We start from the raw sequence: 461,373 nt of genomic DNA, 5'->3' as shown, positions 1-461,373 counted from the left end.
TCGTTACGGCTGGTTGGATTGGCGGGAAGCGAATTGATCCGTGCCGGTGAACGCGCAGGTTTGGTGACCCGACAAGAGGTATTCGCTGATCGTCGCTATCAGCCTGATGGCACTCTAGTGCCGCGCAGCCAGCCAGATGCCTTAATTGAAAGTGACGAGTTGGCGTTGTCACAAACGTTGGCAATGGTGCAGCGTCAGCAGGTTCAGGCTCGTGATAGCAGTTGGGTAGCGGTACAGGCGGATACAGTATGCGTCCACGGTGATGGAGCCCATGCCTTGGATTTTGCCCGCCGTTTACGCCACAGTTTTCAGCAGCAAAATATCACGGTAACCGCGCAGTAAGATGGACGTTGGGCAGTAAAAATTATAACCGCCTGGCCCGGGTGGAATGGCTTCATCAATTAGCTACATATCACACTTTATAACAACACTTTAGGACAGGAGAGTCACCTTGGAACAAACGGTAAACCTTTGGCCGCTAATTGGTATTGCGGCGATCGTAATCGGATTTTTACTGCGTATCAACGCAGTACTGGTGGTGATTACCGCCGGTATCATCACTGGTCTGGCGGCGCTAATGCCAATGGCCACTATTTTGGAAAAACTGGGTGAAGGTTTTCTCAATACCCGCAACCTGCCTCTGATTCTGTTACTGCCACTGGCTGTTATCGGCTTGCTGGAGCGCCACGGCTTGAAAGAGCGAGCGCAGGCGTGGATTTCACAAATTAAAAGTGCCACCTCTGGCCGTTTATTGATTGTGTATCTGTTTGTGCGTGAAGCGACAGCCGCGCTGGGTTTAACCAGTCTGGGTGGTCATCCGCAAATGGTACGGCCATTACTGGCACCGATGGCAGAAGGGGCGGCTGAAACCCGTTATGGTGAGTTACCGGAGAAAGTGCGTTATCGCCTGCGTGCAATGTCTGCCGCGACCGATAACGTTGGGTTGTTCTTCGGTGAAGATATTTTTGTCGCTTTCGGTGCGATTATTTTTATGCACAACTTTATGCTGGAATCCGGTGGCATTCAGACCGAGCCGTTACACATTGCGTTGTGGGGTATCCCGACGGCGATTTGTGCTTTCCTGATCCACGCCTACCGTTTGCAACGTTTGGATAAACACCTCGCCGCTGAGTTAACCGCGCTGAGTCAGTCTGCTTTGGCTACCAAGGGAGACGCAAAATGATTTTCCAACAACAATATCTTTATTGGCTGGCTGGCGTAGTGCTGTTGATTGTCGCGTTAATGTCATTTCGTGATAAGGCCAACCCGCGCCGTATCACCACCGGTTTATTTTGGGGATTATACGGGCTGATTTTCCTGGTGGGTGATTGGACCTATCGTCTGGCCAATACTTTGGCGGGCGAGGGACCGGATGAGAAGCGCATTCTGAATATTACTGTCGGTGTGGTGGTGGTGATTATGGCGCTGATTGCCGGTTTTGGTGGGGTAAAACTGGGTAGCTATCATCAACGCACTCCAGAACAGCGCGAAGTGAGTGCCAAGCGTTTGGGGAACCGGCTGTTCATCCCGGCATTGGCTATCCCAGTGGTGACGGTTATTGGCGTGCTGCTGTTTAACAATATCCCCGCGCTGGATCAATGGCTGTTTGGCACCGGCAACCACGCCACCTTAGTCACCTTATTCTCGATGACTGTTGGTTGTGTTCTCGGTTTGATTATTGCGGTCGTCATGACCCACGAAACCGCGGCACAACCGGTGCAGGAAGCTCGGCGTTTGCTCGATTCCATCGGCTGGGCATTTATCTTGCCACAGATATTGGCCACCCTTGGCCTGCTGTTTACCACCGCCGGGGTCGGAACTGCTATTGCCCATCTGACACAGGAATATCTGGCAGTCGATCATCGCTTTGTCGCCGTGGCGGTCTATGCTATTGGCATGGCACTGTTAACCATGATCATGGGTAATGCCTTTGCTGCTTTCCCCATCGTCACTGCCGGTATCGGTATTCCAATTTTAGTATTGCAACACGGCGGTAATCCCGCAGTGATGGCAGCTATTGGTATGTTCTCAGGGTACTGCGGTACCTTAATGACGCCGATGGCAGCCAACTTTAATATCGTTCCTGCTGCGTTACTGGAGTTGCCGGATAAGAATGCGGTGATTAAAGCCCAGATTCCAACCGGGGTGACTCTATTGATTGTTAACGTATTCTTGCTGTATTTCCTGATGTTCCTCTAGGAGTGGTGATGAGAAGTGTATTAATTACCGGGTTTGAGCCATTTGGTGGGGAGCGAGTAAATCCTTCTTGGGAAGTGGTCAAACAATTGAATGATTTAATGCTGGGTGGGGTCAGAGTGGTGGCTCGCCAGTTGCCTTGCGCCTTTGGTGAAGCATTAATTGCGTTGAATGCCGCGATAGATGAAATTCAGCCAGTATTGGTGTTGGCTGTCGGTCAGGCCGGGGGACGCGCCGATATTACTATCGAACGGGTAGCTATTAACGTTGATGATGCCCGTATTCCTGACAATTTGGGGAATCAACCGGTAGATCAGCCGATAGTTGAGGATGGCCCGGCGGCGTACTTTACCCGTTTGCCCATCAAGGCGATGGTGCAGGGTATCCGTGAGGCGGGCATTCCGGCCTCGGTCTCCCAGACGGCCGGAACCTATGTCTGTAACCATGTGATGTACGGGTTATTGCATCGGTTAAATCAGCTCAATAGTGAGGTGAAGGGTGGTTTCATTCATATCCCTTATCTGCCGGAACAGGCGGTAGCTCACCCCGGATCACCCAGTATGTCAACACATTCAGTGCTGGTAGCCTTAGAACTGGCTATCTCTATTGCCATGCAAATTGAACACGATCTGCATATATCAGGCGGCGCGATCCACTGATTTCTCTATAAAAAAACGCCACCTTCACCGGTGGCGCTCTCATCATAAACAGTCTAATTACTCTGCTTATTTCTTCAGTTGACTATTGAAGTCACGTTCGGCATAACCGGTATAAAGCTGACGCGGACGGGCAATTTTAAGGCCCTCATCGTGCATTTCATTCCAGTGAGCAATCCAGCCAATGGTACGGGCAATCGCGAACATCACGGTAAACATTGAAGACGGGATCCCCATGGCTTTCAGGATGATACCTGAATAGAAGTCCACGTTTGGATATAGCTTTTTCTCAACGAAGTAGGGGTCTTCCAGTGCGATACGTTCCAGCTCTTTCGCGACAGCAAATAGGCTGTCATTTTCCAGTTTGAGTTCTTTCAATACCTCATCACAGGTTTCTTTCATCACCGTAGCGCGCGGATCGTAATTCTTATACACGCGGTGACCGAAGCCCATCAGGCGGAATGAGTCGTTTTTATCCTTCGCGCGTTTGATAAATTCTGGAATATGCTCGACAGATTTAATCTCTTCCAGCATTTTCAGGCAGGCTTCGTTCGCGCCGCCGTGAGCTGGCCCCCACAGGGATGCTATCCCCGCGGCGATACAGGCAAACGGGTTAGCGCCCGAAGAACCTGCGGTGCGCACAGTAGAGGTAGAGGCGTTCTGTTCGTGGTCGGCATGTAGGATAAAAATACGATCCATCGCGCGTTCCAGCACCGGGTTGACTTCATACTCTTCGCACGGTGTGGAGAACATCATACGCAGGAAGTTACCTGCATAGGACAGGTCGTTACGTGGATAAACAAACGGCTGGCCGATGGAATATTTATAACACATGGCAGCCACTGTTGGCATTTTAGACAGCAGACGGAAGGCGGTAATTTCACGATGGCGCTCGTTGTTTACATCCAGTGCGTCATGGTAGAACGCGGCCAGTGCACCAGTCACTCCGCATAATACAGCCATCGGATGTGAGTCGCGACGGAACCCACGGAACAAGCTGGTGATTTGCTCGTGGATCATGGTGTGGCGGGTTACTGTCGCTTTGAAGGTTTCATACTCTTCTGCTGTGGGGGTTTCGCCGTACAGCAAAATGTAGCAAACTTCCAGATAAGTAGAGTTTTTTGCCAATTGATCAATAGGGTATCCACGATGCAGTAGGATCCCTTTATCACCATCGATAAACGTGATTTTTGATTCGCAGGACGCGGTAGAGGTAAACCCAGGGTCATAGGTAAAATACCCTTTAGAACCTAAAGTGCTGACGTCGATCACGTCAGTGCCGAGGGTTGGGGATAGAACCTTCAGTTCAATCGCAGCTTCGCCTGCCAGATTCAGCGTCGCTTTTTTATCAGCCATTTACAGTCTCCTTCGCGCTTATTTTAAAAACCGCTAACAACTGGAATGTCTTAGATGCCTGTAGGGCATTATCTTATCGGCACTGCTCTGTTTGATTCACGATTAAACGTTTTATTCACGATTAAAACATGATTTAGGGTACAGAGTGTCTTACCAATGCGGCCAGCGATCCGAGAGGCTGGATCGATAGCGACGTTACAAAGTTGTTAACGATTTGTCGGATGCTTATCGTTTATAGTTCATTGCCTACGATATCTATGGGGATATTCACTTAATACACTGTTGCATAACTTAGGCTTATGGGGAAGTGTATCCGCAGACCTTTAGTGCATCATAGGGCTTATTTCTACCCTAGTTGTAATGGAAATGTTTATTCTTTGTCAAATCAGATAATTAATTTTATATAAATTGTGTAAATCGTGATCCTAATCACTGTTCAGGGGAAATGTTACCAATCGGTTTGTGTGGGAATTGTAATAAGAATGTGAACCCCCTATACTGCCGCCAGGTCTCCGGATTACCCTGAAGTAGGAGCACCCAGCGTTATATAGAACACGTCATTTAGGCATGCAGGATGTTATGTTTAAATGTGCGATGTGAAGGGTTTCGGCTCTTAACGCTGTCTGATCCCAACAAGGCCCGGAGGAAGGAAAATAATAAGAGCTGTGTGGGCAAAACCGTGAAAAAACAAAGACCTGTCAACTTGGATCTGCAAACGATTCGATTTCCCGTTACTGCGATAGCGTCCATTTTACACCGAGTCTCTGGCGTAATTACTTTCGTTGCCGTTGGTATCCTCCTTTGGCTGTTAGGTTTGTCTGTTTCCTCGCAAGAGGGATTCATGCAAGCAGCGGCTGTCATGAATAGTTTTATTGTTAAATTCATCTTCTGGGGAATACTTACTGCGCTGGCCTATCACGTTTGCGGTGGCATCCGTCACTTGCTTATGGATTTTGGCTACATCGAAGAGAGCTTGGCTGCGGGGACCCGCTCCGCACAAGTAACAATGGTGTTAACCTTGGTGCTGTCAGTTTTAGCTGGAGTCCTCGTATGGTAAGCAATGCTTCTGCGTTAGGGCGTAATGGAGTACACGACTGGCTGTTACTGCGTGCTTCTGCAATCGTCATCACTCTTTATATTCTTTATATCCTGGGCTTCGTCGTTATTGTCCCGGACATCACCTATGAAATCTGGCGCGGCTTTTTTGCCTCGCACATCACAAAAGTATTTACCCTGCTGACCTTGCTGTCGATTCTGGCTCACGCTTGGATTGGTCTGTGGCAGGTATTAACGGACTATATAAAGCCGCTAGCGGTACGACTGGTGTTACAACTGGCCGTTGTGGTTACGCTGCTGGTCTATCTATTGTATGGAACAATTGTGGTGTGGGGTGCTTAAATGAAACTGCCGGTCAGAGAGTTTGACGCTGTCGTCGTCGGTGCAGGTGGTGCAGGTATGCGCGCCGCACTGCAAATTTCACAAATGGGGCTGTCTTGTGCCCTGATATCTAAAGTTTTCCCTACCCGTTCCCATACGGTATCTGCGCAGGGCGGTATTACCGTGGCGCTGGGTAATACCCATGAAGATAACTGGGAATGGCATATGTATGACACGGTAAAAGGTTCCGATTATATCGGTGACCAGGATGCCATTGAATATATGTGTAAAACCGGTCCAGAAGCGGTACTCGAACTGGAACATATGGGGTTACCTTTCTCCCGTTTAGAAGATGGCAGCATTTATCAGCGGCCATTTGGTGGGCAATCGCGCAACTTTGGTGGTGAGCAGGCGGCGCGAACTGCGGCAGCCGCAGACCGTACCGGCCATGCGCTATTACACACCCTTTATCAGCAAAACCTGAAAAACCACACCACTATCTTCTCTGAGTGGTATGCACTGGATCTGGTGAAAAATCAGGATGGCGCCTTCGTTGGCTGTACTGCTATCTGTATTGAAACCGGTGAAGTGGTCTATTTCAAAGCGCGGGCCACGGTGCTGGCCACCGGTGGTGCGGGTCGTATCTATCAATCAACCACCAATGCGCACATTAATACCGGTGACGGCGTGGGGATGGCACTGCGTGCCGGTGTACCGGTGCAGGATATGGAAATGTGGCAGTTCCACCCGACGGGTATCGCTGGGGCGGGGGTGCTGGTTACCGAGGGTTGCCGTGGTGAAGGTGGCTATCTGCTGAATAAGCACGGTGAACGCTTTATGGAACGTTATGCCCCGAACGCCAAAGATTTGGCGGGTCGTGACGTGGTTGCACGTTCCATTATGATTGAAATCCGTGAAGGTCGTGGCTGTGATGGTCCTTGGGGCCCACATGCCAAACTGAAATTAGATCACTTGGGTAAAGATGTGCTGGAATCCCGCCTGCCGGGCATCCTTGAGTTATCTCGCACCTTTGCTCATGTTGACCCAATCAAAGAGCCTATTCCGGTTATTCCAACCTGTCATTACATGATGGGCGGTATTCCGACCAAAGTGACCGGCCAGGCAATTACAGTAAATGAAAAGGGTGAAGATGTTGTCATCCCTGGTTTGTTTGCGGTCGGTGAAATCGCCTGTGTTTCCGTCCACGGTGCCAACCGCCTGGGGGGCAACTCATTGCTGGACCTGGTGGTGTTTGGTCGTGCTGCCGGTATGCATCTGCAAGAGTCATTACTGGAGCAGGGTGCTAGCCGCGATGCCAGCGAATCAGATATTGAAGCCTCACTGGAACGAATGAACCGTTGGAACAACACCCGTTCAGGTGAAGATCCCGTTGAGATCCGCAAAGCACTGCAATCTTGCATGCAGCATAACTTCTCGGTATTCCGCGAAGGTGATGCGATGGCGAAAGGATTGGAAGAGTTAAGAACTATCCGCGAACGTCTGCAAAATGCCCGTCTGGATGACACTTCCAGCGAGTTCAATACCCAGCGTATTGAATGTCTGGAATTGGATAACCTGATGGAAACTGCGTTTTCCACCGCCGTATCAGCAAACTTCCGTACCGAAAGTCGTGGTGCTCATAGCCGCTTCGACTTCCCGGACCGTGATGATGCTAACTGGCTGTGCCATTCGCTCTATTTGCCAGACACTGAGAGCATGACCCGCCGTGAGGTAAACATGCAGCCTAAGCTACGCGCGGCATTCCCGCCGAAAGTGCGTTCTTATTAATGCATGTGTTGTGTTGATAGGGTTAAACCTAACCCGTTGCGGAGGAAAAGGTCATGAAACTTGAGTTCTCAATTTATCGTTATAACCCGGACATCGATAACGCGCCGCACATGCAGGATTATGAGCTGGAAGCGGAAGAAGGCCGGGATATGATGTTGCTGGATGCGCTCATCCAGTTGAAAGAAAAAGATCCTACCCTGTCGTTTCGCCGTTCATGCCGTGAAGGTGTGTGTGGTTCAGACGGTTTGAATATGAATGGCAAAAACGGTCTGGCTTGTATTACGCCAGTCTCGGTATTGCAAAAGGGTAATAAAAAGATTGTGATTCGCCCATTGCCGGGGTTACCGGTGGTGCGGGATTTAGTGGTCGATATGGGGCAGTTTTATACTCAGTACGAGAAAATTAAACCTTACCTGTTGAATGATGGCAAAAATCCGCCGGCACGTGAGCATTTGCAATCCCCGGAACAGCGCGAAAAACTGGATGGTTTGTATGAATGCATCCTGTGCGCCTGTTGCTCGACATCTTGTCCGTCATTCTGGTGGAATCCAGATAAGTTTGTCGGCCCGGCAGGGTTACTGGCTGCTTATCGCTTCCTGATTGACAGCCGTGATACCGAAACAGCAGCACGGTTGGATGACCTGGACGACGCTTTTAGTGTTTTCCGCTGCCATAGCATCATGAATTGTGTCAGTGTTTGTCCTAAAGGCCTTAACCCGACCAAAGCAATTGGTCACATTAAGTCTATGTTGTTACAGCGTAGCGCATGATAGTTACAGCGTAGCGCATGTATAGCTACAGGGTAGCGAATGATAGTTGCAACGTAGTGCATGATGTGAGTTTATTAACCCGGGGAATGTATTTCCCGGGTTGCTTCAAGGTAGGGAATCTCTAAAAGCCGGCATGCAGTCAGTTTTTAGAGGTTCCTTGAACGGGACCGTTAAGGTCCATAACAGAACGTGCATTGAGCACGTCGAGTGAACCGTTTTTACGGCAAACCGTTGATACTACGGTGTATATGTTAACCACGGCGAAAACTGAAGCTTCAAAGCTTAAGGGATCATGATGCAGAACGGCGCAATGAAGGCCTGGCTGGATTCCTCCTATCTGGCGGGCGCGAACCAGTCCTACATAGAGCAGCTCTATGAAGACTTTTTAACCGATCCTGGTTCCGTTGATGATAGTTGGCGTTCAATTTTTCAACAGCTACCAACAACGGGTGTAAAACCTGATCAGTTCCACTCTCAAACACGTGAGTATTTCCGTCGCTTGGCGAAGGATTCCTCTCGTTATAACTCATCCATCAGCGATCCTGAAAATGATGCCAAGCAAGTTAAGGTGTTGCAGTTAATCAACGCCTTCCGCTTCCGTGGTCATCAACATGCCAACCTTGATCCACTCGGTTTGTGGAAGCAGGAGTCTGTTCCAGACCTTGAACCTTCCTACCACCACCTGACCGAAGCCGATTTCCAAAACACCTTCAATGTGGGTTCTTTTGCTATTGGCAAAGAAACCATGAAGTTGTCTGACCTGTATGCAGCACTGAAACAGACCTATTGCGGCTCTATCGGCGCTGAATACATGCACATTACCAACACCGAAGAAAAACGCTGGCTTCAGCAGCGTATTGAGTCGGTGGTTGGGAAACCGACATTCAGTGATGAAGAAAAACGTCGCTTCCTGAGCGAATTGACTGCCGCTGAAGGTCTGGAACGTTATTTAGGGGCTAAATTCCCGGGCGCGAAGCGTTTCTCGCTGGAGGGCGGCGATTCGCTGGTCACCATGCTGAAAGAGATGATTCGCCATGCGGGGAAAAATGGTACCCGTGAAGTGGTTCTGGGGATGGCTCACCGTGGCCGCCTCAACGTATTGATCAACGTTTTGGGTAAGAAGCCGGAAGATTTGTTTGACGAATTTGCCGGTAAGCATAAAGAGCATCTGGGGACCGGTGACGTTAAATATCACCAAGGCTTCTCATCCGATGTGGAAACTGAAGGTGGCCTGGTTCACCTGGCACTGGCCTTTAACCCATCCCATCTGGAAATTGTCAGCCCGGTGGTTATCGGTTCGGTACGTGCACGCCGTGATCGTCTGGATGAAGCACGCAGCAATATGGTTCTGCCAATCACTATTCATGGTGATGCGGCGATTACTGGCCAGGGCGTGGTGCAAGAAACACTGAATATGTCACAGGCACGTGGCTATGAAGTGGGCGGGACGGTGCGCATTGTTATCAACAACCAGATTGGTTTCACTACCTCGAACCCACTGGATGCGCGTTCTACCCAGTACTGTACCGATATCGCCAAAATGGTACAGGCTCCGATTTTCCACGTGAATGCTGATGATCCTGAAGCTGTGGCGTTTGTTACCCGTCTGGCGTTGGATTTCCGTAACACCTTTAAACGTGACGTGATGATCGATCTGGTTTGCTATCGCCGCCATGGGCATAACGAAGCCGATGAGCCAAGTGCAACGCAGCCCGTGATGTATCAGAAGATCAAAAAACACCCGACGCCGCGCAAGATTTATGCTGACAAGCTGACCGAGCAAAATATCGCCAGCCTGGAAGATGCCACGGAAATGGTCAACCTGTATCGTGATGCGTTGGATGGTGGTGACTGTGTGGTGGAAGAGTGGCGTCCGATGAATCTGCAATCCTTCACCTGGTCGCCGTATCTGAACCATGAGTGGGACGAAGAATATCCAAGCAAAGTTGAGATGAAACGCCTGCAAGATCTGGCGCGTCGCATCAGCCATGCGCCGGAAGCCATTGAAATGCAATCCCGTGTTGCCAAGATTTATGGCGATCGTGCTTTGATGGCAAGTGGTGAGAAGCCGTTTGACTGGGGTGGGGCTGAAACACTGGCTTACGCAACGCTGGTAGATGAAGGGATTCCGATTCGTTTGTCCGGTGAAGACGCGGGTCGCGGTACCTTCTTCCATCGTCATGCGGTGATCCATAACCAGAAAAATGGCTCGGTTTATGTGCCGCTGGCGAACGTACACAGTGGGCAGGGTGACTTCCAGGTTTGGGACTCCGTGCTGTCAGAAGAAGCGGTGTTAGCATTTGAATATGGCTATGCCACCGCAGAACCACGCACCCTGACTATCTGGGAAGCGCAGTTTGGTGACTTTGCCAACGGTGCGCAAGTGGTTATCGACCAGTTCATCAGCTCCGGTGAGCAGAAATGGGGCCGGATGTGTGGCCTGGTGATGTTGCTGCCACATGGTTATGAAGGGCAGGGTCCAGAGCACTCCTCCGCACGACTGGAGCGTTATCTGCAACTTTGTGCCGAACAAAATATGCAGGTGTGTATCCCCTCTACGCCGGCGCAGGTTTACCACATGATCCGTCGTCAGGCATTACGTGGTATGCGTCGCCCGCTGGTGGTAATGTCACCTAAGTCATTGTTGCGTCATCCGTTGGCCATATCATCGCTTGATGAATTGGCAAATGGCAGCTTCTTACCAGCGATTGGTGAAGTTGACGAGCTGGATGCGAAAGGCGTCAAACGTGTCGTTATGTGTTCAGGCAAAGTGTATTACGACCTGCTGGAACAACGCCGTAAGAATGGGCAAACCGATGTTGCTATCGTGCGCATTGAGCAGCTTTATCCGTTCCCGCATCATGCTGTACAAGCGGTGTTGGAACAGTTCGCTCATGTGCATGATTTCGTCTGGTGCCAGGAAGAGCCGCTGAACCAGGGTGCCTGGTATTGTAGCCAGCACAACTTCCGCGAAGTGATTCCATTTGGTGCTTCCTTGCGTTATGCCGGTCGCCCTGCATCAGCTTCACCGGCAGTTGGATACATTTCCGTACACCAGAAACAACAACAAGCTCTGGTTAATGACGCGCTTACCGTCGAGTAGCGAGCCGGTTAACATATAAAGGATAGAGAATGAGTAGCGTAGATATTAATGTTCCTGACCTCCCTGAGTCTGTCGCTGATGGCTCTGTAGCAACTTGGCACAAGAAACCGGGCGACAGCGTTAAACGCGATGAAGTGCTGGTTGAGATTGAAACGGACAAAGTGATTCTGGAAGTTCCGGCCAGTCAGGACGGTATTTTAGACGCCATTTTGGAAGACGAAGGCGCGACTGTGACCTCACGTCAGGTACTGGGCCGTATTCGTCCAAGTGACAGTTCAGGTAAGCCGACGGAAGAAAAAAGTCAAAGCACTGAGTCCACTCCGGCGCAGCGCCAGACCGCTAGCCTGGAAGAAGAGAGTAACGATACTCTCAGCCCGGCAATTCGCCGTCTGATTGCAGAACATGACCTTGATGCTACTGCCATTAAAGGCAGCGGCGTGGGTGGCCGTATTACCCGTGAAGATGTCGATAGTCATTTGGCAAACCGTAAAACGGCACCGGCAGTGGCTGAGACCAAAGTAGCCGCCGCCGCACCTGCGGCACTGGCTAGCCGTAGCGAAAAACGCGTACCTATGACCCGCTTGCGTAAACGTGTTGCTGAGCGTTTGTTGGAAGCGAAAAACAGTACAGCAATGCTGACCACGTTTAACGAAATCAATATGAAGCCGATCATGGACCTGCGTAAGCAGTACGGTGAAGCTTTCGAGAAGCGCCACGGTGTTCGTCTTGGCTTTATGTCCTTCTATATCAAAGCGGTAGTTGAAGCTTTGAAACGTTATCCTGAAGTGAATGCTTCTATTGATGGCGAAGATGTGGTCTATCACAACTACTTTGATGTCAGTATTGCGGTTTCTACCCCGCGCGGTCTGGTGACGCCAGTGTTGCGTGATGTAGATACACTGGGTATGGCTGATATCGAGAAGAAAATCAAAGAACTGGCTGTAAAAGGCCGTGACGGCAAACTGAAAGTAGAAGAGCTGACTGGCGGTAATTTCACTATTACCAATGGCGGCGTATTCGGCTCCCTGATGTCGACTCCGATCATTAACCCACCACAAAGCGCGATCCTTGGTATGCATGCTATCAAAGACCGGCCAATGGCGGTAAATGGTCAGGTAGTGATTCTGCCAATGATGTATTTGGCACTGTCCTACGATCACCGTTTGATTGATGGCCGCGAGTCCGTGGGTTATCTGGTGACGGTGAAAGAGATGCTGGAAGATCCAGCTCGCTTACTGCTCGACGTATAAAAAAGATAAATGACAAGGTCAGTCTGATTGCAAGGTGTTGATTAACCTGCCTCCGTGCAATCAGGCTACCTAGTAGGCTTCGGCCCATCTCAGACCTTATATGGATAGAACATCATGAATTTACACGAATATCAGGCAAAACAACTGTTTGCTCGGTATGGCATGCCAGCGCCAACTGGCTACGCTTGTACTACACCGCGTGAAGCAGAAGAAGCCGCATCTAAAATCGGTGCTGGCCCGTGGGTGGTTAAATGTCAGGTGCATGCGGGTGGTCGCGGTAAAGCGGGCGGCGTGAAACTGGTTAACAGCAAAGAAGATATTCGTGCTTTCGCTGAACAGTGGTTGGGTAAAAACTTGGTGACCTACCAGACAGATGCCCACGGTCAGCCGGTTCACCAAATTCTGGTTGAAGCTGCGACTGATATCGATAAAGAGCTGTATCTGGGCGCGGTTATTGACCGTAGCTCCCGTCGCGTGGTGTTTATGGCATCCACTGAAGGCGGTGTTGAAATTGAGAAAGTTGCCGAAGAAACGCCTGAACTGATCCACAAAATCGCATTGGATCCGTTGACGGGGCCGCAGCCTTATCAGGGCCGCGAGTTAGCCTTTAAACTGGGCCTGACCGGTAAGCAAGTCACTCAGTTCACCAAGATCTTTATGGGCCTGGCAACATTGTTCTTGGAACGTGACTTGGCGATGGTTGAGATCAACCCGCTGGTGATTACCAAACAGGGCGATCTGATCTGTCTGGATGGCAAGCTGGGTGCTGATGGTAACGCCTTGTTCCGTCAACCAGAACTGCGTGAAATGCGTGATAAGTCGCAGGAAGATAAACGTGAAGCTGATGCGGCGCAGTGGGAACTGAACTACGTGGCGTTGGATGGCAACATTGGTTGCATGGTTAACGGTGCCGGTTTGGCAATGGGAACCATGGACATCGTGAAACTTCACGGTGGTGAACCGGCTAACTTCCTCGATGTTGGCGGTGGTGCAACCAAAGAGCGTGTGACTGAAGCATTCAAAATCATTCTGTCTGATGACAAAGTGAAAGCGGTTCTGGTTAACATTTTCGGCGGCATTGTGCGCTGTGACCTGATCGCTGACGGCATCATTGGTGCGGTTGAAGAAGTGGGCGTAAACGTGCCAGTGGTGGTTCGTCTGGAAGGAAATAACGCTGAACTGGGTGCCAAAAAATTGGCAGACAGCGGTTTGAATATCATTGCTGCGACCAGCCTGACAGATGCGGCTCAGCAAGTTGTAGCGGCAGTGGGGGCTAAATAATGTCTATTTTAATTGATAAAAACACCAAAGTTATTTGCCAGGGTTTTACCGGTAGCCAAGGGACTTTCCACTCCGAACAAGCTATTGCCTATGGTACAAAAATGGTTGGCGGCGTAACGCCAGGTAAAGGCGGCACCCAGCATCTGGGCCTGCCAGTATTCAATACCGTACGTGAAGCAGTAGAAACTACCGGTGCTACGGCATCTGTTATCTACGTGCCAGCGCCGTTCTGTAAAGACTCCATTCTGGAAGCTATTGATGCCGGTATCAAACTGATCATCTGTATTACTGAAGGCATCCCAACACTGGATATGCTGGTAGTAAAAGTCAGATTAGAACAGTCTGATGCACGGATGATCGGTCCGAACTGCCCAGGTGTTATCACCCCAGGTGAATGTAAGATTGGCATCATGCCGGGCCACATTCATTTACCGGGCAAAGTGGGTATTGTTTCTCGTTCCGGTACTTTGACCTATGAAGCGGTAAAACAAACCACGGATATCGGTTTCGGTCAGTCCACTTGTGTTGGCATCGGTGGCGACCCGATCCCAGGTTCTAACTTCATTGATATTCTGAAGTTGTTCCAGGAAGACCCGCAGACTGAAGTTATTGTGATGATCGGTGAAATTGGTGGTAACGCTGAAGAAGAAGCCGCTGCTTATATTAAAGATCACGTGACCAAACCTGTTGTGGGTTACATCGCCGGTGTAACTGCACCAAAAGGTAAGCGTATGGGCCACGCAGGCGCCATCATTGCGGGTGGTAAAGGAACTGCGGATGATAAGTTCGCGGCGCTGGAAGCTGCCGGTGTGAAAACAGTCCGTAGCCTGGCTGAAATCGGCAATGCCGTTAAAGCCGTGTTACCGCAGTAAGCCATTAGATACGATGTTAGTTTGATAACTAACTCAAGATAGAGGCCACCTTGCGGTGGCCTTTTTTGTGGCTAATCAGAACGTATTCAGGGCGGTGATTAAGATAATATCTGTTTGCGCTTGTTGCTTAGCCTGCTCAGTGCTGGCACTGGTAGTTTGTTGCTGCAACGTAGCCAATGCAGCATCATAACTGGCTCTATCCTTAAACAACTTATCTTTGACGTTAATTGACGCAATATTGGTGTAGCGACCATCTGCTGTTGCTGGTACTGCAATTTTGCCACTATTAATCAACTGTTTGACAATCTTCTGCTGTTTGTCAAAACCTTCCAACCCGATTAAATGCCAGCGCTGCTGAACTTTACCCTCATACTTCCCGGCCTTAATATCAGTCAAATAGCGAATGGTCAGATTACGTATTGTGCCGTCTTCCTCACCGTATTGTGCTTTACTGTCTGATAACACTTGGAATTTCTGTCCTTCCAATGCGCCACCTTTTTGCGTCAAATGCCCCATCCGGTAACTGTTCATTCCCAGATGAATAGGAGTGCTATCGGTAACAGGTGTGCCGTCATTGAGGCGTAGGTCGGTGATGCGCGAACCTGCTGGTTTACGCAAATCGATGGTGTAGGTCACACCATCGAAGAAGTCATTGGTCGAATATTTTGAAGCGCGACGTTGTGGATTAAAACTGTAGGTGACATCACCCGCTTTAACCTGATTAAAGTAATCAGCCGACCACTCCATGTACTGTTTTAACGCTTTACCGGTCAGAGCATAAACGGTGATTTCACCGCCGGCATATTGATAGTTAAATGCAATGTCTTTAGCGGTGATATCACCGACATCCAGTTTAGGATGGTCGTTATCAATCTGTAAGGCAATAACCTGCGCCTGAGGAGCATAATAATGTGCCGCCTCCTGATACAACGCGCTGATACCGGTATCCTGAATATGAACCTGAGGAATACCTTTAATCTCATCGGCCGGTACCAGATTACTGCCGCTCAAGGTTGCAATCACCCGATTAGCATTGGCGCGCAAAATATCATGATAAGGCTGGTAAATCGCTTCCAGCTTTTTATCAGACTCGATTCCCTTGATCGGGTAGGTATAGCTGTCTTTATCCACCAGATGATATTTACCCTCACGCTGCTCAAATTTCAGATCAATGCGGGAGAGCGCGCGGCCATACTTATCTGGTTCAGTTATAATGACACCGTTAACCACTGCTTTATCAATCTTCACATGCATATGACCTGCGACAATGGCTGCCAGCTCTGGATTGGCCTTGGCGATATCGCCAACCCCGGTGCCAGGGCGCTGATTCTCATTATCGACTCCCATATGGGCAACCAGCACGATGGCATCTACTTGTGGCTGGATTTGCTGAATAACCTTTTTCACTTCTTGTACTGGATCGGTGAAATGAATGCCATTGATACGGTCGGTGCCTTGTGCAAACTCCGCAGTCATTGGGGTATCCATGCCAATAATGCCGATTTTCACCCCCTGACGTTCGATGATTTTATAAGAGGGGAGGTAAGGTTTACCTGAATCCCAGAAGATATTCCCCGCCAGTGCCGTGCCATCAAATTGTTTTAGTGAAGTGGAAAGGGCTTTCAGGCCAAAATCAAATTCGTGGTTGCCCATCACCCAGGCATCATATTTTAAGGCATTGAAGCCGAGAATCATCGGGCTGATCGGCTCATTTTTAAAGGTTTCAACAAAGTTGCCCTGAAGGGTATCACCGGCATCGACCAGAATCACATTCGGCTGTTCAGCCCGTATTTTTTGCACTTTCGTGGCTATCTGGCTCAGGCTACCGGCTAAGTTTTCACTGTCACTGGCATAGTCCCACGGCACAAAAGTACCATGTAAATCAGAGGTGCCTAAAATAGTGATATCAACTTGTTGCGCGGCGATGGAAGTGGTACTGACACAGAGTAATGTGGTGAGCGCTATTTTTTTCATTGTAGAGGATTCAATATTTTATCAAGAAATAGCATTTCATCATGCAACAAAATGGCAACACTTGCGAACGCTTCCCTCAAGTTAGACTAATATATTTATATAAAACTCGGAATTGTGATTTAACTCTCTCTGAGTGTAATAAATTTAAACGTTAATCTGGATCGCATAATAACGCAGTAATAAAGCATTAGAGAAACCATAAAATTACATTTCATTAACAGATTGGGGTTATATAAAAACAATCAAACTTTTAATTAACATGAAAAAGAATTAATTGTTCTAAATCAAGTTTTGAATATAGCAATAATGTTCATATGAGCTTAAATTGTTCTAGATCAAACTACGGCGGGATGGGCAAATGGCCTGTTTGTTGACCTGTATCCAGAACTCAACGCTGGGTCACGTAAAATCCTATTTATTGTGTGGGATTAGAAGCGTACTATTACCGCGGTGTAATACTGGGTAGTTGATATTGTTATTTTTGTTGTGTTTTTTTGGGCATTCACTGCGGGGTAATTTCAGGGCTTCCAATTTAGTTAGCGGAGGCTCGGTTGCCGCAAGTCGGAGTCTTCCTGCGAGGAGCAAGGAGTCAAGATGTTTGATATTGTCGAACTGTCACGGTTACAGTTTGCCTTAACGGCAATGTACCATTTCTTATTTGTCCCACTAACGCTGGGTATGGCGTTTATGTTGGCAATTATGGAATCGGTTTATGTGCTGTCTGGTAAACAAATCTATAAAGATATGACCAAATTCTGGGGCAAGTTATTTGCTATTAACTTTGCTCTGGGGGTTGCTACTGGTTTGACTATGGAGTTCCAGTTCGGGACTAACTGGTCATATTTCTCACATTACGTCGGTGATATCTTCGGTGCCCCTCTGGCAATTGAAGGTTTGATGGCGTTCTTCCTGGAGTCTACTTTCGTCGGTCTGTTCTTCTTCGGATGGGATCGCCTGAGTAAACATCAGCATTTGGCTGTAACCTGGCTGGTTGCATTAGGCTCTAACTTCTCTGCGTTGTGGATCTTGGTTGCCAACGGTTGGATGCAAAACCCGATTGCATCTGATTTCAACTTTGAAACTATGCGTATGGAAATGCTGAGCTTCTCTGAACTGGTTCTCAACCCGGTTGCACAGGTGAAATTCGTTCACACTGTAGCGGCAGGGTATGTGACTGGCGCGATGTTTGTGCTGGGTATCAGTTCTTACTATCTGTTGAAAGGCCGTGATATTCCGTTTGCCAAGCGTTCCTTTGCCATTGCGGCGAGCTTTGGCTTGGCTGCCGTATTGTCGGTTATCGTGCTGGGTGATGAATCTGGTTACGAAATGGGCGATGTGCAGAAAACCAAATTGGCTGCAATTGAAGCTGAATGGGAAACCCAACCGCCTCCGGCAGCCTTTACGCTGTTTGCTATCCCGAATCAAGAAACCATGGAGAACCGATTTGCGGTTCAGATTCCATTTGCCTTGGGGATAATAGCGACCCGTTCATTGGATACACCGGTTATCGGCTTGCGTGATTTGATGTCTCAGCATGAAGTCCGTATCCGTAATGGTATTCATGCTTACAGTCTGCTAGAAAAATTACGTTCGGGTAACACTGACCCTGAGGTGCGTGAAGCCTTTAGTAAGGCGAAACAAGATCTGGGCTACGGTCTGTTACTGAAGCGTTATACCCAAAACGTTACCGATGCGACTGAAGAACAAATTCAGTTGGCGGCTAAAGACTCAATCCCACGTGTTCTGCCACTGTATTTCGCTTTCCGCATCATGGTTGCCTGTGGCTTCCTGATGTTGCTGATTATCGGTCTGTCCTTCTATAACGTAGTTCGTGGCCGGATTGGTGAGAAAAAATGGTTACTGCGCGCAGCATTGTTTGGTATTCCGTTGCCGTGGATTGCAGTAGAAGCAGGTTGGTTTGTGGCGGAATATGGTCGTCAGCCATGGGCTATCGGTGAAGTGCTGCCGACAGCAATTGCAAACTCGTCAGTCACCGCTGGGGATATTCTATTCTCCATGGGGTTGATCTGTGGTCTGTACACGCTGTTCCTGGTGGCAGAAATGTACCTGATGTTCAAATTCGCGCGCCTTGGGCCAAGTAGCCTGAAAACGGGCCGCTATCATTTTGAACAGCCGACTGCCCCAGTGCAGGAAGCACGGTAAACAGGAGTCCACTTATGTTTGATTATGAAGTATTACGATTTATCTGGTGGCTGCTGATCGGTGTGCTGCTGATTGGGTTCGCAGTAACCGATGGTTTCGATATGGGTGTCGGTATCCTGCTGCGTATCATCGGTAAGAATGATACAGAACGTCGTATTATGATTAACTCGATTGCCCCTCACTGGGATGGTAATCAGGTTTGGTTGATCACTGCGGGTGGGGCGCTGTTTGCTGCCTGGCCAATGGTGTATGCAGCCGCATTCTCCGGCTTCTATATTGCGATGATTCTGGTATTGGCTGCGTTATTCTTCCGTCCGGTCGGTTTTGATTACCGTTCTAAGGTGGAAGATAACCGTTGGCGCAATATGTGGGACTGGGGCATTTTTGCTGGTAGCTTCGTGCCAGCGGTAGTCTTCGGTGTGGCATTCGGTAACTTGCTGCAAGGGGTACCGTTCCACATGGATAGCTACATGCGCCTGTTCTACACCGGTAACTTCTTCCAGTTGCTGAATCCGTTTGGGTTACTGGCGGGTGTTGTCAGCTTGACCATGCTGGTAACGCAAGGTGCTACTTACCTGCAAATGCGTACCCGTGGTGAGTTGCATCTGCGCTCCCGTACTGCGGCTCAGATCTCTGCGTTGGTGATGAGTGTGGCCTTCCTGTTGGCCGGTATCTGGTTAGTTAAAGGTATTGATGGCTTCGTTATAACCTCAGCTTTGGATACGGCGGCTGAATCTAACCCGATGCGCAAAGAAGTTGCACATCAGGCGGGTGCATGGTTGATTAACTTCAATAAGTACCCAAGCCTGTGGGCGCTGCCTGCTCTTGGGGTTATTCTGCCACTGTTCACCATTTTGCTGTCGCGCTTTGAAAAAGGGGCTTGGGCCTTCCTGTTCTCATCACTGACTATTGCCTGTGTGATTCTGACTGCAGGGGTAACTATGTTCCCGTTCGTTATGCCATCAAGCACGGTACCAAATGTCAGTCTGACAATGTGGGATGCCACCTCTAGCCTGTTGACGCTGAAAGTGATGACCGTTGTTGCGATAATCTTTGTTCCTATCATCCTGCTGTACACCAGTTGGTGTTACTACAAGATGTTCGGGCGCATTGATAAAGACTTTATCGAAAACAATAAGCACTCACTGTACTAAGGAGCATAAAGCATGTGGTATTTTGCCTGGATTCTAGGGACACTTCTGGCCTGCTCCTTTGGTATCATTACTGCTCTGGCGCTGGAGCAGAGTGAAGCCAATGCAGCAGCGAAAGCCGCTAATAATGGCAATGATGATGTTGTCTGATAAGTTATACGATTTACTGGATAAGGGCCCGTTCAGGGCCCTTTCACTGGTGCTCGCGTTTGCTGTGGCATTCTGTGTGTTTTGGGACCCTTCGCGTTTTGCGGCGGCAACCAGTTCACTTGAGGTCTGGCAAGAGGTGTTTATCGTGTGGGCGGTTTGTACCGGTGTGATTCATGGGGTAGGTTTTCGCCCTAAGCGGATATGGTTGCGTGCTTTTTTCTCACCACTTCCCGCAATTGTGATCTTGTGCGCGGGATTATTCTACTTTTTTGTCTAATCTGTACACGTTTCGTCTAATCTGAACACAATCTATCCTTATGGGCCATTCGGCCCATAATTATTTTCGTTCTATTCCCTCAAGTGATTCCAAAGCTTAGCGCTCTTCAGTATAGTGTGTCCGTTAACTGCATTACTGGGAAGTAGAGTGAGTAATACGTTGTTTCGATGGCCGGTACGTGTCTATTTTGAAGACACCGATGCTGGCGGCGTGGTATACCACGCACGCTACGTTGCCTTTTATGAAAGGGCGCGCACTGAAATGTTGCGCCAACGCAATTTTCACCAGCAGCAATTGCTCAGTGAGCATGTCGCTTTCGCTGTCCGCCGCATGACGGTAGAATACCTGGCACCGGCACGTCTTGATGATATGCTGGAAGTACAGAGTGAAATTACCGCAATGCGTGGGGCTTCTCTCACGTTTGCTCAACGAATTCTCGACACACATGGCAATCTTCTGAGTAGTGCAGAAGTATTGATCGCATGTATCGATCCACACCAAATGAAGCCAAGAGCGCTTCCTAAGTCTATTGTCGCGGAGTTTAAGTAGTGGCTGACATGAACATTCTGGATTTATTCCTGCAGGCAAGCCTATTCGTTAAGCTTATCATGCTGGTATTAATGGGCTTTTCTATTGCTTCATGGGCGATCATCATTCAACGAACGCGTATTCTGAATGCTGCCACCCGCGATGCAGAAGCCTTTGAAGATAAGTTTTGGTCCGGTATTGAGCTGTCTCGCTTGTATCAGGAAAGCCAGGCTCGTCGCGAGACTCTCGGGGGCTCCGAGCAGATCTTCCATTCTGGATTTAAAGAGTTTGCCCGTTTACATCGCGCAAACAGCCATGCACCAGAGGCGGTGATTGACGGTGCCTCCCGTGCGATGCGCATCTCAATGAACCGTGAATTAGAAGCTCTGGAAACTCATATTCCATTCCTCGGTACTGTTGGTTCCATCAGCCCGTATATTGGCCTGTTTGGTACAGTATGGGGGATTATGCATGCCTTTATTTCTCTGGGTGCAGTAAAGCAGGCGACGTTACAAATGGTCGCACCAGGTATTGCCGAAGCACTGATTGCTACCGCGATCGGTCTGTTCGCTGCGATCCCTGCTGTTATGGCCTATAACCGCCTGAACCAGCGCGTGAATAAACTTGAACAAAACTATGACAACTTCATGGAAGAGTTCATTGCTATTCTGCATCGTCAGGCTTTTGCCAGCGCCGAGAGCAAATAAGTAGGGGGTTGTATGGCGCGAGTACGTGGTCGTAAACGTCGCGAGCTTAAGTCTGAAATTAACATTGTTCCCTTACTGGACGTGTTGCTGGTGCTATTGCTGATCTTTATGGCGACCGCGCCGATCATTACGCAAAGCGTTGAGGTGGACTTGCCCGACGCGACGGACTCAAAAACCGTCTCAAGTGATGATAATCCACCAGTGATTGTGGAAGTGTCAGGGGTGGGGCAATACTCGTTGGTGGTAGATCACCAGCGGATGGAGCAACTGCCTTCAGAACAAGTTGTGGCAGAGGCTCAGGCCAGATTGAAATCGAATCCGAAAACTGTGTTCCTGATAGGTGGTGCTAAAGAGGTGCCTTATGATGAAATTATCAAGGCTCTGAATATGCTGCATCAGGCGGGTGTGACGTCGGTGGGCTTAATGACTCAACCGATATAAATTTGCGTTGATATTGGTTGGATTGAGAGTCACTCCAGCCAGTAGATACCTTGTTTTTAGCAGTTCCGTTTTTTAGCAATAGATGCGGACATCGAGTGTGGAAATCGAGCGTGGGTAAGGCAACCGAGCAAAATGATAAGCTGAATCGCGCCGTTATCGTGTCGGTGGTTCTGCACATCATATTGATTGCCCTGTTGATTTGGGGCTCTCTGACGCAGAAGACTGAAATGGGCGGCGGCGGTGCTGGCGGCGAAGTTATTGACGCCGTCATGGTCGATCCGGGCGCAGTAACAGAACAGTATAACCGTCAGCAGCAACAGCAGACTGACGCTAAACGCGCAGAACAACAGCGCCAGAAAAAAGCCGATCAGCAAGCAGAAGAATTGCAGCAAAAGCAGGCTGCTGAGCAACAACGGCTGAAAGAATTGGAAAAAGAGCGTCTGCAAGCGCAAGAAGATGCCAAGCAGGCGGCTGAAGAACAGAAAAAACAAGCCGCTGAGCAGCAAAAAGAGGCCGCTGAGCAACAGAAAGTTGCTGCTGCCGCTGCTGCAAAAGCGAAAGAAGAGCAGAAACAGGCAGAGGCCGCAGCCGCACAAGCAAAAGCAGAAGCTGATAAAATCGTGAAAGCACAAGCTGACGCGCAGAAAAAAGCAGAAGCCGAAGCCAAAAAAGAGGCGGCTGTAGCAGCAGCAGCGAAGAAACAAGCTGATGCTGAGGCGAAGAAAGCGGCTGATGCTGCCGAGAAAGCAGCAACTGCCGCCGCTGAGAAGAAAGCTGCGGCTGATGCTGAGAAAAAAGCGGCCGCAGAGGCTAAAAAAACCGCTGCTGCTGATGCCAAGAAAAAAGCGGCTGCAGAAGCGGCGGCAACAACCGATGTTGATGATTTATTTGGTGGTTTAGCTAACTCCAAAAATGCACCGAAAAGTGGGGCCGGCGCGGGCGCTGCTGCTGCGGGTAAAGGTGGTGGCAAGAAGAGCGGGGCATCAGCGGGTGATGTTAGTGGCTATTTGGGCCAGATAACCGCCGCGATCCAGAGTAAATTTTATGATGCAGATCTTTACAAAGGCCGTACCTGTGATCTGCGAATTAAATTAGCACCAGATGGTCTATTAATTGATGTTAAAGCAGAAGGGGGTGACCCGGCACTGTGCCAGGCTGCTATCGCTGCTGCAAAACAAGCGAAGATTCCTAAGCCTCCAAGCTCGGACGTTTATGAAGTGTTTAAGAATGCTCCGCTTGTATTTAAACCTCAATAAAGGTTGATTAACAGGGGTATAACTTTGTTGATCAACCGTGGATTATGTAGTTTTGTTTGCGTTGGTTTGTTAAAATTCTGCTAATTATCGCGGGCATCCCGCTCGGATAAGGGAGATAAGATGAAGCAGGCATTTCGAGTTGCGCTAGGCTTTTTAGTTTTGTGGGCTTCTGTGTTACATGCAGAAGTTCGAATTGAGATTACCCAAGGGGTAGACTCTGCTCGTCCAATTGGTGTTGTTCCGTTTAAATGGATGGGGCCGGGTACACCACCTGAAGAGATCGGTGCTATTGTTGGCGCAGATTTACGTAACAGCGGCAAATTTAACCCAATTGATGCGGCTCGCATGCCACAACAGCCTTCAACTGCGGCAGAAGTAACGCCAGCAGCCTGGACTGCGTTGGGTATTGATGCTGTTGTTGTTGGTCAGGTTCAACCGAGTGCTGATGGTAGCTATGTGGTTTCTTACCAGTTAGTCGATACTTCTGGTGCAGCCGGTAGCGTTTTAGCGCAAAATCAGTATAAAGTAACTAAACAATGGTTACGTTATTCAGCGCATACTGCCAGTGATGAAGTATTTGAGAAGCTGACTGGGATTAAAGGTGCTTTCCGTACCCGTATTGCTTATGTTGTGCAAACCAACGGCGGCAAATTCCCACACGAATTGCGGGTTTCTGATTACGACGGCTACAACCAGTTTGTCGTTCACCGTTCGCCAGAACCTTTGATGTCACCAGCCTGGTCTTCAGATGGTAGCAAAATTGCTTATGTCACTTTCGAGAGTGGTAAGTCAGCACTGGTTATTCAGACGCTGGCTAATGGTGCAATCAGACAAGTGGCTTCATTCCCTCGTCATAACGGTGCGCCTTCTTTCTCACCGGACGGGACTAAACTGGCTTTCGCGTTATCTAAAAGCGGTAGTTTGAACTTGTATGTTATGGACTTAGGGTCTGGTCAAATCAGCCAGGTTACTGATGGTCGTAGCAATAACACTGAACCAAGCTGGTTCCCGGATAGCCAGAATCTGGCCTATACCTCGGATCAGGGCGGTCGTCCACAAGTGTATAAAGTGAATATTAATGGTGGTGCACCACAGCGAATCACGTGGGAAGGTTCTCAGAACCAGAACGCAGATGTGAGTCCTGATGGTAAGTTCCTGGCATTGGTTAGTTCTAATGGTGGGGCACAACACATCGCCAAACAGGATCTAGAAACGGGAGCCGTTCAAGTATTAACGGACACGTTCCTGGATGAAACGCCTAGTATCGCGCCTAACGGCACCATGGTTATCTATAGCTCGACACAAGGGCTGGGAGCTGTGTTACAGCTGGTCTCGACTGATGGGCGTTTCAAAGCGCGTCTTCCGGCAACTGATGGACAGGTCAAATTTCCTGCCTGGTCGCCGTATCTGTGATGCATGTGTAAATACGTATGTATGGCAAACTATAAAAGGATCAAAGAGATGCAACTGAACAAAGTGCTAAAAGGGCTAATGTTGGCTTTGCCAGTTCTGGCAATCGCTGCGTGTAGTTCTAACAAAAGCGCAAATAATGACCAATCTGGCATGGGCGCTGGCACTGGTACAGAAAATGGCAGCAACTTGTCTTCAGAAGAGCAAGCTCGTCTTCAGATGCAAGAACTGCAAAAGAACAATATCGTTTACTTCGGTTTCGATAAATACGATATCGGTTCTGACTTCGCTCAAATGCTGGATGCACATGCTGCATTCCTGCGTAGCAACCCATCTTACAAAGTTGTTGTTGAAGGCCACGCGGATGAACGCGGTACGCCAGAATACAACATCGCGTTGGGCGAGCGTCGTGCAAATGCTGTGAAAATGTATCTGCAAGGTAAAGGCGTTTCGGCTGACCAGATCTCTATCGTTTCTTACGGTAAAGAGAAACCAGCAGTACTGGGCCATGACGAAGCAGCGTTCGCTAAAAACCGTCGTGCAGTTCTGGTTTACTAAGAGAATCGCATGAACAGTAACTTCAGACGTCACTTAGTGGGTCTGTCGTTACTGGTTGGCGTAGCGGTCCCATGGGCCGCTACTGCCCAAGCGCCAATCAGTAATGTCGGCTCCGGCTCGGTAGAAGATCGGGTCACTCAACTTGAGCGTATTTCCAACGCTCACAGCCAACTATTAACTCAACTTCAGCAACAGCTATCCGATTCGCAACGCGATGTAGATAGTTTACGCGGTCAGATCCAAGAAAATCAGTACCAGCTCAATCAAATTGTTGAGCGGCAAAAACAGATCTACCAGCAGATGGAGAGTCTGAGCGGTGGTCAGGGGGCGCAGGGTTCAGCTTCTGCGGCTACTGGTGCTGCGACAGATAATTCTGCGGCTGGAAGTTCCGCTACTGCTGCCGCAGGCGCAGCGGCTGCTACAGCGGCACCTGCAGCAAGTACTGGTGATGAAAACAGCGATTATAATGCAGCCGTTTCTCTGGCTCTTGAGAAAAAGCAATTCGATCAAGCGATCACTGCTTTCCAAGGTTTTGTGAAACAGTATCCAAAGTCGACTTACCAGCCTAATGCCAACTATTGGTTAGGGCAGTTGTATTACAACAAAGGTAAGAAAGACGATGCTGCATATTATTATGCTGTTGTAGTAAAAAATTATCCAAAGTCTCCAAAAAGTTCAGAAGCGATGTTTAAAGTTGGGGTGATCATGCAGGATAAAGGCCAAAGCGATAAAGCGAAGGCGGTTTATCAACAAGTGATCAAGCAATATCCTAATACTGATGCTGCTAAACAGGCACAGAAACGTTTATCTGCTCTTTAGCCATTTTCGAGTCCAGGAATTGGTCATATTGACTAATTTCTGGACTTTGGCGAGCGAAGAACAAGCAGTTAAACGCTTCAACAGAAATTTAAGTTGCACTGTGAAGAGAAATTAGTAATATATGCCGCCGTTGCCAAGACAACTTGTAAAACGTTAAAGCAGCAGGAAATTATAGTAAGCAATGCACATAATGGGTCGTTAGCTCAGTTGGTAGAGCAGTTGACTTTTAATCAATTGGTCGCAGGTTCGAATCCCGCACGACCCACCATTATGCAGAGTTGTTAGGGTATCAAATCGTAGGGATGAGAGCCGTAAAGGTTCGAGCCGAGCGAAGCGAGACAGCAACGCGTAGCGTTGACCCGAAGGGCGAGTCCGCAGGACGAGTAATCCCGCACGACCACCACTATGTTAAGCAGTACCGCATTACAGCGGGTCGTTAGCTCAGTTGGTAGAGCAGTTGACTTTTAATCAATTGGTCGCAGGTTCGAATCCCGCACGACCCACCATTCTCCCCGCACGCCGGTTTGAATGTAAGAAGTTGAAATCAGCGCAAAGATTTTTCTTCCTGTTTTGTACTAAAAAGTACCCGAAGTGCGAGTAATCCCGCACGACAGGCACTAAATTGTCATTAGTAGCATACATAATGGGTCGTTAGCTCAGTTGGTAGAGCAGTTGACTTTTAATCAATTGGTTAAAGGTTCGAGCGAAGCGAGACAGCAACGCTTTAGCGTTGACCCGAAGGGCGAGTCCGCAGGACGAGTAATCCCGCACGACAGGCACTGAATTGTCATTAGTAGTACACATAATGGGTCGTTAGCTCAGTTGGTAGAGCAGTTGACTTTTAATCAATTGGTCGCAGGTTCGAATCCCGCACGACCCACCATTATGTCAAGTAATCCCGCACGACAGGCACTGAATTGTCATTAGTAGTACACATAATGGGTCGTTAGCTCAGTTGGTAGAGCAGTTGACTTTTAATCAATTGGTCGCAGGTTCGAATCCCGCACGACCCACCATTATGCAGAGTTATTAGGGTATCAAATCGTAGGGATGAGAGCCGTAAAGGTTCGAGCCGAGCGAAGCGAGACAGCAACGCGTAGCGTTGACCCGAAGGGCGAGTCCGCAGGACGAGTAATCCCGCACGACCCACCATTATGTCAAGTAATCCCGCACAACCTACCATTATACCCCCCAGTGATACCTTTTCCCTGCAATGTTACATATACTGCTAATCTCAGTGTCCCAAAGTTCCCCCTATAATTCTCTGACATTCCATCTGTATCTCACTTTTCCATCTCATTTTTAACTCCATTAAACATTTTCACCATTATCAGACAATTTTGGGCGACTTTTAGCTGGATATTGGGTATTTTGTTTAGGATAAAAAACAAATGAAGTCTTACTGGCAGCCAGCAACGTTTGCTGACTCTGGAATAACTGGCAACAGAGATGTGAGCGATGAGTGAAACTTTTGATGTAAATGCGGCTATTTATCCATTTCCTCCACGGCCTGTCCTTTTGGATGAAGAGGAAAAAGCCTTTTACCGTGAGAAGATCAAAACACTGCTGAAGCAGCGCGATGCAGTGTTAGTCGCTCACTATTATACTGATCCCGAAATCCAAGCTTTAGCCGAAGAAACCGGCGGTTGCGTCGCCGATTCCCTTGAAATGGCACGATTTGGTAATAACCATCCGGCATCGACATTACTGGTCGCCGGCGTGCGTTTCATGGGAGAGACGGCCAAAATCTTGAACCCTGAGAAGCAAGTGTTGATGCCAACCCTAAATGCAGAGTGTTCACTGGATTTAGGCTGCCCGGCGGATGAATTTGCCGCATTTTGTGATAGTCATCCAGACCGCACCGTAGTGGTGTATGCCAATACCTCTGCGGCGGTTAAGGCCCGAGCTGATTGGGTAGTGACCTCCAGTATTGCGGTTGAGCTTATTGAGCATCTCGATAGCTTGGGTGAGAAAATTATCTGGGCGCCGGATCGCCACTTGGGCAATTATGTGCAGAAGAAGAGTGGGGCCGATGTATTGTGCTGGCAGGGGGCCTGTATCGTCCATGACGAGTTTAAAACCCAGGCACTGGCTCGCATGAAAGTACTGCATCCTGATGCTGCGGTGTTAGTTCACCCGGAATCACCCCAGGCCGTGGTTGATATGGCTGATGCTGTCGGCTCGACTAGCCAACTGATTCAGGCTGCAAAAACGTTGCCACAGCAAAAACTTATTGTGGCGACTGACCGTGGCATTTTTTACAAAATGCAGCAGGCGTGCCCAGATAAAGAATTATTCGAAGCCCCGACGGCGGGTGAAGGTGCGACGTGCAGAACATGCGCTCACTGTCCGTGGATGGCAATGAATGGTCTCAGAGCGATTGCTGAGGGGCTGGAGCAGGGAGGTGTAATGCATGAGATACATGTCGATGAAGAATTGCGTCAGCAGGCGCTGATACCGCTGAATCGGATGTTGGATTTTGCCAACCAGTTGAAGTTACAGGTCAAAGGCAATGCCTAAGTCGTAAATGACACCGATTGACCTCAATACTTATTATTTCTCCCCAATAAAAGGATTGCCAGATGGATTTCCTCAGTACAAGCAATATATTGGTGCATATTCCGCTGGGTGCGGGGGGGTATGACCTTTCATGGATAGAGGCGATTGGTACCCTGTTTGGATTACTCTGTATTTGGTTTGCCAGCAAAGAGAAGATAATTAACTATTTGTTTGGCCTGATTAACGTGACGTTATTTGCGGTAATCTTTTTCCAGATTCAGCTCTATGCCAGCCTGCTATTACAGTTGTTCTTCTTCGTCGCTAATATCTATGGCTGGTATGCTTGGAGTAAGCAAACGTCTGATAATCAAGCTGAATTGAAAATTCGCTGGTTATCATTGCCGAAAGCATTGATTTGGGGCGCAGTGTGCGTGGCTGGTATCGCTTTAATGACCTTGCATATTGATACTGTTTTTGCCGGGTTGACCCGTGCCGCAGTGGTGGTGATGCAGCGTTTGGGCGCTAATGTGCAAATGCCTGAACTGCAACCTGATGCATTCCCATTCTGGGATTCCACCATGATGGTGTTATCAATTGTGGCGATGATCCTGATGACACGCAAATATGTTGAGAACTGGCTGATTTGGGTGGTGATTGATGTCATCAGTGTAGCGATTTTCGCCTATCAGGGGGTTTATGCGATGGCTCTGGAATACGTGATACTGACACTGATTGCCCTGAATGGCTCTTGGTTGTGGATGAAGAGCGCGGCAAGAAATCATTCACGTCCGTTATCAACTCAGAGTCACTAGCGGCTAAGTCAGGCCACTGTTTTATCGGGCTTATCTCCGTTGAAACAGTGGCCTGTTTGCCCTCAGTGAGGGTGGTAATGGTGCGCGTCGTTACTGGCGGTCTGATTAATACCACAATCGGGTGCGGCACAATGCTGATATTCCATTTGAATGGTGGCATGCCCAATATTGTAGTGATGCAGTAAATGGTGCTGGATACGATGCAATAATTCATCGTTATCCCTCGGAGGGATCACTTGCACATGCAGCGTCATTAGCCGTTTTTCGCCAACTTGCCATAAGTGAACATGATGAACGTCCCTCACTTCATATATGCTGGCACATAAGTCTTTGCGCAATTTGGTGATATCAATCTCTTGCGGCGCGCCCTCTAACAGTTCGTGAAAACTCTCTTTCAGCAGCCGCCAGGCGCTGCGGAGCACCAACACTGAGACCAATACCGACAATATCGGATCAATAGGTGTCCAGCCGGTAGTCAGAATGACCACGGCAGCCACTATCGCCCCAACGGAACCTAATAGATCTCCCAGCACATGTAAGGCTGCGGCGCGCACATTGATATTCTTTTCTTCCTCGCCACGATGCAGTATCCAGAAGCAGAAAATATTCGCACATAATCCGGCGATGGCGATGAATAACATCGGCATCCCCATCACTTCATGGGGAGAAAAGAAACGCCGTACCGCTTCCCAGACTATCAATACCACAATCAACAATAATGCCGCCGCGTTGACGAACGCCGCCAGTGTGGTCAGGCGCAAATAACCAAAGGTATGGCGAGAGTCAGGTTTTCGCTGCGAGAAATGAACTGCCATCAATGCGATGAATAATGCGGCCGAGTCTGTCAGCATATGTCCGGCATCCGCCAATAATGCCAGCGAACCCGATAGCCAGCCACCAATGGCTTCCACCACCATAAACAGAGTGGTAACCACAAAAGCTATCAGTAGGCGTTTGCTGTTGCTGTCTTGGGGGAAAAATGAAGATACAGCCATAGTTATCCTTGGACCATAAGATGTGTGCACCGAACTGTCGGTTTATGTTAGCTCTGACAGGGTTTGATTCAAACCTTTAATCAACTGTGCTAATAGATTCTGCAGTTGAGTATAGGCCGCAGGAGCGATTTTTCCTTGCTGGCATTGGCTAATTAACTGCTGACATAATGCGGCACCTGCGGCATTTTGCAATATCAGAAAACTGCCCTTAATGCGGTGTAATACCTGTGCACGGGCCGCTAGCGGCTGTGGTACCAGTGCAAGTTGTTGGCGGTCATGCACCATGGAATCAAGCAGCGTCACCACTAATTTGCGCACCATAATTGGGTCTTGATTACCCAATCGTAATAGTATTTCCCGCAGGTTATCGTAAACCGGTTGCTCTGTGGTCATAACGGTTTGTATGCGTAATACCCGCTCAATATCACTGAGTGTCACCGGTTTGGTCAGCCAATGGTCGATAACGATATTCCCAGGCCGGATACGGGTAAATTCTTGTACATCGGCCGAGCAAAGGATGATTTTTACCGCCTTAGACTGAGATGGGCGCTCTTGTCGGCGAATGATTCGCGCCAGGGTAAAACCATCCAGAGTGGGCATATTGTAATCGACAAACAGCACATCGAACGGTTGCTGAAAATGAGCGTGTAATAGCTGGCGGCCATTATCAAACAGCTCGGATTCAATACCAAAATGCCTGAGCTGTTGTTGCATCAATAGGAGGTTACTCGGGTGGTCATCAACCATCGCGACACGAAGAGGAGACCGGCATAACGTGTCTGTAATTTCTGTTGCGGGCCTCAGGATTGGCGGCGATACCGTCTCCATGGCAAGCAATAATTTGATGGTGACCACGGTGCCTTTATTCAGCTCTGAGGCTAGGCTGATAGTGCCATTCATTCGGTCAATAAGCTCTTTGCAGATCGATAAACCCAAACCACTGCCTGGGATCATCAGATTGTTGCTGCTCTCAACCCGATAAAAGGGCTGGAACAGGTGGGGTATTTCCGCAGCGGCTATTCCGCAACCACTGTCCTCCACCTGCAATATCAACTCTCCTTGCCCTTCGTGCTGCGGTTGCCACGCCATCCGAACATTAATTTCGCCTTGGCGGGTAAACTTAATGGCATTGTTAATTAGATTGTTCATGACCTGAAGTAAGCGACCGCCATCAAGCAGAACTGTTTCAGGTAAGTTATCACTGTAACTGACATTTAAGGTTATCGGCCGCATACCCAACAGCGGTTGATAAACCGCGCGAATATGATTAATCCAAGGAATCAACGCAGTAGGTTGTGGTAAAAGCTGTAACGAGCCAATTTCCAACTTGGCATAATCTTGTAGGTCATTGAGTAGACTTAATAACGATGATGCTGAGCTGTAAATAACGGGCAAATTACCCTGCGCGATAGTGTTTTTTTTAAGCTCCAGTTCCAACAAACCAAGGATGGCATTCATTGGTGTTCGTAGCTCATGGCTGATAGTTGCCAGAAATTTACTTTTCATCTGATTAGCGGTTTCGGCTTGCAGGCGCGCCTGTTCCAAGACTTCTCGCTCACGTCGCTCTTTGCGCCGCTGAATAAAACGGCGGGCCATCACCACCAAGAGCAGTATCAATAGCCCGCCAAGGGCGCTAAACAACCAGGTGGCAGGGGGCATCATGCGATTTTCATTTACCGCATCAATAATATTGCGAGGATCGGATACCCATTCATCACGCAGTGATTGTAGGGTGGCGGGGGGGATTTGTAGCAAGTTTTTATTGAGAATCGACAGCAGTAACGGTGAATGTTGGGCGACGCCAAAGGCCAGTGGATAAGCAATGTTATCTGCCGCAAATGCCAGTTTGATGACCCCGGAATAGCGGGAAAGAACCATAAAATTGGCGGAGATGACATTATCAATCAACCCGTCCAACTGCCCATTAGCCAGTGCATCATACATTGCCTTACGGTTAGCAAAGACAGTGGCCAAGGTCTGGGGGGGGATCAGTTGCTGACCTAAATCCCCTTCCACCACACCGAGACGCTTGCCAGATAGATCTCCCCACGTTGAGACGTTATGGGTGAACGCGTTGGTATACACCCCCCACAAGGCACGGTGAATGGGCATCGAGCTGTCATATTGCGCTTTGAAACTACCGGCTAGCGGCAGTAAAGCCCGCATCATGGCCCTATTTTGTTGCACCAGTTGATCGGCCAACCGTGGGTTACTGCTCCAGACAGGCGAAAATTGCAGGCCAGTATTTTGCGCAATGGTATTGAGAATATCGACAATATAGCCGCGTGGTTGTTTATCGCTGCCACGATAAGTAAAGGGATAGTCATCATCGATGGCGGCGTAATACACCACGGGATGGGCCTTAACCCATTCTTGCTCCATGCGGGTAAGATCAGCATTACCGGTATCGAGATAGCTGGGAATTTTTTTACTCCAGCGGCCCTGAATGGTATTAAGAACGTCCATAGGGACGTTGCTGATAACGTGATCAAGCGTCTCTATCAATGCCGGATTGGTTGCCGCAAACACCAAAGAGATACTGCCGGGCTTTATATCATTCTCAACCTGATAAATTTGCCCCAGTTGCAGTTGATCAATAATAAAGCTGGCACTGGTTTCATCGGCAATAAAGTAGTCATTAAGGCCGTTTAATAAGGAGTAAATGGCTTGCAGATTATTATCAAACAGCTGGTTATGCGGGGTTTTATTCTGAATTTCATCGACCAACTGCATACCGGCCATTTTACTAATAGCAATGCGCGCATCAGCCGAGTTTAACATTACCTGACGGCTATTTTGGCGGCTACGTAACACCAGTAACTTACTGACATAGTAAGGTTTTGATATATATAAGTTGGGATTTAATGCGCTGCGAGGTAAACCAAACAGTAGGTCGATATCACCTTGTTTTAATGCCTGATTCAGGGTTGTGGCGTCGGAGAAGCCTATCACCTCCACATTGGCCCCGGTTGCTTGCTTAATATAGTTAAGGTAATCGGCATTCAGACCGTACAGGTCACCATCGACAATAATATTATACGGGCTCACATTGTCGTTGAGGATGCCAACCCGCAAAGTGGCATTACGCCATGGATTATTAGGTGTGATAAACGGTGTGCTGGCCGGTATGTTCAAGCTGCTAACTAAATTGTAGTGCAAAGTAGAGGTCGCTTGTGCGGGTAGCAGCAGGCAGAATTGGACAATGAATAGCAATACTAACCCGCATTTTCTCATGGTTGTAGCTCGTTAAATACGGCAATTAATGCCAGTAAATTTGCTGCACCGGTTTTATTGAGAATATTTTTCTTATGTGTGCTGACAGTTTTATTGCTGATATTCAGTAACTCAGCAATATGTAAATTAGAATGGCCTTTACTGAGTAATCCCAATATTTGCAGCTCTTTCTGGGTTAAATGGTATTTTTCATCGTTAGGTGTGGAGCTGCTATCCAGCGTACTGGCGGGGAATACTCGTTGGCCGGCAATAACGGCATCAATGGCTTGCAATAGGTTATCCATCGGCTGCCCTTTATGCATAAAACCCTGTGCCCCAGCGGAATAAGCCATTTTGGCATAAACCTCTTCTTCCTGGGCGGTGTAAATCATGATGGACTGCTGTGGATAGTGGCGGCGGATTTTGCGTAAAAACTGCAAACCGTCAAGCTGTGGCAAACTGATATCCAAAATTAACAGATCAAAGTGATATTCCGCCAATAAGGCCAATGCCTGCTGGTCATCAGCAGCGCAATGCAGATGATAACGTGGTGTCGCGCGCATCAGTGCAGCTTCAAGGGCAACATGCACCACGGGGTGATCATCAACTAACAGTAACCTAGGCATAAACCGTATTAACCTTTAGGGATAAGAGGGGGGTGATAACCGAGTATGACTCTTATTAATGATTTTATAACAAATAACAATCCAGATAAAAATTGATGGCTTCATTCAATAAGTTGATACCTAATCGAGTAAACCGCATTATTGCTGTTTATCTGCACAGAACACCAAATGTAATAAAGTAGATTTACAGCGTTCAATTCACCAGCTAGATTGGTTCAACTAGATTGGTACCGATAGACGTTGTGCGATGACCGTCACAAGACTTAATGGAAGAACTATGAATTACCTGAATGATGACCTACGGATTAATGAAATTAAGGAACTCCTGCCCCCTGTTGCTTTGTTAGAGAAGTTTCCAGCCAGTGAGAACGCAGCAGAGACGGTATCCAAGACCCGCACAGCTATTCATAACATCCTGCGTGCCCAAGACGACCGTTTGTTGGTTGTCATCGGTCCATGCTCTATTCATGATACCCAAGCGGCCAAAGAGTATGCGGCCCGTTTGCTAACCCTGCGTGAAGAACTGCAAGGCGAGCTTGAAGTGGTGATGCGGGTTTATTTTGAAAAACCGCGTACCACGGTGGGTTGGAAAGGTCTGATTAACGATCCGCATATGGATGCTAGCTATGACATCAATGACGGTCTGCGTATCGCGCGTAAGTTATTGTTAGATATCAACGAGAGCGGGCTGCCAGCAGCGGGTGAATTTTTGGATATGATAACCCCGCAGTATTTGGCTGACCTGATGAGCTGGGGTGCCATCGGCGCCCGTACCACTGAATCTCAGGTTCACCGTGAGCTGGCTTCAGGTCTGTCTTGCCCGGTTGGGTTTAAAAATGGCACCGATGGCACTATCAAGGTCGCTATCGATGCCATTAATGCGGCTAGTGCACCGCACTGCTTCCTGTCAGTGACCAAATGGGGTCATTCAGCGATTGTAAATACCGCCGGTAACGACGATTGTCATATTATTCTGCGTGGTGGCAAAGAGCCAAACTATAGCAGTGCTCATGTTGCTGCGGTTAAAGAAGGGCTGAGTAAAGCGGGCCTGGAACCACAGATCATGATCGATTTCAGCCATGCTAATAGTAGCAAGCAATTTAAAAAGCAGATGGACGTCAGTAAAGATGTCTGCAACCAGATTGCTCATGGTGAAAAATCGATTATGGGCGTGATGATTGAAAGTCATTTGGTGGAAGGCAATCAGAATCTGGAAAGTGGCGAACCACTGACTTACGGCAAAAGTGTCACCGATGCGTGTATCGGCTGGGAAGACACCGAAACGGTATTACGTGAGTTAGCAGATGCCGTCAAAGCGCGCCGCCAATAATAGCGAGCAGGCAAATAAAAACCCCCGGCATTGATCATGTTCGGGGGTTTTTAAATGGTGCTAATCAGGGATGATTACTTCGCTTTGCCTTGGTTAGCAACAGCGGCGGCTTTAGCCGCGATTTCATCAGCGTTACCCAGATAGTAGCGTTTGATTGGTTTGAAGTTTTCATCAAACTCATACACCAAAGGTACGGCAGTTGGGATGTTCAGCTCAAGAATTTCATCTTCGCTCAGGTCATCCAGATATTTTACCAATGCTCGCAGAGAGTTACCGTGGGCGGCGATAATGACTCGCTCACCACTGACAATGCGGGGTTTGATCACTTCATTCCAGTAAGGAATAACGCGTTCGATGGTCAGCGCCAGGCTTTCTGTGGTTGGCAGTTCTGCATCGGTAAGTTTTGCGTAACGTGGGTCATTACCAGGGAAGCGCTCATCGCTTTTTTCCAGCGCAGGTGGGGTGATAGCAAAACCACGACGCCACAATTTAACTTGCTCGTCGCCATACTTGGCCGCAGTTTCTGATTTATCCAGACCTTGCAGTGCGCCGTAATGACGCTCATTCAGTTTCCAGGTTTTTTCCGTTGGCAGCCAGGCCTGATCCAGTTCATCCAGCACACTCCACAAGGTGTGGATAGCACGTTTCAGTACTGAGGTATAAGCAAAATCAAACGCGAAACCTTCGTCTTTTAACAGCTTGCCCGCCGCTTGTGCTTCTCCACGGCCTTTCTCAGATAAATCAACATCATACCAACCGGTGAAGCGGTTTTCATTGTTCCACTGACTTTCGCCGTGTCGTACCAGAACCAGCTTAGTTACTGCCATAGCGTTAACTCCTTTAATGTGAAACTCAATCTCTATACCCCTCGGACTTGAAGACGCTGTCTAACCACGCTATTACCGGAGGGTATAGATTAATATTCAATGATAACTATTATCATTATATTGCGGGATTGCCGCCAACAGCAATGGTTTGTGTTTAACCATAGCCAATTTTTTAGCGGAAGTTAAGCTCATTGGGGTTCCCTCGCTTACCGCCTTCCTGGATCTTGATATTTATTAGGTATCGGTTTATATCCAATTAAAAGAGGGGTACTAAATACCCCTCCGGCTGCGGGGATTAGGCGGCTTTCTTCAGGCAGGTACTCATAAAGGTTTTACGCTCATCACCTTTTAACGCTTTGGTCGCTGCGTCGGCATTGCAGCTTTTCATTTTCTGCTGTTGTGGCGTCAGGGCTTTTTCATCGGGATGAATCTGCGCTTTCAGGCACTGACTCATAAACTTCTTCCGATCATCGCCTTTCAGTGATTGGGTCGTTGCCTGCTGATTACAGTCAGTCATCTTCTTCTGTTGTGCGGCCTGAGCGGGTGACGGTGTTTTCGCCGTATCTGCTGCCATCACATTGACACTAAGCAGTAATCCCGCACAGAGTAACCATAGGGTAGTTAGGCGCATAAACATTCCTTAAATAATATTGAGGGTCGGAAAGGGCGGGAAACAGGTCAGTATCACCGCAGATAGATGCTGTTAAGCGTAGTCGGCAGTGCTCAATATGGGTAGTTATCCCCGTCATCTTTCAAACAGCGTTCAAATCGGTTCCCGACCGATTTGTCACCCGAATCACTGACCTATGTCAGCTCATCGGGATCTCGTCTTCCTGCATCTTGAAATCTGTTGGGTATATAGCTTTATAGCGCGATAAAGTGATAAACCGTGGTGGCGCGGTAGGTTTTCCCCGGTTTTAGCCAGCAATCAGGTTGTGGCCATTCGGGGTGGTTAGGGCTATCAGGTAGGAATTCACTTTCCAGCGCTACGCCGGTGTAGCTGGCGTAAGTGCCCCCTTTGCGGGCCGGTGTTCCGCCAAGGAAGTTGCCACTATACAACTGCAACGCAGGTGCGGTGGTATAAACACTCATTTGTACCCGGTTATCAGATGACCACAGATGAGCCGCCGGGCTTTCCGTTGCACCGCAAGTACGATGGAGCAGGTAAGCATGATCATAGCCTTTAACCCGCGGCTGACAACGGTCTTGCAGGAAGTCGCGTGCCAATGTTTTTGGTTGTCGGAAATCCATACCGGTTTTCTCAACATTAGCCAATCCGCCGCTTGGGATCCCCTCACTATCAACCGGTAAGTAACGATCCGCAAATAGCTGCAACCGATGCGCCCGTACGTCCAGCCCTTCACCATCAAGATTAAAGTAAGCATGATTGGTCAGATTCACCGGACAGGTTTTATCGACCTGAGCCTGATAGTGGATCTCCAATCGGTTATCTTCCGTCAACAGATATTGCACTTCGGCGGTCAGATTACCGGGGAAGCCCTGATCACCATCAGGTGAGTGCAGTTGATAAGTCACCTGCCTCTCATCCTGCTTAACCTTTTGCCAGCGGCGAGCATGGAAACCTTCAGGACCACCATGCAGTTGGTTAGGTCCCTGATTAGGTAACAGATTGAGGGTTTGACCCTCCACCGTGATTTGGCTGTTAGCAATACGGTTGGCATAGCGGCCAACGGTGGCACCAAGATAAGCGGCTTGACGTAGGTAGTCTGCGGGAGTCTGGCAGCCCAGCAATAGCTCGCGCTTTTCGCCATCGGTCAGCGGCAGGACCGCAGATAGCCAGGTTGCGCCCCAGTCCATCAGCGTTACACTCATACCGGCTTTATTATGCAATTCGGTCAATTCAAAGGGGTGACCATCTGGTGCTAACTGGTCAACACTGCTTGATGATGCAGCGTCGTTTTTCAGCATAAACCCGCTCCTTGTGAAGCCTGACATACGTAGAAGGTCTCTTTCCTACCGCCGCTATGAGCCGGATACTCCTGGGCTACGGCTGCACGAACCTGCTCAACCAGCGACGTTGGCATCAGTGCGACAATGCAGCCACCGAACCCCCCGCCAGTCATACGAACACCACCTTGCTCCCCAATAACGGATTTCACAATATCCACCAAGCTATCGATCGGCGGAACTGTGATCTCGAAGTCATCACGCATCGAAATATGAGACTCCTGCATCAATTGCCCCATCAATTTCAAATCACCGGAGGCCAGGGCATCAGCTGCCGCTAGCGTGCGTTCGTTTTCGGTAATTACATGGCGTGCACGCTTAGCGACGACGGGATCCAGCTCATCCTGAATAGAGAAGAACAGGGTTGGATCCACATCACGCAAGGCTTTAACACCAAAGAAACGGGCGGCAGTTTCACATTGCTGGCGGCGGGTGTTGTATTCGCTATCAACCAGACCCCGTTTCACATTGGAGTTAATGATGACGACCGCAACGTTTTCCGGCATTGCCACGGCACGGGTTTCAAGGGTACGGCAATCGATCAGTAGTGCATGATCTTGTTTACCCAGCGCTGAAATGAGCTGATCCATAATGCCGCAGTTACAGCCAACAAACTGGTTCTCTGCCTCTTGCCCATTTAGCGCCAGATCGACACCGCTAAGGGGCAATTGATAAAGAGACTGCAACGCTTGCCCGACCGCGACCTCAAGTGATGCTGAAGAGCTGAGACCGGCACCTTGTGGCACATTGCCACTGATCACCAGATCTGCACCACCAAAATCGGCATGGCGCAGTTGCAAGTGTTTCACGACGCCGCGCACGTAATCCGCCCAGCGGTATTCGGCATGTGGGACGATTGGCGCATCCAGTGAGAATATATCCTGCTGATTTTCATAATCAGCAGCAATAACACGAATCTGGCGGTCATCACGTTTGCCACAACTGATGACGGTTTCATAATCAATAGCACAGGGCAGCACGAAACCGTCGTTATAATCGGTGTGTTCGCCAATAAGATTGACGCGACCCGGCGCTTTGATAGTAATGTCAGGTTCTTGATTAAACTGTTGGCGGAAAATAGCCTGGGTATGCTGTTTTAAACTCATTATTTGACTCCGGCTTCTCGATAATGAACATCACTTACTGCCCGCAGGTGTTCAGCCGCCTGTTCTGCTGTAAGGTCGCGCTGGGTTTCAGCCAACATCTCATAACCCACCATAAATTTACGTACCGACGCCGAACGCAGCAACGGCGGATAAAAATGAGCATGCAATTGCCAGTGTGTGTTGTCGCTTGCGTTATACGGTGCGCCATGCCACCCCATCGAATAGGGAAAAGAGCACGAGAACAAGTTGTCGTAGCGGCTGGTCAGCTTTTTCAGGGCAATGGCGAGACAACTGCGTTGTTCCACAGAGAGGTCTTCTAACCGCAGCACATGGGCTTTGGGCAGTAATAATATTTCAAACGGCCATGCTGCCCAATAGGGCACTACCGCCAGCCAGTGCTCGGTTTCAACTACCGTCCTGCTGCCGTCACGACGCTCACGTTCAGCATAATCGACCAGCATGGGGGACTGATTTTGCTGAAAATAGTGCTGTTGCAGGCTGTCTTCCCGTGCTGCTTCATTTGGCAAAAAACTATTGGCCCAAATTTGGCCATGGGGATGCGGATTTGAGCACCCCATCGCCGCGCCTTTATTTTCAAATACCTGCACCCATGGGTAGGTTTGGCCTAATTCGGCACTCTGTTGCTGCCAGGTCTGAATAACATCTTCCAACGCAGGCAAAGAGAGTTGCGGCAGCGTCTTACTGTGGTCAGGTGAGAAGCAAATAACCCTGCTGGTGCCGCGCGCACTTTGGCTCCGCATCAAGGGATCATCACTTTGCGGCGCATCAGGTGTATCTGGCATCAGCGCGGCAAAGTCATTGGTAAACACATAGGTTGATGGATAGTCAGGATTGACATCGCCGGTCACCCGAGTATTACCAGGGCACAAGAAGCAATCAGGGTCGTGCGCCGGTAAATTCTCCGTCGCCTGGGCCTCTTGCTGGCCTTGCCATGGGCGCTTGGCCCGATGAGGTGAGACCAGCACCCATTGATCACTTAATGGATTGTATCTACGGTGTGGATGATCCACAGGGTTAAAATCAGTCATAACAACACCTTAATCGGGATAACCCTGAGGATTATTGGATTGCCAACGCCAGGTATCTGCCGCCATTTCATCAAGCGAGCGGTGTACCCGCCAACCCAATTGTGCGGCAGCTTTGCTCGGATCTGCCCAGTAAGCCGGTAAGTCACCTTCGCGGCGCGGGGCAAAATGGTAGGCCAGCGGCTTGCCACACGCCTTGCTGAATGCCTCGACCACTTGTAAAACACTGCTACCCACGCCGGCACCCAGATTGAAAATATGCACGCCAGGCTGATTGTGTAGTTTTTTCATCGCCGCCACATGGCCATCTGCTAAATCGACCACGTGAATATAATCGCGTACCCCGGTGCCATCAGGTGTCGGGTAGTCATTACCGAATATGGCCAGCGACTCACGACGACCAACGGCAACTTGTGCAATAAATGGCATCAGGTTATTCGGGATACCTTGTGGGTCTTCACCCATAGAGCCTGACGGATGTGCGCCAACGGGATTGAAATAGCGCAGAATGGTCATATTCCATTGTGGGTCAGCCAGTTGCACATCTTGCAAAATTTGCTCAACCATCAACTTGCTACGGCCATACGGGCTGGATGGCAAGCCGGTCGGGAAGCTTTCGACATACGGAATTTGTGGCTGATCACCGTAGACCGTGGCAGAGGAACTGAAGATAAAGTTTTTGATCTGTGCAGCACGCATGGCCTCCAGCAATACTAAGGTGCCGAAGACATTATTATTGTAATATTCCAGTGGCTTACTGACCGACTCACCCACGGCTTTCAGGCCAGCAAAGTGAATGACTGCATGGATAGACTGCTCAGCAAATATTCGGTCGAGTAAAGCGCGGTCACGGATGTCACCTTGATAAAGCTTCGGTGTATAGCCGCTAAGGGCATGTATCCGGGCTAATACGCTGGATTTGCTGTTGCAAAGGTTATCGAGGATGACCGGTTGGTAGCCAGCTTCAATCAATTGCACACAGGTATGGCTACCGATGTAACCGCTACCACCTGTTACCAGAACGTACATAAAAGACTCCTCGAATGACTTTAGTCTAAGAAAGATAGCACGCCATTATGTGAGAAAAGGTGATCTGCGCTCAATAATGGAATCGTTTACATTTAAATTTCTCCCAGTTTAATCCCAGCAAAAGCATAAAGACAGGGGAATAAGCAAGGATAGGCAAAAACAAGAGATAAATAACAGTCACCACATAGATAACTGGATTGGTAGCGTTCTCATCCATTAATTCAGCAGAAATGTCCTGCCTGTTATGCACCGCCCGATTCCAGTTAAGAATGCTAGCCTCGGGTCGGTAGATAACAGGGTAGATAAAGATTAGTGCGATGAATAAAGAGGATAAGTGAAGAACAATAAATGCATCAAATTCAGGGCGAAGTGAAAGGCAACCGCCACCCATAAACGACCACTCCACAGCCATGCCAGGCCGTAAATTAACCCTGCCAATGCGGCGAACACCATCAATAGCGGGCCGCCTGCAATATGTGCTGCGCCAAATAATAGGGCGGTGAGCAGTAGGGCCGGATAGTTACCCAACCACTGACTTAACCTTTGTTGCAAATAGCCACGAAACAGTGCTTCTTCTGCCAGACAAACAAAAAACACATTAGCGACCACAAAGGAACCTATCCATGCTGGGGTGTGCATCTCAATTTTCAGGCCGCCTAAGGCAACAGCCAGCAACAGCAATGCAGGGATACTGACAATCAATACCAGCCAGCTTGCACGGCTCACTGATGGATGCTTTTTCGCGACAAATAAGGTTGGCAGGCAAGCCAGTAAAATAAAAGGTATTAATGCTTTATCAAGATTGTAATACAGGCTGAAGGGTGCGCTGAGTGGCCCTGTCTTCACGTCTTTCAATACATTTAGATTATTAAAACCGGGTACCAGATGCAGAAACAGTGCGATTGCTGCCATCACCAGCAGCAATTCCAGTGCGACGGCCGGCCATTTCCGGTGACGATATTTTTTCAGTAGTAGTGCCACAATCAATGTTAGAAGCAAGAATGCGGCCGATGGTAGAGTCAAAACACCGTGATACAAGGCAATTGACAGTGACGACAGCAAGAGAAACAGGGAAAGTACCCGGTTAATTGATAAGAAAAGTAACGAAGCAGCAAGTATGCCCCACATAAATATCCCTTTAATGTTATGCCCGTCATCTTTCAAATCGCAGGTGCGTTGGCCGCTTGATTCGCTCGGCTTATAGGGCTATACCCCTTTTGAGACTTAGCCTGCGGACTCACGTACATGCAGTTCAAATCGGCTTATGAGCGCTTTGTTTCTTGCGGCTGGCCTGCACCTGAAATTTATAGGGTATAAATCCTGATGGTGGCTGAATATGTTAAGTTTATCGCCGGCGCTGATAGGGGCTGGCAGTAAGAATGATAGCATAAGCCCCCGCCAATAAACGCCGCTTCCGTTGAGGATAGCTCTCATTATCCTCAACGAAATGCCTGAAGAGTTTTAACCTGCTAACTTTTCCTGTTGGTAGTGATAAATATCGCCATCAGGAACAAAGGTCAGACGGTGGGTAATGCACTGTGGTGCATCTTCAGCATGGTGAGAAACGAATAACAGTTGCGTGTCACCCTCACTGATCATTACATCAATAAAACGCCGTACCAATAGGCGATTAAGCGGGTCCAAACCCTGCAAGGGTTCATCAAGAATCAACAGTGCAGGATGCTTAACCAGTGCTCGGGCGATCAGTGCCAACCGCTGTTGTCCCCAAGAGAGACTGTGGAAGGGCTGATTAGCGGTCACGGCGGAAAAACCGAGTAAGTCTAACCATTGATTGGCTAATTGTTGTTGGCGATCAGACACTGCCTGATAAATACCGATTGAATCGAAAAAACCGGAGAGAATCACGGTACGTAGATTGGTGCTGACGCGGTAATCCAGATGCAAACTACTGCTGACATAACCAATATGGCGTTTAATATCCCAGATAGTTTCCCCACTGCCACGGCGGCGGCCAAACAGTGTCAAATCATTACTGTATCCTTGCGGATGGTCGCCAGTAATCAGGCTGAGTAAGGTTGACTTCCCAGCACCGTTTTGGCCAATAATTTGCCAGTGTTCACCGGGATTAACCTGCCAACTCAGGTTATGAAGAATAGGGCGGTCATTGTATTCAACCACGCCATTACGCAAGATAATTAGTGGCTTATCTGGTGCGAAAGGGGCCTGCTGTTGCGGGTGTTCTGTTTCTGGCAACAACATACCATCAAGGTTTTCACTGTGCGCCAGTTGGGCAATCAATGCCTCGGAAAGAATCTGCTGGCGGGGGCCAGTATGGGTTAATTGGCAATCTGCCAGCACACCGACGTATTGCACAAAATCAGGGATATCATCAAAACGATTTAGTACCAGCACCAGCGTGACACCTTGTGCTGAAAGGGTGGATAGCATACCAGCCAACTGCGTGCGGGCTGTCACATCCAGACCATCAAAGGGTTCATCCAGAATCAACAGATCCGGTTGTGGCATCAGCGCTCGGCACAGCAATGTTTTGCGGGTCTCACCATTAGAAAGATATTTAAAGCGACGCGAGAGTAACTGGCTGATACCAAACTGCTCTGCCAACTGCTGACAACGTTGCGGATCAACGTATTCTTCCTGAATGATCTCTGCGGTAGTACGCCCGGTATCGTCTTCATCTGCGCTGAGTAAATCAGTGTTATTGCGCTGCCACTCTTCGCTGACTAACTGCTGAAGTTGCTCGAACGACAAATGCACGCTGTGGCGAAAATGGTTGTGGCGGCTGCCGCTCAACAGGATTAATTCCCCTGCTAATGCCTTTGCCAACGCGGATTTCCCGCTACCATTGGCACCGACAAATGCCCAGCTATCACCCGATTGAACATGCAATGCTGGCAGGATGAGTGTCCGGGTGTCACTCAGGCGAAAACAACCTTGCGATATTTGCAACTCCGACATCATTCTTTCCATATTTTGCAACACAATAAGGGTGTTAGGGATAATCGGAAAGGGGCAAAATGTCAACAGTAAATACTAAGGTTATTTTGCATAACTAAGCTGAATTATTTAGCAAAGTGTAGCGATAATGACCCGATCTGCATTGAATTGGGCAATGACGTGACTACCAACATGCAAATTCAGCTTATGTAATTCGCTATTGTTTTGTGTCGAACACAAGCTGGCTCCCCCAGTTAAGGTCACGATAACTTCACTGTGATCGCTGCCGGGTTCAATACTGGCCACGGTGCCGGGCAGAGAGTTATCAGCAGCTCCCGCCAGTGCCTGATCAGTAACCAGTTTTACCCAAGGGGCTTTGATCAGTGCCAATACTTCTTTGCCCGCCGAAAGTTGCAAGCGATCAGCACTCTGTTGAGTGAGTGCCGCAGATAACCGGGTTTTGCCGTCTGATAATAGGATATTGACGTGTTGTTGAACCTGCTGATGATCCCGCTCAATCAGGGTGCCGAAAAATTGATTACGGGCGCTGGTTTGTAAAGAGAAGCGCGAAATAGCTGCCAATAAACTATCGAGTGGCAGCGAATCATCTTTCAGCGTGTCAAATGCCTTTTGCTGGATCTTGGCGAGCAAATCATAAAGTTGAATTAAACGCTCGCCGTAACGAGTCAGGTGCGCGCCGCCACCGCCTTTACCACCTGTTGCCCGCTCAACCAATATTTCCTCGGCTAAGGTATTCATTTCGTTAATCGCGTCCCAGGCACTTTTATAGCTAATCCCAGCCAGTTTTGCGCCCTGGCTGATGGAACCGGTATGCTGTATTTGTTTCAGTAATGCGATACGCCGGGGATCAGCAAACAGCCGTTGCTGAAGTTTTAGGGTAAGAAGAATTTCAGCCTGCATGATTTTTTACTCCGGCGGGAAAGGATTATTGCTATCTAAGTGCTTGTATACACCTGAATCGCACGTTTGGCAGGTTACATTCTTTTGCTGTTAGTTAAAATAACAGGGTTCATTCATCGCTGATATAATTTACAGTAAATGATAGATCCTAGTTATTGTGATAACGTAAGTTATCGCTCAATGAGCAGTAATGAGAGGCTGATATGTTGGATTTATTGAAAAGTCTGGTCTTTGCCGTGGTCATGGTACCGGTGGTGATGGCCGTGATTCTGGGGCTTATCTATGGACTGGGCGAGGTGTTCAACGTCATCTCTAAGACCGGTCACACCAAAGAACGCTCTTAATCTGATTTCTGAATGCCCGGCACATAGACGCTGGGCATTTTCGTTTTTCTCCCTCATTTCCTCCACTCCCCCACTTGTTACCACAGCTCAAGATACCTCACATCTTGCCGATAAACTGCATGACCTGCTTATAATGTTGCGTTATATTCCCATGTATATAGCGATTTCATTAATGCGGAGAACAACATGAAGAATCAATACGGTAACGCCAAGGTTTGGGTAGCGAGTGCAACACTGCTGGCAGCATTTTCCGGCACCACGTTAGCGGCGGACAACATTACAGTGTTTGCTGCGGCTTCATTGACCAATGCATTACAAGATATTGCCGTACAGTATAAAAAAGAGAAGCAGGTTGATGTTGTTGCGTCGTATGCTTCATCTTCAACGTTGGCACGCCAGATTGAGCAGGGCGCACCGGCTGATATGTTTATTTCTGCCGATCAGCAATGGATGGATTATGCTATTGATAAACAGCAAATTGTTGCCAATACTCGCTACACCTTATTAGGTAATGAACTGGTATTAATTGCTCCGCAAGACAGTAAAATAGATAAAGTCGTAATCGATAAAAAAACCGACTGGAAGAAATTATTGGATGGTGGCCGTTTGGCGGTGGGCGATCCTGATCATGTTCCTGCTGGGATTTATGCCAAAGAGTCACTGGAGAATTTAGGTGCCTGGTCAACTTTAGCCCCTGAAATGGCGCGGGCCAATAACGTGCGCAGTGCAATGGCACTGGTCGAACGGGCAGAAGCGCCGCTGGGTATTGTCTATGGTTCAGATGCGATAGCCAGTAACAAAGTTAAGGTTGTGGGGATATTCCCGGAAGCAAGTCATAAGCCGGTTGAATACCCGATGGCAATTGTTAAAGGTCATGAAAACCCGACCGTGAGTGCTTTTTATGATTACCTGAAAAGCCCAGCAGCGGCGGTTATTTTCAAAAATTATGGATTTACCCCACGCTAATGATATTGAGTGAGTATGAGTGGCAGGCAATTATTCTTAGTCTGAAGGTTTCAGCGGTTGCGGTGGCGTGCAGTTTGCCGTTAGGCATTTTAATGGCGTGGATTTTAGTGCGCTGCCGTTTTCCCGGTAAATCGTTGTTAGACAGTATTATTCACTTACCACTGGTGCTGCCACCCGTGGTGATTGGCTATTTATTGTTGATAAGCATGGGGCGGCGCGGTTTTATTGGCGAGTGGCTCTATAGCTGGTTTGGCATTAATTTCAGTTTTAGTTGGCGTGGTGCGGCGTTAGCCTCGGCGGTGGTGGCCTTTCCGCTGATGGTGAGGGCTATCCGGCTGGCGTTGGAAGCAGTTGATACGCGTCTGGAACTGGCGGCCCGCACGCTAGGAGCCAATCCGTGGCGGGTGTTTTTCACCATTACGTTACCGCTCTCTTTACCGGGGGTGATTGCTGGCACCGTGCTTTCTTTTGCCCGTTCACTGGGGGAGTTTGGGGCGACCATCACTTTCGTCTCCAATATTCCCGGTGAAACCCGCACTATTCCACTGGCAATGTACACACTGATTGAAACCCCTGGGGCGGAAGCTGCTGCTGCGCGTTTGTGTGTCATTGCCATTATTCTGTCGTTGGTGGCGTTGCTATTATCCGAATGGCTGGCCCGCTGGGGTAAAAAACGCATGGGGGCACCATGTTAGAGCTGGATTTCAGTCAGCAACTGGGCGATTTGGATTTACGTGTTTCCACCAATCTGCCCGCCCAAGGTATCACCGCTATTTTCGGGTTGTCGGGGGCCGGTAAAACCTCATTAATTAATGTTATTGGTGGCCTGACCCGTCCGCAGCAAGGCAAAGTGGTGTTAAATGGCCGGGTGCTGGTGGATGCCGAGCAGCAAATCTATCTGCCACCGGAAAAACGCAAAGTCGGTTACGTATTTCAGGATGCGCGCTTATTTCCCCATTATCGGGTGCGGGGCAATTTACAATACGGCATGGCCCCGTCAATGCGTGGGCAATTTGACACAATTGTCGGTTTGCTGGGTATCGAGCCACTATTAAGTCGTTTCCCACTGACCCTCTCTGGCGGCGAGAAACAGCGTGTTGCTATTGGGCGCGCATTATTGACCGCCCCCGAGCTGTTGTTGATGGATGAGCCACTGGCCTCTCTGGATTTGCCCCGCAAACGTGAGCTGCTGCCTTATCTGGAGCGGTTGGCGCAAGATGTTAACACCCCTATTTTGTATGTTAGCCACAGCATGGATGAGATCCTGCGGCTGGCAGATCAAGTGGTGGTTATGGATGGTGGCAAAGTGCGCGCGGTCGGCGGGCTGGAGGAAGTGTGGGCCAGTAGTGCATTGCGCCCGTGGCTGCAACGGGAAGAACCGAGCAGCATACTGCGGGTCAGTGTCATTGGTCACCACGACCGCTATGCCATGACCGCGCTGGCGTTAGGTGATCAGCGATTGTGGGTGGGTAAGCTTGATGCGCAAGAGGGTAGCTCAATGCGTATTCGGATTAATGCAGCCGATGTTTCGTTGGTATTACAGCCACCGCAAAGCAGCAGTATCCGTAATATCTTGCCGGTAAAAATTGCCGAATGCCTTGAGGTGGATGGGCAGGTCGATGTCAAACTCGCGGTTGGTGATCAATGGTTGTGGGCGCGGATCACGCCGTGGGCACGGGATGAATTGGCGCTTAAACCCGGTCAGTGGGTGTATGCACAGATAAAAAGTGTCTCGTTTAACCGCAAGAATTGAGGGCGATAACCCCTGGGTTCACCCGACGATAAAACGCCCGTCAGCCGGGCGTTTTTTACTATCAAGCCAGGACATGCTGGCGGATGACGCCAGCAATACCGGGTTGTTCGTTATCGGCAATCACCAGGTCAGCCCGCTGTTTGATAGCATCGGCGCTATTCCCCATCGCCACTCCCAAACCAGCGCTTTCCAGCATGCTCAGGTCATTAAAGTTATCACCAAAGGCAACCACATCTTTCATGCTCAAACCCTGAGATTCAACCCATTGCTGTAGCCGCTTACCTTTGCTGTTACCCGCCTGTGCGATATCAACTTGATCATGCCATGACCATTCGCAAGCCAACCCCATGTCATTCTCAATCTGGGTTGCGAGCGCTCTCAGTTGCTCAATATCCGAGTGTGAAGTGGCGAATTTCCAGATAGAACTGGCAGTGTGAGCAGCATCAAGCAAGCTATCAACGTGGAGTAGCGTTGGGCGCTGAGCGGGTGGTAATGACTCAGCCCAACTGAGTGAGCGAATCACATGCCCGCTGGTTTGCTGATAGAGCATGGCATCGTCCACATACATTAGCCCGTGGATACCGGTTTGCTCCAGCAACTGCAACACCTGAACCGCTTGTTGAGGCTGCAAGGGGTTTGAATCTAATACCTTTTTGGCATGGTAATCATAAATATAGGTACCGTTACAGCAAATTGCAGGTGTATCAAGTTCTAGTGCCTGATAAAACGGGTGAATAGCAACATGATGGCGGCCGGTCACCACTACCACTTTGATGCCTTCAGCACGGGCTTGCGCCAGTGCGGACAAGGATTCTGGCAGAATACGTTTTTTGTGATCCAGTAGCGTTCCGTCTAGATCCAGTGCAATTATGCGATAGGTCATGGCAGCAATAGTCTCGTTAATAAGGGCATTAATAGTATGGTTACATAGTATTACCCGATGGTACACCGGATGGCGGGTTGATTAAACCAAGCCTGGGAGTGGGTAGCATAATCAGCTAAAAATAAGCAGGATAAGTTTTAAACAGCGCGACAGCAGACTGTTGTTATGTCCGCCGAGTCAGGTAAGCTAGGCTAAAGAGTGTTGCCTAATAGGTTCGACTAAGGAGTAGAGATGAAGCAAGTGGTTTACGTGGCAAGCCCAGACAGTCAGCAGATCCATGTTTGGCAATTAGATTCCGCCGGTGCATTAACCTTATTGCAAACGGTGGAGGTGCCGGGGCAAGTGCAGCCGATGACAATCAATCCAAACCAGCGCCAGTTATATGTTGGGGTGCGCCCCGATTTTGCCATTATCAGCTACAACATCAGCGACGATGGCACATTGACCGCCGCTGGCATGGCACCACTGCCAGGCAGCCCAACGCACATTGGCACTGATTTACAAGGCCACTTCCTGTTCTCTGCTTCATATAGCTTTAACTGTGTCAGCATTAGCCCTATTGATGAGCAGGGTGTGGTACAGGCACCTATTCAGCAATTGGATGATTTGCCTGCTCCACATTCGGCGAATATTGATCCGACCAATCAAATATTACTGGTACCTTGCCTGAAAGAAGATAAGGTGCGGTTATTTGATCTGAGCCTTGAGGGTAAACTGACCCCACACGTTCAGGCGGCGATACCGGTTGCTGCCGGTGCGGGCCCACGTCATATGGCCTTCCACCCCAATAAACACGTCGCCTATTGTGTTAACGAGCTGAATAGCTCGGTAGATGTGTATCAAATCAACAAAAACGGCCAAGAATACCAGCTAATACAGACGCTGGATGCGATGCCAACAGACTTTACCGGCACTCGTTGGGCGGCTGATATCCATATTACGCCAAATGGCCGTCATCTCTATATCAGTGACCGTACTGCCAGTCTGCTGGGTATTTTCAGTGTTTCTGAAGATGGGCGTGAGATTACGTTGGTCGGGCACCAACAGACTGAAGCACAGCCACGCGGTTTTAATATCGATAACAGTGGTAATTTCCTGATCTCTTCCGGCCAGAAGTCGGATCATATTGCCGTGTATCGTATTGATCAACACAGCGGTGAGCTAACCCCCCTTAAGCGCTATGCAGTAGGGAAAGGGCCAATGTGGGTCACTATTTTGGCACCAAGAGCTTAAAAAATAATATTGCAGGGCGGGGAAATGTGTCGAAGGGGTCGTAACGGCGTAAGCCGTCGCAGCGCCCATCGGTGCAGTTGCCCCGCCAATTTGCGAACGATATTGTCCACCACTGCTTTAGTGGATATTTACTATCGCAGCTTTCACCGCATCCGTTAACCGCGTCAGTGATTGCGGCGAGATAATATAAGGCGGCATCAGGTAAATCAGTTTACCAAACGGGCGGATCCACACGCCGTGCTCGACAAATTGCCGTTGCAAGCGCGCGACGTTAACCGGCTCTTTCATTTCCACTACCCCAATTGCCCCTAATACCCGCACATCGGCTACTGCTTCATGTTCTGCAAGTGGCATTAACGCGTGTTTCAATTGGTTTTCTATGGCGGCAACCTGCTGTTGCCAGTGATTCTCAGCCAACAGACTCAAGTTTGCCGAGGCGACAGCGCAAGCCAATGGATTAGCCATAAATGTCGGGCCGTGCATAAAGCAACCCGCATCACCGTTACTGATGGTTTCTGCCACCTTACGGGTAGTTAAGGTAGCCGATAAAGTCAGGTAGCCGCCGGTCAACGCCTTACCCAAACACAGAATGTCCGGCACGATTTGCGCATGTTCGCAGGCGAAAAATTTGCCGGTGCGGCCAAAACCGGTAGCAATTTCATCGGCAATCAACAAAATCTGGTGCTGATCGCACAATGCTCTGACCTCACGCAAATAGGCGGGGTGATAGATACGCATTCCACCGGCACCTTGCACTATCGGTTCCAGAATGACTGCGGCTATCTCGCTGGAATGTGTGGCTATCATTGCAGCAAAATCAGTGATGTCTTCCGGGTTCCACGGCTCGTCGAAGCGGCATTGTGGCGCGCGGGCAAACAGATTTTCAGCTAAATACCCCTGATACAAACTGTGCATTGAATTCTGGGGATCACAAACTGACATCGCACCAAAAGTATCACCATGGTAGCCGTGGCGCAGGGTTAAAATCCGTTGCCGCCGTTCACCTTTGGCCTGCCAGTATTGCAATGCCATTTTCAATGCCACTTCAACGGCCACCGAACCCGAATCAGCGAGAAAAACACACTCTAGTGCCGAAGGGGTTAGAGCAACCAACTGTTGGCAGAGTTTCACGGCGGGCGGGTGGGTGATACCTCCAAACATCACATGGGACATTTTATCCAACTGCTGATGTGCCGCGTGGTTCAGTACCGGATGATTATAGCCGTGAATGGCCGCCCACCATGATGACATGCCATCGATCAGACGTCGGCCATCAGCCAGTTGCAGCTCAACGCCATCGGCTGCGACCACCGGATAGCAGGGAAGCGGGTCAGTCATTGAGGTGTAGGGGTGCCAGATATGACGTTGATCAAAAGCCAGGTCAGAAGGTGTCATGAGGATTGTTGTAAACCAATTCATTGCAAGAATGGTTGACAGTATATCGAGTTTATTTACACTGGCGAAACTTTTTTCTCTTCCTTGGAGAAGCCGTAATGGCAAATTATATTCGCTGGACAGTCGGGCAAGCCCAGGCCTTGTTTGAAAAACCACTGCTGGATTTATTGTTTGAAGCGCAGCAGATTCATCGTCAGCATTTTGACTCGCGTCAGGTGCAAGTCAGTACTTTGCTGTCGATTAAGACCGGTGCTTGCCCGGAAGATTGCAAATATTGCCCGCAAAGCTCGCGTTACAAAACTGGCTTGGAAAGTGAGCGCTTAATGCAGGTTGAACAAGTGCTGGCGTCAGCGAAAAAGGCCAAAGCCGCTGGCTCAACCCGTTTCTGTATGGGCGCGGCCTGGAAGAATCCCCATGAGCGTGACATGCCTTATTTGGAGAAAATGGTTGAAGGTGTCAAGGCCATGGGGATGGAAACCTGTATGACGCTTGGCTCGCTGGATAAACAGCAAGCTCACCGGTTGGCAGAGGCTGGGCTGGATTATTACAACCACAATCTTGATACCTCGCCGGAATTCTACGGCAGCATCATTACCACCCGCAGTTATCAGGAACGGCTCGATACCCTCAGTGAAGTTCGTGACGCCGGTATCAAAGTCTGTTCGGGAGGCATTGTCGGGTTAGGCGAAACTGTTCGTGACCGCGCAGGGCTACTGGTACAACTGGCGAATTTGCCCAAACCGCCTGAAAGTGTGCCGATCAATATGCTGGTAAAAGTGAAAGGCACGCCGATGGAAAATAACGACGACGTCGATGCTTTCGAGTTTATCCGCACCATCGCTATCGCACGTATCATGATGCCAACCTCTTACGTGCGTTTATCTGCCGGTCGCGAACAAATGAACGAGCAAACGCAGGCGATGTGCTTTATGGCAGGGGCTAACTCTATTTTCTACGGCTGTAAATTGCTTACCACGGCGAATCCTGAAGAAGATAAAGATCTGCAACTGTTTCGTAAATTGGGGCTGAATCCACAGCAAACCGCCACCGAGGAAGGGGATCGCGAACAGCAGCAAGTATTGACTGAGCAACTCTTGCAGCGTGACTCATTGCCCGGTGAGAGCACACAATTTTATAACGCGGCAATCTGATGAACTGGCAAAGCAAGATAGAGCAGGGGCTGCAACAGCGACGCGACGCCGCGGCCTACCGTAGCCGTCAGGTTAATGAGGGGGCGAGTGGGCGCTGGTTGCAATCAGCAGAACGGCGTTATCTCAACTTCTCCAGCAATGATTATCTGGGGTTAAGTCAGGATCCCGACGTGATTGCGGCGTGGCAGCAGGGGGCGCAACGCTATGGTGTTGGCAGTGGTGGCTCTGGCCATGTTACCGGCTATAGCCGGCCTCATGCCCAACTGGAACACCAATTGGCGGACTGGCTGGGTTATCCGCGTGCATTGTTGTTTATCTCAGGCTACGCGGCAAATCAGGCGGTATTGGCGGCGTTAACTGCCGCCGACGACAGGATACTGGCCGATAAACTCAGCCACGCCTCTTTGCTGGAGGCGGCTGCACACTCTCCGGCTCAATTGCGGCGCTTTGTGCATAATCAGCCCGATGCGCTACAAAACCTACTCGATAAACCCTGTGCGGGCCAAACATTGGTGGTCACCGAAGGCGTTTTTAGTATGGACGGTGATAGCGCTCCACTGGCTGCTTTGCAGCAAAAAACTGTGGCGGCGGGTGGCTGGTTACTGGTGGATGATGCGCACGGAATTGGGGTGTGTGGCGAAGGTGGCCGTGGTAGTTGCTGGCAGCAAGGGGTAAAACCTGAACTGTTAGTGGTCACTTTTGGCAAGGCATTCGGCCTAAGTGGGGCGGCAGTGTTGTGTCAGGAACCGGTTGCCGAGTATCTGCTGCAATATGCCCGCCACCTGATATACAGCACCGCGATGCCGCCAGCACAGGCTTGTGCGCTGCAAGTGGCACTATTACGTATTCAGCAAGGTGACGACTTGCGACAGCAGCTTCAGCAACGTATTGCGCAATTTCGGCGTGGAGCGGCAGACTTACCGTTGCAATTAGGGGCATCTGAAACCGCTATTCAGCCACTGCTGGTGGGTGACAATCAGCAAACACTGACACTGGCGGAGCAACTACGCGCCGAGGGGTTATGGGTAACGGCGATTCGCCCTCCAACAGTCCCGCCGGGGGGCGCCAGATTGCGTATTACCCTGAGTGCTGCGCATCAATATGATGATATCGACAGATTGCTGGAGGTGCTGTATGGCGTTTGTCGCTGATAATCCACGATTACCCTTGGTTGATAAACCGGCGATTGCGGCTGCATTTAGCCGGGCTGCTGGCAGCTACGACTCAGCGGCAAGTTTGCAACGGGAAACGGGGAATACCTTATTGGCGCTGGGTTATCAGCACCCTGGAGCGTCGGTGCTGGATGCCGGGTGCGGTACTGGCTATTTCAGCCGCCGTTGGCGTGAACGAGACAGATATGTTACTGCGCTAGATTTGGCCGCCGGAATGTTGGATCACGCCCGGCGACAGCAGGCTGCGGACAGCTATTTATTGGCTGATATTGAGAATATACCGCTGCCAGATCAAAGCGTTGATATTTGTTTTAGTAATCTGGCGCTACAGTGGTGTGCTGATTTACCGCAGGCGCTAGCTGAGTTATATCGCGTCACGCGAGTTGGCGGCATCATTCTGTTTTCTACCTTGGCAAAGGGGTCTCTTGACGAGCTGGGGCAGGCGTGGCAACAGGTAGATGGCCAGCGCCATGTGAATGATTTTCTCCCCTTTCAGCATATCAGTAACGCTTGTCAGGGGTATCGCCATCACCTGACAACCGAGTTATATCAGCAACAGTTTCCTGATGTAATTGCGCTTATGCGCTCTCTGCAAGGCATTGGTGCTACGCATTTACATCAGGGGCGTCAGTCTGGGTTAAGTGGTCGCCAGCGGCTGGTGGCCCTGCAACGCGCTTATAGCACCCAATCTGGCACCTACCCGCTGAGTTACCATTTAGTTTTTGGGGTTATATATCGTGATTAAACGTTGGTTTATCACTGGCACGGATACCGATGTCGGTAAGACAGTTGCCAGTTGTGCCCTACTGCAAGCCGCAGCCCAGCAGGGCTATCGCACCGCCGGTTATAAACCGGTGGCATCCGGCAGCCAGATGACGCCTGACGGATTGCGCAACAGTGATGCTTTGGCGCTACAAGCAAACAGCAGTACGGCACTTAGTTATTCACAGGTGAATCCGCTCACATTTCTGGAGGCAACCTCGCCCCATATTGCCAGTGCCAGCGAAGGGCGTGAGATTGATTTGTCAGTTTTATCGCAAGGACTACAGCAGCTTGAGCACTCAGCAGAATGGATATTGGTCGAAGGGGCTGGCGGCTGGTTTACCCCACTGTCGCCACAGGCAACTTTTGCCGATTGGGTTTTACGAGAGCAACTGCCAGTAATTATGGTTGTTGGCATCAAATTGGGATGTATCAATCATGCTTTGTTGACCGCTTTGGCTATCCGACAAGCTGGGCTGAAACTGGTAGGGTGGATCGCTAATGAGGTGATACCTGCGGGGGGGCGACAAGTTGAGTATATGGCAACATTGACACAGATGATCAGTGCCCCGCGATTAGGTGTCGTCCCCTATCTGACGGACCTTGACGTGTATCCCATCACCCAGCGGCGTGATCTTGGTGGCTATTTGGATTTAGGACTTTTGGCTGAGGTGCCACTGAGCTGAATTTTTGACGGCGATATGACCCTAAAGGGCTAATAGACATTATTAGCCCTGAGTTTTTTGCGGAGTATGGCCGCTATCATCGGCTTTAGTTTGCATGAGGGAGAAACCACTCTGCGCCATATTAACTGGCCAAATGCGTAATAATCATCTCTTCATCCAATTGAGCCAATGTTCCTTGTGCCACATTTCGGCCATCGGCCATCAAACAGAATCGATCTGCCACATGCTGAATAAAGGGTAAACGGTGTTCAACCAAAAGTACCGTCAAACCCAGGCTACGACTGAGCTGATGTAGGATATTGCCAATATCCTCAGTCAACGGCGGTAAAATACCACTCCCCGGTTCATCAAGAATCAACAGTTCTGGCTCTGTCACCAGTGCTCTGGCAATGGCCAACTGCTGTTGTTGATTACGGGTTAGCTCCCCACCACGTTGGGTGCGTTTGTCATACAGTTGCGGGAATATATCAAAAATCCAGCCCGGAATTTGGCGAGACTTATGGCGGCCCGCCAGCACGGCTATCAGCATATTCTCCTCTACACTCAGTTGAGAGAAGATCTGCTGCCCTTGTGGTACATAGCCAATACCCAGAGCAGTACGCCCCTCAACCGGCTGCTGTAGCAAATTCTGCGGCGGTTCATGATTAGGTTGCCAGGTCATGGTGCCACTCTTAATTGGCAGATGCCCCATGATGCAATTAATTAACGTCGTTTTTCCTACGCCATTACGGCCAATCAGGCAGGTACACTGCCCACGGGGGATCTCGAGATTAATATCCCAAAGGATATGATTCTGTCCATAGTATTGATTCACAGCGGTTAAACTCAGCATCAGTGCTTCTCCTCAGTCGATCTCAGTAGTTCACAGGTGGCCCGGTGTTCTGTAACGGCTAGTGAAGGATTAACCAGCAAATCTGCATACTTGGTAGCGGCAGTACAGCATAAAACACCACACTTCTAACGGGTGGTTGTCGGTGTAAATTGAGGTGAAATGGGCGAATTGCGGCATTAAATGGCATCAACAGGCTATTTTTATCCTTAATCACCCTGCGATAGGATGATTTTTAGTCTATTAATGCGTTGCACCGCTTTAGACCATTTCCCCTTTAATCTCTCCGTTTCACAGATATATAGCAACTCTTGGGCCAAGTTGCTATACAGAGAGTAAAATCTGTTTGTTAACAGGCTGTAAATGGTTTTAACGCGCAGCGTGGGGTAAAAATAGCTCAGCCTGGCGGGGGGCGAGCGTAGAGTGATGGCTAGCTTGCACTTAAGCGGTGCTTTGGTGGAGAAAATGGTGCAGTAGAAAAAGAGAGAGGTCAGAGGTCATTAGATACAGGTGTTAACTAGTGAAAATTATAGAATTAGCAAGCTACATAGTTAGCACTAATTGAAATATGCGGTGAAATAAAAATGTAAAAAAAACACTAAAAAAGCCAGTTAGTCCCCATTTATCCCCCAAGCTTTGCTTTTCGCCAACTCCCAGCCGCTGTGGGGTTGAATGAGTTATCCACCATTCCTGTGGATAACCTTGTGCATTAGCCATAGAAAACTGATGGCAAGCGAGAGCGGGCGCGGCTTGCGCTCCTGTTGTCCGCATTCTCTACTTTTTAATAATTTATTTTACTTTCAATGGGTTATTTAAAATCAAGCGCTGAAAAATCATAACTGGCGATGATGAGTGATCTTTAATCGATTAGTTATCACTAATGTGTTTATGTTAACAGTTGGGGATAAAAACGCTTTTACAGTGCAGCTGTCGTTTAGATGTCACTGTAACGAGGCAAACAATCTCCTGGTGAAAGACATTCCTACATTTTGGTGCTTGAAGCTGGTTTTATATCCAGTATCATAGAGGTGGCAAAATTCTATGGGGCTTTCATAATTAGCCTCCTGATAGTGTGTGTTTCTCCAGTGGGTAGCAAATTCATGAGTAAATTATTCAAACTACATTCTGAGTTTAAGCCAGCAGGCGACCAGCCTGAGGCCATCCGTAAACTGGAAGAAGGGCTAGAGAATGGTCTGGCTCATCAGACACTGTTGGGGGTAACGGGATCGGGTAAAACCTTTACGATAGCCAATGTTATTGCTGATTTGAATCGCCCAACCATGGTGCTGGCACCCAATAAGACATTGGCAGCACAGCTTTATGGTGAGATGAAAGAGTTCTTTCCCGATAACGCGGTAGAGTATTTCGTCTCCTACTATGACTACTACCAGCCTGAAGCCTATGTCCCAAGCTCTGATACGTTTATTGAAAAAGATGCCTCGGTAAATGAGCATATCGAGCAAATGCGGCTATCTGCGACCAAAGCACTGCTGGAAAGGCGTGATGTTATCGTGGTGGCGTCGGTTTCTGCGATTTATGGTCTGGGTGATCCTGATTTATACCTGAAAATGATGCTGCATCTGACTAAGGGTATGATCATCGATCAGCGCTCTATTTTGCGTCGCTTATCCGAGTTGCAGTACAGCCGTAATGATCAGGTATTCCAGCGCGGTACCTTCCGGGTGCGTGGTGAAGTTATCGACATCTTCCCCGCAGAATCTGATGAATGGGCGCTGCGGGTAGAGTTGTTCGATGAAGAGGTCGAACGGTTGTCCATCTTTGATCCATTGACAGGCCAGTTACAGCATGAAGTACCGCGCTTTACGGTCTATCCTAAAACGCACTACGTTACCCCGCGCGAGCGTATTTTGCAGGCCATGGAAGAGATCAAAGTCGAATTGGCCGACCGCCGTCAGGTGCTATTAGCCAATAACAAGTTATTGGAAGAGCAACGTATTAGCCAGCGGACCCAGTTTGACCTTGAAATGATGAATGAGCTGGGCTATTGCTCCGGTATTGAAAACTATTCCCGCTACCTTTCGGGCCGTGGTCCAGGCGAAGCACCACCGACGCTATTTGACTATCTACCGGCTGACGGTCTGTTGGTGGTTGATGAATCCCACGTCACTATTCCGCAAATCGGCGGGATGTACAAAGGTGACCGCTCACGCAAAGAAACATTGGTGGAATATGGTTTCCGGCTGCCATCGGCACTGGATAACCGGCCAATGCGGTTTGAAGAGTTTGAAGCACTGGCACCACAAACTATTTATGTTTCAGCAACTCCAGGTAAATATGAGCTGGAGAAATCCGGTGGCGATATCATCGATCAGGTCGTGCGGCCGACGGGCCTGCTCGACCCATTAATTGAAGTACGGCCGGTAGCCACACAGGTTGATGACTTGCTGTCAGAGATCCGTATTCGTGCAGCGATTAACGAGCGGGTGCTGGTGACCACGCTGACCAAACGTATGGCTGAAGACCTGACCGAGTATCTTGGAGAGCATGGCGCCCGTGTTCGTTACCTGCATTCGGATATTGATACCGTTGAACGGGTAGAGATCATTCGTGATCTGCGTTTGGGTGAGTTTGATGTATTGGTGGGAATCAACTTACTGCGCGAAGGTTTGGATATGCCAGAGGTTTCTCTGGTCGCAATTCTTGATGCTGATAAAGAAGGTTTCCTGCGTTCTGAACGCTCTTTAATCCAGACCATTGGCCGTGCGGCGCGTAACCTTAATGGTAAAGCAATACTGTATGGCGACAGAATTACCGCCTCAATGGAAAAGGCTATTGGTGAAACGGAACGGCGCCGTGTCAAACAGCAAGCTTACAACGAAGAACGTGGCATCATTCCGCAAGGGTTGAACAAGAAGATTGGCGATATTCTGCAATTGGGCCAACCCTCTTCCCGTGGTAAAGGGAAAGGGCGGGGCGGCAAAGTGGCCGATCCCAATAATTATCACGCCTTGCCACCAAAAGCGCTTGATCAGAAAATCCGTGAGTTGGAGTCTAAAATGTACACCCACGCGCAAAATCTGGAGTTTGAGCAGGCAGCAGAACTGCGTGATCAAGTCCATCAGTTGCGCCAGCAATTTATCGCGATATCTTGATGCTCATCAGCCCTGCATTATGTGAGCGGTAAGCAATGGTGCGACAAATCGGGAATTTATGCTTGTCGCATCAACCTATCCTGATTAAGGTGTGCGACTAATAAAATCATCACCTAGATAGACTCAAATAACCTGGCGTTGCAGGTTGGTGGCAAACCCACAATTCAGCAGCCCCAAGTCGGAGAGTAAAAGTGCGAGATAAATAATGAGTGATCACTTGTCGAAAGATCCATTACACGGTATTACCCTTGAACAACTGCTGACCAAACTGGTTGAGCATTATGGCTGGGAGGAGTTGGCATACCGTATCAATATCAACTGTTTCATCAGCGATCCCAGCATTAAATCCAGCCTGAAGTTTTTACGCCGTACACCATGGGCTAGAACTAAAGTGGAGGCGCTGTATATCCATATGAATGACAGCGCAAGGTTGCAAGCTCAAACTCAAGCTAAGCCTCTTAGCTAGTTTGCCCCACCGAGCTGTTGCAGGGTGTTTTCCAGTGCCTGGCGCAGTAGCTCACGGTCATGGCGGTAAGGGATATCTTTTGCTTCCAGTGGCTGCTGGATAATAATCCTGTCTGTTACACCACTGATATCAATTTGTGGACTGACAATTGCCGCATCAATAATTTTGCGGCCAATCTTGCTTTCCATTATCGCCAGTTTTTCTTGCAACGATAGCGCGGCCGCCGCCACACTGAGTTCACGCCCCAGATTACCGATATAAATCATACTGGCAGAGCTGCGTCGTAAGGCCTGAGTTAAGTCATCTAGCAGTAACAAGGGCATCAGACTGGTTAAGAAACTACCTGGCCCAATCAAAATAACATCGGCCTGGCTAATTGCTTCCACGGCTTCCCGCGTGGCGTGAACGTGCGGTGACAACAACATCTCTTGTGGCATTTTTGCCAGTTGGTCGATATTCACCTCACCATAAACGGGGTGCCCTTCATGATCGATGGCCAGCAGATCGACCGGCTGCTCAGACATTGGGATGAGCCATGCCTCAACCTTCAGCAAGCTACGTACCAGATTGATTGCCTCGATAGGTCTGATGCTGAGATGGTCTAACGCTTTGAGCATTAAATTGCCCAGATTATGGCCCGAGAGTTCGCCATTACCGCTAAAACGGTATTCAAACATTGCCGAAGCCACACTCGGCTCAGTGATCAACTGATTAAGGCAATTGCGGGTATCACCCCAGGCAATCCCTCCTTCTGAACGGCGAATGCGGCCAGTCGAGCCGCCATTATCGGTGGTGGTAACAATACCTGTCAGGCGTGAACCCAGTGGCGAAAGGGCTGACATCACGCGCCCCAGGCCATGGCCTCCCCCTAAAGCAACCACTCGATCGAGATCCGCTAATGTGCGATTTCGCATATTTTTCCTGTCTAAATATTGTTGCCTGGCTCTAATAGCGTAGCTAAGGGTGAAATTGCTGCATAAGTTAACGGATTTGCCGCGAAAACGCGATAAAAGCCATTGTTTTAGTGATTTTAAACAAAGTATTAGCAACGGATTACAATAGACTGAATAACAGTGAGTTTTGTTAGATAAGTCGTTGTATATAAAAATATATAACGAAAAACAGCCATTGGCTATCCTGCCGTTTTAGCGTTAGAATCTCTAGGAAAAGTAGGGTTTTTAGCGACTCATCTGCCACTAAGCGCTTTACTTTTTAAACCATGGTTCGGTGGGCAGTAGGTAAACTGTCACTGAACATAAACTCCTAGCCTTGGCGTCTACGTTGTCTCGTTCGCGAACAATATGATGCTCTGGCCGTGGCTTTAAGCCACCAGGGTGCGAGGTAGAAATGCCTGCATCTCCCGTATTTGGAAAGGTGTTATGGTACAACTCACTGACGCATTTGCGCGCAAGTTCTATTATTTGCGCCTATCAATCACCGATGTGTGCAATTTCCGTTGCACCTATTGCTTGCCGGATGGCTATCGCCCCGACGGATTAAAAAGCTTTCTGAGTCTGGACGAGATAAGCCGCGTCAGCCGCGCCTTTGCTCTGTTGGGAACAGAAAAAATTCGTCTGACGGGCGGCGAACCTTCTATGCGGCGCGACTTCACCGATATCATCGCGACTATCAAACAAAATCCGGCGATCCGCACACTGGCAGTCACCACCAATGGCTACCGTTTAGCCCGTGACGCCGCCCAATGGCGGGAGGCTGGATTGACAGCCATTAACGTCAGTGTCGATAGCCTTGACCCGCGACAATTTCATGCCATAACCGGGCAGGATAAATTTCATCAGGTCATGCAAGGCATTGATGCTGCCTTCGATGCTGGTTTTGAGAAAGTCAAAATCAATGCCGTACTGATGCGTGATGTCAATGATCGCAATCTGAATGCCTTCCTCAGTTGGATAAAATCGCGACCGATTCAACTGCGGTTTATCGAATTAATGGAAACCGGCGAGGGGGGGAAGCTGTTTCGTCAGCATCATGTCTCCGGTGGTGTCATCCGCCAGCAATTACTCCAACAAGGTTGGCAACAGCAAGCGCGGGCGCGCAGTGATGGCCCGGCGCAGGTGTTTTATCATCCGGATTATCTGGGAGAGGTCGGGCTGATTATGCCGTATGAGAAAGACTTCTGCGCCAGTTGTAACCGCTTGCGTGTTTCAGCGCTGGGAAATCTGCATTTATGCTTATTTGGCGAGCAAGGTATTACGCTACGTGACTTACTGGGCAGCGATGACCAGCAAGATGAGTTAATGGCACGCATCCAGAGTGCATTGCAAACCAAGAAACAGACTCATTTTCTGCATCAGGGCAACAGCGGTATTACCCAGAATTTATCGTTTATTGGCGGTTGATAGCGGGCAACGTTAAGAACAGAAGAGAATATATGACCCAACTAACTCACATTAACGCCGCAGGCGAAGCCCATATGGTGGATGTTTCCACTAAAGCAGAAACTGTGCGCGAAGCACGGGCAGAGGCTTTTGTTGAAATGCAGGCCGCGACGTTGGCGATGATTATCGAGGGCAGCCACCACAAAGGTGATGTCTTTGCCACTGCGCGTATTGCCGGGATTCAGGCGGCTAAAAAAACCTGGGAATTGATCCCACTGTGCCACCCACTGTTGCTGACCAAAGTTGAAGTTCAACTGGAAGCACAACCAGAACACAACCGTGTGCGTATCGAAACTTGCTGTCGCTTGACCGGTAAAACCGGCGTGGAAATGGAAGCGCTGACGGCAGCTTCCGTTGCCGCCCTGACAATTTACGATATGTGCAAAGCGGTACAAAAAGACATGATAATTGGCCCGGTGCGCCTGTTAGCAAAAAGTGGCGGGAAATCCGGTGATTTTAAGGTGAACCCATGATTCAGATTCTCTTTTTTGCTCAGGTGCGTGAACTGGTCGGAACCGACAGCCTGCAATTGGCGGCGGAATTTCCCACTGTCGAGGCACTGCGCCAATCCCTGTGCCAACGGGGCGAACGCTGGCAATTAGCCCTTGAAGAAGGCAAATTACTGACTGCAGTGAATCAATCACTGGTCAATGTTCACCATCCGCTGGTGGCGGGTGATGAAGTGGCGTTCTTCCCGCCGGTGACCGGAGGTTGATAATGGAGCATACCCGTATTCGTGTGGGCACTGAGACCTTCAGTGTGGGTGATGAGTATCACTGGTTGTCACAGTGTGATGAAGATGGCGCGGTGGTGACCTTTACCGGCAAAGTCCGTAATCACAACTTGGGTGATAGCGTCAGTGCACTGACGCTGGAACATTACCCAGGCATGACAGAAAAGGCGTTAGCTGAGATTATTGATGACGCCCGCAGCCGTTGGCCTTTACAGCGTGTTAGCGTTATTCATCGGGTAGGGCCACTGTTCCCCGGCGATGAAATCGTCTTTGTCGGGGTGACCAGTACCCATCGCAGTATGGCGTTTGATGCGGCTGAATTTATAATGGATTACCTGAAAACAAAGGCACCATTTTGGAAACGGGAAGCCACAACGGATGGCGAACGTTGGGTTGAATCACGCGACAGTGATCATCAGGCGGCCAGGCGTTGGTAAATTGAGCGTAAACCAGTGTAAAGATCACTGCTAAATGTCTATTTTTACTCCCTTGTTGACTGTACTTCTGTGGTACCCTTAAAAAGTCGGTGGGCTGTCAATTTAGATGGCCTGTATCATTATTTATATGCATAAGGTAACTACCATGGATCGCTATCCACGCTCTAATGGTTCGATTGTCGAACGTGCCAACACAGGCATTCAGGCATACATGGCGCAGGTATACGGCTGGATGACCTGTGGTCTGTTATTAACGGCGGTTGTCGCTTGGTACGCAGCGAATACCCCTGCGATACTCAACTTTATATTTTCCAGTCAGATCACTTTTTTCGGGCTGATTATTGTTCAGTTAGGTCTGGTATTTGTTATTTCTGGCATGGTTAACCGCCTGAGTGGCTCGATGGCTACCTCGCTGTTTATGCTCTATTCCGCATTAACCGGCTTGACGATATCCAGCATTTTCATCATGTACACCAGCTCTTCTATCGCCAGCACATTCTTGATTGCTGCCGGTATGTTTGGTGCCATGAGTTTCTACGGCTATACCACCAAGCGTGATTTGAGTGGTATGGGCAGCATGCTGTTTATGGGCCTGATCGGTATCGTGTTGGCATCGATTGTTAACATCTGGCTGAAAAGCACGGCGCTAATGTGGGCAGTGACCTACATCGGGGTGTTAGTGTTTGTTGGTTTGACTGCTTATGATACCCAGAAGTTGAAAAACATGGGCTCACAGTTGGATGCCAATGATAAAGATAACTTCCGCAAGTATTCCATCGTGGGTGCTTTGACGCTGTATCTTGATTTCATTAACTTGTTCTTGATGTTACTGCGGATTTTCGGCAACCGCCGTTAAGCTGGCTGATTCAGGGCTGCGACGCGGCAAACTTGCTCGCCGTACGCTGCTCGAAATGCTCATTGACCGATGTCAACTGCACTTTCTGCGCTGCGGGCGTCGGTCAATTTTTTGGTCTCGCCACTGAATCAAACTCAGCTTAAGCTGGCTGATTCAAAGTTGCGATGTGGCAAACTTGCTCGTTGTATAAGTTGATCAAAATTTTAAAGGACACCCCTGTGGTGTCCTTTTTGCTTTTTGGTGAATGCAGGTAAGTCTTGCTACCGTTTAATGTCGCTATGCGATTTTCCGCCTAAACATCCCATAGGCGGCACTCCCCGTGGTGGCGGTTATCACGAGTAACGGCCACAAACTGTGCCAGATAATATCGAAACTGGCATCCTTGAGGTAAATCTGTTTGGTGATATCTGTAAAGTGGCGGATAGGGTTGATCCACGTAATATTTTGCAGCCAGATAGGCATATTCTCGACCGGCGAGACATAACCGGACAGCAAGATAGCGGGCATCATAAAAACAAACACGCCAATAAAAGCCTGCTGCTGAGTGGAACATAACGAGGAAATCAGCAAACCGAAGCCAACGAGCGACAAGCCGTAGAGCAGCATGGTGCCATAAAACAGTGCCAACGAACCAGCAAACGGAATTTGGTAAAAAAAGATACCGATAAACAAGACGATACTTGCCTGGAAAGTCGCGACAATCAGTGCCGGGACAGCTTTACCAATAAAAATCTGCCAGGTGGTTAGCGGTGAAACTAACAACTGCTCGAGTGTCCCTTGCTCCCGCTCACGAGCCACCGACAGTGATGTCACAATAAGCACCCCGATAGTCGTAATCATCGCAATCAATGATGGCACCACGAACCATTTGTAGTTCAGATTCGGGTTATACCAATTGCGGATGACCAACTCGCTGTTGTTGGGCTTTATCTGGCCTTGGGTTAATTCTAATTGATAATTTTGTACGATTTGCTGAATGTAATTGGCGGCAATTTGCGCGCTGTTGGAGTTACGCCCATCCAGCAATAATTGCAACTGAGTGGTTTTGCCATTAGCCAGGTCAGCACTGAATTGCTCTGGGAAACGAATCAAAAGCAGTGCTCGCTGGTTATCAATCACTGGCTGAATTTCTTGCGGGCTGTGGAGCAGTAAGACATGAGAAAAAGCCTCTGCTTTGGCAAAGCGTTGGGTCAGCTCTACAGATGCTTTCCCGCTGTCTTCGCTATAAATAGCAATGGTGGCATTGGTCACTTCCAATGTAGCGGCGAATGGGAACAAAATGACTTGTAATATGACCGGCATAATTAATATTGCACGTGTCTGTGGTTCCCGCAGCAGTGACTGCAACTCTTTGATAATCAATGTGTAGAGGCGGTGAAACATATCTTGCTTCCTTCCTTTAATCTAATCGGCGCCTAATCTAATCGACGATTAGTTTTCCATGCCGTCAGGCCGATAAATACGGCTGCTGAGGCGACCAGGAACAACAGGTTAATCACCAGCACGGTGCCGATATTCCCCGCCAGAAACAGGGTTTGCAGACTGCTGACAAAATAACGGGCCGGAATGATATAGGTTACGGCGCGCACGATAGCGGGCATGCTGTCAATTTCGAAAATGAAGCCAGACAGCATCACAGCCGGCAGGAATGCGGCATTCAAGGCCACCATTGCGGCGTTAAATTGATTGCGGGTAATGGTCGAAATTAGCAATCCCATACCCAGAGTGCTGGCCAAAAATAGGCTGGTCATAACAAATAGTATCCACAATGAGCCACGGAAAGGCACATCAAGGATAAATACCGACACCGCCATGCAGAGTGTCATGGCTATCATGCCCAGGACGTAATAGGGGATCAGTTTCGACAACAGCAACTCGCTGCGCGTGACCTGGGTCGACAGCAGCGCTTCCATGGTTCCGCGCTCCCATTCACGGGCGATCACCAGCGAGGTTAGAATCGCGCCGATAACCGTCATAATAATGGTAATGGCTCCGGGAATAATAAAATGTCGGCTGATGGCGGCAGGGTTAAACCAATAACGGACCTGAATCTCAATCAGAGGATCGTTTTTTTGCCCTAGGTTTTGCGCCTGTTGTTGTTGCCAGATTTGCCACACCCCTTGTGCGTAACCTTGCACAAAGTTGGCGGTATTGGGTTCACTGCCATCAGTAATCACCTGAATGGGGGCTTTACTTTCGGGGCGCGCAAGCTGCTGCGCAAAATCATTGGGGATCACAATTAGCCCACGAATTTTTCCGGCTTGCATCGCCTGAATTAGAGCCTGGCGATTATCACTGATTTGCGGTGAAATATAAGGTGAACTGGCGAAGGCGTTAGCCAGATCCTGAGCCGGTTTGCTCTGTTGCTCCATTAAAATGCCGACGTGCAGTTTGCTGGAGTCCAGATTGATGCCATAGCCAAAGATAAACAGCAGCAACAGCGGGATGACGAATGCGATCAATCCACTGCTCGGGTCACGCAGTATTTGCCGGGTCTCTTTACGGCATAAAGCCCGTAGGCGACGCCAGGAAAACCCCGTGTCCTGATAAGTTTCGCTCTCATTTACCGACGATTGATCCACTGGCAATAGATGTGGCTCGGTCATGACTGTTGCTCCTTATCATTTTGCTGATCATAGCGCTGCACCAGCCCAATAAAGGCCTCTTCCATGGAGGGATTAAGATTATTATCACTGGCAACCTGTTGTTTTAACTCATCCGGTGTGCCGGATGCGATAATTTTGCCACGGTAAACCAGCCCGATACGATCACAGTATTCCGCTTCATCCATAAAGTGGGTGGTAACCATGACGGTGACACCTTTATCAACCATCCCATTGATATGCAACCAAAACTCACGGCGGGTGAGGGGGTCGACACCGGACGTTGGTTCATCCAGGAACAGAATGTCTGGTTCATGCATTAACGCGCAGGCCAATGCCAAACGCTGTTTAAACCCCAGAGGCAGTGAGTCCGGAGTTTGTTTGAGGATTGGGGTAAAGTTAAAGGCTGAGGTCATGTCAGCTATTTTATCGCGTTGTGTTTTGCCTTGCAGACCATAAACGCCGGAGAAAAACTTCAGGTTTTGTTCAACGGTCAGATTGCCATACAACGAGAATTTCTGCGCCATATAGCCCAAATGTTGTCGTGCTTTACCTGAACTGGTTTTCAGATCCATTCCCAGTACCAATGCTTTGCCTGAGCTGGGGACTAACAAACCGCACATCATTTTAAAGGTAGTGGATTTACCCGCCCCATTCGGACCGAGTAGACCAAATATCTCACCGCGTTTGACCTGAAAATTTACATGATCGGTAGCAGCAAAATCGCCAAATTTTTTGGTTAACTCTTGGGCTTCAATCACGGTCTCCTGATGGCTACCTGCGACTTTGGGCATGATCTTCGCCAACGCGGACTCACTGGCGGGGCCGCCCCCCAACAGGTCGATAAAGGCATCCTCAAAGCGCGGTTCTGCTTCAGTTATCTCGGCATTCGGTTGATTGAGTAGTGGCAATAGTTGGCTGTGATCCACGTCGGGTTTGAGGATTAACCGCACATACTTCCCCTGAATAACCCCATCACTCACTTGGGGCAATGCCAGCGCATGTTGTAACAGTTTACGGTTGGTCCCGGTTTGCGCTGCCAGCAAAATTGTGCGCCCACTCATCCGTTGTGTCAGGCTTTGAGGTGCACCGCTGTACAGCAACTTCCCTTCATTTAGCAACAACACTTCGCGGCATTGCTCTGCTTCATCCAGATATGATGTGCTCCACAGGATAAGCATGCCATCGCTCGCTAACTCATGCACCATGCGCCATAGCTCGCGGCGTGAAATCGGGTCAACGCCGACACCCGGCTCATCGAGCAACAGTACTTTGGGCTGACCGACCAGAGTACAGGCCAAGCCCAGTTTTTGCTTCATCCCGCCGGATAGTTTTCCCGCCAGCCGGTCAGTAAAGCGGGTTAAATCGGTAAACGTCAGCAGGCGCTCAAATGTTTGGCGGCGAAGCTCACCGGTAACCCCGCGTAGATCGGCATACAGCGTCAGGTTCTCCATCACCGTGAGATCTTCATATAAACCAAACTTTTGTGGCATATATCCGAGAATAGAATGTAACTGGCGATCGTTTTCTAACGGGTCCAGCCCGACCACCGTCATCTTGCCTTGACTGGGTTTGAGTAATCCGGCGAGCATACGGAGTAGGGTGGTTTTACCGGCCCCGTCCGGCCCAACCAAACCAGTGACTGCACCACTGCGGATCTCTGTCGTCAGGCTGGCGACGGCGGGGTTATCCAGTCCGGGGAAGCGTTTTTCAACACCCTCCAAAGTAATAAGATGCTGGATTCCATTCATAGCTCATGCCGCCTTAAGGTTGTGCGAAACGAACGGTGACGGGCATACCTTGTCGTAACGATTCATCGGGATCAGTGATAATGATACGTAAGCGATAAACCAGATCGGTACGCAGCTCAGGCGTTTCGACACTTTTAGGGGTAAATTCCGCCGTGGGTGATACGAAACCTATTTTGCCGTGATATGACTTGTCCGGGCGGCCATCGGTAAATACGTCGACTTCGGTACCGGGAATGGCCTGATTCAAGTGGGGCTCACTGACGTAGGCCCGTACCCATACCGGATCGGTCAGTGACAGGGTAAATACGGTGTTACTGGCGGATAAAATGGTCCCCGGCTCAACCGCGCGAGTGAGTACGGTACCCGCTGATGGCGCGAGCAGGGTAGTGTCTTGCAGGTTGAGTTGAGCTTGAGCCAGTTCAGCTTCACTTTGGGCCAGATTCGCTTCGGCTTGCGCAATTTCCTGTGGCCGGTTACCACTCAAATATTGTGCGAGCTTATCTTTGGAGGCTTGCAGATTAGCCTGTGCTTGATTACGAGCAGTTCGGGCATTCTCTAGCTCGTTGGCCGAGGTGGCTTTACTTGCCCACAACCCTTGTTGACGTTTTAGGAAGCTATCGGCATAGCCAAATGCCGCTTCTCGCTGAGCAACTTCAGATTTTACCTGTGCTATCTCCTCGTCACGGTATCCTGCCTTCAATAAAGCCAACTGTGCTTGCGCGCTTTGAACATTGGCTTGCGCTTGTTTGAGTGCATTGAGATAAGGGCCGTCATCCAGTTTCCCCAGAACTTCCCCTGGCTGGATTTTATCCCCTTCATCGACAGCCAGAGACGCCAGCCGACCACCGACTCGAAAGCCTAAATTCACTGTGCGAATATCCACATTGCCGTACAGCGTCAATGATGCGTCGTGTTGTTGACGGTAGTAGTTCCAGCCATAACCTATCGCCGCCAGTAGGGCAACAATAACGACGGCCACTATAATCTTCTTGCGATTCATAATGCTCCCTATCGACCATGTCTATAGCTACAATTTTATAACGACCCCTTCAATACGCTCACCGTACTGATTTGTCCCGCAATCCGTAAAGCAGCAGGTCAATGTGTTCGATAAGTACCTGATTGATCATTTCACTTTCAGCCTCACCAATATCCAACCAACCGGCCTGGCGGCGGATAGTCTCGCGCCCCATGCGAAAGGCCAACACTTCACCAATCAAGGCATGGGTATGAAGAATCGTTTTGGTTGCACTGGCATCAGCACCAATAAATGCGGCCAGCAGCAGATTGAGTTTTTGGTGTAATGGCGCAATAGCCTGCACATGAATCAGTGGGTAAGCATCGCTAGGGGAGAGTTGCTCACGCGCCATGATTTTGCTCATATTCAACGTTTCTGGCTGGGTCATTAGATGGCTGAATTCCAGTAACCCACGGCGAATAAAATGCAACTGTTGCTCGGCGGTTTGTGCGTGAATCGGTTGTTGGAGAAACTGGTCAATCTCTTGTGCCAGCGGTGAGAAGGTCTGCTGAATGAAATCCGCTATTTGTTGCGCGACCGCCAGATACAACCCTTCTTTAGAGTTGAAATAGTAGGTGATGGCCGCAATGTTCTGTCCTGCCCGCTGGGCGATATCCCGAGTTGTTGCCCCTTTCAGGCCTAACTCACCGAATAATTCGGTAGCCGCCTGAATCAATTGTTGGCGGGCTTGCTCACCACGACTGGTAACGGGCGTGGATAATATTAAGGAATGAGGTGTGGAATGAGACATCGTCACCATACTTAATAAATTGAAATTAGTTAAATGCTAAGAGGTAGTCGAACAATTAATCAATCATATGATTAACTTTAGGTCGTCCCAAAGAATATGTAAAGTTAGCGCGGATAAAAGCCTGATTTTTGCGATCGGGGATGGATAAATGACAAGTAATAAATCAATTATCTTGATGTTTGCGCTAATAAAAATCTTAAGAAATGTGTAAATATCCCTTTTCTTGCTAAAGATCTGCTACAATCAGCCGCAATGGTGCACTGCAGTTTGTGCCAATCCTCGTGGTAATGCCTCAATTCATGCCTCGTCTGATAATCTTCCCTTGAAACTGCACCTGACGATATCGTTGGGATTGGGAAGATCTGGAGCTTCTTGTAATATGTCATTTGATTCTCTCGGCCTAAACGCCGACATCCTGCGTGCTGTTGAAGAGCAGGGCTACCTTGTGCCGACACCGATTCAACGTCAGGCAATCCCTGTGGTACTGGAAGGCCGTGATTTAATGGCCAGTGCGCAAACGGGTACCGGTAAAACCGCTGGTTTCACCTTGCCATTGCTGCAACTGCTTAGTCAGGATCAACAGCCAATTAAAGGCCGTCGCCCGGTACGTGCGTTGATCTTAACGCCTACCCGTGAGCTGGCTGCGCAGATTGACGAAAACGTACAGAGTTACAGTAAATATCTGAAGCTACGTTCGCTGGTGGTATTTGGCGGCGTTAGCATTAACCCCCAGATGATGAAACTGCGTGGTGGTGTTGATATTTTAGTCGCGACGCCTGGCCGTTTACTGGATCTGGAACATCAGAACGCAGTAGATTTGTCCAAGATCGAAATTTTGGTATTGGACGAAGCTGACCGCATGCTGGATATGGGCTTTATTCACGATATCCGTCGCGTATTAGCCAAACTGCCCTCTAAGCGCCAGAACTTGCTGTTCTCCGCCACCTTCTCAGATGAAATTAAAGGTCTGGCGAGCAAGCTGTTGAACAACCCGGCTTCCGTTGAAGTAGCGCGCCGCAATACAGCTTCTGAACAAATTGCGCAAAGTGTTCATTTTGTGGATAAAAACCGTAAACGTGAATTATTGTCTCAGATGATTGGTGAGGGCAACTGGCAGCAAGTGTTGGTGTTTAACCGCACTAAGCATGGTGCTAACCATTTGGCTGAACAACTGAATAAAGACGGCATTACCTCCGCGGCAATTCACGGTAATAAGAGCCAGGGCGCGCGTACTCGTGCATTGGCTGATTTTAAAGACGGTAAAATCCGGGTTCTGGTAGCCACTGATATTGCTGCCCGTGGTCTGGACATTGATCAGTTACCCCATGTGGTTAACTATGAATTACCTAACGTACCAGAAGATTACGTGCACCGTATTGGTCGTACGGGCCGCGCGGAACGCACAGGTGAAGCGATTTCACTGGTTTGCGTTGATGAGCATAAACTGTTGCGTGATATTGAGCGTTTACTGAAGCGTGAAATTCCGCGCATCGCGCTGGATGGCTATGAGCCGGACCCAAGCATCAAAGCTGATCCGATTCAAAATGGTCGCCAGGGCCGTGGCGCACAACGTCCAGGAATGGGGCGTGGTAGCAGCGCAGGCCGTCCACAGAATGGTGGTGGTGCAGCCGGTCGCGGCGATAGCCGTAACAGTCGCCCACGTAGCCAGGCTGATGGTCAACGTCGCCCGGCTGGCCCTTCTTCACGTGGCCGTAGCAGTAAACCAGGCGAATAAGCGGTAATCCCTTTCGCTGATCAAACCGCTTCTTTGAGGCGGTTTTTTTTCATCTGAATTGGCGTTCCTGCTGGGTTATTCCTTGTTTTACACCTCAATTCCCCCGTATCATTGCCGGTCTTTTTTACGTTTATACTGGGCGAGTGCGGATAATGGATCAGGGTAATTAGCATGCGGGTATTATTGGCGCCGATGGAAGGGGTATTAGATTCACTGGTGCGCGAACTCCTCAGCGAAGTGAACGATTATGACCTTTGTATCACTGAGTTTTTACGGGTGGTCGATCAACTTTTGCCAGCAAAATCCTTCTATCGTCTCTGCCCTGAATTACATCATCAAAGCCGTACTCCCTCCGGCACCTTAGTTCGTATTCAATTATTGGGTCAATATCCCGAGTGGCTGGCGGAAAACGCGGCTCGCGCGGTAGAACTTGGCTCATACGGTGTCGATCTCAATTGTGGGTGTCCTTCAAAGTTGGTGAATGGCAGTGGCGGTGGTGCCACATTGCTGAAAGATCCTGAATTGATTTATCAGGGAGCCAAAGCGATGCGTGAAGCCGTGCCTGCGCATTTGCCAGTCACAGTCAAAATTCGTTTGGGCTGGGATTCTGGCGCTCGTCAGTTTGAAATCGCAGACGCAGTGCAACAAGCGGGCGCGACTGAACTGGCAGTACATGGCCGCACCAAAGAAGATGGTTATCAAGCCGAACGAATTAATTGGCAAGCGATTGGCGAAATACGCCAGCGGCTGACTATCCCCGTGATTGCCAATGGTGAGATCTGGGATTACCAGAGCGCGCAGGAGTGCATGAAGGTGACGGGCTGTGATGCCGTGATGCTAGGGCGCGGGGCATTAAATGTACCGAATCTGAGCCGGGTGGTGAAGTATAACGAACCGCATATGGCTTGGTCTGAAGTGGTAAAACTGCTGCAAAAATATGTGCAGTTGGAAAAGCAGGGCGATACCGGCCTGTATCATGTTGCCCGCATCAAACAGTGGTTGGGTTATTTACGTAAAGAATATGCTGAAGCAACAGATTTATTCAGTGAAATCCGTGCGTTAAAAAACTCAAAAGATATTGCGTTGGCTATTCTGCGGGTATGAATTTTCTATTACTTATATATTAGCCATATAAATCCTAACCCTAAATATAGCTTAAACAAGAATAGTTATTCTTTTGATTTGTTTTAAGTATCGCGTTTATAGTGTGCCTGCATTTTAAATGCAGTATCTCGTTAGGCGAGGCTCCTATACAAACACAGGTTACTGATCTGACGACGTCCAGAGACGCCCAAGGTTAGGACAGGTTATATCGGATTAAGGTATAACCCAAAGTAACTTCTGAGAAATCAGATACGTTGTATAGTGCTAAAACTTAGACACGGAGATAGCCATTGAGCACTCTCTAATCTGGTTACGCCCCTATGTGAGGACTGTTTAGTTAATTTATAACAGTAATAGGGTCATTTATGAGTTCACATTTCGATTTAGCAATACCAAAGCAATCCAATCAAGGCGAGGATAAAGAGTCCACCTTAGGTGCCTATATGAGCGATACTTATATTACGGTATCGGCTGATATGTCAGTCACTGAGGCTAAAGCCTATTTCTTGCAGAATATCTCAGATAGTGAAATACCAACGCAATTGTTGGTAACAAATGGCAATCGGCATTTGGTCGGCTTACTCTCGGTTAAAAATCTACTGACGGAAGAACAGCCTGATATAAAAGTATTTCAAATTATCAATCAGAGTTATTTCTCGGTATCTCCAGAGCAGGATCGTCATGAGGCGGCAAGTTTACTGGCAAAAAGCGGCCTGGATATTGTTCCGGTATTAAGCCACGGAAAATTAGTGGGGGTATTACGGGCGAAAGATATTGCCGAATTGATCGAAGATGAAAATACTGAGGATGCCCAACGGCAAGGAGCCAGTTTACCTCTCGACGAGCCTTACTTGCAAACTAGTCCGATAACATTATGGCGTAAACGCGTTATATGGTTATTACTGTTATTTGTGGCAGAAGCTTATACCGGAACAGTATTGAAAGCGTTTGAAGAGCAATTGGAAGCTGCTATCGCGCTGGCTTTCTTTATTCCATTACTGATTGGAACCGGTGGTAACAGTGGTACGCAAATTACCTCGACTCTGGTACGGGCCATGGCTTTGGGGGAGGTGAGTCTGCGCAATGTGGGGGCGGTATTGCGTAAAGAGGTCTCTACTTCTCTGATGGTGGCAACGACGATTGGGCTGGCGGCCTGGATCCGCGCTTGGTTCCTGGGCGTAGGGATGGAAGTCACCATTGTGGTGAGCTTAACTGTTGTTGCTATCACCGTGTGGAGTGCCATTGTCTCTTCTATTATTCCGATGGTATTAAAACGGATGTCAATTGATCCTGCGGTGGTCTCCGCACCTTTTATTGCTACCTTTATTGATGGTACCGGCCTGATTATTTACTTTGAAATCGCACAATTAGTGATGAGTGATTTGGTATAACAGGCTGACAATGAAAAGGCCGTGCGCGGCCTTTTCTGATAAATATCACTGCTATTTCTTCTTACGCCCGATAAACTTTGCAATACCCAATAGGAATACTGCACCAACAAGAATCAGCAATGCGTCAACCCAGAAGGTTAGTGATGCTAGATTTTCATCATGAATATCCGCTAAACCTGCCGCTATTAGAAATACACCAAAGAGAATACCAAAGATTGTTGTTCCCATATAAATACCTATGAATCAGTTTTATATCCGTCATACTTCAAGCTGCATTGGCTACGTTCAATCACCCGAATCACTTACTCATGTAAGCTCATCGGGGTTAATGAGCCTCACCCTGCGGGCAGCATAAATGCTGTTCAAATCGGTTTCCGACCGATTTGTCTCTCGCTTGCCGACTTCCTGCAACTCGAATTATTTAGGGTATATCTAAAAATTATGTTGGCAATTATAGGGTAATAATTAGTCTAGCAAGCGTTTTTTTTGTCATTATTGATAATCTGTTTAGATTTATAGCGCTAATCTTTCCGCCAATTAACGTCACATCCCGCGTAATTTAGCAAAATTGAATTATCCTGACCTAAATTGAGCCACGATGGCTGCTTGCTTATTTTATAAACAATCACTATCTTTCAAAATAATGCTCACAATAAGTCTTTGTTCCTTTCTTTGAAAAGTGTTTACCGGTGAGTAGCAATTAGGCAGCTTTAATCTTTGTAACAATCATTTGAAGAATGTGTGGTGCGCCGTGCATTACTGTAATTTATAATGCGCCAAACCAACCACAATCACTCCCGACAACCTATCTAAGCTGACGAACATGCATGTGAAAATCCGTTTTGCACTATTAAGTTTTTTGCTTTTATCTACCGGTATCAGTGTTGTTCCTTTAGCCTCTGCCAGTGGTGGGACGGCTGAAATTAAAGGGAAAACGCCCTTGGAACTGGCATCCGGCAGCGCGATGGTGGTTGATTTACAAACAAATAAAGTGATTTACGCTAACAATGCTGATGAAGTGGTACCCATTGCGTCAATCACCAAACTGATGACCGCAATGGTGGTGTTGGATGCCAAATTGCCACTGGATGAGATTATCTCAGTAGATATTCATCAAACTAAAGAAATGAAAGGGGTATTTTCTCGGGTTAGGGTAAACAGTGAAATCAGTCGCAAAGATATGCTGCTATTAGCATTAATGTCATCGGAAAACCGCGCTGCGGCGAGTCTGGCGCATCACTATCCCGGAGGCTATAACGCATTTATTAACGCAATGAATGCGAAAGCGAAATCTTTGGGAATGACCAAAACACGTTATGTTGAGCCAACAGGTCTGTCGATTGATAATGTCTCGACCGCGCATGATTTGACCAAGTTGCTGGTGGCGACCAAACAATACCCGCTGATTGGGCAACTAAGCACTACCACTGAGAAAATGGCAACTTTCCGTGACCCTGATTATACGCTGCCATTTCGTAACACTAACCATTTAGTTTATAACGATAAATGGAATATTCAGCTCACTAAAACCGGCTTTACGAATCAAGCTGGGCACTGTTTGGCAATGCGGACCGTCATTGGCAATCGTCCTGTAGCTCTTGTGGTGTTAGATGCCTTTGGTAAATATACGCATTTTGCCGATGCAAACCGCCTACGCAGTTGGATGGAAACCGGTAAAGCCGCGCCGATCCCTGGGGCTGCCAAAAGCTATCGTCAGCAAAAAGATGGGCAAGGGCGTTTAGCTCAGGTGTCGGAATAGGTAGAGAACACAGTCAGTAGATAGCAGAATTTGCAGACGGGCTGCAAATTCTGCTTAAAGCAATTGGCGGATATTTACATCTCTCTGATAATCATTAGAAAATCAATTTAAACACACCAGTAATCGTCAACAACCCGACAATAAAAATAATGGCGATAATCCACAGTATTATTTTCATTCTGTCTCCCAGACTTAGCATTAATACCGACTAACATTTGTTAGCCGCACCAACCTCGTTGGCTCTAGACTATGACTATAGTTTGTTTGGCAGAATTCAGGAGATAGAGGACTTGAATTCAGATAATGCCTAATTCGACTTGATATGGAGCCCAGTATCGGGGTGATATTATTCTTTCTGCCAGGATTTACGTTTTGAGGTTTTACCAATCCCAGGATTAAAGCTGTTGGTTGGGTCTATCTGTTGGTAAAAATCCTTTAAGGCAGGTTTGGCTATATAGAGATGCCCCACATTGTGCTCAGCCGGATATTCCGCCCCTTTGTCATTCAGCAGCGCCAGCATTTTTTGTTTTAATGCCTGAGTATCAACACCTTTTTTCACAATATAGTCCTGATGGAAGACATGGCACAAGAAATGGCCGTAATAGAGTTTGGCGACCAGGCATTGGTCTATTTCTGCCGGGAGGGTCTCAAACCATTGTTCTTCATTGCGCGGTAGCGCAATATCCAGAGCCAGAATATCCTCCACTTTATCAGCGTGAACAGCGTGATAGCGCACAGCAGCACCTGCTGCGGCAAAGCGGTGTAAAAAGGCTTTCTTGCCTTCATCAGCGGTACAGGTAATGAAGTTACCTTCCGCCGTCGCAAAAAAGTCCTTCAAAAACTGCTGTGCTTCAGGAATACCTGCACCTGACATTTTAAGCATCAAATGATGCTCATATTTACTCCGATATGTTTTGAGGCGTTTAGGTAAATGGTTGGGCAGTACCTGGCTGAAGCCTTGCATTATTCGATCAGTTAAATGGTCGATTAAAAAAGGAACTTTGCTAAGCCGCGCATCAATTTTGCCCTTTAGGGTAAAGAAACGAGGCATATTATTGGTACCCATGCTATTTATCATGACAAAGGTATCTTTGCCGTACACTTCAGCAATATCAAAAATATCGCGATGCATATATTCACCAGCGACGGGCAAATGTTTAAAGTCACGTAAAATTGCACGGCGTAATTCAGTCAATACCTGAGTCTGATTGGTGCCGATATAAAAGACTTGCTGTTGTTTTTCACTGGGAAAAGTGTCAAGCCGTACTGCAAATACGGCCAATTTACCGGCACATCCCGAGGCTTCAAATAATCGTCTTGGATCGGCATTGAAACGTGAAGGGGTTGGCGCATCAATATCTCTTACTCGCGTAGCATATTCGTGGTCGGAGGTTTGTTGTGTACCTTGTGCAATATCGCTGGCACGATATTTACCCCGTTCCAGCCGTTGCAAAATCTCTTCTGGCGTATTGCCTAAATTAATCCCTAAATGATTGATTAACTGTAACTCACCCTGAGCATCAATCTGTGCGTACAGTGCCATTTCGGTGTAGGCAGGGCCTCTTTGAACCAATGACCCCCCTGAGTTATTACAAATGCCCCCCACCACCGAGGCACCGATGCAAGAGGACCCAATGACCGAATGGGGTTCACGATCATAAGGTTTCAGACGTTTTTCCAATTGATTCAGCGTACTGCCAGGAAAACCAATAACCTGCTTTCCATCATTTAATAGCTGGATTTGATTGAGGCGCAAAGTATTTAATATAACAATGGGTCGATCATAATCATTACCACTGGGGGTTGAGCCTTCTGTCAGCCCGGTGTTCGCTGCCTGCATGATAACAATGGTATCGGCGGCCACACAGGCTTGTAGCAACTGCCATTGCTGTAATAACGTTGAAGGAAACACTACCGCAAGAGCAGATCCTGTTCCTGAGCGGAAACCCGTACGATAACGCTCTGTCTGCCGTTCGCCGGTTAGCAAGTAGCGCGCACCCACAATCTGCTGCAACTGGTTCAGCAAGGTTTGCCTTTTTTCATCATTGGATTGATTCATTGGTGCCGCTCCCTGTAATGGCATTGACTTTTGTTAGCATTCATCCACGTATCGGCTGATAGCAAACCGCTCTTCGGATGCCATGAAGTAAACATGAGGGAGGAAAGGGTTTCCTGATGAATCGTTTGCTTTGTGAGCTAGCTCTCGTTATTAGTGCTTAAATTGTCTTCAACCTTCATCATTCCCGCCGTTTAAACATTACTAACATTAATGATTTATAAGAAAACTATTCAGCGTATCAAGGCTAGGTTGAGTCATTGGGATATTGATAAGTATTTTGATCATTACGTGATGAGGTATAGGATCGAGTTTAATGATTACACTGATTAGTAAGGCATTTATGAGTGAGCATTTTGTTGGTAAATATGAAGTTGAGTTAAAGTTCCATGTATCGAACATCAGCCAATTACATGAACAACTAGCATTACATCAAGCATTGCCATTTACCCTCAATAATCATGAAAAAGATATCTATCTGGAAGCCAACGGCGGTGATTTAGCGGCTAAACAGGTCAGTATGGTTTTACGTGAGATGAACCCGTCAGGTATTCGTTTATGGATAGTAAAAGGGCCGGGAACTGAACGCTGTGAGGCCAGCAATATTGAGGATATAACCAAGGTTCAAAGCATGCTGGCGACGTTAGGCTATCAGCCAGCATTTATGCTGGAAAAAATACGGAGTATCTACTTTATTGGGAAGTTTCATGTCACGGTTGATAGCTTGGCGGGTCTTGGCGATTTTGCCGAAATAGCCATCATGACTGATGATGCTACGGCCCTGGATAGCCTTAAAGTCGAATGCCAACAGTTAGCCGATAAATTAGGGCTATTGCCACAACAACAAGAAACTCAATCTTACCGGCAGCTATTAGGTTTTTAGTCCGATGGTGATGTCATGTCGGCCGTGTTGCATACCACGGCCAGACAGCGTTATTTCTTCATCAAAGACTTTAGGTTGGCGAATGGATTATGGGTAGCAACACCCTGATCATTCTGGGCATCATCCCCGGCAATCACAGTCGACCCATATTGGTCTGCTTCGGTGTATTTAGAGTGTTCATGATCATGACAAAAAAGGCATAACATCTCCCAATTGCTGCCATCTTCTGGGTTATTGCTATGATCATGGTCAATATGGTGAACCGTCAGCTCTCGCAGATTGGAATAAACAAACTCTCGTGAACATTTACCGCAAACCCACGGAAAAATTTTCAGTGCTTTCTCCCGATAGCCACTTTCCAGCCGGGTGTAATTCTTCGGTATATATGCCATGTGAACCCTCAATTCTGCGAGAAATAATGGTTTTATTTTAGCGTGAATTCAGGCTGTAGACTATCAACTATTGGTTATAGGTATTGAGGTGACAGTCTATAATTACGATCGGTCACTATAGGATCATATTGAATCGATTATAAAAAATAAGATTCAAATAATAATCGCATTCGGCGTATTTTTGAGACTTTTGCTGATGATTTAAAGGGATAAGACGTTTTACACTATGCCATGCTTTACACTATCAGTATTAAAGTTATTAGCATGAGATTATCTGTGTTCCGCTAATAGGCTTATTTTACAGCAGGCAATACAGTATGTTTCGCCTGAAACCCTTTGCCGATACAGTTGAGGCGATATGAAAGAATCTGAGGTACTGGCCGAAGTCAGTAATGAAAACCAGACATTGGTTGCTGTGGTGCAACAGGATAATCGGGTAGTTTACTTCTATATTTATCCGCAGGAGGCATTTGAAGAGCGTTTTCCCGTGCGTGCCTGCTGGGTGAGAAATCTGGTTGCTGCGCCACCATCGGCTGATAATACCGCCCTTGAACAAGGGTTGGCCCCACGATTAGCCGCAGAGTTCTGCCGTAATGTGGCGGGCGAGGCGGAGCTGGATGCGCAGTATATTACGATAGTCTGGTCTGAAAGTGACGACGGTGCGGCATTGTGGTATCAGGGACAACTGTTGGCAATTATTCCTGGCTGGAGCCTCTATATTGATCACTCAATTTGCTATTCCGCCAGTTGTATTAAAGATAATCCACTGACATTACCTCTGGGGTCAGCTTCAACCAATACACAATATGCCAATGCGCAACATACTCGTCAATTTTGGCGGGCCTGGCAACAGGAAGAGGGAAATCCGTGGCCTGCATTACAAGCTGAATATATTCAATATTATGAGCAGCACTTCGGTCCATCGGTAAAATATTATGCCATCGATCAGGGGACGTGGCCGCCAATGGCCATCTCCCAACATGAGAAAGAGGGAATATATTACTTTCTGACCGTGGGGGTCAGTATTCGTCCTCAGCCATGGGTTGAAATATTATTTAATGATGATGCAGCTAAATACCGGCGCTTGGAGATGGCGATTGCAATTGATAGCCAATATGTCAACGAAGACAACGCTATTCACATGGCCAGTGCGCTGGCAGGATTTGCCCACGTTCCCTGGAGTAAAATAACCTGGCTTGGCGAAGGGCATACACTGGAGTCGGCTGTCGCCCCTAAGGGTTATGAAGGCTATATTTTATCATCAGCGTTATATGCTGATGCAGACAATCTTACTCTACCTCTTCAACAAGGTGATCCGGTTAATATGTATTGGGTCAGCCCTGTGTTTACAAGCGAACGAGAGTTTGCGCATAGTGTGCCAAATGGTGGATATGATTTATTGAAAAAGCTACAACAGCAGGGAATTAATCATGTTTTCACCCCGCGACAGCCGGTTATTTGATTTGTATTTAACTTGGCTGGTCTGATTTGCAGATTTTGTTAATCGGGTCTTAACTTAATGATGTTAGCTGTTTTAAGACTGTCAGGTTAAGCCCGTTATGTTTACCTGAGACCTATGTTTAAGATTGAACGCAAAGCTGAAAGGCGGATCAACAACAGTGGGTAGTCAAATCAGTTATCAGCAAATATTAATTTTATGGAGGTGTTTATGGGCATACTATCTTGGATTATTTTTGGTCTTATCGCCGGTGTTTTGGCTAAATGGATTATGCCCGGAGAGGATGGCGGTGGCTTTATTATGACCGTAATCCTTGGCGTGGTCGGTGCCCTGGTGGGGGGCTATATTAGTGTCTTCTTTGGTATGGGCAAAGTTGATGGGTTTAATTTTGGCAGCTTTGTCGTGGCGGTTATCGGTTCACTGGTTGTGCTGTTCGTCTACCGTAAATTAAGAAGTTAGATACTCATCAATATCCTGTAATTGAGTAAAGTATAAGAAAGGTGGCTATTTTTTGTCACCTTTCTCTCATAAAACTTTCATCAAGATGCAATAGAATTATCCGTTAATAGCTCATGACGACAGGCAATCTGAGAGACATGTTATGGGCCAGGCATTACGTAAATTCACTGTGGCTGACTATCCGGCTACGGTGCAAGAACCGCGTAAGAAGGTACTTGCCGTTAAGGGATTAGTTAAAGCGTACCAATCACAACACCGTGTGCTGGATGATATTAATTTTGAACTCCATGCAGGTGAGTTTGTTGCAATTATTGGCCGCTCCGGTGCCGGAAAATCAACATTGTTACATGTTTTAAATGGCACTATTCCCAGCAGTGCGGGTGAAATTATTAATTACCATGACAATGGCGATACGCAAAATATTGCAGCACTAACAACCAAGCAGATGCGTAAATGGCGCGCAAAATGCGGCATGATCTTCCAAGATTTCTGTTTGGTCCCCCGTCTTGATGTTATTACTAATGTTTTGTTAGGCCGCCTGAGTTACACCTCCACGTTTAAATCATTTTTCAAAATATTTGCTGATGAAGATCGGGCTAGAGCAATTGAGTTATTACAATGGCTTAATATGTTACCCCATGCGTTGCAGCGTGCAGAGAATCTCTCTGGCGGCCAAATGCAACGGGTGGCCATTTGCCGCGCCATGATGCAAAACCCCAAAATATTATTGGCTGATGAACCTGTCGCTTCTTTAGATCCAAAAAACACAACCCGCATTATGAATACATTACAGAAAATAAGTGAAAACGATATTGCTGTAATTGTGAACTTACACTCTGTTGATTTGGTGAAAGACTATTGCACCCGAGTGATTGGTATTGCCCACGGGCGGATTGTCTTTGATGGGCATCCTTCACTGTTAAATGATTCTATTATTCAAGATATTTACAGCGATGAATCCACTGAACTTTTGCATTAATCCCCACTTATCCCTTTATCAGAATAGGTTATTTTAATGAAAAAAGTACTTTGTCTTACCTCATTAGTGGCAAGTTTTATGGTATTTAATGCTACAGCAGCGGATGCACCAAAAGAAATTAATCTGGGTATTCTTGGTGGGCAGAATGCGACACAACAAATTGGCGATAATATGTGTGTCAAAGAGTTTTTAGATAAAGAGTTAAATGTAAAAACAAACTTGCATAATGCATCAGACTATTCTGGCGTAATACAAGGCCTATTAGGTGGGAAGATTGACTTGGTATTAAGTATGTCTCCTTCCTCTTTTGCCTCTGTTTATATTAAAGATCCTAAAGCCGTTGATATTGTAGGTATTGCTATCGATGATACTGACAAATCACGCGGTTATCACTCTGTGGTTGTGGTGAAAGCGGATAGCCCTTATCAGAAAATTGAAGATTTGAAAGGTAAAGCGTTCGGTTTTGCTGACCCAGATTCAACCTCTGGTTTTTTAATCCCTAATCAAAGTTTTAAACAGAAATTTGGTGGAACACCGGATAATAAATATAACGACTTCTTCTCTAGCGTGACATTCTCTGGTGGTCATGAACAAGATATTCTGGGTGTCATTAACGGGCAATTCGCCGGTGCTGTCACCTGGGCTTCCATGATCGGTGACTATAACACCGGTTATACCAGTGGTGCATTTACGCGCATGATTCGTATGGATCACCCGGATTTAATGAAACAGATCCGTATCATCTGGCAGTCGCCACTGATCCCCAACGGCCCGATTCTTGTCCGCAGTGCATTACCGTCTGAATTTAAAGCGCAATTAGTCGCTGCGGTTAAAAAACTGGATAAAGAGGATCACGGTTGTTTCATTAAAGCGATGGGTGGCAAACAGCATATTGGTGAAACATCCCTCAGCGAGTATCAAACTATCATTGATATGAAGCGTGAATTAACCAAAGGTGATCGTTAATTCGGTCCGGCGGATAAAACGAAATAGCTCTGGCTTGCCGGAGCTATTGCTTTTAGGTGGTAGCTTATTTTGAATACTGATTTTAACCACTACTACCAGCAGATTCGCGGTAAACAAAAACGTGAAACGTTGATTTGGTCATTAACGCTGGCAATTATTTATCTGGGTGCTGGAAGTATTGCTGAGTTTAATTTACATACTGTTCTTATTTCCATCCCACATTTTTTTGATTATCTAGCCGAAACGATACCGGTACTCTATTGGCACAATTTATTTGCCGATGGTCATACGGAGGGGTCTCTGGCTTATTGGGGTTATCGGTTACCTATACAGTTACCGCTGATTTGGGAAACGCTGCAATTGGCGGTGGCCGCCACTATTTTATCCGTGGTGGTTGCGGTTATCCTGGCCTTCCTGGCTGCGAATAATACTCAAAGCCCGCCTTGGTTACGGTTATCTATTCGAACTTTTGTGGCATTTTTACGCACCATGCCGGAATTGGCATGGGCAGTGATGTTTGTTATGGCTTTTGGTATCGGGGCAATTCCCGGTTTTCTGGCACTGGCATTACATACGATTGGCAGTTTGACTAAGTTGTTTTATGAATCGCTTGAAACGGTATCTGATAAACCGGTGCGTGGGCTGGCGGCCTGTGGTGCGGGTAAATTACAACGAATGCGTTTTGCGCTGTGGCCACAGGTAAAACCGATATTTCTCTCTTATAGCTTTATGCGTCTGGAGATTAATTTCCGCCAATCGACCATTCTAGGACTGGTTGGTGCTGGTGGGATTGGGCAGGAACTGATGACGTCAATAAAATTGGACCGTTATGATCAGGTGAGCATGACATTGCTGCTGATTATTATTGTGGTATCGCTGTTGGATTATACCTCGGGTAAATTACGTCAGCACGTTGTGGAAGGAGCTTCATAATGTTGGCTCATCATTTAACACCGTCACAGATATTGACTTTAAAACAGCAATATCCGCAATTTTTCTTACAGCAAAAACGGTATATCAGGTTAGTTACCGCCATTACTGTCGGTATTTTTTTATATTATCTATTTTTCTTTAAAGTCTTTGGTATCCCTTGGCAGACATTTGCTAATGGAAGCCAGCAAATAAGCCGCTATTTTTTGCGTATGTTTGTTTGGCATGATTTCATTAATTGGCCATTTAAATACTATTTCAGTCAGATATTTATTACCTTGGCAATTGTATTCGCAGGGACTTTAACCGCGACGGTGCTGGCTTTGCCGCTATCATTTTTAGCCGCACGCAACGTAATGTCGACACCGGGATTACGTATTATTTCCTTTATAATTCGGCGCTTTTTGGATGTTTTTCGTGGCATTGATATGGCAATTTGGGGACTGATTTTTGTTCGTGCCGTTGGTATGGGGCCGCTTGCCGGGGTGTTAGCTATTATTATGCAAGATATAGGGTTGTTGGGTAAACTCTATGCTGAAGGGCATGAAGCTGTTGATAAATCGCCTAATCGCGGCTTGACCGCCATGGGGGCTAATGCTTTGCAAAAACACCGTTTTGGTATTTTTACTCAGTCCTTCCCAACACTGTTAGCGCTAAGCCTTTATCAAATTGAGTCAAATACGCGTTCTGCCGCAGTATTAGGTTTTGTGGGGGCGGGAGGTATTGGCTTGGTTTATGCCGAGAATATGCGTCTATGGAACTGGGATGTTGTGATGTTTATTACCTTAATAATGGTTGTGGTAGTTATGATTATGGATAAAATATCTGCCACATTACGTAGAAAATACATTTCCGGTGAGGATATCGCCCTTTATCAATCCAGCTATAACAGTAAGATGAATAGCTGATCTTTAATAAAGTAGAAAGATGAAGGGAATATTAATTTATCTTAGCCCTTCAAATTTCATTATTATTGAGTTTTATGTATTCTACCGGAATGCATACTTTTCTCATTAATCAGATTTGCATTGAGAAAATCAACGTAAATCTATACAATACTGCCCGCTAGACGTGAAAGAAGCCTTTTGTTTTTCTTGCGATATTCGCCCACGTCTACTCTAAATAATAGGAATAGGGCAGTAATATGATGAACAACGATGTGCTCCGTAGTGTTCGCTACATGCTTAACGTAAACGATATCAAGATAGCAGAAATCATTAAGCTGGCTGATTTTGAAGTGAACAATGCGGATGTCGTTAATTTTCTTAAAAAAGAAGATGAGGCCGGTTATCAAGATTGCCCTGATCTGGTAATGGCACATTTCCTTAATGGTTTGATCTTCTTTAGACGTGGTAAAGATGACAAGTTCCCGGCCCCAGCGGTAGAGCCAGTCATTACCAACAATATTGTATTGAAAAAACTACGTGTGGCATTTGAGTTGAAAGATACCGATATGCACGATGTTTTTAATGCGGTTGAATTCCCAGTATCTAAACCTGAGCTAAATGCACTGTTCCGCAAAGAGGGCAGCAAAAACTTCCGCCCATGTGGTGATCAGGCTTTGCGTTATTTTCTGAAAGGTTTGACGCTACGTATACGTGGCCCTAAAAAGTAAGATTGATCATATCGATATAACTATCTGATATAGATTATTAATAACAAAACAGGAGTGGCAATTTGGCACTCCTGTTTTTCGTTAAAATTAAGCTACACTCTTCTCACCAATCTCTGAATTAACACCATTCTGTTTTTTAATTACCTGCCCACATACTTCCTCTCATTGTTGCACTATCTGTGCCCGTGCGTTGTGCATTATTGGTGCAGACAATTAGGCCGTTTATCCGGTTATTTGGTAACGTTATCTATAATCTTCAATTAAATTATTAAGATATAAAACTGGCATGGCGATTGCGCAGAGTAATCCGATCTTGTGTGTTTTACTCAACGACCAGAGGTTAACGCTATGCAACATCGTAACTTGATTAAGTTTTTTGCTCTTTCAGCTTCAGTTATCAGTATGGGTGTGGCTTTTGGCACGCTGGCTGCCGACACCATCAAAGTGGGTATCTTGCACTCGTTGTCCGGCACGATGGCTATCTCTGAAACACCATTGAAAGATATGGCTTTGATGAGTATTGATGATATCAATGCTCATGGTGGTGTATTGGGTAAACAACTGGAGCCGGTTATTGTCGATCCGGCCTCTAACTGGCCACTCTTTGCCGAGAAAGCGCGGCAATTATTAACACAAGATAAAGTCGCCGTCGTATTTGGTGCCTGGACGTCGGTTTCACGTAAGTCTGTCTTACCGGTATTTGAAGAGTTAAATGGTCTACTGTTCTATCCGGTACAGTATGAGGGGGAAGAGATGTCGCCCAACGTCTTCTATACCGGTGCGGCACCAAACCAACAGGCTATCCCTGCTGTGGAATACTTATTAAGTGAAGATGGGGGTGGTGCAAAACGCTTTATTTTGTTAGGGACGGATTATGTCTACCCGCGCACTACCAACAAAATCCTACGTGCCTTCCTGCATACCAAAGGTATTCAGGATAAAGATATCGAAGAGATTTATACCCCGTTTGGTTACAGCGATTACCAAACTATTGTGGGTAATATTAAGAAATTCTCTGCCGATGGCAAAACCGCCGTTATTTCCACCATCAACGGCGATTCAAATGTTCCCTTCTACAAAGAATTAGCCAACCAAGGTATCAAAGCGACTGATGTGCCTGTCATTGCGTTCTCTGTGGGTGAAGAGGAACTACGTGGCATTGATACCAAACCACTGGTGGGGAATCTGGCGGCCTGGAACTACTTCCAATCGGTGGATAATCCGACGAACAAGACGTTTGTTGAACAATGGAAAGCCTATGCCAAAGCGCATAAGTTGCCGAATGCAGATACTGCTGTCACCAATGATCCGATGGAAGCTACTTGGGTAGGTATGCACATGTGGGCCCAGGCAGTAGAAAAAGCCAAATCAACCGATGTGGATAAGGTTCGTGCTGCGATGGCCGGACAAACCTATCCAGCACCATCAGGATTTACGCTGACAATGGATAAAACTAATCACCATCTGCACAAACCGGTGATGATTGGCGAAATTGAGGCTAACGGACAATTCAACGTGGTATGGCAAACCGATGCGCCAATTCGTGCTCAGCCATGGAGCCCGTTCATCGCCGGAAATGACAAGAAACCGGATCATCCAGTGAAAAGCACTCAGTAGCGATGACTCTCCAGGGCCAGATTTTGCTGGCTCTGGATCTTTTTTGCCATATATCAGTGATGAGCGGGCCTATGAAATTGTTAATTCCTGTTTGGAGTAGAGCAGTCAATTTTTTGCTCAGGCCGCTGATAGGCCTGTTACTGAGCTTTTCAGCCTTGGCAACAGCAGGGCCAGCCCATGATTTTGCTGTGGCTAATCGTTCACAGCAAGCCGCTATGTTGCAGCAATGGGCGACCGAACCGGATGCTAGCCGATTACCCTTATTGCAGGCACTGAAACAAGAAACGTTGGTGGTCGATAGCACAGGGCAGGCATTCATCCAGCATAATCAGAGTTTCACCCCGCTGGAAGGGCAGTTACAACCTGTCGGTACACCAAAGAAAATCTGGCTCAATAACCGCTTACGTATTCTGATTGCTAATGCACTGACGGCTCAACGGCTGGCAAGTGAAGACGAATCAGTGCGCTTGCAAGCGGCACTAGAGTTACAGCAGCAAGCGCAAAGTGATCAATTACCGTTACTTAATCAGCGTCTTAAATTGGAAACAGACAGTAAAGTCAAAGAGGCGCTAAGTATTGCTTTGGCTAATTTACAACTGACCGATAGTAACCCTTTGGTGCGCCTGAATGCTGTGCAATTGCTCGGACAATCAGGTTCGCCACAAACCCAATCTCGTTTGCAAAGCTTAACCGATGCTAAAACCGAGCCTGATGCACAAGTGCGTGCCGCGGCAGCCAGTAGTTTGAAACAGGTACAAAATCGGTTGATGGTCGGGGATATTATTGGGCAAGTATTCAGCGGGTTATCACTAGGCTCTATCTTGTTGCTAGCAGCTCTTGGGTTAGCCATCACTTACGGCCTATTGGGTGTTATCAATATGGCCCATGGTGAAATGCTGATGTTGGGAGCCTATTCAGCTTACTTGGTGCAATCACTGTTTCAGCAATTAGCTCCGCATTGGCTAGCCCTCTATCCGTTGGTCGCCTTGCCGGTCGCGTTCTTTATTACGGCTGGAATCGGCATGGCTTTGGAACGAACGGTAATTCGGCATCTTTATGGCCGCCCGCTGGAAACGCTGTTGGCAACCTGGGGAATTAGTCTAATGCTGATTCAGAGCGTGCGTATGATTTTTGGCGCGCAAAACTTGGAAGTCGCTAACCCTGCGTGGCTGTCTGGCGGGGTACAGATTTTGCCAAATCTGGTTTTGCCATGGAATCGTATCGCCGTTATCGCCTTTGTGATCATTGTTCTGTTACTCACTTGGCTGTTGCTAAATAAAACCCGCCTCGGTCTACAGGTACGGGCAGTGACGCAAAATCGCGCCATGGCTGCTTGCTGTGGGGTGGCAACCGGCAGGGTTGATATGCTGGCTTTTGGTCTGGGTTCGGGTATTGCCGGATTAGGAGGGGTTGCCCTGTCACAACTGGGAAATGTTGGTCCGGAATTAGGGCAGGGCTACATCATCGATTCCTTCCTGGTTGTTGTGCTTGGTGGTGTCGGACAACTGGCTGGCAGTGTTGTTGCAGCACTGGGGTTAGGCATGCTGAATAAAATTTTGGAACCGCAGATTGGCGCAGTATTAGGTAAGATTTTGATTTTAGTGCTAATCATATTATTTATTCAAAAACGGCCGCAGGGTCTGTTTGCCCTCAAGGGCAGGGTGAGTGATTAATGAATCAACCTTTAGCTATAACCTTGACGCAAAAAGCACCTGTTATCAGCTTATCATTGGGGGCTGTAGTTGTTACTGCACTGATTATTTTGCCTTTTTTAGCACTGCTGCCGGCTGATAATCCCCTCGCAATATCAACCTATACCTTAACGCTTATCGGTAAGATTCTATGCTATGCAGTAGTGGCTATCGCACTTGATCTGGTATGGGGATATGCCGGTTTACTGTCTCTTGGCCATGGCCTATTTTTCGCACTTGGTGGTTATGCCATGGGCATGTATCTGATGCGTCAGGCGGCTGGTGATGGCCTGCCTGCATTCATGTCTTTTCTATCCTGGTCTGAGTTGCCGTGGTTTTGGAGTGGTAGCCAATATTTTATTTGGGCATTGTGCCTGATCGTCTTGGTTCCCGGTTTACTGGCTTTTATTTTTGGATATTTCGCCTTTCGTTCCAAAATAAAGGGCGTCTATTTCTCTATCATGACGCAGGCGCTGACTTACGCGGGGATGTTACTGTTTTTCCGTAACGAAACGGGCTTTGGCGGTAACAACGGTTTCACCGGATTTACCACTATGCTGGGCTTCCCGGTATCGGCAACCTCTACCCGTATTGCCCTGTTTCTGGCCTCACTCGCTTTGTTAATCGCCAGTTTGGTATTGGGCTTTGCATTGGCCCGCACCAAGTTTGGGCGAGTGTTGACCGCCGTGCGTGATGCTGAAAATCGCCTGACATTTTGTGGCTATGATCCGAAAGGTTTCAAGCTGTTTGTCTGGACATTATCAGCCGTACTCTGTGCTCTGGCGGGAGCGTTGTATGTACCTCAGGTTGGTATCATCAATCCAAGTGAAATGTCGCCAACCAACTCTATTGAAGCTGCTATCTGGGTAGCACTTGGGGGGCGCGGGACATTAATTGGCCCAGTATTAGGGGCTGGCATTGTCAATGGCGCAAAAAGCTGGTTCACCATGGCAATGCCAGAATATTGGCAGTTCTTCCTCGGATTGATATTTATTTTGGTTACGTTGTTCTTACCTAAGGGTGTTATCGGGTTACTGCGGCGGGGGAAAGACAAATGAGCCGGTTTCAAATTACGGAACAACTGATTTATCCCGAGATAATTGCTCAGGAACCCGGTGCGTTAGAGCATGCGGCCGACAAGCATCGCCAGCAACGGGATCCGGTGTTAACCCTCGAAAATATTAATGTTAGTTTTGATGGCTTTCATGCTTTGCGTGATCTCTCATTGCAAATAGGTGTTGGCGAGCTGCGTTGCATTATTGGCCCGAATGGTGCGGGTAAAACCACGCTGATGGATGTGATAACCGGTAAAACACGTCCCCAGGCCGGTAAGATGACCTATGACCAACACCGTGATCTCTCAATGATGAATACGATAGAGATTGCTCAAGCAGGGATTGGCCGGAAATTCCAAAAACCGACGGTATTTGAAGCGCTAAGTGTGTTTGAAAATCTTGAATTGGCACAAAAAAGCACCAAAACGGTCTGGGCCAGTCTGCGCGCCAAGTTGAACAGTGAGCAGCGGGATCAAATTGATGAAACCCTTACTATGTTGCGCCTTAGTGAGATGCGACAGCGGCAGGCAGGCTTGTTATCTCATGGTCAAAAGCAGTTTCTTGAAATTGGGATGTTATTGGTGCAAGACCCGCATTTGCTACTGTTGGATGAGCCAGCCGCTGGGATGACCGATGCCGAGACCGCCTATACCGCCGAGTTGTTTAATCAATTAGCCGGGAAGCATTCACTGATGGTCGTGGAGCACGATATGGGGTTCGTCGAGTCTATTGCTGATCATGTCACGGTGTTGCATCAGGGCCAGGTGTTGGCCGAGGGGTCATTGGCAGAGGTGCAGGCCAACGAGCAAGTGATCGAGGTATATTTGGGGCGCTGAGCCGTTCTGACTCGGTGTTGCTTCCCCCCTCATTTGGGTTGACCAAACTTCGGGGGATTGCGCCTTGATTCATAGCGGCTGATCGGTGTTGTTTCTCCTGCCATATCATGTGATCGGGTTTTGGTGACTAACAGTTAACTGGATATTTAAGGTCAATATATGCTGCAAGTGAATGAACTTGATCAATATTACGGTGGCAGCCATATCTTGCGTGGTTTGTCATTCGAGGCTGCGATAGGTGAGGTTACTTGCTTATTGGGCCGTAATGGCGTTGGTAAAACGACATTACTCAAATGCTTGATGGGACTGGTGCCGGTCAAAAACGGTAGCATTACATGGGAAGGTAAAAATATTAGCCATCAGTCACCACACCAACGGGTGAAAGGAGGCATTGCTTATGTGCCACAAGGTAGAGAAATTTTCCCCAGATTAACGGTTGAGGAGAACATTCTATTGGGGCTTTCTCGTTTTCCCGGCGCCCAGAGCAAGTTAGTACCTGAAAGTATTTATCAGTTATTCCCAGTGTTACAAGAAATGAAACATCGCCGTGGTGGGGATCTATCTGGTGGGCAACAGCAGCAGTTGGCGATTGGGCGCGCATTGGCTTGCCAGCCTCGTTTGCTCATTTTGGATGAGCCAACTGAGGGAATTCAACCTTCGGTTATCAAAGAGATAGGTATAGTTATCAAAAAACTGGCTGTTCAAGGGGATATGGCTATCTTGTTGGTTGAGCAGTTTTATGATTTTGCCGCAGAGCTGGCGGATAACTATTTAGTGATGTCCCGTGGCAAAATTATCCAGCGTGGCCACGGCACTGATATGGAGTTAGACGGTGTCCGTGGCCTGGTTGCTATCTGACAGGCTCTTATGGGAGGCGGGTATCCTCGATGGGCAGTGAATCGAATGCCCCCCATTGCGCCCAAGAACCATCATAGAGTGATACTGATGGTGCGTTTAATGCCGCCAGCCCCAAAGCTACCACTGCGGCTGTTACGCCAGAACCACAGCTGGTAATAATGGGCTTGGTTAAATCCACGCCTTGAGCGGCAAAAATACGTGCCAGTGCTTGTGGCGATTTCAAATTACCATTTTCTACCATGCTCCCCCACGGGACATTAATACTGCCGGGGATACGGCCAAGGCGCAGACCAGGCCGAGGCTCAGGCTCTTGGGCTTTAAATCTGTTGGCTGGCCGAGCATCTATAATTTGTACTTCACTATTTCCCAGTACGGCGACAACCTCATCAACGTTTTTGACCGCAGCACTATTGAAAGCCACATTGAACACTTGCGGGGTTGATTTTGCCTGGCCGCTTTCTAATGCATAACCCGCTTGCCGCCATCCGTTGATACCACCGGCCAATATACGCACATTTTTGGCACCAAAAGTACGGAACGTCCACCAAACGCGTGGTGCGGAAAACAGGTTACCGTCGTCATAAATCACTAAAGTATGTTGCTCACTTACCCCTAATTGACCAACCCTCTCACTGAATTCCTGTGGCGATGGCAGCATATGTGGCAATTCAGTACTGTGGTCTGCAATTTCATCAATATCAAAGTAAACGGCTCCCGGGATATGCCCTTGCTCGAACTCAGCCTGAATGTCTCTTTTAGGTATCAATCCCGGCGGTGACATTCTGGCATCCAGAATAACGATATCGGCATCATTAGCATGTTCTGCCAGCCATTGTGCTGTAACCAGAAAAGGTGAGTTCATAGCAAGTTACCTGTCAACATTATAAAGGAGCGATGGGATTTATCGCTTCATCTTGATGCCCACTATATAACGAAATTACGCTATTGAAACCCCGACTTGCTCATGATGCGTGACGCTTCGCATTTATTGAAATTTATTATTCAATAAATTACATAATGAAAATATATAATTAATTAATTGAATTTGGAATTCAATCTGTGAACTGTATTCTGATAGAAGTATCCTGCTTGTGTAAGCTTTCATTAGCTTGACCCTTTTCTTCGTGGCGCCTCGCAAAAATAACTTTTAATTTCATATTGACTTGATGGTGAAATTTTAATTTCGTATAACCAGTGGCAAGTAAAGCTACCTTATCGGGGCTTTAATTTATAAACAGGTAAGGGGAATAAAATGAAAAAAGTTCGAATTGGCCTTATTGGTACTGGTTATATCGGCCGTTGCCACGCCATTGCTTACGCGCAGGTTGCGACTGTTTTTCCACTCAAGGGTCAGCCAGTATTAGAGATGTTGGCAGAAGTGACTCCTGAATTGGCTCAAAAACGTGCTGCAGAATTTGGTTTTTCCCGATCTACCTCCCATTGGCGCGAACTGGTTGCCGATCCTGATATTGATGTGGTGGATATTTGTGCACCAAATTTCTTGCATAAGGAGATGGCTCTAGCAGCAATTAGCCACGGCAAACATGTTTATTCAGAAAAGCCACTGGCGCTGAGTGCTGCCGATGCTAAAGAAATGGTCGATGCTGCACGTGCAAAAGGGGTAAAAACGTTGGTGGGTTTCAATTATATGAAAAATCCAACGAGTCAGTTAGCGCGAGAAATTATTGCAAACGGTGAGATTGGTGAGGTCGTGCATTTTTATGGTACTCATAATGAAGATTATCTGGCTGATCCACTCACACCTTTGGACTGGCATTGTACCAAGGCGCAGGCAGGTCTGGGGGCCTTGGGGGATTTAGCCGCACACATTGTTAATATGGCTCATTATCTGGTCGGCGATATCACCCGTGTCTGTGGCGATATGCAAACTATCATCAGACGGCGCCCTGACCCGAAAGATCCCTCATCGCTTCTTGCGGTGGAGAATGAAGATCAAGCCAGTGCATTGGTGCATTTTAGCAATGGTGCTATGGGGACCATAGAAACTTCACGGATTGCTTGTGGCCGTAAAATGGGGCTGACATATGTAATCACCGGCACTAAAGGTGCGATCAGTTATTCTCAAGAACGCATGGCGGAATTACAGCTCTATCGCCATGATGATCCACAGGCCAGACAAGGGTTTAAAACATTACTTATAGGGCCACAGCATCCAGACTATGCGGCTTTTTGTGTCAGTGCAGGACATGGTATTGGATTTAACGATCAAAAAACGGTTGAGATCCGCGATTTGATTAACGGCATTGCTGCCGATGACCGTATGTGGCCGGATTTTGAAGAAGGTTGGAAAGTATCGAAAGTATTGGATGCTATTGCCGTTTCTGCCGAGGAACGATGCTGGGTAAATGTCTTAACAGATTGACCATTCTGCTACAGCTAACATTTTTAATTTCTACAATGTCAATGCGAAGAGAGGTTATCTAATTCTCAGATTTACATAGCACCTTAAGTTAGTTAGTGGTGAGCATCATTTAGCTGATACTGGCCCGAATTAGGCCATGTATGAGTTTTAAATATGCCCACTGCTGACACTAAACGTAATAATCACGCGACAACTACTGCTCATTATCTTAGTGAGCAGCAACGGGCAAAGGTAAAGCAGTTGTCCCGTTCTTGGCTATGGCGTCTGGAGATCCCTACTTGGATATTGATCGGTGTCATTTACACTGGGTGGTTTGTTGGTGTTATTCATTGGCAGCAATTAGGGCCAGTGATGGGAAGTGTTCTGCTGATCTTGTTGAGTGCGTGGTATATGTCTTTGCAACATGAGTTGATTCACGGCCATCCAACCCGTTGGCGGAGGGTAAATCAGCTATTTGGAACTTTGCCACTGGCGGTATGGTACCCCTATGGCCTTTATCGTGATTCTCATATTCAACATCACCGCGATGAGGATTTGACTCACCCAGAAAAAGATCCAGAGTGCTATTACTACACGGCAACACAATGGCAATACTTCCACATATTACTCAAAGGTATTATACGTGCGAGTAACACCTTTGTGGGGCGGCTAGCCCTCGGGCCATCACTAGACATCATTAATACTCTTCGCAGCGCAGCCCAGGCTTTTATTTCCGGCGATCGCTCGGCCATATTCATGTGGCTGATTCATTTAGGGCTACTTTACGGGTTACTTCACTGGATGGCAGGCTATGGTATTTCTGCCGTTTTCTACCTACTGGCGATTAGCTATCCGGCACTTAGTCTGACTAAAGTAAGATCTTTTTTTGAACATCGTGCAGCGCCAGAGAGTTCGGCGCGCTCAGCCTTGAATGAAGCTGCATGGCCATGGCGTCTGTTATTTCTAAACCTCAATTACCACTTGGTGCATCATGATTTGCCAGCCTTACCTTGGTACGGGTTACGCCAGATTTATCTGGAAAACCGCGTTCAATATCAGCAGCGCAGCGGGCAATTTGTCGTGAACGGCTATACTCAATGGTTTGACGCATTTGCTTTTACTGCGTTGGAAATAGAAGTACACCCATTTTACGATTGCGAGAATAAAACTGTTGCGGCAGAAGAGCGGTATGGTGTGATTAAAAGTAGTAGCCAGCATTCTGAATCAACCTAAATCAGCCCGCTGAGGTTAAAACGGCTATGGATTCAGGTGAATAAATTCTTAGCGATCTCTTCTGTTATTTGAAAATTGCTGTTGTTATATACAGTATTTGATGTAATCTTAACTGAAAATTTTGCTGTTACAACACAGCTTAAATACTTAGCTATCAAACTGTTACGTATTATAGATACAAACCTACAAGCCTAATGTAACGCTAATAATATATTTAATATCAATTGGTTATTTGGTTTGTTTTGGACTAAATCTAATATGGTTACTCATCTGTTAAAGATGTCTTGGCCGCACACCCTGTAAACATTCAGCTACTACAAGTATGCAAGAATGAACGTTAACTCACCCTTGAGCACATGAGAGGTAAGCATGGCAATGACCCTAACCCGTGGCCGGATTTTTGCATTGGCGGCAATGGTGCTAACGGCATCAACCGGTATATCACAGGCCGCAGATACTGTCCGAGTTGGCTCAAAAATTGATACTGAAGGTTCATTGCTGGGCAATATTATTGTGCAGGTACTGGATGCTAACGGGATAAAAACCACCAATAAATCACAATTGGGCACCACCAAAGTAGTGCGTGGTGCTATCACTGCGGGTGAGATTGATATTTACCCTGAATATACCGGTAATGGGGCTTTTTTCTTCTCGGATGAAAAAGATCCCGCTTGGAAAAATGCGAAAGCAGGCTATGAAAAAGTCAAAGCGTTAGATTACGAGAAGAACAAACTGGTGTGGCTCTCACCTGCTCCAGCGAACAATACATGGACCATTGCAGTACGCCAGGATTTAGCCCAAGCGAATAACTTGAAAACGCTGGAGGATTTGGGGAAATGGATTAATGCTGGTGGTAAATTCAAATTAGCGGCCTCCGCCGAGTTTATTGAACGGCCAGATGCCTTGCCTGCTTTCCAGCAAGCTTACGGCTTTAAATTGAATCAAGACCAATTGTTATCATTAGCCGGTGGTGACACTGCGGTGACGATTAAAGCTGCGGCAGAACAGACCTCTGGTGTTAATGCTGCCATGGCGTATGGCACTGATGGCCCGGTTGCTGCTTTAGGCTTACAAACACTCGAAGACACTAAGGGTGTGCAACCTATTTATGCGCCGACGCCGATCATTCGTGAGGCCACACTGAAAGCGCATCCAACGATACCTGCTTTACTCAATCCTGTATTTGCTACCCTTGATGGGCCGACGCTACAAAAACTGAATGCCCGCATTGCGGTTGAAGGTCAGGATGCGAAAAAAGTGGCAGCTAATTATCTGAAAGAGAAAGGGTTTGTTAAAGGATAGTGGTGGGTGTCAGAGATGGCGCTGTAGGCATCTGATTTATAGCGCTATCAAAGAAACAGGTCACTCGTTATTACAACAAAGGTTACCTGTCATGGAGATGGATTTTTATGGCTGTCAAAAACCGGGTCCTGCTAGTACTGGCTATTTTATTGGTTTTATCAGGTGCTGGGCTGTCTTTTGTGAGCCATGCACCTAACCGATTGATTTCCGGGCAAGGGATCTCGTTGTTATCGCTGATAAGTGGATCAAATGGGGCAGTGCTAATTCCTATTCTGATCCTGCTTATTTTTGCGTTCTTAAAACAAAATATCGTGCTGTATTGGCTAACAGTATTATTTGCCGAGTTGCTGCTTTTGGGTTTGTTGTTATTGGCTGGCACGACCGCCATACAGCTTGCCGGAGGTGGCGAGAGTCTGGCACGTACCTCATTAGGTGGAGGGTTCTGGCTGATGAGTGGGATGAGTCTATTGATTGCCGTCGATAGCTTATCTCGTGCCATTGTTAACCCTGTGTGGCGCAGTGTGGCTAATGTCTTACTGCTTCTGCCGGTAGTGATATTGCTCATGATGGGGCAGTTGGATCAACTATCGTTAATGAAAGAGTACGTTAACCGGCAAGACGTATTTAATGATGCGCTATGGCAACATCTTCAGATTTTACTCGCAACATTGATACCCGCCACCCTTTTGGGGGTCCCACTCGGCTTACTCTGTTTTCGTTCTCGTCATTTTCAAAGCACCATTTTTTCGACATTGAATATTATTCAAACCATTCCATCTATTGCCTTATTTGGCCTGCTAATTGCACCTTTAGCGGGGCTGGCTGCGGCTCTTCCCTGGTTGGCAGAGCATGGTGTCAGCGGTATCGGCCTGGCCCCGGCTATTGTCGCGTTGGTGCTTTATGCATTGTTGCCATTAGTGCGTAATGTGGTCGCAGGGCTAGAGTCGGTGCCTGACAGTGTTGTCGAGTCGGCCCGAGGTATGGGGATGACTCGCAGCCAGTTGTTCTTTCAGGTGCAAATACCTATTGCGATGCCACTTATTTTATCCGGTATCCGCATTGTCGCGGTACAAACAGTAGGGCTGGCTGTCGTGGCTGCATTGATTGGTGCGGGTGGGTTAGGAGCGATTGTGTTCCAAGGTTTGCTTAGCAGCGCATTGGATCTCGTGCTGCTTGGCGTTATCCCCGTGATTGTGATGGCGGTTGTGGTTGATTCGCTGTTTAAATTTATGGTTATTTTTATGGATACTTCACGTCGATGATTCATTTCCATCAGGTAAGTAAATATTTTGCCGGTAAACGAGCGGTCGATAATCTGACGTTGCAGATAGCCAAGGGTGAGTTTACTGTACTCATCGGTACCTCTGGCTCCGGTAAATCGACCACATTAAAAATGATTAACCGCCTTATTGAACATGATGAGGGGGAGATTCATTTTGCTGGTGAAGAAATTCGTAACTATAAACCTGAAGATATTCGGCGGCGGATGGGATATGCCATCCAATCGATAGGTTTATTTCCACACTGGACGGTGGAGCGCAATATTGCCACTGTGCCACAGTTGTTGAAATGGCCCCAGGACCGTATTCGCCAACGCGTCATCGAATTACTTGAGCTACTGCATCTGGAACCAGAACAATTTCTCCACCGCTATCCTCATCAATTGTCTGGTGGGCAGCAACAGCGTGTCGGTGTCGCTCGTGCCTTGGCAGCAGATCCTGAAGTCTTATTGATGGATGAGCCCTTTGGCGCGTTAGACCCGGTGACGCGCTCGGCACTCCAGTTTGAAATTACCCGTATTCATCAATTATCGGGTCGGACTATCGTGCTGGTGACTCATGATATTGATGAGGCGTTGAGTCTGGCTGATCGCATAGTTCTGATGGATGAAGGCCGAGTCATTCAGCAGGGAACGCCTCTTGAAATGCTAACTCAACCCGCCAATGATTTTGTTCGTGATTTCTTTGGTCGCAGTGATCTCGGAATTAAGCTGTTATCACTGGGGTGGGCTGAACAACGGGTCAGGCGCGGTGAAACGTTGATAGGGCCGCCGATTCTCGGTACTACCAGCCTGCGCGAGGCGCTTTCCCTGTTTGTGTCTCGTCAGACCGATAAACTGCCGGTGGCTGATGAATATGGGCAATCACTAGGTGTGCTTTATTTTGCTGATTTGGTGGCAGATAAGGGGAGCGTGTGAAACCTGATACCGCTCATACCCGTGATACGGCCCATACTTATAAGCCAACAAAGAAAGCGTTTAAATGGGTAGTGTCCGATGTACTGCGCTGGCTAAAAGACCCTCTGTGCTGGGCGCTGCTGCTGTTGACCGGTTTGGTTTTTGGTATGACCTCTCTACACGGTTTCTTTGCCGCGTTATTTCCTGATCTCGATCGGCCTGTCTACCTGCAAGATACATTCTGGTCACTGGTGGTTGCTCATGTCTTATTGGTGCTGGTTTCCAGTTTTATCGCTGTTTTGATAGGAGTGATTGCGGGTATTGCTGTGACACGTCCCATGGGGAAAGAGTTTCGCTCAGTGGTGGAAACCGTTGTTGCTATGGGGCAGACTTTTCCACCGGTGGCGGTGCTGGCTATTGCCGTACCGGTGATGGGATTTAGTGAAAAACCCGCCATTATCGCTTTGGTGCTTTATGGTTTATTGCCGATTTTACAAGGAACCATCACCGGTATCGAGTCTGTCTCCCGCGGCATTCATGAGGTGGCAGAAGGGGTGGGAATGAGTGCCAGGCAGATTTTGTGGCAGGTTGAATTGCCACTGGCAGCACCTATTATCGTTGCAGGTATCCGAACCTCGGTCATTATCAATATAGGTACTGCCGCAATAGCATCAACTGTTGGGACGAAAACCTTGGGTTCTCCGATCATTATCGGACTTAGCGGTTTTAATACGGCTTACGTTATCCAGGGGGCGGTTGTGGTCGCACTATTGGCTATTATTACGGATATGATTTTTGCTCGTTGGGCCAGGCGGCTGTCACGTTGGCGGGAATTACAATCTCTTCCGATAGACCGGCACGATTAATGTTTTGGCTGTTTTGCGCTCTGATTAGTAACAGGTGCCTATGCTAATTTCACTTCCTATGTATGGTGTCGAGCCGCAGGATGTTTTGCCTTTTTGGCGGTTATTATCGCAACAACTGCACCGTCATGGGGTTATAGGGGTAGATGGTGCTCTAGGGATAAGTGATCAACTCATCTGGCCTACTGATTTACTGCAACATTGGCGTGATCCTAATTTGCTGTTGAGCCAAACCTGCGGTTTTCCTCTAGTGACGTTATTGCAACAGCAGGTGCAATTGATTGGGGTATTTAGCTATCAATCACCTTACTGTTCGGGGGAATATTACCGTAGTTTGGTTGTGGTCCGTGCTGATGAAAAAGGCCAACAACTGGCAGATTTTCGCCATAGAATAGTTGCCTATAACAGTATGGATTCTCAGTCTGGATACAATGCACTACGTGCTTTAATTGCACCATTGGCGATCAATGGGCATTTTTTTTCTCACAGTTTGGCCTCTGGCGGGCATTATCATTCGATCTCGATGATCCAACAGCGACAGGCCGATATTGCCGCAATAGATTGTGTCAGTTTTGCACTATTACAGCGGGCCAATCCCTCAGCCGTTGCCGGATTAAAAATAATAGCGCAAACCGACGCGGCTCCTGGTCTGCCACTTATCACTTCATTGTCAACTTCAGCACAACAGCTTACCCAGATCCGCCAGGCTATTACGGCTACCGTTAATTCTCCTGAAGCCACGTCTGCCAAAGATAGGTTATTAATAAAATCATTTAGTGTTTTACCAATTTCGGCTTATGACGTAATTAGAAGGATGCAAGAAAAAGCGTTCTCTGCAGGAGTAATAACACTTTGATAAGACGTGTTATTAGTGTGAGTAAACAAGCCAAGCTCCTGCTGAAGCAATCGCTGAGATAAGCACTTTACTGTTCAGTACACGAGGCAGTCATTGCCCCGTGTATGGCTCAATAGAAAAACTAAGTGATATCAATTACAACAAGCCGCCACCTTCAACATCAATCACGCTACCGGTCATAAAACTGTTTTCCAGCAATAACACAAAGGCACCCGCAATATCAACCGGTTGGCCGACTCGACCGACAGGCAGTGAGGCTGCCATTTTTGTAAACATAGCCTGTCGCTGCTCATTACTCATACTATTATAAGCTTCAGTGGCGGTTACGCCTGGGCTGACTACATTGACCCGTCGTGGGGCCAGTTCTTTGGCTAACTGCTTACCGACTGCTTCCAATGCAGCATTAATAGCTGTTTTGATGAACTGGCCGCTGACAAACTTACGTGACAACAAACCTGACGTCAGGGTTATCGAACCCTGTTGGTGCAGATAAGGTAAAGCTGATTGTATCGCCCGCAGTGCTCCCCACAGTTTTACATCAAAATTTTCCTGAGCTTCGCTTAAAGAGGTGTCCGCCAAAGCGTGTGCTTGCACCGCAGGCCCGGCGGTAATAACCAAGTGATCAAAGGCTCCGATCTGTGCAAACAGACGCTTGAGTGATTCTGCATCAGTCATATCAGCAGATAAGCGGCACATAGCACTATCGTGATCGATAGATTGTGAGCCTGCCGAACGGCGCGAAACCAAGACGACTTTGGCACCTCGACTGATGGCGGCATAAGCCACGGCTGCGCCAATACCCCTGTTGCCCCCAAGAATAACCAGTTTTTGTTGATTGAGTGGAGAACTGAATTGATGCTGAGATAACGTTGTGATGTCCATAATGAGTCCTGTATTTAAATAAGGGTTTCACTCTTCATCTATAGTCATCTATTGAAAGTTGTCTAACAATCGACTAAAAAGACAATCACCTGTAAAGGAAATTTACTAATGATCTCATTTAGTGATCTGGATGTTTTTGTTCGAACGGTTGACTGCGGTAGTTTGTCTGAAGCTGCTCGTCGGCTCGATATCACACCCGCAGCAGCCAGTATTGCGGTAAAACGCCTGGAGTCTCAACTGGGTGTGCGTTTGTTGGTCCGCTCAACTCGCAGTTTGCGCCTAACAGAAGCAGGGGCCAGCTATCTTGATAGTGCACGTATTGCGTTAGGGGCATTAGTTGAGGGAGAACAGGCAATTCAGAAAAAAATGACGGGCTTATCTGGAGTATTACAACTTTCAGCCCCTTCAGACTTTGGCCGTAATTTATTAGTCGATTGGTTGAATGATTTCAAACAACAACATCCGCATATTCAATTGCATTTGTTACTCAACGACCTCCACGCTGATCTTTTCCGCGAACCGGTAGATATTGCTTTGCGTTTCGGGGTGCCTACCGATTCCAGCTTGGTGGCATTGCCCGTTCTAACTCAACATCGGCGTATGTTATGTGCCAGCCCTGCCTATCTTGCCCGTTACGGCGTGCCGCAGACACCAGCTCAATTGGCCGACCATCATTCGGCGTTATATCAGCGCAATGGTCGACTTTATAACCAATGGCGGTTAATGCGACAGGGGGAAGAACAAGAGGTAACGATGTCCGGTGAATACGTCAGTGATGATGGTGAGATAGCGCGACGTTGGGCACTGGCGGGGTTGGGTATTGCCAATAAGGCTGCTATTGATGTAGTCGATGATATCCGGTCAGGGCGTTTGGTTCAGGTATTGCCAAGCTGGCAGGGCGAAGTCTTACCCTTAAATCTATTGTGCCCCCACCGCTCGCAGGTGTCAGAGCGGGTCAGGGGTTTACAGACTTTTTTGCAACAACGATGCCGCGATTGGATGGGCGCTTACGGTGATTCCTGACCATTGTTGGATAAGCCCGCAGGGCCAATATCAGACAGTGGGGAGGATTCGGTCGTTTCAGTTTCATGTGGGGTGGTTGAACGAGTATAGATGTTCAACCCGGCGAGAAAAACGCCACCTAATGAACTCAGTGCCATTATCGCAATCAGGATAATGAGTGCTTTTCTTAGCATAATTTTTTCACTTTTTATCGAAACAGAGGGAATTATAATCTGTTCACTGAATGAAACAACCATGTTACATGGTTGATGCATCTATATTCTGGATAAAATAAACACGTCGGCCGTTGCAGCTTAACGAGGCTTAAACAGAAATTTCCCCAATGTGACCAATATTACCGCAGAAACAATCACCGCTAATGCACACCATTCAGTAGTTGATAAACTTTCACCGGCAAAGCCAATACCGAGCAACACCGCAACAACCGGGTTCACATAGGCATAACTGGTGGCGACCGCCGGGCGCACATTTTTTAGCAAGAACATATAAGCGCTAATGGCGAGCATTGAGCCGAAAACAATCAGGTAAAGTAACGAGAGAATGCCACCCATGGTCGGCATTTGTTCCAGTTGTTCACCACTTAGCGTACTGGCAAGTAACAACACCACACCTGCAACCAGCATCTGTGCGGCACCGGACATGGCACCACTGGGGAGCGCCAGCCGTGAAGCCCAGACCGAGCCAAATGCCCAACTGGCTGAGGCCAATAATATCAACATTGCCCCCACCGGATTACCTAATAAGTTGCTACCAGTATTGAGCAAGATGATACCTACCAACCCGAGAGCAATCCCAGACCATTCCAGTTTTGTGTTACGCATCCCCCATAACATACTGAAACACAAAGTGAATAGTGGAACAGTCGCCACCATGACGGCGGCAATCCCTGAGGGAACATGTTGATGTTCGGCGATGGTAACCAGCCCATTACCGATAGCCAATAATAAGATACCTATCGCACTGGCGCCCAGCCATTGGCGGAATGTGGGCAGGGCGTGACCACGAATGGCTAAAAAGCTGAACAGCAATACACCCGCAATCAGGTAACGTAAGCCAGCCATCATCAATGGGGGCCAGCTCTCTACCCCGATACGTATGACCAGGTAAGTCGAACCCCAAACGAAGTATAAAGTGAAAAGTGAACCAACCAGCAACCACAGATTACGGCTATTTTGCTTAAGCATAATTATTCAATAAAAAAGGGAGCGGTGAAACATCGAGGTATCAGTAAACATGAGAATAGCTGCCATTAGCAAAGGTTTTTATCATTTTTTTACGTTTTAATTTTTCGTCTGAAATTTACGCAAAAACAGTGAGTTATTCTTGAATATAATAACTGATGAGTTAATAAACAACTGATAGTTTCAGTGCTTCCCATGCAAGCTAAGGTTGCTTCAGGCATGATGCATAAAATCCGATACTTATATTGTTAATTATTAGATAAGGTGAATTACTTATGACATCAACAGCTTTGCCAATCACTCGCCGGTTTGATTTTCGAACACTAAATCCGGTGCGGAGATACGCCGGGTTGATGGTGCTATTTATTTTGCTCGCAATCCCGTTTGCCGATGCAGCGCAGAGTAATTCGCTAAACAGTGACTATGCTTTTTTGTCTGCCAGTGAATTGCAGCATAACCAGCAGAGTATTGCGCAAAATCAGGCGCCAAAGGAGACCATACGGGCTTACCAGCAGTTATTACAGCAGGCGGATAAAGCGCTGCAACGGCCCGATCAAAGTGTCACAGACAAGAGTATTGTGCCGCCCAGTGGTTCGAAACATGATTATCTCAGTCTTAGTGCCTACTGGTGGCCTGATAGCCAAAAAAGTGATGGGTTACCTTGGATGCGCAAAGATGGGCAGATAAATCCGGCCAGTAAAAATGCGGATAGCGACGGGGTGCGTCTGGCTGATTTTACCGCTCAGGTACAGGCGTTGACGCTGGCCTGGTATTTTTCTGGCCAGCAGAAATATGCTGATAAAGCGATTAGCATGATTCGAACCTGGTTTATCAACCCGCAAACGCGCATGAACCCGAACCTCGATTATGCTCAGGGCGTGCCGGGTATTGCTGCGGGACGTAGCACTGGTATTTTGGATGGGCGCTACTTTGCCACTCGTATTGTCGATTCACTGATTATGTTGCGGCAGAATAAACGTTGGACGGCGCAAGATGAAAAGCAGATGCAACAGTGGATGACGGAATACTTACACTGGCTACAGCACAGCCCGGCAGGTAAAAAAGAGGCGGCGGCGCAGAATAATCACGGTAACTGGTACACAGTCCAGGTGGCTGGAATTGCCTGGTATTTGCAACAACCACAACGGGTTACCGAGATGGCTGAATTATTGAAAACCAAACTGGATACTCAACTCGCTGCGGAAGGCTCGCAACCCCTGGAATTGGCGCGGACCCGTTCTTTTCATTACAGTTATTTCAGTTTGCAGGCGGCGACGCTGATGGCGCAGTTGGCGGATAAAGTGCAAATCGACTTGTGGCGTTATCAAACACCGAATGGCAGTAGTTTGATTAAAGCGCTTGATTTTATGGCTCCCTATTCTGATGAACAGACAAAGTGGCCCTATCGCAGTCTTGATCACATGGGAGTGCGGTTGGTACCACTGATGGTTCAGGCAGATAAAGCGCTAGGCGAGAATCGCTATCAGCGGTGGATCAAACAAGCCGACTTTACTGTTATGCCGAGCAAGGAAGGGGCGAAGCGCAAAGGGGCGGTAACTGAAGCGCGGCGAGATATCTGGTTATTGGCCGTGACTACTCAGCAAAGTGAATAGTTAATTAGAGTATAAATAACAAAAAAAGCCGGGAGTTATCCCGGCGTAATAACAGGTAATAAATTCACAATGAAGCATTCAAACAGTAAATTAATGAGGGTCATACTAAGGCGAAAAATTTAGAACTGATAAACCAAACCAACCGCAACAACGTTGTCAGTATTAAGTTTCAGTTTATTATCATCACTCAACTGGTTAATTTTATAATCAACATAGGTGGACATGTTTTTATTGAAGTAATAAGACGCACCGATATCAACATATTTAACCAGATCAGTATCACCGATCCCTTCGATATCTTTCCCTTTAGATTGAACATACGCCAGCGATGGTTTCAAACCGAAATCAAATAAATATTGTGCCACTAATTCTACGTTTTGAGTTTTATTAGCAAAACCACTTACACCAGTTGACACATTATTAATGGTTGCCGTACCTGAGATAGGGGTCATATTACGGGTTTCAGCATAGGTTGCGGCCAAATAAACACCGTTGTCATCATATTTCAGACCCGTTGTCCAAGCATCAGCTTTATCGCCTTTACCAAAGTTGCCGTTCTTCTGCGCCGTAGTTCGGTTAGAAGAAGCATATGCAGCAGCCACGCTCACGCCAGCACCAATTTCATAACTGGAAGACAAACCGAAACCGTCGCCATTTTGTTTGGTGGCATCTGCGCGGCCGTTATTGCTATCGGCTTCGCTGCCATTTTTGCCTTGGTATTGTAGCGAGAATTTCAGCCCATCAACCAGACCGAAGAAATCAGTGTTGCGATAAGTAGCCACACCGGTAGTACGACCGGTCATGAAGTTATCGGTTCTGGTGTAGCTGTCGTTACCGAACTCAGGCAACATATCGGTCCAGGCTGCCACGTCATATAACACACCGTAGTTACGGCCATAATCGATTGAACCTAATTTGCCGTAACGTAAACCAGCAAAAGCTAAACGTGTCTTATTGTCTTTTGTTTCCTGGCTTTCTGCGTAGTTAGCGGCAATGTTATATTCCCACTGGCCATAACCGGACAGTTGGTCAGTAATTTGGGTGGCACCTTTAAAACCAAAACGCACGTAAGATTTATCGCCGTCACTTTTATTATTATCAGAAAAGTAATGCAGTGCTTTGACTTTTCCGTATAAATCAAGTTTATTACCGTCTTTGTTATAAATTTCTGCTGCATGTGACGTAGTGGCAACTAATAAAGCCGGTACCAGGATTGCCAGAAGATTACGTTTCATATTTTTGCCCTGTTTCTCTTATTTAAAAAGACGCGAGTAGAAGATTTTTTTGCTGTATTCAATATCTATCTGAATTCGGCCAGCGCAGAATTTTTACCGCATCTGTGTGATATATTTATGACAAATCATAAATAACTGCGACATTGCGTAAATTTCATCACGCGGTGATTTGCCAGGTCAGAGGATTTCAGCTACTACGGCGGTGCTTTCGGGCTGACGCCAGCGTTGTGGTGTGGGACAATAGGGCAACACTCAGTTTAGATAAGATATGCATGGCGTTGTCCCCGGCAGTAAAAGAACAAATCAGTCAGTGGTATAAGGCTCTCCAGCAGCAGATCCCGGATTTTATCTCCCGGGCACCGCAGCGCCAGATGATCGCCGAAGTGGCGAAAACGCTGGCCGGTGGTGCTGGCCGTCATTTGGCTATTGAGGCGCCGACCGGTGTTGGCAAAACGCTGTCTTATCTGATCCCTGGCATTGCAGTCAGCCGAGCAGAAAGCAAACCATTGGTGGTGAGCACCGCTAATGTGGCTTTACAGGATCAGATTTACAGTAAAGACTTGCCGCTATTGAAGAAAATTATTCCCGACCTTAAATTTACCGGTGCTTTCGGGCGTGGGCGATATGTGTGTCCACGTAATCTGGCGGCTATGTGTACGGATGTTTCTGGCCAAGGGGATTTATCGCTGTTTCTCGGCGATGAATTGGCCCCCGCCAATGGTGAGGAACAAGCAACTTGTCTGACGCTGTCTAAGCTACTGAGCAGCCATGTCTGGGACGGGCTGCGTGACCATCATCAGTTGGCGCTTAGTGATAGCCTGTGGACTAAATTGAGTACCGATAAGGCGAATTGCCTTGGGCGTAACTGCCATTATTATCGTGAGTGTCCGTTCTTTATTGCGCGCAAAGAAATCGAAAGTGCCGATGTTGTGGTTGCCAACCATGCATTAGTGATGGCTGCATTGGAAACTGAATCGGTGCTACCCAATCCGAAAGAATTACTGTTGGTATTGGATGAAGGCCACCATTTGCCTGATGTAGCGCGCGATGCGCTAGAAATTGAAGGTGAGATCACCGCGTTCTTTGCCAATATGCAGTTGGATATGATTGTGCGGCTGGTGGATCAATGCATGGTGCAATATCGGCCTAAAAATCCGCCTGGTTTAGCGAATCCAGAGCGCTTGAAAGACCATTGCGAGCAGTTGCGCGAGCTGATGTTGAGTGTGGAACAACAAGTCAGTCAACTGCTTCCTGCCGATGCCAATCCGGCGGTGTACCGTTTTGAAATGGGTGAGTTACCGGGGAGTTTGACAGAAGATTGCGCCAAATTATTCAAACTGACCGATGCTTTGCGCGGTTTGGTCGAATTTGTACTGAACGATTTGAGTGAGCAAACCGGTAAGCACGATATTGTGCGTCTGCATCGCGCCATCCTGCAAATGAGCCGTACACTGGGTTATCTGGAGTCCATGAGCAAACTTTGGCGGCTTGCGGCAATGGAAAAAGCCTCGAATGCGCCGATATCCAAATGGGTAACCCGTGATTATCGCGAGAATCAAACGCACCTCTATTTCCACTGTGTTGGCATCCGTGTCAGTGACCAGCTAGATAAAATGTTATGGCGCAAAGTCCCCCATGTGATTGTGACTTCAGCGACATTACGTTCACTCAACAGCTTTGCCCGCTTGCAGGAGCTCAGTGGCCTGAGTGAGAAGGCCGGCGACCGGTTTGAAACACTATCATCCCCGTTTAACCATATTGAACAGGGGAAGTTGATTATTCCCAAAATGCGCTTTGAGCCAACTATGGCCCATGAAGCTGAACATCTGGCTGAAATGGCGCAATTTTTCCGTGCGCAGCAGGCCAGTGGGCGGCATAAAGGAATGTTGATTTTGTTCAGTAGTCATCGGGCGATGCAAACCTTTCTCAGCCATGTGACCGATCTGCGTTTGATGCTGCTGGTGCAGGGGGACCAACCCCGTTACCGACTGGTGGAAGAGCACCGTAAGCGGGTCAATAACGGTACTGCCAGTGTATTGATTGGTCTGCAATCATTTGCTGAAGGGTTGGATTTGAAAGGTGAATTGTTGACCCAGGTTCATATTCACAAAATTTCGTTCCCACCGATTGATAGTCCGGTGATTCTCACTGAAGGGGAGTGGCTGAAGTCGTTAAAACGTTATCCGTTTGAAGTGCAAAGTTTGCCAAGTGCCTCGTTTAATCTGATCCAACAGGTTGGTCGTTTGATTCGTAGTAATCAATGCCACGGTGAGATCGTTATTTACGATCGGCGTTTATTGACTAAGGGTTATGGTTCACGATTGTTGGCGGCACTACCGGTCTTCCCAATTGAACAACCGGAGATGCCGGCGGAGGTGATTATGCCGGCTGCGGTAATAAAAGCCCCGGCGAAGGCGGCGGTAAAAAGAGGGCGGCGGAAACGGACTGTTTTATAAGTATGTTTTCTTTATTCATTAAAACGATATGTTTTCGCGAAGACCAAAACACTCGGTATTCTGTTGAGATAAAAGGCCGGCATCACCGGCCTTAACCTTTAGTTAAACAGTCGGAGTACGTGATCTAGAATTAACGAAGACAATGTAAAGTCTGGATCGGCGAAAGTAACCCCCTGAGCGCCCAAATGAGAGAACAAAGGCAATGTTAGTGCTGGTAGCACGCATAAAAGCAGCCCGTTAATACCACTGGCGATAAGTGCTCCACGGAACCCCCCCGTCGCATTGCCAAAAATAGCGGCTGCACCGCCGGTAATAAAACTGGCCATAATGCCTGGTACGATAATGGGCAATCCAATAAATGGGAAGATAAGGATACAAACCAGCTCGACGGAAAAACTCATCAAAAATCCGATTAGTGTCGCATTAGGTGCTTTGGTAAATAGCACCATAACATCAACGGCAGGTACAGAGCTTGGTGCAAATACTCGCGCGAAGCCTTTAAACGCAGGGACGATTTCAGCGGTAAATAAATTAACTCCAGCCTTAGCTAAATAGAGTCCGCATGTAAAAATAGCCGACTGCTCCAAGATGAAGATAATCACATTTTTATCAGCAGCACCGGCCCCATAAACCAATTTCATTGCATCTGTAATCTGCGGTTGTGTCGCAAAAATACAAGATATCAATAACAAAATTAACATGGTTAATAGTGTGGCAATATTGGGTTCGCGCAGGAAATCAAACTTATTACTGATTTTAATGTTTTCAGTATCAGAGTTTTTATTACCGAACCATTTCCCCATGTAAGATCCTATTACGTAAGAGGAAATTGCGGCATGGGAAATAGCATACTCATTTGAACCAATGATTTCACGACTGAATCGGCTAAGAATATAGGGTGATACGGCCATATAAAAACCAATAATAATTGTGGCGATAATAACTATTGGATAATGGCTGTAGCCCAGTTGCATAAGCACGGCAGTCAATGCAAAAGCCATAAATAAAACAAGGTGTAATGATAAATAGATAAATTTGAACCGGGTAAATCTTGCCAACAGAATGTTGAGTATCATAGAAAATAGCAGAATAAGTGCTGCTGTTGCACCAATTTTATCAATTGTTGCCGCCATGATAGCTTCATTACTGGGTACGACACCGACAATATTAAATGCACTGGAAAATAGTGTGCTGAATGCCGTAAGTACCTTCATTAAAATACTGCCACCGACTTTTATCATCGTAAACCCGATAAAAGAGAGGAAAGTACCGGTAATTAAACGAGAAACAGATGCTTTTTGAAAGAGTAAACCTAAAAATGCCACAATGGCAATTATTACTGCTGGCGTTTTTACTAAACTAAGCAATATATCCAACTTACCACCTCACCCCGAAGATATGCATATCGTAAAATATGTTTTTATTAACATTTTTATGACAAATGATGTTGTCACAAATAAAGTATCCCTTTAATGCTAAAAGTTATTCGAGCTGCGCATCACACATTTAAAACATAATTCCATTTTATATGGAATGCTATTTTAATTTTGTTTTTATTGTGTTCTGAATTTGTTGTGAAAATGCATATAAATACAGTGAAAACTGTTTTCATCTGAAATCTTTTTCTATGCGTATAAATCCAATGACTAAGATTATATAAGCCGCTGGTGAGCTGACTCTAACAAGTCATGCCTGGCAGTACCTCCGGTGTAAATTGCTGGTTATTGGTTAGCGGCAACGTTAACTGTTATCGACATGTTTAGCAGGCAGGGGTAAAGCAGAATGAAACAGCTAATGGCAGAGTTTATTGGCACTTTCTGGCTGGTGTTAGGCGGGTGTGGTAGCGCAGTATTGGCTGCAATGTTCCCGGTGGCGGGTATTGGATTTTTGGGGGTGGCATTGGCGTTCGGGCTGACTGTCGTCACGATGGCGTATGCACTGGGGCATGTCTCAGGTGCGCATTTTAACCCAGCAGTGTCACTCGGTTTATGGGTGGGTGGGCGTTTCTCTGGCGCACAATTAGTGCCTTATATTGTAGCGCAAGTGCTGGGGGGGCTGGCCGGGGCCGCCATTTTGTATTTAATCGCCAGTGGCAAAGCCGGGTTTGATGTTAGTGCCGGGTTCGCCAGTAATGGTTTTGGTGTTCGCTCGCCGGGGGGATATAACTTACAAGCGGTACTGGTGGCTGAAGTGGTTCTTACCATGGGGTTTGTGATGGTTATCATGGGGGCGACCGATAAACCTTCTCATGCAATTGCAGCGCCGTTGGCTATTGGGCTATGTCTTACACTGATCCATTTAATCAGTATTCCAGTGGATAATACTTCGGTAAATCCTGCACGTAGTACCGCTGTGGCTATTTTTGCCGGTGGAATCGCATTGCAGCAGTTATGGGTATTCTGGCTGGCCCCGTTGGTAGGAGGAGCCTTAGGTGGCGCTATTTATCGGGTATTGTTTAGCCCACCGGAAGAGTTAAACAAACCACTGTAGTTTGCCTGTCACTGCCGCAAGTTGTTCTGGCAGTGGCGGGTTTCACCCGCTAGCCTACCATCAGTACGACTCATCTCTATTAGCCTAGCCGCGCAGTTCTAATTATTTCGGGTATCGATATCACTATTAGTGATAAAGTTTCAGCAATAAGTTACCTGATTTATGTGTAACCGCGACGGACAGGGGAAATGCCGCACCATGGATTACAGTAAAATTATTAAAGAGATTGGGCGCGGTAAGAATCATGCGCGTGATCTGGAAAAGCTTACCGCTTATGAACTGTATAAAGTCATGTTGGCAGGGCAGGTCCCTGAGTTGGAGCTAGGGGGGATCCTGATAGCCTTTCGTATTAAAGGTGAATCCGAACAGGAGATTCTGGGCTTTTATCAGGCGATGCAAGAACAGGTGATGCCACTACGCGCGCCAATGGATTATCCACTCCCCGTGGTGATCCCAAGTTATAATGGTGCACGCAAACAGGCTAATCTGACCCCGTTATTGGCATTATTACTTTCACGCCTAGGGTTACCGGTGGTGGTACACGGCGTGACTGAGGACAGCAGCCGGGTAACCAGTGCCGAGATTTTCCAGCAACTGAATATTCCGTGGTCACTTGATGCCGCTGAAGCCCAACAACGGCTTGATAGCGGGTTGCCGGTATTTATCCCTGTATCAGCATTATCGACTCAATTAGACCAACAATTACAGTTACGCTGGCGGATGGGGGTTAGAAATAGCAGTCACACATTGGCGAAACTGGCAACACCGTTTATTCACGATAATGCATTGCGTCTTGCCAGTGTTTCGCACCCAGAATATATGCAAAAAGTCGGCGGCTTCTTTCAGGCGATCGGCGCACCGGCACTGCTACAGCAAGGGACCGAAGGGGAGGTTTATGCTAACCCATCGCGTTGCCCACCAATTCATTACATCAATGGGGGGGAACAGCAAATTTTACTGGATCGCCAGTTAGAGCAGGGCGAACTGGTGTTACCCTCGTCGAAAGATGCCGCCATAACGGCCCGCTGGATTGAAGGTTGTTTGGCTGGTGAATGGCCTATTCCTGATGCTATCCAAAAACAGTTAGCATGTTGTCTGGTGGCAGTCGGGCGGGCTGATACCCTCGAGCATGCGCTGCAACAGATTGAGACTATGTGAGTTTTTGCGCGAGCAACGGGGTAAAGTGGTATCAGAGAGTGGCACTGAACTAAGCCCATTTATTCTGAGTAAATCGTGGTGATGACATCAAATGAAGTCGCCTACCGATAGGATTCGCTTTTATTTTGATGGCGATACCCACCACCCGTTCTGCGGCAATTTATGCTATCTTACGCGCCAGAAAATGCCGATCAGAGAGCCAGACGATGGAAAACAAAAAAATATTCCCCAAAGAAAAAAGCGGATTGCATCCCCGAAATCGTCATCGCTCACGCTATGATTTTGATGCTCTTTCAGTAAGTTGCCCGGAGTTAGTTCCTTTTCTGGCAGCTACCGCCTATGGTGATATTTCTATCGATTTTGCCGATCCTCTGGCGGTCAAAATGCTCAACCGGGCATTGCTGAAGCATTTCTACGGTATTGAATATTGGGATATTCCAGCTGACTTTTTATGCCCACCGATCCCAGGTCGTGCTGACTATGTGCACCATCTGGCCGATTTATTGGCCAGTTGTAATGACGGGGTTATCCCGCAGGGTAGAAATATTGCGCTGCTGGATATTGGCGTCGGTGCCAACTGTATTTATCCGATTATTGGTCAGCGGGAATACGGCTGGCGTTTTACCGGGACTGACATTGATCCGCAAGCACTCAGTGCGGCAAAAATGGTGGTGTCAATGAACCCGACGCTGAAAAACACCTTGCGACTTAAACAGCAAAAAGACTCACAAGCTATTTTCGACGGTATTCTGGCGGTGAATGAACGTTACGATGCCACACTATGTAATCCGCCGTTCCATGCCTCCGCAGAAGAGGCCGCAGCAACCACGCGTCGCAAGTTGCACAAACTGGGTAAAAGTGAAGTTGCCGCTAAACCAGTACAAAACTTTGGCGGGAAAAATAGCGAATTGTGGTGTGAAGGTGGAGAAGAAGGGTTCGTTAGTCGCATGGTGGCAGAGAGCGCAACTAAGGCGCAAAACTGTTTTTGGTTCACTTCATTGATCTCGAAGAAGACCACCTTACCGGCAATCTATCATGCCCTGCGCTATGCCAACGCCGTTGAGGTCCGCACCATTGATATGGCACAAGGGCAAAAAGTCAGCCGGTTTGTGGCATGGACGTTCCTGACGCCGGAGCAGCAGGCGGCGTGGAAAGTTGAACGTTGGTAATACCCTTCGTCCTTGACGCCGCAGGGGTGTTGGCTGCGCGCACTTACCCGAATCACTGACTTGAGTCAGCTCATCGGGGTGCGTTTACTGGCCGCCTACCTGCAACGTCAATGACTTTGGGTATGTCCTTCTTCGTCCTTGACGCCGCAGGGGTGTTGGCTGCGCGCACTTACCCGAATCACTGACTTGAGTCAGCTCATCGGGGTGCGTTTACTGGCCGCCTACCTGCAACGTCAATGACTTTGGGTATGTCCTTCTTCGTCCTTGACGCCGCAGGGGTGTTGGCTGCGCGCACTTACCCGAATCACTGACTTGAGTCAGCTCATCGGGGTGCGTTTACTGGCCGCCTACCTGCAACGTCAATGACTTTGGGTATGTCCTTCTTCGTCCTTGACGCCGCACGGGTGTTGGCTGCGCGCACTTACCCCAATCACTGACTTGAGTCTGTAATATCTATGGGCAATATTCAATTATAGGGATATTGCTCTATTTCCCACGGTTTTATTTCCCTCTCATTGCACTAACAGCAAACCCCCATATTTTCGTCTATGCTAATTAAGATAAATCTTAGTCAGGCGCTATAGCTGACAAATCTTGCTTATATTGTGATGATTTTTTCTTTTTGATTTTATTAACTCAGCTACCTCATCGTCCAGGGTGAAGAATAAAACTTACACCTGCCCTCTTTCACGGGGCAGGGGTTTTATTGTGCAAATAGGTTGATAGCCACATGACTTATTTGCTGCTTAATCATTCGCCATAAGGACTCAATTTATGTTGTTCAATTTCAGCTCATCTCAGGCATCCCCTCGTGCCGAACTGACATCGATTGATAGTGCTGTCCCGATGATTATTTTCAAGCCAGATGGTACGGTAAAACACGCTAATACATTATTTTTACAAGTAATGGGATACCAACAGGATGAGGTGGTCGGCAAACATCATAAACTGTTCTGTGACCCACAATATGTACTCACTGATGCCTACCGCCGCCACTGGCAACTGCTCAATGAAGGGCGACCGATTACCGATAATATTAAGCGTATCCGCAAGGATGGCAGCATTGTTTGGTTGCAGGGAACCTATACACCGGTACTCGATAGTAGTGGAAATGTGATTGAAATTATTAAGCTCGCCAGTGATGTGACCGAGCGTATTTTGCAATCTCAGGAACACCAGAGTTTGCTAAAAGCACTTAACCGTTCAATGGGGATGATCACTTTCACACCACAAGGCATTATTTTGGATGCCAACGAGAATCTGCTGAAGGTTATTGGTTATTCACTGGCAGATATTCAACATAAATCTCATCAGATACTCTGCACACCAGAATTTGCACATAGCGATGAATACTACCAGCACTGGCAGCGGTTAGCCCATGGTGAGTTTATTATTGGCCGTTTTGAGCGTCTTAATAGACATGGCAAACGGGTATGGCTGGAGGCCAGTTATAACCCGATTATGGATAACGAGGGACAAGTGATTAAAGTGGTGAAGATTGCTCAGGATATTACACAATTGATGTTGCAGCAGGAGCATGAGGAGAACCTGATCCGCGATGTGCACTATTTATCATTAACCACCGACCGTTCAGCGTCACAAGGGGCTGAGATTGTTCAACAGGCTGTTCGTGGTATGCAAGAGGTTGAGTCTATTGCACGCGAAACCTCTGATGTGGTCAGTGATTTGGGCCGCTGCTCACAAGAGATTGGTACCATGGTGGAAGCGATTCGTAAAATATCGTCTCAAACCAATCTATTAGCGATAAATGCCTCGATTGAAGCGGCTCATGCCGGTGAGCATGGCAAGGGTTTCTCGGTGGTGGCAAGTGAGGTCCGTTTATTGGCGGACCAGTCACGCAAGGCAGCGACTGAAATCGAGCAGATGACAAAGAGCATACAAAATGGGGTGATGGCGGCTATCAAGGGTATGGGGACTTGTGTCGAACAAGCGGGGGGCGGGGTGACGCTGACCCAAGATGCCGGTGAGGTTATTAATCAGGTCAATATTGGGATGCAGGATGTGGTGAAACTCATGACCGCATTTGCTCAGGTCAAGAATCAACAAGCGCCGGTATGATTGGCCTATCAGCATAAAAAAATCTGGCGGGGATCATCAAGATGCCCGCCAGAGGTATTTTAGGGTAATGTCAGCCTGCGCCTCAGGAAACGTGTTGGAGGAATTCCCGTAAACGTTCACTTGGCGGATTTGAGATAAGGCTATCCGGGTTGCCATCCTCAGCGACCCGACCTTTATCAATGAAGATAAGACGCGATGCCACTTTCTGGGCAAAACCCACTTCATGGGTGACGATGACCATGGTCATGCCTTCTTCGGCCAAGTCCTTCATTACCGTCAATACTTCGTGACGTAATTCTGGATCCAGTGCCGAGGTCGGCTCATCAAACAACATCAACTTGGGTTTTACCGCCAGCGCACGAGCGATAGCGACACGCTGCTGTTGGCCACCCGATAGCTCTGCGGGAAAATGATGTGCGCGTTCTGCCAATCCAACTTTGGTTAACAACTCCATAGCGAGTTTGTTGGCTGCTTCTTTAGAAGCACCACGAACGCGAATCGGACCAAAGGCGACGTTTTCCAAGGCCGTCAGGTGGGGGAACAGATAAAACTGTTGGAACACCATGCCAGCTTCCTGACGGATCAGGCGCTCATCGACTTTGGGGTCATTGACATTCAGACCATCGACAATCAACTCACCACTGGTGATAACTTCCAGCTTATTGATACAACGCAGCAGGGTGGACTTACCCGAGCCGGAAGGGCCAATAATAACCACCACTTCACCCTTGGTGATATTCAAATTGATGTCGTGAAGCACTTGGGTTTTACCAAAGTGTTTAGAGACGTTTTTGAATTCAATCATATTATTTTCAGCTTTCTTTCTAACCGGCGCAGAACGAAGCTCAGAGCCAAGGTGATAATCAGGTAGATCACCGCCACCGCACTCCATATCTCCATGGCGCGGAAGTTGCCGGCAATAATTTCCTGACCCTGACGAGTAAGTTCTGCTACGCCAATCACGATAAACAGTGAGGTGTCTTTAATACTGACGATCCACTGGTTACCGAGTGGTGGCAGCATACGGCGCAGAGCCAAAGGGGCTATTACGTAACGCAAGGTATCGCGTTTGGATAAGCCGAGAGCCAGACCGGCCTCGCGAAATCCATTGTGGATTGACAGCACCGCACCACGGGTAATTTCTGCGATGTAAGCCCCTGAGTTAATAATAATGGTCACAACGGCTGCTGAGAAAGGATCGATGCGCACCGGCATCATCATCGGCAACGCAAAGTAGATAAACATCACCTGCACCACAATCGGCGTGCCACGGATCAGTTCAATAAAGACTAATGCGATATTTCTGCTCAGCCAACCGCCATAAGCGCGGGCAAACCCTGCTATAACCCCAATAATCAGGCCGCCAAGCAACCCCAGGACCGAGATCCATAGGGTTAACTTGGCGCCTTCAAGCAGGATTGGGATGGCGGGCCAAATAGCGCTCCATTCAAACTGCATGGATATTCTCCTGGTCTAAAAACGGCAAAAATGAATTACTTAGGTTCTACGCCGAACCATTTTTTATAGATTGCAGCGTAAGTGCCGTCTTCTTTCAGAGATTTCAGAGCAACGTTAACTTTGTCACGCAGGTCACTGCCTTGTGGGAATGCAACACCATATTGCTGAGCTTTGATAGATTCACCCACCGCTTTGAACTGGCCATTGCCGGCAGTTTTGATGAAGTAAAGGATGTTTGGCGTGTCATGCAAAACGGCATCAGCGCGGCCAGTACCTAACTCCAAATAGGCGTTATCGATATTCGGGAATTGGCGCAGGTCTTTGGTTTTGATGTTGGCTTTAGCATAATCGACAGAACCGGTGCCGCTTTTTACTGCCAACACTTTACCTTTCAGATCAGCTTCGCCTTTGATGTCATTGTTGTCAGCTTTTACCATCACCAGCAGGCCGCTGTTGTAGTAGCCATCAGAGAAATCAACGGCTTTTTTACGTTCGTCGGTAATAGTGATACCGGCTAGTGCCAGATCCACGTTCTTGGTTTGCAGTGCTGGAATGATACCGCTGAAATCCATTGGTTTCAGGGTGTATTTCAAATCCAGTTTCTTCGCGATGGCATCCCACAAGTCGATATCAAAACCGACATATTTATCCCCTTGTTTGAATTCAAAAGGGACGAACGCGGTGTCGGTAGCAACGATCAATTCTTTTTCTGCGGCGTGAGAACTAACAGCAAAGGCCAGCGTAAGTGCGACCAATGAAACTTTGACAAGTGACTTCATAAGTGGGAGTTCCTTTGTACTTTTGTGGATGGAGATCCGTTTTTTATATTTCAGATAGCAATATGAAAAGATCGTGCCAGAAATGCAAGTTATTTAAAAATAACGAAATTATTCTAAGTGATTAGCATGCAATTACTTAGCTGACATTGTTTGCACCATCATGACTCACCAAAATAGTGCGTTAATATCATTTTGGTGCAACTAATCCATTATTTACTTATTATTAACTAGTTCGTTAATAATGTACAATCGATAATCAACATCAATGTAACAATATTGTTAACTATCTCCGATTTTTGTTCGATAATGGTGCAATAAGGGGGATGAAGGGGAGGGATTGCTATCTGAGTTGGCTATCTTTACTGCCACGGCGGTTATATCCGGCATGGCTGGCCTGATGCTTGTCTAATTGATTCTGGCAGTTCAGGCAATATTTTACCCCCGCCAGAACTTTACGCCGTGCTTCTGGAATGGCTTGACCACATTCAAGGCAATATAGCTCACTTTCACCACTGCCAAGCGCCTGTCTTGCGCGTTGTACCGCATCTTCAACGGTGGAGTCAATTTGATCTTGTACTGCGCCGTCGCCGGCCCATCCACTTGCCATATGACCTCCGTGCGTAGGGCCGGATAACCGGCCCTGTACCCATCTTCGTTAAAATTGCAGGTGTATTGGCTATTCTCATTACCCGGTCTATCTTCCTGCCATTTTACGATCTATTGGGTATCATACTGAGGATTACTCAATATTTGACTCGATAAACCACAGGAATTTATCCAGATCACGTGATGCGGCAGTAAACATATCAGCACTGTCTTCATCTTCTACTTCTGAAATTGCCTTACGAATATCATTAGCAACCACGGCGTAGCGGTCTGCCAGCGCTTTAAGATGTTCTTGCACGCTATGGATATTGGTTGGGTAACTTTTCAGCGGTGTTTTATCATTAATGACTTGTGTGGTTCCGAGCGCGACACCACCGAGTTGTACGGCTCGTTCTGCGAAGGTATCTAGGTGATCAGTGAGGGCTGTGCGGAAGCCATCCAGCATTTCATGCACCGCGATAAAGTTGGCACCGCGCATATTCCAGTGAGCCTGTTTGGTCATCAGCGACAGATCAATAAACTGAATAACCATACGGTTTAATACTTTCACTGTGTCAACTTTGACATGTTCTTCAACATCGTTGCGGGTGTAGAGCAGTTCGGAAGATTTTGTTTTTACCAGTTTTGCTGTACTCATAATAGGTATCCCTTTATTGAGTTGATTACCAATTTCTTCACCGCAATAAGTATAACAAAGATATTTAAGTTTGTAGGGTAGATTCGGCCTATCAATTAAATAGTTGATAGTGGTGTTTATTTGTAAATGTAATTTATTGTTTCTTTTTAATAATATTATCATCGCGGTTTTTATGGCTAATTGAAAATAACTATTGCTGTGATTTGTATGGTTTTTATGAGACCAATATCCATTTGGATGCTTTCAATAATATTTAATGCCACGGATGAGGCGAAGGTGTTATTAATTAATAGCTTGGCGAACATGAGTAATATATATAATGCGATGAATAGTTCCATACCGGAACGAATCAGCAGGTATGCCAGTCAATAAATTCAACCAGCATACCCGGTATGACTACTGAGCGTGGGCAACAATAAACAAGCGGGGGAATGCCAACAAACGGCGACCATCGGCCTGTTGCGGATAGGCCACATCAATGATTGCCAGATAGTCTTGCAAAAAATCCAATCGCATTGCTTCAGAGAGCGGTTCAAGAAAAGGCCGTAAACCTGTGGCTCGCAGCCAATCGACGATGGCTTGCGCTGAAGGCATCGGGTGGTAATAGGTAGTGCGCCAAATATCTATCCGCTCTGCATTGGGGGCCAGTAAGTCATAATACTGATTGGCTGACAGAACCTTCGCCCGTATTGCCCCCGCCTCTTGTAGTGTTTGCTGCCATGGACCGTTTTCTGCAACTTCACGCATAGCTCGATGGCTGGGCTCCTCCAGATTATCTGGCATCTGGATCGCAAGTATGCCGTGGGTAGCCAATTTGGAGAACAAATAGGGAAAGAGTTGCTGATGATCGGTTAGCCATTGTAACGATGCGTTAGCATAAATAAGATCTTGTGGCTCAGCGGGTTGCCACTGGCGAATATCCGCTTCAAGAAATGCACATGCCGGCAGGCGCTGTTGCGCACTGGCCAACATCGCCACCGAGTTATCAATCCCAACCAGCTGCGCCTGCGGAAAACGCTGGTGCAGCAATTGGGTAGAGTTGCCTGGCCCACAACCTAAATCGCTGATGCGCTGTGGCTGGGTAGTGCTGATATGTGCGAGCAAATCACCGGCAGGGCGGGTACGTTCTGCTTCAAATTGGCGGTATAAATCAGGATCCCAGTCTTGCATGGATAACCTCCGGTAGAAAAAGATCAGTAATGCGGATAAGTGATAGCCGCTGACGCGTGCATATTTATCTATTATAGATTCTGCAATGGCCCGCTAAACAGCACCGCACCGGTTGGCTGGCCAGTGGGCGAGCCGCCGTGAGGCTCCAGACTGATTGCTAATAACGAATTCGCCATTAACTGGTTTTCAGTCAGAGTCAGTTGTGTTGGCCCATGGGTATTGAGTAACCCCAGTGAGTGTGGTTTTTCACCCGCCGGAATACTCCATAATTCAAGGCTATTACGCTCACTGACTACCACGGGGTTAAGGGGAGTTAATGTCAGGCTACGAGTCGATTTCTCCAGACTGACCACCCATTGACCACTTTGCTGACTATTGGAGAGCACGGCCACCGGGACGGATGTTGGTGGCTCTACCAATAAACGTGGGATCACCAGGACTGCGGCCAGTGCGGCGGCGACAGCCCACCCCAAATAAGACCAACGATTACGTTTGATATGGCGCAGGTTGATTGGTGGTAACTCTAACTCCAGCCGCTTCCATACGCGTTCAGGAGGCTCCAGCGGGGCCAATTGATTATCCAGTTGGGTAAACAGACGCTGCCAACTGGCAACATCTGCCGCCAACTGTGGGTCACGACGGAATCGGCGTTCAAAATGCAGCCGGGCAAGTCCGCGCAGGGTTCCCAGCGCATATTCAGCGGCCAATGCTGAGTCATATTCGCGTCTGTTTTTCATAAGCCTACGCAGCCCTTCAAGTGATCGAGTGCACGACGTATCCAGCTTTTTATCGTACCAAGTGGTTGTTGTAGATGAGTAGAGATCTCCCCATGAGAAAGCCCCTGATAATAAGCCAACATAATACTTTGTCGTTGCTCAACCGGCAGATGTGCCAAACAGTCTGCCAATTGTTTAGCTTCACTGTCTTGCTGCAATTGAGCCAGAGGCGTCAGTGTGTCATCGGTCAAATAATCGGTTTGGTCATCGTTCAACGTTTGCAGACGATTATCACTGCCGCGCATCAAATCGATGGCCCGATTACGCACAATATGGGTCAACCAGGTTAATGGGGCACTGAGTTGCGCATTGTAATTATCGGCCCGATGCCAGACGGTGAGGAAACAGTCGTGCAAAACCTCCTCTGCCCGAGCAGGGTTGCGCAGCATTCTTAAGGCGACCGCGAATAGTCTGGGGGAAGTGAGCCGGTATAGTTTTTCAAACGCGGACTGATCACCTTGAGCAATGGCATCGATCAGCCCGATTTGTTGTTCCAGTGAGTATTCATTCATGCGCCAATCCCTAAAAAAGCCGTCAGGTGCAGTGAGACACTGCACCCAGTATAGACGGGTTTTATTTAGGCATCAGAACAGTATCAATCACATCGATCACGCCATTTTTCTGTTGTACATCATAGGTGCTGATATTGGCGATGTTCCCTTTTCCATCTTTAAGCTGAATGTTATGTGGCCCGTTGTTCATAATCCATAGTGATTGGCCATTGACAGTTTTCAGCTCGGCAGTACCCCCTCCGGCTTTAATTTTACTTTCTAACTGTTTCATATCGTAGTTCCCGGCCACCACGTGATAGGTCAAGATTTGGGTGAGCATGGCTTTATTTTCTGGTTTGACCAGACTTTCAACTGTACCGGCGGGCAATTTTGCAAACGCGGCATTGGTGGGCGCGAACAGGGTAAATGGCCCAGGGCCTTGCAGGGTATCAACCAACCCCGCAGCTTTAACCGCAGCGACTAAGGTCGTGTGATCTTTTGAGTTAACCGCATTCTCGATAATATTTTTACTCGGCAACATCGAAGCACCACCTACCATAACAGTTTCGGACATCATGGCGGCCATAGAGACAGTACTGAACAGTAAGGAAGCACAGATAGCAGAACGAAGAAGCGTTTTCATAATGTATTCCTTTTAGGACGGTTGAGGTGAAGTCTTGCCTCACATCTACCTATACGAATCAGCCTGGTGTTTTGGATGCAAAAAAAAGGAAAATAATTAATAAAAAACGCCAACCCGTGCAGTGCTGGGCTGGCGTTTGATAAATAACAATAGGATAGAAGGTGAGAGGGCTGAACTAGCCCTGATGCGCGCAGCACCCTTCAGGCAATTTGATCCAGTTGTGGCTTGGGTTTGATAGTCAGTGTGGCCCCGATAGAGGCACTGATAATTGATGCCAGAGCCAACCATTGAACCCATGTCAGATGTTCATTTAAGAATACCAACCCTGAAATGGCCGCCAGTGCTGGCTCCAGACTCATTAACGTGCCAAATGTGCGCGTAGGGAGCCGGGTCAGTGCGACCATTTCTAGTGAGTAGGGTAATGCCGTCGACAAAATAGCGACAGCCAGAGCAACGGGGAGAATGGCGGGATCGAACAGGGCAAGGCCGTTATATGCTACGCCAATTGGGCAAAATACCAGTGCTGCGATCAGAGAACCTACCGCGACAGTCCCAGGACCGTGATCACCGCCGGCTTTCTGCCCTGAAATAATATACAGCGCCCAACAGGCTCCAGCACCCAAGGCACAAGCCGCGCCAAATAAATCAATGGTACCAATGTTATGTCCCAGCGGTAATAAGAACCATAGCCCCAGAACGGCCAACCCTACCCAGATAAAGTCCACCGGGCGGCGAGAAGAGAACATGGCAACCGCCAACGGGCCGGTGAACTCCAATGCGACGGCAATACCCAATGGCACCGTTTTTAGTGACAGGTAAAACAAAAAGTTCATTCCACCTAATGTCACACCATAAATAAGCAGGGGTAAGCGGCTGCCTGAGGTGAATCGCATTCGCCAAGGTTTAAAGATGACAAACAAAATAAGTGTGCCGATACCGAGCCGCAGCGAGGTTATTCCTTGCGCGCCAACCAGTGGGAACAAACTTTTCGCCAACGATGCACCACTCTGGATGGAGATCATGGCAATCACCAGTAACAGAATAGGGACTAAGGGAAGTGAATGTTTGGATGAAGGAGACAAAGACATCCTGTTAAGCCTCAAAGAAAATTATTAGGTAGCTATTTTTGCCAGTGTAAATGAAATGTCAGCCAAGTGTTTGAAAATCACCAAAGGAGCGAAAAAAGAAACGGAAAGCAGTGAAAGAAATAATAAATTTTCAGCATTGCGGTTTTTTAACGCTATTTCTGCTGGTTATTTAAGCGCTAAAACTAAGAATAGTCTGGAATGGCTTTTGGTGATGGGAGTCACAAAAAGGTGTAGAATGGCGGAAATTCGTAAGCGTATTAGTAAGATGGAAGATTCTTGAAACCCTTTGTTACACCAAATAAATGATTAGACAATCATATGTAGGCAGAGTTTCCTACTATTTATTGTTATAATTTCATGGTGTTTTTGTTTCATCTAAAAATTTGCGTCTTTCGAGGTGGTTATGAATAAAATTGCATGTCTTTCAGCAGTAGCAGCTTGTGTATTAGCAGTGACCGCAGGTTCAGCCTTTGCCGGTCAAAGCACCGTTTCTGGTGGTTATGCCCAGAGCGATTATCAAGGTGTTGCTAACAAATCTTCAGGTTTCAACCTGAAATACCGTTACGAGTGGAGTGATTCTCAACTGGGTTACATCACCTCTTTCACTCACACTGAAAAAAGCAGCTTCGGTGACAGCTCGTCGGTATACAACAAAGCACAATACAATGCTATCACCGGTGGTCCAGCTTACCGTATCAACGATTGGGCTAGCGTTTATGGCCTGGTAGGTGTGGGTTACGGTCGTTTCAGCCAGAACTACCCAACTTCTGCTAGCGATAAAAGCAGCACCAGCGATTACGGCTTTACTTACGGCGCAGGTATGCAGTTCAACCCAATGCAAAATGTTGCCCTGGACGTTTCTTACGAACAGAGCCGCATCCGCAACGTTGATGTCGGTACTTGGGTTGCTGGCGTAGGTTACACTTTCTAAGCGACTGCTTAGAATAGTTAGCACTCATCTTTCACGGTGTTATGCTGTGTCTGATAAAAATCCGCTTTCGGGCGGATTTTTTTCGCCTGTCATATGATGCAGATGTGAGGCTGGCGTGTGATAACTATTTAACCGCATTTACGGCATCGACAATCAGCGCGATTATCTGCTGTGGATGAGAGAGTATCGAGGCGTGGCTGGAGGGTAACTCAATCACCTTTTGGGCCTGAATTCGAGCAGCAAAACCGCGTTGTGTTTCGACCGGCAGCATTCTGTCTTCCGTTGAAACCTGATACCAGCAAGGTTTGACCCGCCAGGCAGGCTGAGCAGACTTATCAGTAAAAGCGCGAGTTGCTAAGGGTTTTTGCACCATAGACATCACCAGTGCTTCATTCTCATCAATGTCCTGACACATATTTTCGTGGAACTGGTCAGTGTCAATCCATAGAAATCCATTATCATCCGGGCGAATATAAGCGGCGCCAACAGGCGGTTCACGCAGTGCAAAAGTACTGGATAAGCTCTCTCCCGCATCGGGGGCAAAAGCGGCGAGATAGACCATACCGACCACATTTTGCAGATGCCCGACTTGTGTAATGACCATGCCACCATAAGAGTGGCCCACTAATAGGGTAGGGCCATATAAGGCGGTAGTTAGCTTAATGGTCCGCTCCACGTCATCTGCTAACGATGTCAGCGGATTTTGTATTGCAATGACCCGGTGCCCCATGGTGTGCAGGGCTGGGATAATATAGCGCCACTGTGAGCCATCAGCCCATGCGCCATGGACCAATACAATATTAAGTTTTGTCGCCATATTTCCTCCTGAACGGGTATTAGTCCAAGCGGTGCATAATATCGTTATGCAGAAATAGCATTCTTGACGAATAACAACTTCTACTCATTTACCTGCATTAATGAAAAATCTTGTTTATAGCCAGATGTTATTAAAATTAAACAAATCTGTTATTAGGTTTAAAGTATAAAGCGCTGAGCGCTGATGGCTTTAGGATAAGGATGAAAATGAAGTACCGAATAATCCATTTGGATATCAATTGGCGATATAAAATTCCTGCGAATAGGATTCGCTATATTTTAAATTAATAAAAACAAGAGATTAACAAGGTTCTCTGTTTGGGTGTTACTGCGTAATTTACTGGTAAAAATGAGATAATATGACACACTACTATTAGTGCGGATTAACCTTCAGGCTCTTATCGTGATTCACGCATTAAGCTAAATAAAAAAATTGATGGTCATAAAACAGTTGGTTGTAATAAACGATAGGTTGTAATAAAACAATAGGTTGTAATAAAAAATGGGTTTAAATCATGACGACACTCAGTGAACAGGCTCCACCTCTGTTACATGACACCAAGCTTGAACAGCAGATTTTAAGACATTCAATTTTTTGCACTTTGTTTATCGCCATTATGGGGATTGTTTTTGGTATCGTATGCGGTTCGATGTCGATTATTTTCGATGGTATGTTCTCTGCTTTAGATGCTGGAATGTGCAGTTTATCGCTATTGGTTTCCCGATTACTTGGTCAGCCGCACAGTCGGCGTTTTCAATACGGTTTCTGGCATGTTGAACCACTGGTTCTGGCTTTCAATGGCAGCTTGCTGGCCTTTCTTTGTCTTTACGCATTCGTCAATGCCATTAAGGGGATTTTCGACGGCGGCAGGGAATTGGAGTTGGGGTGGGCGATTGTTTATGCATTAGTGGTCAGTATTTTCTGTTTCACCCTCTTTTTAAAACAACGTCGTTTAAATAAACGAGTCAAATCCGAGCTAATTGCATTGGATACCAAAAGCTGGTTAATGTCGGCCTGCATCAGTTCTGCGTTATTAGTAGCCTTCTTGCTTTCATGGTGTATGGAAGGTACCCGCTATGCGCATTTGATTGTTTATACCGACCCCGCTGTATTGGCCTTGTTAACCTTGGTCTTAATACCTGTGCCAATAAAAACAGTCATTTCGGCAGTTCGTGAAATATTACAAATGACGCCAGACAATCTGGATAATGCCATTGAGAGCTTAATGGATAAGTTAATGGCAAAATATAAATTTATTGATTACTCCCACTATGCCACCCGCATGGGGCGGGGGTTGTTTATCGAGATTCATGTGGTTATTCCACCAGAGATGGAGACGAATGGTGTCAGTTATTTTGACAAATTACGCGATGAAATAGCCAAAGAAATTGGCGAGTCCGGCCCTCATCGGTGGCTAACGATCTCCTTTACCCGCGATGCAAAGTGGTTATAGCATCAACATCAATAGCGGGTATGGCGGCGTGTAAATAAATTAACCAAGGTAATGATTCTTATGAACAAGATGATTATTAAACGTCAGATAAAACTTAACGCTATTGATACGCCGCCAAGGTTTGATGCTGTTACTAAGGTAGCCATTAATGATGAAACCATCGAATATCGCAAAGCTAAAGTTATTAGTAATATGCGCCGTGCCGCTATCGATTATTTATTGGTGTATGCGGACAAAGAGCATGGGGGTAACTTTGAATATCTGGCGGGGTTTATTCCCCGTTTTGAAGAAGCGGCTCTGGTGTTACATGTCTCGGGCGAGGTCTATTTATTATTAGGTAACGAGAATTTAAAGTTATCTGACTATGCCAGAGTCAGAAATACCGTGATTCATGTCCACTATTTTTCATTGCCAAATCAACCAATGGACAACAGTAAAACGCTTACTGAATTATTGGCAGCAACCGGGATTCAGCAGGCTAAAAAGATTGGGGTTGCAGGATGGAAACTGTTTACCAGTAAGTTGGACGATAACAGTCAGCTATTTGATATTCCGCATTTTATTTTGGATGCAATTAAAAAGTCTGCTTCACCGGTAGCAACGATTATTAACGCTACCAGTCTATTTATTGGCAGTGATATTGCAGCTAGAGTGACCAATAATGCTAATGAATTGGCGCACTATGAATATGGCGCTAATTTGGCGTCGAATTGTATTCTTAATGCATTGGCGGCGGTTGATATCGGCATAACAGAAAAGCAACTGGGCAGTTATCTGGCAGATGAAGGTCAACCGAACACTGTTGTGATAATTGCTGCGACTGGCGCCAGATTTGAACAGGCAAATTTATATCCCAGTGATAAAGCGGTACAACTCGGCGATAAAATATCATTGACCACTGGGTTTAAAGGCGGTTTGAGCAGTAGAACCGGCTATGCGGTTCATCATGTAGATGAACTACCGCGCGCGGAAAGAGATTATCTTGATAAGGTTGCGCTACCTTATTACACAACAGTCGTCGCTTGGCTGGAAAATATTCGTATTGGTATGCCAGGAAAAGAGATGTACGCATTAGTGGAAACGGTTTTCCCTAAATCACAATACCATTGGTCGCTAAATCCCGGCCATTTAGTTGCTGATGAAGAGTGGTTGTGCTCTCCCATTTATAGCGATTCTGAAGAGATAATTCGCAGTGGGATGATATTCCAAATCGATATCATTCCTTCGGTAAAAGGTTATGCCGGAGTGAGTGCTGAGGAGTGTATTGCACTGGCTGATCAGCATTTACGTAATGCGCTCGCTACACAGTACCCTGATGTTTGGCAAAGAATACAAAAACGGCGTAGTTATCTCAGCGATATCCTGAATATCCATCTCAGCGAAGAGGTGCTACCGATGTCTAACACAGTTGGCTATCTGCGGCCATTCCTGCTGGATAAATACAGCGCATTGCAATGTATTGATGAGTAACAGCACGAATAACCTAGGGTTTAGGGTATTTATTTAAGGGGCTAATAGTCCCTTTTAGTGGCATCAAGCTTTTATTGCCGCAGCCACTTAGCGTCAGATTTAAGCGCTTGCTGAGATTTCGTGCAAAACTGGAGGCGATACTCTTGCCATCTTGTGGCATAATGCGCGCCGAATCACATTTTCTATAATTCTTGAATATCCCTATTCAGTAATCCAATCGAGAGCGAGCTCTGTGCTAAGTACTAACAATATCACCATGCAATTCGGCAGCAAGCCGCTGTTTGAAAACATTTCAGTAAAATTCGGTGGCGGTAATCGCTATGGTCTGATCGGCGCTAATGGCTGTGGTAAATCCACCTTCATGAAAATCCTTGGCGGTGATTTAGTTCCTAGCGGCGGTAACGTATTCCTTGACCCGAATGAGCGTCTGGGTAAGTTACGTCAGGACCAATTCGCCTTTGAAAACAACACAGTGCTGGACACCGTTATTATGGGTCACGGCGAGCTGTGGGAAGTAAAAGAAGAGCGCGACCGCATCTACGCTATGGCTGAAATGAGCGAAGCAGACGGCTATAAAGTGGCTGATCTGGAAGTTGCCTACGGTGAAATGGATGGTTACAGCGCAGAAGCACGTGCCGGTGAATTACTGCTTGGTGTCGGTATTCCGGTTGAACAACATTATGGCTTGATGAGCGAAATCGCTCCTGGTTTTAAATTGCGTGTATTGCTGGCGCAAGCCCTGTTCTCAGACCCGGAAATCTTGTTACTCGATGAACCGACCAACAACTTGGATATCGATACTATCCGCTGGTTGGAGCAAGTGCTGAACGAACGTAGTAGCACCATGATCATTATTTCCCATGACCGTCACTTCCTGAACATGGTGTGTACCCACATGGCGGATCTGGATTACGGCGAACTGCGTGTTTATCCGGGTAACTATGACGAATACATGACGGCGGCGACACAAGCTCGCGATCGTCTGCTGTCAGATAACGCCAAGAAAAAGGCCCAGATTTCTGAGCTGCAATCTTTCGTTAGCCGCTTTAGTGCCAACGCCTCTAAATCCAAACAGGCGACGTCTCGTGCTCGTCAGATTGATAAAATTCAGCTTGATGAAGTGAAAGCGTCTAGCCGCCAGAACCCGTTTATCCGCTTTGATCAGGATAAAAAACTGTTCCGTAATGCGCTGGAAGTTGAACTGTTGACCAAAGGTTTTGATGACGGTCCGCTGTTTAAAAAACTGGATTTGCGCCTCGAAGTGGGTGAAAAAGTGGCTATCCTCGGACCTAACGGTATCGGTAAATCTACTTTGCTGAAAACCTTGGTTGGGGATTATGAGCCGGATTCTGGCACCGTGAAATGGTCTGAAAACAGTAAGATCGGTTACTATGCGCAGGATCACGCCAGCGACTTCGAAATCGATCTGACGGTATTTGACTGGATGAGTCAGTGGAAACAGGAAAAAGACGACGAGCAGGCTGTGCGCAGTGTGCTGGGCCGTTTGCTGTTTAGCCAGGACGATATCAAGAAGAAAGTACAGGTCTTGTCTGGTGGTGAGAAAGGGCGGATGTTGTTTGGTAAGCTGATGATGCAGCGCCCTAACATCATGGTAATGGATGAGCCAACCAACCATTTGGATATGGAATCGATTGAAGCGCTGAACATGGCATTGGAAATGTACGAAGGTACGCTAATCTTCGTTTCCCATGACCGTGAGTTCGTCAGTTCTTTGGCAACCCGAGTGATTGAAATGACACCAGGCAAGCTGATCGACTTTACCGGTAACTACGAAGACTATCTGCGTAGCCAGGGTATTCAGTCCTGATTAGTTGATGGTGTGTTGATAAGAGAGCTGATGCATTGCATCAGTTTTTTTTTTGCGCTAAATAGGCGGCTAATCTTTGCCACAGACTTCACAGTGGGCATCTTTGGCTAGCTTCATGGTCCGAAACTCTGCCGTTGCGGCGTCATACATCAATATGCGCCCAGATATCACCTGACCATAATCAGCTAACAGCTTTATGGTTTCCATCGCTTGTAAATTACCAATAATCCCCACCAAGGGCGACATTACCCCGGCTTCAACACAGGTCAGTGCATTGTCACCGAATAACCGACTGAGGCAGCGATAGCAGGGTTGGTTTGGCTGATAAGTGAAAACACTAATTTGCCCCTCCATGCGAATTGCTGCACCTGAAACCAGTGGTTTACGTTGTGCATGACACAGTCGATTGAGTTGCTCGCGGCTGGTGACATTATCGGTACAATCCAACACCAACTGATGTTCAGCAATGGTTGCCGCGAGTTGTTGGTCATCTAACTGACCATCAATGGATTTCAGTGCCAAATGAGGGTTCATTTCAGACAGCGTCAGTGCCGCAGAGGCCACTTTTGACATTCCGATACGATTATCGCGATGCAAAACCTGCCGCTGCAGGTTGGAAAGCGAAACCGTATCAAAATCCAGCAGGGTAAGGTGGCCCACGCCTGCTGCTGCCAGATATTGTGCGGCTGCGCATCCTAGCCCCCCTAATCCAACGATTAACACCTTGGCAGCATTCAGTTTTTCCTGACCGTCAAAATCAAAACCGCGCAGCACGATTTGCCGGTTATAACGCAGGGCTTGGGCATCGGTCAGTTCTGGCAGCATCTCAGCCTCTCCACCATGTACAATTTATTGCCCCAATAGCCCGTTAAACAGTTCGATTTCAACTGTTTCACCGACCGAGACAGAACCGCGTTCTCGTTCCAGCACAATAAAGCAGTTACCTTGGCTGAATGAACTGAATACGTGAGACCCCTGATGACCTGTGGTGCGTACTTCCAATTCACCGTTAGCATTGGTGGAGAAAATACCGCGTTGAAAATCTAAACGGCCGGGGGATTTCTTCAATTTTGTCGCCGCGACCGCGTTGAGGCGCAGTGGTGGACGCCACCCCGCATGGCCGGAGAGTTTAGCAATAAGGGGTTGTACCAACTGATAGAATGTTAGCGCCGCCGAGACCGGATTACCCGGTAAGCCGCAGAACCAGGCGTTATCCAATTTGCCGAAAGCAAACGGTTTGCCGGGTTTTATCGCCAACTTCCAGAAACCGATATCGCCTAACTCTTCCAGCATCTGTTTGGTGTAATCCGCTTCACCCACCGAGACACCACCACTGCTGATAACAAGGTCAGCGGCGGCATCGGCTTGTTCAAATGCTTTGCGCAATGCGAGTTGATCGTCACGGATCACGCCAAGGTCAACTATTTGGCAGCCTAACTGTTGCAGCATCAACCGTACCGCGAAGCGGTTAGTATCGTAAATCTGTCCTTCGCCTAAGGGCTGCCCGACTGGTTGCAATTCATCGCCGGTAGAGAAAATAGCCACTTTCAGTGTGCGAAACACGGCAATCTCTGCAATGCCTAATGAGGCGAGTAGCGGTAATTGCGCCGCGCCTAATTTTACCCCCGCGGGGAAAACGGCAGCACCCTGTTGGATATCTTCACCCGGCAAGCGGATATTTTGCCCAACCTGCACCTGGCTATTGAATATGACACCTTGTTCGCCAGCCACGGCCTGTTCTTGCATGATGACGGCATCGGCTCCCTCAGGAATAGGGGCACCGGTCATGATTCGCACGCAAGTATTGGCTGGCCACTCACCTTTAAACGGTGCACCGGCAAAAGCCTTGCCGGCCACCGGCAGCGGTAATGTGCTGCTAAGCTCATTACAACGCACGGCATATCCGTCCATGGCTGAATTGGCGAAGGGGGGCACAGCAATCGGTGATGTAATTGCACTGGCGGTGATACGTCCCGCCGCTTCGGTCAATGCGATGATTTCTGTTGCCTGCAATGGCGTAACCTGCGACAGCATTTTAGTCAGAGCTTGTTCGAGAGAGAGTAAATCCGAGGTATTACTGTGATCCATGCTGGACTCCGTGGTCAGTGTGCACCGTTAGCTAGAGGTAATTATGGGTGCTGAGCTACCATCAAATAATGAAACCATTATGGCAGAGATTGTCAGGTGGGTGAATGGATGGCGGCGCAAAGAGACGATAGATTGATACTGCCTTGATCAGTGCTATTATTTTCATGGGTATAAACCTTCGGCAGGCAACACAGGGGTGTGACATGGAGTATCAATCGATTCTGGACTTTTGGTTTAACGAGATGGACCCGGCGTTGTGGTTCAAAAAGGATGAGGATTTTGATGCTCTGCTACGCAAGCGGTTTGGCCCGGTTTGGCAAGCGGCATCAAAGGGGGAATTGGCCCACTGGCGGTTTAAAATTGAAGGGCGTTTGGCGGAAATATTGATACTGGATCAATTCAGCAGAAACCTGTTCCGTGATTTACCTGCATCATTTTCTTGTGACGGGATGGCGCTGGTGCTAGCGCAGGAAGCAATCAGCAGTGGTCAGACGAAACAATTATCTGATATTCAACGCGGCTTTCTTTATCTTCCTTTTATGCATTCCGAATCGGCGCTTATTCATAAACAGGCATTAGAACTCTTTACCGAATTGGGTAATGACAATCAGCTTGATTATGAGTTACGCCATAAAGCGATTATTGATCGCTTTGGCCGTTACCCACACCGCAATCATATCCTCGGGCGAGTCTCAAGTGCAGAGGAACAGGCTTTTCTTTTACAGCCAGGATCTGCTTTCTAGACAGAAAAGGGCAGACGAATACAGGGTCAGCAAAATCGCTGTGCTGGCCACTTATCGTCACTTTGACTACGTACTGTTCCCGTTTTTTTCTGTCGTGCCGCTCACAAAAAAACCTTCACCAAACAGTCGACTTAACATATTTATGTAATTGACATCACAAAGGAAATTGAGGTTTTTCCTAAACTACTCTCTGCGCTATAACTCTCATTGAAACGATAATGTTACCAATATATAACAATCTAACAATATAAAAATGAGAGTTCAGTGTCTGTGATTTCTCGGTTCTGAGCTTATATGGCATGGACGTTTAACAATGTGGCAGACGCATCATTATGGTTGAAACAACTTCATTAGACACTACTGTGGTAGAAGGTCAGGGAACATCAGCACGTCTGACAGATAAAGCAGATACCCGGCAACGGATACGAGCCATTGTTGGGGCCTCTTCTGGGAATTTGGTTGAATGGTTTGATTTCTATATTTACTCTTTTTGCGCGCTCTATTTTGCCCCGCTTTTTTTCCCCAGTGATAATCCAACCACCCAATTAGTGCAGACTGCCGGTGTTTTTGCTGCTGGTTTTTTGATGCGGCCGATTGGCGGCTGGTTATTTGGTTATATTGCTGACAAACATGGCCGCAAGTTATCCATGTTGATTTCGGTCTATATGATGTGTGCCGGTTCGTTGATGATTGCTTGCCTGCCAACCTATGCGTCAATTGGTAGCCTGGCACCGGTCTTACTGTTAGTCGCCCGTTTATTCCAGGGGTTATCTGTTGGGGGCGAATATGGTACCAGTGCCACCTATATGAGTGAAGTCGCAGTGAAAGGGCACAAAGGGTTTTATGCTTCGTTCCAATATGTCACATTAATTGGCGGCCAATTGCTGGCATTATTGGTGCTGGTTCTATTACAGCAAACACTTTCATCAGAGGTATTGCACAGTTGGGGCTGGCGTATTCCTTTTGTTCTGGGCGCACTGTTGGCAGTGGTTGCTCTTTACTTACGCCGTTCACTGAATGAAACCTAGGATGAGAAGAACCGTAATAAGAAAGATGCGGGTAGTTTGAAAGGGCTATGGAAGAACCGTCGCGCATTTATTATGGTACTAGGCTTCACCGCGGGTGGCTCTCTTTCTTTTTATACCTACACCACTTATATGCAAAAGTATTTAGTCAATACCGCCGGAATGGATGTAAAAACCGCCAGTTTGGTAATGACGGCTGCATTATTTATTTTTATGCTAGTGCAGCCCTTATTTGGTGCATTATCCGATCGTATCAGCCGGCGTACATCTATGTTAACGTTTGGCCTATTATCAATGTTATTAACAGTACCTATTCTGCACGCCCTTAAAGGGGTAACCAGTCCATATATTGCGTTTATGCTGATTATTACCGCCCTGATTATTCTCAGTTTTTATACCTCTATTGGCGGATTACTAAAAGCAGAGATGTTCCCACCGGAAGTGAGGGCACTGGGTGTCGGCCTGTCTTATGCAGTTGCAAATGCCATGTTTGGTGGTAGTGCTGAATATGTGGCGCTGTCTCTTAAGTCTTTTGATATGGAAAACAGCTTCTTTTGGTACGTTTCGGCAATGTGCTTCGTCACCTTCCTGGTTTCATTGCGCCTGCACCGCAAAGGGCAAGAGGTTGAGTTATAGTGCGAAACCTACATTAATTGCTTTTACCTCCATATGATGAGTTAACTCTTTATTAAATAGAGTTAACTCATCACCAGCCAATAATTGGCTAGCAGGGATCTTCCCGATGAGATAGGCCGATAATGCTTTATATTCATGCGAGGTTAATTCCTCCAGTTTTCTAATATTTACGTCTCTAATATTAACGCTATCTATGTTTACGATGGGTATTATATCACGCATGTTACGCTCCTGTTTTTAAGTTAATTTTCCATCTCTCATGGTTATTATTCTATTACCATATTTGGCGGCTTCATCTGAGTGTGTGACCATTATTATGGTTGTTCCGGTCTGATTTATTCTGCTTAATTGTTCAAGTACATTTCGGGTGTTTTTACTGTCCAAGTTACCGGTTGGCTCATCAGCTAACAATAATGCTGGATTGGATACCATGGCACGAGCAATGGCGACTCGTTGTTGCTGACCACCCGATAATTGCATTGGTTTATGATCTCTACGATTCTCGATAGCAAAAAGGTTTAAAATCCGATTAACGCGTTCAATACGTTCTTTTTTTGCAACATGGCGATACTTCAGTGGTAACTCAATATTATCGAATATTGATAAATGTGGAATAAGATTAAATGATTGAACAATATAGCCTATCAACTCACGCCTTAATATAATTCGTTGTGAGTAACTTAGGGATACGACATCCTTTCCTGCTAAGGTAAGTGAGCCACTATCAAGTGAGTCAAACATGCCTATAATGTTGAGCAGAGTCGATTTCCCCGATCCTGATGGACCCATAATTGATACGAATTCACCTTGTTCCACAGCGAGGTTCAGGTGATGAAATACCCGGGTTTTAATCGTTTTTGTTATGAAACACTTTTCTGCATTTTGTATGTTTAGCATATTATTTAAACTCAATTATATTATATTGGTTACTGTTTGAATATGAAGGGATGATAATACGTTGACCTGAATTTAGTCCTGCTGTTATTTCTGTTTTTTCTGCGTTGCGGCGCTTAATTTCTACTTTAGTTTTAATCGCATGATCATGTTTTTGTTGGTAGATATAGAGGTAGTTACCCCCATGTTTATCTGAAGTAATACTTTCATTGAGTACTAATAATATCTTCTCTTTCTCATCTTGCAATGAGATTTCTATTTCAATAGATTGGCCTCTTTTTAGCGGGACTTTGTTTAATTGAGTCGGTGTCAGCTTTGCCTTAAACTTGCCATTATCAATAACTGTGGAGACCGATTCAATAAGCAGTACAATATCCTGGCCATTTATTTTTGCAATAACACGAGTTTGTGGTTTTATCTTATCCAAGTAATATTCACTCAAAAAAACATTGAAATAATATGAATTGAAATTATCTACGACTGCTATTTTTTCACCAGGCTTTATTTGCTGGCCTAACTCAATGTCCAAAACAGATAAAGAGCCGTCAATAGGTGCAGTTATTACTAATTGATCGATGCCCGTTTCAATCATTCCCATCATTCGTTCAAGTAATAAAATAGAGTCATTAATATTATTTAATTGCTTAGGAAGTGATTTTTGGTTTTTGTTATTATGTTCTAGTAATATCTCACTCTTAGTTTTCCAATTTTTCAGTATATCTTTTTGGTTTTCTAACTCTGATTTTGCAATCATCGATTTTGTATCGAGGACTTGATGCCTGACAAGGTTTTTGCTAACAACCTCGATCTGGTGTTGAGCTTCTTGTAGGCTGAGTTTGGTATCTCGATTATCTTGTTCCAATCGCATTTTCATATTACGCAGATTATTTATTTGTTCGGCGATATCTGCCATTCTGGAGGTTGTTTCTAACATGAAATCATAATTGGATAAACGAACGATAACATCACCTTTGTTAACCGCTTCAAAAGCTTTTTTGGCAATTTCAATGACTTTCCCCCCACGTTCACTTGATATAATCGTGCTTTCCTTCGGTACCGTAATGGCACGTGTAATTAATACGTCCTGAAATTCCTCAGGCTTAACCGTAATGAAAATAGTGTTTTCCCGCGCAACTAATAACGTATTTTGGCTTGTGAATAAAGAGTAAATGTAAAAAAAACAGGCAATCAGTATAAGTGATACACCTATAATAATTAACGTTATGCGTAAGTTTGTATGTGCATTTTTTTCAATTTTTATATCCATGTATTTATTGTTTCTTTTTGGTATTTATGTTGTCATTATTAAAGATCAGCGTAATAGTCATAATGACAACTATGCTAATTATGAAAATAAAAAGTGTAGCAGTGGCATTGACGTATGAAAGATTATCCACAGCATGGTATTGAACCAACCATCGATGCAATAAAAAGAAACCCATCGAGAATGCTATTATAGCAGCAAAAATAATGGGGGCGATATTTTGCTGTATAAAGAAAACGATATGGGTATAAATAGAACCACCAATAGACTCCATTATTCTTAATGTCTTACCGATTCGTTTGGTTTCGGATATACTGATGATTACCGTGCTTATTAATATTAATAAAATTGAAAGTATGGCAACAAAATTAGCTGTTTTTTGCATAAGTCTATTCGTATTGAAATATGCTTGATGTAAATGTTCCACTGTTTGTATTTGCGTGGGGTTAACCCGATATCGCTCAAGTGTTTTTTTAACTTCCCCAAGATCCTGTATATATTGCAATTTTAATGCGCCATATCGTTGGGACTTGTTTTCAATAAATATCAATAGTGGTGTGGTGTTTTTATTGACATCTGCAAGATAAAAATCATTTATTATTCTAAGGATTCTTATTTTATGTTCAGAGTCATTATCATTAATGTAAAATATGCTATTCAATGTTTCATCATAGGAATGTTGCCCCATTAAAGTCATAAAGGATTGAGTTGCTACCGCATGGACAATATTATTATCATCACTCGGCATTAGCACATTATCATACCCTGCTAATACCTTAACTCCCCAGGTATCAAGGAAGTGTTTATTAGCATTAAGTGTATTTACTGTTACTAACTTATCTTTCTCTTGCTGATTAAGATGAAATATTGACGTGTTTGTCCTCGACATGTCAAAGGGTTGCCAGCTACTAAGTGCGATAGACTCTATATTTACAGTATTCTTCAATTCATTTTGTAAACTATTTATTGCTGCTTGATCAATTAACTCATCACTTAAAGTAAATGTCACTATATTGTCTTTTTCATAACCAAAATTATGATGCTGCATAAAATCATTCTGTGTCAATATTCCTGCCCATAAGTAAACTATTATGCCTGCGATTGTTATTTGTATGCACAGTGCTCCTTGATGGACGTAGCGTGATATTGGCTGTTGATTATAAATATTATAATGGCCAGATTGATTGGGAAAAACGGTAACATATAGATATGTTATATGAGAAATGAGAATTTCTGTATAAATTGAAATCAATGTAAAAAAGAAGGAGGCTAGTAATGTTTTAGTTTCTTGAATGAGAATTAACTCTTTAACGCCTGTAGATAGCTGTATTAAAACAATCAGAAAGAGGATTGCTAACAGGAGTACAAAAAAGGCTTGAAGCAGTGCGATGGAAAGTGCTTCAGTCAATAGTTGATAACGAGAGGCTCCGAGCGATTTCTTTATCTGGAAACTGTTTTTTTTATTGGTATTTATTACATTGTTAACATTAAAAAAGTTCATGGTGGTTGTTAGAAATATAAAAATACCGGCTGCATATAAGCTGTATAAATAGGATTTTGCAATAACTGTGCTGATCTCATCAGGTAACCCATTATCGTAATGGATATCGGTAATATTACGTGCAGATAATTGAATGAACTCTTCGGGGCTGAATGGTGCTCCAGGGGGTTGGGGGGCGTAACGGGTAACGAGTGTACCCAATTGTTCAGAATCGGGTTTTTCTCCTGCGTCCATTGTAATAAAGGCATAAGCGTGCATATCGTACCAATCATGCCTTTTATCATGATAGCCATCTATGAGTTCGGGAGAAAATGCAATCACGGCGTTGGTTTTAAAACGGCTATCCTTATGCAAACTAACCATATCTTTAATGACGAATTGGCCTTTGTTCCCTAAGGTGATAACGTGCCCGACCGGATTATCCAGATGAAGATATTGACGATTAAATTCTGGCGTAATAATAATTTCATTCTGGGTCAGATGAGGGCGGTATTGAGAAGTATTTGGTTCATATAGATTAGGTTGATCATTACTCAGTTTATAGGGATTAATGACATTGAAGAAATTCGGACTAACGGTATAAATCTCTACTTTGCTGTGAGTTTGGTCATTCACTTGTAAGTCTGTAAATAGACGTAGTGCATAGATAACCTCTTTAATGTTCTTTGCATTCTGCAATGCTGGAATCAATGGAAAAGGTACTTGTGCTGATTTTACATCGTCACCGTTTGGCAAGTTAAACTGAGTTTCTATGCGATATATTTGTGCGTGGTCATTGTGGTAATTTTCAATACTTCTATCCGTTAAATAAAGCAGTAATACTAAAAATGATGAGAGCATACCTAAAGCCGTTATTATTATCGCTAATATACTTGCCATCGGGCTAAGCTTTACATCATTAATGAATTCACTTGTAAACATACAAGAATATCTCAATTTATTTATCCCCATGATTTCAAGACGTAAATGTGTTGGATGCGTTTATTTCTGCCTTCCTTCCTACATATTGAAACCTATAAGGTGTATTGAATTGCTTTCATTGTTACTGCTATGTGGAGCAAGGTTAGGCCATTAATGATTTATGGCCTAACCAATAATTTCTGAATGGTTCATGTTTTTCTATTCTTCAGCAAAGCTTCTTGACCAGTTCCATGCTGTTATTTTGCTTCGCAGGGTATTGTTTTTTATTTTTTCTATTTCATTGTCATTTATATAAAATGCATTACTCTTAAATGATTCTTCTAATGATTGCAACTTACCTTTTAGTGCTATTAAGTGGCTGTATTTTATTTCTTCATCATCTGATTGCTTTGAAATATTCATATAATACTCCATTTAAATAATTATCTTTGAATGTAATTAAGTACCAAAAAGATTCTTACTGTTTATTTGTAATTATATTTTTGGAATTTATCAATATTTTTATTTATAGATATGTTTGTATGGAATGTGATTAGCTATCATGTTTTTTTAATTTTTCGATTGTTAATTGCTATAACTGTAACGGGAATAACTATGCATTTCTACGTTAAAATAAAAAAGCCCCGTAGGGCTTAAAATAGTTATGATTGATAATCACGTTAATTACATCGATTACGGATGTAAGAATTCCGCATGGAAGCGTAAGTGATCTTCAATAAATGTGGCTATGGTGAAATAGCTATGGTCATAACCCGGTTGAATACGAAGTGTCAGTGGCCAATCGCGCTGTCGCGCCAATTCAGCTAATTTTGCCGGTTGTAACTGGTCAGCCAGAAACTGATCACCATCACCTTGATCTACCAGCATCGGCAGTTGGGTGTGCGCATGTGTAAGTAAGTGGCAACTATCATATTGCAACCACTGACTCTCATCGGTACCCAAATACGCAGTCAAGGCTTTGCGCCCCCAAGGCACCTGACACGGATTGACTATCGGCGCAAAGGCCGAAGCTGATTGGTATTGCTGCGGGTTACGCAGTGCTAGCATCAATGCCCCGTGCCCCCCCATTGAATGGCCACAGATAGACTGACGGTCACTCACTCTGAAATGTTGGGCGATCAAAGCCGGTAACTCTTGGCTGATATAATCATACATCTGAAAATGTTTAGACCAAGGGGCTTGTGTTGCGTTGAGGTAGAACCCCGCGCCTTGTCCTAAATCATAACCTTCGTCATTCGGCACATCATCGCCACGTGGGCTGGTATCCGGCATAACCAGTACCAGACCCAACTCAGCGGCCACCCGCTGAGCACCGGCTTTCAATGTAAAGTTTTCATCATTACAGGTCAGACCCGACAGCCAGTAAAGCACCGGTGGCGGGTTGTCATCCCGTAAGGGGGGCAGATAGATGCTGAAGGTCATATTGCAATTCAGGCTGCTGGCGGTGTGGCGATAGCGTTGCTGCCACCCGCCAAACATCCGGTGCTCTTCGAGAAGTTCAAGTGACGTATTCATGCGTTGCCTGCCTCCTTGCCTTATTTGTTTTGTGAAGAATGATTAAAATGGATCACGGTACGGATAGATTTACCTTCATGCATCAAATCGAAGGCTTCGTTGATTTGATCTAGCCCCATGGTATGGGTAATAAAATCATTCAGAGCGAATTTACCGTCCAGATATTGCTGCACGATGCCCGGTAACTCGGAGCGTCCTTTAACGCCACCAAATGCTGAGCCACGCCATACGCGGCCTGTGACCAATTGGAATGGACGAGTCGAAATCTCTTCACCGGCACCAGCAACACCAATGATGACTGATTCGCCCCAGCCTTTATGACAGCACTCAAGCGCTGAGCGCATAACATTGACGTTACCAATACATTCAAAGGAGAAATCTACGCCGCCATCGGTCAGCTCGACGATCACATCCTGAATAGGTTTATCATAATCTTTCGGGTTAATCAGGTCTGTTGCGCCCAGTTTGCGGGCCAGCTCGAATTTACTGGTATTGAGATCAATACCAATGATGCGGCTAGCGCCAGCCATTTTCGCCCCAATCACTGCCGATAAACCAATGCCACCCAAGCCGAAGATGGCGACAGTGTCGCCCGGTTTGACTTTTGCTGTGTTCATCACAGCCCCCATGCCGGTGGTGACGCCACAACCGAGCAGACAAACTTCTTCTAATGGCGCTTCTTTATTGATTTTTGCCAGTGATATTTCCGGTACCACTGTCAGTTCAGAGAAGGTTGAAGTCCCCATGTAATGGAAGATCGGTTGGCCATTTTTAGAGAAACGAGTGGTGCCATCAGGCATCAAACCCTTGCCCTGAGTGCTGCGGATCGCCTGACACAAATTGGTTTTACCGGAGCGGCAGAATTTACATTCACCGCATTCTGGAGTGTACAGCGGAATGACGTGATCACCCACTGCAACGCTGGTAACACCTTCGCCGATTGCTTCTACAATCCCACCACCTTCATGGCCGAGGATCACTGGGAATATCCCTTCGGGATCTTTGCCTGACAAGGTGTAGGCATCGGTGTGGCATACGCCACTGGCGACAATCCGTACCAGCACTTCGCCTTTCTGCGGTGGCATCAAATCAACTTCTTCAACCGATAGCGGCTGGTTTGGCCCCCATGCGACTGCGGCGCGAGTTTTAATCATCTGCATGGTGTTGCTCCTATAGCTTCTGTGTGGTGACTGTTATATAAATTAATTGTTTATGTGTCTAATATGTTGCATCTGGCTGTCTGGACGTAAGTCAACATGGTTTGTATAAATTATGGCCGATAAGCGGCAAGCCGTCAGATAAGTCACTGAATTTCAATCTGCTCGATAATCAGTTCTTTTAAGGTGCGGACATTGGGGCTAAAGGCATCTTTACGCCAGATAAGCCAAGTTGCGGTATCGGCAATATCAGCCGGTAAGGCATGAACTTGTACCCGTTCATGGCCCGGCAGTAGCGCCAATACGGAATGGGGTATCAATGCCAGCCCGGCACCACTGGCAACACAGGCCAGCATGGCATGGTAAGACTGGATTTCCATAATATGGCCCGGTAAGACACCGGCCTGACGGAACCAACTCTCCAGGCGCAAGCGGTAAGAGCAGCTGGGGCGAAAGGCAAACAGTGTCTCATCCACCGCATCGCGGGCTTGCATAATCGGAGGGTGGTCCAAACAAGAAATGATCACCAGTTGTTCGTCGAAAGAGCGACAACCGTGCAGTTCATCATGTTGAACTGGCCCATCAACGAGCGCTGCCGCCAGTGTCCCAGCCCGTACCTGCTCGATGATTTCACCAGACGTCCCGGTGATCAGCGATAAGGACACCTGTGGGTAGCGCTGATGATAGGCCGCCAGCAAATTAGGCAGACGGGTGGCAGCAGTGCTTTCCATCGAGCCTAACGGGAAATTACCCGCCGGTTCGCCAGCATGCGTAATGCGCATTGCCTCTTCGCTTAGCGCCAGGATCCGGTTGGCATAACAGAGGAAGTTATGGCCCATAGGGGAGAGCCGCAGGCGCTGTTTTTCACGGATAAACAGGTCGGCACCCAGCTCAACTTCAAGTTGGCGCAGGCGGGTCGTCAAATTTGACGGGACGCGGTGCATCTGCTCCGCTGCCCGGGCAACGGAACCGGTTTCTGCTACACAGCAAAACATGCGTAGCTGGGTCAGGTCCATAGGTGTTCTCTTTTTGTGATGAACTTAGTTAGTATTATTCATTTTTTGTGATTCTAATGCTCAGGCATGATATTGGCAACTTTCTTTTAACCGTCTGGCAGGAATTATCTGTCAGCAAACAATGGGCAGGGCAGATGGCATTAAGAATTGCATTAAGTGGTTTTCTCGCGTTAGTGGTGGCGATGGGAATTGGCCGTTTTGCTTTTACGCCGCAAGTACCGCTAATGATCGCAGAGCATCAGTTCACCCTAACCGGTGCCGGGCTGGTGGCAGCCTTTAATTATCTGGGATACCTGTTTGGCGCTTTTGATGCTATGCGTGCCAGCCGCCATGTGGAGCGCCGTTTATGGCTCGGATTGTGGGGAGCGGTAACGCTTACGCTGCTATCCGCAGTAGTTGATGGGCCGTGGTGGCATGGCGTGGTACGTTTTGCCATTGGCTGGGCCAGTGGTTGGTCGATGGTACTTATCGCCGCCTGGACCAATGAACGTCTGGCCCACTTTGGCCGTCCGGCACTCAGTGCCGCAGTATTTGCCGGACCAGGCGCGGGCATATTCATCAGCGGTATGTTGGCAGTGGTTATTCATAGCTATGGCTTATCGGCCGCAGAAGCTTGGCTGGTCTATGGTGTATTGGCGTTAGTTATTATTGCCATGATCAGTATTAATCTGCCGCGAAGTGGGGAACTACATCGCCCGCATATCGCTGCGATTCCACTGACCTTAACGCCAGCACTCAAGCGCCTGGTGTGGAGCTACAGTCTGGCGGGATTCGGTTATATTCTGCCCGCAACATTTTTATCGCAAATGGCAGCAGCGCGCTTCCCAGATAGCCTGTTTGCCCAGTTTGTCTGGCCGGTGTTTGGTGGCGCGGCGGTGATAGGGATCACTATCGGTATTTTGACCCGCCATTGCCTGAGTTCGCAAACCCGCTTGGCATTAACACTCTGGGTACAGGCATTGGGGGTATTGTGCGCGGAGCTAGTGCCGGGAGTTAGTGGGTTGGCATTAGGGGCATTACTGACCGGTGGCGGTTTCCTGAGTGTGGTGCAACTTTCATTGCAGCATGGCCGGGAGCTGGCACCGCAACACACCCGCTATATGGCTGGTTTACTGACCACCGGTTATGCTATCGGACAACTGGTTGGCCCAATATTATCCGCTATCTCAACAACCTTGACTCACCGGTTAGAGCCTGCGCTGTACGTGGCAGTGGTGGCACTGTTCATTGCTGGAGGGTTGGTTATCAAAACGCCACGTCGCGCTCAGGAAACAGTTACCGGTTGATTTACGCTACAGTGGATGCACCAAATGCAACTATTTCATCATGATGTAAATAACGATTCGATATGAATAACAATCACTGGATAATCATTTTGCTCTCAACTAAAGTGGGGAGCAAAATCCGAACGTGATCTACATCATGTTTATACTGTTCGGATGTGTACGCCTGCTGGAGAAAAGAATGTCATCGCTAAGTAAAGAAGCTGAGTTGGTTCATGAGGCATTGCTGGCCCGTGGTCTTGAAACCCCGCTGCGCAAACAAGAGTTAGATGCCCAAACGCGTAAAACCAAGATTCAAGCGCATATGACTGAAGTCATGCAATTGCTGAATCTTGATTTGTCTGACGATAGTCTGGCGGATACGCCAAGACGTATTGCCAAAATGTATGTTGATGAGATTTTCTCTGGACTGGATTACGAAAATTTCCCCAAAATCACCCTGATTCAGAATAAAATGAAGGTCGATGAAATGGTCACGGTACGAGATATCACCCTGACCAGTACCTGCGAACATCATTTTGTCACTATTGATGGTAAAGCCACTGTCGCTTATATTCCCAAAGACAGTGTGATTGGTTTATCTAAAATCAACCGTATCGTGCAGTTCTTTGCTCAGCGCCCGCAAGTGCAAGAGCGGCTGACACAGCAAATCCTGTTGGCACTACAGACACTGTTAGGCACTAATAATGTCGCAGTTTCTATCGATGCGGTGCATTATTGCGTTAAAGCGCGCGGTATTCGTGATGCTACCAGTGCGACCACCACGACATCATTAGGCGGGTTATTCAAATCTAGCCAGAATACGCGCCAGGAATTCCTGCGTGCTGTTCGTCATAATAGCTAACGTCACAACGGCTAATTAGCCTTTTCCAGAGAGGGTACCAGTGGGTGCCCGTACACAGGATGTCGGGTATGCGTCAACGCATCGCAACGTTAGACAGTGCGCGAGGGCTGGCCATCCTTGGCATTCTGCTGCTTAATATCAGCGCCTTCGGTCTGTCAAAGGCTGCTTATCTTAATCCGGCCTATCTGGGCCTTCCTTCGCTATCCGATGCCTGGACTTGGGCCATTCTCGATATTGTGGCACAGGCCAAGTTCTTATCTATTTTCGCCATTCTGTTTGGTGCGGGCCTTGAGCTATTACTTAAACGCGGCAAGAGCTGGATTCGGGCGCGACTTTCCTTATTGCTATTACTGGGATTAATTCACGGTATCTTTTTCTGGGATGGAGACATTCTATTTGCTTATGGTTTGATCGGTCTGGTGTGTTGGCGAATGATTCGTGATGCCAAAGATGCCGCCAGTTTGTTGCGTACCGGTGCGGTGCTTTATTTAGTGGGTGTCGCGGTATTGCTGTTACTGGGGTTTATCACTAATGGCGAACCGGGGCGATTTTGGCAGCCGGGGCCTGCGGATCTGCAATATGAGCAATTTTGGAAGTTGCAGGGGGGCATGGAAGCCTGGAAGAATCGGTTAGATCTGTTGTCATCCAATTTGATTGCTATCGGCGCCCAATATGGCTGGGAGCTGGCTGGCTCGATGTTATTTGGTGCTGGGTTAATGCGTTCTGGCTGGCTACGCGGTGATTTTAGCTTGCGCCACTACCGTTTGCTTGCGGCATGTTTGATACCGCTTTCATTAGTTATCCAAATACCTGGGGTGGCACTGCAATGGGCAGTGGGCTGGGATTACCGTTGGAGCGGTTTTTTGTTGCAAGTTCCCCGTGAGTTAGGGGCTCCATTACAGGCTGTGGGCTATCTGGCTCTGCTGTATGGCTTCGGTCCCACAATATCCGGTTGGCGTGTCAATCATTGGTTGGCACAGGTAGGGCGCATGGCTCTGAGTAATTATTTACTGCAAACATTGATATGTACGTTGATTTTCTATCACTTCGGCTTATATCAACAGCTTGACCGCCTACAACTCCTCGCGATTGTTCCACTGGTCTGGCTGTGTAATATCCTATTCTCCCTGCTATGGCTGCATTACTTTGCCCAAGGGCCACTCGAGTGGTTATGGCGAAAATTGACCGCCTATGCTTGCGGTCAATCGTTACAACCACGCAACACTAAGCCCTGAATGCGTCTGTAAAGTAAAAATGATCGAGCGGGTTGCAAATTTGTATGTAAACGTTTTCTTTCTTGTGACGCATTTCACGTGGCAAATTCAACAAACTGGGTAGGATAAGCCACCTGCCATGCCCAGTTCACATCAACACGCGCATGGTTACTTATTCACAGGATAAGGTCATGGCTGCTCTGCATTCATCTGGAAATAGTATCACCATTCGTGATGTGGCCTCGCGGGCTGGCGTTTCGCTGGCTACGGTATCCCGTGTCCTCAATAACAGCGCTGCTATTCGGCCAGAAACGCGCGCCGCAGTGCTGAAAGCGGTGTCAGAACTGGGCTACCGCCCAAATGCTAATGCACAAAAACTGGCAACACAAAGTAGCGATACTGTCGGTGTGGTGGTGATGGATGTCTCTGATCCCTTTTTTGGTGCCTTGGTGAAAGCGGTAGACACCGTAGCCCAACGACATCAAAAATATCTGTTGATTGGTAATAGCTACCACCAGGCCGATAAAGAGCGTCATGCCATTGAAGTGCTACTGCGTCAACGCTGTAATTCATTGGTTGTTCACGCTAAGGCATTGAGTGACGGTGAGTTAATCGCTTTTTTAGACCAGGTTCCAGGTATGGTTCTGATTAATAGGATTATTCCTGGGTTTGAGCACCGTTGTGTAGGATTAGACAATGTTAGCGGTGCGCAAATGGCATGCCGTTTACTGCTTAAACAAGGGCACCAACGTATCGGTTTTCTCGGTTCCAACCACCCCATTGATGATGTTATCCAGCGTCAAACGGGTTACCTAAATGCGCTTGAGACCGCCGGTATCACTGCTCCTGACAGTTGGCGAGCATTTGGTACTCCTGATCTGGCTGGGGGGGAGCGTGCCATGATTGACTTGCTGGGGCGCAATTTACAGCTCAGTGCGGTGTTTGCCTATAACGACTCAATGGCTGCTGGTGCGCTGGCGGTGTTGAAAGAAAACGGTATCAGTGTCCCTGAGCAGTTTTCGCTGGTGGGCTTTGATGATATCCCTATTGCCCGCTATACCAGCCCCAAATTGACCACAGTGCGTTATCCTATTGTTTCTATGGCAACTTTAGCCACCGAGCTGGCACTTGAAGGGGCCAGTCATCCGCCAGACCCGCACGCGGCTTATTGTTTTAAACCCACATTGGTACCGCGTCATTCTGTCGCAATTTGTGGGGTCGCTCACTAGTTACGTATTTATTCTTGTGTAACCGTTTTCAATCTGTGAGAAAATTCACAGATTCTTAACAACGGCCCGTCTATGCTCTAGTTGTTTTCTACCTGAATGTATCAATATGTCATCGGTTACCGGATAAAAAAACACACGGTAGCGGGTTTTAGAATAGTAATTTACAAACACGCGTTCCGCAGATGTTGAGTTTGTAAGTGGCATGGTTTTTGACGACTCAGGCGGCTTTCTCGGAGTGGAGTGCGCTCAAGGACGATAGATATTCAGTGTCAGCAGCTTTGAACGATGGGTCTTTCTCACGTTAAGGCGACGGTGTTATCACCCTGTACTACCCTACATAAACCCGGAGATACAAATGAATAAGAAGGTTTTCACATTAGCGACCCTGGTTGCCAGCATGATGTTTGGCGCGGCTGCTCAAGCTGATACCCGTATTGGTGTCACTATTTATAAATATGATGACAACTTTATGTCCGTGGTCCGTAAAGCTATCGAGAAAGATGCTAAAGCATCTCCTGACGTTACCTTACTGATGAATGACTCCCAAAATGACCAGTCCAAGCAAAACGATCAGATTGACGTATTGCTGGCTAAAGGTGTGAAAGGGCTAGCCATTAACCTGGTCGACCCAGCAGCAGCACCGGTTGTTATTGATAAAGCACGCGGCAACGATGTGCCGATCGTGTTCTATAACAAAGAACCTTCACGTAAGGCATTGGATAGTTACGATAAAGCTTACTATGTAGGGACTGACTCTAAAGAGTCTGGTGTTATTCAGGGTGAGCTGATTGCGAAACACTGGAAAGCCAACCCAGCATGGGATCTGAATAAAGATGGCAAAATCCAATTTGTGCTGTTGAAAGGCGAGCCGGGTCACCCAGACGCTGAAGCACGTACAACTTATGTCATTAAAACGTTGAATGAAAAAGGTCTGCCGACTCAACAATTGCAGTTAGATACTGCAATGTGGGATACCGCGCAAGCTAAAGATAAAATGGATGCCTGGTTATCTGGCCCTAACGCCAACAAGATCGAAGTGGTTATTGCTAACAACGATGCGATGGCGATGGGTGCAGTAGAAGCCTTGAAAGCCCATAACAAAACCAGTATTCCAGTATTTGGTGTTGATGCCTTGCCAGAAGCGTTAGCGCTGGTGAAATCAGGCCAAATGGCCGGTACCGTATTGAACGATGCCAACAATCAAGCTAAAGCAACTTTCGATTTAGTTAAAAATCTGGCTGCCGGTAAACCTGCTGCTGAAGGGACTAACTGGAAAATCGAAAACAAAATCGTACGTATTCCGTATGTAGGTGTTGATAAAGATAACCTGGCTGAATTTACTAAATAACAGCCTGTCGTGATAGGTGGTGCCCAAAGCCGTGTCAGTGCTAAGGGTAAAGCAGTAATTATTAACCTTCTGGCCCCGATATTGGGTAACCAGCACCGGGGCCGAAGGTTTTTTTGCATTGATCCTTATTTTGAATATGCACTTATCGGCGAATAAGGTATTTATTTCGCAGGTGAGTGGCAATTCTTAGCCAGGTATAACTATGGCCGATATTAATACAGCACAACCCCGTGAGTGGTTGCTGGAAATGAGTAATATCAATAAATCATTTCCGGGTGTAAAGGCGTTAGATAACGTAAATCTTAAAGTGCGGCCAAGTTCGATCCATGCATTAATGGGAGAAAATGGTGCAGGTAAGTCAACGCTATTAAAATGTCTGTTTGGTATCTATAAAAAAGACTCCGGGAGTATTCTCTTTCAGGGGCAAGAAATAGAATTTAAAAGCTCTAAAGAAGCATTAGAGCACGGTGTCTCTATGGTTCATCAGGAATTAAACCTGGTGTTACAACGTACAGTGATGGACAACATGTGGCTGGGTCGTTACCCAACCAAAGGTTTTTTTGTCGATCAAGATAAAATGTACAAAGATACCAAAGCTATCTTTGATGAATTGGATATTGATATTGATCCCCGCGATAAAGTCGCAACATTATCAGTATCTCAAATGCAAATGATCGAGATTGCCAAAGCATTCTCTTATAACGCCAAAATCGTCATTATGGATGAACCGACCTCTTCATTAACTGAGAAAGAGGTTAATCATCTATTTACGATTATTCGTAAATTGAAAGAGCGTGGCTGCGGCATTGTTTATATCTCTCACAAGATGGAAGAAATATTCCAACTGTGTGATGAAATCACTATTTTGCGTGATGGTCAGTGGATTACTACCCAGCCGCTGGAAGGGCTGACCATGGATCAGATAATCTCAATGATGGTGGGGCGCTCACTGAGTCAGCGTTTCCCTGATCGCCTGAACACGCCGGGTGAAGTCATTCTGGAAGTGAAAAATCTGACCTCGCTGCGCCAACCCTCGATCCGTGATGTCTCCTTTGATTTGCATAAAGGCGAGATTTTGGGGATTGCTGGCTTGGTTGGGGCCAAGCGCACCGATATTGTTGAAACCTTATTTGGTATCCGCGAAAAAGTGGCCGGGACCATTAAGTTACATGGCAAAAGTATTAATAACCATAGTGCCAATGAAGCCATTAATCATGGGTTTGCACTGGTAACTGAAGAGCGCCGCTCAACCGGGATTTACGCTTATCTCGATGTGGGTTTTAATTCCCTGATCTCTAATATCCGTAACTATAAAAATAAATTTGGGCTGCTGGATAATACGCGCATGAAGAGCGATACCCAATGGGTTATCGATGCGATGCGTGTAAAAACGCCCGGTCACCGTACCAGTATTGGCTCTTTATCCGGTGGTAACCAGCAGAAAGTAATTATTGGCCGTTGGCTACTGACTCAACCAGAAATATTAATGTTGGATGAGCCGACTCGAGGTATTGATGTCGGTGCTAAGTTTGAAATCTATCAGTTAATGACTGAATTAGCGAAGAAAGACAAAGGGATTATTATTATCTCCTCTGAAATGCCTGAGCTACTAGGGATCACTGACAGAATTTTAGTAATGAGTAATGGTCAGGTTGCGGGAATTGTTGATACTAAGCAAACCACGCAAAATGAAATATTACGTCTTGCATCCTTGCATCTCTAATCTAGTCGAAGGTTCTTATTATGAATGCGTTAAATAAGAAAAGTATGCTCACTTACCTTAAAGAGAGCGGGATTTATGTGGTGTTGTTCGTATTACTGGCAATTATTATTGTTAAGGATCCGACGTTTTTAAGTCTGATGAACTTAAGTAACATTCTAACCCAATCATCGGTGCGTATTATTATCGCACTGGGTGTGGCAGGGCTGATTGTTACCCAAGGGACCGACCTGTCAGCCGGCCGTCAGGTAGGTTTGGCGGCGGTAGTTGCGGCGACCATGTTGCAAGCAATGGATAACGTTAATAAAGTTTTCCCTGATTTACACACAGTGCCGATTCCGATTGTTATTTTAACCGTCTGTCTGATTGGTGCGATTATTGGTTTGGTCAACGGTATTATCATTGCTTACCTGAATGTGACTCCATTTATTACCACATTAGGTACGATGATTATCGTCTACGGGATTAACTCCCTGTATTACGATTTCGTTGGCGCATCACCGATTGCAGGTTTTGATCCGGCATTCTCAACCTTTGCTCAAGGGTTCTTACGATTTGGTGATTTCAAACTGTCTTATATTACCTTCTATGCTTTGATTGCTATCGGCTTTGTCTGGGTGCTGTGGAATAAAACTCGCTTTGGTAAGAATATTTTTGCCATCGGCGGTAACCCGGAAGCGGCAAAAGTTTCTGGTGTGAATGTGCCACTAAACTTGATCATGATCTATGCCTTGTCCGGTGTGTTCTATGCTTTCGGCGGTATGTTGGAAGCAGGCCGTATCGGTAGTGCGACTAACAACCTTGGCTTTATGTACGAGTTGGATGCGATTGCCGCCTGTGTGGTGGGCGGTGTGTCCTTTAGTGGTGGTGTTGGTACCGTTATCGGCGTAGTGACAGGGGTAATTATCTTTACCGTTATTAACTACGGATTAACTTATATCGGTGTGAACCCTTATTGGCAGTATATTATTAAAGGTGCGATCATTATCTTTGCCGTCGCATTAGACTCACTGAAATACGCTAAGAAGAAATAATCGGTTATTGTGAATTAACGTAACAGCCAGTCAGGGGTAAACCCGACTGGCTGTTACGTTATGGGTGTCACTTTTATTCACGTCATTTCGTCAAATTTGTCGATATCAATGGCGCTATTGACTCAATGAGCTGGATTGCGCAGATAAATAATCCAATAGGTCAGGCCAACCAATAACCCACCACCAATAATATTGCCGATAGTCACCGGGATTAGATTATCGATAATAAAGTTATTTAGGGTCAGCGCAGAAAATTGATCCGGGGTAGCATTAATTGATAGCCAGAACCCCGGTGATGCATAATCGCGGATGACAATAGCTAATGGGATCAAAAACATATTGGCAATGCTGTGTTCAAAACCGCTGGCGACAAACATGCCGATAGGCAGTAACATCACCACAATTTTATCCGTCAAAGTATGGCCGGAATAGCTCATCCATACTGCCAGACAGACCATTAGATTAGCCAGAATCCCCAAACACACCGCTTCTACAAACGTATGATGCAATTTGTGTTCGGCAGTTTGCAACACATTCAAGCCCCATAAACCATTTGCCGCCGTATGCTGACCGGCAAACCAAATCAATGCCACAAAGAACAGTGCACCAATAAGATTACCGAAATAGACATTCACCCAATTACAGATTAATTGCCGCCAACTGATTTTGCCACTGGCTTTAGCCACCACAATGAGTACTGTGGATGTGAATAAATCAGCCCCACAGATAATCACTAAAATCAGACCAAGAGAGAAACACAGGCCGCCTACCAACTTTGCCAACCCAAATGCCACCACGCCAGCAGTGCCGGTTGTTGCTGTAATGTAGAAGACAAAAGCGATAGAGATGAATACACCGGCAGTCATGGCTAAATAAAAGGTGGTGGCCGGATTCTTAGTGGCTTTATATATACCGACTTGCTCTGCCAGTTTTGCCATATCAATCGGAAGCCGCAGATCAAAGGGATTTTCAATGCTCATTGATAACTCCTTACTTATTATTTTATCGGTGTAGGGGAATGAAAACTAAATATTAATAAATTATTTTCCTGACCTAAATGTAATGCATTTTTCATACCAGGCATTCATTGAGCGGTTTTTACTGTTGCATTTTGTATTTTTCCTAAAATTGCTTTTTTTCGAATCAGATATTAATACGTATCTTTTATTTCGATATGTATTTATTTATATAGCGCCAGTTGTGATTTGATACTCCATATGTGGTGAGTATCACATGTAACCTAATGTTTTTATTTATCTTACGATGAAAATGAGACGTAATTTCAACTGATTGGTAAGATGGATAAATTGCGGAGAAATAGTTTGTTAACCCAGATCAAGCTTATCGGCTGTTGATATATATTTGTTCAGTTTAATACCTTAAAGTAGTGATCATTTTTCTGGGCTTAATAACGACGTTTATGGATAGAGCAAAAAAACTACCCCGTCCCACATTGGCTCAAGTTTGGCAAGATACACTGTTCACGGTATCAAAAAAGTTATTATTGCTACGGGATATAACCGATTTAGTGAATGAACTCAGAAAGCTCTCTTTTTCTGTGGTGCGTTTTCAGCGGGTCAATTTATTATTGCTTAACCCTCTTTATAACCAAAATACCCTTTATACCCATGACGATGCGACCAACAGGGTGCAGGGATCGCAAAATATCTTGTTTGCCGAAGGCCCCGGTGGCTTAGCCTGGCAGCAGCAGACGCCTTTGCAGACTGACCATCGCCGTATGCAAAGGGAGTTTTCTGCTGTTTGTGATTTGATTCCCTATCAGGAATTGCACTCTGGCTGCCATTTTCCCTTGGGCCATGACAATCATTGGTCAGGCTGTATTGAATTTATTAAAACTGATGACAGTGAGTTTGATGAACAAGCAGTTACTTTTCTGGGGTTACTGGCAGATGTAGTGGCAATTGCCGTTGATAATATTGCTGAGATTAATCGGGCATTTTCCGAGCGTGAAAAACTGCGCTTTGAGCGCGACCATTATCGGATTTTAGTGGATGTGACCAATACGGTTATTTCTAAGCTGGAATTGGATGTATTAGCGGCAGAGGTTTCAAAAGAGATACATCGATTTTTTAATATTGATTACATTAGCTTAGCGCTGTGCGGTACCCATAAGGATAAAAATAAGTTAAATGTATTCTCTACCCGCTACCAGAGTGGTAAGGCCGTACAGTATCAGCAGGCATGGGTGGATATTACCGGCACTTTGGCTGGGCAGGTTTTACAGAGCAAAGCGTTATTGTTGGTTAATTTGGCTGATATCTCTCTTTTAGCACCGGATGATAAGCAACTGGCAAATATGCTGGATGAAGGGTTACAAGTTGTTTGCCTGTTGCCGCTTTTTTTCGGTCACAAAATGTTAGGTGTTTTGAAACTGGCACAATGTCAGAGTGATATTTTCACTGATAGCAATGTAAAACTGTTGCGCCAAATTGCAGCTCGTATTGCCATTGCGGTTGATAACGCGCTGGCCTACAACGAAATTACCCGCCTAAAAGATTCGTTGGTAAATGAAAATCTCTATCTAACGGACCAGATTATTCATAATGAAGAGTTTGGCGAGATAATCGGTAATAGTGCAGGGATTAAAGCAGTACTGGAACAAGTTGAGATGGTGGCTTCCAGTGATTGTACCGTATTGATCCTGGGGGAAACCGGCACCGGCAAAGAGCTGATTGCCCGGGCTATTCATAATTTGAGTACCCGCAAGAATAAACGCATGGTGAAAATGAACTGTGCAGCCATTCCATCGGGATTGATGGAAAGTGATCTGTTCGGTCATGAGAAGGGGGCTTATACCGGTGCATCATCACAGCGTATTGGCCGGTTTGAAATGGCTGACGGCGGCACACTATTTCTTGATGAAGTGGGCGATATTCCTCTGGAACTACAGCCTAAATTATTACGTGTATTGCAAGAGCGGGAAATAGAACGCCTTGGCGGCAGTAAAATTATTCCGGTGGATGTTCGCCTAATTGCTGCGACCAATCGTGATTTAAAATTGATGATGGTGAATCGCGAATACCGCAGCGACCTTTATTATCGTCTTAATGTTTTTCCGATTGTGATCCCTCCGCTGCGTGAGCGGCCGGAAGATATACCGTTGCTGGTGAAATTCTTTACTCAGAAAATAGCCAAACGGATGAATCGCACTATCGACACAATTCCTGGTGAAACATTACGTTTGCTCAGCCGTTTACCGTGGCCAGGCAATATTCGTGAATTGGAAAATGTTATTGAGCGGGCGGTCATCCTTAGCCGTGGTACTACGCTGAATTTGCAGTTACAAGAGCTGGAATATCATCTGTCACCGCTAGAGGTTACTAAACCTGTGGCAGAAAGGGTTGTGCATAAAACCTTATTACCTGAAAGTGAAGAGCCTGAATCTTCAGAGTCTGAGCGCGCGCAAATTGTTCGGGTATTACGTGAAACCAACGGCGTGGTTGCTGGGCCAAAAGGGGCTGCCATTAAGTTAGGGCTAAAACGCACCACCTTGTTATCACGGATGCAGCGGTTAGGAATATCAGTAAAAAGTATCGAAGATGAAGATGGGATGGATTAACTCATTTATTTGCTTCGAATAAAACTAATATCTATTTACCGAATACCGTGTTGAACCAAGCAGTGCCAAACCCTTCTACCTGAACGCGGCGTCGCGAGCAAAGCCAGTCTGGGCGCGCTCAGCGCACAGCCACCGGAGTGTACATATAAGTACATGACGGTGGCGAGCACTGCGTAAACCCAGAATGGCAAAGCGCAGTAGCCGTTAACCGATCACCCCACTTCGGCTTCTCTACGTAACCGCGCCTTCAACTGACTGTATTCCTGTTGCACATAGTTTTCTGCCCACGTCTGATCTGGGATGGCTTCCAGCTTCACCGCGCAATATTTATATTCCGGTGTTTTGGAAATCGGATCCAGATGGTCCAGCGTCAGCTCATTACAGGCACCAATCCACCACTGGTAGGTCATATATACCGCGCCGACATTAATACGTTCACTGACTGAGACCCGCGTGATAACTTTACCGCGACGGGATTCTACCCATACCAGTTGTTGATCCTGCAAGCGCATTTTATCTGCATCCTGCGGGCTGATTTGTACATAACCCGGTTCATCGGCCAGCGTTTGTAGTGCGGAACAGTTGCCAGTCATCGAACGGCAGGAGTAGTGGCCGACTTCACGCACGGTACACAACACCAGCGGATATTGCTCATCCACAAGTTCCATTGGCGCACGCCATTCACTGGCAAATAACAACCCTTTGCCGCCAGGACGGTCAAACTTATTACCGGCATACAACCAGGGTGTACCGGGGCTGTCTTCAGTGGTACATGGCCATGGGATATAGCCCAAACCTGCCATTTTCTCGTAGGTTGCGCCATAGTACAGCGGGCACAACTCACGCAGTTCATCCCAAATCTCTTTGGTATTGTTATATTTCATCGGATAGCCGAGTGCGGTCGCCATCAGACTAATAATTTCCCAATCTGGTTTTACATCACCTTGTGGTTCAACCGCTTTTTCAAACCGCTGGAAACCACGGTCTGCCGCAGAATAGACCCCTTCATGTTCACCCCACGAGGTGGCGGGGAAGATAACATCCGCCTCGGCTGCGGTTTTAGTCATAAAGATATCTTGCACAATCAGCAGTTCTAATTCGCTGAAGGCTTCACGCATCATGGACAAATCCGGTTCGGTCTGGAGTGGATCTTCGCCCATCACGTAGTTGGCTTTAATTTTCCCCTCTTTCACTTTATGTGGAACATCGGTCAGCGAGTAACCGACTTTATCGGACAGGGATGGTACCCCCCAGGCTTTGGCAAATTTTTCCAGTGTGGCGGGATCGGTCACAGATTGATAACCCGGATACATATTTGGCAATGCGCCCATATCGCAGGCACCCTGCACGTTGTTTTGCCCGCGTACCGGACCAACACCGACATTCGGGCGCCCCAGATTACCGGTTAACAGTGCCAGTCCTGACAACCCTTTCACGACATCTACGCCCTGGCCCCACTGAGTGACACCCATCCCCCACAAGATGGTGGCTGAAGGGGCGGCGGCATAGATACGCATGGCTTCACGAATTGATTTCGCCGGCAGGCCAGTAATGCTTTCGACATATTCCGGGGTGTATTTGGCGACGATTTCACGGTACTCGTCGAAGCCCTCGGTATAGCGTGAGACATAATCTTTATCGTACAGCTCTTCAGTGATCAACACATTGGCAAAGGCATTTACCAGTGCCATATTGGAGCCGTTTTTCAGGGGTAACCAGAGATCTGCAATACGCGCCGTTTCGATATGGCGTGGATCGCAGACAATCACTTTCGCGCCTTTTTCTTTGGCTTTCAGAATACGGCGGGCCACGATCGGATGGGAGTCAGCGGCGTTGTAGCCAAACACTAAAATACATTTGGTATCTTCAATCTCGCAGATTGAATTACTCATCGCGCCATTACCCAATGTCACTTGCAGCCCGGCGACCGACGGGCCGTGGCAAACACGGGCGCAGCAGTCAATATTGTTGCTGCCGGTAACCGCACGGGCAAATTTCTGCATCACATAGTTGGTTTCATTGCCTGGGCCACGGGATGAACCGGTATGCATAATGGCTTCCGGGCCATATTTTTCTTTGATTGCCCGCAGTTTACTGCTAGCAAACTCAATCGCTTCATCCCAGGATACCGCCTCCAGCTTGCCGCCTTTTTGGCGACGGATCATCGGCTGTTTAAGGCGCGGAGTTAGCAATTTGGTGTCATTGAGAAAGTCCCAACCATAGTAGCCTTTCAGACACAACTCACCCTGATTGGTGACGCCATTTGCGCCTTCAGCGCCAACCACTTTGCCATTCTCAACCAGCAAATTGATTTTGCAGCCGGAGCCACAGTACGGGCAGACCGTTAATGCTTTTTTCATAATAATTACCCTTCGTTCTTGGAGCCGCAGCCTTATTGACTAAAAGCTCATTTCGTTGGCTTCATCTAAAGCAGCACGCATCTGTTTTTTGCGCAGCATGGCCTGCATGGTGTCGCGGCCAATCATGTGCAGCGCCTGCGTTGGGCAAACGGAGATACACGCCGGGCCGGCGGCTTGCCCTTCGCACAAGTCACATTTCTGTGCTTCGGCTTTCAGGCAGAATCCTTGTGAGAGGCCGTTAAACATCACTTCGACCTGTTTGGTCACGACGCTCATCGCACCATACGGGCAGGCAACGACACAGGTTTTGCAGCCAATGCATTTTTCCTGCAACACTTGAATACTGTCCGCTGCCCGAACAATTGCGCCGTTCGGGCAAACATTGGCACAAGGGGCATCTTCACAGTGCCGACACATAATGGCGGTACTGACATTTAGCCCTTTAACCACCTTCAGCCGAGGCGCGAAATTGGCTTTAGTTAGCGTGTCCAGCTTGCCACCGTTGTGTGCCAGCACGCAGGCCACCTCACAGGTGCGGCAGCCAATACACTTTTTGGGGTCTGCGATTATGAACCGGTTCATTGTGTTCTCTCCTTCCCCTTCATCTTTCAAGTTGCAGATGTGTTGGCTGCACTTGCTTACCCGAATCACTTACTTGAGTAAGCTCATCGGGACTCACTCGCTTGCCGCCTTCCTGCACCTTGAAATCTATTGGGGATAAATATCTTCATCTTTCAAGTTGCAGATGTGTTGGCTGCACTTGCTTACCCGAATCACTTACTTGAGTAAGCTCATCGGGACTCACTCGCTTGCCGCCTTCCTGCACCTTGAAATCTATTGGGGATAAATATCTTCATCTTTCAAGTTGTAGGTGTGTTGGCTGCACTTGCTTACCCGAATCACTTACTTGAGTAAGCTCATCGGGACTCACTCGCTTACCGCCTTCCTGCACCTTGAAATCTATTGGGGATAAATTGATAGATCTGGCAGATTCACGTTTAGAACAGCTAATCTGGCTCATTACCTTACATACTGCATGGTTTATGCCAACTTGAAGTGGTCAGGTAAAAGTGAATAAATGTGATTGTTTTATAAAGGATTAGTGGATGCTGATGTGGGCGGGGAGGTTAACAGGAAACTGTCGGCTGGCATGACGTCGGCAAATTTGACGACGGCATGCCGTCATTTCGCTATAAATGCGCGAAACCACCGTCACCTTGCCAGTGTGGCAGTTGTTGATACACCGTTTCTACCGCCTGTTTTACTGGCTCGGTCATTGGGAAGTAAAACGCTACTAAGGTGGGTTGAATCCCTACAAAAATGACTTCGCTAATATCTTCCTTTAACTGATCAATTAGAAAGTTGAGCGGTAAATTATGGGTGCTCATGATAAACATTTCGGCAATTCGCTCAGGGTCAATGATGCGAATCTCACCCGGCGGCAGCTCCATATCGGCAGCATCGACAATAACTAATCGCGTCGGTTGCAATGCGCGAATACGATGCACCACATTTTCCGGTGCCGAACCACCGTCAATCACCTGCCAGTCAATCAGTGGTTGTTGTGTCATGCGTTCAGCCAGTAGTGGGCCTGCGCCGTCATCGCCCATCATGCTGTTGCCAACGGTTAACACCAGATTGAGGGCGGTGGTGTGAGTGGCGGGGGGATGTGGCATGTTCATGGGCGGCGTTTCACCATTAAATAGATGGCAGGTTCCTGCTCGATATCGTACAGGGTTTGCAGCAGTTGTTGGCTCCATGGCTGGTGGAGTGAGGCGGAGTTTTCAGCCAGTGGTGCGAAGGCTTTTGCCAATAACTGGGTATGGGTACTGTCGATGGTGATTTCACCAAACTTCAGTAAACCGGCCATCTTGCGGTGAGCCTCGCCGGCGGGCAACTGAGCAAACCATTGTTCATATTCTGCCAGCGGGCATTCCATGATGGCTTTTAAGCAATCAATCACCCCCACATGGTGGCCGATAGCCAGTGAGTAATACATCACTTGTTGTGCTTGCTCGGGCATATCGTCATCACTGTCGAGGAACTTCTGATTCAGTGCATAGAAAATAACCTTAGCGGACATCAGCTTTGCCTCCCGCCAATTGTATCAGGGCAATGTGTTGCAGGTTGGCGAATATCTCGCTCAGACGCGGATCATCTTGTTGGCGCAGGTAGTTCTGGCAGCGCTGTTCAAATTCCGGTAATGGCTGATTGACCAGCAGCGACAAGAAACTGTCGGTGATTTCCCGCCCCTGGCGATAGCCGGCCATACGGCGCGCTTCACGCTCCAACAGCACTCGCAGATTGAGCGGTGCATCGGGGTGAATCAGCGCGACGCGTTCATCGGCACTCTCCTGATGCTCTTCGCCTTTCAGTTTTTGCTCCAGCAGACCCAATGCCACGGCAAAACCATAGATGGTTGCGGCTGGGGTCGGCGGGCAACCGGGAATGTACACATCAATCGGTACGATGGTATCGCTGCCACCCCAGACACAGTACAGGTCATGGAAGATGCCACCACCACAACCACACGCGCCGTAAGAGACGCAGATTTTTGGGTCAGGTGCCGATTCATAAGCACGCAGTGCCGGTGTGCGCATGGCGCGAGTAACCGCACCGGTAAACAGCAAAATATCCGCGTGGCGGGGGGAGGCGACTACTTTGATACCAAAGCGCTCGGTGTCGAACAGTGGGGTGATTGAGGAGAAAATCTCAATCTCACAGCCGTTGCAGCCACCACAATCCACCCGATAGACATAGGCGGAGCGCTTGATATCTTTCAATAATTTACTTTTTAACTGGGCAACCGAGGGATCAAGTGCGATCGGTTGACTAACATGGTGCCCCCAGCCCGGTTTTAATGAATGTGGTTGGCTCATAGCTTGCCCCTCCCTTCGCTATGCTGATCCAGCATGACGTTGTTATTAATAACGATATTCTGTTTGCGCTTACACTCAGGGCAAGTTTCAAAATGTGGCCGCTGCTGCTCGACATCCTCGGCCGCCATCCCGGAATGAATCAGCAGTGCCATGACATAATCCACTTCTTTTTTCGGTGCAAAGGGTTGCTGGCATTGCTGGCAATGGGCAAGGGTAAAACTGGCGCGCTGATACAAATCCGCTTTGTTGAAGACGGCCAGTTCAAACTCTTGTGATAACACAATGGCGCGGGTCGGGCAGACCTCCTCACAGCGGCCACAAAAAATGCAACGCCCGAGAAATAACTGCCACTGACGAGTGCCGCTAGCAAGATCGGTTTCCATGGTTAGCGCATTGGCAGGGCAGGCCATGGTACAAGCACCACAGGCGATACATTGCTCGGCATCATATTGCGGTTTGCCGCGAAAACCGTGGCTGACCTCAAGCGGCTTAAACGGGTATTTCACCGTGGTGTCGCCCACTTTCAGGATGGTTTTAAACAGTTTGAACATTCTTCATCCCTCTATTTGAGCGGCGAATGGGTGCGCTCAATGCCATAACGCTCGATCTCTTTGTACGGCACAGTGACGGATTTTTGCTTGCGCACATCCACCAGAGTGACCCGGTCAGTACAGGAGTAGCAGGGATCGAGGCTGCCGATAATCAGGGGCGCATCGGAGACGGTATTGCCGCGCAACATATAACGCAGCACCGGCCAATTGGCGTAAGTTGCCGCACGGCAGCGCCAGCGGAATAGCTTCTGGTTGTCGCCGGTCATGCTCCAATGCACATCTTCGCCACGTGGTGCTTCCGAGAACCCGAGGGCGAACTTGTAAGGTTGGTAATTGACTTTTTCTTCCAGCAGCGGCCCGCCGGGCATATGGTTCAGGCCATATTCAATCATCACCAGCGAGTCAAAGAACTCGCGCACCCGCACCAGCAGGCGGGAGTGGACATCGCAGCCATCAAGGGTAAACAACTCTTTGGGCACATTGGCATAGTTGGCGTAGCTGTGGTCATGGCGCATATCACGCGCATAGCCACTGGCGCGGATCATTGGGCCGACCGGACTGAAATCGCGGGCGATTTTGCGATCAAGCAGGCCCACCCCCACGGTACGTTGTTCGATATTGGCGGTGCTCATCAACATATCCACTAACTGGCCGATATCGGCACGCATCTCCGAGACCAATTGCAGCGTTTTGATGCGATCCGCTTTCAGGATATCGCGGCGGACGCCACCAATCAGATTCAGACCATAGGTTTTACGTGCGCCAGTGAGCATCTCAGCAATCGTCATCGCTTTTTCACGCACGCGGAAGAACTGCATAAAACCGGTATCGAAACCAACAAAGTGACAAGACAAACCGATATTGAGCAGATGGCTGTGCAGCCGCTCTACTTCAAGCAAAATGGTGCGGATCATCTGTGCCCGTGGCGGCACGATAATGCCCAAAGCATTTTCAATGGAAGAGGTGTAGGCCACGCTGTGGGTGAAGCCACAGATGCCGCAGATGCGATCTGACAGGAAGGTGACGTCGTTGTAACCCATGCGAGTTTCGGCCAGTTTCTCCATGCCACGATGGACATAAAATAGGCGGTAATCGGCATCAATAATATCTTCGCCGTCGACAAACAGCCGGAAGTGACCCGGTTCGTCAGAGGTAATATGCATTGGGCCAATAGGCACCACCCGGCTACTGCTGCCTGCTTCGTTTTCAAACTGATAGGTTTCTGTATCGCTGGTGGGCGTGGGGCGCTGGCGATAGTCCATGGTGTCTTTACGCAACGGATAGAGGTCATCTGGCCAATCATCGGGCAGCACTAAACGGCGCTCATCAGGCAGACCAACCGGTTGCAGACCATACATATCGCGTACTTCTCGCTCGCCCCAGACGGCGGCAGGTACCCGAGGTGTGACTGACGGGAACTCCGGTCGTTCGGGGCTGATAAGTGCTTTGACAATCACCCAGCACTTATCGCCATACTGCTTACCGGTCTCTTCGCCATATTGTTCACGGCCTTCCATCGACAGCACATAGTAAATGGCAAAATAGCCATTCAGGCTGCGTTCATCATTACCAAACAGCACCGACAACCAGCCACCTTGTTGATAATAAAGGTGCTCTACCACATCGGGCAGGCTATTTAGTTTGATGGTAATGGTCAGTTGATCAGGGGTTTGCCACTCTTCATCTAAAATCGCCGCAGGAAATTGTTCACGCAGGCGGGCTACATAGGCTGCACCCAGCTTTTCACCGCTGTGTGGATGGCTTGACACCGGCTGACCTGAACCCGGAATAGCTGAAATAGGGGTTTCGCGAGTCACGTTACATCTCCTGACGATTCGGGGTTAGTTGCACCGCACTATGGCTTTGTGCAACGGATGGAATGGGCTGAGTTACGGGTTGCGGTGGAGAGAGGTGCTGCCACGGCAGCATAAATTGTTGCTGGGTTGGCTCACTGCCATCGTTATTGAGAACAATCTGGGCCGCATCGGTCAATAAACGGGTCACTGGAGCCGGAATATGCACGCCAAGCAACAGCATCAACAACAACAGTATCGCCATCGGCGCGGTGGTCAGAATACCCAGTTCGCCTTTGCTGACCGCTGCCGGTGGTGTTCCCAACACGGTGTTGGCTATCATGCGTACCAATCCGGCCAGTACCAGTGTTAGTAGCAAGAGCAGGGCGATAACCAGCCAAATATGGCCGGCGTCAATCGCGGCAGCCACCACCATAAACTCACTGATAAATACGTTAAACGGCGGCATCCCGGCCAGCGCTAATGCGCCACCAGCCAGTAACACCGCAGTCAGCGGTGCGACGCGGATAATGCCTTTAATCGCGCCCATATCCCGCGTGCCGTATTTCAATAACACATTGCCGGAACCACAGAACAGCAAGGTCTTAGCCAGGCTGTGATTCAAGGTGTGGAACAGTGCTGCCAGCACACCTAGCGGGCCGCCAATGCCCAGCGCAACCGCAATTAACCCCATATTCTCGACGCTGGAATAGGCCAGTAAACGCTTCATATCGCGCTGAGCCAGAATAAAGAAGGCGGATACCGCAACCGACATCATGCCGAACACCAACAGCAGCATTTGTGGGAAATGTGGCCCGATGGCGGCGCTGATAATGATGTAGTAACGGATGATAACCAGCAGGGCGCAGTTAAGCAGTACGGCGGATAACAGGGCGCTGGTGGGGCTAGGAGCTTCACTGTGGGCATCCGGTAGCCACGAATGCATTGGGAACAGCCCGGTTTTGGTACCGAAGCCAATCAGGATAAAGACAAACGCCAGATGCATCAGGCTGGGGTCCAACTCTTTAGCGTGTTCAGAAACCACGGTCCAGAAGATAGCACTGCCCGGATCTGCCAGCACATTCGCGGCATTGGCATATACCAGCACTGTGCCGTACAACCCGAATGCCACACCGACGGTACAGATAATAATGTACTTCCACGCCGCCTCCAGTGAGGAGCGCTGCCCGTATAATCCCACCAAAAAGGCTGAGCTGAGGGTAGTGGCTTCAATACCAACCCACATCAGGATCAGGTTATTACTGGTGACCACCAACAGCATGGTGAACAGGAACAGATGGAAGAAACCGTAGTAGTTGCACAGCGTGCCAACTGTGATTTCGCCATTATTCACTTCATGGCGCATATAGCCAAGGGAATAGAGACCGGTGATAAAGCCGATAATGCCCAGAATAGCGAGGAACAGCGCGCTGAGACTATCGATATGCAGCCAATTATGCGCCGCCAGAATCTCCCCGCCCAGCGCAACCCGACACACTACCGTCAGCGCCACCACTAGCAACACAGTGATGCCGGTAAAATGCACCCAAGTGGTTGCCATCCGTGCGGCACTGCCTAACGCCCGGCAAGCGAACGCGAGCAATGAGGCTATTAGAGGTATCGCCAGCAGCAACAACAGCAGGTCAGTATTACTCATTTCATTACCCCTTTAGCGCCGTCAGTTGTTTAACATCCAGCGTGTGCAGCGTGCGGTAAATCTTGCGCGCCATGAGCGTCATCACAATCACCGCGAAGATGGCATCGGTGGCAACGCCAATCTCGACCAATTCCGGTGCGCGGAAGGCCAGCAGCGCCAGCATCAGATGAGCCCCGTTCTCCATCAGGCAATAGCCAAAGATATTTTTCAGAATATTGCGTTGGGTGACGATACACAGCAGGCCAATCAGGAAATGCCCCAATGAGACGGCCAGCGCCGGTTTCAGTGCGCTGACCATGGGCAGTTGCACCGGTTCAACCACGAAGTAGCTCAGCAAGATAATGATGGCGGCGATAAAAATCAGGCTGGCGGTACCAATGATGCCGCCATTGGCTTTGGGATCGTCCATTTGGCGAAAAGCGCGATACATAATCCACGGCACCAGCACCACTTTGGTGACAAAGGCACTCAGCGACCACAGGTACAGCTCGTGGGCACCCAAGGTTTCAGCCAGTACCAGAAAAATCAGCACCAGTACCAGTGACTGCAAGGCATAAAGCAGCGCCGAAGTGGCGGGTTTCTTGGCGATGATTACCAGTAGTGAGGTAATGATCAGCAGCCCTGCGAGGTTATTTACGACCAAATTATTGACAAGAAGTGTTCCGGTCATTTTCTACTCCCTTATCCGAGCCAGGCGACAGCAATAAAGCTTGAGCACACCGACATAATCACCAGAATCACCAATACCCCCTGCATCGCCAGTGGCAGCGGTTTGGCGCAGGCGACCTCTGGTGATGGTTTACCGGGTACGGTTTGCCCGAACCAGTAGAGGAACCAGCCAAAGCTCGCTACCGATTCAAGTAGTGCCAGCACCAGCAGAGGTATCAGTAGCCAATGTTCGTGAGAGAGCGAGAAGCCAGCGGCAAAAATAGGGAATTTGCTGAAGAAGCCATTAAAAGGTGGCACCCCAGTGATTGCCAGTGCAGCGACACAGAACCCCACGCCCAGTAGTGGCATTTTGCCCATGATGCCTTTGAGTTTGGGTAACATACGAGTACCGCAGCTATAGCTCAGCGCACCTGCCACTAAGAAGAACAGACTCTTGGCAAACGCATGGTTAAAGATGTAGGCAATGCCGCCATCAAAGGCCATTTTTGAGCCATAGATAGCCAACGACAGAGCGAAGAAGATGTAAGACAACTGGGTGATGGTGGAGTAGGCCAGCAGCCGCTTCATATCTTTTTGTGGCAGATACATAAAGAAGCCATAGATCAGCGTAATCACTGCCATCACCATGCCCACGGTGCCAATTATTTGGGGTACATCGCCAGCGGAATAAATAGCGCGGGCAAAGATATAAACCCCCACTTTGACCATCGAGGCGGCGTGCAGGTATGAACTGACCGGCGTCGGGGCTTCCATCGCATCCGGTAACCAGATATGCAGTGGCAACTGGGCGGATTTCCCCCAAGCGGCAAACAGGATGCCGCCGAACACTATGATTTTGGTGCTGTTGTCTAATTGCGCCAGTGCCGTTAGGGCAAAGGTGCCGGTATTAACCAGTAACACCGCGGCCGCCAGATACAAGCCGATAGCCGCAACATGGGTTACCAGCAGCGCTTTGAGTGCCGAGCGCAGTGACTTCTGACTCTGGTAGTAACCAATTAATCCCCACGAACAACCGCCGGTGATTTCAAAGAAGAACAACTGACCCAGCAGAGTGGATGACAATACCAACCCGGCCATTGCACCGATAAATACCAGCAACAGGGCGTAGTAGCGGTTAGTGCCTTCGTGCGGGTGCTCGCGATTACCCAGGGTCAGATAACCGGTGGAATAGATACTGACCAACAGCCCAAGAAAGACGACGGCGAAAGCAATCAAGGTACTGATGCGGTCGATAGTCAGGCCAAACAGCGCCATATCGCCGTAGTGAATTAGATCAACCGTGACATCAATCTTCCCGCCACTTAAGTAGATATAGGCCAGCAACAGGGTTCCGAGAGTTGCCAGTAGTGAAAAGAAAGTACAGGACCATTTTGCCCATTGCTGTGGCAAGCAGGCCGTGAGGATGGCACCGGCAAATGGGACCAGAATGGTCGCAAGGGCGATGTTCATTAGGGCGATATTCATAAGAGCCATGTTCTCCATGATGGGTTTATTAGCTCCTTAAAGACCTGTGAGATAGAAAACCAGGGACAAGGCAGCAACACCAAACCCCAGCCAGGTAACACGGGAGGTCAACAGGAAGCGCCCACGGGCGATACTGTTTTCCACGATGGAGGCCAGTACAAACACCACCACCAGCTTGATAATGCAGGCCAGTAGCGCCCACAACAGGCCAAATCCAGTGAGTACTGCCAGCTTGCCGAACGGGATAAACACGGCGAGGAACAGTTGTGCCACCACCACTTGTTTCAGGCTGATGCCCCATTTGACCAGACCCAGCGCGGCACCTGAGTATTCGGTTAGCGGCCCTTCTTGTAACTCTTGCTCAGCTTCGGCGACATCAAACGGGATTTTGCCCATCTCGATAAACACGGCGAAACCACAGGCCAGTAACGCCAGCGCGGTTGCGGTCGGCGATTGCCAGTGGCCGGTCGAGAGTGCAGTACTGATGGTGCCGATATTGGTCGAACCGGCGATTAACCCCACTACCAGTAGCGACAGAATCAGTGTCGGTTCCACCAGCACACCAAGGGTTAACTCACGGCTGGCACCGATACCGGCAAAGATGCTGCCGCTATCCAGACCGGCCAGTGAGAAGAAGAAGCGGAACAGCGCGAACAGATAAAGCAGGGCTATCAGGTCTCCTGCCACGCCAAATGGCGATGCTAGCGTGAAAATGGGCAGCGCCATCGCAATCAGCAACATGCTGCCTAATAACACATAAGGCATCAGACGGAAGATGATGCCTGCATTCGCCGGTGCTACATCCTGACGTTTTAACAGTTTGGCTAAATCACGATAGTCTTGTAGCACGCCCGGCCCGCGGCGTGAGTGCATGCGGGCTTTTACCATGCGCGAAATACCCGACATCAATGGTGCCAGCGCCAGCATGAAAAGCGCCTGCCCAATGGCGAAGGCAATCATAGAGACCGCAGGCATATCAGTAGTTGGCATTGCTCGTCTCCTTAAATAGCCGCGATTATCAGCAGGGTAACCAGTGCGGCGACCACATACAGACAGTAGAGGCGGAAATCACCCTGTTGTAGCCATTGAATACGCTGGCTGAGCCATTGGATCAGGCGAATAAGCGGGGCCACAATTTTGTCGTCCCATAGCGGCTCTACCCGCCCGGCACCACTGATCGAGTGCTCAAGAGCACGTTGCATCATCGGTGCGGGGGAGAGGGTTTTACGCATTCGATAGAGTGGGGCAAACATCATCCGCAAGGGTTGAGTAAAACCACCGGCGGAGACGGTCATTGCTTGTTCGTAGGCATAACCACAGGCCCATGGGTCACCGCCATGGCGAAATGCCAGACGGCTGCCTTTGCAGAGACTGGCTATCAGTAAAATCACCAGTGGCAGGATTAATAAGCCGAAGAAGATGTAGAGGGTAGACAGCATCGCTTGAGAACTGTGTTGTGGGAACAACAGCGGCCCTTGTGCAACCTGTAAAGTCTGTGCCGCAGGGGCCGCTATCAGGCTACTGGCAATGCGGGCAATCACCGGTGCTACCTCGGTGGCACCAATCCCCAATGCCAGGCACAGCAGGGCCAGCAACAGCATGGCTGCCGTCATTGGCCACGGCACTTCCCGCGCCTGTGCGGCTTTTTCCGTGCGCGGTAGGCCGCAGAAGCTAATGCCGTAGACTTTAACGAAGCACATGGCCGCCAGCGCGCCGGTAATTGCCAGCATGACGATGGCAATCGGTCCGGCCAGACGAATAATAAATCCACCATCTTTGGTCATAGTAAATAACGATTGATAGGTGAACCATTCACTGACAAAACCATTGAAGGGCGGCAGCGCTGAAATTGCCATACATCCCACCAGAAACGCCAGTGCGGTATACGGCATCATCCTTGCCAGCCCACCCATCTTTTCCATATCTTTGGTGTGCACCCGGTAGATAACGGCGCCAGCGCCAAGGAACAATAACCCTTTGAATACTGCATGGTTAAGCAGATGGTAGAGTGCACCCAGTAGGCCAAGGGCGGCCAATATAGGCTGGTGGCCCGCGATACCTATCATGCCAACCCCAACGCCCATCAGAATAATGCCGATGTTTTCAACTGTGTGATAAGCCAGCAGCCGTTTGATATCGTGTTCGGCTAATGCATACAGCACTCCCAGTACCGACGACACTGCACCAAAGGCCAGCACCACCACTCCCCACCATATTTGGCTGGCACCGAGTAAATCGATACCAACCTTGATGATGCCGAAGATACCAATTTTTACCATCACGCCGGACATCAAGGCCGAGGCATGAGATGGGGCTGCGGGATGGGCGCGTGGGAGCCAGCCATGTAATGGCAGCATCCCAGCTTTGGCACCAAAACCGAAGAAAGCCAGCAGGAAGATAACGGAAGCCATCACCGGCTCTGGATGCACCTGCCGGAAGGCGGAAAATTCCAGGCTGCCGCTCTGGCGGTACAATAAGAAGAAGGCAATCATGATTAACACGGAACCGGCGTGGGCAATCAGAAAGTAGAGTAGGCCGGCGCTGATAGCATCGTCGTCTTGATCGGAAATTACCAAGAAGTAGGAAGCCAATGACATCATTTCAAAGAAAATAATAAAGTAGAAGGCGTTATCCACCACCACCAGTGCCACCATCGAGGCGATGAACAGGTTCATAAATACCCCCATTCCCCATGCCCCACGCCCTTTGTATTCCTGCACATAAGCCAGTGAATACAGCGAAGTGACCACCACTAGCAGTGAGATGACCATCAGCATAAAGGCCGCCAATGGATCAAGGCGCAGACTGAAGGCCGCGAAGGGGAAGGGTCCGGCGGTGATAAAGGTAATGATATCGCCCCCCAGTAAGGTTGGCGCGGCGGCAAACAAGCCAGCAACCCCACCCAGCAATGAAGCCAGCCCAGCGGCATAAATCGCCAGCGTTTCCCGGCGAGCCAAAAGTAGCGAAAGTAGCGCACCAGCCAGATAGAGCAGTAAGGAGAGCCACAGTAGCTCCAGAGAGTTCATCATCTTTTCTGCTCCTCGTGAGAGAGGGTGGGCGAGCTGTCCCCGGTGATAAAGGGCAGGTCGTTGGCAAACCCACGGGCCGCAGCGAGCCGTTTAGCCTGATTGGCTTGCTCGATGCTGTGTTCATCCACCAACATCAGTGCGTTAGTGGGGCAGACCCGTACACATTCCGGTCCCTGTGGTTGGAAGCTGCATAGGTCACATTTCACCGCAATGGCACGAACACCGGCCGTCCATGCCAGGAACGGGTTCATGTTGGCCGGGCTGAATGGCACATCAGACAGCTCGGTCATCGGAATATATTCAGGAAAGCTCTCCGGCACGGCTAATGGCTTACTGCCAGCGGGCGTAATTGCGCCAAACGGGCAGGCGATACCACAAAGCTTGCAGCCGATGCAGGTGGTTTCATCCAACTCAACGGCGTTATTGGTCAACGTGATGGCATTGACCGGACAAACTCGCGCGCACCATGCATCCTCGCAGTGGCGACAGAGAATCGGTGCTGTGACCGTGGCATTTCGCATCACGGTCAATCTGGGGTGCTCTTGTAAACCCTTGGCTTTATGCACCTGGCTGCAAGCAGCCATGCAGGTATTGCATCCAATACAAAGCCTCGACTCCGCAATGACAAAGCGGTTCATAGCCATACCCTCCGGGACAAAAATCTGGTGACAGTCAGGCTGATAGCAATCATTTCTAAGCTGCAAAGCATATTCTGTGCCAGCACGCCTGCTGCTGCTGTAAAAGAGCGGTGAAGGCACGCCTGCTGTGCATTGGGGCGGGGGGAGTAAATAGCGGAGATTTAAACGGCAGTGAAAATGGCGTAATTACGGTGGTTAAGTGTCGACATTAGTGACGAAACCGCCGCTCATCAATGACACTTCGACAGTGATTGCTCACCTTAATCATCTGGTTGCGGCCACATCTAAATAATAGTGTTATTTATTAGTTGTTTAGATGATTTTTCGAACAAGTGAAAATCAGCGCGTGGCTGGCATCTTCTTTGCATCGCTATTGTCAGGGATACGCCACAGGAGCAGCACGGTCATGCATGAAATAACCTTGTGCCAACATGCTATTGCCATGATGGAACAGCAGGCTCGCTTACATGGCGCGCAGCGAATTACGGGGGTGTGGTTAGAAACCGGCGCATTTTCCTGCGTCGAACCGCAGGCGTTAGAGTTCTGTTTTGAGTTGGTATGCCGAGGCACGCTGGCGGAAGGTTGTGTGCTGCATCTTAGCCAGCAGCCGTCACAGGTGTGGTGCTTTGATTGCCAGCAGCAGGTTAATTTGCTGAGTAGCAAAGTGATACGTTGCCCATTGTGTGCCGGGAGCCATTTACGCATCGGCGCATCTGATGATGGCGTCATACTTAAGCGACTGGAGGTGGAATGAGTTTACTTTTTTTAACTGAAATTGGGCGATTGAATAACGCAGAGGCTAGGCTATGTGTATAGGCATCCCCGGTCAAATTGTCGCACTGGATGAAACTCAGCCCGGTACTGCCTGGGTGGATGTGTGCGGTGTGCGGCGTTCGGTGAATATTATGCTGGTGGCTGCCGACTCGCAGGCCAGTCTGGCATTAATCGGCCATTGGGTGTTGGTGCATGTCGGGTTTGCCATGAGCAGGCTGGATGAAGAGGAAGCACTGGAAACCTTGCAGTTGTTACAGCAGATGGGGGAGGTTGAGAGTGATGTAGGGGCATTCTTGGGGCAAAGGGGTTAACCGGACGGGTGTATTATTAAAAACAGGATCGGATTAGATTTCGGTTGTTAGTGCCTCATAGCTCATTTGACCTTTGATAAACCCAATCCAATAGCAAAAGCTAATTCAAAATCATGGTGCTGGTGCAGGATTTTTCTGCTTTTCTTCTGCCAGCCGGTGTTCCAGTTCAACCAATTGTTCCGGTGAGACGGCCGGATAACCTTGTGCGTCATCGGGGATCACATGTATCGCAGGGATAGGGATTAATGGCCCAAGAAAACGTGGTTCGCGTTTCAGAATATAGAGATCCGACAATGCGCCGAGACGGGCAAAAATCTCACGCACTCGCACATTGAGCATATCTTTGGGGGACGGGACGGCAAAACACTGCGCCTGAATCCCCATATGGAGGGCGATAAACAGTGCCCGTTCGCAGTGGAAGCGCTGGGTAATGATAATAAAATCGTTGGTGTCGAATACCTTACGGGTGCGCACGATGGAGTCCAATGTACGGAAGCCCGCGTAATCCAGCACGATATCAGCGGGGGCGACACCGGCGGCGATCAGGTCGCGGCGCATGGTCATCGGCTCATTATAACTTTGCAGCGCATTATCGCCGCTAAGCAGTAAATAACTGACTTTGCCACTGTTATAGGCGTTTATCGCCCCTTGGATCCGATATTGATAAAACTGATTAATACCACCAGTGCGATAATATTTAGCTGTACCCAAGACCACACCGACCTGCCGGTGGGGCAAGTCTTGTAGCTCATCATAGATAAAGGGGGCTGTTTTCCAGCTAATCCAGCGATCGAGCGCAATAGCAGTCACCATCAGCAACCCTACGATGGTAATCAAGCTAATAATCAGGCGTTTCCACATTCTCAGGCCTTTGATGCATTCAATCTACTGGTCATATTTGCAAGGCTACTTTACCTGCGCATGCGGCGCAAGCCTTATACCCTTCGTCCTTGAAGCTACAGCGTTGTTGGCTGCGCGTGCTAACCCAAATCACTGACATGAGTCAGCTCATCGGGATTATTTCACTGGCCGTCTAGCTGTAACTCCAATGCCTTTGGGTATTATCTTCGTCCTTGAAGCTACAGGGGGATTCGTTATTCGGCCCATACCGAAGTACAGGCCGAATAATAACTAGAACGATGTGCGCTTATAAGTGCGGTACTGCGGCTGCCAATAGTTATGCTCAATGGCTTTTGCCAGCGCTTCTTCTGAGGTAACAATGGCGACACCTTGCAACTGCGCCGCTTTGCCCACCTGCATTGCAATGCTCTTTGACACAGCCTGAATATCGTCGATACGCGGCAGCAATGCCCCTTCACCGTTCGATGCTAGTGGTGAACAGTCAGCCAATGCACGACTGGCTGCCATCAACATACCGTCGGTCACCCGCCGGGCGCCCGATGCCAACACACCCAAACCAATCCCTGGGAAGATATAAGAGTTATTGCATTGTGCAATCGGATACAGCTTCTCCTTATAACTAACCGGTGAGAATGGGCTGCCCGTGGCAACCAGTGCGGCGCCATCGGTCCAGTTAATAATGTCTTCTGGCCGTGCTTCAACCCGTGATGTCGGGTTAGACAATGGCATTACAATCGGCCGTGGACAGTGCTGGTGCATCTCGCGGATCAGCTCTTCAGTAAACAACCCCGGCTGGCCTGAGACACCAATCAGCACGGTCGGTTTAGCATTGCGCACCACATCCAGCAGTGAAATTGAGTCACTGGCCAGATTCCAGCTTTGTAGCGAATCACTCTTTTGCACCAGTTTACTTTGGAAATCCAATAAGTTAGGTAGTTTGTCAGTCAACAGACCAAAACGGTCAACCATAAAGACTCGCGCCCGTGCCTGATCTTCACTCAAACCTTCTGAAATCATCTGTGCAATGATCTGTTCAGCAATACCGCAACCTGCTGATCCGGCGCCGAGGAAGGTGACGGTTTGGTCGCGTAACTGGCTGCCTGCGGCATGGCTGGCAGCAATCAGGCTACCCAGCGTGACCGCCGCGGTGCCCTGAATATCATCATTGAAACAACATAGCTCGTCACGGTAGCGGTTCAGCAGCGGGGTGGCATTGTTCTGCGCAAAATCTTCAAACTGCAACAACACATTTGGCCAGCGGCGTTTGACCGCCTGAATGAATTCGTCAACAAAAGCATAATATTCATCACCGGAAATACGCGGATGACGCCATCCCATATACAGCGGGTCATTCAGGCGTTGCGGGTTGTTGGTCCCGACATCTAACACTACCGGCAATGTATAGGCTGGACTGATACCACCGCACGCGGTATACAGCGACAATTTACCAATGGGGATCCCCATGCCGCCAATACCCTGATCGCCAAGGCCGAGAATACGCTCACCGTCGGTTACCACGATAACTTTCACGTTCTGTTTAGTGGCGTTTTGTAACATATCGTCAATGTGTTCACGGTTTGGGTAAGAGATAAATAACCCACGCGCACGACGATAGATATCAGAGAAGTGTTCACAAGCCTCGCCAACGGTAGGCGTGTAGATAATTGGCATCATCTCGCTGAGATGGGCGTCCAGCAGGCGGTAAAACAGAGTCTCATTGGTGTCTTGAATGTTGCGCAGATAGATATGCTTGTCGTCGTCATTTTTAAAATCTTGATACTGGCGGTAAGCGCGCTCAGCTTGTTCTTCAATAGTTTCAACCGCTTCAGGCAACAATCCGTGTAAGTTAAAGTGGTTGCGCTCATCATTAGTAAAGGCGCTGCCTTTGTTAAGGAGAGGGAATTCTAACAGGATCGGACCAGCGTAGGGGATATAGAGGGTGCGCTTACTTTCGTATTCAAGTTCCATGAGTTTTACTCTTATATGACTATGGGTATTGATAGCAATTGTTGCCCTGATCCTAAAAGATAAGAAGAATATGTACAGCTTTTGTTAGTTAAATATGTCTGTAATCGGTAAAAGTGCGAGTTAACTTGCAGATTTAGCTGAGCAGTTTATTGGAACCAGGCGTCATTCGTTGCGAGGTCTCGGTGCTATGATCGGCATCGCTCAGGCCAGCTTATGGCTTGGAATACCAGATGACTTATCAGGCCGTACACGCGGGAATGAGTTTCACTGCTATTTAGGGGAATCGGTAGGATTAGCGTGATAACTGGGGGTTAGCCATGTAACCCCCAATTAGTGGGGGGTTATTTAGGCAAAAATGTCACGTGTTTTACATCATCGCAACCTAAGGCTGCCAGTGTTGCCAGTGTGGCATCCCACTGAGTCAGTGTCGGATTACTGCCCTCAATCAGCACCGCACGGCGAATGGCCGCGCAATCCCCACCGGTAATGTTGGTCAGGATCAATGCAGCTTGCAGCGGTGGTAGGCTGGGGTTGAAGGCGGCATTTTCTGCATAACGGCCCACATAGATAGCACCATCAGCCGCTTCCAATGCAACACCGCTATGAGCATTGCTATAAGGAGCATGACTGTGGTTCGCACCTTCGAGGGCTGCCTGAGTCAGTGCATCGGTTTCAGCCACGGTGTAGCCATGAAACACCGGATCCATCAGCAGCGTGGTGATATCCAAATCTTTCGGGCCGAAAGAGTCAGGCAAATAGTGACCCAGGGTTGCGGCAGGGCGGCCCGGCAAATGGATATGCAGGTCGGTTCCGCTATTCAGCTCATTCATAAACTGGCGGCAATGACCACAGGGAGTGTAATTAACAGTAATTGCGACCAGGCTGGCTTCGCCGCGTAACCAGGCATGAGTAACCGCACACTGCTCGGCATGAATGGTTTGTTGTAGCGGTACACCGCTAAACTCCATATTGGCGCCAAAATAGAGGTTGCCGCTGCTCCCCTGAGCGATAGCACCAACCATAAAATGAGAGATTGGCGCCAGCGCACACGCGGCAGCCAGCGGCAACAACGCGAATGCCAGCGCATTGTCATCCAACCCACTGATGCTTTTTACCGTTTCCACTTGCTTCGCTGTCAACATGGCAGGGAAATCGTTTGCGCTCAGAATAGGTTCAAGTGCTGATTGCAGTGAAGCGGGTAGCTTAGCCCAAGGGGCATGAAAACGTGCTTGCATAGGGAGTCTCTCCAAGAGTAACGGGAAACTATTTTAGGCAGCTTAGGGGCTTCTTGATGTGATTAAGATCTCATTACCAATGAAATCGATGCAAGTAAAATCTCAAATGAGAGATGTATCTCAAATTTAAACCTGAAAACAGGCGCTATTTCCCCTTGTTACTGTAGACCCTGATGTGCGTTTGCGCGTCAGGGTCTCACGCCATTAGCCGAACAAATGGAGTAACACCGGGAATAGGAAAGGAGCCAACAGTGAAGTGATAATCCCGCAGATTACCAGTGCCAGTGAGCTAAATGCACCTTCCTGAAAGTCCATTTCAGCACAACGGGCGGTGCCCAGTGCATGGGAGGCGGTACCCATGGCTAAACCTCGCGAGGCCTTAGTGGTTATCTTTAATAAATTTAGCAAGCTATGGCCAAATACCGCACCCAAAATACCGACAAAAATGACGCATACTGCGCTGATGGCGGGTAAGCCATGGATAGACTCAGCGACGGCCATGGCAATAGGTGTGGTGACAGATTTAGGCAATACCGAAGCCGCAATCTCCGGGGTTGCTCCCATCCACAGGGCAACCGCCGTACCACTAACCATGGCGGTAATACTGCCAATAAAACAGATACTGATAATGGATTTCCAGCGGGCGCGAATTTGATGCAATTGTTCATATAGCGGGAAAGCTAGCGCCACCACGGCGGGTTGCAGTAAATCATTCAATACTTTGCTGCCAGCAAAATAGTTGGCATAGGGCATATGCGTGACCAGCAGCAATGGAATGATAACAACCATCGATATCAATAATGGGTTAAGCAGTGGCATTTTCAGCCAGCGGGCTAAGCGACGCGCACCAAAGAATACGATTAAGGTGAGTGGCAGTGACCACCATAAATTGCTGATCATTTGTCGTCCTCGGTATGGGTAGGAGAACCAATGACTTTGCGTTCGCGGTGAACATAATGAGAACTGTAAGCCACCACCAACATGACAATTAGGGTGCTGACAAAGCAGGAAACTACGATGGGACCAAACTGTTTAGTCAGTTGGTCGTAGTACTGCATCACACCGACACCAATCGGCACAAACAACAGCGCCATATAACGGATCAGTAGGTGGCAACCGGGTTTCACCCAGATTGAAGGCAATATCTGGGATGCCAGCAGAGCAAATAAAATCAGCATCCCAATGATACTGCCAGGGATGGTGATAGGCAGCAGCAAAGCCAGTGCTTTACCCGCCCATAAGCACAGATAAATAATGGCGAAAGCCCGCAGGTACTGCCAGCAAAGTGAAGTCACATTGCGCATAGAAAAGGTCCTGAGTTACGGAGTGCATTCATCATACAATTAAGTTTGATTATGTGCTAGCTGTCACACTATGAATAATAGACTCATCATGTATCAAACTGTGAGCGTGTTGATTTGCTACTACACATAACTTATTCGCAGCCCGCCTTGCTGCATCTGGGCGCCTATTGGGTATGTTCTGATACCTGATGGGGTTGAGCCGACTGCGTCTTAGCCAATCGATAGCCACGATAGAAAAATGCCAGCCCCAAAATAGCCGCGATAATCAGCATATAGAACATCATCTGCGGTGCGGCCCATGCTAGCAAGAAGCCACAAAGTACCGGATTAATCGCTCCGCCTAACTGACCGAGATTTTGTACCCCATAGTAACTGCCTTTGAGATTCGCTGGAGCAATAAAATCGATAAACAAGTATTCGACTGGGATAACAATAATTTCGCCCAATGAGAAAATCGCCATTGCCAGCATCCATAGTGGAATTGAATCTTGAGCCGCCATAAATCCGAGTAGGCCAATGATAAAGAACAGGGTGCCAAACATCAGCCAGCGCATTAAGTTCTGCTGATTCATACGGCGACTTAATAAGTATTGCAGGGTAATCACAATAGTTGCATTAACGGTCATTACTGCACCGATCACCTGATAGGCAAATTTAGCATCTGACACCGTAATCAGATATTGAGATAAATAACCCGAGAATTGGCCAAAGACAATGGCACTGAGCATACTGCCCAGGGTGAAGTAAATCAGCCGTTTATCACAACGTAAGATAGTAAATGTTTGGCGGAAATCCGGTACTGATTCGCCGGCTGAATGTTCTGTTGCTAACATATCGGTACTGCTTATTCTGAATTTCAACGCCACCGCGACCAGCAACGCCAATACACCCGAAATGATAAAAGGCAATTGTGAGCCAAAACCAACCACCAAAACCCCCATCGCCGGCCCCACCGCCCAGCCGACATTGACCAGTGTGTAGTTAGCTGAAAAGGCTTTAATACGTTCATTTACTGGCAGCCAATCAGCAAAACAGGCTTTGAGCGCGATACTGTAAACCGAGTAGGCCGAATGCAGCAGCGCCAAAATCAGAATGATCCAGGCCGGATGCTCAATCCATGGCAAAGTAAAAAATGTGGCAGAAAACAGACTTATTGCGAGCAAAATCAATAGCTTTTTATTGAATTTGTCCACCAGATAGCCACCATATAGGCTAGTGAAAATACCTAACGTCAAACTTGCCCCTAACACCAGCCCGACTTTATCGGGAGCCAACTGAAAATGCTCAGCCAAATAGATAGTTATAAAGGGCAGGGTGATAGCTCGCCCAATAGTCAGGACCAGCGAAGCAATCAATAAATTGGTGACACGTGATGGAAATCCTTTCATGGCATTTTCTTTTTTAATTATTTGGATAATAAGATATATCTATGCGGATTATTTCTAATAAAAAGAATGACTCGCACAGCGCTACGACAGTGGCTCAACCAACTACATTAGACTATTGCGGCGATAAAGAGAGGGGGGAGGGAGGAAAAATTTTTGTAAGCAGCAGATCGGCCTGAATCGATCTGCCAGTAATTGATATCGCCAAGGTCATGGGCGTTACCGCTAACATAGCAGTAACGTCAAGGACGAAGAGGATAATTAACCTAAATATTCGATGATTGACAGCCCAGCGTTATAATCGGTGCTGTAGATAATCCCTTGTGCATCAACAAACACATCACATGACTGAATAACTTGTGGCCGACCAGGGCGTTTATCCACCATTTTTTCCGGGGCTGCAGGCACTAATGCACCGGTTTCCTTCGGTTGGTATGGGTTACTGATGTCGTAAGCGCGCACTCCGGCATTTTGATAGGTGGCAAAAATCAGTGACGAACTGATAAAGCTGCCTGGGCGGTTCTCATGCAGGTTATGCGGGCCAAAATGTGCCCCTTTTTTGACGTAATCCCGCTCATCAGGTACCGGAAAAGTTGAGATACTCACCGGATTGCTTGGCTCACGAATATCGAACAGCCAAATATGCTTTTCACCATCTTCCTGATTATCCAGCACCGCCTCATCCAGCACCACTAATAGGTCGCGGTCTGGCAATGGAAGTGCAGTATGGGTGCCGCCACCAAAGGGGGGGCTCCAGTTGCGATGGCTGATCAGTTTCGGCTCATGCCGGTCAGAGACATCCAGCAGGGTCAGTCCACCATCGCGCCAACTGCCATAGGCTGTATCACCGCTGATAATGGCATGATGCAATGCGTAACGTTTGCCTTCTGGCCAGCTTGGTTGCTCACCCGCCGCAGTGTGCATGCCGGGTAAAGCATAACGCCCCGCCACCTGTGGTTTTTGCGGGTCAGCCAGATCAATGGTCAGGAAAATATAATCACTGTAGCCATCCAGCAATGCAGAAACATAAGCCCAGCGGCCGCCAACATACCAGATGCGATGAATACCAATACCATCAAGCGGCAGGAAGCTAATTTCACGCGGTCTATCCGGTATCGAAATATCAAAAATACGTAAACCGGCACACCAACTGCGACCTTCCTGCCGGGTACTGACGGTTTGTGCCACGGAGCGGGTGTAATAGACTTTCTCTTGCGCAAAACTGGCGTCGGCAAACAGGTCGCGTGCGTTAATCACCAGCAGCAGGTCATCATGGACTTGTAAGTGTACGTTCCAAGTATTGGGGGGAGCGGCGATAAAACCTGCCGGGCGCGGATTTTTCGCATCCCGCACATCAATAATTGATACCCCTTGCGATACCATATGGCCGACATAGGCATAGCCACGGTGCACCATTACCTGTACACCGTCGGGTTTTCCGCCCTGATTGCTATGGCCAATCAGCCGCATATTGCGGCTGTATTCGGGTTGTGGCAAGGAAGCTTGCGTTGCCATCTATTTCACTCCCAGTCGGTTAGATTTACTGGCCGTTTTTGGCGGCAAGGGTGGCGAACCAGGGTGAGTTGAAATCATCGGATTGGCCCCAGCCCGGAATGATTTTACTCAAGCCTGCCACGTTAACCGCGCCGGGTTGACTGGCCAGCAAGGCTTGTGGAATGGATGCAGCACGGAACTCATAACTGGCAGGCGTCTCTTCCCCAGCAATCTTCTTGGCGACCAAACGTAAGTTAACGGCTCCAATCAGTTTAGGATCGACGGCAACACTGACTTTCCATGGGCTATTGGCTTCACGCATCAGTTGTAAATCCTGATTCGATATATCAATGCTGTAGAGTTTGATCTCGGTACGGCCATTTTCCTGTAAGGCTTTATAAGCGCCTTGAGTAAAGGCATCCCAAGTTCCCCAGATTGCGTCGATTTTGCCTTTCGGATATTTTGCCAATACGGCACCGACTTTATTGGCGGTATCACCCTGCACATCAGAAGACACGGCTCCGATAGACTCCAGTTCATGAATACCCGGATTCTGTTTTAGCAGTGCCTGATAAGCGGCCTGGCGACGTTCCATCGGTGGGAAACCGGCAACCCAAAGCTTGATGATATTGGCTTTACCGTTGAAGTCTTTGACCAATTGGCCAAAGGATTCATTGGTCAGGGATGCATCATCCTGCTGAGTGACGGTCAGGCCGGGAATCTCGCCCTGAATAGCGGTATCGAACACCGATACCGCAATGCCGCTGGCTGCAATCCGTTTAACCAGTTCGGTTGAGTACGGGTCACGCCCCTGAGAGAGAATGATGCCGTCATATTTTTGGCTGATGGCCTGATTCACAAAGTCTTGAAAACGGGCGTCGTCACCGTTGCTCAAGAAGGTATCGACTTTGAAACCGAGCTTTTTACCTTCTTTTAATACACCGGACAAAAATTGAGTGGTGTTGTCATCAGATCCCAGGTTACGGATCACGGCAATTTTAATCTGCCCTGGATGTTTGGCGATAGCATCTGGGATCGGGGCTACCGTGGCGGTGTCCGCTGCGAATACCGGCAGTGCTGTCAGTAGGCTCAGGGCCAGTAAAGGGGAAGCAATTTTTTTCATCCAAAACTCCGTCATGGTGTCGATAAGTTATGCAAAGTGAGTGGTGTTGTCGTTGTTATGGCTATCTTTGTGTCTAGACGTCTATTCGCCGCTGTACAGCATCATAACCATAACTATTTTGATTAGGAATTAACTTTGTTATGAATTTTTGGATTGGGTTATATCTTTTAGTTTGGATGGCTTAAATAAGCAGCAAAATAGGGCTAATGGATTATTATGCTGCGAGGAAATAGGCTTAATAACCTTTCTATTACAATGGTTTATTCTTGCGTTGAGTATTCCCTTATTTTTATTAGGATTAATTTTTTATTTCGTTGTTTGCTCAGTACTGATACCCTAATGAAAATGTGTAGTAATCAATAATAGAGGTTCAATTCCATAATATAGATAGGTTTTGCAATTTTAAAGTTAATGATATTTAAAGGATTAAAGTCACTATGGAAAAAGTTAGCAGTCTATATAAATTCAGGCAGGAGAGTGCTGATAGAACACAATTGAGTTTGTGCTGTTTTACCTATAAGAATATCTATTTTTATCTGTCACGCAGTGAGTTTTTATTTCTATTTATTCGCTATTTATTAGCATTGACGGTACTCATTTTTTTAATAATAATACTATTTCCTGATTTAGCAGATGAAGTCTTGTCTTTATCGATTCAGGTTTTCCCCGCAGTCTACTCATTAGTCTTATTGCTGCCTTGCTTCAATCGGTTAACCTACCAAAATCTGACGCCTTATTGGTTGATTTTTCATCTTTTCCCCATTATTGAAATGGTTATACACAATACAGTTACCTCATTCTTATCAGATTTATTTTTACTGTATCTGATATTTATAAATATTTATGATGTGAAGCTGCCAGATTGTGAGCGAAAAAAACAATTTGCTGCTGTTATAACGGAAGAGTATCCGTTTGGTCTCGCTATTGCTTGCTTTAGTGCATTATATATAAGTTTCTTTCTATTATTTGAACTGGATGATGCCATTATTTCCCTGATGTTACTGTCGTGGATTTTCTTTTTACTGGCAAGGTGGCATTGGCCGGTTGTGATGTTAAATTTATTAGGCGCCATCGGCGTATTTTGGTTTTTCGCATCAGGTTTTGTCGAGATGAAACATCATAAGAATATTATTATTAATGCGCTAATTAAGGTTTCTTTGCTGGACAGTATTCTGTTTCTTATTTTCTCATTAAGCTTATTTATTAATATGCTGTTTTGGTTGGAGGCATGGCAACGGGAGCGGTTGTCCACCATTACCAACATTGTGCGATAAAAAATGCCGGTTAGGTTTCCCCTGACCGGCATTTTTGCTATTTCCTGACAATTTAGTTATTCCCTGACAACCACTTTCGTCAGAGAACACTGTCATACATCAAATCATTTCACTTGCATGCCGGGTTGGGCACCACTGTCTGGGCTAAGCAGGAAGATATCTTTACCGCCAGGGCCTGCCGCCATCACCATACCTTCTGAAAGACCGAAGCGCATTTTGCGTGGTGCCAGGTTAGCCACCATCATGGTCAATCGGCCCTCCAATACTTTCGGGTCAGGATATGCAGAACGGATGCCAGAGAAGACCTGGCGAGTTTGGCCGCCGATATCCAAAGTCAGTTTCAATAACTTATCAGAGCCTTCAACAAATTCTGCCTGCTGAATCAGCGCAATACGCATATCCACTTTAGCAAAATCATCAAAACTGATGGTTTCCTGAATCGGAGAGTCAGCTAATGGCCCGGTGGCTACCACTGTTGGTGCCATATCCGCTTTAGACGAAGTAACCATTTCGTTAACTTTATCTAACTCGATACGATTGAACAGGGCTTTAAAGGTATTGATCTGATGGCCTAACAGCGGTTGTTGAATGCTATCCCACGTTAGTTCGGTATTGAGGAAAGCCTCAGTACGTTCAGTCAGCGATGGCAATACCGGTTTCAGGTAAGTCATCAGTACGCGGAACAGATTGATACCCAAGGAGCAAACCGCTTGTAGGTCGGCATCGCGACCTTCCTCTTTCGCTATCACCCACGGGGCTTGTTCATCAACATAACGATTGGCAATATCAGCCAGTGCCATAATTTCACGGATAGCTTTGCCTGATTCGCGGCTGTTATAGGCATCTGCAATGCTGATAGCCGCATCAGTGAAGGTTTTATACAGCACCGGATCTGCCAACTGGTCGGCTAATTTACCGCCAAAGCGTTTATTGATAAAACCTGCATTACGCGAAGCCAGATTCACAACTTTATTGACGATATCGGTATTAACACGCTGGACAAAATCTTCCAGATTTAAATCAATATCATCAATGCGCGAAGAGAGTTTCGCGGCGTAGTAATAACGCAAGCAATCGGCATCAAAGTGTTGCAGGTAGGTGCTGGCTTTAATGAATGTGCCGCGTGATTTCGACATTTTCGCGCCGTTTACCGTGACATAACCATGAACAAAGATATTGGTCGGTTTGCGGAAATTGCTGCCTTCCAACATGGCAGGCCAAAACAGGCTATGGAAGTAAACAATGTCTTTACCAATAAAGTGATAAAGATCGGTTTCAGAACCTTCACGCCAGAACTCATCAAAGTCCAGATCGCCGCGCTTGTCGCACAGATTCTTAAACGACCCCATATAGCCGATTGGGGCATCCAGCCAGACATAGAAATATTTACCTGGCGCATCCGGTACTTCAAAACCGAAGTAGGGCGCATCACGGGTGATATCCCACTGTTGTAGGCCAGACTCAAACCATTCCTGCATTTTGTTCGCAACTTGCTCTTGCAGCGCGCCAGAACGCGTCCAGGCTTGCAACATATCGCTGAAGGCCGGCAGGTCGAAGAAGAAATGTTCAGATTCGCGCATCACCGGAGTCGCACCAGAAACTGCCGACTTTGGATCGATAAGTTCAGTCGGGCTGTAGGTTGCGCCACACACTTCACAGTTATCGCCATATTGATCTGGCGCTTTACACTTCGGACAGGTGCCTTTGACAAAACGATCGGGCAGGAACATGCCTTTCTCAGGGTCATAGAGCTGAGAAATGGTGCGATTCTTGATATAACCGTTTGCTTTCAGACGGCTGTATATCAGGCTCGACAGTTCACGGTTTTCATCACTGTGAGTGGAGTGATAGTTATCATAACTGATAGCGAAACCGGCGAAATCCTGTTGGTGTTCCTGGCTCATTTCGGCAATCATCTGCTCTGGTTCGATACCCAGTTGCTGAGCTTTCAGCATGATCGGGGTGCCGTGGGCATCATCTGCACAGATAAAATGAACCTGGTTGCCGCGCATTCGCTGGAAACGGACCCAGATATCTGCCTGGATGTGCTCGAGCATGTGGCCGAGATGTATAGAACCGTTAGCGTATGGTAGCGCGGACGTCACCAATATTTTTTTCGCGACTTGAGCCATAGTGGGAAATTGCTTTCTTTATGTCGATTAAAGGGTCTTTGATGTTAACCGATATGCTGGCTTGCCGCTAGGGTAAGGCAACCTGCACTTTGCCTTAAGTCATAATCGGTTTACTTTGGTGACACAGGGGCAACTGAGTTCTGGTACACTATCATTGGTTAATAACGATAAATTCAAGGAGCCGGGATGAGCCCAAAATCCCCCGAGCAGACCACCCCTGACCTGCTGCAATCACAAATTTCAAAGGTTCTTACGGCCTTTACTCACCCAACCTTGCAAAAGGATCTCCATACCCTGCGTGCTATTCACCATTGCGCCTTATTGGACAATGTGTTGCATATCGAGCTGGTGATGCCGTTTGCCTGGCAATATGGTTTTGATGCATTGAAAGAGTCGGTCAGCGGGGAATTGCTGGCAGTGACTGGTGCTAAAGCTATTGATTGGAAGCTGTCACATAATATCACCACGCTCAAACGTGCCAATGATCAGCCGGGTATCAAAGGCGTGCGTAATATTGTGGCTGTCAGCTCGGGTAAAGGTGGTGTGGGGAAATCCAGTACCGCCGTTAATCTGGCACTGGCATTGGCGGAAGAGGGGGCCAAAGTCGGCATTCTGGATGCCGATATTTATGGCCCTTCCATTCCCAATATGCTTGGAACCATGAATCAGCGACCAACGTCCCCTGACGGCAAGCATATGGCACCGATCATGGCTCACGGTCTGGCGACTAACTCGATTGGTTATCTGGTCACTGATGAGAACGCTATGGTGTGGCGCGGCCCAATGGCCAGTAAGGCATTGATGCAGATGCTGCAAGACACCTTATGGCCGGATTTGGATTATTTGGTGATTGATATGCCACCGGGTACCGGTGATATCCAGTTGACGCTGTCGCAAAATATTCCGGTGACGGGAGCATTGGTGGTGACAACGCCACAAGACATTGCCTTAATCGATGCCATGAAAGGCATTGTGATGTTTGAGAAAGTGCATGTGCCAGTGTTGGGTATTATTGAAAATATGAGCATGCATATTTGCAGCAATTGCGGCCATTTGGAGCCTATTTTCGGCACCGGCGGGGCGGAGAAACTGGCGCAGAAGTACCATTGCAAACTGTTGGGCCAAATTCCATTGCATATTTCTTTGCGCGAAGATCTTGATCGCGGCGAACCAACGGTTATTAGCCACCCTGACAGTGAATTTGCTGATATCTATCGCCAACTGGCATCAAATGTGGCGGCAGAGATGTACTGGCAAGGGGAAGCTATCCCAACGGAAATCTCATTCCGCGCGGTGTAACAGCCGCTAACCCCCCTGCGGAGTCGAAGACGCAAAATTATGCCCAAAGTCATTGGCGTTGCAGGTAGGCAGCAAACGAATAAATCCCGATGAGCTGACATAAGTCAGTGATTCGGGTGCGTGAGAGCCGCTAACACCCTTGCGGCGTCAAAGACGCAAAATTATGCCCAAAGTCATTGGCGTTGCAGGTAGGCAGCAAACGAATAAATCCCGATGAGCTGACATAAGTCAGTGATTCGGGTGCGTGAGAGCCGCTAACACCCCTGCGGCGTCAAAGACGCAGGGTATAGTGCTGGCATCAAACCCGCTAACTCCTTATAATTGCCGCGCTCGAAGCACCTAGCGTGCTTTGTCTCCCCTCACACTTCGTAATCAGGTCTTTAATTTTATGACTGACAAAGCACACCAGTGCGTCATTATCGGGATAGCGGGTGCCTCAGCCTCCGGAAAAAGTCTTATCGCCAGCACGCTGTATCGCGAATTACGCGAGCAGGTAGGTGACCAACATATCGGCGTTATCCCTGAGGATGGCTATTACAAAGACCAGAGTCATCTGTCAATGGAAGAGCGGGTCAAAACCAACTATGACCATCCCAGTGCCATGGATCACAACTTATTGCTGGAGCATTTGCAATCGTTGAAAGCAGGCCGGTCGATTGAACTGCCGCTTTACAGTTACACTGAGCACACCCGCAAAAAAGAGACCGTCCATTTAGAACCCAAAAAAGTGATTATTTTGGAAGGGATCTTGTTGTTGACCGATATCCGTCTGCGTCAGGAGATGAATTTCTCGATCTTTGTTGATACCCCGCTGGATATCTGCCTGATGCGCCGTATGAAGCGTGATGTTAATGAGCGTGGTCGTTCGATGGACTCTGTGATGGCGCAATATCAGAAGACTGTGCGTCCAATGTTTCTGCAATTTATAGAACCGTCCAAACAATATGCTGACATTATCGTTCCTCGCGGTGGTAAGAACCGAATTGCGATCGATATTCTAAAAGCGAAAATCAGTCAGTTCTTTGAGTAATGTTCGTCTGGACCTTTGCTTCTTAATATGGCAGCTTGCGTAGTAGATAAGCTGTAACATGCGAATTTTGATGGAGATTTTAGCAATGAGACTGTGCGATCGTGACATAGAAGCCTGGCTGGACAGCGGTAAATTAGGTATTGATCCTCGCCCACCGGTAGAACGTATCAATGGTGCCACAGTCGATGTTCGCTTAGGCAACCAATTCCGTGTATTCAATGGTCACACGGCGGCATTTATTGACTTAAGCGGCCCGAAGGATGAAGTCAGCGAAGCGCTGGAACGCGTCATGAGCGATGAAATCAATCTGCCGGAAGGGGAGGCATTCTTCCTGCATCCAGGGGAGTTGGCGCTGGCAGTGACACTGGAGTCGGTGACAATCCCTGATGACTTGGTCGGCTGGCTTGATGGTCGTTCCTCATTAGCTCGCCTTGGATTAATGGTGCATGTTACCGCACACCGTATAGATCCGGGTTGGCAAGGCAGGATTGTGCTGGAGTTCTATAATTCAGGTAAGCTGCCATTAGCGCTACGCCCAGGGATGTTAATTGGCGCGCTGAGTTTTGAACCACTCTCCGGCCCGGCAGCGCGCCCTTATAATAGCCGTCAGGACGCAAAATATCGCGGTCAACAAGGCGCTGTAGCCAGTCGTATCGATAAAGATTAGCCATTTCTTGCGGAAAGTTTAGCCTGTTTGGACTTTTTAGCCTGATTAGACAAGAGGATGTCATGAGACGATTACTGACGACGTTAATTATCCTGCTGGTTGTGTTAGTTGCAGGGATGAGCGCATTAGTATTGCTGGTTAATCCTAATGACTTTCGCGCCTACATGGTCAAACAGGTAGAGAGAAAAAGTGGTTATCAGTTGCAACTGGAAGGGGATTTGCGCTGGCATGTCTGGCCCCAGCTTAGCATTATTGCTGGCCGGACCGCGCTGACTGCCCCCGGTGCGGCGGCACCGGTTGTCAGTGCTGAAAATATGCGCCTGGATGTCAAACTTTGGCCTCTATTATCACATCAACTTGAAGTAAAACAGGTGATGTTGAAAGGGGCGGTTATCCGCTTGACGCCCGACAGTGAAGCCCAACAACAGCCTGACGCTCCTGTTGCACCATCCGGTAATGTGCCTGTTAATGAGCACCGTGCCTGGAAGCTCGACATTAATAAAGTACAAATCGCTGATAGCCTGTTGATTTGGCAGCGGGCAGACAATGATCAAGTCAATGTACGTGATATCAATCTTGAACTTCAACAAGATGCCCAACGCCAAGTACATATCTCTCTCTCCAGCCGTGTTAACCGTAACCAACGTGATGTGACTTTCTCAATGGTCGCGGATGCAGACATGCGCCATTATCCACAGCAGTACAGCGCCAATATCAGCCAATTCAGTTATAAATTGGAAGGTGCGGATATTCCTGTTGGCGGCGTGAGCGGCGAAGGGACACTACAAGCCAGTTATCAACACGATATTCAACAATTATTGCTGAACCAACTGAGCTTCTCAGCTAATAACAACCAGTTGACGGGGACCGCCAAGGCCACCTTGGGGAAGGTACCTGATTATGTTATCAATTTGGCTGCCGACAATCTTAATCTGGACTCTATTTTTGGTTGGGAGTCTAAAAGTACGGTTGTCAGCAAAGAAACGGCCAAACAGCTTGCCGTGACAGCGCCGGTGATTGCGATTCAGGCTGAGGATGATGTCGGGCAGGACTTGCAAGCATTACGCGACTTTACCGCCCAAATATCGCTAACGGCGAATAACCTGGTCTATCGGGCGATTAAAATCAGTCAACTCAATCTTCAAGCCTCTAATCAGCGCGGGAATGTAGAGATTAGCCGCTTAACCGGTAGTGCGGTTGAGGGCGATTTTTCGTTGCCAGGCTCACTGGATGTGACGGGCAAGAGGGTTCTGGCTACCGTTAACCCAGTGATAAACCATATGGAATTGGGGCCGGTTCTATTGGCCGCCGGTTTGCCGCCGATGATGACGGGCAAATTTTCCATGAAAGCGCAGTTGTCTGGTGATGGTCTTAATGTTGAGGCATTCAACCACCGTTGGCAGGGGGATGCGCAGTTCGGCATGACTAATGCGCGGCTGGAAGGGCTGAATATTCAACAGCTTATTCAACAGGCGGTGACTCGCAGTTCCAGTGATGTGAAAGGTCAGGATCGTTATGAGCGTTATACTGAGGTTACACAGCTACAAGCGAGCCTGGCTTTGCACCGAGGATCAATGAAAGTCAGTAATCTTAGTGCCGATTCGGCGTTGATTTCCATTAAAGGTAACGGGTCACTTAATTTACCCGAACAGCAATGTGATATGAATCTGGCGGTACGGGTTATGCAAGGCTGGAGCGGGCAAGATAGCCTGGTAAAAATGTTGCAAGGTACTGATATCCCTCTGCGCATTTATGGTCCGTGGACTCAGCTTAGCTATCAATTGAATGTCGAACAGTTGTTGCGTAATGAATTACAGCAACGAGCTAAAAAAGCACTCAATGACTGGGCTGAGCGTAATCAACAAAACCGTGCTAGCAAAGATCTTAAAAAGCTTATCGATAAGCTTTAATTACCCATTATCTCCGATAGGCATGGCTGTTTATCGGAGATAATGACGGCATACTGTTATCTATTTGTTGTGTAATTGTTCGCCAATCTCGCCATTCAAAACATAAAATCCTCTCTCTTGCTCACAAACTACTATTTGTTTCTAAAATCTCTGCGAATCATTGATAGATGTCATAAACTCGCCGATGGACTTTGGGCAGAGTGCAGAGCCATTTAAGTATTTTAACGATAATAATGCTGAAGCAATATTTAGCAACACACAGCAACAGGCAAGATTCAGAGAGGGTATATGTTAGATCTTTTGATTGGGATAGTCGTGGCCGTAGGTGTAGGCCGTTATATTATTAAAGGCTATTCAGCAACAGGTGTGCTGATGGTCGGTGGTTTACTGCTATTAATTATCAGTGCCTTAATGGGCAAGAATGTATTACCTGCCAGTGCGACCTCAACCGGCTGGCGGGCGACGGACATTGTTGAATATGTCAAAATCTTGCTGATGAGCCGTGGTGGCGATCTTGGCATGATGATCATGATGCTATGTGGCTTTGCGGCTTATATGACCCATATCGGTGCCAATGATGTCGTGGTTAAGATTGCCTCTAAACCACTGCAAATGATCAATTCCCCATACTTACTGATGGTTGCGGCTTATCTTGTGGCCTGCTTGATGTCGTTGGCGGTATCATCGGCAACCGGGTTGGGCGTGTTACTGATGGCGACCCTGTTCCCAGTGATGGTTAACGTCGGTATCAGTCGGGGTGCCGCAGCTGCAATCTGTGCATCACCGGCGGCAATTATTCTCGCGCCAACCTCAGGCGATGTGGTACTGGCAGCGAAAGCCTCTGAGATGCCATTAGTCGATTTTGCTTTTAAAACCACCTTACCTATCTCTATTGCCGCGATTGTCTGCATGGCTATCGCTCACTTCTTCTGGCAGCGCTATCTGGATAATAAAAGTCAGGAAAAGCATGAGATGATGGATGTTAATGACATCACCACCAATGCGCCGGGTTTCTACGCCATTTTACCCTTTACCCCGATTATCGGCGTGTTGATATTTGACGGTAAATGGGGGCCGGAACTGCATATTATTACGGTGTTGGTGATTTGTATGCTGATTGCCGCCGTCATTGAATTCTTACGCAGCTTCAGTGCTAAAACGGTATTTACCGGCCTTGAGGTGGCTTATCGTGGCATGGCCGATGCGTTTGCTACTGTAGTAATGCTTTTGGTTGCCGCCGGGGTATTTGCACAAGGGTTGAGTACCGTTGGTTTTATCAGTGGTCTGATTGGGCTAGCTCAATCTTTTGGTACCGGTGGCATTATTATGATGCTGGTACTGGTGGTGATTACGATGCTGGCGGCCATGACCACCGGGTCAGGCAATGCGCCGTTCTATGCGTTTGTTGAATTGATTCCAAAACTGGCAGCTCAGATGGGGATAAATCCAGCCTATCTGGTTATTCCGATGCTACAGGCTTCAAATTTGGGGCGTACTTTATCCCCGGTTTCAGGCGTGGTGGTTGCTGTTGCTGGTATGGCAAAAATTTCACCATTTGAAGTGGTGAAACGCACCTCGGTACCGGTTTTAGTCGGGTTGGTGGTGGTGATTGTTGCCACTGAGATTCTGGTGCCTGTGCACTTGTAATCACAATCTATCACGATAAAAAAGCCGGGCGAGTTTACCCAGCTTTTACGCCAAATCACGATGGTTTATTACACTTCATAATCTGGGTCAGGCACTTTCAGCGGTGTTATTTTTACCTTCAAGATACGATGGCTGCTGACTTCCAACGGCTCAAATAGGTAGTCACCAATTTTCATCTGTTCACCGACCTGTGGGATGCGCTGGGTATACTCCATGATTAACCCGGCCAAGGTGTGATATTCACGTTTATCATCGATAGGTAGCGGCAGATAGAGCACCAAATCTTCCAGCGGCATATAGCCATTCGCAATCCAGCAACCATCCTCGGTTTGCTGAATATCATGACGGGCATCCAACTCTTCACCGGCCACGGGCAGATTACCAGCAATGGTTTCCATCACATCGGTCAGGGTAACCACCCCTTCGATGGAACCGAATTCATCCACGACAAAGGCAAAATGCGTCTGTGCCTGACGGAACTGCTCTAATGCCATCAACAGCGAAACCTGCTCGGGGAAAATCAACGGTTGGCGAATCAATGCGCGTAAGTCGAGCTTTTCATCTGCTAACTGTTGCCTTAATAAATCAATGACGTGAATAACGCCCAAGGGTTCATCTGTCGAACTATCTTCAGTAACCACAATTCGGGTATGCAAATTTTTTGTCAGCAACTGAGTCAGTTTCTCTGGCGGATCGTTAAGATCCAGATACTCAACATCATGCCGTGATGTCATGATGCTGCTCACGGTACGTTGCGCCAGCCCCAACACCCGTTCAATCATGCGGCGTTCCTGCTCATTGAACACCTCTTGGCCGACACTGGTATTATCAGCGATCAGGTTAGCAGTATGGTTATCCAGCTCGGCCTCTTCGTGTTTGCCACTTAGCATACGTAACACTGCTTCTGCGGTTCTTTCACGTAACGGTCTAACCGTTGACAAAAAGCGACGGCGATTGAATTGTGCGAATTGATTGAGCGATTCAATAATGACGGAGAAACCAATCGCAGCGTACAGATATCCTTTTGGAATATGGTAACCAAAGCCTTCAGCCACTAAGCTGAAACCGATCATCAGTAAGAAGCTCAGACAGAGTATGACAATGGTTGGATGCGCGTTGACAAAACGGGTTAATGGCTTACTGGCCAACAGCATCAAACCTATGGCAATACAGACCGCAGCCATCATGACCGCGAGGTGGTCTACCATACCGACGGCAGTAATAACCGAATCGAGCGAGAATATGGCATCCAGCACCACAATTTGTGCGACGACCGGCCAAAATCGTGCACCTTTGCGCTGCTGACCTTGATGCTGGTCCTTGCCTTCAAGCCGCTCGTTTAACTCCATGGTGGCTTTAAATAGCAGGAATACCCCACCGACCAGCATGATTAAGTCACGGGCGCTGAACGGGTGGCCAGATAAGGTGACCAAGGGAGCCGTTAATGTGGCCAGCCATGAAATACTGGCTAACAGCACCAAACGCATCAACAGTGCGCACAGTAAACCGGTAACTCTGGCTTTATCTCGTTGATGACGTGGAAGCTTTTCTGCCAAAATGGCGATAAATATTAGGTTGTCAATGCCTAATACAATTTCGAGCACTACCAGCGTTGCCAGTCCTGCCCAAATAGTAGGATCTGCGATCCATTCCATATATCCAATTTCACCTTTGATTTCTACGGCTTATGCCGCCAAAGTGAATAATGGGCTTATACTTGGGAATTTTCAAATCTAAATATAAAAATTGGATGAGATTGAAAATAAAAAGTATGCTAGAGAACTGCCGTAAACTTACATCTAAATGGTTGAAGTGGATATATTATTATGGTATACGCATTCTGGTGAACATATAAAAATCACAGATGTTTCCTAGTTAAAGTCAAAGTTAATGCTATATAATAGCCATAAAATAAAATGATTAATTGGGTGTGTTTTCCTTGCTAAAATCATGCATTCTGCAATGCAAGATATGCGTAAACTATGCTGTAAATGTGACCCAATAGCTATTGGTAGCTGAAAAGCCAAGGGCGGTAGCATTGTAAAAACTAATTATTTAATAGCATATTATTTAAAGTGAAATGGTTTTCATTCTCACTTGTTGTGGCGGTACCTCTTTAGTTCAAACTTTATGGTGATTAAGGATATATGATGTTACTTCCCGTGATTATGGCTGGCGGTACGGGCAGCCGCCTGTGGCCGATGTCAAGAGAACTCTATCCAAAGCAATTTTTACGCTTGCACGGGGTGAATTCGATGTTGCAGGAAACTGTAAATCGTTTAGAAGGGATTTCTGTCAGAGAACCGGTTGTCATTTGTAACGAAGAACACCGTTTCCTGGTCGCAGAGCAGTTGCGACAAATTAATAAACTTTCACATAATATAATATTAGAACCCGTTGGCCGCAACACTGCCCCTGCAATTGCTTTAGCCGCATTAAATGCTATCTCTCAAGGCGACGACCCGATAATGTTGGTGTTGGCTGCTGACCATATCATCAATAACTGTAATGCATACCACCAGGCTATTATCGGTGCGATTCCTTTTGCTAAAAAGGATTGCCTGGTAACATTCGGGATTGTTCCGACCGGCCCAGAAACGGGTTATGGTTATATTCAGCGTGGAGAATCGACAGTCAAAGAGGCTTTGGAAGCTTTTAGCGTCAAGCGGTTTGTTGAGAAACCTAATTTAGAAACTGCTGAACAATATATCAATTCTGGTGAATATTATTGGAATAGTGGCATGTTTATGTTTCGGGCCAAACGTTATATTCAAGAGTTAGAGAAATTTAGACCAGACATTCTTGATGCTTGTAAAGCTGCGATGAAGGATTCTGATTCAGACAAAGATTTCATCACTATAGATAAAGATCAGTTCAGTGCCTGCCCTGATGAGTCAATCGATTATGCGGTAATGGAGAAAACAAATAACGCCGTAGTGGTGCCGCTGGATGCGGGGTGGAGTGACGTTGGTTCTTGGTCCGCACTTTGGGATGTGAGTAACAAAGATAAATCAGGTAATGCCACTACAGGTGATACATTCCTGCATGATACACAGAATTGCTATATCAATACTGATGAGAAATTAGTTGCTGCAGTTGGTGTGGATAATTTAGTCATTGTCAGCACTAAAGATGCGGTGCTAGTGGTAGATAAATCTAAAGTACAAGACGTTAAAAAGATCGTTGAATATCTCAAGCAGACGAAACGTAGCGAGTATCGCCGTCACCGAGAAACTTATCGTCCTTGGGGGCGCTGCGATATTGTGGTTAATGAACAGCGTTTTAATGTTAACCGGATTACAGTTAAACCTGGTGGCGCGTTTTCCATGCAGATGCATCATCATCGGGCAGAGCACTGGATTGTGTTATCAGGAACAGCAAAAGTGACGATTGGCGACAAAACATTTTTAATTACTGAAAATCAATCGACATTCATCCCTATTGGTTCACTTCATATGTTGGAAAACCCCGGTAAGATCCCACTTGAGCTTATTGAAGTCCAGTCAGGTTCTTATCTAGGCGATGACGATATTATTCGAGTTAAAGACCATTATGGCCGTTGCTGATTTAGAGGAAACAATGAATACCTTAACTTGTTTTAAAGCTTATGATATCCGTGGTCAATTAGGTCCAGAGTTGAATGAAGATATTGCTTACCGTATTGGTCGAGCTTTTGGTGAATATCTAAAACCAAAAACTATCGTTGTCGGTGGCGATGTTCGTTTAACTAGTGAATCATTGAAAATGGCATTGGCAGAAGGTTTGATGGATGCTGGTAGCGATGTATTAGATATTGGTTTAAGTGGAACAGAAGAAATCTATTTCGCCACATTTTATTTAGGTGTTGATGGTGGAGTCGAAGTAACAGCTAGCCATAATCCGATGAATTATAACGGTATGAAGTTAGTTAGAGAAAATGCTAAACCCATTAGCGGTGATACAGGGTTATGCGATATCCAAAAACTTGCTGAAGAAAATAACTTTACTGTACCAGTTCAAAGTAAAAGAGGGAGTTATAAGAAGGTATCGGTCCTTAATGAATATATTGATCATTTGATGGGCTATATTGACTTTAAAAATTTTACCAAGCCTTTGAAGTTAGTAGTAAATTCCGGTAATGGTGCGGCCGGACATGTTATTGATGAAATTGAAAAACGTTTTACTGCAGCTCATCTCCCTATAGAATTTGTAACAGTTCACCATCAGCCTAATGGTAATTTCCCCAATGGAATCCCTAATCCGCTGTTACCTGAATGTCGAGCGGACACTGCAAGAGCTGTTACCGAATCTGGTGCAGATATGGGCATAGCATTTGATGGCGATTTCGACCGCTGTTTCTTCTTCGATGAGAGTGGGCAATTTATTGAAGGTTATTATATTGTTGGTTTATTAGCTGAAGCTTTTTTGAAAAAAGAACCTGGTGCCAAGATTATTCATGATCCGCGTTTGACTTGGAATACTATAGATATAGTAGAAAAAGCTGGTGGCATTCCAATTATGTCAAAAACGGGACATGCCTTTATCAAAGAAAGAATGCGTAAAGAAGATGCAATATATGGTGGAGAAATGAGTGCCCACCACTATTTCCGAAATTTTGCATACTGTGATAGTGGTATGATTCCATGGTTGTTAGTTGCAGAGTTGTTAAATATAACAAATGTCAGTATGTCAGATTTAATTAATAAGCGTATGGTTATGTATCCTTGTAGCGGAGAGCTTAATTATAAAGTTAAGTACACAAGTGACATTTTGAAACGACTGGAAGATGTATCAACTACAACGGCAAAAAAAATTGAATATATTGATGGCTTAAGCATTGAATTTGAACGTTTTAGATTTAACATTCGAACATCTAATACTGAACCATTGTTGCGTCTTAATTTAGAAACAAAGGGTGACTCAAGGCTTTTATTAGCTGAGTTAGAAAGAATAGAGTCAGAAATTAATAAGTAAATTTCTTGTAGGAGGAAGTAAGATGGAAAAGAAAGTAGCACTTATTACCGGTGTGACGGGACAGGATGGTTCATACTTGGCAGAGTTTTTACTTGAGAAAGGTTACGAAGTTCACGGAATAAAACGGCGTTCTTCTCAGTTCAATACTCAACGAATCGACCATATATATCAAGATCCGCATGAAGGTAATATAAACTTCGTATTACATTATGGTGATTTAACCGACACCTCCAATTTGACAAGAATTATATCGGAAATTCAGCCTGATGAAGTATATAATTTAGGGGCGCAGTCACATGTTGCTGTAAGTTTTGAATCACCAGAATATACGGCTGATGTAGATGCTATTGGTACTCTCAGGTTATTGGAAGCAATTCGATTTTTAGGTTTGACAAAAAAAACCAAATTTTATCAGGCTTCTACATCTGAGCTTTATGGTTTAGTACAAGAAATACCGCAAAAGGAAACAACTCCATTCTATCCGAGGAGTCCATACGCAGTAGCAAAAATGTATGCATACTGGATCACTGTGAACTACCGAGAAGCTTATGGAATGTATGCATGTAATGGTATATTATTTAATCATGAGTCACCTCGTAGGGGAGAAACATTTGTGACTCGTAAAATTACTAGAGGTCTAGCAAACATTGCTCAGGGGCTAGAACGCTGTATTTATATAGGAAATATGGACTCATTACGGGATTGGGGTCATGCGCGAGACTATGTGAAAATGCAATGGTTAATGTTGCAGCAAGAAAAACCGGAAGATTTTGTTATAGCTACCGGAGTTCAATATAGTGTACGGGACTTTATTCGTTTATCCGCCAAAGAATTAGGGATAGAACTTGATTTTATTGGTTCGGGGGTTGACGAAAAAGCAATTGTCACGAAAATAGAAGGTGACAATGCTCCAGCATTAAAAATTGGCGATATCATAGTTGAAGTAGATCCCCGTTATTTCCGACCAGCCGAAGTTGAAACATTGCTTGGTGATCCTAGCAATGCTAAAAATAAGTTGGGATGGACGCCTGAAACGACACTTCAGAAAATGGTTGAAGAAATGGTTGCTCATGATCTTCAGCAAGCCAAACAACACGCATTACTCAAGTCATATGGTTATACTGTAAGCGTAAGTGTTGAATAAATATTTTTATTAAGAAAATAACTGATTATTCTATATAGTCAGTTATTAATGTTTAATTAACAATAAAAGAGCTTTTATGTTTAATGATCTTCTTTGGGCTCTACAAAAACCACAATCTTGGCTAATATTATCATGGTACGATATAAAGCAAAGATATAAACGTTCGACATTAGGTCCATTTTGGGTAACCATAAGTACCGGTGTTTTAGTCGGAATGTTAAGTATTCTTTGGTCAACAATATTCAAGCTAGATGTCAAAGATTACTTACCATTTTTTTGCATTGGACAAGTTGTATGGACATATATCTCCATGCAATTAACGGAGTCATGTACAGGTTTCACTCAATTTGAGTATTTAATAAAACAATCTAAAATATCATTTTCGTCGATATTATTGCGAATATTGAGTCGTAATTTGATAGTATTTGCCCACAATTTTATCATTATATTTATTGTAATAACATTTGTTAGCCCCGGTTGGAGTTGGATGGCTTTATGGGCAATATTAGGATTTATCATATTAACAGTGTCGTTATTTTCTATGTCTATTATTCTGGCTATCTTATGCACGCGATTTAGAGATTTGCAAATGATTGTGCAGAATGTCTTGCTAGTAAGTTTTTACTTTACTCCTATTATGTGGAAAACTCACCAGCTAAGTGATAAATTAAACTACATTATTAATTTTAATCCTTTAGTGCATTTCTTTAATATTATTAGAGACCCAATGCTTGGCGTTGCTCCTAATTTTAATTCAATGCTTATTTCTATATGCGTAACTATTGTAATTTTCTTTGTTTCAATGGTGTTCATGAGAAAGTATTGTGCTCGAATAGCTTATTGGTTATAAAATATGAATAGTATAATTAAAGCTAACAATGTTGATATAGAGTTTCCTATCTATACTGCCTCACAACGTAGTTTAAAGAAAATATTTTTAGGGCGTACAGTCGGGGGTGGGGTTAGCAAGAACAATCATTCTGTAAGTGTTAAAGCATTAAGCAATGTTTCATTTGAAATTAATGTCGGGGACAGAGTAGCTCTGATTGGTCATAATGGCGCAGGTAAAACAACACTACTTCGTGTATTAGCAGGTGTATATGCCCCGACAGCAGGTTCATTAATTGTGAATGGTGATGTTGTTTCTTTGATTGATATGTCGATGGGGATGGATAGTGAGGCTACAGGCTACCAGAATATATATATTAGAGGAATTCTTTTAGGGATGACTTTGAAGGAAATTTCGAAGCATGTCGATTATATAATTGAATTCAGCGAGCTCGGAGAGTATATAGGATTACCAGTTAGAACATATTCAAGTGGAATGCTACTTAGACTTGCATTCTCAATCATATCTGTTTTGAAACCAGACGTTCTGCTAATGGATGAATGGTTGACTGTAGGGGATGCTTCTTTTAGAGATAAAATGGGCAAAAAACTAGAGAGTATGGTTAATAATTCCTCTGTTATGATTTTAGCTTCTCACTCTAGGGGGATAGTTGAAAAATATTGTAATAAATACTTCCTTCTCAGTAGTGGGAATATAACTCAAATTGAAGCCTCTGCTTTATCTCAATACCTCGATTAAGGAAATAATATGGATAAGAATAGCATTATCCTCATTACAGGATCTGGAGGAGTCTTAGGATATGGACTACTACAGGCTCTTAATGAAAAAAAATATCTTAATATACTATCTCCAAATAGTTCTGAACTTAATGCATTGGATGAAAAAAGTGTAGATGACTATTTCACAAAAAATAAGCCTTCCTATGTTTTTCATTTGGCTTCACTTGTTTATGGTTTGCAAGGCAATCTTGATAATCAATTAAAATCTCTTTGTAGTAATACTACAATTAACCAAAATATTATAGTTGCTTGTAAAAACCATAGAGTTAAGAAGATTTTCTTTGCAGGAACAGTTGCTTCCTATCCATATCCTTATAAATCGCTTCCATTAAAGGAGGATTTTTTCTTAGATGGTGAGCCTCATTGGGGGGAATATGGATATGCTAGTGCAAAAAGACACGCTCTTGCTTATTTAAAAATAATGAAAGAGTATGATGGAATTGATTATTGCTATGGACTATTTACAAATTTATTTGGACAAAATGATAAGTTTGATACGGTAAACGGCCATGTTATTCCATCTCTTATTGAAAAATCCATATCAAGCATCAATAATTGCACTAATAGACTAAATGTATGGGGAAGGCCGGATACAACAAGAGATTTCCTTTTCGGCTATGATGCTGGGATTGCAGCAATATTAGCGATGGAGAAATACTCTGGAGTTATTAATATTGCCTCAGGTAAAGAATCTTCAATGCAAGAAGTTACTGATGCAATAAATGAGTATTTTGATAATAAAATGGATATAGTTTGGGACCCAATGCACCTATAGGTGTTCCTAAAAGAAGCATTGATATTAATAAGTTAAATAATATTGGTTTCGAAACCACATTAAATTTAAAAAATGATATCAAAGTAGTTATTGATTGGTATAAGAATAATTTGGACGGTATAAGAAAATGAAAAAGATAGCTATTATTTCTAGCTTCTCTGAAAGTTGTGGTAACGCATATTTTACGCAGGTTTTACTTGATTCGATAAGAGAGCAAGGTTATGAGGCTGAGTGTGTAAGCTTGAACTTACTCCTTACCCAGTCAACAAATAGAGACATAAGAATTAAAGCAGATAAACATATTTCAGATATCTGCATGAAATTAAAGAGCTTTGATGGTGTTAATATACAGTTTGAAGCAGGGCTATACGGTACACTACCTTCAGATATTTATAAACGAGTTATGAAGCTATCATTAGCTAATCCTAATACTAGTGTTACTCTGCATAGCCCTAGACTAATAAATGATAGTGCCTCTCAACGAGAAGTAATCAAGCTATTAATGCTAAGAATAAAGTCTGGTATAGGATTATACTTTAAGTCTCTACGTGAGAGTGTTTCAAAGAGAATAAATGGCAGGATAATTAAGAAATTAGCTGGTAATAAAATAAACTTAATTGTTCATACATTAAGAGCTAAAGAGCAAATTGAGTTAATGTACAACTATGATAATGTAAGTGTACATCCATTAAAATTAGTTCCAGAATCTCCGAATATAAATGAAAATATCATCCAAGACATAAAACAAAGTTATTCATTTTCTAAAGAGACTAAAATAATTGGTGTTTTCGGTTTCGTTAATGAATATAAAGGGCATTCGTTAGCTATACAAGCAATGGAGTATTTACCTAATAATTATAAGCTCATGTTCTTTGGTAGGCAACACCCTCAAACTATTAAAAATAATGAGTTAGTAAATGGTTATATTGCCTCTCTTCAAAAATCCATCATTAATAAGAAACTAAAAAGTAGAGTTTTTTTTATGGGGGAATATGGAAATGATGAATTTATCAGTTTAGCTGCTACTGTTGATTTTGTTTGGCTACCTTATGTTGAGAATGGACAAGATGGTTCTGGTATAGCTGCAATATGTTTCGATGTTGCTAAACGAGTCTTATGCTCCTCTTCTTTTGCATTTGATGAAATGTTAAAATTAATATCTTCGTATGACAACTATATGCGTTTTGATATTGGTAACTACCTAGAGTTATCGAATAAAACAGCATATTTTCACCCTCAAAAATCAATAGCTACTAAAATTGAATCGAATTATACAGTAGCAACACAAGCAAGTTTATACATAAAAAAATCTTTGCTAATTTAATTTATTTTTAAGCCAAGATATGTATCTTGGCTTAAAGTTTATTGATGGATTTTTAAATTTAATTTCTTTAGTTTGATTTTAGTATATGGATATTTTATTTGTTGTTACATTTTTATTTTTGATAATGACTCTGTGTTTATTTTTGTTTTTATCATTCAATTAATTCCAGTTTAAGAGGTTTGTAACCACTTTTATGCCAAAAATATTACATTTTTATAAAACTTATTATCCAGATACATTTGGTGGAATTGAGCAGTTTATTTTCCAACTATGCAAAGGTGGTGCTTCACACGGAGTTGATTCTACTGTCTTATCCTTAAGTCCTAGAGGTGTATCTGATATAAGTTTTTGGCATGGGCATCGTGTTGTTACAGGTAAATCAACCTTTGAAATTGCATCTACGCCTTTTTCCATTAATTCATTTGGATTATTCCGAAAGTTAGTAAATGAGTGCGATATAGTTCACTACCACTTTCCTTATCCATTTATGGATATGATGCATTTAATAAATAGAGTAAAAAAGAAAACCATTGTTACTTACCATTCTGATATTATTAAGCAAAAGAAAATGCTTAAATTATATCAGCCTTTAATGACGGTTTTTTTTAATAATATCGACCATATAGTAGCGACATCCCCAAATTATATGGAGAGCAGTAGCATATTGAGAAAGTACCGTGAAAAAACATCAATTATACCATTAGGTATTTCTCCATCATCCTACCCACAGGTATCTATTCTGTTTTTAAATAAATGGAGAAATATTATAACAGGTCGCTTCTATCTATTTATTGGTGCTCTTAGATACTATAAAGGGCTAGATACTTTACTTGAGGCGGCTATAGGTACTGCTTATCCCATCGTTATATTAGGGGCTGGTCCGTCTGAAGATAGTCTTAAACATAAAGCTGATACTTTGGGACTTTCAAATGTTATATTTTTGGGTGCTCTTTCTGATGAAGATAAAGTTGCATTACTATACTTATGTTATGCAATAGTTTTTCCATCAAATTTTCGCTCGGAGGCTTTCGGTATTTCTTTGCTTGAAGGTGCTATGTTTAGTAAGCCCCTAATTACGGCGGAAATTGGAACTGGCACTACTTATGTAAATATTCATTTAGAAACTGGATTAGTTGTTACGCCTTCAGATCCTAATAGTCTTCGTATCTCGATGGACTATTTATGGGAGCATCCCGATGAGGCTGAAAAATTTGGTATTGCTGCAAAAAAAAGATTTGATCAGTTATTTACGGCTGAAAAAATGATATCTAAATACATTGAGCTTTATAATCGACTTTTAACTAGATAATTTATAATGATTGATTGGGGCTGAACGAAAATAGTTTTCAGATAATAGTAATTATTGGATGATGATTAATTTAAAGTATATGGTTAAAGATTAATAAATATAACTAGGTGTTATAGAGTAATGCTAAAAGTACTGCATTTTTATAAAACATATTACCCAGATTCTTTCGGCGGTATTGAACAGGTTATTTTTCAATTATGTGAAGGTGGAGCGAGTAAAGGTATTGATTCTACAGTGCTTTCTTTAAGTAAGCTAGGTGGTATTATAAATAAAAAAATAGGAACACATACCGTATATTGTTCACCTGTAAATTTTGAAGCGGCCTCAACTCCTTTTTCTTTTCAAGCGATTAAAGATTTCAAAAAATTGGCGCAGAAGGCTGACATTATTCATTATCATTTTCCGTTTCCTTTTATGGATATGGTTCACTTTATATCTGGTATTAATAAACCAACGGTTGTTAGTTATCATTCTGATATTGTTAAGCAAAAAAATATTTTAAAGATATATACACCATTGATGAATCTATTTCTTGGTAGCGTTTCTCGGATTGTTGCTGCATCGCCAAATTATGTTGCCACAAGTGCAACTTTAAAGAAATTCTCTCGAAAAGTAAGTGTGATACCTTACGGTTTAGATGAGGGTTCATATCCAACGCCACTATCTGAACGCATTGATTTCTGGAAAAATAAATTCGGAACACGTTTTTTTCTGTTTATTGGTGCCTTTCGTTATTATAAAGGTCTTCACATTCTAATCGAAGCAGCTAAAAATTCATCTTATCCGATTGTGATTGTCGGAGCTGGCCCAATTGAATCAGAGTTAAAAAAACAGGCGGAAAAATTAGATATACAGAATATCTATTTTCTTGGTGCCGTATCTGACGAAGATAAAGCTTCATTACTATCACTTTGTTATGCCGTAGTCTTTCCATCACATTTGCGTTCTGAGGCTTTTGGTATCACCTTATTAGAGGGCGCGATGTATGGTAAGCCTCTAATTTCGAGTGAGATTGGTACAGGTACGACATTTATAAATATTGATCAACAGACTGGATTAGTTGTTCCCCCATCGGATCCTGTAGCGTTGAGAACTGCGATGGATCAGTTATGGGATGATATTGAGTTATCAGAAAAATTTGGCCGAAATGCCCGAAATCGCTATTTAGAAAATTTCACCTCCGAGAAAATGGTTTCGAGTTATATAGACTTATATAATGAAATTATCGATAAGTAAGCATTTTTGCTAGAAAGTCTAAGACATTATTACTATTTTGATTTGGCTAAGATATTAATCTATAACTTGTTGAAATAATTATTGATACATTTAAGAATGTAATCAAAGACGTTCTGATGTAAGCTTGTACAAAGATAAAGGAATAATAAGTAATCATAGATTATTTGACTAATTATTATAGAGTTAATCTTGGAAGTTTTGCTGTCCAAAGTTGAAGAGGTCATAGTAATGAAGTGTTTAAAAGCGGTCATTCCTGTTGCCGGGCTTGGTACCCGAATGCTGCCAGCGACTAAAGCGATCCCAAAGGAAATGCTGCCGGTGGTGGATAAGCCTCTGATCCAATATATCGTTAATGAATGTGTGGCCGCCGGAGTAAAAGAGATAGTGCTGGTCAGCCATTCCTCTAAAAATGCAATAGAAAACCATTTTGATACATCATTTGAGCTGGAAGCTGCACTGGAATCACGTGTTAAGCGGCAGCTATTGCAAGAGATTAAAAATATCTGTCCGCCGGATGTCACTATCATGCAAGTGCGCCAAGGCCATGCCAAGGGCTTGGGGCATGCGGTATTGTGTGCCCAACCGATGGTGGGTGATAACCCATTTATTGTGCTGCTACCAGACGTTTTACTTGATGATTCAACAGCAGATTTATCTAAAGAAAATCTTGCCAGTATGATTAAGCGCTTTGAAGAGACCGGGCGTAGCCAGATCATGGTGGAGCCGGTGCCTAAAGCTGATGTTTCCAAGTACGGTATTGCTGATTGTGATCATGTGGCTTTGTCTCCGGGTGAAAGTACCCTAATGACGGCAGTGGTAGAGAAGCCCTCACTTGCTGATGCGCCTTCTAATCTTGCCGTGGTTGGGCGTTATGTATTGTCAAAAGACATTTGGCCGCTGTTAAAGAAAACGCCACGCGGGGCGGGTGATGAAATTCAGCTTACTGATGCCATTGCGATGTTAATGGAGCAAGAGGATGTTGAGGCTTTTCATATGACCGGTAAATCGCACGACTGCGGGGACAAATTGGGTTATATGAAAGCCTTCGTCACTTATGGCGTGCGCCATAACACCGAGGGCGAGAGCTTTACCGCCTGGCTGAAACAGCAAATTGACTAACTTCAGCTTAGCGGCTGAGTAGGAATAGATTTTAAATTCGCTTCAAGAAATCAGTAGGTTAATTATGACCAAATTGAAAGCAGTGATCCCAGTTGCCGGTTTAGGTATGCGAATGCTTCCCGCGACTAAAGCCATTCCAAAAGAAATGCTGCCTATTGTCGATAAACCATTGATCCAATATGTGGTGAACGAATGTGTTGCTGCTGGTATTAAAGAAATCATTCTGATAACCCATTCTTCGAAAAATGCGGTAGAAAACCATTTCGATACGTCTTATGAGCTGGAAGCCATGCTGGAAGCGCGTGTGAAACGTCAGCTATTGGATGAGGTACAATCTATCTGTCCACCGGGTGTGACTATCATGCATATCCGTCAAGGGCATCCTGAAGGTTTGGGGCATGCGGTGTTATGTGCCAAACCGCTAGTGGGTGACTCACCCTTTGCAGTATTGTTGCCGGATGTCTTGATTGATGACGCCAAGTCGGATTTAACCCGTGATAATTTGGCTCAGTTAGTTAAACGATTTGAAGAATCTGGTACCAGCCAGGTATTGGTGCATGCCGTAGAACCTGAAGCATTATCCAACTACTCGGTTATCTCCTGTGAAGTGTCAGATTTAGCACCTGGTGAAAGTAGCCGGATTAACGCGATGGTTGAGAAACCGCAAAGCCCGGCTGACCTCAAATCCAATCTGTCGGCTGTAGGGCGTTATGTTTTGTCTGCTGATATTTGGCCAATGCTGGAAAAAACCAAGCCTGGTGCTTGGGGTCGTATCCAACTGACTGATGCTATTGATGCATTAGCCGCTGAGAAACAGGTAGATGCCGTCGCTTTAACCGGTCAATCCTATAACTGTGGTGAGAAGCTCGGATATATGCAGGCTTATGTCGCCTACGGTCTGCGCCATCCAAAGCAAGGTGCAGAATTTAAAGCCTGGTTGAAAGAGTTCGTGGCATAAGCCAATTTCAGCAGCAATGAAAAGCAATCCATGGGGTTGCTTTTTTTGTATATAAGCCAGCCAGGTCAATTGAGTCAAATCGGTTTGCACTTTACCAAAGCAAACGTGTGCGAACAGCAACTGGTCAGTTGTGCTATCTATCGCACCAATCACTACCCAGCTGACATAATCCTGAGTTAACATGTTTCCCACATCAAAAACCTGTTGGCCTCAAGGCCGGTAACAGGTGTCATCCTTCAGACAGGAGTTTTTTAATGTCCAAACAACAGATTGGCGTTGTCGGTATGGCGGTGATGGGCCGTAACCTGGCGCTCAACATCGAAAGTCGTGGCTATTCCGTTTCTATCTTTAACCGTTCATCAGACAAAACCGACGAAGTGGTTGCCGAGAACCCAGGTAAAAATCTGGTGCCGAGTTATACCGTGGAAGAGTTTGTTGATTCATTGGAAAAACCGCGTCGCATCCTGCTGATGGTGAAAGCGGGTGAAGCCACTGATAAGACTATCGCTTCACTGACTCCACATCTGGATAAAGGTGACATTCTGATTGATGGTGGTAATACTTATTACAAAGACACCATCCGCCGTAACCGCGAACTTTCTGCACAAGGCTTCAACTTTATCGGTACTGGTGTTTCCGGTGGCGAAGAGGGCGCATTGAAAGGCCCATCTATCATGCCAGGTGGCCAGAAAGAAGCCTACGAACTGGTTGCGCCTATCCTTGAGAAGATTGCTGCCCGTGCTGATGACGGTGATGCTTGTGTGGCGTATATCGGTGCCGATGGTGCCGGCCATTACGTTAAAATGGTTCACAACGGCATTGAATACGGTGACATGCAATTGATCGCAGAAGCTTATTCCCTGTTGAAACAGTCTTTAGGTTTAAGCAATGAAGAGCTGGCTAGCACCTTTGCTGAGTGGAACAAGGGAGAGCTGAACAGCTACCTGATTGATATCACCAAAGATATCTTCACCAAAAAAGACGAAGCCGGTAAATATCTGGTCGATGTGATTCTGGATGAAGCGGCGAACAAAGGCACCGGTAAATGGACCAGCCAAAGTTCTCTGGATTTGGGTGAGCCATTAACACTGATCACTGAGTCTGTGTTTGCCCGCTATTTGTCTTCTCTGAAAGATCAGCGCGTAGCTGCCTCTAAAGTACTGACTGGCCCTAAAGTGCAGCCTTTTGCCGGTGATAAAGCTGAATTTATCGAGAAAATCCGTCGTGCGTTGTATCTGGGTAAAATCGTCTCTTATGCTCAGGGCTTCTCTCAACTGAAAGCCGCTTCTGACGAAAATAACTGGGATTTGCATTACGGTGAGATCGCCAAGATTTTCCGTGCGGGTTGTATTATCCGTGCACAGTTCCTGCAAAAAATCACTGATGCATATGCAGAAAATGCAGATATTGCTAATTTGCTGTTGGCACCTTACTTCAAGCAGATCGCTGATGAATACCAGCAAGCACTGCGTGATGTAGTGTCTTATGCAGTTCAAAACGGTATCCCAACACCAACATTCTCTGCGGCGATTAATTATTACGATAGCTACCGTTCAGCCGTACTGCCAGCCAACTTGATTCAGGCACAGCGCGACTATTTCGGTGCGCATACCTATAAGCGTATTGATAAAGAAGGTGTGTTCCACACTGAGTGGCTTTAAGTTAACGGCTACTGCGCGTTCGTATTTTGATATTGGGCAGTGCTCGTCATCCTCACGTACTGAGTGTACGCTCCGGTGACTGTGCGCTGTCTGCAATCAAACTCCTTTCGCTCGCGACGCCTCAGGTGGATAAGTTGTTAAATTAAGTGAGTCGCCGAGGTGACTTTAGGTAGGGTAGGTTGGAGTAACCCGCTCGCTGATTTAAAAAGTTTGTCCTAATAAAAACGCCCTCGATGCTAAGTCGAGGGCGTTTTTATGCCAATAAGAAAGCTAACTCGAAAATTACTTCTCGTGGCGTTCGCGCAGGCGTCCAATCACTTTACTCAGATTCAAATCTTGGTCTTGCAGCAACACCAGTAGGTGATAGATCAAATCCGATGCTTCGTTGGTCAACTCTTCACGGTCATTCACTGTTGCGGCGAGGGCGGTTTCTACCCCTTCTTCCCCCACTTTTTGTGCGATACGCTTAGTGCCGCTGGCATACAGCTTGGCGGTGTAAGAACTCGCTGGGTCGGCTGATTTACGGGAGGCTAATAACTGTTCTAACTGGTACAAGAAGCCCCAATCGCTGGCCGCCGGGGAGAAGCAACTGTTATTGCCTAAATGACAGGTTGGGCCAACAGGATTAGCCAGAATGAGCAGGGTATCATTGTCGCAGTCGGGATAGATATTAACTACATTCAGCACGTTACCGGAGCTTTCGCCCTTGGTCCACAAACGTTGTTTGGTGCGAGAGAAAAAGGTTACCTTGCCGGTTTGCTGTGTCACCGCCAGTGCTGCCTGATTCATATACCCCATCATCAGAACTTCACCGGAAATGGCATGCTGAACGATGGCTGGCATCAGATTGTCGACTTTATCCCAATCCAGTTGGGCAATTTGTTGTTCGCTTAACACACTCTTATCTCCACGCCTTGTTCAGACAAATACTTTTTCAATTCGCCGATATTAATGATTTGTTTATGGAACACCGAGGCTGCCAGCGCACCATCGACATCTGTGTCACGGAAAGCCTCAAGGAAGTGTTCTGGGGTACCTGCACCGCCAGAGGCTATCAACGGAACATGGCAGATGGCCCGCATCTGTTTCAACTGACGTAAATCGTAGCCGTTGCGCACACCATCTTGGTTCATCATATTCAGCACAATCTCACCGGCTCCACGTAACTGGACCTCTTTGATCCAATCCTCGGTCTGCCAGGTGGTGGCTTTGGTCCGTTTTTCATCGCCAGTAAATTGATAAACCTGATAACTGTCACTTTCCGCGTCATACCAAGTATCAATACCGACGACAATGCATTGTACGCCATAGCGGTCGGCCAAACGGGTAATTAAGGTCGGATCTGCCAGCGCCGGTGAGTTGATAGAGATTTTATCGGCACCGAAGGTCAGGATCTGACCTGCATCTTCAACGCTTTTAATCCCACCCGCCACGCAGAAAGGAATATCAATCACTTCTGCGACCCGCGATACCCAGCTTTTATCGACCACACGGCCGTCAGATGACGCAGTAATATCGTAAAACACCAGCTCGTCGGCACCTTCTTGTGCATAACGCTGCGCCAGTGGCACGATGTCGCCGATGATTTCGTGATTACGGAACTGGACGCCTTTGACCACTTGGCCGTCTTTCACATCCAGACAAGGGATTATACGTTTTGCCAGCATGCGATCGCCTCCTTCACGTTAAACTTGCCGTCCAATAGCGCGCGGCCCACAATCACACCTTGCACACCACTGCCACGCAGGCGGGCAATATCATCCAGACAACCGATACCACCGGAAGCCTGGAATGCCACTTGTGGGTAGCGCTGGCACACTTCCTGATACAGTTCTACATTGGAACCACTCAGGGTGCCATCGCGGGAAATATCAGTACACAACACATGTTTTAGGCCAAACGGCAGGTATTGCTCGACGATTTGTTCCAGCGTAGCATCTGAGTTTTCCTGCCAACCGCTGATAGCCACCTGTTTGCGGCCCGCCTCATTAATTCGGACATCCAGCGCTAATACGATGGCTTCAGCGCCATAGCGCTCAAACCACTGTTGCACCATTTCTGGCTGCTTAACGGCTGTTGAACCCACGACAACCCGTGTTGCACCGGCTTCCAGCAGTGCGACCACATCTTGTTCGTTACGGATGCCACCGCCCACCTGCACCGGGACATCTACACCGGCCAGTAACTCGCGCAGCAAGGGGATCTGACGGGCTGCCGGATCTTTGGCTCCGGTAAGATCGACCAGATGTAACACCTGAGCGCCTTGCTGCTGATAATCCTGTAAGCGGGGCAGTGGGTGATTACCGTAATCACGCTGCTGGCCGTAATCGCCTTGATGCAAACGCACTACCTTGCCTTCGATCAAATCCAAAGCGGGAATAATCATGGTGCTCACATCTCCAGAAAGTTTTTCAGCAATTGGGCCCCAGCCGCACCGGAACGCTCCGGATGAAACTGCACGCCAAAGAAGTTGTCTTTTTCTACTGCGGCGGTAAATGGCTCGCCGTAATTGGCCTGGGCGATGGTATCTGGGCATATTGGCATTGCATATCCGTGCACAAAGTAGAAATAGGTCCCATCCGGGATCCCACGAAACAGATGATTACCCGCCTGTGGGGTAATCTGATTCCAGCCCATGTGTGGCAGCGGTAAACCAAAATCCATCATCTGTTTTACCGGCGTATCAATAATACCGAGAGTTTCAATACCGCCACTCTCCTCGCTGCTGGTCGCCAGCAACTGCATTCCCAGGCAGATACCCAATACCGGTTGAGTACAGCTCTTAATCAGTTCGATAAGTTCGCGTTCTTTTAACTGATCCATTGCCGCATGGGCAGTACCGACACCTGGCAGGAAAAGCTTATCTGCACGCAGTACAATCTCAGGGTCACGGCTGATAACTGGCGCGTACCCCAAACGCTGCACCGCATAGGTGACAGAGGAGAGGTTGGCGCACCCCGTATCCAGAATCACCACATTCATTACAGTACTCCTTTGGAACTTGGCAGGGTATTGCCCTCAACACGGATCGCCTGACGTAAAGTACGACCAAACACTTTAAACAGGCTCTCGACCCGGTGGTGATCGTTACGGCCTTTGGTTTTCAAGTGCAGAGTACAGGCCATGGCATAGGAGAGGGAGCGGAAGAAGTGCTCGACCATCTCAGTGCTCAGGTCACCCACGCGCTGGTAATTAAATTCCGCTTTGTATTCCAGATGCGGGCGGCCAGAAATATCCAGCGCGCAGCGCGCCAGGCACTCGTCCATTGGTAAGACAAAACCAAAACGGCCGATACCGCGTTTGTCACCGAGCGCGTTGTTAATCGCTTCGCCCAGTGCCAGTGCCGTATCTTCTACGGTGTGGTGGTCATCAATGTAGAGATCACCGCTGACCTGAATATCCATACGGAAACCGCCGTGAGTGGCGATTTGATCCAGCATATGGTCGAAGAAGCCCACGCCGGTTTTGATCTTGCTGCCCCCTTCGCGATCGAGCCACACATTTACGTCAATGGCCGTCTCTTTGGTGACACGGTTAACATAGGCATGACGGTCTCGCTGGCTTAGCTGCTTGGCAATCTGCGACCAGTTCAAACCATCACGCTGATAACGCAAGCCGCTGATGCCCATATTGTGAGCCAATTGCAGGTCAGTTTCGCGATCGCCGATAACATAGCTATTGGCACTGTTCATCACGCCTTCAGCCAGATAACTTTCTACCAACGCGGTTTTCGGCTTACGGCAAGTACAATTATCCGCAGGCAGATGCGGGCAAATTAGCACTTGCTCGAAATTGACGCCCTGCGAGCTAAATATTTGCATCATCAGGTTATGGGGAGGATCAAACGTTTCCTGTGGGAAACTGTGAGTACCTAAGCCATCTTGATTGGTGATCATCACCAAACGATAATCCGCTTTTTGCAGTGCCAGCAAGGCCGGGATCACTTCTGGCTCCAGCGCCAGTTTGTCCAGCCGGTCAACCTGAAAGTCTTCCGGTGGCTCGGCAATCAAGGTGCCGTCTCTGTCAATAAAAAGAAATTTCTGGCTCATATCGTTTCCTTACGGAGGCTGGAGGTATTAGTGCTATTGGGACTATCAATACCGGGCAGGGGAGCAAGGGCGGCAATCACTCGCTCACATTCCTGACGGGTGCCTACCGTAATGCGCAGGCAGTTGGATAACCCCGGTTGCTTATTTTGGTCACGCAGAATGATGCCTTGATCCCACAGTGTTTTGAACACGCTGCTGGAGGCGGTAAACCGGGCCAGTAAATAGTTACTTTCACTGGTAAATACCTGCTCAACACAGGCACAGTCTTGCAGCGCGCTTTGTAACCATGCACGGTTAGTTCGTACTTCGTTTACCCGCTGGCGCATTTGCTCAAGACCTTGTGGGCTGAGCGCTTGTGCAGCAATATCGGCCACCGGTGTAGATAACGGATAGGGCGCGATCACTTTAAGCAACAATTGGATAATATCGCTGTTGGCCAAGGTAAAGCCACAACGTAAACCGGCCAATGCAAAAGCTTTCGATAAGGTGCGCAAAATGACTAAATTCGGATAATCTTTTAGCCAACCGCTGACCGAGGCCTGTGGGCAGAACTCGATATAGGCTTCATCGATAGCCACGATAGCGCGACCTTGCGCCAGTTCCAGCACTTCACGCAGAGAGGCTGGGTTGATTAAATTGCCAGTTGGGTTATTTGGGCTGCAAACATAGATCAATTTCACTCGAACCAGGTTTTCTTTAATTGCTGGTAGATCTAACTGCCAGTCCGTGGTGGTTTGCACGGTACGCAGTTCCACACCAAAGGTTTCGGCGCTAACGGCGTACATACCATAGGTTGGCGGGCAGAAGAGTATCGCATCCTTACCTGGTTCACAGAATGCACGGATCAGCAGCTCAATACCTTCATCGGCACCACGGCTGACTAACACTTGATCAGTTTCTAAACCGGCATAGGCGGCATAACGCTCAATCACCTGTTTCGGCTGACATTCTGGATAGCGATTGAAGTTTTGTGTCGTAAGTTGGTATTCGGTTGCTAGCGGGTATTCGTTGGCATTAAGCCATACATCGCCATTACCGCCCAAACGGCGGGCAGACATATAAGGGGTCAGGGCACGGACGTTGGCACGGGCCAAATCGGTGACGTTGGTAGATTGGCTCATGCTTGCTCCTCTTGGGCGGCTGTCAAGGCCGCAACACGTAGGGTAACGGCGTTTTTGTGGGCGGTGAGTTGTTCGGCTTGCGCTAAAATTTCGATAGTCGAAGCCAGACCCAGCAAGCCCTGCGGTGTTAATTGCTGTACTGTCATTCGCTTAACAAAATCGGCCAGACCCAAACTGGAATAAGTTGAGGTATAACCATAAGTCGGTAACACGTGGTTGGTGCCGGAGGCATAATCACCCGCAGATTCCGGCGACCAGTCACCCATAAAGACTGAACCGGCATTATCAATCTGATCGATAATGTCTTCCGGCTGACGGATTTGCAAAATTAAGTGTTCTGGGCCGTATTGGTTACTGATATCAATACATTGTTGCAAATCTTTGGTGACGATCAAGCGGCTGCTTTCCAGGGCCTGACGAGCGATATCAGCGCGCGATAACAATTTAAGTTGCTGCTCTACCTCAACAGCGACTGCTTGGGCAATGGCGGCATCCGGGGTCAGTAATACCACTTGTGAATCCGGCCCGTGCTCCGCTTGAGACAGCAAATCAGAGGCAATAAACGCCGGTGTAGCACCACTGTCGGCAATAACCAACACTTCTGACGGGCCAGCCGGCATGTCAATTGCAGCACCATCCAAACGTTGGCTTACCTGACGCTTCGCTTCAGTGACATACGCGTTGCCGGGGCCAAAAATCTTGTTCACTTTCGGTATTGATTCGCTACCGAATGCCATGGCCGCAATCGCTTGTGCTCCACCAATCTGGAACACTTCTTTAATCCCACACAGTTGCGCGGCATACAGTATTTCATCGGCAATCGGCGGCGGGGAACATAAAATGACCCGCTGGCAACCGGCAATGCGTGCTGGGGTACCGAGCATGAGTACGGTAGACAGCAGCGGGGCGGAACCACCGGGAATATACAAGCCGACGGAGGCAATCGGGCGGGTGATTTGCTGGCAGCGCACGCCCGGCTGAGTTTCAACATCTACCACTGGCATTTTCTGCGCGTTGTGGAAGGTTTCAATATTACGTACCGCTTGCGCCATGGCTTGTTTAATGTCGTCATTCAAGCGCCCGGCAGCGGCAGCTATCTCATCGCTACTGATGCGGATATCGGCAACCTGCGCCGTATCAAAGCGTTGGCTGAAATCACGCAAGGCACTATCACCCTCGGCTTTCACCCGATCAAGGATTTCGCTGACGGTTGCGGTGATTCTGTCAGAGGCATTAATTGCCGGGCGGCTAAGCAGTGCCTTTTGCTGCTCTTCACTGCATTGCTGCCAGTCGATTAGGGTATTGAAATTCGTCGGCTGCATCAGTTACTCCATCATTTTTTCAATCGGTAATACCAGAATGGAGCTGGCACCTAACGCTTTCAGCTTTTCCATTGTTTCCCAGAACAGCGTCTCGCTACTGACCATGTGCATGGCGACACGGCTCTTATCACCGGCCAATGGCAGAATAGTAGGGCGCTCGGCACCGGGTAGCAGCGTAATGATTTCGTCCAAACGTTCACTAGGTGCATGCATCATGATGTATTTGGATTCACGTGCTTGAATCACACCTTGAATACGGGTCATCAGGCGATCAATCAGTTGTTGCTTATCGGCTGGCATTTCGCCATCACGCTGAATCAGGCACGCTTTGGAGCGGTAAATGACTTCAACTTCGCGCAGGCCGTTGGCTTCCAGCGTGGCACCGGTTGATACCAAATCACAGATAACATCCGCCAAACCGGCACGTGGTGCTACTTCAACGGAACCGTTCAATAAACAGGATTTAAAGGTAACCCCTTGTTTGTCTAAGTATTGCTTTAAGATGTGCGGGTAAGAGGTGGCGATGCGCTTATTTTGCAGACATTGCGGGCCGGTATACTCGGTATCCAGTGATGCTGCCAGTGAGAGGCGACAGCCACCGAAATCCAAGCGGCGTAATGTGAAGTAACGGGGATCTTCGCCTTGAGCACGGCGGCTCAGTAACTCTTCTTCCAGCACGTTTTCGCCAATAATCCCTAGATCAACCACCCCATCCATCACCAGTCCTGGGATATCGTCATCACGTACTCGCAGGATATCGATTGGCATATTTTCTGCAAAAGCGATCAGGCGCTGTTGTTGCAAATTGATTTTAATCCCGCAGCGCGATAACAATTCATGGCAATCATCACTCAGGCGGCCTGATTTCTGCATCGCAATGCGTAAACGTGTTTTATCCAGCATGGTAAATCCTCAATCTATTAATTAATCATATAAAATGATGAGCAACAAAAAAGCCCTCGGAAGATAATCTTCCGAGGGCTTTCTCTATTGCGTTCTACCGCCACCTGGAAGATTCGTTAACCGTCTTCCAGCACACATCGGCCTGCAAGACTAGTCAGGATGATGGTGATGATGGTGATTAAATTGAACGCAGTTCATAATAATTTCTCTGTTTGGGCGGTTTTGAGCAAATCAAAATAGCCTTGATGTATACATATAGCCATACGTGGCATAACTTCTGTCAATCAACCTAAACCATCTGCTCGGTAGCGCGCAACCTTTTTTTCGCCTGATGCATTTATTTCACCCTGGAAGGGTGCGGCTTATCAACCAGTAATGGTTTTCTACTTAGTCATTATCACTTTGTTTTATGTCAGTATAAGCATGAAATATTTACCCAGCGTCATTACACCGATTTATAGAAAGAGGCCCATAATAGAGAGTAATTGTTAGGTAACAGTAGTTGGCGTAACTTATGTGTATTACGTGTGTTATCGGTATACACCCGTCATACTTCAAGCTGCATGTGTATTAGCCGCCTTCCTGCAACTCGAATTATTTAGGGTATAGGTTATCGGTATGAATCCGTGGAGAGCAATTGAAATGAAGAAAGTAGCCATTATTGGGTTGGGCTGGCTGGGGATGCCATTGGCGCAATCATTAATCCGTCGTGGAATACAAGTGGTTGGCAGTAAGACTACGTCAGATGGTGTCGATGCCGCCAGAATGAGCGGAGTTGATTGTTTTCAATTGCAACTGACACCAGAACTGATTTGCTATCCAGACGATCTGGAGCAACTGATGACCGCTGATGCTTTGGTCATTACCTTACCTGCCAGCCGCACCGCCGAACGTGGGGAACAATATCTTCAGGCGGTACAGATGGTGGTCGATAGCGCATTGGCTTTCGGTATGCCGCGCATTATTTTTACCAGTTCTACCTCGGTGTATGGCGAAACCCGTGGCCGAATCAAAGAGAGTTCACCGCTACAACCGGTGACCACTGCCGGTAAAACGCTGATGGAGCTAGAGCTTTGGTTGCATAAGTTACCCAATACCTCGGTGGATATCTTGCGCCTTGCCGGGCTAGTGGGCACCGATCGCCATCCTGGCCGTTTTCTGGCAGGGAAATGCGGTGTGAAAGGCGGCTCATTGGGGGTTAATCTGGTGCATCAGGAAGATGTTATTTCAGCCATCGAGTTGTTGCTTAAGCTGCCAAGGGGCGGCCATATTTATAATTTGTGTGCACCACACCATCCCGCCAAGCGTGATTTCTATCCTGAGTGCGCGCGAGCATTACAATTGACGCCACCGGAGTTTGCTGCCGAGGATATTGAGGAAGCACCACGTGAGATTGATGGCAGCAAAATTTGTAGCGAGCTGGGGTTTGAGTATCAATATCCAGACCCAAATCGAATGCCTTTGAATTAATTATCTTATCGGCTACTGCGCGTTGTCATACTGAGATTGTGCAGTGCTCGTACTCCTCACATACTGCGTGTATGCTCCGGGTACTGCGCGCTGTACGCACTCAGTCTGACTTAGCTCGCTACGCCTTGAATGTATGAGTCGATAAAACATTCGAAATAAACATCAAATATAAGAGGGCCCCTAGGCGCGGCTCGCCCTTTCACTCACTTATCTCGCGCCCTATCACCGCTTTTGATGGATATAGGTCAGCGCCAGCGCCATTGCCAATACCAGCCCTTTGATGATATCCATGGCATAATAAGGTACTGACAGCATCACCAGGCCGTTTTGTAATACACCTAAGATCACCGCGCCAATTAAGGTGCCAAAAGCATTAGGCTTGCCAGAACCGGCCAAAGAGAAACCGATATACGCTGCTGCCACGGCATCCATTAGGTAGCCCCCCCCGGCGTTCACCTGCGACGAGCCGATACGTGATGCCAGCAGAATGCCACCCAGTGCCGCTAACAGGGAAGAGAGCACATAGGCCAGCACCCGATAACGCACGGTACGGATACCCGCTAATCGAGCCGCTTCTGGATTACCCCCAATTGCATACATGCGCCGGCCATGCTTGGTTAGCGACAGATACAACTGCACTACAATTGTCACCGCCAGCATAATCAGCACAATTACCGGCACTTGGCCCAGCGCTGAAAACATCTCAGGAATGACGCCTTCCGCCATATCGCCGCTGGGTAGCAACATATTTTGCGTGATAGACCCGCCATAACTGTAGGTCATCGCCACGCCCTGAATCACAAATAGACTGGCAAGGGTGGCCAGCATGTCAGGGATCTTCAGTACCACGATCAGAAACGCGTTAAACAGGCCGACCAAGGTACAAATCAGTAGCGTTAAAATAATGGCGCCAGTGGTACCAAAACCGTACCAGACAAATAGCGATACCACGATGGCATTGGCCAACGAAGCGGTGGAACCCACCGACAGATCAAAACCACCAATCGACAGCGAAATTGACACTCCAATGGCAATCACCGTCACGATGGCGATAGAGCGCAAAATATTGATAATATTGTTTGGATCGAGGAAGTTATCCGATGCCAAGCCAAATAACGCGATTAGCGCCACAACGGTGAGTAACATCCCCCATTTGTAGAGAAAATCAAAGAGCTGATGACGCCATGGTTGTGCGTCGGCTAGGGGGATTTCTTTGTTCACTGAGGGGTTCCTCCAGTAGAGAGTAGTAATAATGTCTCTTCATCAACATCGGCGGCGTTCAGTTCGGCGACAATACGCCCATCCCACAACACACAGATGCGAGAGCATAAACCGACCAATTCTGAGAATTCACCGGATGCATAAATAATGCCTTTCCCACTCTGTGCTAAAGCGTCAATCAGAGTGAACAGGTCTTGCTTGGCTTTGATGTCGACACCTTTAGTCGGTTCATCAAAAATCAGTACCTGCGCATCACCGCGCAACCACTTGCCGATCGCCACTTTCTGCTGATTGCCTCCCGATAGGCGCGCGAGTTTCTGTTGTGGTGAAGAGGTACGTATCCCAAGACGCTGAATTAACTCTTTGGCCCAATTTAGCTCCTGACGGCGGCTAAAAATACTCCAGCGGGAAAAACTGTCATCGGCCGCCACACTGAGATTCATCGCAATCCCTTCGTGGATAAAAATACCTTCTTTGCGCCGCTCTTCCGGTACCAATGCCAATCCTTGTGCGACAGATTGGTCGGGCGAGCGTGGTTTCCAGTCTTTCCCTTGTAATTCGCCACTGTCGACACGGCTGGGTGTTGCGCCAAACAACGCTTTGCACAGTTCGGTTTTCCCCGCACCGGCTAACCCAGCAATACCCAGAATTTCGCCTTCATGCAGTGTCAGGGAAATATCGCGCAATTTGTGTTGATCATGTAAACCACGTACTGCCAGCAGTGTTTTACGGCTGACCGCCGCTCGTCGAGGGGGGAAGATATCATCCAGCGTATGGCCAAGCATTTTTTCCACAATCTGCTCGCCGCTTAGCTCACCCATGGCATCATGGCTGACACGCCGCCCATCACGTAACACCGTTAATTGATCGCAAATTTCGCGTAATTCATGGATGCGATGTGAAATGAAAACGATTGCCATGCCTTCCGATTGCAAACGGCGGACTACGCGGAACAAGCGCGCGCTCTCTTCTTGATCCAGTGGTGCGGTAGGTTCATCTAAAATCAGGAAACGGCATTGGTGGGAAAGGGCGCGGGCTAATAACACCTGTTGTTTCTCTGCCAGCGTGCAGGATTCCAGACGTTGGCGCACATTTAATTTAACATCAAGTTGCCCGAGTAGCGCTTCTGCCTGACGGTAAAGCTGCGGCCAGTTAAACAGATGTCCCTGCTCCGCCAGCGTATCCAGCATAATATTTTCCGCCACAGACAGGGTGGGGATCAGCGCGACATCAACCTCTTGCTGAACCACATGGATACCCTGTTGCTTAGCTTGTCGGGGGGAATGAATATCTACCTGTTGGCCATCAATATAGATCTCACCACGATAGTGACTGTGAGCGCCGGAAAGAATAGCCATCAAGGTTGATTTTCCTGCACCATTAGCACCGACCAGTGCATGGGTGGAACCACCTTCTAGTGTAAAATCAACTTGTTGTAGTGCATGGAATCCAGAAAACGAAATAGAGATATTGCGCATCTCAAGGCGGGAGGAACTGATGCTGGACATAAATTTCTGTGACTGCCCTATAAAGTATTTTGGCGACCTACCCCTTTTTGCTATTCAGAAATAGGCTTACGATTTTTCTCAGGTCAATCAACCGGAGAAACAGGCAGTCAATAATGCTGCTGATAGCTTTCTTTTTTAACACAGTTTCTATTATTCGCAACAAACTAAAGTAGTTAAGGTATATCAAAAAATTATTAAACATTGCTAGCTTACCCCTTAAGATGAGAAAAACAGCGATAAGAACGTAATTTAAAAGGAACGCGCGATGAGCACGAATGCAATCCGGGTACAGGTAGGTCCGGCCAACTATTTTTCTTTTCCGGGTGCTATCGACAAACTGAGTGAGTTCTACCCTCCGGCGGCCCTGGATAAGGCACTGTGGATCTTTGGTGAGCGTGCTTTGGCGGCAGCCAGTGATTACTTACCCGCCGCGTTCCACGGGCCGCAAGCGGTGCGTGCTGCGTTTTCAACCCATTGCAGTGAGTCTACTGTTGCGGATTTGGTGAAAACAGCGGGCAGTGATCGCCAGGTGGTGATCGGTATCGGCGGTGGGGCAGTATTGGATACCGCGAAAGTGGTGGCACGTAAGCTGGGGTTGCCACTGGTCGCTATCCCGACTATCGCCGCAACCTGCGCCGCCTGGACGCCACTCTCCGTCTGGTATAGCGACGCCGGGCAGGCACTGAATTTTGAAATTTTCAAAGATGCTAATTACTTAGTCTTAGTTGAACCGCGCATCATTTTGCAAGCACCGGTGGAATATCTGCTGGCAGGTATTGGCGATACCTTGGCAAAATGGTACGAAGCCGTGGTACTTAGCCCACAGCCGGAAACTTTATCTCTCACTGTTCGCCTCGGATTACAGGCTGCGTTGGATATTAGTAATGTGCTGCTAAAGCAAAGTGAAGCCGCGTTACGAGCGGTTAAGCAAGTTGAACTGACACAGGACTTTCTGGATGTGGTGGATGCGATTATTGCCGGGGGCGGCATGGTCGGTGGGTTGGGGGAGCGTTATACCCGGGTGGCGGCGGCACATGCAGTGCACAATGGCCTGACTCTGTTGCCCCAAACCGAACATTTTCTGCATGGCACCAAAGTGGCCTATGGGATTTTGGTCCAGACAGCCCTGCTGGAGCAGGATGAGGCATTACAGTCATTGATTGTGGCGTTTAAAAAGTTGGGTTTGCCAACCCATTTAGCGGCGCTGGATGTTGATATTAATGATCGTGATGCTATTGAGCGGGTGATTGGTCGAATTCTGAAGCCGAGTGAATCAATTCATTATCTGCCTATTGCATTGAATTCAGACAAACTGTGGGCGGCAATTGAGCGAGTAGAAATGGCCGCTCAGCGCTGATAGCACGCGGGAATAGCCGTTTAGATCAAACTGTCATAAGAATATTGTTTCAAGTGCTTTAACATCTTGTTTTTTGCTCTCAACTTAGGGCAGAATACGCGCCATGCAATAACCGACGTTTAAACGCGTCGGTTATTTTTTTGCATTCATGTTTTCACAAATCAAGAGGCCGGACAACGATCCGGATAGATAAACAGGTCCGCGAGCGATTATTCACATACTGAAATCGCCGTTATGAGGAAAGAAAGATGGGGCAATTATTCACACTGGCACCGGTGCCCACCGGTATGCGCTGCACATGCAGCGATTATGGCGCAGCAGGTATGGCAAATACCCGTTACTCCGCTCTTATTTCCCCACTTACGTATCCCAGGCAGATACGAAGTTTCCCCGTCACCTCTAACCTGTGCGCTACACTTGCGAATCGGGTTAAAGGTATGGGGAGGCTGAATCATGACGCATAACGCTACTGTTGCAGTCGGTACTAACCAAACGGGTACCAACAACCGCGTCCAACTCAGAAAAACACTGACACTGGTCCAAGTGGTGATGATGGGTCTGGCTTATTTACAGCCGATGACCATTTTCGATACTTTTGGCATTGTTTCCGGTTTGACCGATGGTCATGTCGCGACCTCTTACGCCATTGCGTTGATTGCGGTGCTGTTCACGGCAATCAGCTATGGCAAACTGGTTAAACGCTTCCCGTCTGCGGGGTCGGCGTATACTTACGCCCAGAAATCCATTAGTCCGAATGTTGGCTTTATGGTGGGTTGGTCATCACTGCTGGACTATCTGTTCATGCCGATGATTAATATTCTGTTGGCAAAAATTTACCTCGAAGCGATTTTCCCTGGTGTGCCATCGTGGATTTTTGTTGGCGCGCTGGTCAGCCTGATGACGCTGTTTAACCTGCGTGGCATCAACGTGGTGGCAAACTTGAACTCGGTTATTGTTGTGGTTCAGGTAGCTATCATGGTGGTCTTTATGGGGCTATTGATTCATGGTGTTTATCAGGGTGAAGGTGCGGGCACATTGGTAAGCCCACGCCCGTTCTATTCTGAAAATGCCCATTTGGTGCCGATGATAACTGGGGCCACGATACTGTGCTTCTCATTCCTGGGTTTCGACGGCATCAGTTCATTGTCTGAAGAAACCCCCAATGCCGGTAAAGTGATCCCGAAAGCGATTTTCTTGACGGCATTGATTGGCGGCGTGATCTTTATTGTGGTGTCTTATTTCTTACAGCTCTATTTCCCGGATATTTCGCGCTTCACTGATCCTGATGCGTCACAGCCGGAAATTATGCTGTTTGTTGCTGGCAAATTCTTCCAGTCAGTTATCTTGTGCTTCTCCTGTGTCACGGTATTGGCATCAGGGATGGCGGCACATGCTGGCGTTTCGCGTCTGCTGTATGTGATGGGCCGCGATGGGGTATTCCCAGAAAAAATATTTGGTTACGTACACCCGAAATGGCGGACTCCGGCAATCAACGTACTGTTGGTTGGTGGCGTGGCATTGTCTGCTATTTCCTTTGATCTGGTGACGGCGACCGCATTGATTAACTTCGGTGCGCTGGTGGCCTTTACCTTCGTGAACCTGTCAGTGATTTCACAGTTCTATATCCGTGAACGCCGTAACAAAACGTTTAAGGATCATTTCAGCTACCTGATTCTGCCAATGATTGGTGCAGGAACGGTGGGGGTGCTGTGGATGAATCTGGAAAGCAGTTCAATGACACTGGGACTGGTGTGGGGCGCGATTGGCCTGGCTTATATGGTCTGGAAAACCCGTGCTTTCCGTCAGGCTCTGCCTCAGTTTAATGGCGAACTGGCACAGTAATCGCATTTAATATTGCGCAATTGCTGACTAAAACGGAGCCTGATGGCTCCGTTTTTTATTGGATAATTTGCTGCCACAGCCCTAGCTCACTAAGCCTCTGGCATACTCAAACAGTGCTTTCAGCAGTGCCAGCTTCTCTTTATCATCTTCATACTGGTTATAGAATTGTTCCAGTTGCAGCACGTAGTCCTGCACTCTTTCAGGATTGAGGGCTTCGCGGCGATGTTCCAGCCAACGCTGTTGCTCACTGTCAGTCAGCGTATTGGGGTAATTACGGGCGCGAAAGCGGAAAAATAGCGCTTCCAGCCGTGGATCTTGAAAGGTCAAATCCAGTGCGGGCAGGTTTTGCGGTTCAGTTTGTAAAATGATCTTCATGGTGGCGCGGTCGGCATCGCTGAAGAAGCCATTATACAGTTGTGCATCGACATCATCGGATACCGCAAAAGGTTCGGCTTCGGCGAACAGTGCCACCACTTTTTCACGTACTTGCGGATTTTGCCGCAATAATTGCAAATTTTGCAGGCAACGTTGGCGATCAATGCCCAAACGATCAGCATTTTCCGGTAATAAAGTTTTAGCGGGAGCCAGTACCGGGCATTTATTGATGTGCACCAGTTTCAGTGGCACCGCTGCATCTTGTGCATTGAGTTTGTCGCGGCGGGTATATAGACGCTCGCGCAGTGTATCGCTATCCAACGCCAGCAATGGCGACATATCACCGGCCAGGTCACACATAATCACCGCATTTTTATTCTCAGGATGCCATGCCAGCGGCGCAACCCAACTGGTATTGCCTCGTGCCGCGCCAAACATGCCGGAGACATGAACCAACGGCGTCATCTCCGCGATATCAATCAGTGCGTTTATTTTATGCTTACTGCGGTGTTGATATAAATAGTCGAATAGGCGGGGTTGCGCCTGTTTGACCAATTTCGCCATCGCAATGGTGGCATGCACATCTGACATCGCATCATGGGCATGCAAATGCTCAACACCATTGGCTTTGGTCAGATGCTCAAGCTTGAAACTCGGCAGGCCATCTTCATTTTCCGGCCAGACAATACCTTCTGGGCGCAGGGCGTAACACGCCCGCATCACATCTAACAGATCCCAGCGGGAATTCCCTCCTTGCCAGCTATAGGCATAGGGATCGTAAAAATTGCGGTAGAAAATATTGCGACTGACTTCATCATCAAAACGAATATTGTTGTAACCGAGGATACAAGTGCCCGGCACATTGAAAGCCTGATGGATTTGGCGGGCAAATTCCGCCTCATTCACGCCATTGGCTAAGGCATGCTGTGGCGTGATACCGGTTATCATCACAGCCTCTGGCTGTGGCAAATAGTCATCGGCGGGAGCACAGTAAATGACCAATGGCTCTTCGATAATATTGAAATCCAAATCGGTGCGCACCCCGGCAAACTGGGCCGGCCGGTCCAATGCCGGACGCTGACCAAAGGTCTCGTAATCGTGAATGTAGAAAGTAGGTTGCTTATTTTTATCTGACATTATTCGGTTTAACCCTTTTTACTATGGTCATTCTTTAGTGATGGGCCACCGTTTTGGTGGTAAGCCGCAGTGACCAATAACGTTAGTGTTAGAATATCATTTCAGGTGCGCCGAGACGTCAGGATTTATTTCGACATACTTATGTTTTGCCAGAAACATGTCGATCTAATTAGTATTTACCTACCGTTTACTCAGCTATTCATACAATTCGCCTACTAAATGACACGGTAGGACTCATAGTGAAAAAACTTCTGCTAACCGGCGCAACAGGGTTTCTGGGCGGGGCAGTGCTTGAAAAGTTATTGTTGGCAGACGCCGATTTTAATTATTTATTATTAGTACGGGCGACTACGCTAGAGCAGGGGCTAAACCGCATCCGTGAAAATCTGGCGAAATTTTATCTCCCCAGTCAGCGGCTGAATAAAATAAATATCAACCATATTTTATTAGGCGATTTGGCAGAGCCGGATAGCTTTATTAATGACCCACGTATTGATGATGTGACCCATGTTATTAACTGTGCTGCTGTCGCGTCATTTGGTAATAATCCCTTAATCTGGAAAGTAAATGTAGACGGCACTCTGGCATTTGGCAAAAGAATGGCAAATGTAGTGGGTTTACAGCGCTTTATCCACGTGGGTACCGCCATGTCGTGCACACCAGATGCCGGAACGGTGGTTAGCGAGCAAGTATTATCAGCGCAAGATGATGCGCATTTAGTGGAATATACCAAGTCCAAATCAGCTATTGAGCGATTGTTGGCAGAGCAATGCCCGAATTTACCGCTGGTATTAGCCCGGCCATCGATTGTCGTTGGGCATACCCGTTTGGGGTGTCAGCCCTCTAGCAGTATTTTCTGGGTATTTCGCATGGCATTAATGCTGCGTAAGTTTATGTGCTCATTGGATGACTATATCGACGTTATCCCGGTCGATTATTGTGCGGATGCTCTGTTGTGTATTTTGTTCCATCCCCACTTGACCGAAAATATTTATCATATTTCTGCCGGAGAAAAAGACAGCGTCAGTTTTGCCGAAATTGATCAAGCCATGTCCTCGGCGGCACGGCAAAAACCGATGGGTACAGATTATTGCCAGGTAGATTACGGTGCTTTGGTGCAGATGCGTAACCAACTAAAAAGCATTTTCGGCCCCTGCAATGAGCGCTTAATGTTGAAAGCCATGCGTTTATATGGCTCTTTTGCCGTGTTAAATGTGCGGTTCAGTAATGAACGCCTGCTCAGTTTGGGTATGGCAAGATCACCACGCTTCACCGATTATATTGCCTGTTGTGTGGAGTCCAGCTATGGAATAACTATCCAGCAACAAATGGCGGTTGATTTTAAGTAAGCATCTCTCCCCGCGTGACGACAGACTGCGGGGAATAACTTTTCCCGTTTATGTCTCGTCACTGATTATTCGCTACTTTTGCAAACTTTTAACCCCGTGCCAGCCGGTTATAACTCAGCTAAACTTAGGTTTTAGTGTTTTATTGGACGTAGGTATATTGTGCGCTTGAATAAAAAAATCTCGCCACTGGATAACTTGATTTATAGTCACTATCGCCTTACGCATGCTTTGCGAATTACGCTGGCATTTATCTTAACTTTCCTGATTATTCGCTTATTGGCCATCCCAGAAGGCACCTGGCCGTTGATCACGCTGGTCGTGGTTATGGGGCCGATATCTTACTGGGGAAATGTGTTATCCCGAGCGATGCAACGTATTGGCGGCACGGTGTTTGGCGCGATATCTGGCCTGATTGCCCTCTATCTTGAATCCTATTCGCTGACGTTCATGCTGGTCTGGTGCGGGGTTATCATGTTTCTGTGCGGCTATTTGACGTTGGGTAAACGGCCCTATATGGCACTCTTGATTGGTATCACGCTGGCGGTAGTTTGTGGATCTGCGCCGGGTGATATGAATACCGCACTGTGGCGTAGTGGCGATGTTATTTTTGGCTCCCTGCTGGCGTTAGTCTTTACCAGTGTTTACCCACAACGCGCCTTTACGCATTGGCGCATGCAGATGAGCGATAATCTGCGTGCTATCAGCCAGGTCTATGCCGCTTACCTGTCACCGAATGTGGTCGAACGCCCACGATTAGAACCTAAATTGAAAACCGTCCTGAGTCAGTCGGTTAAAATGCGCACTTTTATTGCTCCTGCCAGTAAAGAATCCCATATTAATAAAGATGTTTTTGAAGCCATCCAAACATTGAGCCGGAATTTAATATGCACACTGGAATTGCTGGTGGATGCTTACTGGTCGTCACGTGAAAGCCATTTTATTATGCTTAATGCTAAAGGGTTACGCAGCACCCAACTGATGACTATTCGCACTCTGAATACGTTGAGTGACAGTTTGCGTGATGGCTCACCAGCACGTGAGCGAGAGGTTGCCGCCGAGTTAAGTGAAATTGCGGCCGAACTGAAATCATTGATGCTGGCGGTAACGCAGGGGCAGCAGGTAGAAACGCCCATTTATGGCTATGTTTGGCTGAGTATGGAGCTAACCAAACAGCTTGAGGAACTCGACGATCTGATTAATATGACGTTGCGCAGGTGATCTCTCGCCGCTAAAGGCAGATGAAATTTCTGTCTGGCGGGTAAAGCAGGTAAGATAAGCCAATGAATCTTGTCACCAGGTACGACAAAGCGGTATGGTGCAGGTAGCCTGGTCACCAGCAATTGAATTTGTGTAAAACTTAAGTGAAGGTGTAAAAATGGATAATGCAATTAAGCCGACTTTCCAGGACGTTTTGGAGTTTGTGCGTATGTTTCGTCGCAAAAACAAGTTGCAGCGTGAAATCGTTGATAACGAAAAGAAAATCCGTGATAACCAAAAACGCGTTCTGTTGCTCGATAACCTGAGTGATTACATCAAGCCAGGGATGAGTATTGAAGAAATTCAGGCCATTATCGCGGACATGCGTACTGCTTATGAAGATCGTGTTGATGATTACACCATCAAAAATGCCGATCTGTCTAAAGAACGTCGTGAATTGTCGAAAAAACTGAAAGCGATGGGCGAAGTTAAGTAACTTCACCACGGTTTAATAGCTTATTTTAACGCTATTAAGAGAAAGGCTGGCATCAATTGCCAGCCTTTTCTTTTGGCTAAAATGGCCCTAACTTGACGGTTTGTTCTGCCGCAAGAAACTAAACGCTGGGATTTTCGCACCTTTGACAAAGATAAACGCCAGCAGTAACGAGCCCCACAGCGCCATAGTGATATAACTACTGACACCCATGATATTCAACCCGCTTTCCAGCATTTGCAGCAGGAACAGCGCCAGTACAATGCCGAATACTTTGCCAAATCCACCATCGGGATTTACCCCACCCAGTACGGTTGCCAAAATAGTGATCAGCAACAGCGACTCACCGTAGGATGCTTTGGCTGAGTTCAGTTTTGACATCATTAATAAGGCCGCTACCGCACACAGTAAAGATGAAATTACATACACCCAAACCAGTGTGCGGCGCGTGTTAATCCCAGAGAAGAAGGTGGCTTTCTCATTAGAACCGGACAAATAGATTTGGCGGCCCAATGGTGTTTTAGCCAGAATCAGCCAGATGGTCAGTGCTACCGCGACGAACAGATAAAGTGGCACTGGCACACCGAGAAAGTTGCTGCGATCCAGTGCCAGTACATAGTTCGGGAAGTTTGAGATAGCCGAACCTTTGGAGATAAGTACATTCACGCCTTTGAGCAACGTCATGATGCCCAGAGTGGCCAGAATAGGGGATACTCGTACCACCGAGATAAGTATCCCGTTGATAAGCCCCACAACCAATGCTACCGAGGCACCCGCCAGTAACATCAACATCATTGAACTGAACGTTGGCGCAAGATGGGTACAAACCCATGCCATCACCAGGGCGCTGGCATTCGCGGTAGCAATAATCGATAAGTTAATCCCACCGGTCAGCATAGTAATCGCCATTGCCAGAGTTAATACCCCCGCGACAGGGATTTGCGAAGCGATGGATTGGAAGTTAGCCGCCGACCAAAATACCTGTGGAATAAATAGGCTGAATCCTACGCCGACCAGCACCAGCAGGGCAACCAGCCAGCGTTCGGTATGATCACGTTGCGTTGTTTTCGACATGGTTATATCCCTACCTTATGGCGTTGGCCCCAGGCCGTCACACTGATACTGATGACAATTACCAGCCCGATAACCACGGTATGCCAGTACGACGAAATGCTCAGTAAATTCAAACCATTTTGTAATATTGCCAGCAAAATCACCCCCAGCAAGGTACCGGTAAGTGTTCCACGGCCACCCACAATACTGGTACCGCCGAGCACCACGGCTGCCAGCACTGTAAGCTCATAGCCCAGTAATGAATCAGGCGCTACGGTTAATACGGTATAAGACTGTACTACGCCGGCGATGCCGGACAAAAAGCCCATATAGCCATACACGAACAGTTGCAGTTTGAGAATACTGAACCCCATGCGTGACGCCGCTTCCTGATTGCCCCCTAAGGCATAGATTTGCCTGCCAATACTGGTGCGGGTCATCAGTAGAGCGGTAACAATAATGGTAATTAGCAGCGTTAGAATAGGGAGCGACAGGCCGTAGTCATAACCATCGGCAGCGGTAAAGGCGAACAGCATTGGCCCGTGTTCAAACCATTCAGGGTAGCTATACAGCCAAACACCACGGCTGAGATACAACAGTAAGCCATAGAAAATATTCAGTGTGGAAATGGTGATAATGATCGACGGTACGCGTAAGCGGTTAACCAGCAGGGCATTAACCAAGCCCAAAAGTAGGCCGATACCACCAGCCAGCGCAAAAGCTACCGGGAAGTTGCCACCAAACTTCACAATTAATGTCACCATGACATATTGCGAAATAATGGTCATCGCCGGGAATGAAATATCAATACCGCCAGAAATCAATACGATAAATAAGCCACAGGCCAAAATGGTTAACATGGCATAGTTATTTATCAGATCATAAATATTGGCAAGGGTCAGAAAATCCGGGCTGGTGAACGCAAGATAAGTCGAAATAAGCAAAATAGTGAATGCCAGCATCACTTCATGGCGTTTTAGTTGTTCTTTATTGAATAAACCTGTTTTACCTACCGCAGATTTATTAACTGCATGGGGGTTAGCCATTTACTACCTCCGCAATGGCTGCTTCGCTACTGTTACCCGGTAAAAACTCTTGTACCAGTCGCCCGGCCCGCATCACTAAAATACGGTGGCTATTGAAATAAGCTTCATCAATTTCATCACAGACCATTAACACTGCGATACCGCGAGCTGCCAATGCATTGATAATATTATAGATACCGGCTTTGTTAGCGATATCCACACCTACGGTGGGGGAGTCAAGGATCAAAATTTGCGGATCGGTTGCCAGCCATTTAGCGATAGCAATGCGCTGCGCATTGCCGCCAGACAGCGTATTGACTGGAAGGTCGCTGTTGCCGATTTTGATCGACAGGTGTTTCACCATATCCTCGACCAGCGTATCGACCCGCTCACTACGCATCAGATGGAACACGTTTTTCAGGCGATGCAGAACAGTGGCACTGATATTGTCACGAATGGATTGTTCCATAATCAGCCCGGTGCTCATTCGGTCTTCTGACACATAACCGACCCCCGCCGCAATAGCATCACGGTTACTGCTGAAATACATCGGTTTATCGTTAATTCGGATGGTGCCTGACTCCGGCGAGGTCAAACCGAATAAACTAAGACACAGTTCAGTGCGGCCAGAACCGAGCAGGCCCACCAACGAGACAATTTCCCCCGGATGCAGCGTCAATGAGATGTTGTGATATTCATTACTACGGCAAAGCTCCTCCACGGCCAGCACCGGCGGGTGGGCGGCACTGTAGGGCGGTAGCACCTGAAAATCAAATTTCATGCCGGTCATCAGCCACGCCAGTCGCTGGTTGTCCACTTCGGTGGCCGGGTAAGTGCCAACCCAATCACCATCCTTTAGCACCGTGATGCGGTCTGAAATCTCCAACACTTCACTTAATCGGTGGCTGACAAAGACTACGCAGATATTGCGTGATTTCAGTTCATGTACCACCCGCAGCAAGCCATTAACTTCTTGTCGGGTGAGGGAGGCGGTAGGCTCATCCATCACAATCAACCGGGCATCCTGTGCCAAGGCACGGCAAATAGCCACCAGTTGCTTCTGGGCGATGGGCAAATTCTCAACCAGTTCATCCAGATTGAGATGCGCATCAATGCTGCTGATCACCTGCTCAGCCGTGGCGCGCATCTGGCGTTTGTCCACCCACAGGTGATGGTGATAATGGTTCATGGCGATATTCTCAGCCACAGTCAGGTTCGGGAATAACGACAAATCCTGATAAATTACCTGAATCCCTAAGCGAACGGATTCAATCGGGGTCAGGCTTGAGTAAGTTTTGCCATCAATGGTAATCGTGGCATCAGCATCGGGCTGATAGACACCGGAAATAATCTTGATGAGGGTCGATTTGCCACACCCGTTTTGCCCTGCAAGACAATGTACTTCACCGGGTAACAGGGTCATAGCCACTTTATTTAGCGCTTTGACGCCATAAAAGGTCTTACTAACATTTTCCAGGGTAATAAATGGCTGCATATATCCTGTGTCCTTTTGATTCTTAATTAATTAATTGCGGAACCAGACAGGGCGTCCGGCTCCGCAATAACTTAGTGAATCAATACAGCGAATCCACGTTGTCTTTGGTTACCCGTAATACATTGTGGAACTGGATCAGATGCTTATCTTGGTCAACTTCAGCTTTACCCACGCCAGGAATTTCCATACCTGACTCAATTTTTTCACCTTTCAGCACTTTATCCGCCACTGCGGTCAGTGCATAACCGGCAGAACCTGGGTCATAGGTCACGCCCATTGCGATATCACCGCTTTTAATCAAGGATGCAGCCTGTGAAGGGATCATCATACCGAACACATGGACGTTGTTTTTCGCACGTTTCTCTTTCACGGCACGGCCAGCACCGATCGGACCTTGCGAACCGAAGGCGACAATACCTTTCAGGTCACTGTGCGCTTTCATTAAATCGAGCGTGGTACGGCGTGAATCATCAATACTCTCGGCAACAGGCATGCGGCTGGTCACCTCAAACATATCGGGGTAGTGCTCTTTCTGATATTTAACAAACAGATCGGCCCACAGGTTATGCTGTGGTACCGTCAGGCTGCCGACATAAATCACATAGCCACCTTTACCACCCATGGCTTTTGCCATCTCTTCTACGTTATCTGCGGCAAATTTGGCGTTATCGATGATTTCGATATCCCAGTTGGCGCTGGGTTGCCCTGGAGATTCGTTGGTTAACACCACAATACCGGCCTCACGGGCTTTCTTGAATACCGGTTCCAGTACATCGGCATCGTTGGGCACAATACTGATAGCACTAACTTTTTTCGCGATTAAGTCTTCGATAATTTTAACCTGTTGCGGGGCATCGGTACTGGAAGGGCCGATTTGATAGGCTTTGATAGCCAGATCTTTACCGGCGCGATCCACACCTTCGCCCATGCGGTTAAACCACGGCATACCGGCGATTTTTGAGATATTAACCACTTCGACTTCCTGCGCCAGTGCACTGCCCGAGCACACCATCATGCTGAACAGACTGGCTGCCAACAGGGTTTTCACACTCAATTTTTTCATTTAAGGCTCCCGGAACTCATGTAGGTTGAGGTAATTGTTATTTAAGGTATTGGTGCAATAATCAGCATGCTGTATTACATGAATTTTATTTATGTTTTTAAAAAAATGAAGATTTAACAGGAAACAGATTTTACATCTTCACTACATTTCCTGCTGGTGGGATCTAATACCTTGATAGCAGTTTCCCCCATATACATGAATGCTATTTACATGGACAAAATAGCTGCATTCCCTGTTTGTGATTGAAGTCATGATTTTGAGGGGCAAGACAAACAGAATTACATAAAAATGGTAAGCGGCAGGTTAATAACAGTGAGGTTTACATGGATATTCTGGTTCAGATGATTCTTAATTTTTCGCTATCATGGCCTGATGCTGAATGACGGGCTAACGCACGCCCCCAGGCACCATGGTTAACAGGTGTTGGCGGGGGTAGTGGCGATTGATATTGCGCTGCTGCAATTGCCAGAACACCTGCTCCACGTCATGCCGTTGACGGTCAAGCAATAATCCAACCACACTGCCACTGTGGGCTACGTTCAACCCGTATAAATCCAACTTCTCCACTAGCCTCAGCAGGGCGCTAAAGTCAGGTTTTACCAGTAAACGCTGGCTGGCTTGCGCACTCAATGTGGTGGCCTGACCCAGCAGTGAACAATCGCGGCGCTCGGCGGCTTGGATAAACAGTTGCCATGCCCGTTCCAGTGAGGTGGCACTGGCTAACAGCGCCGGTTGACGATCACGGCGGTGGTAATCCTCGGTTTTGAGAATCTGTGGGCTTTCCAGTAACAAAATATCTACCACTGGCTGCCAGTTATAAGAGATTTGTGTTGCGGCAGTTTGGTGGTCAAACAGTGTCAGTTGTTGAAATAGGGTGCTGTCAGTGGGTTCCAGCCTGACGCACAGTGCTGCCAGTGCGGCTTCATTGAGTGTTTCACCGAGATGGCGGGCGGTTGCCAGTGCGGTGGCGGCGATATCGGCGGTACTGCTGGCAAGTCCTTTTGCTACCGGAATGGTGGAATCAAAACTGATGTGCAGGCCATTAGCCATCTGTGCAGGTTGGCCAAAATAGGCCAGTACCGCCGCCAACATCTGGCGCATGCGTGGGCGTTCATTCTTGCCCGGTACGCCATCGGTCACCGAAACCGTACTAAACCAGTTGACCGGGCAGGAGATAAGCTTCTCCCCCCCCAGTATCCAACCCTGAATCAGTTCACCACAAGAGGCCGGGCAACGGGCTTCAGCCATGACCAAAGACCTGCTGTAAGGCACTGATCAGCCGTTGGTTATCTGCCGCGCTTTTAATGGCTACACGATAGTGGTCGCGGGTTAGACCGGGGTAATTAGCACAATGGCGGATCAGAATATGGTGCTTTAATAGCGCGTGTTGCAGATTAAGTTCAGGTTTAAGGCAGCGCAAGAAAATGTAATTGGCGCACCCTTGCCACACCTGCAATGCTGGCAGGGCGGCTAAATGCTCATATAACCAAGGTCGCTGCTGCGCCAGCCATTGATGTGTGGCTTGAATATAAGGTTGGTCATCGAGAATAATCTCACCCGCCAGTGCGGCAAAAGCATTGATAGTCCAAGGCTCGCGTTGCTGTTTCATTTGCGCCAGCGCCGCCAGATCGCCACTGAGCAGATAACCGAGGCGCAACCCTGGAATGGCAAAGAACTTGGTCAGTGAGCGTAACAAGTATAAGTGTGGGAAATCCGCTAATTGAGGGGTAAGCCCCGGCGCATCTGGCAAGAAATCGATAAAAGCTTCATCGATAATTAAAGCAATATGGTACTGATGGCAACACTGCACAATGGCTTGCAGCAATTTGGCATCAGGCATCAGGCCGGTCGGGTTATTGGGTGTCGCCAGAAATAGGCAGTCTGGGCGCTGTTGGGCTAATAGCGTCAGTAGACGTTCATCGGGCTGATAGCCGTCTGACTCACTCATCTGATAATCATGAATCTGGCAGCCGACCCGTTGCAGGGCGTGGCGGTATTCAGCAAAGCCCGGAGTCAACAGTACCGCAGTGCGGGGTTGCAGATGCTGCACCACTGCGTAAATCAGCTCAGTGGCACCATTGCCGGCCATAATATTCTCTGGCAGGCAGTGGTGAGCACGGGCCAGCGCTGCATGTAATTGGCGATACTCAACATCAGGATAGTGTTCGGCACGGGCCAATTGTTCGATAATCGCCGTTTTCAAGGATTCCGGCATGCCCAGCGGATTAATATTGGCACTGAAGTCAACGATATTGGCTGCATCTGTGCCGATTTTCAGTGCCATTTCCAGCACATTCCCACCATGCTCACTCATTGCTACTCTATTCCCCTATATAGCTTGTGCGTTTAGAGTACCATACCCTTCGTCCTTGATGCTGTAGGGTTGTTTGCTACACTCACGCACCCGAATCACTTACTTGTCGTTGACCCTATATGAATAAGCTCATCGGGATGCGTTTACTTGCTGCCTACCTACAACGCCAATGACTTTGGGTATATCAGCGAGGGAATGGCGTTTAGCGACAATAGCTCCGGCGTGAAGGCGAGCACATCTCGTAGGCGAACCACGTCGCCAATAACAATCAGCGCCGGTGCCGATAAACCCTGCGCGGCAACCTGATCGGCTAATGTAAGCAGTGTGCCGCTGGCAACTTGTTGCTGCTGGTGGCTGGCGTACATCACCACGGCGGCAGGGGTGGTGGGGGCTTTCCCCCCGGCGACCAATTGCTGGCAAATAGTCGTCAGTTGTGTCATTCCCATCAGGATAATCAGCGTACCTTCCAGCTTGGCTAATGTTGCCCAGTCCTGTGGCTCATTGCCTTGGCGCAAATGGCCGGTTATCACATGAAAGCCTGAGGCATAATCACGATGTGTTACCGGAATACCGGCATAAGCCAACCCGCCAATGGCGGAGCTTATCCCTGGAACTACCTCAAACGGAATACCAGCCAACGCCAGTGTTTCAGCCTCTTCACCGCCACGGCCAAAGACATAAGGATCACCACCTTTGAGTCGCACCACATTTAGCCCACGTTGGGCGCAATCAACCAGAATTTGATTGATTTCTGTTTGTGGCACCAAATGGTGGTTGGGGTTTTTGCCCACGTTGATCATTTCACAACCATCAGGGGCTTCTGCCAGTAACTCAGCACACACCAAACGGTCATAGACCAACGCGTCAGCGCGACGAATAACATGTAATCCCTTCACCGTAATCAGCGCGGCATCCCCTGGCCCAGCGCCTACCAACCAAACTTTCCCACTTTCCATATTGCCTCTTATTGTGCGGCGAGGGCCGGTTGTACCGGCAGATTCAGGGCCACGCGAATGACATCACGGGCAATCATTAATTCTTCATTGGTATTGACGATAGCAATCTGTACCGGCGCAGAGTCATGTTGGATAAACGGCTGATTGTTGATATTTTTCTCTTCGTCCAACTCGATACCGAGAAAGGCTAAACCACGGCAGATTTGCTGGCGGGCTGTGCGGGCATTTTCACCGATACCGCCGGTAAATATCAGTGCATCAATTCCGCCCAGTTGCACGATATAGCTGCCAATCACCGCGCGGATACGTTCGGCAAAGAGGTCGAGCGCTACTTTGGCGCGCGGGTTGCCGTTGGCGGCGGCTTGTTCGACATCGCGATAGTCATGTGAGATGCCGGATACGCCCAGCAAACCGGATTGGTTGTTAATTAAATGGTTAATTTCACTGGCATTTTTTCCTTCTACTTGCTGAATAAATGGCAGGATGGAGGGGTCAATATCACCGCTCCGGGTGCCCATCATGATACCGGCCTGTGGGGTGAAGCCCATCGAGGTATTCACCGACTGGCCGTTGCCGATAGCACAAATGCTGGAGCCGTTGCCAAGATGGCAGGAGACAATGCGCAGTTCTTCCAAGGGGCGCCCCATTCGTTCGGCGCAAACGGCACTGACATATTTATGACTGGTGCCATGGAAACCATAACGGCGAATACCCAGCTCTTCATAGTAGCGCCACGGTAATGGATACAAATAGGCCGTCTGGCTCAGTGTTTGGTGGAATGCAGTATCAAATACCGCCACCGCGCTGGCATGGGGTAGGGCATGTTGGAACACCCGGATACCGAGCGCATTAACCGGATTATGCAGGGGGGCCAGTGCGCCAAGCTGTTCTATCTTATCCAGCACCTCGGGGGTTATCACGACCGAATCGGCGAATGCTTCACCGCCGTGCGCGACACGATGGCCGACACCGGTAATTTCATCCAGTGAATCAATAATATTGTGTTCAATCAGCGCGTGAAGTAGGTGTTCAGCACCTTGGCGGCAATCGGCGATAGGCAGAATCTCGCGCCATTTCACATCTGTGGCGCGGAGGTTAAATATCGCATCATCCATACCGATACGTTCAATTAATCCCTGACAGATCACTTTTTCATCAGGTAAAGAAAACAACTGAAACTTCAACGAAGAACTGCCGGCGTTAATCGCCATAATCTTACCGGGCATGCGACTCTCCAGAATGATTCAAATAAGTAATAAGGTCGGTTAATCCCTCACCGCTCAGCGCTGAGGTCACAAATAGGTGTTGCGCCCCCGCCTGCGTGAGGCTGTCAGCAGCCCAACGCAATTGGTCTGGCTGGTTAACGGTGTCGGCTTTACTGATAATGCCAATTACCGGCTGGTTGAAAACCTGCGCCAACATCGGGGCAAACCAGCTTTGGGTCGCATCCGCATTTTGTACCAGCCCCACCACATCCGCTTCACAGGCGCTTGCCAGTAACGCACTGTATAAACAGCGGTTTTCCAGGTATTCACCGGGAGTATCAATGGCATTGTCCTGCCAGATAATGGCTTGGGTTTTCTGGTAATTAAGCGCCTCACCCTGCAAACGCTGGATAAGCGAGGTTTTGCCGCACTGGCTAGGGCCAATCAACATGATGCGTTGCATGTCATCAGGTCCGGGTCATCGGGCAGGCGGTAAATTTCATCATGTCGCCGAGGGTGTGGATCACCTGTTTCAGCGCATATTCCACCGCTGACACATCACCGGTAAACACCACCGCACCGGTGAAACGGTCGATAAAACCAATCTCAACTGCACCAGATTTGGTGGCGATATCACTGGCAATAATCGAGGCTTCGCTAGGGGTAATGGTCAGGATGCCAATGGCGCTACTGACATCATTCAGCCCCAGTTTTTTGTAAAGTGCCTTATTAGGATTGGCTATCAGATGCGCCAGGGTTATCTGTTTACCGGGAACATATTCCTGAATTACGCGCTCGGGGGTGCTGCTCTTTTCCATCATGCCTCCTGAACTAACTGACGCCATAGCGCCTCATGGGGCCGTGGGATCACTGAGCTGTAAACCAATAATCCCTTCTCACCGGCACACTGGCTGGCAACGTCCACGGCAGTTTGTACATCAGCAATATCGCCGCTGAGCACTTGATAACATTTGCCGCCGATGCCAAACGCCATATGGATGCGCACCAGCGTGACATTGGCCGCTTTAACCGCACGGTCGGCGGCAGTAATACAGGCCGCCACACTCCAGGTTTCCACCACACCCGCTGCTTGACGATTTTCCACCGTATTCAGGCCGCTGATCGCCGGCAATACGGATGGATGAAGGTTGGGCAGGACGATGCTATCGACCAGCAGATGCCCGCTGTGCCGCTCTCCGTTTTGTACCGACTGGGTGACGGCACCGATATCGCCACCGACCATCAACAGATATTTACCGGGGCACAGAGTTTTGCTCACCAATAGGCTGACGTTAGCGCTTTTCAGCATCAAGTCGCAGACCTCCATGCCCTTGGCGATACTGCTTAATTCAACAATTCCAATGGCTTGTGACATAGCCCTTCCTTTTAATAAACATCAGCCCGTTTAATGGTGATGGCATTTGCGCTGATGGCCGTGACCGTGCCGCTGATACTGGCATGCACCGGTGCGCCTAACGCGTTATTCGGAATTTGGCCAATAAGTTGACCGTGATCGACCCGTTCGCCGACCGTGACCACGGGTTCGGCGGCAGCCCCGATATGCTGGCGCAATGGCAATACCACCTGTTGTGGTCGGTAGCCTTGTTCGCTGAATGGCGCGGCCTGATACCAGTCGGTGAGATCCAGACGGGCAATCAGCCGTGATATCGGTACCATGCGGTAATTAGCCATCGGATCGGCCTCACGTAGCGCCCCTTGATAGCGGGCACCTTGCGCCCGCAACTGCGTTTTCAGCAGGCGGTTTATGCGCATCGGTGAGATATCTACCGGGCAGGCGTAGCTTTCACACAGCCCGCATTCCGAGCAGGTCAGAGCGCTGAGTAAAATGTCTGGTGTGGCAACTTGTTGATAGGTTATCGCGCGCACCAGCAGATGCGGGGGTAGCTCATGGCCAATCAAGTGACGCGGGCATAACTCGGTACACATGCGGCACTGCTCACATACGGTACGAGCAATGGCTAACACATCCTGGTCGCTGCGGGCGCGGCGGGTAATCAGTAAGTGATCAGCGGGCAGTACCAACAGGCCGCCGGTAGTTTTGGTTACCGGTTGGTCAAGGTCATGCAGGGCATGGCCCATCATCGGCCCGCCATTGATATAGGCCGGATTGTTGATGGTAGCCCCTCCTGCCAGCGCCAGAACCTCGCGCAGCGGGGTACCCAGCGGTACCGTCAGGGTTAAGGGTTTCGCCACCGCACCATTTACGGTCAGGGTGCGGCGAGTCACCGGCCATTGCTGTTCCACCGCCCGCGCCACATTGAGTAGCGTTTGCACGTTGTTCACCACCACACCGATGCTGACCGGCAGCGCGGCAGGTGGCACCCGGCGACCGGTTGCCAGCCAGATAGTGATAACCTCATCACCGGCGGGATAGACATCGGGCAGAATGTGCAGCCGGATTTGTGATGGTAGCAAGGGGGTTAGTGCGGCAATCGCCTCACTATATTTGGCTTTCAAGGCGATGATGCCTTCGCGTGCGCCGGTGGCTTTCATGCCATACAGCACACCGCGCACCAGTCGGGCTGCCTGGCGCGGCATCAACTGCTGATCCACTTTCAGCATTGGCTCGCACTCAGCCGCATTGACCAGAAAAATCTCGGCCTGCGCTTGTAGCTTCACCGCCGTTGGGAAACCCGCACCTCCGGCACCGACCACACCCGCGTGCTGAACCCGTTGCTGAATAGTCACGGCATCACAATCAGCCAGTTCACCGTAGGCGGGTAGCAAGCAGGTATCCGCACTGTGTAGGTCACTCATAAAGCGCCTCGATAATCCCACGGATATCATTGCCGTCAGCCGCACGCGGGTTAGTGCGCAGTGTCACATCGGCAAGTGCGGCGGTAATTATGTCGGGAATACGTTGCTCTAACTGGCCCTCATTGATTTTCATCGCGGCCAGCGGCTGAGGTAATCCGCATTGGCGTTTGAGTTGTTCAATCTGATGGACCAATTGGTTAACTGCACTGCGCTCATCGCTATTTTCTGCACTGAAATGGCACAGTTTTGCCAATCGCGCATAGCGTTTACATGCCCGCGCATCAAGCGCGTTAAAGCGAATCACCGGCACCAATAGCAAGGCATTCGCCAAACCGTGCGCGATATGAAATTGCCCCCCCAACTGGTGTGCGATAGCATGATTGATGCCCAGACCAGCCTGGCTGAATGCCATGCCAGCCAGCGTGGAAGCATTGTGCATCTTGCCTCGGGTAATTAGGCAATCGCCTTTGCGGCAAGCGGTGGGCAGATGGCGGAACACCAACTGCACCGCTTTTTCTGCCAGCGCATCAGTAAAGTCACTGGCACGTGGTGAAACATAGGCTTCCAACGCGTGAGTCAACACATCCAACCCGGTATTGGCGGTGATAACTGGCGGTACGGTAACCACCAGAGCCGGGTCCAGAATGGCGATGTCCGGGTAAATCTCATCGTCAAATAGGGGGTATTTAATACTCTTTTCCGGGTCGCTGATTACACAGGCACTGGTCACTTCTGAACCCGTGCCGCTGGTGGTTGGGATAGCAATACAGGTCTCGATCTCTATCCCCTGTTTACGACTAAACCAGACAATGGCTTTCGCCGCATCTAGCGCGGAGCCACCACCAAAACCAATCACCACATCGGGGCGCAAGGCATGCATCTGCTCAATGCCCTTAACCACGGTGTTAATGTTCGGGTCCGGCGTAATGTCGCTGAACAGACTGATTTGGTTATCCTCTGCCAGCACTTGTTTCAAGCGATCCAGCAACGGCGAGGTGGCCAGAAAACCATCGCAGACAATCCAGATTTTGCGCTGATGGAAGCGTTGCAGCACCTTAAGGCTGCCTTCCCCGCTGTAGATACGTGTTTGCAGGAAAAAAGTCTTCATACGTCCTCGCTCAGCGAATGGAAAAACCGTTAGTCAGCACACAGCGACGCTGGCGCGCAAAGGTGCGAGCCGAGGTGGTGCCTTCGCCGGTCGGGGTGGCGATGGTAAAGGTGGTAAAGCCTTCACCGCCGACGCCTATCCCGGCATAGGACGGGCCGTTTTTAACAAAAATAGAGGTTTGTAACAGTCGGGCGGCCAGATTCAGGCGTGAGACATTTTGTGAGTGCATGGTGGCGGTATGGTGCAGGCCACCTTCCACTTGCAGTGCCAGCGTCAGGCCGGCATCAAAATCCTTTACCCGGACCACCGGTAACAGCGGCATCAGTTGTTCGGTAGTGACCAGCGGATCGTCACCAGCCACTTCAACCAGCAGCAAGCGCGGTGCTTTGGCCGGACAAGCGATGCCCGCCGCTTTCAGCAGTTCAAGCGGGCTTTTACCCACCAGATTCTTATTGGCGTGGCCTTGAGGGGTCAGGCAGGCTTTGCGCAGGCTGTCGACCTCTTGCGGATTACTGATAAGTAACGCATCGAAGGCTTGCATCTGTTGCAACAACCGATCGGCAACACTTTCCACCACGATCAGGCTCTTTTCAGCGATACAGGGCAGGTTATTATCGAATGAGGCTCCTGCCACGATATCCTGCGCCGCTTTTACCAATTCAGCCGTTTCATCCACCAGACAAGGTGGGTTACCGGCCCCCGCCCCAATCACTTTTTTGCCGCTCTTCATGCCCATTGCCACAATGGCAGGCCCGCCAGTGATAGCCAGCAAGGCGATTTTGTCGTGCGCCATCATCTGCTGAGTGGCTTCAAAGCTTGGCTCTTTCACGGTCACCACCAGATTGCGAATGCCGCAACTGTTGAAGATGATTTCTTCAATTTGGGCGATTAAATCCAGTGATACCGATTTAGCGCCTGGGTGTGGGCTAAAATAGATGGCATTACCGGCAGCTAACATACTGATGCTGTTATTAATAATGGTTTCGGTTGGGTTAGTGCTAGGGGCAACCGAACCTATCACGCCAAAAGGCGAGTATTCGAATAACACCATGCCGCCATCGCCGGTCAGCGCCGTGGTAGACAAATCTTCAATACCTGGGGTGTTTTCTAACGCGGCTTTGTTTTTCAGCAACTTATCTTCTTTATTCCCCATGCCGGTTTCACTGGCACCGCGTTCTGACAGTGAAGGCAACTGTGCTTTTAGCTGTTCACGCAGGGCGCGGATAATCGCGCTGCGGGTCTTCATCGGGCTTTGTTGATAACGCAAAAATGCGTTATGAGCGGCATTGACAGCTTCATCCACGCTGGCAAAAATGGCGCTGGAGGCAGACGCGGGTGTGGGCGTCAGTTGCTCAATGAGGATAGTGCGAATGAGAGATTCAAGGTCATTGGTATTCATTATTCATTCCTCAGATGTAAAGCCGATATGGCCGCTTCTGCTATGTGCATATCTTGTTCGACGCTACCGCCGCTGATGCCTAACCCCCCCACCAATTGGCCGTTACGCCATAGCGGGTAGCCACCACCAAAGCTCACTACTTTGCCACCGGTACTGGCCTCAAGCTGGAACAGGTCGGCCCCCGGTTGTACGGCATCGCTAAGTTGGTGAGTTGCCGTTTTCATCGCCACCGCGGTCCAGGCTTTTTTCGGTGCCAGTTCGCTGCTGACCAGCAAGGTGTCGGGCATGCGGTAGGTCATAATCATGTTGCCGTGGCGGTCAGCCAGTGCTATGACCACGGCAATTTGTAATTTCATAGCGGCATCGACCGCCAATTTAACTAACTGATGAACATCAGAAAATCCCAGAGAAGCCGCTGTTTGTGGCTGACTTGTGGCTGGGGGGAGTGCTGTTGCCGCCAGATAACGGGCCACCACGGTTTGCGTGGTGTGTTGTAACTGTTGGCGCTGGTCTTCATCACGAGCCAGTGCATACAGGCAATCCGATAAACGGTTTAGGTATTGCAATAACACCGGGCGTACCGGGACTTGTTCAGCCAGTTCAATCAGCCGCCGTTCACAGCGCCGTGCCAGAGTGCGGGCAAAATGCAATCGGCTACCGGCTTCACTGCTACCCGGCAGAATAAAACCCTGTACCGGTGGCAGCCCCGCCATACAGCGGTCTACGGCTTGCTCCAGCGCTTGGATCTCGGGTTCATTAATACTTTTGCGCCCGGCAGGCGGTGTGGCGATACCTTCGCTTGCCAATTCAGCGCTGAAATAAAACAACTGATGTTGTATGGCATCGAGTAATTGACGGTTTTCCTCGCCCTGCGTCACGCGGGCACACAAGCTCAGTGCTGCATTGAGTTCATCCAGCGTGCCGTAAGTTTCCACCCGGGGATGGCTCTTTTTCACACGTTGTCCGGTGAACAGGGCGGTGGTGCCCGCATCGCCGGTTTTGGTATAAATGCTCATAAGGTCCCCGTTCAATCAGTAAGAACATTAATCATCAGTAAGAACATTCATCGACGATGGCGACAATCGCCAAATCGATGGCATCATTCGGCTCGGAAAATACCCGTCTGGCACTGGAACCGCCTGACAGCAAGACCAAATCGCCCTGACCGGCACCGACCGAATCGACGGCCACTTCGTCCGGCGTTTTGCTGTCGGGTGGCAGTGAGCCATCACCGGCAACACGGCGCACCAGCAGCAGCTTCCTACCGATCAACGTGGGTGATTTTTGCGTTGAGACTACGGAACCTACCACTCTGGCCAGTTGCATGATTTACTCCTGCCTTAACAGTTGAATGTGACGGGCTGACACGGTGTCCTGCGCCAGCGGTGTAACTAGCGTGTGGCTTGCAATGAGTAGCCAGCCGGAGTCGAGAGTGGCGATATCGCGATAACTTAGAACCTTGCCCGTGTGTAACCGTATAGCAACGCCCTGACTGTCGCTGAAACTGAGCGGCAATGAATGCAGCGCGGCACAGGGCAGAGCAGCCAGCAGTTGGCGATGTAAGCTGATATGCACTTTCATGCCCCATGACCATGCCTCGTTTAGCGCCGCCACCGCAGGGCAGGTGGTATCGAACTGCGCCAGCCGGTGGATAAATGCCAGGTCTGGCAACATCAGATGCAGCGTGGCATGGTGCACGAATACCGATGGATCAAGCCCGGCGCGCAATTGAGGCAGTAGCAGGGCGTGAACCCGGCGTTCGCGCTCAACTAACCGCGTGACAATCTGGCTGACCAGTTGTTCGGTTTGCGCCTGAGTCAGATTCATGGCCGCGTTGTCCCTGATGACGTTAATATCGTGGCAAACGCCGCAGGGTCGTCGGCACCCGCCGCATTGGCCTCGTCGGTATCGATATGCATTTCCAGTTTCATTTGGGGTGAAACGCGGATCGCCACATCATCCAGTATCAGGCGACGGCCACTGCCCTGAATGGCAACTTGTACCCGGTCACCGTGTTTTACCCGATAGATAAGGGCATCCAGCGGCGACATATGAATATGGCGCAGTGCCACAATCACCCCGCGGGGTAACGTCAGCTCAGCGAACGGGCTGACTAACGTGATGGCTGGGGTATCGTCCAGATTGCCAGACATCCGCAGGGGAGCATTGATACCCAGCGTGCGTGCATCGGTACGGGAGATCTCCACCTGGCTGTGGCTACGCAACGGGCCAAGAATACGCACATTTTTCAGGCTGCCTTTCGGCCCGACCAGCGTTACCGTCTGTTCGGCGGCGTACTGGCCGGGCTGGAGCAGCGCTTTCTTTTCAGTAATCGGCTGCTGCGGGAACAGCCGTTGGTAGTCCTGCACCGAAAGATGCAGGTGTCGGTTAGAAACCCCAAGTGGGATCGGACGAAGACGCATTTCGTCGAGGATCTTATTGACAACGGGTTCCAGTAACGCTTTTTCCATCAGACTTTTCCTCGTTTACCCAAGTGGATACAGCGAAAGCGAGGCTCGCCTTTATGGCGTCGGCAAGCCGGATCGAGGCAGAGATTACAGCTCACCCGGGGAGCGATTAGAGCCTCACTTTCCACACTACTTTCTTCGGTGCTGATTTTTTCAGCACTAAAGACAGGTTCAGGTACATCATCTGTGGCGGTCGCCGCAGCGGGCTGAGGCTCTGCGGCTTCCGTCTCCTCGTTAATGGGGGCTGTAGCGACAACTGGCTCTATCGCCACGGCGATTTCGGGGGCCGCGACCTCGACAGTCTCTGTCAGCCAATAGGCCAACAGAGCTTTTGTTGGGCGAGCCAGTACCGCGCGCGACACCAATCCGTGATGCAGTTCGGCAAAGGCGGCACCAGTACTGATTGCCGCCTGCACCGAGGCCACATCACCGGTCAGACGAATTAACATCCAGCCAGAACCATTGGTTTTTTCTATACCTATCAGGTTGATAGATGCTGATTTTGCCATCGCATCCGCCGCACTGATCGCCAGCGCTAGACCGCTAACTTCAAGTAAACCCAGTGACGTTTTCACGCTGTGCTCCTCTTCTTACCCTTAGGCAGAGGTCGGTAAAATGGCTTCTACATCGCTGTGTGGGCGTGGGATCACATGGCAGGATTTCACTTCACCCACCGCGCTGGCAGCCGCAGAACCGGCATCAACAGCGGCTTTTACTGCGCCGACATCGCCACGTACCATCACGGTGACCAGACCGGAGCCGATTTTTTCGTAGCCCACCAGTTGTACGTTGGCGGATTTGACCATGGCATCAGCCGCTTCGATAGCAGCGACCAGACCTTTGGTTTCGACTAAACCTAATGCGTTATTCATGTTTCATTTATCCTTGTTATCAAGTAAGGGCTATCTTGTTTGCCATTTTGAACCAGGGCAGTGCTCGCCATCCTCACAAACCTTGGCTTTTACAACACCAGGTGTACGCTCCGGTGGCTGTGCGCTGGCCAAGTCCAAACTGCCTGCACCGACAACGCCCTGAGATTTGTATGGGGTTACTTAAATGGTAAGCCTTTGACTAACCGGGCCGCGTTATTGCCAAGCTGCCGTAGTTGGTCCTCGTTCTGCCCGCGCCGCTGCCGAAATAGCGGGTTGGCGGGCGGTAAATTACGAAAATGCACGACCACTTCGTCGCCGGAACAGGCCAGCCCGACCAATAACGGGGAGCGGGTGGCGGCCTGCCAGGCGCGTTGTGCTACATCGCCGTCGTCGTCTTGTTGCCAGCGCCAGGGAATACCTTCCTCCTCGATACCCAGCAGCACCTGATGCCAGACGGCTTCGGGTGTCGGTGTCGTCAGACTGATTACTATTGCGGGGGCGTCATGGGTGAAATTCATCCGTGATTCTCCCGTTGATAGGCCAGAATCAGCCCGGTGGCTACCGCATTACGCGGCCCCTCGCTGGCGCGAATGTTGCCGCGCCCCGCCACCAATTTGTAGTGAGAGAGCGCATCGGTGACCAATTGCGGGATTTCAAAGTCCAGCGACGAGCCGCCAACTAACACCACGAAGGGGATATCGCGGATATTGCCGGTCGGGCTGACCTGACGCAGGGCGCGAAGTGCATTGGTAACAAACACCCGCTCTTTGGCTGAGCGGCGGATATTGCGCACTTTTTCCAGCGCGTAATCCCCCGGCAGTGGCACTAAACCTTCCGGCTTGACTACCACCAGTCGGGCAAAAACCTCTGGTGGCAGCGGTTGTGGGAAGAACTGAACGCTGCCATCTTCATGGCGCAGGTGGAACAAGCTTTCCACTTTTGCCAACGGATACTTTTTGATGTCCTCTGCCAGATAGCGGTCTTGTAAATCTAATTCAGAGGCGATGATCATCGTGACCATATCGCCGGCTCCCGCCAGATGGGTGGCGACGATTTGGCCCTGAGCATTGATGATGGAGGCGTCGGTAGATCCCGCCCCCAAATCGAGGATGGCGAGTGGCCGTTGCGTCCCTGGTGTGGTCAGCGCGCCGAGTATCGCCGCTTCGGCTTCCGCCCCCCCAACCTGAACATCAATATTCAGTGTCTTTTCGATTTCTCTGGCGATATGCGCCATTTGCAGGCGATCAGACTTCACCATGGAGGCGATGCCCACCGCTTGTTCAAGCGAGAATTCGCCCGCCAGACCGCCGGTGACATTGACCGGCACGGCAGTGTCTACTGCCAGCAAGTCTTGAATGAAGATCTCATTGGTGGGTTTGTTGGTCAGTTCCGCCATGGTTTGGCGAACGTGTTCGAGCATGCCGCCGATATTGGTTCCTGCTTCACCACTGACATTGTCCAAATGACGGAAGCTGTTGACCGCCGTCATAATGGCTTCACTTCCGGTCGCCACATCCACCCGTACCGTGCGGCCGTCAGCGAATAACTCCAGATGACCGGCCGGTATCGAGCGTGCTTTAACATCCCCTTCTGGGGTTTTCACTACCACCGCCGAGCGGGTACCAATCAACGCTCGCGCCACCGGCACAATGTTTTTGGTTTCTTCGGCAGTCAGTTCAAATACGGTGGCAATGCCATAGGGGTTAGAGAGGGTTTCAATCACTTGACCCGGCATCGCAACTTCTACCGCCGCCAGCATGCCCATCGGGATGCGGTCGATATGTAGCACCTCATCAACGATTGGTAGCGGGTGCGCCAGCCGATTACTGACCAGCACGCCATCGTCTCGTTGCAAGATAACCGCCGTGATACGATAGCCAGCGCCGTTGGCAGCATTCACCACCGCCGCAACATCGGCGAAATCCACCGCTGATGGCACCACCAGAATATAAGGTTGGGCAGGGTCACGGGTGACCAACTCGTCAATAGTAATGGTCAGCCCAACCCCCAATCCCAGTCCACCGGGGGTTTTCGGGTTATGACCGATCATGGTGGATTCGGTGATGATGGTTTCGGTAATTGTCTCCATCGCCACATCACCGATCACCGGTGTGGCCTCGTTAATGCGGATCAGGCTGATATCGCTTAGCGCAATATCGGCCTTTTCCACCAACATATTCAGCGCCTTGTTAATGCCGAAAATATTGCGTTGAGTCCCTTTGATACCCGTCGTCTCGGTCAGGGTACTGGTAATAAAGTGCAACTGACCACCAGCCGTGCATTGTGCTAATGCCACTTCTGTTGACGAGTTACCAATATCCACACCGACGATGTAATCCATATCCGATCCTTAAATGACTAATAACGGGATGTCGTGATCAACGGGGCTATCGTACCTAGGGGCGCTCCGGCGGCTTACGCCGCTACGACCCCCACGGCACGCTTCCCCTTGATTGATATCACTGCGTTAATCGTCGCCTTTTAGCTTCTTACGCTGGACATACAAAACGGCAGCTTCACGGACGAATGCCGCACAGATGGTCGCTTTGTAGGTCTGTTCCAGGTCGTCGGCGATAGCGTTCAGCTCCTCTTTGCTGGAGCGGAATGGACGTAGGGCGTTATAGATATCCAACACCTTGTCATCCGGTACTGCCGTCAGCTCGGCTGCACGCTCGAAGTTAATTGCCAACAGTGGACGACCTGCATCACGGGCAATAGATGCCTGAATACGCAGGATTTCCGGTGTAATCCGCAAATCTTGCGAAGTGACACTGCCGTTCAAAACGTTAGCCAGCGTGAGGTCATCCAGCGTTTTGTTAGTGGCCGTTTTGACCCAATCAGGGTGTTTATTTGCCAGCGGATAATCAGAGACTTTGGCATCATTGCGCGAACTGGCTGCTGGTGCCGCACAAGCAGCCGCAGGTGTCTGGCCTTGCAAGCTGTTCATCTTGCTCAGCACATCGCGAACCATGGATTCAATAGCTTCGGAATTCATTGTGTTTTCCTTTGTTAAAGCGCCACCCGGAGTTCCTGAGGATTCTTGCCGGTCACCACATATTTGGTTTCTTTAATATGCAGAATCGCTGATTTGGCCTGATATTTTGGCCGTGCCATTTGGTCGTTCAGGGTAGGAACCGGTTGTGGTGATTCCCGTTTGGCATAACGCGCGGCGTTTTTACCAATTTGGCGATAAGTTTCCAGCGTCAACAGCGGGGCCTGCGGGAACAACTCCAGATTGGAGAGCGGCGGTAAGCCTTGCTGATGAATCACCGTAGTGCCTTTGGATTGAATACCGATGGAGATACCGGAACCACTCAGGCGGTTACCCTCGACGGCAACAAACGCCACGTCGGAGGATTTAAAGCAGCGGATAACCCGTGCTTTAATGCCTTCTTCTTCAATACCGGCGATCAGTTCGCGCAGAATATTTTTGTGCGGGATACCGACGATGTTAGCCGTTTGCGATAGGCCAAATGCCGGGCCGACGGCAATGATCACTTCATCCTGATTGCTGCCAGGGCGGGCTTCACCCACTTCGGTCAGGAAATTTCCTTCAGCAACAGTAGCCGTAGCCGCTACGGGTTGGGAATCCTGCTTAAAGGAGACGGTATTTTTGTCTCCCTGCATTTCCTGCAATACGCCTTCGATAATTTGACGTAACAGTTTTTCGTTAATATCCACCATCTCGTGAACCCCTTAACCAAGCTCATTCGGATCAAGCGCGTTTGGAATGTTTTTGATCTCTTCCCAACGTGCACCTTCCAGCCGGTAACCGGTAGCTGGACCCGCGTAGTCATTGACGTCATTCACCGCTGACAGCACTTGGTTGTCACCTTTAATGATCGCCGAGGTATGCAGGTAGTCACCGGCAATTTTGGCTTTCTGGATGTTGAGCATGTCTTGCGCTACATCTTCGAAACCACCTTGTGCCAATGCTTTTACCACTTCCAAACCGGTGCGGTTTTTGCTGATGATTTCCTGAGCGAACTTGATGTCTTCAACGATGTTACGTTCCGGCATATCTTTCGAGCCGTGTGCATATGTCGCCGCAATCACTTCTTCGTCAGTAATGGGTGGCAGGCCCATACCGGCAAATACTGCTTGCAGCGCACGGGCAGCTTTATTACGAATCGCCACCACGTCAGCTTCCAGCACCGGACGCAAGCCACCATCAACTTTCAAGTCGCGCTGCAATACGTTGTAATCGTCAAAGTCTTCGGCATCTTCGTTGGAACCGGCGAACATGTTGTCGTAGTTAGGTACCGCAGAAAAACCAGAGGAGATAAAGTCAGTACCCGGCAGGAACTGCATCAGCAGACGGGCGGTACGGCGCATATCGGAGTGGGTAAAGGTCTGGTCGTTACTGGAGGCGCATTCCAAATCCAGTGCAGAGCAAATCAGGTTTTCTGCCAGGATGGCCCGGATGCCCGATGGCACAGCGGATGGCACACCGACACAACTGACTGAACCATTTTGCAGCCCCTGAACCCCGGCAGCTTTGGTGATATAGATACAGCGAGCTTCCAGATACAGCATGGATTTGCCTTCGGCATAACCCATTTGCACCTCGGAGCCTGAACCAGAGGTAAAACGCATTTTCAAACCGCGTGATGCATAGGACGAGGCGAGGAAGCCTTTGGACCACGGCGTGTCATCACCGTCGGTAAATACCGGCTCAGTACCGTAAACCGAAATGGTTTCGGCATAACAGGTATGGCCCAGCATCCCCAGCTTCAACTCGGTGGCTTCTTCCAGCGAACATTGCGTCAGCACACCAGGGCGACCCACTTGCGAACCGACTAACAGCGCGATGGCATTGAATGGCGCATAACGGGCCACGGCCACAGTAGTTTCCTGCTCATCGAAGCCACGGTATGCGCCTTCGGCGGCATCGGCGGCAATCTGCACTGGGTTATCTTTAACGTTAGTGACGTGAGCCTGTTGTGATGGGGTACGACGTGCGCGCATTTTCTGCATCGACATCATCATTTCCACCACGTTCATATGAGAAACCACCTCGACAATTTTGGCCGGGGTCATCGCTGTAGTGAGTGGCACAATGGTGCGGCGCGATACGTTAGGATCACACAGCATATTGGCCAACTTGATGGAGTCCATCTTCATCACTTCTTCCGCATGCGCCAGATTGATACCGTAGCGGGCGATAAAGTGGTCTATCAGGTCGAAACTGCTTTGTGGCTTACCGTCTAATTCGGTCACCACACCGTTAACAATCTTGATGGAAGGTTTTGGATCATTCGGGCTTTCCATGGCAATAAAGCCTTCCTCGATCCACTCTTTGACAAAGCCGTCCTGATTAACCGGGCGTTTCGCCAATGCTTCAAATCTTTTCGATTTCATGAAACAGCCTCACTGTGGCGTCAGATATAAGAAGGGCGGTCGTTTTTCGGTTCAGAACCCAAGGTCGCTAATACCGTTTTGCCAATCTCACGGGCAGAAATCACTGCCTGACGAACTGCGCCAGAATCACCGGAGATAACCAGAATCACTTCGTTACTGAAGCTGGTGCCATGTGCAGGGGAGCTGTAAGCCACCACGTCAACGTTGGCAGATTTCACGGCGGTATCCGCCATCAAAACACCAATCGACGCCGGTGCACCGACTATCACTCCGCAAGAACGGCCCAATGGCGCGCCAAATGCTTTTTCCAATGCGTGGCTGGCACGTGCGCTGTACTGCAATTCAATGTGACCGGCTTCATTGGCGTAAACATCGCCGAAGGTCCGATCCAGCTCTTTCAGCGCCACTTCGACGGCACGTTTCACATCAGAAACATCATCACCACCGAAGATGATCAGCGAGCCATGACCGGCACCGCCCTTGGTATCGCGGGGTAACTCAATACTGACCACTTCAGTATTAGTGGCTTTGACAGCTTCATCGGCCGCCATGATGTGCGGGCCAGCGCCGGTACGTGCGCCCAAAATACCGATGGAGCGATAGCGTTTTTCCAGCTTCATTGCGTCCAGTAGGGCGCTGTCGACGTTGGCGATCACCAGTCCGACCGTGTCACCAATCGCGGTACCAACAAATTCCGTTAAACTGCAAGTCTTCTCAGCCATAGCCGTATCTCTTTGTTTATAGGAGGGTTGTTTAGAAGACGCCGGAGCGTGTTCGCTGACTTTTGCTATCACCTGCGCCATGATTTGGTCGACCAGGTCATTGCTTTTCATTAGCTATTTCCCTTTGGCAAGAACTTCTCGACATCGGTGTGTGGACGTGGGATGACATGGGTCGATTTCACTTCACCCACTTTCGCAGCCGCACTTGCACCGGCATCAGTGGCTGCTTTAACTGCGCCCACATCACCACGTACGATGACGGTGACCAGACCAGAGCCAATTTTTTCATAGCCGACTAATGTCACATTGGCCGATTTCACCATGGTGTCCGCAGCCTCAATGGCTGCAGTCAACCCTTTGGTTTCCACCATTCCTAGTGCTTCTTGTTGCATAAATACCTCGACGGGGATGTCAGGAACCTGATGTTTGTGCGTTGGAAATGCAGCTATTACGGTTTCAAACGCGCTTCAGGTTCTAAAATAAAAACTGTCGTGTTGGTGCCATTCAGTAAATTTAAAAAAATAAATTCGGTAAGTTTAAAAATAAAGTTGTCAGGTTCGTGCTGAGAACGAATATACAAACAAGCAATGAAAAAGAATGGCTGTATTGAATTTACTGACGGGAATGGTTAGTGAGGAAATAACAAATTATTGTCATGGCTATAACTTAATATTATGTTTTAAAACGTTATTTCGTTGATATTGGGTGGTAATAACTGGCTATTGCATATTCAGAATTACAATTTATTAGGTGACAGTAGGTATTAAATCTGCTAATTGCGCACCCGCCCGATTAATAGTTCGCGTGATCGCACGCATAAATATAATGATACACCTGAGGGGGGAGTAGCCACAAAAGTGCGAGCTTGATAACAATAACGGAAAGAATAAATGGCAAGAAAGTCATATAGCTGAATAAAGCATAAAAGTGCCTGTTAACACGGTGTTGGCGCTAACTTTTCTGCGCAAATGACAATAATTTGTTATTGAAGGTCTATTTTTTGTTTAATTAATGGCACATCACGACAACACTTTCATTTTTGCTCTCTTTATAGTGGCTGGGTCATGGGCCGTGCATTTCCATACCCGTCATACTTCGAGCTACATGTGCGTTGGCTGCCTTCGTTCACCCCAGTCACTTACTGATGTAAGTTACTGGGGATTTACTCAGTTGCCGCCTTCCTGAAACTCGAATTATTTAGGGTACATAACGTATTAATTTAATAACAAGCAGGGTAACCCTATGAACGACTCACTAAAAGCGCAGTGTATTGCGGAATTCCTCGGTACCGGGCTGTTTTTGTTTTTTGGTATTAGTTGTTTAGCTGCATTGAAAGTAGCAGGTGCCAGTTTTGGTTTGTGGGAAATCTGTATCGTGTGGGGGCTGGGTATTTCACTGGCGGTCTACCTGACGGCAGGAATTTCCGGTGCTCACCTCAACCCGGCCATTACTATCGCGTTATGGCTATTTGCCTGTTTCCCCGCACGGAAAGTCATCCCGTACAGCATTGCTCAAGTTGCCGGTGCTTTTGGTGGCGCGGCACTGGCCTATATGCTCTATCATAATTTATTTACTGATTTTGAAGCCGCACACCAGATGGTGCGTGGCAGCATGGAAAGTCTGCAATTAGCCAGTATCTTCAGCACCTTCCCATCACCGGCAATCAGCGTATGGCAGGCTGCATTTGTTGAAATTATTATCACCTCGATTCTTATGGGGCTGATTATGGCACTAACTGATGATGGTAACGGTGTGCCACGCGGTGCATTAGGTCCACTATTGATCGGTATTCTGGTGGCGGTTATTGGTGCTTCTACCGCTCCATTAACTGGTTTTGCCATGAATCCAGCACGTGATTTTGGTCCTAAATTATTTACCTTCTTTGCTGGTTGGGGAAAAATCTCAATGACCGGCGGCCGTGATATCCCTTATTTCATTATTCCGATTGTGGCGCCGATTATTGGTGCTTGCCTCGGGGCCGCAGTTTATCGCTTCCTCATTGGCAAAAATCTACCTTGTAATACCTGTAAGTTAGAGGATGAGAAAGTTAATTTATAAAGCAACGTGGATTTCCTCATCTGACACTGGGTGAGGAAATTTCGTGATCCATTCTGGTTAATGGCTCATTAATGGTCCCCTGACGTTTATGACTCTGGTAGAGTAAATTGTTACTTTACCTTTTCAGGGAAATAGATTTTAACCTGGTGAATAGGAATGACTAAATAACAATGTTCTAACATATTACTTATTACAGGGATGCTTTATAACAATAAAATAAAATTTAATAACAATAAATTAACTGAGAGGTTTTATCATGATTTCTGCCAGTTCTCTTAACTCAGAGCTCATAAATAAAATCGCCCAGGATTTTGCCCAAGCCACCGGATTGGCGGTGGTGGTGGTGAATATTCACGGTGAGGAAATCTCTGACCTGTTTAATTTCACCCCATTTTGTCAATTAATGCGTCAAGATCCGGTTAACCATCTGCGCTGTCGGATGAGTGATCGTTGTGGTGGCCTTGAAGCGTCCAAATCCAATGAGCCCTGCATCTACCGCTGCCATGCCGGATTAACTGATTTTTCTATTCCTTTGGTGATTGCCGGCCATCTGGTGGGCTTTGTGTTATGTGGTCAGGTCCGGCTGCATGCAGATGTTTACCTTATTGATATTCTGAATGTCGATAATAACTGGCAGCAGAATCCGGCGCTAATGGATGAGTTCCATAATGTACCGATAATGGATTTTTCTCGAGTAATAGCCTCGGCTGATTTGCTGAAGCTGATTGTTGAGAACTGCCTGAAAAAACACCTCAATTTTGTTGTAATCAATGACAATATGGGGAGTAAAGAGCCGGGCAGAATACGGCCGGTCCACCCGCATGACAGCAAAATGAAGAAAGCACTACGCTATATAGACACGCATTTGTCAGAAGAGCTCCGGTTGGAAGAAGTGGCTGGCAAGGTGTATCTCAGCCCTTACTATTTCAGTAAATTATTTAAAAAATATCAGGGGATCGGCTTCAATGCCTGGGTCAACCAACAACGCATGGCCAATGCCAGAGAGATGTTGCAGCACAGTGATTGGAGCATTGCCAGTATTGCCAAAAATCTTGGATTTTCCCAAACCAGCTATTTTTGCAAGGTGTTCCGCCAGACCTATAATGTGACACCGCAGGTATTTCGTTCACTTTCTTCTGAACGCAGTGAAATGGAATGACAGTTATTGATCTAATAACAATTAGTCATGCTCTATGCTCACGTTTATATATTTAAGAACTGTGATGGGTATTAATATATTAAATAAATAATGACAATTTTTTGTTATGCTCTTAAATGTCGTTATCTTTCTAACTGATTGTTTTTAAATTATTTTTAATAATGCAGTGGCAATTATTTGCTGTGTTGACACCAAAAAATAATCCCCAAAAAATGAAATTAACCATTTTTTATTTGTGGAAAAGAGTATATTAACGTTAACCGGATTTAATAAATCAGTTGACGTTACAACTGTGTAAATAAAGAGATAAATTCTATAACGAAATAGAAATAAAATAATCTACTGTATTAGATAAATACATACCCCAACGTAGTTGGCGTTGCAGCAAGGTAGCAAACGAACAAACCCGTGGAGCTGACTAAGGTCAGTGATGCAGGTGCGTGAGAATTGCTAACAACACTGTAGCTATCAATACGAGGGGGAAGTTACTGAAATGGTTATGTCGTGTACGCATTGGCACTTAATACACGACAGGGAAGGGGGTGACAATCCCCCGCAGCCCCCGCTGCTGTGATGCCGACGAACCCGCTGAAACCACTGATCCACCGGATTGGGAAGGTGCGGGAGAGGATGACGCTAAGCCAGAAGACCAGCCAAATTGGTAAAATATATTCAACTCCTTCGGTGGGAAGTGGGTTGTCATTAGATGCGCGCTGCGGTGACGTTGCGCAGACGCACCTTTTTGACACTGCATATCCCGCTCGAAATGGCGGGATTTTTTATGCAACGGTCTGGCAAACAAGCATTTATTATCGCAGGTACCGGCAGTGGATGCGGTAAAACAACCGTGACGTTGGGTATTCTGCGGGCGCTGATGGCACGCGGGTTATCTGTGCAGCCGTTTAAGGTCGGGCCAGATTACCTGGATACCGGCTGGCATAGCGCCGTCAGCGGTGTTACCTCGCGTAATCTCGATGCTTTTATGCTGCCGCCTGCGACCTTGAATGGGTTATATAACCAGCACATGCGCCATGCTGATGTGGCGGTGATCGAAGGTGTGATGGGCTTGTATGACGGCTACGGCACTGATCCCGATTATTGCAGTAGTGCGGCGATGGCCAAACAACTGGGCTGCCCGGTTATCTTACTGGTGGATGGCAAGGCGGTATCCACCTCGGTTGCGGCTACCGTGCTGGGGTTCTGCCAGTTTGACCCAAATCTCACCATCGCAGGCGTGATTGTTAACCGTGTTAATTCAGAAAACCATTATCAGCTAATCCGCCACGCCATCGAGCATTACTGCGGTATTCCCGTGCTGGGGCGCTTGCCGGTGATGGATGATATCGCGCTGCCATCACGCCATTTAGGGTTGATACCGGTGCAAGAGCAGCGTGAGGGCGTGGCGGGTAGAACCCATCAGCCCGACAGCTCGCCCCGCTGGCAACGGCTGGCACAGCAGGTTGAAGCCTTTATCGATCTCGACCGATTACTGGCACTGACGCATTGTGCGGCACAGCCTGCCGGCACCCCGCCTTCCTTACCTCTGTCTACACTGGCTAACGGCCTGACACTGGCCTTGGCCGAAGATGAAGCATTCAATTTCTATTACCCCGATAACCTTGACCTGCTAGAGCAGGCAGGCGTGCGCATCCAACGTTTCAGCCCACTTCATGACCGCCGGTTACCCGATTGCCAGATGATTTATCTCGGGGGAGGTTATCCCGAAATTCACGTTGCCCGCTTAGCCGCAAATACAGCGATGCATGCAGCGTTACAGCAAGCGCATCGCCAACAGATCCCGCTGTATGCCGAATGCGGTGGCCTGATGTATCTCGGTGATGGCTTAACGGATGAGAGTGGTCAGCGCCACCCGATGGTTGGCATTTTGGCCGGTGAGAGCCGGATGGGGAAACGGCTGACTCGCTTTGGTTACTGTCAGGCACAGGCCCGCAGTGACACCTTATTGGCTGCACAAGGTGAAATTCTGCGTGGTCATGAATTCCATTATTCCGATTTTACTAGCCCATTGACGCCGGTATTTGATAGCAGCAAATGGCGTGATGGTGTCGCTATTCAGCGCTGGCACAGTGGCTATCAACTTCAGCGCACTCAGGCCAGCTATCTGCATATCCATTTTGCCCAGCGCCCCGGTTTGCTTGATGGCTGGCTGACCGCTGCCCGGAGCGTGCTATGACCCTGAGCGCATGGTTTGTCGCTTTCTTGCTTGATAGCTGGCTCGGCGACCCGCCGCACTGGCCGCACCCGGTGCGCTGGATGGGTAACCTGATCTCTGTCATGCAACGTGCTATCCGTGCGGTTTGCCATAGCGAACGGGCACTGAAGTGGGGGGGAGCAGCGCTGTGGTTGGTGGTGGTCGGCGTGACATGGCTGCTGAGTTGGGGGTTCTTATCACTGATGACACACATCAATCCGTGGCTCGGCTGGTTGGCGCAAGTGTGGATGATTTACACCCTCTTAGCCGGACGTTGCCTGAGTGATGCGGCGCTACTGGTATTTGATGCCCTGAAGCACGGTTCGCTGGCACAAAGCCGCGAGAAGCTGTCATGGATTGTCGGGCGTGACACCTCACAACTAGAGAAGCCACAAATCACCCGTGCGGTGGTAGAGACAGTGGCCGAAAACAGCGTTGATGGCGTGATTGCACCGCTGTTCTTTCTGATGTTAGGCGGCGCCCCGCTGGCAATGGCTTACAAAGCAGTTAATACCCTTGATTCGATGGTGGGTTACAAAACGCCAAAATACCGTGCGATTGGTTATGTGTCGGCACGGATGGATGATGTGGCGAATTGGCTCCCAGCCCGCCTGAGCTGGCTATTACTGAGCGCAGCCGCGTGGTTACTACGAGCCGATTACCGTCAGGCATTGCACATCGGCTGGCGTGATCGTTATCAGCACGCCAGTCCTAACTGCGCCTGGTCTGAAGCCACGGTTGCCGGTGCGCTGGGCGTGCGGCTGGGGGGGCCGAATGATTACTTTGGCGTGCGGGTTGAAAAACCTTGGATCGGTGATGAACGGCGCGAGGTGGCGCTGGATGATATCCCGCGCACTATCCATTTGATGCTGATGGCGTCGTTATTAGCACTATTACTGTTTGCCCTGATTCGTCTGCTGCTGGTCGGCATTTAACAAGGATAACCTGATGAACTATATAAAGAACCCGCAGGAAATAGAGCAAAACAGTTTTGCCATCATCGGTGACATTATTGCCGATGAGCACCCGGACTTTCGCTTTGTCAGTGAGATGCAAGAAGCGGTGATCAAGCGGGTTATCCATACCACGGCGGATTTTGATTGGCTGGATATTCTGCATTTCTCACCGCAGGTACTAACCCATATTGCCGAGGGTATCCGCCGGGGTTGCACCCTTTATACCGATACTACGATGGCGATGTCCGGTATCAACAAAGTGCTGTTAAAGCAGATGGGATGCGAATGCCGTTGCTACATCAGTGACCCACGGGTGGTGGAGAGTGCGCCGCTACAGGGTATTACTCGCTCGATGGCCGCAGTGGATGTTGCTCTGGCAGAGTCAGGAGAAAAGCTGTTTGTCTTTGGTAATGCCCCGACTGCGTTATTCCGCTTGTTGGAACGCCACGCCACACCGATCGCGGTCATTGGTGTACCGGTGGGGTTTGTCGGGGCGGCTGAATCCAAAGATGCCTTGGTTGCCAGTGACCTGCCATGCATTGCAGCACTTGGGCGCAAAGGGGGCAGCAATGTGGCAGCAGCCATCATCAATGCCATCCTCTATCAGTTGCGGGGGGCGCTATGAGTGAGGCTACTGTCAATGACAGTCAGATGCTGCAAAACCAGCAATTAGACAGCATTTGGCATAACGGCAAACAATATCGCAAAGGTTACACCACCGGTTCTTGTGCGACGGCGGCGGCTAAAGTGGCGGCGCTAATGGTGTTGCGCCAGCAAGTGATTGACCAGATTTCAATTGTGACGCCTTCCGGTGTCACGTTATGCCTGAATGTAGAACAACCCCTCATTGAGGGCCAGCAAGCTACGGCGGCCATCCGCAAAGATGGTGGTGATGATGTTGATGCTACCCACGGCATGCTGATTTTTGCTCGCGTCACGCTGCGTGAACAGACGGAAATTACTCTGCGTGGTGGCGAAGGGGTCGGGACAGTGAGCCGTAAAGGTATTGGCCTCCCCGTCGGCAGCTCAGCCATTAATCGTACGCCACGCCAGACCATCGAGGCAGCAGTGCGCGAGGTCATCGGCCCGTTACGCGGTGCTGAAATAGAGATCTTTGCTCCCGAAGGGCAAGAGCGGGCGAAAAAAACCTACAACGGGCGGTTGGGGATCCTCGGTGGCATTTCCATCATCGGCACTACCGGCATTGTGACACCGATGTCGGAAGAGAGCTGGAAACGCTCGCTGGCATTGGAATTGGAGATGAAGCGCGCGGCGGGTGAAGATCGCGTCATTCTGGTACCGGGCAATCATGGCGAGCGCTTTGTTCGCGACCATCTGGGCCTCGACAGCCAGCGGGTGGTGACCATGAGTAATTTCGTCGGTTATATGTTGCAGGAAACCGTGCGACTGGGCTTTCGTCAGGTGCTGCTGGTAGGGCATCCCGGCAAATTAGTGAAAGTGGCCGCCGGTATCTTCCATACCCACAGCCATATCGCGGATGGGCGTATGGAAACATTGGTTGCCCATCTGGCGCTGATGGGGGCGCCGCATGCGCTACTGCTTGAAGTGAATCAGTGCAATACCACTGAAGCGGCGATGGAATTGATTGCTGAGCAGGGGTGGCAGGCGGTCTACAGCCGTATTGCCGAACGTATCTGTGAGCGAATTGCTGAAATGATGCGTTTCTCCGTTAATCCGCCGCAGTGCGATGCGATTTTATTCTCTTTCGATAATCAGGTGTTAGGCAGCAGTCGGCCTCTGGATGAGATTGTGGAGGCATTGCGATGATTACAGTTGTTGGCATCGGCCCAGGTGATATCGACTATCTGACCCCTGAAGCCCAGTGGGCTATCAGCCAGGCTGAGGTATTGGTGGGCGGGAAGCGCCATCTGGCAACATTTAGCAGCAATGTTCGTGAGTCCCGCTTGTTAGATGCGGATCTGCTGGGGTTACTGGAGTGGCTGGATAGCAACAAAACTCGCGCCATTGTGGTACTGGCTTCCGGTGATCCTCTGCTGTATGGCATTGGCAAACTGCTGGCGGCGAACTTCGGCACTGACGAGCTACATATCGTGCCCGGCATCAGCGCTATTCAATATCTGTGTGCCAAAGTGGCGCTGGATATGAATGACCTTTTTCTTACCAGCAGCCACGGGCGGGTACCCGATTTTGACTGGATTTTCCAGCATGACAAGGTGGCGATGGTGACTGACAGCATTATCGGCCCGCGTGCCATCGCCGATGCATTACATCAGCGTGGTCTGTCCCGCACCTTGATTATCGGTGAAAACCTGTCACAACCCAATGAACGTATTCACCGTCTGTCGCAACAACAGGTAGCGGCGCGTTATGACATGAATGTGGTGGTGATCCTCAATGAGAGATGATCTGTTCTTACGTGGGCAAAAAGTCCCGATGACCAAAGAAGCGGTGCGTGCATTGGCACTGGAACGGCTGGAGTTGCCTTGTTATGGCCACCTGATTGATGTGGGCGCCGGGACGGGCAGTGTGGCGTTGGAGGCGGCACTGCGCTTCCCCGATTTGCAGGTCACCGCGATTGAGCGCAATCCAGCGGCACTGGAACTGATTAGCGAAAACCGCCAGCGGCTGGGTTGCCACAATGTGGCGATTATTGCAGGCGTTGCCCCCTTGCCTAATACGGCCGCAGCCGATGCCATTTTTATTGGTGGCAGCGGCGGCCATTTAACCGATCTGATTGATTGGGCGCTGATGACGCTAAAGCCCGATGGCCGTTTGGTACTGACCTTTATTTTGCTCAACAACCTTAATGACGCGTTGGCTCACTTACAGCACTGCGCTGTCAGCCAGTTAGATTGCGTGCAGTTGCAACTCTCCACCCTGACCCCTTTGGGCAGCGGGCACTATTTTAAACCTAATAATCCTACTTATCTTATTTCCTGCCACAAGGAGGCGCGCAATGTCTGAGCATCCTGATGCTGCATCAACAGCGGTACTACAACCCTGGGATACACAAAAAATCTGGTTTGTCGGTGCAGGGCCGGGCGACAAAGAGTTGATCACCCTGAAAGGCTACCGGTTGTTACAGCAAGCAGAGGTGGTTATCTACGCCGGCTCGCTGATCAATACCGAACTGCTGGAATATTGTTCGCCCGAGGCACAATGCCACGATAGCGCGGGTTTGAATTTGGAACAGATCATCACACTGATGGTTGATGGTGTGCGGGCTGGCAAGTTAGTCGTGCGGTTACAAACCGGTGACCTCTCTTTGTATGGTTCGATCCGTGAGCAGGGGGAAGTGCTGAGTGAGCACGGTATTGGTTTTGTGTCGGTACCGGGTGTCAGTGCTTTTCTTGGCGCAGCAGCGCAACTGGGGGTGGAATACACCGTACCGGAAGTGGCGCAGAGCTTGATTATTACCCGAATCGAAGGGCGAACCCCGATGCCGCCGCTGGAGCAACTGGAGGCGTTTGCCGCGCACCAAACGTCGATGGCGATTTTCTTGTCAGTGCAAGAGATGGACCGCGTAGCTGAACGTTTGATTGCTGGCGGATACCCAGCGACGACTCCTGTTGCGGTGGTGTACAAAGCGACATGGGCTGAAAGCCGCACTGTGCGCGGTACGCTGGCTGATATCGCCGAATTGGTTCGCGCCGCTGCTATTCATAAAACTGCACTGATTTTGGTGGGGGCGTTCCTCGGCGATGAATACCACTATTCCAAACTCTATGATGCGGGGTTTAGCCATGAATATCGTCAAGCCTGAATCCATAGCGGTATTTTGCCTGACTCCGGGCGGGGTGCGGTTGGCGCGGCGTTTGCAGACCCACTTGCCGCTGACCTGCTTTACCAGTGAAAAACTGTTGGAACCGGGTTTTCTGCCGTTCAATGGCAGTTTTGGCGACACCCTCCGTGAGGCATTTAAACAGTATTCGGCACTGGTGGTGGTCGGGGCTATCGGCCTGACAGTGCGGGTTATCGCCCCGTTGGTGAATGACAAAATGAGTGATCCGGCGGTGGTGGTGATTGATGAGCGTGGGCAACATGTCATTAGTCTGTTGTCTGGTCACGTGGGGGGCGGCAATACCTTAACCCGTTATTTGGCGGGCATTCTCGGGGCCGATCCGGTGATAACCACGGCAACCGACGTTAACCAGATGGCGGCATTGGATACGCTGGCGACCCAACTGGACGGCGAAATGCAGGATTTTCGTCACGCCGTCAAAGTGGTCAATCAAATGTTGGTCAGCGAACAAAAAGTGGGTTTGTGGTGGGATACGCCTCTGCTGGCTGAGCGTGAACGCTGTGACACTCGTGGTTTTGTAGCGGTTGATTCGCTGGATCAATTGCCAAAACTGGATGCGATAGTTTGTGTCACGTTGCGCGACAGCCTGCCTCCATTACCGTTACCGGTGTACAAACTGGTGCCACGCCGGGTGGTCGCGGGTATCGGTTGCCGCCGGGCCACCTCGCTGCAAACCTTGGTTGAATTGTTACAACAGCAAATGGCCGAGAATCACTTTGACCTCATGGCGCTGCGGGCTATTGGCAGTGTCACTATCAAAAAAGATGAACCCGCGCTACATCAATTGGCTCAGTGCTGGCGAGTACCGTTCGAACTGTTCAGTGTCGGCGAACTGAGTCGCCATGAGCAACGTTTCCCTGCTTCTGATTTTGTCCGCCAAACGGTGGGTGTCGGCAGCGTTTCACAACCGGTCGCCTGGCTGATGAGCGACGGTAAATTGGTTGGCAATACTCTGCGTCAGCAGGGTGTCACCATCACTCTGGGAGTATCGCATTAATGTTAACCGTAATTGGCATCGGGCCGGGCAGTGAATCGATGATGACGCAGGAAGCTATCGCCGCAATCCGCGAGGCGGAAATTATCGTCGGTTATAAAACCTATACCCATCTGGTGAAACCCTTGACCGGGGATAAGCAGGTGATCAAAACCGGCATGTGTAAAGAGATAGAGCGCTGCCAAACCGCCATTGATCTGGCGCTGGCGGGCCATAACGTGGCGCTTATCAGCAGTGGTGATGCCGGGATCTATGGTATGGCGGGCTTGGTGCTGGAGCTGGTAACGCAACAAAAATTGGAGTTGGAGGTGCGGTTGGTGGCGGGGATCACCGCCAGTATTGCTGCTGCCTCGTTACTCGGTGCGCCGCTAATGCATGATTTTTGTCATATCAGCCTGAGTGATTTGATGACGCCGTGGGCGGTGATCGAAAAACGCATTGTCGCAGCAGCGCAGGCTGATTTTGTTATCTGTTTCTATAACCCCCGCAGCCGTGGCCGTGAAGGGCATCTGGCCCGCGCGTTTGAGTTAATGCAGCCGTGGAAGCGGCCTGAAACGCCAGTCGGGGTAGTGAAAGCCGCCGGGCGTAAAAAACAGGAGAAATGGATCACTACGCTGGGTGAGATGGATTTCGAACCGGTGGATATGACCAGTCTGGTGATCGTCGGTAATCAGGCGACCTATTGCCGTGATGGGTTGATGATCACGCCACGGGGCTATTCATTGTGATGAGCCATCACCCTTATCCACCGATTCATGTCTTTGGCGGTACCAGTGATGCGCGGCTGATTTGCCAATTGCTGGATGCCGCAGAGCAACGCTATAGCCTGTCGGTTGCCACTGATGCCGGTAAACAACTGGCGGGAGATATTGGCGGTGAGGTCATGGTTGGGCGGATGGATGCAGGGCAGATGGCTGATTTTTTGGCGACCAGACAGGTCCAGTGGGTGGTTGATGCCTCGCATCCTTATGCCTGCATGCTCAGTGACAATGTGGTGGCGGCCTGCGAACAGTCAAATGTCACGCTGACCCGTTACCAACGGCCAAGTGAAATTGATGTTCTGAGCCACCCTCTGCTGCACAAGGTCGATAGCGTTGCTGCGGCCTGTGAGGTGGCCAAACGGCTGGGGCCGCGGGTGTTACTCACGACTGGCAGCAAGCAGTTGGCTGAATATCAACGTGGGCTGGTGGGTAAAACCTTACTGGTTCGGGTGCTGCCCACGGCGCAAGTGCTGAACCAATGTGAGGCGCTGGGGCTGGGGGTTGACCACATTATTGCGCTGCGCGGGCCATTCAGCGCGTCTTTCAATCAGGCACTGTATGAGTTTTGCCAGCCGGATGTGGTTATCACTAAAGAGTCCGGTGCCCAGGGGGGATATCAGGAAAAAGTTGCCCCCTGTCTGGCACTGAATATCCCCTGCATTGTGGTGTGTCGCCCCGCCAGCGTGGTATTGGGCGGTATCGGTCAGCAAGTGACGTCATTAGATGAATTTAGCCAACATCTGATCCACTGGCAGCAACAACGAGGGCAATAAAATGAAAAAAGCACTGTTGGTGATCAGTTTCGGCACCAGTTATGAACAAACCCGCCAAAAGAATATTGATGCTTGCGAGCAGCAACTGGCGGCAGCTTACAGCGATCGTGATGTTTTTCGCGCGTTTACCTCGGAGATGATCATCCGCAAATTGCGCAAACGCGATGGTTTGCTGATCAACAACCCACGGGAGGCGCTAAAACACCTGGTTGAACAGGGCTATCAGGATGTCGCCATCCAATCGCTGCATGTGATAAACGGCGATGAATACGAAAAAATTGCCAATGAAGTGCGCACCTTTAGCGACTGTTTCCATCGTCTGGTATTGGGTACGCCGTTGTTAAGCAGTTTTGCCGATTACCAACAACTGCTGGTGGCGTTACAGGCTCAAATGCCGGTGTTGGCCGCTGATGAGCGGGTGGTCTTTATGGGCCACGGTGCCAGCCATTATGCCTTTTCAGCCTATGCCTGTCTGGATCATCTGATGACCTCGCTGCATTTCCCGGCATTGGTGGGCGCGGTAGAGAGTTATCCAGAAATCAGCCATATCATTACCCGGCTGCAACAGCAGGGGGTGCGTAAAGTGCACTTAATGCCGCTGATGTTGGTGGCCGGTGATCATGCCATCAACGATATGGCCTCTGATGAGCCGGACTCATGGCAATCGCAACTGGAGGCCGCCGGTATCTGTGCTTACTCCTGGTTACAAGGATTGGGTGAGAACCCATTGATACGTCAAATGTTTGTCGAACATCTGGACCAAGCCTTACAACAAAAACAGCAGGAGGCAGCGTAATGAGCGGCAGACTTTATGCATTGGGTGTTGGCCCAGGTGCTAGTGATTTAATTACTGTACGCGCAGCACGGCTGATAGCCAAACTCGATGTGCTGTATGCGCCTGCCGGGCGCAAAGGTGGCGACAGTCTGGCGCTCTCTATCGTGCGCGAATACCTTTCACCACATACCGAAATCCGCACCTGTCATTTCCCTATGAGCGCTGATGATAGTGAGAAGCAAGCGGTATGGGATGAGGTGGCACAACAGTTGCAATCTGAAGTGGCCAATGGCCGTCAGGTGGGATTTATCACCCTCGGCGATGCCATGTTATTCAGCACGTGGGTGTTTTTATTGGAACGCATCGGGCGGCCTGATTGGTTGGAAATCGTACCGGGCGTAACCTCATTTGCCGCCATTGCCTCGCGTGCGGCGCTACCGCTGGCGATGGAGCAGCAGTCACTGGCCATCATGTCCTGTACCGCGCCGGAGGCCGAATTGGAGCGCGCACTGCGGGATCACGACTGTGTGGTGCTAATGAAAGTCTATGGCCGTTTTGCTCGGATCCAAGCGCTGCTGGCACGGTTGGAGCTGTTCCCACATGCGCTGTTGATGTCGGAAGCCTCATTGCCTGGCGAAGTGTGCTGGCGTCAGCTTGATAGCATCGCCGCTGACCAGACATTGCCCTATTTCTCGACCATTTTAGTGAATAAGCAGCAACGAGTTAATGGATAACAGGTTAGTTAAATAGAGGGTTAATTAATTTTAAATTACTCCCCAAAGTGATTGGAGCAACTAATGGAAATGGAAAAAGAGTTAAAGAAACTGTCTTATAGCGGAGTGGCAATGGCAATCTTGCTCACGCTGGCACCGAATGACGTTTTTGCCATGCACATTATGGAAGGTTTTCTGCCGCCGATGTGGGCGCTGGCTTGGTGGGTATTGTTTCTGCCATGTCTGTTTATGGGGTTGGTGCGCTTAAAGCAGATTGTGGCTGAAGACAGCAATCAGAAAGTGTTATTGGCGCTGTGTGGCGCGTTTATTTTCGTGCTCTCAGCACTGAAAATTCCGTCGGTGACCGGCAGTTGCTCACACCCTACAGGGGTAGGGCTGGCTGTCATCTTGTTTGGGCCGGTGGTGGTGGCGGTGCTGGGGGCGATTGTACTGCTGTTCCAGGCGCTATTGCTGGCACACGGCGGGCTGACAACGCTCGGTGCTAACGGTATGTCGATGGCGGTGATCGGGCCGGTAGTGGGTTATTTGGTGTGGAAATTGGCCTGTAAAGCGGGATTACGCCGCGATGTTGGGGTTTTCCTCTGTGCCATGTTAGCGGATTTAACCACTTATTTTGTCACCTCAGTACAACTTGGCTTGGCGTTCCCCGATCCACAATTTGGTATCAGCGGTTCAGTTATCAAGTTTATGGGGGTGTTCTGTATTACCCAGATCCCGATTGCGATTGCTGAAGGGTTATTGACGGTCATGATTTACGACCAATTGACCAAACGGCGCTTAATTCACGCGGAGAGCCACTAACATGAAAAAGACCCTGATCCTGCTGGCAATGGTGATTGCACTGGTTATTATGCCGTTTTTTATTAATCACGGCGGCGAATACGGTGGCTCGGATGGAGAGGCTGAAGCGCTGATCCAGCAAACGGCACCGCACTATGAGCCCTGGTTCCAGCCATTATATGAACCTGCCAGTGGTGAAATTGAGAGTCTGTTGTTCACGCTGCAAGGTTCCATTGGCGCAGCGGTGATTTTCTATATCTTGGGTTACTACCGGGGGAAACGCGGTGAGCATGCTGGGGATTGATAAACTAAGTTATCAAAGCCGCTGGCGGCAGGTTGACCCAATAGGGAAACTGGTGCTGTATGGCGTTTTCCTGTTGCTGGCGATGCTCAGCCCGCCGCTCTATCAGGCGTTATTGCTGATATTTATCGCCGCGCTGACCTGCTACTTGTTACGCGTTGGCCCGCGCCGTTATCTGCGCTGGCTGGCTATTCCGCTGTCATTCCTGTTGGTGGGGCTGGTGACCATTGTGTTATCCCTTTCTCGTCAACCGGAGAGTATGTGGTGGAGTATACAAATCGGTAATTGGTGGTTCGGTATCGATAAAGTCGGTCTAACCACTGCCAATCAGACCTTGTGGCGTAGCCTGGCTGCATTGGCCGCGACTTTCTGGTTTGTGCTGAATACGCCATTCCCACAGCTTATTCAGATACTTAAACGCTGCCATGCCCCCCGTTTGCTGACTGAGCAAATTTTGCTGACCTGGCGCTTTATTTTTATTTTGGCTGAAGAGGCTGCTGCTATCCATCATGCGCAGTCCCTACGGTTTGGTTATATCTCATTGCGTACTGGCTACCATTCGCTGGCTATGTTGGTGAGTATGCTATTTACCCGCGTGATGATTCGCTATCAACAGATGGTTATCTCGCTGGATATGAAACTTTATCAGGGTGATTTCCACCTGTAAGGCAGGATTTGATGTTAGCCACCAGACAGTTAGGTTTCAGCTATCAGGATGAGCAGGTATTGCACGATCTGACGCTGGATTTCAGTCAGCACGCGGTCACTGGTGTCTTGGGCGCCAATGGCTGTGGCAAATCCACCTTATTTATGAATCTGACCGGTATTTTGCAACCCCAACACGGGACTGTGCTGTGGCAAGGAGAGCCGCTGAGTTATAAAAAGGCCAGCCTGCGAGAGCTACGCCAACGGGTGACAACGGTATTCCAAGACCCGGAACAGCAGATTTTTTATACCGATATCGACAGTGATATCGCGTTCAGCCTGCGTAATCTCGGCGTGGAGGAAACGGTGATCGCCGCGCGAGTGGATCGGGCGCTGACACTGGTTGATGCGCAGGGTTTTCGCCATAAATCTATTCAGCACCTTAGTCACGGTCAGAAAAAGCGGGTGGCAATTGCCGGTGCACTGGTGATGGAAGCAGAGTATCTGTTACTCGATGAGCCGACCGCAGGGCTGGATCCGGCCGGGCGTCAACACATGATTACCATCATTGAACGCATTGTGGCAGAAGGGAAACGGGTTATTCTCTCCAGCCATGATATCGATTTGGTCTACAAGGTTTGTGACTATCTGTATGTCTTATCTCATGGTCGCTTAATGATGGCCGGTGAAACGACCGAGGTGTTTCTGCAACAGGATAAACTGCGCGCTGCCGGGCTTATCCAGCCATGGTTGGTCAAAATGCACTGCGAGCTAGGGTTACCGTTATGCAAAACGGAAGAACAACTTTTCGCGTTGATGCGTCAGCGTGAAACCGAGGAGGCGCAATGAGTTTATCGGTGATGGTGCAAGGTACCGCATCTGATGTAGGTAAGAGCGTATTGGTGGCTGGGCTATGCCGTATTTTTATGCAGGATGGCTATCGTTGTGCTCCGTTTAAATCGCAGAATATGGCGCTCAACTCAGGTATTACGCCACAGGGTGAGGAGATGGGGCGGGCACAGATTTTTCAGGCAGAAGCCGCAGGCATCACCCCTGATGTGCGCATGAATCCGGTACTACTCAAACCCACCAGTGACCGTAAGGCGCAGGTGGTACTGATGGGCAAAGTTGCCTGCAATATGGATGCGGTGGAATATCATCAATATAAGCCGCAATTGCAGCAACAAATCAGCGAGGTCTACCAAAGTTTAGCCCGTGAATATGACGTCATGGTGCTGGAAGGGGCGGGTAGCCCGGCAGAAATTAACCTGCGTGACCGCGATATCGTCAATATGGGGATGGCGGCAATGGCCGATGCACCGGTGATATTGGTGGCTGATATCGATCGCGGTGGGGTGTTTGCGGCTATTTATGGCACCTTGGCCCTGTTGCATCCGCATGAAAAAGCGCGGGTCAAAGGGGTGATAATCAATAAGTTTCGGGGTGACATTGCGCTGCTTAAACCTGGGTTGGAACAGATTGAAGCGCTGACGGATGTGCCGGTATTAGGGGTAATGCCGTGGCTAGATATTGATTTGGAAGATGAAGATGGTGTGGCATTACAAAATGGCAAATATCAGGATGCGGTGGAAAAAGCGCTGGATATTGCCGTCATTCACTTGCCACACATTGCTAACTTTACCGATTTTAATGCGTTGGCGGCTCAGCCAGATGTGCGCCTGCGCTATGTTTCGCAGCCTTCAGCCTTGGGGCAACCGGATCTGATTATTCTGCCTGGCAGCAAAAATACCTTGGGCGATTTACAGTGGTTGCATCACAGTGGGCTGGCCGCCGCGTTATTGGCACAACATCAACATCAGGTACCGGTGCTGGGTATCTGTGGCGGTTATCAGATGTTGGGAAAACGTATTATTGATGGTGTGGAATCTGGTCTGGAACAGATGGCGGGCCTGGGTTTGCTGGATGTGGAAACGCAGTTTGCACAGGACAAAGTGACCACGCGGGTCAGTGGCTATTGTCTGATGGGCCTGCCGGGGATGCTGGAAAGCTGCGGCGAGCAGCAACTGGAAGGCTATGAAATTCATATGGGTGCATCCCTGCTTGGAACGGCCGCCAAGCCTTTCGCACAATTGACATTGCGTAACGGGCAAGTGGAGCAATGGTTGGAAGGGGCGGTGAACGCCGATGGCAGTGTGCTGGGCAGCTATATTCATGGCCTGTTTGACAGCCACAACTTCACTCGCCCACTGCTGGACAATTTGCGCCAACGTAAAGGGCTGGCGGCGTTTGACGGTGTGACGGTGAATTACGCCGAACATAAGCAGCAACAGTTTGATATTCTGGCAGCACATATGCGACAAAATATTGATATTGAAAGTATTTATAAAATAATGAAAACACATCGACAGGAGTGCGCGCAGTGATTTTGATTACCGGAGGTGCGCGCAGCGGCAAAAGTTCGCTGGCTGAACGGTTGGCGGCACAGGCGGCTGAGCGGGTGTTTTACATTGCCACCTCAGTGGTAACAGATGTGGAAATGGCCGCGCGGGTTGAGTTACATCGCGCCAGTCGCCCGGCACACTGGCGTACCTGGGAAGGTTATCGGGATCTGGGAGCAGTGTTGGATCAGCAAGTGGAACCCGGCGAAGCGGTGATGTTGGAGTGTATTACCACCCTTATCACTAATCTGCTGTTTGAACAGGCCGGTGATACGCCGCCGGAGCAGATGGATTTCACGTTACTTGAAGTGGGGATTCAGCAACAAATTACCGATCTGCTGGCCGCCTGTGCCCGAAGTTCAGCACCGATTTATTTGGTGACGAATGAACTGGGGATGGGCATTGTGCCTGAAAATCGTTTAGCGCGACATTTTCGCGATATCGCCGGTCGGGTCAATCAGCGCCTGGCTGCTGCCGCTGACCAAGTGTTTCTGGTGGTTTCCGGGATTGAGGTAAAAATTAAATGAGCCTGCGTCTATTTCTCGCCACCTTGCAGTTTATGACCCGGATTCCGGTGCCAGAGCGCTGGACGCAAGGGTTGGCGATGGATCAGTACGAACGCGGCATTATCGGTTTCCCGCTGATCGGGCTGATTGTCGGTATCATCGGCGCGCTGGTCTTTACCCTACTGGTACCTTGGTGTGGCATTCCGTTAGCGGCACTGGGTTATGTGCTGGCACTGGCGCTGGTCACTGGCGCTTTCCACCTTGATGGTTTGGCAGATACCTGCGATGGCGTGTTTTCCGCTCGTAAACGCGAGCAGATGTTGGAGATCATGCGTGATAGCCGCCTTGGGACTAACGGCGGTTTAGCCTTGATTTTTATCGTGGTGGCGAAAGTGCTGGTGGTGAGTGAGCTGGCACTGCGCGATGTACCGATGCTGGCAATACTAATGGCAGCTTCAGTGGCGGGGCGTACGGTGATTGTGTTGTTGATGTACCGCCAGCGTTATGCCCGCGCAGGCAATGGCTTGGGCAATATTTACATCGGTAAAGTTACCGGCCGGCAAACTGCCGTCACATTAGTGGGTGGCGCAATACTTACCCTGTTACTGGGGAAAGGGACTGCGCTGTTGGCACTGGTGATTACCATGGCGGTAGTGCTGCTGTTGGCAACCTATCTGCGTAGCCGTTTAGGCGGTCAAACCGGTGATACGTTGGGCGCGGCTGCCGAAATAGGTGAGTTGGTGTTTTTGCTGGCGCTGTTGTAGCTGTTTTGCAATAACAGCGTTATTTCCTGAATAATCTCAATATTGAGTCATTCTATGCGACTTTTTCTGGTACGCCACGGGCAAACCGAGGCCAATTTGCGTGGCGTTTTTTGCGGCCTGACTGATTTGGCGCTAACGCCACAGGGCGTGGAGCAGGCCGGATGGGTGGCCGATTGGTTAGCGGATGTGGATTTTAGTCAGGGCGTCAGCAGCCAGTTGCTGCGCGCCCGCCATACCGCTGACATCATACTCGCCGGGCACCGGGTGAGTGCCGATAGCGACGGGCAACTAAATGAAATGAATTTTGGTGACTGGGAAATGCGCCATCATCATGATTTACAGCGGGAAGACCCGGATGCATGGGCACAATGGGTGGCCGATTGGCAACAGGCAAGTCCCACCGGAGGAGAGTCATTCCCTCAGTTCTCTGCCCGGGTTGAAAAAGTTATCCAGCCACTGCTGTTAGCGTCGGGTACTTCACCACAAAGTAGTGATAACAATCGGCTACTGGTTGCTCATCAGGGGGTATTAAGCCTGATGTTGGCTCGTTTGCTGGCCATGCCAGCGGCGGCTATGTGGCATTTTCATTTTGATCAGGGGGCATACAGCGTATTAGAGATCCACGATGGATTTGTCACGCTGCGTGCGTTTAACAGTCGGGCTGTTTGGCAGCCTGCAATACGAGGTTAAGTACATGCAAACACTTTCATCGATTCTGCGCACGATTGCGCCGCTGGATAGCAAGGCGATGGCCCGAGCACAGGTGCGGTTGGATGGTTTACTGAAACCACCAGGTAGCTTAGGTCGCCTGGAACAACTGGCGGTTCAACTGGCTGGAATGCGGGGGTTATACGGGCATCAGGTTGAGCGCAAACAAATTATTGTGATGGCAGCAGATCATGGCGTCTACGATGAAGGCGTGGCTATTTCACCTCGAGTGGTCACGCTGGTTCAGGCGTTGAACATGGTGAAGGGGGTAACAGGTGTTTGCGTGCTAGCGGCTAATGCCGGTGTTGAAGTAAAAATTGTCGATGTGGGTATTGATAGCGAGACACTACCCGGTGTGGTGGATATGAAAGTGGCGCGTGGCAGTGGCAATATCGCCCGTGAAGCGGCAATGACTCGCCAGCAGGCAGAGGATTTACTTTGTGCCAGTGCACTGCTGACATTACGGCAGGCGGCTGAAGGCGTGAAAGTGTTTGGCGTTGGTGAGTTGGGTATGGCGAATACTACGCCAGCAGCGGCGATGGTCAGCGTGTTTACTGACAGCGATCCTGAATTGGTGGTAGGGATTGGGGCGAATTTTCCTAGCGCGCAGTTACATCATAAAGTGGCGGTAGTGCGCCGTGCTATCGAAACCAATCATCCAGATGCCAATGATGGTATTGATGTGTTGGCGAAAGTGGGTGGTTTTGATTTGGTAGGTATGACCGGCGTGATGCTTGGTGCGGCGGCGGCGGGGTTACCAGTGGTGTTGGATGGTTTCCTCTCATATGCTTCTGCGTTAGCGGCTTGCCGTATCGCACCGGGAGTCCGTGACTATTTGATCCCCTCTCATCTATCAGCAGAAAAAGGTGCGGTCATTGCGCTAAGCCATCTGCAACTCGAGCCATACTTGCAAATGGGCATGCGGCTAGGTGAGGGCAGTGGCGCCGCAATTGCCATGCATTTAGTGGATGCCGCCTGTGCCATGTATAATAATATGGGGTTGTTGGCTGAAAGTAATATTGAATTACCCACCCCCCTTCGTCCTTGAAAATACAGGGGCGTTAGCTACGTTCATTCACCCGAATCACTTACATGAGTAAGCTCATCGGGGTTCATTCTCTTGCTGCCTACCTGTAATCACAATGACTTTGGGGGCCTTAGTCCTTGAAATTACAGGGGGTGTTAGCTACGTTCATTACTCGGCCCATCCTTGGGCCTCGTCTCGTTGAGGCCGCCGCAAGCGGCGTTCAAATCGGTTCCTGACCGATTTGTCACCCGAATCACTTACATGAGTAAGCTCATCGGGGTTCATTCTCTTGCTGCCTACCTGTAATCACAATGACTTTGGGGGGCCTTAGTCCTTGAAATTACAGGGGGTGTTCCCTTTATCCTTGACGTTGCAGGGGATTGGCTACATCTACCTGCAACTCGAATGGTTTTGAATTGTTCGGGTGGTTTTTAGTCGTTGAATAATCAGATAGTGTTATTATCAAAAGATAAGTTAGGTTACGCATTAACATAATTGGATAGTGGCATGCAGAAGCTTCTTTTTTCCGGTCGTATCAATTTGAAAATGATCCGCTATTTCTTAGCCGTATCAGAAGAACTGCACTTTGGAAAAGCCGCTGAACGCCTTCATATCTCGCAACCACCGTTAAGCCTGCAAATTAAAGAGTTGGAAGATGCTTTGGGTTTCCCTTTATTTATCCGGGACAGCCGTAATGTGGTATTAACTCTGGCGGGTGAGATGATGCAGGCTGAGATGAAAGAAGTCTTTGAGAATATAGAAAACTCATTAAGCCGTGTGTCTTATATTGCCCGCCATGAGCAAAGCCACCTCAATATAGGCATTATTGGTTCGGCGCTTTGGCACCAATTATTAGAGAAATTCAAACTTTTTAAAACGCTTAACCCTAACACCACGTGGTCTTTGCATGAGTTTCCGCCCAGCAAACAGTATGAAGCGCTATTAAGTAAGAAGCTTGATATCGGCTTCTGGCGTTGTGCTTCCCTAGAGCAAAGCCCGGCGCTGGTCTATCAGTGCGTTGAGAAGCAGCGGGTTGCGGTTGCGGTGTCTAATGAGAGCGTGCTGGCAGATAAAAAAATGCTCACTTTGAAAGAACTCTCCGGCCAGAACCTGATATTCCTCACTTTTGCTAACTCTGGCTACTCCAAAAATTTATATAATAGTTGCCTCGCCGCAGGTTGTAAGCCGCTGACTATTTATCAATTTGATGAACCACAGACCCAACTGGCTTTTGTAAACAGCAATCTTGGCATCGCTCTGGTTCCTGAAAGCATGCAGGAAATCCCATGGCCTAATATTAAATTCATCCCGCTGATAGACAATCTCTCCGCTGATCTGTTTGCCGTTTATCATCCCGGTAGCATGACGCGGCCGCTGGAACGGTTGCTTGCGTTATTTTAATGCCGCTGTCACTTAGCTTTAACCAACATGACCATCGCAATAACCACTAAAGTGACCCCAGCGGCGATCTCCTGCCAATTTATTGCCTGCCCTAGCACCACATTGGTCGCAATAACCGACAGCGGTATCAGATATACATAACCTGATACTTTGGCCGGAGAGAGCACAATGCAAGCTTTTTGAAACAGGAAGAAACTTAACGCGGTGGCAAAGGTTGCAAGATAGAAAACCCCACTCCAGGTTATAACGCTAATATTTCGCCATTCGATTTCTGGCAGTTGATAGGCGACGACTGCGGTTAACAATAGCGTGGCACAGATCAAACTCCAGCCAGTGAGAACCAACGCCAGTTCGCCACGATGTAACTTCTTTACTACGATGGGATTAAGTGCCATTCCTAAGCAGCCGAACAGGAATAAATAATCAGACGGCATAAGCGACAGATGTAAAAGCTGAGATAAATCGCCCTTAAAAATAATAAGCAACGCGCCTAAAATCCCCATTAATAAGGCCACCAGCACTGACCATGTCGATTTCGATTTGAGTAACAGCATGCTCATTATCAGGCTCATTAATGGCACGGTGGTATATAACGCACTCGAATTTAATGCGCTGGTGGTCTGTAGTGAAAATATCATGCAAGCAAAATAGAGTAATGGCGGCAAACTAATTAACGTGTAGCGGCCTAAATCGCGCAATTTAGGTAATTTAAATAACCTCTGACTCACCAGTAACACCATAAAAAGCAAGCTGGCGATAGCATATCTTAACCAAGTGATAACCATGGGGGGCAAGGCATTGCTGATGGTGGTGCTGGCAATAAAAGAACCTCCTAGCAGGGCGGTAAACCCCAGCATTTGCAGATGTGCTTTAACTATTTCTGTTGTCATGTGCATACTTATTACCCTCTTGTGATCGACGATAATTGCGTGGAAATGCACCATGAACCATTACCTTTTCAGTATGGATAAGCGGGATTTTAGTATTGGTTGTGTCATAACCCCCTGCATATGATGGAGAGGAATATCTATCTCGCTACCTATTTATTATTTAGCCGGTTTATTGGATGACCCGTTTATTTGATAAATAAAAAATAATTAAGGGGTTTTATTATGACGACAGTAAATTCAAACAGTAATGCTGATTTCAGTGAATTACCCTTTCAGGCTGCCGCGTATATTCAGAAAATAAAGCCCGGATTTAAGCCTCAGGCGGCGTTTATTTTAGGTTCAGGCTTAGGCGATTTGGTGGCACAAATTACCAATGAAACCACCCTCAGTTATGCCGATATTCCCGGCTTCCCGGTCAGCTCGGTGCACGGGCATGCGGGTGAATTGGTTCTCGGTGAGCTGTTTGGTGTCGCTGTGATGTGTATGAAAGGCCGTGGTCACTTCTATGAAGGGCAAGGCATGAGCATTATGACCAATCCGGTACGCACCTTTAAACTGATGGGATGCGAGTTCTTATTCTGTACTAACGCCGCCGGCTCATTACGGCCAGAAGTATTACCGGGTTCAGTGGTGATGCTTAAAGATCACATCAACACCATGCCAGGAACACCGCTGGTTGGGCCTAATGATGATCGTTTTGGCCCACGTTTCTTTAGCCTGGCGAATGCCTATGATAAAGGCTTGCGTGCCGAGATGGCCAAGATTGCCCAACAGCTTGATATCCCTCTGACCGAAGGGGTGTTTGTCTCCTATCCCGGTCCTTGCTTTGAGACGCCAGCCGAAATCCGCATGATGCAAATCATAGGGGGAGATGTGGTGGGGATGTCGGTGGTGCCAGAGGTTTTGTCTGCGGCCCATTGCGGCTTAAAAGTGATTGCGTTAACGGCAATTACCAATCTGGCAGAAGGCTTGTCTGATGTGGTTCTGTCTCACGAACAAACCTTAAAATGCGCCAAATTGGCCTCGGTTAATTTCACCAAACTAATTGAAGCTTTTTTGAAAAGCAAAGCATCAGCCGTTCGATAAATACACTATCAACCTTTTGGTTAGTCCCCTATTGGCGTCATTGCGGCTCGCAGGCAGTAGGGGATACCGCTGAAGAGGGAAGTACCCTACAGACTCAATAAGCAAATCATATTCCCTCGACACCTTTGTATCACGGAGAATAAAAATGATAATAAAAAAACGGCTTAAAGTTATGTTCTTCCTCCAGTTCTTTATCTGGGGTGCCTGGCTGGTGACCTTGGGTGCCTATATGATGAATACCCTCCATTTTACCGGTGCGCAGGTGGGGCTAGTTTATGGTGCGAAGGGAATTGCCTGTATTTTAATGCCAAGCATTATCGGTATTATTGCCGACCGCTGGATTAAAGCTAATATTCTCTATACCTGCTGCCACCTATTGGGTGCTGTCGCGCTGCTAATTGCGGCCAATGTTTCCGATCCTAAGATCATGTTCTTAGTGATGCTGTTTAATGCGATGGTTTATATGCCGACAATTGCATTAGCGAATACGATTTCTTATATCTGTCTGGAAAAGGCCGGGCTGGATACGATTAAAGATTTCCCGCCGGTACGTGTTTTTGGCACGGTGGGTTTTATTTTTGCCATGTGGGCTATCAGTTTATCCGGTTTTGAATTGAGCAATATTCAACTCTATATTGCTTCAGGTGCGGCGCTGGTATTGGCTATGTATGCACTCTCATTACCCAGTTGCCCCACCTCTAATGCTAAGAAAGATCGCTCATGGGTTAACCTTTTAGGGCTTGATGCTTTTGTTTTGTTTAAACAAAAGAAGATGGCTATTTTCTTCTTATTCGCCATGTTACTGGGTGCTTCATTACAGATTAGCCATACGTTTAGCAGCCCATTCCTGCACGATTTTGCCAAGAATCCACTTTATCAGGATAGCCTCGTGGTGCAGTACCCGTCGCTCTTGTTATCGATGGCGCAAATTGCCGAAGTCTTTTTCATTCTGACCATTCCCTTCTTTTTATCTCGCTTTGGTATTAAGCGTGTGATGATGATCAGTATGATTGCCTGGACTCTGCGTTTCACCTTGTTTGCCTATGGTGACCCGTCCGCCAGCTGCATTGTTCTATTACTGTTATCCATGGTGGTCTATGGCTGCGCCTTTGACTTCTTTAATATTTCAGGGGCGATTTATGTCGAAAAAGAAGTCGACCACAATATCCGTGGCAGCGCACAAGGTTTGTTTATGACGATGGTAAACGGCGTTGGGGCGTATGTTGGCGCGATAAGCAGCGGGCATGTGGTTGATTACTTTACGGTCGATGGCGTAAAAGATTGGAATAGTATTTGGTTATCTTTTGCTGCTTATACTGTCGTACTGGCGGTTGTTTTTGTCTTTGCTTTTCACTATAAGCATGAACCGACTGAGTTGAATGAACGCCAGCTATCTAATTGATTATATATTATATTTTTACTATTTATGGCTCTGATTGAGGGGCGTGGCATAGAAACAAAAAAACCGCCAGGTAGGCGGTTTTTTGTGCTGGTCAGGTAAGCGGCCTTTCCAGCAGGGCTTTGTTAGCAACGTAACGCAAGCGCGATCTAGTGCCGATATTTGGTCTGATTGCTACTCACTGTCAATTTTAGTTCAAGAGAATAATTACTTACTCTTGTTCTGAATACCGCGTGCACCTAAGTTGTTATTATCAACTTGTGGCAGCCCAGTGGTTGCTGAAGAGGACAATAAACCGGTTTCAACATAGTTAAACAGCTTCTCACGGGTGTCGGTGATATCCAGATTACGCATAGTCAACTGACCGATACGATCATCAGGTGAGAATACGGAATCCCCTTTCTCCATGGTCAGTCGCTCTGGTTTGTAGGTTAGATTGTCAGATACAGTATTGAGAATCGAATAGTCATTGCCACGACGCAGTTCCAGTGTCACTTCTCCGGTAATCTCGCTCGCAACCCAACGTTGTGCAGAATCGCGCAGCATCAATGCTTGTGGATCAAACCAACGGCCTTGATACAGCAGACGGCCCAACACCCGGCCATTGGCATGATATTGCTCGATAGTATCTTCGTTATGAATACCGGTCAGCAGACGCTCATATGCGATATGCAACAACGCCATCCCTGGGGCTTCATAAATGCCACGGCTCTTGGCTTCGATAATACGGTTCTCAATTTGGTCGCTCATCCCCAAACCATGACGGCCACCAATACGGTTGGCTTCCATCATCAGCTCAACACTGTCGTCAAACACTACGCCATTTAGAGCAACCGGATACCCACGTTCAAAACGGATAGAGACTTCTTCCGCTTTCACTACCACGTTTTCATCCCAGAACTTCACGCCCATAATCGGGTTAACGATTTTGACGCTGGAATTAAGGAATTCCAAGTCTTTGGCTTCGTGAGTGGCTCCAAGCATATTGGAGTCAGTGGAATAGGCTTTCTCCGTCGACATTTTATAGTCGAAACCGGACTGAATCATAAACTCGGACATTTCATGACGGCCGCCCAATTCATCAATGAAATCAGTATCCAGCCACGGTTTGTAAATTTTCAACTCAGCATTGGTCAACAAACCATAACGATAGAAACGCTCGATATCGTTACCTTTATAGGTACTACCATCACCCCAGATATTGACACCATCTTCTTTCATCGCGGCAACCAGCATGGTACCGGTGACAGCACGGCCCAGCGGGGTGGTGTTAAAGTAGGTTACACCGGCGGTGGTGTTATGGAATGCACCACATTGAATGGCTGCGATACCCTCAGCAACCAGTTGTTTGCGGCAATCAACCAGACGGGCTTTCTCTGCGCCATACTCCATTGCCTTACGCGGAATTGCATCGTAATCTTCTTCGTCAGGCTGACCCAAATTGGCGGTATATGCATAAGGAATTGCACCCTTTTTCTGCATCCATAACAGTGCTGCGCTGGTGTCCAGGCCACCAGAAAAAGCAATACCAACACGCTGATTAATAGGAAGGTGTTTGAGAATAGTTGTCATCAATTAAATCCTGTATGAATTAGGTCTGTCTGGCAAAGGTTTCAATGCCTACATTGATATCGCAAAACCCCTATTCTAGTCAAAGACATTTTGCATATTTATGTATGTTTCATTGCATAAGTATTTCATCACCACTTTGGTGAAATGATGTTTCACTAAAATTTATCGCATGTTCTATTATGAGATCTGCAAGGGTTTTTTACCGCGGACAAAACGTTAAAATTTAACGCGGGCAATCACCATTGTAAATCAGCGCATCGGGATGTTTCACCATAGTGGTGGAAAGCGTTGATGTATGCAAATGGACGTGATTCCAGGGACTGTTAAGTTGAAAATCTTTCACGCAAGCGCGTGGTATAAAAAGCGAAAATCCTATCGGGTACTGTTTTGGCGTGAGATAACGCCACTGGCTATCCCACTGTTTATTGAAGGGCTTTGTGTGCTGCTGATGGGGGTGTTTAGCACACTGCTGGTGAGTTGGTTGGGTAAAGAGGCCATGGCGGCGGTGGGGCTGGCGGATAGCTTCAATATGTTGATTGTGGCTTTTTTTGCCTCTGTTGCGCTGGGAACATCGGTTGTGGTGTCATTTAGTCTTGGTCAGCGTAAACGCAAACAAGCACAAACGGCAGCGCGTCAATCGATCTCTCTACTGGTGCTCATCTCATTATTTTTGGTGTTACTGGTGCATTTTACCGGTGAGACGATTATTAATCTGATGGCCAGTCAAGCCGATCCCTCCGTTAAGGCGATGGCGCTGACCTATCTGCATCTGACCGTCTGGAATTATCCCGCAATGGCCATCACCTTGGTGGGTTGTGGTGCACTGCGCGGAGCCGGTAATACCCGATTACCCATGGTCATCAATATTATGATGAACATTCTCAATATTGCTATCAGTAGCATATTGATTTACGGCCTATTTAGCTGGCAGGGCTTAGGCTTTATTGGTGCCGGTATCGGTATCACGCTTTCTCGCTATATCGGCGCGTTGGTGGTGGTGCTAATGCTAATTTTTGGTGCCAATCACACTCTGCGCATCCCGTTCAACGCATATTTTATGCCGTTTACCTCGGCGATTATGTTTGAGGTGTTGAGTATTGGTATTCCCGCGAGTGTTGAATCAGTGATGTTTAGCATTGGTAAGCTGATTACTCAGCGTTTTGTGGCGGGGATGGGGACCGAAGTGATCGCCGGTAATTTCATCGCATTCTCAATTGTTGGGCTGATTAACTTGCCGGGCAACGCGTTGGGCTATACCTCGACGATTATTATCGGCACGCGGTTAGGGAAAGGGCAGATCTTGCAACCGATCCGCCAACTCAAGCATATCTTCTGGTTATCGACGGTTGGGGTGTGTTTTATCGCGCTATTATCGATCCCCAGCGCAGGTTTTTTGGCTTCGTTGTATACCAACGAGCCGGGCGTCATTACTGTCGTTAAACACCTCATCTGGATAAATGCACTGTTTATGCCGATTTGGGCCGCCTCTTGGGTGTTACCATCCGGCCTAAAAGGGGCGAAGGATGCCAGTTACACGATGTGGGTGGCACTGGCCGGGATGTGGGGTTGCCGGATTATCGCCGGTTACATTCTGGGGGTGACGCTAGGATTTGGCGTCATTGGCGTGTGGATGGGCATGTTCCTTGACTGGATAGTGCGTGGTGTGCTGTTTTATCGGCGAATGTCCTCTGGCCGTTGGCTATGGCGCTATCGGCCCACAGCTTGACCACTAAAGTTCATTTGCGCCCGTTTGCGGGCCAGCGCATGGCGACTTTTATCGCATTTCCCAGTGGACGCAGATGGTCGTTAAGTGATGTGCAGCGGCGACGTCAGGCAGTGTTCGGTGCCGCGTTTTTCTCTTAAGTCGGATTATTAAGCATTTTCTCCCACGTGCCGATAACACTATAAGTTCCACCATGGTGAGAATGAGAAAAGGCAATGGACAGACGTGGGACGAGAGGGCACCGTGCGTGCTGTATTTTCCTGTTCCCGAATGAAAGGGTGAAGCATTAGTTGCCGCTGAGCAGAATGTTATTCCTTATTTTCCGAATGGCTGATATCGCCTTGTTATTGCACATCAACAATTATTTGCATTGGGGAAAGTATGGATAATTTTCAAAAAGAGATTGAAGAGAGAACAAATCTCACCTCATCAAACCGATTTGAACTTTTGTTGTTCCGACTGGGGGTATCTCAAGAAGAAGAGAAATCCGAGTTATTCGGTATCAACGTGTTCAAACTGCGCGAAATTGTACCCATGCCTACGCTGACCAAAGCCGCGGGTATGGCATCTCCGATGATGGGTATTGCGAATATTCGCGGAGAAATCATTCCGGTGATTGACCTCCCGTCTATCGTCGGTTGCGTGCCAAAAACTGGACTAAATATTCTGCTGGTGACTGAGTACGCCCGGAGTACACAGGCTTTTGCCGTGGAATCCGTTGACGATATCGTGCGCCTTGAATGGAGCCAGGTACTGGCTGCCGACGCGGGTGTTAAGAGCCGCAATATTACCAGTATCGCGCGCTTGGATAACGATCCTACGAGCAACCGATTGGCACTGGTGCTGGATGTTGAACAGATTCTATATGACATTATTCCTGCTAATCGCAATGTTCAAATCGACAGTGAGAAGACCAAGGCATTTGAACTTAAGCCAGGCTCAGTCGCGATTGTGGCTGAAGATTCTAAGGTGGCGCGTTCGATGCTTGAACAGGGTCTGAAGATGATGAATATCCCTGCCGTGATGCATATCACTGGTCTGGAAGCGTGGAATAAGATCAAGAAGATGGCCGATGAAGCGCGGGCCGAAGGGGTACCTATTTCGGATAAAATCGCCTTTGTGTTAACCGATTTAGAAATGCCGGAGATGGATGGTTTTACCTTGACGCTGAATATAAAACGCGATGAGTTCTTAAAAAATATTCCGGTGATAATCCATTCGTCATTATCGGGTAGTGCCAATGAAGACCATGTCCGCAAAGTGGGGGCAGATGCTTATGTGGCAAAATTCGAAGTCAACGAATTGGAAGCCGCCATCCATAGCGCTCTGGATTCAAAGAAAGCGATAAACGCGTAACCACCATGATACCTACGGCCTTTTCCTGCCTGCTCATATGAGCAGGAACGGGCCGACTGATCACCCTTGCCTAAAACCGTTATGGCACTGTGCTATTTAACGACCCGCGATACTTCCCTCTACTCACAATTTTAACTCTCGCACATCTTCTATCATTTTCTCCACATTTCTTTCTTCGCCAGAAATAGCCAATGGCAATAATTTGACCTTCATCACGAAAACAACAAAACAAAATAAAACAACAAAATGCCAATTTGTGATTTTTAATTTCTAATTATCTTAATTTAATGGAATATTGGTTTGATTATATGATTTTTTAATTAAATTATTGGTATTAATCACTGTTGTGTTAGTGGGGTTAATGGATGGTTTTATGTTGTTTAATGTTGCTTTGAATTATTATTTCTGTGATGGTGAATTGCAGTTAAAAACATAATAACACTTTCTAATATTTCTTATCTTTTGAGGCCCGACATGAAAAATGTAGCAATACCCGGAAGCAGCGGGGGAAATCTGTTCAATCTCGGTGGTGCCTACCCCGAAAGACTTCTACAAGAAATCTATACCCAACTCCACTCTGCTGGGTTAGGTGTCAGTGCGGTGCAATTTATTGCAGCGGAAGAGTCGATGGATGTGGCAAAGCCGACCACCGCCGCCGCCGTTTATTCAATAATCGCGGAAGAAGGGGATAAACCACGGATTAGCTTCCAGGGGAAACTCTCCGAGGTGAATGACGCGGTAAAATCATCGGATGCGGCCATTGCGGCACAAATTCGAGCCGGTGATATTGATGGCATCATTATCATGAGTGCCGACCCTGATCGCAGTAATAAAGACGCTATTTTGGCGGCGATAGAAAAGAAAATCCCTATTGTGGGCACTGGCGGCACCTCGATGGCAATTATCACCTCCAAAGGTGCCAATGTGATTGCCACCTCTGGCACAACTGGAACCAATAGCCGCACACGGGCTATCTCTTTTACCGCCTCGCTATGCAAACACTGGCAGATAAAATATACCCCAGTGCTGGGCAGTAGCGAGGCCAACATGCCGGGCAGTGACAAGAGTCTGCTAAAAAGAATCAATATCCGTAGCATCATGATCCCAGCTCTGCCTGGTTTTATCGCCATGGCTATTGTATTGGCGCTAAGCCATATCCCAGGGTTGCAATCACTCAATGCCATTTTTGAACTGTTGTTGAAGGGGTTGCCGGTTATTGTCGCGGTTATTGCGGCTAAACAGGTTTCTGAGCTAGATGAAGTGTCGATTGTGGCGGGGGTTGTCGCCGGGGTGCTGTCGGTAGAAGGTGGCTTAATCGGCGGTATTTTGGGAGGGATCGGCGCCGGTATTATGGTGCGTTACCTGTTCGGGCTCTGTCTGAGATGGCAATTCCCAATGACCACCATCAATATCGTAGCGGGTGGTTTGTCCGGTTTATTCTCCGGTTTAGTGATGTATTACCTGCTTAGCCCATTGGCATTAGCCGCTGGTGACTATATCAAATTGGCTATCGAAGCCACTCTGGCTTTTAGCCCGATTTTAGCCGGATTACTGGCCGGTCTGGTTATTTGGCCAGCTATTCTGGGTGGAGTTTATCACGCAGTTATATTGCCACTGGTATTACTGGAAATGGAAAAGTCCGGTGTTAGCTTCCTCGGCGCGGTCGATATGGTCGGGCTGGTGATGGTGGCAGCCGGTATTAATCTGGCAAACGTGATTGCTCCGCGCGAGAAAAGTGAAGCCGCAGTAGCTGCCCCAGGGTTGTTAATTAACCTCGGTTTTGGGACGTTCGTCGAATCTGCTTACCCGTTCATGTTTTCTAATAAAGTCGTCTTTGCTGGTGCAATATTCTCCGCCGGCGTTGGCGGCATGTTGCTGGGATTATTAAATATTAAAGGCGTGGCATATGTACCTGCATTCGCCTCCCCATTCTTGTCGAATAACGCTTTTTATATGGCGATAGTCATGGCGGTAACACTGGTGTTGACCTGTGTAATCACCCTATTAGCCAACAAGTTTGTCGCAATTAAAAAAGCAGTACCCGAATCACCAACACCAGGGATCTCGGGCTAAGAGTTAACAATTAAAAAAGCCGTTTTATATAAATCAAGTAGAGGTAAATATGTTCAACGCTGATATGAGTAAGAAACGTTCCGTCGCTATGGATAAAGTACGAAATGCAATTTCATTACATGGCGGTCAAACTATTCTCAGTACTGGAATAACCGGAGATGATGCTCGCTTAGCGAAAGCAGTATGCGATTCAGGTGTTAAATTATTGGAACCTAATCACCCGGCGTTGGCACTGGCTCGCGGCCATAATGGCGTGACGAATATGCATGCTGCGGAGCGTATTCGTCATGAGATAACCATCGGCCAAATGGCACAAGCCGTGCGGGGGGTGCGTAATGTGGTGGCTGACGATATTTTTATTACCGTCGGCATCGCCGGGGGCTTTACTGAAACTGTACCTACACCCGTGACAGAACAAGATATTTTATTGATAGCTCAATCAGGGGCTGATGGTTTACATACCCATAAGTCCAGTTTTGAAGATTTAAAGGAACTGGTGGATTTAGCCCATAAATATGGTCTGACGGTGGATGCTTATATTGGTCATCCGAGTGACTTGCATACCTTCGGTATTGCCGCTGAAACCCCCGCTGATGTTGCGCAAGTGGCTAAAACGATGGAAGCACTGGGTGTTGATATGATTGGTTTAATGACTGGCATGAGCTACGAAGGTGTCAGTGCGGGTGATATTCCTGATGCTATTAAACAGCGGCTTCTGGCGTTGGTCGGTGCGGTTTCGGTACCAACATTAGCTGAAGGGGGGATCAATCTGGAAAATGCCAAAGCATTTAAAGATACCGGTGTAAATATTCTGGTGGTGGGTACCGCCATTGATAATGTTGTCTGCAACGCGGCAAAGGATGTGGTATCGCGCTTTATTACCCACTGATAGTATAATGTGAGCAAGGAGGGAGAGTATATTAGCAATAATATATTCTCCCTTTTTTATTGGAGTCAACGTATGTATAAGTTATTAGCACTTGATCTTGATGGCACATTACTCACTCAGTAAAACCAGCAATCATTATTATGAAATAATGAAACATGGCATCAGTAAGGGGTAAGGATTGTATTATTTATCTCAGCACTTAAATATCAGTGCTCAAGCCATGGTCAGTATTGGTGATCAGCAGAATGATATCAGTATGTTTCAGTTTTCTGCTGTGGGTGTGGCAATGGGGGAATGCCAGTGATTTTGTCAAATCTTGTGTGGATAGGGTAAGTCAGGATAATAACCAACACAGGGTCGCTTTTACCATTAATCAACTCTGGCCGGTGTGATTGAATCGCCTTTTGTTTCATAAGATTATTCAGTAGAATGACACTATGTATCGCACAGTTTCGGGCCGCTATTCTTATGAATCAGATCAAACGTAAACAGTTTATTTTAGAAAAGCTGGATAGTCTTGGTGAGGTTTCGGTTATTGGTCTTTCCGAAGAGTTGGGTGTGACGTCTGAAACCATCCGCCGGGATCTTTCCTATTTGGAAAAGAGCGGTGAGGTCACTAAAGTCCATGGTGGTGCGATAAAAGTTCAGAATATACAAGAGGGCAGTTTTGCCCAACGAATGGATTTAAATCGCCAGGAAAAAATGCTAATTGGTCAATATGCTGCATCATTGGTGACTGAAAACGATACTTTATTTATTGACTCTTGTACCACCACACTTATTTTTGCTTCATTCTTACCATTAGTGAAGTTTACTGTTTTTACTAATTCATCATTAATTGCTGATCAAATTAAAAGTAAAAATAATATGGCTGTCGTGCATGTATTAGGTGGTGAATATAATCATACCTACAAGGCTAACTTAGGCATTCAGACCATTGAACAAATGAACGATATTCATACTGATTTCACTTTCGTCGGAGTTGGCGGAATAGACAGTGATTTTGGCGTGATGGTAAAAAATTTAGATGAAGGGCGTATTGCCAAGAAAATGTTGGCGATGGGCAGACAGAAAGTTATTTTATGTGATACCAGTAAATTTGGCCAAAGTGGGTTAATGAAAATAAGTGACATCAATGATATTGATATTATTGTCACCGATAAAAAGAAGAATATTCATAAACAAGCAATTGAAGCTATTTATTCAGATAAAATCATCTACGCCAATTAATATTATTTTACAACACCCACCGCAATAGCGGGTGTCTTTATATGTATTACCTCAGCATTTTTCAACGTGCATTGCACTACGAATACCCGGTTTGAACCCGTATTGTTGAGCCTGCCAGACAATAATCAACCCAAGGAGTAATAACCCCAACACTGTCCACGGGAAACTTACTGCTCCGGCGCTTTGTAACAACAGGCCACCGATGATCCCGCCCCCTGCAATGGCTAAATTCCAAGCCACCACAATCATTGACTGCGCCACATCGGCATTTTGTCCTGCGGCATCCGCCGACGCGGTTTGCAATAGTGTGGATGCGCCACCAAAACTGAGGCCCCAGAGCAACATGCTGCCATAAATCGCGGAGGGGGATCCCCCGGCGATTGCCAATATCAATGCAGCCAGAATAAAGGTACCAAGACTCAGTAATACCGCGCCACGTAACCATCGATCCACGACTAATCCGGTGAAGCAAGTTCCCGCTAGCGCACTGACACCAAATACCAACAGCACTTTATCGAGCTGATTTTCCAACCCGACTGGGGTGATAAAAGGGGCAATATAGGTATAAAGAATATTATGTGCCAGCATCCAAAGGACAATAACCGACAAAATGGGGCGTACGCCAGGGGTGGTGAACACTTTGCGCACCGGTTGCTGCTGTTTGGCCGATTGCCCTGGATAATCAGGTATTTTCACGATAACCCAGACAATCAGCAGCAAAGTTAATCCCGACATAATGGCAAATGCATTGCGCCAACTGAGCACCATACCCAGCCATGCCCCCAATGGTACCCCTAGTGCCAGGGCGATAGGGGTGCCGGTCATGGCGATCGCCATTGCGCGCCCTTGTTGATGAGGTTGTACCATACGTCGTGCGTAACCTGCGATAAGCCCCCATGCCAGTCCAGCGGCAGCACCGGCCATAAAACGGGCCAGTAAGGTTAAACTGAACCAAGGCGAAATAGTGGTTAAAGTATTGAATATGAAAAAACCGACAATGGCGCTGAGTAAGGCTTTACGCCGCCCCCAACTGCGGGTCAAAGTAATTAAGGGGATCGCAGCCAGTAACGAACCCAGAGCATAGAGTGTCACCAATTGGCCGGCCAATGCTTGTGAAACCCCCAACCCTTGGCCGATCTGCGGCAATAATCCAGCTGGTAATGTCTCGGTCATGATGGCAATAAAGCCCGTCATCGCGAGAGCCAATAATGCCGAGAGAGGAAAGGGCGCTGTTTTCATTATTGTTTCCCGACGCCATAGATGGCGTCCCGCAGATCGTTGACAAATTGCCCGGACATACCTTCGTATAGGGTATTAGTTAATGCGACTGCGGATATCCCTTGAATCCTATCAACAAACCATGAGTGACCATATGCACCTCCCCAACGCCATGTACCAACGGACTCAGGTGAATCAGCCTCGTGTGGATCGCGCAAGACCGAAAAGCCTAACCCGAAGCCCAAACCGGGAGAGTCAGGTAAGATAAGACCCTGAATTTGGTCTCGGCCCATCTCATCGACTAAAGCCGCTGGAAGCAGTGGTGAGCCACCCCGACGTAGCGTTTCCAGCAAGCTCAACAGGTCGTTGGCACTGCCTATCATCCCCGCACCGCCAGAAGGGAAAGCATGGCGATTGAGTGCACGGGCAGGGGAAAATCGAATACCGATGGTATCGGGGAACGCGGCGACAAGTTCATCTTCCTGCAAGGGGTGTGGCGCAGGTGTATCACTGACATAAGGCGTAGCTAGCCGACTGACATCATGGGTGAAAAAATCCGTGTCCTGCATATGTAGTGGCTCGGTGACCAATGCCCTTACTGCTTGATCTAATGGCCGACCACAAACTTGCTCGATAACTGCACCTAATACATCAATTGCCAATGAATAAGCCCATGCAGTTCCTGGGGCATAATATAGTGGCACATGGGCTAACCGACGTAAGTTCTCGTTGAGTGTGATTGCTGATCGATCCATGCCATCGGAGATCCCCGCGCGAGCATAGGGCCCATCCTCATCAGCTTCACAAAAGCGATAGCTCAAACCGGCGGTATGGCTGAGTAATTGGCGTATCGTAATGGTTGGTAATTCCTCATTTGCCAGCCGGGGTTGAAAGTCAGGTAACCAGCGCCGGATATCGCCATCAAGGTCGAGCTTACCCTGTGCGACTAATACCATTGCTGCTGTAGAAACGATCGGCTTACTGATGGATGCCAAACGAAACAGGGTATTGGAGGTCATCGGTTGTCCGGTTTCGCGATCCGCCCATCCTGCTGCCCGGCTGAAATGTGTCTCGCCGTTAAGCGCCACCATGACCACGGTACCCACCAAGCGCTGTTCGGTGAGCGCCTGATCAATCACTGTATTAATTCTGGCTGCCAGATGCACTGGCTGTATTGGCACTAACGAACTCGCAGACATAGTAATTCCTTAATCTGAATGAAGACTTAACCATAGATGGCCATCTAACAATAGAGAACTACGCAATCAGGAAAAAGTGGGGTAGATTTCCAGTATTAGAGGATATAAATGTCCGCAATCGGAGCCGTGATGGATAGCCTAAGCAGTCTGAGTGTTTTTGTTCAAGTGGCCGAGACCCGTAGTTTTGTGATGGCAGGGCGTATATTGGGTGTTTCCGCTTCGGCGGTTGGTAAGAATATCGCACGGCTCGAGGGGCGGTTAGGCGTGAGATTATTTCACCGCAGCACTCGCAGCATAGCACTGACTTCCGAAGGTGCGCTTTTTCTTGAACGTAGTCGGCGGATTCTTGCTGAGGTAGAGGCCGCAGAGCTTGAGCTGTTACAACTTACCGATAAGCCGCGCGGCAGGTTGCGGGTCAGTTTGCCACTGGTGAGCACATTGTTGTTACCCGTATTGGCCGATTTTATGCTCGCATACCCCGACATTGAGCTAGATCTGGATTTCAGTGATCGGATTGTTGATGTGGTCGAAGAGGGATTTGATGCCGTCGTCCGCACCGGTGAACTGACTGATTCCCGTTTGTCAGCACGTAAGTTGGGGCAGTCCACCATGCTACTGGTGGCATCGCCCGCCTATCTGGAGCAGCATGGTGAGCCTATGCACCCTGTTGAACTGGCGAATCATATCTGCCTGCATTATCGTTTCCCTAACAGCGGAAAATTGGAAACCTGGCCCTTGCCTAATGAGTCTGATTTGCGGATCCCAATCTCGATGGTATGCAACAACATTGAAACCAGAATGTGTTTTGCTTTAAGAGGATTGGGCATCGCCTGCTTACCGGATTTTTCGATGGGAAAGGCAGTGGCGGAAGGCAAATTACGAAGCTTGCTGGATAGTTATGTAAAGCGCACAGTGAGCTTGCATGTGGTGTGGCCTTCCGGGCGTTATATCACGCCTAAATTACGGGTATTTATCGATTTCCTTAGTGACAGGATGTTTGCGGGCAAATAGCCACTTAAGCTATAGGCGAAAAGTTTTTAGCACAGGATGATTGGCACCTTGATAATCCGGCCGTGGGGACATTACTTTTCTTCAGTCAATAAGACTTTTTTGGCTGCTTCAAGAAATTCATCCGACAACTTATCCCCGGCGGTGGCGCGCGCCAGTGTTAATGCACCGGACAACATAGCAAGCTGTGCCAGCGCGTGTTGCCTGCGTTGTTCTTCATTTTCTATATCAGAAACAGACATTAATCTGTCTAGCAGGGATCTCACGCCACTGAGATAAACCTCTCGCACCGGATTCTCATCATTCTCACGTGCCACATCGCTGGCTAGCGCAGTAATTGCACAGCCATCTTCTGCATGGTCACGGTGGGTGGTTGAGAGATAAAGTTCGACTAACGTGCGCAGATTATGATGCTCGGGCTGGCTGCTGATTTGCTGCCAACGGGTGCTGGAATCGTCGAGCGCTTTGCGACTGGCGATAGCCGCCAATTCATCTTTAGAGGTGAAGTGTCCATAGAACCCGCCATGAGTCAATCCGACCGCAGCCATTAAATCGTTGACGCTGACACCATTCAAACCCCGGGCACGGAAGAGTTGTGAAGAGGTCTGTACGATTGACTCGCGATTGAGTGCCATCTGTTGCTTTGATACTCGGGCCATACATTTCTCCTGATTGAACAGGCAGCATCATAAAGTATGCCATGCTAGCACATCAATAGATGTTGCCTCTCATCAATACAGACCTTGATTCATGCCCGCGGTGGTCGGGGGGCGATGATACGCGTACTATCGCCGCCCTGCGCCCGTGCCAGAGTGTTGGCGATTTGTTCGTGTGGCGTTCCCAGAGTAATGGCGCTGACCTTATCAAGACGTGCCACTTGTTCATCACTCAATATCACATCTAATGCTGCCAGTGTGTCATCCAGTTGGGCTTGGGTACGGGAGCCTAAAATAGGGATTAGGCTGGTAGGGGAGTTTGCGGCTTTATGGCGCAACCAGGCAACAGCAATATGTAATGGTTGCACGTGGTGTTCCTGTGCTATTGCGATAACTTCATCGAGTAGCGCAGTATCTTGCTCGGTATGCACCAATCGGCCCGCAAAACCAAGTAGACGACCTTCATCGCTTTGACGATATTTTCCTGTCAGCAATCCTCCCCCCAGAGGTGACCACAGTGTGGCTGCTAAGCCGAGTGCTTCGGCCATCGGCAGTAGTTCACGTTCAGCCGTTCGCTGTACCAAACTGTACTCTACCTGAATACCGGCAATACGTGACCAGCCGCGTAATTCTGCCAAGGTATCTGCCCGTGCAATGCGCCATGCCGGGAAATTGGAAAGCCCTGCATACTGTATTTTGCCTGCACGAGTCAGGTCGTCAAAAGCGCGCACAATTTCTTCAAGAGGCGTTAACTGGTCATCAAAATGGGCCCACAATAAATCAATGCGGTCGGTGTTAAGCCGTTTAAGGCTGCTTTCCACGGAAGCAATCATATTGCGGCGGCTGTTTCCGGTTTGAGCAATCCCCGCATCCGGTTGTGCTCCCAGCGTATATTTTGTTGCGACCACAAAACGATCACGTTCCGCAGCAATAAACTCTCCTACGATCTGTTCAGATTGACCGAATTGGTAAGTATCTGCGGTGTCGATGAAATTACCCCCGGCCTCGGCATAGCGGTCAAATACCTGTTTTACTTCCTCTTTTTCCGAGCCATATCCCCAGGCAGTACCAAAGTTACCGGTACCCAGTGCCAGTTCGGAAACCCGTAGGCCGCTATTACGACCAAAAGTGGTGTATTTCATATTGATTCCCCATCCCAATAATTATTTATGATGACCAACATCTATTATATATGACATGTATAATCTATTTGTGCAAGTGAATCCTCTTTGACGCTTAGATGATGATTTTGGGGGGCTATTGTTATTATTGTTAGGCGACACATTTTATTAGAATAAACCCATCAATAAATTGTGGATTAATGACAGCGTAATCTTGCGTTACCGACAAGTTAGCCTATTATTTGAACAATTTAGCGTTGTAAGTGCTGCTTTGTCTGGTTTTCCCTCCATCCGACATTTTTCCATCGATTATCAAAGTTTCCTTCAGAGGACGTCACGCACAACTTCGTATTCAAGCGTGGGGTGGATTCACCGTGGGCATTTGGATACCGAAGGCCAATGTTGAACTTGAATGCGACCTTAGCCAGCTTGAACGGGCTCCAAGCATCATAAAATCAAGATGACCTCCAGAATGAATAATGGGTCCGATCGTCGGTCTGGCACTGGAATTCGGTATATCAATTTATGGCGCGACGAAGGCTTTTGTGTTGTTCCTCCCTCAGGGACTGAACCTGGAGTTATAAATAGCGCTAAGAGAATCACATATTTTAATCGGATAAAAGTGTCTGAATCGCCATGGAGCGAATACACTCTTCTACGATGCCGTTTTTATTTGCATTACGTTCATCATCTAATTGTTGAGTGATATCACTGCCGTCCGAATGACGTTTCCTCTCTCGGGAACGCTCTGGTTTTAGTCGGTGACGATCCTGAGTCGGACTTTCTTTTATAGGCTGTTCGTTCGCGAACGGTCCCTGCATGCAACCAAGGAACGAAAGATGGCCTACGCAACAACCAATCCCTACACCGGCGAAACGATCAAGACGTTTTCTGACGCCACTACTGCCGATGTTGCTCTTGCTCTGGATCAAGGCGATGAGGCATTCAAGCAATGGAAAAATACTACAATCGCCGATCGTGTTGCCGTGCTGCAAAAGGCGGCCGACTTGCTCCGAGCCAAGCATACCGAATACGCCAAGTTGTTGACACTGGAGATGGGTAAGCTACTGGGAGAGGCCGAAGCGGAGGTTGAACTGTCGGCGGCTATCTTTGAGTACTACGTCGAGAATGCGCAGCAGCAACTGGCGCCGGAGAAGCTGCATTCTAAAGACCCTGCGGTAACCGAAGCGTGGCTGGTGCATGAGCCTCTAGGCATCATCCTGGCTATCGAACCGTGGAATTTTCCTTACTACCAGATAGCTCGAATCATCGCGCCGCAGTTAGCGGCCGGGAATGTCGTGATACTCAAGCATGCGTCTAACGTACCGCAATCCGCCGATGTGTTTGAGAAGCTAATGCTTGAAGCCGGCCTGCCGGTAGGCGGATTCAAAAACCTCTACGCTAGCCGTGAGCAACTCGAAACCATCATTAACGATCCGCGTGTACATGGTGTTGCGCTAACGGGTTCGGAGGACGCTGGCGCTGTGGTTGCAGCACAGGCCGGTAAGGCATTGAAGAAGTCAACGATGGAGCTGGGTGGTGCTGACGCCTTTGTGGTGTTGGAAGATGCTGATCTGGACAAGGCCGCTAAGTGGGCGGTGTTTGGCCGCCACTGGAATGCCGGCCAGGTGTGCTGCTCGTCCAAGCGTATTATCGTGGTCGAGGCTATCTACGACGCTTTCCTTGATAAGTACACAGCTGGCGTTGCCCAACTCAAGGCCGGCGATCCGCTGGACCCTGCCACGACTCTGGCGCCGCTGTCCTCACAGGGTGCGGCCGACGATGTGCGTAAACAGGTGAAGGAAGCTGTCGGCCACGGCGCGACCCTGACCGTGATTGGTGCTGAGGTGCCGTCGCAGGGCGCCTTCGTGCAGCCGGTGTTGCTCACCGGCCTGACTAAGGATAACCCGGCGTATTACTGGGAATTCTTTGGCCCGGTATCGCTGGTCTTTAAAGCCAAAGATGAAGCGGAAGCTATCGAGATTGCGAATGACTCGCCTTTCGGCCTTGGCGGATCGGTGTTCACTCAAGACATCGAACGGGGCCGCAAGGTTGCAGCTCAAATGTCTACCGGCATGGTCTACATCAACCATCCGACTGCGGTGAAGGCTGACCTGCCATTTGGCGGTGTGCGCCGCTCAGGCTATGGCCGCGAGCTGATTGGTCTCGGACTGAAGGAGTTTGTCAATCATAAGCTGATTGGTGTGACGGATATCGATGGCGGCTTCTGATCTGCTCTGCAATTTTTAGTTATTCAGAATGAGATTTTATTAAATTGTTCGGAGATCAATAACGGTGCCGAAGCACCGTTATTGATGAGAGCTAATAACGATTAGAAGTTGTATTTCACCCCTAACATCACTGCAGTATCGCTGTAACCTTTGTCGCCCAATTGCTGGCCGACGTTACCCCAGACATTCAGTTGCTTGTTCAATTGCCCCTCAACACCCACTTTCAGTTCACCGATATTCTTCGCGCCAGCTTGTTTCACGTCAACGGCGTTCATATTGGTGCCAAAATCTTTGGTGTTGTGGATCCAGTTGGCTTCCACAAACGGTTGGAACTCGCGATCCTTGCCATTATCACTTTCGTGGTGGCCTTTCATATAAGAACGCAGCCCCAGACGGGTCTGGATATTACCGTCGCCTTGACCACTCACCTGAGTACCGTTTGCTTCACGGTGCTCGTCAGCCTTCACACCCATCCAGGTGATTTGGGCTTTCGGCTGGATAAAGTACGTTTCGTTCTTAGACTTATTCTCGCCGATCTTAAAGGTGTAGCCGCTCTCGACCGACGCGGTGATCCCTTTCGATTTATACTCTTCCGTCGCCAGACCGTCGCCCTGCACGCTATTGTTAAACCAGCTGTACTGCGCCCAACCGTCAACATACAAGCCCGACTTGTCTTCGTCGTTGGCATACCAGGTGCTGTACACCCCGGCGGTGTAACCATCAACCGAACCACTCGACTTATAGCCCGATTTCGCGTGGGTGTCGCTTTTGCTATTACCGTAACCGGCCATCACACCCAGGTGTAAACGGTCCAGACCATCGTTGCTCCACTGGGCGATATCGCCACCCAATTGCATCACATAGCGGTTGCTTTGGGTTTTCAACTGACCACTGGTGTCACGTGAACGGTTATGTCCGCCTTCGTTACGCAGCCACATGCTGGTCACTTTCTGCTCGCCAGTCAGGGCGTCGATATACTGTGTTTCGCCCAAACGATCGTGCAGACGCGTCACAAACATAGTGTTGGCTGCGGCCAGGTTCGCGGTGTAGCTGCCGGCTTCAGGACGTTTAGTTTCCTCGCCTGGACCCGCCGGGTTTTCCGGGTCGACCGGATTTTCTGGATCAACCGGCAAATTGCTCAGGCTGGTCAAATACCAGTTACTGGCGTTTGAACCCACCCCACGTACGAGTGAGTAATCATATGCACCCGCTACGATACGGCCAGGGTTCACAAACTCACCGTCGGATTGACCATTCACCTGAATGAGCTCAATACCGTTTAAGGTTTTAGCGCCCGTACCGCCCGCATTATCTACGCTTACGTTAGTGGTGCCGCTGGTGTTGCCGTTCACAATCATGCTGTCGGTGGCAGAGCTGTCGTCGCCCAGCGCGGTGTTGAAGTGCAGCAGACCGTTGTTGCCAATATAGTTGCCGTTGACCACTAACTGGTTACCGGTGGTGCCCGTACCGTCACTGGTCTTGTTACCGATAAATACCGTGCCGCTGTTGGTTAAGTCAGTGCCAACGGTAAAGATATTACTGGCCGGCGCCAGGCGAGCCAGACGGCCCATCGCCGGTACCATCGGTGCCGCTGGGTTGCCCACAAACAGCACGCCCTGGTTATCAACCGCGCCCGCTACACCACCAAAACCGCCCATAAAGGCACCGCTGGCTATATTCACCTGCTGGCTTGCCAGCGTCATGGGGTCAGCACTGCTGCCTAACATCAGGCCACCCGCATTGATATCTGTCTGGCCGGTATAGGCCGCAGATTGTGTCAACGATACGGTGCCTGTGCCGTTTTTAGTCAGGCTGCCACTGCCGCTAATGCTGTTGGCCAGCAACCAGTCACTCGCACTATTGAGCACCAATGCGCCGTCGTTGGTGACCGCCGCCGTCCCCAGATGTTCTGCCTGAGAAGCAGTTAACTGGCTGCCGTTCGTGATAGCAAACAGGCCACTGAACAGGCTGTTATCACCGCTCAATGTGATGTCGCTGCTATCTTCCAGCACCACACTGCCGGCATCACTGATAGCATTTGCTAACTGGCCCGCAGCCCCTTTCAGTGTCAGCAGACCGGCGTTAACGATATTGCCATCGCCCAGACCCGCTGCATTGTTCAGTAACGCTTGTGCGCCACTGGCAATGGTGGTCACCGCGCTCAGGCCAGTATTGGCACCCTTAACGCTCAGCACATTGGCGGCAATTGTCAGCGCGCCACTGCCGGTCAGTTCACCCTCAGACATACCGCCCTGACTCAAGGTTAAGCTGCCACCATTGAGATCAACCGTTGAGCCCGCAGTACTGTTCAGTTCGCCCACGGTTTGGCTATGACCCTTCATGTCAAAGGCGGTATCTGCTGCCAGTGATAACAGCGAGGTATTCCCCAACACATTATCATTCAGCATCTGCAAGGTGCCGCTGCGTACATCGGTAGAACCGGTGTAATCATTGTCCAGATTGGACAGTGTTACCGTATTTCCTGCACCGGTATCAATCGCCAACTCACCACTGCCCGTCACTTTGGCACTCAAATCCGCCGCAGGACCGGTTTTATTGGTGGCATACAGCGCCAGTGCATCTGCACCGCTGCCCAGCAGTTCAACTTCGGTCAGGCCGTAACCGATATACAAACCGTCGTTACCCGTACCGCTGCTCAGGCGATAATCGTAAGTGCCTTTGGCGACCGTGGTGCCATTTTGTGCAATATCGGCCGTGGTGGCATCGGTAATGACATTGCCATCCTGGTCTTTCAGCACCAGATTGCCACCATTGCCTTGCACCACCACATCACTCACCGCCAGTTGCAGCAAGGTATTGGCATCATCCTGCTCCATGATGGGCAGTACCGGATTGACCGGCGTCTGGCTGTTGTCGACGCTGTCGATGTCCACCACCACCGTCCCGGTGCCCAGCAGGTTCATCTCTTTGGTGGTATGGATAGTGCTTTTCGCCACCGTCTCACCCGGAGTGCCGGTGTTAAATTTCACCGTACCGCCGTCAAAGGCCAACCCACCGATAGTTTGCACACCGTCACCGACGGTGGTGATACTGTCCGCGCCCAGTTTCAGGGGGGCATTCACTAATGCTGCCGTGTTATCCGCCGCCAGTTCAAAGGTGGCGTGACCTAATGCCAGTACCCCGTTAAAGGCGTTCTGTGCCGCATTGGCCGTAAAATCAAAGGCATTACCGGCGGTATTAACGGCCATCGTGCCGAGGCCGTTCAACTTGCTGTTAAAGCTCACGGCATTCAGGTTATTAACCTGCAACAGACTGCCGTCACCCAGATTAAAACCGGTGTTGGCATTGTCATCCTGACTGTCACCCAGCGCCAGCAGCACATTGTCCAGTGTCAGCGTTGAGTTATTGATCAGGTTGATGTATTCCATATTCTGGATAGCATCAGCATCACTCAGGGTATACAGCGAACTGTCCAGCGTCAGCGTATCGCTGCCGGTACCGCCGTTCAGTGAGCTGAACACGCCGGTATCGGCTAATGTCAGCCCTTTCAGAATGAAGGCATCATCGCCGCTGCCGGTGGTGAAGTCAGTGCCTTTACTGCCTTGCATCAGGGTCACGGTGTTGTTGCCCGCTAACAGATCCACCTTGCCAACAATTGTGCCACCCGTGGCGTTGGTAAATGCCAGACCCGTCCCAGTATTGGTTACGACAGCCTGCTGCGTGGCGCTGTTGGCTTGAATGGTACCGCTGTTGACGAAGCTGGTGACATAACCGTTATTGATGTCCACCACCGGGCTGGTGAGTGATGTTGATATCAGGTTACCGGACTGCTCGACACGGCCGGTAGTGCCTTTGACAATCAGGGCTGCACCGCCTGCGGCATCATTGACGTTTACGCTGGCACCGGTTTTCAGATCCTGACGGGAGTTGGTGACAATCCCTTTGCCCGCGGCTGAATTGACGTTAATCACCAGACCGGCCGAGTCGGACATGTCCAGCGTATTATCGGTGATGGTGTCGCCGGTGCTGGCAAACAGAATACCGGTACCGCTGCCGTTGACATTGATCGTGCCAGAGTTGGTTGCCGCCAGGGAGGCACCGGTACGAATACCTGCACCATTACCCACCGTCAGCGTGGTGTCTTTTAACTGAATACCGGTAATTTCCGCTTTGTTTTCAATCGCATTACCTGTGCCGCCCGCGGTCATGGTGATGGTTGCGCCATCCACGGTCAGTGCTGTGGCACCGGTATCAAGCAGTACGCCATGGGCAGTGCCGCCCGCTTTGGTTTCACCGTTACCGGATAAGGTCAGGCTCGCCCCCGCACCCAGCAGATAAGCGGCGGTGCCGTCGGTTGCGTTGACGGTACCGCTGTTATTCACGGTAGAGTTAGCGCCCTGAATATTGACCGCAGTCCCATTGACTGTGATGAGGTTTTGGTTGGTCAGAATCCCGCCGTCTACCAGCACGCCAGTACTGCCTGCTTGTGTAAAATCAATGGAGCCCTTGTGGATAAGCTAACCGCCATTACGGGCGATATAGCCATAGGCACCAGATGCGGTGTTACCGGTAGTCAATACCGCCGAACTGGTTAAGACAGATTTTCCGGTAGCACCGGTGGCAATACCATCCAGGCCGTAGTAGTTGCCATCGACGATACCGGCAGTAGCCCCATCACCGCTCAATTCCAGGCTGGCATCTGCCGTGATGGTGCCGCTGGCGCCACCCTCGACTTTTACCCCAGTAGAGCCCTCGCCAGACAGGACCATATCTAACGCGCCGGAGTTAAATGTACTGCCAACACCGGTGACTTGAATAAGAGAAGAATCTTTACCGGTGGCATTCATGGTTGAGGCTGTGGTCCCGATAAAGCTGGCACCCTTATCAACGCGATACAGTGTAGAGCCTTCGGTTGAAACCGTTTCATCACCCGTGGCAATGTTATTGACGCTAGAGCCGGTACCGTAAATCAGGTAGCCCACCTGTTTTTTACCTGAAACAAACTCAACCTGGCCGGTACCGGAGACATTAATGGTACCTTTATCTTCAGCAACCACCCCAATAGCACCATCGCCCGCCAGCTTTACCTCACCAGAGAGATTAGCCACCGCGCCCGCACCAACCGCCTGAATACCGTAGTTCGCCAGTTTAGTGGCAGCATCAAGCCCGTTATTTACATAAACGTTACCGGCGTTAGTGGCTGAACTGTTGGTCAGTACTTTGATACCGACGGTATTGATACCATTTATAACGATATCACCATTATTGAAGATATTCGTGGCGTTAGCGCTGGAAGAGATACCGATATTCTGCCCTGCATTTTGTCCGGATACAGCACCAGCACCGTTGAGCTCAATAGTGCCGTTTTGATTGACTACTGTTCTCGCTCCTTGTGCAGCAATAGCTGTAGAGTTTTCAGTTTTGCTGCCAATCACGATTTTACCGGTCGCACTATTGGTAAAGGTAGCGATATTGCTCAGATTAACCGTATCTTGCAGTAATTTGACGGCATAAGACTGGGTCTTAATAGCCAGATCAGTGACGATATCAGTCGCTGAACGCTGTGCTTGACGGCCAATATAGACGGTACCGTTATTTTCAAAGGTAGAGCCTTTCTGAACACTCACCCCTTCGTTCAGATACCCTGTTGGAGGCGATTTATCGATAGTTGCAGCAATGTTAATAGCGCCGTTATTGACGAAGGTTGAGGTACCGTCAATGATAGCTACGCGGGTATAAACACTGCTCCCACGTGAAGCCGTGTTAATTACGCCGTTGTTAGTGACTGAGGAGGCCCCATTAGCCAAAATTGCAGTATGGCTCCCACTGGCGACATCCAGTGGTAAAGTGGCACTCGGTATGGGTTTGAAATCCAGCATGTCAGGGTTAGTCCCCGCGTCCAGAACCCCAGTCGCTTCATTGATTACTGTACTGTCAGTGGCGAAAATAATATTGGTGCCACGAACAGTGCCTGCGGCTGAACCTAATGTCCCGGCGTTATTCAGGGTCGCGCCATCGTTCAATCGCACCACGGAAATATCCGTATTGAACGCCTGAATATTGGCATCAGCACCTATATTCACAATAGCATGTTGACCATCACCATGAATAAAGGCAACACGGCTAGAATCGACCAGGTGATTTACGGCATCATTGGCATCAATCCCCATATCAAGATAGATCGGGGTGACTTTGGGTGTAACCTGGCCGCTAGTAGTTATATAAGCTCGCGCAAGTTCAGCCTGGTAGCCATTGCTGTCCAGTGCAATCGCACCACTTTTAATGCCTGCGATTAAATCATTGTTGTATTTTTGGAAATCAGCAAAGTTTTGAACATTTTGGGCCCCTAAATACGGGCTGGTGAATGCACCGGTAAAGTCATCAAGTACAGCATTCGCCACCGAGGTACCACTGTCACGAATGTTATTGCTGTTACTCCCCAGATTGACTACAGTTTTGGCGTTGTAATTTAAGACTGTATTCTGGGCTGAAGTCGTAGAGTCAACATAGAATCCTGAAGAAGTCGTTGTTGCCGCTTCACTTTTCAGGCTGCCTTTAAGAATGGCGTTAAAATAGTTATTGCTGTCATTAACCCAACCTGCGGCCGTGCTACCGACAGCCACGGTCAGATCACTGCTATCCTGCACATGGAATAAGTTGCGATTCACATACTGGCCATTTTCACCAACCGCATAAGAAACAGGTACCGAAAAATCAGCAAGTGGTTTAATTGACATCGCAGTACTGCTATACACATTAATAGTAATTAATGCGCCAGTGCCTTTCGGGTCAAGGAAAGTTTCAGTAACCATATCCCCTAAATTGAAAATATTTTTACTGATCAGATTCTCAGCACCATAGAGGAAGTTCCCCGGGGGAATATCACCCAGTTTACTGTTTTTGAAACCAACATCACCTTTGGCAATATTGCTAAAACTCCCCGATAAAGTATTGTTGGCCCCACTAAACGTCTGCGTAAAATCAACTTCAGGTGTAAATCCGGGAACACTTACATCCGCAGCAAAAGCAGAGCTCGCCCCTAATGTGAACATCAAGGTGATGGCAATTTGGCTCAGGCGAGAGGGGGTCGTTAAACCTAAAGTTGTATCGACAGTTCCTGAGCAAAGTGACTTAGTTTTTTTTCCTGATTTAGAGATTTCAGATGCAACGTCATAGCGGCCTAAGGCACTATTCCAAATGACTTTAAATACTTTATTCATAGTATTACTCTGATTAGATGCGTAGACCTGATAATCTGGTCTATCCACAAGGGTGTTGGTTTAGAACTGAGTAGGATTGTTTAAAATGTTAAATTAACAATGTTGACCTTTTAATCAGCACAATATAACTCACCCCACTAATTACGAATATAGGAGGGCGATAGGGGTGTTGTAGGAAATTCCCCTAAATTGATTTAATTTATTTATTAAGTGCAGTGCGACTTATTGTAAATGTAAGATGTTTGCTTTTTAATTTTTACTTGTTATTTTTCATGCTGTTATGTTTTTTATTATGGTTTTGGTGGCGTGGTGTTTCGGATTTATTGGGGCGCTATCTTTATATTGATAGCGGTTGAGTTAACCATAGTAACTGAGGGGGTAACTTGCTGCTATTTTTTCGTCGCAATTATCTCAGCCACAGTTTTATATCTATTCTTATTTCAGGTTACGGATACAATGCTCAATGCGTTTAGTGTGTGATAGTTAAATAAAACTGAATCATTGTTAGATGTGTAATTGATAATCTTAATAAGATGGGAATGAAAAAATGTTTTTAATTATAAATTTAAACTGGAGTGAATTAATCTAGTTATTCAGCACCATTATTATCTTTTGTGTGCAGCTGAATTTATGAATGTTACCAAAAGCGCCGGACAAAGATGCTTTAACTCGTTTTTCTGCAGGTAAGGTTTCTGCAAACCAGAATAGAGAAACCAGCATCAATGCACCGATAATTGCCAGCAACCAGAAAATGGCGTGCCAGGAGGTGATGCTAATCATTTTTCCGCCGACCAGTGGCCCGGCAATGGGCGCAATAGCCATAATGATCATCAGGGTAGAAAGCATCTGTGCTGCACGAGTACGACTAAACAGATCGCGTATCATTGCCCGTGCCAGCATGGGGCATGTGCATGCTCCCAAAGCCTGAAAGACACGCCAGAAAACGATTTGCACAATATCAGTCGATAATGCGCAGCCCACCGAGCCTATAACGAACAATATCATGCCGGCAGGCGTCGACCAAAGTGGTCACTAATTGACCCTAAAATCAGTTGGGCAAGACAAAAGTCGGTATAGTCAATTCCACATCGCCCTGCAAATCTATTGCTATGACTGGCATGGTAGGTAAATAGATATCGGTTGATAAGGATGTGATAGCCATTAACGCACTGAGAATTAAAACAAGTGTAAGGCCGCTGGTTTTTCCGGCAGCTAGTTGCGATCGTGTCTGTGAGTTGGTCATGATCATCTATCTGAATATTAAGAGGTGAAAGCATGTTAACGGATTTATGCAAAGAGATAATTGCAGGTAGCAGGATAAGCACTATGAGCAGTATTCATGAATACACTAAATAGCGGGTCCATTGAGTATCTTTTACCAGGCAGCCAATAAAGACATGACTCCTGGATACAACTAAAAGATAGTTCTCATGACTGTAGAATTTGGTCCGCACCTTCGGCAAATAACTTAGCCTGAAGGTGAGTGCGACAGCTTAAAGAAGAAGGTGTTGGGAAATCTTCGAAAGTGGCACCCATTTGAGGGGTTATTTTTTACGTATCCCATTACTCATAAATTATTCTCATTATTAACCATAATTGCCGGATTGTTCTACAGTTAAAGGGCGTTAATGCTTTCAAAAGGAAATAGGGTTAGGCTGATAAATAAATACTACCCCTTTTTATTGGCAAGTAATTTTTGCGGGTGATTGGATGATTCACGCATTTTCTGTACTTGAAGATAAATGTAGGACAATACTTTCTTGGGTAAAATCGTTTCGTTATATATCATCAGATAAGCGTGATTTAAGGATTGATCTGCTGCGGGGCATTGCTTTGGTGATGATGGTTGTAGCCCACATTGAAGTGATGTCGCTATTGAATATCTTTACTTGGGAGCGTTTTGGCCTGACAACCGGCGCGGAAGGGTTCGTTATTCTCTCGGGATTTATGTTGGGTGTAATCAATCGCCAGCGTTTAAAAAAAGAAGTTCTGCTAACTATAAGCTATGCACTATATCGACGAGCAGCAAAAATATATGTGGTTAATATAGTGATCATCCTTAGTATTTTACTTCTAACTAAACTGACGTTCATAAACACTTTCGAAGTAACCCATTTTACCGATCGCTTTTCAAACGTAAGTTATACGTTATATCCACTTTACGACCAGCTAAAAGAATCTTGGTTTAACATGGTGCTCTACTTACAAATCGGGCCTCATCAGAGCCAGATTTTGGGGCTATATTTCTATCTGCTGTTGGCCAGTCCTATTTTTATCTATTTATTGCAACGCCGATGGGTAGGTGTATTGCTGCTGTTATCTCTGGCATTATATATTATCTACCATATTACCGGGATACGAGTTACATCAGCGGAATTTGAGTTTGCTTTTCCATTTTTGGCTTGGCAATTTATTTATGTCTTGGGGATGACGATTGGTTGGTACAAAGAAGAGTTGCTTTCTTTAGCCCATACTCAGGCTGGATTCTGGAGTTTGTCAGTTGTTGTATTATTTACATTAGTAATGATGTTTATTGCACAGAATCATACCAATCCATTTATGCCCTATAACACGATGCTCCATATCATAAATACGAAAAATTTCAATTGGTTCTATCTGAACTTTGCTGAAAAGAATGCATTAGGTCCACTGCGTATTATTAATGATTTTAGTCTGCTAACAACATGTTATTTGGTGTTAAGTTATTTTTGGAAACCAATAAATAAGATGTGTGGTTGGTTTTTAATAACATTAGGCCAACATTCTTTGTATGTTTTTATTATCCACGTGTATGTGGTCTTATTGGTTAGTCAGGTAGTTGATTTTGGTTTATGGCATCGGGCATGGTTGCTAAATACATTGGTTCATCTCTGTGCCTTAATGATGTTATGGCTATTAGCAAAATATGATGTCGGTAGGAGATTTATTCCTAACTGATTTGTATTTTTTTGACTCAATCTTATAAATAGGCTAGAAATGAAAAATACTCCATCGACTTCAGATAAGAATCAGATTAGCAAGCTACGTAATAGCATACTTTATGAACTGAAATATTCTCTTGGAGTGATACTATCAACAGCATCATCCAGTGACATTTTTAGTGCATTAGCACTGGTCGTGCGACGCAACCAAACTGATGATTATTTTAACACTCGGGAACGACATCACCAGGCAAGAAAAAAACGTATCTATTATATTTCTATGGAGTTTTTAATTGGTCAATCTCTGCGGAATAACTTAATAAATCAAGGGATAATGGAGATAGCTAAAGCCGCATTAGAATCTCTTGGGGTAGATTTTGAAGTTATTGTAAAAAGTGAAGAAGATGCAGCATTAGGTAATGGGGGGTTGGGGCGCCTGGCTGCATGTTTCATTGATTCAATGGCAACCTTGGATATTGCTGGCTCTGGTCACGGTATAAAATACGAATATGGCTTGTTTCACCAACAAATTCAGGATGGACAACAAATAGAGAAGCCTGATGATTGGCACTCTGCACACTCACCCTGGCTAATAGAACATCAAAGTCAGGCAATGATAATTCCGCTGTATGGGCGCATAGTCGAAATAGAGGACCAGCAAGGAAATTACAATCCAATGTGGATGGATTGGAAAATAATTATTGGTGTGCCTCACGACTATCTGGTCTCAGGTTATATTAATCATACCGTAAACTCGTTGCGTTTATATAGTGCTTGCGCTTCAGATTCATTTGATATTCATATCTTTAATCATGGTGATTATCTGAATGCTGTTAATCAAAAAATAGCATCGGAAAATATCTCTAAAGTGCTTTATCCCTCCGATGAAGTGTTGGCAGGGAAGGAATTACGCTTAACACAAGAGTATTTTCTGGTGGCTTGTACATTACGTGATGTCATGCATGATTTCTTCTTACTTTCCAGTGATATTAACCAGTTGCCGGATTTTGTAGCCATTCAACTTAATGATACCCACCCGGCCCTAGCTATTGTTGAGCTAATGAGAATATTGGTAGATGAACATACTGTTGATTGGGATATCGCTTGGGATTTGACACAACGGGTTTGCGCCTACACCAATCATACTTTAATGCCAGAGGCGTTAGAGAAGTGGTCAGTTAATTTATTCGAGTTGTTGCTGCCTCGACATCTACAAATTATTTATGAAATCAACCGCCGTTTCTTACTGGAAATACATAGATGGCGTCCTGAACGTGCAGATTTATTAGCATCAATGTCTTTGATTGAAGAGACGCCTGAAAAGAAAGTTCGCATGGCCTACCTTGCTATTATTGGTAGTCACAAAGTGAATGGAGTGGCTAAACTTCATTCGGAATTAATTAAATCGAATCTTGTACCCGATTTTTATCATTTAATGCCAGAGAAGTTCACTAATCAAACCAACGGTGTTACACCTCGTCGCTGGATTCAGCAGGCTAATCCCCGGTTATCGACTTTTCTGGATTGTCACTTAGGCCATGAATGGGTTACCGACCTGACTCTTTTGACTAAACTTAAATCGTTAGCGAACGAACGTGACATTATTGCCGAACTGGCTGAAATTAAAAAATTTAATAAATTAAAATTAAGTCAGATAATTACGCGTCAGCAAGGAATAATTATCAATCCCGAAGCTATGTTCGACTGTCAGATTAAACGAATTCATGAGTATAAACGGCAATTACTCAACATCCTCTATGTGATAAACCTTTACCAGAAAATGCTGAATGGAAGAGGAACTATTTCGCCGAAAGTCCATATATTCTCGGGCAAAGCTGCACCGGGTTATGCCATGGCCAAATTGATCATCCAGTTGATTAATCAAGTTGCTCTTAAAGTGAACAATGATCCTAGAGTCAATGAGCAACTAAAAGTGGTTTTTTTAGAAGACTATAAAGTCTCGCTAGCGGAAAATATTATTCCAGCCGCTGACTTATCAGAGCAGATATCTACTGCGGGTACTGAAGCATCGGGTACCAGCAATATGAAGCTGGCGATGAATGGTGCTTTAACTATCGGAACGCTAGATGGCGCTAATATTGAAATTAGAGATGCTGTGGGTCATGAGAATTTCTATGTTTTTGGTTTATCTGCGGAGCAAATTGCTGAGCAAAGAGCTAAAGGACGGTCATCATATGATGAGTATTTATCTAATACAGAACTTAAAGAAACTGTTGATTCACTTATTTCAGGTGCTTTTCATGCCGATAAGAACCTGTTTTCACCGATATTTCATATGTTGGTGAGTCACGGTGACCACTATTTCCATTTGGCTGATTTTGATAGTTATTGTTACGCACAATATCAAGCATTGACCGATTATAGCGATACTTACAGTTGGCACAAGCGAGCATTAAACACGATAAGTGGCATGGGAGAGTTTTCCAGCGACAGGACTATTCGTGGATACAGCAAGGATATTTGGAGGGAGGACAACCTTAAGTGAAACATTACAAATCACTCACGGTATTACTTAGTGGACTCTTTTTCTGCCCGCTGGTGACTGCGAGTGAAACGACTAATCCACCAGCTGTTAAATTATTTACCAGCCCTTGGTCACGCCTTTTTTCTGGTGATGAGAACACATTTTCAACGGCATTAACCTATAGTTCGCCACTTAAAAAAAAGATGGTTAATGTACCTACAGGGAAATATAGCTCGGAGGAAGTATATAAACTAAATCAGCGGGGGCTTTTTAGTGTGCAGTATTCCCCAATAAGTTATCTTTTTGCCAATATGACGGTTCGGGTTCCATTACAAAATACCAGTAAATACAGTACCGATTTTGTTTATAGTTTTGGTTATGACGATTGGCATCCGGGTACTTTTAGTTTGGTTTATGGTAATTACAACGATAATAATAGTTTCTTCCCTGCGACAGGTGCTCAAAGAACACGGTTTGAACAAGGCTCTTGGACTTTGGGCTATAAATTTACCTTACCCAAGACGGTGGAGTCTGCATTATTGATTAACAAAGATGACTCACTGATTTGTCAAGTTGGCTATAGCTATGTGCCTCGTTATTACTCTGACGCTTCATCAACTATCAAAGAAAATAAGAACAGTTTTTTAGGGAGTTGTGGCTATACCTTACAACAGCACTATTTTTTGCGTTTGTCCGCGTTTTATTACCCTAACAAGAATCAGCAGCAACCTTGGAATTATGATTATACCTATAGTTTTGGCTATACGTCTGGCTACGCTCCGGGGTCCTGGTCGCTTTTTTATGGCAATTACACCGGGACTCGCTACCCGTGGCGGCAGAATGCAAATGCTAATTTTCGTAGTGGGACAATAAATCTCAGTTGGACATTACCCCTATAAATTGGAGGTGTAAGAATCTGTGCTACGCTTAATTACGCTATTAATAGTTAAGTGAGCATAATGTTTTTGTGGGTATGAAAGGTTCAGGGACGTTGAGCATCCTCTATCGACGATGATGTTTGATAAATTATGTTTACACGAAGCTCTTGGGTAACTTATGCAACCACATCCTTCCGCTACTGGTGTGACATCTATTCTTGTTGTTGATGATTCAGCAAGTTATCGCTTTTTACTGGTTAATCTACTAAAAAATTGGCAATTTACTGTTTTTGAAGCAGAAAATGGCCAAGATGCTTTGGCTATCCTTGATAATAATGCCATCAATATGGTGATCAGTGACTGGGAAATGCCAGTTATGGATGGGTTGAAACTCTGTACTACTATCCGTAAACATTATTCCGATAGGTATATTTACTTAGTATTGATAACCGTGCGGCAATCCGTCGAGGATTTGATCGCAGGATTAGATGCGGGCGCCGATGATTTTCTGTCAAAGCCGATAAATCAAAGTGAGCTACGCGCCCGATTACATGCAGGTGAACGAATATTAATGCTAGAGGCAACCCTCGATGCCCGTAATCAGAAACTGTCCCAAGCCTACCAACAAATAGAAGATGACTTGCAGGCTGCGGCAAAATTGCAACGTAGTGTTTTGCCAGCAGAAAAGCTAATGGTGAGTGGTTTTCAAGCCGAATGGATGTTTATACCCTCCGCGTATGTTTCGGGTGACTTGTTAAGTTTTTTCCAACTGGGAAATCAACACATTGGTTTTTATAGTATTGATGTTGCAGGGCATGGCGTGGCTGCGGCGATGCTCTCACTGTCAGTTGCACGCCAATTTCTTAATGGGCGCACGGTAGATAACTTACTGATTTCACTGGCAGATACTCCCTCTGGTTATCTAATTACCCCGCCACACAAAGTTGTGAGCGAACTTAATCGCCGTTTTTGTATAGAGAATGATGATATAGCCAGCTATTTCACTCTTATTTATGGCGTTATCGATGTTCAAACAGCGGGTGGGGTGCTTTGCCAAGCTGGGCATCCGACCCCCTTTATTGTCAGTAGTTCAGGTCAGATTACCCCTATTGGTGACGGTGGTGCACCGGTTGGACTTATTGATTCGATGGACTATCAGGACACTGCGTTCACTCTTGCTTCGGGTGATCGGCTCTATTTATTCACCGATGGCATTGTTGAGTGTGAAAACCCTGAGCAAGAGCTATTTGGAGAACGACGATTACAAGACTTACTGGCCGCAAGTCAACGTGACTGTGTGCAAACTGTTTTTGGGCAAGTACAGCAGGCACTGAAATACTGGCATCCGGTACAAAAAGATGAACATCAAAGTGATATTCAGAATGGGCGTTCTGTATTTAGTGATGATATCTCGTTACTGGTGATCGAACGCAATAACAATTCCCCTCTCCTGGCAGCATTGTAAGGAAGAAAAAATGAACTTTGAAACTCAGACAATTGACAATGTATTGGTGATAACCCCCTTGATCAGGCGACTCGATGCATCAGTTTCCCTGAAATTTAAGGAAGATATACAAGCAATGATCGCTCAGGGAGCCAAAAATATTTTATTGGATTTTAGTCGGGTAGATTTCATCGACAGTAGTTGTTTAGGTGCTCTGGTTTCGTTGTTGAAGACCTTAAATGGGAAAGGTGAACTGGCTATTTGCTCACTGAATAATAATATCCACGGAATGTTCAAATTAACCCGGATGGATAGGATATTTACTATCGGTGCTAATCAACCCGATACATTACAGCAGATGCATTCCGTAGCACCTTAATTTGTAAGGAATACCTATTTATGAAAGCCATGATCCTTGCTGCAGGGAAAGGAACCAGAGCCAGACCACTGACTACCATACTGCCAAAGCCAATGATTCCATTGATTCGAAAACCTATTATGGAATCGATTATTGAGCATTTAAGAAAATATGGTTTTAATCAGTTAATGGTGAATACCAGCTATCTATCTGTGGACATCGAGAATTATTTTCGTGATGGCCATGCCTGGGGAGTAGAAATAGGTTACTCCTACGAAGGTATTATGGAGGGTAATACTTTTGTTGACAATGTTCTGGGGTCAGCGGGTGGAATGAAACACATCCAAAATTTCTCAGGTTTTTTTGATGAAACTTTTGTCGTTGTCTGTGGTGATGCATTAATTGATGTAGATTTCGATAAGGTATTGGCTTTCCATCGAGCCAGAAAAAGTGTGGCAACCTTGGTGATGCGCCCAGTCTCAGCAGATCAGGTAAACAAATACGGTATTGTTGTTACTGATGAGCAGGGTAGAGTTAGTAAGTTTCAAGAAAAACCTAAAACCGAGGATGCATTATCAAACAATGCCAATACCGGAATCTATGTTTTTGAGCCAGAAATATTCGATTATATTCCTGATGGCGTTGAATACGACATTGGTAGTCAGTTGTTCCCCAAACTTGCTGAATTAGGTGTTCCTTTCTACGGTATTGCCTTGCCCTTCCAATGGGTTGATATTGGGTCTCTACAAGATTTTTGGCATGTAAATCGCATGATCCTTAATCAAGATTTACCCGACTATCCCATGCCGGGAATTAAAATTGCACCTCAAATCTGGTGTGGACTTAATGTTAAAGCCGACTTTTCGACCTTAGATATTGAAGGGCCAGTCTATATTGGTAGTAGTACAGAAATACAGTCTGGCGTAACGATTAAAGGGCCTACAATTATTGGTGCGGGGTGTTTATTAGAGCAGGGAGCTGTTATCGATCAAAGTTTTATTGCTGATTATACTCGGGTCGGGGGTATTGCGCATTTGCATCAACAGATGATTTTTGCTGGGAAAGTTATCTCACCAGACGGTATGTCCATTGATTTATCTGAGGCGGGTTTAAACTGGCTCATTGATGATAAACGGCGTAAAGATATTATTATGGCAGAGAAATCTTTGTTCGATGAATTCCTACATAAAGATACGTTGATATGAGTTATCACCAGCGTGACTCACAGGGCTGGTTAATGAGAATATGTTTGCCTGCTTCCTTGTCTAGCCTGAATGTTTTACATGAAAAGTTACTACAATTTATTCAACCCTTAAAGATTGATTCATCTAGCAGTTATGCTATGGAACTTGCATTAAATGAAGCATTTATCAATATTGTAAAGCATGGTGTTAACTATGATGCCACCCAAGATATTACTATTGTGATGCATTATGGCAATAATCAACTAGCTGTGACCTTACAAGATAAAGGAAAGCCTATACCTACAAAATTTTTGCAAAATAAAAGTGGGTTGTCTCATATTCCTGAGTTGTCAGCGCCGGATTCTTGGCCAGAAAATGGGATGGGATTGATGATGATGTTTAATGCCGTTGATGACATCAGTTATAAAGTGGAAGAGGGCATCAATTATCTATCGCTGATAAAGAAAATAGAAGAGTAGGCGTAAAAATTATGTTTATTCATAAAATAATGCTCTTCGAACTCCCCCTTAAAATGGGCTGATTTATCTCACTTATCTTCATGGATTGACTGAGGTTGTGATAATGGCTTTTTATTTCTCTTCGTTTGAAAACAGGAAACCACCATCACCACTCAAAACTCATTGGGCTACTGAGTTTTTATGGCAAAGTCTGGCGGTTGCAGCGCTTATCTTGGGGGCAAATTATATCCGCTGGCGCTGGATGAATTCACTGAATTACGATGCGCTTTGGTATTCCATCCCTTTGGTAATGGCTGAAACACTAGCCTATATTGGTTCTGCTTTATTCACTATCAACCTCTGGAAAGTCAGAGATATTCCTGTACTCCCAGTACCTGAAACAATCGATGACTGTATAGCCGCGGAAGAGATGCAAGAAAGGCGTCAGATAAAAGTTGATTTGTTTATTGCCACCTATAATGAAGATGTCGAATTAGTGCGTTTATCGATTCGGGATGCACTCGCCGTAACTTATCCCTTCTCCTTGGATTATCGCATTCATGTATTAGATGATGGTAAACGAAGCGAAATGGAGGTTGTTGCAAAAGAAGAGAGGGTTAATTACTTAAGTCGGGAAAATAATATCGGTTACAAAGCAGGTAATCTCCGCCACGGGCTGGATATGACGGACGGTGACTTTATTATTATCTGTGATGCAGATACCCGAGTTTTCCCCACAATATTGACTCATACTTTGGGTTATTTTCGTGATGTTGATGTTGCCTGGGTCCAGACTCCTCAGTGGTTTTATGATTTACCACAGGGCAAGCGATTACCTGAATGGGCAAAGAAAAAGTTAGGTTCAGCAGGTTATTTTGTTGGTAAAGGGATTGAAAAATTGGTTGGCCCGCTTACTGTGGGGCATGATCCCTTTTTTAATGATTCGCAAATGTTTTACGATGTTATTTTACGCCGACGTAATTGGGCTAATGCGGCTTTTTGTTGTGGCGCCGCATCAATTCATCGTCGTGAAGCTATTATGCAAGCTGCACTGCGTCGCTATGTAGATAATATAGAAGATGAGATCGAGCAATATACGGGCGACCTAACTGATAAAGAAACCAAAGCAGACTTGGCTAAGGCCATGTTACCTCATGTGGTGCATGATACCGAGCTGATGCCATATAAATTTCATGTTTCAGAAGATATCTATACTTCTATCGTTTTACATGGTGATCCAGGCCGTAAATGGCGATCTGTCATGCACCCGCAAATAGAATCAAAAATGCTTTCACCGCAGGATTTGTTGACCTGGATGATCCAGAGATTTAAATATGCGGCTGGTTCAATGGATATTGCCTTGCATGACAGACTTTTCACTAGTAAAAGGATTAAGCTCAGTGCAATACAAAAATTAATGTACGGAACTACTTTTTGGTCCTATTTTGCCTGTATCTGGAATACGGTATTCTTGATTGCCCCATTAATTTATCTTTTTACGGGGATCCCCCCCGTTTCGACTTACTCATCTCCTTTTTATTTGCATTTTTTGCCCTTCATGATTGTCTCTGAATTAGCATTTATGTTTGGCACCTGGGGTATATCAGCGTGGGATGGGAAATCGTCTTTTCTTGCTTTATTTTCCATGAATCTACGAGCTCTTGATACAGTACTAAGAGGTGAGAAAATCAAGTTTCATGTGACGCCCAAAGAACGCCAACAGGGCAATTTTTTATCCTTAGTTAAACCTCAGCTCGCCATTATTGGGCTGACGTTATTGGGGTTGATTTGGGGGGCGATTCAGATAGCCGTAGGGAACATAAAAGATCCCTCAGGTTTTGTGATCAATATCTTTTGGGGAGCTGCAAATATTGCAGCCATGATGCCGATGGTTTTAGCCGCATTTTGGCAACCCGAGCATGCTGAATCCACCGGACAGGAGGGGGCTTGATGTCATTCAAATATAACCTCCTCAAGGCGAGAAGTTATCTGGCGATGGTGATCGGTATTTTAATCGCATTTTCTATTGTGTTGTATGTCGAAAAGAACTCTCAAGATATGGAAGATTCTCGTGTCCATATCACCACCAGTATTGGCAGACCATTAACACCAGTTCCTCGACCATTGAGTTCCGAAGAAGTAATTTGGGCTAAGGCTGCATGGCAATATTTTATTAATAATACTCAGCCGAGTGGTTTAGTGAATTCCGTGGATAAATTCCCATCGTCGACAATGTGGGATACCAGTAGTTATTTTATGGCGCTGATTTCAGCGCAACGAATTGGTATTATTCAACAAGATGAGTTTGATACCCGAATCAGTAATGCATTAGGTGCATTGGCTAAATTGCCACTATTTGAAGGTAAATTACCTAATAAAGCCTATAATACACAGACTCTATCTATGGTTAATTATATTAATCAGCCCAGTACGAAAGGTATAGGCTGGTCGGCTATTGATATCAGTCGAATGATGGTGCCATTAAATATATTGGTCTGGAGTTATCCCCAGCATGCTGTCGAGGTCAATAAGGTTATTTCACGTTGGCAATTAGATGCGCTAGTGGTCGATGATCAATTACAAGGTTCGGTAGTTGATGATAAAACTCAGCTCATTTCATTGCATCAGGAAGGGCGTATGGGGTATGAGCAATATGCGGCACGGATCCTGCAATTAGTGGGTATTAATGCTAGCTTAGCCCTTGATTACACTGTACATCTACAATTTATTAAAGTTGAAGGGATATTGGTGCCAGATGATGATCGTGTCTCGCAAAAAGAGGGGGCAAATACATTTATCGTCAGTGAACCCTATATCTTGACCGGCTTAGAGTTGGGTTTTGATCTTTATTCATCAGAACTAGCCTGGCGGGTTTTTAAGGCTCAGGAAAATCGTTTTCAGCGTACTGCTATATATACCTCTGTCAGTGAGGATCATGTGGATCAAGCTCCTTTCTTTATTTATAGCACACTCCATTATGCTAATGAAGATTGGGCGGTAATTACGGACAAAGGTGAGCGTGTCAATCAGTTACGACAGTTATCAACCAAATCGGCATTTAGTTGGTATGCCTTGTGGCGCACACCTTATAGTGAACAGACACGGAATCAATTAAATAGCTTGATGGATTCGAACAAAGGTTGGTATAGCGGAATTTATGAAGTTAACAATAAAATAAATACTTCACTAAATGCCAATACCAATGGCGTGGTGTTAGAAAGTTTGGCTTTTATCAAGGGTGGAAAACTACTTTGTGCTGCCTGTACTCAGGTGATGCAATCCGTTGGCGCAACAGATAAACAACTAAGGTAGGAAGGTTTTATGATGGGAAATCAGTCATTTTTGATAAGGTTAAGTCTCATTGTTAAGGCTGGCTGCTTGATTTTGATACTCCTGGCCATACCGTCTTTTAATACCTTTGCTGAATTACCTGGCAATAAATTAGCGTCTGAAAACTACCCTGTGCGGCACGGTGAGTTAACGCCCAGAGAGATGGCGGTTGCAGTTAATGCCTGGCAATATTTTGTCCATAATTTACAACCTACAACTGGGCTTGTTAATGCAGTTAATAATTATCCTTCGACCACAATGTGGGACAGTGCATCTTATTTGGCGGCACTGGTGTCGGCGCGCGAGTTGGGTATTATTAATAAGGAAGAGTTTGACCACCGAATGTTACCTTTTTTAAAGACACTGAATAATATTTCACTATTCCAAGGGCAATTACCCAATAAAGCTTACAACACCATAACTGCTGAAAAAGTTAACTATATGAATAAATCCGGTGAAATAGGATTTTCAGCTATTGATACTGGCCGTATGTTAATTTGGCTGAAAATTATTAAAGAACGTTATCCTGAATATGCCAATAGCATTGATAACGTGGTCTTAGGTTGGGATTTTTCACATGTTGTCGATGATTGCGGTACGTTATATGGTGCGATATTAGATAAAAATAACACGCCTCAGTATGTACAGGAAGGGCGACTGGGTTATGAAGAATACGCCGCCAGTGGTTTCCAACTTTGGGGTTTTTCTACCTGTCAGGCATCGCGCCCTGAACCTTATGATTTGGCTAAAATTTATTGTGTATTAGTCCCTTATGACTCTAGGGATGCACGCAAAACGAATCAACACAACTATGTAGTTACCGAGTCGTATATCTTACATGGCCTTGAGATGGGGTGGGATCGCAGTAATGATCGGGCTAATAAAGCAGCGAGCTACAGCCATCCGTGGATGAAAGACTTCGCCAATCGCGTCTATCAGGCACAGGAAAACCGCTATCGTGAAACGGGAATACTGACAGCGCGTTCGGAGCATCAGTTAGACCACGCCCCTTACTTTGTTTATGACACGGTTTTTTCCGATGGCTATAACTGGAACACAATTACCGATCAGGGCTTTTTTGTCCCTGAAAATGCGGCAGTGTCATTAAAAGCTGCGCTAGGCATGTGGGTATTATGGCATTCGCCGTACACTGACCGATTATTTGATGCAATAGAAAATGCTAACGTTAAGGATATCGGCTTTAACGAGGGCCTCTACGAAAATGGTAAAGGGCCAATTAAAGAGTTTACGGCAAATAATAATGGCATCATGTTAGAAGCGCTATTATTTAAAAAAGCAGGGAAAATACTCCGTTTCACCAGTGGTGATCCTAGCCATAAAGATTATATTCCCTCGTTGTGGGAACGGCAGTTAATTAATGCTTTTGATGATAATAACAGTAAAAGGAATCGGCCGTATATTGATGCAACACCGAGCTTAGCCGCATTTTGTGATCAAACGGGCATTGCGATACGTAAAGCACCAGATTGTAAGAGCTGCCAGTGTGCTCAGTGTCAGGATGAAAGCAGCAGTAATAATTTATTTAAATTACCGGCGGCAACATCATCATGCGCAAAACAGTGAAGTCCGCCGCTTTTGCCTGGGTTATTGGTGCTGGGCTACTGGGTGCTGCATTTACGGGCGGTATGTTTGTGGCAAGCAGTATTACTCACAGCTCTGTTGCCTATTCTGCCCGTAGTGGTGTGCTATCTGATAATGAACAATTGTGGGCGAAAGTAGCTTGGCGTTACTTTGTTAATAATACGCAAGTGAGTACTGGGTTGGTTAATTCTTTGGATAATTACCCGGTTGTTAATCTCTGGCAAATCGGCGACACACTTGTCACATTAACCGCAGCAGCCCAATTAGGGTTGATCAATCGTCAGGAGTTTGATCAGCGCCTCACACTATTATTGGCAACAATAAGTCATTTACCTTTGGTGGAGGGAAAAACGCCAAATCTGCTTTACAACACCGCCAACGGACAGATGATTGATTATGCTCACCAGCCAAAACCACTGGGGTGGTCTGCACAAGATATCGGCCGCTTAATGATAGGTTTGAAAGTTGTTGTGCGTTTTTATCCTGAATATGCTGAGTATTTGGATAAGGTCCTATTACGATGGAATTTCTGTCAGATTATTGATGGTCATGGTGAGTTACTGAAATCAGCGACTGTTAATGGCAGATTTATAGCCAAACCCGAAGGCGTTTTGGGTTATAGCGAATATACCGCTGGTGCGTTTGGTCTGTGGGGTTTTCCTGTAGGAATATCAGCTAATCTTCCCTATAACACCACGTTTATTTATGACATACCTATCGATTTTGATATCAGAGATGCTCGAACAACCTATGTACCCTCTATTGTCGTCAGCTTGCCTTATTTACTTACTGCAATGGAATTAAAAAGCACCCCAATATTTAAACAGCAAAAAAAACGGATAGATAATATCTATCGGGTACAAGAAATACGGTGGCAAAAAGAACATATATTGACGGCACGTAGTGATTATTTCACCTCAGTTGCGCCATATCACGTTTACGATACGGTGTTCGCTAACGGTTATCATTGGAATACGATTAGCGAAGACGGGCAATTTCATCCTGACCTGGCGTTGGTATCAACCCGTGTAGTTTTTGGCTTATGGGTTTTGTGGAATAGCCCTTATACCGATGCATTAATGCAGTTGACTCAGATGCAGTATGATGAACAACGCGGATGGTATGAGGGGCGTTATGAAAATAATGGTGCCTATAACAAAACAATTAGTCTGACGACAAACGCTATGGTATTGGAAACGCTGCTCTATAAAGCGGCGGGGAGTTTAATTAATAGCGACTCTACCGCGGGATATCTGGATGTGCGCATGAGTGATATTTTTTCACGACCACAATTATGCCTGCCGCAAGAAAGAGTCATCCGTCGACAGGCGGCATCGAAATGAACATTAATTGCTGGTGCAGGGCTTCTATTTTAAGTTTGGGATTTCTTTTACAACTTATCTCGTCGGTTGTTGTTGCTCAGTTGCCATCCACTTTAGATTTGTCCGGTCAGTGGCGAATACGGGATGGCAATCCGCCAGCTTCTGACGCCTGGAGTGACACCCTGGATGACAGCCAGTGGCAACAGTTGAAAGTGCCCGCTAATTGGTACAGTGAGGGCGTCGATCATCAAGGCGTATTATGGTATCGCACCCGGTTTACATTACCGGTTTTAGATACCGATGATATGGCGACCTTGGTATTCGATGGCGTCGATTATCAAACGGATATTTGGCTCAACAGTCAACGAGCGGGGCAACATAAGGGGTATTTTCAGCGGTTCAGTATCGATATCACCGATATAGCCCGAATAGATAATGTGCTGGCTATGCGTGTAGATAGCCCTTACGAGACTCCGGGCAAAATTTGGTCATTTCGTAAGCAACTGATTAAGGGCGTGTTCAACCATCATGATACTCGGCCCGGTGGCGCGTGGTCGGATCACGGACAAGATGCTAATTCAGGCGGTATCTGGGCTCCGGTAACGTCACATATCAGCCGTGGCGCTGTTATAGACAATGTACTGGCCGTGCCTGACTGGTCACGGGGGCTTGCACATCCGATTCTGAAGGTGAGTTTGGATTATCGTGCTAACCACAACCGCCCCGTTGTTATGTTGCTACGCCTGATACCCGATAATTTTATCGGCCAATCTTATCAACTGGAGAAAAGTGTTTCATTGGTTGCCAGTCAGCATAATGCACAAGCTCTCACCGCTAATTTTCTGCTTGATAACCCCGCATTGTGGTGGCCGTCTGGTCATGGGAAACAAAATCTTTATCGGCTGGAGGTCAGTTTTTCAGACCGTTTAGGCATGATGGATGTGACTCATGTTCGCACTGGCTTACGGCGAATTGCGATAGACCCCCAACAGCAAAGTTGGTCAATCAATGGCAAGCGACTATTCATAAGGGGGACGAACTATATTGGTAGCCCGTGGCTGGGAAGCCTGACACCGACAGATTATCGCCATGACTTACTCATGATGCAGCAGGCAAACATCAACGCCATACGAGTACATGCCCATGTGGCTGGGCGGGCGTTGTACGACCTGGCTGATGAGATGGGGATACTGCTCTGGCAAGATTTTCCACTGCAATGGGGATATGACGATTCAGCCTCTTTTGCCAGAGAGGCTGCCAGGCAGGCCGCGGATATGACACAGCAGTTTGGCAGCCATCCAGCGATTGTATTGTGGTCTGGGCACAATGAACCGCCCTGGGATGCCACATGGATGCAATATCGTTATTCAGACTGGCGGCCTGACATCAACCGGGCGTTAACCGCGAGCGTCGCGCAGGTGCTCAGTCAGGACCATAGCCGGATCACTCATGCTTACTCGTCCACTGCTGAACACTACTGGCAAGGGTGGTACTCAGGGCAGAAAAGTGATCATCTTAAACCGGCAACTACCTCAATCATCAGCGAGTTTGGCGCACAAGCCTTACCTGACCTGGCAACGTTAAAAACGATAATTCCGCACGCTGAGCTGTGGCCCAAAACGGCGGATAAACAAGATGAAGGCTGGCGTATCTGGGCATACCATAACTTTCAACCTCATGAGACATTTGAATTAGCTAAAGTGACTCGCGGGCCAAATATCAATACGTTTATCAAGAACAGCCAACAGTATCAGGCAAGTTTAATCCAACTCGCCGCAGAGAGTTATCGACGCCAACGTTATCAACCCGTTGCTGCATTATTTCACTTTATGTTTACTGAAAACTGGCCGTCAATTAACTGGGGCGTGGTGGACTATCTCCGCCATCCTAAGCCGGGTTATTTTGCTTTGCAGCGAGCTTATCAGCCGGTTTTACCCTCTATAGATCCGAAAACAGAAAATTGGGTGCAGGGGCAGAGAGGGCGTATTGATTTATGGGCCATCAACGACCGTTGGTTCAACTATCAAAAGGCATCATTACATTGGAAAATATTGCAAAGTGGTATGATTTTATCTAAAGGATCGCGGAACATAAAATTAATGGCGGATAGCGGTCAAAAGGTGATTGAATTGCAAGTTATACCTCGTAGCGTTCAACCAATGAATGTAATGAGTGACATTATTAACGAACAGGGTGAGATATTAGGCCACAATGAACTACAAATTTACATTCAACCCTAACTAATACTGTTTATTATTAGCAGAGAACACTTAAGCTAGATTTGATTGTTGCCAATACTATCTTAAATTACAGAGTGATCCTATGCTTTAGCCAATAGTGATTATAAGGGTATAGATATTATATGAATCCTTCTCCATTCAATGCCCATACGCAGCAATTGTCCTCATCTTGGCTTTCATTTAAGTTACAACAAAATATTTTACTGCCACTGGTTATTTTCATTATTGGACTGGTTATTTCAGGTGCGGGAGCATGGTGGCTTTATAACGAAATTGAAGCCAATGCAAAAATCGATTTTCAACGTAATGTTGATAGGGTTTCTGGAGAAGTTGAGCGACGTTTCTCTCAGCCAATATATGGGTTGAATGGGATAAGAGGTGTTTATGCTACCAACAGTCATTTAACCCGCGAGCAATTTAATGCTTATGTCGCTTCGCGTAATTTGCCGGTGGAGTTCCCTGGCGTGAGGGGATTTGGTTTTATTCAACGGGTGTCGCGCAGCCAGTTAAATGCATTTATTACTGATACACGAGCTGACGGTGCGCCGACGTTTTCTTTGCGGCAACTTCAGGATAAACAGCATGATGATTTGTATATTATTAAATACATTGCACCAGCAGAAAAAAACCAAGGCGCAGAGGGGCTTGATATTGGCTCTGAGTCGGTCAGACGAGAAGCCGCATTGTTGGCAATAAACAGCGGAAAACCCACTCTTTCTGGCACTATTCATCTGGTTCAGTCTAATGTTAAAACTCCCGGTACATTGCTTTTTGTCCCGGTTTATAAGTCGGGTACCTATCCTACGACACTTGCTGAACGGCAGGCGTCATTGGTCGGTCTACTCTATTCACCCATTGTGATTGCTGATCTATTACGTGATATTCCCGAGTTTATGAATGGGCGAGTGGATGTTGAATTGTTTGATAGTCTCAATGATTTATCTAATAGAACGATGATCTTCGATGCAGATGGCAGTAAATACGCCAATTTCATACCGGACGAAGAGCATGATGATGAAGCCATAGCTGCCAGAATATTTCACAATACCAGCGTCTTGCCACTACCTGGTCGAAAAATGACACTGCGAATCAGCAGCACACCAGTGTTTGAAGCGCTAACCGAACGTTATGCACCTTGGTTGGTGTTTGCTTTTGGTCTTTTGCTAAGTTCGGCATTGGCTTTACTTATTCGCCAGCAAATCAGTGGACGTAATCGGGCAGAGATGCTGGCGCGGAATATGACCGCAGATCTTGAACGTCTGGCTTTAGTGGCCAAGAACACCTCTAACGCCGTCGTTATTACCGATGTAAAACGTAATATCGTCTGGGTTAACGAGGGCTTTGAACGTATTACCGGATACAGTCAAGCCGAGGCTTTCGGCAAGTCGCCGGGGAAATTACTGCAATGCAGTAATACAGACCAAGGCGTAGCAAGTGAGATGAAAATTGCGTTAGATGCCGGAGAGCCATTTAAAGGTGAAATAGTCAATCGCGCTAAATCGGGGCAAGAATATTGGATTGAGCTGGAGATTCAACCGCGTTATAACGATAAGAGTGAACTTATCGGCTTTATGGCGATTGAGTCGGATATCAGTGAACGTAAAGCGACTTATCAACGTCTTGAAGCGGCCTTACGTGAAAATAATGCCTTACTCAGCACCCTTAATTTACACGGTATTATCTCTACTGCAGACCGGGATGGGATAATCACCGATGTTAATGACGCATTTTGTACTATCAGTGGTTACAGTCGCGAAGAACTTATAGGGCAGACTTACCGCTTAGTTGATTCTCATACACATTCGACTGATTTTTGGCAATCGATGTGGCATAACATTGCTAATGGGATCTCGTGGCGTGGAGAAATCTGTAATAAAGCTAAAGATGGCTCTTTATATTGGGTCGATACCACGATTGCTCCGTTTAACAATAGTACTGGCCAGATTGAGCGATATATTTCCATTCAAGTTGATATTACAACCAATAAAAATCAGCAAGCCAATCTGATTATTGCTCGAAATCAATTAGTCAGAGCGGCGGATGTTGCTGAGTTAGGTATTTGGACCTGGAACATTCCAGAAGGTACGCTTTCTTTCGATGAGCGGATGAATAATATCTATGGGATCCCTGAGGAGTTACACAATGCCGATATCCCGTTGGCGTATTGGTATAGCCTTTTGTATCCAGAGGATATTCCCGACGTTAAAAGTGCAATAAAAGCAGCGTTAGAAAATGAAAGTGTCTATCGTCAGGTTTTCCGTATTGTGGTGAGAAATGAAGTTCACTTTATTCAATCAACTGGAACGGTTGAACGGGATGAAAGTGGCAAAGCAATGTTGATGATGGGGATTAATCGGGATATTACTCAACAACGCGAGGCCGAGAATATCCTGAAAACAGCAAGAGAAGCTGCTGAAGAAGCCAATAAGGCCAAATCTGCATTTTTGGCCAATATGAGTCATGAGCTACGGACCCCGATGAATGCCATCCTTGGCATGCTGACATTGCTACGTAGGACGGGTCTTGATAGGAAACAAGCTGATTATGCGGTTAAAAGTGAAGCCGCCACGCGCACCTTGCTGCGCTTGCTGAACGATATCCTGGACTTCTCCAAAATCGAATCCGGTAAAATGGAACTGGAATGTATCCCGTTTGATATTCATGTGATGTTGCGTGATTTGGCGGTTATCTTATCGAGCAATCTGAAGGTTAAAAAGGTTGAGGTCTTATTTGATATTGACCCTTCACTACCCCAGTTTGTTGAAGGCGATAGCATGCGACTCCAGCAAATATTAACCAATCTGGGGGGCAATGCGCTGAAGTTCACCGAACTTGGTGAGGTGGTGCTTTTCATCAAAGTTATCACACAGGATAGCCATCACGTTACGTTGCATTTTGGGGTGCGCGATACCGGAATTGGCATTGCACCAGAGAATCAAGAAAGTATTTTTAGTGGTTTTACACAAGCAGAAGCCTCGACAACGCGCCGGTTTGGTGGCACGGGCTTAGGGCTAGTGATAAGTCAGCGCTTTGTTGCACTGATGGGCGGGACGCTCACCTTAGAAAGTGAACCGGGTAAAGGGAGCCTATTTCATTTCACCATAACGCTGTCGCTACCTTCTTATACCAATCTGGTTATTAATAATGAAACACCAAACACTTTGGTAAACAGAGCACAGGCATTGAATAATTTACGAGTCTTGGTTGTTGATGATAATCCGACAGCCTGTGACCTGATCAAACAGATGGGGGAATCACTAAAATGGACCGTTGATGTCGCAACCAGTGGCAATGATGCATTGCAATTGATGAGACAGCAGCATGATAGTGGTATTACCTACGGGGCGCTCTTTATTGACTGGCAAATGCCGGGGTTAGATGGTTGGCAGACCAGTAAATGTGTGCGTGAACTGATGCCAGTAGATAACGGCCCTATGATTGTCATGATAACCGCCCATGATCGCGAAATGTTATTACAGCGCAGCGAAGAAGAGCAGGCATTACTGGATGGTTATTTGGTTAAGCCGATCACAGCATCAATGTTGTTGGATTCAGTGATTGATGCATTAAGCGAACGCAAACAACCTGATGTTGCGAAACCGGCAATAACCGAATCTTTACACCGACTGTCTGGTATAAGGCTATTAATTGTTGAAGATAACTTGAATAACCAGCAAATAGCACGTGAGTTACTTGAGGATGAGGGAGCAGAGGTCAGTATTGCCAATCATGGCAAAGAGGCAATTGAGATATTAGAACATCATCCGTCTTCATTTGATCTGATATTGATGGATTTACAAATGCCGGTCATGGATGGCTACAATGCGACGAAATATATTCGAAAAAGTCTTGGGTTAAAAAACTTACCGATTATAGCCATGACAGCTAATGCGATGGCCTCTGATCGTGATGCCTGCCTTGCTGCTGGAATGAATGACCATATTGGTAAACCCTTTGACTTGAATAATCTAATACACATCATACGGAAATACAGTGGGCAAACTGATGTTGTCGCTACGATTAGCCATATAACTCCTGTTTTGTTATCTGCTGAATTAAAAAATGTCGCGGCAACGGCAGGAATTGACGTTGATACCGCCCTTAATCGATTAGGTGGCGATATTACGCTGTACCAAAAAATGTTATCGCTGCTTAGTGAGGATTTGGCTAATTTCCCTACCCAGTTGGAGACATTATTGACTGAAGGTGACCATCTGTCGGCATCTCGTCTGCTACATACCATCAAAGGACTTGCCGCACAGCTGGGGGCCACTGGCCTTTCTTTGAGTGCGGGGCAGGGGGAGAAGTTATTTAGCCAGGGCGCTATACCTACGGCAGATACGATTAATCAATTACTGAGTGAGATGCGAAATAAAGTATCCGTTATACAATCTGGGATAATGATACTAATCCCAATGCTATCGAAAGATAACACTAGTAATGTTGTGGCAGAGGCAGTTGATATAAAACCTATCGAGTTGGAACTGAATCGTTTGATGCTGTTATTACAAAACTCAGATATGGCTGCGTTAGAGCTGATGAATAAATTGATGATGACTTTTGCTAAGCAACTTAATGGACAATTATCTCCTCTTAATGATGCAGTAAACCAACTAGATTTTGCCAACGCTATCAAGTTATGCCAAGCCTTGATGGTTAATCTTCCTACTCAGAGAGATAAGAAGATATGACTATAATCCATTCTTTTTCGCAAGATTTGACCTTAGATCTACCCGGCACGGGGAAGCCCAAGATCCTTATTGTTGATGATCATCCGATAAATATTCAGATGCTCTATCAAGCATTCTCTTCCGATTATCATGTGTGTATGGCCACCAGTGGTAAACAGGCACTCGACGTCTGTATTAGTCAACATCCAGACTTGATTCTACTGGATATTGAAATGCCCGGTATGAATGGTTTTGAGGTTTGTGCCAGACTCAAGGCATCGCCAGACACTCAGGATATTCCTGTTATCTTTGTCACTGCGCATATTGATGAAGAGACCGAAACTCGCTGCTTTAGCGAAGGTGCCGTAGATTTTATCAGTAAACCTATTAATAGGAACACCGTTCGGGCTAGAGTGAAAACACACTTATTGCTTAAAGCTCAATCCGACTTATTACGCCAACTAGTTTATTTAGATGGATTAACCGAAGTACATAACCGGCGTTACTTTGATAAACAGTTAGAATTGGAGTGGAAACTCTCAAATCGTAACCAGACTCCACTTAGCATGATCATGATTGATGTTGATTTTTTCAAAAAATATAATGATTTATATGGGCATCAGGCAGGGGACGATTGTTTACGGAGTATTGCAAAAGTTATCCGAGAAACTCTCCGACGCCCTGCGGATTTGGTGGCCCGCTATGGTGGTGAAGAATTTGTTTGTCTGCTCCCCGACACCGAGTTAGCCGGAGCAATGGATATGGCAGAAACTATCAGGCTGCAAATTCTTGAACAAAAAATTCCACATTCTGGTTCCACAGTTTACCCCTTTGTCAGCATTAGCCTTGGGGTTTGCTGCAAAGAAAATCAAAGCGTCGGTATGTCAACGGCACTTCTGCGTCAAACTGACCTGCAATTGTATCAGGCAAAGAAAAATGGCCGAAATCAAACTAGTGGTATGCTCTATCAACTGAACGAGGGGTAAATTAAATATATTCTCGGCATTGGATCAGGCACTTAGTGATTCGGCCTGATTATTTATCCATCTGTATTATTAATCAGAATATCGAAAGCAGTAAGGCAACTGGCAGGCTCAAGGGCCACGTTAATCCGATAAGAGATGATGATAAGCACCTTACTGCTAAGCTCTGATCACGTGTTAGTGGAAAGATGATGAGGGTAGAGGCAATAGCCCCAATTCCGTAAATGCAGAGCAGGATAAATCCGGTATTCATGGGGCAATTTTCCTTTTGACCATGTCATTTACTCATTATCGCTGAAAGTACGTGTATTTTTGCAAGATAATTCAAATTATAGGGCTGCACTATTGTGGGTCTTCTCCAATATTTTAAAAGGGTATAGGATAATGACTTCTCTGAATTGGGGGATTGATGCTCAAGAAAATTCTAAACAGTAAGCTAGCAGGCTATATCGTGGGCGTTTTTATTGCGATTGGTTTTGGCGAAAGCTTCATCACTACTCACGAAGAAGCTGAGAAATTCGCTAAATAATTCAGGGGGACTGGAACTACAGGGTCTGCTGTTATCAAAGAGTTATCGGTCAGGCTGTTGCGTTCCTGATGACTCATCTGGCGTTCAACTGCATTCTATGACCACAGACCAGATTCTATCAGGGCACTACAGGCCATGGCATGGAATCCGTGGTCAATGGTCCTGATTCGGTTTGATATTTAAGATACCAGAAACGTGAACCACTTGGATTGACCAAAAGGTACAAACCGTGTGAATCGGAAACTTTGAAAGGTTTTTCAGAAGGCTTGAGACTGCGGATTTTAGTGTCGTTCAGAGACATAGTGTGGTCACTCCATAATCGAACTGAAATGACCCCAAATCAGACCACCAATCTTGCCCGATGCGGAGGGGGAAATGAAAATGCATCGGGAAGACTTTTCACACTAACTCGTTGAATCTAAATCTTATAAAGATTCGTGAAGATGCATGAAAACACAAATTTGGCTCCTCTGACTGGACTCGAACCAGTGACATACGGATTAACAGTCCGCCGTTCTACCGACTGAACTACAGAGGAATCGTGTGAACGAGGCGAATAATAGCGAGGGTGGTGACGTTTGTCAAAGTAGAAAAACACTAAAAATGTGCGTTTGCTGAGAGAATGAGCTTATTGGCTTGTTTTTCAGCAAACTTGTTTATTTTCCCGTGAGTTATCCCGCCAAATGAGGTTATTTTTAATAAGGCGGAGAGGCGAGTTTGTATTGGGGAAGGTGATTGGCTCGGTAGTGACCGAAAAGCGCACATTACACGCCGAGGTTATGTATTTAACCCCGCTAATCAGTAGGAAAGACACTTTTAGCAGTGTGTTTTAGTGACATAAGCAACATAAGTGGGACATGTGTAAAATATCCCCTAAATTCAATAGGGTAATAATTTCGCGGCGGGTAGCCAGCATTGTCAGAGGAATTACATGAGCGCTGCAATTCCTCTGCGATTACCCGTGAAAATAGCAATTCGTTACAACGTCACTTTTATTAACTGGCTGTTTTTTAGCTGATTACCAGCATCATCAAAATAAACATAGTTCAAGGTTACTTCACCATTGAGTGAGGTAGGCTGCTGTTCAAAATGATATTGGCGTTCAGCAAAGGGTGTGACCATCATGTCCATCTCTTGTGCTATCAGAAAGCGTTGTTGTTGGTTTTCTAGCTGAACCTGACCAAAAGATACATGGTATGGTGTGGGGTTATGGGCAGTGAGAATGTATTCTTTGTTTTTCTTCTTAAGGGTAAAACTGACTTTTTTCATTGCCTCAGCCGGTTTCGGCGTTAGCCCATCAGGCCGGTAGAATATTTTCATTTGGGTATTCATCGCCATAGCAACCTGGGCTTGAGCATCGATGTTGCGCCGGGATTTAGGCGGAATTTCATACAGATTGAGCCAATAAACAGACTCTCGATCTGTCGGCAGATTGTCACCTTTATTGATAATGCGCAGCCCTTGAGCCGCTCCTGCCTGCATTTTAAAAACAGCAGGCAAGACAATGAAAGGCGCTTTGCTCTGATCGGGAGTGCTGTCCACATCGCCATCATCAATCCAGGTCTGCACCACGACCGGATAATCATTGGTATTAGCCAACATCAGGGTGCGCTCACGCGATTCAGGCTGATAAATCATGCGGGTTGAACCTGCCACTAAACCGGCCATGGTGTGTTGGCTGATGCTCAACATCAGTAAAAATAGGCAGAGGAGTCTCATTGTATCTTCACCAAAACGTAAGCGGTCGCATCGACTTTGCCAGCAGTAGGCGTGCCGTTAGGTAATTTTTTCAAGGTGGCGACAAAGTGATGTGAATAGTTATCATAACCAGCACCATTGCTGCCATTAGCGCTGGCACCCGTGAGTACCGGGTACCAACCCGCGTTGGTATTGGCATTGCAATTACTGACACATCCTCCCCAACCAACAAAATTCATTGCCGCACCGCTGCTGTCACTCAGGCTGATTCCCACGCCGGTGGCTATATTTTTGTCAGTACCATAGTGGTCTGATAAAAGATAACTCACGCCGCCGGCTGCGTTTACTAACCCGAGTCCTTGTGCTTTCAGATAACCGGGTAATGAAGTTTGGATGCCCAGCGCAGTTTGCCCACTATTAATGCCAGATTCCGTACCCGACTGGCATTCGATATCGACAGTGATATCCGCGCTGCGTGATTGATTATCATTAAGTTCGTTCACGGTGATAATAGGGAAAACCACATAAGGTGTGACGTTACGTACTACGCAGGTATTTTTGCGTGTCAGGACAGAGACCGGAGAGGTATTCATACCAAATGCCATATAGCGGCCACTTCCCCATGTTTGGTAATTGGTTGCTGAGTCATAGCCGGTTTCCGGTACTGGCATGCCAGGCCCTTTGAATACCACGTAACCGTTGGGTTGATTGCAGGAATAGCTACCCGAATAGTTATCAGCCGCAGGACCAGAACATCCCCAACTGGAAGGGCCGAGCGTGCGGTCTACAGAACCTACTTTTTTTAGCTCAGCACGAATTTGGCTGAAATGTTTACCCTTAATTTGAATTTTATTCCCGACTACGTCGTACTTTCTCAACGGGACCTGCTGCCAGATGCGGGTGAATTCGACGCCAGTATCAACATGAGTCAGTTTCAATGCGGTATAGGGGAAGAAAGTCTGAAAATAGTTATCACCCATATTGCTGTAGCCGCCGACATTACTGTCGCCATTAGTCGCAAAAACTTCAAATAAACTGTCTTTATCGGCCACATCACATTCATAGATAACCGCTTCTGGGTCTGACCAGAAACGGGCGGGTACCAAGCTGATAATGCTGGAGGCCAGGATTGAATCGACAGGCTGAATGTAATTACTGGTTATATTGATATTACCTAATTGCAAGGACGCACCGTAGTTATCACCACCGATATTGGCGCCTTTCCAAACACATTGTGCATAACTGGGTAAGCTGGTGCTCAGTAATGCGAGTGAAAAGAATAACCCCATATAGTGTGAGAATAGGGGCTTGTATCGGTATAACCTGGCGTAGTGAGTCGTTATAGGATTCATACTGTTTCTCTGATTCAATGCTGGGTAACGACACACAAGGCATCGAGTTTATATAACTGTTTATCGTTATTGGGCGTGCCTAAGTCGTAATTTAACTGGCAGCGTTCATCGGTAGCATCGCCCCATACTAAAATGAGTGTGCCTCGGGTTCCTTCAGCCCGAACATAAGCCTGGCTGGCCTGACCAACCATACCAACCTCGTTCTTTTGCTGCTGAGCACTGTTGTCGCTGTCGGCAGTCGTGCTGTATACCACGGTGCCCATAGGTAACTGACTACCATCAGCCAGCCGGACGGTAATGAGTACCGGGTAACCGCTGAGAGTGCGGAAAGTGACTTTCACTGCTGAGCCGGCAAAGGGGGCAACTTGCCGCTCACCATCCTGAAGCTCTGTATTGAAATCCATGCCATCAGGATTGAGCGTAATGGTGTTGTAGCGATACGGGGTGAGTGTTGGCACCAGTGCATAGCCAAATCTGTCAATACTTGAACCTTGGCCATACATCACTTTGGCACCACTGGCGCCTTTGGCCTCGATCAGGGCAAAAGTATCACTCAGATAAGGTCCCAGTGTGACACCGCCACTATGGAAGGCCACTGCCCCACGGGCGCTGGCTGAACCTTGCCAATAACCAGGGCTGCTGGACGCACTGCCGCTCAGACTAGTGACAGGAAGCCGTTTTTGTAAACTGCCACTAAAGGTGTTTTCTTTCGTTTGTTCACTGCGGGCAAAATCCATACTGTAACTGGAGGATTGGTCCTCGCCCATCACACCGGATAATGAGGTCTGATAGCTGGCGCCACTGAGCTTACTGTTGACAGCACCGGCGGAGATATACGGCGCATGCGCACTACCACCTAATGTGAATGAGACCGACATTTGCACCACAGTCTCGCTGATGCCAAGAATATTTGCACCATTAGCCGCTGGCATGCCGCTACCGGGGTCGACAAAGGAGGTTTCGTTGCTGCCGCCCCCGGTTTTTTGTCGTGAGACCGCAATATTGAAACTGGTATCGCGCCACAGAGTATTGGCATAGCCTAATTGCAACTGTGTATCCCGCTTGCGGTCATTGCGATAATCCTGTGAAGACGCGGTCAAATACAGAGAACCGTAGCTGTTAAAACTCTGATTCATCGATATTTCTGCCCGGCTGCGTTGCCGGTAAGTATCTGAATTCCAGACTTTGCCATTACGGGCTGCACGTACCCCCAAAACATCACTTAAATCGCGATAACCCTCGGTAGAATAGCGGTAACCCGCCACGGATAATGTGGTATTGGTAGCTTCGAACGTGCGGCTGAAGGAGGCTCGCGCCATCCAGCCCTGCTGCCGTTCATCACCATCACTGTTGTCATCCGCTAGCCTGGCATTCGAATAGGTAGCATCCAGCCCTAAGGCACCAATATAGTGGGTAAAGACTCCCCCCAGCATGATGGCCTGATAACCTGATGCCACGCGTAGCCCGGTATTGGCGGTAATGGCGTTACTGACCCCTCGTTGATAAGTCAGTTCACTGAACACTTCATTACTGCTCAGATCCCGCACTTGCCCAGCGGCGAAGCTATAGCGGGAATAACCGGGGCGCAACGACTCCGGCACGGAAGAGAATGGCACCTGAAAGGTGCTTACGCTGCCATCCGCTTCCTGAATTTCTACCGTCAGGTCACCGCCGAAATTGGTGGCTGATAAATCATTAAATTCAAACGGTCCTGGTGACACAGTGGTTTGGTAAATAGACCGATTGTTTTGATAAACCGTGACTTTGGCATTGGTTCTGGCAATCCCTCGCACAATAGGGGCATAGCCGCGTTGCGATTCAGGCAACATGCGGTCATCAGTGGCCAATGCGATGCCGTTAAAACCCAAGCTGGAGAAAAACTGACCAGCGCTGAACGTTTGGCCCAAGGTCACTTCACTGCCTATGGCGGGCAGCGCGCGTTGGCTGTATAGCCGGTTAGAGGTCCAGTCGGCTCCTCGGGTAGGGTCATAGCGCAATGAACCCTGTTGACGCAAGCGCCACATGCCAGCATTGATACCATTAGTTAGGCTGAGATAAGTTGAGTTGGTTGAACGCTTAATTCCATCTTTGTTATAGCCCACGTGATATTGGTTCAAGTTGTAATTGCTGAAACCAATGGTATCCCCCGAGGTTAAATTATGGGGGTCAACATAGCCACGCGGCACTTTTTTAACGAACAGCTGTGGTACCGACAAGTCGAAGCGCAACTTGGCGTAATCAAAGCGATAGTCACTGGCCGGCAAGGTGGTTTTAAAATCCAGACAGTCATCTTTTGGGTCGCTGTTCTTCAGCGCCTCCTCAGTGACGCCGGCTTGTTGCAGTAGTGCGACTGACAAACAGGGAATAACCGTATCATTTTTTGCAATAAATATCATTTCTATACGATCAACAAAATTGTTGTTCATATAGAGATCAACCTGATATTTGCCTTCTTGATAGGAGTCTTTTTTATTAAAGCGGGAGATGGAGCCTAAGCCGAGCGCTGAGCCGCGGACTAACGCATCCTCAAATACATATTCGTCTTGATTACTCTGCTCTGCTGCTGACACGAAATGGCTCGCCAGTAAACCGTGCGTTAGCAAATAGGATAACCAGGGAGCAAACCTCACTGGTTATCTCTATAACTGGGCACCGTCTGGATTATCATCACGGCTGGACTACAAATGATAATTCGTGGAAATGTTGGTGCCATAATCATTAACCACGTTCAGCGTCAGCACTTCGCCCTTTTTGGCCTTAACCCCAGCGGGTAAGGCTAAATCAGTGGTCGAATTGGGCGAGAACATCTCACTGGTGGCGAACGAAATCGTTTTCCCATCACTGACCAATTTGGCATCACGCAGGCTGATATAATAACCCGTCGGGTTGCTTATCTTGATTTTATCACCGCTAGTGCCATCCAGAGTAACGCGTATCTTTTCACCTAATGTATCGACATTTTCTTTTAATGCCGCAGGGCGGTAAAAAACTTTCATTCGGTTATTAACGATCAAAACCAGTTTGTTTTCGGTCTGCTTATCTGCTTTTAACGCGGGGATCTGCAAGAAGTTAAGATAGAAAACTGATTCACGATCTTTGGGTAAATGGCGCTCAATATATGACAACCGTACCACTTGCCCACTTTGGGCTTCCATACGGAATATCTGTGGTGTCAGTGTGAAAGGGACATCACTTTTTGATGGCGAAGACTGGTTATTACCGTCGTCCATCCATAATTGGACTAAATTCGGATGGTCATCTTTGTTACTGAGCTGTATTACTTTTTCCCGCGTACCTTCGGGATAAATAATACGAGTACCGGTCATGACAACACTGGCTTGCGTCCATAAGGGTACGCCGCTGAGCAGCAGCAACGAGCAGGCGATCATTCTGTGGGCAATCAGTGTCATAGCAATTACTTATCCTTGATACTTCTGGTTTGTTTCGGCTTCGTTACCGATTGGCAACGTATTCATGATATGGCTTGGATCTCATGAATAGTCAGGGATAGGTGATCGCGTATTGTGCGGAAGCAATAACGCTCCCGGCGGTCGCACGACCTTCTTCCGTAATATATTGAGCCGCCAGATCCTGTGATGCTGAGGTTGCACCGGCGACCAAGGTGATCCCCGGTACTTCAACACTGCCACCAGACATGCGAATTGGGGCACCATTGGTATCAAGTAACTGAATAGCAACATTTTGAGCTGTACCCACATTGCCCAAATTACCCGCCGAAGTGACGTTCATCCCCTGAAAAACCGAACTGATCTTGGTGTCTTGAATGGCGATATTGCAGCCGGTTAGGTTAATCGTAAAATTGGTTTTACCTGCAACTGAATTAACTTGATTCAGGTTGCTGGTTGAAACTGTTGGTAACAAAACTACCGGGGTGTTAGCTGTGCCATTGATATCCACCATGCAAGTCTGTTCGGCTACCTCTCCCTGAAACTTGATAGTGTTATTTGAGGTTGCAGCTAACGCCATACCCGGCAGGGTAAGTAGCACCAACGTCATTAGAGTCTTTCCCATTTAATTCCTACTTAATTTTATAATTTATATTTCGTTGTACGGAGACCTCTAGCATTCATCACAATGAGCGATCATTAAGTTGAATAAAGTCAGCCGCGATTGAGCTGTGCTATTTGGTATCCGGGCCGAGGCTAGTGTAGGGGGAAATAGAGACAGATAAAATGAGAGGCGTCCTTGTTTTATATGTGAAATTTCCCACAAAAGGTGTAGGAACTTAGTCGATTAAAAAAAGTAAAAACTATAAATTATTTTAATTTCAATATCTTATGTTGTTTGTTTTAATTAAATATGAAATTGTGTTTTTGCTATCACGCAGGAATGATTACTTGATAAATAAAAAAGCCCACCAAGTATGTACTGGCGGGCTTTAGATGAAAGCACTCTTTAAATATTTATTTAATCGGGGGTATCGCTATCTATTTCGGCGTATGAGGCAACCAGCTTAACTAATAACTGATTAGTCTCCGTTAACTGTTTCAGATAGTCTGCTCCAAGTGAAATGACTGCTGGCCTATCATGAGCGAGTAACAGGGATTCGAATCTGATACAACAATCTACCAGATCTTGCGCATCAATCAGTTGTACCGCGCCTTTGATCCGGTGCACCAACGTTGCCATTTCGTTATAAATATCGCTAGCATTCGTACTGCTATCATCCGTTATCAGATGGTCAAACAGTTTCGTTAGCGCGGCAGTATCCTGCACATTGCTTTCCAGCAACGATTGTAATAACTGCAACTCTACCTCAGCTCTGCCACCCGAGAGCGATTTCAATTTATCTTGTGCTGCGACAATAGGGGGCTGTTGCGTTTTTGGGGTCTCACTGTTGTCCGCGGCTGAGTTCCTATTTTCCTGATGGCTCATCTCCATCGCATTGGGACCATCGTCGCCGGTAGTGTGATGATAATTCGCCTCGACATCGTTACCGACAATCTGTTGATGGAGCAAAACAGTGCGTAAGGTGTCAATAGTCACCGGTTTAACCATGCAATCATTCATACCAGCATCAGAACAGCGAGTTACGCTCTCTTCCCGCGCATCTGCGGTACAGCCAATGATTATCATCTCCTTCATTGCCGGACTATTGCGGATATGGGCGGCAAGTTCATAGCCATTCATCAGCGGCATGTTGTAATCGGTGATGACGATATCAAAACTGTAATGTTGCAATATTTTCCAGGCTTCTGCGCCATTTTCTGCGCTCATCACCTGTTCGATGCCGATAAAGGCCAATTGCTGCTGAAGTAACTGGCGGTTGGCCGGAAGGTCATCCACCACCAGAACACGTAGATTTTTCAACTGGTCCAACTGCTTTTCATCGGCATGCAGAATAGTCGCATCTGGCGGTAAATCCTCAGCAGTGGCAATCTCCAGTGGTAAAGTAATAAACAAACTGGTGCCTTTGCCGAGCTGGCTTTCTAAGCTGATTTGCCCGCCCATTTTATGAATCAATTGATGGCAGATCCAAAGCCCTAGCCCTGAGCCGCCAAAACGGGGTGATTTACCTTCATTCGCCTGGCTAAAGGGTTGGAACAGCGTGGCCTGTGCCGCTGGAGAAATACCAATACCGGTATCGGTAATATCGATATTCATTACGCCATGCTTATCATCCGTCGGCTCCCAAGTCACATCCACCGAAACACTACCTTGTTCGGTAAATTTCAACGCGTTACCTAACAGATTACCCATCACTTGTCGCACTCTGAGCATATCTGCCATCAGCAGGTGAGGGATTTGGTCATCCAGCCAACCCGAGAATTGAAGCCCACGCTCATCGGCGATGGGTTGATAGATAGTCAGCATCCGTTCCATTTCCTGGCGGAAATCTACCACCGCAGGGTGAACACTCAGTTGGCCGGCTTCAATTTTGGCAGAGTCGATGATGTCATCAAGCAGTAACATCAACGATTGAGCTGATTTGGACACGGTAATCAGTGTATCTTTATCAACCGGCTGGGAGCTGCGGATCTCCAGCTCCAATAAGCCCATAATGGCGTACATTGGCGTTCGCAGTTCATGACTGATTGTGGCAAGGAACGTACTCTTGGTCCGGTTGGCGCTTTCGGCTTCGACACGGGCCGCTTCTAACTCACGCTCAACGGTTTTACGTTGGCTAATGTCCAGCCAGCCGCCCAGTAAACTGCGTTCGGCATTGTCCAGTGGAATAATCCATAGGAAGATATCCCGTAGCTCACCATTGATTTCAAGAGATAAATCCACCATTTGTGGTTTTCTGTCCTGTAATACATAACGACAGTATTTATCTATCTCGCGATCAAGCGGACTGGTCATCGGCCAGTTGGCTTGTTCAATATCCTGATTGAGCAAATCGTGAAGCTTATCTTGGTGAGCCGCAGCAAAGTGGCTGTTATAAACGGCTAACTCGGCATTGGTTGTACGAATAAAGACCGCAAAGGGCAATGCATTGATAATCGATTCTTGCTGTAGCAAACGGGCATGTAGCAACTTGGCCTGGCGGCGCTTATTGAACACCAGATAGCACAGGTATAGACCGAAGACCAACAATAGCCCTGAACTTATTTTCAACGCCATCATCAGCCATTCATTATCTGATGAGTCTTCATCAAAACTTATTGGCTTAGGCTTGAAGGTACTCCATTCACTAATTAAGTTGTCTAACTCTTCTGGTGGAATAGATTCAATTACTTTATCAATAATGGCTTTTAATTCGGGCAGGTCTGGGCGGATGGCAAATGCCATCATCAGCGGTTCTTCACCTGCAACCGCGACCGTTTTTATATTCGGGCTAAAATTCTGAGCTGACAGGTAGTTGGCGGTCATCATATTCTTAACGACAGCATCCACTTTACCTTGCTGCAACCAACGCACCAGTGTCATGGTATCCGGGGCTTGGACAAAGGTAATCTTTTGAGCTAACAGGGGGTTACCAATAATCCCGCCAGAAGCACTACCCGCTTGTATCCCCACGCGCTTTCCTGCTAGATCTGCCACATTGTTGATATCCAGGCGATCTTCGCGCGTCAATATTCCCCATAAGGATTGAGCTACTGGTGAGGAGTAAAGGTTGTTACCATACATACCGTTGCGAACGGCTACAATCGGCAGTAAATCGGTTTTACCGGCGATAAAATCACGCACCCCTTCACCGGTATCTTTGGTATAAACCGGTTCAAATTTAATCCCGGTTCGGCGCGCGATAATATCGATAAGATCGACTGAGAAACCGGCCATTTGTCCGGTTTGACGATCGCGGAATATCAGTGGTGCCAGATCAAGTGGGGCGACATAAGTCACCACCGGATGGTGCTGAATCCAGCTCACCTCTTGTTCGGTCAACAGTAACTTGGCATCAATATTGTAATGATGTTTGCTACCAAACCAGCGTTGCTGAATATCACCGGTCGCGCGGGTCGGTAATAATTCTAAAATCTGATTAATGTAGTCAATCAGCTTTTGATTACTTTCCCTCGCCAGGAATGTGTAAGGGGCAGGGTGATAAGGCGCAAAGTTACGAATTTGCAACGTCAGCAATTGTAACTGATCAATCAGATAGTTAGCTGTTGTGGCATTCGCGACAAAGACATCGGCATTACCATAGGCGACAGCCAACAACCCCTGCAATTGGTTGGGGTAGGCAACAATTTTATCGGCATGATAATTAAATAAAAACTCAGGGGAGAGTGGCTCGTTATTAACGATAGCCACCGTTTCTGGGTGGGTACGTTTGGTCGGGTCCCAATTTTTGCTGCGAACTTCGACATGCCGGTTGGTAAAGAAGGCATGGGAAGCTATCAGCCCCGGCTGAGGGGGCATAGGTGTCCCGGCCATTAAGTCAATCTGGCCATTTTCCAATGCATTCAAAACTAACCCGTAATCGCAATAACCGATCATCTGGAAAGATAATTGGCTGGCATCACTGATTATTTTCAGGTAATCCGCAACAATACCTTCAATGGCATTATCATCACGGTTAACGACAAAAGGAGTATTGGCATCCATGACCACCCCCACTTTCACCGTGCGCCGGCTTGATTGGCGAGTGTCCGTGGAAGGTGTCAGTAATAGGTCTTCACTGTAGCTATTAGCGATACTGTGTATCGTCAATGGCTGCCCAGTATCGCACCCCTGACGACCGGTCATCATTGCGGCATTAAGCTGCCCGCTAAGCAACAGCAAACAGTAAAGAAGAATTCGCAAAGATAACCTACTCGGTAAAGATAAGATTGCCCGTGGTAAACCTGAGCCGCCTGAATTATACCAAATTATGGGTATGCGCATAATCTGCCAGTTCAATTACGGAACTTAGCCCTAATTTGGTCAAGATGCGGGTTTTATAGGTACTGACAGTTTTGTTACTGATAAACATTTCGTCGGCAATCTGTTTATTTGACAAACCATTCACCAGATAACGTAAAACATTAATTTCTCGTTCTGACAACAACCGCGCCCGATTGACAGGATCATGGCTGGAAGGTTGCCCGGCTAATTGGGTCAACGTTTCAGAGGGGAAGAAAGAATACCCACGTAATACGTTCTGTGCAGCAAAAAGAATTTCGCTAATATCTTTATTTTTACTGATGAAACCGTTGGCACCGGCCTGTAATGCCCGTACCGCAAAAACTTGCTCATTCTTGGCGGACAAGAATAATGATTTGCCTGTAAATCCACGTTGCTGTAGTTTTTTCAACAATGAGAAACCATCGAAGTTAGGTAACTCAATATCGATAATAACCAGATCAACAGGGTTGTTTTTTAAAATCTCTAAGGCTTCACTGCCATCAACCGATTCGTAAATGGTTGAAAATTCGTTACTTTGTGATAGTAATGCACGAATGGCGACACGAATAGCCGGGTGGTCATCAACTATCATCACTGATTTTGTCATGTTCTCTCCGTAAATCGTTATATCTTGGGATTCGCAGAGTTAATTCACTGCTCCTCACTCGCACCGATCGACTCCAAATGATTACCCAAGACGAGATAAACAAGAACCACGCTGCCGATGCCCAAAGTACTATTTCGGTGATTCTAATCTCTAATTATAGATTATCAAGAAAAGATTCTTACTCATGTATAGCCCGCTGAAGTCAAGTCATCACCGCAACCTTATTCTGCCTAGTGAATTGATTATAAAAGAATTAGGAATTTTTTTATTAAATTTAAAATAGATTATTCAGAAAAACAGAGAAGAAATAGTTAATTTATAATTCCAAATGTAAATATATACGACTTTTCAGAGTAGGGTGTAGGAAACTTCTATAATCTATTGTGTGGGTTATTCTAGTATGAATATCAGGGAGATAGGTCCTATCTGATAATGGTTTGCGGATGGTAACCTAATGCAATTAATGATAATACATTAACTATCGCAAAACTGCGGCGGAGCGTGAATCTACAGGATTAAAATAAAAAGCCCGCTTAGTTGCCTAAGCGGGCTTCTCTAATTTGGCTCCTCTGACTGGACTCGAACCAGTGACATACGGATTAACAGTCCGCCGTTCTACCGACTGAACTACAGAGGAATCGTGTGAACGGGGCGAATAATAGCGGGGTATGAGGAACATGTCAAAGGGGAAACAGTAAATTTGGATTGTTTGCTTACAGTTTGCGCAACTTATTGAGAATTTTGGCTTTTAGCTCAATCCTTGCGCAAAAAACGGCCGATTGTTTAACGAAAGAGCGAGCAACGTATTGTTACGCTGCTCGCCAACAAGTCTACTGGGGAGTATCAGCCAGAACAAACATGCCATAGGGATGGATTTGCAGATAATAACTGTCACCGGGGGCGGGTTGCAGTTGTGTGGCATTTACTTGCAATAGCAAAGATTGACCTTGCCAATCCACCAGTACCTCATATTGCGGCCCCATATAAGCCACTTTATTAATAGTACACCGCTGGCTTGGCTCACCTTGCTGACTTAGCGTGATAGCCTCTGGTCGTACACCTACGGTGGACTGTTGCCGTTGGGCGGCAAATCCCTGTGGTTTAGGAATGTGATAACCGAAGATTTCAACGCTACTGCTGTGAATAGTGGCTGGAAAGACGTTAGCGTCACCCATGAAACTGGCCATAAAATGCGAGGCGGGATGGCGATACAGTTCTTGTGGCGCACCAATTTGCATTATTTTACCTTTATTCATCACCAGCACGGTATCAGACACGGCAAAGGCTTCACTTTGGTCGTGGGTAACATACAGCGAGGTAATATTAAACTGCTGCTGCAATTCTCGAATTTTATCACGCATGCTGCGGCGCAAATTAGCATCCAGATTACTGAGCGGTTCATCAAAAAGCAGCACTTTAGGTTTGAGGATTAGTGCCCTTGCCAGCGCAACACGTTGCTGCTGCCCACCGGATATTTGATCCACGAAGCGATCGGCAAAGCCGTCTAAATCTACTAACGCTAAGGCTTCTTGTACACGATCTCGAATCTCATCTTTCGGCCGGCCCAGCATTTTCAGACCATAGCCAATGTTTTCGCCCAGTGACATGTGCGGGAACAAGGCATAGGACTGGAATACCATGCAGATATCCCGTTGCTGGATAGATCGGTCAGTCACATCTTCACCATCGATAAAGATTTGTCCACCGGACGGTTTTTCTAGCCCGGCAACCAGCCGTAATACCGTGGTTTTACCACAACCCGATGGCCCCAGCAGGGTGACCATTTCTCCTTTAGGGATAGCCAGATTGAGACTGTCAATCACGATATTGCTACCAAAACGCTTGGTGACGTGTTTTAGCTCGACGAAATGTTTCTTATCGCCAGTGACTGTCTTTTGCTCTGACAGATTATTTTGAGTAGATACTGTATTTATAGTAGACATAGCATTCAGCCTTATCAGTACGTCATTATTCAGCATTACTGGCTTTCGAGCGGGCAGTACGCGCTTCGCCAACCAGATAATCAAACAGGAAGATGATGGCGAGCATGACCACAATCAGAATCGAACCATAAGCGATGGCAATACCGTATTCGCCATCTTCCACCCGGTTAAGGATGTAAGAGGTGGCGACCCGTGTATCAGGTGTTACCAGGAAGACGATGGCACTGACGGTAGTCATGGCGCGCACAAAACTGTAAATCAGCGCCGATAGAATCGCCGGGCGTAGCAACGGCAGTAGAATATAAATCACCGTACGCAGCGAACCCGCCCGCAGACTAAGTGATGCCTCATCCAATGATTTATCCAGTTGTCCCAGCCCGGCAATCCCCGCGCGTATCCCTACCGGCACATTACGCATCACCATAGAGATAATAACGATGGCGGCAGTACCGGTCAGGTACACCGGGGCACTGTTAAAGGCCAGAATATAGGACACCCCCGCGACCGTACCCGGTACCGCGAAGCACAACATGGTGCTGAATTCGATGGTTTTTTTACCACGGAACTGTTGGCGCACCACGATATAGGCAATCAGCAGACCAAAGGCGGCGGTGATAGGGGCAGCAATACCCGCATAGAGCAGCGTATCGAGCAGAGAAGGCCATGCGCCGTCACTGAAACCTTGACCAAATAGCTGATTAAAGTTATTCAGCGTCAGGGTGTAATCGACCCCCCAGTTGACGGTGAAACTGCCGTAGAAAATGCTGCCATACAGTAAGACGTTAAAGGCAATCCACACATACAGCATGGCGGTGGTGCCCCACACCAGTGATACCGGTAATGGCTGGACATCGCCCCGAGAAGACTTACCAGAAATGGTGACGTAAGAGCGTTTACCTATCCACATATACTGAATGCAGAAGATAAACAGTGAAAACATCAGCAAGATAACCCCCAGCGTGGAGGCTGCTGGATAGTCAAGTTGTGCACCAGTGATATAGAAGTAGATTTGGGTAGCCAGCACGTCAAAGTTACCACCCAACACTAATGGGTTACTGAAATCAGCCAGTGATTGCACAATGACGATTAGGAATGAGTTGGCCAATGCCGGTTTTAGCAAGGGTAAAAACACCTGCATAAAGGTCTGCCAACGGCTGGCCCGCAAGGTATAAGAGGCTTCCTCCAGCGACGGGTGGATAGTTTTGATTGCGCCATCGAGGATCATAAATGACATCGGCGTAAAGGCTAAAACTTGTGCCAGCCAGATGCCGGTGAAGCCATATAACCAGTTGGTATTGGTCAGTCCGAACCAAGTGACCATCAACTCTGTCACATAGCCGGAGCGGCCCATCATCAAGGTTACACCCAGCCCGACGACAAAGGGTGGGGTAACAATAGGCAGAATTGAGAAGATGCGCCCCAGCAAAGCGGAGCGTTTGGCAATACGCGTGGTATAGATAGCCAGCACCATACCGAAAAAGGTACAACCTATGCCAACCGCCACCGACAGCAGGAACGAATTCCAGATAACTTGCAGGATATGCGCTTGACCGAGGATTGCCATAAACTGCCACGGTGCAAAAGCGCCACTCTCATCGGTAAAGATCGGGATAAAAATGGCAATACTGGGGAACAGAATAAAAACGGTGATCAGGGCAATGATAGTCACCAGTGATCCGAGTACAAAACGGTCACCACCCAGCCATTCAAGGCGCGCCAGCGCCAGAGTAATGATTGCCCCCAGAGCGATAAACAGCCCGATAGTGGCAAATCCTAACCCGCGCCCGAGCCAGGCTGAGCTTACCACCACCAGCAGTGCGCAGAATAAGGCATAGCCTGCATCAAACAGATGGCGGTAGCGATGTTCGCGACCAACGGGTGACAATGGCCTGAAAAGCAGCAGTAACGGCAGGCCAAACCACAGCGTACTGATATTAAGGCCAGACCAACCATAAGAGGCCAGTAGCTCCGAACGACTGGCCTCAAGCAGGCCGTAATCCAGGCTAAACGCGGGCAATAGGGCAAAAGCAGCCACGGCGAAAGCCAGCCAATAGAAAATAGCATCCCGTGTCTGCGGGAGCCGCAGAGCATGTGCATGTGTCATGGTGTTCCCCAGATACCCTTTGTCCCTGGCGTTACAGCAATGTTCGCTTACCTTGCGAACCGGCATAAATGCTATGCAAACCGGTCACCGACCGATCTGTTATTCACTTGCTGCCTTGCTGCAACGCCAATGACTCGGTTATAGAAATAAATTATTTATATGAGTCGGAGTCCTTTGTGGGCTTTTATTGGCCCATCTTGACGTCGTTGACCCACTTGGTGATCAGCTTCTTACGCATTTCTGTGGCACCATAAGTGTCCATGTCGTAGTTAATCAGCTTCAGATCATCCAACTTGAGCGAGTTAGGTGAGGTTGCCGCCGTGGTATTGGTCAGAATCTGGTAGGACTGGCCCTTCTGCCATGCCAGTTCTTGTGCCTCTTTTGACAACACCCAATCAACAAATAACTTGGCATTATCCAGATTACGAGCGCCCTTTAGGATACTGACTCCGCCGATTTCATAGCCGGAACCCTCACATGGCGAGATCAATTTCAACGGTGCACCTTTCTCTTTTTCCAGCGAGTAGTCGTGCAGGAAGCCAATACCAATTGTGGTTTCGCCACGGGCAGCATTCCGGGCCGGGGCAATACCGGATTTGGTGTATTGCGACACGTTGGCATTCAGTTTTTTCAGGTAATCGAAGGCGGCATCTTCACCCCATAATTGTGAAAAAGTTGCCAACGCGGTGTAGGCGGTACCGGAGCTTTGTGGATCAGCAATCTGAATTTCACCTTTGTAAACTGGGTTGGTCAGGTCTTTCCAACATTTTGGCTCTGGCAGACCTTTTTCTTTCAAGCGGTCGGTATTCACACCCATGCCTAAAATGCCGATGTAAACCGCTGAAGAGTAGTTACCTTTGCGTTTGGCCGGATCACGGAACTGCGGCATTATTTGCGCCAGATTAGGTGACTGGTAAGGATAGAGCAGGTCCATTTCACCCGCTTGAGATTGTGGATCCAGAGTGCCGCCATACCAAACATCGGCCTGCGGGTTCTTTTTCTCAGCATCCACTTTGGCCAGCGTGCTGCCGGAACCATTACGAATAAAGCTGGTTTTTACATCGTATTTTGCCCCAAAGGCTTTGGCTTCTTCTTCACACATCGCATTGGTGGCACTGCAATAAATCACCAGACGGCCTTCGGCTTTGGCGACAGTAGTCAAGGCGCTCAGGGCGAGGCCGGCGGCAATCAGAACTGAGAGTGGTGCGAGTTTCATAACATTATCCTTTTATCCCTTTTTGTCGCCGATACGGGGTGACAGGTCGGGCTGATGTTGTAGGGTAGAGGTCGTGCTGACTTCACGTAACGTACTGTTTTATTTTCTTTTTTAGGTGCTACTCACCTGCGTTCCATTGCGGGCTAAAGATTATCTTTATCTTGTGGGGCGAATCTCTTTTGCGCGGGTTCCAACCCCGACAAATTCATACCGGTCATTAATAGCGGCATTAATAGCAACCCAACCCCGGCTGATGCCAACGTCAGTAAGGCAAAAAAGCCTTGCCAGCCATAATGTTGCAATACTTGCGCCAGTGGCCATCCCGCGAGTGCTGCACCGAGGTAGGCAAATAATCCGAGAAATCCAGTGACCGTACCGGCGGCGTCTTTATGGGTATATTCCGTTGCCGCCAATCCAATGAGCATTTGCGGCCCGAAAACAAAAAAACCGATACTGAAAAATGTCACTGACAGCAGCGGATAGTTATGTACCGGTGCCAACCACAGCGCGGTCATAGTCAGAAATAACCCCAGCGCGAATAACAAAATCATCGGTGCCCGTTGACCACGAAATAACAGATCTGATCCCCAGCCAGCAAACAGCGCGCCAAATAATCCACCTAACTCAAATAACGACAACGTGGCATTGGCACTGAGCAAATTGACCCCATGGCTCTCCGCCAGCCAGATATTGCCCCAGTCGTTGAGAGCAATGCGGATCAAATAGACCAGCACATAAGAGACCCCCAGCAACCAGATGGTGCGATTACCTAAAATGGCATCACGTAAAATACGCCCCATCGGCATCGGCGGGCTTTGTTGCTCCTGCCATTGATCCTGTGGATCGCGCCGCCATTGGCCGATAGTCGGCAAACCTTGCTGTTGCGGCTTATCGCACAACTGCCAGCACAGCCAAATCCCTAATACGATGCCTATCGCACCCGGTACCAGTAGTGCGGCTTGCCAGCCATAGTGCGAAGCCAGAAAGGCAGACAGCAGAGGCACTGCCGCCCCCCCGATGCTGATAGAGGTATTCCAGCATCCCCACCAGCTACCGCGTTCACTGCGTGAATACCATGTGCTGAGCAATTTGGCGCATGGCGGCCAGCCCCATCCCTGAAAGAAGCCATTCAAGGTCCACACAATTAACAGTGCGGGTAGGGTGTGGCATAGGGTGAACACCACATTCAGCACCCCGGTCATCATCAGGCCGATGCCCATAATCCAGCGGGCTTGAGTCCGGTCGCTGACGATACCGGAGACAAATTTAGAACCGCCGTAAGCCAGGTAAAACAGGGTGCCGAGTAAGCCGATATCCCCTTTGTCCAACCCCAGTTCCAGTTGCATCACTGGCATCGCGTAATTGACACTTTTACGCGTTAAATAAAAGGCGGCGTAACCCATCACCATGGCGGCCATCAGGCGCGGCCGCCAATAGCGATAACGCGCATTCACCTGTTCCGGCGTCAAAGGCTCGGGGGGTAAAGTCTTCGACGACGTGTACGATGCAGGCATGGATTCCTCCAGTAAGTGAGTTGAGTGTAGGGAAGGTGAAAGTGAAAGAGATGAGACAAGGTTTTAGGCGGCTAGGAATAATGCTTATTTATGAAGACTTTTGATTCAATTTTGTGGGCAGGTTCACAGTGTCATTACTGCGGACGTGAGTGGGTAGATTGACCACCACCCGGGTACCTAGCCGGCGTTGCAGTAACCAGTCTCCCCCCAGTGCGCGCACCCGTTCTTCAATGCCACGCAGGCCAAAACCACCTCCAGGCGGTTGTACCGGAATACCCATGCCATCATCGCGCACGTCCAGCGTGATGATATTGTTACCGATGCGCAGGCTGACGTGAATATTGTGTGCCTTGGCATGCTTATTAATATTGTTCAATAACTCCTGCACCAATCGATACAGGGTGAATATCACTGCATCTTCACCAGGGTCGGGTGGCAGCGCATAATCCAGTTGGAAGTTGATACCTTGCTCGGCAAAAGCAAATTCTTCAGCCAGATGGTGCAGTGCTTGATCCAGCGGCATTTCATCCAGAACTGGCGGACGTAACTGGCGTAACAGTTGGCGCGTGGTTTGATGAATACGTTGCGACAGGGTGCTTATCTGATTTGCTGCGGATTGCGCTGCCGCGGAGGGGGCGCTGCGGTTGACTAACATCGCTTGGATTTGAATTGCAGTGATATTCTGACCAATCTCATCATGCAACTCGCGTGCAATCTCTTTGCGCACATCCTCCTCGGTATGCACCAACCGCTCCATTAGTTTGCGGCGAGTTTGTAATTCTTGTTCTAACTGATTGCGGTAACGGTGCAGATGTTGTGTCAGTTGCTGCTGACGGCTGATAGCGATACCCAGCGTCATCCCCAGCAGGGCTTGGGTCGAGAGGAACAGCTCCAGTTCCGCCAGGTCATGAAACGCGCCACTGGCCTGACGGGTGACCGTTATCATCAGGCTGCCTAATACCGCAGCCAATACCCCCCCTTGCCAACCGAATTTGTAAGCCATAAACACATTGGGCAGAAAAACAAAAATCAGCAACAGGCGCTCCATATTCGGCGTAATAGCAACCTGTATACACACGCCAATGGCAAAAATAAGCGAGCACCAAATCAGTAGCGAGGTACGCAGCGGCGGATCGGGCATCTGTTGGGAAAACAGGTTACGGATGTGCTGCTGCTTTAAATATTCATAGATAAGATAGGTAAAGGGGACTAGCAAAATACCGCCGGTAAAGGTGGCAAGCAGGGTCTGCGTTAACGATAAAGGTAGCCAAAAACCCAGTACGAAGCCGTGCAGTAAGCTGTTGCCCGTCACCGCCGTGAGTAAAAGTAACAGCCGTTGCCAATAAAGGGTGTAGTGATGCCAGAAACGTTGACTCAGCCAGGCGGGCAATAAACTCAGCGCCGATGAAAGCACAATTAAGGCCGTAACTTGTAACTTTTCGCTATACAACCACCACAACATCCCAGATTCGGCCAGCAGCAGTACCGGCCAATAACGGCGGGGTAGCAGAATCATTAAGGCCAGCCGTAGCCCTTGCGGCAGCAGTAAAACGGCGTGTAAACCGTCATTACTGAGATAAAAACTGATGGTCCACAGGGCGAGCCAACTCAGAGAATAGAAGATGGTCAGAAACAGCGATAGCCCCACCGACCGTAGCTGCAACATACTTAGTTACCTGCCAACAACTGATGCTGTAGGGCAAAATGCACCAGTTCGACAGTGGTTTCACAGTTGAGTTTGCCCAGAATATTGGCTCGATGGACGTGGACGGTTTTGTGGCTGAGTGACAATTGCTCGGCAATGGATTTAACACTGATTCCATTGATTAACAATTGGAAAACCTCTTTCTCGCGTGGCGTTAATATTGCCAGTTGTGGCGGATGTTGTGGTATATAACGCAGTGCTCGCAGTGCGTCGGCACACAGATAGAGGCCGCCGCCATTGACCGTCCGCAGCGCCTGAACCAATTCATCCGGCCCACAGCGTTTAGTCAGATAGCCGCTGGCTCCCGCATCCATCGCACTTTGCACAAAGGCGGTGGTGTCATAAATACTCAGAATAATTGCGCGAAAATGAGGCATGGTTTGACGCAGACGTTTGAGCAGACTTAGCCCGCTTTCATCCGGCATCGAAATATCCATAACGGTAACATGCACATCGATATTCGGTAGTTCGGCCCACGCCTGTGCTGCCGAACCATACTCACCAATAATGCGAATATCTTTTTCCAGCGAGAGCAGTTGGGCAAACCCAGAACGGACGACAATATGGTCATCTATCAATGCAACATTAATCATGATTTTTCTGTATTACGGAACCTAGCCTGCATGATGCTCATCAATCTTTGTTGTAGCAATAATTGTTATCAAAAATGTTAGAGGCTTAACAGATGCAGGAAAAATCTGATTATTAACTAGGCAATTATTATCTGAGAAATGAAGCGCTCCACGTGATTGACGGTGGAACGCCTTTGCTGTCGAGTGGAGAGTCGTGCCAACTACGCTGATTTTTTACTGCGATAAATCCGCTGTGGCCGACCCACCTTGCCATAAATAATTTCTGCCTGTAGGGCCTGATTAGTGGCACAGAACTCCAGATAACGGCGTGCCGTAGTACGGCTTAATCCCAGAACCTGGGCGACAGTTTCTGCGGTGTACTCCGCCGTGTTATCACTGAATAGGGTTTGGATTTTGTCCAATGTCATCTGGTCTATGCCTAATGGTAGCGTCACTTTCTGTTCACCACGGGCATAGGTATTATACATTTCATCGATCTGGCGCTGATTAACCTTGGTACCATCTTGTAATACCTGATGGCGGTGGCTGTAACGGGCTAATGACTGCTCCAACCGCTCATAGGCTACCGGTTTAATCAGGTAATCAAAAACCCCATAACGGATTGCTTCAGATACCGTCTCACTATCGCTGGCAGCAGTGACGAAAATAATGCCACCAGAGAAACCCTGTAAGGTCATCTCACGCAGTAATTCCAGGCCACTACCATCGGGCAGATAGTTATCCAGCAAAATCAAATCAGGCTTGAAACGCGTCACCATGCTGCGGGCTTGTTGCAAGTTACCCGCGAGCCAAACTTCGTGGCAATAGCTGCTTTGTTTGATAAATTCTGCATGCATCTCTGCCAGCGGTGTTTCGTCTTCTACCACTAAAATATTAAGCCATTCCATGGGATCTCCTCATCTTTGAGATCAACGCGTCTTCGGAATAAAGACCGTAAATAAGGTGCCGCGCGGCGGATTTTCTTCTATCGTAATGGTGCCGCCACTTTGCTGAACATAGGTGGCTACCAGGTACAGGCCGATCCCGTGTTCGTCTGAATTTTTAGAGCTGATACCGCGTTCGAATAAGCTATCTTGCAGTTGTGGATCGATACCGCAACCGTGGTCAGCAACCTCCAAAATCAAGTTATCCCCTTCATCAGAGAGGTAAATCTCAACCTGTTTATCGCATTCCGGGTTCTTCAAGCTAGCCTCAAAAGCGTTATCCAGTAAATTCCCCATGATGGCAGCCAATTCGTTCTCCCCGATGGTGGGCGGCAGTATGCCCAACTGGCAACCGGGAATAAAGTTCAAGCTCAGCCCTAACTCCTTGGCCCGGTGGTATTTACCGAAGAGTAAAGCGGCAATTTGCCGGTTACTGAACGCGGTACGTAACATATCAATCAGAGCCTGATGGGATGAAGACTCGGTTTTTACCATCTCAAGCGCCCGATCAAACTCTTTCATCTGCAATAACCCACTGATGGTTGACATCCAGTTCAAGTGTTCATGGCGTACCGTGCGCAGATTCTCGACATATTGCTTAATCTGGCTCAGTTGGACGCTAAGAGTATGAATATCATCCTGGCTACGAAAGCTCACCACCCAGCCTTGAAACACCCCCTCTTCAGACCAAATACCCGCCCGATTGGCGATAGTATTCAAGCCATTAAAGGTACATAGCTCATCCTGACGGTTATCGCCGGTTTGATCGAGGAAGAAATGGTCAGGTGAGACCACTTCACTGACGTTGCAACCTATTAACTGTTGTGGTGTGGCGGAGATGTGCAGCATTTTACGCGCATTTTGATTGATTGCAGTGATCCTTCCCTCAGGATCAACCGCCAGCAGCCCTTCAAATACGGCACCAAACAAGGCTTCTTGTTGGCGCAATACCCGCGCTATCTCTTTCGGCTCCATTCCCATCATTTGTCGGCGGATGTGGTGTGCAAACAGCCATGACAACAATAGCAATACAATCAGCACCATGATAAACGAGTGAGTGAGTGGCAGCAGATAAATGAGTCGCCAGTGGTCAATCTTGCTGATGAGGTAGCCCAGAGAAACGACCCCGATGATTTGTCCGTGTTCGTCACGGATCGGGGTTTTGGCCCGCATCGCTTCCCCCATCGAGCCTTTACCGAAAATGATATAACTTTCACCTCGTTCCAGCGCACCGGGTTTCGTCCATTGCATCGGATAACCAATCATTTGCGGATTAGGGTGATACAGACGAATCGACTGAGTATCGCCAATCACCAGATAATCAAGATCTGAGGTATCACCTAACCGCCCCACAATTTGTGCTAACTGAGCTTTATCGCGGCGTTTTACTGCAGCCACCACCGAATCCATCGCGGCGATAATCTTGGCCTGATTCATCGCGGTTTTACTGACCTGATCCAGTAAATATTGTTCAAAACTGTGGCTCAGAAAACGATCAAGTGTACCAACCAAAATGATCGAGACGGTTAATAGCAGCAAAAATATACGCAGCGGGAAGGCAATATTCTTCAAGCGACTCCATTTCAGGCCGTGCCATTTTAATTTGCGTAATGGGGAAGAACCTGAAGAGGAACTGGGCATGCTACTCACCTTAATTAACATATGGACCATTAGCACAGGCATTAACATAAGTGAATTTAAGCAATAATTAAATAGCTAAGAGAAATAAAAAATAATATTAATAATTAAAGAAATTAAAACCATTAAATAACTTATATTTACTCTCTTATATGTGAAATCGGTCAATTAACCACGCTATTTTTATGTTTAGCATGTGGTCGTAAATTAATTGGAATTAAAAATCAGTTTTTAAATGGTTATTTTATAGTGTTGTTTTTATTTGAATTTTTAATTTAAATCGTACGCTTTGACTTGCCTGATTATCGGGAGTTTAACTTGTGTTTTATTTGTTATATAAACGTTATGCTAGAGAGTGAATTATGGATACGGTATTTAGTCAAATTAATCGTTCAGAGCATCAGCAAATTGCAGAAATAACACGTTTCTTGCGTGCAAACGATCTGAATATAGATACCACTGTTGACGTATTTATTACCGTAAGCCGTAATGAACAACTCGTGGCCTGTGGCGGGATTGCCGGCAATATTATCAAATGCGTGGCAATCAGTGAGCAGGTTAGGGGGGAAGGATTGGCGCTGACCCTGGCGACCGAACTGGTCAATTTGGCCTATGAACGTCACCATAGCCATCTGTTTATTTATACCAAGACCAAGAATGAAGACTTATTTAAAACCTGTGGCTTTTATCCGATAGCCAGTGTCCCCGGTATTGTGGTGTTGATGGAAAATAGCGCCTGCCGCTTGCAGCGTTATGCCAAACAACTAAGCCAGTTACGCCAACCGGGACAAAAAATTGGCAGCATTGTAATGAATGCCAATCCGTTTACCCGTGGGCATCAATATTTAGTCCGCCAGGCCGCGGCACAGTGTGATTGGTTGCACCTGTTTTTGGTGAAAGAAGATAACTCGCGTTTCCCTTATGAAGATCGCCTGCAATTAGTGCTCAGTGGCACCGAGGATATTGCCAATCTTACCGTGCATCCAGGCTCGGAATATATGATCTCTCGTGCCACTTTCCCGTGTTATTTCATTAAAGATCAAGGTGTGGCCGATGACTGTTATACCGAAATCGATCTGAAGATATTCCGTCAATATTTGGCCCCGGCATTGGGTGTCACTCACCGCTTTGTTGGTACCGAACCGTTTTGTACCGTGACCGCCAAATATAACCATGACATGAGCTACTGGCTGGAAACCCCGTTATTAGTCTATCCCCCCATCTCACTGGTAGAAATTGAGCGCCTTAAATATCACAACACCGCTATTTCTGCCTCTTGGGTACGCAAATTACTGGCTCAGGGGGATGGCGAAACCATTCGTAAATTGGTCCCCCCCGCCACCTGCCACTATCTACAACGCCTGCTGGCGCAGCGGGCAAAAAAGGTAGCTTCAGCAAAGGATCCAGCCCTGTTTTAGTCGAATAAAGCAGGGCACAAAGATAGGTGCAGATACGTAGATCAGCAATCTCGAATTTGAAGACAAGTTAATCAGGTGAAAAATGAAAATTATCAGAGAGGCCGTCGCCGGAACACTGGAGTCGAGCGACGTGATGGTGCGCATTGCGCCATTAAATCCACCCGAAATAGATCTGCAAATACATAGCAGTGTGGATAAGCAGTTTGGTGAAGCTATTCGTTACAGTGTTTTGGCACTGTTGGAACAGTATCGGCTAAGCGGAGTGCAACTGATTATTGACGATAAAGGCGCACTGGATTGCGTGTTGCAGGCTCGGTTGGAAACCGCGCTACTCAGGGCAAGTGACGAAAAAATTCTGCCATGGAGAGTATCGTGATGAAACCTGAAATGAAAAACAGAATGCGTCGCAGCATGTTATTTGTTCCTGGCGCTAATGCTGCAATGGTAAGCAATGCCTTTATTTATCAGGCTGATGCATTGATGTTCGATCTGGAAGACTCGGTTATTCTGCGCGAAAAAGATGCCGCCCGACGTTTGGTCTATCACGCCTTGCAACACCCGCTTTATCAAGATGTGGAAACCATTGTGCGAGTCAATGCGTTGGACTCAGCCTACGGACTGGCCGATTTGGAAGCGGTGGTCCGAGGGGGGGCCGATATTGTACGTCTGCCCAAAACTGACTGTGCGCAAGATGTGACCGATATGGCGCGCGAGATCAGCCGTATCGAGTCGGAATGCGGCCGTGACGTTGGCAGTACAGGTCTGCTGGCCGCGATTGAGTCAGCACAAGGGATTACTCAGGCACTGGCTATTGCACAGGCATCTCCGCGCCTGATGGGGATTGCATTAGGTGCAGAGGACTATGTGCGTAACTTGCGTACCGAGCGCTCACCAGAAGGTATTGAGCTGCTGTTTGCGCGCTGTTCAATTTTGCAGGCGGCCCGCGCTGTTGGAATTCAGGCTTTCGATACCGTCTATTCCGATGCCAACAACGAAGCCGGTTTTTTGCAGGAAGCCGCATTGATCAAACAACTGGGCTTTGATGGCAAATCGCTGATTAACCCACGGCAAATCGAACTGCTACATAACCTCTATGCCCCGACCGAGAAGGAAGTCCACCACGCACAACGCGTGGTCGATGCGGCGGCGGCGGCGGCGGCGGAAGCCGAAGGACGTGGGGTGGTCTCCCTGAATGGCAAGATGGTAGATAGCCCGGTGATTGAACGGGCACGGTTGGTTTTGCAACGTGCGGTCAGTGGCCTGCGTGAGGAATAAAAGATGAATAGGCAACAACGAGTAGAAAGCTTAAGTCGCACTCAGGATAACGGCCCGGCGTACCACCTGTATCAAAACACCTCGAAAGCGAATTTACAGGCGCAGAAACCCCGTGATATCAAAATATGTGACTCACTGGAGACAGTTATCCGCCGTTGCGGGTTGCAAGATGGCATGACTATCTCCTTTCACCATGCTTTTCGTGCTGGTGATTTAACCCTGAATCTGGTGATGGATACCATTGCCGCCATGGGATTCAAAAATCTGCGTCTGGCCTCCAGCTCGCTGAGCGACTGCCATTCACCGCTGGTGGATCATATCCGCAATGGGGTGGTCAGTGAGATCTATACCTCTGGTCTGCGCGGGCCGTTGGCAGAGGAGGTCTCTCGTGGGTTACTGGCTAAACCCGTACAGATTCACTCCCACGGTGGCCGGGTTAATCTGATTGAATCCGGCGAACTGACTATCGATATTGCCTTTATCGGCGTACCGGCCTGTGATGAATTTGGTAACGCCAATGGCTTTAGCGGTAATGCCTGTTGTGGCTCGTTGGGCTATGCCAGAGTCGATGCAGAATATGCACACTGTGTGGTATTGCTGACAGAAGCGGTGGTGACCTATCCCCATCATCCAGCCAGTATTACCCAAGATCAAGTTGACCTGATTGTACAGGTTGAAAAGGTCGGTGATGCCGACAAGATCGGTGCTGATACCACCCGAATGACCTCGAATCCTCGTGAGTTACTGATCGCCCGCCGAGCTGCCGAGGTGATTGCCGGTTCTGGCTATTTTATCGATGGATTTTCTTTGCAGACCGGGACCGGCGGGGCATCGCTGGCAGTGACGCGCTTCCTTGAGGATAAAATGCTGCGGCGCAACATTACTGCCGCTTTTGCCCTCGGTGGCATTACTTCAACAATGGTAGAACTGCACGAAAAAGGGCTGATTACCAAGTTGTTGGATGTGCAAAGCTTTGACCGGCAGGCTGCTTCTTCACTGGCCCGTAATCCACGTCACATCGAAATCAGTGCCAATCAATACGCCAATTTTAGTTCGAAAGGTGCGTCAGTCGACCGACTGGATGTGGTGGTGCTCAGTGCTCTGGAGATTGATACCCGTTTTAACGTCAATGTACTGACCGGCTCGGATGGCGTGTTACGCGGTGCCTCTGGCGGCCATTGCGATACGGCGGTCGCCGCCCGACTCTCTATCATCGTCGCTCCCTTGGTTCGTGGCCGGATCCCGACGCTGGTCAATGACGTCACCACCTGTGTGACGCCCGGCTCCAGCGTCGATATTTTAGTGACCGATCATGGTATTGTGGTTAATCCAGCCCGGCCCGAATTGGCAGAACGCTTACAGCAAGCCGGTTTAGCCGTAGTCACCATCGAATGGCTGCATCAGCGCGCGTTACTGCTGACTGGCGTGCCACAACCTATTGCATTTACTGATCGCGTCGTAGCGGTGGTGCGCTATCGCGACGGCTCAGTAATTGACGTTGTGCATCAAATACAGGAGTAGGCGATGAACACTCTCTCTCCTGCGTTAGCGGCCAACCGGCCCATCAGCTTACCGGAGTTACTTACCAGCCGTGAGTCCCGTCAGAGCAGACAACAGGCGTGGCTGGCTCGCCATCAGGTGACGTTGATTTCACTGACGTTGGTGGCACCCGGTGCGGTGAAAGATAACCCATTGACGCGCAAATTATTTGCATTGGCATGGCAGGCGATCACCTCGCTAAGTCAACAGCAGTGTTGGCCAGTGTTGCAACAAGAGATTTTTCCACTGCCGACCGGCTGTGAAGGTTTGATTGCGGTGGATTTACCTGCGGAACAGGTGAAGGACGCCGCGTTGTTACTTGAGCTAAAGCACCCGCAGGGCCGGTTATGGGATATCGATGTGCTTGATGCATCGGGGCAAATCTTATCGCGCCGTGATGTGGGGTTAGCGCCGCGCCGCTGTCTGCTTTGTCACCGTCCAGCCAATGTCTGTGCCCGCGCGCAAACTCACAGTATTGACCAACTATTGGTTCAGATGGAGTTGATGCTCAATGCCACAACTGCAACGCACTGACAACAGGGCGGCTCAATCACCTGTCGCCTCCTCTGACTTTGCCAAAAAATATGGCGCACTGGCGTATCGCGCCATGCTGGCAGAGGTGAATCTGACACCGAAACCGGGCCTGGTGGATCGCTTCAATTGTGGTGCACATAAGGATATGGCGCTGATCGATTTTTATCACAGTGCCGATGCTATTGCGCCGTGGCTCCCGCGCTTTATAGAACAGGGCATCAACCACGCTCAGCTTGGTGGGCAGGCAGCACTGAACAGCCTGCGACCGCTGGGACTGGCGTGTGAAAATAGTATGTTCCACGCCACTGGGGGGGTGAATACCCATAAAGGTAGCGTTTTTTCGCTGGGATTAATTTGCTGTGCGTTGGGGCGGCTGAAAGCGCGAGGTGAATGGATTAGCGCTGATGCTATTTGCCAGGAGGCGGCACGTCTGTGCTCTGGGCTGACAGAGCGTGAGTTGTGTCAATCCAATCCACAACAAACGGCGGGCCAACGGCTGTTCAATCACTATGGCCTGACCGGCGCACGCGGCGAGGCCGAATCTGGCTTCGCTACCGTGTTGAATTATGCCTTGCCGGCTTACCAACGCTTATTAGTTAACGGGGCGGAATCCGACCATGCCTTATTGCACACTTTGCTGATTTTGATGTCCGTCAACAGCGATACCAATGTGGTATCCCGTGGCGGTATGGCCGGGCTGCAATGGCTGCAACAGCAGGCGACAGAGATTCTGGCCTCACTCGCATCGGCAGGGATGGGTTCTCCTCTCAGCCTGAGGCGGGTGCGAATGTTTGATACCCAATGTATCGCCCGCAACCTTAGTCCCGGCGGCAGTGCTGACCTGCTGATCCTAACCTGGTTTCTGGCGCAGTTCCCTCATCATCTCCCTCACAAAAATAATAGCGTTGTTATTGAACCAGTAACAGCTATAGGAGTATCTCTATGTTGAAGTCGCAAGAGAAATTATGGAAAGCGCTCGCGCCTTTTGTGGTGCTGGCTGTTCTGCTGTTGATTCCCACCCCGGAAGGAATGCCACCTCAAGCCTGGCGCTATTTTGCGATTTTTGTCGCCATGATTGTTGGGATGATTTTAGAACCGATTCCAGCCACCGCGATAAGCTTTATCGCCGTGACGATATGTGTACTGAGTTCAGATTGGGTGCTATTTAGTGCGGCTGAAGTGGCTGATGCCAGCTTTAACGGCGGTAAGGAGTCTTTAAAATGGGGGCTGGCCGGGTTCTCCAGTACCACTGTCTGGCTGGTGTTTGGGGCATTTATCTTTGCGCTGGGTTATGAAGCCACCGGACTTGGCCGCCGTATCGCCCTGTTCATGGTGAAATTCATGGGCAAACGTACCCTGACGTTGGGTTATGCCATTGTTATTATAGATATTCTGTTGGCACCCTTTACACCATCAAATACTGCCCGTACCGGGGGAACAGTGTTCCCGGTAGTAAAAAATCTGCCACCCCTGTTTGATTCATTCCCCAATGATCCGTCGTCACGGCGTATCGGGGGGTACCTAATGTGGATGATGGTGATCGGGACCAGTATCAGCTCCTCCATGTTTGTCACTGGCGCGGCACCTAACGTGCTGGGTATCGAGTTTGTCAATAAAATTGCCGGTGTCCATATTGGCTGGATGCAGTGGTTTTTGGCGTTCCTGCCCGTTGGGTTAATTTTACTGATAGTGGCCCCCTGGCTCTCTTATGTGTTGTATAAACCCGGCGTGACCAAAAGCGATGAGGTAGCGGCTTGGGCGCAAACAGCACTGACTGAGATGGGGGCGTTAACGCGCAAGGAAGCAATCCTAATTGGTTTGGTGCTGCTGAGCCTGTGCTTATGGGTGTTTGGCGGTAAATTCATTGATGCGACGGCGGTAGGGTTGCTGGCAGTATCCCTGATGTTGGCACTGCATGTGGTGTCGTGGAAAGACATTACTAAATACTCAAGTGCCTGGAACACGCTGGTCAATCTGGCCACACTAGTGGTGATGGCCAATGGCTTAACGCGGTCGGGCTTCATTGATTGGTTCGCCAATACCATGAGTACCCATTTGGATGGTTTCTCGCCGAATATGACGGTGGTCGCGCTAGTATTGGTGTTCTATTTCTCTCATTATCTGTTTGCCAGCTTGTCTGCCCACACGGCAACCATGCTGCCGGTTATTTTGGCGGTCGGTAAAGGTTTAAGTGGTGTGCCGATGGAACATTTATCTATGCTGCTGGTGTTATCCATTGGGATCATGGGTGTCCTGACGCCGTATGCGACTGGCCCTGGTGTGATTATCTATGGCTGTGGTTATGTGAAATCGAAAGATTATTGGCGGCTGGGTGGCATCATGGGGGTGTTCTACATCTCAATGTTGCTGCTGGTGGGCTGGCCAATCATGAGCCTGTGGTATTGATGACAAAGTAACCGTGAGAAGGGCCGGTCAGCGGCCCGACTCATGATTATCGGTTTATCAGCCGGTGTACACGCCAAATACCCTTGGCAGCCACAGTGATATTTCAGGAATATAAGTGACCAACATCAGCACCAGGAACAGTGCGCCGTAGAACGGCAACATCGCTTTCACCACTTGTTCAATCTTCTGTTTACTCACCGCACTGGCGACAAATAGCACCGACCCCACCGGGGGAGTGATCAGACCAATTCCCAAATTGATCAACATAATCATACCGAAATGGACCGGATCAATACCTAATGAATTGGTCACTGGCATCAGTACCGGTGTTAGGATCAAAATCAGCGGTGCCATATCCATCAAGGTGCCAATCAGCAGCAGCATGATATTGATACACATCAGAATCACGTATTTGTTATCAGAAACCGAGGTAAAGAATTCAGTGATACGTTCTGGCAACTGCATGTAGGTCATGATAGCGCCGAAACTGGCGGCAAAACCTATTAAAATCATCACGATAGTGACAGTTTTTACTGTGCGATACATCAGTTTAGGCAATTCGGACCATTTATAGTCGCGATAGATAAACATAGTGACAAAGAATGACCACAAACAGGCAATCGCGGCAGATTCTGTGGCGGTAAATACCCCGGAAAGAATTCCTCCCATGATGATGACCACCGTCATCAACCCCCATAATGTATCGACAAAGATTTTGAGCGCCTGACGGAACGGCACTCGTTCACCTTTAGGGTAACCTCGCTTATAGGCAAAGCCGACACACATTAACATCAGGGTAAAACTGAGCAGCAAGCCCGGTAAAATCCCGGCAATAAACAGTGCCGCGATGGATACGGTGCCGCCGGTTGCCAGTGAGTAAATCACCGAATTATGGCTGGGTGGGGTCAATATCGCCTGCACTGAACCACTGGCGGTGACTGCGGCGGCAAAATCACGCGGATAGCCTTTTTTATCCATTTCCGGGATCATTACCGAGCCAATGGAGGCGGTATCTGCCACTGATGATCCTGAAATGGCACCGAAAAATGTTGAAGCCACAATGTTAACTAGCGACAAACCACCACGGATGAAACCAACGAAAATATAGGCGAAACTCACCAGCCGCCGTGCGATGCCACCTTCGGCCATAATGGCCCCCGCCAGAATAAAGAACGGAATGGCCAGTAATGAGAATTTATTGACGCCACTGGTGATTTGAATCATCACCGCTTCCAACGGTAAATCAATCCAAAATGCACCGGCGATGGCACTTAAACCGACGGCATAAGCCACCGGGACACCAATAGCCAGCAAGATTGCCAGCGTAAAAACTAAAATAAATGCGTCCATAAGGCAAAGTTCCCCAAATTATGAATTGCCGATCATCACTACCGGGCGGTGGGTCTGCGGGCCAAAAAATAGCCGCTCGATGATAAACATCAGCGTAATCGCGGAGCCGATTGGCAGAGGAATATAGCTTTGTCCGGCTGTCAGTAATGGGAACTCAGCCACTGGTTGTGACCAAAGCTCGCTACACAGAATGTAGCTATAGACCAAAATAAACAGGCTTATCAGCACCATCAGCAAATCAACCAATAACAGGCATACTTTTTTACCGGTCTCAGAGAGCCGATCAGTGACCATACTGACGGCAATATGTGAACCAGAACGATAACTGGCGGCAGCACCAATAAAAGTAAATGTCACCATACATAATATGGCGACGGGTTCTGGCCAGGATAAGCCATCGTTTTGGACATAACGGGCAAATATCCCCATAGGGATAACCACAACCATAATGATTAAGGCAATACCAGCGACCCAGATTGACAGGCGATATAACGCATCCATCGTTGATAGATAATAGCGAGCCATAGCGGAGACCTCAGTGTACCCAGGGTCATTGGCTACAACCCCCATGACCTTGGGTAAATATCAGTAGTATTAAAATATTTAATACTGTCGGAAAGATGTTATTGCACGGCTGCAATCTGCTTGATCAGTTCTTGATGATCCTTACCGAATTCATCACGAACGGGTTGAGTGGCTTTATAATAATAGTCATGGTCCATTTCATGATATTGCACGCCACCGGCTTTCATTTTGTCATGGGATTGCTGCACATAGGCTTGCCATAATACGCGCTGCTCAGCCTGTGCTTCTTTGGCCAATTTCAGAATAGTTTGTTGATCTTCAGCAGATAATTTATCCCATTTGGTTTTGGAATAAAGGAACAGCTCAGGAATAATAAAATGGCCGCTCAGGGTATAGTTTTTGACAACCGGCAGATAATTGTGGGCGATAAAGGTCGGTTCGTTATTTTCGGTACCATCAATCACCCCGGTTTGCATCCCGCTGAATACCTCGCTTACACCCATACTGAGTGAGTTGGCACCCATGGCCTTAAGGGTAGCCAGTGCAATCGGGCTGCCCTGAACGCGGATTTTCATACCTTTGAGATCTTCTGGTTTAACCACCGGTTCTTTGGTAATCAGATTACGGGTACCCGCATCCATCCAGCCGAGAAATACCAATTTTGAGTTCTTATTGTTAGTGATTTTATCACCGATTTCTTGGCCGATTTGACCATCAATAACTTTATGTAAATGGTCTTCGTCGCGGAACATATAGGGCAGGGTAAAGACACTGATCTCCGGCAGAATAGAGGCAACAGGGGTCATAGAAACACGAATAATATCAATTGCTCCCATTTGAGCCTGTTCTATCATTTGCTTTTCATCACCTAAGACGCCACCTGGGAATGTTTTAATTTCCAGGCGACCATCCGTTGCGGTCTTTAGTTTGTCACCCATATTTTTAACAGCAACAACATTAGGATAATCTTTGGGATGAACATCGGCAGCTTTAATTTGTTGAGCAGAGGCCATTTGACTAAATAATATGGCAGAAATAGCCAGGCACAGTGTGGGAAAAGGCTTTGGGAATTTCATTCAGTGTTCTCCAGAAGTCGCTATACAAAAGATAAAATGGATTATTTTTAATAATGGGATAGGTATATACCCAATAGAATTCAAGCAGCAGGTGCGTATCTGTAACCTGTAACCTGACGGATATATCAATATATAAAAAAAGGTTATTCCTTTATCCCTCTGGTAATTAACCTAGCTGTTTACTTTTTCTTTTAAATTGACCATTGTCACAGAAAAAGAAACGTCAGGAACTGCGTTTCAATAATTGTGAAGTGACATTTCATAATGAATTAAGTCGTATTGGGTTATTTGTTGATGGGATTGGTGTTTTGGCTTTTGGTAGCAACTTGCTTTCACTGATGTGTTTTAGCCATCGGGATAGGTTCGGATATTGTGGTGCTGTGGGTTAACTACTATTATAAAGGCCTATGAATCCAGATGATTAGGATAACGCGTGACGTCGGTATTTATTCGTAACTTTACCTTTGCCGCATTGCCAGCCAGCGGTTTAAATGGCCAACCATTGTTTCACGGCCTGTTGGCAAAATGTGATTTTGATGTCAATGAATACCGGGATGAGCTGTTTGCTGCTTATGGCATTGCCTTTCCCGGCAGTTTACAAAAAGCAGTGGCAAAACGGCGTGCCGAATACCTGGCGGGCCGTTTTGTCGCCCGACAAGTGCTGAATATGCTTGAAGTACGCAATTATCCGTTAGCGAATGGGCTAGATCGCGCGCCACTATGGCCCGCCGGTTTGATTGGCAGCATCAGTCATAACAACCAACGTGCTCTGTGCACTGCGCAAATTATAACGCCGGCTACAGAGTATTCTGATCAAAGTGCCCATGTCCACGGTGTTGGGCTAGATATTGAAAGCCTGATTGCAGTTGAAAGGGCGAATGATCTATGGCCCGGAATCCTTAGTGAGCAGGAGTACCGCGATCTTCAGGAAGGCCCATTAGTATTCAACCATTTACTGACATTGGCTTTTTCAGCCAAAGAGAGTCTATTTAAAGCGGTGTATCCACAGCTAGGGCGTTATTTTGACTTCCTGGAGGCCCGTTTCCTGAGTTATTCCATGGCATCAGGGCGTTTTGAGTTGCAGCTATTACGCGATCTCAGCAGTGACTTCCCAGCAGGCCGCATTTTTACGGGATGTTTCACTGTTAATGACAGTGATATTCAAACATTTATTGCTTACTAAGTTGGGGCTAGTCACTTGTTGTAATAACTTTTTATTTTTTTAAGTTGGAAATTTCAATCAATATAGACTAAATATTTGACTATCAACCATATTTATTTGATAGGACATCATGAAATATATAGTGCTATTCGCTTTTATCTTATGTGTAGTCTATGTGCATTTTCGTGGCAAAGTTCGCTACAAGTTCTGGCGTCAGGTCTCAGATCATTCGACATTTGTTTCACCAATCAATGTGTTTATGTATCTGTTTTCACGGGTACCCACCACGCCCTATTTAAAGCAGGATCTCTTCCCTGAATTGACCGTGCTGCGTGAAAACTGGCAGCAAATCAGGGATGAAGGTAAGGCGCTGATGGAAATCCAGCAAATCAAAGCATCGGATAAATATAATGATGCGGGTTTTAATTCGTTTTTTAAAACTGGCTGGAAACGTTTTTATCTGAAATGGTATGAAGATAGCCATCCCTCGGCGATGACACTTTGCCCTTATACCACCTCGTTATTACGCGGATTACCTTCGGTAAAGGCAGCGATGTTTGCTGAATTACCGCACGGTAGCCGCCTGCCTCGGCATCGTGATCCTTATGCCGGTTCTTTACGTTATCACCTTGGTTTAATCACCCCGAATGATGACCGCTGTTTTATTGATGTTGATGGCACCACTTACAGTTGGCGTGACGGTGAAGGCATTTTATTTGATGAAACTTATATTCATTATGCCGAGAATCAGAGTGGGCAGAATAGGCTGATCCTGTTTTGTGATATTGAGCGGCCAATGCGTTACCGCTGGGCGCAATGGATTAACCACTGGTTGGGGCGCAATTTAATGAGTGCAGCCACAGCCCCCAACGAAGAGGGGGATCGTACCGGTGGTGTCAATCGTATGTTTAAATACATCTATGCAGTGCGCAAGGTGGGGAAACGGTTGAAAGCCTGGAATCGTAGGATCTATTATTTGATTAAATGGATATTATTCGGTGGTATTGCCGTATTGATTTTTTATGCACTGTAAAAGAAAACAGCTCACAGAACAGACTATCAAATAGCGAAAGCCCCGCCCAACCTTAGCTATACGGGGCTTTCTCATCAATTATCTTGATCACTTTTCTTTTTTGACGCCCGCAACCCCGCCACAAATCCAGACTCAGACCAACATCACACCCAAAATTGATACTTAGAGTCGTCAAAAATAAATGAAATATTTTATTCTATTGATGGCTGCTTTTGAAATAATATAGTTATCTAAGTCACAAAATTGTAAATTTTTTTGTAATTATAGCGTGAATAACGCATCAGTGCCGTCATCTATTCTAAGTATAATATTACTTATATATCAGTTAGATAATTGTGTGTTTGATGATGAGATACCTGTATTACCTGAAATTCCCCTCACCAAAAATGAAATTATAATGCCATGTTGTGATCGATATAGAATTTTAATTTCAATCAAAATGATATGTTGTGTCACAGTGAGTTAACATACTTATCAGTGATAACGCCAGTTGAGGATCGCCAGAAACCGCTAGCGAGCATTCATTGATAGTCTATTTTTGTCTCGTCAGGAGGATATAGATGAAAGAAGTCAGTGTTGGATTGATTGGTGGTGGTTATTGCAGCCAAGCCGTCGGTTGGTTTCAGGCCGCAACCTTTGTTTGTGCTGTCAGCAGAATGAGGGGCTGGGACGTCGGTTGAGGCGGGGTAGCAAAATATAACGTATTACCAGTACCACCATGGTAATCGGTACATTTTAAAAATTGGGAGCGCAAAAGGATCATGCAAAATAAAAACCGTAGCAAGAATCATATAATATCGCACTCTGGAATAAAGCTTATTTGTCTTCAATAACTGCATTTATCTTATTAATAAATCAGAGTGTCAAAAAGTTCTTCATCACCTCCATGTTTTAAGGTGGAGAAGGAGTTACTTTTGTTTTTTGAAACCCTTTTTGACATTAAATGGATAATCAAATAAAAAGGTAATGATATGTCGTTAATGATGAATCTCAATGCACAACAGAGAAAACGATTACATCAAATAACATTAGTCGCTACATTTGGTGGCTTGCTCTTTGGTTATGATACCGGTGTTATTAATGGTGCATTTTCTTCATTGAAAGAAAATATGGCCCTGACGCCGACGACTGTGGGCCTGGTAATGAGTGTACTGTTGGTCGGTGCCGCCATTGGTAGTGTTTTTGGCGGAAAATTGGCTGACTTTTTTGGTCGAAGAAAATACCTGCTCTATCTCTCCTTCGTTTTTTTCTTTGGTGCGTTATTGTGTGCATTATCACCTAATATCACCACTCTTTTAATTGCCAGATTTTTGCTTGGTTACGCGGTAGGCGGGGCATCGGTTACTGCACCTACATTTATATCCGAGGTTGCACCGACAGAAATGCGGGGCAAACTTACCGGGTTGAATGAAGTTGCCATTGTTATTGGACAATTAGCAGCATTTGCAGTAAATGCGGTAATTGGTATTGCCTGGGGCCATCTACCTGAGGTCTGGCGTTATATGCTATTGGTTCAAACTATCCCTGCTATTTGCTTGTTAGTGGGAATGTGGCGTTCGCCAGAAAGCCCCCGTTGGTTGATCAGTAAAAATAGGCGGGAAGAGGCATTAGTAATTTTAAAACAAATTCGCCCTGAGCCACGGGCTATTAAAGAGTTTAATGATATCGTAACGTTGATTGATATCGAAAAAGAAAAGAAATTGTATGCTAAAAATGATTTGGCTATTATTTTTCAAACACCATGGATCTTAAAATTAATTTTGGTAGGTATTGCCTGGGCAGCTTTACAGCAAACTACCGGTGTTAACGTCATTATGTATTATGGTACGGAAATATTAAAAACTGCCGGATTCTCGGAAAGAATGTCGCTAATCTGTAACGTGTTAAATGGCGTTTTTTCTGTCGGGGGGATGGTTATTGGGGTTATGTTCCTGGTTGATCGTTTTAAACGGAAAACACTGATTGTGTATGGTTTTGCCCTGATGGCAACGCTGCACTTGATTATTGCTGGTGCGGATTATTATCTGGTTGGTGAAATAAAGGCAACTGTTATTTGGTTGCTGGGTGCACTGTTTGTCGGGGTCATGCAGGGTACGATGGGCTTTCTGACTTGGGTCGTATTAGCAGAACTGTTCCCATTAAAGATTCGTGGCCTATCTATGGGGATCTCAGTATTTTTCATGTGGATCATGAATGCCATTGTGAGTTACTTGTTCCCCGTGCTTCAGGCGAAACTTGGCTTGGGTCCGGTCTTCTTGATTTTTGCTCTTATCAACTATCTGGCGATTATCTTTGTGATTACCGCCTTACCAGAAACATCCAATAAATCATTAGAACAACTTGAAGAAGAACTGTCTGCCGGTAATTAATAACATAATTTTTATATGAGATAAAAAAGATCATATCGCAAAGGGGACAGATAATGATAGATAATATTACCGTTGATAACCTACACTTAGGATGTCATGCAAAAAATAAAGCTGAAGTTTTAGCAATGATAGGAAAAGAGTTTAAATTAAAAGGTTATATTAACCAAGACTGTATCTCTTTTCTTAATGAAAGAGAACAACAAGTCTCTACATTCTTAGGGAATGGTATTACCTTACCTCATCTGCCTAAATCAGCCACAAATATCATTGTTAAAACCGGTGTTGAGATTTTTCAATTCCCTGATGGTGTCATCTGGGATAGAAGTAATGTTATGTTTATTGCCATTGGGGTTATTGCTAAAGAAAAGGAGCATATTGATGTGTTAAAAGATGTAGCCTCGATTTTTAGTGATGAAATTATTGCCAATGCGCTCTCATTAATCTCAAATAAACAGGATTTTCTCCGTATCCTTAATCGTAAATAGGGGGAGGGTTGTGTAAGCCTGGAATTGTAGGGCTTATTAGCAGATTAAATAGTAAAAAGCTCACTTGAGGTTGCTTAAGTGGGCTTTTTTAATTTGGTAGTTGTAAAACCATCTCAATGTGCTGGCTGACGCTTAACAGTAGTGATTTTTATTAACCATTTCGGCATAAAGTTATTAAGGCGATTTGATGCCATTCGCGCATGTTCTCATCCTGAAAGAGAACCTAGGTACTCAGAAAAAGGTTACCAACGACAATAAAGGTATTGGTCCTTTTATTTTGGCAAGCAGTGAAATGAACAGAAGACAATAAAGAATTATTTTCAGTAACACTTTAGGTATTTGAACGCAAAACCAATGCCTAAAGTGGCTTCATTATAATAATCAGCCTTTTATTTATAGTTTTATGAAGTTCATTTTATAGAGTGTTAGACGACGCGGGCATGCCGAATAAACCGGAGTGGCAGGGTTGTAGTGGTCTAATCATTCCGGACACTTTGTTAGAGATATAATGAGCAACACTAACGAGGTGAGAATGCGAAAAAAATCATTTACTCATGAGTTTAAACAAGAGTGCATCAATCTGGTTCTTCAACATAAGTACCCGGTGACTCAGGCCGCTGAAACAATGAATATTGGCCTTTCAACCTTACAACGCTGGCTAAGGCAGTATCGCGGAGAGATCCGCGGAAATACACCGATAGCCAGTGCTATAACACCGGAACAACGGCGAATACAAGAACTTGAAAAGCAGGTACGGCAGTTGCAGAGCGACAATGACCTGTTAAAAAAGGCTTCGGCCTTCTTCGCCATGGAAATGAACAACGACAAAAAGTCGCGGTGAAACTGAAGAAGGTCGGTGCAAATATCCAACAGGTATGCCGCTGCTTATCGCTCACGCGCAGCGTATTTTATGCCCGTAGTCGTCGGCTAATGATCAAGCCCGATGTTCTGATGTTGCACGCGGCGGCTAAGCATGTTCACGCTGAAATGGATGCCACATATGGCAGCCGGCGCATGTGCATCGAGTTACGGGAACAAGGTTTTAACGTGGGCAGATACCGCGTTCGGCAGATAATGAAAAACTTATTACTGGTAGCTAAACGGCCCGGGCGTCATCGCTATCCACGCGGTGGAAAACCCGCTGTCGTGGCCGCTAATCTGTTGAACCGGCAGTTTAATCCAGAGACATTGAATACCTGGTGGTCAGGTGATATTACCTATCTGCGTACCGCTCAGGGCTGGTTATATCTGGCTATCGTGATGGACTTATGTTCAAGAAAAATAGTGAGTTGGGCCTTCTCAGATAAACCGGACAGCGACTTGACTGTCCGGGCCTTAAGGCTGGCGGTCAATAAACGACGACCCACAGGGTCTGTGGTGTTCCATAGCGATCAAGGGTCGCAATATACCAGCGCGCAGTTCCAATGCTGCCAGCAGGAGCTGGATGTTACAGGTAGCATGAGCCGAAAAGGTAACTGCCTGGATAATGCTGTTACGGAAAGGTTTTTCCGCAGCCTGAAAGCTGAGAGGGTTAACTATCGTCGTTATGAAACCCGAAGTCAGGGTATCGCTGATGTTATCGATTATATTGACAGTTTTTATAATCTGAAAAGGCGGCATTATCGGCTGGGAAATATATCGCCGGATGAATATGAACGCCGACTACAGCAATGTGCCTAAATCCGTGTCCGGTTTTAGTTGACCGTTACATATCCCATGTGAATGTTAGTTCTTAAGGCTGTAAGTAACTCAATATTGACACATTCAAGATTGCCTTCTGCACGTAGAATCTCCAGACAAGCTGCATATAAAATCACCACAGAATGTCTGCATTTTGATTCGCATTGCAGGGGCGCTAGTTCGTGAAGTGTGGGAACCTCGGGGGTAATAAAATCCAGACAATTTCGCAACGCAGTCCGAACCAGTTTCTCGTCACCAAAATCAGATTCAATTTTTTCCGGATTCATGAGCACGAGTTCTGCAAAACGCACCAGACAACCCCAGTGACGACCGCGCTCTATAATATCTCTGTTTTCATTAACAAATTTTATGTTTTTGGCATGGATCTCTTGCTGCTTTCTGTCATGACGTTTCCTGCTTCGGCTATGTCTAAATCTCCAGACCTGATGATCCTGCGCGGATAATTGCATCGCATTGTTGTATCTGGCCCATTCGCGCATAAATGCGGGTTTGGAAAGGGCGTGCTGACGCATTTGCGTCCGTAAATCATCGGGACCTTGCTCTTCCTTATTTCTGTAGCGTTGGTGGCTGGTAAGAAAACTCGCCCACAGGTCGACATTATCTATTTTAAACGCCAGATTTAGGACAAATTTATAGTCATTCCTCCATAAATGAAGGCCAGAGTGTGAGTGCAGGTGTCCGTCGAACTTTTCTAATCTTGTGTTGAATATTTCATTACGATCCGTTAGTGGCCCGAACACATGGGCAATGATCTCCTGACGAAGTGTGTCATTTTCCCGAAGCTCCTGTACCGACTTGCTTTGATCGGCTTGGCATTGGCGATGAAAATTGAGATTACCTATCCATTGCCAGATCCTCACAGGGTCAAACGGCGCTTGAGCTAATTCAAAATAGCGATCAACCATTGAACCGACGATCTTGCTTATTCCATTGCGGCAATCACACTCATAGGATCTTTTCCCACAATGGCAATGAAGATTATGGGTTAATTCGTCTAAAAGAAGTTCAAGAGTATGCTGTGAAAAACAGGAAATAAGCTTTTTAATAAAATAACGAGAGCCAATGACCCTTTCAAATTGTTCTTTGTGATCGGGATAGAGGTTCGCACAGACGCGTAAGAATCCAGAGAGATATTTGTGATCAAATTTCTCTGGTCCTGTAACTTCGATGATGTTAGCTGCAATATTGAGTGAAATATTATTGGCTTCAAAAATTAAAACGGCTAAAGCGTCAATGAAATCGTACTCTTTGACATTGAGTAAGCATTTGCTTGCTAAGGTACGAATGTGTTTAGACTCATTGGGATTTAAGGTAAGCAGACTTAATTCAGGCGTCAACTGACTGTTTACCGGTGAGTCTGTCAGAAGTTCTAAAATTAAATCACGTAAATGACCATCATTACCCATCGTTAAAAGAGGTTTTATTCCTTCAATAACATCTTGCGTGAAAAAACCAGCCGCGCTGAACCGGCGCCAGAAATCGCTCCGACGAAAGTAAGGGTCTGCGGCTTCAATCTCTTTGAGTCGATGAAGAAGTTTTCGTTTCGATGAGCGTTCAAGCTGTGATGGATCGCCGTTTGCGAGAACCGCATAGGCGTCAAGCTCAATAATGGATTCCTGTACTGACTTGTTGCCTAATGCCGCCATCCATCCGAGCAGACCTCTCAACTCATCCCTGGCAGTACCATTCGGTGCAATGACAGGTAAGCACTTTGTTAAACTGAGAGCATCCCCTGGGTCTGCTATTCGTTTAATAAGATAATCCGCTGCGCAGTATTCAGTGACGATCTTGTGAACCGGGCGGTGCTGGTCTTCCTTATCGCCGGGTTTGAAAAGCTGAGTTGACAATATGTCGTAACAGGCAGTACTGCCGCTAAATAACGCTGGCAGCATGGGATACATCCGGCTTGCAGTCATGTCGATGGTGCTGACTCCCTCTGCGCCCGACAACAGAAGTTTGGCATAAACCTCGGCAGAAAATGCGATCTTCTGTGAAACTGAAAGAGATATAGACGCTTTCGGAATATCTGGGTTGATTTCCTTAGCCAGTCGTTCGACCGCTAAAGCAAAGATTGAACGCTTGTCAGCAAATCGCCTGTCACTTTCTAAGTAGGCATCGGTGAACATTTTCAGAAACTGAGGGTTTGGTAACAACATTTCTAAACTAAACCGTGTTACTTCGGTCTGGAATGCAAAGAAGTCTTCTGCTGGCGCATGGTGCTTAAATATGGCGTGTTGTTCGTCTTGATCGAATTCTCTCAGTCTCACAATCATAGGGGAGACACCAAGAAATTTTTCAAAAATACTGGTGGAAGCCAATCCCCATTCGCTTGACCTGCTCGACATGATTACGCGATTTGGCTTTGATGTTCTGGCGAGCGCAAGGAGTTTATGGATACCTGATTGATCGATTCTGGCGACTTCATCAACGGCGTCAATTATCAGTGAGCTATTTTCTTTATCTGCTCCAACATAAGCAAAAACGCTGGCATTTAAGGCAGGGGTGTTCAATTTCAGAGCGATACTTTTCATCAGCTCTGTTTTCCCGCCGCCGGGTTCTGCTAACACAACAATGTGCGTTGATTCAGCCAGCAACTCTGTCTCTGTGTACGTCCTGTCACCGTGCGTAAAATTACGTTCAAGATATAAGATTGAATTCATAGTTACAAAATGCTTCGTGTTGGATAGCACAAATATTCCAGCAGAAAGTAAAGCTGCGCCTGAGTTTTCTTGCTTCTGTCAGAGATAGTACGGCATTTTTTGTTTATTGGGGGGCTGTTTTATCAACTCTTGGACACATTATACATCTTATTGACATTCATCACATTTTACATTCGCGATATGCAAGTGATCTTACCCATCAATAGTGGATTTGTGACTAATTGAGTAAATTTTAGGGGATAAGGTCATACTGCCAAAGAAGGTCTGAGTTAATACCGCTATTTAAACCCCAAACACATTTCACTGCTACAGCCTAAGGGGTGCTACGCCTGGCTATACAGAGTCAGATTTTTTCTCCCGCGTGATTTCCGTTCCCGTATCAGCTTCCGGTTAATCGTTTCCCAGCACAACCCGTCCCGCAAGGGTAAATGGCACGCATTCTGCGCCCTTGCTGGGCGGAACGATGCCGGGAAAGCGAACCGTCAGGCGATACAAAGACGAAAATCACACCACTGACGGAGAAAAAACCATGACGATTTCCCTGCATACCCAGACTGGCGCCCCTAACACCTCAGCGGCGACCAGCGTATCCCCGCTGGAGCAGTCAGGCTCCTCAAAAACGAAATTTTCCAAAAATAGAACCGATATTTATCAGGCAGTTACTGACAGTATCATTGCGGCACTGGAAGCCGGTGTTAAGCCGTGGTCTTGCCCGTGGCAGCGCGTACCGGGCATGTCAGGATTACCTTCAAATTATGCGACTGGCGCTGCATACAGCGGGATGAATATCATGTTGTTGTGGAGCTGTGCGTCAGAACAGGGATTCAATGATTCACGCTGGATGACTTACAAACAGGCGCAAGCGGAAGGCGGGCAGGTGCGTAAAGGGGAACATGGTACTACCGCCATTTTCTATACCACACTGGAAAAGGAAAATGACGACGGAGAAACTGACTTTATCCCGATGCTGAAGACGTTCACCGTGTTTAATGTTGAGCAAATTGATGGTTTGCATCTGAGTGACGAAGTAGTTTGCCCGGCAGAGACTTTTGAGCCCTTACCGCGTGCGGAAGCGCTTTTCCGTAACAGTGGTGCAACCATCATCGAGAAGGGACAGAATGCCTTTTTTGCACCATCAACTGACGAAATCCGCTTACCGGAACGGTATCTTTTTGCCGACGCGGCCAATTTCTACGCTACGGGCCTGCATGAGCTGGTTCACTGGAGCGGGGCAAAAAGTCGGCTGAACCGAGAAATGAAAGGGAAGTTTGGCAGTGAGGATTATGCTTTTGAGGAGTTGATCGCCGAACTGGGAAGCGCGTTCCTGATGGCGGACTTGGGGATTGTCGGAGAGGTTCAGCATGAAAGCTATATCGCTTCCTGGCTGAAAGCACTGAAGAACGACAAACGCTATATTTTCAAGGCCGCCAGCGCGGCATCCAAAGCGCATCGTTATTTGATGGATAAAGCCTGAGGGAAGAGGGAAAGAAGCCACAAAATAATGTGGCTTTAATCTTATAGGTAAGTGGGCAGAGTAAAGCTTGTTTCAGGGGGTATAATTCCCCCCTGAGAATTTTCCTGGTGCTTGATGCCAGGAAAATTCTCAGGCTGCAGGGCGGGCGGCAAAGAGCCCGTTTCGCCCTTTATATATATTGCCTCAGACTTTATCTGGCAGTGTTCTCTGTTAAAACAAGATTCAACCTTACAGTCGGCAACGACCTAAGGGCAGAAGTTTCAAAAGCTTACACTTATCGAAATGTATGAAACAATGGGGTGTAGGTCAACTGCATAGTATTTAAGGTGACCTGACAAAATAGCTATGATAAAAATCGTCAAAAGACATGCTGACGTTGAAGGGAAAAATGGATTATAAATTCAATGAAGTAAGGGAGTATTCCAGAGCAATCCTGCTCTTACGAAAGGTTATTCTCATTAGTAAGCTGAGCATCTTAGTTTCGATTCTCACTATTGGAGTTAGCTACTATGTTTTCATAGCAGACTATTTTCAGCCATATGATCTCACAAACTCAACCATTATAGAAGCGATGATGGACAAAGATTACCAGTCCATCAATACTAACACTTTTGATATACTTAATAAATATAATTCCGGTGAGTCCAAAACAAAGCCTAGCGACTTTTATGCATTCCTCCCTGGGCGTTACAATGCGACTTCCGTGCATGTCCATGGGCATCTTGTACCCATGGGGGAGAGCATACATACAAGTCATAACAACTTTACTATGTATCGCTATGATTTTACATACCGAGTTAGTATATCTCAATTTGGTGTGATGATTTTCTCTCTAATTCAGGTATTCTTGCTTTCTTCTTTTCTTTATCTTCACTTTAGCACCAAATCAAAACATGAAAATGACTTTGAAGATAAAATTGTAGGCACATACTTTGATATGCTATCTCTTCCGCTTGAAGAAAGAGAACTAAGTGATGTCGAAAAGTTAAAGTTAACACTGAGAAAGTTTAATGCATTTCGATTGGCATTAAACAACAGATATGATAATCGCCCCGGTTATGTAATCAACGATGAGTACGATGTTCAGGATTTGCTGCGTGCAATACTGGCATTAAACTTCGAAGATGTAATTAAAGAGAGTGCCATTCCCTATTATTTAGGATCAAATTCAAGAGTGGATTTTTTGATCCGTGATCAAAGTATTGCGATAGAAGTCAAAAAGACAAGGAAGGAATTAAGAGACGGTAAGTTAGCGGACCAAATTATTTCTGATCTCCATCGTTATCAAGCATATTCTGCTTGCAAAGATATTATATTTTTTGTGTACGATCCCGATCATTTTATACAAAATCCGGCAAGTTTGAAAAAGGATATCAAGTCGATAAAAAGTGAAGCCACATTGCATTTTGTTATTGTTCCTGAGGTTTAATGTGCGGAGGTTTTATTCGTCGGAATGTATCGTACCTCAACGTGGAAGGTTTGACCTGCTCTCCTCTAATTAATGCAGTGCGGACTTGGCAACATCCGCTACTGGCACGGAGCGGCCAGGTTTAAGAACAAGTAAGGTCTACAATGAGCGAGAAGCGGACTGCCGTGCCGGGAAGTTTATTATATCATTTAGGGAAATAATTGAGCCGTGTTCACAACATGATGGCCAGCCAGAAGTTAAGATGTTCCTTTGATGGTATTTGACATAGCATCGATAGCTTATTAGCTTAAAGGGAGAGACATGACAAAAATTAGCGAAAGATGGAAGCATAATGGGATTGCCAAAGGTTATTGCAACATTTGTGGAAAATACGATTTACTTACAAAAGACCACGTTCCACCAAAGTGTGCTATAACATTAGGGCCTGTTCTTCAGAAAACAGTTAGCGAGTTTTTTAACACGCAGGAACCAATAAAACCATTAAATGCTAAAAATGGTTCATACTTCAAAACTATTTGTAGCCACTGTAATAATAACGTTTTAGGTGGGCTCGATATAGCAATTGAACAAGTCACAAAGTCCTTTAAAGATCAGTTGAATAAATACATGACTGGAACGAAGGTATATCCATTTATTAGAGTACCCTTTGATAGTATATCTTTTACTAAGGCTATGATTGGACACGTACTATCAGCTACTTCAGTTGAAGATTGTAAAAAAGAATCCGTAGATAGTCCCTTTTATACACCTTTAAAGGATTATGTTTTAGGCAAAGAATCAAGCTTTGAGGACACGCATGATATTTACTACTGGTTTTATCCGCACAGGATGTACATATCAGCTCAAAGTGTAGCGTTTATGAATAAAGGGCATGTGGCATTTATTTGTGTACTACATTTTTTTCCTATCGGTTTTATTATTACAATAAAAAATGAAGGAACTTATCCTGGTCATTCAACAAAATTAAATCTTAGCGATAAGTTTCTTACATTCAATATGACTTCTATAAATTATGAATTTACGACATTTCCATTTATCAACCTTAAAGGAAATCAAATGTATGCTATGAGTAATGGTCATACTTGTGTAAGTTACCCAATAATGAAGTGACTGTTAATTTAAATAATCAAAACCTATTAACTATCTATACACATCTCTATGATATGAGCAACATCCACTTCTGGCAGTGCACAATCAAATCTGACAGGCGGCTTTGAGCGAGGAGCGGAAGTTCACTGTTATTTGTCCAATTAGTTAGGGCATCACTAACATCTGGTTGTTTTAATCAAAAGGAAATAGCCAGTTGGTGGAGCAGAATTTTTGACATATTGCTAAAATCTCTATTGACCGATTTTAAATCGGCATTAATATAGTTTTGATCTTTTACATCACTGCGTTGCCTCCAACCATTGCATACTATATTCCATATTTTTGCGTTACGTTAAGAAGGTATAACCAATGAAATGTGCGTTAATTTATGATTTTGATGGAACTCTAGCAGAAGGTGATTGTGCCCAACACGGACTTATGCCCGCTTTAGGAATTGATGATGTTGCTTCTTTTTGGCAGTCCGTTAAACACCGGGCCAAGAATGATGATGGCGATGAAATATTGTCTTATCTTGGACTTCTTGCTGAGAAAGCAAGTGAGCTTGGTTCCCAAGAGTTAACTGAAGCCAACTTGAAAAAACATGGAAAATCAATCCCGTTATTCCCCGGTGTTGAAGGCTGGTTTGAGCGAATAAATGATTATGCTCAACAACACGGTTTGGAATTATATCATTACATAATTTCCAGTGGTTTAGATGCGATGATTAGAGGGACATCCATAGGCTGTAAATTCCGTGATATCTATGCATGTAAATATCATTATTCTCCTGATGGTAAATCCGTTACATGGCCAGCACAAGCAATTACACTACAAAGACTCAATTTTTATTTAGAATAAATAAAGGCATTCCTAACTCATGGGATAATGCAGCCATCAATAAATTCATTGAGCCTGAAGATCGCGAGATCCCTTTCCAAAAAATGATATACTTTGGAGATGGAGACACAGACATTCCAGCAATGAAAATGGTTCGATATCAAGGTGGAGTTTCTTTGGCTGTATTTGACAATAAAAAATGGAATAATAAGACTACGCAAGAAAAAGTCGAGAAGTTAATAGCTGAAGAGAGGGCTAATTATGTTGTTCCTGCTTTGTATAACGAGGGGAGTCAATTGGATGTTACAGTAAAAGGACTGTTACAATTATTTAAGAGAAAGGGATAGCCAGTCAATGATGTCCGTTCCTGGCACAATGCTGCCTGTTGCAAGGAGCGCATGTCAGCTATGAGCGAGGTGCGGACATACTTCGTTGCCCACACCTCAGAATATTAAAGTGCTGGTCTTAGTAGGCCATATTTACGCTCACGCTGCTCAAATGCGACATGCCCACCTTCTAGTACGTCGCATATGGCCTTACGCATGGTGTTGCCATGAGCATGTTCACCGTCTTCCAGCGCACCACAGCGGTAGCTAATCACTTCATCATTATTGCTTGCGACTAGGACCTGCTCGGCATCACAGTTCACCACAAGATTCGCATTGTGAGTAACGATGATGGCTTGGCGATACTGTTTTATTTTACGGAATAGCGGCACTAGATGATGCATGATAAAGTCGTTATCAAGGTCATCTTCCGGCTGATCGAATACAAAAGGTGAACCAAACGGATCAGTCGCAAGCTTCAGACAGACATAAAATGTGCCTCGCTGACCAGCGGATAACTTCTCGACCGTCTTACCTTTATATGTAAATTTAGCCTTAACACTGAGATAGGCGGAAATTTTATCCAAGCTAAACAGATGAGACAAGAGTTCGTGCGGTCCAGCACTATTGAAATACTCTTGTTTCCATAACAGATCACCCAATGAAATATTACTCATTCTCTGTTTATCGTCTGGAATAGAAAGAATACTTTCACCTTTAACCAAACGGGCATAATCTTCGACGGAGTTGACATTAAAGATGGCTGCAAGCTTATCAACCGATGATTCTCCTTCTCGTGATGAACGGAACTTTCCTCCGTTCATACATTTCAAGGCCCCGGTATAAAATGCCTCGCGATCAAAGACCACCTCGCCGTAGATCCCGATATCTTGTAGAATATCAATGACAAGAGCCTGCTGTGACTTTGTGTAGTGTTCTTTAGTTTCAGATAGAAAAGAAAAGGCCGTATCTACTGTTTTCTTCTCCTGCTGTATGTGGTTTAAAACCCCCTCGGCCAACTCTCTTCTGTTAGCCGTATTTTTTCTAGCCAGTTCAATCCTCCGCTGAGACTCATTTCGTTGCTGTTCAGCACTATTAATTATCTGTTGGTATTCCGAAACTTTGTCAAGGAGACCAGATATATCTTGTTCAATACCCAGTTGTTAAATATTGTGCAAAAGTAGACCAAGGGAACGGACTTTCATTGCAGATGCCGCTCACGAGTTGCGTACTCCCTTGGCTGCAATGCGAGTCAATGTTGAGGCTTTGCAGTCCGATGTAAGCAACGTTAGTCAACAGGAATTGCTTGCAGGGATTATTCGTAGCAATAGCCGTGCTGCTCGTCTCGTCACTCAGTTGCTGCTGCTGATGCATAGTGAAGCGCGCATTGACACTGTTATGGAGCCTGTGCCGCTGACGACGCTCATACAAGAGCGAATGGCTGAGTTGGCACCTCTAGCTGCTGAGAGCCGAATTGAGCTTGAATTCTACTCTCATGATGAAGTCTGGGTTACAGGTGTCAGGGAACGCCTGATGTCGCTGATCGACAACTTAATTGAAAATGCTGTGAAGTACAGTCCTGAGGGCGGGCGGGTTGAAGTAGAGGTACGATCGTTAGAAAAATCCATTCAATTGCGTATCTCAGATGCAGGGCCCGGAATCATGGTTGAATTGAGGGAGCGGGTGTTCGACAGATTTTTTCGTGATCCCAATCAGATACAAAGCGGGAGTGGATTGGGGCTTGCAATAGTCAAAGCGGTTGCGCAGCAACACAACAGCAGTGTTTTACTAAGTACGTCTGCAGAAGGTGGGCTCATGGTAACTGTCGACTTCTCAAACCACAAATCCGCCTGAAAGAAAATACTATTTTGATCCCAACCCAGCGTAAGGCATCTACCAGAATAATGGAGTATAAATTGAAATACTTGGCGCTGACTACAATGCTATTTTCTATATCACTTAGCGGATGCGCCATAACCATAAGCGATTTAAAAAACAGTCAATCATCTTTAGACGGCAGTTTCATTAGCAAGACGGGGCCCTCCGATACTTATCGAACCCTAAGGCACATGGCGAGGCAGTGTCTGGAATATGAGGCATATTCAGGAAATCCGGTCATCGTTTTAAGTGAGTTTGACGGTGAGCGTAAAGAAGGTGATATTGCTCAAAAGCTTCTTTCAGAAGGACTGTTGATCAACAACACGCTAATAGAGATAGAAAGCCATGATGGTGACAAAACTAAGATCAGCCTATACACAACCAAGAATATCTTGAGTACGGGCATCAGGTCGCCAAAAGTGAGTGATATCAAGCGATGGACTGACGGCGATAGAGCCTGCTAATATGACACTTAGCCATACGACTAAGCATTCCAGCCTGAAAATTAGCAATTACCCTGAAGTGGAATTTTTTCCACGCTTAACTTGATTATTTATAAGTGTACAGCCGTGTTGAAAGGGGGATTCCGTAGATAGCTTTACCCGCCATGCCAGCAGTTCCTTGTCACAACTCACCAGCCAGTCGGCGATGTCATTCAGCACATGGTGCAGGTAGTGATCCGAATCTATGCCGTTCAGTCGACAAACTGCCTATCCGTCCGTTCCCTGATCACCTTCGTGATCTGAGTCGAAGAACAGTTGGTTTTTTCGCCCCAGACTCACCAGCCGCAGAGCATTTCCCGCGATGTTATTACCCACTTCCAGCCAGCTATTTTCTGCATAGTACGCAAGGGCCAGCCACTGGTTTAGAGCATAAGCGAATGCTTCCGCCAGTTCTGAGTGCGCGACAGTGTTTTAACTTTCCCGCAACTAACCTTCCTAAGCCTTCAGGAGCGGTTTCGCCATCTATTGGCGTTGTTAGCTGAACAGGTAAAAGTACACAATCCTCAATCAGGACGCAGGGAATGATACGGCTCTTATCTAGCGTTATTCAGTCTTAATGCTATTGCTTTGCCCTTGGATATACGGGGGTACATAGGCTTCCCGGCACGTATCCAGATAATCTGACCACCACTGCATCATCGCTTTACGGGCATCGAGATATTCTGCTTTATGGGTGTAAGCCGCCCGTACGCTGTTGCGTTCCTGATGACTCATCTGGCGTTCAACGGCATCCTGTGACCACAGGCCAGATTCCATCAGGGCACTACAGGCCATGGCACGGAATCCGTGGCCGCAGATTTCATCTTTCGTGTCATAACCCATCAGGCGCAAAGCCTTGTTGACCGTGTTTTCGCACATCGGCTTATATGGATTATGATCACCGGGGAATATCAGCACCTGATGCCCGGATATTCCCTTTATCTGTGTCAGAAGGGTGATGGCCTGATGGGAGAGGGGCACAATATGCGGTGTGCGCATTTTCGCGCCACGCCCGGAATAGCGAACGTCGGGGATAGCTTCGCGGGTGGCGGGAATGGTCCAGATTCGGTTTCTGAAATCGATTTCAGACCAACGGGCAAAACGCAGCTCACTGGAACGGATAAACAGGTGCAGAGTGAGCGATACTGCCAACCGGGTTAATTCTCGTCCTTGCTGGTAGCCGCCGATGCGAGTCAACAGTTCCGGTAGTTTCTCCAACGGAAGGGCAGGGTAGTGGCGTTTAATCGGAAGTGCCGTTATACCATCCAGATTCGCCGCCGGGTTGTTTTCTATCAGTTCCTGATGCACCGCATGACGCATGATGTTGCACATATGCTGTCGGGTACGGGCCGCCACTTCCAGCAGACCTTTTTTCTCGATGCCTTTCAGTAGGTCGATAAAGTGACGGGTTTTCAGTTCGGTGACCGGAAGGTGTCCAATTATCGGGAAGATATGGTTGTTCATGCTGGCAAGCAGACGGACGGAGTGGTTCTCTGACCAGGTTCGGTTACTTTTATGCCAGCTCAATGCCACTGACTTGAAGGATTTTTCCGGTGAGCGGGCAGCTTTCTCTGCGATACGTTGCTGCGCTGGGTTGATATTCTGCGCCAGCAATTTACGGATACCGTCACGCTGTTGACGAGCATCAGCCAGAGATACATCAGGATAGGCACCTAAGCCAAGGCGAGATTCTTTTCTGTTGATACGATATTTAAGATACCAGAGACGTGAACCGCTTGGATTAACTAAAAGGTATAGACCGTGGGAATCGGAAACTTTGAAAGGTTTTCAGAAGGCTTGAGACTGCGGATTTTAGTGTCGTTCAGAGACATATGGTGGTCACTCCATGATCGAACTGAAATGACCCCAAATCAGACCACCAATCTTGCCCGATGCGGAGGGGGAAATGAAAATGCATCGGGAAGACTTTTCACACTAACTCGTTGAATCTAAATCGTATAAAGATTCGTGAAGATGCATGAAAACATAAATTTGGCTCCTCTGACTGGACTCGAACCAGTGACATACGGATTAACAGTCCGCCGTTCTACCGACTGAACTACAGAGGAATCGTGTGAACGGGGCGCATGATATCTAGCATGCCCGATACTGTCAACGCTAAATTAGTACATTGCGATTGACTGCTCAGCATCTGAGCAAAGAGGGTGGATATAGCGGCTAAATAAGGCCAGTCCGCGATTTATTATTAACTATCGACTCTTTACTGCTTCAACGAAGGTATAAGTAATTAACTTAGTGGCTGCATATTATCGGTATTTTGATTATCCGCTAACCCATTTTCCCAACGTTTTAATCTGGCGAGTGGGTCCTGACGATAGAATGCGCAGAAATGCTGATAAACAACAGGAAAACGACTTTCTAATAGTTCAGGCGCACTGAAGAAATACTCTGATAATACCGCAAAACATTCCGCCGGATCACTGGCGGCATACGCATCCATACTGGCAGCCTCGACACCTACCATATCTATCTCATCTTGAATACTGTCCATCGCCTGATGCAGGTCATATTCCCATGCAGCTACATCACGCATAGCAATAGGAGGCACCCCGTTAGAATTGCCACCATTACGCATATCCAGCTTGTGTGCGGCCTCATGAATAACCAGATTAAAGCCTGATAAATCAAAGGAATCTTGAATATCTTGCCAGTTCAAGACAATCGGCCCTTGTTCCCAACTTTGACCCGATTGTACCGTTTGACCAGAGTGCACCAAGCCGAGATCATCTTGCCAGTCGTCGTCAACCACAAAAGGTGAAGGATAAATAAGGACTTCATGAAAGCCATCTAACCATTTGGCGCCGAGTTCCATCACTGGCAGTGCGAATAGCAGACAAAGGCGGGCTTGCATCAGCGGTGTTAGTTCTAACCCCTGCAATGGCACCAGCCGCTTTTGTTGCAGCAAATTACTGGCAACAGAAACCAGCCGCTGCTGCTCCTGCTCATTCAGCGGAGCCAACAGTGGGATGTTCAGTGCTTCCTGCCACTGCGCAAGCATCTCCGCTTGCGGTTGATTTGCTTTCCACAGCCACTTAATCATCAGGTTGCCCACAAAGTGATAATTCGAATATCTAAAGCAGGGAGGTGTTGCCATAAACATGCCGTAAAAAGGTGCATGATCGCAACCGTTTCATGGAGAGATACCGGAGCGGCTGAAGAGGTTGCCCCGAAAACGACTGAGAAGATAACCTTTCTAAGGGGAAAACCCCGCTTGCTCCGCCATTATTCAAGCACTTATAGAAAAAAAATTCAGCGATCCTTATCACACTAAGTTGGCGTGGCAAGATGATAAATAATAGATCAGGGTTGTTGATTGTTTGCTGCTATTTAGGCCTATATTTAATTATGACATCAGAGAGTTCTGACTGATGAATCCCAAATGCAGGAGAAGGCTATTCGCGGCTTAACCGGTTTCATTGTAATACTGACGGCACTACTGCTGCCGGGCAGTGTTGCCTATGCAGCGATGGCGGGTGATGCCAGCCCGATGTTCATGCCAATATCGAGTCTCCTTACCTCTGACCCGATTCGGGTCGCTCAACACCATTTTGAGCAGATTGAATCCTATCAGGTCATAATTCATTCTCTGTCAGCACAAGGCGAGGCTACGGTGATTCGTTATAGCTATCGTAAGCCGGGATATGTGCGTATGGATTTTACTGAACCCCACAATGGCGCCGCGCTGGTCTATAGCCCTGACAGTGGCAAAGTTCGATTATGGCCCTTCGGTGTAAACACGCTACCTGTGCTGAGCCTTTTGCCCACCAATACCTTAATACGCGATAAAAATGGCCACCGGGTGGATCAATCAGACATTGGAAGGTTGTTAGACAACATCCAGCGCCTGCAACAAGGTGGCAAGACCGCAATTCTTGGTGAGGAGGTTTTCGCGCAACAACTGGTATTGCACCTCTCAATAACTGGCCCGGCCGGTTTCACTGTGGATAAGGTGCATCGCTGTGACATCTGGCTAGATAATCGATCCCATTTGCCTGTCAAAGTGATCAGTTATGGGGTGGATGAAAGGCAACTGGAAACGGTCATTATGGAGGCAATGATTATCAATTTGCATTTTCCTGAGCGTTTTTTCACCCCTTGATGCGGAGTTCGCTGGTATGGCTGAGTATCGGTTTTCCACCATTTGGCAGGTCAAGGCACCGCTTCAGGCAGTATGGGATATTTTATGCCACCCGGATATGTGGCCGTATTGGTGGAAAAGCCTGGAGCAAATCATTGAGATAGAAAAAGGCGATCTACAGGGTATCGGCGCATTACATCGTTATACCTGGAAAGGTGTACTTCCTTATCGGATAACCTTTGATATTCATGTAGTAACCATTATGCCTTTACATTTGTTAGAGGGGCAGGCGAGTGGTGAAGTTGAAGGGATTGGGCAGTGGTCATTATTTTACAATGGCAGCGACACCATTGTTCGTTACGATTGGCATATTCGAACCAATACGCGCTGGATGAACTGTCTGGCACCAATAGCTGCCCCATTATTTCGCTGGAATCATGATAGCGTTATGCGAGAAGGTGCCAAAGGGTTAGCGCGTAAATTAGGCACACAGGTGGAGATGAGGTGATGCTATCGCTCCATAAGATGGCATTACGTACTGGCTTACAATGATTGGCAGAGTCAAAAAAGATAACAGTAAGTGATAATTATTTCTGTTTATAAGATAATAAAAGTGGCTATTTTTGTTTCTTTTTGTCATGAGATTTGTTGATATTAATTTAATTTTTCGATAAATAGATATTTTTCACTTAAATATTATAAATAATTTGTAAAGATCATTTTTGGCTAAATTTATGTTTGGCATTTTTTGATGTGTTATATCTAAGAATGGTATTTTTTTAAGATGTCCTCATCTATCAGCGTAAGAAAAGTCCCACAAGCCTGTTTTATATTGTTTTTTTATTTATGAGTCATTCACGTGTTTAATATCGAATATAACTTATTTTTATATGTTATCTATCGATTGTAGGTAATTTCCCACACGGAATGAGATATGTCCTGCCGTGAATTTCCACTCTTCTTTTGTTTGTATTCTGTGATTCTTATTATTTGGTAATGCATTTATAACATCACGTTTTGGACTGGATTGACAATATTTAAAATGCTGAAATAATAGCCGTACGAAATCGGATGTCACTGATTCAGGATATTAATCCTAATTAATAGTATTGGTCTAAAACCTTATTTTAAAGCACAGGGAAATAAACATGAAAATTAAAACTAGCAATGCATTAATCGCTGCTATTGCAAGCGTATTTATTGCACAATCAGCATTTGCTGCTGATGGAACTATTACCATTAACGGTCAAATTACAGATACGACTTGTGGTGTCTCTGTCAACAACGGCACTAAAGATGGGACCGTTAACTTACCGACTATTTCTGCAAGCGCACTGAGTTCAGTCAACTCCGTTGCGGGTACCACTCCTTTCAATATCTCGTTGTCTGGTTGTACTGGGGCGACACTGAATAACGCTTATGCTTACTTCGAACCAGGTGCTTTTGTTGAGACCAGCACTGGCCGGTTGAACAACAATAGCGGTACAGCAACTGGTGTTCAGGTTCGTTTGTTAGACAAAAGCAGCACAGCAATCATGGTAGGCGGCGCTAGCCAGGGCGGCGTGGTGGAAGATATTTCCACTGGTGATGCAACATTGGGCTACTACGCACAATATTATGCGAATAGTGGCACTGTTGGTGCTGGTACCGTTGTAACACAAGTCGACTATACTATTGTTTACGATTAATCAAAGCGTGTGATATAGCGTAGCTGGTGGCAAGTGATTGTTATAGCTAATGTTATCTGTTGCCAAATGGGAGCTTAATGCTCCCTGTTTCATTCGCTCTATAATTGGAAACTCTTATGCGCAAAACATACTTTATAGCCTTTGCTTTTGTCACATTACTGGTTGCAGCAACGGTTACCCGTGCTGAAGTAATGATCACGGGTACGCGTGTTATTTATGACGAGAAGCAGCGTGAAGGTGTGGTTAAGGTTTCCAATACCGGTAATATGCCGGTTCTTCTTCAAGCCTGGATTGATAACGGTGATGCGAATGCGCGTCCTGATACCATCAAGGTGCCTTTTAGTGTTACGCCACCAGTAGTGCGTCTGGATCCTAAACGGGATCAGACTATTCGCCTGTTCCGTACTGGCAGCGGCTTAGCAACCGATCGTGAAACGCTTTTTTGGTTTAATTTGCTAGAGATTCCGCCTAAACCCACTAAAGGTGCCACGGGGGAAGATAATAAATTGCAATTGGCTTTTCGTACCCGAATAAAAATGTTCTATCGCCCAGCAGAATTAACGATGCCGATAGAACAGGCTATTACGAATCTGACCTTTTCTAAAAAGGGCAATCAACTGGTTATAAAAAATGCATCACCGTATTATATAACCTTTAGAAAATTGGAGTTACGGGCATCAAAAGAGAGCCCGGCGGTGGCGAACTTGAGCAAAATAAATAATAAGATGATTGCACCTTTTGCTGAGCTTAGCTTACCGGTTAGCGCTAACGGACCAATAAATAATACTACACAAGTTTTTTATTCTGTTATCAATGATCAGGGTGGCGAGACGCAGGGTGTTCAAAAGTTGGCGCAATAAAAACATAAATATAATTAATTAGTCTTTCTCTGCATCCACCGGGTGCATATTTATTAAATGGCCTCGATATAATGTTTAATTATTACATGTATTATCAAAAAAACGAGCGCCCGAAATATTTGTCGGCATTCTCCCTTGTTATTTTTAGCTTGGGCGGCATGCTATTTAATTTACCCGCCTGTGCTGAAGACCCTGAACATGTTGAGTTCAGTGATTCTTTCCTCCGTTTTTCTGTTGATGCCAGCCGCTATAGTGAGGGCAATCCCGTTGCTCCAGGTGAGCGTAGTATTGATATCTATTTGAATGAGCAATGGATCGGGCGTCAGGCGATACGCTTTGAGTTGCCGTCGCCAGAATCTAAAGTGGCTCTTCCGTGTTTTGACTTAAAGTTGTTTGATGAACTCGGAATTGATACCACTAAGCTCACGCCTGATGTACTGAAACAACTGGAAACTGCCAGTGTTTGCTCGTCATTGAGTACTCTGCTGGACGGTGGGAATGCCATTTTTGATGAGAATACCCAGCGGTTGGATATTCAGATCCCACAGGCTTCCTTAATCCGTCAGGCGCGTGGCTATGTTAATCCCAAATATTGGGATGACGGTGTGACGGCGGCAACGCTGAAATATGATTACACCGGTTATCGCAGTAATCAGAGTGATGCCAGCAGCCAGACTTATCAATATCTCGGGCTGCTAGGCGGATTCAACTGGCAAAGTTGGAGTTTATACTATCGTAGCGCATTAAATCGAAGTGACAGTCAGGGATTTGATTATCAAAATCTGGCCACCTACGCGGAGCGTGCGGTGCCATCGTTATATAGCAAAATGACGATTGGTGACTCCAATACTGATGGTCAGGTATTCGACAGTCTCAGCTATCGTGGCATTGAATTAAGCTCGGATGATCGTATGTTCGCTGACTCTCAGCGTGGTTATGCACCCGTAGTGCGCGGCATCGCCCGTACTAACGCCCGTGTCGTGGTGCGTCAACAAGGCCAATCTATTTATGAAACCACGGTGCCACCGGGGCCTTTTACCATCGACGATCTCTACCCTACAGGTCAGGGCGGCAATCTGATTGTCACTATTACTGAAGCTGATGGTAGCGAGCAGTCGTTTACCGTGCCATTTGCATCAATTGCCGAGCTATTGCGGCCGGGAACCACGCGCTATTCTTTAATGGCCGGTGAGTATCGTGATAATTCAATGGCGGAAAAACCGGCTCTCTTGATGGGAACCTTGCGCCATGGCTTATCCAATTTAATCACCGGTAACGGTGGAGTGGTTGCAGCCGAAGGGTATCTATCGGCCTCTGCCGGGCTGGCGTTTAATACCCCCGTAGGCGCGGTGGCATTTAGTTTGACACAAGCACAAACCAGGTTACCCGGTGAGAGTGATCAGAACGGTCAGAGTATGGGCATTACCTATGCGAACTTATTACCGGAAACCAATACCAGCCTGACCATCGCCAGTTACCACTATTCCAGTGACGGTTTTTATACGCCGTCAGAAGCGATGCGCATGCGTGACTATTTGCAACATGGCGAAGTTAATAACACTATTTTCAATTCAAGCCTGCCAGATGGTAATACTCGCTACGATGACAGTTTTAAGTATCGTCGCCGCAATCAGGCGCAAATCAGTATTACTCAAGGTTTGCCAGAGGGTTATGGTTCGTTTTATGCCAATGCGAATGCGCAGGATTATTGGGGCGGGCAGCGTCGCGATATGAATTTCCAACTCGGTTATAATAATAGTTATAAGTCACTGAGTTATAACCTAGCTCTTAATCGGCTGCGCAATATGTCCAGTGGGGATTGGGATAATCAACTGAGCGTCTCTTTCTCCATTCCGTTGGGCAGCAAACGGGGTTCACCGCGGTTGAGTACCAGTTACACCAACACTCGTGACAGCAGTTCAGTTCAAACCGGGGTTTCAGGTTCTGCTGGCGACGATAATCAATTTAACTATGGTGTTTCAGCGGCGAATAACCGTACTGACGTGAACGGTAACTACAACACTGTAGGCGTGACGGGCAGTTGGCTGGCGCCTAAAACGACTATTGGTGGCAGTTATTCGAAAAGTAATGATTACGAGCAGGCCAGTGTCAATATGTCTGGTGGCATCGTCGCCTACGGTGGTGGTGTGGTTTTTGCCTCCTATCTGGGCGATACGGTAGGGATTGTTGAGGCCCCGGATGCTGCCGGAGCCCGTGTGGCCAACTATTCGGGGATGCGTCTCGATAGCAGTGGCCGGGCGGTGGTGCCTTACTTAAGCCCTTACCGACAAAATGATGTAGAACTGGATCCAAAAGGCTTATCGTCGGATGTGGAATTTAAAACTACCAGTCAACGGGTTGCCCCTACTGCCGGTGCGGTGGCACTGGTGAAGTTTGAGACCTCCAGTGGCTATTCGATGTTATTGACCGGACATCGGGCGGATAACACACCACTGCCGTTTGGTGCCGAGGTGAAAGATGCCACTGGTGCCAGTGTAGGCTATATCGCTCAGGGCGGGCAAGCCATGGTGCGGGTGAACCAGCAAGATGGACATCTGCGCGTGATATGGGGTGAGGGCGTTGGTGATAGTTGCGGCTTTGATTATAAATTACCCAGCGGCGCATTGGTTAAGGGTGAATTCCGGCAGTTAGAGGTGATATGCAAATGAGTTCTTATCGGAATATAGCGCAATATTACATGGACAGGTTCTGTGGTGCAGCCAGTGATTCGATAGCGCGCGGCTGCCGTCAACTAAAACAACTTTTACTGTGGTTACTGGTGATGAGTAGTTTAGCGATCAGCCATAATGCTAATGCATTGGGCTCTGCCATGGATTGTGACTATAGCGGTACTTACTATATTTATGGCCCGACAACCACACTGCGAGTTCCGCCCAACACCGCGGTTGGTTCGCCGATTGGTTCATGGATAAGCTTCCCCGCAGGGGGCTGGGTGTGCAAGATATTATCCACCTCAATGAATGACAGTATTAAGGCTGGGGCAGGGCTGTTCTCGCCGTACAGCATCGACCGGACAATCAACATTGATGGCAATAGTCACAGTGTATTTTCTTATACCGGTAAAGCTGGCTTAGGCTATGCACTGCGTTTTCGCGTGACCGGCGCAGGTTTCAGCAGCGACTGGAAGCCGATGAATGGCTTTAGCGCGGCAAATATAGTTTATTCCTCACCGCTGTTAGGCCCTATTCCTTACAACAATGGGGCTAATTTTAACTTGAACGTAGAACTACAAATCAAGTTTGTTAAGATTGCCACGACATTAACCAGTGGATGGGTTGCCGCTTTTGACCCTGCTTATGCCTATAACTATCGCACCTATAACAATGGCGCCAGTAGTTATCTTGAATCAACCCGCTACCGATTATTTGATTTTGCGCCAAATTCCCTGAATATCCAGTTAATGACACAGACCTGCACCACACCGGATGTGATTGTCAATTTACCGGATGTCGCCAGCAATAAATTTACTGGGATTGGCAATATTGAAGGGTTAAGATCATTTAATCTCAATTTTAATAACTGCCCTGGTGGATTGGCGGGTATTAATTATACGTTTGGCGCGGCAACTAATGTGCTGAATGCGGCAAATGGTGTGGTAGCGTTGAATAGCGGATCTACTGCCAGAGGCGTGGGGGTATTATTGCGTAGCCAGACAAATACACCTATCGTGTTGAATACCGAATACACCTTGAGCGGCTATAATTCAGCGAGCACGCAGAGCTACACCGTGCCGATGAACGCCGGGCTTTATCCAACTGAAAGCACCGTGCAAAGTGGTTCCGTCAACGGCGCATTTACTTTTACGTTGATCTATAAATGAAAACGCTATCGTACTGGCTCATGCTGTATATCCGCAGGTTCACGCATCGGTATCACGTGTTTGCGGCGGTGACCCTTGCCTCCTTCTTGCTCAGTACCACAGCGCAGGCGGGTATTGCTATTGGTCTGACCCGAGTGGTGGTTACTGGAGATGATAAATCAGGCAGCGTGCAGATCCTCAATAAGGGCAATCGCCCAGCTTTACTGCAACTGTGGGTTGATAACAATATTGCTGAAATGGATAAATCAATTGAGCAGATAAAGGTACCGTTTGTTGTTGATACTCCAGTGTTCCGCCTTGATCCCCAAACCAATAAATCTGTTCGCATTTACTATACCGGTACTGCCGGTCAACTGCCGTCTGATCGCGAATCGATGTTTTGGCTGAATGTATTAGAAGTGCCACCGAAAACCGCTTCACCGCAGGCTGCCGACAATGAAGTGCAAATTGCCTTCCGTTCGCGCATCAAACTGTTCTATCGCCCGGCGGGTATTCCTGCCAGTTCAGAGGGGGTGCTTAACCAACTCTCTTTCAGATGGGTTCCAGAGGGCAGTGGCGGGGTTTTTCGTGTCACCAATCCGACGCCATTTAATGTGACATTCCAGACTGTGGAGATTGCGCAAAGTAAAAGTGCCGCGAGAACCCCGGTTAAGTTGGGGAATGACGATATGGTCGCGCCGAAAAGTAGCATCGATGGTGGGCTAGTCGGTAATCAAATTCCGGCTAAGAATATGACGGTATTCTTCTCAATTATTGATGATTTTGGCTCGACAGTGGAAGGTCAACAGCCACTACAATAACCCGCGTTGTTACTCCTTACTGCTGCGGCGAGACTAACGATAGCCCGCAAACAGGCAAACAACGTGGTCATAAGAAAAATCCTACAAATCAAACGGATACAATTCATTCCTGCTTTGCTTTTCCTATTGGTCTCTCCGGCCACAAGTGATACCTTTCTATTATCACGATGATAAACAGGCGTTTCGCACAGAATTTCAGCAGCGATTTATCATTTTGCAACAACTTGCCACAAGGAAAATGCCGTGACTCAAGGAAACCGTATCGCGCAGGAACTGGCGTTTAGCACCAGTGATAATGTTCCGTTATTCTACCGTTGTTGGGTTGGCCTGTTCGGTACAAGATGCTGATGAGTTTGTCCGTTTCGCCGCCGTTAACTGACCTGTTCTTAGCGCGTTAAATCCTGAAAAAGCAGGCGGTGTCGCCTGCTTTTTTTGGCGTAAAATTTAGATAGTGGGTTCCTGATTACCTAACTGTGTGACCACCAGTTCCACCTGTTGTTGCTGCAACAGTGCGGCCAGTTGTGACGGGGGGGAAACATTGGTAAACAGCGCTGTAGCTTTGGCAACATTACCAATTTCGACGGCGGCGGAGGCGTGGAACTTGGTATGATCGGCTGCCAATAAGATGTGGCGGGAGTGTGCCATCATCGCTTTCACCACTGTCGCCTCATTAACATCAAACTCCAGCAGGCTGCCGTCGCTATCAATTGCCCCCATGCTGGTAATCAGATAGTCGGCGCGGAAACCTTCAACGAAAGAGACCGCACTGGGGCCAATAATGCCACCATTGTTTGGTCGTAGCGTACCGCCTGGCACCATCACTTCAAAATCGGTATTTTTATATAAAATGTGTGCCACCCTCAGGCTATTAGTAATAATCCGCAGGTGGCTGTGATTTATCAATGCGCGGGCGATATGTTCAACAGTGGTACCAATAGTGATAAACACCGTTGAACGATCGGGAATGTAATCAGCAATCGCCTCAGCAATGGCCATTTTCTCTTTAGTATATGAAAGCTCTCGCTGTTCAAACGCGGTATTCACGACGCTAGACGCTCGCCCGGCCCCACCGTGATGACGGGTAATCAGCCCTTGTTCGCTAAGCTTACGGATATCGCGACGCACGGTTTGAGTCGAAACATCCAGCAATTGTGCCAATTCATCAATATTCATATAGCCACGACTGGCGATCAGTTGAATCAGTTGATCGTGGCGCGGGTTACCGGTTAGTTCGGTCAGACTCATGCTTTGCTCTCTCTCATTCATCATACTATTGTTTATTTTATACAAAATGCGTCAGGAAAGAGTCAGTTTGATCACAATCAGGTATTCCGGCCCGCCCACCGGGGCGGGTACATTTTAATGCCGCCACGGCATTAGCATAGCGCACTGCCGCAGTAATTGTGTGTTGTCGGCCCAGCGTTACCGCTAATGCACCATGAAAAACATCCCCCGCACCGGTAGTATCGACCACGGCTACCTCAAATCCCGCTTGATGTTGCTGTTCGCCGTTCTCCAGCCAATAACAACCTTTTTTACCTCGGGTGACATACACCTGTCCGTTTGTGTCACTGGCGGCTAATAAGAGCGCAGCATCAGTGTCATTTTTGCCCGTCATTCGCTGTAAACCCGGCTCGGAGAAGACCGCGTGGTCCGCAAGAGCGACCAACGGGCGGATATCTTGCGGCGTGACATCGGCATCAAGTAGGGTGGTGATACCGGTTTGGCGGGCCAGTGTAAATGCGGTTAGCGCCCCCTGATGCCAACGGACATCCGCCAACACGACATCATAGTGGCTGAAATCTATCCCCGTCAGCCATTGGGCATCTTCTGGCAGGTCAGGACTGGGATGGTTAATGATGATGCGCTCCCCATGACGGTCGACTAAGATCGCCGACTGCGATGAACGGGCATTGGCGTAGCGGCGGCTAAGGGCGGTATTTACCCCATAGTGTTCCAGCTCATCGAGCAGAGTATTGCCCGTGGCATCATCACCTACCCGGCCAATAAAATCGACTTGCGCGCCCAGTCGAGCCGCCGCTACCGCTGCTGTTGCCGCCGGGCCTCCACCAATCTCACGATAATCATCCGCCACATATTTACCGCCGCTATCGGGCAGTTTTGTCAGGTAATAGAGGCGGTCCTGCACCGCAATTCCTACACATGCAATCCGGGTCATGGTTTCAGTTCCTTGGTTAGCCAAAAAAGGGCTGTTGATCACGATGTGACCATTTTAATTCGTTCAAATGTTAAAAGAGTGACGGATGTCAATTTTTTGACCATAAATTACAAATACGATCAAAAACAGACAAAATATTCCAATCAAGTGACGAAAAATGACATCAGGTGACAGGAGAGAATAATGGCACAGGTAGCATTCATCGGGTTAGGGCAAATGGGATCGCCCATGGCGCGTAACCTCATTAAACACGGGCATCAATTGCATGTTTTCGATACCAACCCCGGCGCGGTAGCGGCGTTGGCTGCGCGGGGTGCCACGCCATGTGGTAACGCAGGGCAGGCCGCCGAAGGAGCAGAGTTTGTTATCACCATGCTCCCTAACGGAGAACTGGTGCATGACGTGCTGTTCGGTAACGACGGCGTTTGTAGCCGCTTGTCACCAGAAGCACTGGTGATTGATATGTCCACTATCCATCCGTTACAGACTGACCGTTTGGCGCAACAGATGCAGGCCAAAGGGTATGGCTTTATGGATGCGCCGGTGGGGCGTACCTCTGACCATGCACAGGTCGGCACCTTATTGATACTGGCGGGGGGAACGCAAGCACAGGTTGAGCGGGCAACGCCATTACTGATGGCAATGGGATCTGAACTTATCAATGCGGGCGGGCCGGGGATGGGGATCCGCGTGAAGCTTATCAACAACTACATGAGTATTGCGCTCAATGCGTTGTCGGCGGAGGCCGCCGTACTATGCGAAGCACTGGGACTGTCTTTCGATGTCGCACTGCAAGTGATGAGTGGCACTCCGGCGGGTAAAGGGCATTTCACTACCACGTGGCCAAATAAGGTGCTGAAGGGGGATTTAACGCCAGCGTTCATGATTGATTTAGCACATAAAGATTTAGGTATCGCTCTTGATGTGGCTAACCAATTGCACGTCACCATGCCGATGGGGGCTGCTTCCCGCGAGGTTTACAGTCAGGCCAGAGCCTGCGGGCGCGGGCGCCAGGATTGGAGTGCCATTTTACAACAGGTTCGCAGTCAGTCTGGTCTGCCAACAACCGAATGATTTCCGATTAATTGATGGTTTTTAAAGCGGCTGTTATCAGCACGCAGAGGGAGAGAAAATGTCTTATGTATCCGGTAATACCTTAATTCAACACGCATGGCAGCATGGCTATGCCATCGGCGCTTTTAGTGCCCACAATGCTGAAACAATCCGCGCGATCTTGCTGGCTGCCGAAGAGGAGCAGGCGCCCATCATGCTGCAAATTGGGCAGAAAGTGATTAGCGTCATGGGGTTAAAACCCATGAAAGAGATGGTTGATGCCTTTATGCATGACATTACGGTACCGGTCTGTATCCATCTGGATCACAGCCGTAGTTTTGAGCAGACCATGGCGGCAGTTCAGGCCGGTTTCCAGTCGGTGATGTTCGATGGCTCTCACCTGCCATTCGATGAAAATGTGCGTATTACCCGCGCGGTGGCAGATGTCGCTCATGCCTTGAATATCGGCGTTGAGGGTGAAATTGGTAAAATCGGTGGTACTGAAGATGATATCTCAGTTGACGAAAAAGATGCCCTGATCACCGGTTGCGATGAAGCGCTACAGTTCGCCGAACTGACCACCGTTGATTATCTGGCGGTATCGATTGGTACCGCTCACGGGATGTATAAGCAAGAGCCGAAACTGGCATTTAAGCGCCTGCAAGAAATCCGCGAAATCGTCAAGAAACCTATCGTATTGCATGGCGGCTCTGGGGTGCCGGATGAGCAAATTCGCCGCGCGATTACCTTGGGGGTTGCCAAGGTCAATGTCGATACCGAACTGCGTCAGGCCTTTACCCAAGGGGTTAGCGAAGTATTGAATCAATCACCAGAGGAGTATGTCTTGGCGGTTTCGCTGGGCCACGGGCGTGATGTGATGAAACAAAAAGTGATTGAAAAAATCCGCTTGTTTGGCAGCCAGGGGAAAGCCGCTGCTTTTGCTGGCTAATCCTTTCTATCTATCGTACGGCATGGTGTTTTGCACTTGAACGGGCAGGCGACCAAAGCCGTACGAAATACGAGGTTGAGTGTATGACGACAATTCAACGCCAGCAATTTGGCGAGCATCAGGGGCAGGAAGTTTCGCTGTTTACACTAACTAACCGCAATGGTATGCGGCTCTGCGTGACCGACTACGGTTGTATCATCACCCAACTTTGGGCGCCAGACCGCCACGGGCAACTGGAGGATGTGGTGATGGGGTTTGATGATTTGACCTCCTATCAGGCCGGTCATCCGTTCTTTGGTGCCATTGCCGGTCGCTGTGCCAATCGCATTGCGGGTGGGCGCTTTAACATTGACGGGCAAGAGTATCTGCTGGCAACCAATGAACTGCCGACCGGGCAGCATTTGCACGGTGGCCTGCGCGGCTTTGATAAGTATGTCTGGCAGGCGCAGGAAGAGGGCGATGGTCTTATTTTTAGCCGCACGTCGCCCGATGGCGAAGAGGGATATCCGGGGAATTTACAGGTGCGCCACCGTATCGGCCTGACGGATGACAATGTTATGACCTTCAGTTTCGAGGCGCAGACCGATAAGGCGACTATCGTCAATCTGGTGAATCACAGCCATTACAATCTGCGTGGTCACACTCATTTAATCCACGACCAACAACTGAAAATTGACGCTGACTTTATCACGCCAGTGGATGAAAGCAGCATGCTACCGACCGGCGAGATTGTCCGTGTTGCAGGCACTGCATTTGACTTTCGTAATGCCCGCCGCTTGGGTGATGCGATGCAACAGCGGCCAGCGCAGGATTTTGACATCAACTATGTGCTGAAAAAAAACGATTTATCGCAGAAAAATAGCACCACTCTGCAACCGGCGGCCACGCTGATTTGCCCACATTCAGGTCGGGTGATGGCGGTTCATACCACCCTGCCAGGTATTCAGTTTTATAACGCATTCAAGCTTTCTAACAAGGTATGGAATGGCAAAGCAGGGCATCGCTATCAGGCATTTTCAGGAATATGTCTGGAGACACAGGCCTTCCCTGACAGCATTCATCAGGGGCACTTCCCCGATGTCATTCTGCGACCAAATCAAAATTATTCTAGCTACACCGAACACCGTTTCAGTGTTGTCGCTTGAGCTGCGCCAACCGATAAGTCATTAAATTCACTGGAAGCAATATGATGAATAAAAAAGCAAAAGTGGGCGTGTTGGCCTTGGGCCGTAGTACTTTTGATGTGCCGTATGCGCAGGAAATGCTGGCGCAGGCGTGGAATACCCTGAGAGCAATGGATATCGAGTTGATTGGGGAACCGGCATTACAGTTTGATGCCGAGTCTGCGTTACAAGCGTTGCCCGCGCTGAAGCAGGCCAATCTTGATTTACTGCTAATTTTACAGGTGACGTTTACCGATGCTTCGCTGACCTGTGAAGTGGTGCGTGACTTCCCGGTCCCAACAGCTATGTGGTCCTTCCCGGAGGCTCGTACCGGTGGTCGTTTACGGCTCAACTCCTTCTGCGGGGTTAATTTGGCCTGCCATGCATTGAGCCGCGAAAATATCAAGGTCCAGACTGTTCATGGACTGCCGGATGATGCCCATGTGGTCAGCGAGCTACAACAATTGGCGCAGGCTGCCGCGATCGTCAATCGCTTTAAGTGCGCCAAAGTGATGGTAATAGGCGAACATCCACTGGGGTTCGATGCTTGTAACTACAACCAACAACAACTGACACAACACTTTGGTGTCAGCGTTGATCGCCAACCCGTGTTGGAATTTATCGATGAAGTAAAAGCGCTACCGGACAGTGCCGCCGATGCACCCTATCAGCGCCGCGCTAAAGATTTCCCGAATTTGGCGGAAATGGACCAAAGTGCGACCTGTAAAACGCTGAAAGTCTACTCAGCGTTGCGTGAGAAAGCGCAACAGCAGGGTTACTCCGGTATTGCGGTGCGCTGCTGGCCAGACTTCTTTACCGATTATGGGTGCGCTGCCTGTGGCGCATTGGCGCTGATGAATGAAGACCTCGTTCCATGTGGCTGCGAGGCTGACATGTTCGGTGTGCTCTCGTCATTAATGGCGCAGTGGGCCTCTGGTAGTGCCGCGTTCAATACCGACTTGGTCGATATCGACCCGGTGAGCAACAGTGTGGTGTTCTGGCATTGTGGTCAGGCACCGATTGAAATGGCTGATCGCGACGGGCCGGTGCAAGCCACCATCCACTCCAACCGCAAGTTACCCCTGCTATCCGAGTTTGCCCTTAAACCAGGCCGCATCACCCTATGCCGTATTACGCAGGGTGAAGGCAAGTTGCGTCTGATGCTGGCAGGCGGCGAGATGATCAAAGCTCCGCTGGCATTCTCTGGCACTGCCGGGACGGCAAAACTGGATATCGATGCTGATAGCTATCGTCAACGGCTACTGGATGCCGGAATGGAACATCATACCTCGCTGGTCTATGGCGAGCATCGCCCGCTGCTGCGCAAGGTGGCTCGTTTACTCAACCTTGAGGTGATTGAGCTGACCTGATAGGGCAACCATTCTGATAATAGGGGTTCTGACGAATGTTAAGAACCCTAACTAAATCAACAGTATTTATACTTTTTGGGGATTTTTATTATGACTTATCAAGCGGGCAACCTGTCGGGAGTGGTATTGGTTGAGCACGATGGCGGTTTCACTCTTTCATTCCAACAACGTTTGTTACTGCAACACAGCGCACAAACACCGTGCCTGTGGATTGGCCGGGGTAAAGCGGACATCGATATGTTCCGTGGCAATTTCAGTATCAAAGATTGCTTGAGTGAAAAACTGGCATTGACCGATGCGGTTATCACCCCACAACAGCAGGGGTGGGAGATTCAATTTAGCCGGGGAGAGGTAGCCCAAGCCACATTACATATTACCTACGACGCGGCCGGGCGGTTGGAGATGTCCCTGCGCAATGGTGATAAAGAGAATAACCGAATGTGGCTACGGCTCGCCGCGCAATCGGAGGACCATATCTACGGCTGTGGTGAACAGTTCTCCTATTTCGATCTCCGTGGCAAGCCATTCCCACTGTGGACCAGCGAGCAGGGGGTGGGGCGCAATAAGCAAAGTTATGTTACCTGGCAGGCCGACTGTAAAGAGAACGCGGGCGGTGACTATTACTGGACCTTCTACCCGCAGCCCACTTTTGTTAGCAGCCAAAAATACTACTGTCACGTTGATAACAGTTGCTATATGAATTTCGATTTTTCAGCCCCTGACTATCACGAACTGGCGATTTGGCAAGACGTAGCGGTGCTACGGTTTGAGTGTGCTGACAGCTATATCGGTCTGTTGGAGCAATTGACCGCATTATTGGGCCGCCAGCCTGAGTTACCGGATTGGGTATATGACGGCGTGATCCTGGGGATTCAGGGCGGGACCGAGGTGTGCCAGCAAAAGCTGGAGGTGATGCGTGAGCATGGGGTGAAAGTCAGCGGTATTTGGGCGCAGGACTGGGAGGGCCGTCGCATAACATCTTTTGGTAAACGCCTGATGTGGAACTGGCGCTGGGACAGCGACCTCTATCCTGAGCTGGATAAACGGATTGTGCAATGGAAGAAAGAAGGTGTGCGCTTCCTCGGCTATATCAATCCCTATGTGGCGATTGAAAAAGAGCTGTATGCCGAAGCGGCAGAGAAGGGCTATCTGACCAAAGACTACAGCGGCAATGACTACCAGGTGGAGTTTGGTGAGTTCTATGCCGGGGTGGTTGATCTGACCAAACCGGCGGCCTACGACTGGTATAAGGAAGTGATTAAAAAGAATCTGATCGCGTTTGGCCTTGATGGCTGGATGGCCGACTTTGGCGAATACTTGCCGACCGACACCGTGATGGACAATGGTGTCGATGCTGAAATCATGCATAACGCCTGGCCCGCGCTGTGGGCTAAATGTAACTACGACGCCCTGGCCGAAACCGGCAAATTAGGCGAAATATTGTTCTTTATGCGGGCCGGTTATACCGGTAGCCAAAAATACTCGGTGATGATGTGGGCTGGTGACCAGAACGTGGATTGGAGTCTGGATGATGGGTTGGCATCTGTTATACCTGCGGCGTTATCACTGGCAATGACCGGTCATGGTTTGCATCACAGCGATATTGGTGGTTACACCACGTTATTTGAGATGAAACGCAGTAAAGAGTTGTTGATGCGCTGGTGTGAATTCTGCGCCTTTACCCCACTGATGCGTACTCATGAAGGTAACCGCCCGGATGATAACTGGCAGTTTGATAGCGATGTCGAGACTATCCGTCAGTTTGCCCGGATGACCCAAGTCTTTACCACGCTGAAGCCGTATATCAAACAAGCCGTGGCGCTTAACTCACAATCTGGCTTGCCGGTAATGCGCCCACTGTTCCTGCATTACGAGAATGATGCTCACACCTATGGCCTGAAATACCAGTATCTGTTTGGCCGTGATCTGTTAGTTGCACCGGTATATGAAGAGGGGCGCACCGATTGGTCACTCTATTTGCCATCAGACAACTGGATCAATCTGTGGACCGGTGAATCACACTGTGGCGGGGCTGATGTAACTGTCGCGGCACCAATGGGACAACCGCCGGTGTTCTACCGGGCGGGCAGTGAATGGGCTGAATTGTTTGCATCATTACGGGCGTTATAACACAGGCAGAGGCCCGCGGGTGGCGGGCCTCTCAGGAGAGTGACATGAGTGAAATACATCAAGATCCAGTAAAATTGACACTGCCGCTGCGCGAGAAATTCTCCTACGGGATTGGCGATGTGGGTTCAAACCTACTGTTGTGTGTGGGTACATTGTACTTGCTTAAGTTTTATACGGATGTGTTGGAAATCCCCGCCGCTTGGGGAGGATTAATCTTTCTAATCTCGCGTTTCTTTACTGCATTCACCGATATTGGTACCGGTGTCATGCTGGATAACCGCCGCAATATCGGGCCAAAGGGTAAGTTCCGCCCCTTTATCCTCTATGCATCGATGCCGGTGGCCTTGCTGGTGGTGGCTAACTTTATTGGTACCTCATTTAGTATTACCGGTAAAACCATCACGGCCACGTTGATCTTTATGAGCTTTGGCCTGTTCTTTAGCATGATGAACTGCTCATACGGTGCAATGGTTCCCGCCATGACCAAAAACCCACAAGAGCGAGCTCAGCTTGCCGCATGGCGTCAGGGGGGGGCAACCGTCGGACTACTATTGTGTACCGTCGGTTTTGTGCCCATCTTGTCGCTATTTGAAGGGCAGGCGCAGACCGGTTATCTGGTGGCTGCATCCATCTTCGCTTTTGTCGGCATGCTGTGCATGTGGTGGTGTTATTCCGGCGTTAAAGAACGTTATGTCGAACTGCCAAAGCCGGGAGCAGCCAAACCTGGTCTGTTGCAATCATTCAAAGCCATTACTGGCAATAAGCCGTTGTTTGTCCTCTGTATTGCTAATCTGTGCACCTTGGCTGGTTTCAATATAAAACTAGCGATTCAGATCTATTACACCCAATACGTACTCAACGATGTCACGTTACTGTCATATATGGGGTTCTTCAGTATGGGGTGCATCTTACTGGGGGTGCTGCTGGTACCGACGGTGGTGAAACGCTTTGGTAAGAAAAACGTCTATTTGGGTGGGCTGAGCTTGTGGATCTTGGGGGATGCCATGAACTACATGTGGGGCAGCACCTCGACTTTATTTGTCCTGTTCTCTTGTCTGGCTTTCTTCGGCACGGCTTTTGTGAACAGCCTGAACTGGGCGCTGGTTTCTGACACGGTGGAATATGGTGAGTGGAAAACCGGCGTGCGCTCAGAGGGGACGGTATACACCGGTTTCACCTTCTTCCGTAAGATTTCCCAAGGGTTAGCAGGCTTCTTCCCCGGTGTCATGCTGGCGTATATCGGCTATGTGCCTAACGTGGCACAGGGAGAAAGAACGCTGGAGGGGCTAACGCAACTTATCTTCTTGTACCCATGCGGGTTGGCGATACTTACCGCACTGACTATGGGGTTGTTCTACCATCTGACCGAGAAAAATTACATCAAGATTGTCACCGAGCTGGAAGAGCGCAAACGCGATGTCAGTCCGGCAATCTAGCCTTGATCTGTTTAATCAGATGAATTAACACCACCAAAACCCTACAACCCGCTTATGGCAGGATCCGGTGCGAGTGAGATTTAACCGGAGGTAAGCGGGTTAAAAAATAAAAAGGACCTGTCAGATGCCGAATTCAACTTACCAGGATCCCGTAACACTTCGATTACCGCTGCGGGAAAAAATAGCTTATGGAATGGGCGATTTTGGTTCTAACCTGATGCTGTGCATCGGGACACTTTATTTACTGAAGTTTTATACCGATATTCTGGGGCTCCCGGCTATTTACGGTGGCGTGATTTTTTTGATTGCCAAGTTCTTTACCGCCTTTACCGATATGTTTACCGGCGTACTATTAGATTCTCGCCGTCACATTGGTGTGAAAGGGAAGTTCCGGCCATTTATTCTGTATGCCTCATTACCTGTGGCATTGCTGGCTGTCGCGAACTTTCTCAATACCGGTTTTAGTCTAAATATCAAAACGGTATTGGCAACAGTGCTGTTTATGTTATTCGGTTTATTCTACAGTTTGATGAATTGCTCTTATGGTGCGATGGTCCCGGCAATGACCAAAAACCCAAATGAGCGCGCGCACCTGGCAGCCTGGCGACAGGGTGGGGCGACGGTAGGGCTATTACTGTGCACGGTAGCTTTTATGCCAATTCAACTGCTGTTTACGTCCTCACCTGAGATAGGCTATCTGGTTGCAGCGCTAATATTTGTCACGTTCGGCCTGGTCTGCATGTGGTGGTGTTATTCCGGTGTCAAAGAACGCTATGTGGAACCGGTATCGGTACACCATAAACCGGGTATTTTTAAATCATTTTGCGCCATCTTTAAGAACCCGCCGCTATTAGTGTTATGTATTGCCAATTTGTGCACGTTGGCAGCATTCAATATCAAACTGGCGATTCAGGTTTATTACACTCAGTACGTATTGCAGGATATTCATTTACTGTCCTATATGGGCTTTTTCAGTATGGGCTGTATTTTGATTGGTGTATTGCTGGTCCCCACGGCGGTGAAGTATTTCGGCAAGAAAACCGTCTACCTTAGTGGCTTAATGTTATGGGGCATGGGGGATGTACTGAATTATATCTGGGGCACCAGTTCGGTCAGCTTTGTTGCATTCTCCTGTATGGCCTTTTTCGGTACTGCATTTGTCAACAGCCTGAACTGGGCATTAGTCTCCGATACGGTGGATTATGGTGAATGGAAAACAGGGATTCGCGCAGAAGGGTCGGTGTATACCGGCTATACCTTCTCACGAAAAATTTCTGCCGCACTGGCTGGATTTCTGCCCGGTATCATGCTCACTCAGATTGGTTATATTCCCAATGTTGCCCAATCGACATCAGTATTGGAGGGGTTGCGCCAATTGATTTTTATTTACCCTTGCACTCTGGCAATGATTGCAGCCATAACCATGGGGCTATTTTATAAGCTCAATGAGCAGCGCTTTGTTAAAATTATTGCTGAATTGAATTTACGTAAAATGGCTACGTCGGGGTGATTTCTATTTTTAGTGGTAATAAGAAATGCTATTAAATATAGAGTGATGTGACGTTAAAAACTGGCATGTTGTTATTTTGATTGTGTTATTCCTCTACCGGTTATTTATGGCAGAGGAATAGCCATGATAACTATTTGTCATTTTTCATGATGTAAGAAAAATAATAAACCTTCATTTATTGTTATCAATAGGGATTTGTCATGAATAAATATAATTCAATTATCTTGATTACCTCGTTGGTTTGCTCTGCCAGTGCCTTTGCCGGTCGAGCTTATGTTGAAACCCGTGAAGCATATAATACGGCCTCTGAGCTGCATGAAGTTATCCTGCGCGGTGGGTATAACTTTGATAATGGTTCCGGCCTGATGTTAACGAATGCTTATAACACAGGGAAAATGGATCAATTCAAACATAGCTATAACGAACTGGAGGGTTGGTATCCATTATTTCGCCCGACAGATAAATTCACTATTTCCCCTGGCGGCTTAGTGAACTCCAATAGCTCAGGTTCGGGTGGTTCCGTCTATATGGATTTTAACTACAAATTCTTACCGGTATTTAATTTGACTGCGCGCTATCGTTATAATCACAATAACTATGAATCAAAAGATCTCAATGGTCATTATGCTCACAATGACAGCCATGAGTTTGCTACTTATTGGAATTTCAAACTGACTGATGCGTTGTCATATACTTTTGAACCTCATTACTTTGTGCGCGTCAATGATTTTCACGGTAAAAATGGCAAAAGTTCTCACTGGGAAATAACCAATAAATTCAGTTATAAAATTGACACTCACTGGATGCCCTATTTTGAATTGCAATGGTTGGATCGTTGGAATGAATACAACAGCGAGCAATATCGTTTCCGCTTAGGGTTACGTTACACCTTCTGATCGATAATGAGATTGTTATCACAAAAAAAGACGGCACATTGATGCGCCGTCTTATTCTATCAATACCCGTCATACTTCAAGCTGCATGTGTGCTGGCTGCGCTCGTTACTCGGTCCATCCTTGGGCCTCGCCTCTGCGAGGCCGCTGCAAGCAGCGTACAAATCTGCTCCCGACCGATTTGTATCTCGCTTGTCGCCTTCCTGCAACTTGAATTATTTAGGGTATATTCTGACAACTGAAAAGGTTAGCGGTCTTTCTTCTTACCAAAAATCCTCAGTAACGCGCCAACGGCACAACCAATAACCACACCCAATATGACCCATTCAGTAAATGACATAATCAGACCTTTTGATTTGTTTGGTCTGATTATATAAATTATTCCTCACTTGTCCATGTCAGGCCACCTCTGTCCTTACAGCTTTGCCAGCATCTCGCGGGTGACTAATACAATGCCACTCTCTGAACGATAGAAACGACGGGCATCTTCATCTGCATTTTCGCCAATCACCATCCCCTCGGGGATAGTACTGGCACGATCGATTACACAACGGTGTAGACGACAAGAGCGGCCCACATTGACGTCGGGTAGCAATACGCAAGAATCAATATTGCAGAAGGAGTTGACCCGCACTCGGGAAAATAGCACTGAGTTGACCACCACTGAACCGGAGATAAAGCAACCGCCGGAAACTAAGGTGTTCATGGTCATCCCGTGACTGCCAGAACGATCCTGAACAAATTTCGCCGGTGGTAAGGGCTCGGCATAGGTACGTATTGGCCAATGAGGGTCATACATATCCAGCTCGGGTGTGATAGCTGCTTGATCGAGGTTAGCCTGCCAGTAGGCATCCAATGTTCCTACATCACGCCAATAATCAGGGGCATCGGGTGACGTTGAGACACAAGACAGTGAGAATGGATGCGCCCAGACATGACCTTGTTCAGTAATCTTCGGCAAAATATCTTTGCCAAAATCATGGCTACTGCCTTTATCTGCGTGATCGCTTTCCAGTAAATTGAACAGGAACTCAGCATTAAAGACATAAATTCCCATACTGGCCAGGCTGCGCTCAGGTTTGCCGGGTAACGTTGGCGGATCCTCCGGTTTTTCCCAAAACATTTTTACTTGTAGATCTTCAGACACTTCCATTACACCGAAGGCACTCGCTTCCTCTTTGGGCACTTCAATACAGGCTACGGTGCAGGCAGCGCCGCTTTCCACGTGATCTAACAGCATGCGGGAGTAGTCCATTTTATATATATGGTCCCCGGCGAGGATCACGACATATTCAGAACGATAACGGCGGATAATATCCAGGTTCTGGAAGACGGCATCAGCGGTGCCGGTATACCAGTGCTCTTGTCCTTGGCGCTGTTGTGCAGGTAACAAATCAACAAACTCGTTCATCTCTTCACTGAGAAACGACCAACCATGCTGAATATGTTGCACCAAGGTATGAGATTGATACTGCGTTATCACGCCGATTCGGCGAATACCTGAATTGAGGCAGTTAGAGAGTGCGAAGTCGATAATGCGGTATTTTCCGCCAAAGTGAACTGCGGGTTTCGCGCGAACGGACGTAAGATCTTTAAGGCGTGAGCCACGGCCTCCTGCAAGAATCAGTGCTACGGCTTTGTTTGGAAGTTGTCTGGCCGACATGACTCTGTCGATATCGCCTGTTTTCCGCATGTCAGACTCCTTATGATGTGTATGTATAGCTGCCGGATTACGGGCTATATTCTCCAATCCTAATGTGCCAAATGCTTTTATGCGCTTAATGCTTTTCGGACAATAGCCGGAATGATAAAGCGGATTTGTACCCTCCCTCCTTTCAATATAAATATTGTTAATGACATAATCGGCTAATTATCGTTCTAACACTGAGAAGCGAATCAAGTTTAGCGCCAATTGACATAATTTTTTGCGCTATAGCACTTATTAGCACTCCTACTGCTTATTGCTTTCGCACATTGTGGGGGCGTCGATCGTCGACCATACTCGTTGAGGCAAAAGTATTCGTAGTTTTAATAAGGATATAAAATTATGACAGTAACAGTAGATAGTCTGCGATTATCCGCACTGGTCTTGATGCTAAGTAGCAGCGCGATTAGTGCCGCACCGGTTGCTATCCCGCCTACCGGTTACACATTGGAGCGCGTGGTTATTTTGAGCCGCCATGGTGTCCGCTCGCCGACCAAACAAACACAGTTAATGAATGATGTAACCCCCGACAAGTGGCCGCAATGGCCGGTCGCCGCAGGATACTTAACCCCCCGAGGTGCACAATTAGTAACATTGATGGGCGGATTCTATGGCGATTACTTCCGTAGCAAAGGGTTACTCGCGCCAGGGTGCCCAACTGATACGGCTATCTATGCGCAGGCCGATATTGATCAACGAACGCGTTTAACCGGGCAGGCATTTCTTGATGGAATAGCACCGGGGTGCGGCCTGAAAGTACATTATCAGGCTGATTTGAAAAAAGTGGATCCGCTATTTCACCCGGTCGATGCGGGGGTGTGTAAGTTAGATTCGACACAGACCCATCAGGCTGTTGAGGAGCGACTGGGTGCGCCATTAAGTGAACTGAGCCAGCGCTATGCTAAACCCTTTGCCCAGATGGGCGAGGTATTGAACTTTGCAGCATCGCCTTACTGTAAATCACTACAACAGCAAGGAAAAACCTGTGATTTTGCCCAATTTGCAGCGAATGAAATCACGGTGAATAATACCGGGACAAAAGTCTCGCTCAGTGGACCATTGGCGCTATCATCAACCTTGGGTGAGATCTTCCTGCTACAGAATTCACAAGCGATGCCCGATGTTGCCTGGCATCGGTTAACGGGAGAAGAAAATTGGATCTCGTTATTATCGTTGCATAATGCGCAATTTGATTTAATGGCCAAAACACCTTATATCGCTCGTCATAAGGGCACTCCATTATTGCAACAGATCGAGACCGCACTCGTCCTTCAGCGCGATGCTCAGGGACAAACACTGCCGTTATCACCACAAACCAAAGTTCTTTTCCTTGGTGGGCATGATACGAATATTGCCAATATTGGCGGAATGTTGGGTGCCAATTGGCAACTACCACAGCAACCCGATAATACACCGCCCGGTGGAGGGTTAGTCTTTGAGCTATGGCAGAACCCAGATAATCATCAACGCTATGTCGCGGTGAAAATGTTCTATCAAACCATGGAGCAATTACGAAATGCTGAGAAACTAGATTTGAAAAACAATCCGGCAGGTAGGATTCCTGTTGCGATTGAAGGTTGTGAAAACAGCGGAGAGGACAAACTTTGTCAGCTTGAGACCTTCCAAAAGAAAGTGGCTCAGGCGATTGAACCGGCTTGTCATATTTAAATAACGCTGATCCGACGGGCGGCCATTAACACCCGCCGGATATATTATTGGGAGTTGATGATAATAAGTGTTGGCTAGGATTCCACTCTCTATTGTTATAGTTTATGGCTATCATGGTTGTGTTGTTAAATGCCATAATTATATAAATAGCAAGGTTATATAAAAATGATGGGGCGACCTTTTAATACAGGTGCCCCAGCATATTAGTGCCACTGCTAATAAATTAGCTTTTCAATTTTTGCCAAGAAAGTCGCATGTCTAAATCTATTCATTATATGCACTCACGACTATTAGCCTAGTCTGACTAAATCGAAAGGCACATAACGTTCACCTGTTTGCTGCAATTCAACCACTCTTTCCCGTTCGGCCTGTACTGGGGCCAGCCCGTCGGCATGGATAGCTTTTGCCACGTCAATCTCACCGGTTTGTGCGACCATTACACGTTTTCCCGGGATAATTTGGTTTCTGTTTCTGTCATAGACCTTAACCATATTAACCTCCAATCGCTATCTGATCAGATTCCATGATTATAAGCTATATAATAAAACTGCTATCTAAAATCACAAACAGAGCAATAATATACCCTATATGGATTGTGCTCGATGAGGCTAATCTATTTACCTCAAGTAAAACCATTGCGGAGTTGGCTTACATAACGTGAGGAATTATATTTATTTTTTATCGAGGATCAAACTTAACAATGATTTTTTTTGCTAATTTACTCGCGATATAACCGGTGCGGTTTGGCAATGATATTTTTAATCACTAATCCGCCGAGTTGGCGGATTAGTGGAATCTCTGTATGGATTATATTAGTGCTTTCTGTGTCAATGATTCCAGTATCTTTAACGGGGATTGCTCAGGGTGTTTCATGCCGGTAACCGGCAATAGGAAAGTTTGTTCTAACATATATTGCCCACCCATTGCGGCATGGGGGGTTTGATCAGAAAAACAGATCCAACTGCTGCCCGATGGGAAATCAATCGCTTGTTGTGAGCCATTCTTCTGATAATCCAAATCGGACTTCATTTTGTCGTGTAACTGAAGCATCAAATGGTCGTAATGGCTGCGACGGCGTTTAGTGATACCCACTTTATTTTGTAGCCAACTACTGATAGGGGAGTAGTCATCCAGTTGCGGTAAATAACGGCTGGCCAACTGGGTGAAATTTTCGCCAACACGCCATGACCGGGGTTCACCCTGAGGGTTGATATTGGTGAAGATACGGATGATACGTTCACCATAATTGGGGCGTGAAGGGAATGCATCAACATGTAGGCGGCTATCGTCTTTACGCCATGATGTGTTATCACGCCAGGCCGCAACCGGGTGTAAACGTAAACTATTGGTTGGGCTGTGCAGGGCAGATTTATACTCTGGCAATAGTTGATTAATTAAATTTAAGCAACGTTGGTAATAGCGTTCAAGTAACTGACGGGTTAAGGTAATTTTGCTTTCATCAATAACACCCGTTAGCGTGCCTTCCACTGGCTTGAAGCTGATATTTTTACGCTTAGCATCAACCAATGCAGGGTTGAGCAGTTGTTTCTCCTGTTCACTTAGTGCAAAGGCCAGATGAGGTAAAAATAGCACTTTACCTTGTTCTAGAGCCTCAATAGCGCGGGCATTTTCTGTTTCACTCTGATCCCAACTGCTGTTGGGGAGTGTTAGAATCAATGACTCCGGCACCTGGCTTAGGGTTTCACTGCTCATCAACTATCCATTTTTTGATATCTATCTAATGGTAGGAAGCATAACTCTTTATTATAAATAAAGTGAGCCTGGAGGCACATATTTTAGATTTTTGTGCCCCTGATTGGCTGCATTAATGGGGGTAATCGCCGCATAATAGGGGATGATTTTACGATTGAGGTATGAATTTCGGCGTGTTCAGACCAATGGTCAGTGATGGCATCTAATTGCTCCAATGACTGAAGGTATAGACGGCTAATAAAGCAATCGTCACCGGTTACTTTGTCACACTCAACACATTCTGGTGTCTCCTGGATCATCTTTGCAACGCTATGCAGCATTCCCGTCAAGGGCTTGACCCGGACAATGGCTTGCAAGTTATAACCGAAAGCTCGCGGGTCTAAGTCTAGAGTGTAACTGCGGATGATATTACGTTCTTCAAGACGCCGCAGACGTTCGGATGTACTCGGAGAGGAGAGGTCCACTTGTTGTGACAGATCTTTTAGAGATATCCGAGAATTTTCCGCTAAAATAGCAATCAGTTGTTCATCAATTTTATCCATACCTATTAGCCTCTTTTTATTAGGAGCATTAACCTTATTATAGGCAACATTTTAGCGTATTAACGATATCTGCCTAACAAAACTAATGAGTATGCTGGATAAAAAGGCTACTTTGATATAACGATTAAAGCCCCATACGGGGCATAAGTGTTATGAATACGGGTATTTACTGCCCAATAACTGACGAACTGGCTAACGAGGAGGTGACGTTTGGTTCATTAAACCGTGAGGGCTTTTTTTGTAAATAAGCCAAATCATAGACATCATAAAAATCTATTTCGCCTTTATTATTAATAATATGCTTAAAGCGAAGTTTAAAGTCATCACTGATATTCTTGTTATTTAATATTTCATCAATTGCTTGTGTTGATAACGCACGACTAAAGAACCACTCTCCGTTGTAGCAAACGCGTAAGTCAAGAATGCCAATATCCTCAAACTTAAATACAGGTTTGATTTCCATCATAAGGATGGCTGACATCAGGACAAAGAAAGCGGTAAATGCAATCATGTAGCCTGTGCCAAAGTATGGCGTTAAGTACATCAAAACTAAGACGAAAAAATATGACACTAGCATTGCCAGGCAAAGGTAGGGATGTTTGTAGACAAAATCGCTGTTAAATTTTAACCGGCCATCTCTTTTTTCTTTTTGATTTATTCTTGCGATGTCGTCAATTAATATTTTTTTAATTATGTCCATAATTATGACCTTGTGATTAATGACTCATAAAAATTAAACCATAATGGTTTGTTATAGATTAACATAGAAGATCAAATCTAAAGTATATCAGTTCAATAAATTAGTTAGCTAAACTGTTATAGGCTGATAAGGGATAATAGTGATGTATATTATTTACTCATCCGCAGAAATCAACCCTTGAGTGTCGATTTCTGCGGATGAGTATAAATAATAGCGGTTTTTATCGTTTTGCATTGCTTTAAACGGTCAAAACAATTTTCCCGATATGTGTACTGCCTTCCATCAACTCATGCGCTTTCGATGCTTCTTCCAGTGGGAATGTCTGGCAGATTTGCGGCTTCATATTGCCCTTACCTAGTAAAGGCCAGACTTGCTTTTCCAGTTCTTGGGCGATCAGTGCCTTTTCTGCAACGCTACGAGAGCGCAATGTGGATCCGGTGTGTGTCAGGCGTTTTAGCAACATTAACATCAGGTTAAGATCTTTAGCATTACCATTTTGTGTACCAATTTGAACAATACGCCCATTCATGGCCGCAGCTTCATAATTGCGCCCGACATACTCTCCAGCAATTAAATCAACAATAACATCAGCCCCTTTACCGGCAGTAGCGCGTTTAGTTTCAGTGACAAAATCTTGGGTGTGGTAGTTAATAGCAACATCTGCCCCTAACTTCAGGCACGCTTGACGTTTTTCCTCTGAACCCACAGTGACAATCACTGTCTGTGCGCCAAATGCTTTGCTCAGTAATATTGCGGTGGTCCCAATACCCGAAGATCCGCCGTGAATTAAGACTGTTTCGCCGGCGCTAAAATGGCCTCGTTGGAATAGGTTGGTCCATACGGTAAAGAATGTTTCAGGTAACGCCGCTGCTTCAATATCAGTAAGGGGGGAGGGAATAGGTAAGGCATTGGTTTCATGTATGACACAGTATTGCGCATAACCCCCACCAGCTATCAGCCCACAGACTCTGTCTCCGATCTTAAAACGGCTCACATCAGCTGCAATGGCGACCACTTCGCCGGCAACTTCTAATCCAGGAATATCTGAGGCCCCCGGCGGCGGCGCATACTGACCACGACGTTGCATCACATCAGGGCGGTTAACACCTGCGGCTGAAACTTTAACTAATATTTCGCCCGCAGCAGGCATCGGTGTTGGACGCTGTACGGCCACTAAGACTTCTGGTCCACCAGACTGAGTGATTTCAATTGCGACCATATTCGCCGGGAGGTGCGTTAACGATGTCATAATATTCCTCTTGTCGCCTAAAAGTGGTAAGTCCGATGCTATGCCGGTGACTACGAGACTATCTTAGTCTGGTAATGGAAATAATTCATGACGAGAATGTGCTTAAGTGATGACAAAAATAAGCGTCAGAAAACATCAGTGAAGTAGAAAACAAAAAAAGCGCCCAACAGAGTGGGCGCACAAATTTGCAAAGGAGTCGTGCATGTATGGCTTACTTGCAGGGCTACAATCAAGACTAAGAGATGTTTGGAACGCTTTGATTGTATGAACATTACTTTTCTTACGCTATAGGTATAAATCTGAAATTGTGGACCAGGATAACCCGCGGCGTACGGTGACGAGATAGCCACCGTACGCCGCGCTAAGCTTAAGCCTAACCCTTATAGTGCCAGCAGACCTGATAGTGATAGCTTTCGTCCGTCAGCAAGTGATCAGCGTGAACACTAGGGCTCCATGAGTCGTCACCACCGACCCCCATATGAAAACCATCGATATTCAACCAGGTACCTTGATCGGGTTTTAGTAAGTGCTGGTGGCTGGTTATCATCAGTTGCTGCGTGCTGTAACGGCTGATACCAAAATGGAACCGACCGGTTAATTGCCAGTTTCCGTAACGCAGAGAGTGGGTATTACAGCGTAAGCCATTTTCACTCGGGAAAATGTAGGGTGTGTGCATCTGCTCAAGCGGCTGTGACCACTGACCATATTGTGCTGAAAGCTGCCGGTCAGGATAGTTTTCATGTGGCCCTAACCCTTGCCAGTCAACATATGGAGCGAGATCTGATAGTTGGCAGCACATACCGATTCTGGCCGGAGGGGGAAGTGATGTTGCCACTTCAACCTGAACATCAATGGTCATACGGCCTTGCTGATCAAAACGGTATAACCAATGTGAATGCAATAGCACTTCATTGGCAAACTCATAGCTGTAGTCGGCACAGATTTGTATTGAGTGGGAGAGGCTATCAGCGTGTAATGATAGACAACGTTGTTCCAACTGATACATTCCCGCCTTTTTCCAGCGTTCGACCCAGGCGTTGGGGTCGATACGGGTTGCTTCGCTAATACCAATATCGTTATCCAGTGGCGCACGAACAAATTGATCACGCAGCGGGCTAAGTAACACCGGTAATTCACCCACCCACCATTGTTCCAGCAAGCCAGTCTGACGATTGAACTGCCAACGCTGTTGCTGGTGAGTCACCATAATCGAGTGCGCATCTTGGATGAGCTGAAGCTCGCTTGGCTCGGTACTATTTAGCTCAGTGCTATTTGGCACAGAGCGGCGGGGTATAGATAGCGCCCGAGGTAAACGCCATTGATGCCAGGCGCTGCGATGGTTGCTGGCTGCCCAAGGTGTTTCTGTTCTCAACCTGACGTCAACGTTTAACCATAAATGGCCGGGTTTATCTGTCAGGGGTAATTGCTCTGCCAGCCTGTAGTGCTGCGTAGTATCAGGAGATAAATCAAGAGAAAAGTCACCTTCCTGTATCAATTTGCCGTCTAATTCAATTCGCCAATAGAGCTGTTCATTATCACTGTGTCTGAACAGATATTCACTGGTGACACTTATCACCAGTGGCGTGGTACTCAGTAATGAAAATTGGAAAAACTGCTGCGCGCATTGTGCTTCGTACAAGCTGGGATGAGGGCTGCGGTCAGGGAAAACTAACCCGTTCATACAAAATTGGCGGTCATTGGGGCTATCACCAAAATCACCGCCATAAGCCCAGTAAGGTTCACCATTCTCATAATCGCGGATAAGGCTTTGATCTACCCAATCCCAAATAAAACCACCCTGTAACCGAGGATATTGGCGGAATGCCTGCCAGTAACGGGCAAACCCACCAAAGCTATTACCCATTGCATGAGCGTATTCACACAGAATCAATGGGCGAGATTCATCAGGCAAACCAATCCATTTCTTGATTGCCCACTTGGGCACCGCTGGGAAAGGTTGGTCCTCATCCACGCGAGCATACATTGGGCATACAATATCGGTCGCGAGCGTATTTGCGCCGCCGCCTTCGTATTGTACCGGACGTGTCGTGTCATTGGTTTTAATCCAGCGATAGAGGGCATCATGGGTTGCGCCATGGCCAGATTCGTTGCCCAAAGACCAAATAATGATACAGGCGTGATTACGGTCACGCTGAACCATGCGCGTAACCCGTTCGCTGAAAGCAGAGAACCACTGAGGATCATCCGCGAGACGCCCCATCGGTTGCATACCGTGTGTTTCAATATTGGCTTCGTCCACAACATACAGACCATAGCGATCACACAGGCGGTACCACAATGGATGGTTTGGATAGTGTGAGCAGCGCACGGCATTAAAGTTATGCTGTTTCATCAGAATGATGTCTTGCCGCATGCTCTCTTCATCGATGGTCTGACCGGTTTGCGGATGATGTTCATGACGGTTCACCCCCCGAATCAATACCGCTTTACCATTAACTTTAAGCAGACCCTGGTGGATGGTAACTTGTCGAAAACCGACATCATAGGCTTCTGAGTCAATCAATTCTTGCTGCTGAGTGAGCAGCGAAATCACGGCGCGATACAGTGTGGGTTGTTCTGCACTCCATAAAGAGGGAGATTCCACCCGCAGCTTAAGATGGGTGCGATCAGTGTATTGCCCGCGTTCATCAATGGCTTGGGTACCTAGCGGTTGCTGCAAACTGCTAATTAACTTATCTGCCAGCCACAATTGTACGCGGACTTGGTAAGCCCCAGCTATCTGTGGATCGTTGATGCTGAGTGGAGGAATATTTATCGCTGCCATTACCTCTAAATTGGCAGAGCTGAACTCTGGGGACAAATGTGTGGCGATATGGATATCCCGCAAATGGATCGCTGGTTTGTGAAGCAAACTGACATCACGGAAAATACCGCTCATGCGCCACATATCCTGATCTTCCAGATAACTGCCATCACTCCAACGTAAAACCAGAACGGCGATACGGTTATCACCTGCCTGTAAGTAAGGAGTGAGATCGAACTCAGCAGGTAGGCGACTGTCTTGGGAATAACCCACCCATTTCCCGTTACACCACAGATAAAATGCGGAACTGACACCATCAAAAATAATGCGTGTTTGGCCTGATGAGAGCCAATCTGGCTCTAAAACGAAATTACGCGAATAACAACCGGTCGGGTTCTGTTGTGGTACTCGCGGCGGGTCGACCGGAATAGGGTATTGGACGTTAGTGTAAATCGGGGTGTCGTAACCATGGCGTTGCCAGTTGGCGGGGACTGGCAGTAATCTCGCTCCCGATAAATCGTGCTCAACCCACTCATCTGGTACTCTTTCTGGCTGGTCGAAATAGTTGAATGACCATTGTCCGTTGAGTAAACACCGTTGTGGCGAAGGGGTATCATTTTTTGCGCTGTCGCTATCACGCCAACTGTAAAAGGGAGGATGTGCTTCAAGGCGGTGATACTGCGTCACCTGCGGGTTCTCCCAATCTCTGCGTGACAAAATCTGCGATAGGGGCGGTTGAACCTGCTGTTGAACCTTCTGCTGTGACGTCATGATATCAGCCTCATTTCTGCGATGTGCGTGGATACTTTTTGTGCTGGTAAGTGATCAAAGGGTAAAAATGTTATGCGCTCACAATTGTGTTGGGGTAAAGATGAATTCAACGACAGATAAAGTAAATAGTGGTTGGATAAATAGTCGAGAGTGATCGCATTTATTCGTTTTTAAGGATAGAGCGCTTAAAGCGTGCTGTTGTTTGGCGTATTGTCAGTTCAGTGGCTAACAAGAGAGACTCAGAAGGTAGCTCAATTGAGTGGTGCAGCCTGACAATCAGGCGGGAAACGCTCTCTTCCCCTAATTGCTTGAAGTCCTGCCTGACAGTCGTCAGTGGCGGTTGGAAATAGGCGCTGTCTGCGGTGTCATCGTAACCAATGACCGAGACGTGCTCAGGGACATTGATATTATGCTCATGCAGAGCGCGTAATACACCAAGAGCCATTTGATCGTTAGCGACCAAAATGGCGCTAAAAGGGATGTTGCTGGTAATGAGTTGCAGTGTGGTCTGATAGCCGCTTTTGGCATTCCACTCACCGTGATAGACCGCCTGCGGTATTAACGAGGCATCATTGAGTACCTGTAACCAGCCCTGATAACGTAACTGGGCTGAAATGGCATTTTTGGGTCCACAGATAAGGGCAATCTGCTGATGGCCTAAGCTAATTAGGTGTTCAGCCCCCTGAACTGCCCCGACCTTGGCATCAAACAGAACACTGAAGGCGGTAGATTGTGGATCAACATCCAAGAACAGCACTGGAGTATCAGCACACTGTTGGACAATTTTCTCGCAGCCTTTGGGCTTCAGCGGAATATTCACTAAGATCCCGTCCACCCGTTGAGCTAATAGCTCATTTATGGCTTGCTGGCAGGCTGGGCCAGTTTGATCATCAACCATGGCAATCACTATTGCGTATCCCAACTCGCGGGCTTTGCTTTTTATCGCTGCGGCTATTTGAGAGGGGGCATGCAACGCGAGATCTGCCGTTGCCAGCCCAAGCGTAAGGCTATGTTTCCCCGCTAATTGCTGTGCTACGCGGTTCGGAACATAGTTTAAGTCAGCCATGGCCTGTTCGACCTTGCTGCGGGTTTTTGGCGAGACATGAAGGGCCTGGTTTAAAACACGTGATACGGTTTGATATGACACTCCCGCCTGACGTGCAACATCATCTAAGGTGACAGACTTCGGCCTCATGTGTTCCTCTCAGGGGTAGGTGGCTGCATATTATAGCAAACTCATGAGATAAACTTTCAGTACCCATCGGAAAACATGACGTGAAACAGCCTATTTAATATATTTTGCTCTTTTTATTATCGCCAGCGTTTGGGCAGCAGTAGTTTAGTAACAATAAATTTTATGATTATTCTGCGTAAAAGTGGGCATCAAGAGTATAATTAATAGCTTTTTTGGTTTTATTTTAGCCATGCAAACAAGAATCTGTAGTTTGCCCGCTAAAAAGAGTTGCTATTAAAAGCCGGTCATGAGTTAATGCGTCTCGGCCTGTGGTACAGACCTATTTATGCACGACATCTTGAGTAAAGTGGTTCATATTTAAAGCGTTATCGTTGATAGCTCTTCACTGACGAATTTCCTTCATAGTGCCTCCATAAGTAACGACTGATAACCGGCTATAACACGCCCATGGTGGCAAATTTTTTTAATAAAGGAAATACACATGTCTAACATGATGAAAGGTCAAGTAAAGTGGTTCAACGAGTCTAAAGGCTTCGGTTTCATCACTCCAGCTGATGGCAGCAAAGACGTGTTCGTTCACTTCTCTGCAATCCAAGATCAAGGCTTCAAGACCCTGGCTGAAGGCCAGAATGTACAGTTCTCTATCGAGAACGGTGCTAAAGGTCCGTCTGCAGCAAACGTAACTGCAATCTAATTGGCCTTTGGCTGATTATAAAAAAACCCGCTAAGGCGGGTTTTTTACTTTCAGGCATCCAGCAAGATCCTCTGTTTTATCCCCTCGATTCTGATTAACTCAGCTTCTCTTACTCAGTAAGCCAATACTGTTCTGCCCTCGAATATATTCGCCAAAAGTATACCGTTGTTTATACGTAAACCTTATCATTCTCACCTTATTCTGTACTACACTAGCAGCATTGATTTAATTGAAGGTAATATCATGAAAGTGAATGATCGGGTGACAGTAAAAACCGATGGCGGCCCACGGCGTGAGGGGGTTGTGTTAGAGGTTGAGCAGTTTAGTGAGGGTATTATGTATCTGGTTTCGTTGGAAGATTACCCCTCAGGTGTCTGGTTCTTTAACGAGATTGATAGCCATGATGGCACCTTTGTCGAGCCGCTTCACCCGTAACATTGGTGTTCTGTCTGTTGTGCTGCGAGCGACGCAATAAAAAACCGGAAGAAGGTGAGTACACCTTGCCTCCGGTTTTGCTATCTAAATATCGTCACTATAGTTTGGTTGAACGGTTTCTGGTGTTAACTCAGAACGTTTCCCAGTTTAGTGAGTCGTCACCGGACTTCTTATTCCCGACCGCGCTCTTCTGTTTGGTGGACATAGGTGCCGGAGTTTTCAGTGACGGGGCAGGGTTGCCGCCTTTTAAATGGAATACTGCAACGGCTTGAGTCAAGATTTCAGCTTGTTGTTCCAAAGAGGCCGCCGCCGCTGACGCTTCCTGAACTAAAGAGGCATTCTGTTGCGTGACATTGTCCATTTCTGAAACTGCCTGGGCAACCTGACTAATACCACGACTCTGCTCATCAGAAGCAGAGGCAATTTCACCCATAATATCAGTTACATGACTAACGGCTGTCACGATCTCATTCATCGCTTTACCGGCATCGGACACCAGAATGGATCCATCACCAATCAGGTCAACCGAGGCCTCAATCAACGATTCTATCTCTTTGGCAGCATCGGCACTGCGCTGTGCCAGATTACGGACTTCACTGGCCACTACAGCAAAACCACGGCCTTGTTCACCCGCCCGGGCAGCTTCAACCGCAGCATTCAGAGCCAGAATATTCGTTTGGAACGCGATACTATTAATTACATTGGTAATTTCAGCAATTTTCATTGAACTGAGGGATATCTTATCCATCGTGCTAACAACATCATTAACGATATCGCCACCCTGGGCAGCTTTACCTGATGCGTTGGCTGCGAGCTGGCTCGCATGATGGGCATTCTCCGCATTTTGTTTTACGGTTGCGGTCAGTTGCTCCATGCTGGCGGCGGTCTGTTCAAGTGATGCGGCTTGTTGCTCGGTACGTGCCGAAAGGTCGGTATTACCCAGTGCAATTTCACTCGATCCTTGGTAAATAGATTCAGCACTGCTGCGCACAGCTTCCACAGTTAGGGATAACGAATCCTGCATTTGTTGAATATTGTTACCCAGCACACCAATTTCATTGCGGCCAAATGAGACCGAACTTTGTGTCAAATCCCCCTGAGCAATACGCTGAATACGTGCTACCAGCCAATTAATCGGCTTGATGATGACTTTGCTGATCACTAAAAAAGCAATTAATGTCAGTAAGATGGCCAGAATAAAAGCGCCTCCCATCAGCATATAACCAAGACGGGCTTGTTGTTGGGCGGTCTGATTAATCTGGTTAGCCCGTTCGGTACGATACTTAACTGCTTTCAGCAGTGGTTCATTATAAGCATCATCCAACTGATTAAGTTTTTCAGCTTCAAGGGAAATAACTTCTTCAAAATGACCTTCTTTCGTCGCGTCGAGCATGAGTTTCATTCCCTCGTCGCGATACTGTTCATAGGCTTTTTTCAATGGTGCATCTAATGCGCTATCCGTTTCGGATTTAACCGGACGGTTATAGTAGAGATTAAACATTTGCTGCGATTGAGCGATACGGCTCTCAGCGTTTTTTAGCCCCTGCTGATAACCCTCGGTATCACCGATACGTGCCGCTGATGCTGCTTGAATCAGAATAAGGCGTGCAGTACGCAGGTGGTTCGAACTGTTAGACAGACCCAGGCGTATATCTAGTTCTTGCGTCGCCTCTTCCAGTGATTGGTTACTCTGTTTTAAGAAGTAACCTGACGTCCCAATCGCCGCTGCAAATAAAAGCAGTATTCCCGCCAAGATGGCGATAAACAACGTGACCAGACGCATATTATTAATAAACAATACTTTCGTATTTTTATTCTGTTCTGGCGCTATTTTTATATCCAATGGCTGATGCGTACTTCCACGTTTCATTGTTAGTTCCGTTTCTATAGTCGCTCGAGGAAAGGTCCTTGCCTGATGTACCCGGTATGGTTGAAGCTATAGCCTGGTTCGCTGTAACGCCGATTTACGGTGGGTACAGGCATCGCTACTTAAAGTTAATCCACCCCTATATCTAAAAAAATTTCAACAGTCCTTTAAGAACCTATCGGCAACGGAGCTAAAATAGTTAGGGTTATAAATGGGATCACGATCGCAATTTGGATTAAAGATTGATGGGATTTCTGTAATTGCGTCAATGACTTGATGGTAAGGACAGGGGGATGCTCTCAGTTGGTTGAGTTAGGGGGTATAGGTGTCATTGTGCGCGAGTCTTAGCGAAGGTGATTGAGTATGGGCGCCGACGCGGGGAATGGCAGGTAAGAGTGTTTGAGTTGATTCTCTTATCTCTGTTTTATTCTTATATGCCCCTGACGCATGCTCAATGGCTTGAGTAGAGTATGATGTAATTAATCGATATATTATAAATATTAAATTTATTGTTTAATTCATTGGGGCTGGTTTAGGTTTTGTTTAGAAATATAGACTTTACATAATTATCACACGCAACTATACTCTTGAAAAATTTCGGTGGAGAAAATAATGGATACGCAAAGTAGTAGTCAAATAAGCAAGGCAAGCTAACCTATCTCTCTACAGATTTGTTGCTTGCCGAAAATGGCGGGCAGCACCCTCTCTTATTTCCTGAGTTGTGCATACCCAAGTAGACCCTTATTACTTGACGTTATCGTGGCGCTGGTGGTGTTTGTTCACTTGAAGCCCATGTTTTAGTCAGCGCAACGAGATTCATTCAATCGTTGTCTGGTTATAACGCCAATGAGTGTGGGTGTAATATTTAACTCGATGTTTAATCATCGAGGGTAATAATTCGGGTTTTTATTATGGTATTTAACAACCACGCACTTTTTCCTCCTGGCAGAAACACAGGCTATTGCTGATTTATACCCTCGGGTTATATATCTCAGCACAATTACCTGTGTGCTAAATAGCACATGATTATTCTACCAATGATTAATTCATGGAGAGAATCATGGCATTAACTCCTTTTGTCGTAAATTTATTACTGGCGATGTGTTTGGGCGCATTAATTGGCGCTGAAAGACAATGGCGCCAGCGTATGGCGGGCTTACGTACTAATGCATTAGTCGCGACCGGTGCTGCAGTATTTATTCTCAGCTCTTATGCCACATCCCCTGATAGCCCTGGTCGTATCGCCGCTCAAGTTGTTTCAGGCATCGGTTTTTTGGGTGCAGGCGTCATTATGCGTGAAGGCATGAATATTCGTGGCCTGAACACCGCAGCTACACTCTGGTGCTCGGCGGGTATTGGTGTGCTTTGTGGCTTGGGACTGTATTGGAATGCAGTAGCCGCCACTGCCGTTATTCTGTGTGCCAATATATTGTTACGGGAGGCGGCGCAACGGATTAATATGCAGCCTCAACAACAAGCCATAGACCTGGAAGTTCGTTACCGGATTCAGGTCACTTGTGGTGCGGAAGATGAGATATTGGTTCGCACCCTTATTTTACAGGCGTTAAATGGTGTGGCATTACGATTACAGTCACTTTGCAGTGCAGATATTGCCAAACCCGGTCAATTGGAAGTGTGTGCAGAAATAATGGCGACACCCGCAGCGCAAAGAGAAATTGAAAGTATTGTTTGCCGTGTCAGTCTGGAGCGGAGCGTCAGTGCTGTCCATTGGCGTATCGCATCTGAATTACCTGCTTAATAATAAAGTAATTTACTCATTAATAAATTGCTCAATTTTTTGCAATAAATAATTAAATACTGACCCACGTGGTAGTAAGGAGTTGTTATGGACGATCACCCCGGAGTTAACCAAATTAGTCGCTGCTAATTAAATATAAATACAAAGTTGGCAGCGCAATAATAGTTCAGCACATTTATCTCTCAATAATTGAGCGGATAAACCCTGTGCGTTTAGAATTAAAAGAGAAGCGTTATGACCCAATTCAAAAAAACAGTTACCAGCCGTAACAGTAATAAAAAAACTTTTGCTATCGCGCAAGAAGCCAAGAATAGTTTGGATCAAACATTATCCAAGTTGAATGCTAATTTAAATGGGCTGACAGAAGAGGATGCCAGGGAGCGACTGGAATTATACGGCATTAATCAGGTAGCACATGAGAAAGCGCCCCCAGCGTTGCTTCAGTTATTGGCAGCATTTAATAACCCTTTTATTTTTGTTTTGATGGTATTGGCGGCAATCAGTTTCTTTACTGATTATTGGCTGCCATTACAACAGGGTGAGGAGACTGATCTGATTGGTGTCACAATTATTGTGACGATGGTATTGATCAGTGGTTTATTGCGTTTCTGGCAGGAGTACCGCACCAATAAAGCGGCTGAAGCCCTGAAATCGATGGTGCGAACCACCGCCACAGTATTACGCCGTAGTAGCCATAGTGCCCAACCGGCAAAACAAGAAATTGCGATTAAGCAATTAGTGCCGGGGGATATCATTCTGTTATCCGCCGGAGATATGATTCCGGCAGATTTACGGCTCATTAAATCCAGAGATTTGTTTATCAGCCAGGCGATCCTGACCGGAGAAGCTATCCCTATTGAAAAGTACGACGCAATGGGGGCCATCAGCTCAAAATCAGTAGATGCGGATGCCAATAGCGAGAGTGAATTACTTGAATTATCTAATATTTGTCTGATGGGAACTAACGTTGCCAGTGGAACGGCAATGGCTGTGGTTGTGGCTACCGGCGGGCATACTTATTTCGGGTCGCTTGCTAAGTCGATTGTTGGCACTTGCGCACAGACGGCATTTGATCGTGGCGTCAACAGTGTCAGTTGGTTATTGATTCGTTTTATGTTGGTAATGGTACCGATTGTATTGCTAATTAATGGTTTTACAAAAGGTGATTGGACTGAAGCGGCACTATTTGCATTGGCAGTTGCGGTTGGGTTAACCCCTGAAATGTTGCCAATGATTGTCAGTTCTAACCTGGCGAAAGGCGCAATTGCTATGTCACGGCGCAAAGTTGTGGTTAAGCGATTGAATGCAATGCAGAACTTTGGTGCTATGGATGTGTTGTGCACAGATAAAACCGGCACATTAACCCAGGACCGCATCATTCTTGAACACCACCTGGATGCCAGTGGCAGCAATGACAATAAAGTGCTGCAATTAGCATGGCTTAATAGTTTCCATCAAAGTGGTATGCGAAATCTGATGGATCAGGCGGTCATAAAATTTAGCCGCGGTAAACCTGAAATAGATGCTTTGCGCGGCTTTAACAAGGTCGATGAATTACCGTTTGATTTTATCCGTCGTCGTCTGTCAATTGTGGTAAAAGATGAGCAGCAGCACCAGCGCTTAATTTGCAAAGGTGCGGTGGAAGAGATGCTGAGTATCTGCACCCAAGTTCGCGAGGGAGATAAGATATACCCACTGGATGAAGCCCGCAGAGCCAAATTACTGGCGTTAGCCACACAATATAATGAAGACGGTTTTCGTGTTTTGTTACTGGCAACCCGTGAATTAGGGACTCAGCTCAGTGAATTACCGTTAAATATTAATGATGAACGTGATTTAGTTGTTCAAGGGCTACTGACTTTCCTCGATCCGCCAAAAGAGAGCGCAGAGGCTGCTATCACCGCACTGCGAGAAAATGGTGTTGCAGTAAAAGTGTTAACGGGCGATAACCCGATTATTACGGCAAAAATCTGCCGCGATGTCGGGTTGGAGCCGGGGGAGCCGCTGAGTGGTCGTGATATTGAAGGTATGGATGATGAAACGTTAGCGCGTGAAGTCGAGTTGCGCACAGTGTTTACCAAACTTACCCCTTTGCAAAAATCACGGGTGCTAAAAATGCTGCAAAGCAATGGGCATACCGTTGGTTTTCTTGGCGATGGCATCAATGATGCACCGGCATTACGCGATGCTGACGTGGGGATATCGGTTGATACTGGCACTGATATCGCTAAAGAGTCGGCAGATATTATTCTGTTAGAAAAGAATCTGATGGTGCTGGAGGAGGGGGTTATTATAGGGCGTGAAACCTTCGGTAATATCATCAAATATCTGAATATGACGGCTAGCTCGAATTTCGGCAATGTGTTCTCAGTGCTGGTTGCCAGTGCATTTATTCCCTTCTTACCCATGCTTGCCATCCACCTGCTGTTACAAAACCTGATGTATGACATTTCTCAGCTCTCCCTGCCGTGGGATAAAATGGACAAAGAATTTTTACGCAAGCCGCGTAAGTGGGATGCTAAGAATATTGGCCGCTTTATGCTATGGATTGGGCCAACTTCCTCAATTTTTGATATTACGACTTATGCACTGATGTGGTTTGTTTTTGCGGCTAACAGTGTTGAGCATCAGGCTTTGTTCCAGTCCGGTTGGTTTATTGAAGGTCTGTTGTCGCAGACGTTGGTTGTCCATATGTTGCGCACACAAAAAATACCGTTTATTCAAAGTACCGCCGCCTTACCAGTGCTATTGACGACCGGATTGATCATGGCAATAGGTATCTATATTCCGTTCTCACCTTTGGGAGCATTAGTCGGATTGCAACCATTACCGTGGCAATATTTCCCTTGGTTGGCAGGTACCTTAGTCAGCTACTGTATTGTTGCGCAAATGATGAAGCAATTTTATATTCGCCGCTTCGGTGAGTGGTTGTAATTGCTTCGATTAATGTCTAGGTTTTATATCCGGCAAGACTATTTGTTGCTATCAGGGCATTGATATAACAGTTTCCGGGGCGAGTTGGCCCCGGAATTATTTCGACTATTCATTACTGACGCGAATCACCAACTTGCCAAAATTCTTGCCTTCCAATAGGCCGATAAAGGCTTGCGGCGCATTTTCTAGTCCGTCGACCAAGTCTTCACGGAACTTGATTTTGCCCTGATCAACCCATTGGGTCATTTGCTGTAGGAAATCACCAAAATGATGGCCATAGTCATCAAAAATGATAAATCCTTGCATCCTAATCCGTTTGCGCAAAATGATGCTTTGTAACAGTGGCAAACGATCCGGGCCGTCCGGTAATTCTGTATCGTTATAGCGTGCTATCAACCCGCATACTGGAATACGGGCGCGTGGGTTCAGCAATGGCAATACCGCGTCAAATACCGCACCACCTACATTTTCATAATAAATATCAATGCCGTCAGAACAGGCTTTTTCCAATTGTTGCGCAAAATCTGTTGCCCGGTGGTCAATACAGGCGTCGAAGCCCAATTCTTCCACCACATAGCGGCATTTCTCCGATCCTCCGGCTATCCCGATAACTTTGCATCCTTTTAGTTTACCGACTTGCCCGACAACTGAACCAACCGCGCCACTGGCAGCGGCAACGACCAGGGTTTCGCCCGCTTTGGGCTGACCAATATCCAATAGTCCCATATAAGCCGTGAAACCAGGCATGCCCAAAACGCCCAGAGAGCGTGAAGGATGGGAGAGTTGTGGCCCCAAATTGCGGATACCAGCACCATCCGATAACGTATAGTCTTGCCAGCCACTGTTGGCCAAAACCCAATCACCCACTTGAAACTCCGGATGATTAGAGGCTTCAACGCGTGAGACGGCCCCGCCTACCATGACGTCACCAATTTCAACCGGCGCGGCATAGGAGGGGGCGTCGCTCATACGGCCACGCATATAGGGGTCAAGCGACAAATAGCGAGTGCGAAGTAGCACCTGACCTGCTGCGGGTTGCGCAATAGGTTGAATATCTAAGGTGAAATTTTCGCTGGTTGGTGTGCCATGTGGGCGTGAAGCCAGCAGAATACGGCGGTTACTGGTTTTATCTTGAGGCATCAAATTCCCTTACTTGGACGGAGTAAAAAGGCCGGTAGTGAACATAGCGAATATTAAAAATAACGCGTGTTGAGAATAATAGTAGAACTCGGCGGGATGATTTCAGCTAATAGTGCGGCAACACAGCGAAAGGCATTACGGTGCTGACAGAACGGTTGTCGCAACGCACAGCTACGGGTTAATTAAAGTGGGACGATCAATACGTCGACACTACTGGTATTAATCAGCTTGGCAGCAGAACAGGAGAGTTTATTCATCAGGCTTGTACTGTGGTTACCGCAGATAACTAAATCAATATGCTGCTGTTGGCAAACGTAAGCCATGCTATCAGCGAATTGCCCGTGCACAATGGATCTATCCTCTATGGGATAATCAGCATTAATCGCTAACTCCTCCATAAATAGTTGCGCTTCTTCTTGCAACACAGAACGCAAGTCTCCCAGCATGGGGGCAGCATAACTGCTGTACATTTCTGGCTCAGTTGTCAGGGTGATTAACGAAACCCTGCCATTATAGGGCCGCACGATAGAAACGGCTTTATTAACCAATTGTTGGCTATCGGGTGAAAGGGCAACTGCGACCAGTACATTTCTGTATCCCATCATTAAGCTCCCATAAGCGCGGCTATAGATTAAAGGTTAGGGGAATACACCTTTGATAAATGGGATGTCAGTCACATTTGGTTACGACCAGCCAATAATGCGAGCCGTGATAGGGCGTTAATTAAAATAGTCGCTAATAAGCAATATTTGAAACTTATGTTTCAAACATTATTAATTATTTTTAATTACATTTTATTCACAAATTCCTTGTGGAAACGCGGATATGAACCGCAGTTGAAACTGCGGCAGAATGAAATGTGTGCAATAGCGTTGAATTGAAACATGCAGTTACCTCTGTTGCCTTTTTTAATACATGTTGTTGGGTTTTTTAACGTTAAAAGGTAAATAGGTTAATAAATGGTCGGTAGGCGGTGTTTTGTGAAATCGCATAAATATTCGTTAAAACAAAATAGTTTCGGAAGGGTACTTATAGGATAACCGAACTATAATCCTCTGCTTTAGTCCTTACTGCTGATAATTTTGGGTTATAACAGATTTATGTTCTGCTATTTTGCTTTAGGAATGCTTTTGTTCGAACTGATCTAAAAACACTAAGAATTGGGCCTATATATCTAGTTTTTTAGCTCTTTTCTGACTTGTTAGTGTTTTTTAACCATGAGTGTGAGTGAAAAGTGAACAATTATGAGTGTAAGAAACAGCTTTATATTTTATTTTTGTGATCTATATCACATTACATTTAAAATGAATCACTAGTCACATTGTATGTGCTAACGATTCGGGAGTAGAGTTGGGCCTCTTTAGGAATAATCCTAATATTTTGTAAGAAAAGTTGCATAGCAAGATGCACTATCAGAGCAGCACAAAATCGAGCTGCCAAGTTTACGACATGTTATTTCATACCAAAATGGTATTTTTGTAATGTAACACCAGTAGGTTTTAATTACTTTTAGTTCTATGGGTTTTAATTAACTGTATAGCGGGAAGGATCCCAGGTCTTGGGTGAAGAATTCTATCATCCAACTTATGTTTTAAAACATAATCAGTCGGGATGTATAAAATGAGTACGTCTGAATTACTCAAACATATTTATGATATTAATTTGTCTTACTTGCTTTTAGCACAACGGTTAATTAACGATGAAAAAGCCTCAGCGATGTTTCGTCTGGGTATTACAGATACTATGGCCGACGCATTAGCGCAGTTAACTTTACCGCAAATGGTTAAATTAGCTGAGACTAACCAATTAGTCTGTCATTTCCGTTTCAGTGACCACAACACTATTCATCATCTGACGAAAGAATCTCGTGTCGATGACTTGCAGCAAATCCACACAGGGATCCTATTGTCGAGTCACTTACTCCACGAGCTATCGTTACAAGACGGTAGTGCGCCTAAAAAAAGAGCATGACTGATGGTTGTGAAAAGTATTGTTCAGGAAGCTAAAGACATTCATTTGGCAATGGAGTTGATCACTTTAGGTGCGCGTTTGCAGATGCTTGAAAGCGAAACGCAACTCAGCCGGGGGCGATTAATTAAGCTCTACAAAGAGCTGAGAGGGAGTCCGCCACCTAAAGGAATGCTGCCGTTTTCGACTGATTGGTTTATGACCTGGGAACAAAACATTCATTCATCGATGTTTTATAACGCTTATAGCTTCCTGCTAAAAAGCGGGCAATGCACCGGTGTTGAGGCCGTTATTAAGGCCTATCGTCTTTATCTGGAACAGTGTCCTGATCAGTCTGGAGTACCGCCATTACTGGCGTTAACTCGTGCCTGGACCCTGGTTCGATTCGTTGACAGTGGTATGTTGCAACTCTCAGGTTGCAGTTGCTGTGGTGGGACTTTTATCACCCATGCGCATCAACCACGAAATAGCTTTGTTTGCAGTCTCTGCCAGCCACCTTCCCGCGCAGTAAAAAAACGTAAACTTTCTCCGCCATCTGCCGATATTACTTCACAACTGCTGGATGAGCAGGTTAGACGCGCAGTTTGAGTCTCTTTGAGTTGTCAGAATTTTTTGGTTACAGCTGCGGTATGGATACCGTTCCTGTAGCCAGTTAATGACAATTCATTGCACTCAAAGGGTGCTAACGCCTCACCTTCCACCCACACACTTTGCTAAGGATGTCGCGTGTTAGTTATTTTGGGTTATATCGTGGTCTTAGGTGCGGTCTTCGGTGGCTACATGATTGTTGGTGGCAACCTTGGCGCACTGTATCAGCCAGCCGAATTTTTAATTATCGGCGGTGCAGGTATCGGTGCATTTATCGTGGGTAACAACGGCAAAGCGATAAAAGCGACAATAAAGGTCATGCCAAAATTGATGCGCCGTTCTAAATATAACAAAGTCCTGTATATGGACTTAATGGCGTTACTTTACCGTTTATTAGCTAAATCCCGTCAACAGGGAATGCTGTCACTGGAACGGGATATAGAAAGTCCGCGGGAAAGTGAAATTTTCTCTAATTATCCTCGGATCTTGGCCGATAAGTTATTAGTGGAATTTATTACTGATTATTTACGGTTAATTGTTAGCGGAAATATGAATGCTTTTGAAATCGAAGCACTGATGGATGAAGAGATAGAAACTCACGAACAAGAATGTGAAGTTCCCGCAGGTAGCTTGGCGATGGTGGGGGATTCGTTACCTGCATTCGGTATTGTTGCTGCGGTTATGGGGGTGGTACATGCCCTGGCTTCCGCCGACCGACCAGCCGCAGAACTTGGGGCACTAATTGCCCATGCGATGGTGGGGACGTTTCTGGGTATTTTGCTGGCATATGGTTTTATTTCACCTTTGGCCACCTTGTTGCGTCAACAGAGTGCAGAAACCACCAAAATGATGCAGTGCATCAAGGTGACACTGCTTTCCAGCCTGAACGGATATGCGCCACAAATTGCCGTGGAGTTTGGTCGTAAAACGCTCTACACCACTGAGCGTCCATCGTTCATTGAGCTGGAAGAGCATGTACGCAGAGTGAAAGCGCCGGCACCGCAAGCGACAGAAGAGGACGCATGAAGCATCAGAACCACCCCGTTATTGTGATTAGAAAGCGAAAAGCTAAGCATGGTGGCGGTCATCATGGCGGGTCATGGAAAATTGCTTACGCTGACTTTATGACAGCGATGATGGCCTTCTTTCTGGTGATGTGGTTGCTATCGGTTTCCAGCCCGCAGCAACTGACGCAAATTGCGGAGTATTTTCGGACACCGTTGAAAATAGCGTTGACCAGCGGTGATAAGAGCAGTGCCAGTACCAGTCCGATTCCAGGGGGCGGTGATGATCCCACCCAGCAAGTGGGCGAGGTACGCAAGCACATCGATTCAGAAGAGAGTCGCAAAGAAGAGTATCGACTGAACAAGTTGCGGGAAAAACTGGATCAATTAATCGAATCTGACCCGAGATTGAGAGCATTACGGCCACATCTGTTGATTAACATGATGGAAGAAGGGTTAAGAATTCAGATTATTGATAGCCAGAATCGGCCGATGTTTAAGATGGGCAGTGCGCAGGTAGAGCCGTATATGCGTGATATTTTACGTGCTATAGCCCCTATCTTGAATGACATACCAAACAAAATCAGTCTGTCGGGGCATACCGATGATCTGCCGTATGCCAATGGCGAACGAGGTTACAGCAACTGGGAGTTGTCGGCTGATCGTGCTAATGCTTCACGGCGTGAATTGCTCGCCGGTGGTTTGGATGAGGGGAAAGTGCTGCGGGTGGTGGGTATGGCCTCGACGATGCGCTTGAAAGAGCAAGCAGCGGATGATCCGGTTAACCGTCGAATCAGTATTTTAGTGCTGAACAAACAGACGCAACATGATATTGAGCATGAGAATTTAGATAACAAAGCGCTGGATATAGAAAAAGCCGCGAGCTTAAAGCAGCTTGAGACCAGTGGGACTGTGCCAACCGCGACGCCTGCTGCTGCGACAGCGCCAACGGGTACGGCAACCTCCACCGGGCAACCCGCGACTGGGGCGGTAACAGTATCGGCGGCGGCAGTACCGGTAACGGCAGCACCTGTGAAAACGATAACGCAGCCTGCAACAGCACCACAAACACAACAATCGAGCACGGGGAGCATCACTCCAGCAACCACTGGGCCAACGACATCGTTGCCAGCGGCACCTGCAAGTAATGCACCGGTCTCTCCGACAAGCCGCGACGCACAGTAGAGGTGACACCGTGAGCATGGATATTACCGCGTTTTATCAGACTTTCTTTGATGAAGCAGATGAACTGTTGGCAGATATGGAACAGCACTTGTTATTGCTGGACCCACTGGCACCAGATAAAGAACAACTCAATGCCATTTTCCGTGCTGCTCATTCGATCAAAGGTGGTGCAGCGACGTTTGGCTTTACGGTATTACAAGAGACAACCCATCTGTTGGAAAACCTGTTGGATGGTGCTCGTCGCGATGAAATGCGGTTGAGCACTGATATCATCAACCTGTTTTTGGAAACGAAAGATATTATGCAGGAACAGTTGGACGCCTATAAAACCTCTCAGGAACCTAATGCGGAAAGCTTTGAGTATATCTGCCACGCATTGCGCCAACTGGCATTAGAGGCTTTAGAACAACAAAGCACAGGTACCAACACATCAGTAGCACAAGGGAATGGCGTTGTGATGACTGACACCAAAGTGGGTGGTAAGTCACCGGCATTGGTTCAGGGGGGAATGCGCATTCGCTTGTCTGGCCTGAAAGAGCAAGAAATCCCACTGATGTTGGAAGAGCTAGGCAATTTGGGTGAAGTGAAAGATCCGCATCAAAGTGCTGATAGCCTGGAAGCCACCCTGATTACGTCTGTCAGTGAAGATGATATCAGCGCCGTGCTCTGTTTTGTGTTGGAACCGGAACAGATCAGTTTTATACCCGCTGAATTGCAACCAGAAGCTACAGCTGAAGTGGCTGTAGTGGCGCCGGTTATCGCAGAATTACCGCCAACGGCGGTGGCCCCAGTGGCTGAAACCAACAGTTCCTCTAAAACGGGTGTTATTGCCGCACCGACCAGCCCGGAACATGTAAAACCAAAAGCGAAAGCCAGTGAGTCAACCAGTATTCGCGTCGCGGTTGAGAAAGTTGACCAGTTGATTAATCTGGTGGGCGAGTTGGTGATTACTCAATCAATGTTGGCACAGCGCTCCAGTACGCTGGATCCCGTCATCAACGGTGATTTGCTCAATAGTATGGGGCAGTTGGAACGCAATGCGCGTGACTTGCAAGAGTCGGTGATGTCGATCCGTATGATGCCGATGGAGTATGTGTTCAGCCGCTTCCCTCGTTTGGTGCGCGATTTAGCCAGTAAACTCAATAAGCAAGTCGAACTGACGCTGCTTGGCAGTTCTACAGAACTGGATAAAAGCCTGATTGAACGCATTATCGATCCCCTGACCCATCTGGTTCGTAACAGTTTGGACCACGGTATTGAAGATGCTGAAACCCGTATTGCTGCCGGTAAATCGCCGGTGGGGAATCTGACGCTGTCCGCAGAGCATCAGGGCGGTAATATCTGTATTGAAGTCTTGGATGATGGCGCAGGGTTAAACCGGCAGAAGATTCTGGCAAAAGCGCAGTCTCAAGGAATGGCCATTAATGAGCATATGAGCGATGAAGATGTTGGGATGCTGATTTTTGCTCCCGGATTCTCCACCGCAGAGCAAGTCACTGATGTTTCCGGCCGCGGTGTCGGTATGGACGTGGTTAAGCGAAATATTCAGGAGATGGGCGGCCATGTGCAAGTCAGTTTCCAGGCCGGTCTTGGCACTTCAATCCGTATTTTATTGCCATTGACGCTAGCTATTCTTGATGGAATGTCAGTAAAAGTCAGTGATGAAGTCTTCATCTTGCCATTGAATGCAGTAATGGAATCACTGCAACCTTTGGCTGAAGATTTACACCCGCTAGCCGGCGGTGAACGGGTATTACAAGTGCGCGGCGAGTATTTACCTTTGGTTGAATTGTACCGGGTATTTGATGTTGAAAACGCCAAAACTGAAGCCACTCAGGGCATCGTTGTGATTCTGCAAAGTGCCGGGCGTCGTTATGCACTCTTGGTAGACCAGTTGATTGGTCAGCATCAGGTGGTGGTGAAAAACCTCGAGAGTAACTATCGCAAAGTGCCAGGTATTTCAGCCGCAACCATATTGGGTGATGGCAGCGTGGCATTAATTGTTGATGTGTCGGCTTTGCAGGCATTAAACCGGGAAAAGCGTGTAACGGCTGATGATGTGGTCGCTGCCTAGCAGGTGGACCAATTGAAGCCTGTATGGAACCCGTATGAAAACAGGTATAGGGCACGGAGTGTTCCGGTCCTGAAAACAAACATAAATTCAACCTATTGATTGAAGGGTAAAAACATGGCAGGACTAGCAACCGTCACGAAGCTGGCTGGCGAAACGGTAGGACAAGAGTTCCTGATTTTTACGCTGGGCGATGAAGAGTACGGGATTGATATTCTGAAAGTACAAGAGATCCGTGGCTACGATCAGGTGACCCGTATCGCTAACACCCCGACGTTCATTAAAGGTGTCACTAACTTACGCGGCGTCATTGTCCCTATTATTGATTTACGGGTTAAGTTTGCACAAAAAGGTGTGAGCTATAACGAAAATACCGTAGTGATCGTACTGAATTTTGATCAGCGCGTGGTGGGTATTGTCGTTGATGGTGTGTCAGATGTGCTGTCATTAACCAATGAGCAAATACGTCCTGCACCAGAATTTGCCGTCACTCTGGCAACTGAGTATCTAACAGGTTTAGGTTCACTCGGGGAAAGAATGCTGATTTTGGTGGATATCGAAAAGCTGTTGAGCAGTGAAGAGATGTCGTTGATTGACTCTGTCATTAAAGGGTAAGTTTCGGTTAATTTGCCTATCGGGTTTCGGTTGATATTCGTTCAGTGATCAGGTGATCTCCTGTCTCATGTCAACCGAACCAATCACCACGCCGCTCTCCATCGAAACCGTGGTCCGTTCTTGTCCGGCCAAAACCTGATGAGGCCGGTTTTCACCTCGATAATAACAAACTGCTAACACTCATCCTCATCTCGTTAAAATAATGTCTCTCTCCGGTAAAGTTCCCCCTCCCAGTGCCGATAACACAGTTAATTAGACGTCCTATGTTTTGGCGTACCTGTGTTTTGACGTACTTATGAAGGGATAACATGTTTAAGCGTATGAAAGTGGTCACCAGCCTCCTGTTGGTGTTAGTGCTATTTGGTGCCTTACAGTTCGTTTCCGGCGGGCTTTTCTTCAATTCCCTGAAAAATGACAAAGAGAACTTTGCGGTTTTACAGGTTATTCGTCAGCAACAGTCGGTGTTGAATGAAAGTTGGGTAAATCTGCTGCAAACCCGTAATACGCTGAACCGCGCAGGCATCCGCTACATGATGGATGTGAATCATACCGGTAGTGGCCCTACGGTGAATGACCTGTTGGCATCAGCCAAAGGGACATTAGGTGTGGCGGCGGAGCGTTTTAAAAGCTACGAACAGATCCCGTTGGATAGCCAGCAAGACGCCGAATCAGCTAAAAAATTAAAACAGACCTATGACCAATATTTTGGTGCGTTAACCGAACTGATCCAATTGATGGAAGCTGGCAAGATCAATGAGTTCTTCGACCAACCCACCTCTAGCTTCCAAAATGCTTTTGAACAGGATTACAACACTTACCTGACACAAAATGATCGCTTGTATGCCTCCGCAGTGGAAGACAGCAACCAGTCATTTAGCTTCGCGATGGGGGTGATTGTTACCGTACTGATTGTGGTATTCGCGGTAATTATTGTTGTTTGGCTTGGCATGCAACACATCTTGATTAATCCGCTTAAACACTTGATAGAACATATTAAACATATCGCTAACGGTGATTTAACGCAGACTATCGAAGTGCATAGCCGCAACGAAATGGGCACATTGGCCGCCAGCCTGAAACACATGCAATCTGAATTGATTACCACCGTCAGTGATGTGCGTTTAGGTGCCGATGCTATCTATAGCGGTGCCTCAGAAATTTCCGCCGGTAACAACGATCTGTCAGCGCGTACAGAACAACAAGCCGCCTCACTGGAAGAAACCGCCGCCAGTATGGAGCAGTTAACCGCCACAGTGAAACAGAATGCTGAGAATGCTCGTCAAGCTAGCCAACTGGCCTTAAGTGCATCGGAAACGGCACAGAAAGGTGGCAAAGTGGTGGCGAATGTGGTGCAAACCATGCATGAGATTGCCGGTAGTTCACAGAAAATTGCAGATATTACCAGTGTTATCGATGGTATCGCTTTCCAGACCAATATCCTGGCGCTGAACGCCGCCGTTGAAGCAGCCCGTGCCGGTGAGCAGGGTCGTGGTTTTGCCGTTGTTGCCGGTGAAGTACGTAACCTGGCACAACGTAGTGCGCAAGCTGCAAAAGAGATTAAAGGCCTTATCGAAGACTCGGTTAGCCGTGTCGATATGGGGTCAGTACTGGTTGAAAGTGCGGGTGAAACCATGGGAGATATCGTTAATGCGGTAACCCGCGTCACCGACATCATGGGTGAAATCGCTTCTGCTTCCGATGAGCAAAGTCGCGGTATCGATCAAGTGGGTCAGGCGGTCACTGAAATGGACCGGGTAACCCAGCAAAACGCCTCTTTGGTGGAAGAATCAGCCTCTGCCGCCGCCGCACTGGAAGAACAAGCCAGTATGTTAACCCAATCCATGTCTGTATTCGTTCTGCGTATGGATAACGGTAGTACTACAAGAGATGTTAGAAAAATAAAGCAGCCGACACAGGATTTGAGCGGAACTGCTAAAAAAACACTGGGAAGTGACCTGCAAGACAATTGGGAAACTTTCTAGTCCCCTACAACCCTTGATACTTGAAATTGCAGGGGTGTTAGCTGCGCTCACGAACCCGAATCACTTACTTGAGTAAGCTCATCGGGGTTCGTTTGCTGGCTGCCTACCTGCAACTCCAATTATTTTGGGTGAACAAAAATAGATAAAGCTGGCCAATGAGCCGGCTGAGAAGAGGTTACGATGTTTGGCCGAATTCGGATTTCTACCAGCTTTTTCCTGTTACTGATATTAATTTGCTCGATACAGTTAATTTCAAGTGGTCTGTCATTTACTGCTTTTCGCTCAGACTACCAAAATTTGAACCGGGTGGATCTCAGTAGCCAGCAACGGGATGCATTAAGCCTCAGTTGGGTATCCTTGCTTCAGGCGCGTAATACCTTAAACCGGGCGGGGACGCGCTCGGCTCTCAAAGTACCTCAGGAGCAAGTCAACGCATTAATGGGCAATGCGCGCAGCTCATTACAGAAAGCGGACCTCTACTTCAATCAGTTTATTGCGGTGCCACGCCTTGATGAGAGTGATAACGGTGGCGAATTGTTGGATGCCACTAAAAACAGTTATCAGAACTTACGGACGTCGTTACGACAACTAATTGATTTTCTGGAAGCCGGTAATTTACAAGGCTTTATGGACCAACCCACCCAGAAAACACAGGATTTGTTCGAAGCCGATTTTTTACAGTATTTGCAGTATGCCAATGAAGTGATTGCTGAGGCCGGTACCCAAAACCAGCAGGCGTACCATCTCTCCATGTGGATATTTGGTGCGGCGATTGTAATGGTAATAGCCATGGCGATTTCGTCGCTTGTTTGGCTGCGCACCATGTTTGTCAGGCCGCTGAAAATTATGCGCGCGCATTTTGACCGCATCGCACGGGGGGATTTATCGGCGCAGATTCATGTCTCCGGGCGTAATGAAATCAGCGAGATGTTTGCCAGTTTACGCATCATGCAGCAGTCGCTTATCACCACCGTTAGTCATGTCCGAGATGGCACTGAAGCAATGCTAACGGGGATTCAGGAAATTTCTGCGGGTAACAATGATTTGTCAGCAAGAACCGAACAGCAAGCGGCGTCTCTGGAACAAACTGCGGCCAGCATGGAGCAACTGACCGCGACGGTCAAACAGAATGCGGATAATGCTCGTCAGGCAACATTGCTGGCGAAAGACGCATCAGCAACCGCTGCCAAAGGGGGTGAGTTGACGGGCAGTGTGGTGACAACTATGCATGATATCGCCACCAGTTCACAGAAGATTGGTGCCATTACCAGTGTTATTGATGGTATTGCCTTCCAGACCAATATTCTGGCGTTAAATGCTGCTGTTGAGGCTGCTCGCGCTGGTGAGCAGGGGCGCGGTTTTGCTGTCGTCGCCGGTGAAGTTCGTAATCTGGCCCAGCGCAGTGCACAAGCAGCAAAAGAGATTAAAGGGTTGATCGATGAATCGGTCAGCCGTGTTCGCCAGGGCTCCACTCTGGTTGAAAATGCGGGTACTACCATGGAAGAGATTGTTCGCTCAGTGACTCGGGTTACCGACATTATGGGTGAAATCGCTTCCGCCTCGGATGAGCAAAGCCGAGGTATTGAGCAGGTTTCACTGGCAGTAACACAGATGGATCAGGTCACTCAGCAAAACGCCGCATTAGTGGAAGAGGCTGCGGCTGCGGCTAACGCACTCGAAGAGCAGGCAAGTATGCTCTCCGATGCAGTGTCTGTTTTTCGTTTGGAGCAGGATAGCGACAGCGGGGAGGGGCAGGCAGCAGACGGCAGTGGTAAACAACCGGCTGTTAAGGAAATTCCAGATTGTCAAACGGCGTAACGAAGACTTTGTTGTGGGGTGAGGCCGGATGAAACCATCATCGATGAAACAGCCATCGCCCCAAGAGTCTGGGTCGATCCTGACTCAGATGATTCAACGGCTCCCGTTGCCGGATGTTCACTTCCGGCGCATATGCCAACTTATTTATCAACGAGCCGGGATAGTACTGGCCGATCACAAACGGGAAATGGTCTATAACCGCCTGGTCAGGCGGCTGAGATTGCTAGGGATTAACGATTTTGGTCAATACCTTGCTTTGCTAGAGACCGACCCGAACAGTGCAGAGTGGCAGGCATTTGTTAATGCCTTGACCACTAATCTGACGGCATTTTTCCGTGAGGCACACCATTTCCCGATTCTGGCTGAACATGCCCGCCAGCGGCCGGGAAGCTATTCGGTGTGGAGTACGGCGGCATCGACCGGTGAAGAGCCGTACTCTATCGCGATGACACTGTGTGATGTGTTGGGAAATAGAGCGGGTTCGTGTCAGGTGTTAGCCAGCGATATCGATACGCAAGTACTGGAAAAAGCGACCAGTGGTGTATACCGGCAAGATGAATTGCGTTCATTGTCGGCACAACAGATGCAACGCTATTTCTTGCGTGGCACCGGCCCACATCAAGGCATGGTGCGAGTGCGCCCGGAATTGGCCAATATGATCCATTTCCAGCAACTCAATCTGTTGGCACCAGAGTGGGCATTACCCGGGCAGTTTGATGCTATTTTTTGTCGTAATGTGATGATTTATTTTGATAAAGAAACGCAGGAGCGCATTCTGCGTCGCTTTGTCCCTTTGCTAAAACCAGGTGGTCTGATGTTTGCAGGCCACTCGGAGAATTTCAGTCAAATTAGTCGGGAATTCTATTTGCGCGGGCAGACCGTTTATGGGCTGACCAAGGAGAGGTGATGAGTAAAATCAGAGTATTGTGCGTTGATGATTCTGCATTGATGCGCCAACTAATGACCGAGATTATTAATAGTCACCCGGACATGGAAATGGTTGCAACGGCTCCCGATCCGTTGGTTGCCCGTGATTTGATCAAAAAATTCAATCCGCAGGTTTTGACGCTCGATGTCGAAATGCCGCGGATGGATGGTTTGGATTTTCTTGAAAAGCTGATGCGGTTGCGACCGATGCCGGTAGTGATGGTCTCATCATTAACCGGTAAGAACTCTGAGATAACCATGCGTGCGTTGGAGTTGGGAGCGATTGATTTTGTTACCAAACCTCAGCTTGGGATCAGAGAGGGAATGCTGGCTTACAGTGAGTTGATTGCGGAGAAAATCCGTACGGCTGCTAAAGCTCGCCTGCCGCAGCGCGGCCCAGAAAACGCGCCGGTTATGCTTACGCATACACCACTGCTCAGTAGTGAAAAGTTAATTGCAATTGGTGCCTCTACCGGGGGGACAGAAGCTATCCGTATGGTATTACAGCCGTTGCCACCGACCAGCCCGGCACTGTTAATTACTCAGCATATGCCACCGGGTTTTACCCGTTCATTTGCTGAGCGACTTAATAAGCTGTGTCAAATCACTGTGAAAGAAGCAGAAGACGGTGAGCGGGTCTTACCGGGGCATGCCTATATTGCTCCCGGCGATCGGCATATGGAACTGGCGCGTAGTGGGGCGAACTATCAGGTTCGCATTCATGACGGGCCGGCGGTTAATCGCCATCGTCCCTCGGTTGATGTCCTATTTCGCTCAGTGGCGCAGTATGCCGGGCGTAACGCCGTGGGGGTTATCCTGACGGGGATGGGCAATGATGGTGCGGCCGGGTTGTTGGAGATGTATCGCGCCGGTGCTTATACCATCGCGCAAAACGAGGCCAGTTGTGTGGTTTTCGGCATGCCGCGTGAAGCGATTGGTATGGGGGGCGTTAATGAAGTTCTGGATTTGAACCAGATAAGCCAGCGTATGTTGGCGCAGATTAGCAGTGGTCAAGCCCTGCGAATTTAGTAGACATTTTCCGGTGGAAATCGGGCGTTGATAGTTAATCGCTCAGCGGTGAGCAACAAACCTTAGGAGTTGGTATGGCGGATAAGAATCTCAGATTTTTGGTGGTAGACGATTTTTCGACCATGCGTCGTATTGTCAGAAACCTGCTGAAAGAGCTGGGTTTTAACAATGTGGAAGAGGCCGAAGATGGCGTCGACGCATTGAATAAATTACGTGCGGGTGGCTTTGATTTTGTGGTTTCTGATTGGAATATGCCGAATATGGATGGCCTGGACCTGTTGAAAACTATCCGTGCCGATGGTGCTCTTGGTACTTTGCCGGTTCTGATGGTAACCGCCGAAGCGAAAAAAGAGAATATCATCGCAGCAGCGCAAGCAGGTGCCAGTGGTTATGTAGTGAAACCTTTCACTGCCGCTACCTTGGAAGAGAAGCTCAATAAGATTTTTGAAAAGTTGGGTATGTAAGGAGGCGAGATGAGTAACCATCAAATGCCCGCAACAGATGCGGCATCGGCCAGTGATATAATAAGCCGCATTGGCCAATTGACGCGGATGTTACGCGACAGCCTGCGCGAATTAGGTCTTGATCAGGCGATTGCACAGGCTGCGGAAGCCATTCCAGATGCGCGTGATCGACTGGATTATGTCGTTCATATGACGGCTCAGGCCGCAGAAAGAGCACTGAACTGTGTTGAGGCAGCACAGCCGCGCCAAAATGAGCTGGAGTCATCGGCGAAGGCGCTTAAAGTTCGTTGGGACGAATGGTTTGCTAATCCTGTCGAGCTGTCAGATGCCCGCTCTCTGGTCACTGATACCCGTGAATATCTGGAAGTCGTACCGCAACATACCTCATTTACCAATGCACAATTGTTGGAAATCATGATGGCGCAAGATTTCCAGGACCTTACCGGTCAGGTTATCAAACGCATGATGGATGTGGTGCAAGAGATTGAGAAGCAGCTATTAATGGTACTGATGGAAAATATCCCAGATATGCCATCTAAACCGCAAAAATCTGCTGACAGTCTACTCAATGGGCCACAACTGGATAAGAATGGTGCTGGTGTTATTGCCAACCAGGATCAAGTTGATGATCTGCTAGACAGTTTAGGCTTCTAAGCCGACTGATCGACCATAATAGGCAGGTGAGGGGATATCTCATCTGCCATTATTTCTCGCTGGATTTATCGTCGTGATAATCTCATTTAAAACCGGCTATTCCTGGCGTTGCGGCTGATCGTGTTCTTCATCCCTTTTCCTTCATCTATCACTGGCTGTAGACGTTCCTGGCTATCAAATTTGACGACAGCCAATCCCCCAACAGGCTACTGAGCCTGACATGATGTATTCATCCGAGAAATAACCCCCTAATTGCTGCTTTGTTCCATCCATAACCTTGCTGAATATTTGTCATGCTAGACAGCAATTTTTTATTTCCTAATTATCTGATATGGGAACGCTTACGCTGAACAGGAAAACCTGCTGTGGCTGAAGATAGCGACGCGGAAAAGAGCGAGGAACCCACAGCCCACAAGCTGGAGAAGGCTCGCGAAAAAGGCCAAATACCGCGTTCGCGCGAACTGACCTCGATGCTGATGCTCGGGGCCGGTTTGGCGATCCTGTGGGTATCTGGGGAGTCGATGGCTCGCCAACTGGCGGCGATGATTGCCCAAGGACTGCATTTTGACCATGGCATTATCAGCGATGATAAGCAAATGTTGCGCCAAATAGGGACGCTGCTGAGTCAAACGATGATGGCATTACTGCCCATCTTTGCCGGATTGGTGATCGTGGCGCTAGCAGTACCGATGCTGTTAGGTGGGGTGCTGTTCAGCGGAGAATCCATCAAGTTCGATTTTCAGCGGATGAGTCTGATTGCGGGCTTAAAGCGCATGTTTTCTTCTCAGGCACTGGCCGAATTGCTGAAAGCCATCCTCAAGGCCACGCTGGTCGGTTGGGTCACGGGAATATTCCTCTGGCATAACTGGCCAGATATGATGCGGTTGATGGCAGCCCCGCCAGTGGCGGCTTTAAGTGATGCTGTCCACTTGATTATTTTCTGCGGACTGGTGGTGGTATTAGGCCTGACCCCGATGGTCGGATTCGACGTGTTTTTCCAAATAACCAGCCACATTAAAAAATTACGTATGACCAAACAAGAGATACGTGATGAATTCAAAGATCAAGAAGGTGATCCACATGTGAAAGGGCGCATTCGTCAGCAGCAACGGGCTATGGCGCGTCGCCGAATGATGGCTGATGTCCCTAAAGCTGATGTAATAGTGACCAACCCAACCCACTATGCTGTTGCCTTGCAATACAACGAAGCAAAAATGAGTGCACCCAAGGTGCTGGCGAAAGGTGCTGGCGCAGTGGCACTGCGTATCCGCGAGTTAGGTGCAGAGCATCGTATTCCGTTATTAGAAGCGCCGCCGCTGGCCAGGGCACTGTTTCGGCACAGCGAGGTAGGCCAACATATTCCAGCCACCCTTTATGCCGCGGTGGCAGAAGTTCTTGCCTGGGTATACCAGTTGAAGCGTTGGAAACGGGAAGGCGGGCTAATCCCGAAAAAACCTGAACATCTGCCAGTGCCGGAAGCACTGGATTTTGCAACAGAGAGTGAGACTGACTAATGGCTAATTTGGCCGCCCTGCTACGTTTACCGGGCAATTTTAAAGATACGCAGTGGCAAATCCTTGCCGGGCCAATTCTTATCCTGATGATCTTGTCGATGATGGTGCTGCCGCTGCCGCCCTTCATCCTTGATTTGCTGTTTACCTTTAATATCGCGCTGTCCATTATGGTGCTGTTGGTTGCCATGTTTACCCAACGCACGCTGGATTTTGCCGCCTTCCCAACCATTCTGTTGTTCTCAACGCTGTTGCGTTTATCGCTAAACGTCGCCTCCACCCGTATCATTCTGATGGATGGGCATACCGGTGCGGCGGCTGCGGGCCGTGTGGTGGAAGCGTTTGGTCACTTTCTGGTTGGTGGCAACTTTGCCATCGGCATCGTGGTCTTTATTATTTTGGTCATAATCAACTTTATGGTTATCACCAAAGGGGCGGGGCGTATTGCCGAAGTGGGGGCGCGCTTTGTTCTGGATGGTATGCCCGGTAAGCAGATGGCGATCGATGCCGACTTAAATGCCGGCTTGATTGGTGAAGACGAAGCCAAAAAACGCCGTTCCGATGTTACGCAAGAAGCTGACTTCTACGGTTCAATGGATGGGGCCAGTAAATTTGTTCGTGGTGATGCGGTTGCCGGGTTACTGATCATGGTGATTAACGTGGTCGGCGGCTTACTGGTCGGGGTGCTTCAGCACGACATGGCGGTGGGCCATGCAGCAGAAACCTATACCTTGCTGACGATTGGTGACGGCTTGGTAGCACAAATCCCGGCATTGGTTATCTCGACGGCGGCGGGCGTTATCGTGACCCGCGTCAGTACCGACCAGGATGTTGGCCAGCAAATGGTCACCCAGCTATTTAATAACCCACGCGTGATGGTGCTGAGTGCCAGTGTCCTCGGGTTACTGGGGATGGTGCCTGGCATGCCTAACTTTGTCTTCCTGCTATTCACCAGCGCACTGTTGGCATTAGCCTGGCGCTTACGTGGTAAGCAAATGAAGCAACCGATGGTGGCAGAATCACCGGTGGTGCAAGACCAGCAACAAGCCACTGAAGCGACCTGGTCAGATGTTCAACTGGAAGATCCGCTGGGTATGGAGGTGGGGTATCGCCTGATTCCGATGGTGGATTTCCAGCAAAATGGTGAGCTGTTGGGGCGGATTCGCAGTATTCGTAAAAAGTTTGCTCAAGAGATGGGATACCTGCCACCGGTGGTGCATATCAGAGATAATCTGGAACTGCCGCCAGCAAACTATCGGATATTAATGAAAGGGGTCGAGATTGGCAGTGGCGAAGCTCATCCCGGCCGTTGGTTAGCCATTAACCCCGGCAATGCGGTTGGCTCGTTACCCGGTGAGGCCACCCATGATCCCGCCTTCGGATTGGCGGCGGTTTGGATTGAAAGTGCATTACGTGAGCAGGCGCAGATTCAAGGTTTTACCGTGGTTGAGGCCAGCACCGTCGTGGCGACCCATCTAAACCATCTGATTAGCCAATTTGCTAGCGAACTGTTTGGCCGCCAGGAAACCCAGCAATTGCTGGACAGAGTTGCGCAAGAGATGCCGAAGCTGACGGAAGACTTCATTCCCGGCGTCGTCACCTTAACCACGCTGCATAAAGTACTGCAAAATCTACTAATGGAGCGGGTATCCATTCGCGATATGCGCACCATTATCGAGACACTGGCTGAACATGCGCCAAACCAGACCGACCCTTACGAATTAACAGCGGTAGTTCGAGTGGCGTTAGGGCGCTCCATTGCGCAACAATGGTTCCCAGGAACCGGCGAGATTCAGGTCATCGGGCTGGATGCGGCATTAGAGCGTTTGTTACTACAGGCGCTGCAAGGTGGGGGTGGTCTGGAGCCAGGTCTGGCTGACCGTTTGTTGGATCAATCTAAACAAGCGCTGCAACGTCAGGAGATGCTGGGTGCACCGCCGGTGTTGCTGGTTAACCATGCACTGCGGGCACTTTTAGCCCGTTTCTTGCGCCGCAGTTTGCCGCAGATGGTGGTGCTGTCTAATCTGGAAATTGGCGATAATCGCCAGATCCGTATGACATCAACGATAGGAGCTGCTTGATGCTAACTCGTCTCTCCCTAATGTTGGCTACACTACTTCCGGTATGTGTATTGCCGTTGAATGCTGTCGCTTCAGGCTCTTGGGTGGCGGACGATATTGGGGTTACGCAGGGTTTGCGCGGGGTAGCTACCTCGTCGGCGGTACTGCAACCACCGGTAGCGCTGGCGCAGGAAAATGCGCGCATCGTGTCGGTTGGCTGGCGCTACCAATTAATGTCGACAGCGCCAGAGGGGTTACAGGTTAAATTATGCACCCCGACCCGTTGTATGCCACTTGAGGGTGGCAGCGGACAGAGCCGGGGACTGGCGGGAGAGGCGGCAGCAACTCAACTGAGGTTTGTTTACTTTATTGCCGGTAAAGGCCGAGTTAACCCGCCGTTGCAAGTGATCAGCAATCAGGTGCTGGTCAATTATCGCTAAAACCAGACGAAGGGGTAATAGCAAGTCATACAGAAATAGACCGGATGTTCGAGCTGATTGTTGGTCTCAACGGCCTGCACTGCCTGACTCATTGACAGTGCTGCCGCCCCGCAAAAAAAACACCCCAGTAGCAGACTTACATACCTTTTTTTCATATCTCCTCCTTGAAACTAAGCACATTTGCTCAGTTTCAGCAGACTAAAACATCGGAGAAAAACAGGAAAACTCATTTTTTAAGTAGGTAGAAAGCATTGAGGGCACGAGTCAATTAACGCGGAGGAACGGTACGGATATAAGCCTCGACTGAGCGGCGGTTTATATCCGTAGGGATGAGGTTTTAAATACCGATCTTGCGGCCCAGTAGACTGGCACCTTTAGAATGACCATCTGGCCCGTATAGTGACTGGCCGTGGCGGGTATTCAATACTGCCAGCGCCTGAGTATTATGCTCAATATGCTGTTGTAGCAATAATCCATTGTGCAAATTACTGTACTGAAGGTTCTCAGCCAACTGCAAGATACGTTGCCAACGTATTGCCAACTCTTGAATCTCGCTATAAGGCGCCTGTATATTGGCCGCAATTTCGGTGGTGAGCCGGGTTTGATCCAGATAAGCCAAGGTGGCCAGTATTGAACTTTTTTGTTCCGTCACACCTTGCAGCACGACACCTTGAATCCGACCGGAGCAGAGTAATTGCTGCTCTTGTGCTACCACAGTCGTCAGTGACTCGAGAAGTTCCAGTTGCTGGTCCAAATTGGTCTGTAGTCTTTCCACCACCACGTATCCTTTTACGGTTAACGACTGTTTTGCGGTTAACGATTGTTCTAGGGTTAATGACTTTTGTTATGTTTAGCTATTTCTCAGATCATCCGCGACATTCTTTAACAGAGCATCGGCAATTTTACCGGTGTCCATCGTTAGTTGACCTGAACGGATAGCCTGTTTTAAGGTTTCTACACGTTCTACGTTGATGTCCTGGCTGCCCGGTTGCATCAGTTTTGCCTGCGCATCACTTAATTTAACCTCAGTACCACTCACCTGTGCTTTTGTTTGGGCAGAAGGCTTACGCATCTGCTGCGCAATGTCACTGGTTTCCCGTGGCTGCACTTGCGATACCGGTAATAACGGTTGAGTGCGATCAATACTCATGTTGTGTTGCTCCCTCTATAGCGGGATTGACGTTTATCGACCCGCGAGACTTTTATCTTTTAACAAAAAGAAAGGCGGGATTGTCACTGTGCTACCCGCAAATAACTGCATACCAGAGTTATCGGCAAAGGTTAAAAAAACTTTAATCACTATAACATAATCCGAATTGTGCCATCTTCGGCCACGGTGCCACTGACGATTTGGCCAGATGCCATGCGCACCCGAACGTTATCCTGTATGGCGGCGTTGTTCATCGCTTTACCATTGCTGTTAACATTAAATCCTTCTCCCTGTGCCAAAACTTGCACCTCTTGCCCTGCTTTAATGACCCACAATCGACGCAGCATATTGCGCGTCAGCGGCTGGCCGGCACTGATTTGCCGCAAGCTGACGGCACCTTGAGCAAAATGTGAATCCAGCAAGGCGCCGGGGGGGAGGGTATCCAACCGGCCTTGTTTCATCTGAATATCAGACACGGCAATTTTCTCACCAGCTGCCAGTTGGCGGCCAGCCACAGCATATTGTCCACTAACCTGCACTTGTGTCTGAATAAAACGGCGAACCCCCTCACAGCGTACGGACAAACTGATATTGCCCCACGGGCGCGCATTGGCAGGCAGCGTAATTTCTGGCACTTCGCATTGTGGCCATTGGTTCTGTGGCGTTTTGATAACCACCTTAACCTGACTCTCTTTATCCGGGTATTGCTGTTGGAAGAATTGATTTACCTGCGTTGATAAATCTGCCGCCATCGCTGAATGAGTGACGGTCTGACTCAGCAACAGCACCCCCCAAGCCAACTTTATGACGCCATTTTTATTCATTGTCATCAATCTCCTTTCTGCCGGTGTAACCAGGTAATACCAAGGCACACCTCTTTTGCACACTAGTGTACCTGTAGCGCGATGAGGTTAAGGGGACAAATAGCGACGCATTTTGCTCTTATTCTAGCGATAGGCTTTCCTATACGGCGTTTATGCTGTCGACTCCAAATTCTAACCTTGCGGGGGGACTATGCTCGACAAACTGGACGGTGCTCTGCGTTTTCAACAAGAGGCGCTTAACTTGCGTGCGCAACGACAGGAGATCCTGTCGTCCAATATTGCAAATGCGGATACACCCGGCTTTCAGGCACGTGATATTGATTTCTCCAGCCAACTGAAAAAAGTGATGGAGCAAGGCCGTGCCACAGGTACAGGGGTGTCGCTCAGTTTAACGTCAGCCCGTCATATCCCGGCAAGCACCGTTGCGCCACCTGACCTTGACCTTTTATTCCGGGTTCCAGACCAGCCGGCGATGGACGGTAACACGGTTGATATGGATCGTGAACGTACTAATTTTGCCGATAACAGCCTGAAATATCAGACCGATTTGACCGTTCTTGGCGGCCAGATCAAAGGGATGATGTCAGTGTTACAACAAGGATAAGACGTATGTCTTTACTGAATATTTTTGATATTGCCGGTTCGGCATTATCAGCCCAATCGCAACGGTTGAACGTCAGCGCCAGTAACATGGCCAACGCCGATAGCGTTACCGGCCCGGATGGTCAGCCTTATCGTGCCAAGCAAGTGGTGTTTCAGGTAGCGGCTCAACCAGGGCAGGAAACCGGCGGGGTACGTGTATCACAAATCGTTGACGATCCCGCACCGGATCGTTTGGTGTATCAGCCGGGTAATCCGCTGGCTGATGCCAAGGGTTATGTCCGCATGCCCAACGTTGATGTAACAGGGGAAATGATTAACACCATTTCGGCCTCGCGTAGCTATCAAGCCAACGTTGAAGTGCTTAATACCACTAAATCTCTGATGCTCAAGACGCTAACACTGGGTCAATAACAGGAGCTTGTATACATGGCCATTACCAATTCCCTGACCGATAGCGATTACGGTATTACCAGCACTAGCGGGACCAATTCCACCACCGGTAGCGGTAGCACCAGTCAGGATTTGCAGAACAGTTTCCTGACGTTGCTGGTTGCCCAGTTAAAGAATCAGGACCCGACTAACCCAATGCAAAACAACGAGTTGACAACGCAATTGGCGCAAATCAACACCGTAAGCGGCATTGAAAAGTTGAATACTACGCTGGGTTCCATCTCCGGGCAGATTGATAGCAGCCAGTCGCTGCAAGCCAGTAGCCTGATTGGCCACGGCGTGATGATCCCTGGCACCACGGTGTTGGCAGGCAGTAAAGATGGCACCGTCACTACTACGCCATTTGGTGTTGAGTTAGAACGTTCAGCAGACAAAGTGACGGCAACCATCAGCGACAGCAATGGTCTGGCAGTACGCACCATTGAAATCGGTGGTCTGTCAGCAGGTGTCCACTCCTTTACCTGGGATGGTTCACTGGAAGCGGGCGGTAATGCGCCAGATGGTGCTTACACCGTAACGATCGCCGCCAGCAGTGGTAGCGAATCACTGGTTGCTACTCCGCTGAGCTATGCGGTTGTTAATGGTGTGACCCGTGGCAGTGACGGTTCCAAGCTGGATCTGGGCCTGGCGGGGACTATCACCATGGATAAAGTCCGTCAGATTTTGTAGGTCAGAGATCAGTCTTAAGCAGTAACCAAACAAACACCACGGTGAGTTAACTAATTGAAAAAACTTACCTTAATTTTTAAATAGCGTTTGATATGTCATCAATGCTCAAGGTCTTTAACGGACCCCGAATCTAACGGAGAAGAAAATGGGCTTTTCTCAAGCAGTCAGCGGTTTGAACGCAGCATCCAGCAATCTGGATGTGATCGGTAACAATATCGCCAACTCGGCGACATCAGGTTTTAAAGCCGGCTCAGTTTCTTTTGCCGATATGTTCGCAGGTTCACAGACCGGTATGGGGGTTAAAGTCGCCGGGATTACTCAAGACTTTAACGACGGTACGCCAACCACCACCAACCGTCGTTTGGATTTAGCCATCAGCCAGAGTGGTTTCTTCCGCATGCAAGATAGCAGCGGCGGTGTGTACTTTGCCCGTAACGGCCAGTTCAAACTTGATGAAAACCGTAACATCGTTAACATGCAAGGGCTGAGTCTGACCGGTTATCCGGCAACAGGAACTCCTCCTACCATACAGCAAGGGGCAAACCCGGTACCCCTGTCGATTCCTCAGGATATGATTGCCGCGAAAGCCACCACCTCGGGCAATATGGTCGCTAACCTGACCTCAACCCATGATGTTATTAGCGCAACCTTTGATCCGCAAAAGCCAGATACTTACAGCTTTGTGAATAACATGACCACCTACGATAGCCTGGGTAACCGCCACGTTATCAATGTGTATTATGTGAAAACCGCTGAAGATGCCGTCAATGGTAATAGCTGGAATGTCTATACCAAGGACAGCAGCGGGACATTGGCCGATGCGACTAAACCTTTTGACCCTGCTGACCCTGCCGCTGCCTCTCTGCGCGGAACGATGGTATTTGATACCAATGGCGCACTGAAAAGCGTGAAAAATGGCGCGGGTGCTGCCAGTACCACTGACTTCAATCTGACTGTCCCTATGGCGGTGGTGAATGGTGCCCCGGCGCAAACCTTCGCGCTGAATGTTGGGGGTAGCAAACAGCAAAATACCGGTACTGACGGTATTGTGACTCAAAACCAAACCGGCTATGCCGCAGGTGAGTTCACCGGCTTCCAGATCAACAACGATGGCTCGGTTGTCGGCACTTATTCAAACCAGCAGACCCAACTGCTTGGCCAAATTGTGCTGGTTAACTTCTCTAACCCTGAAGGTTTGTCTCCTGAAGGCGATAACGTTTGGAAAGAAACCAAATCTTCCGGTAACCCGATCCTCGGTACCGCCGGTGGTGGTGGTTTCGGCACCTTGACCAGTGGCGCGTTGGAGTCTTCTAACGTGGATTTGAGTAAAGAACTGGTGAATATGATTGTGGCGCAACGTAACTATCAGTCCAATGCGCAGACCATCAAAACTCAGGATCAGATCTTACAAACTCTGGTTAACCTGCGTTAATCGAACTGACGGGATAAGCTCATGGATCACGCAATATATACCGCGATGGGGGCTGCCAGGCAGTCGCTGGAGCAGCAAGCGGTTACGGCTAACAATCTGGCTAACGCCTCGACGCCGGGTTTCCGCGCGCAGTTGTCAGCGATGCGTGCCGTACCTATCGACGGGCCGAGCATGGCAACCCGTACCATGGTGACGGCATCGACCCCCGGTGTGGATATCAGTCAGGGGACGATGAATTATAGCGGCCGCCCATTGGATGTTGCCTTACAGCAAGATGGTTATCTGGCGGTACAACTGCCTGATGGTACCGAGGCTTATACTCGCAATGGGAATATTCAGGTTGCGGCTAACGGTCAAATGACCGTGCAGGGCTACCCGCTGATGGGCGATAACGGCCCGATTGAAGTGCCACCGCAGGCCGCAGTGACTATTGCGGCTGATGGCACCATTTCGGCGCTGAACGCCGGTGACTCACCGAATACGATTGCTCAGCTCGGCCAAATCAAACGGGTTAGGGCCAATGCGGGTGAAGTGATGCACGGTGATGACGGTTTGTTCCATTTGACTCCCGCGACGCAACAGGCGCGTGGTGCTCAGTTGGCCAATGACCCGCTGATTAAAATTATGCCGGGTGTACTGGAGGGCAGCAACGTGAAAGCGGTTGAAGCCATGACAGACATGATTGCCAATGCCCGCAGTTTCGAAATGCAGATGAAAGTCATTCACAGTGTGGATGAAAATGAACAGCGCGCTAATCAGCTGTTAGCAATGGGCTAAGCGCGCAGGCGCAGAGGAATAAACTGATGATCCGATCATTATGGATTGCCAAAACTGGTTTGGATGCACAGCAGACCAATATGGATGTCATCGCCAACAACCTGGCGAACGTCAGCACCAATGGCTTTAAGCGCCAGCGGGCGGTATTTGAAGATTTGCTCTACCAGACGATGCGCCAGCCGGGTGCGCAATCCTCCGAGCAGACAACCTTGCCATCGGGTTTACAGATTGGTACCGGTGTTCGCCCGGTAGCGACAGAGCGTTTACACAGTCAAGGCAACCTGTCCAAGACCGACAATACCAAAGATATCGCCATTAAAGGTGAAGGGTTCTTTCAGGTGCAAATGCCTGATGGTACCAACGCTTATACTCGCGATGGGTCTTTTCAGGTGGACCAAAACGGCCAGTTAGTAACATCCGGCGGTTTTCAGGTACAACCGGCAATTACCATTCCGGCCAATGCTCTGAGCATGACGGTGGGGCGCGACGGGATAGTCAGTGTCACCTTGCAGGGGCAAACTGCCACGCAGCAAGTCGGGCAACTGACATTGACCACATTTATCAATAACAGTGGCTTGGAAAGTATTGGCGAAAACCTGTATCAGGAGACCGCCAGTTCCGGTGCACCAAACGAAACCACGCCAGGTCTGAACGGCGGGGGCTTGCTGTACCAGGGCTATGTTGAAACCTCTAACGTCAATGTGGCGGAAGAGTTGGTCAATATGATCCAGACGCAACGAGCCTATGAAATCAACAGTAAAGCGGTTTCAACTTCAGACCAGATGTTGCAAAAACTGACCCAATTGTAAATCCGCTTTCAGGGGGTAATTTAGCCCCCTGACTGCAACAGAATAATGAGTAGATGAGGCCGACCGCGTGGCCTCTTACCGGTTACAGGACTGATAATCAGAGATGGACAGAAAGCCGCTGCGCAAATCAGGTGGATTGAAATGGGTCTGTATGCCGTTGACGGCGATGCTGCTCAATGGCTGCGCGTATATTCCGCATAAACCACTGGTGGATGGTACCACCTCGGCACAACCGGCACCGGCCAGTGCGCCGTTGCCGAATGGCTCTATTTTCCAGGCTGCTCAGCCAATGAACTATGGTTATCAACCTTTGTTCGAAGACCGTCGCCCACGTAATGTCGGTGACACGCTGACCATTACCTTGCAGGAAAATGTCAGTGCCAGCAAAAGCTCCTCTGCCAACGCTAGCCGTAATGGTTCAAGCAAATTTGGTGTCGCCACCGCGCCGCGTTATCTGGAAGGATTATTGGGCAATGCGCGGGCTGATATGGATATCTCAGGTGACAATACCTTTGGCGGTAAGGGCGGGGCGAATGCCAACAACACCTTCAGCGGCACGATCACCGTTACCGTCGATCGCGTGCTCGCTAACGGCAACTTGCATGTGGTCGGTGAGAAACAGATTGCAATCAACCAGGGGACTGAATTTATCCGCTTCTCTGGGGTAGTAAACCCACGCACCATCAGCGGCAGCAACACCGTGACCTCAACGCAGGTTGCAGATGCGCGCATCGAGTATGTGGGTAATGGTTATATCAATGAAGCGCAGACCATGGGCTGGTTGCAGCGGTTCTTCCTTAATATCTCACCGTACTAAGAGGCCGTCGATGCGTAAACAGTCACTTGTCACTCTATTTGTTATACAGCTTATTGCGCTGCTCACACTGGTGTCATTACCTGCCACCGCAGAGCGTATCCGTGATTTGGTGACCGTTCAGGGAGTACGTGATAACGCGTTAATCGGTTATGGCCTGGTGGTCGGCCTGGATGGTTCCGGTGACCAGACCATGCAAACGCCGTTTACCACGCAAAGCCTGAGTAACATGCTGTCGCAGTTGGGGATTACCGTACCGCCAGGTACCAATATGCAGCTCAAAAACGTAGCAGCAGTGATGGTCACGGCCAAGTTACCGGCATTCTCCCGTGCCGGGCAAACCATTGATATTGTGGTTTCTTCAATGGGTAATGCCAAAAGTATTCGCGGCGGCACCCTGCTGATGACCCCATTGAAAGGGGTGGATAATCAGGTTTATGCCCTGGCACAAGGTAACGTGCTGGTCGGCGGTGCGGGTGCGGCATCGGGTGGCAGTAGTGTACAGGTCAACCAACTGACCGGTGGGCGAATCAGCAATGGTGCCACTATCGAACGTGAGCTGCCGACGACCTTTGGTACCGATGGTGTGATTAATCTTCAATTGAATACCGAGGATTTCACCATGGCACAACAGGTGAGTGATGCCATTAACCGCCAGCGCGGTTTTGGTTCTGCCACAGCGATTGATGCTCGCACCATTCAGGTTTTGGTCCCGCGCGGCAGCAGCTCGCAAGTGCGTTTCCTGGCAGATATTCAAAATATCCCAGTGAATGTCGATGCGGGTGATGCCAAGGTGATTATCAACTCTCGTACCGGCTCGGTGGTGATGAACCGCAATGTAATGCTGGATTCTTGTGCTGTGGCGCAAGGGAATCTATCGGTGGTGATTGATAAGCAAAATACCGTCAGCCAGCCTGATACCCCATTTGGTGGTGGGCAGACCGTAGTTACCCCGAATACTCAGATTTCCGTTCAGCAACAAGGTGGGGTATTGCAACGCGTCAATGCCAGCCCGAATCTGAATAATGTGGTCCGCGCCCTGAACTCGCTGGGGGCAACCCCGATCGATTTGATGTCTATCTTGCAGGCAATGCAAAGTGCTGGCTGCTTGCGGGCTAAATTGGAAATTATCTGATGAGTGATTTGATGGCGATGTCTGGGGCGGCGTATGACGCCCAATCACTGAATACCTTAAAACGTGATGCGGCAAGAGATCCACAGGGTAACTTGAGGCAGGTTGCCCAGCAGGTAGAGGGGATGTTTGTGCAGATGATGCTGAAAAGTATGCGTTCTGCCTTGCCGCAAGATGGCGTGATGAACAGTGATCAGACCCGGCTTTATACCTCGATGTATGACCAACAAGTCGCGCAGCAAATGTCGGTCAAGGGGTTGGGTCTGGCCGATATGATGGTGGAGCAGCTTTCAGGCTCTACCTCGCCAAGTGAAACGGCAGGAACGGTGCCGATGCTGCTGGATAATGAAGTGCTGCAAACATTGCCAGCACAGGCATTGGCACAAATGGTACGTCGCGCCATGCCAACACCGCCAGCCAACAACTCAGCGTCATTGCCACAGGGCACCGGTAATTTCGTGGCGCGGATGTCTATTCCGGCACAAATTGCCAGTCAGCAAAGTGGCATTCCTCATCAGCTGATTGTGGCTCAGGCGGCACTGGAGTCGGGCTGGGGTCAGCGCGAAATTCCGACGGCCGACGGCAAAACCAGTTACAACGTATTTGGCATCAAAGCGGGTAGCAACTGGGATGGTCCAGTCAGTGAAATTACGACTACCGAATATGAGCAAGGTGTGGCGAAGAAAACCAAAGCTCGCTTTCGGGTATATGGCTCATATGTCGAGGCCGTCAGTGATTATGTCAAATTACTGACACAAAACCCGCGCTACGCCAATGTTGCCGCAACACAAAGCCCTGAGCAGGGGGCACATGCGCTGCAACAAGCCGGTTATGCCACCGACCCGCAATATGCGCAAAAATTAGTCAGCGTGATCCAGCAAATGAAAAATAGCGGCGAACAAGCAGTAAAGGCATACAGCAGCGACCTAAGTCAGTTGTTCTAAATAGGCTATTTTATTTTCCATTTTGGGATTGGACAGTGCTCGGTACCGTTACGTAGCCATAATTTACAAAGTCATGGTGTGCGCTGGCTGCACCCAAACTGTCTGCGACAATAACGCCTATTGGATTGGTGAGGATCGAGATTTACACCCATATTTTGACTCAAGTTTTCCAAAGTCGAGCCGATAATAATCACAGGCTGTGCGGAGGCTTAGGTCTCCTCAGGCAGTATCCCAATATTAATTAATGCAGGCGCTGCGATGCTCGTCGTCTGTGGTAAAAGGATTTCTTCATGTCCAATAGTTTAATGAATACTGCGATGAGTGGTCTGAGCGCAGCGCAATATGCCCTGAGCACCGTCAGTAATAACATCACTAATTTTCAGGTGGCGGGCTATAACCGTCAGAATACTATTTTTGCCCAAAATGGTGGAACCTTAAGTCCCGCCGGCTTTATTGGTAATGGCGTTGCAGTAACCGGTGTTAACCGCGAATATAACTCGTTTATTACCAACCAATTACGTTCTTCACAAACGCAAAGCAGTGGCTTAACTACCTACTATCAGCAAATTTCGCAAATTGATAATTTGCTCTCTAATTCGTCCAATAACCTCTCCAGCACCATGCAGGACTTTTTCAGTAACCTGCAAAATTTGGTGAGTAATGCCGGTGATGATGCGGCCCGTAAAACGGTATTGGGCAAGGCTGAAGGGTTGGTTAACCAGTTCCAGAATGCGGATAAATATCTGCGTGATATGGATACCGGCGTAAACCAGAAGATCACCGAAAGCGTTACGCAAATCAATAACTATGCTGACCAAATTGCCAAGTTAAACGATCAAATTACCCGTTTGCGCGGCAGCAGTGGCAGCGAGCCAAATGCGTTACTCGATCAGCGCGACCAATTGGTCACCGAATTGAACCAGATTGTTGGCGTGACCGTGACCCAGCAAGACGGCGATGCTTACAACGTTTCTTTTGCCAGCGGTCTGCCATTGGTGCAAGGACCGGATTCTTATAAAGTCGAAGCCATACCTTCCAGCAGTGATGCTACCCGATTAACCATTGGCTACAAATATGGTAGTGGCGATGTGCTTGAAGTGGACGAAAGCCGCCTGACCACCGGTAGCCTGGGGGGTACGCTGAAATTCCGCAGTGAGGCACTCGACAGTGCACGTAACCAACTGGGGCAATTGGCCCTGGTCATGGCAGACAGCTTCAATACTCAGCATAAAGCCGGATTTGATACCAGCGGTGATCCGGGCGTTGATTTCTTCAGCTTTGCACAACCAAATGTGTTGAAAAATGCAAGAAATCAGGGTGATGCCAGCTTGACGGTGTCCTACACCGATACTTCAAAAGTCAAAGCCAGTGATTATAGTGTGGAGTTTGATGGAACTGACTGGCAGGTGACACGGCTGTCTGATAACACCAAAGTGCCGGCTAACCCGGTAAAAGACGGCAGTGGTAACACCACTGGGCTGAGCTTTGATGGTGTCGCCGTCAGTGTTGATAACGGCACTGCCGGCGCGCAAGCCAGAGATAAATTCATCGTCAAAACCGTCTCTAACGTGGCTGCTAATTTACAGGTCGATATCACCGACTCAAGTAAGATTGCTGCTGCCGGTACCGCTGATGGTGGCGCGAGTGACAACGTTAACGCCCAGGCATTGTTAGACCTGCAAACCAAAAAACTGGTTGATGGCAAAGCCACGCTGTCTGGTGCTTATGCCGGTTTGGTCAGTAACGTCGGTAACCAAACCAGCACCGCGAAAACCAACAGCACGGCGCAAGCCAATATCGTCAAACAGTTGACCGCCGAGCAGCAGTCTATTTCCGGCGTGAACCTGGATGAAGAGTACGGCGATTTACAGCGTTTCCAGCAATATTATCTGGCGAATGCCCAGGTCATTCAGACGGCTTCGACGCTGTTTAATGCGTTGCTGAGTCTGCGCGGTTAATTTTTTGTCAGCGGCAGAGAGTCCCTGTCGCTACTTATCTTATTTAGCGGTTAGTCAGTATCCCTGTTAAGACAGATTGATTGTTGAAACGGGGTTGGCGGGCTGAACGATTACTAAAAGGAACTGGCATCATGCGCTTAAGTACCAGCATGCTGTATCAGCAAAATATGCAGGGCGTGACTAACGCCCAATCACTGTGGATGCAGTCGGGCCAACAACTCTCCACCGGCAAGCGGGTGGTTAACCCTTCCGATGACCCGATGGCCGCATCTCAAGCGGTGATGGTGTCGCAAGCCCAATCGGAAAATAGCCAATATACTTTAGCGCGCAGTTTCGCTCGCCAAAGTTCTTCGCTGGAAACCACGGTTTTGGCGCAGGCGACCAGTACCATTCAATCAATTCAGACCTTAGTCATTAGCGCGAAGAGCGATATGTTGAGTGATGATGACCGTGCCTCTTACGCCACTCAGTTACAGGGTTTGAAAGACCAACTGGTCAATCAGGCTAACACCACTGATGGCAACGGTCGTTACATCTTTGCTGGCTTCAAAAGTGATAAAGCGCCGTTTGCGGTTAGTGCTACCGGTGATGTGACTTATCAGGGCGGCGATGTCGCTATTGAGCAGAAAGTCGATGCTAACCGTTCGATTACAGTTGGACATACCGGTTCCAGTGTCTTTATGGCATTGACCAGTAATGCGAAACCTGAACCTGATGATGCCGGTGGTAATCCGGTTGCGTCAGAAAGCAATATTTTCAATACCATCGATACCGTGCTGAACTCACTGAAAGTCCCGTTACAAGGGGCGACTGATGCGGTTAAAGATCAAGCTAATGCCGATATGGATAAAGGTATCCGTGGGATGTCCAACTCATTGAATAATGTGTTGTCGGTTCAAGCCGAAATCGGTACCCAACTGCAAGAGCTAGACAACCTGGATAGTTTGGGCAGTGACCGTAATTTGATTAATAAACAGCGTTTGAGTGATTTGCAGGATGTGGATTGGACCGCGGCTATCTCGTCATATGTGATGCAGCAGGCTGCGCTACAGGCTTCATATACCACATTTACCAATATGCAGGGTTTGTCCCTGTTCCAGCTTAATAAGTAATCCGTCTTCTGCCTGTGGGTCTACCCCACAGGTTCCCTCTTAAGTGTACTTAAACCGGGTGCACTTTTTGGTGTGTCATCTTTTCCCACTAAGGTTTGGGGTGACATACCATTTTTTTGCAGCGACTCAGTTTGCCAATCCGCTCAATACACCTGCTAATCGGTCAAAAACTTCCCCGAACAGATGCTCAGCAAAGGGGGGCAATAATGGCATTATCAATCCGATTGAGATGATCCCGACGGTCAAGGTCAGTGGAAAACCGATAACGAACACCGAAAGCTGTGGGGTCATTCGGTTTAGCATGCCTAATGCCATATTCAGAGTTAACAACAGCGTGATCAGCGGCAATGCCAACATCAGCCCATTCATAAAGATTAATGAGCCAGCCTGCGTCAATGCCAGAAAGCCATTACCATTGAGCGGTTCGAACTGAATGGGTAAGGTATGAAAACTGTCGGCCAACAATGAAATCAGCCATAAATGACCATCAAAAGTGAGGAATAACAGCAGGGCCAGCAAGTTAAGTAACCGGGCTAAAACCGGCATATTCGGCCCCCCCGAGGGGTCAAAGAAGGTCGCGAACGATAATCCCATCTGTAAACCAATCACTTCACCGGCCAGCCGGATGGCAGCAAAAGCAAATTGCATGGTCAAGCCGATGGCTACCCCAATCAACACTTGTTGGGCGGCGACCCAGACTGCACCGGTTGAGACTAAGGGAATATTGACCGGGGGCAGCGAAGGGGCAATCAGAAAAGTAATTAACAGCGCCAAACCGACTTTAACTTTGCGGTTTATCTGTTTCTCACTTAACACCGGCGCGGTGGTGATCAGCGCCAGCACCCGAATTAACGGCCAGAAATACTGGCTGACCCAGAGGCTAAGTTGAGTGGTATCGAGGGAAAGCACCGTTAGCCAATCAACGTGGGCAGGCTGGTGAACAGATTACGCATATAGTCCAGTATCAGGTTCAGCATCCATGGGCCTGCGATCACCATCGTGGCGAACACGGCCAGTATTTTTGGGATGAATGACAATGTCATTTCGTTAATTTGCGTTGCTGCCTGCAACAGGCTCACGATCAGGCCGCTTATCAGGGCGGCTAATAACAAGGGAGCAGCCAGAGCAAGTGCAATCTTCATTGCCTCAACGCCGAGGGCCATTACCGATTCAGGTGTCATGATGAGTCTACCTTAGCTATAAAAACTCTGTGCCAGGGAACCCAGTAGTAGCTGCCAACCATCAACCAAGACAAATAGCATCAGCTTGAAGGGCAGTGAGATACTGGCTGGGGGAACCATCATCATCCCCAATGCCATCAGCACACTGGCTACCACCAGATCGATAATCAGGAAGGGAATAAACACGGTAAAACCGATTTGGAAGGCGGTTTTCAGCTCGCTGGTGACATAGGCAGGTAGCAGAATGCGCATCGGTACCACTTCGGGACCTTCCAATGGCGGCAGATTGGCCAGCCGGGCATACAGTGCCAGATCTGATTCTCGGGTTTGGCGCAGCATAAATTCACGTAAAGGTTGTGAGCCTTTATCCATTGCCACTTCCATGCTTATCTTGTCCTGACTGAAAGGCAGATAAGCGTCCTGATACACCTTGTCAAATACCGGCGACATAATAAAAAATGTCAGAAACAGCGCCAGACCCAACATCACCTGATTGGGTGGTGCAGAGGGGGTACCCAATGCGTTGCGCAGCAACCCGAGCACAATAATAATACGGGTAAAACTGGTCATCATCAGTAAGGCGGCAGGCAGGAAACTCAGGGTGGTGATGAAAACCAAGGTCTGAACCGGTAAAGACCAGCTCTGCCCACCATTAGCCAATGGCTGGCTGATGATACCGGGCAGTTGAGCCAGTACCGCCGGAGAGCAGAGTAAGCCTAATAGCAGTAGGGTGGTTTTATTGATGAGTGCAGCCAGAAGACGGCGCAGCAGCAACCGATAAGTGAAATCAGTGTTGGCCGCTGCGGTTGTTACGCTATTTGCTGCGGTAAGCACGGGGCGAAGAGACATCATGCCGATTTTTCCGGGTGTTTCGATTTCTTGTTAAATAGATGGTTGTTCAGTAGCTGGCGAAAATCGGCCGGTTTCGCACGGTCGGGCGACGAAGCCGCTGTGGCTTCATCAATCGCAGGACGTGTCAGAGTGTGGAGTTGTGTCACCTGCTGTGCAGTTACGCCTAACACCAGCCAGGTATTGTCTACTTCAACAATGACCACCCGTTCGCGCTGACCAACCTGACAACTGGCCTTCACATTCAATAATTTGTTGTTACGTGCCTGCGGGGCAAAACCTAAACGGCGTACCAGCCAGGCACCACATAAAATCAGCAGTAAAATACCGCCTAACACGCTGCCAACCTGCGTTAACACCGAGCCGGCAGGTATCGCTGGTGCCGTCTGTTGCACCGCAGTACCTGGGTGGCTGGCCGCAAAGCCAGTAACCGGTGTCGTAACTGTGGATGCGGCAGTATCAACCTGTGCTGCGGTCATTAGCGGCTCAGACGGCGCATACGTTCTGACGGAGTAATGATGTCAGTGATACGTACGCCATATTTATCAGCGACTACCACCACTTCACCCTGCGCAATCAGATAACCGTTAATCAAAATATCCAATGGCTCACCGGCCAGTCCATCAAGGGAGACGACCGAGCCTTGAGACAAGCGCAGTAACTCTTTGATGGTCATTTTGGTGCGACCCAGTTCAACGGTCAGCTTTACTGGGATATCCAGAATTAAATCGATATCCTGTAGGTTACCCAAGGCATCCGGCGCTTCCAGTGATTTAAATACCCCCTCGGTGGTGGCCGCTGGTTTATCCGCTGCCTGCTGCTCATTAAACGCATCAGCCCACAGATCGTCCACGGATTCCTTTCCATCATCAGACGGAAGCTTAGGGTCACTCATTGGGCTGTTCCTCATTCAGAGCATTCAAAATAGGGTTAATCAAATGTTCAACACGTAGGGCATATTGCCCGTTTAATGTCCCGTACTGACTGGTCAGTACCGGTACGCCGTCGACATGCGCAATCAGTCGATCCGGTTTATCTATGGGTAATACATCCCCTGGTTGCAGCTTGAGTATCTGCGATAGTCTCAGCGGGATATCGACAAAATTAGCCACCAGCTCCAGCTCGGAGTGCTGCACTTGCTTCACCAGTGTTTCGCGCCAGTGGCTATCTTCCTGTCGGGAATTTTCCAACGGTGGGTTGGTTAGCAGCTCACGCAATGGCTCGATCATGGCGAAGGGAATACAGATGTTGAACTCACCGCTCAACGCACCGATCTCCACATGGAAAGGGGTGGTGACCACGATATCGTTGGGGGAGGTGGTGATATTGGTGAATTTTACCTGTATTTCAGAACGGACATATTCCACATCAATTTTATAGATAGGTGCCCAGGCATCACGGTAGGCATCCAGTGCCAGCCGTAACATGCGGTTAATCACACGTTGTTCGGTGTGGGTAAACTCGCGACCTTCTACTTTGGTGGGGAAGCGACCATCACCACCGAACAGATTATCAACCGCAATAAAGACCAGGCTCGGGGCGAAAACGAATAGCGCGGTGCCGCGTAGCGGTTTGAGATGAATCAGGTTGAGATTGGTCGGTACCGGCAGATTACGGGCAAAGTCGTGGTATGGCTGAATTTTTATCGGGCCGACGGTGATATCCGGGCTGCGACGTAACAGGTTAAACAGCCCCATACGGAACTGACGAGCAAAACGTTCATTGATGATCTCCAACGCTTGCAGGCGTTCACGCACCACACGTCGCTGGGTCGTCGGATCGTAAGGTTTAACGTCTGTTTCATTACCGACGACAGCAACTGGCTCATCGCCACCGCTGTCACCGTTTAACAGTGCGTCAATCTCTGCTTGTGAAAGAATGCTATCGCCCATAATGATTATCGCAATATAAATGCGGTAAACAGCACATCGCTGACTACCTGATTAGGTTGGCCTTTAACCATTGGCGGGCTAAGTACGTTTTTAATTTCACCGACTAAACGCTGTTTGCCTTCTTCATTTGACAGGCTATCGGCGGACTGCCGAGAAAGTAGCAACAGCAAGCGGCTGCGAACTTCCGGCAGATAGTCATTGAGTTTAGCGCGAGTCGTATCGTCGGGCAGCCTTAACGTTAATCCGATATAAAGCACGCGATCCAGATTGTTATCTGGCGTGATCAGATTGACCGTAAAGGTCTCCAGCGGCATAAACACCGGAATAACAGGAACGGCTTTCGCAGCGGTAGGTTTACTCTTATGGAGTATCCACCAGCTATAACCGCCACCTGCAGATGCTGCCACAGCAATCAGCACTAGCAGGATCACCCAGATCGAACTCTTACGCTTGGCCGGGAAGGTATTATCAGACATGGAGAAGACAAATTCCTGTTTCGGTATCAAACCGGTGAATCACGACAATAACCTGGGGTATCTCATTGCTGGATGGCACAAACCGCTGACCACCGACAAATAACCCCATGCTATCCGAATTATTACTGATGATTATCCCGCGTATCTTTAATGCCAATAGGCAGAATAGGTGGCGAAAAACGGCCTAACTTGTCCGTTTGTCACCTTTTGCTGAAATTAACACCCGTTTTAGGCGAAAATATCAACACCACCATTACCATTAGCCAGTGATTGCAACGCCGCAGGTGTCACTAGCGGTGTGCTGTTCGGTACATCACCCGATGCGCTGCTACCGTAAGCGGGTTGGCCGTGTGATGCGAAATTCTGCTGATTTTGTTGGCTCTGTTGTTGTGCCTGTTGCCACTGTCCTTCACTGCCGACACTGCTTTGGCCCAACTGGATACCACTTTCAGCCAATGCCGAGCGTAAACTTGGCATCGCCGCTTCAATAGCTGCCCGAACCTGGCTGTGAGCTGAAGCAAAGTGCAACTGAGCTTGGTTATCTTCCATTTTCAGGCTGATTTGCAATGCCCCCAACTCTTGCGGATGTAGCCGCAGTTCAGCATTTTGTTGGCCGTTACGGCTGAACATCACCACTTGCTGACCCAGCGATTGTTGCCATTCCTGGCTACCTAACTGAGCACTTAAATGGCCACTGACTGGCACGCTAACCGCACCACTGGCCGTCGCTGGCAGGACCGGGCTGGAAACCGGAGGGAGTGATGGTGTTACCGTGGCTGAACTCACGGCTATTTTATCCACGGCGGCTGTGGCAATAGTTTTGTCAGCCTGTACTGCTACAGGAACTGCTTTCGCGCTGAGACTGCTATCTGCATCCTGTGCTGCTGTTAGGCGCACCAATTTATCTTGAGCTGTGGTGGTTTTTGTCTTACCGGGGGTGGCCGCTGGCAGTGCGTTGTTGCTGGCATTGTCACTTTTCGCAGTGCCGATTGTGCCGCCGATCAATGCCGCCAAACCTTTATCTTGTGAGGTCAGACTGGTCAGAGTGGCTAAGTCCTGCTTAGCGCTGGTTTTGTCGCTGGTCAGGCCATTGCCGTCAGTCAACTGCGTTTTCTGCCCATTGTTGGCGCTGCCCAGCGTGGTAGCAACCTGGTGGGGTAACATGGCTAATAACGACTGCAACGCACTGGATTCGGCCAGCGCGGTGGTTTTATCCAGCGTGCTGTCATCATCTAAGGTGGTTTTCTTCACATTAGCCGCGTCTCCAGTCTGCCCTGCGTGGGTCAGGCCTGCAGGCAACGTGGCACTGATATCACCTAAGGCGGCCAATAACTGATTCAATTTACTGTTACCACTGATTGACTTTCCTCCATCCACATCGGCAGTGATATCAGTGGTTGCAGCCAGCGATGATTTCAGGGTCGAGGCATCCATAACCGTCAGCTCTTTACCCAGTTGGTCACCCAATAATTTGGCAAAATCAGCCGGCAGCCCAGCATCAGTAAATAACGCAGCAATCGATGAAGAGGATGATGCGCCCTCAGTTTCACTGGCAGTTGCAGTGGCAGGCAATAGGGACAGATTCATGAATTAAGACTCCTTTGTGAGGCGCGCTGTGCGAACTCATCCATCAATTTTTGATCCAAACGGCTTTCTTGCAGACGCAGGGTGGTTTCAGCCCGCTCATTCAAGGTTTCAAATGCATTTAACCGCTGCTGCTTTTCTTGCCAATGCTTAACTGCCTGTTCAACTTTGACATTCCACTGAGCCAACTGATTACGATGTTGGTCAATAGCTTGCTCCAGCGTCTGAATAAATTGCTGATAGTTTTGCCAACTGGAGGAGGCCATCCCGTTACTCAGTGTGTCATTCAACCGCACCCGGTATTCATCCTGATAAGTCAGCAACATCGTGAGTTGCTGCTCAGCATTCTGATAGGACAGGCGAACCTGACCCAGTTGCGTGCTTGCCTGTTCGACGGCTTTCTGGGCCAGATCGCGCAGGGTGATGAGAGGTGACTGACTTTTCATCGTATTCCTTATACCCTCCGTACTTGAAGCCGCAGGGTTGTTGGCTACGTTCACTTACCCAAATTACTTGACTGTGTAAGCTCATTGGGGTTAATGAGGCTCATCCTACGGGCTAGCATAAATGCTGTTCAAATCGGTTCCCGACCGATTTGTCATTCACTTGCTGCCTACCTGCCACGCCAATTTCTTTGGGTATACGACAGGGGCGGTGGCTTGAGTCACTGGCTATCAACCCGGAAACAGACTCTTCAGATGCTGGCATGCATCGTCGTAACTGCTGCGTTCGAACATGCCTTGCTGTAAGAAGATTTCCATTTGCGGGTAAAGAGCAATGGCCTTATCCAATAGCGGATCACTACCGGCGGCATAGGCACCCACACTGACCAAGTCTCGGTTACGCTGATAACTGGCAAGTAGTTGTTTAAACTGGCGAACTTGACTGTAATGGTTCTCATCGATCAGTGATGTCATGGCACGACTGATCGATGCTTCAATATCGATGGCCGGATAGTGGCCAGATTCAGCCAGACGGCGTGATAACACCACATGGCCGTCGAGAATGGCGCGTGCCGAGTCTGCAATCGGGTCTTGCTGGTCATCGCCTTCGGTTAATACGGTATAAAATGCAGTAATCGAGCCACCGCCGGTGACACCGTTACCCGCACGCTCCACCAGCGCCGGTAATTTAGCGAATACGGAGGGTGGATAACCCTTGGTTGCCGGTGGTTCGCCGATGGCCAACGCAATTTCACGTTGCGCCATGGCATAGCGAGTCAGCGAGTCCATAATCAGCAATACGTGCTGACCACGGTCACGGAAATCTTCTGCAATGCGAGTTGCATAAGCGGCACCTTGCATACGCAGTAATGGCGATACGTCGGCAGGAGCGGCTATCACTACCGAACGAGCACGGCCTTCCGGCCCTAAAATATTCTCGATAAAGTCTTTTACTTCACGGCCACGTTCGCCAATCAGACCCACCACAATGACATCTGCTTGGGTATAACGCGCCATCATGCCGAGCAGCACACTTTTACCTACCCCAGAGCCGGCGAACAGACCCATACGTTGTCCACGGCCAACGGTCAGTAGGGCATTAATCGTCCGCACACCGACATCGAGTACCTGCACAATCGCGGTACGTTGCAATGGATTGATTGGCGGGGTGATCAGTGGGGCGCGATAACTGGTTTCTGGTGCAGGTAGACCATCAAGTGGTTTGGCACTGCCATCCAATACTCGGCCCAGAAGTTCCGGGCCGAGCGGCAGTTGCTTACTGGCTGAAGCACCACCGGTGGTCACCCGGGCATAGACTCTGGCTCCTGGCACAATGCCTTCGACTTCTTCCAACGGCATCAGAAACAGGCGATGGCCGTTAAAACCGACCACTTCACTTTCAACTTCCTGCACTTCGCCGTTATCGTGGCGCTCAATCAGACAAGTTGCGCCCAATGGCAGTTGTAACCCTGTGGCTTCCAAGACTAAACCGGTGGCGCGAGTCAACCGTCCGTAGCGGCGGATAGTGGTTGACTGGCTGATGCGCTCTTCGAATTTATCTAAAGAGGCGAGCCAACGACCAAGGCGCGCGGTCATCATAATTCTCCCGGCGCGGCGAGGCGGCACAACTCATGCCAGCGGGTCGCCAAACTGGCATCCAGATCACCTTCTTCGGCGCTGACTTTGCAGCCACCCGGATGAATTTGACTATCACCCAGCAAGCGCCAGCCATGCAGACTTAAGGTGCTGCCTAAGCGTTGCTCGACGACAGCCAGATCATCGGGATTAACCCGCAGTTGTGGCTTACCGGTGAACATCGGTTCCTGCTGAATCAGTTGTTGGATTTGGGCCAATAATGCCGTGCCATCGCAGATTGCAGGTTGCCCGAGAATTTGTTTCGCGGCGGCCAGGGCCATTTGCATTAACCGCGAGGCTATCACGCTGTCGAGTGCATCAAGGGTACTTTGGAAGTCGTTCACCATCAGTTGCCAGTGGGCAGTCATCGGGGCCAATTGCTTTTGAGCATCGGCCAGTGCCTGTTGATGACCTTCCTCCAGACCGGTCTGGTAACCTTTATCCAACCCTTCTTGTAACCCTTTAGCGAACCCTTGTTGGCGGCCCTGCTTCTCGGCTTCGAGTTGCAGATTTACCAGCGCTTGCTGCTCACTGACCCCGGTTGATTCACTATCGCTACCCGTATCCGGTTCATCAGTAAACAGCATACTGATATCCGGCGCAGCCACTGGCGGAGTAGTATCCGATGTAGTGGCAAAGTCGTTGAGTGACCAAGGTTGCCAGGGCAGGGCATTTATCCTGTCAGACATAGATATCCTCGCCACCACCAATGACTATCTCGCCGCTTTCCGCCAGACGACGGACGATAAGCAAGATGGCTTTCTGTTCGTTTTCGACCAGTGACATACGTACCGGTCCACGGGTTGCCAGATCGTCGCGCAAGATTTCTGCTGCACGCAATGACATGTTGCTGAGGAAACGCTCGCGCAATGCTTGATCGGCACCTTTCAGGGCGATCAACAGTGATTCGTTGTCTATCTCTTGCAGTAAACGCTGAATGCTGCGGTCGTCGACACTGACCAAATTCTCGAACAGGAACATTTCGTCGATAATTTTTTGAGCCAATTCGCCGTCGTATTCGCGCACTGCATCCATGACCGTCTCTTCCTGTTGTGTTTTCATCAGGTTGATAATCTCGGCCGCTGTGCGGATACCGCCCATTTTGCTGCGTTTGAGGTTCTGGCCATCGAGCAGGTTGTTCAATACTTCGGTCAACTCAGCCAATGCGGCGGGCTGGACACCACCAAAGGTGGCGATACGCAACATCACATCGTTGCGCAGGCGCTCGTCGAACAGCGCCAGTATATCGGCGGCCTGAGCGCGTTTCAGATGGACCAGGATGGTGGCGATAATCTGCGGATGTTCGTCGCGGATCAGGTCGGCCGCCATCTGCGGCTCCATAAAGTTGAGCGTTTCCATGCCACTGGTGGTTTCGCGCGATTCCAGAATATCTTCCAACAAGCTGGATGCGCGCTCTTCCCCCAGGGCTTTTATCAGCACACTGCGCAGGTAATCACTGGCGTTCACGCTCAGTGCGGCATATTGCTCGGCATCGTCTTCAAATTCAGCCAATACATCAATCAGTTGCTGGTGAGAAACCTGACGCATACTGGCCATGGTGGTACTGAGTTGCTGCACTTCGCGCGAGGAGAGGTGTTTAAACACCTCGGCGGCATGGTCTTCACCCAGAGTCATCAGCATGATGGCGCTTTTTTCAGTTCCGGTCAGGCTCATTGGTCATTACTCATCCATTGACGGATAACCAGCGCGACAACACGTGGGTCTTTATCCGCAAGTTCGCGTATACGCTGGGCCTGAACTTCAGCACTCACTCGCTGCTGATTTTTCTTACGTAAGGCCAGCTCTTCTTTACTCTGTTTGGCATTTTCAGACGCTACCGCAGTCTGGACAATGTTATTGACCGATGCCGCAGCCTTATCAGCAACTTGTTTCTTAGCGACCATAGGGCGCACTAATTTGCGCCATAAGATCCATGCCACCAGCAAGATAAGCAGATAACGACCAGCATTTAACATCTGATCAAAGAACGATTGTTGTTGCCAGAAGGGCAGTGTGTTACCGCTGGCATCATCGGTGGCGTTAAATGGTGTATTCACCACATTTAATGTGTCGCCACGATCAGTAGAGAAGCCCATCGCCTCGCGTGTCAGGGATTCCACTTGTGCCAATTGATCTTTGGTCAGCGCAACTGGCTTGCCCGCCTTATCACTGCCGTAATTAACAACAACGG

401 protein-coding genes, 8 tRNA genes, 2 other RNA genes, 11 pseudogenes, 3 riboswitches and 1 other annotated feature (2 of these 426 running past the window's edge) are annotated in these 461,373 nt (G+C 47.6%); of the genes and pseudogenes, 238 read left to right on the top strand and 184 right to left on the bottom strand.

All coding sequences use genetic code 11. The annotated features are described in order from the left end of the window. From pxpA to pcp, 4 genes are all read left to right on the top strand, one after another. Window positions 1–342, top strand: partial view of a 5-oxoprolinase subunit PxpA gene (gene pxpA, locus V1955_RS15335; protein ID WP_083159610.1) — the 3' portion only. Its footprint begins 396 nt before the window's first position; only the last 342 of its 738 coding nucleotides appear in the window; its start codon lies off the left edge, out of view; its stop codon occupies window positions 340–342. Between the two features lie 109 nt (window positions 343–451). Then, window positions 452–1,183: a DUF969 domain-containing protein gene (locus V1955_RS15330; RefSeq protein WP_372558356.1), complete on the top strand. Its 732-nt coding sequence runs from the start codon at window positions 452–454 to the stop codon at window positions 1,181–1,183. Beyond that, complete coding sequence (locus tag V1955_RS15325; protein ID WP_372558357.1) at window positions 1,180–2,199, top strand: DUF979 domain-containing protein; 1,020 nt, start codon at window positions 1,180–1,182, stop codon at window positions 2,197–2,199. The genes V1955_RS15330 and V1955_RS15325 overlap by 4 nt, the downstream gene beginning before the upstream one ends. An 8-nt stretch (window positions 2,200–2,207) precedes the next feature. Further along, on the top strand, window positions 2,208–2,855 hold the full coding sequence (gene pcp, locus V1955_RS15320) for a pyroglutamyl-peptidase I (protein WP_083159607.1): 648 nt from the start codon (window positions 2,208–2,210) through the stop codon (window positions 2,853–2,855). A gap of 66 nt (window positions 2,856–2,921) precedes the next feature. Here the strand turns inward: pcp and V1955_RS15315 are convergent, their stop codons facing one another. Further along, window positions 2,922–4,208: a citrate synthase gene (locus V1955_RS15315; RefSeq protein WP_083159605.1), complete on the bottom strand. Its 1,287-nt coding sequence runs from the start codon at window positions 4,206–4,208 to the stop codon at window positions 2,922–2,924. 667 nt (window positions 4,209–4,875) lie between these two features. On the opposite strand from V1955_RS15315, the gene sdhC reads away from it, so the two are divergent. The 8 genes from sdhC (at window position 4,876) to sucD (ending at window position 14,649) form a co-directional block, all read left to right on the top strand. Then, on the top strand, window positions 4,876–5,265 hold the full coding sequence (gene sdhC, locus V1955_RS15310; RefSeq protein ID WP_083163805.1) for a succinate dehydrogenase cytochrome b556 subunit: 390 nt from the start codon (window positions 4,876–4,878) through the stop codon (window positions 5,263–5,265). Beyond that, entirely contained in the window at window positions 5,259–5,606 is a 348-nt protein-coding gene (gene sdhD, locus V1955_RS15305) for a succinate dehydrogenase membrane anchor subunit (protein WP_050098880.1), read from the top strand. The genes sdhC and sdhD overlap by 7 nt, the downstream gene beginning before the upstream one ends. Next, a complete protein-coding gene (gene sdhA, locus V1955_RS15300) occupies window positions 5,607–7,373 on the top strand; it encodes a succinate dehydrogenase flavoprotein subunit (RefSeq protein WP_083159603.1) in 1,767 nt (588 codons plus the stop codon). Between the two features lie 53 nt (window positions 7,374–7,426). Then, a complete protein-coding gene (locus V1955_RS15295) occupies window positions 7,427–8,143 on the top strand; it encodes a succinate dehydrogenase iron-sulfur subunit (RefSeq protein ID WP_442821110.1) in 717 nt (238 codons plus the stop codon). Window positions 8,144–8,438: 295 nt separating this feature from the next. Then, window positions 8,439–11,246 carry a 2-oxoglutarate dehydrogenase E1 component gene (gene sucA / locus V1955_RS15290; RefSeq protein ID WP_083159599.1) on the top strand — a complete coding sequence of 936 codons (2,808 nt, stop codon included), beginning with the start codon at window positions 8,439–8,441 and terminating at the stop codon, window positions 11,244–11,246. Window positions 11,247–11,275: 29 nt separating this feature from the next. Further along, a complete protein-coding gene (gene odhB / locus V1955_RS15285) occupies window positions 11,276–12,496 on the top strand; it encodes a 2-oxoglutarate dehydrogenase complex dihydrolipoyllysine-residue succinyltransferase (RefSeq protein ID WP_083159597.1) in 1,221 nt (406 codons plus the stop codon). A gap of 114 nt (window positions 12,497–12,610) precedes the next feature. After that, window positions 12,611–13,777: an ADP-forming succinate--CoA ligase subunit beta gene (gene sucC, locus V1955_RS15280; protein WP_005188956.1), complete on the top strand. Its 1,167-nt coding sequence runs from the start codon at window positions 12,611–12,613 to the stop codon at window positions 13,775–13,777. After that, window positions 13,777–14,649, top strand: coding sequence for a succinate--CoA ligase subunit alpha (gene sucD / locus V1955_RS15275; RefSeq protein WP_083159595.1), 873 nt, complete (start codon window positions 13,777–13,779; stop codon window positions 14,647–14,649). Before sucC ends, sucD begins: the two co-directional genes overlap by 1 nt. 75 nt (window positions 14,650–14,724) lie before the next feature. Here sucD and V1955_RS15270 read toward each other — a convergent pair whose 3' ends face one another. Then, entirely contained in the window at window positions 14,725–16,623 is a 1,899-nt protein-coding gene (locus V1955_RS15270) for a bifunctional metallophosphatase/5'-nucleotidase (RefSeq protein ID WP_420072738.1), read from the bottom strand. A 594-nt stretch (window positions 16,624–17,217) separates the two neighbouring features. On the opposite strand from V1955_RS15270, the gene cydA reads away from it, so the two are divergent. The 20 genes from cydA to pnuC all read left to right on the top strand — a co-directional run bounded on the left by cydA (window position 17,218) and on the right by pnuC (window position 29,394). Further along, window positions 17,218–18,786, top strand: a complete 1,569-nt coding sequence (cydA, locus tag V1955_RS15265; protein WP_083159591.1) for a cytochrome ubiquinol oxidase subunit I — start codon at window positions 17,218–17,220, stop codon at window positions 18,784–18,786. Between the two features lie 14 nt (window positions 18,787–18,800). Further along, a complete protein-coding gene (gene cydB, locus V1955_RS15260) occupies window positions 18,801–19,940 on the top strand; it encodes a cytochrome d ubiquinol oxidase subunit II (RefSeq protein WP_083159589.1) in 1,140 nt (379 codons plus the stop codon). Window positions 19,941–19,952: 12 nt separating this feature from the next. Beyond that, the gene (cydX, locus tag V1955_RS15255) at window positions 19,953–20,087 is read left to right on the top strand and encodes a cytochrome bd-I oxidase subunit CydX (protein WP_025383069.1); all 135 of its coding nucleotides are present in this window, start codon (window positions 19,953–19,955) and stop codon (window positions 20,085–20,087) included. After that, entirely contained in the window at window positions 20,077–20,364 is a 288-nt protein-coding gene (gene ybgE / locus V1955_RS15250) for a cyd operon protein YbgE (RefSeq protein ID WP_193784831.1), read from the top strand. Before cydX ends, ybgE begins: the two co-directional genes overlap by 11 nt. A gap of 147 nt (window positions 20,365–20,511) precedes the next feature. Beyond that, window positions 20,512–20,913, top strand: a complete 402-nt coding sequence (gene ybgC, locus V1955_RS15245) for a tol-pal system-associated acyl-CoA thioesterase (protein ID WP_032907060.1) — start codon at window positions 20,512–20,514, stop codon at window positions 20,911–20,913. Then, window positions 20,913–21,599 (top strand): Tol-Pal system protein TolQ, encoded by a 687-nt coding sequence (tolQ, locus tag V1955_RS15240; protein WP_005188971.1) that lies wholly within the window; start codon window positions 20,913–20,915, stop codon window positions 21,597–21,599. Before ybgC ends, tolQ begins: the two co-directional genes overlap by 1 nt. 12 nt (window positions 21,600–21,611) lie before the next feature. Beyond that, on the top strand, window positions 21,612–22,040 hold the full coding sequence (gene tolR, locus V1955_RS15235) for a colicin uptake protein TolR (protein ID WP_083159585.1): 429 nt from the start codon (window positions 21,612–21,614) through the stop codon (window positions 22,038–22,040). A gap of 110 nt (window positions 22,041–22,150) precedes the next feature. Beyond that, the gene (gene tolA / locus V1955_RS15230; RefSeq protein ID WP_193784696.1) at window positions 22,151–23,296 is read left to right on the top strand and encodes a cell envelope integrity protein TolA; all 1,146 of its coding nucleotides are present in this window, start codon (window positions 22,151–22,153) and stop codon (window positions 23,294–23,296) included. A 120-nt stretch (window positions 23,297–23,416) separates the two neighbouring features. Beyond that, on the top strand, window positions 23,417–24,709 hold the full coding sequence (tolB, locus tag V1955_RS15225; protein ID WP_083159580.1) for a Tol-Pal system beta propeller repeat protein TolB: 1,293 nt from the start codon (window positions 23,417–23,419) through the stop codon (window positions 24,707–24,709). Between the two features lie 48 nt (window positions 24,710–24,757). After that, window positions 24,758–25,264: a peptidoglycan-associated lipoprotein Pal gene (pal, locus tag V1955_RS15220; protein ID WP_004393299.1), complete on the top strand. Its 507-nt coding sequence runs from the start codon at window positions 24,758–24,760 to the stop codon at window positions 25,262–25,264. Window positions 25,265–25,273: 9 nt separating this feature from the next. Further along, window positions 25,274–26,083, top strand: a complete 810-nt coding sequence (cpoB, locus tag V1955_RS15215; RefSeq protein WP_083159578.1) for a cell division protein CpoB — start codon at window positions 25,274–25,276, stop codon at window positions 26,081–26,083. A 192-nt stretch (window positions 26,084–26,275) separates the two neighbouring features. Next, window positions 26,276–26,351 (top strand) — tRNA-Lys (locus V1955_RS15210). Between the two features lie 12 nt (window positions 26,352–26,363). After that, window positions 26,364–26,489, top strand: a non-coding RNA gene (locus V1955_RS15205) — RtT sRNA. Window positions 26,490–26,513: 24 nt separating this feature from the next. Then, a tRNA-Lys gene (locus tag V1955_RS15200) sits at window positions 26,514–26,589 on the top strand. A 139-nt stretch (window positions 26,590–26,728) separates the two neighbouring features. Further along, window positions 26,729–26,821: transfer RNA gene (locus V1955_RS15195), tRNA-Lys, on the top strand. Between the two features lie 69 nt (window positions 26,822–26,890). Beyond that, window positions 26,891–26,966, top strand: a tRNA-Lys gene (locus V1955_RS15190). Window positions 26,967–27,023: 57 nt separating this feature from the next. Then, window positions 27,024–27,099, top strand: a tRNA-Lys gene (locus tag V1955_RS15185). Window positions 27,100–27,113: 14 nt separating this feature from the next. Continuing rightward, window positions 27,114–27,235: non-coding RNA, RtT sRNA (locus tag V1955_RS15180), on the top strand. A gap of 306 nt (window positions 27,236–27,541) precedes the next feature. Beyond that, window positions 27,542–28,603, top strand: a complete 1,062-nt coding sequence (gene nadA / locus V1955_RS15175; RefSeq protein WP_083159576.1) for a quinolinate synthase NadA — start codon at window positions 27,542–27,544, stop codon at window positions 28,601–28,603. 62 nt (window positions 28,604–28,665) lie between these two features. After that, window positions 28,666–29,394: a nicotinamide riboside transporter PnuC gene (gene pnuC, locus V1955_RS15170; RefSeq protein ID WP_083159574.1), complete on the top strand. Its 729-nt coding sequence runs from the start codon at window positions 28,666–28,668 to the stop codon at window positions 29,392–29,394. A 62-nt stretch (window positions 29,395–29,456) separates the two neighbouring features. Here the strand turns inward: pnuC and zitB are convergent, their stop codons facing one another. The 3 genes from zitB to V1955_RS15155 are packed head-to-tail and all read right to left on the bottom strand — an operon-like array spanning window position 29,457 to window position 34,228. Next, window positions 29,457–30,389, bottom strand: a complete 933-nt coding sequence (zitB, locus tag V1955_RS15165) for a CDF family zinc transporter ZitB (RefSeq protein ID WP_083159572.1) — start codon at window positions 30,387–30,389, stop codon at window positions 29,457–29,459. 42 nt (window positions 30,390–30,431) lie between these two features. After that, complete coding sequence (locus tag V1955_RS15160; RefSeq protein WP_442821109.1) at window positions 30,432–33,623, bottom strand: ATP-binding protein; 3,192 nt, start codon at window positions 33,621–33,623, stop codon at window positions 30,432–30,434. Then, complete coding sequence (locus V1955_RS15155) at window positions 33,620–34,228, bottom strand: response regulator (protein WP_083159570.1); 609 nt, start codon at window positions 34,226–34,228, stop codon at window positions 33,620–33,622. The genes V1955_RS15160 and V1955_RS15155 overlap by 4 nt, the downstream gene beginning before the upstream one ends. A gap of 277 nt (window positions 34,229–34,505) precedes the next feature. On the opposite strand from V1955_RS15155, the gene aroG reads away from it, so the two are divergent. Next, window positions 34,506–35,558, top strand: coding sequence for a 3-deoxy-7-phosphoheptulonate synthase AroG (gene aroG / locus V1955_RS15150; RefSeq protein WP_083159568.1), 1,053 nt, complete (start codon window positions 34,506–34,508; stop codon window positions 35,556–35,558). A 74-nt stretch (window positions 35,559–35,632) separates the two neighbouring features. Here aroG and gpmA read toward each other — a convergent pair whose 3' ends face one another. The 9 genes from gpmA to modE all read right to left on the bottom strand — a co-directional run bounded on the left by gpmA (window position 35,633) and on the right by modE (window position 45,371). Then, window positions 35,633–36,385 carry a 2,3-diphosphoglycerate-dependent phosphoglycerate mutase gene (gpmA, locus tag V1955_RS15145; protein ID WP_083159566.1) on the bottom strand — a complete coding sequence of 251 codons (753 nt, stop codon included), beginning with the start codon at window positions 36,383–36,385 and terminating at the stop codon, window positions 35,633–35,635. 295 nt (window positions 36,386–36,680) lie between these two features. Continuing rightward, window positions 36,681–37,016 (bottom strand): PsiF family protein, encoded by a 336-nt coding sequence (locus tag V1955_RS15140; RefSeq protein WP_372568872.1) that lies wholly within the window; start codon window positions 37,014–37,016, stop codon window positions 36,681–36,683. Window positions 37,017–37,249: 233 nt separating this feature from the next. Further along, entirely contained in the window at window positions 37,250–38,314 is a 1,065-nt protein-coding gene (galM, locus tag V1955_RS15135) for a galactose-1-epimerase (RefSeq protein ID WP_442821108.1), read from the bottom strand. After that, a complete protein-coding gene (galK, locus tag V1955_RS15130; RefSeq protein ID WP_083159560.1) occupies window positions 38,308–39,459 on the bottom strand; it encodes a galactokinase in 1,152 nt (383 codons plus the stop codon). The genes galM and galK overlap by 7 nt, the downstream gene beginning before the upstream one ends. Then, complete coding sequence (gene galT, locus V1955_RS15125) at window positions 39,459–40,508, bottom strand: galactose-1-phosphate uridylyltransferase (protein ID WP_442821107.1); 1,050 nt, start codon at window positions 40,506–40,508, stop codon at window positions 39,459–39,461. Before galT ends, galK begins: the two co-directional genes overlap by 1 nt. Before the next feature lie 9 nt (window positions 40,509–40,517). Continuing rightward, window positions 40,518–41,534: a UDP-glucose 4-epimerase GalE gene (gene galE / locus V1955_RS15120; RefSeq protein ID WP_372568873.1), complete on the bottom strand. Its 1,017-nt coding sequence runs from the start codon at window positions 41,532–41,534 to the stop codon at window positions 40,518–40,520. A gap of 309 nt (window positions 41,535–41,843) precedes the next feature. Further along, a complete protein-coding gene (locus tag V1955_RS15115) occupies window positions 41,844–42,662 on the bottom strand; it encodes a CPBP family intramembrane glutamic endopeptidase (protein WP_420073086.1) in 819 nt (272 codons plus the stop codon). 333 nt (window positions 42,663–42,995) lie between these two features. Beyond that, a complete protein-coding gene (gene modF, locus V1955_RS15110) occupies window positions 42,996–44,471 on the bottom strand; it encodes a molybdate ABC transporter ATP-binding protein ModF (RefSeq protein WP_442821451.1) in 1,476 nt (491 codons plus the stop codon). Window positions 44,472–44,579: 108 nt separating this feature from the next. Beyond that, window positions 44,580–45,371: a molybdenum-dependent transcriptional regulator gene (gene modE / locus V1955_RS15105; protein ID WP_083159550.1), complete on the bottom strand. Its 792-nt coding sequence runs from the start codon at window positions 45,369–45,371 to the stop codon at window positions 44,580–44,582. A 203-nt stretch (window positions 45,372–45,574) separates the two neighbouring features. Here modE and V1955_RS15100 point away from each other — a divergent pair, with 203 nt between their 5' ends. The 4 genes from V1955_RS15100 to modC all read left to right on the top strand — a co-directional run bounded on the left by V1955_RS15100 (window position 45,575) and on the right by modC (window position 48,434). Next, window positions 45,575–45,715, top strand: coding sequence for an AcrZ family multidrug efflux pump-associated protein (locus V1955_RS15100; protein ID WP_083159548.1), 141 nt, complete (start codon window positions 45,575–45,577; stop codon window positions 45,713–45,715). A gap of 186 nt (window positions 45,716–45,901) precedes the next feature. Then, on the top strand, window positions 45,902–46,681 hold the full coding sequence (gene modA, locus V1955_RS15095; protein WP_083159546.1) for a molybdate ABC transporter substrate-binding protein: 780 nt from the start codon (window positions 45,902–45,904) through the stop codon (window positions 46,679–46,681). After that, complete coding sequence (modB, locus tag V1955_RS15090) at window positions 46,681–47,376, top strand: molybdate ABC transporter permease subunit (protein WP_032907071.1); 696 nt, start codon at window positions 46,681–46,683, stop codon at window positions 47,374–47,376. Before modA ends, modB begins: the two co-directional genes overlap by 1 nt. After that, window positions 47,370–48,434, top strand: a complete 1,065-nt coding sequence (gene modC, locus V1955_RS15085) for a molybdenum ABC transporter ATP-binding protein ModC (protein ID WP_083159544.1) — start codon at window positions 47,370–47,372, stop codon at window positions 48,432–48,434. The genes modB and modC overlap by 7 nt, the downstream gene beginning before the upstream one ends. Before the next feature lie 61 nt (window positions 48,435–48,495). Here the strand turns inward: modC and V1955_RS15080 are convergent, their stop codons facing one another. Next, window positions 48,496–49,317 carry a pyridoxal phosphatase gene (locus tag V1955_RS15080; protein ID WP_083159542.1) on the bottom strand — a complete coding sequence of 274 codons (822 nt, stop codon included), beginning with the start codon at window positions 49,315–49,317 and terminating at the stop codon, window positions 48,496–48,498. A 231-nt stretch (window positions 49,318–49,548) separates the two neighbouring features. Here V1955_RS15080 and pgl point away from each other — a divergent pair, with 231 nt between their 5' ends. After that, the gene (gene pgl, locus V1955_RS15075; protein WP_442821106.1) at window positions 49,549–50,550 is read left to right on the top strand and encodes a 6-phosphogluconolactonase; all 1,002 of its coding nucleotides are present in this window, start codon (window positions 49,549–49,551) and stop codon (window positions 50,548–50,550) included. A gap of 117 nt (window positions 50,551–50,667) precedes the next feature. Here the strand turns inward: pgl and bioA are convergent, their stop codons facing one another. Further along, window positions 50,668–51,945, bottom strand: a complete 1,278-nt coding sequence (gene bioA, locus V1955_RS15070; RefSeq protein WP_442821105.1) for an adenosylmethionine--8-amino-7-oxononanoate transaminase — start codon at window positions 51,943–51,945, stop codon at window positions 50,668–50,670. Between the two features lie 98 nt (window positions 51,946–52,043). Here bioA and bioB point away from each other — a divergent pair, with 98 nt between their 5' ends. The 4 genes from bioB to bioD are packed head-to-tail and all read left to right on the top strand — an operon-like array spanning window position 52,044 to window position 55,716. Further along, on the top strand, window positions 52,044–53,096 hold the full coding sequence (gene bioB, locus V1955_RS15065; protein WP_442821104.1) for a biotin synthase BioB: 1,053 nt from the start codon (window positions 52,044–52,046) through the stop codon (window positions 53,094–53,096). Beyond that, window positions 53,096–54,247 carry an 8-amino-7-oxononanoate synthase gene (gene bioF / locus V1955_RS15060; RefSeq protein WP_372568876.1) on the top strand — a complete coding sequence of 384 codons (1,152 nt, stop codon included), beginning with the start codon at window positions 53,096–53,098 and terminating at the stop codon, window positions 54,245–54,247. Before bioB ends, bioF begins: the two co-directional genes overlap by 1 nt. After that, window positions 54,231–55,013 carry a malonyl-ACP O-methyltransferase BioC gene (bioC, locus tag V1955_RS15055; protein ID WP_372568877.1) on the top strand — a complete coding sequence of 261 codons (783 nt, stop codon included), beginning with the start codon at window positions 54,231–54,233 and terminating at the stop codon, window positions 55,011–55,013. Before bioF ends, bioC begins: the two co-directional genes overlap by 17 nt. Next, the gene (bioD, locus tag V1955_RS15050) at window positions 55,006–55,716 is read left to right on the top strand and encodes a dethiobiotin synthase (RefSeq protein ID WP_102970446.1); all 711 of its coding nucleotides are present in this window, start codon (window positions 55,006–55,008) and stop codon (window positions 55,714–55,716) included. The genes bioC and bioD overlap by 8 nt, the downstream gene beginning before the upstream one ends. Window positions 55,717–55,837: 121 nt before the next feature. Here bioD and V1955_RS15045 read toward each other — a convergent pair whose 3' ends face one another. Continuing rightward, on the bottom strand, window positions 55,838–56,548 hold the full coding sequence (locus V1955_RS15045; RefSeq protein ID WP_083159528.1) for an ABC transporter ATP-binding protein: 711 nt from the start codon (window positions 56,546–56,548) through the stop codon (window positions 55,838–55,840). Between the two features lie 1,097 nt (window positions 56,549–57,645). Here V1955_RS15045 and uvrB point away from each other — a divergent pair. Both uvrB and V1955_RS15035 read left to right on the top strand, forming a co-directional pair. Beyond that, window positions 57,646–59,658 carry an excinuclease ABC subunit UvrB gene (uvrB, locus tag V1955_RS15040; protein WP_050087533.1) on the top strand — a complete coding sequence of 671 codons (2,013 nt, stop codon included), beginning with the start codon at window positions 57,646–57,648 and terminating at the stop codon, window positions 59,656–59,658. 205 nt (window positions 59,659–59,863) lie between these two features. After that, window positions 59,864–60,124, top strand: a complete 261-nt coding sequence (locus V1955_RS15035) for a VF530 family DNA-binding protein (RefSeq protein ID WP_083159526.1) — start codon at window positions 59,864–59,866, stop codon at window positions 60,122–60,124. Here V1955_RS15035 and V1955_RS15030 read toward each other — a convergent pair. Beyond that, window positions 60,121–61,038 (bottom strand): gluconeogenesis factor YvcK family protein, encoded by a 918-nt coding sequence (locus V1955_RS15030; RefSeq protein ID WP_083159524.1) that lies wholly within the window; start codon window positions 61,036–61,038, stop codon window positions 60,121–60,123. The genes V1955_RS15035 and V1955_RS15030 overlap by 4 nt on opposite strands. 334 nt (window positions 61,039–61,372) lie before the next feature. After that, a riboswitch (molybdenum cofactor riboswitch) is annotated at window positions 61,373–61,517 on the top strand. Here V1955_RS15030 and moaA point away from each other — a divergent pair. The 5 genes from moaA to V1955_RS15005 all read left to right on the top strand — a co-directional run bounded on the left by moaA (window position 61,504) and on the right by V1955_RS15005 (window position 64,549). Further along, the gene (moaA, locus tag V1955_RS15025; RefSeq protein ID WP_102970445.1) at window positions 61,504–62,484 is read left to right on the top strand and encodes a GTP 3',8-cyclase MoaA; all 981 of its coding nucleotides are present in this window, start codon (window positions 61,504–61,506) and stop codon (window positions 62,482–62,484) included. (Overlaps the previous riboswitch by 14 nt.) Before the next feature lie 32 nt (window positions 62,485–62,516). Then, a complete protein-coding gene (moaC, locus tag V1955_RS15020) occupies window positions 62,517–62,996 on the top strand; it encodes a cyclic pyranopterin monophosphate synthase MoaC (RefSeq protein ID WP_372558386.1) in 480 nt (159 codons plus the stop codon). Beyond that, complete coding sequence (gene moaD / locus V1955_RS15015; RefSeq protein WP_032907188.1) at window positions 62,993–63,238, top strand: molybdopterin synthase sulfur carrier subunit; 246 nt, start codon at window positions 62,993–62,995, stop codon at window positions 63,236–63,238. Before moaC ends, moaD begins: the two co-directional genes overlap by 4 nt. A gap of 2 nt (window positions 63,239–63,240) precedes the next feature. Continuing rightward, complete coding sequence (gene moaE / locus V1955_RS15010) at window positions 63,241–63,693, top strand: molybdopterin synthase catalytic subunit MoaE (protein ID WP_193784695.1); 453 nt, start codon at window positions 63,241–63,243, stop codon at window positions 63,691–63,693. Window positions 63,694–63,838: 145 nt separating this feature from the next. Beyond that, complete coding sequence (locus V1955_RS15005; protein ID WP_083159520.1) at window positions 63,839–64,549, top strand: Bax inhibitor-1/YccA family protein; 711 nt, start codon at window positions 63,839–63,841, stop codon at window positions 64,547–64,549. Between the two features lie 276 nt (window positions 64,550–64,825). On the opposite strand, the gene V1955_RS15000 is transcribed toward V1955_RS15005, so the two are convergent. From V1955_RS15000 to cecR, 5 genes are read right to left on the bottom strand one after another with little or no spacing between them, the layout of a single operon-like run. Beyond that, entirely contained in the window at window positions 64,826–65,932 is a 1,107-nt protein-coding gene (locus tag V1955_RS15000) for an ABC transporter permease (protein WP_083159518.1), read from the bottom strand. 32 nt (window positions 65,933–65,964) lie between these two features. After that, window positions 65,965–67,155, bottom strand: a complete 1,191-nt coding sequence (locus V1955_RS14995) for an ABC transporter permease (protein WP_442821103.1) — start codon at window positions 67,153–67,155, stop codon at window positions 65,965–65,967. Next, window positions 67,152–68,903, bottom strand: coding sequence for an ATP-binding cassette domain-containing protein (locus tag V1955_RS14990; protein WP_442821102.1), 1,752 nt, complete (start codon window positions 68,901–68,903; stop codon window positions 67,152–67,154). Before V1955_RS14990 ends, V1955_RS14995 begins: the two co-directional genes overlap by 4 nt. A gap of 13 nt (window positions 68,904–68,916) precedes the next feature. Then, complete coding sequence (hlyD, locus tag V1955_RS14985) at window positions 68,917–69,903, bottom strand: secretion protein HlyD (protein WP_372568879.1); 987 nt, start codon at window positions 69,901–69,903, stop codon at window positions 68,917–68,919. Between the two features lie 58 nt (window positions 69,904–69,961). Next, entirely contained in the window at window positions 69,962–70,672 is a 711-nt protein-coding gene (cecR, locus tag V1955_RS14980) for a transcriptional regulator CecR (protein ID WP_372558389.1), read from the bottom strand. Window positions 70,673–71,051: 379 nt separating this feature from the next. Here cecR and rhlE point away from each other — a divergent pair, with 379 nt between their 5' ends. The 3 genes from rhlE to mgtE all read left to right on the top strand — a co-directional run bounded on the left by rhlE (window position 71,052) and on the right by mgtE (window position 74,902). Continuing rightward, window positions 71,052–72,407 (top strand): ATP-dependent RNA helicase RhlE, encoded by a 1,356-nt coding sequence (gene rhlE, locus V1955_RS14975; protein WP_083159508.1) that lies wholly within the window; start codon window positions 71,052–71,054, stop codon window positions 72,405–72,407. A 171-nt stretch (window positions 72,408–72,578) separates the two neighbouring features. Then, entirely contained in the window at window positions 72,579–73,511 is a 933-nt protein-coding gene (dusC, locus tag V1955_RS14970) for a tRNA dihydrouridine(16) synthase DusC (RefSeq protein ID WP_083159506.1), read from the top strand. 120 nt (window positions 73,512–73,631) lie between these two features. Continuing rightward, a riboswitch (M-box (ykoK) riboswitch) is annotated at window positions 73,632–73,801 on the top strand. A gap of 75 nt (window positions 73,802–73,876) precedes the next feature. Beyond that, window positions 73,877–74,902 (top strand): magnesium transporter, encoded by a 1,026-nt coding sequence (gene mgtE / locus V1955_RS14965; protein WP_083159504.1) that lies wholly within the window; start codon window positions 73,877–73,879, stop codon window positions 74,900–74,902. A gap of 51 nt (window positions 74,903–74,953) precedes the next feature. Here mgtE and V1955_RS14960 read toward each other — a convergent pair whose 3' ends face one another. Further along, on the bottom strand, window positions 74,954–75,130 hold the full coding sequence (locus V1955_RS14960) for a hypothetical protein (RefSeq protein WP_005189574.1): 177 nt from the start codon (window positions 75,128–75,130) through the stop codon (window positions 74,954–74,956). Window positions 75,131–75,725: 595 nt separating this feature from the next. Here V1955_RS14960 and pbpG point away from each other — a divergent pair. After that, a complete protein-coding gene (pbpG, locus tag V1955_RS14955; RefSeq protein WP_083159502.1) occupies window positions 75,726–76,661 on the top strand; it encodes a D-alanyl-D-alanine endopeptidase in 936 nt (311 codons plus the stop codon). A gap of 94 nt (window positions 76,662–76,755) precedes the next feature. Here the strand turns inward: pbpG and V1955_RS14950 are convergent, their stop codons facing one another. Continuing rightward, the gene (locus tag V1955_RS14950; protein ID WP_017346848.1) at window positions 76,756–76,839 is read right to left on the bottom strand and encodes a membrane protein; all 84 of its coding nucleotides are present in this window, start codon (window positions 76,837–76,839) and stop codon (window positions 76,756–76,758) included. 168 nt (window positions 76,840–77,007) lie between these two features. Next, entirely contained in the window at window positions 77,008–78,720 is a 1,713-nt protein-coding gene (gene dld, locus V1955_RS14945; protein WP_372568880.1) for a D-lactate dehydrogenase, read from the bottom strand. A 340-nt stretch (window positions 78,721–79,060) separates the two neighbouring features. On the opposite strand from dld, the gene V1955_RS14940 reads away from it, so the two are divergent. Then, window positions 79,061–79,600, top strand: a complete 540-nt coding sequence (locus V1955_RS14940) for a class IV adenylate cyclase (RefSeq protein WP_372569865.1) — start codon at window positions 79,061–79,063, stop codon at window positions 79,598–79,600. Window positions 79,601–79,650: 50 nt separating this feature from the next. Here the strand turns inward: V1955_RS14940 and yajD are convergent, their stop codons facing one another. Further along, a complete protein-coding gene (gene yajD, locus V1955_RS14935; protein ID WP_005189583.1) occupies window positions 79,651–79,992 on the bottom strand; it encodes an HNH nuclease YajD in 342 nt (113 codons plus the stop codon). 358 nt (window positions 79,993–80,350) lie between these two features. Here yajD and V1955_RS14930 point away from each other — a divergent pair, with 358 nt between their 5' ends. The 12 genes from V1955_RS14930 (at window position 80,351) to urtE (ending at window position 92,457) form a co-directional block, all read left to right on the top strand. After that, window positions 80,351–81,454 carry a suppressor of fused domain protein gene (locus V1955_RS14930; protein WP_083159498.1) on the top strand — a complete coding sequence of 368 codons (1,104 nt, stop codon included), beginning with the start codon at window positions 80,351–80,353 and terminating at the stop codon, window positions 81,452–81,454. Window positions 81,455–81,661: 207 nt separating this feature from the next. Continuing rightward, window positions 81,662–81,910, top strand: a complete 249-nt coding sequence (locus V1955_RS14925) for a GlsB/YeaQ/YmgE family stress response membrane protein (protein ID WP_083159496.1) — start codon at window positions 81,662–81,664, stop codon at window positions 81,908–81,910. Between the two features lie 142 nt (window positions 81,911–82,052). Then, window positions 82,053–82,889 carry a phosphonate ABC transporter ATP-binding protein gene (gene phnC, locus V1955_RS14920; protein WP_442821101.1) on the top strand — a complete coding sequence of 279 codons (837 nt, stop codon included), beginning with the start codon at window positions 82,053–82,055 and terminating at the stop codon, window positions 82,887–82,889. 36 nt (window positions 82,890–82,925) lie between these two features. Further along, the gene (gene phnD / locus V1955_RS14915; protein WP_442821100.1) at window positions 82,926–83,855 is read left to right on the top strand and encodes a phosphonate ABC transporter substrate-binding protein; all 930 of its coding nucleotides are present in this window, start codon (window positions 82,926–82,928) and stop codon (window positions 83,853–83,855) included. 69 nt (window positions 83,856–83,924) lie between these two features. Next, on the top strand, window positions 83,925–84,788 hold the full coding sequence (phnE, locus tag V1955_RS14910) for a phosphonate ABC transporter, permease protein PhnE (RefSeq protein WP_193784694.1): 864 nt from the start codon (window positions 83,925–83,927) through the stop codon (window positions 84,786–84,788). Beyond that, complete coding sequence (phnE, locus tag V1955_RS14905; RefSeq protein ID WP_083159490.1) at window positions 84,788–85,693, top strand: phosphonate ABC transporter, permease protein PhnE; 906 nt, start codon at window positions 84,788–84,790, stop codon at window positions 85,691–85,693. The genes phnE (V1955_RS14910) and phnE (V1955_RS14905) overlap by 1 nt, the downstream gene beginning before the upstream one ends. Before the next feature lie 236 nt (window positions 85,694–85,929). Continuing rightward, entirely contained in the window at window positions 85,930–86,400 is a 471-nt protein-coding gene (locus V1955_RS14900) for a DUF1456 family protein (RefSeq protein ID WP_083159488.1), read from the top strand. A gap of 348 nt (window positions 86,401–86,748) precedes the next feature. After that, window positions 86,749–88,017 (top strand): urea ABC transporter substrate-binding protein, encoded by a 1,269-nt coding sequence (urtA, locus tag V1955_RS14895; protein ID WP_442821099.1) that lies wholly within the window; start codon window positions 86,749–86,751, stop codon window positions 88,015–88,017. Window positions 88,018–88,088: 71 nt separating this feature from the next. Continuing rightward, the gene (gene urtB / locus V1955_RS14890; protein ID WP_442821098.1) at window positions 88,089–89,690 is read left to right on the top strand and encodes an urea ABC transporter permease subunit UrtB; all 1,602 of its coding nucleotides are present in this window, start codon (window positions 88,089–88,091) and stop codon (window positions 89,688–89,690) included. After that, window positions 89,690–90,766, top strand: coding sequence for an urea ABC transporter permease subunit UrtC (urtC, locus tag V1955_RS14885; RefSeq protein ID WP_083159484.1), 1,077 nt, complete (start codon window positions 89,690–89,692; stop codon window positions 90,764–90,766). Before urtB ends, urtC begins: the two co-directional genes overlap by 1 nt. Further along, entirely contained in the window at window positions 90,763–91,599 is an 837-nt protein-coding gene (urtD, locus tag V1955_RS14880; RefSeq protein ID WP_083159482.1) for an urea ABC transporter ATP-binding protein UrtD, read from the top strand. The genes urtC and urtD overlap by 4 nt, the downstream gene beginning before the upstream one ends. Window positions 91,600–91,758: 159 nt before the next feature. Next, a complete protein-coding gene (gene urtE, locus V1955_RS14875) occupies window positions 91,759–92,457 on the top strand; it encodes an urea ABC transporter ATP-binding subunit UrtE (protein WP_083159478.1) in 699 nt (232 codons plus the stop codon). A gap of 7 nt (window positions 92,458–92,464) precedes the next feature. Here the strand turns inward: urtE and sseA are convergent, their stop codons facing one another. Next, window positions 92,465–93,319: a 3-mercaptopyruvate sulfurtransferase gene (gene sseA, locus V1955_RS14870; RefSeq protein ID WP_420073811.1), complete on the bottom strand. Its 855-nt coding sequence runs from the start codon at window positions 93,317–93,319 to the stop codon at window positions 92,465–92,467. A gap of 390 nt (window positions 93,320–93,709) precedes the next feature. On the opposite strand from sseA, the gene V1955_RS14865 reads away from it, so the two are divergent. The 7 genes from V1955_RS14865 (at window position 93,710) to V1955_RS14835 (ending at window position 101,249) form a co-directional block, all read left to right on the top strand. Then, a complete protein-coding gene (locus tag V1955_RS14865; RefSeq protein WP_083159474.1) occupies window positions 93,710–94,840 on the top strand; it encodes a Gfo/Idh/MocA family protein in 1,131 nt (376 codons plus the stop codon). Window positions 94,841–94,993: 153 nt separating this feature from the next. Continuing rightward, window positions 94,994–96,052 (top strand): fatty acid desaturase, encoded by a 1,059-nt coding sequence (locus V1955_RS14860; RefSeq protein ID WP_442821097.1) that lies wholly within the window; start codon window positions 94,994–94,996, stop codon window positions 96,050–96,052. A 369-nt stretch (window positions 96,053–96,421) separates the two neighbouring features. Beyond that, complete coding sequence (osmF, locus tag V1955_RS14855; protein WP_083159470.1) at window positions 96,422–97,354, top strand: glycine betaine ABC transporter substrate-binding protein OsmF; 933 nt, start codon at window positions 96,422–96,424, stop codon at window positions 97,352–97,354. Between the two features lie 107 nt (window positions 97,355–97,461). Then, window positions 97,462–98,616: an ABC transporter permease gene (locus tag V1955_RS14850; RefSeq protein WP_083159468.1), complete on the top strand. Its 1,155-nt coding sequence runs from the start codon at window positions 97,462–97,464 to the stop codon at window positions 98,614–98,616. Beyond that, the gene (locus V1955_RS14845) at window positions 98,613–99,551 is read left to right on the top strand and encodes an ABC transporter ATP-binding protein (protein ID WP_372568885.1); all 939 of its coding nucleotides are present in this window, start codon (window positions 98,613–98,615) and stop codon (window positions 99,549–99,551) included. The genes V1955_RS14850 and V1955_RS14845 overlap by 4 nt, the downstream gene beginning before the upstream one ends. Before the next feature lie 146 nt (window positions 99,552–99,697). Beyond that, a complete protein-coding gene (locus V1955_RS14840) occupies window positions 99,698–100,396 on the top strand; it encodes an ABC transporter permease (RefSeq protein ID WP_442821450.1) in 699 nt (232 codons plus the stop codon). Between the two features lie 58 nt (window positions 100,397–100,454). After that, window positions 100,455–101,249, top strand: coding sequence for a phosphate/phosphite/phosphonate ABC transporter substrate-binding protein (locus tag V1955_RS14835; RefSeq protein WP_442821449.1), 795 nt, complete (start codon window positions 100,455–100,457; stop codon window positions 101,247–101,249). Window positions 101,250–101,384: 135 nt separating this feature from the next. Here V1955_RS14835 and V1955_RS14830 read toward each other — a convergent pair whose 3' ends face one another. Then, entirely contained in the window at window positions 101,385–102,131 is a 747-nt protein-coding gene (locus V1955_RS14830; RefSeq protein WP_083159462.1) for an SDR family oxidoreductase, read from the bottom strand. Between the two features lie 108 nt (window positions 102,132–102,239). On the opposite strand from V1955_RS14830, the gene V1955_RS14825 reads away from it, so the two are divergent. Continuing rightward, window positions 102,240–103,154 carry a LysR family transcriptional regulator gene (locus V1955_RS14825; protein ID WP_442821096.1) on the top strand — a complete coding sequence of 305 codons (915 nt, stop codon included), beginning with the start codon at window positions 102,240–102,242 and terminating at the stop codon, window positions 103,152–103,154. On the opposite strand, the gene V1955_RS14820 is transcribed toward V1955_RS14825, so the two are convergent. Together V1955_RS14820 and yedA are read right to left on the bottom strand one after the other, a co-directional pair. Next, window positions 103,139–103,327, bottom strand: coding sequence for a hypothetical protein (locus tag V1955_RS14820; RefSeq protein WP_032815427.1), 189 nt, complete (start codon window positions 103,325–103,327; stop codon window positions 103,139–103,141). The two genes, V1955_RS14825 and V1955_RS14820, sit on opposite strands and share 16 nt — an antisense overlap. Before the next feature lie 120 nt (window positions 103,328–103,447). Continuing rightward, window positions 103,448–104,338 (bottom strand): drug/metabolite exporter YedA, encoded by an 891-nt coding sequence (gene yedA / locus V1955_RS14815; RefSeq protein WP_083159458.1) that lies wholly within the window; start codon window positions 104,336–104,338, stop codon window positions 103,448–103,450. 272 nt (window positions 104,339–104,610) lie between these two features. Between yedA and V1955_RS14810 the strand changes: the two genes are divergently transcribed. Further along, the gene (locus V1955_RS14810; protein ID WP_442821095.1) at window positions 104,611–105,948 is read left to right on the top strand and encodes an alginate lyase family protein; all 1,338 of its coding nucleotides are present in this window, start codon (window positions 104,611–104,613) and stop codon (window positions 105,946–105,948) included. Window positions 105,949–106,067: 119 nt separating this feature from the next. Here V1955_RS14810 and ompF2 read toward each other — a convergent pair whose 3' ends face one another. Then, on the bottom strand, window positions 106,068–107,183 hold the full coding sequence (ompF2, locus tag V1955_RS14805; RefSeq protein WP_372558412.1) for a porin OmpF2: 1,116 nt from the start codon (window positions 107,181–107,183) through the stop codon (window positions 106,068–106,070). A gap of 272 nt (window positions 107,184–107,455) precedes the next feature. On the opposite strand from ompF2, the gene dinG reads away from it, so the two are divergent. Beyond that, the gene (gene dinG / locus V1955_RS14800) at window positions 107,456–109,639 is read left to right on the top strand and encodes an ATP-dependent DNA helicase DinG (protein WP_442821094.1); all 2,184 of its coding nucleotides are present in this window, start codon (window positions 107,456–107,458) and stop codon (window positions 109,637–109,639) included. 98 nt (window positions 109,640–109,737) lie between these two features. On the opposite strand, the gene V1955_RS14795 is transcribed toward dinG, so the two are convergent. Then, window positions 109,738–111,015, bottom strand: coding sequence for a PTS ascorbate transporter subunit IIC (locus tag V1955_RS14795; RefSeq protein ID WP_442821093.1), 1,278 nt, complete (start codon window positions 111,013–111,015; stop codon window positions 109,738–109,740). Between the two features lie 406 nt (window positions 111,016–111,421). Here V1955_RS14795 and aqpZ point away from each other — a divergent pair, with 406 nt between their 5' ends. The 4 genes from aqpZ (at window position 111,422) to V1955_RS14775 (ending at window position 116,535) form a co-directional block, all read left to right on the top strand. Beyond that, the gene (gene aqpZ / locus V1955_RS14790) at window positions 111,422–112,129 is read left to right on the top strand and encodes an aquaporin Z (protein WP_083159448.1); all 708 of its coding nucleotides are present in this window, start codon (window positions 111,422–111,424) and stop codon (window positions 112,127–112,129) included. Window positions 112,130–112,327: 198 nt separating this feature from the next. After that, a complete protein-coding gene (gene ybiB, locus V1955_RS14785; RefSeq protein WP_083159446.1) occupies window positions 112,328–113,287 on the top strand; it encodes a DNA-binding protein YbiB in 960 nt (319 codons plus the stop codon). Between the two features lie 206 nt (window positions 113,288–113,493). Continuing rightward, window positions 113,494–114,456 (top strand): 23S rRNA (adenine(1618)-N(6))-methyltransferase RlmF, encoded by a 963-nt coding sequence (gene rlmF, locus V1955_RS14780; protein ID WP_083163791.1) that lies wholly within the window; start codon window positions 113,494–113,496, stop codon window positions 114,454–114,456. A 774-nt stretch (window positions 114,457–115,230) separates the two neighbouring features. After that, the gene (locus V1955_RS14775; RefSeq protein WP_372568889.1) at window positions 115,231–116,535 is read left to right on the top strand and encodes a methyl-accepting chemotaxis protein; all 1,305 of its coding nucleotides are present in this window, start codon (window positions 115,231–115,233) and stop codon (window positions 116,533–116,535) included. An 82-nt stretch (window positions 116,536–116,617) separates the two neighbouring features. Here the strand turns inward: V1955_RS14775 and glnQ are convergent, their stop codons facing one another. From glnQ to rhtA, 10 genes are all read right to left on the bottom strand, one after another. Then, complete coding sequence (gene glnQ / locus V1955_RS14770) at window positions 116,618–117,340, bottom strand: glutamine ABC transporter ATP-binding protein GlnQ (protein WP_083159444.1); 723 nt, start codon at window positions 117,338–117,340, stop codon at window positions 116,618–116,620. Continuing rightward, window positions 117,337–117,993 carry a glutamine ABC transporter permease GlnP gene (gene glnP, locus V1955_RS14765; protein WP_004709093.1) on the bottom strand — a complete coding sequence of 219 codons (657 nt, stop codon included), beginning with the start codon at window positions 117,991–117,993 and terminating at the stop codon, window positions 117,337–117,339. Before glnP ends, glnQ begins: the two co-directional genes overlap by 4 nt. A 35-nt stretch (window positions 117,994–118,028) precedes the next feature. Next, entirely contained in the window at window positions 118,029–118,772 is a 744-nt protein-coding gene (gene glnH, locus V1955_RS14760) for a glutamine ABC transporter substrate-binding protein GlnH (protein ID WP_083159442.1), read from the bottom strand. Window positions 118,773–119,112: 340 nt separating this feature from the next. Continuing rightward, window positions 119,113–119,379, bottom strand: a complete 267-nt coding sequence (locus tag V1955_RS14755) for a DksA/TraR family C4-type zinc finger protein (RefSeq protein WP_083159440.1) — start codon at window positions 119,377–119,379, stop codon at window positions 119,113–119,115. Between the two features lie 132 nt (window positions 119,380–119,511). Next, complete coding sequence (dps, locus tag V1955_RS14750) at window positions 119,512–120,015, bottom strand: DNA starvation/stationary phase protection protein Dps (protein WP_083159438.1); 504 nt, start codon at window positions 120,013–120,015, stop codon at window positions 119,512–119,514. A gap of 396 nt (window positions 120,016–120,411) precedes the next feature. Continuing rightward, the gene (gene tam, locus V1955_RS14745; RefSeq protein WP_372568890.1) at window positions 120,412–121,185 is read right to left on the bottom strand and encodes a trans-aconitate 2-methyltransferase; all 774 of its coding nucleotides are present in this window, start codon (window positions 121,183–121,185) and stop codon (window positions 120,412–120,414) included. Between the two features lie 71 nt (window positions 121,186–121,256). Then, a complete protein-coding gene (locus V1955_RS14740; RefSeq protein ID WP_083159434.1) occupies window positions 121,257–121,922 on the bottom strand; it encodes an anti-sigma factor in 666 nt (221 codons plus the stop codon). Then, window positions 121,919–122,473, bottom strand: coding sequence for a sigma-70 family RNA polymerase sigma factor (locus V1955_RS14735; RefSeq protein WP_083159432.1), 555 nt, complete (start codon window positions 122,471–122,473; stop codon window positions 121,919–121,921). The genes V1955_RS14740 and V1955_RS14735 overlap by 4 nt, the downstream gene beginning before the upstream one ends. Window positions 122,474–122,534: 61 nt before the next feature. Beyond that, complete coding sequence (locus tag V1955_RS14730) at window positions 122,535–123,095, bottom strand: fasciclin domain-containing protein (RefSeq protein WP_083159430.1); 561 nt, start codon at window positions 123,093–123,095, stop codon at window positions 122,535–122,537. Window positions 123,096–123,295: 200 nt separating this feature from the next. Further along, on the bottom strand, window positions 123,296–124,183 hold the full coding sequence (gene rhtA / locus V1955_RS14725; RefSeq protein WP_083159428.1) for a threonine/homoserine exporter RhtA: 888 nt from the start codon (window positions 124,181–124,183) through the stop codon (window positions 123,296–123,298). A gap of 70 nt (window positions 124,184–124,253) precedes the next feature. On the opposite strand from rhtA, the gene V1955_RS14720 reads away from it, so the two are divergent. Then, window positions 124,254–124,463, top strand: coding sequence for a hypothetical protein (locus V1955_RS14720; RefSeq protein ID WP_227746547.1), 210 nt, complete (start codon window positions 124,254–124,256; stop codon window positions 124,461–124,463). 123 nt (window positions 124,464–124,586) lie between these two features. Continuing rightward, window positions 124,587–125,114, top strand: a complete 528-nt coding sequence (gene ompX, locus V1955_RS14715; protein WP_083159423.1) for an outer membrane protein OmpX — start codon at window positions 124,587–124,589, stop codon at window positions 125,112–125,114. A gap of 124 nt (window positions 125,115–125,238) precedes the next feature. Here ompX and V1955_RS14710 read toward each other — a convergent pair whose 3' ends face one another. Further along, window positions 125,239–125,931: an alpha/beta fold hydrolase gene (locus tag V1955_RS14710; protein ID WP_372568891.1), complete on the bottom strand. Its 693-nt coding sequence runs from the start codon at window positions 125,929–125,931 to the stop codon at window positions 125,239–125,241. Between the two features lie 514 nt (window positions 125,932–126,445). Between V1955_RS14710 and V1955_RS14705 the strand changes: the two genes are divergently transcribed. The 3 genes from V1955_RS14705 (at window position 126,446) to V1955_RS14695 (ending at window position 130,682) form a co-directional block, all read left to right on the top strand. Further along, window positions 126,446–127,384, top strand: a complete 939-nt coding sequence (locus tag V1955_RS14705) for a cation diffusion facilitator family transporter (protein WP_442821092.1) — start codon at window positions 126,446–126,448, stop codon at window positions 127,382–127,384. A gap of 60 nt (window positions 127,385–127,444) precedes the next feature. After that, window positions 127,445–128,854 (top strand): M24 family metallopeptidase, encoded by a 1,410-nt coding sequence (locus V1955_RS14700; RefSeq protein ID WP_442821091.1) that lies wholly within the window; start codon window positions 127,445–127,447, stop codon window positions 128,852–128,854. A gap of 232 nt (window positions 128,855–129,086) precedes the next feature. Continuing rightward, window positions 129,087–130,682, top strand: a complete 1,596-nt coding sequence (locus tag V1955_RS14695; RefSeq protein WP_071843536.1) for an ABC-F family ATPase — start codon at window positions 129,087–129,089, stop codon at window positions 130,680–130,682. Between the two features lie 69 nt (window positions 130,683–130,751). Here the strand turns inward: V1955_RS14695 and moeB are convergent, their stop codons facing one another. Further along, entirely contained in the window at window positions 130,752–131,507 is a 756-nt protein-coding gene (moeB, locus tag V1955_RS14690; RefSeq protein WP_193784691.1) for a molybdopterin-synthase adenylyltransferase MoeB, read from the bottom strand. 24 nt (window positions 131,508–131,531) lie between these two features. Further along, window positions 131,532–132,770, bottom strand: coding sequence for a molybdopterin molybdotransferase MoeA (gene moeA / locus V1955_RS14685; protein WP_083159415.1), 1,239 nt, complete (start codon window positions 132,768–132,770; stop codon window positions 131,532–131,534). Between the two features lie 203 nt (window positions 132,771–132,973). Between moeA and V1955_RS14680 the strand changes: the two genes are divergently transcribed. Next, the gene (locus tag V1955_RS14680; RefSeq protein WP_372568895.1) at window positions 132,974–133,513 is read left to right on the top strand and encodes a DUF924 family protein; all 540 of its coding nucleotides are present in this window, start codon (window positions 132,974–132,976) and stop codon (window positions 133,511–133,513) included. A 332-nt stretch (window positions 133,514–133,845) separates the two neighbouring features. After that, window positions 133,846–135,174, top strand: a pseudogene (locus tag V1955_RS14675) (MFS family transporter). Here V1955_RS14675 and V1955_RS14670 read toward each other — a convergent pair. The 8 genes from V1955_RS14670 to ptrR all read right to left on the bottom strand — a co-directional run bounded on the left by V1955_RS14670 (window position 135,169) and on the right by ptrR (window position 143,442). Continuing rightward, complete coding sequence (locus tag V1955_RS14670) at window positions 135,169–135,396, bottom strand: hypothetical protein (RefSeq protein WP_372568897.1); 228 nt, start codon at window positions 135,394–135,396, stop codon at window positions 135,169–135,171. The pseudogene V1955_RS14675 and the gene V1955_RS14670 sit on opposite strands and share 6 nt — an antisense overlap. A 15-nt stretch (window positions 135,397–135,411) precedes the next feature. Next, window positions 135,412–136,071: a darobactin export ABC transporter ATP-binding protein gene (darD, locus tag V1955_RS14665; protein ID WP_442821090.1), complete on the bottom strand. Its 660-nt coding sequence runs from the start codon at window positions 136,069–136,071 to the stop codon at window positions 135,412–135,414. Window position 136,072: 1 nt separating this feature from the next. Continuing rightward, entirely contained in the window at window positions 136,073–137,335 is a 1,263-nt protein-coding gene (gene darC / locus V1955_RS14660; protein WP_442821089.1) for a darobactin export ABC transporter periplasmic adaptor subunit, read from the bottom strand. A gap of 4 nt (window positions 137,336–137,339) precedes the next feature. Continuing rightward, complete coding sequence (gene darB / locus V1955_RS14655) at window positions 137,340–139,754, bottom strand: darobactin export ABC transporter permease subunit (protein ID WP_442821088.1); 2,415 nt, start codon at window positions 139,752–139,754, stop codon at window positions 137,340–137,342. A gap of 198 nt (window positions 139,755–139,952) precedes the next feature. Beyond that, window positions 139,953–140,156 (bottom strand): darobactin family peptide antibiotic, encoded by a 204-nt coding sequence (gene darA, locus V1955_RS14650; protein WP_442821087.1) that lies wholly within the window; start codon window positions 140,154–140,156, stop codon window positions 139,953–139,955. Between the two features lie 270 nt (window positions 140,157–140,426). Next, window positions 140,427–141,269, bottom strand: a complete 843-nt coding sequence (gene fghA / locus V1955_RS14645) for an S-formylglutathione hydrolase (RefSeq protein ID WP_083159405.1) — start codon at window positions 141,267–141,269, stop codon at window positions 140,427–140,429. 20 nt (window positions 141,270–141,289) lie between these two features. After that, entirely contained in the window at window positions 141,290–142,429 is a 1,140-nt protein-coding gene (locus V1955_RS14640; protein WP_050311956.1) for an S-(hydroxymethyl)glutathione dehydrogenase/class III alcohol dehydrogenase, read from the bottom strand. 143 nt (window positions 142,430–142,572) lie between these two features. Beyond that, a complete protein-coding gene (gene ptrR / locus V1955_RS14635; protein ID WP_083159403.1) occupies window positions 142,573–143,442 on the bottom strand; it encodes a putrescine utilization regulator PtrR in 870 nt (289 codons plus the stop codon). Between the two features lie 134 nt (window positions 143,443–143,576). On the opposite strand from ptrR, the gene V1955_RS14630 reads away from it, so the two are divergent. The 7 genes from V1955_RS14630 (at window position 143,577) to mglC (ending at window position 152,114) form a co-directional block, all read left to right on the top strand. Further along, the gene (locus tag V1955_RS14630) at window positions 143,577–144,728 is read left to right on the top strand and encodes a YbfB/YjiJ family MFS transporter (protein WP_083163778.1); all 1,152 of its coding nucleotides are present in this window, start codon (window positions 143,577–143,579) and stop codon (window positions 144,726–144,728) included. A gap of 178 nt (window positions 144,729–144,906) precedes the next feature. Next, on the top strand, window positions 144,907–145,569 hold the full coding sequence (folE, locus tag V1955_RS14625) for a GTP cyclohydrolase I FolE (RefSeq protein ID WP_042569448.1): 663 nt from the start codon (window positions 144,907–144,909) through the stop codon (window positions 145,567–145,569). 68 nt (window positions 145,570–145,637) lie between these two features. Next, complete coding sequence (gene yeiB / locus V1955_RS14620; protein ID WP_083159389.1) at window positions 145,638–146,804, top strand: DUF418 domain-containing protein YeiB; 1,167 nt, start codon at window positions 145,638–145,640, stop codon at window positions 146,802–146,804. Between the two features lie 170 nt (window positions 146,805–146,974). Beyond that, a complete protein-coding gene (gene galS, locus V1955_RS14615; RefSeq protein ID WP_420071964.1) occupies window positions 146,975–148,012 on the top strand; it encodes an HTH-type transcriptional regulator GalS in 1,038 nt (345 codons plus the stop codon). A 355-nt stretch (window positions 148,013–148,367) separates the two neighbouring features. Next, entirely contained in the window at window positions 148,368–149,360 is a 993-nt protein-coding gene (gene mglB / locus V1955_RS14610) for a galactose/glucose ABC transporter substrate-binding protein MglB (RefSeq protein ID WP_372558441.1), read from the top strand. A 202-nt stretch (window positions 149,361–149,562) separates the two neighbouring features. Next, on the top strand, window positions 149,563–151,083 hold the full coding sequence (mglA, locus tag V1955_RS14605; protein WP_372568901.1) for a galactose/methyl galactoside ABC transporter ATP-binding protein MglA: 1,521 nt from the start codon (window positions 149,563–149,565) through the stop codon (window positions 151,081–151,083). A gap of 20 nt (window positions 151,084–151,103) precedes the next feature. Then, window positions 151,104–152,114 (top strand): galactose/methyl galactoside ABC transporter permease MglC, encoded by a 1,011-nt coding sequence (mglC, locus tag V1955_RS14600; protein ID WP_005187595.1) that lies wholly within the window; start codon window positions 151,104–151,106, stop codon window positions 152,112–152,114. 122 nt (window positions 152,115–152,236) lie between these two features. Here the strand turns inward: mglC and focA are convergent, their stop codons facing one another. Beyond that, the gene (focA, locus tag V1955_RS14595; RefSeq protein WP_083159385.1) at window positions 152,237–153,094 is read right to left on the bottom strand and encodes a formate transporter FocA; all 858 of its coding nucleotides are present in this window, start codon (window positions 153,092–153,094) and stop codon (window positions 152,237–152,239) included. 440 nt (window positions 153,095–153,534) lie between these two features. On the opposite strand from focA, the gene flhA (V1955_RS14590) reads away from it, so the two are divergent. Then, window positions 153,535–155,694 (top strand): formate hydrogenlyase transcriptional activator FlhA, encoded by a 2,160-nt coding sequence (gene flhA / locus V1955_RS14590; protein ID WP_442821086.1) that lies wholly within the window; start codon window positions 153,535–153,537, stop codon window positions 155,692–155,694. A 212-nt stretch (window positions 155,695–155,906) separates the two neighbouring features. On the opposite strand, the gene fdhF is transcribed toward flhA (V1955_RS14590), so the two are convergent. From fdhF to V1955_RS14525, 13 genes are all read right to left on the bottom strand, one after another. Then, window positions 155,907–158,054 carry a formate dehydrogenase subunit alpha gene (gene fdhF / locus V1955_RS14585; RefSeq protein WP_442821085.1) on the bottom strand — a complete coding sequence of 716 codons (2,148 nt, stop codon included), beginning with the start codon at window positions 158,052–158,054 and terminating at the stop codon, window positions 155,907–155,909. A 39-nt stretch (window positions 158,055–158,093) separates the two neighbouring features. Beyond that, window positions 158,094–158,636 (bottom strand): 4Fe-4S binding protein, encoded by a 543-nt coding sequence (locus tag V1955_RS14580; RefSeq protein WP_032906839.1) that lies wholly within the window; start codon window positions 158,634–158,636, stop codon window positions 158,094–158,096. A 608-nt stretch (window positions 158,637–159,244) separates the two neighbouring features. Next, window positions 159,245–159,730, bottom strand: a complete 486-nt coding sequence (hycI, locus tag V1955_RS14575) for a hydrogenase maturation peptidase HycI (protein WP_083163776.1) — start codon at window positions 159,728–159,730, stop codon at window positions 159,245–159,247. Window positions 159,731–159,732: 2 nt separating this feature from the next. Then, window positions 159,733–160,137 carry a formate hydrogenlyase maturation HycH family protein gene (locus tag V1955_RS14570; RefSeq protein ID WP_442821084.1) on the bottom strand — a complete coding sequence of 135 codons (405 nt, stop codon included), beginning with the start codon at window positions 160,135–160,137 and terminating at the stop codon, window positions 159,733–159,735. Continuing rightward, window positions 160,127–160,933 carry an NADH-quinone oxidoreductase subunit B family protein gene (locus V1955_RS14565; RefSeq protein WP_372568905.1) on the bottom strand — a complete coding sequence of 269 codons (807 nt, stop codon included), beginning with the start codon at window positions 160,931–160,933 and terminating at the stop codon, window positions 160,127–160,129. The genes V1955_RS14570 and V1955_RS14565 overlap by 11 nt, the downstream gene beginning before the upstream one ends. Further along, a complete protein-coding gene (hyfH, locus tag V1955_RS14560) occupies window positions 160,930–161,484 on the bottom strand; it encodes a hydrogenase 4 subunit H (protein ID WP_372568906.1) in 555 nt (184 codons plus the stop codon). Before hyfH ends, V1955_RS14565 begins: the two co-directional genes overlap by 4 nt. A gap of 11 nt (window positions 161,485–161,495) precedes the next feature. Then, a complete protein-coding gene (locus V1955_RS14555; RefSeq protein WP_083159372.1) occupies window positions 161,496–163,301 on the bottom strand; it encodes a hydrogenase large subunit in 1,806 nt (601 codons plus the stop codon). 1 nt (window position 163,302) lies between these two features. Then, the gene (locus tag V1955_RS14550) at window positions 163,303–164,934 is read right to left on the bottom strand and encodes a hydrogenase 4 subunit F (protein WP_083159370.1); all 1,632 of its coding nucleotides are present in this window, start codon (window positions 164,932–164,934) and stop codon (window positions 163,303–163,305) included. A gap of 4 nt (window positions 164,935–164,938) precedes the next feature. Then, entirely contained in the window at window positions 164,939–165,604 is a 666-nt protein-coding gene (hyfE, locus tag V1955_RS14545) for a hydrogenase 4 membrane subunit (protein ID WP_083159369.1), read from the bottom strand. Between the two features lie 11 nt (window positions 165,605–165,615). Further along, window positions 165,616–167,067: a hydrogenase 4 subunit D gene (locus V1955_RS14540; RefSeq protein ID WP_420073122.1), complete on the bottom strand. Its 1,452-nt coding sequence runs from the start codon at window positions 167,065–167,067 to the stop codon at window positions 165,616–165,618. A 36-nt stretch (window positions 167,068–167,103) separates the two neighbouring features. Continuing rightward, a complete protein-coding gene (locus tag V1955_RS14535; RefSeq protein ID WP_083159367.1) occupies window positions 167,104–168,057 on the bottom strand; it encodes a respiratory chain complex I subunit 1 family protein in 954 nt (317 codons plus the stop codon). 11 nt (window positions 168,058–168,068) lie between these two features. Beyond that, on the bottom strand, window positions 168,069–170,096 hold the full coding sequence (gene hyfB / locus V1955_RS14530; protein WP_442821083.1) for a hydrogenase 4 subunit B: 2,028 nt from the start codon (window positions 170,094–170,096) through the stop codon (window positions 168,069–168,071). After that, a complete protein-coding gene (locus V1955_RS14525; protein WP_032906844.1) occupies window positions 170,093–170,734 on the bottom strand; it encodes a 4Fe-4S dicluster domain-containing protein in 642 nt (213 codons plus the stop codon). The genes hyfB and V1955_RS14525 overlap by 4 nt, the downstream gene beginning before the upstream one ends. 406 nt (window positions 170,735–171,140) lie before the next feature. Here V1955_RS14525 and hypA point away from each other — a divergent pair, with 406 nt between their 5' ends. Then, window positions 171,141–171,488, top strand: coding sequence for a hydrogenase maturation nickel metallochaperone HypA (gene hypA / locus V1955_RS14520; RefSeq protein ID WP_083159365.1), 348 nt, complete (start codon window positions 171,141–171,143; stop codon window positions 171,486–171,488). Window positions 171,489–171,540: 52 nt separating this feature from the next. Further along, complete coding sequence (locus V1955_RS14515; RefSeq protein ID WP_083159364.1) at window positions 171,541–171,819, top strand: HypC/HybG/HupF family hydrogenase formation chaperone; 279 nt, start codon at window positions 171,541–171,543, stop codon at window positions 171,817–171,819. Between the two features lie 111 nt (window positions 171,820–171,930). Here V1955_RS14515 and sanA read toward each other — a convergent pair whose 3' ends face one another. The 8 genes from sanA to V1955_RS14475 all read right to left on the bottom strand — a co-directional run bounded on the left by sanA (window position 171,931) and on the right by V1955_RS14475 (window position 181,189). Continuing rightward, complete coding sequence (sanA, locus tag V1955_RS14510) at window positions 171,931–172,680, bottom strand: outer membrane permeability protein SanA (RefSeq protein ID WP_083159363.1); 750 nt, start codon at window positions 172,678–172,680, stop codon at window positions 171,931–171,933. A 270-nt stretch (window positions 172,681–172,950) separates the two neighbouring features. Next, the gene (locus V1955_RS14505) at window positions 172,951–174,648 is read right to left on the bottom strand and encodes an NAD-dependent malic enzyme (RefSeq protein ID WP_083159362.1); all 1,698 of its coding nucleotides are present in this window, start codon (window positions 174,646–174,648) and stop codon (window positions 172,951–172,953) included. A gap of 341 nt (window positions 174,649–174,989) precedes the next feature. Next, on the bottom strand, window positions 174,990–175,883 hold the full coding sequence (gene cdd, locus V1955_RS14500) for a cytidine deaminase (RefSeq protein WP_372558455.1): 894 nt from the start codon (window positions 175,881–175,883) through the stop codon (window positions 174,990–174,992). Between the two features lie 204 nt (window positions 175,884–176,087). After that, entirely contained in the window at window positions 176,088–176,783 is a 696-nt protein-coding gene (locus V1955_RS14495; protein ID WP_032906846.1) for a CidB/LrgB family autolysis modulator, read from the bottom strand. Beyond that, window positions 176,780–177,187 carry a CidA/LrgA family protein gene (locus V1955_RS14490; protein WP_083159360.1) on the bottom strand — a complete coding sequence of 136 codons (408 nt, stop codon included), beginning with the start codon at window positions 177,185–177,187 and terminating at the stop codon, window positions 176,780–176,782. Before V1955_RS14490 ends, V1955_RS14495 begins: the two co-directional genes overlap by 4 nt. 164 nt (window positions 177,188–177,351) lie before the next feature. Continuing rightward, window positions 177,352–178,575 (bottom strand): MFS transporter, encoded by a 1,224-nt coding sequence (locus tag V1955_RS14485; protein ID WP_442821082.1) that lies wholly within the window; start codon window positions 178,573–178,575, stop codon window positions 177,352–177,354. 258 nt (window positions 178,576–178,833) lie between these two features. Next, window positions 178,834–180,087: an LVIVD repeat-containing protein gene (locus tag V1955_RS14480; RefSeq protein ID WP_442821081.1), complete on the bottom strand. Its 1,254-nt coding sequence runs from the start codon at window positions 180,085–180,087 to the stop codon at window positions 178,834–178,836. Window positions 180,088–180,112: 25 nt separating this feature from the next. Continuing rightward, the gene (locus V1955_RS14475) at window positions 180,113–181,189 is read right to left on the bottom strand and encodes a sugar ABC transporter substrate-binding protein (protein ID WP_193784687.1); all 1,077 of its coding nucleotides are present in this window, start codon (window positions 181,187–181,189) and stop codon (window positions 180,113–180,115) included. A gap of 437 nt (window positions 181,190–181,626) precedes the next feature. Between V1955_RS14475 and V1955_RS14470 the strand changes: the two genes are divergently transcribed. Then, complete coding sequence (locus V1955_RS14470) at window positions 181,627–182,463, top strand: hypothetical protein (protein ID WP_442821080.1); 837 nt, start codon at window positions 181,627–181,629, stop codon at window positions 182,461–182,463. 104 nt (window positions 182,464–182,567) lie between these two features. Here V1955_RS14470 and metG read toward each other — a convergent pair whose 3' ends face one another. Continuing rightward, entirely contained in the window at window positions 182,568–184,595 is a 2,028-nt protein-coding gene (gene metG, locus V1955_RS14465; RefSeq protein ID WP_083159355.1) for a methionine--tRNA ligase, read from the bottom strand. A 186-nt stretch (window positions 184,596–184,781) separates the two neighbouring features. On the opposite strand from metG, the gene apbC reads away from it, so the two are divergent. The 5 genes from apbC to dcuC all read left to right on the top strand — a co-directional run bounded on the left by apbC (window position 184,782) and on the right by dcuC (window position 191,148). Then, window positions 184,782–185,894, top strand: a complete 1,113-nt coding sequence (gene apbC, locus V1955_RS14460; RefSeq protein WP_083159354.1) for an iron-sulfur cluster carrier protein ApbC — start codon at window positions 184,782–184,784, stop codon at window positions 185,892–185,894. Window positions 185,895–186,282: 388 nt separating this feature from the next. Continuing rightward, window positions 186,283–186,924: a uridine kinase gene (udk, locus tag V1955_RS14455; RefSeq protein WP_083159353.1), complete on the top strand. Its 642-nt coding sequence runs from the start codon at window positions 186,283–186,285 to the stop codon at window positions 186,922–186,924. Window positions 186,925–187,009: 85 nt separating this feature from the next. After that, window positions 187,010–187,591, top strand: coding sequence for a dCTP deaminase (dcd, locus tag V1955_RS14450; RefSeq protein WP_032906849.1), 582 nt, complete (start codon window positions 187,010–187,012; stop codon window positions 187,589–187,591). A 62-nt stretch (window positions 187,592–187,653) separates the two neighbouring features. Continuing rightward, window positions 187,654–189,501 (top strand): outer membrane assembly protein AsmA, encoded by a 1,848-nt coding sequence (asmA, locus tag V1955_RS14445; protein ID WP_083159352.1) that lies wholly within the window; start codon window positions 187,654–187,656, stop codon window positions 189,499–189,501. Between the two features lie 288 nt (window positions 189,502–189,789). Next, window positions 189,790–191,148, top strand: a complete 1,359-nt coding sequence (dcuC, locus tag V1955_RS14440) for an anaerobic C4-dicarboxylate transporter DcuC (RefSeq protein WP_005187706.1) — start codon at window positions 189,790–189,792, stop codon at window positions 191,146–191,148. Window positions 191,149–191,216: 68 nt separating this feature from the next. Here dcuC and V1955_RS14435 read toward each other — a convergent pair whose 3' ends face one another. Continuing rightward, a complete protein-coding gene (locus tag V1955_RS14435) occupies window positions 191,217–192,803 on the bottom strand; it encodes a TerC family protein (protein ID WP_083159351.1) in 1,587 nt (528 codons plus the stop codon). Window positions 192,804–193,298: 495 nt separating this feature from the next. Here V1955_RS14435 and V1955_RS14430 point away from each other — a divergent pair, with 495 nt between their 5' ends. From V1955_RS14430 to gndA, 12 genes are all read left to right on the top strand, one after another. After that, the gene (locus V1955_RS14430) at window positions 193,299–194,714 is read left to right on the top strand and encodes a mannose-1-phosphate guanylyltransferase/mannose-6-phosphate isomerase (RefSeq protein ID WP_083159350.1); all 1,416 of its coding nucleotides are present in this window, start codon (window positions 193,299–193,301) and stop codon (window positions 194,712–194,714) included. A gap of 13 nt (window positions 194,715–194,727) precedes the next feature. Further along, window positions 194,728–196,101 (top strand): phosphomannomutase CpsG, encoded by a 1,374-nt coding sequence (locus V1955_RS14425; RefSeq protein ID WP_442821448.1) that lies wholly within the window; start codon window positions 194,728–194,730, stop codon window positions 196,099–196,101. A gap of 22 nt (window positions 196,102–196,123) precedes the next feature. After that, the gene (gene gmd, locus V1955_RS14420) at window positions 196,124–197,245 is read left to right on the top strand and encodes a GDP-mannose 4,6-dehydratase (protein WP_420073661.1); all 1,122 of its coding nucleotides are present in this window, start codon (window positions 196,124–196,126) and stop codon (window positions 197,243–197,245) included. Between the two features lie 76 nt (window positions 197,246–197,321). After that, the gene (locus V1955_RS14415; protein WP_442821079.1) at window positions 197,322–198,095 is read left to right on the top strand and encodes an ABC transporter permease; all 774 of its coding nucleotides are present in this window, start codon (window positions 197,322–197,324) and stop codon (window positions 198,093–198,095) included. 3 nt (window positions 198,096–198,098) lie between these two features. Beyond that, the gene (locus tag V1955_RS14410; protein ID WP_420074060.1) at window positions 198,099–198,833 is read left to right on the top strand and encodes an ABC transporter ATP-binding protein; all 735 of its coding nucleotides are present in this window, start codon (window positions 198,099–198,101) and stop codon (window positions 198,831–198,833) included. 9 nt (window positions 198,834–198,842) lie between these two features. Then, window positions 198,843–199,649: an NAD-dependent epimerase/dehydratase family protein gene (locus V1955_RS14405; RefSeq protein ID WP_442821078.1), complete on the top strand. Its 807-nt coding sequence runs from the start codon at window positions 198,843–198,845 to the stop codon at window positions 199,647–199,649. 127 nt (window positions 199,650–199,776) lie between these two features. Then, window positions 199,777–200,973, top strand: coding sequence for a hypothetical protein (locus V1955_RS14400; protein WP_442821077.1), 1,197 nt, complete (start codon window positions 199,777–199,779; stop codon window positions 200,971–200,973). 193 nt (window positions 200,974–201,166) lie between these two features. After that, window positions 201,167–202,282, top strand: coding sequence for a glycosyltransferase family 4 protein (locus tag V1955_RS14395; RefSeq protein ID WP_442821076.1), 1,116 nt, complete (start codon window positions 201,167–201,169; stop codon window positions 202,280–202,282). A gap of 120 nt (window positions 202,283–202,402) precedes the next feature. Continuing rightward, the gene (locus V1955_RS14390) at window positions 202,403–203,518 is read left to right on the top strand and encodes a glycosyltransferase family 4 protein (protein ID WP_442821075.1); all 1,116 of its coding nucleotides are present in this window, start codon (window positions 202,403–202,405) and stop codon (window positions 203,516–203,518) included. A 228-nt stretch (window positions 203,519–203,746) separates the two neighbouring features. Beyond that, window positions 203,747–204,637 carry a UTP--glucose-1-phosphate uridylyltransferase GalU gene (galU, locus tag V1955_RS14385; RefSeq protein WP_083159340.1) on the top strand — a complete coding sequence of 297 codons (891 nt, stop codon included), beginning with the start codon at window positions 203,747–203,749 and terminating at the stop codon, window positions 204,635–204,637. Window positions 204,638–204,701: 64 nt separating this feature from the next. After that, window positions 204,702–205,595 carry a UTP--glucose-1-phosphate uridylyltransferase GalU gene (gene galU, locus V1955_RS14380; protein ID WP_372568913.1) on the top strand — a complete coding sequence of 298 codons (894 nt, stop codon included), beginning with the start codon at window positions 204,702–204,704 and terminating at the stop codon, window positions 205,593–205,595. A gap of 254 nt (window positions 205,596–205,849) precedes the next feature. Next, window positions 205,850–207,256 carry an NADP-dependent phosphogluconate dehydrogenase gene (gene gndA / locus V1955_RS14375; protein WP_372568914.1) on the top strand — a complete coding sequence of 469 codons (1,407 nt, stop codon included), beginning with the start codon at window positions 205,850–205,852 and terminating at the stop codon, window positions 207,254–207,256. A 282-nt stretch (window positions 207,257–207,538) separates the two neighbouring features. Here gndA and hisIE read toward each other — a convergent pair whose 3' ends face one another. From hisIE to hisL, 9 genes are all read right to left on the bottom strand, one after another. Continuing rightward, the gene (gene hisIE, locus V1955_RS14370) at window positions 207,539–208,153 is read right to left on the bottom strand and encodes a bifunctional phosphoribosyl-AMP cyclohydrolase/phosphoribosyl-ATP diphosphatase HisIE (RefSeq protein WP_442821074.1); all 615 of its coding nucleotides are present in this window, start codon (window positions 208,151–208,153) and stop codon (window positions 207,539–207,541) included. Beyond that, window positions 208,147–208,923: an imidazole glycerol phosphate synthase subunit HisF gene (gene hisF, locus V1955_RS14365; RefSeq protein WP_083159333.1), complete on the bottom strand. Its 777-nt coding sequence runs from the start codon at window positions 208,921–208,923 to the stop codon at window positions 208,147–208,149. Before hisF ends, hisIE begins: the two co-directional genes overlap by 7 nt. Beyond that, the gene (gene hisA, locus V1955_RS14360) at window positions 208,905–209,642 is read right to left on the bottom strand and encodes a 1-(5-phosphoribosyl)-5-[(5-phosphoribosylamino)methylideneamino]imidazole-4-carboxamide isomerase (RefSeq protein ID WP_005187731.1); all 738 of its coding nucleotides are present in this window, start codon (window positions 209,640–209,642) and stop codon (window positions 208,905–208,907) included. Before hisA ends, hisF begins: the two co-directional genes overlap by 19 nt. Before the next feature lie 5 nt (window positions 209,643–209,647). Further along, window positions 209,648–210,238: an imidazole glycerol phosphate synthase subunit HisH gene (gene hisH, locus V1955_RS14355; RefSeq protein ID WP_032906852.1), complete on the bottom strand. Its 591-nt coding sequence runs from the start codon at window positions 210,236–210,238 to the stop codon at window positions 209,648–209,650. Further along, on the bottom strand, window positions 210,238–211,305 hold the full coding sequence (hisB, locus tag V1955_RS14350; protein WP_083159332.1) for a bifunctional histidinol-phosphatase/imidazoleglycerol-phosphate dehydratase HisB: 1,068 nt from the start codon (window positions 211,303–211,305) through the stop codon (window positions 210,238–210,240). Before hisB ends, hisH begins: the two co-directional genes overlap by 1 nt. After that, entirely contained in the window at window positions 211,302–212,426 is a 1,125-nt protein-coding gene (gene hisC, locus V1955_RS14345; protein ID WP_442821073.1) for a histidinol-phosphate transaminase, read from the bottom strand. The genes hisB and hisC overlap by 4 nt, the downstream gene beginning before the upstream one ends. After that, the gene (gene hisD / locus V1955_RS14340) at window positions 212,423–213,748 is read right to left on the bottom strand and encodes a histidinol dehydrogenase (protein WP_420072877.1); all 1,326 of its coding nucleotides are present in this window, start codon (window positions 213,746–213,748) and stop codon (window positions 212,423–212,425) included. Before hisD ends, hisC begins: the two co-directional genes overlap by 4 nt. 3 nt (window positions 213,749–213,751) lie before the next feature. Next, window positions 213,752–214,651 (bottom strand): ATP phosphoribosyltransferase, encoded by a 900-nt coding sequence (gene hisG / locus V1955_RS14335; protein WP_004388789.1) that lies wholly within the window; start codon window positions 214,649–214,651, stop codon window positions 213,752–213,754. 44 nt (window positions 214,652–214,695) lie between these two features. Further along, window positions 214,696–214,826: a sequence feature (His leader region), on the bottom strand. Beyond that, the gene (hisL, locus tag V1955_RS14330) at window positions 214,802–214,849 is read right to left on the bottom strand and encodes a his operon leader peptide (protein WP_105877057.1); all 48 of its coding nucleotides are present in this window, start codon (window positions 214,847–214,849) and stop codon (window positions 214,802–214,804) included. Its footprint overlaps the feature before it by 25 nt. A gap of 444 nt (window positions 214,850–215,293) precedes the next feature. Between hisL and V1955_RS14325 the strand changes: the two genes are divergently transcribed. Further along, a complete protein-coding gene (locus V1955_RS14325; RefSeq protein ID WP_442821447.1) occupies window positions 215,294–216,121 on the top strand; it encodes an SDR family oxidoreductase in 828 nt (275 codons plus the stop codon). A 222-nt stretch (window positions 216,122–216,343) separates the two neighbouring features. Here V1955_RS14325 and V1955_RS14320 read toward each other — a convergent pair whose 3' ends face one another. Together V1955_RS14320 and V1955_RS14315 are read right to left on the bottom strand one after the other, a co-directional pair. Next, window positions 216,344–217,342 carry an ABC transporter permease gene (locus tag V1955_RS14320; protein WP_050072904.1) on the bottom strand — a complete coding sequence of 333 codons (999 nt, stop codon included), beginning with the start codon at window positions 217,340–217,342 and terminating at the stop codon, window positions 216,344–216,346. Next, entirely contained in the window at window positions 217,339–218,850 is a 1,512-nt protein-coding gene (locus V1955_RS14315; RefSeq protein WP_083159328.1) for a sugar ABC transporter ATP-binding protein, read from the bottom strand. Before V1955_RS14315 ends, V1955_RS14320 begins: the two co-directional genes overlap by 4 nt. Before the next feature lie 265 nt (window positions 218,851–219,115). Here V1955_RS14315 and V1955_RS14310 point away from each other — a divergent pair, with 265 nt between their 5' ends. The 3 genes from V1955_RS14310 (at window position 219,116) to V1955_RS14300 (ending at window position 222,049) form a co-directional block, all read left to right on the top strand. Next, window positions 219,116–220,207: an oxidoreductase gene (locus tag V1955_RS14310; RefSeq protein WP_442821072.1), complete on the top strand. Its 1,092-nt coding sequence runs from the start codon at window positions 219,116–219,118 to the stop codon at window positions 220,205–220,207. 248 nt (window positions 220,208–220,455) lie between these two features. Then, a complete protein-coding gene (locus tag V1955_RS14305) occupies window positions 220,456–220,671 on the top strand; it encodes a hypothetical protein (protein WP_032906857.1) in 216 nt (71 codons plus the stop codon). Continuing rightward, complete coding sequence (locus tag V1955_RS14300) at window positions 220,661–222,049, top strand: APC family permease (protein WP_083159326.1); 1,389 nt, start codon at window positions 220,661–220,663, stop codon at window positions 222,047–222,049. The genes V1955_RS14305 and V1955_RS14300 overlap by 11 nt, the downstream gene beginning before the upstream one ends. A gap of 81 nt (window positions 222,050–222,130) precedes the next feature. Here the strand turns inward: V1955_RS14300 and sbcB are convergent, their stop codons facing one another. Further along, a complete protein-coding gene (sbcB, locus tag V1955_RS14295) occupies window positions 222,131–223,561 on the bottom strand; it encodes an exodeoxyribonuclease I (protein WP_372568921.1) in 1,431 nt (476 codons plus the stop codon). 239 nt (window positions 223,562–223,800) lie between these two features. Between sbcB and V1955_RS14290 the strand changes: the two genes are divergently transcribed. From V1955_RS14290 to tmaR, 3 genes are all read left to right on the top strand, one after another. Then, complete coding sequence (locus tag V1955_RS14290) at window positions 223,801–224,910, top strand: SDR family oxidoreductase (RefSeq protein WP_442821071.1); 1,110 nt, start codon at window positions 223,801–223,803, stop codon at window positions 224,908–224,910. A 159-nt stretch (window positions 224,911–225,069) separates the two neighbouring features. Next, window positions 225,070–226,128 (top strand): FUSC family protein, encoded by a 1,059-nt coding sequence (locus V1955_RS14285; RefSeq protein WP_083159287.1) that lies wholly within the window; start codon window positions 225,070–225,072, stop codon window positions 226,126–226,128. Between the two features lie 157 nt (window positions 226,129–226,285). Next, entirely contained in the window at window positions 226,286–226,603 is a 318-nt protein-coding gene (gene tmaR / locus V1955_RS14280) for a PTS system regulator TmaR (protein WP_005187773.1), read from the top strand. An 87-nt stretch (window positions 226,604–226,690) separates the two neighbouring features. Here tmaR and V1955_RS14275 read toward each other — a convergent pair whose 3' ends face one another. The 27 genes from V1955_RS14275 to pduA form a co-directional block, all read right to left on the bottom strand. Then, a complete protein-coding gene (locus V1955_RS14275) occupies window positions 226,691–227,674 on the bottom strand; it encodes an ABC transporter permease (RefSeq protein WP_372558478.1) in 984 nt (327 codons plus the stop codon). A gap of 2 nt (window positions 227,675–227,676) precedes the next feature. After that, window positions 227,677–228,699, bottom strand: a complete 1,023-nt coding sequence (locus V1955_RS14270) for an ABC transporter permease (RefSeq protein WP_083159285.1) — start codon at window positions 228,697–228,699, stop codon at window positions 227,677–227,679. After that, the gene (locus tag V1955_RS14265) at window positions 228,692–230,173 is read right to left on the bottom strand and encodes a sugar ABC transporter ATP-binding protein (RefSeq protein WP_193784681.1); all 1,482 of its coding nucleotides are present in this window, start codon (window positions 230,171–230,173) and stop codon (window positions 228,692–228,694) included. The genes V1955_RS14270 and V1955_RS14265 overlap by 8 nt, the downstream gene beginning before the upstream one ends. 79 nt (window positions 230,174–230,252) lie before the next feature. Continuing rightward, a complete protein-coding gene (locus V1955_RS14260; protein WP_227746594.1) occupies window positions 230,253–231,188 on the bottom strand; it encodes an autoinducer 2 ABC transporter substrate-binding protein in 936 nt (311 codons plus the stop codon). A gap of 435 nt (window positions 231,189–231,623) precedes the next feature. After that, window positions 231,624–232,484, bottom strand: coding sequence for a GHMP family kinase ATP-binding protein (locus V1955_RS14255; RefSeq protein ID WP_442821070.1), 861 nt, complete (start codon window positions 232,482–232,484; stop codon window positions 231,624–231,626). Then, complete coding sequence (cobD, locus tag V1955_RS14250; protein WP_442821069.1) at window positions 232,477–233,550, bottom strand: threonine-phosphate decarboxylase CobD; 1,074 nt, start codon at window positions 233,548–233,550, stop codon at window positions 232,477–232,479. Before cobD ends, V1955_RS14255 begins: the two co-directional genes overlap by 8 nt. Window positions 233,551–233,708: 158 nt before the next feature. Further along, entirely contained in the window at window positions 233,709–234,506 is a 798-nt protein-coding gene (gene cobA / locus V1955_RS14245; protein WP_083159281.1) for a uroporphyrinogen-III C-methyltransferase, read from the bottom strand. 8 nt (window positions 234,507–234,514) lie between these two features. Beyond that, window positions 234,515–235,732 carry an acetate/propionate family kinase gene (locus tag V1955_RS14240; protein WP_372568925.1) on the bottom strand — a complete coding sequence of 406 codons (1,218 nt, stop codon included), beginning with the start codon at window positions 235,730–235,732 and terminating at the stop codon, window positions 234,515–234,517. Next, the gene (locus tag V1955_RS14235; RefSeq protein WP_083159279.1) at window positions 235,722–236,174 is read right to left on the bottom strand and encodes a EutP/PduV family microcompartment system protein; all 453 of its coding nucleotides are present in this window, start codon (window positions 236,172–236,174) and stop codon (window positions 235,722–235,724) included. Before V1955_RS14235 ends, V1955_RS14240 begins: the two co-directional genes overlap by 11 nt. A 4-nt stretch (window positions 236,175–236,178) precedes the next feature. Next, entirely contained in the window at window positions 236,179–236,529 is a 351-nt protein-coding gene (gene pduU / locus V1955_RS14230; RefSeq protein ID WP_032813079.1) for a propanediol utilization microcompartment protein PduU, read from the bottom strand. Beyond that, window positions 236,529–237,086 carry a BMC domain-containing protein gene (locus V1955_RS14225; protein WP_005185285.1) on the bottom strand — a complete coding sequence of 186 codons (558 nt, stop codon included), beginning with the start codon at window positions 237,084–237,086 and terminating at the stop codon, window positions 236,529–236,531. Before V1955_RS14225 ends, pduU begins: the two co-directional genes overlap by 1 nt. An 11-nt stretch (window positions 237,087–237,097) precedes the next feature. Then, complete coding sequence (locus V1955_RS14220) at window positions 237,098–238,489, bottom strand: 4Fe-4S dicluster domain-containing protein (protein ID WP_372568926.1); 1,392 nt, start codon at window positions 238,487–238,489, stop codon at window positions 237,098–237,100. Then, complete coding sequence (locus tag V1955_RS14215) at window positions 238,482–239,597, bottom strand: 1-propanol dehydrogenase PduQ (RefSeq protein ID WP_083159277.1); 1,116 nt, start codon at window positions 239,595–239,597, stop codon at window positions 238,482–238,484. Before V1955_RS14215 ends, V1955_RS14220 begins: the two co-directional genes overlap by 8 nt. 10 nt (window positions 239,598–239,607) lie before the next feature. Beyond that, window positions 239,608–240,996: an aldehyde dehydrogenase family protein gene (locus V1955_RS14210; RefSeq protein WP_083159276.1), complete on the bottom strand. Its 1,389-nt coding sequence runs from the start codon at window positions 240,994–240,996 to the stop codon at window positions 239,608–239,610. Further along, complete coding sequence (locus tag V1955_RS14205; RefSeq protein ID WP_442821068.1) at window positions 240,996–242,012, bottom strand: cob(I)yrinic acid a,c-diamide adenosyltransferase; 1,017 nt, start codon at window positions 242,010–242,012, stop codon at window positions 240,996–240,998. The genes V1955_RS14210 and V1955_RS14205 overlap by 1 nt, the downstream gene beginning before the upstream one ends. A 34-nt stretch (window positions 242,013–242,046) precedes the next feature. Beyond that, entirely contained in the window at window positions 242,047–242,322 is a 276-nt protein-coding gene (locus V1955_RS14200) for a EutN/CcmL family microcompartment protein (protein WP_005185294.1), read from the bottom strand. A 3-nt stretch (window positions 242,323–242,325) separates the two neighbouring features. Then, window positions 242,326–242,823 (bottom strand): microcompartment protein PduM, encoded by a 498-nt coding sequence (gene pduM, locus V1955_RS14195; protein ID WP_442821067.1) that lies wholly within the window; start codon window positions 242,821–242,823, stop codon window positions 242,326–242,328. After that, a complete protein-coding gene (locus V1955_RS14190) occupies window positions 242,820–243,467 on the bottom strand; it encodes a phosphate propanoyltransferase (protein WP_083159273.1) in 648 nt (215 codons plus the stop codon). The genes pduM and V1955_RS14190 overlap by 4 nt, the downstream gene beginning before the upstream one ends. After that, window positions 243,467–244,039 carry a BMC domain-containing protein gene (locus V1955_RS14185; RefSeq protein WP_083159272.1) on the bottom strand — a complete coding sequence of 191 codons (573 nt, stop codon included), beginning with the start codon at window positions 244,037–244,039 and terminating at the stop codon, window positions 243,467–243,469. The genes V1955_RS14190 and V1955_RS14185 overlap by 1 nt, the downstream gene beginning before the upstream one ends. Window positions 244,040–244,060: 21 nt before the next feature. Further along, entirely contained in the window at window positions 244,061–244,336 is a 276-nt protein-coding gene (pduJ, locus tag V1955_RS14180) for a propanediol utilization microcompartment protein PduJ (RefSeq protein WP_004090424.1), read from the bottom strand. A 176-nt stretch (window positions 244,337–244,512) separates the two neighbouring features. Then, on the bottom strand, window positions 244,513–244,854 hold the full coding sequence (locus tag V1955_RS14175; RefSeq protein WP_032906379.1) for a glycerol dehydratase reactivase beta/small subunit family protein: 342 nt from the start codon (window positions 244,852–244,854) through the stop codon (window positions 244,513–244,515). Continuing rightward, the gene (locus tag V1955_RS14170; RefSeq protein WP_083159271.1) at window positions 244,851–246,677 is read right to left on the bottom strand and encodes a diol dehydratase reactivase subunit alpha; all 1,827 of its coding nucleotides are present in this window, start codon (window positions 246,675–246,677) and stop codon (window positions 244,851–244,853) included. The genes V1955_RS14175 and V1955_RS14170 overlap by 4 nt, the downstream gene beginning before the upstream one ends. A 126-nt stretch (window positions 246,678–246,803) precedes the next feature. Then, window positions 246,804–247,331: a propanediol dehydratase small subunit PduE gene (gene pduE / locus V1955_RS14165; RefSeq protein WP_083159270.1), complete on the bottom strand. Its 528-nt coding sequence runs from the start codon at window positions 247,329–247,331 to the stop codon at window positions 246,804–246,806. Window positions 247,332–247,345: 14 nt separating this feature from the next. After that, window positions 247,346–248,017: a propanediol/glycerol family dehydratase medium subunit gene (locus V1955_RS14160; protein ID WP_442821446.1), complete on the bottom strand. Its 672-nt coding sequence runs from the start codon at window positions 248,015–248,017 to the stop codon at window positions 247,346–247,348. Window positions 248,018–248,032: 15 nt separating this feature from the next. Next, window positions 248,033–249,697 carry a propanediol dehydratase large subunit PduC gene (pduC, locus tag V1955_RS14155; RefSeq protein ID WP_005185311.1) on the bottom strand — a complete coding sequence of 555 codons (1,665 nt, stop codon included), beginning with the start codon at window positions 249,695–249,697 and terminating at the stop codon, window positions 248,033–248,035. A 20-nt stretch (window positions 249,698–249,717) separates the two neighbouring features. After that, window positions 249,718–250,530, bottom strand: a complete 813-nt coding sequence (gene pduB, locus V1955_RS14150) for a propanediol utilization microcompartment protein PduB (RefSeq protein ID WP_004699354.1) — start codon at window positions 250,528–250,530, stop codon at window positions 249,718–249,720. Beyond that, window positions 250,530–250,811 (bottom strand): propanediol utilization microcompartment protein PduA, encoded by a 282-nt coding sequence (gene pduA / locus V1955_RS14145; RefSeq protein WP_032906380.1) that lies wholly within the window; start codon window positions 250,809–250,811, stop codon window positions 250,530–250,532. Before pduA ends, pduB begins: the two co-directional genes overlap by 1 nt. Before the next feature lie 850 nt (window positions 250,812–251,661). Here pduA and pduF point away from each other — a divergent pair. The 24 genes from pduF (at window position 251,662) to V1955_RS14025 (ending at window position 273,156) form a co-directional block, all read left to right on the top strand. Then, the gene (gene pduF / locus V1955_RS14140) at window positions 251,662–252,477 is read left to right on the top strand and encodes a propanediol diffusion facilitator PduF (protein ID WP_083159268.1); all 816 of its coding nucleotides are present in this window, start codon (window positions 251,662–251,664) and stop codon (window positions 252,475–252,477) included. A gap of 256 nt (window positions 252,478–252,733) precedes the next feature. Next, window positions 252,734–253,636, top strand: coding sequence for a transcriptional regulator PocR (gene pocR / locus V1955_RS14135; RefSeq protein WP_083159267.1), 903 nt, complete (start codon window positions 252,734–252,736; stop codon window positions 253,634–253,636). 477 nt (window positions 253,637–254,113) lie between these two features. Further along, window positions 254,114–254,308: riboswitch (cobalamin riboswitch) on the top strand. Between the two features lie 109 nt (window positions 254,309–254,417). Next, window positions 254,418–255,830: a cobyrinate a,c-diamide synthase gene (locus V1955_RS14130; RefSeq protein ID WP_442821066.1), complete on the top strand. Its 1,413-nt coding sequence runs from the start codon at window positions 254,418–254,420 to the stop codon at window positions 255,828–255,830. Then, window positions 255,827–256,783, top strand: a complete 957-nt coding sequence (gene cbiB / locus V1955_RS14125; protein ID WP_442821065.1) for an adenosylcobinamide-phosphate synthase CbiB — start codon at window positions 255,827–255,829, stop codon at window positions 256,781–256,783. The genes V1955_RS14130 and cbiB overlap by 4 nt, the downstream gene beginning before the upstream one ends. 13 nt (window positions 256,784–256,796) lie before the next feature. Further along, a complete protein-coding gene (locus V1955_RS14120) occupies window positions 256,797–257,429 on the top strand; it encodes a cobalt-precorrin-8 methylmutase (RefSeq protein ID WP_083159265.1) in 633 nt (210 codons plus the stop codon). Beyond that, window positions 257,426–258,592, top strand: a complete 1,167-nt coding sequence (gene cbiD, locus V1955_RS14115; protein WP_083159264.1) for a cobalt-precorrin-5B (C(1))-methyltransferase CbiD — start codon at window positions 257,426–257,428, stop codon at window positions 258,590–258,592. Before V1955_RS14120 ends, cbiD begins: the two co-directional genes overlap by 4 nt. Further along, a complete protein-coding gene (locus V1955_RS14110; protein WP_083159263.1) occupies window positions 258,589–259,191 on the top strand; it encodes a cobalt-precorrin-7 (C(5))-methyltransferase in 603 nt (200 codons plus the stop codon). The genes cbiD and V1955_RS14110 overlap by 4 nt, the downstream gene beginning before the upstream one ends. Continuing rightward, a complete protein-coding gene (locus V1955_RS14105) occupies window positions 259,181–259,750 on the top strand; it encodes a decarboxylating cobalt-precorrin-6B (C(15))-methyltransferase (RefSeq protein WP_083159262.1) in 570 nt (189 codons plus the stop codon). The genes V1955_RS14110 and V1955_RS14105 overlap by 11 nt, the downstream gene beginning before the upstream one ends. Next, window positions 259,743–260,549, top strand: coding sequence for a cobalt-precorrin-4 methyltransferase (locus V1955_RS14100; protein WP_372568933.1), 807 nt, complete (start codon window positions 259,743–259,745; stop codon window positions 260,547–260,549). Before V1955_RS14105 ends, V1955_RS14100 begins: the two co-directional genes overlap by 8 nt. Next, window positions 260,530–261,585, top strand: a complete 1,056-nt coding sequence (cbiG, locus tag V1955_RS14095; protein ID WP_372568934.1) for a cobalt-precorrin 5A hydrolase — start codon at window positions 260,530–260,532, stop codon at window positions 261,583–261,585. Before V1955_RS14100 ends, cbiG begins: the two co-directional genes overlap by 20 nt. Continuing rightward, the gene (locus tag V1955_RS14090; protein WP_050084476.1) at window positions 261,585–262,310 is read left to right on the top strand and encodes a precorrin-3B C(17)-methyltransferase; all 726 of its coding nucleotides are present in this window, start codon (window positions 261,585–261,587) and stop codon (window positions 262,308–262,310) included. The genes cbiG and V1955_RS14090 overlap by 1 nt, the downstream gene beginning before the upstream one ends. Further along, complete coding sequence (locus V1955_RS14085; RefSeq protein ID WP_442821064.1) at window positions 262,310–263,116, top strand: cobalt-precorrin-6A reductase; 807 nt, start codon at window positions 262,310–262,312, stop codon at window positions 263,114–263,116. Before V1955_RS14090 ends, V1955_RS14085 begins: the two co-directional genes overlap by 1 nt. A gap of 1 nt (window position 263,117) precedes the next feature. After that, complete coding sequence (gene cbiK, locus V1955_RS14080) at window positions 263,118–263,912, top strand: sirohydrochlorin cobaltochelatase (protein WP_442821063.1); 795 nt, start codon at window positions 263,118–263,120, stop codon at window positions 263,910–263,912. Next, window positions 263,912–264,625, top strand: coding sequence for a cobalt-factor II C(20)-methyltransferase (locus V1955_RS14075; protein WP_442821062.1), 714 nt, complete (start codon window positions 263,912–263,914; stop codon window positions 264,623–264,625). Before cbiK ends, V1955_RS14075 begins: the two co-directional genes overlap by 1 nt. 63 nt (window positions 264,626–264,688) lie before the next feature. Then, the gene (cbiM, locus tag V1955_RS14070; protein ID WP_005185360.1) at window positions 264,689–265,426 is read left to right on the top strand and encodes a cobalt ECF transporter S component CbiM; all 738 of its coding nucleotides are present in this window, start codon (window positions 264,689–264,691) and stop codon (window positions 265,424–265,426) included. A gap of 1 nt (window position 265,427) precedes the next feature. After that, entirely contained in the window at window positions 265,428–265,709 is a 282-nt protein-coding gene (locus tag V1955_RS14065; RefSeq protein ID WP_005185363.1) for an energy-coupling factor ABC transporter substrate-binding protein, read from the top strand. Continuing rightward, window positions 265,696–266,373, top strand: coding sequence for an energy-coupling factor ABC transporter transmembrane protein (locus V1955_RS14060; RefSeq protein WP_032906397.1), 678 nt, complete (start codon window positions 265,696–265,698; stop codon window positions 266,371–266,373). Before V1955_RS14065 ends, V1955_RS14060 begins: the two co-directional genes overlap by 14 nt. Window positions 266,374–266,384: 11 nt before the next feature. Further along, entirely contained in the window at window positions 266,385–267,200 is an 816-nt protein-coding gene (locus V1955_RS14055; RefSeq protein ID WP_083159258.1) for an ATP-binding cassette domain-containing protein, read from the top strand. Further along, window positions 267,197–268,735, top strand: a complete 1,539-nt coding sequence (locus V1955_RS14050) for a cobyric acid synthase (RefSeq protein WP_372568936.1) — start codon at window positions 267,197–267,199, stop codon at window positions 268,733–268,735. The genes V1955_RS14055 and V1955_RS14050 overlap by 4 nt, the downstream gene beginning before the upstream one ends. Then, window positions 268,732–269,277 (top strand): bifunctional adenosylcobinamide kinase/adenosylcobinamide-phosphate guanylyltransferase, encoded by a 546-nt coding sequence (cobU, locus tag V1955_RS14045; protein WP_032906402.1) that lies wholly within the window; start codon window positions 268,732–268,734, stop codon window positions 269,275–269,277. Before V1955_RS14050 ends, cobU begins: the two co-directional genes overlap by 4 nt. Then, window positions 269,274–270,020 carry an adenosylcobinamide-GDP ribazoletransferase gene (cobS, locus tag V1955_RS14040; protein WP_442821061.1) on the top strand — a complete coding sequence of 249 codons (747 nt, stop codon included), beginning with the start codon at window positions 269,274–269,276 and terminating at the stop codon, window positions 270,018–270,020. The genes cobU and cobS overlap by 4 nt, the downstream gene beginning before the upstream one ends. A 54-nt stretch (window positions 270,021–270,074) precedes the next feature. Beyond that, window positions 270,075–270,710, top strand: coding sequence for an adenosylcobalamin/alpha-ribazole phosphatase (locus V1955_RS14035; RefSeq protein ID WP_083159255.1), 636 nt, complete (start codon window positions 270,075–270,077; stop codon window positions 270,708–270,710). Window positions 270,711–270,714: 4 nt separating this feature from the next. Next, window positions 270,715–271,776 carry a nicotinate-nucleotide--dimethylbenzimidazole phosphoribosyltransferase gene (cobT, locus tag V1955_RS14030; protein ID WP_372568937.1) on the top strand — a complete coding sequence of 354 codons (1,062 nt, stop codon included), beginning with the start codon at window positions 270,715–270,717 and terminating at the stop codon, window positions 271,774–271,776. Between the two features lie 486 nt (window positions 271,777–272,262). Continuing rightward, window positions 272,263–273,156: a LysR family transcriptional regulator gene (locus V1955_RS14025; RefSeq protein WP_083159253.1), complete on the top strand. Its 894-nt coding sequence runs from the start codon at window positions 272,263–272,265 to the stop codon at window positions 273,154–273,156. An 8-nt stretch (window positions 273,157–273,164) separates the two neighbouring features. Here the strand turns inward: V1955_RS14025 and V1955_RS14020 are convergent, their stop codons facing one another. Then, entirely contained in the window at window positions 273,165–274,013 is an 849-nt protein-coding gene (locus V1955_RS14020) for a DMT family transporter (protein ID WP_442821445.1), read from the bottom strand. Window positions 274,014–274,268: 255 nt separating this feature from the next. Between V1955_RS14020 and xapA the strand changes: the two genes are divergently transcribed. Both xapA and V1955_RS14010 read left to right on the top strand, forming a co-directional pair. Next, window positions 274,269–275,132 (top strand): xanthosine phosphorylase, encoded by an 864-nt coding sequence (gene xapA, locus V1955_RS14015; protein WP_083159252.1) that lies wholly within the window; start codon window positions 274,269–274,271, stop codon window positions 275,130–275,132. A 145-nt stretch (window positions 275,133–275,277) separates the two neighbouring features. Continuing rightward, a complete protein-coding gene (locus V1955_RS14010; protein ID WP_442821060.1) occupies window positions 275,278–276,534 on the top strand; it encodes a nucleoside permease in 1,257 nt (418 codons plus the stop codon). A gap of 204 nt (window positions 276,535–276,738) precedes the next feature. Here the strand turns inward: V1955_RS14010 and argG are convergent, their stop codons facing one another. Beyond that, the gene (argG, locus tag V1955_RS14005) at window positions 276,739–278,103 is read right to left on the bottom strand and encodes an argininosuccinate synthase (protein WP_083159250.1); all 1,365 of its coding nucleotides are present in this window, start codon (window positions 278,101–278,103) and stop codon (window positions 276,739–276,741) included. A 328-nt stretch (window positions 278,104–278,431) separates the two neighbouring features. Between argG and V1955_RS14000 the strand changes: the two genes are divergently transcribed. The 6 genes and pseudogenes from V1955_RS14000 to V1955_RS13975 all read left to right on the top strand — a co-directional run bounded on the left by V1955_RS14000 (window position 278,432) and on the right by V1955_RS13975 (window position 285,374). Next, entirely contained in the window at window positions 278,432–279,829 is a 1,398-nt protein-coding gene (locus V1955_RS14000) for an EmmdR/YeeO family multidrug/toxin efflux MATE transporter (RefSeq protein WP_420073299.1), read from the top strand. A 378-nt stretch (window positions 279,830–280,207) separates the two neighbouring features. Further along, the gene (locus tag V1955_RS13995; RefSeq protein WP_083159249.1) at window positions 280,208–281,182 is read left to right on the top strand and encodes a chemotaxis protein; all 975 of its coding nucleotides are present in this window, start codon (window positions 280,208–280,210) and stop codon (window positions 281,180–281,182) included. A gap of 474 nt (window positions 281,183–281,656) precedes the next feature. Then, on the top strand, window positions 281,657–283,255 hold the full coding sequence (locus V1955_RS13990; RefSeq protein WP_442821059.1) for a PTS sugar transporter: 1,599 nt from the start codon (window positions 281,657–281,659) through the stop codon (window positions 283,253–283,255). A 49-nt stretch (window positions 283,256–283,304) separates the two neighbouring features. Beyond that, window positions 283,305–284,144: a histidine biosynthesis protein gene (locus tag V1955_RS13985; RefSeq protein ID WP_372558512.1), complete on the top strand. Its 840-nt coding sequence runs from the start codon at window positions 283,305–283,307 to the stop codon at window positions 284,142–284,144. Window positions 284,145–284,253: 109 nt separating this feature from the next. Beyond that, a pseudogene (locus V1955_RS13980) lies at window positions 284,254–284,536 on the top strand (HAD hydrolase family protein); the annotation flags it as partial. Between the two features lie 76 nt (window positions 284,537–284,612). After that, a complete protein-coding gene (locus tag V1955_RS13975) occupies window positions 284,613–285,374 on the top strand; it encodes a DeoR/GlpR family DNA-binding transcription regulator (RefSeq protein WP_083163745.1) in 762 nt (253 codons plus the stop codon). Between the two features lie 51 nt (window positions 285,375–285,425). Here the strand turns inward: V1955_RS13975 and V1955_RS13970 are convergent, their stop codons facing one another. Together V1955_RS13970 and V1955_RS13965 are read right to left on the bottom strand one after the other, a co-directional pair. Further along, window positions 285,426–286,613 (bottom strand): MFS transporter, encoded by a 1,188-nt coding sequence (locus V1955_RS13970; protein WP_420073658.1) that lies wholly within the window; start codon window positions 286,611–286,613, stop codon window positions 285,426–285,428. Next, window positions 286,613–287,791 carry a serine hydrolase domain-containing protein gene (locus V1955_RS13965; RefSeq protein WP_442821058.1) on the bottom strand — a complete coding sequence of 393 codons (1,179 nt, stop codon included), beginning with the start codon at window positions 287,789–287,791 and terminating at the stop codon, window positions 286,613–286,615. Before V1955_RS13965 ends, V1955_RS13970 begins: the two co-directional genes overlap by 1 nt. Before the next feature lie 129 nt (window positions 287,792–287,920). On the opposite strand from V1955_RS13965, the gene V1955_RS13960 reads away from it, so the two are divergent. Then, window positions 287,921–288,802, top strand: coding sequence for a LysR family transcriptional regulator (locus tag V1955_RS13960; protein WP_083159244.1), 882 nt, complete (start codon window positions 287,921–287,923; stop codon window positions 288,800–288,802). Between the two features lie 71 nt (window positions 288,803–288,873). On the opposite strand, the gene V1955_RS13955 is transcribed toward V1955_RS13960, so the two are convergent. Further along, window positions 288,874–289,458 (bottom strand): TetR/AcrR family transcriptional regulator, encoded by a 585-nt coding sequence (locus V1955_RS13955; protein ID WP_083159243.1) that lies wholly within the window; start codon window positions 289,456–289,458, stop codon window positions 288,874–288,876. An 89-nt stretch (window positions 289,459–289,547) separates the two neighbouring features. Further along, a complete protein-coding gene (locus tag V1955_RS13950) occupies window positions 289,548–290,597 on the bottom strand; it encodes an aldo/keto reductase (RefSeq protein WP_442821057.1) in 1,050 nt (349 codons plus the stop codon). A 242-nt stretch (window positions 290,598–290,839) separates the two neighbouring features. Here V1955_RS13950 and V1955_RS13945 point away from each other — a divergent pair, with 242 nt between their 5' ends. Together V1955_RS13945 and V1955_RS13940 are read left to right on the top strand one after the other, a co-directional pair. Beyond that, on the top strand, window positions 290,840–291,040 hold the full coding sequence (locus V1955_RS13945) for a pYEATS domain-containing protein (protein ID WP_442821056.1): 201 nt from the start codon (window positions 290,840–290,842) through the stop codon (window positions 291,038–291,040). A 24-nt stretch (window positions 291,041–291,064) separates the two neighbouring features. Next, window positions 291,065–291,157: pseudogene (locus V1955_RS13940) on the top strand (SDR family NAD(P)-dependent oxidoreductase); the annotation flags it as partial. A gap of 27 nt (window positions 291,158–291,184) precedes the next feature. On the opposite strand, the gene V1955_RS13935 reads toward V1955_RS13940, so the two are convergent. Next, a complete protein-coding gene (locus V1955_RS13935) occupies window positions 291,185–291,397 on the bottom strand; it encodes a hypothetical protein (RefSeq protein WP_127891203.1) in 213 nt (70 codons plus the stop codon). A gap of 18 nt (window positions 291,398–291,415) precedes the next feature. Between V1955_RS13935 and V1955_RS13930 the strand changes: the two genes are divergently transcribed. Then, window positions 291,416–292,807, top strand: a complete 1,392-nt coding sequence (locus V1955_RS13930) for an NAD-dependent succinate-semialdehyde dehydrogenase (protein WP_083159241.1) — start codon at window positions 291,416–291,418, stop codon at window positions 292,805–292,807. A 101-nt stretch (window positions 292,808–292,908) separates the two neighbouring features. Here the strand turns inward: V1955_RS13930 and V1955_RS13925 are convergent. Both V1955_RS13925 and V1955_RS13920 read right to left on the bottom strand, forming a co-directional pair. Further along, window positions 292,909–299,988, bottom strand: a pseudogene (locus V1955_RS13925) (autotransporter outer membrane beta-barrel domain-containing protein). Window positions 299,989–300,618: 630 nt separating this feature from the next. After that, window positions 300,619–301,231 (bottom strand): annotated as a pseudogene (locus tag V1955_RS13920) (MFS transporter); the annotation flags it as partial. A 467-nt stretch (window positions 301,232–301,698) separates the two neighbouring features. Between V1955_RS13920 and opgC the strand changes: the two are divergent. The 14 genes from opgC to V1955_RS13850 all read left to right on the top strand — a co-directional run bounded on the left by opgC (window position 301,699) and on the right by V1955_RS13850 (window position 323,866). Continuing rightward, entirely contained in the window at window positions 301,699–302,925 is a 1,227-nt protein-coding gene (gene opgC, locus V1955_RS13915; RefSeq protein WP_420073911.1) for an OpgC domain-containing protein, read from the top strand. Between the two features lie 39 nt (window positions 302,926–302,964). Further along, entirely contained in the window at window positions 302,965–305,415 is a 2,451-nt protein-coding gene (locus V1955_RS13910) for a glycogen/starch/alpha-glucan phosphorylase (protein ID WP_083159238.1), read from the top strand. Between the two features lie 53 nt (window positions 305,416–305,468). Then, on the top strand, window positions 305,469–306,293 hold the full coding sequence (locus V1955_RS13905; protein ID WP_420073170.1) for a hypothetical protein: 825 nt from the start codon (window positions 305,469–305,471) through the stop codon (window positions 306,291–306,293). 157 nt (window positions 306,294–306,450) lie between these two features. After that, entirely contained in the window at window positions 306,451–307,737 is a 1,287-nt protein-coding gene (locus V1955_RS13900; RefSeq protein ID WP_083159237.1) for a PP2C family protein-serine/threonine phosphatase, read from the top strand. Between the two features lie 10 nt (window positions 307,738–307,747). Beyond that, window positions 307,748–308,095, top strand: coding sequence for an STAS domain-containing protein (locus tag V1955_RS13895; protein ID WP_083159236.1), 348 nt, complete (start codon window positions 307,748–307,750; stop codon window positions 308,093–308,095). Between the two features lie 20 nt (window positions 308,096–308,115). Then, window positions 308,116–309,279 (top strand): sugar phosphate nucleotidyltransferase, encoded by a 1,164-nt coding sequence (locus tag V1955_RS13890; protein WP_372568945.1) that lies wholly within the window; start codon window positions 308,116–308,118, stop codon window positions 309,277–309,279. Beyond that, window positions 309,276–309,737 carry an ATP-binding protein gene (locus V1955_RS13885; RefSeq protein WP_227746543.1) on the top strand — a complete coding sequence of 154 codons (462 nt, stop codon included), beginning with the start codon at window positions 309,276–309,278 and terminating at the stop codon, window positions 309,735–309,737. The genes V1955_RS13890 and V1955_RS13885 overlap by 4 nt, the downstream gene beginning before the upstream one ends. 103 nt (window positions 309,738–309,840) lie before the next feature. Continuing rightward, window positions 309,841–311,667 carry a glycosyltransferase gene (locus V1955_RS13880; protein WP_442821055.1) on the top strand — a complete coding sequence of 609 codons (1,827 nt, stop codon included), beginning with the start codon at window positions 309,841–309,843 and terminating at the stop codon, window positions 311,665–311,667. Then, complete coding sequence (locus V1955_RS13875; protein WP_442821054.1) at window positions 311,667–313,028, top strand: DUF3131 domain-containing protein; 1,362 nt, start codon at window positions 311,667–311,669, stop codon at window positions 313,026–313,028. The genes V1955_RS13880 and V1955_RS13875 overlap by 1 nt, the downstream gene beginning before the upstream one ends. Window positions 313,029–313,040: 12 nt before the next feature. Further along, window positions 313,041–314,630, top strand: coding sequence for a DUF3131 domain-containing protein (locus V1955_RS13870; RefSeq protein WP_442821444.1), 1,590 nt, complete (start codon window positions 313,041–313,043; stop codon window positions 314,628–314,630). After that, window positions 314,615–315,991 carry a DUF3131 domain-containing protein gene (locus V1955_RS13865; protein WP_372568947.1) on the top strand — a complete coding sequence of 459 codons (1,377 nt, stop codon included), beginning with the start codon at window positions 314,615–314,617 and terminating at the stop codon, window positions 315,989–315,991. The genes V1955_RS13870 and V1955_RS13865 overlap by 16 nt, the downstream gene beginning before the upstream one ends. Continuing rightward, window positions 315,988–318,210, top strand: coding sequence for a glycoside hydrolase family 2 protein (locus tag V1955_RS13860; protein ID WP_442821053.1), 2,223 nt, complete (start codon window positions 315,988–315,990; stop codon window positions 318,208–318,210). Before V1955_RS13865 ends, V1955_RS13860 begins: the two co-directional genes overlap by 4 nt. A gap of 122 nt (window positions 318,211–318,332) precedes the next feature. Then, on the top strand, window positions 318,333–322,901 hold the full coding sequence (locus V1955_RS13855; RefSeq protein ID WP_442821052.1) for a CHASE domain-containing protein: 4,569 nt from the start codon (window positions 318,333–318,335) through the stop codon (window positions 322,899–322,901). Beyond that, window positions 322,898–323,866 carry a diguanylate cyclase gene (locus V1955_RS13850; RefSeq protein WP_083159230.1) on the top strand — a complete coding sequence of 323 codons (969 nt, stop codon included), beginning with the start codon at window positions 322,898–322,900 and terminating at the stop codon, window positions 323,864–323,866. Before V1955_RS13855 ends, V1955_RS13850 begins: the two co-directional genes overlap by 4 nt. 73 nt (window positions 323,867–323,939) lie before the next feature. Here the strand turns inward: V1955_RS13850 and V1955_RS13845 are convergent, their stop codons facing one another. The 19 genes and pseudogenes from V1955_RS13845 to dpiB form a co-directional block, all read right to left on the bottom strand. Continuing rightward, window positions 323,940–324,116: a GhoT/OrtT family toxin gene (locus V1955_RS13845; RefSeq protein WP_083159229.1), complete on the bottom strand. Its 177-nt coding sequence runs from the start codon at window positions 324,114–324,116 to the stop codon at window positions 323,940–323,942. 448 nt (window positions 324,117–324,564) lie between these two features. After that, window positions 324,565–324,693: pseudogene (locus tag V1955_RS13840) on the bottom strand (Arm DNA-binding domain-containing protein); the annotation flags it as partial. 161 nt (window positions 324,694–324,854) lie between these two features. Further along, window positions 324,855–324,930: transfer RNA gene (locus tag V1955_RS13835), tRNA-Asn, on the bottom strand. A 440-nt stretch (window positions 324,931–325,370) separates the two neighbouring features. After that, window positions 325,371–326,111 carry a fimbrial biogenesis chaperone gene (locus tag V1955_RS13830; RefSeq protein WP_083159227.1) on the bottom strand — a complete coding sequence of 247 codons (741 nt, stop codon included), beginning with the start codon at window positions 326,109–326,111 and terminating at the stop codon, window positions 325,371–325,373. Beyond that, the gene (locus V1955_RS13825; RefSeq protein ID WP_442821051.1) at window positions 326,108–327,442 is read right to left on the bottom strand and encodes a fimbrial protein; all 1,335 of its coding nucleotides are present in this window, start codon (window positions 327,440–327,442) and stop codon (window positions 326,108–326,110) included. The genes V1955_RS13830 and V1955_RS13825 overlap by 4 nt, the downstream gene beginning before the upstream one ends. A gap of 14 nt (window positions 327,443–327,456) precedes the next feature. Further along, on the bottom strand, window positions 327,457–330,072 hold the full coding sequence (locus V1955_RS13820; protein ID WP_442821050.1) for a fimbria/pilus outer membrane usher protein: 2,616 nt from the start codon (window positions 330,070–330,072) through the stop codon (window positions 327,457–327,459). A 48-nt stretch (window positions 330,073–330,120) separates the two neighbouring features. Then, a complete protein-coding gene (locus V1955_RS13815) occupies window positions 330,121–330,852 on the bottom strand; it encodes a fimbrial biogenesis chaperone (RefSeq protein WP_083159225.1) in 732 nt (243 codons plus the stop codon). Between the two features lie 91 nt (window positions 330,853–330,943). Then, window positions 330,944–331,474 carry a fimbrial protein gene (locus V1955_RS13810; RefSeq protein ID WP_083159224.1) on the bottom strand — a complete coding sequence of 177 codons (531 nt, stop codon included), beginning with the start codon at window positions 331,472–331,474 and terminating at the stop codon, window positions 330,944–330,946. A gap of 396 nt (window positions 331,475–331,870) precedes the next feature. Then, the gene (locus V1955_RS13805) at window positions 331,871–335,629 is read right to left on the bottom strand and encodes an ATP-binding protein (protein WP_193784825.1); all 3,759 of its coding nucleotides are present in this window, start codon (window positions 335,627–335,629) and stop codon (window positions 331,871–331,873) included. Between the two features lie 79 nt (window positions 335,630–335,708). After that, window positions 335,709–336,341: a response regulator gene (locus V1955_RS13800; protein ID WP_004705218.1), complete on the bottom strand. Its 633-nt coding sequence runs from the start codon at window positions 336,339–336,341 to the stop codon at window positions 335,709–335,711. Window positions 336,342–336,902: 561 nt separating this feature from the next. Then, window positions 336,903–336,978, bottom strand: a tRNA-Asn gene (locus V1955_RS13795). A gap of 193 nt (window positions 336,979–337,171) precedes the next feature. Next, complete coding sequence (fbpC, locus tag V1955_RS13790; RefSeq protein ID WP_227746542.1) at window positions 337,172–338,284, bottom strand: ferric ABC transporter ATP-binding protein; 1,113 nt, start codon at window positions 338,282–338,284, stop codon at window positions 337,172–337,174. A 25-nt stretch (window positions 338,285–338,309) separates the two neighbouring features. Next, window positions 338,310–340,388 (bottom strand): ABC transporter permease, encoded by a 2,079-nt coding sequence (locus V1955_RS13785; protein WP_083159222.1) that lies wholly within the window; start codon window positions 340,386–340,388, stop codon window positions 338,310–338,312. Between the two features lie 184 nt (window positions 340,389–340,572). Next, window positions 340,573–341,604 carry an ABC transporter substrate-binding protein gene (locus tag V1955_RS13780; RefSeq protein ID WP_083159221.1) on the bottom strand — a complete coding sequence of 344 codons (1,032 nt, stop codon included), beginning with the start codon at window positions 341,602–341,604 and terminating at the stop codon, window positions 340,573–340,575. A gap of 143 nt (window positions 341,605–341,747) precedes the next feature. Next, on the bottom strand, window positions 341,748–343,118 hold the full coding sequence (gene uhpC, locus V1955_RS13775) for an MFS transporter family glucose-6-phosphate receptor UhpC (RefSeq protein ID WP_083159220.1): 1,371 nt from the start codon (window positions 343,116–343,118) through the stop codon (window positions 341,748–341,750). 88 nt (window positions 343,119–343,206) lie between these two features. Further along, the gene (locus V1955_RS13770) at window positions 343,207–344,784 is read right to left on the bottom strand and encodes an MASE1 domain-containing sensor histidine kinase (RefSeq protein WP_083159219.1); all 1,578 of its coding nucleotides are present in this window, start codon (window positions 344,782–344,784) and stop codon (window positions 343,207–343,209) included. Window positions 344,785–344,786: 2 nt separating this feature from the next. Then, on the bottom strand, window positions 344,787–345,416 hold the full coding sequence (locus V1955_RS13765; protein WP_083159218.1) for a response regulator: 630 nt from the start codon (window positions 345,414–345,416) through the stop codon (window positions 344,787–344,789). A 200-nt stretch (window positions 345,417–345,616) separates the two neighbouring features. Further along, window positions 345,617–346,303 (bottom strand): two-component response regulator DpiA, encoded by a 687-nt coding sequence (dpiA, locus tag V1955_RS13760; protein ID WP_083159217.1) that lies wholly within the window; start codon window positions 346,301–346,303, stop codon window positions 345,617–345,619. A 21-nt stretch (window positions 346,304–346,324) separates the two neighbouring features. Next, a complete protein-coding gene (gene dpiB / locus V1955_RS13755) occupies window positions 346,325–348,001 on the bottom strand; it encodes a sensor histidine kinase DpiB (RefSeq protein ID WP_083159216.1) in 1,677 nt (558 codons plus the stop codon). Between the two features lie 338 nt (window positions 348,002–348,339). Between dpiB and citC the strand changes: the two genes are divergently transcribed. From citC to V1955_RS13720, 7 genes are all read left to right on the top strand, one after another. After that, a complete protein-coding gene (gene citC, locus V1955_RS13750) occupies window positions 348,340–349,395 on the top strand; it encodes a [citrate (pro-3S)-lyase] ligase (protein ID WP_083159215.1) in 1,056 nt (351 codons plus the stop codon). A gap of 82 nt (window positions 349,396–349,477) precedes the next feature. Further along, window positions 349,478–349,771, top strand: coding sequence for a citrate lyase acyl carrier protein (citD, locus tag V1955_RS13745; protein ID WP_083159214.1), 294 nt, complete (start codon window positions 349,478–349,480; stop codon window positions 349,769–349,771). Continuing rightward, a complete protein-coding gene (locus tag V1955_RS13740; protein WP_442821443.1) occupies window positions 349,771–350,670 on the top strand; it encodes an aldolase/citrate lyase family protein in 900 nt (299 codons plus the stop codon). The genes citD and V1955_RS13740 overlap by 1 nt, the downstream gene beginning before the upstream one ends. Window positions 350,671–350,673: 3 nt before the next feature. Continuing rightward, complete coding sequence (gene citF, locus V1955_RS13735) at window positions 350,674–352,191, top strand: citrate lyase subunit alpha (protein ID WP_442821049.1); 1,518 nt, start codon at window positions 350,674–350,676, stop codon at window positions 352,189–352,191. 3 nt (window positions 352,192–352,194) lie between these two features. Then, complete coding sequence (gene citX / locus V1955_RS13730; RefSeq protein WP_005185535.1) at window positions 352,195–352,743, top strand: citrate lyase holo-[acyl-carrier protein] synthase; 549 nt, start codon at window positions 352,195–352,197, stop codon at window positions 352,741–352,743. Next, window positions 352,721–353,692, top strand: coding sequence for a triphosphoribosyl-dephospho-CoA synthase CitG (citG, locus tag V1955_RS13725; RefSeq protein ID WP_442821048.1), 972 nt, complete (start codon window positions 352,721–352,723; stop codon window positions 353,690–353,692). Before citX ends, citG begins: the two co-directional genes overlap by 23 nt. Next, window positions 353,686–355,149 (top strand): anion permease, encoded by a 1,464-nt coding sequence (locus V1955_RS13720; protein ID WP_083159211.1) that lies wholly within the window; start codon window positions 353,686–353,688, stop codon window positions 355,147–355,149. The genes citG and V1955_RS13720 overlap by 7 nt, the downstream gene beginning before the upstream one ends. Before the next feature lie 57 nt (window positions 355,150–355,206). Here V1955_RS13720 and V1955_RS13715 read toward each other — a convergent pair whose 3' ends face one another. From V1955_RS13715 to V1955_RS13705, 3 genes are all read right to left on the bottom strand, one after another. Further along, entirely contained in the window at window positions 355,207–356,499 is a 1,293-nt protein-coding gene (locus V1955_RS13715; protein ID WP_019080904.1) for a TRAP transporter large permease, read from the bottom strand. A gap of 18 nt (window positions 356,500–356,517) precedes the next feature. Then, the gene (locus tag V1955_RS13710; RefSeq protein WP_083159210.1) at window positions 356,518–357,024 is read right to left on the bottom strand and encodes a TRAP transporter small permease; all 507 of its coding nucleotides are present in this window, start codon (window positions 357,022–357,024) and stop codon (window positions 356,518–356,520) included. Window positions 357,025–357,122: 98 nt separating this feature from the next. Further along, entirely contained in the window at window positions 357,123–358,100 is a 978-nt protein-coding gene (locus V1955_RS13705; RefSeq protein ID WP_442821047.1) for a TRAP transporter substrate-binding protein, read from the bottom strand. Between the two features lie 433 nt (window positions 358,101–358,533). On the opposite strand from V1955_RS13705, the gene V1955_RS13700 reads away from it, so the two are divergent. The 6 genes from V1955_RS13700 to V1955_RS13675 all read left to right on the top strand — a co-directional run bounded on the left by V1955_RS13700 (window position 358,534) and on the right by V1955_RS13675 (window position 364,829). Further along, a complete protein-coding gene (locus V1955_RS13700) occupies window positions 358,534–359,283 on the top strand; it encodes a 4'-phosphopantetheinyl transferase family protein (RefSeq protein ID WP_083159209.1) in 750 nt (249 codons plus the stop codon). Window positions 359,284–359,392: 109 nt separating this feature from the next. Continuing rightward, complete coding sequence (lpxO, locus tag V1955_RS13695; RefSeq protein ID WP_442821046.1) at window positions 359,393–360,295, top strand: lipid A hydroxylase LpxO; 903 nt, start codon at window positions 359,393–359,395, stop codon at window positions 360,293–360,295. 971 nt (window positions 360,296–361,266) lie between these two features. Next, window positions 361,267–362,664, top strand: a complete 1,398-nt coding sequence (locus V1955_RS13690; RefSeq protein ID WP_083159207.1) for a sugar porter family MFS transporter — start codon at window positions 361,267–361,269, stop codon at window positions 362,662–362,664. Window positions 362,665–362,717: 53 nt separating this feature from the next. Beyond that, window positions 362,718–363,149, top strand: a complete 432-nt coding sequence (locus V1955_RS13685; protein ID WP_372558574.1) for a PTS sugar transporter subunit IIA — start codon at window positions 362,718–362,720, stop codon at window positions 363,147–363,149. Between the two features lie 532 nt (window positions 363,150–363,681). Next, window positions 363,682–363,990: a transposase gene (locus V1955_RS13680; RefSeq protein WP_050136220.1), complete on the top strand. Its 309-nt coding sequence runs from the start codon at window positions 363,682–363,684 to the stop codon at window positions 363,988–363,990. Continuing rightward, window positions 363,987–364,829: an IS3 family transposase gene (locus tag V1955_RS13675; protein WP_342222724.1), complete on the top strand. Its 843-nt coding sequence runs from the start codon at window positions 363,987–363,989 to the stop codon at window positions 364,827–364,829. Before V1955_RS13680 ends, V1955_RS13675 begins: the two co-directional genes overlap by 4 nt. Window positions 364,830–364,843: 14 nt before the next feature. On the opposite strand, the gene V1955_RS13670 is transcribed toward V1955_RS13675, so the two are convergent. Beyond that, window positions 364,844–367,510, bottom strand: a complete 2,667-nt coding sequence (locus tag V1955_RS13670; RefSeq protein ID WP_442821045.1) for an NACHT domain-containing protein — start codon at window positions 367,508–367,510, stop codon at window positions 364,844–364,846. Between the two features lie 529 nt (window positions 367,511–368,039). Here V1955_RS13670 and V1955_RS13665 point away from each other — a divergent pair. From V1955_RS13665 to V1955_RS13645, 5 genes are all read left to right on the top strand, one after another. Further along, the gene (locus V1955_RS13665; RefSeq protein ID WP_442821044.1) at window positions 368,040–368,984 is read left to right on the top strand and encodes an ArdC family protein; all 945 of its coding nucleotides are present in this window, start codon (window positions 368,040–368,042) and stop codon (window positions 368,982–368,984) included. 388 nt (window positions 368,985–369,372) lie between these two features. Beyond that, window positions 369,373–370,413, top strand: coding sequence for a hypothetical protein (locus tag V1955_RS13660; protein WP_442821043.1), 1,041 nt, complete (start codon window positions 369,373–369,375; stop codon window positions 370,411–370,413). 300 nt (window positions 370,414–370,713) lie between these two features. Next, entirely contained in the window at window positions 370,714–371,523 is an 810-nt protein-coding gene (locus tag V1955_RS13655) for a chaperonin (RefSeq protein ID WP_442821042.1), read from the top strand. 348 nt (window positions 371,524–371,871) lie between these two features. Beyond that, a complete protein-coding gene (locus tag V1955_RS13650) occupies window positions 371,872–372,360 on the top strand; it encodes a hypothetical protein (RefSeq protein WP_442821041.1) in 489 nt (162 codons plus the stop codon). Then, entirely contained in the window at window positions 372,309–372,686 is a 378-nt protein-coding gene (locus V1955_RS13645) for a hypothetical protein (protein ID WP_442821040.1), read from the top strand. The genes V1955_RS13650 and V1955_RS13645 overlap by 52 nt, the downstream gene beginning before the upstream one ends. 104 nt (window positions 372,687–372,790) lie before the next feature. Here the strand turns inward: V1955_RS13645 and V1955_RS13640 are convergent. After that, window positions 372,791–373,822, bottom strand: a pseudogene (locus V1955_RS13640) (TrlF family AAA-like ATPase); the annotation flags it as partial. Window positions 373,823–373,841: 19 nt separating this feature from the next. Between V1955_RS13640 and V1955_RS13635 the strand changes: the two are divergent. Then, window positions 373,842–374,519 (top strand): annotated as a pseudogene (locus V1955_RS13635) (sensor histidine kinase); the annotation flags it as partial. A 50-nt stretch (window positions 374,520–374,569) separates the two neighbouring features. After that, window positions 374,570–375,007 (top strand): hypothetical protein, encoded by a 438-nt coding sequence (locus V1955_RS13630; protein WP_442821039.1) that lies wholly within the window; start codon window positions 374,570–374,572, stop codon window positions 375,005–375,007. Between the two features lie 120 nt (window positions 375,008–375,127). Here V1955_RS13630 and V1955_RS13625 read toward each other — a convergent pair. The 4 genes and pseudogenes from V1955_RS13625 to mtfA all read right to left on the bottom strand — a co-directional run. Continuing rightward, window positions 375,128–375,465 (bottom strand): annotated as a pseudogene (locus tag V1955_RS13625) (IS66 family transposase); the annotation flags it as partial. A 124-nt stretch (window positions 375,466–375,589) separates the two neighbouring features. Continuing rightward, window positions 375,590–376,857 (bottom strand): annotated as a pseudogene (locus V1955_RS13620) (tyrosine-type recombinase/integrase). A 161-nt stretch (window positions 376,858–377,018) separates the two neighbouring features. Then, window positions 377,019–377,094 (bottom strand) — tRNA-Asn (locus V1955_RS13615). Between the two features lie 179 nt (window positions 377,095–377,273). After that, window positions 377,274–378,086: a DgsA anti-repressor MtfA gene (gene mtfA / locus V1955_RS13610; protein ID WP_083159203.1), complete on the bottom strand. Its 813-nt coding sequence runs from the start codon at window positions 378,084–378,086 to the stop codon at window positions 377,274–377,276. A 339-nt stretch (window positions 378,087–378,425) separates the two neighbouring features. On the opposite strand from mtfA, the gene V1955_RS13605 reads away from it, so the two are divergent. From V1955_RS13605 to V1955_RS13575, 7 genes are all read left to right on the top strand, one after another. Further along, the gene (locus V1955_RS13605) at window positions 378,426–379,145 is read left to right on the top strand and encodes a DUF1571 domain-containing protein (RefSeq protein WP_127891202.1); all 720 of its coding nucleotides are present in this window, start codon (window positions 378,426–378,428) and stop codon (window positions 379,143–379,145) included. 16 nt (window positions 379,146–379,161) lie between these two features. After that, window positions 379,162–379,632, top strand: a complete 471-nt coding sequence (locus tag V1955_RS13600; protein ID WP_083159202.1) for an SRPBCC family protein — start codon at window positions 379,162–379,164, stop codon at window positions 379,630–379,632. A 640-nt stretch (window positions 379,633–380,272) separates the two neighbouring features. Then, window positions 380,273–380,812, top strand: coding sequence for a fimbrial protein (locus V1955_RS13595; protein ID WP_083159201.1), 540 nt, complete (start codon window positions 380,273–380,275; stop codon window positions 380,810–380,812). 116 nt (window positions 380,813–380,928) lie between these two features. Then, complete coding sequence (locus V1955_RS13590) at window positions 380,929–381,672, top strand: fimbrial biogenesis chaperone (RefSeq protein WP_083159200.1); 744 nt, start codon at window positions 380,929–380,931, stop codon at window positions 381,670–381,672. 86 nt (window positions 381,673–381,758) lie between these two features. Beyond that, window positions 381,759–384,341, top strand: a complete 2,583-nt coding sequence (locus V1955_RS13585) for a fimbria/pilus outer membrane usher protein (protein WP_442821038.1) — start codon at window positions 381,759–381,761, stop codon at window positions 384,339–384,341. Then, window positions 384,338–385,513 (top strand): fimbrial protein, encoded by a 1,176-nt coding sequence (locus tag V1955_RS13580; RefSeq protein WP_442821037.1) that lies wholly within the window; start codon window positions 384,338–384,340, stop codon window positions 385,511–385,513. Before V1955_RS13585 ends, V1955_RS13580 begins: the two co-directional genes overlap by 4 nt. Then, complete coding sequence (locus tag V1955_RS13575) at window positions 385,510–386,313, top strand: fimbrial biogenesis chaperone (protein ID WP_442821036.1); 804 nt, start codon at window positions 385,510–385,512, stop codon at window positions 386,311–386,313. Before V1955_RS13580 ends, V1955_RS13575 begins: the two co-directional genes overlap by 4 nt. A gap of 444 nt (window positions 386,314–386,757) precedes the next feature. On the opposite strand, the gene V1955_RS13570 is transcribed toward V1955_RS13575, so the two are convergent. After that, entirely contained in the window at window positions 386,758–387,558 is an 801-nt protein-coding gene (locus tag V1955_RS13570) for a DeoR/GlpR family DNA-binding transcription regulator (protein WP_083159197.1), read from the bottom strand. 37 nt (window positions 387,559–387,595) lie between these two features. Then, window positions 387,596–388,492 (bottom strand): sugar kinase, encoded by an 897-nt coding sequence (locus V1955_RS13565; RefSeq protein WP_372569003.1) that lies wholly within the window; start codon window positions 388,490–388,492, stop codon window positions 387,596–387,598. Between the two features lie 183 nt (window positions 388,493–388,675). On the opposite strand from V1955_RS13565, the gene yihU reads away from it, so the two are divergent. From yihU to ompL, 8 genes are all read left to right on the top strand, one after another. Continuing rightward, entirely contained in the window at window positions 388,676–389,566 is an 891-nt protein-coding gene (yihU, locus tag V1955_RS13560; protein ID WP_442821035.1) for a sulfolactaldehyde 3-reductase, read from the top strand. Window positions 389,567–389,624: 58 nt separating this feature from the next. After that, window positions 389,625–390,494 (top strand): class II fructose-bisphosphate aldolase, encoded by an 870-nt coding sequence (locus V1955_RS13555; protein WP_083159194.1) that lies wholly within the window; start codon window positions 389,625–389,627, stop codon window positions 390,492–390,494. 83 nt (window positions 390,495–390,577) lie between these two features. Then, a complete protein-coding gene (locus V1955_RS13550; RefSeq protein WP_442821034.1) occupies window positions 390,578–391,639 on the top strand; it encodes an aldose epimerase family protein in 1,062 nt (353 codons plus the stop codon). 41 nt (window positions 391,640–391,680) lie between these two features. Further along, window positions 391,681–393,027 (top strand): L-fucose/L-arabinose isomerase family protein, encoded by a 1,347-nt coding sequence (locus tag V1955_RS13545; protein ID WP_227746540.1) that lies wholly within the window; start codon window positions 391,681–391,683, stop codon window positions 393,025–393,027. 90 nt (window positions 393,028–393,117) lie between these two features. Then, window positions 393,118–395,157 (top strand): alpha-glucosidase, encoded by a 2,040-nt coding sequence (locus V1955_RS13540; protein ID WP_442821033.1) that lies wholly within the window; start codon window positions 393,118–393,120, stop codon window positions 395,155–395,157. A 44-nt stretch (window positions 395,158–395,201) separates the two neighbouring features. Beyond that, window positions 395,202–396,593, top strand: a complete 1,392-nt coding sequence (locus V1955_RS13535) for an MFS transporter (protein ID WP_083159191.1) — start codon at window positions 395,202–395,204, stop codon at window positions 396,591–396,593. Between the two features lie 124 nt (window positions 396,594–396,717). Beyond that, entirely contained in the window at window positions 396,718–398,103 is a 1,386-nt protein-coding gene (locus tag V1955_RS13530) for an MFS transporter (RefSeq protein WP_083159190.1), read from the top strand. A gap of 200 nt (window positions 398,104–398,303) precedes the next feature. Continuing rightward, window positions 398,304–398,999, top strand: a complete 696-nt coding sequence (gene ompL, locus V1955_RS13525) for a porin OmpL (RefSeq protein ID WP_083159189.1) — start codon at window positions 398,304–398,306, stop codon at window positions 398,997–398,999. Window positions 399,000–399,411: 412 nt separating this feature from the next. Here the strand turns inward: ompL and glgC are convergent, their stop codons facing one another. Next, on the bottom strand, window positions 399,412–400,689 hold the full coding sequence (gene glgC / locus V1955_RS13520; protein ID WP_083159188.1) for a glucose-1-phosphate adenylyltransferase: 1,278 nt from the start codon (window positions 400,687–400,689) through the stop codon (window positions 399,412–399,414). 354 nt (window positions 400,690–401,043) lie between these two features. Between glgC and V1955_RS13515 the strand changes: the two genes are divergently transcribed. Next, window positions 401,044–402,369 (top strand): AppA family phytase/histidine-type acid phosphatase, encoded by a 1,326-nt coding sequence (locus V1955_RS13515; protein WP_442821032.1) that lies wholly within the window; start codon window positions 401,044–401,046, stop codon window positions 402,367–402,369. Between the two features lie 290 nt (window positions 402,370–402,659). On the opposite strand, the gene ydfZ is transcribed toward V1955_RS13515, so the two are convergent. From ydfZ to V1955_RS13480, 7 genes are all read right to left on the bottom strand, one after another. After that, window positions 402,660–402,860: a putative selenium delivery protein YdfZ gene (gene ydfZ / locus V1955_RS13510; protein WP_050084375.1), complete on the bottom strand. Its 201-nt coding sequence runs from the start codon at window positions 402,858–402,860 to the stop codon at window positions 402,660–402,662. Window positions 402,861–403,176: 316 nt separating this feature from the next. Then, the gene (locus tag V1955_RS13505; protein ID WP_083159186.1) at window positions 403,177–404,082 is read right to left on the bottom strand and encodes a Kdo hydroxylase family protein; all 906 of its coding nucleotides are present in this window, start codon (window positions 404,080–404,082) and stop codon (window positions 403,177–403,179) included. An 83-nt stretch (window positions 404,083–404,165) separates the two neighbouring features. After that, on the bottom strand, window positions 404,166–404,624 hold the full coding sequence (locus V1955_RS13500) for an Lrp/AsnC family transcriptional regulator (RefSeq protein WP_083159185.1): 459 nt from the start codon (window positions 404,622–404,624) through the stop codon (window positions 404,166–404,168). 166 nt (window positions 404,625–404,790) lie between these two features. Beyond that, window positions 404,791–405,324, bottom strand: a complete 534-nt coding sequence (locus V1955_RS13495; RefSeq protein ID WP_083159184.1) for a YlaC family protein — start codon at window positions 405,322–405,324, stop codon at window positions 404,791–404,793. Between the two features lie 238 nt (window positions 405,325–405,562). Beyond that, entirely contained in the window at window positions 405,563–406,573 is a 1,011-nt protein-coding gene (locus V1955_RS13490) for an NAD(P)H-quinone oxidoreductase (protein ID WP_083159183.1), read from the bottom strand. A 373-nt stretch (window positions 406,574–406,946) separates the two neighbouring features. After that, window positions 406,947–410,108 (bottom strand): beta-galactosidase, encoded by a 3,162-nt coding sequence (locus V1955_RS13485; protein WP_442821031.1) that lies wholly within the window; start codon window positions 410,106–410,108, stop codon window positions 406,947–406,949. 160 nt (window positions 410,109–410,268) lie between these two features. Beyond that, window positions 410,269–411,303, bottom strand: coding sequence for a LacI family DNA-binding transcriptional regulator (locus V1955_RS13480; protein WP_083159181.1), 1,035 nt, complete (start codon window positions 411,301–411,303; stop codon window positions 410,269–410,271). 481 nt (window positions 411,304–411,784) lie between these two features. Here V1955_RS13480 and cspE point away from each other — a divergent pair, with 481 nt between their 5' ends. Then, window positions 411,785–411,997 carry a transcription antiterminator/RNA stability regulator CspE gene (gene cspE, locus V1955_RS13475; RefSeq protein ID WP_002210893.1) on the top strand — a complete coding sequence of 71 codons (213 nt, stop codon included), beginning with the start codon at window positions 411,785–411,787 and terminating at the stop codon, window positions 411,995–411,997. Window positions 411,998–412,240: 243 nt separating this feature from the next. Continuing rightward, window positions 412,241–412,432 carry a protein DsrB gene (gene dsrB, locus V1955_RS13470; RefSeq protein WP_193784679.1) on the top strand — a complete coding sequence of 64 codons (192 nt, stop codon included), beginning with the start codon at window positions 412,241–412,243 and terminating at the stop codon, window positions 412,430–412,432. A 130-nt stretch (window positions 412,433–412,562) separates the two neighbouring features. On the opposite strand, the gene V1955_RS13465 is transcribed toward dsrB, so the two are convergent. Beyond that, complete coding sequence (locus tag V1955_RS13465) at window positions 412,563–414,302, bottom strand: methyl-accepting chemotaxis protein (RefSeq protein WP_083159180.1); 1,740 nt, start codon at window positions 414,300–414,302, stop codon at window positions 412,563–412,565. A 1,057-nt stretch (window positions 414,303–415,359) separates the two neighbouring features. On the opposite strand from V1955_RS13465, the gene V1955_RS13460 reads away from it, so the two are divergent. After that, window positions 415,360–416,058: an MgtC family protein gene (locus V1955_RS13460; protein ID WP_193784678.1), complete on the top strand. Its 699-nt coding sequence runs from the start codon at window positions 415,360–415,362 to the stop codon at window positions 416,056–416,058. 234 nt (window positions 416,059–416,292) lie between these two features. Then, window positions 416,293–418,992: a magnesium-translocating P-type ATPase gene (gene mgtA, locus V1955_RS13455; RefSeq protein WP_442821030.1), complete on the top strand. Its 2,700-nt coding sequence runs from the start codon at window positions 416,293–416,295 to the stop codon at window positions 418,990–418,992. A 105-nt stretch (window positions 418,993–419,097) separates the two neighbouring features. On the opposite strand, the gene V1955_RS13450 is transcribed toward mgtA, so the two are convergent. Further along, window positions 419,098–420,132: an NADP-dependent oxidoreductase gene (locus tag V1955_RS13450; RefSeq protein ID WP_083159177.1), complete on the bottom strand. Its 1,035-nt coding sequence runs from the start codon at window positions 420,130–420,132 to the stop codon at window positions 419,098–419,100. Between the two features lie 182 nt (window positions 420,133–420,314). Then, window positions 420,315–420,734, bottom strand: coding sequence for a universal stress protein UspC (uspC, locus tag V1955_RS13445; protein WP_083163715.1), 420 nt, complete (start codon window positions 420,732–420,734; stop codon window positions 420,315–420,317). Window positions 420,735–421,752: 1,018 nt separating this feature from the next. On the opposite strand from uspC, the gene flhD reads away from it, so the two are divergent. The 15 genes and pseudogenes from flhD (at window position 421,753) to V1955_RS13370 (ending at window position 438,448) form a co-directional block, all read left to right on the top strand. Beyond that, the gene (flhD, locus tag V1955_RS13440; protein WP_193784677.1) at window positions 421,753–422,103 is read left to right on the top strand and encodes a flagellar transcriptional regulator FlhD; all 351 of its coding nucleotides are present in this window, start codon (window positions 421,753–421,755) and stop codon (window positions 422,101–422,103) included. 3 nt (window positions 422,104–422,106) lie between these two features. Then, window positions 422,107–422,688, top strand: a complete 582-nt coding sequence (gene flhC, locus V1955_RS13435; RefSeq protein ID WP_083159175.1) for a flagellar transcriptional regulator FlhC — start codon at window positions 422,107–422,109, stop codon at window positions 422,686–422,688. A 138-nt stretch (window positions 422,689–422,826) separates the two neighbouring features. Continuing rightward, entirely contained in the window at window positions 422,827–423,714 is an 888-nt protein-coding gene (gene motA / locus V1955_RS13430) for a flagellar motor stator protein MotA (protein ID WP_083159174.1), read from the top strand. After that, window positions 423,711–424,877 carry a flagellar motor protein MotB gene (gene motB, locus V1955_RS13425; protein ID WP_083159173.1) on the top strand — a complete coding sequence of 389 codons (1,167 nt, stop codon included), beginning with the start codon at window positions 423,711–423,713 and terminating at the stop codon, window positions 424,875–424,877. Before motA ends, motB begins: the two co-directional genes overlap by 4 nt. Window positions 424,878–424,893: 16 nt before the next feature. Beyond that, a complete protein-coding gene (gene cheA, locus V1955_RS13420; RefSeq protein WP_193784823.1) occupies window positions 424,894–426,951 on the top strand; it encodes a chemotaxis protein CheA in 2,058 nt (685 codons plus the stop codon). 114 nt (window positions 426,952–427,065) lie between these two features. Continuing rightward, complete coding sequence (gene cheW / locus V1955_RS13415; protein ID WP_083159171.1) at window positions 427,066–427,563, top strand: chemotaxis protein CheW; 498 nt, start codon at window positions 427,066–427,068, stop codon at window positions 427,561–427,563. 308 nt (window positions 427,564–427,871) lie between these two features. After that, window positions 427,872–429,423, top strand: a pseudogene (locus tag V1955_RS13410) (methyl-accepting chemotaxis protein); the annotation flags it as partial. A 302-nt stretch (window positions 429,424–429,725) separates the two neighbouring features. After that, on the top strand, window positions 429,726–431,363 hold the full coding sequence (locus V1955_RS13405) for a methyl-accepting chemotaxis protein (RefSeq protein ID WP_083159169.1): 1,638 nt from the start codon (window positions 429,726–429,728) through the stop codon (window positions 431,361–431,363). Between the two features lie 28 nt (window positions 431,364–431,391). After that, window positions 431,392–432,270 carry a protein-glutamate O-methyltransferase CheR gene (gene cheR / locus V1955_RS13400; RefSeq protein ID WP_372558662.1) on the top strand — a complete coding sequence of 293 codons (879 nt, stop codon included), beginning with the start codon at window positions 431,392–431,394 and terminating at the stop codon, window positions 432,268–432,270. Next, complete coding sequence (locus tag V1955_RS13395) at window positions 432,270–433,319, top strand: protein-glutamate methylesterase/protein-glutamine glutaminase (protein WP_083159168.1); 1,050 nt, start codon at window positions 432,270–432,272, stop codon at window positions 433,317–433,319. Before cheR ends, V1955_RS13395 begins: the two co-directional genes overlap by 1 nt. Window positions 433,320–433,393: 74 nt before the next feature. Continuing rightward, window positions 433,394–433,783, top strand: a complete 390-nt coding sequence (cheY, locus tag V1955_RS13390; protein WP_049605622.1) for a chemotaxis response regulator CheY — start codon at window positions 433,394–433,396, stop codon at window positions 433,781–433,783. 9 nt (window positions 433,784–433,792) lie between these two features. After that, window positions 433,793–434,437 carry a protein phosphatase CheZ gene (cheZ, locus tag V1955_RS13385; protein WP_083159167.1) on the top strand — a complete coding sequence of 215 codons (645 nt, stop codon included), beginning with the start codon at window positions 433,793–433,795 and terminating at the stop codon, window positions 434,435–434,437. Window positions 434,438–434,802: 365 nt separating this feature from the next. Beyond that, window positions 434,803–435,951, top strand: coding sequence for a flagellar biosynthesis protein FlhB (flhB, locus tag V1955_RS13380; protein WP_083159166.1), 1,149 nt, complete (start codon window positions 434,803–434,805; stop codon window positions 435,949–435,951). Beyond that, on the top strand, window positions 435,951–438,029 hold the full coding sequence (flhA, locus tag V1955_RS13375; protein ID WP_083159165.1) for a flagellar biosynthesis protein FlhA: 2,079 nt from the start codon (window positions 435,951–435,953) through the stop codon (window positions 438,027–438,029). The genes flhB and flhA (V1955_RS13375) overlap by 1 nt, the downstream gene beginning before the upstream one ends. Next, window positions 438,029–438,448, top strand: a complete 420-nt coding sequence (locus tag V1955_RS13370) for a flagellar protein FlhE (RefSeq protein ID WP_442821029.1) — start codon at window positions 438,029–438,031, stop codon at window positions 438,446–438,448. Before flhA (V1955_RS13375) ends, V1955_RS13370 begins: the two co-directional genes overlap by 1 nt. On the opposite strand, the gene V1955_RS13365 is transcribed toward V1955_RS13370, so the two are convergent. The 4 genes from V1955_RS13365 to flgA all read right to left on the bottom strand — a co-directional run bounded on the left by V1955_RS13365 (window position 438,445) and on the right by flgA (window position 440,428). After that, window positions 438,445–438,603 (bottom strand): hypothetical protein, encoded by a 159-nt coding sequence (locus V1955_RS13365; RefSeq protein WP_193784676.1) that lies wholly within the window; start codon window positions 438,601–438,603, stop codon window positions 438,445–438,447. The two genes, V1955_RS13370 and V1955_RS13365, sit on opposite strands and share 4 nt — an antisense overlap. A gap of 182 nt (window positions 438,604–438,785) precedes the next feature. Continuing rightward, on the bottom strand, window positions 438,786–439,226 hold the full coding sequence (locus V1955_RS13360; protein WP_083159163.1) for a flagella synthesis protein FlgN: 441 nt from the start codon (window positions 439,224–439,226) through the stop codon (window positions 438,786–438,788). Window positions 439,227–439,298: 72 nt separating this feature from the next. After that, entirely contained in the window at window positions 439,299–439,598 is a 300-nt protein-coding gene (flgM, locus tag V1955_RS13355; protein ID WP_083159162.1) for a flagellar biosynthesis anti-sigma factor FlgM, read from the bottom strand. A gap of 149 nt (window positions 439,599–439,747) precedes the next feature. Then, window positions 439,748–440,428 carry a flagellar basal body P-ring formation chaperone FlgA gene (gene flgA / locus V1955_RS13350; RefSeq protein WP_083159161.1) on the bottom strand — a complete coding sequence of 227 codons (681 nt, stop codon included), beginning with the start codon at window positions 440,426–440,428 and terminating at the stop codon, window positions 439,748–439,750. Between the two features lie 184 nt (window positions 440,429–440,612). Between flgA and flgB the strand changes: the two genes are divergently transcribed. The 11 genes from flgB (at window position 440,613) to flgL (ending at window position 451,122) form a co-directional block, all read left to right on the top strand. Then, the gene (gene flgB, locus V1955_RS13345; protein WP_083159160.1) at window positions 440,613–441,026 is read left to right on the top strand and encodes a flagellar basal body rod protein FlgB; all 414 of its coding nucleotides are present in this window, start codon (window positions 440,613–440,615) and stop codon (window positions 441,024–441,026) included. A 5-nt stretch (window positions 441,027–441,031) separates the two neighbouring features. After that, window positions 441,032–441,436 carry a flagellar basal body rod protein FlgC gene (gene flgC, locus V1955_RS13340; RefSeq protein ID WP_005189321.1) on the top strand — a complete coding sequence of 135 codons (405 nt, stop codon included), beginning with the start codon at window positions 441,032–441,034 and terminating at the stop codon, window positions 441,434–441,436. Between the two features lie 15 nt (window positions 441,437–441,451). After that, the gene (flgD, locus tag V1955_RS13335; protein ID WP_083159159.1) at window positions 441,452–442,144 is read left to right on the top strand and encodes a flagellar hook assembly protein FlgD; all 693 of its coding nucleotides are present in this window, start codon (window positions 441,452–441,454) and stop codon (window positions 442,142–442,144) included. Window positions 442,145–442,289: 145 nt separating this feature from the next. Further along, window positions 442,290–443,576, top strand: a complete 1,287-nt coding sequence (gene flgE / locus V1955_RS13330) for a flagellar hook protein FlgE (RefSeq protein ID WP_083159158.1) — start codon at window positions 442,290–442,292, stop codon at window positions 443,574–443,576. Window positions 443,577–443,597: 21 nt separating this feature from the next. Beyond that, window positions 443,598–444,353, top strand: a complete 756-nt coding sequence (locus tag V1955_RS13325) for a flagellar basal body rod protein FlgF (RefSeq protein ID WP_005189342.1) — start codon at window positions 443,598–443,600, stop codon at window positions 444,351–444,353. A gap of 26 nt (window positions 444,354–444,379) precedes the next feature. Next, window positions 444,380–445,162 (top strand): flagellar basal-body rod protein FlgG, encoded by a 783-nt coding sequence (gene flgG / locus V1955_RS13320; RefSeq protein WP_005189344.1) that lies wholly within the window; start codon window positions 444,380–444,382, stop codon window positions 445,160–445,162. A 103-nt stretch (window positions 445,163–445,265) separates the two neighbouring features. After that, entirely contained in the window at window positions 445,266–445,979 is a 714-nt protein-coding gene (flgH, locus tag V1955_RS13315) for a flagellar basal body L-ring protein FlgH (protein WP_102970433.1), read from the top strand. 10 nt (window positions 445,980–445,989) lie between these two features. Then, window positions 445,990–447,111, top strand: coding sequence for a flagellar basal body P-ring protein FlgI (locus tag V1955_RS13310; RefSeq protein ID WP_372558672.1), 1,122 nt, complete (start codon window positions 445,990–445,992; stop codon window positions 447,109–447,111). Next, on the top strand, window positions 447,111–448,052 hold the full coding sequence (gene flgJ / locus V1955_RS13305; protein WP_442821028.1) for a flagellar assembly peptidoglycan hydrolase FlgJ: 942 nt from the start codon (window positions 447,111–447,113) through the stop codon (window positions 448,050–448,052). The genes V1955_RS13310 and flgJ overlap by 1 nt, the downstream gene beginning before the upstream one ends. A gap of 290 nt (window positions 448,053–448,342) precedes the next feature. Continuing rightward, on the top strand, window positions 448,343–450,010 hold the full coding sequence (gene flgK / locus V1955_RS13300; RefSeq protein ID WP_083159156.1) for a flagellar hook-associated protein FlgK: 1,668 nt from the start codon (window positions 448,343–448,345) through the stop codon (window positions 450,008–450,010). 131 nt (window positions 450,011–450,141) lie between these two features. Then, window positions 450,142–451,122 carry a flagellar hook-associated protein FlgL gene (flgL, locus tag V1955_RS13295; protein WP_083159155.1) on the top strand — a complete coding sequence of 327 codons (981 nt, stop codon included), beginning with the start codon at window positions 450,142–450,144 and terminating at the stop codon, window positions 451,120–451,122. A 126-nt stretch (window positions 451,123–451,248) separates the two neighbouring features. On the opposite strand, the gene fliR is transcribed toward flgL, so the two are convergent. From fliR to fliF, 13 genes are all read right to left on the bottom strand, one after another. Next, on the bottom strand, window positions 451,249–452,031 hold the full coding sequence (gene fliR / locus V1955_RS13290; protein WP_102970431.1) for a flagellar biosynthetic protein FliR: 783 nt from the start codon (window positions 452,029–452,031) through the stop codon (window positions 451,249–451,251). A gap of 2 nt (window positions 452,032–452,033) precedes the next feature. Further along, the gene (gene fliQ, locus V1955_RS13285; RefSeq protein WP_083159154.1) at window positions 452,034–452,303 is read right to left on the bottom strand and encodes a flagellar biosynthesis protein FliQ; all 270 of its coding nucleotides are present in this window, start codon (window positions 452,301–452,303) and stop codon (window positions 452,034–452,036) included. A gap of 12 nt (window positions 452,304–452,315) precedes the next feature. Continuing rightward, complete coding sequence (gene fliP / locus V1955_RS13280; RefSeq protein WP_372559879.1) at window positions 452,316–453,071, bottom strand: flagellar type III secretion system pore protein FliP; 756 nt, start codon at window positions 453,069–453,071, stop codon at window positions 452,316–452,318. An 80-nt stretch (window positions 453,072–453,151) separates the two neighbouring features. Further along, window positions 453,152–453,631 (bottom strand): flagellar biosynthetic protein FliO, encoded by a 480-nt coding sequence (gene fliO, locus V1955_RS13275; protein ID WP_083159153.1) that lies wholly within the window; start codon window positions 453,629–453,631, stop codon window positions 453,152–453,154. Then, on the bottom strand, window positions 453,631–454,047 hold the full coding sequence (gene fliN / locus V1955_RS13270) for a flagellar motor switch protein FliN (RefSeq protein WP_025377918.1): 417 nt from the start codon (window positions 454,045–454,047) through the stop codon (window positions 453,631–453,633). Before fliN ends, fliO begins: the two co-directional genes overlap by 1 nt. Then, complete coding sequence (gene fliM / locus V1955_RS13265) at window positions 454,040–455,044, bottom strand: flagellar motor switch protein FliM (protein ID WP_083159152.1); 1,005 nt, start codon at window positions 455,042–455,044, stop codon at window positions 454,040–454,042. The genes fliN and fliM overlap by 8 nt, the downstream gene beginning before the upstream one ends. Window positions 455,045–455,049: 5 nt before the next feature. Continuing rightward, window positions 455,050–455,520 (bottom strand): flagellar basal body-associated protein FliL, encoded by a 471-nt coding sequence (gene fliL, locus V1955_RS13260; RefSeq protein WP_083159151.1) that lies wholly within the window; start codon window positions 455,518–455,520, stop codon window positions 455,050–455,052. 228 nt (window positions 455,521–455,748) lie between these two features. Beyond that, complete coding sequence (locus V1955_RS13255) at window positions 455,749–457,107, bottom strand: flagellar hook-length control protein FliK (RefSeq protein WP_442821027.1); 1,359 nt, start codon at window positions 457,105–457,107, stop codon at window positions 455,749–455,751. Beyond that, window positions 457,104–457,550, bottom strand: a complete 447-nt coding sequence (gene fliJ, locus V1955_RS13250) for a flagellar export protein FliJ (protein ID WP_372569021.1) — start codon at window positions 457,548–457,550, stop codon at window positions 457,104–457,106. The genes V1955_RS13255 and fliJ overlap by 4 nt, the downstream gene beginning before the upstream one ends. Before the next feature lie 228 nt (window positions 457,551–457,778). Then, window positions 457,779–459,143 carry a flagellar protein export ATPase FliI gene (gene fliI / locus V1955_RS13245; protein WP_083159149.1) on the bottom strand — a complete coding sequence of 455 codons (1,365 nt, stop codon included), beginning with the start codon at window positions 459,141–459,143 and terminating at the stop codon, window positions 457,779–457,781. Then, complete coding sequence (gene fliH / locus V1955_RS13240) at window positions 459,143–459,871, bottom strand: flagellar assembly protein FliH (protein WP_372569022.1); 729 nt, start codon at window positions 459,869–459,871, stop codon at window positions 459,143–459,145. Before fliH ends, fliI begins: the two co-directional genes overlap by 1 nt. Continuing rightward, window positions 459,864–460,856, bottom strand: coding sequence for a flagellar motor switch protein FliG (gene fliG / locus V1955_RS13235; RefSeq protein WP_083159147.1), 993 nt, complete (start codon window positions 460,854–460,856; stop codon window positions 459,864–459,866). The genes fliH and fliG overlap by 8 nt, the downstream gene beginning before the upstream one ends. Further along, on the bottom strand, window positions 460,853–461,373 hold the final stretch of the coding sequence (gene fliF, locus V1955_RS13230) for a flagellar basal-body MS-ring/collar protein FliF (RefSeq protein WP_442821026.1). 1,192 nt of this gene lie beyond the right edge of the window; 521 of the gene's 1,713 nt are visible here — the last part of the coding sequence; its start codon lies beyond the right edge, outside the window — the gene reads right to left on this strand; its stop codon occupies window positions 460,853–460,855. The genes fliG and fliF overlap by 4 nt, the downstream gene beginning before the upstream one ends.

The sequence above is a fragment of the Yersinia sp. 2545 StPb PI genome, assembly GCF_052217125.1.
Taxonomy (GTDB): Bacteria; Pseudomonadota; Gammaproteobacteria; order Enterobacterales; family Enterobacteriaceae; genus Yersinia; species Yersinia enterocolitica_E.
This window is presented reverse-complemented; position numbering and strand designations above follow the sequence as displayed.

Coding starts and splice junctions, on each gene's coding strand:
- V1955_RS13765 (WP_083159218.1), bottom strand. CDS start 345,416: ATGATTAATGTTGCATTGATAGATGACCATATTGTCGTCCGTTCTGGG.
- V1955_RS13365 (WP_193784676.1), bottom strand. CDS start 438,603: ATGAAAAAAAGGTATGTAAGTCTGCTACTGGGGTGTTTTTTTTGCGGG.
- V1955_RS13550 (WP_442821034.1), top strand. CDS start 390,578: ATGACGACAATTCAACGCCAGCAATTTGGCGAGCATCAGGGGCAGGAA.
- V1955_RS13570 (WP_083159197.1), bottom strand. CDS start 387,558: ATGAGTCTGACCGAACTAACCGGTAACCCGCGCCACGATCAACTGATT.
- darB (WP_442821088.1), bottom strand. CDS start 139,754: ATGTTTACAAGTGAATTCATTAATGATGTAAAGCTTAGCCCGATGGCA.
- cobD (WP_442821069.1), bottom strand. CDS start 233,550: ATGAGTGAGCATGGTGGGAATGTGCTGGAAATGGCACTGAAAATCGGC.
- pduM (WP_442821067.1), bottom strand. CDS start 242,823: ATGAATCTGACTCAGGCGCAAACCGAACAACTGGTCAGCCAGATTGTC.
- aqpZ (WP_083159448.1), top strand. CDS start 111,422: ATGAAACAGCTAATGGCAGAGTTTATTGGCACTTTCTGGCTGGTGTTA.
- V1955_RS14480 (WP_442821081.1), bottom strand. CDS start 180,087: ATGGCAACGCAAGCTTCCTTGCCACAACCCGAATACAGCCGCAATATG.
- V1955_RS13855 (WP_442821052.1), top strand. CDS start 318,333: ATGAATCCTTCTCCATTCAATGCCCATACGCAGCAATTGTCCTCATCT.
- V1955_RS13600 (WP_083159202.1), top strand. CDS start 379,162: ATGGCTGAGTATCGGTTTTCCACCATTTGGCAGGTCAAGGCACCGCTT.
- V1955_RS13370 (WP_442821029.1), top strand. CDS start 438,029: ATGCTAACTCGTCTCTCCCTAATGTTGGCTACACTACTTCCGGTATGT.
- V1955_RS13935 (WP_127891203.1), bottom strand. CDS start 291,397: ATGCAGGGACCGTTCGCGAACGAACAGCCTATAAAAGAAAGTCCGACT.
- V1955_RS15140 (WP_372568872.1), bottom strand. CDS start 37,016: ATGCGCCTAACTACCCTATGGTTACTCTGTGCGGGATTACTGCTTAGT.
- V1955_RS13515 (WP_442821032.1), top strand. CDS start 401,044: ATGACAGTAACAGTAGATAGTCTGCGATTATCCGCACTGGTCTTGATG.
- V1955_RS15035 (WP_083159526.1), top strand. CDS start 59,864: ATGAGTGATCACTTGTCGAAAGATCCATTACACGGTATTACCCTTGAA.
- dld (WP_372568880.1), bottom strand. CDS start 78,720: ATGAATCAATCCAATGATGAAAAAAGGCAAACCTTGCTGAACCAGTTG.
- cbiM (WP_005185360.1), top strand. CDS start 264,689: ATGGAAATGGAAAAAGAGTTAAAGAAACTGTCTTATAGCGGAGTGGCA.
- dpiA (WP_083159217.1), bottom strand. CDS start 346,303: ATGGAATGGCTTAATATTTTAGTGGTAGAAGACGAAACACCGCTGGCA.
- V1955_RS14065 (WP_005185363.1), top strand. CDS start 265,428: ATGAAAAAGACCCTGATCCTGCTGGCAATGGTGATTGCACTGGTTATT.
- sucD (WP_083159595.1), top strand. CDS start 13,777: ATGTCTATTTTAATTGATAAAAACACCAAAGTTATTTGCCAGGGTTTT.
- xapA (WP_083159252.1), top strand. CDS start 274,269: ATGACGACAGTAAATTCAAACAGTAATGCTGATTTCAGTGAATTACCC.
- V1955_RS14565 (WP_372568905.1), bottom strand. CDS start 160,933: ATGAGCCAACCACATTCATTAAAACCGGGCTGGGGGCACCATGTTAGT.
- pduU (WP_032813079.1), bottom strand. CDS start 236,529: ATGGAAAAGAGCAGCACCCCCGAGCGCGTAATTCAGGAATATGTTCCC.
- cpoB (WP_083159578.1), top strand. CDS start 25,274: ATGAACAGTAACTTCAGACGTCACTTAGTGGGTCTGTCGTTACTGGTT.
- sbcB (WP_372568921.1), bottom strand. CDS start 223,561: ATGTCAGATAAAAATAAGCAACCTACTTTCTACATTCACGATTACGAG.
- cobS (WP_442821061.1), top strand. CDS start 269,274: ATGAGCCTGCGTCTATTTCTCGCCACCTTGCAGTTTATGACCCGGATT.
- citF (WP_442821049.1), top strand. CDS start 350,674: ATGAATAGGCAACAACGAGTAGAAAGCTTAAGTCGCACTCAGGATAAC.
- V1955_RS14175 (WP_032906379.1), bottom strand. CDS start 244,854: ATGAATTTCACCCATGACGCCCCCGCAATAGTAATCAGTCTGACGACA.
- V1955_RS14990 (WP_442821102.1), bottom strand. CDS start 68,903: ATGAATGGAATCCAGCATCTTATTACTTTGGAGGGTGTTGAAAAACGC.
- V1955_RS14705 (WP_442821092.1), top strand. CDS start 126,446: ATGACGACACTCAGTGAACAGGCTCCACCTCTGTTACATGACACCAAG.
- V1955_RS14275 (WP_372558478.1), bottom strand. CDS start 227,674: ATGTCGAAAACAACGCAACGTGATCATACCGAACGCTGGCTGGTTGCC.
- V1955_RS14580 (WP_032906839.1), bottom strand. CDS start 158,636: ATGAACCGGTTCATAATCGCAGACCCCAAAAAGTGTATTGGCTGCCGC.
- cheR (WP_372558662.1), top strand. CDS start 431,392: ATGAAACCATCATCGATGAAACAGCCATCGCCCCAAGAGTCTGGGTCG.
- V1955_RS14300 (WP_083159326.1), top strand. CDS start 220,661: ATGACGCATAACGCTACTGTTGCAGTCGGTACTAACCAAACGGGTACC.
- V1955_RS13405 (WP_083159169.1), top strand. CDS start 429,726: ATGTTTGGCCGAATTCGGATTTCTACCAGCTTTTTCCTGTTACTGATA.
- moaA (WP_102970445.1), top strand. CDS start 61,504: ATGGTACAACTCACTGACGCATTTGCGCGCAAGTTCTATTATTTGCGC.
- V1955_RS13845 (WP_083159229.1), bottom strand. CDS start 324,116: ATGAATACCGGATTTATCCTGCTCTGCATTTACGGAATTGGGGCTATT.
- V1955_RS13965 (WP_442821058.1), bottom strand. CDS start 287,791: ATGTCTGCGAGTTCGTTAGTGCCAATACAGCCAGTGCATCTGGCAGCC.
- V1955_RS15325 (WP_372558357.1), top strand. CDS start 1,180: ATGATTTTCCAACAACAATATCTTTATTGGCTGGCTGGCGTAGTGCTG.
- V1955_RS14405 (WP_442821078.1), top strand. CDS start 198,843: ATGGATAAGAATAGCATTATCCTCATTACAGGATCTGGAGGAGTCTTA.
- fliM (WP_083159152.1), bottom strand. CDS start 455,044: ATGGGCGATAGCATTCTTTCACAAGCAGAGATTGACGCACTGTTAAAC.
- gmd (WP_420073661.1), top strand. CDS start 196,124: ATGGAAAAGAAAGTAGCACTTATTACCGGTGTGACGGGACAGGATGGT.
- cspE (WP_002210893.1), top strand. CDS start 411,785: ATGTCTAACATGATGAAAGGTCAAGTAAAGTGGTTCAACGAGTCTAAA.
- argG (WP_083159250.1), bottom strand. CDS start 278,103: ATGACAACTATTCTCAAACACCTTCCTATTAATCAGCGTGTTGGTATT.
- V1955_RS13955 (WP_083159243.1), bottom strand. CDS start 289,458: ATGGCCCGAGTATCAAAGCAACAGATGGCACTCAATCGCGAGTCAATC.
- V1955_RS14310 (WP_442821072.1), top strand. CDS start 219,116: ATGAGCACGAATGCAATCCGGGTACAGGTAGGTCCGGCCAACTATTTT.
- V1955_RS14225 (WP_005185285.1), bottom strand. CDS start 237,086: ATGTCACAAGCCATTGGAATTGTTGAATTAAGCAGTATCGCCAAGGGC.
- darD (WP_442821090.1), bottom strand. CDS start 136,071: ATGCTAAACATACAAAATGCAGAAAAGTGTTTCATAACAAAAACGATT.
- V1955_RS14925 (WP_083159496.1), top strand. CDS start 81,662: ATGGGCATACTATCTTGGATTATTTTTGGTCTTATCGCCGGTGTTTTG.
- sucA (WP_083159599.1), top strand. CDS start 8,439: ATGCAGAACGGCGCAATGAAGGCCTGGCTGGATTCCTCCTATCTGGCG.
- V1955_RS13590 (WP_083159200.1), top strand. CDS start 380,929: ATGCGCAAAACATACTTTATAGCCTTTGCTTTTGTCACATTACTGGTT.
- yedA (WP_083159458.1), bottom strand. CDS start 104,338: ATGCTTAAGCAAAATAGCCGTAATCTGTGGTTGCTGGTTGGTTCACTT.
- cheY (WP_049605622.1), top strand. CDS start 433,394: ATGGCGGATAAGAATCTCAGATTTTTGGTGGTAGACGATTTTTCGACC.
- bioA (WP_442821105.1), bottom strand. CDS start 51,945: ATGACACCTTCTGACCTGGCTTTTGATCAACGTCATATCTGGCACCCC.
- V1955_RS14835 (WP_442821449.1), top strand. CDS start 100,455: ATGTATGGTGTCGAGCCGCAGGATGTTTTGCCTTTTTGGCGGTTATTA.
- V1955_RS13540 (WP_442821033.1), top strand. CDS start 393,118: ATGACTTATCAAGCGGGCAACCTGTCGGGAGTGGTATTGGTTGAGCAC.
- V1955_RS14060 (WP_032906397.1), top strand. CDS start 265,696: ATGCTGGGGATTGATAAACTAAGTTATCAAAGCCGCTGGCGGCAGGTT.
- V1955_RS14830 (WP_083159462.1), bottom strand. CDS start 102,131: ATGGACATCACAACGTTATCTCAGCATCAATTCAGTTCTCCACTCAAT.
- cbiK (WP_442821063.1), top strand. CDS start 263,118: ATGAAAAAAGCACTGTTGGTGATCAGTTTCGGCACCAGTTATGAACAA.
- V1955_RS15045 (WP_083159528.1), bottom strand. CDS start 56,548: ATGCTGAGTTTAACCGCTGTGAATCAATACTATGGACAGAATCATATC.
- V1955_RS14860 (WP_442821097.1), top strand. CDS start 94,994: ATGCCCACTGCTGACACTAAACGTAATAATCACGCGACAACTACTGCT.
- V1955_RS13720 (WP_083159211.1), top strand. CDS start 353,686: ATGTTGAAGTCGCAAGAGAAATTATGGAAAGCGCTCGCGCCTTTTGTG.
- V1955_RS13665 (WP_442821044.1), top strand. CDS start 368,040: ATGACGATTTCCCTGCATACCCAGACTGGCGCCCCTAACACCTCAGCG.
- V1955_RS14940 (WP_372569865.1), top strand. CDS start 79,061: ATGAGTGAGCATTTTGTTGGTAAATATGAAGTTGAGTTAAAGTTCCAT.
- folE (WP_042569448.1), top strand. CDS start 144,907: ATGTCATCGCTAAGTAAAGAAGCTGAGTTGGTTCATGAGGCATTGCTG.
- fliH (WP_372569022.1), bottom strand. CDS start 459,871: ATGTCTGACAGGATAAATGCCCTGCCCTGGCAACCTTGGTCACTCAAC.
- V1955_RS14210 (WP_083159276.1), bottom strand. CDS start 240,996: ATGAATACCAATGACCTTGAATCTCTCATTCGCACTATCCTCATTGAG.
- V1955_RS13450 (WP_083159177.1), bottom strand. CDS start 420,132: ATGCCTCAAGATAAAACCAGTAACCGCCGTATTCTGCTGGCTTCACGC.
- V1955_RS14235 (WP_083159279.1), bottom strand. CDS start 236,174: ATGCAACGCATCATGTTGATTGGCCCTAGCCAGTGCGGCAAAACCTCG.
- dps (WP_083159438.1), bottom strand. CDS start 120,015: ATGAGTACAGCAAAACTGGTAAAAACAAAATCTTCCGAACTGCTCTAC.
- V1955_RS13910 (WP_083159238.1), top strand. CDS start 302,965: ATGAAAAATACTCCATCGACTTCAGATAAGAATCAGATTAGCAAGCTA.
- V1955_RS14505 (WP_083159362.1), bottom strand. CDS start 174,648: ATGGAACTTGAATACGAAAGTAAGCGCACCCTCTATATCCCCTACGCT.
- V1955_RS13960 (WP_083159244.1), top strand. CDS start 287,921: ATGGATAGCCTAAGCAGTCTGAGTGTTTTTGTTCAAGTGGCCGAGACC.
- V1955_RS14630 (WP_083163778.1), top strand. CDS start 143,577: ATGGCATTAAGAATTGCATTAAGTGGTTTTCTCGCGTTAGTGGTGGCG.
- flgD (WP_083159159.1), top strand. CDS start 441,452: ATGGCCATTACCAATTCCCTGACCGATAGCGATTACGGTATTACCAGC.
- rhlE (WP_083159508.1), top strand. CDS start 71,052: ATGTCATTTGATTCTCTCGGCCTAAACGCCGACATCCTGCGTGCTGTT.
- moaC (WP_372558386.1), top strand. CDS start 62,517: ATGACCCAACTAACTCACATTAACGCCGCAGGCGAAGCCCATATGGTG.
- moeB (WP_193784691.1), bottom strand. CDS start 131,507: ATGCTGCCAGAACTGACCGATGCCCAAGCCCTGCGTTATAACCGGCAA.
- fliG (WP_083159147.1), bottom strand. CDS start 460,856: ATGAGCCTGACCGGAACTGAAAAAAGCGCCATCATGCTGATGACTCTG.
- cheA (WP_193784823.1), top strand. CDS start 424,894: ATGGATATTACCGCGTTTTATCAGACTTTCTTTGATGAAGCAGATGAA.
- hisD (WP_420072877.1), bottom strand. CDS start 213,748: ATGCAGCCGACGAATTTCAATACCCTAATCGACTGGCAGCAATGCAGT.
- pduC (WP_005185311.1), bottom strand. CDS start 249,697: ATGAAATCGAAAAGATTTGAAGCATTGGCGAAACGCCCGGTTAATCAG.
- fliJ (WP_372569021.1), bottom strand. CDS start 457,550: ATGAAAAGTCAGTCACCTCTCATCACCCTGCGCGATCTGGCCCAGAAA.
- flgM (WP_083159162.1), bottom strand. CDS start 439,598: ATGAGTATTGATCGCACTCAACCGTTATTACCGGTATCGCAAGTGCAG.
- V1955_RS14190 (WP_083159273.1), bottom strand. CDS start 243,467: ATGGAAAAAGCGTTACTGGAACCCGTTGTCAATAAGATCCTCGACGAA.
- dcd (WP_032906849.1), top strand. CDS start 187,010: ATGAGACTGTGCGATCGTGACATAGAAGCCTGGCTGGACAGCGGTAAA.
- V1955_RS13690 (WP_083159207.1), top strand. CDS start 361,267: ATGTCGTTAATGATGAATCTCAATGCACAACAGAGAAAACGATTACAT.
- V1955_RS14305 (WP_032906857.1), top strand. CDS start 220,456: ATGGGGCAATTATTCACACTGGCACCGGTGCCCACCGGTATGCGCTGC.
- V1955_RS13645 (WP_442821040.1), top strand. CDS start 372,309: ATGGCCAGCACAAGCAATTACACTACAAAGACTCAATTTTTATTTAGA.
- V1955_RS13850 (WP_083159230.1), top strand. CDS start 322,898: ATGACTATAATCCATTCTTTTTCGCAAGATTTGACCTTAGATCTACCC.
- V1955_RS13885 (WP_227746543.1), top strand. CDS start 309,276: ATGAGTTATCACCAGCGTGACTCACAGGGCTGGTTAATGAGAATATGT.
- gndA (WP_372568914.1), top strand. CDS start 205,850: ATGTCCAAACAACAGATTGGCGTTGTCGGTATGGCGGTGATGGGCCGT.
- galU (WP_372568913.1), top strand. CDS start 204,702: ATGACCAAATTGAAAGCAGTGATCCCAGTTGCCGGTTTAGGTATGCGA.
- V1955_RS14265 (WP_193784681.1), bottom strand. CDS start 230,173: ATGCAGCCATTTATTACCCTGGAAAATGTTAGTAAGACCTTTTATGGC.
- moeA (WP_083159415.1), bottom strand. CDS start 132,770: ATGGATCACAGTAATACCTCGGATTTACTCTCTCTCGAACAAGCTCTG.
- V1955_RS13530 (WP_083159190.1), top strand. CDS start 396,718: ATGCCGAATTCAACTTACCAGGATCCCGTAACACTTCGATTACCGCTG.
- modF (WP_442821451.1), bottom strand. CDS start 44,471: ATGTCGGAGTTGCAAATATCGCAAGGTTGTTTTCGCCTGAGTGACACC.
- hycI (WP_083163776.1), bottom strand. CDS start 159,730: ATGCCACATCCCCCCGCCACTCACACCACCGCCCTCAATCTGGTGTTA.
- urtD (WP_083159482.1), top strand. CDS start 90,763: ATGAGCCGGTTTCAAATTACGGAACAACTGATTTATCCCGAGATAATT.
- bioB (WP_442821104.1), top strand. CDS start 52,044: ATGGCAAATTATATTCGCTGGACAGTCGGGCAAGCCCAGGCCTTGTTT.
- V1955_RS14400 (WP_442821077.1), top strand. CDS start 199,777: ATGAAAAAGATAGCTATTATTTCTAGCTTCTCTGAAAGTTGTGGTAAC.
- pal (WP_004393299.1), top strand. CDS start 24,758: ATGCAACTGAACAAAGTGCTAAAAGGGCTAATGTTGGCTTTGCCAGTT.
- V1955_RS13500 (WP_083159185.1), bottom strand. CDS start 404,624: ATGGATAAAATTGATGAACAACTGATTGCTATTTTAGCGGAAAATTCT.
- V1955_RS13860 (WP_442821053.1), top strand. CDS start 315,988: ATGAACATTAATTGCTGGTGCAGGGCTTCTATTTTAAGTTTGGGATTT.
- V1955_RS14950 (WP_017346848.1), bottom strand. CDS start 76,839: ATGAAAATAATACTGTGGATTATCGCCATTATTTTTATTGTCGGGTTG.
- V1955_RS14430 (WP_083159350.1), top strand. CDS start 193,299: ATGTTACTTCCCGTGATTATGGCTGGCGGTACGGGCAGCCGCCTGTGG.
- flgL (WP_083159155.1), top strand. CDS start 450,142: ATGCGCTTAAGTACCAGCATGCTGTATCAGCAAAATATGCAGGGCGTG.
- V1955_RS15270 (WP_420072738.1), bottom strand. CDS start 16,623: ATGAAAAAAATAGCGCTCACCACATTACTCTGTGTCAGTACCACTTCC.
- modE (WP_083159550.1), bottom strand. CDS start 45,371: ATGCAGGCTGAAATTCTTCTTACCCTAAAACTTCAGCAACGGCTGTTT.
- V1955_RS14820 (WP_032815427.1), bottom strand. CDS start 103,327: ATGCTAAGAAAAGCACTCATTATCCTGATTGCGATAATGGCACTGAGT.
- V1955_RS14840 (WP_442821450.1), top strand. CDS start 99,698: ATGACCTCTCTACACGGTTTCTTTGCCGCGTTATTTCCTGATCTCGAT.
- pcp (WP_083159607.1), top strand. CDS start 2,208: ATGAGAAGTGTATTAATTACCGGGTTTGAGCCATTTGGTGGGGAGCGA.
- V1955_RS13830 (WP_083159227.1), bottom strand. CDS start 326,111: ATGAGACTCCTCTGCCTATTTTTACTGATGTTGAGCATCAGCCAACAC.
- fliO (WP_083159153.1), bottom strand. CDS start 453,631: ATGACCGCAGCACAGGTTGATACTGCCGCATCCACAGTTACGACACCG.
- cydX (WP_025383069.1), top strand. CDS start 19,953: ATGTGGTATTTTGCCTGGATTCTAGGGACACTTCTGGCCTGCTCCTTT.
- V1955_RS13670 (WP_442821045.1), bottom strand. CDS start 367,510: ATGAATTCAATCTTATATCTTGAACGTAATTTTACGCACGGTGACAGG.
- udk (WP_083159353.1), top strand. CDS start 186,283: ATGACTGACAAAGCACACCAGTGCGTCATTATCGGGATAGCGGGTGCC.
- V1955_RS13605 (WP_127891202.1), top strand. CDS start 378,426: ATGCAGGAGAAGGCTATTCGCGGCTTAACCGGTTTCATTGTAATACTG.
- hisF (WP_083159333.1), bottom strand. CDS start 208,923: ATGCTGGCAAAACGTATAATCCCTTGTCTGGATGTGAAAGACGGCCAA.
- V1955_RS15155 (WP_083159570.1), bottom strand. CDS start 34,228: ATGCCTAGGTTACTGTTAGTTGATGATCACCCCGTGGTGCATGTTGCC.
- cheZ (WP_083159167.1), top strand. CDS start 433,793: ATGAGTAACCATCAAATGCCCGCAACAGATGCGGCATCGGCCAGTGAT.
- V1955_RS13545 (WP_227746540.1), top strand. CDS start 391,681: ATGATGAATAAAAAAGCAAAAGTGGGCGTGTTGGCCTTGGGCCGTAGT.
- V1955_RS14850 (WP_083159468.1), top strand. CDS start 97,462: ATGGCTGTCAAAAACCGGGTCCTGCTAGTACTGGCTATTTTATTGGTT.
- glnH (WP_083159442.1), bottom strand. CDS start 118,772: ATGAAGTCACTTGTCAAAGTTTCATTGGTCGCACTTACGCTGGCCTTT.
- V1955_RS14240 (WP_372568925.1), bottom strand. CDS start 235,732: ATGCCCGGTAAGATTATGGCGATTAACGCCGGCAGTTCTTCGTTGAAG.
- V1955_RS13680 (WP_050136220.1), top strand. CDS start 363,682: ATGCGAAAAAAATCATTTACTCATGAGTTTAAACAAGAGTGCATCAAT.
- V1955_RS14090 (WP_050084476.1), top strand. CDS start 261,585: ATGTTAACCGTAATTGGCATCGGGCCGGGCAGTGAATCGATGATGACG.
- hyfB (WP_442821083.1), bottom strand. CDS start 170,096: ATGATGAACTCTCTGGAGCTACTGTGGCTCTCCTTACTGCTCTATCTG.
- modB (WP_032907071.1), top strand. CDS start 46,681: ATGATATTGAGTGAGTATGAGTGGCAGGCAATTATTCTTAGTCTGAAG.
- V1955_RS14315 (WP_083159328.1), bottom strand. CDS start 218,850: ATGTCCAGCATCAGTTCCTCCCGCCTTGAGATGCGCAATATCTCTATT.
- V1955_RS13950 (WP_442821057.1), bottom strand. CDS start 290,597: ATGAAATACACCACTTTTGGTCGTAATAGCGGCCTACGGGTTTCCGAA.
- urtA (WP_442821099.1), top strand. CDS start 86,749: ATGCAACATCGTAACTTGATTAAGTTTTTTGCTCTTTCAGCTTCAGTT.
- V1955_RS14900 (WP_083159488.1), top strand. CDS start 85,930: ATGATGAACAACGATGTGCTCCGTAGTGTTCGCTACATGCTTAACGTA.
- cobT (WP_372568937.1), top strand. CDS start 270,715: ATGCAAACACTTTCATCGATTCTGCGCACGATTGCGCCGCTGGATAGC.
- V1955_RS14010 (WP_442821060.1), top strand. CDS start 275,278: ATGATAATAAAAAAACGGCTTAAAGTTATGTTCTTCCTCCAGTTCTTT.
- moaE (WP_193784695.1), top strand. CDS start 63,241: ATGGAGCATACCCGTATTCGTGTGGGCACTGAGACCTTCAGTGTGGGT.
- sdhA (WP_083159603.1), top strand. CDS start 5,607: ATGAAACTGCCGGTCAGAGAGTTTGACGCTGTCGTCGTCGGTGCAGGT.
- pduB (WP_004699354.1), bottom strand. CDS start 250,530: ATGAAAAGCAATGACCTGGTCGACCAAATCATGGCGCAGGTGATAGCA.
- mglB (WP_372558441.1), top strand. CDS start 148,368: ATGAATAAGAAGGTTTTCACATTAGCGACCCTGGTTGCCAGCATGATG.
- tolB (WP_083159580.1), top strand. CDS start 23,417: ATGAAGCAGGCATTTCGAGTTGCGCTAGGCTTTTTAGTTTTGTGGGCT.
- V1955_RS13810 (WP_083159224.1), bottom strand. CDS start 331,474: ATGGGAAAGACTCTAATGACGTTGGTGCTACTTACCCTGCCGGGTATG.
- urtC (WP_083159484.1), top strand. CDS start 89,690: ATGAATCAACCTTTAGCTATAACCTTGACGCAAAAAGCACCTGTTATC.
- galK (WP_083159560.1), bottom strand. CDS start 39,459: ATGAGTTTAAAACAGCATACCCAGGCTATTTTCCGCCAACAGTTTAAT.
- cbiD (WP_083159264.1), top strand. CDS start 257,426: ATGAGTGAGGCTACTGTCAATGACAGTCAGATGCTGCAAAACCAGCAA.
- V1955_RS13870 (WP_442821444.1), top strand. CDS start 313,041: ATGGGAAATCAGTCATTTTTGATAAGGTTAAGTCTCATTGTTAAGGCT.
- V1955_RS13255 (WP_442821027.1), bottom strand. CDS start 457,107: ATGAATCTGTCCCTATTGCCTGCCACTGCAACTGCCAGTGAAACTGAG.
- glnP (WP_004709093.1), bottom strand. CDS start 117,993: ATGCAGTTTGAATGGAGCGCTATTTGGCCCGCCATCCCAATCCTGCTT.
- V1955_RS13555 (WP_083159194.1), top strand. CDS start 389,625: ATGTCTTATGTATCCGGTAATACCTTAATTCAACACGCATGGCAGCAT.
- pduA (WP_032906380.1), bottom strand. CDS start 250,811: ATGCAACAAGAAGCACTAGGAATGGTGGAAACCAAAGGGTTGACTGCA.
- uhpC (WP_083159220.1), bottom strand. CDS start 343,118: ATGCCTGCATCGTACACGTCGTCGAAGACTTTACCCCCCGAGCCTTTG.
- V1955_RS14735 (WP_083159432.1), bottom strand. CDS start 122,473: ATGAATGAATACTCACTGGAACAACAAATCGGGCTGATCGATGCCATT.
- flgB (WP_083159160.1), top strand. CDS start 440,613: ATGCTCGACAAACTGGACGGTGCTCTGCGTTTTCAACAAGAGGCGCTT.
- V1955_RS15005 (WP_083159520.1), top strand. CDS start 63,839: ATGGATCGCTATCCACGCTCTAATGGTTCGATTGTCGAACGTGCCAAC.
- V1955_RS14435 (WP_083159351.1), bottom strand. CDS start 192,803: ATGGAATGGATCGCAGATCCTACTATTTGGGCAGGACTGGCAACGCTG.
- glgC (WP_083159188.1), bottom strand. CDS start 400,689: ATGCGGAAAACAGGCGATATCGACAGAGTCATGTCGGCCAGACAACTT.
- V1955_RS14215 (WP_083159277.1), bottom strand. CDS start 239,597: ATGAAGACTTTTTTCCTGCAAACACGTATCTACAGCGGGGAAGGCAGC.
- V1955_RS15030 (WP_083159524.1), bottom strand. CDS start 61,038: ATGCGAAATCGCACATTAGCGGATCTCGATCGAGTGGTTGCTTTAGGG.
- V1955_RS13685 (WP_372558574.1), top strand. CDS start 362,718: ATGATAGATAATATTACCGTTGATAACCTACACTTAGGATGTCATGCA.
- focA (WP_083159385.1), bottom strand. CDS start 153,094: ATGAGCATTGAAAATCCCTTTGATCTGCGGCTTCCGATTGATATGGCA.
- V1955_RS13630 (WP_442821039.1), top strand. CDS start 374,570: ATGGAGTATAAATTGAAATACTTGGCGCTGACTACAATGCTATTTTCT.
- V1955_RS15100 (WP_083159548.1), top strand. CDS start 45,575: ATGTTGGATTTATTGAAAAGTCTGGTCTTTGCCGTGGTCATGGTACCG.
- tmaR (WP_005187773.1), top strand. CDS start 226,286: ATGGATAATGCAATTAAGCCGACTTTCCAGGACGTTTTGGAGTTTGTG.
- cheW (WP_083159171.1), top strand. CDS start 427,066: ATGGCAGGACTAGCAACCGTCACGAAGCTGGCTGGCGAAACGGTAGGA.
- V1955_RS14700 (WP_442821091.1), top strand. CDS start 127,445: ATGAACAAGATGATTATTAAACGTCAGATAAAACTTAACGCTATTGAT.
- V1955_RS14425 (WP_442821448.1), top strand. CDS start 194,728: ATGAATACCTTAACTTGTTTTAAAGCTTATGATATCCGTGGTCAATTA.
- mgtA (WP_442821030.1), top strand. CDS start 416,293: ATGACCCAATTCAAAAAAACAGTTACCAGCCGTAACAGTAATAAAAAA.
- flgJ (WP_442821028.1), top strand. CDS start 447,111: ATGAGTGATTTGATGGCGATGTCTGGGGCGGCGTATGACGCCCAATCA.
- apbC (WP_083159354.1), top strand. CDS start 184,782: ATGAGCCCAAAATCCCCCGAGCAGACCACCCCTGACCTGCTGCAATCA.
- rlmF (WP_083163791.1), top strand. CDS start 113,494: ATGGAAAACAAAAAAATATTCCCCAAAGAAAAAAGCGGATTGCATCCC.
- V1955_RS14640 (WP_050311956.1), bottom strand. CDS start 142,429: ATGCAGATGATTAAAACTCGCGCCGCAGTCGCATGGGGGCCAAACCAG.
- V1955_RS15000 (WP_083159518.1), bottom strand. CDS start 65,932: ATGTTTCACCGCCTCTACACATTGATTATCAAAGAGTTGCAGTCACTG.
- glnQ (WP_083159444.1), bottom strand. CDS start 117,340: ATGATTGAATTCAAAAACGTCTCTAAACACTTTGGTAAAACCCAAGTG.
- hyfH (WP_372568906.1), bottom strand. CDS start 161,484: ATGTTCAAACTGTTTAAAACCATCCTGAAAGTGGGCGACACCACGGTG.
- V1955_RS13565 (WP_372569003.1), bottom strand. CDS start 388,492: ATGACCCGGATTGCATGTGTAGGAATTGCGGTGCAGGACCGCCTCTAT.
- osmF (WP_083159470.1), top strand. CDS start 96,422: ATGGCAATGACCCTAACCCGTGGCCGGATTTTTGCATTGGCGGCAATG.
- V1955_RS14710 (WP_372568891.1), bottom strand. CDS start 125,931: ATGGCGACAAAACTTAATATTGTATTGGTCCATGGCGCATGGGCTGAT.
- V1955_RS13780 (WP_083159221.1), bottom strand. CDS start 341,604: ATGAAACTCGCACCACTCTCAGTTCTGATTGCCGCCGGCCTCGCCCTG.
- cbiB (WP_442821065.1), top strand. CDS start 255,827: ATGACCCTGAGCGCATGGTTTGTCGCTTTCTTGCTTGATAGCTGGCTC.
- V1955_RS14525 (WP_032906844.1), bottom strand. CDS start 170,734: ATGAACCGCTTTGTCATTGCGGAGTCGAGGCTTTGTATTGGATGCAAT.
- V1955_RS13480 (WP_083159181.1), bottom strand. CDS start 411,303: ATGAGGCCGAAGTCTGTCACCTTAGATGATGTTGCACGTCAGGCGGGA.
- V1955_RS14470 (WP_442821080.1), top strand. CDS start 181,627: ATGGAAAAAGTTAGCAGTCTATATAAATTCAGGCAGGAGAGTGCTGAT.
- V1955_RS14490 (WP_083159360.1), bottom strand. CDS start 177,187: ATGCGCAATGTGACTTCACTTTGCTGGCAGTACCTGCGGGCTTTCGCC.
- flgH (WP_102970433.1), top strand. CDS start 445,266: ATGGACAGAAAGCCGCTGCGCAAATCAGGTGGATTGAAATGGGTCTGT.
- V1955_RS14570 (WP_442821084.1), bottom strand. CDS start 160,137: ATGTCCGCTAAGGTTATTTTCTATGCACTGAATCAGAAGTTCCTCGAC.
- V1955_RS13505 (WP_083159186.1), bottom strand. CDS start 404,082: ATGAGCAGTGAAACCCTAAGCCAGGTGCCGGAGTCATTGATTCTAACA.
- bioC (WP_372568877.1), top strand. CDS start 54,231: ATGGCGTTTGTCGCTGATAATCCACGATTACCCTTGGTTGATAAACCG.
- galE (WP_372568873.1), bottom strand. CDS start 41,534: ATGTACGTTCTGGTAACAGGTGGTAGCGGTTACATCGGTAGCCATACC.
- pduE (WP_083159270.1), bottom strand. CDS start 247,331: ATGAATTCCGAAGCTATTGAATCCATGGTTCGCGATGTGCTGAGCAAG.
- ompX (WP_083159423.1), top strand. CDS start 124,587: ATGAATAAAATTGCATGTCTTTCAGCAGTAGCAGCTTGTGTATTAGCA.
- V1955_RS14680 (WP_372568895.1), top strand. CDS start 132,974: ATGGAGTATCAATCGATTCTGGACTTTTGGTTTAACGAGATGGACCCG.
- V1955_RS13740 (WP_442821443.1), top strand. CDS start 349,771: ATGAAACCTGAAATGAAAAACAGAATGCGTCGCAGCATGTTATTTGTT.
- V1955_RS14270 (WP_083159285.1), bottom strand. CDS start 228,699: ATGGCTAACCCCCATGCAGTTAATAAATCTGCGGTAGGTAAAACAGGT.
- zitB (WP_083159572.1), bottom strand. CDS start 30,389: ATGGCTGTATCTTCATTTTTCCCCCAAGACAGCAACAGCAAACGCCTA.
- V1955_RS13995 (WP_083159249.1), top strand. CDS start 280,208: ATGGATAATTTTCAAAAAGAGATTGAAGAGAGAACAAATCTCACCTCA.
- fdhF (WP_442821085.1), bottom strand. CDS start 158,054: ATGAAAAAAGCATTAACGGTCTGCCCGTACTGTGGCTCCGGCTGCAAA.
- V1955_RS14260 (WP_227746594.1), bottom strand. CDS start 231,188: ATGATGGTGTGCTCGGGCAGTGCACTGGCGCAGGAAGTCGAAGTGGTT.
- V1955_RS13990 (WP_442821059.1), top strand. CDS start 281,657: ATGAAAAATGTAGCAATACCCGGAAGCAGCGGGGGAAATCTGTTCAAT.
- dpiB (WP_083159216.1), bottom strand. CDS start 348,001: ATGTTAATTAAGGTGAGTAGCATGCCCAGTTCCTCTTCAGGTTCTTCC.
- V1955_RS14410 (WP_420074060.1), top strand. CDS start 198,099: ATGAATAGTATAATTAAAGCTAACAATGTTGATATAGAGTTTCCTATC.
- V1955_RS13770 (WP_083159219.1), bottom strand. CDS start 344,784: ATGTTGCAGCTACGGTCGGTGGGGCTATCGCTGTTTCTGACCATCTTC.
- V1955_RS14730 (WP_083159430.1), bottom strand. CDS start 123,095: ATGAAAACGCTTCTTCGTTCTGCTATCTGTGCTTCCTTACTGTTCAGT.
- V1955_RS13595 (WP_083159201.1), top strand. CDS start 380,273: ATGAAAATTAAAACTAGCAATGCATTAATCGCTGCTATTGCAAGCGTA.
- V1955_RS14100 (WP_372568933.1), top strand. CDS start 259,743: ATGTCTGAGCATCCTGATGCTGCATCAACAGCGGTACTACAACCCTGG.
- V1955_RS13825 (WP_442821051.1), bottom strand. CDS start 327,442: ATGAATCCTATAACGACTCACTACGCCAGGTTATACCGATACAAGCCC.
- V1955_RS13485 (WP_442821031.1), bottom strand. CDS start 410,108: ATGACGTCACAGCAGAAGGTTCAACAGCAGGTTCAACCGCCCCTATCG.
- modA (WP_083159546.1), top strand. CDS start 45,902: ATGAAGAATCAATACGGTAACGCCAAGGTTTGGGTAGCGAGTGCAACA.
- V1955_RS15080 (WP_083159542.1), bottom strand. CDS start 49,317: ATGACCTATCGCATAATTGCACTGGATCTAGACGGAACGCTACTGGAT.
- mglC (WP_005187595.1), top strand. CDS start 151,104: ATGAATGCGTTAAATAAGAAAAGTATGCTCACTTACCTTAAAGAGAGC.
- V1955_RS13575 (WP_442821036.1), top strand. CDS start 385,510: ATGAAAACGCTATCGTACTGGCTCATGCTGTATATCCGCAGGTTCACG.
- cecR (WP_372558389.1), bottom strand. CDS start 70,672: ATGTCTCATTCCACACCTCATTCCTTAATATTATCCACGCCCGTTACC.
- V1955_RS13930 (WP_083159241.1), top strand. CDS start 291,416: ATGGCCTACGCAACAACCAATCCCTACACCGGCGAAACGATCAAGACG.
- dsrB (WP_193784679.1), top strand. CDS start 412,241: ATGAAAGTGAATGATCGGGTGACAGTAAAAACCGATGGCGGCCCACGG.
- ompL (WP_083159189.1), top strand. CDS start 398,304: ATGAATAAATATAATTCAATTATCTTGATTACCTCGTTGGTTTGCTCT.
- V1955_RS14085 (WP_442821064.1), top strand. CDS start 262,310: ATGAGCCATCACCCTTATCCACCGATTCATGTCTTTGGCGGTACCAGT.
- V1955_RS14475 (WP_193784687.1), bottom strand. CDS start 181,189: ATGAAAAAAATTGCTTCCCCTTTACTGGCCCTGAGCCTACTGACAGCA.
- V1955_RS13975 (WP_083163745.1), top strand. CDS start 284,613: ATGAATCAGATCAAACGTAAACAGTTTATTTTAGAAAAGCTGGATAGT.
- V1955_RS14130 (WP_442821066.1), top strand. CDS start 254,418: ATGCAACGGTCTGGCAAACAAGCATTTATTATCGCAGGTACCGGCAGT.
- sucC (WP_005188956.1), top strand. CDS start 12,611: ATGAATTTACACGAATATCAGGCAAAACAACTGTTTGCTCGGTATGGC.
- hyfE (WP_083159369.1), bottom strand. CDS start 165,604: ATGACCGGAACACTTCTTGTCAATAATTTGGTCGTAAATAACCTCGCA.
- V1955_RS14120 (WP_083159265.1), top strand. CDS start 256,797: ATGAACTATATAAAGAACCCGCAGGAAATAGAGCAAAACAGTTTTGCC.
- urtB (WP_442821098.1), top strand. CDS start 88,089: ATGAAATTGTTAATTCCTGTTTGGAGTAGAGCAGTCAATTTTTTGCTC.
- V1955_RS14200 (WP_005185294.1), bottom strand. CDS start 242,322: ATGCAACTGGCCAGAGTGGTAGGTTCCGTAGTCTCAACGCAAAAATCA.
- yeiB (WP_083159389.1), top strand. CDS start 145,638: ATGCGTCAACGCATCGCAACGTTAGACAGTGCGCGAGGGCTGGCCATC.
- V1955_RS14110 (WP_083159263.1), top strand. CDS start 258,589: ATGATTACAGTTGTTGGCATCGGCCCAGGTGATATCGACTATCTGACC.
- fliQ (WP_083159154.1), bottom strand. CDS start 452,303: ATGACACCTGAATCGGTAATGGCCCTCGGCGTTGAGGCAATGAAGATT.
- V1955_RS13890 (WP_372568945.1), top strand. CDS start 308,116: ATGAAAGCCATGATCCTTGCTGCAGGGAAAGGAACCAGAGCCAGACCA.
- V1955_RS14485 (WP_442821082.1), bottom strand. CDS start 178,575: ATGAAAGGATTTCCATCACGTGTCACCAATTTATTGATTGCTTCGCTG.
- mtfA (WP_083159203.1), bottom strand. CDS start 378,086: ATGATTAAGTGGCTGTGGAAAGCAAATCAACCGCAAGCGGAGATGCTT.
- V1955_RS13900 (WP_083159237.1), top strand. CDS start 306,451: ATGCAACCACATCCTTCCGCTACTGGTGTGACATCTATTCTTGTTGTT.
- V1955_RS13655 (WP_442821042.1), top strand. CDS start 370,714: ATGACAAAAATTAGCGAAAGATGGAAGCATAATGGGATTGCCAAAGGT.
- hypA (WP_083159365.1), top strand. CDS start 171,141: ATGCATGAAATAACCTTGTGCCAACATGCTATTGCCATGATGGAACAG.
- pnuC (WP_083159574.1), top strand. CDS start 28,666: ATGGATTTCCTCAGTACAAGCAATATATTGGTGCATATTCCGCTGGGT.
- V1955_RS14865 (WP_083159474.1), top strand. CDS start 93,710: ATGAAAAAAGTTCGAATTGGCCTTATTGGTACTGGTTATATCGGCCGT.
- V1955_RS13715 (WP_019080904.1), bottom strand. CDS start 356,499: ATGGACGCATTTATTTTAGTTTTTACGCTGGCAATCTTGCTGGCTATT.
- V1955_RS13800 (WP_004705218.1), bottom strand. CDS start 336,341: ATGACAAAATCAGTGATGATAGTTGATGACCACCCGGCTATTCGTGTC.
- cdd (WP_372558455.1), bottom strand. CDS start 175,883: ATGCAAGCACGTTTTCATGCCCCTTGGGCTAAGCTACCCGCTTCACTG.
- nadA (WP_083159576.1), top strand. CDS start 27,542: ATGAGTGAAACTTTTGATGTAAATGCGGCTATTTATCCATTTCCTCCA.
- flhC (WP_083159175.1), top strand. CDS start 422,107: ATGGTTGTGAAAAGTATTGTTCAGGAAGCTAAAGACATTCATTTGGCA.
- galS (WP_420071964.1), top strand. CDS start 146,975: ATGGCTGCTCTGCATTCATCTGGAAATAGTATCACCATTCGTGATGTG.
- V1955_RS14415 (WP_442821079.1), top strand. CDS start 197,322: ATGTTTAATGATCTTCTTTGGGCTCTACAAAAACCACAATCTTGGCTA.
- V1955_RS13660 (WP_442821043.1), top strand. CDS start 369,373: ATGGATTATAAATTCAATGAAGTAAGGGAGTATTCCAGAGCAATCCTG.
- gpmA (WP_083159566.1), bottom strand. CDS start 36,385: ATGGCAGTAACTAAGCTGGTTCTGGTACGACACGGCGAAAGTCAGTGG.
- V1955_RS14395 (WP_442821076.1), top strand. CDS start 201,167: ATGCCAAAAATATTACATTTTTATAAAACTTATTATCCAGATACATTT.
- V1955_RS14205 (WP_442821068.1), bottom strand. CDS start 242,012: ATGAGCATTTATACCAAAACCGGCGATGCGGGCACCACCGCCCTGTTC.
- pbpG (WP_083159502.1), top strand. CDS start 75,726: ATGCATGTGAAAATCCGTTTTGCACTATTAAGTTTTTTGCTTTTATCT.
- V1955_RS15315 (WP_083159605.1), bottom strand. CDS start 4,208: ATGGCTGATAAAAAAGCGACGCTGAATCTGGCAGGCGAAGCTGCGATT.
- tolR (WP_083159585.1), top strand. CDS start 21,612: ATGGCGCGAGTACGTGGTCGTAAACGTCGCGAGCTTAAGTCTGAAATT.
- V1955_RS13585 (WP_442821038.1), top strand. CDS start 381,759: ATGTATTATCAAAAAAACGAGCGCCCGAAATATTTGTCGGCATTCTCC.
- urtE (WP_083159478.1), top strand. CDS start 91,759: ATGCTGCAAGTGAATGAACTTGATCAATATTACGGTGGCAGCCATATC.
- V1955_RS13395 (WP_083159168.1), top strand. CDS start 432,270: ATGAGTAAAATCAGAGTATTGTGCGTTGATGATTCTGCATTGATGCGC.
- V1955_RS14105 (WP_083159262.1), top strand. CDS start 259,181: ATGAGAGATGATCTGTTCTTACGTGGGCAAAAAGTCCCGATGACCAAA.
- V1955_RS13880 (WP_442821055.1), top strand. CDS start 309,841: ATGGCTTTTTATTTCTCTTCGTTTGAAAACAGGAAACCACCATCACCA.
- V1955_RS14325 (WP_442821447.1), top strand. CDS start 215,294: ATGAAGAAAGTAGCCATTATTGGGTTGGGCTGGCTGGGGATGCCATTG.
- tam (WP_372568890.1), bottom strand. CDS start 121,185: ATGCAAGACTGGGATCCTGATTTATACCGCCAATTTGAAGCAGAACGT.
- hisH (WP_032906852.1), bottom strand. CDS start 210,238: ATGAATGTGGTGATTCTGGATACGGGGTGCGCCAACCTCTCCTCTGTC.
- V1955_RS14055 (WP_083159258.1), top strand. CDS start 266,385: ATGTTAGCCACCAGACAGTTAGGTTTCAGCTATCAGGATGAGCAGGTA.
- pgl (WP_442821106.1), top strand. CDS start 49,549: ATGAAGCAAGTGGTTTACGTGGCAAGCCCAGACAGTCAGCAGATCCAT.
- flhA (WP_083159165.1), top strand. CDS start 435,951: ATGGCTAATTTGGCCGCCCTGCTACGTTTACCGGGCAATTTTAAAGAT.
- V1955_RS13865 (WP_372568947.1), top strand. CDS start 314,615: ATGCGCAAAACAGTGAAGTCCGCCGCTTTTGCCTGGGTTATTGGTGCT.
- V1955_RS13815 (WP_083159225.1), bottom strand. CDS start 330,852: ATGACACTGATTGCCCACAGAATGATCGCCTGCTCGTTGCTGCTGCTC.
- V1955_RS14540 (WP_420073122.1), bottom strand. CDS start 167,067: ATGAATATCGCCCTAATGAACATCGCCCTTGCGACCATTCTGGTCCCA.
- ompF2 (WP_372558412.1), bottom strand. CDS start 107,183: ATGAAACGTAATCTTCTGGCAATCCTGGTACCGGCTTTATTAGTTGCC.
- citG (WP_442821048.1), top strand. CDS start 352,721: ATGCCACAACTGCAACGCACTGACAACAGGGCGGCTCAATCACCTGTC.
- opgC (WP_420073911.1), top strand. CDS start 301,699: ATGATTCACGCATTTTCTGTACTTGAAGATAAATGTAGGACAATACTT.
- cobA (WP_083159281.1), bottom strand. CDS start 234,506: ATGGAAAGTGGGAAAGTTTGGTTGGTAGGCGCTGGGCCAGGGGATGCC.
- ptrR (WP_083159403.1), bottom strand. CDS start 143,442: ATGGACCTGACCCAGCTACGCATGTTTTGCTGTGTAGCAGAAACCGGT.
- yihU (WP_442821035.1), top strand. CDS start 388,676: ATGGCACAGGTAGCATTCATCGGGTTAGGGCAAATGGGATCGCCCATG.
- phnD (WP_442821100.1), top strand. CDS start 82,926: ATGAAAAAAGTACTTTGTCTTACCTCATTAGTGGCAAGTTTTATGGTA.
- pocR (WP_083159267.1), top strand. CDS start 252,734: ATGATTTCTGCCAGTTCTCTTAACTCAGAGCTCATAAATAAAATCGCC.
- hisA (WP_005187731.1), bottom strand. CDS start 209,642: ATGATTATTCCCGCTTTGGATTTGATCGAAGGCAAGGTAGTGCGTTTG.
- cbiG (WP_372568934.1), top strand. CDS start 260,530: ATGAATATCGTCAAGCCTGAATCCATAGCGGTATTTTGCCTGACTCCG.
- V1955_RS13895 (WP_083159236.1), top strand. CDS start 307,748: ATGAACTTTGAAACTCAGACAATTGACAATGTATTGGTGATAACCCCC.
- V1955_RS14495 (WP_032906846.1), bottom strand. CDS start 176,783: ATGATCAGCAATTTATGGTGGTCACTGCCACTCACCTTAATCGTATTC.
- V1955_RS14930 (WP_083159498.1), top strand. CDS start 80,351: ATGAAAGAATCTGAGGTACTGGCCGAAGTCAGTAATGAAAACCAGACA.
- cydA (WP_083159591.1), top strand. CDS start 17,218: ATGTTTGATATTGTCGAACTGTCACGGTTACAGTTTGCCTTAACGGCA.
- V1955_RS13650 (WP_442821041.1), top strand. CDS start 371,872: ATGAAATGTGCGTTAATTTATGATTTTGATGGAACTCTAGCAGAAGGT.
- mgtE (WP_083159504.1), top strand. CDS start 73,877: ATGAGTTCACATTTCGATTTAGCAATACCAAAGCAATCCAATCAAGGC.
- V1955_RS13490 (WP_083159183.1), bottom strand. CDS start 406,573: ATGACATCGTTAACGCACCTCCCGGCGAATATGGTCGCAATTGAAATC.
- V1955_RS14025 (WP_083159253.1), top strand. CDS start 272,263: ATGCAGAAGCTTCTTTTTTCCGGTCGTATCAATTTGAAAATGATCCGC.
- hisB (WP_083159332.1), bottom strand. CDS start 211,305: ATGAGCCAGAAATTTCTTTTTATTGACAGAGACGGCACCTTGATTGCC.
- V1955_RS13535 (WP_083159191.1), top strand. CDS start 395,202: ATGAGTGAAATACATCAAGATCCAGTAAAATTGACACTGCCGCTGCGC.
- pduJ (WP_004090424.1), bottom strand. CDS start 244,336: ATGAATAACGCATTAGGTTTAGTCGAAACCAAAGGTCTGGTCGCTGCT.
- V1955_RS15115 (WP_420073086.1), bottom strand. CDS start 42,662: ATGTGGGGCATACTTGCTGCTTCGTTACTTTTCTTATCAATTAACCGG.
- asmA (WP_083159352.1), top strand. CDS start 187,654: ATGAGACGATTACTGACGACGTTAATTATCCTGCTGGTTGTGTTAGTT.
- V1955_RS13465 (WP_083159180.1), bottom strand. CDS start 414,302: ATGAAACGTGGAAGTACGCATCAGCCATTGGATATAAAAATAGCGCCA.
- flgK (WP_083159156.1), top strand. CDS start 448,343: ATGTCCAATAGTTTAATGAATACTGCGATGAGTGGTCTGAGCGCAGCG.
- citX (WP_005185535.1), top strand. CDS start 352,195: ATGAACACTCTCTCTCCTGCGTTAGCGGCCAACCGGCCCATCAGCTTA.
- dusC (WP_083159506.1), top strand. CDS start 72,579: ATGCGGGTATTATTGGCGCCGATGGAAGGGGTATTAGATTCACTGGTG.
- V1955_RS13705 (WP_442821047.1), bottom strand. CDS start 358,100: ATGAAATTCCCAAAGCCTTTTCCCACACTGTGCCTGGCTATTTCTGCC.
- hisG (WP_004388789.1), bottom strand. CDS start 214,651: ATGCTGGATAAAACACGTTTACGCATTGCGATGCAGAAATCAGGCCGC.
- V1955_RS13460 (WP_193784678.1), top strand. CDS start 415,360: ATGGCATTAACTCCTTTTGTCGTAAATTTATTACTGGCGATGTGTTTG.
- hlyD (WP_372568879.1), bottom strand. CDS start 69,903: ATGAATCGCAAGAAGATTATAGTGGCCGTCGTTATTGTTGCCCTACTG.
- galU (WP_083159340.1), top strand. CDS start 203,747: ATGAAGTGTTTAAAAGCGGTCATTCCTGTTGCCGGGCTTGGTACCCGA.
- V1955_RS14515 (WP_083159364.1), top strand. CDS start 171,541: ATGTGTATAGGCATCCCCGGTCAAATTGTCGCACTGGATGAAACTCAG.
- V1955_RS13875 (WP_442821054.1), top strand. CDS start 311,667: ATGTCATTCAAATATAACCTCCTCAAGGCGAGAAGTTATCTGGCGATG.
- flgA (WP_083159161.1), bottom strand. CDS start 440,428: ATGACAATGAATAAAAATGGCGTCATAAAGTTGGCTTGGGGGGTGCTG.
- V1955_RS14960 (WP_005189574.1), bottom strand. CDS start 75,130: ATGGGAACAACAATCTTTGGTATTCTCTTTGGTGTATTTCTAATAGCG.
- V1955_RS14050 (WP_372568936.1), top strand. CDS start 267,197: ATGAGTTTATCGGTGATGGTGCAAGGTACCGCATCTGATGTAGGTAAG.
- modC (WP_083159544.1), top strand. CDS start 47,370: ATGTTAGAGCTGGATTTCAGTCAGCAACTGGGCGATTTGGATTTACGT.
- yajD (WP_005189583.1), bottom strand. CDS start 79,992: ATGGCATATATACCGAAGAATTACACCCGGCTGGAAAGTGGCTATCGG.
- V1955_RS14755 (WP_083159440.1), bottom strand. CDS start 119,379: ATGGCAAGTGGATGGGCCGGCGACGGCGCAGTACAAGATCAAATTGAC.
- aroG (WP_083159568.1), top strand. CDS start 34,506: ATGAATTACCTGAATGATGACCTACGGATTAATGAAATTAAGGAACTC.
- V1955_RS14035 (WP_083159255.1), top strand. CDS start 270,075: ATGCGACTTTTTCTGGTACGCCACGGGCAAACCGAGGCCAATTTGCGT.
- phnE (WP_083159490.1), top strand. CDS start 84,788: ATGTTGGCTCATCATTTAACACCGTCACAGATATTGACTTTAAAACAG.
- V1955_RS15295 (WP_442821110.1), top strand. CDS start 7,427: ATGAAACTTGAGTTCTCAATTTATCGTTATAACCCGGACATCGATAAC.
- fliI (WP_083159149.1), bottom strand. CDS start 459,143: ATGACCGCGCGCCTTGGTCGTTGGCTCGCCTCTTTAGATAAATTCGAA.
- fbpC (WP_227746542.1), bottom strand. CDS start 338,284: ATGTCTACTATAAATACAGTATCTACTCAAAATAATCTGTCAGAGCAA.
- ybiB (WP_083159446.1), top strand. CDS start 112,328: ATGGATTACAGTAAAATTATTAAAGAGATTGGGCGCGGTAAGAATCAT.
- V1955_RS14075 (WP_442821062.1), top strand. CDS start 263,912: ATGAGCGGCAGACTTTATGCATTGGGTGTTGGCCCAGGTGCTAGTGAT.
- citD (WP_083159214.1), top strand. CDS start 349,478: ATGAAAATTATCAGAGAGGCCGTCGCCGGAACACTGGAGTCGAGCGAC.
- motB (WP_083159173.1), top strand. CDS start 423,711: ATGAAGCATCAGAACCACCCCGTTATTGTGATTAGAAAGCGAAAAGCT.
- V1955_RS13495 (WP_083159184.1), bottom strand. CDS start 405,324: ATGGACATAATTAAAAAAATATTAATTGACGACATCGCAAGAATAAAT.
- V1955_RS13310 (WP_372558672.1), top strand. CDS start 445,990: ATGCGTAAACAGTCACTTGTCACTCTATTTGTTATACAGCTTATTGCG.
- V1955_RS13785 (WP_083159222.1), bottom strand. CDS start 340,388: ATGACACATGCACATGCTCTGCGGCTCCCGCAGACACGGGATGCTATT.
- phnC (WP_442821101.1), top strand. CDS start 82,053: ATGGGCCAGGCATTACGTAAATTCACTGTGGCTGACTATCCGGCTACG.
- mglA (WP_372568901.1), top strand. CDS start 149,563: ATGGCCGATATTAATACAGCACAACCCCGTGAGTGGTTGCTGGAAATG.
- V1955_RS14775 (WP_372568889.1), top strand. CDS start 115,231: ATGTTGTTCAATTTCAGCTCATCTCAGGCATCCCCTCGTGCCGAACTG.
- V1955_RS14810 (WP_442821095.1), top strand. CDS start 104,611: ATGACATCAACAGCTTTGCCAATCACTCGCCGGTTTGATTTTCGAACA.
- V1955_RS14825 (WP_442821096.1), top strand. CDS start 102,240: ATGATCTCATTTAGTGATCTGGATGTTTTTGTTCGAACGGTTGACTGC.
- cydB (WP_083159589.1), top strand. CDS start 18,801: ATGTTTGATTATGAAGTATTACGATTTATCTGGTGGCTGCTGATCGGT.
- galM (WP_442821108.1), bottom strand. CDS start 38,314: ATGCTGAAAAACGACGCTGCATCATCAAGCAGTGTTGACCAGTTAGCA.
- V1955_RS14995 (WP_442821103.1), bottom strand. CDS start 67,155: ATGACCGAGCCACATCTATTGCCAGTGGATCAATCGTCGGTAAATGAG.
- odhB (WP_083159597.1), top strand. CDS start 11,276: ATGAGTAGCGTAGATATTAATGTTCCTGACCTCCCTGAGTCTGTCGCT.
- galT (WP_442821107.1), bottom strand. CDS start 40,508: ATGACTGATTTTAACCCTGTGGATCATCCACACCGTAGATACAATCCA.
- V1955_RS14740 (WP_083159434.1), bottom strand. CDS start 121,922: ATGAAAAACAGACGCGAATATGACTCAGCATTGGCCGCTGAATATGCG.
- V1955_RS15160 (WP_442821109.1), bottom strand. CDS start 33,623: ATGAGAAAATGCGGGTTAGTATTGCTATTCATTGTCCAATTCTGCCTG.
- flhD (WP_193784677.1), top strand. CDS start 421,753: ATGAGTACGTCTGAATTACTCAAACATATTTATGATATTAATTTGTCT.
- uspC (WP_083163715.1), bottom strand. CDS start 420,734: ATGGGATACAGAAATGTACTGGTCGCAGTTGCCCTTTCACCCGATAGC.
- V1955_RS14220 (WP_372568926.1), bottom strand. CDS start 238,489: ATGAGTGACCTACACAGTGCGGATACCTGCTTGCTACCCGCCTACGGT.
- darA (WP_442821087.1), bottom strand. CDS start 140,156: ATGAATATTTCAAAGCAATCAGATGATGAAGAAATAAAATACAGCCAC.
- sseA (WP_420073811.1), bottom strand. CDS start 93,319: ATGAACTCACCTTTTCTGGTTACAGCACAATGGCTGGCAGAACATGCT.
- flhA (WP_442821086.1), top strand. CDS start 153,535: ATGGATAGAGCAAAAAAACTACCCCGTCCCACATTGGCTCAAGTTTGG.
- V1955_RS14550 (WP_083159370.1), bottom strand. CDS start 164,934: ATGAGTAATACTGACCTGCTGTTGTTGCTGCTGGCGATACCTCTAATA.
- V1955_RS14670 (WP_372568897.1), bottom strand. CDS start 135,396: ATGCGTGATATAATACCCATCGTAAACATAGATAGCGTTAATATTAGA.
- ydfZ (WP_050084375.1), bottom strand. CDS start 402,860: ATGGTTAAGGTCTATGACAGAAACAGAAACCAAATTATCCCGGGAAAA.
- flgC (WP_005189321.1), top strand. CDS start 441,032: ATGTCTTTACTGAATATTTTTGATATTGCCGGTTCGGCATTATCAGCC.
- sanA (WP_083159363.1), bottom strand. CDS start 172,680: ATGTGGAAACGCCTGATTATTAGCTTGATTACCATCGTAGGGTTGCTG.
- V1955_RS14535 (WP_083159367.1), bottom strand. CDS start 168,057: ATGCCAACTACTGATATGCCTGCGGTCTCTATGATTGCCTTCGCCATT.
- lpxO (WP_442821046.1), top strand. CDS start 359,393: ATGAAATATATAGTGCTATTCGCTTTTATCTTATGTGTAGTCTATGTG.
- V1955_RS14390 (WP_442821075.1), top strand. CDS start 202,403: ATGCTAAAAGTACTGCATTTTTATAAAACATATTACCCAGATTCTTTC.
- metG (WP_083159355.1), bottom strand. CDS start 184,595: ATGGCTCAAGTCGCGAAAAAAATATTGGTGACGTCCGCGCTACCATAC.
- darC (WP_442821089.1), bottom strand. CDS start 137,335: ATGGATATAAAAATTGAAAAAAATGCACATACAAACTTACGCATAACG.
- rhtA (WP_083159428.1), bottom strand. CDS start 124,183: ATGTCTTTGTCTCCTTCATCCAAACATTCACTTCCCTTAGTCCCTATT.
- V1955_RS14020 (WP_442821445.1), bottom strand. CDS start 274,013: ATGCTGGGGTTTACCGCCCTGCTAGGAGGTTCTTTTATTGCCAGCACC.
- flgE (WP_083159158.1), top strand. CDS start 442,290: ATGGGCTTTTCTCAAGCAGTCAGCGGTTTGAACGCAGCATCCAGCAAT.
- citC (WP_083159215.1), top strand. CDS start 348,340: ATGGATACGGTATTTAGTCAAATTAATCGTTCAGAGCATCAGCAAATT.
- V1955_RS14845 (WP_372568885.1), top strand. CDS start 98,613: ATGATTCATTTCCATCAGGTAAGTAAATATTTTGCCGGTAAACGAGCG.
- V1955_RS13710 (WP_083159210.1), bottom strand. CDS start 357,024: ATGGCTCGCTATTATCTATCAACGATGGATGCGTTATATCGCCTGTCA.
- pduF (WP_083159268.1), top strand. CDS start 251,662: ATGAACGACTCACTAAAAGCGCAGTGTATTGCGGAATTCCTCGGTACC.
- moaD (WP_032907188.1), top strand. CDS start 62,993: ATGATTCAGATTCTCTTTTTTGCTCAGGTGCGTGAACTGGTCGGAACC.
- V1955_RS13985 (WP_372558512.1), top strand. CDS start 283,305: ATGTTCAACGCTGATATGAGTAAGAAACGTTCCGTCGCTATGGATAAA.
- dcuC (WP_005187706.1), top strand. CDS start 189,790: ATGTTAGATCTTTTGATTGGGATAGTCGTGGCCGTAGGTGTAGGCCGT.
- V1955_RS13970 (WP_420073658.1), bottom strand. CDS start 286,613: ATGAAAACAGCGCCCTTTCCTCTCTCGGCATTATTGGCTCTCGCGATG.
- V1955_RS14170 (WP_083159271.1), bottom strand. CDS start 246,677: ATGGATTACATCGTCGGTGTGGATATTGGTAACTCGTCAACAGAAGTG.
- dinG (WP_442821094.1), top strand. CDS start 107,456: ATGGCGTTGTCCCCGGCAGTAAAAGAACAAATCAGTCAGTGGTATAAG.
- fghA (WP_083159405.1), bottom strand. CDS start 141,269: ATGAATACGTCACTTGAACTTCTCGAAGAGCACCGGATGTTTGGCGGG.
- hisC (WP_442821073.1), bottom strand. CDS start 212,426: ATGAGCCAATCTACCAACGTCACCGATTTGGCCCGTGCCAACGTCCGT.
- uvrB (WP_050087533.1), top strand. CDS start 57,646: ATGAGTAAATTATTCAAACTACATTCTGAGTTTAAGCCAGCAGGCGAC.
- bioF (WP_372568876.1), top strand. CDS start 53,096: ATGAACTGGCAAAGCAAGATAGAGCAGGGGCTGCAACAGCGACGCGAC.
- V1955_RS14255 (WP_442821070.1), bottom strand. CDS start 232,484: ATGGCTGAAGCCCGTTGCCCGGCCTCTTGTGGTGAACTGATTCAGGGT.
- fliN (WP_025377918.1), bottom strand. CDS start 454,047: ATGAGTGACCCTAAGCTTCCGTCTGATGATGGAAAGGAATCCGTGGAC.
- ybgE (WP_193784831.1), top strand. CDS start 20,077: ATGTTGTCTGATAAGTTATACGATTTACTGGATAAGGGCCCGTTCAGG.
- flgG (WP_005189344.1), top strand. CDS start 444,380: ATGATCCGATCATTATGGATTGCCAAAACTGGTTTGGATGCACAGCAG.
- fliL (WP_083159151.1), bottom strand. CDS start 455,520: ATGTCTGATAATACCTTCCCGGCCAAGCGTAAGAGTTCGATCTGGGTG.
- V1955_RS13580 (WP_442821037.1), top strand. CDS start 384,338: ATGAGTTCTTATCGGAATATAGCGCAATATTACATGGACAGGTTCTGT.
- sdhD (WP_050098880.1), top strand. CDS start 5,259: ATGGTAAGCAATGCTTCTGCGTTAGGGCGTAATGGAGTACACGACTGG.
- V1955_RS13325 (WP_005189342.1), top strand. CDS start 443,598: ATGGATCACGCAATATATACCGCGATGGGGGCTGCCAGGCAGTCGCTG.